The following is a 452,699-nucleotide window of genomic DNA, read 5'->3' as shown; positions in this document are numbered from 1 at the left end:
CCGAAGTCGTGCTCGAGCGCGCCGGAGGGCGCGCGGGCGGGCTCGTCGCCCAACTCGGCAAAAGCCGCGTCGTCGTGGGCGCCGGCAAGTTCGAGCAATCGGTCGATGCCCTGTTCGTAGCGCACTTCGCGCTCTGAGACTTTCATGGCAAACGCGGATCGGGCCGCGGTACGTCGTGACGGAGCGAATCCGTCGAGCCAGGCCCGTCGGCTCGTCGCGAACGCCCGTCCGCGCCGATGAGCCTTACAGCCGTGCATCTTGTGGCGGATCGCGAAATTTCAATGGCGAGCTGCGCTTTCCGATCGGCGAGACGCGCGCCGCCGCGCGGCCGAAACAGGTTCGGAAGCCTTATTGATCGTGATTGCGTGTCGGCACGGCGTCATGAAACGCGTGGCTATTCATACGATTCGCGGCGAACGCGCGCTGCGTCGGGGCTCGCGCTTTCGACGCCGGCGGCGGCGCGCTCGCGCAAACGGGCGTCGTCCGCGTCGTCTTCGCCTTCGCCTTCGTCGCGTTCGACGGAGATGTCGCGGGCCGCTTCGTCGCGCACGTCGCGCTCGTCGTCGGGGTAGCCGGAGTCGTCGGGCTCTGCCTCGTGCGGCTCGGCCGTGTACGAGCCCGCCGTGCCGAAGCCCGGTGCGGCTTCGCGCAGCGCCGCCGCGTAAGCTTTCCACCCGGTGTCGTTGCCTGCGAACAGGTGCTTGCGAACGGGCAGCGCAAGCGCGTCGTAGTCGAGCGGATCTTCGAGCAGCAACTGCGGCCACAGGCAGAACGAGCGCAGCGCGCGAGCCTCGAACTCGCGCATGGTCATGTCCTGCACGACGTACTCGACGAGCGGCACGTCGGCGAGCATGCCGTTCGTCGCAAGGAGCGCTTCGATCGACAGATCGTCGCGCTTCTGCTCTTCGAGGCGGCTCAGGATTTGCAGCACGCTGCCGAGGTGCAGCAGCAGCGCGCGCCGTGCGTAAGCGTCTTCCATGACGGTGCCTCCGGGCGGATGGCCGTGCCGCATGCCGCGCGCTCGGCGAGCGTGCGGCGGCGGGCGCGCATCGCGCTGCGCGGCGTGCGAGATCGAAACGCGGCTGCGTCGACGCGCTCGCCGCGTCGGATGCGGCACGGCATGCATACAAGGGTATCCAATCTGCACGCGGGCCGCCGATGCGGATTGACGCACGTCAACGGACGAGCGCGGCTGGGCGACCTGGGACGTGTCGAATCGTGCGTGAGTTGGGGACGGCCGGCGGATGCGGCGCTTGCCTGGCGCCGCGCGACGGCTGATGCGACGGAGCGGGCGTGTCCGGCGGCTTGCCTGCCAGCTGAGGGAGCGCGGCGCCGCGGCGCGTCGATCCGATCGTGCTCACGCGTCGGCGGACCGATAACGCGGCGTCAACAACGATAAGGGGACACACTCATCCTGACGAGACCGGCCACGCGTTGCACGGGCCCATTCCGTAGCTGTAGCCGTAGCCGCGACCGCTGCCGCACGGCGATCGCGCCTACTCGTCGGACGCGTGCGTCGACCGGCCGCAGTGCAGCCGGCAGCGCAGCGATTGCTCACCCCTTCGAATGCCGTTCGACCTTCATCGCGCTCTCCTTGACTTCGTGCCGGCGTACGCGCGTTGCGCGGCGACTGCAGGAAACGTGGAAAGCGGCCTGTCGATTCTCGTCAACGAAGCACGAGATCGGAGCCGATCGCCTCCCCCAGCGCCCGCGCGATGCGCGCTTCGCTGTCGGCGAGCTTCGCCTCGACGCGTTCGACGAGACGGCGGATCTTTGTCGAGCCGCGCCGGCTCGACGGATAGGCGGCGCAGATCCGCTCCTCGCCGAACGACGCGCTCTCGAAGCGCCATTCGACGAGAAGCGGCACGAGCCGCCCCGCTTCGAGCGCGTCGACGACGCTCCATTGCGGACACGGCAGGATGCCCGCGCCGTCGAGCGTCGCCGCGAGCGCGAGGCCGTAATTGTCGGTCGCGAGCGGGCCTTTCGGCTCGATGCGTTCGCGCGTGCCGTCGCGATCGAAGGCCCACGTGTTGGCGAGCGTCGGGTGGCGGTAGATCACGCAGTCGTGCCGCGCGAGATCGGCGGGCGCGACGGGCCGGCCGCGCTGCGCGAGGTAGCCGGGACTCGCGCACAGCAGGCTGCGGTTCGAGCCGATCGGCTTGACGATCTGGCTCGGCAGATCGTAGTTGCCCATCCTGAGCGCGAGGTCGTAGCCTTCGCCGACGATGTCGACGTAATGATCGGACAGCGACAGCTCAATGCGCACGCGCGGAAACGCCCGCGTGAACGGCAGGCAGAGCGGCGCGAGGATCGCGTGCCCGAACGAGTGCGCGGCGGTGACGCGCAGCAGGCCGCGCGGCTCGTCGTCGTGCTCGGAGAGTTGTCGCGCGCCGTCCGCGAGCCGGCGCAGCACGTCGGTCGCGGTCGCGAGATAGAGCCGCCCGCCTTCGGTCAGCACGAGCTTGCGAGTCGTGCGTTCGAGCAGTTGCACGCCGAGCGTCTCTTCGAGCCCGGCGATCGCTTTCGTCACCGCCGACGGCGTCTTCGCGAGCCGGCGCGCCGCTTGGCTGAGGCTGCCCTCGTCGACCGCGCAGACGAAGGTTTCGAGCGCGGACAGCAGATCGATTCGCCGCATTCTTTCCTCAAAGGCACAAGCGATGTGCGTAATAAGATCACGAATCGATTTTTTTCTCTACTTACGCTTCACAAGCGAAACGTTCGGCGGCGCAGCCGTCGAGCGGCCGCCATTTCGTTCGGCGTCGTCAAAGGAGGGATCGATGAAGCGCATCGCGTGGATCGTCGTCGTGCTCGCATCGCTTGCGTGTTTCGCCGCGCGCGCGGCCGACGGCAACGTGCTCAACGTCTACAACTGGGCCGAGTATTTCGCGCCCTATACGATCCCGGGCTTCGAGAAGGAGACCGGCATCAAGGTGCGGCTCGACGTCTACGACAGCAACGAAGCGCTGCAGACGAAGCTGACGACGGGCAACAGCGGTTACGATCTCGTGTTTCCGTCGAACGACTTTCTCGCGCGGCAGATTCAGGCGGGCCTCTACCAGAAGCTCGACCGATCGAGGCTGCCGAACCTGAAGAATCTCGATCCGGCGATCGTCGCGCGCGCGGCCGAAGCCGACCCCGGCAACCAGTACAGCGTGCCGTACATGCAGGGCACGTTCGGGCTCGGGCTCAACGTCGCGAAGGTGAAGCAGGCGCTCGGCGGTCCGCTGCCCGCGAACACGCTCGAGCTGATCTTCAATCCCGCGTACGCAGCGAAGCTCAAGGGCTGCGGAATCGCGTTCAACGATGCGGGCAGCGAAGTGTTTCCGCTTGCGCTGCGCTACATCGGCCGCGATCCGAACACGACCGATCCGCGCGACTACGAAGCGGCGCTCGACATGATGAAGAAGATCCGGCCGACGATCCGCCAGTTCATCGCGACGCCCGTGATGAACGATCTCGCGACGGGCGACGTGTGCGTCGTCACCGGCTACTCGGGGGCGGTGCTCGTCGCGGCGCTGCGCGCGGCCGACGCGAAGAACGGGCAGCGGATCGTCTACAGCCTGCCGGCGGGCGGCGCACCGTTCTGGTTCGACAGCATGGCGATTCCGAAGGGCGCCGCGCACGCGGACAACGCGCTGCGCTTCATCGATTACATCCTGCGGCCCGACGTCGTCGCGAAGATCAGCAACAAGGTGATGTATCCGAATCCGAACCGCGCGGCGACGCCGCTCGTGGACAGGCGGCTCGCGTCGAATCCGGCGATCTACCCGGACGCCGCGACGATGCGCACGCTCTGGGTGAAGCGCCCGATGCCGCCGCAGGCGATGCGCATGCAGACGCGCTACTGGACCCGGTTCAAGACCGGTTACTGAGCGGCTTCATTTTGACGAGGAGACCGAAGTGATTCCCACCGGACTGCTGTTCGACCCCGCATTCCTCACGCATCGGCAAGGCGATCTCGTGTATGTCGTTCCGCGCGGCACGCTGAATTTCGGCGAGCATTTCGACAGCCCGCTGCGGCTCGCGTACACGAAGCAGCTGCTCGACGCGGTGGGCATGACCGAGCGCCTCACGCGAATTGCGTTCGACGGCGCGACCGACGAGCAGTTGCTGCGCGTGCATCGGCCCGAGTATCTGCGGCAGCTTGCCGAAGCGTGCGCGGTGGCGGGCGCGCAAGTCGTGCAGCTCGGCGAGGACGCGGCGGGCAGCGCGCTGACCGAGCGCGTCGCGCGGCTTGCGGCGGGCGCCGCATGCGCGGCGGTCGATGCGGTCGTGACGGGGCCGCTGCGGCAGGCGTACGCGCTGATCCGGCCGTCGGGCCATCACGCGGGCGCGGATTTCGCGATGGGCTACTGCTACTACAACAACGTCGCGATCGCCGCACGGCATGCGCAGGCCGTGCACGGCATCGAACGCGTCGCGATCGTCGATTGGGACGTGCATCACGGCAACGGCACGCAGCAAGTGTTCTACGACGATCCGTCGGTGCTGTTCGTCTCGCTGCACGAGGCGGAGAATTTCCCCGTCGACGGCGGCGAGGCGCGTGAAACGGGCGGCGGCGCGGGCGCGGGCTACAACGTGAACGTGCCGCTGCCTTCCGGCACGGGCGATGCCGGCTATCTGCATGCGTTCGAAGAGCTGGTGCTGCCGCTCATCGACGCATTTTCGCCGCAACTGATTCTCGTATCCGCGGGGCAGGACGCGAACGCATTCGATCCGCTCGGCAGAATGCGCGTGCAGCGCGACGGGTTCCGGCAAATGGCGCGCGCGCTCCGGCAAGCGGCGGGCAGCGTGTGCGGCGGACGCATCGCGATGTTGCAGGAAGGCGGCTACAGCCTGCCGTATCTGCCGATCGCGACGCTCGGCGTGCTCGAGGGGCTCGTCGGCTGGAACGCCCCGTTCGACGATCCGCACCTGTTCGTCCAGCATCCGCTCGGCGACGGCGAGCGCAACGCGGTGAAGGCCGCCCGCAACGCGCTGGCGCCGTATTGGCCGACGCTGAGCCAATCATGAGGAGAACGAGATGAGAAAGACGATCGTGGCCGCCACGCAAATGGCGTGCGATTGGAATATCGAAGCGAACCTGTCGCGCGCCGAACGCGTCGTGCGCGACGCGGCCGCGCGCGGCGCGCAGATCGTGCTGCTGCAGGAATTGTTCGAGACGCCGTATTTCTGCATCGACCAGAATCCCGCGCACCTCGCGCTCGCGAAGCCGTACGAAGGCCATCCGTGGCTTGCGCGCTTCGCGTCGCTCGCGCGCGAACTCGAGGTCGTGCTGCCCGTGAGCTTCTTCGAGCGCGCCGGCCAGACGCAATTCAATTCGGTCGCGGTCTTCGACGCCGACGGCCGCGCGCTCGGCGTTTATCGCAAGACGCACATTCCGGACGGCCCGGGCTACGCGGAGAAATACTATTTCACGCCGGGCGACACGGGGTTTCGCGTATGGGACACCGCGTACGGCAGGATCGGCGTCGGGATCTGCTGGGACCAATGGTTTCCGGAATGCGCGCGGGCGATGGCGCTTGCGGGAGCGGAGATCCTGCTCTATCCGACGGCGATCGGCAGCGAGCCGCACGATGCGTCGATCGATTCGCGCGCGCATTGGCAGAACACGCAGCGCGGGCATGCGGCCGCGAACTTGATGCCGCTCGTCGCGAGCAACCGGATCGGCGTCGAGCGCGGCGAATCGGGCGAGATCGTGTTCTACGGCAGTTCGTTCATCGCGGGCGCGGACGGCGAGAAGATCGTCGAATGCGATCGCGACGGCGAAGCGATCGCGACGGCCGAATTCGATCTCGACGCGCTCGCGTATCGACGCCGCTGCTGGGGCGTGTTTCGCGATCGGCGGCCGGAGTGCTATCGGATCTTGAGCGCAGAGGCGGCGGATCGTTCGCGATGACGCGGCGAGCACGCGGCCGCGATCGAGGAGATGGATTTGATGCGGCAGAAAGCGATTCTCGGTGACGGAAAGCCGAATGTCATACGTGCTGCCGAGATCACTTCCCTTTATCGAGCGGGAATTCCATGGAGGCGATTCTCCTTGCGGATTCGAATTGGGGCGCTTTATTTTCGAGGATCGTCGAGTAATTGAGAATCTTTGCTAGGAAGGTGATTTTGGAACGGACGCAATGGAAAATGTGCCGCTTCAAATGGAATGAACGGCGCTTCGGAAGGGGATATCGGTTGCGTTGCGCGCGACGGCGGCATGCGGTGAAAGGCGGAACTCCGGATGCCGCACTTGCGAGGCGACCGGCCGGGAGTGGCCGATAAGCGTGCGTCGCACCGCATTCACGCGTTGATTTCCCGGGGCGTTGATCGAATTGTGTGGCGCGCGGACATTCGTTGCATTTTGCGTAGCCGGTATTGCGTATGCCGGCGGCGCGGCAATCGATTAATCGAAGCGGGGGCTTGTGCAAACCGCATCGAATAGTCGATTTGGATCGGATTTATTCAGCGAGCGAGCGGATTCGGATTATCCGATGTCGAGAGCCTGCGACGCTTTCCGGATATTGCCAAACGAAACGGCGGGGCGATCCGAATAATCGAGAGCGAACATGCACGTCGTGAGCGAAGGGGGCGTGGAATGTCGGCGGCGCAAGCGCGAACCGGTTCGAACGCGTCGACTCGGCTTCTAGCGCGCGGAGCCGGCAAGCGCGCGGTACGGCGATGAAATGACGGAATCGGCGCGGCTGCGGGACACGTCGGGCTTTCGACTCGAAGGGGCGACAAATCTTCGGGGCGTGCGCTGTCAGCGGAATGCGCGATGGGATGCCGCTTCGCACTCGCTTGCGCCGACGCGATGCCGGCATCGAGGGAAAATAGACTGGTGGATTCGGCTGCCGCGGAAGGCGAGGTGATCGATGGGCGCGCCAAAAACAGAAAAGGGTTACAAGCGACTAGCCTGTAACCCTTCGAATTCTTTGGTGGGGCGTGAGTGACTCGAACACTCGACCTACGGATTAAGAGTCCGCTGCTCTACCAACTGAGCTAACGCCCCGACAGAAGTGAAATTATGCATGGGCTTTTGAACCATGTCTAGACCTTTTTGCTTTTTTCTCGAAAAATTCGCGCGCGGCCCGCGCTGCTGTGTCGAGTTCGCACGATCCGTCGCTTCTCGCGCGCTCCCGGTATGATGTCGCCCAAACCCTGTCGCGCGGCGGGCGCGCGGCTCTTTCTGGGCGTACGACGATGGACGAAAACACTGTCCGTGATTTGCTGGATCGGCTCCTTGCTCCGTGGGTCCGCTCCCTTTCCCTCACTCCCGTATCGGTTTCGGAGGAGCGCGTCACCTTGCGGCTGCCGTTCTCCGGCGAGCTGCGCCACTCGGGCGGCGTGATCTGCGGTCAGGTGTTCATGGCGGCCGCCGACACCGCGATGGTCGTCGCGATCTCCGCCGCGCTCGGCGAATTCCGACCGATGACGACCGTCGCGCTCAACACCCATTTCATGCGCCCGGTCCGCAAGGGCGACGTGCTCGTCACCGCTCGCGTGCTGCGGATGGGCCGCAATCTCGTGTTCGGCGAAATCGAGCTGTTCGACGAGGACGGCAAGATGGCCGTCCACGCCACGTCGACCTACGCGCTCGTTTCCTGAGCGCCGGCAGCGGCAGGCGGCAACGAGGAGCGCATCCGATGTTCGACCAAGTCGTATTCGCGGGCGGCGGCAATCGCTGCTGGTGGCAGGCGGGATTCTGGGACGTCGTGCGGCCCGCGCTCGACGTGCGGCCGCGCGTGATCGCCGGCATTTCGGCCGGCGCGGCGACCGCGTGCATGCTCTACACGCGCGATTCGCGCTGGGTGATGCGCTATTACGAAGAGACGCTCAAGCACAACCGCAGGAACGTCTACTGGGGCAATCTGCTGCGCGCCGAACCGGTCTTTCCGCATTACCGGATCTATCGGCAGGCGCTTCTCGACATCTACGGCGAGCCGTTCGCGAAACTCGCCGGCGCGCCGGAGATCCGCATCGGCGTGTCGCACGTGCCGCGCTGGCTCGGCGCGCGCAGCGCGGTCGCGGCGGGACTCATCGCGTACAACATCGAGAAGTACGTTCGCAAGGCGCTGCACCCGACGCTCGGCCGTTCGCTCGGTTTCCGTCCCGAATTCGTCCGCGCGCAGGATTGCACGCGCGCCGACGAGCTCGCCGATCTCGTTCTCCAGTCTTCGTGCACGCCGCCGTTTACACCCGTTCTGCGCCGCAACGGCCGGCCGGTGCTCGACGGCGGGATGGTCGACAACGTGCCGGTCGGCGCGCTCGATGCGTCGCCCGGGCTCGTGCTCGTGATGGTGACGCGGCTCTACCCGAGGCCGCAGACGTTCGTCGTCGAGCGCGGCGGCCAGCGGCGGCTTTACGTGCAGCCTTCGCGCAAGGTACCGATCTCGAGCTGGGACTACACGAGTCCGCACCAGATGCAGCATGCGTACGATCTCGGCCGGCGCGATGGTGAGCGCTTCCTGACTTCAGCGCCGACGCTCGTCGGCGAAACCGGCGCGGGGTGTTAAGGCTGGGCGGGGCTGCGGTGTGCGGAATGCGGGGCCCGGGACTTGGGATACGAGATACGAGATACGAGAGGCGAGAGGCGAGAGGCGAGAGGCGAGAGGCGAGAGGCAACTTGCGGAATGCAGCGAACCGCTGAATCGGGCGCGAGGCGCGCGACCGCCGCGCACCTCGCTTCCTCCCGCCGCCGCCGCCGCCGTCCCGCCGACGCTCAGCGGCGAATCCGTCCCTGAGTGAGCGCCTCGGGATTCGCGACACTCGACAGGTCGCCCGCGTCGAACGCGAGGATGTTCTTGAACGCGGCGCTGAAGTAGAGCTCGTAGCTTTCGCGTTCGACGTAGCCGATGTGCGGCGTGCAGATCACGTTCTCCATCCGCAGCAGGCTGTAACCCTGCAGGATCGGCTCGCTCTCGTAGACGTCGATCGCGACCATCCCCGGCCGGTTGCGCGCGAGTGCGGAGACGAGCGCGTTTTCTTCGAGCAGCTCCGCGCGGCTCGTGTTGACGAAGAGCGACGTCGGCTTCATCCGCAGCAGATCGTCGAGCTTGACGATGCCGCGCGTGTCGTCGTGCAGGCGCAGGTGCAGCGACAGCACGTCGGACTGCTCGAAGAGCGCCTCGCGGCTCCCGGCGGTCGCGTAGCCGTCGGCGCGCGCCGCTTCGAGCGAATGCTCGCGGCCCCAGATCATCACGTTCATCCCGAACGCCTTGCCGTAGCCGGCGACGAGCCGGCCGATCTTGCCGTAGCCCCAAATCCCGAGCGTCTGCCCGCGCAGCACTTGGCCGAGCCCGAAGTTCGGCGGCATCGCCGACGTCTTGAGGCCCGACTGCTGCCATGCGCCCTGCTTCAGGTTCGCGACGTACTGCGGAATGCGGCGCTGCGCGGCCATGATGAGCGCCCAGGTCAGCTCGGCGGGCGCGATCGGCGAGCCCGTGCCCTCGAGCACGGCGACGCCGCGCTCCGTGCATGCGTCGAGGTCGATGTGGGTCGAGATGCGCCCCGTCTGGCTGATCATGCGCAGATGCGGGAGCTTGCCGAGCAGTTGCGACGTGATGTGGGTGCGCTCGCGAATCAGCACGAGCGCTTCGACTTCCGCCAGGCGGCTCGCGAGCTGCCCGAGGCCGCGCACCGTGTTGTTGAAGATCTTCACTTCATGGTCGGCGAGCATCTCGAAGCAGTTGAGCTTGCGGACGGCGTCCTGGTAGTCGTCGAGGATGGCAATTTTCATGGCGTGTTTCGGGATTCGCGCGGGATGAGCGATGTCAGGTGGTGGCCGTCGCGCTTCGTCGCGCGCCGGTCCGGCCCGGTTTGGGGGCCGTAATGATCCTATGGCGGCGCGGCAACAGGTGTATCTCTTTTTAACAGCTTGTTACGCGGCGCGGCAAGCGTTTGCGTCCGGGCGGAAATCATGCTGTTCGGCCCCGCTCGATGCCGGCCGGACGGCGATTCCGCCGTTTCTCAATTGGGCGATTTGCGCAGGGAGATTGCTCAATTATTTCATTCTCAAGAACAATTGGTCTTTCCAGCTAGGCGGGCTGAGCAAGTTCGAAGGTTTTTATCGAGATTCCGCGCGAAGTTGAGCAACTCTGCATCTTTTTCGCTGTCGTAGGAAAATTACTCATTTGCTTCATATTTTTGAAGCGGTAACAGCGGTAGGAGTGGAGTATGGATCATTTGCAGTCGATGCGAGTGTTCGTCAAGGTCGCGGATCTCGGCAGTTTCGCCCGGGCGGCGAGCGCGATGGACATCTCGAACGCGGTCGCGACGCGCCACGTCGCCGACCTCGAAGGCCGGCTCGGCACCCGCCTTCTGAATCGCACCACCCGTAGCCTCTCGCTGACCGAATCCGGCCAGGTCTATTTGGAGCGGGCGCGCCAGATCCTCGACGAGCTCGAAGATGTCGAGCAGATGGTCGTCGCGCGCAACCACGAGCCCGTCGGCACGCTGCGGATCGTCGCGCCCGTCGTGTTCGGCCTGCATAACCTCGCGCCGGTGCTGCAGACATACACGCAGCGCTTTCCAAAGGTCATTCCCGATCTAACCCTCGTCGATCGACAGGTCGATCTCGTCGAGGAAGGGTTCGACGTCGGCGTCGTGATCACGCGGCAGATGCGCAGCGCGAGCATCGTCACGCGCCGGCTGACGACGGGCTGCATGGTGGTCTGCGCGACGCCGAGCTATCTGGAGAAGCACGGCATGCCGACGCATCCCGAGCAGCTCGTCGAGCACCCGTGCCTCAGCCTGCCGTCCGAATACTGGGGCGACGAGCGCGTGTTCACCGGCCCGGACGGCGAGGTGCGCGTGCGGCCGTCGAACGTCGTCGTCGCGAACAACACCGAAATGCTGCGCCAGTTCGCGATGCTCGGCATGGGCGTCGCGATCCTGCCGAGCTACCTGATCGGCAGCGACATCGCGCGCGGCAAGCTCGTGCGCCTGCTGAGCGAGTACCGGCTGCCGCAGGTCGAGATCAACATCGCGTATCCGAGCCGCCGTCACCTGCCGGCGAAGGTGCGCACGTTCATCGATCACCTCGTCGAGCACTTCAGCCAATTGCCGGACACGATGTTGGGCGAGCAGTGGGCCGCGCAGGGCGGCTTCGGCCAGCCCGTCGAGGCGCTGCCCGCCGACGCGCTCGCCGAGCGCCCGAGCGCCGCCGATCCGGCGCTGTCGCCGCGCCTGCCGCGCGCGCCGCGGGCGCGCACCGTCGTGCCGTCTCCGCTGTAACGCGTGCCGGCGCCGCGCGCGTCCTTGTCCGGCGCGCACGCCGCTGTGCGCCGGATCTCCACCGCAAAAAGCAAAAGCGCGGGCTCGTCGGGAGCCCGCGCTTTTGTTTGGACCGACGCGTCGAGGCGTTCATGCCGCTCGATCGCACGGCACGGCGCACGCCGCGTGGCGCCGCGCCGCCCGGCGCGCCGCGCGGGCTCGGCGTCGACGCCGATTACGAACCCGTCTTGCGGGCGGGCGTCTTGCGCGCGGCCGTCTTTCGAGCGGGCGCCGCCTTCTTCTCGGCTTTTTCGTCGCCGTCCGTCGCGGCGTCTTCGGCCGCGGCCGTCGACTTGGACGCGGTCTTCTTCGCCGCCGCGGGCTTCGGCTCCTTCTTCTCGAACTCGAAGCCGATCTTGCCGTCTGCCTGCTTGACGAGGTACGCCTTGAAGTTGCGTCCGGTGCGCGACGACTTGAAGTTCGGCAGCAGATCGGTGCGGCCGTTCTCGAGGAGCTTCGCCATCTGTTCGCGGGTGATCTCCTGCTGCAGGATCACCTTGCCGGAGCGGAAGTCGCAAGTCTTCGGGTTCGCGACCGCATGCTCGCAGACGTAGCTCATCCCGTGCTCGAACACGCGGCCCTTGCACTTCGGACATGCGCCGACCGGCTCCTGCGCGGAAAAATCGGGCGCCTCGCCCTCTTCGCCGCCCTGGTCCTGGCCGAAGTCGAACTCGAGCTTGTAGTTCTTCGTCTCGTCGTCGAACGTGAGCTTGAGGATCGCGGAGAACGGGCGGCCCATCTTGCTGCGGAAGCCCGACAGCGGCCCGATCTCTTTCTTCTGCAACAGCTCCTCGACTTCGGCGATCTCGAACTGCCGGCTGCCCGGGATCTTCGAGATCGAGAAATCGCACTTCGTGCAGGCGAAGCGCCGGTAGTTCTCCTTCACCTGGCCGCCGCAGTTCGGGCACGGCGTCTCGAGCGTCGCGTAGTCGCCCGGGATCGTGTCGGAGTCGTATTCCTTCGCGCGCTTGACGATCGTCTGCGTCATCCGCGCGATTTCCTGCATGAACGCGTCGCGCTGCAGGTTGCCGCGCTCCATCTGCGACAGCTTGTATTCCCACTCGCCCGTCAGCTCGGGGGCGGTCAGCTCCTTCACGCCGAGGCCGCGCAAGAGCGTCATTAGCTGGAACGCCTTCGCGGTCGGGATCAATTCGCGGCCTTCGCGCACGAGGTACTTCTCGCCGAGGAGGCCTTCGATGATGGCCGCGCGCGTCGCCGGCGTGCCGAGGCCCTTTGCGGCCATCGCTTCGCGCAGCTCGTCGTCCTCCACGAGCTTGCCCGCGCCTTCCATTGCCGACAGCAGCGTCGCTTCCGAATAGCGCGCGGGCGGCTTCGTCGTGAGGCCGTGCGCGGCGATCTTGTCGGTCTTGACCTTCTCTTCCTTCTGCACCGGCACGAGGTTCGCGTCGGCGCCCTCGGCGTCGCGGCCGTACACCTGCAGCCAGCCCGGCTCGACGAGCACCTTGCCTTCCGTCTTGAAGTGGTGGCCGGCGACTTCGGTGATCCGCGTCGTCACCTTGTACTCGGCGGCCGGGAAGAACACGGCGAGGAAGCGCTTGACGACGAGGTCGTAGAGCTTTTGCTCAGGCTCGGACAGCGATTTCGGCGCTTGCAGCGTCGGGATGATCGCGAAGTGGTCGCTGATCTTCGAGTTGTCGAAGATCCGCTTGTTCGGCTTCACCCAGTTCTTGTCGAGCACCTGCTTCGCGTGCGGCAGGTAGTTGTTGCTTTCCTTGAGCATCTCGAGCGTCGATTTCACCGTGTCGAGGTAGTCCTCCGGCAGCGCGCGCGCGTCGGTACGCGGATAGGTGAGCACCTTGTGCTTCTCGTACAGCGCCTGAGCCAGGCCGAGCGTATTCTTCGCGGAGAAGCCGAAGCGGCTGTTCGCCTCGCGCTGCAGGCTCGTCAGGTCGTACAGCAGCGGCGACAGCTGCGTCGACGGCTTCGATTCCTCGGTGACGGTGCCGATCTGGTCGCGGCACGCGGCGACGATCGTCTCCGCGGCGGGCAGGCTCCAGAGGCGCGAGTCGCGCTTTTCGGGGTCGAATTCGTCCTTCTTGAACTTCGGATCGTACCAGCGGCCTTCGTAGAAGCCGCCCGCGCAGACGAATTCCGCGCGCACTTCCCAGTAGTCGCGCGGCACGAAGCGGCGAATCTTTTCTTCGCGCTCGACGACGATCGACAGCGTGGGCGTCTGTACGCGGCCGACGGTCGTCAGGAAGAAGCCGCCGCCCTTGCTGTTGAACGCCGTCATCGCGCGCGTGCCGTTGATGCCGACGAGCCAGTCGGCCTCCGAGCGGCAGCGGGCGGCGTCGGCGAGCGGTTGCATGTCCGAGTCGGTGCGCAGGCGCGCGAAGCCGTCGCGGATCGCGGCGGGCGTCATCGACTGTAGCCACAGGCGCTGGACCGGCTGCTTCGCCTTCGCGTGCTGCGCGATCAGGCGGAAGATCAGCTCGCCCTCGCGCCCCGCGTCGCATGCGTTGATCAGGCGCTCGACGTCCTTGCGCTTGATCAGCTTCGTCAGCACCTTGAGGCGAGACTCGCTCTTCGCGATCGGATTCAGATCGAAATGGGGGGGAATGACGGGCAGGTGCGCGAAGCTCCATTTGCCGCGCTTGACCTCGTATTCCTCGGGCGCGGCAATTTCGAGCAGGTGGCCGACCGCCGACGACAGCACGTAATCGTCGCTTTCGTAATATTCGTCATGCTTGGTAAAGCCGCCCAAAGCGCGCGCGATGTCGTTCGCGACAGAAGGCTTTTCCGCAATGATGAGTGCTTTCGACATGACAAGTGTGTATTGGTAGACCGGGCGAGCCCGAGTGCGGGCCCTTTTACGACGGCTTTATAGCACACGGCGCCCAAACGGCGGCCGGCGCGAGCAAAAAGCGGGTCATCATAAGTGGGGGCAAGGGCGGCGGCAAGCCTGTCGCACGCCCTCTCGCGTAAACCAGCGGTAAAGCCGCATTTCGCGATCGATATTTTGGGGCCGAATGGCGCTAGTCGAACAAATTGCGCAGCTTCGGTGCATGCGGCGCGCCCGGCAGCGCGGTCAGGTCGGACAGCATTCGTTCGACGATTGCCGCATGCGGCAGCACGGTGCCGAAGAAGCGAACCGAGTTCGCGTCTTCGATAAGGAGCGTCGGGAAGTTCTCGACGTCGAGCTCGTCGAGCCGATCGGCGTGCGTTTCGATGTCGACCCACGCGAAGCAGGCGTCGGGGTGCGCGTCGGCGAGCCTGTCGAACGCAACGCGGTATTCGCGGCAGGTGCCGCACCACTCGGCGCACAGGCAGGCGACGAGTAGCGTGTCGGGATTCCGGAGGCGCTCGGCGATCCGATCTTCGTCGGTGTCGAGATTCAGCGCGGGCATTGGTGGATTTCCTTGAATCGTAAGGTGGCGGCGGCTCGGGCGAACGCGCGAGCGGGACGCCTATTCGCCGGAATGTAGCACGCCGCCCGTTCCGCGCGCTTGAGCGCACGCGTGCGCGCCGTCGATGCGGGTGTAGCGGCCGCCCGGCAGCGCCGCGATGCGTCCGGCAAGCTCCAGTTGCAGCAGCAGCCGGTGCAGCGAGTCGCTCGCGAGCGACGTGCGCTGAGCGAGCAGCTCGGGCGGCACGGGGCCGTAGCCGATCGCGTCTAGCAGGCGGCGTGCGTCGTCGTCGAGCGCGGCGTCGGCCGACGCGCCGGCGCGCGCGTCGCACGGCTTGACGGCAGGCCGGGCGGGGTCGAGGCCGAATTCCTCGAGCACGTCGGCGGCGGTCTCGACGAGCTTCGCGCCGTCGCGGATCAGCGCATGGCAGCCTTGCGACAGCGGCGCGTGGATCGAGCCGGGGATCGCGAACACGTCGCGTCCCATCTCGTTCGCGAGTCGCGCGGTGATGAGCGAGCCGGAGCGCGGCGCCGCCTCGACGATCAGCACGCCGCCCGATAGCGCGGCGATCAGCCGGTTGCGTTGCGGAAAATGCGCGGATCGCGCGGGCGTGCCGAGCGGCCACTCGGAGACGAGCGCGCCGCGCTCGGCGATTTCGTGGGCGAGCGCATGGTGGCGAGCGGGATAGACGAGGTCGGCGCCGGTGCCGATCACGGCGACCGTGCCGCTTGCGCCGTCGAGCCCGCCTCGGTGCGCGGCGCCGTCGATGCCGCGCGCGAGGCCGGACACGATCGAAAGGCCGGCGTCCGACATCTCGCGCGCGAAGCGTGTCGCGTCGGCGAGCCCTTGCGGCGTGGCGTCGCGACTGCCGACGATCGCGACCGCGCGCGCATGGAGCAGCGCAACGCGCCCCTTTATATATAGCAGCGGCGGCGGATCGTAGAGTTCGGCGAGCGAGCGGGGATAGGCGGGATCGTGCCGGGTCACGAGCGCGTTGCCGGGTTCGGCGAGCCAGGCGAGCGCCGCGTCGACGCGCGGCTCGAAATCGTCGGCGGGCGGCGCGAGCAGCGCGCGGGCCGCCGCGTCGCCGGCGAGCGCCGCCAATTCCGCGTGCGACGCGGAGAAGAGCGCTTCGGGCGACGCGAATGCGCCGAGGAGCGCAGCGCAGGCAGCGGCCGGCACGCCCGACGCGCCGGCAAGCCGCAGCCAGCCGGCGAGCTCGGCGCGCGTCAGCATCAGCGGCGACATGATGAACCCCTCCAGAAGCGCGGCCAGCGGGCCGCGTGGTGCCGTGATAAAATTTTCATCATCCGAAATAAAACGAATGCCACGCGCGCAGGCGCGCGGCGATTGGCCGGTCATCGCGGCGCGCGGCGCATTCCGCGCGTCGCAGAATCCATCTTGAGGCCGGCGCGCGCGCCGCGGCAGTCGGCCGAACGGCCGATGCGCGCGAGTCGTTCGTCTCTCAACACTGAACATCATGGCTTTGCTGAACATCCTTCATTACCCCGACAAACGGCTGCACAAGGTGGCCAAGCCGGTCGACAAGGTCGACGATCGCATCCGCAAGCTCGTCGCCGACATGGCCGAGACGATGTACGCAGCGCCCGGAATCGGTCTCGCGGCGACGCAGGTCGACGTGCACGAGCGCGTGATCGTGATCGACGTGTCCGACGAGAAGAACGAGCTGCGCGTTTTCATCAATCCGGAAATCGTCTGGACGAGCGACGGCAAGCAGATTTACGAGGAGGGCTGCCTGTCGGTGCCCGGCGTCTACGACGAAGTCGAGCGGCCGGACCGGGTGCGCGTGCGCGCGCTCGACGAGAAAGGCGAGCTGTTCGAGGTCGATTGCGAAGGGCTCCTCGCGGTGTGCATCCAGCACGAGATGGATCACCTGATGGGCCGCGTGTTCGTCCAGTATCTGTCGCCGCTCAAGCAGAACCGGATCAAGACGAAGATGAAGAAACTCGAACGCGCGATGTGACGCGCGCGGCTGCTTCCCGATTCATTTGCACATGACACATTCACTGCGAGTCATTTTCGCCGGCACGCCGGAATTCGCCGCGGCGGCCCTCGCCGCGATCCATCACGCCGGCTTCCCGGTGCCGCTCGTGCTGACGCAGCCCGATCGCCCGGCCGGGCGCGGGATGAAGCTGCAGGCAAGCGCGGTGAAGCGCTATGCGCTCGAGCACGGCATCGCGGTCGCGCAGCCGCCGTCGCTGCGCCGCGCGGGCAAGTATCCGGCCGAAGCCGCCGCCGCGCTCGATTTGCTGCGCGCGACGCCGCACGACGTTATGGTTGTCGCCGCATACGGCCTTTTGCTGCCGCAGGAAGTGCTCGACCTGCCGCGCCACGGCTGCATCAACATCCACGCGTCGCTGCTGCCGCGCTGGCGCGGCGCGGCGCCGATCCATCGCGCGATCGAGGCGGGCGACGCCGAAACCGGCGTCACGCTGATGCAGATGGACGCGGGCCTCGACACGGGCGCGATGCTGCACGACGCGCGCGTCGCGATCGCGGCCGACGACACGACGGCGACGCTGCACGACAGGCTTGCGGCGTCGGGCGCGCGCCTCATCGTCGATGCGCTCGCCGAGCTCGAGCGCGCAGGCTCGCTCGTGTCCACGCCGCAGCCCGCCGGCGGCGTCACCTATGCCGAGAAGATCGGCAAGCACGAGGCGGCGCTCGACTGGCGCAAGCCGGCCGCCGTGCTCGCGCGGCAGGTGCGCGCATTCGACCCGTTCCCGGGCGGCGCGGGCACGCTCGACGGCGCGGCGCTCAAGCTGTGGGCGGCCGATGCGGTGCCGGCGCATGGCGGCGCGGCGCCCGGCACGATCGTCGAAGCGGGGCCGGACGGCGTCGTGATCGCATGCGGCGACGGCGCGCTGCGCGTCACGCAACTGCAGAAACCGGGCGGCAAGCGCTTGCCTGTGCGTGAGTTTCTCGCGGGCGCGCCGCTCGTGGCCGGGCAGCGCTTCGTATTGCCCGACGCCGCGTAATTTCGTCGCCCGAGAACATTCCATCGGAATCGCGCGCGCCGCGCAATCGGCCGAACGGCCAGGTCGCGCGGCGTCGGGCGCACGCGTAGAATTCTTTGACATCAGCATCGAGGGATCGGCATGTTCGGCATCACCCATCTTGGCTTGTTCGTGGCGGCAGTCTTCCTGTTGAACGTCACGCCGGGGCCCGATACCGCGTACATCGTCGGCCGCAGCGTCGCGCAAGGGCGCGGCGCGGGGCTCATGTCCGCGCTCGGCATTTCGGCCGGCTGCTGCGTGCATGTGCTCGCATGCGCATTTGGCCTGACGGCGGTGCTTGCCGCGTCGGCTACCGCGTTTACGGTCATCAAGATCGTCGGGGCGGCCTATCTCGTCTACCTCGGCGTGCGCCTCATGTTCTCGAAGCAGGAACCGGCGGCCGAGCAGTCCGCCGCGCGGCGCGGCGCGGACAAATCGCTGCGCCAGCTGTTCACGCAAGGGTTCCTGACCAACGTGCTGAATCCGAAGGTGGTGCTGTTCTTCGTGTCCTTCTTCCCACAGTTCGTGTCGGCGGACAGCGACCACAAGGTGCTCGCCTTCCTCACGCTCGGCGCGGTGTTCCTCGCGATGAGCACGGTGTGGTCGTGTACCGTGGCGTGGGTCGCGGGCACCGTCACGCGGCGCTTCGCCGGCAAGCCTGGTGTGAAGAAATGGCTCGACCGCGGCGTCGGCAGCGCGTTCGTGGGCCTCGGCGTCAAGCTCGCGACGTCGACGCGCTAAGGATTGAATTTTCTCGAAACGCTCTTATCTAACAAATCGCTTACAATCATGCGCCGCCGATGAGCGTGCGGCGCGATCCCCGCAGACGGATAAGGAGTGGGAAACATGTTCAATTGGGTCAAAACGGCGATGCTGATGGCCGCGATCACGGCCCTGTTCATCGTGATCGGCGGGATGATCGGCGGATCGCGCGGGATGATGATCGCGCTGCTGATCGCGCTCGGTATGAATTTCTTCTCGTACTGGTTCTCGGACAAGATGGTGCTGCGCATGTACAACGCGCAGGAAGTCGACGAGACCACGGCGCCGCAGTTCTATCGGATGGTGCGCGAGCTCGCGACGCGCGCGAATCTGCCGATGCCGCGCGTCTACCTGATCGACGAAGCCCAGCCGAACGCGTTCGCGACCGGCCGCAATCCCGAGCATGCGGCTGTTGCCGCGACGACAGGCATCCTGCGCGTGCTGTCCGAGCGCGAGATGCGCGGCGTGATGGCGCATGAGCTCGCACACGTGAAGCACCGCGACATCCTGATTTCGACGATCTCCGCGACGATGGCGGGCGCGATCTCGGCGCTCGCGAACTTCGCGATGTTTTTCGGCGGGCGTGACGAGAACGGGCGTCCGGCCAATCCGATCGCGGGCATCGCAGTCGCGCTCCTCGCGCCGATTGCTGGCGCGCTGATCCAGATGGCGATTTCGCGGGCGCGCGAGTTCGAGGCGGACCGCGGCGGCGCGCAGATTTCGGGCGATCCGCAGGCGCTTGCTTCGGCGCTCGACAAGATCCATCGCTATGCGTCGGGCATTCCGTTCCAGACGGCGGAACAGCATCCGGCCACCGCGCAGATGATGATCATGAATCCGTTGTCGGGGGGCGGGCTGCAGAACCTGTTCTCGACGCACCCGGCCACCGAGGAGCGGATCGCGCGGCTGATGGAAATGGCGCGCACCGGCCGCTTCGATTGACGACCGTCATCGCGCGGCGACGCACTCGCGAAGGGGCGTCGCGGCGGTAGCAATTCCTGACGCGCTTTCGCGCGTCGGACGATCGGGCAAACCCCGCATGCCTTGAGCTGCGGGGTTTGTCGTTTTCGGCGAGATGGCTGCTTGGTCGATGCCGCAAAGAGCGCCTTGCGGGTGGCCGAGGATTGTGTCGATACTGCGCCGACCGCGCCGACCGCGCCGACCGCGCCAACCGCGCCAACCGCGCCAACCGCGCCAACCGCGCCAACCGCGCCAACCGCGCCAACCGCGCCAACCGCGCCAACCGCGCCAACCGCGCCAACCGCGCCAACCGCACCAACCGCACCAACCGCACCAACCCGAGTCCCACTCCCCCGGCACGCTACAATATCCCGCTGACCGGCCCAGAGCCGGCCACCGGCACCTCCCTACCATCGCCCGGCGCCATCGCGCGCTGCGGACACTGCTGATCCGATGACCCAGACTCGCCCTTCTCGTTCCCGCGCATCCGGCGCGCCCGCTCGCGCTCCGCGCCTGTCGATGCTGCATCTCGTCCCCGATTCGCTCGGCTTCGCGCTCGACGGCGCCGCGCAAGCGGTCGACGCGGTCAGTCGCGGCGCGGCGCTGCCCGCCGCGCTCGCCGCCGTCCAGGCGTCGTTTGCCGACGGGGCGCAAGCGGCGGCGCGCGGCGCGATCCAGGACATCGCGTATCGCGCGGTGCGCCGTCGCGGCACGGCTGAATGGCTGATCGCGCAATTCGTCGCGAAGGCGCCGCATGCGCATGTGCATGCGCTTCTCGTCTGCGCGTTCGCGCTCCTCGTCGACGACGACGAACACGCCGCGTATGCGCCTTTCACCGTCGTCGATCAGGCGGTGAGCGCGATCGGCGCGCGCCGCGAGTGCTCGTTCGCGAAGGGGCTCGTCAACGCGGTGCTGCGCCGGTTCCTGCGCGAACGGGCCGCGTGGCTCGAGCGGATGCAGTTCGATCGCCGCGCACGCTGGAACTACGAGACGTGGTGGATCGACGCGGTCGAGCGCGCATGGCCCGACGCGTGGCAGCGCATTCTCGCCGCGGGCGACGCCCCCGGCCCGCTGACGCTGCGCGTGAACGCGCGCCGCATGACGGCCGACGCGTATCTCGATCTGCTGCGCGCCGAGCGGATCGACGCCGAGAGGATCGGCCGGCACGCAATACGACTCGCGTCGCCGCTGCCGGTCGAGCGCATTCCGGGCTTCGCGGACGGCGTCGTGTCGGTGCAGGATGCGGGCGCGCAGCTCGCGGCCGAATCGCTCGGCGCGCGCGACGGCATGCGCGTGCTCGACGCGTGCGCGGCGCCCGGCGGCAAGACGGGCCATCTTCTCGAGCTCGCGGACGTCGAAGTCATCGCGCTCGAAAGCGATTCGGCGCGCGCGCCGCGCATCGGCGAGAATCTCGCGAGACTGTCGCTCGCGGCCGACGTGCGCGTCGGCGATGCGGGCGATCCCGCGCAATGGCACGACGGCCGCCCGTTCGACCGGATTCTCGCGGACGTGCCGTGTTCCGCGTCGGGCATCGTGCGCCGTCATCCGGACATTCGCTGGCTGCGCCGCGCGGCCGACATTCCCGCGCTCGTCGCCGAGCAGCGCCGCATTCTCGCCGCGCTCTGGCCGCTCTTGAAACCGGGCGGCGAGCTGCTGTATGCAACCTGCTCGATCTTTCCGGAAGAGGGCGAGCAGCAGGCGCGCTGGTTTGGAGACGCCCATCAAGATGCGGTACGATTGGACGCGCCCGGGCAGTTGCTGCCGCAGGGGGCGTCAGGCGGGGCGCCGGCCGTCGGGGGATCGGGCGAGCCCGGCCGACATGTCGATCACGACGGATTTTTCTACGCGCGCTTTCAGAAACGGTGACGATCAAACGCTTCTTTCCACTCCGGCTCGCGGCCGTGCTCTGGGCCGCGCTGACGCTGTGTCTCGCTGCCGTTCCCTCCGCGCACGCCGATCCGATCGCCGTGCAGCGCGCGTCGCTGCAGTCGGACGGCAACGGCTGGAGTCTCGACGCGCGTTTCGACTTCGAGCTCAACAGCAGCCTGGAGGATGCGGTCAACAAAGCCATTCCGCTTTATTTCACGACCGATTTCGAATTGAGCCGCGCGCGCTGGTATTGGTTCGACGAGCAGCCGGTGTCGGTGTCGCAGACGATCCGTCTGTCGTTTCAGCCGCTCACGCGCGAATATCGCGTGTCGACGGGCGGCTTGCAGCTCGGCTTTCCGACGCTGAAGGAGGCGCTCGCGGTGGTCAAGCACGTGACGTCCTGGCATGTGATCGACAAGATCCAGGTGCGCCCGGGCGAAACGTACACGGCGTCGGTGCGGATGCAGCTCGACACCGCGTTGATGCCGAAGCCGTTCCAGGTCGACGCGGTGAACAACCGCGACTGGAACCTCGTTTCCGATTGGAAGCGCTTCACTTTCACGGCGGCCGAACGTGCTAAGTAAAATGCGCGTCCGCCGCGCGACGAGCGGAAAGAGCCTCCTCATACGCGTGATCGTGTCGACCGTCGCGATCACGGCGATTCTGTTGCTCGTGCTGCTCGCGGCCGCGAGCGCGAACACCGAGTTCTTCGATCGCTACTACTCGTGGCTCTACTCGGCGAACATCATCGTCGCGCTCGTGTTCATGCTCGTCGTGCTCGGGCTCGTCGGGATGATCGTCGCGCGGCTGAGGAAAGGCAAGTTCGGCACGCGGCTGCTCGCGAAGCTCGCGGTGTTCTTCACGCTCGTCGGCGTCGTGCCGGGCGGGATCATCTATATCGTGTCGTATCAGTTCGTGTCGCGCAGCATCGAGTCGTGGTTCGACGTGAACGTCGAGACGGCGCTCACCGCGGGCCTGAATCTCGGCCGCGGGATGCTCGACACGTCGCTCGCGGATTTGCAGACGAAGGCGCGCCTGATGGCCGAGCAGCTCGCGAGCGCCGACACCAACACGAACGGCACGACGCTCACGCTCCTGCGGCTGCGCGAGCAGATCGGCGTGCAGGACGCGACGATCGTCGAGCCGGGGCGCAGCACGGGCGCGTCGCCCGACGTGCACATCGTCGCGCAGGCGTCGGGCAACTTCGCCGCGCTGATCCCGGACGACATGCCGACGCCGCTGATGCTGAGCCAGGCGCGCGAGCATGGCGGCTATGCGGCGATCGAAGGCGAAGTGGACGGCGATCCGCACGCGCACGGCTCGAAAGGCGCGCTGCGCCTGCGCGTCGTGCAGCGCATTCCCGATTCGTCGACGTCGCTGCTGCAGCCCGACGAGCGCTTCCTGCAGCTCACGCAGCCGGTGTCGCCGACGCTTGCGCGCAACGCCGACGCGGTGCAACGCGCGTATCGCGAATATCAGGAGAAGGCGCTTGGCCGCAGCGGGCTGCGCAAGATGTACATCGGCACGCTCACGCTCGCGCTCTTCCTCGCGACGTTCATCGCGATGATGATCGCGCTCGCGCTCGGCAACCAGCTCGCGCGGCCGTTGTTCCTGCTCGCGCAGGGCACGAAGGAGGTCGCGGAAGGCGATTACACGCCGAAGCGCGAAATCAAGACGCGCGACGAGCTCGGCTTCCTCACGCAGTCGTTCAACGCGATGACGCGGCAGTTGTCGGAGGCGCGCCTCGCGGTCGAGAAGAACCGCGTCGCGCTCGAGCATTCGAAGACCTACCTCGAGAGCATTCTCGCGAACCTGACGGCGGGCGTGTTCGTGCTCGACCGCCAGTTCCGCCTGACGACCGCGAACCGCGGCGCCGAGCGGATTTTCCGTCAGCCGTTCAATTCGCTGATCGGCACGACGCTCGATCAGGTCGGCGTCGTCGCGGAATTCGGCGCGATGGTGAGAAAGGCGTTCGCCGATCGCGAGGCGGCGGGCCGGGGCAGCGGCGAGGATCGCGGCCACTGGCAGCAGCAGTTCGCGGTCGAGGTGCCGGGCGAGGCCGATCCGCTGACGCTGCTCGTGCGCGGCACGCGGCTCGTGTCGACGGCGGCCGCTCCGGGGCAGCCCGACGATCCGCAGACGTCCGGCTACGTCGTCGTGTTCGACGACATCTCCGACGTGATCTCCGCGCAGCGTTCGGTCGCATGGGGCGAGGTGGCGCGGCGGCTTGCGCACGAGATCAAGAATCCGCTCACGCCGATCCAGCTGTCGGCCGAGCGCCTGCAGATGAAGCTTTCCGACAAGCTCGCGCCGCCCGACGCCGACGTGCTCAAGCGCGGCGCGACGACGATCGTCAATCAGGTGGCCGCGATGAAGCGGATGGTCGACGATTTCCGCGATTACGCGCGCACGCCGCCCGCGGTGCTCGTCAATCTGCAGCTCAACGATCTGGTGAGCGAAGTATTGACGCTCTACGGCGTCGGCGAAGGCAAGAACACGATCGTCGTCGAGCAGGCGCCGCTTCCCGTGATCCGCGGCGATGCGACGCAACTGCGTCAGGTGATCCACAATCTGCTGCAGAACGCGCAGGATTCGGTCGCCGACGTCGAGCATCCCCGTGTGTTGCTCGAAACCAAGACAGTAGAATATGGCGATCCCGACGCGGACGGCAAAACGCGGGTCGCGGTTCGGTTGACCGTCTCGGACAACGGTCCGGGTTTTCCGGCGCGCATCCTGACGCGCGCGTTCGAGCCTTACGTGACGACGAAGGCGAAGGGCACGGGGCTCGGTCTCGCGACGGTGAAGAAGATCGTCGACGAGCATGGCGCGCGGATCGATTTGCGCAATCGCATGCACGGCGACGTCGTGGAAGGCGCGCAGGTCTCGATCCTGTTCCTGCAACTCGCGGACGATGCGGCGGGCGCCGGGGGCGGAGCGAACGGCGGCACGGCACCCGCCAAGACAAGAGCAACTGTGCAGACAAAGGCAGCGTAAATGGCAACCATCCTGGTGGTAGATGATGAAATGGGCATCCGGGAATTGCTCTCGGAGATCCTCAGCGACGAAGGGCATGTCGTCGACGTAGCGGAGAACGCGCAGGCCGCGCGCGACTACCGGCTGCGGCATGCGCCCGATCTCGTGCTGCTCGACATCTGGATGCCCGATACCGACGGCGTCACGTTGCTGAAGGAGTGGGCGAGCCAAGGACAATTGACGATGCCCGTCATCATGATGTCGGGGCACGCGACGATCGACACGGCCGTCGAGGCGACGAAGATCGGCGCGCTCGATTTCCTCGAGAAGCCGATCACGCTGCAGAAGCTGCTGAAGTCGGTCGAGCACGGCCTCGCGCGCGGCGCGGCGCCGCTGCCCGCGAGCACGGCGGCGAAGCCGGCGGCGGGGCCGTCGTCGGTCGCGTCCGCGGCCGCGCTGCCGACGTTCAACGACGACGCATCCGCGGCGTTCGAGGGCCAGACGACAGCCGCGATTCCGTTCGACATTCCGCTGCGCGAGGCGCGCGACGCGTTCGAGCGCGCGTACTTCGAATATCACCTCGCGCGCGAGAACGGCAGCATGACGCGCGTCGCGGAGAAGACGGGCCTCGAGCGCACGCACTTGTACCGGAAGCTGAAGCAGCTCGGCGTCGAGCTCGGCAAGAAGCCGGCCGAAGGCGCGGTATAAATTTTTGCGCAAAGGGCTTGATCGGTGTTTTGCGCATTGCTATAATCTTTCTTCTTCGTGGCCCGGTAGCTCAGTTGGTAGAGCAGCGGATTGAAAATCCGCGTGTCGGTGGTTCGATTCCGCCCCAGGCCACCAGCAGTATTCCACCCCAAGAATCGCCAGATTCTTGGGGTTTTTCGTTTGTGGAGCGGCATGTCCGGCCTTCGGCCGATTTTGGGGCGGCGTGATAAAATCTCCGTCGACTCAAAGACTTAGAGGGCTTGAGGGCGCGCCCGAGCGGCGCCGCAAGTCCTTTTTTGTTTCGGCGCCCGAGCACGGCGCGAGAGCGTGCGCCGCCGCAGCGCGGCGCGATGAGCGACATAAGCGCCGCGCCGTTTCGGGCCGCGCGCTGCTGCCTATACTGGGTGGGCCGGCACTGCCGGCGCGCGTCGGGCCGCCGGCGCGCTCGCTCATCATTCACGGAGTATCACGGTGATTCGGACAGACGCTAAGAACGGCGCGCTCGTATTGTTTTCCGGCGGCCAGGATTCGGCCACGTGCGTTGCCTGGGCGCTCGAGCGCTATCAGAGCGTCGAGACGCTCGGCTTCGATTACGGCCAGCGTCATCGCGTCGAGCTCGAGTGCCGCGAGGGCGTGCGCGACGCGCTGAAGCGGCGTTTTCCGCAGTGGGCGCACAAGCTCGGCGACGATCACATGATCGATCTGTCGGTGCTGGGCGCGATCAGCGACACCGCGATGACGCGCGCGATCGAGATCGAGACGGCGTCGAACGGCCTGCCGAACACGTTCGTGCCGGGCCGCAATCTGCTGTTCGTGACGATCGGCGCGGCGATCGCGTATCGGCGCGGGCTGCGCGCGCTCGTCGGCGGCATGTGCGAGACCGATTTCTCCGGTTACCCGGATTGCCGCGACGACACGATGAAGGCGCTGCAGGTCGCGCTCAATCTCGGCATGGATGCGCGCTTCGTGCTGGAGACGCCGCTGATGTGGCTCGACAAGGCCGATACGTGGCGGCTTGCCGAGCAGCTCGGCGGCCAGCCGCTCGTCGAGTTGATTCGCGTCGAGACGCACACGTGCTATGTCGGTGAGCGCTCGGAGCTGCACGACTGGGGTTTCGGCTGCGGCGAGTGCCCGGCGTGCAAGCTGCGCAAGCGCGGCTACGAGGCGTATCTGCGCGGCGAAAGCGTGACGGAGGCGCCCGTCTGAGGCGCGCGGCGCTCGCGTGGGTGCGCGGGTGCCGGTGGGATTCATCGAGTAACGGAAGGCGAACGGCGCAAGCCGGAACGAAGCGGCATGACGTACACGGTCAAGGAAATCTTCTATACGTTGCAGGGCGAGGGCGCGAACGCCGGCCGTCCGGCCGTGTTTTGCCGGTTCGCCGGCTGCAATCTGTGGACGGGGCGCGAAGAGGATCGCGACGGCGCGGTGTGCCGTTTCTGCGACACCGATTTCGTCGGCGCCGACGGCGAGAACGGCGGCAAGTTCAAGGATGCGGAATCGCTCGCGGCGAAGATCGCGTCGCTGTGGCCGCCAGGCGAGGCGCATCGCTTCGTCGTCTGTACGGGCGGCGAGCCGATGTTGCAGCTCGATCAGCCGCTCGTCGACGCGCTTCACGCGGCGGGCTTCACGATCGCGATCGAGACGAACGGTTCGCTGCCCGTGCTCGAATCGATCGACTGGGTCTGCGTGAGCCCGAAGGCGGACGCGCCCCTCGTCGTCACGAAGGGCAACGAATTGAAGGTGGTGGTGCCGCAGGACAACCAGCGCCTTGCCGATTACGCGAAGCTCGACTTCGACCATTTCCTCGTGCAGCCGATGGACGGCCCGTCGCGCGAGCTCAACACGAAGCTCGCGATCGACTGGTGCAAGCGCCATCCGCAGTGGCGGCTGTCGATGCAGACGCACAAGTACCTGAACATTCCTTGAGCCATACGCCTCATTCATCGTGCTGATTACCCGAAAACTCGAATTCGACGCGGGCCACCGCATTCCCGATCACCGCAGCCAGTGCCGCAATCTGCACGGGCATCGCTACGTGCTCGAAGTCACGCTGCGCGGCGATCTCGTCGAGACCGAGGGCGCGCCCGACCGCGGGATGGTGATGGATTTCGCCGACGTGAAGGCGCTCGCGATGGAGCACCTCGTCAGCAAGTGGGATCACGCGTTCCTCGTCTATGCGCGCGACGAGGTCGTGCGCTCGTTCCTCGAGAAGATGGCCGATCACAAGACGGTCGTTCTCGATCGGATTCCGACCGTCGAGAATCTCGCGGCGATCGCGTTCGACATCCTCGCGAACGTGTATGACGCGCATTACGGCGTGAATTTGCGGCTCGAGCGCGTGCGTCTGTACGAGACGCCGAACTGCTGGGCCGACGTCGAGCGCGAATCGCGCGCGTGATGCGGGCGGCGCGCGGCGCGATTGCGCCGTTGCGCGCGCTTCGACATGCATGCCGCACCGCGCGGCGGCCGATTGCGCCGCGCGTATCCTTTTCTTCGCCGAACCTGTCGGCTTCTCCGATTGCGCCGCGAGTCGCCCGGTCTTGCGCCGATATTCTCCGAATCCGCGTGCGGGCCGCGATCACGGTATGATCGACTCGTGAATCGTCCGCCGCGACGAACGAGCCGCGCCCCCGCCTGTTGCGGCGCAGCGCCCCGCCCGGCGGCCGCTTGCCCCCTCTTCCGAATCGCAGTCCGCTCGTGCGCAGCACGACAGGAGGCCGCCGATGAGCACGCTCACCAATTCCCTCAAGGCGCGCCTGCGCGACGGCGACGAGCCGCTGCTCGGCCTCTGGCTCACGCTCGCGAGCGCGGCGGCGACCGAGGCGCTTGCGCATGCAGGCTTCGACTGGCTGTGCATCGACATGGAGCATGCGCCGAACGATAGCCGCGACGTCGCCGCGCAGCTGCGCGCGCTCGCCGCCGCGCATTTGCCGAGCGAGCCCGTCGTGCGGGTGCCGGCGCGCGAGCCGTGGCTCGTCAAGCGGGCGCTCGACGCGGGCGCGCGCACGCTGATGTTTCCGAACGTCGAGACGGCCGACGAGGCCGCGCACGCGGTGCGGCTCACCCGCTTTCAGGCGCCCGATGCGCCGGACGGGCTGCGCGGCGTCGCGGGCATCGTCCGCGCGGCCGCGTACGGGATGCGGCGCGATTATGTGCAGACCGCGAACGCGCAGATCGCGACGATCGTGCAGATCGAATCGGCGCGCGGGATCGACGACGCCGAGCGGATCGCGGCGACGCCGGGCGTCGACTGCGTGTTCGTCGGGCCTGCCGATCTGTCGGCGAGCCTCGGGCATCTCGGCGATACGAAGCATCCGGACGTCGCGGCGGCGCTCGAACACGTGCTCGCGGCCGGACGGCGCGCCGGCGTGCCGGCCGGCATCTTCGCCGCCGACGCGGCGGGCGCGCGCCAGTATCTCGAAGCCGGCTTTCGCGTGATCGCGCTGTCGGCGGACGTCGTGTGGCTGCTGCGCGCGACGCGGCAGGCATTGCAGGAGGTGCGGGGATGAACGGGAAGCGTCGCGGCGCGCCGTGGTTCGCGCGCACGCGGCATGCGCATCGCGGCGCGGCGGTCGGCTCGCTCGTCGTCGCCGCGGCGTTCGGCGCGGCGGCGGGCGGCGCGTTCGCGCAGGCGTCGGGCGCGCAGAAGCGGCCGAATCCGGAGCGCGAGACGGAAGCGGCGGTCGCCGACTACAACGCGGGCAATCTGCGCGCCGCGCTCGTGCAGTTTCACGACGCGGCGACGCGCGGCAACCGCCTCGCCGCGTTCGATTACGCGATGATGCTGATCACGGGCGAAGGCGTGACGGCGAACGTGCCGGAAGGGCTGCGCTGGCTCAAGCGCGCGGCCGACGCGGGCATGTCGCAGGCGCAGTACGTGTACGGCCGGATGCTCGACGACGGCGAGTTCGTCGCGCGCGATCCGGCGGCCGCGCACGGCTGGTTCCTGAAGGCCGCGCGGCAAGGGCACGTACAGGCGGAGCTCGCGCTCGCGAACCAGTTTCTCGACGGGCGCGGCACGCCGCGCGACAACCGCCAGGCGTTCGAATGGTACAAGCGCGCGGCCGATGCGGGCGAGCCGGTCTCGCAATACGTGACCGCGTCGTTCTACGAGCGCGGCGGCGACGGCGTCGTGCGCAATCTCAACATCGCGCGCGCGTACTACGCGGCGGCCGCCGCGCAAGGCGACGACGCCGCGGCGCTCAAGTACCGCGAGCTGACGGCCGTGCTGAAGGCGGGGCCGGGCGGCGCGTCGGCGCCGAAGGCGCCGGCTCCGTCGAATTGATCGCGCGGGGAACCGCGAATCGACAGAGCATTCGAACCGGCGAACGGCGAACGGCGAACGGCGAACGGCGAACGGCGAACGGCGAACGGCGAACGGCGAACGGCGAACGGCGAACGGCGAACGGCGAACGGCGAACCCGCGAACGACGAACCGAGAACCGAGAACCGAGAACCGAGAACCGAGAACCGAGAACCGAGAACCGAGAACCGAGAACCGAGAACCGAGAACCGAGAACCGAGGTCCGCTCGACTTCGAGGCTTACCCGTTCGACATCGCGACACGCCGACGGCAACGGCACGCCGTACAGCGGCCGTACAACGCCTCGATCCGCCCCATTCACCGCGCCGAGCGCCGCGCCCAGCGCCAGCCCGAACCGAAGCGGCACATAAAAAAGCGGCGCATCGCGCGCCGCTTCGATCAGCTTTTCATCAGCCGTTTCTGCCGTCCGACGCTCATGATGAGCCCGACGGCGATGCCGAGCGTCGTGAGCGCGGTGCCGCCGTAGCTCATGAACGGCAGCGGCACGCCGACGACGGGCAACACGCCGCTCACCATCCCGATGTTGACGAACGCGTAGACGAAGAACGCGAGCGTGAGCGAGCCGGCGAGCAGCCGCCCGAACAGCGTCGCGCCCTGCGCGGCGATGTAGAGCCCGCGCACGATCAGCGCCATGTAGAGCGTGAGCAGCACGAGCCCGCCGACGAGCCCGAATTCCTCGGAAAACACCGCGAAGATGAAGTCGGTGTGCTTTTCCGGAATGAATTCGAGGTGCGCCTGCGTGCCCTTCAGATAGCCCTTGCCGAGCGGGCCGCCCGAGCCGATCGCGATTACCGCCTGGATCGTGTGGAAGCCCTTGCCGAGCGGGTCGGACGTCGGGTCGAGCAGTGTGCAGACGCGGTGCTTCTGGTAGTCGTGCATCAGCGGCCAGACGACGTCGGGCTGGCAGATGCGCTCCTCGAACACGGCGATCGAGCCGACCGCGATCACGCCGGCAACGAGCACCGGCACGATCAGCTTGAACGACAACCCCGCCAGATAGATCACGAAGAGGCCCGCCGCGAATACGAGGACGGCGGTGCCGAGGTCCGGCTGCTTCGCGATCAGCCCGACGGGCACCATCAGGATCACGAACGCGACGACGAAGTCGTACCAGCGCAGGCTGCTTTCGCGGCGCTGGTAGTACCACGCGAGCATCAGCGGGGTCGCGATCTTGAGGATCTCGGACGGCTGGATCACGACGCCGACGTTCAGCCAGCGCTTCGCCCCCTTCTTCGTCATCCCGAATAGCGCGACCGCGACGAGAAGCGCGACGCCCAACGAATAGAGCGGCACCGCGAAGCGCATCAGCGTCTGCTGCGGGATGTTCGCGATCACCCACATCAGCACGAACGTCAGCATGATGTTGCGCAGCTGGTCCTCGACGCGGCCGGGCATGTCGATGCTCGCGCTGTAGAGCGTGACGATGCCGACGCACAGCAGCAGGAACACGATGAGCGCGAGCGGCCGGTCGAAGCCCTCGAACATCTGCTTGATCTTGTCGAGCGAGGCGCGCTTGTCGAATTGCATGCCTGTCTCCGTTACTCGTCGATGCCGCCCGCCGCCGGCTTGGCGGCGGTGGCGGCGCGGTTGTCGTCCCTCGGGGACTTCCGTTGGTCGGCTGGCGCGGCGGCGGTGGTCGCGGCGTCGCTCGCCGGCGCGCGGCGCGGCTTGCGCGGCGGCAGCCGACGGGGCGCGGGCGGCGCGCTCGCGGCGCTGCCGGCCGTGGCGGCCGCGCTCGACGCACCGCCGACGGCGCTTGCTGCGCCCATCGCGCCCATCGCGCCCGTTGTGCGTCCGCTCGCGCTCCCTTGGCCGACATCCGTCCCGCTCGCGCCCGACGTCGAGTCCGCCCCGCTCGCCGCCGCGGGCGCCGGCAGCGGCAGCGCCCTGAAACCGGCCGCGACGCCGACGGGCCTCGTCGCGTCGCCGATCACGGGCGCGTTGACGGGCTCGGTCGCCGACGCGGCCGCCGCGACGGCCGCCGCTTCCGTCGCCGGATTCTTGCGGTCGAGCAGATGGAAATCGAGCACCCGCCGCGCGATCGGGCCCGCGGACTGCGCGCCCCAGCCGCCGTTCTCGACGATCAGCGCGATGGCGATCTGCGGATGGTCGACGGGCGCATATGCGATGAAGAGCGCGTGGTCGCGCAAATGCTCGGCGAGCAGGTGCCCGCGGTAGTTGCCGCCCTGCAGCGAGAACACCTGCGCGGTGCCGGTCTTGCCCGCAGCGAGATACGGCGCGCCGCGGAACACCTTGTACGCGGTGCCGGACGGGCTCTCGACCACGTTCTCCATCCCGCGCTTCACGACGTCGAGATCGTTCTGCTTGAGCGGGATCACGCCGCTTTCCTTCGGCACGGTCAGGTGCCGCGCGCGCGAGATCGGGTTCTCGATCTCCTTCACGAGGTGCGGCTTCATGATGACGCCGTTGTTCGCGAGCGTCGCCGTCGCGTGCGCGAGCTGCAGGATCGTGAACGAGTTGTAGCCCTGGCCGATCCCGAGGCTGATCGTCTCGCCGTCGAACCACTTCTGCTGCGCGGCCTTCTTGAACGTCTTCTTCTTCCATTCGGGCGACGGCAGAATTCCGCGCGCCTCGCCCTGGACATCGATGCCCGTCAGCTGGCCGAAGCCGAACGGCTTCATGAAGTTCGCGATCGCGGTCACGCCGAGATCGCGCGCGAGCATGTAGAAGTACGTGTCGTTCGACACCATGATTGCCCTGTTCATGTCGACCCAGCCCTGGCCCGAGCGCACGTCGTTACGGAACGTGTGGCCGCCGAACGTGAAGTAGCCGGGGTCCTGGAAGCCCCAGCCGGGCGTGCGCTTGCCGAGCGAGAGGCCCGCGAGCGCCATGAACGGCTTGTACGTCGAGCCGGGCGGATAGGTGCCGTGCAGCGGGCGGTTCAGCAGCGGCTTGTCGGGCGAGTTGTTGAGCTCGTCCCAGGTCTGCTGGTCGATGCCGTCGACGAACGAATTCGGATCGAAGCTCGGCGACGACACGAACGCGAGCACGTCGCCCGTCTTCGGCTCGATCGCGACGAGCGCGCCGCGCTTGCCGGCGAACGCCTGCTCGGCGACCTGCTGCAGCCCGATGTCGATCGACAGCACGAGGTTGCTGCCGGGCGTCGCCTGCGTGCGCGACAGCGTGCGCACGGGCCGCCCGCCCGCCGTCACCTCGACTTCCTCGAAGCCCGTGATTCCGTGCAGTTCCGTCTCGTAGCTCTGCTCGACGCCCACCTTGCCGATATAGTCGGTGCCCTTGTAGTTGTTCGCGTCGCGGCGCGGATCGTAGGTTTCCGGATCGCTGTCGTTCTCGTCGCTCATCGCGTCGATCTTGTCCTGGTCGCGCTTCGAGATCCGGCCGATGTAGCCGATCACGTGCGCGGCCGTCGGGCCGAGCGGATATTGGCGGAACAGGCGCGCGCGCACGTCGACGCCCGGGAAGCGCCAGCGCTGCGCGGTGAAGCGCGCGACTTCGTCGTCGCTCAGGCGCGTGCGGATCGGCAGGCTCTCGAAGTTCTTCGAGTCTTCCTGCAGCTTCTTGAAGCGGCGGCGGTCGCGCGCGTCGATCTGCACGACTTCGGAGAGCGCGTTGATCGTGTTTTCGAGCGTGTCCGTGAGCTTCGACGGCGTGATTTCGAGCGTGTACGCGGAGTAGTTCTTCGCGAGCACGACGCCGTTGCGGTCGGTGATGATTCCGCGGTTCGGGACGATCGGCGCGACCGAGATCCGGTTCTCCTCGGCCTGCAGCGCGTACTTGCCGTGCTGCCAGACTTGCAGGTAGAAGAATCGCGCGGCGAGCAAGCCGAAGCAGACGAACACGAACACGCCCGCCGCCGCGACGCGCAGGCGGAACTTCGAGAGCTGCTGTTGAGTGTCCTTGAATTCGGTCATGCGATTACGGATGAAGGGGCGCGCTTTCGCCTCCGCGCCGGCGCGCCGGACATTGCCGAACACGGCCGGCGCGGTGCGCCCGCCAGGCCTGCGCGAGCCGCCGGGCCGGCGCGCTGCGGCCGCGGTGCGCAGGCGGCGAGCGGGCGGGCGGTTGGTCGGCGGGCGTTCAACGCGAAAATCCTGGCGGCGCGGCGCGTCAGATCGGCCGCGTGTCGTCCGGGTCGACCGGGCGGCGCTGCGGCATCAGCAGCAGCTGGCTCGCGATCGGCCACAGCGCAGCTTCGACGAAGCCGTCGACGAGATAGCTCCAGCCGGGGAACGCGGCGCCCATCAGCAGCCGGATCACGAACGGCACGAGCTGCGCGATCACGAGCAGCGGCGCGACGTAGAAGATCTGCACGCCAAGCGGCAGCCACAGCACGCGCCGGTGGATCGTGATCGCGCCGTACGACAGCAGCGTGTACGCGAGCGCGTGCTCGCCGAGCAGGCCCGCGTCGTGGACGTCCATCAGGATGCCGAGCATGAACGCGACGCCCATGCCGACCTTGCGCGGCTGATGGATGTTCCAGAACAGCACGACGAGCGCGACGAAATCGGGCACGCCCGGAATCCGCCCCCACGGCATCAGGTTCAGCAGGAACGCGGCCGCGAGGCTGAAGACGATGAAGTACGGGTTGACGGGCTGCAGGATGTACTGAGGGCGGCTCATCGCGGCGCTCCTTGCGACGGCGCGGCCGCGGGTTTGAGCGGCGCGGCGGGCTGCGCCGCGCCGGCCGGGCGATTCTGGGCGGCCGCGGGCGGCGGCACCGCAGGCTTCGCGCCCTTGTCCGTGCCCTTGCCCTTGTCCGCGCTTTTATCGGCGGCCTTCGCGTTCTTGTCCGCGCCCTTCGCCGCCTTCTTGCCCTTCGCCGGCTTCGCGTCGCTCGCGGCGTCGTCGGTGGCGGGCCGCGGCGGGATGTCGTTGCGGTAGTGCAGCACGAGCATCTCGCGCGCGCCGCGCACCGCCGCGATCGGCGCGCAGACGACGTGCGCGAAGGCCGTATCGGCGAGCTTGTCGACGCGCACCACCTTCGCGACCGGCAGCCCGGGCGGATAGACGCCGTCGAGGCCGCTCGTCACGAGCTCGTCGCCGGCGAGCAGATCGGCGCTCGTCGGCACGAAGCGCAGATCGAGCGCATCGCCCTTCGGGGTGCCGTAGATCACGCTGCGCAGGCCCGTGCGCAGCACCTGGACGGGAATCGCGAGGTCGCGATCGGTGACGAGCGTGACTTCCGACTGCAGCGGGAACACGCGCGTGACCTGGCCGATCACGCCGTCCTCGTTGACGACGGGCGCGCCGTCCTGGATGCCCGCCTGCGAGCCGTGGCCGATGATGATCTTCTGCGAGAACGGATCGCCCGTGTCGTACTGGATCTCGACGGGCGTCGCCTGCGCGGCGATCTGCTGGCGCAGCTCGAGCACCGCGCGCAGGTGCGCGTTGTCGGCGGCGAGCTGGCCCGCCTGGTTCGCCTGCAGCGACAGCTTCAGGTTGCGGTCGCGCAATTGCTGATTCTCGTGCCGCAGCGCCGAGCTCGTCGTCGCGAGCTCGGTGGCGCCGACGAACAGATCGCGCGGCACGAGCGCCGCGCGCTGCAGCGGATAAAGCACGGTGCCGAGTACGCCGCGGACGATTTCGAGCGTGTTGAAGCGCGCGTCCGAGACGAGGAGCGCGATCGCCAGGACGACGAAGAAGATCAGCCGCGCCAGTGCGGACGGACCTTGTTTGAAGAGGGGCGGCGGACTGTATTCCATGGTCGGCGCCGGGCGCGTGATCGATTTAGATGTTGCTCAGACGCGCGAACGGCGCGGCGGTTCGTTCTAAACGAGCGAGCCTGCCACGCCGCACGAGCGACATACGGATGCCTAGACGATCACTCGTACGAGAAGATGCTGCCGAGCTTGTCCATCCGTTCGAGCGCCATCCCCGAGCCGCGCACGACGCAGGTGAGCGGGTCCTCGGCGACGAGCACGGGCAGGCCGGTTTCCTCGGCGAGCAGGCGGTCGAGGTCGCGCAACAGCGCGCCGCCGCCCGTCAGCATCATCCCGCGTTCGGCGATGTCGGCGCCGAGTTCCGGCGGCGTCTGTTCGAGCGCGATCTTCACCGACGACACGATCTGGTTCAGCGGATCGGTCAGCGCTTCGAGGATTTCGTTGCTGGAGATCGTGAAGCTGCGCGGAATGCCTTCCGACAGGTTGCGGCCCTTCACTTCCATTTCCTTGACTTCGGAGCCCGGGAACGCGGAGCCGATCTCCTTCTTGATCGCCTCGGCGGTCTGCTCGCCGATCAGCATCCCGTAGTTGCGGCGGATGTAGTTGACGATCGCTTCGTCGAACTTGTCGCCGCCGACGCGCACCGAGCCCTTGTACACGATGCCGCCGAGCGAGATCACGCCGACTTCGGTCGTGCCGCCGCCGATATCGACGACCATCGAGCCGGTGGCTTCCGACACCGGCAGGCCGGCGCCGATCGCGGCCGCCATCGGCTCCTCGATCAGGTAGACCTGCGACGCGCCCGCGCCGTGGGCCGCTTCCTTGATCGCGCGGCGCTCGACCTGCGTCGAGCCGCACGGCACGCAGATGATGATGCGCGGCGACGGCGAGAACATGCGCGACTCGTGCGCAGTCTTGATGAACTGCTTGATCATCTGCTCGGTGACGGTGAAGTCGGCGATCACGCCGTCTTTCATCGGACGAATCGCCTCGATGTTGCCCGGCACCTTGCCCAGCATCTGCTTCGCTTCCTTGCCGACTGCTTGAATCGTTTTCTTGCCGTTCGGGCCGCCTTCCTGGCGGATCGACACGACGGACGGCTCATCGAGCACGATGCCCTTGCCGCGCATGTAGATCAGGGTGTTTGCGGTGCCGAGATCGATCGCGAGATCGTTGGAGAAATAGCTGCGCAAAAAACCGAACATTCAGAATCCTGTTTCGCTCTGGGGCCGGCCCCATGCGGACATGGCGCGAAGGGCGGCAGCGGAAAAATAACAGCCTCGGATCGGGCGGGAGCGGCCGCCTGAAAACCGCGAAGCTGCGAATGAAATCTTCCGGGACCGGCGCGAAGCCCGCGCGGCTTCGTCAAAGCGGCGGCGGCGCGGCAAGGGCAGTCCGGGTCTGGGTCGAACGCGTAATGATACCTTATAATTTCGCTGTATTTGAACCGAAACAGGCTGTATTTTCGCCGCTTCGCCCCCGATTTTTGAGGGTTCGATCGAGCCTTCCAACCCCTGACGCAACGCAAGTTTCACGCTGCGCCAAGCCCTTGTTTTCCGGTGACCGCATGGCTTTGACCCTGACCGATGTGAAACGCATCGCGCACCTCGCGCGGCTCGAAATGGCCGACGCCGACGCCGAGCACACGCTGGCCCAGCTCAACGAGTTCTTCGGCCTCGTCGAGCAGATGCAGGCTGTCGACACGACGGGCATCGCGCCGCTCGCGCACCCGATCGAGCAGATCCAGGCCGTCGCGCAGCGGTTGCGCGACGACGCCGTCACGGAGCGCGTGAATCGCGACGACAATCAGCGCCCGGCCCCGGCCGTCCAGGACGGCCTGTACCTCGTGCCGAAGGTGATCGAGTAAACGCTCGAATTCGGGCCGCATCCGTCGCCGCAATCGCAACCGCAATCGCGCCTTCGGCCCGGCCGCCCGATTCGCCAGCTTGTTCGCCCGGGCGCGCGCTTCTCGCCGCGCGCCGAAGAATCCAGGAAACCCACGCAATGCACGCAAAAAGCCTGACCGAACTGCGCGCCGCGCTCGACGCCAAGGAATGCTCGGCCGTCGAGCTGGCGCAGCACTATTTGAAACGGATCGACGCCGCGCGCGATCTGAACGCGTTCGTCCACGTCGACGCGGATCTCACGCTCGCGCAGGCGAAGGCCGCCGACGCCGCGCTCGCGCAGGGCGCGGCCGGCCCGCTGACGGGGCTGCCGATCGCGCACAAGGACGTGTTCGTCACGCGCGGCTGGCGCTCGACCGCCGGCTCGAAGATGCTCGCGAACTACACGAGCCCGTTCGACGCGACCGTCGTCGAGCGCCTCGCGAAGGCGGGCATGGTCACGCTCGGCAAGACCAACATGGACGAGTTCGCGATGGGCTCGTCGAACGAGAACTCGGCGTTCGGCCCGGTGAAGAACCCGTGGGACACGAGCGCGGTGCCGGGCGGCAGCTCGGGCGGCAGCTCGGCCGCCGTCGCCGCGCGCCTCGCGCCCGCCGCGACGGGCACCGACACGGGCGGCTCGATCCGCCAGCCGGCGTCGTTCGCCGGCGTGACGGGCATCAAGCCGACGTACGGGCGCGTGTCGCGCTACGGAATGATCGCGTTCGCGTCGTCGCTCGATCAGGGCGGCCCGATGGCGCAGACGGCCGCCGACTGCGCGCTCATGCTGAACGCGATGGCGGGCTTCGACGAGCGCGACTCGACGAGCCTCGAGCGCGATGGCGAGGATTTCGCGCGCCACCTCGGCAAGACCTGGTCGGCCGGCGGCGATGCGGGCAAGCCGCTCGCCGGCCTGCGCATCGGCCTGCCGAACGAGTATTTCGGCGCGGGTCTCGCCGACGACGTGCGCGCGGCGATCGACGCGGCGCTCAAGGCTTACGAAGCGCTCGGCGCGACGCTCGTGCCGGTGTCGCTGCCGAAGACGGAGCTGTCGATTCCCGTCTATTACGTGATCGCGCCCGCCGAGGCGTCGTCGAACCTGTCGCGCTTCGACGGCGTGCGCTACGGCCACCGCGCGGCGGAATACCGCGACCTGCTCGACATGTACAAGAAGTCGCGCGCGCAAGGCTTCGGCCCCGAGGTGAAGCGCCGGATTCTGGTCGGCGCGTACGTGCTGTCGCACGGCTACTACGATGCGTATTACCTGCAGGCGCAGAAGATCCGGCGCATCATCGCTCAGGATTTCCAGGAAGCGTTCAAGTCCTGCGACGTGATCATGGGCCCGGCGTCGCCGACCGTCGCATGGGACATCGGCGCGAAGGGCGACGACCCCGTCCAGATGTATCTCGCGGACATCTACACGCTGTCGGTGAGCCTCGCGGGCCTGCCCGGCATGAGCGTGCCGTGCGGCTTCGGCGCGAACGCGAAGCGTCCGGTCGGTCTGCAGATCATCGGCAACTATTTCGACGAGGCCCGGATGCTGCAGGTGGCCGACGCGTTCCAGCGCGCGACCGACTGGCATAAACAGAAACCGGCAGGAGTGTGAGCATGACCCAGTGGGAAGTCGTTATCGGCCTCGAGACGCACGCGCAGCTGTCGACCGTCTCGAAGATTTTCTCGGGCGCGTCGACGCAGTTCGGCGCGGAACCGAACACGCAGGCTTGCCCGGTCGACCTCGCGCTGCCGGGCGTGCTGCCCGTGCTGAACCGCGGCGCGGTCGAGCGGGCGATCCGCTTCGGCCTCGCGATCGGCGCGACGGTCGCGCCGCGCAGCATCTTCGCGCGGAAGAATTACTTCTACCCGGATCTGCCGAAGGGCTATCAGATCAGCCAGTACGAGATCCCGGTCGTGCAGGGCGGCCAGATCACGATCCAGGTGCCCGCCAACGAAAAGGCCGGCAAGGACGCGTATTCGAAGACGGTCAACCTGACCCGCGCGCATCTGGAAGAAGATGCGGGCAAGTCGCTGCACGAGGACTTCGCGGGGATGACGGGCATCGACCTGAACCGCGCGGGCACGCCGCTGCTCGAAATCGTCACCGAGCCGGAAATGAGGAGCGCGGCTGAAGCGGTCGCGTATGCGAAGGCGCTGCACGGCCTCGTCGTGTGGCTCGGCATCTGCGACGGCAACATGCAGGAAGGGTCGTTTCGCTGCGACGCGAACGTGTCGGTGCGCCCGGTCGGCCAGGAGAAGTTCGGCACGCGCGCCGAGATCAAGAACCTGAACTCGTTCCGCTTCCTCGAGGAAGCGATCAACTTCGAGGTGCGCCGCCAGATCGAGCTGATCGAGGACGGCGGCGAAGTCGTGCAGGAAACGCGCCTGTACGACCCGGACAAGCGCGAGACGCGCTCGATGCGCAGCAAGGAAGACGCGCACGACTACCGCTACTTCCCCGATCCGGACCTGATGCCGCTCGTGATCGGCGCGGACTGGGTCGAGCGCGTGAGGGGCGAGATGCCCGAGCTGCCGGCCGCGATGCAGCAGCGCTTCGTCGAGCAGTACGGCGTGTCCGCCTATGACGCGGGCGTGCTGACGTCGAGCAAGGCGATGGCCGCGTACTTCGAGGCGGTGGTCGCGAAGGCCGGCGCGGCGAACGCGAAGATCGCCGCGAACTGGCTGATGGGCGACGTGTCGTCGCAGTTGAACCGCGACGGCATCGAAATCGATGCGTGCCCGGTGTCGGCCGCGCAGCTCGCGCTCGTGCTGCAGCGGATCGCCGACGGCACGATCTCGAACAAGATCGCGAAGGAAATCTTCGTGACGATCTGGGACGAGAAGGCGGCCGACGAAGGCGCGGCCGACCGCATCATCGACGCGAAGGGCCTGAAGCAGATTTCCGACACGGGCGCGCTCGAGGCGATCATCGACGAGGTGCTCGCCGCGAACGCGAAATCGGTCGAGGAATTCCGCGCGGGCAAGGAAAAGGCGTTCAACGCGCTCGTCGGCCAGGCGATGAAGGCGACGAAGGGCAAGGCGAACCCGCAGCAGGTCAACGAGCTCCTGAAAAAGAAGCTCGGCTGAGCGGGCGGCGCCGGATTGAAGCCGAACTGAAGCAAGCGGGCCGCCGCCGAACCGGCGTTCGGGGCGGCCCGCTCGCGTTTCGCGAAGCGCCGGGCCGCGCTTCGTGCAACACGAAAGGAGGTGCCGATGGCCAAGCAACAGTCGCTTGACGACTACTGCGTGCCGTATCACACGCGCGAAAAAGAAGCCGCCGCATTCGCGCTCGACGCGTTCGATCCGGCCGCGAAGCCGTTTTCGAGCGGGGCGAAGGAAACCGACCGCGAGCGGCTCTCCGCCGTCGCGTTGCAGCTCGACGCGCTGCAGGAGCGCCTGCATACGCAGCGGCACAAGCGGATGCTGCTCGTGCTGCAAGGGATGGACACGAGCGGCAAGGACGGCACCGTGCGCGCGGTGTTCCACGAAGTCGATCCGCTCGGGCTGCGCATCGTGTCGTTCAAGGCGCCGACGTCGGTCGAGCTCGCGCACGATTTCCTGTGGCGCGTCCACGCGCAGGTGCCCGCCGCGGGCGAGCTGACGATCTTCAATCGCAGCCATTACGAGGATGTCCTCGTGCCCCGCGTGACGGGCGCGATCGACAAGGCCGAGTGCGAGCGGCGCTACAAGCAGATCCGGCAGTTCGAGGAGATGCTCGCCGAATCCGGCACGCGGGTCGTCAAATGCTTCCTGCACATCTCGAAGGACGAGCAGCGCGCTCGGCTGCAGGCGCGCATCGACGATCCGAACAAGCACTGGAAGTTCGATATTTCGGATCTCGAAGCGCGCAAGCACTGGGACGCGTATCAGGCCGCGTACCGCGACGCGCTCGTCGCGACGTCGGCCGAGCATGCGCCGTGGTACGTGATTCCGGCCGATTCGAAGACGCATCGCAACGTGATGATCGCCGAGCTGCTGCAGCGCGAGCTGACCGCGATGAAGCTCGAATATCCGCCCGCGAAGCCCGAGCTCGCCGGCATCAGAATCCAATAAACCGCAACGAAATCACTGGACGGAATTCACCATGCTGCGTGTCATCACCGCGAATCTGAACGGCATCCGCTCGGCCGCGAAAAAGGGCTTCTTCGACTGGCTTGGCGAGCAGAACGCCGATTGCGTCTGCGTGCAGGAAATCAAGGTGTCGGCGGACGATCTGCCCGCCGAGTTCGTCGGGCCGCACGGCTTCAGGAGCTACTTCCACCACGCGGAGAAGAAGGGCTATAGCGGCGCGGGCCTTTACTCGCGCCGCGAGCCCGACGACGTGATCATCGGCTACGGCAGCAGCGAGTTCGATTCGGAGGGCCGCTATGTCGAGGCGCGCTTCGGCAAGCTGTCGGTGGTGTCGGTGTACGTGCCGTCCGGTTCGAGCGGCGACGAGCGCCAGCAGGCGAAGTATCGCTTCATGGACGAGTTCATGCCGCACCTCGCCGAGCTGAAGGCGAAGCGCGAAGTGATCCTGTGCGGCGACGTGAACATCGTCCACAAGGAAATCGACATCAAGAACTGGAAGAGCAATCAGAAGAACTCCGGCTGCCTGCCGGAGGAGCGCGCGTGGCTCACGCAGCTGTTCGACGAAGTCGGCTATGTCGACGTGTTCCGCACGCTCGATTCGCGGCCCGAGCAGTACACGTGGTGGAGCAATCGCGGCCAGGCGTACGCGAAGAACGTCGGGTGGCGGATCGATTACCAGATCGCGACGCCGGGCATTGCCGGCACGGCGAAAAGCACGTCGATCTTCCGCGACGTCAAGTTCAGCGATCACGCGCCGCTCACGGTCGATTACGACTACAAGTGACGCGGCGGGCGGTCGCGCCGGCTCGCTTCTGCGAGAGCGGGCCGGGCGATCGTCGCGAGCGGGTGGCGACGACGGAAAGAAAAACGGGCCGCGCGTGCGGCCCGTTTTTTTGCGGCTTGCGTTGCGGCGAGATGGGGGCGATGCTGCACGACGCACGACGCACGACGCACGACGCACGACGCACGACGCACGACGCACGACGCACGACGCACGACGCACGACGCACGACGCACGACGCACGACGCACGACGCACGACGCACGACGCACCGCGCCCAGCGTCTCGAACGGCGCGCGACGCGCCGGATCGATTCCGCTACGCGCCGGCGCGCCGGTCGGGCGAGCAGCCGCTCGTCACGCCGCGCGCTTCGGCTTGATCGACCCGATGTCGATCACGAAGCGGTACTTCACGTCGCTCTTCAGCATCCGCTCGTACGCTGCGTTGATCTGCGACATCGGAATCACTTCGATGTCCGACGTGATTCCATGCCGCGCGCAGAAATCGAGCATCTCCTGCGTCTCGGCGATGCCGCCGATCAGCGAGCCCGCGAGGCGGCGGCGCTTGTAGATCAGGTTGAAGACCCGCGGCGACGGATGATCGTGCTCCGGCGCGCCGACGAGCGTCATCGTGCCGTCGCGCTTCAGCAGGTGGAGGAACGGATTCAGATCGTGCTGCGCGGCGACCGTGTTCAAAATGAAGTCGAAGCTGTTCAGATGCGCATTCATCTGCGCTTCGTTCTTCGAAATGACGACTTCGTGCGCGCCGAGCCGCTTGCCGTCCTCGATCTTCGGCGGCGATGTCGTGAACAGCACGACGTGCGCGCCCATCGCGCGCGCGAGCTTCACGCCCATGTGGCCAAGGCCGCCCAGGCCGACGATGCCGACCTTCTTGCCGGGCCCCGCGCCCCACTGGCGCAGCGGCGAATACGTGGTGATCCCCGCGCAGAGGAGCGGCGCCGCGCCAGCCGGATCGAGCGTGTCGGGCACGCGCAGCACGAACGCCTCGTCGACGACGACCTGCGTCGAGTAGCCGCCGTACGTGATGTCGCCCGTCGCGCGGTCGCGGCCGTTGTACGTGCCGACGAAACCGTTCTCGCAATACTGCTCGAGCCCTTCCGCGCAGCTCGGGCACGTGCGGCACGAATCGACGAGGCAGCCGACGCCGACGAGCTCGCCCGCCTTGAAGCGCGTGACCTGCGGGCCGACGGCTGTCACGCGGCCGACGATCTCATGGCCCGGCACCACCGGGTACGTCGTGTTCTTCCATTCGTTGCGGGCCTGGTGGAGATCGGAATGGCAGACGCCGCAGTAGAGGATCTCGATCTGCACGTCGAGATCGCGCAGCGCGCGGCGCTGGAATTCGAACGGCGCGAGCGGCGTCGTGGCGCTCGTTGCCGCGTAAGCGTAAGTCGTGCTCATGAAGGCTCCTGACTCGAAAAGACACGCGCCGCGCGCGGCCGCGGAATGCGGCGGCGCAGCGGCACGGGGCACATCGTAAGCACGGGGGTACGCGCGCGGAATACCTGAAGATCTCGAAGGTTTGCCTATTTCTCTCGAATGCCGGGCAAAGTGCGGAAAAAAGGCTTGTCCGGTGCTAGATTGCAAGCCTGATTCTCTTGCAGTCCGAAGGAAGTCCGATGAGCTTCGAACCCCTTTTCCACGACGGCGGCGCGCATCTGCGGCGTCGCATCCTCGCGCTGTTCGACCGGCTCGCGCCGAACGAAGGCTATACGCACGCCGCGATCGACGGCGTGCGCTTCATTCGCTCGAACCGGCCAGTGCCGCGAATGCCGGTGCTGTACGAGCCGAGCATCGTCGTCGTCTGCCAGGGACGCAAGCGCGGCTATGTCGGCGAGCAGACCTTCGTCTACGACGCGCAGCAGTATCTGGTGCTGTCGGTGCCGCTGCCGTTCGAATGCGAGACGTTCGCGACGCCGGAGGAGCCGTTCCTCGCGCTGTCGATTCGCATCGATCTCGCGGTGATCGCCGAGCTCGCGATCCTGCTCGACGAGACGCACGGCGCGTCGATCAGCGAGCCGCGCGGCGTTTACTCGACGCCGCTCGACGCGCCGCTCGCGGACGCGGTGCTGCGCCTGCTCGAGACGCTCGCGTCGCCCGCCGACACGCGCGTGCTCGGCCCGGCGATCATGCGCGAGATCGGCTACCGCGTGTTGACGGGCGCGCAAGGCGACGCGATTCGCGCGGCGCTCGCGCAGCAACATCACTTCGGCCGCGTCGCGAAGGCGCTGCGGCGGATTCACGCGGACCTGAGCGGCGAGCTCGACGTGGAGACGCTCGCGAGCGAAGCGGGGATGAGCGTCGCCGTGTTTCATGCGCAGTTCAAGAGCGTGACGGCGAGCTCGCCGATGCAGTACGTGAAGGCGACGCGGCTTCATCATGCGCGGCTGATGATGGTGCAGGACGGATTGAACGCGGGCGCGGCGGCGGCGCGGGTGGGCTATGCGAGCGCGTCGCAGTTCAGCCGCGAGTTCAAGCGGCTGTTCGGACGCAGCCCGAGCGACGAAGTGCGCTGGGTGCAGGCGGGCGGCCGGCAGCCGATCGCGCTCGAGGCGGGGGAATGACGGAGGGGCGTGACGGGCGGCGCGAACGCGCTGGGGGACTCGCGCAAGCGGCTCGACCAAGGCGGCCTGCCGGCCCGGGCTGCGGGCGCAAACCGCGGAGCCGACCGCGGGCGCGACGCGGTGCGGGAGCGTTCGTGAGGCGCGTTGCCCGGCCTTCGCCGATCAGCCGCGGCCGTTCAACTTTCGCCGTTCAACCTTTGCCGTCTGGCGATTCACCGTTCGGCGATTCATCGCCTAGCGATTTCCCGCCGCGGTGCCGCGCTGCTTCGCGCCGTCCGCGCCCGCGGCGCTCGCGTCGGCATGCTTGTCGAGCGCTTTCTTGTAGAGCGGCATCAGGTCCGCAAGGCGCTTGCGCAGATCGTTGCGGCGTCGCGTATCGTACGGATGCGCGTAGATGAAGCCGCTTTCCTTGTCGGCGCGCGTCGCGACCGCGAGCTTGTCCCACAGCGTGATCGCCGCGCGCGGATCGAAGCCCGCGCGCGCGGCGATGTCGCCGCCGATCACGTCGGCTTCGGTTTCGTCGGTCGGATCGTAGCGGACCGATGCGAAGCGCTCGACGACACCGAGCGGCGCGGGCAGCGGGTCCGACAGTCCGAAGAGCGGCGGCAGCGGCGTCGCGCCGGTGCCGAGCGACGCGGCCTGCTGCTCGCCGAGGCTCGAGCGCGCGTGCTCGCGCAGCGCGTGCGCGATCTCGTGCGCGAACAGCACGCCGAGTTCGTCGTCGGTGAGGCGCAGCCGGTCGAGCAGCCCGCTGTCGACGAGCACCTTGCCGCCCGGCAGGCAGAACGCGCGAATCGAGCGCGAGCGCAGCACCTCGATTTCCCAGCCCCAGCCCTTCACGCGCTCGCTCCACTTGACCGCATACGGCGCGAGCCGCGTGACGATCGAGCGCAGCCGCTTCACGCGCGCGCTGTTCGGCGGCAGCAGGCGGTCGCGCTGCGCGGCGTCTTGCACGGTCTGCCGGTATTCGTTATCGGTCAGCTGCTCGAGCAGCGGCGATGGAATCAGGCTGCGGAACACGATCGCATTGCCGTAGCGCACCTGCTGATCGCCGAGCCCGTACGGCTGCGGGCTGCCGGCTGCGGGCGCCGCGGCCGGAGCCGCGGGCGTGGCGACGAGCGGCGCGCTCGGCGGCGGCGCGGACGGCGCGCCGTTGTCGGCGACGATGACCGGCTCGGCCATGCACAGCTCGAGCCCGAGCGCCGGGCCGGCTACGCCGAGCGCGACGCCGCCCGCGAACGTGAGCGCGGCGCGGGCGGCGCGCAGCTTAGCCTGCACGGGCGGCCTCGTTGCGGGGCATGCTGCCGTTCCACGGCGCGATCTTGAACAGCAGCAGCATGCCGGGGATGCCGAGCGCCGCGCAGACGAGGAAATAGTCGAACCAGCCGATCTGCGACACGATGAAGCCGCTCGACGCCGACGCGAGCGTGCGCGGCACCGACGCGAGGCTCGTGAACAGCGCGAATTGCGTCGCCGTGTAGCGCGGGTCCGTCGTGCTCGCGATGTACGCGGTGAACGCGGCGAGCGTGAGGCCCGTGGAAAATGTCTCGAAGCCGTAGATGGCCGCCATCAGCACGGCGTCCGGGCCCGCCTTCGCGAGCCACGCGAAGCCGAGCGTCGACACGATCTGCAGGACCCCGAAGATCCACAGCCCGCGCGCGATGCCGATCTTCACGAGCCACACGCCGCCGATGATGCCGCCCGCGAGGCTCGCCCAGAACGCGGTCGTTTTCGCGATCACGCCGATCTGCGTCTTGTTGAAGCCGAGGTCGAGGAAGAACGACGTCGACAGCGTCGTCGCCATCGTGTCGCCGAGCTTGTAGAGGAAGATGAAGCCGAGCACGAGCAGCGCGCCGCGCCAGCCGTCGCGGCCGATGAATTCGCGAAACGGCAGGACCACCGCGTCCGACAGGCTCTTCGGCGGCGCGCCGTGCACGTCGGGTTCGCGCACGACGAGCGTCATCAAGATGCCGGGCAGCATGAACGCGGCCGTGAGCGCGAACACGGCGTCCCACGGCAGGTGATCGGACAGGATCAGCGACAGCGAGCCGGGAATCAGCGCCGCGACCTTGTACGCGTTCACGTGCACCGCGTTGCCCAGGCCCTGCTCGGTATCGCGCAGCAATTCGCGGCGGTATGCGTCGATCACGATATCGGCGCTCGCGCCGAAGAACGCGACGAGCGTCGTCAGCGCGGCGACCGTCCAGATCGATTCGCGCGGCGACACGAAGCCGAGCGCCGCGATCGCAACGGCGACGAGCAACTGCGTGACGAGCATCCAGCCGCGCCGCCGCCCCGGCCGCCAGCCGGGCAGGCGCGGGATGAAGCGGTCCATCAGCGGCGCCCACAGGAACTTCCACGTGTAGGGGAACTGAATGAGCGCGAAGAGGCCGATCTCCTTCAGGTTCACGCCTTCCGAGCGCAGCCAGGCTTGCACCAGGTAGACGAGGGTGAAGAGCGGCAGTCCCGACGTGAAGCCGAGAAAGACGCAGATCAGCATGTGCGTGTTCAGAAACGCGCGCCAGCCCGGGTGGTCCTCGTGGGCGTTGAGGGCGGGCGCGTCGTGCGGTGGTTTGGTCATCGAACTAAATACTAGGGTTGTCTCCGCTTGACGCGGTAGACCGCAAGACTACCACGCCAGTTCACTCCCCATCGAATCGGCTGCCCTTCGTGCAGCACCGCGCGGTCGAGAATCTCGACGCCGACTTCGGGCGCGAGCGCCTCGAAATCCTTGATCGTCAGCACCCGCACGTTCGGTGTGTTGTGCCACTGGTAAGGCAGCGATTTCGATACCGGCATGCGGCCGCGCAGCACCGACAGCCGGTGCGCCCAATAGCCGAAGTTCGGGAACGACACGATGCATTCGCGGCCGACGCGCGCGGTCTCGCGCAAGATCGCGGCCGTCTGGTGGATCGTCTGCAGCGTCTGCGACAGGATCGCGAAATCGAAGCTGTGATCCTCGAAGAGGCGCAGGCCGTCCTCGAGATTCTGCTGGATCACGTTGATGCCGTTCTTCACGCTCGCGAGCACGCCGGCATCGTTGATCTCGACGCCGTAGCCCGATACTTCGAGCTCCTCGGAGAGGAGCGACAGCAGCGACCCGTCGCCGCAGCCGAGATCGAGCACCGTCGAGCGCGGCTCGACCCAGCGCGCGATCGCGCGAAAGTCCGCGCGTGCGGACAGCGTGTTCAGCGCCTGTTGGTTCATGCGCCCACCTCCTCGGCAATTCGTTCGTAATAGGCGCGCACCAGGTTGTGATAGCGCGCGTCGTCGAGCAGGAACGCGTCGTGCCCGTGCGGCGCGTCGATCTCCGCGTACGACACCGCGCGCCGGTTGTCGAGCAGCGCCTTCACGATCTCGCGCGAGCGCGCGGGCGCGAAGCGCCAGTCGGTCGTGAAGCCCGCGACGAGATACTTCGCCTTGGTATGCGCGAGCGCCGCCGTCAGGTTGCCGTCGAACGCCTTCGCCGGATCGAAGTAGTCGAGCGCGCGCGTGATGAGCAGGTACGTGTTCGCGTCGAAGTAGTCGGCGAACTTGTCGCCCTGGTAGCGCAGGTACGACTCGACTTCGAACTCGACGTCGAAGTTGAAGTTGTACGCGTCGAGCGCGCCGTCCGAGCGGCGCAGCGCCCGGCCGAATTTCTCGGCCATGTCGTCGTCGGACAGATACGTGATGTGGCCGATCATCCGCGCGACGCGCAGGCCCCGCCGCGGCTTCACGCCATGCGCGTAGTAGTCGCCGCCGTGGAAATCGGGGTCCGACAGGATCGCCGAGCGCGCGACCTCGTTGAACGCGATGTTCTGCGCGGACAGCTTCGGCGTCGACGCGATGTCGATGCAATGCGCGACCCGCTCCGGATACAGGAGGCTCCACGCGAGCGCCTGCATTCCGCCGAGGCTGCCGCCCATCACCGCGGCGAAGCGCTCGATGCCGAACGCGTCGGCGACGCGCGCCTGCGCATGCACCCAGTCCTCGACCGTCACGACCGGAAAGCGCGCGCCGTACGGCGTGCCCGTTGCGGGATCGATGCTCATCGGCCCGGTCGAGCCGAAACACGAGCCGAGATTGTTGACGCCGATCACGAAGAAGCGGGTCGTGTCGAGCGGTTTGCCGGGGCCGACCATGTTGTCCCACCAGCCGGTGTTGCGCGGATCGTCCGCGTAGACGCCCGCGACGTGGTGCGACGCGTTGAGCGCGTGGCAGACGAGCACCGCGTTCGAGCGCGCGGCGTTGAGCTCGCCGTAGGTCTCGACGACGAGCTGATAGTTGCCGAGCACGCTGCCGCTTTGCAGGCGCAGCGGTTCGGCGAAATGCATGGTTTGTGGAGCGACGATGCCGATCGATTCCATTCGTTCCGCCTTATGACTGGGCGGCTAAATGGTTGTCGGGCGTGCGCGGGAAGCGGGGAGCCGGCTGACGACCTCTTTAGCCGCATTTGTACTGAACCGCCGGGACGGAGCCCCGGCCGGTTCGCGCGCCCGCAATCGAGTCAGCAAATCGGCGCGCTTTCCGAGCATCGCCGCGAAGCGACGACGACAACAACAATCGGGCAAGTATAACGGAAAAACTTCGGCGTCGCGGCGAGGGCGTGCCGAGCGCCAGGCGTTTGGCTTCGGGCGCGAAGCGCGGTAATGCCCGCCGTTTCCCTCGTGCTCGCCGCGTCCTCCATGTTCTTCATGTTCGCGGCGGCTTCGCGCCTGCGCCGCTGCAGCGCTACTGCAGGATCAGCCGCAACTGCGCGTCGGCGTGTTCGCCCGGCGCTTTCGTGAAGCCGCTCTTCGCATAGCGGTGCCAGCGGCCGAGCACATAGCTGACGACGAGGCTCGCGCGCAGCGCCGGATCGTAGTCGTCCGGCAGCGGCACGGAGGGCGGCGGCGCGGCGGCACCGGCGGCGTCGGCGCGCGCGCTCGCTTCGAGAAGCGCGACGCGCAGGCTCTGCTTGATCGACGCCTCGATCCGCTCGAGCATCTGATTGACGCGCTCGGCGAGGCGCTCGTGCTCGCCGACGAGCGCCTCGCCCGTCAGCACGCGGGTCATGCCGGGATTCTTCGCCGAAAAATTGAGCAGCATCAGCGCGATCGAGCGCGCCTGCAGCACGCCGTTCGGCTCGTTCGCGGCGATCTGGTTGACGAGCCCGAAGAACGTCTCCTCGATGAATTCGATGAGGCCTTCGAACATCTGCGCCTTGCTCGCGAAATGCCGGTAGAGCGCGGCCTCCGACACGTCGAGACGCGCGGCGAGCGCCGCGGTCGTGATCTTCTCGCTCTTCGGCGATTCGAGCATCGACGCGAGCGTCTGCAGAATGTGCACGCGACGCTCGCCCGGCTTCAGGCGCACGCGGGTGCGGGAGGCGGGGTTGCGTTCGTCTTCCGCCGCTGCGGTTACTGCCGGGTCCTGCGGGTGAGTCGGCTGCATTTTCGTCGCCCCGATCGAGTGCCCAATCGCAGCGATTTTAGCGAACCAATGCGACGATCGACATAGTGCGGCCGCCCGTAGCTTGGCAGATGACCGGGCAGGTGCCCCGTGATCCAGACCGTTCGGATGCCGAGCCGCTTGTAGCGCTTCAGGTGGCCGCGCGTATCCTCGACGAGGATCGCGTCGGACAGGCGCACGTGCGCGGCGCGCATCGCCCGGCGCAGCATCGTCGCGTCGGGCTTCGCGCGCCACGCGCGGCGGTCGCGCATGTGCTCGATCGCGATCACGCGCTCGAACAGGCGCTCGATCTTCAGCTCGCGCAGCACCGCGCGCGCGTACGCCTCGGGCGCGTTCGTCAGCACGATCTTGCGGCCGGGCAGCGCCGCGACGAGCCGCGCGAGCCCGCGCTCGGCGCGCACCATCGACGGCAGGTCGGCGAACGTGTGGACGACCTTCAGGAAATCGTGCGGATCGATCGAATGATGGCGCGCGAGGCCGAGGAGCGCCGCGCCGTAGCGGCGCGAGTAGTAGGTGCGCAGGTGATCGGCGTGCGCGCGCTCGACTTTCAGCGTGTCGGCGATGTATTGCGTCATCGCCTGGTTGATCACCGGGAAGATCGCGTGCGACGCGTGATGCAGCGTGTTGTCGAGATCGAAGAGCCAGACGGGGCTGCCCGCGTGCGGACGGGCGCGCCGCGCGCGACGGCGTCCGGGCGTCTGCTCGCCGGCTGGCGGCAAGGCCGCGCGGGGCGGCTGACGGCGCGCGCTCAATGCGAGCGGATCATCGTGCCGAACGGCTGCTCGGTCAGGATCTCGAGCAGCACCGAGTGCTCGATGCGGCCGTCGACGATGTGGACCGACTTCACGCCGCTCTTCGCCGCGTCGAGCGCGGACGAGATCTTCGGCAGCATGCCGCCCGAAATCGTGCCGTCTTCGAAGAGGGCGTCGATCTCGCGCGCGGACAGGTCGGTCAGCAGGTTGCCTTCCTTGTCCATCACGCCGGGGATGTTCGTCATCATCACGAGCTTCTCGGCGTTCAGCACGGTCGCGAGCTTGCCGGCGACGAGGTCGGCGTTGATGTTGTACGACAGGCCGTCCTCGCCGAAGCCGATCGGCGAGATCACCGGGATGAACGCGTCGTCCTGCAGCGCCCTCACGACGGCCGGGTTGATCGCCTCGACCTCGCCGACCTGGCCGATATCGACGTACTCGCCCGGGTTGTCGCGGTCCGGCATCATCAGCTTGCGCGCGTGGATGAGGCCGCCGTCCTTGCCCGTCAGGCCGACCGCATGGCCGCCGAAGTGGTTGATCAGCGTGACGATGTCCTGCTGCACCTCGCCGCCCAGCACCCATTCGACGACTTCCATCGTCTCTTCGTCGGTGACGCGCATCCCCTGAATGAACGTGCCCTGCTTGCCGATCTTCTTGAGCGCCTGGTCGATCTGCGGGCCGCCGCCGTGCACGATCACCGGATTGATGCCGACGAGCTTGAGCAGGATCACGTCGCGCGCGAAGCCTTGCTTGAGCCGCTCTTCCGTCATCGCGTTGCCGCCGTATTTGATCACCACGGTCTTGCCGTGGTAGCGGCGAATGTACGGCAGCGCTTCGGCGAGAATTTCGGCTTTCAGGACGGGGGAGATCTGCGAGAGGTCGATCGGCTCGGACATGGCGGCGGCTCTGGTGCGAAACGGTTGAAACAGGCGGAATTGTACAGGAGTGGCGCACCGCAGCATGGGGTTTTTGGCCGTTCGGACGATGGGCGGCGCGGGTGCCGCAAGCATGCGCCGTCGCCGGAAAAGTGACGTTTTCCTGCGCGATCCGCATGCAAATTCCGCGCGCGGCGCTTATGCTTGGCACGTGGTGCTCGGCTGCCCGCCGCGAGGCGGTGGCCGGGCAGCCGCCTCGCGGCGGCGAACCGGCCGTGCCGGCCGCCGGCGCTCGCTTTTTGTCCCTTTCTGCCCTTTCCGGCTTGACCCGGCCTATTCGAGATGACCGAGCCCGCCGCTACGTCCGGCCTGATCAGCAAGCGTTGCCCGCGCTGCGGCAGCGCGTTCGACTGCGGCGCCCGCACGCGTCCGTTCACCTGCTGGTGCGCGGCGATGCCGAGCCTGCCGCCCGGCGCGCAGCCCGCGACGGGCGCGCGCTGCCTGTGCCCGGAATGTCTCGCCGACGAGATCGCCCGGCGCGTCGCCGCGGGCGCGGGGAGCGCGGGGGCCGGCCGGCCCGAGCGCGAAGACTGAGAAGGTAAACTGCGCGGATGCAACGAATCACCACCACCGGACGCGTCAACCTGAGCCATCTGTTCTGGCTGCGCAATCTCGCGATCATCGGCCAACTCGTTACGATCGCCGTCGTACAGACCTATTTCGGCGTCCATTTGCCGTTACCGGCGATGCTGATGGTAATCGCGCTCGAAATCGTCTTCAACGCGCTGACGTGGGTGCGCGTGCTGCGTGCGCGGCCCGAGACCAATTTCGAGCTGCTCGGCCAGCTATGGGTCGACCTGGGCGCGTTGTCGGCGCTCCTGTTCCTGTCCGGCGGGACGACGAACCCGTTCGTGTCGCTGTATTTGCCGTCACTCGCGATCGCGGCCGCGGTGCTGCCGTGGCACCTGATGATCTGGCTCGCGGCGTTCGCGGTCGCGTGCTATCTCGCGCTCGGCTTCGATTCGGTGCCGCTCAACCTGGATAATCCCGCGAATCTGTTCGATTATTTCCGGGCGGGCATGTGGGTGAACTTCATGGTGAGCGTCGGGCTCATCGCGTGGTTCGTCGCGCGGATGTCGAGCGCGCTGCGCCAGCGCGACGCGGCGCTCGGCGAGGCGCAGCAGGCGCTGCTGCGCGACGAGCGCGCGGTCGCGCTCGGCGTGCAGGCGGCCACGGTCGCGCACGAGATGGGCACGCCGCTGTCGACGATCGCGATGCTGACCGAGGAGCTGCGCGAGGCCGCCCGCACGGATGCGGGGCTCGCGCGCTACGATGCGGACCTGAAGGTGCTCGAGGAGCAGATGTCGCAATGCACGTCGGCGCTCGCGCGCCTCAGGAGCCGCGCGTCGGAGCGGCCGAGCAGCGAGCCGGTCGGCGAATGGCTCGACACGTTCGTCGAGCACTGGCGGCTGCGCCATCCGCACGTGCTGTTCGAGCAGTTGGGGCCGCAGCCCGCGGGCGTCGCGCTCGACGATACGGTCGCGGTCGGCCAGATCCTGACCATCCTGCTCGACAATGCCGCGCGCGCGAGCCGCGATCGCGTTACGCTGGCGGCAACGATCGCGCATGACGGCGCACGCGACGAAATCGAGTTCGAAGTCTGCGACAACGGGCCGGGCATCCCGGCCGCGTTGCGCGACGCGCTCGGCGCGGCGCCCGTCGACAGCACGCAGGGCGGCCACGGGGTTGGCCTGTATCTGGCGTTCAGCGCGGCGGCGCGCCTCAGCGGCTCGATCGAGCTCGCCGACGCGCAGCCGCGAGGCACGCGGGCGATCCTGCGGCTGCCGGTCGCGCGCCAGGTGGCGGCCGAGATGGCGAACGGTAACGGATAGACAAGACGGAGTGATGCAAATGAGCGACAAGAATTTCCTCGTGATCGACGACAACGAAGTGTTTGCCGGCACGCTGGCGCGCGGGCTCGAGCGCCGCGGCTACACGGTGCGGCAGGCGCACAACAAGGACGAGGCGCTCAAGCTCGCGGGCGCCGAGAAATTCCAGTTCATCACGGTCGATCTGCACCTCGGCGACGATTCGGGCCTGAGCCTCATCGCGCCGCTGTGCGATCTGCAGCCCGACGCGCGAATCCTCGTGCTGACGGGCTACGCGAGCATCGCGACCGCGGTGCAGGCGGTGAAGGACGGCGCGGACAACTATCTCGCGAAGCCGGCGAACGTCGAATCGATCCTCGCCGCGCTGCAGACGAACGCGAGCGAAGTGCAGGCCGAAGAGGCGCTCGAGAATCCGGTCGTGCTGTCGGTCGACCGGCTCGAATGGGAGCATATCCAGCGCGTGCTCGCGGAGAACAACAACAACATCTCGGCGACCGCGCGCGCACTCAACATGCACCGCCGCACGCTGCAGCGCAAGCTCGCGAAGAAGCCGGTGCGGCAGTAAGAGCGGGGCGCGCGCCGCGGACGCCGGGCGTCGCGCGGCGCTTGCACCGCGCGTTGCGGTGGCGGCGAGGCGCGCCGGGCAATCGGCTTGGCAGTCGGCTTGGTAGGCGGCTTGGTAGTCGGCTGGTAGTCGGTCGGCGGTCGGCATGCAATCGGCCGGCGGTCGGTCCGTGGTCGGTCCGTGGTCGGCGCGGCCGGCTTCGAGCGATCGACGCGAAAGATTCGCAGCCGGCGGCGGGTGATAGATGCCGAGCCGCAAGCGGCCGAGATCGATGCCGCGCCGCGCGCCGAAACGAAAAACGGGCAGCCCCGCAAGGGACCGCCCGTTTTTTTCGGTCGGCAAAGCCGCTTCGCGTTACAGCACGTAGCGCGACAGATCCTCGTCCTTCGACACCTCGCCGAGCGCACGGTCGACGTACGCCGCATCGATCGTCACGCTCTGGCCGGCGTGGTTGCCCGCCGCGAACGACACTTCCTCGAGCAGCTTCTCGATCACCGTGTACAGGCGCCGCGCGCCGATGTTCTCGGTCTTCTCGTTGACCGCGTATGCGATCTCGGCGAGCCGGCGGATGCCGTCGTCGGCGAACTCGAGCTTGACGTCCTCGGTCGCGAGGAGCGCCTGATACTGCTTGACGAGGCTTGCGTCGGTCGCGACGAGAATCGCTTCGAAATCCTTCACCGACAGCGATTCGAGCTCGACGCGGATCGGGAAGCGCCCTTGCAGCTCGGGGATCAAGTCGCTCGGCTTCGCGAGATGGAACGCGCCGCTCGCGATGAACAGGATGTGATCGGTCTTCACCATCCCGTACTTCGTGTTGATCGTCGTGCCCTCGACGAGCGGCAGCAGATCGCGCTGCACGCCCTGCCGCGACACCTCGCCGCCGCCGCCTTCGTGGTTTCTCGACGTGATCTTGTCGATCTCGTCGAGGAACACGATGCCGTTCTGCTCGACGTTCTGCACGGCCTTCGTCTTCACTTCCTCGTCGTTGAGCATCTTCGCCGCTTCCTCGTCGGTGAGCAGCTTCAGCGCTTCCTTGATCTTCACCTTGCGGCGCTGCTTCTTGCCGCCGCCCAGGTTCGAGAACATCGAGCGGATCTGCTCGGTCATCTCTTCCATGCCCGGCGGCGCCATGATGTCCATGCCGACGCTCGGCTGCTCGATGTCGAGCTCGATTTCCTTGTCGTCGAGCTGGCCTTCGCGCAGGCGCTTGCGGAACGTCTGGCGGGTTGCGTTGTTGTCGTCGTTCGCGTGCTCGGCGTTCGCGCCGAAGCCGACCGCTCGCGGTTGCGGCAGCAGGGTGTCGAGGATGCGGTCCTCGGCCTGGTCGGTCGCCTTGCTGCGCACCTTGCGCATCTCCGCTTCGCGCGTCTGCTTGACCGAGATCTCGATCAGATCGCGCACGATGCTGTCGACGTCGCGGCCGACATAGCCGACTTCGGTGAACTTCGTCGCTTCGATCTTGATGAACGGCGCGTCGGCGAGCTTTGCGAGGCGGCGCGCGATCTCGGTCTTGCCGACGCCCGTCGGCCCGATCATCAGAATGTTCTTCGGCGTGATTTCCTGGCGCAGCGGCTCGGCGACCTGCTGGCGGCGCCAGCGGTTGCGCAGCGCGACCGCGACGGCCTTCTTCGCGTTGTCCTGGCCGATGATGTGCTTGTCGAGTTCCGAGACGATCTCGGCAGGGGTCATGGTGCTCATTGCTTCGTCCTTACTCGATAGTCTCGATGACGCGATTGTGGTTCGTGTAGATGCACATGTCGCCCGCGATCTCGAGCGATTTTTCGACGATCTCGCGCGGGGACAGATCGGTGTTCTCCGCGAGCGCGCGCGCGGCGGCCTGCGCGTAGGCGCCGCCCGAGCCGATCGCGCAGATCCCGCCTTCCGGGTCGAGCACGTCGCCGTTGCCGGTGATGACGAGCGTCGTGCTCGCATCGGCCGCGATCAGCATCGCTTCGAGGCGGCGCAACATGCGGTCGGTGCGCCAGTCCTTCGCGAGCTCGACGGCGGCGCGCGTCAGGTTGCCCTGGTGCTTTTCGAGCTTTGCCTCGAAGCGGTCGAGGAGCGAGAAGGCGTCGGCCGTGCCGCCCGCGAAGCCGATGAGCACCTGGTTGTTGTAGATGCGGCGCACCTTGCGCGCACCGCCCTTCATCACGATATTGCCGAGCGTGACCTGGCCGTCGCCGCCGAGCGCGACCTTGTCGCCGCGCCGCACGGAGACGATCGTGGTGCCGTGAAATTGCTCCATCTGTAATCCTCGAGAAAGACGGGGGATGCGGGGCGCGCGGGCGCCGCCGCGTGATGCGGCGCGCGCAAGCCGTGGCGTGGCCTGCCGGCTTGACGCGCATGGACTTCATTTTAGGGCGGGCGCCGCGATATCAAGAGCGGCGTGCGTCGAGCGCCGTCGCGAGGGGGAAGCGGGCGGCAGCGGAAAAACAAAAGCGCGCGGCAGGCCGCGCGCTTTGTGCAAAGCGTGTGAGGCGCGGAAGGCGGGCCGCGCCGGGAAGGTCAGTCGCCGAACAGCTTCTGACGCAGCTCGCGGCGCTCTTGCGCCTCGAGCGACAGCGTGGCCGTCGGACGCGCGAGCAGACGCGGAATGCCGATCGGCTCGCCCGTCTCTTCGCACCAGCCGTATTCGCCCGATTCGATGCGGGCGAGCGACTGCTGGACCTTCTTGAGAAGCTTGCGTTCGCGGTCGCGCGTGCGCAGTTCGAGCGCGTGCTCTTCCTCGATCGTCGCGCGATCGGCGGGGTCCGGCACGATCACCGTTTCGCGCAGATTCTCGGTCGTCTGGCCCGCATTGCGGAGAATTTCCGCCTGCAATTGTTCGAGCCGATTTTTGAAGAAGGCGAGCTGATCCTCATTCATGTAATCCTTGTCGCTCATCTTCAGGATTTCGGCTTCGGTCAAGAGTTTCTTCGTCATCTGCTTGCTTCTTCAATGTGCGGCGAATCTGTAGATATTGCCCGCACTTTGGGATTACCCGCAACAGCCCTTGCAATTGTTTGCCATTCGCTGCGGCGGGGCCGAAAGCCTCCGGATACCGGGCCCATTTCGTTCAGGACTCCCCTTGGGAGGACCGGATTGCGCGCGACCGGCGGGCGGCCATCCCCGGCGCTCCACCGAGCCGCCCACGCTCATGCAAGGATCGGGCCTGCCGCCGCCCTTCTCTCTCCAGCGGGCAGGTATTGTAACTGAATCGCAAGTCCTCGCCGTATCGGGTCGATCCCCTGCCGGTCAAGCGGTATCCTGAAAATATAACCCGCAAATCAGGAAAAAGCGATGACGACTGCACGCCGGCGCGCGGGCGGCGCGGCGGTCTTCGCCGCGGGTGCGGGACGCGACGCGCGCGGGCTCGGCAGCGGCGTGCGATCGGACGGGGAGTGTCGGGCGGCGAGTGTCGGGTGGGGTGACGGTGAGCGGCGAGCGCGCGGGCCGTGTCGCCGTCGCCCCGCGCGCAATCGCGCCGGCGCGCCCGGACCGAGCCGCGCGCCGGCCGCGCGTGGGCGCGTTACGCGAGGCAGGCGTCGAGGCCGTCGGTGATGAGGTCGCGCGGCAGGTCGACGCCGATGAACACCATCTTGTTGGTCTTCTTCTCGGCCGGCAGCCACTTCGCGGCGAGATCGCTACCCATCATCTGGTGCACGCCCTGGAACACGACCTTGCGGTCGACGCCCTTCATGTACAGCACGCCCTTGTAGCGCAGCATCCGCTCGCCATAGATCTGCAAGATCCCGCCGAGGAAGTCCTCGAGCTTGTTCGGATCGAACGGGCGATCGTTGCGGTACACGAACGACTTGATCTTGTCGTCGTGGTGCGCATGGTGATGATCCTGATGGCCGTGCTCGTGATCGTGCTCGCAATGGCCGTGATCGTGGTCGCAATGCGCGTGATCGTGCTCGTGATCGTGGTGATGCGCGTGCTCGTGCTCGTCTTCCGCGAGGAAGTCCGGATCGATCTCGAGCTTCGCGTTCAGGTTGAAGCCGCGCAGGTCGAAGATCTCCTTGATGTCCGCGTCGCCGAAGTTCACGACCTTGATCGCCGCCCTCGGGTTCATGTGCAGCAGGCGGTGCTTGAGCTCCGAGGCCGTCTCGTCGTCGACGAGGTCTGCCTTCGTGATGAAGAGGCGATCGGCGAAACCGACCTGGCGCTGCACGACTTCGTGCTCGTCGAGCTGCATGTCGGCGTGCTTCGCGTCGACGAGCGTGATGACCGCGTCGAGCAGGAATTCGTCGGCGATCTCGCTGTCGATGAAGAACGTCTGCGCGACGGGGCCCGGGTTCGCGAGGCCCGTCGTCTCGATCACCACGCGGTCGAAGTCGAACTTGCCGTCGCGCTTCTTCGCGGCGAGGTCGGCGAGCGCGCGCGCGAGGTCGCCGCGGATCGTGCAGCAGATGCAGCCGTTGCTCATCTGGATGATCTGCTCGTTCGAATCCTGGACGAGGATCTCGTTGTCGATGTTCTCCTCGCCGAACTCGTTTTCGATCACGGCGATTTTCATGCCGTGCTGTTCGTTCAGGATGCGCTTGAGCAGCGTCGTCTTGCCGCTGCCGAGGAAGCCGGTGAGGATGGTGACGGGAATGGCCATGTCGTCGGTCGCCTGTGGTTCGTGAAACGGGGTCAAAACAGTGGGAAAACAGCGCGCCCGGCAACTTCCCGGGCGCTCGATCACTTATTGAAACATATCTGTCAAGCCCCCGCTGCCGGCCGGATGGCCGGCGCGGCGCGGGCGCGCACAGCGCCGCCCGTTCAGATCGGGGCGATCACGCGATTTGCAACAGCAGGCCCTTCAGATATTCCCCTTCGGGGAACGCGGTCAGAAGCGGATGGTCGACGCCCGCGCCGAGCCGCTTCAGGATGCGCGCGTCGACCTTCGCGTCGGCCGCCGCGCCCGCGACGATCTTCTGGAACAGCTCCATGTCGATCGCGCCCGAGCACGAATAGGTGAACAGCAGGCCGCCCGGGCGCAGCAGCTTGAAGCCGCTCAGGTTGATGTCCTTGTACGCGCGCGCGGCGCGCTCGACGCTGTCGCGCGTCGGCGCGAACTTCGGCGGGTCGAGCACGACGAGGTCGAAGCGCTCGCCTTCGTCGACGAGGCGGCGCAGCGTCTTGAATGCGTCGGCGTCGAGCCACTCGGCGCGCGCGGCGTCGAAGCCGTTCGCGGCGACGTTGCGCTGCGCGAGCGCGAGCGCGTCGCCCGACGAGTCGATCGACACGACCCGCTTCGCGCCGCCCTTGAGCGCCGCGAGCGAGAAGCCGCCCGTGTAGCAGAAGCAGTTCAGCACGTCGCGCTCGCGCGCGTACTGCGCGACGAGCGCGCGGTTGTCGCGCTGATCGACATAGAAGCCCGTCTTGTGGCCGTTGCGGACGTCGACGTGGTACAGCACGCCGTTCTCGTTCGCGATCAGCGTGTCGGGCGGCGGATCGCCCGCGAGCACGCCCGTCGTCTGCTCGAGGCCTTCCTTTTCGCGGATCGACACGTCCGAGCGCTCGTAGACGTTCGGGCAGCCGGTCGCGGCGACGAGCGCCGCGACGATCGCGCCCTTCCAGTGCTCGACGCCCGCCGCCATGAACTGGCAGACGAGCTGGCCGCGGCCCGCGCCCTCGCCGGAGGCCGGCGGCTCCGCTGCGTGGGCGGCAGCGCGTTGCGCGGGAACCTGCGCGGCGACGTAGTAATCGACGACGAGCCCCGGCAGCCCGTCCGCCTCGCCGAACACGAGCCGCACCGCGCCCGTGCCGGCGATCATCGTGTTGCGATGCGCAACCGCGCGCTGCACGCGCCGCTTGAAGAACGCATGGTCGATCGGCTCGTTCTCGTCGAAGCTCCACACGCGCAGCCGGATCTGCGAATGCGGGCTGTACGCGGCGCGCGCGAGGAAGCGGCCGTCGTGCGAGCGCACGACGACGGTCGCGCCGGGCGCGGGCTTGCCGTCGACGCGGTCGATCGCATTCGCGTAGATCCACGGATGGCGGCGCAGCAGGGATTTGTCTTTCGACGGCTTGAGCGTAACGGTATGCATGTCGGGATCGAAAAAGCCGCGTCGGACGCGGCGAAGGGTGATTCGGTGATTCGTCGATTGGGTGATTCGGTGAGCGCGGCGGCGCGCGTCAGTCGCGCTTCTTCGCGCGCGGATGCGCGCTGTCGTAAATCTTCGCCAGATGCTGGAAGTCGAGCGACGTATAGACCTGCGTCGCCGAGATGCTCGCGTGGCCGAGCAGCTCCTGCACCGCGCGCAGGTCGCCGCTCGATTGCAGCACGTGCGTCGCGAACGAGTGGCGCAGCACGTGCGGATGGACGTTCGCCGGAATGCCCGCCGCGAGCGCCGCGCGCTTCACGCGCTCGCGCACGACGCCGGGCGACATCCGGTTGCCGCGCACCGACAGGAAAAGCGGGCGCGGATCGTGTTTCACGAACTCGCCGCGCACCGCGAGCCATGCGTTCAGCGCGTCGATCGCCTTGCGGCCGACGGGCACCTTGCGCTCCTTGCCGCCCTTGCCGTGCACGGTGACTTCCGCTTCGGCGAGGTCGAGCCAGCCTTCGGAGCGATAGTCGCCGTCCTTCGCGTATTCGATGTCCAGACCGATCAGCTCGGCGAGCCGCAGCCCGGACGAATAGAACAGCTCGAGGATCGCGTGGTCGCGCAGGCTCTCGGCGGTGCCGGCCGTCGGCGCGTCCATCAGCGCGGCCGCATCGTCGACGGACAGCGCCTTCGGCAGCGTCTTCGCGCGCTTCGGCGCGCGGACCGCCGCGACCGGATTCGCGTTCATCTCGACGTGCTGCGCGAACCAGCGGTAGAACGCGCGCCACGCGGACAGCCGGTGCGAGATCGAGCGCGCGGACAGGCCGCCCGCATGCGCGCGCACGACCGCGCCGCGCATGTCGACGGCCGTCAGGCTTTCGAGCGGGCGGCCGTTCGCGAGTTTCTTCAGCTCGTCGAGCTCGTGTGCGTACGCGCGCAGCGTGTGGTCCGACAGCTTCCTGACGTGCCGCAGGTTCGACAGGTAATCGGCGGTCGGGTCGGCGATCATGGCGCGTGTCGGGCGGGCGAGTGGCGATGCGCGCTGCGCGGCCGTCAGTGCGGCAGGAGGCGCGTGAGCGCCGCGCCGGCGAGCGCGCCGATCTGCGTGAGGAAATCGGTGCCCATGCCGTCGTGGAAGCGGCGCGGATCGGGCGAGCCCAGCACGAGGAGGCCGAACACGCTCGCGCCCTCGCCCGCGGCGGGCGTGCGCAGCGCGATCAGCGCGACCGATTCGGCGGCGCCGCTCGCGGCGGGCGCTTCGCCGTCGCCCGCGGCCGGCGCGGGGGCGACGGGCGCGAGCCACTGCGCGGCCTCGAAGCCGGTGTTCGCGCCGCAATATGGGGTCGCCAGACTGTTCGTGAACAGGCGCACTTCCTCGCCGGCGTTGCGCGCGAAATCGGCTTGCGCATAGGTGTCGGCGACGTCCCAGAGCCTGAGCGCCGTCTGCGGGACGTCGAACACGTCGGCCAGGCCGCTCGCGATCACGCGCGGCAGCGCGTACGGATCGCGCTCGGCGATCACGCGCGCGGTCCAGCGGTTGAACTTCGCGGCGAGCCCGTCGTTCTCGTGGCCATAGCGCAGCAGCTCGGCGAGCCGGCGTTCGAGATGCTTGTTCTTGTCACGCAGCATCTCCATCTGCCGCTCCTGTAGCGACACCGCGGCCTTGCCGTGCGGATTCGCGAGCTTGATCGTCGCGAGCAGCTCCGCGTGCTTGGCGAAGAATTCGGGATTGGCGAGCAGGTAGTCGGCGACTTCGCGATCGTTCATGGCGCTTCGTTGGGCTTCGGCAAATGAAAGGTCAGACAACAGGAGATCGGACGGGCAGGTCGATCACGCCTTCGAAGACGGTCGTCGCGGGGCCGGCCATCAACAGCGGCGCGCTTTCGTCGCGCGCGCCGTCCCACGAAATCGTCAGCGTGCCGCCATGCGTATGGACCGTGACGGGCGAATCGAGTTGCCCGCGCCGGATGCCCGCCGCGACCGCCGCGCACGCGCCCGTGCCGCACGCGAGCGTCTCGCCCGCGCCGCGCTCGTAGACGCGCAGGTTCACTTCGCGGCGCGACACGATCTGCATGAAGCCCGCGTTCACGCGTTGCGCAAAGCGCGGATGGCGCTCGATCGCGGGGCCGTCGACGCCGACCGGGAACGCCTCGGCGTCGTCGACGATCTGCACCGCGTGCGGATTGCCCATCGACACGACCGAGATCCAGCGCGTCGCACCGTTCACGGGCAGCGGCCAGAGTGTGTCGGCGCCTTCGCGGCGGCCGTCGAGGCCGCTTGCGTCGAACGGCACGCGGGCCGGTTCGAACACGGGCGCGCCCATGTCGACGACGACCTCGCCGTTGGCCTGCATCGTCAACGTGATCACGCCGTGCTTCACTTCGACGCGCACGCTCGCCTTGTCGGTGAGCCCGTGGTCGCGGACGAACTTGACGAAGCAGCGCGCGCCGTTGCCGCAGTGCTCGACCTCGCCGCCGTCGCAATTGAAGATCCGGTACTTGAAGTCGGCGCCTTCGACGGTGGGCTTTTCGACGAGCAGCAGTTGATCGGCGCCGATCCCGAAGTGGCGGTCGGCGAGCGCGCGCACCTGCGCGTCGGAGAGCGGGGGCAGCGCGCGGGTGTAGCCGTCGAGCACGACGAAGTCGTTGCCCGCGCCGTGCATCTTGGTGAACGAGAGTTTCATGGGCGCTATTGTATGCCGGGGGTACGCCGCGGCGGCGGAGTCAATAGAAGCCCGGCTCGCCGGGCGGGCGCGTCTTGAAGCGCTTGTGCACCCAGTAGTACTGCTCGGGCATGAGCGGAATCTGCTCCTCGAGGAACGCGTTCATCCGGCGCGCGTCGAGATCGTCGTCGCCCGTCGGATAATTTTCCCAAGGTTTGAAGACTTTCAGCCGATAACCCTGGTAATTGGGCAGCACTTCGCCGATGAACGGCACCACCTGCGCATGGCCCGTCTTCGCGAGCCGGCCGACCGCGGTCAGCGTGCACGCGGGCACGCCGAAGAACGGCACGAACGTCGAGTTGCGCAGGCCGTAGTCCATGTCGGCGCCGAGCATCACCGGCTTGCGGTCGCGCAGCCAGCGCAGCACGACGCGCGCGCTGTCGGCGCGGCCGACCATCTCGGCGTCGAAGCGGCCGCGCGCGGCCTTGGCGACGGCTTCGAGCGCCGGGTTCGAGAACGGCTGGTACAGCGACCCGCAGCGGCGTTGCAGCGACCGGTTCAGCCAGATCGAGCCCGCCTCGATGCCGACGAAGTGCAGGCCGAGGAAGAGCGTCGGCGGCAGGCCCGGATCGGTGAGATCGATCGCGCTGTCGACCTGGATCAACTTTTCGAGCTTTTTCGCGGAGCCGAACCACTGGACGCTGCGCTCGACGTAGCTGCGGATCGCGTGCCGGAAGTGCAGGCCGGCCACCTCCTCGCGGCGAGCGTCGCTCCAATTCGGGAAGCAAAGTTTCAAATTGATGTGTACGATGCGCTTTCGCCGGCTGGGGATTCGATAGAGCAGCCAGCCAAGGCCGTCGCCCAGGCGCGCGGTCAAGCCGTAGGGCAGGATCGCGAGGAATTTGAGAAACGCGACGGCGAGCTGTGTGCCGAGACGGCCTAGCATGCGAATCCTCCGTCGATCCGGACGGCCGGCGCGATGAAAGCAGGGTTGAAGGACAGCGGAAGGAGCAGCACGATCGACGCTCTGTAACAATTCGAGAAAGCCGCTATAATACGGGCTTCGCCGAGTTAACTGACAACTTGCGGGGCGAAGCCGGCGGGCGCTATGAGCGCTCACGGTGCAGGAAATCCGCTAAAGCGTCGCCGCTTCGGGCCTCTGGAAGCTGGCTACGTGAACTTCAACCGTAACCACAACAGGAGCCTGAGAACGTGGCAAACGATTATCTCTTTACGTCCGAATCCGTATCCGAAGGCCATCCGGACAAGGTCGCGGACCAAATCTCCGACGCGATCCTCGACGCCATCCTCGCGCAGGACAAGTACTCCCGTGTCGCAGCCGAGACGCTGTGCAACACCGGCCTCGTCGTGCTGGCCGGTGAAATCACCACGACCGCGAACATCGACTACATCCAGATCGCACGCGACACGATCAAGCGCATCGGCTACGACAACACCGATTACGGCATCGACTACCGCGGCTGCGCGGTGCTCGTCGCGTACGACAAGCAATCGCCCGACATCGCGCAGGGCGTCGACCGCGCGCATGACGACAACCTCGATCAAGGCGCCGGCGACCAGGGCCTGATGTTCGGCTACGCGTGCGACGAAACGCCCGAGCTGATGCCGCTGCCGATCCACCTGTCGCACCGCCTCGTCGAGCGCCAGGCGAACCTGCGCCGCGATGGCCGCCTGCCGTGGCTGCGTCCGGACGCGAAGTCGCAGGTGACGGTTCGCTATGTCGACGGCAAGCCGCACTCGATCGATACCGTCGTGCTGTCGACGCAGCACGCGCCGGACATCGAACTGCCCGCGCTGCGCGAAGCGGTGATCGAGGAGATCATCAAGCCGACGCTGCCCGCCGACCTGATCAAGGGCGACATCAAGTTCCTCGTGAACCCGACCGGTCGCTTCGTGATCGGCGGGCCGCAAGGCGATTGCGGGCTGACGGGCCGCAAGATCATCGTCGACACGTACGGCGGCGCAGCGCCGCACGGCGGCGGCGCGTTCTCGGGCAAGGACCCGTCGAAGGTCGACCGCTCGGCCGCTTACGCGGGCCGCTACGTCGCGAAGAACATCGTCGCCGCGGGCCTCGCGTCGCGCGCGCTGATCCAGGTGTCGTACGCGATCGGCGTGGCAGAGCCGACCTCGGTGATGGTCAACACGTTCGGCACGGGCCGCGTGTCTGACGAGACGATCACGAAGCTCGTGCGCGAGCATTTCGATCTGCGTCCGAAGGGCATCATCCAGATGCTCGACCTGCTGCGTCCGATCTACGAGAAGACCGCCGCCTACGGCCACTTCGGCCGCGAAGAGCCGGAGTTCTCGTGGGAAGCCGCCGACAAGGCGCTCGCGCTCGCCGAAGCGGCTGGCGTCGAGCCGGCCGTGCAGGTCGCCTGACGCAACGCACGTTCCCGACGGCAAACGAAAACCCCGGCCTTGGCCGGGGTTTTTTATTTCGGTTCTGCATCGGCTTCGCGCGCGTTGCGCGCCGGTGCCGTTCGCGTTCGCCGGGCATGCACGATGCGCGCGCGGGCGCGGCGAATTGCCGCGCGCGTGTCGCGCTCAGCGCGCGGCGAACACGAACCAGCCGGTGCTCGCCGCGAGGCGGCGCGGCCGGTTGATCCGGCGCGGCGCGGCGCTTGCGCGATGCAGCGACGGCGCGCGCAGCCGCAGCGACGGCTTTTGCAGCAGCGAGCGCAGCGCGATGCGCCGCGCCGCAGCATGGGCGCTCATCAGCGACAGGAATGCATGCAGCCATGCGCGCAGACCATCGAGCCGCGGCTGGTGCTGGCGTGCGCGCTCGGCGAGCACGCTCGCCCGCGCGCTGTGGTGGCGCAACGCGCGCACGATTCGCGGCGGCGTCGACGGCATGCTCTTCGGGGTGCGGTGAAGACGGGAAGTCAGTCGGAAAGGCATGACGAAAGTAATTCGCTCGTAGATTGCGTCCATTTCAGGGCGCGAATGTCAAAACGGCCGTTGTGCGGCAAGGGTCGAACCCATCGTACCGAAGGCATCGGTGCGCCGCTGCCCGCGAAAACTAGCAGGTGCGTCGAGACTACAGGCGATTCGTGACGCCAGAAAGTCGCGCTAACCCTTGTGCGTCGGGCACATCGCATCCGGGCGGCCGTAGTTAGTGACGTGCGCGCGCCCGACAGTTCCTTTGCGTTACATCAAATTCGCCGCAGCGATTGCGCGCTGTTTTTCACTTCGCGGCATCGTTGCCGAGCATGTCGCACAGGCCGGCTTTACAATCGATCGTTGATAACAATCATGTCGAACTTCCCATGTCTTCCTTGCACCCGGAGTTGATTCACACGCAGGTCCAGACGCTGCGCGCGCGCGGCTTCGTTGTCGCACCGGGGCTCGTCGCGCCCGAGCGGTGCGCGCAGTTGAAGGCGATCGCCGAGCGTCAGCTGCACGAGGCGGCGCAGCCGCTCGAATTCGAAGCGGACTTGCGCTATCCGGGCGCGCCCGAATCGCGACACGCGCCGGGCGGCCACACGGTGCGGCGCCTGCTCGACGCGTACGCGCGCGACGAAGCGTTCGCCGAGCGCGCGACGGCGCCCGAGATCGCCGCGTGGATGCGCGCGTACTTCGGCGAAACGCCGGTGCTCTCGCGCGCGCATCACAATTGCGTGATGACGAAGCATCCGGCGTACGGCAGCCTGACCGGCTGGCATCGCGATGTCCGTTACTGGTCGTTCGAGCGTCCGGACCTCGTGTCCGTGTGGCTCGCGCTCGGGCCGGAGACGAACGAGAACGGCGCGCTGTGGCTCGTGCCGGGCTCGCATGGCGAGGAATTCGGGCCGGAGCGCTTCGACGAAGCGAAGTTCTTCCGCAGCGACGTGCCGGGGAACCGGCGACTGATCGAGCAGGCGGTGTGCCCGGAGCTCGCCGCGGGCGACGTGGTGTTCTTTCATTGCAACACGCTGCATTCAGCGGGGCAGAACCGCACCGATCAGGTGAAGTTCTCGCTCGTGTTCACGTACCACGGCGACAGCAACCGGCCGATGCCGGGCTCGCGCTCGGCGTCGACGCCGGAAGTGCGCTTCTAGTTCGTCGCGCGCGCCGGCGGGATGCGGCGCGATTCGCGATTCGCGATGCGTCGCGTGTCGCGCTTCGTTCGATGCGCGATGAAACGTGCGCGACTTCGCGGCGCGTGCAAGCCGACGATGATCGAAAGAAGCGGGCGGCACGCATGCGCGCCGCCCGCTTTGTTTTTGGGGGGCGAGACGAAATGCGCGGGCGCGTCAGCGCCTGCCGCTCGGCATCGACACGCCGATCAGCCCGATGAGCGTTGCGACGACGCCGCCTGCGATCAGCATGATCGTTTTCGTCGAAGGCGAGCCGGTGAAGAAGCGCGCGACGCCGTCGTTGATCGAATGGAACGACTGGCCGCCGAAATACAGCAGCACGACGCCGCCGACGATGAGCGCAACGGAAATCGCTCGGGTCATGAAAATCCTCGCTGAAACGGATGGTGAAGACGCCGCAGTGTAGGGGAGCGCCGCCGCTGCGTCCATCGCGGCGCGTGTTGCTGCACGATTCGCGATCGTTGGCTAACATGGCCCGCTGAGGTTCGTCCGGCCGGGTCGCACCGGCCTCGTTCAACGTCTCGATGGGAATTCAGATGGCCTACGAAGCAGCTTCCGAACGCTATGCGGACATGCAGTATCGCGTATGCGGAAAATCCGGGCTCAAACTGCCGGCGCTTTCGCTCGGCTTGTGGCACAACTTCGGCGACACGACGCCGATCTCGACGCAGCGCGAGATCCTGCGCACCGCATTCGATCTCGGCATCACGCATTTCGATCTCGCGAACAACTACGGACCGCCTTACGGCAGCGCGGAAATCAACTTCGGGCGTCTGTTGCGCGAGGATTTCAAGCCGTATCGCGACGAGCTGCTGATCTCGACGAAGGCCGGCTGGGACATGTGGCCCGGCCCGTACGGCAGCGGCGGCGGCTCGCGCAAGTACGTGCTCGCGAGTCTCGATCAGAGCCTGCAGCGCATGGGGCTCGACTACGTCGACATTTTCTACTCGCACCGCTTCGACGCGCACACGCCGCTCGAGGAAACCGCAAGCGCGCTGGCCGCGGCCGTGCAGCAGGGCAAGGCGCTCTACGTCGGGATCTCGTCGTATTCGGCGGCGAAGACGCGCGAGATCGCGAAACTGCTCGCCGAATACAAGGTGCCGCTCCTGATTCACCAGCCCGCGTACAACATGCTCAATCGGTGGGTCGAGCGCGAGCTGCTCGACGCGCTCGACGAGACGGGCTCCGGCTGCATCGCGTTCACGCCGCTCGCGCAAGGGCTCCTGACGTCGAAGTATCTGAACGGCGTGCCGGCCGATGCGCGGGTCAACAAGCCGGGCGGCGGATCGCTGAAGGCGGATCACCTGAGCGCGGAGAACCTCGGGCACGTGCGCAAGCTGAACGAGATCGCGCAGCGGCGCGGCCAGAGTCTCGCGCAGATGGCGCTCGCTTGGGTGCTGCGCGATTCGCGCGTGAGTTCCGCGCTGATCGGCGCGAGCCGCGCGGAGCAGGTGCGCGAGAACGTCGCGGCGCTCGGCAAGCTCGCGTTCAGTGACGATGAGATCGCCGAGATCGACCGCCATGCGACGGAAGGCGGGATCAACTTGTGGGAAAAGCCGTCCACCGATCAGGCGATCTGATCGGTAGTCATCCTGACGATGCGCCTGCCGCCCGCTTTCGGCGCGCCGAAAGCGGTGCGAGCGCGACAGCTAGATCAGCGCAGGGAGCCCTTCGACGAGCAGCACGGCCACGGCCACGCCGAGCATCGCGCCGAGCACGCGCAGCACGTTGTGACGGAATTCGGTCGCGCACGGGACCGCGCCGAGGAACAGCGCGCCGGCGAGCGCCATCGGGATCAGCAGGATGAAGTCGCCAATCGTGAAATAAGTCGACATGCGTGTCTCCTTTCTTATCCGATCCGGCCGCCTGCTGGGCGGCCGGTTGTTTCGAGTATAGGAAACGGCCGGCGTTTTTTGGTTATCCGAAGCTTCGCAGCGCGACGAAAAAGCGCAGATTGCTCCGTTTGTCGCAAACAATCCGACGATATGCTTTCGTAATTGCTTTCTGAATGCTTTCTTGTGTTGCGATGCCATGAGAAAGGCGCCCGCATGCTGCAGTGCGGGTGCTTGTCTTCATGCCGTCGTCACGCGTGCGCGGGGCGCCGGAACACGAGCGCAAGCCCGGCGAGAATCGCGACCGCGCCGACCATCTCGAAGGGCGCGCGGCGATTGCCGCGCCACGCCGTATTCATCGGCGCGGTCACGACCGGTACGAGGTAGAAGAGACTCGTCACGTTGACGAGATCGCCGTGTTGCATCAGCCGCCAGAACAGTAATTGCGTGAACACCGAGATCAGGATGCCGAACCACGCGAGCGGCCGCGAGAGCGACTAGCTCGCTTCGGACGAGAGCGGCTCGAACGGCGCGATCAGCGCACAAAGCCCACGGCCGGCTGCGTTCCGCTGCGGCGGCGCGTCGATCGGCGCCGCGCGCGCGTTTTTGCCGCAGCGCGCCCGTCGGGATCGCGAGCAACGCGCAGAGCTCGGCATGCAGTGCCGGATGCTGGCGTGTCGCCGCCAGCGATGCCGCGGTGGACGACGAGGCTCAGGCCGATCGGAGTGAGCGCGAGCCCCGCGAGACGCACGCCCGATGCCCGGCGTTGGAGCGCGACGAGCGTGAGGATCGGCTGCACGCCGAGTATCGTCGCGAGTATGCCGGGCGCGAGCCCGCGTTCGCGTGCGAGTAGACAGGATCGAATAGTCGCTCGTGAGCAGCAGCCTTGTTGCGACGGTCGCGAGCCGCGCGCCGGGCGGCGACAGCCAGCGGCGTCGCGCGAGCGACAGCAGGAGCAGCAGGAGCAGCAGGAGCAGCAGGAGCAGCAGGAGCAGCAGGAGCAGCAGGAGCAGCAGGAGCAGCAGGAGCAACACGAGCAACACGAGCAACACGAGCGCGAAGCCCGCGATCAGGAAAGCGAACGCGCACGCATGCCGCAGGCCGAGTCCGTCGAAGATCGCTCCGCTGCTCCAAGGCAGCACGAACAGCGACGTCGCCCCATGTGCCGCAAGCGCGGGTCTGATTGAGGCCATCTGAAGCCCACTTGTCGATCGAATCGGTACGCTCCGGTTGCGTGCGCACGCGAACACGCCGCGCGCCAATGCACGGAACGGTTCGATCAGCGGCGAACGGCGAGCGAAAGAGGTTGCGCGGCGTTTAGCCGAGCAACGCAGCCGGAGGCGGCGGCACGCCGACGAGCGGCGGAGCGGCAGGCGGACGATGCGCGCACGCGCGCGGCAGCCGTGCGATAGACGGCTTCGATACGGCGCGGGCGGGCAACGAGGGCTTCATCGCAAAGCCTGCGAGCGAAAATTGCGATAGCGTCAAAGGTAACGTGCCGACGCGTGGTTTGGCATCGCGTCGGCGATGTCGTGCGCTCAGGCGGCCCCGGCGCGTTCGCGCGCACGCAGCCACGCCGCAGCAAGAATGCCGAGCGCGAGCAGCACGCCGACGAGCGACGCGACGCCCGGCCAACCGAGCGCGCTCCAGAAGCGTCCGCCGAGCGAACCGACGACGCTCGAGCCGAGGTAGTACGCGAGCAGGTAGAGCGCCGCGGCCTGGCCCTTGCCGTGCTGCGCGAGCCGGCCGACCCAGCCGCTCGCGACCGCGTGGCCCGCGAAGAAGCCGAACGTCACGCACGCGATGCCCGCGGCGATCGCGGCGACAGGATGCAGCAGCGTCAGCGCGACGCCCGCGAGCATCACGGCGAGGCTCGCGATCAGCACGCGGCCGCGGCCGAGCGTATCGGCGAGCCGCCCCGACGACGGCGATGCGACGACACCCACCAGATAGACGACGAAGATCGCGCTGATCGTCGCTTGCCCCATCGAATACGGCGGCGCGAGCAGCCGGTAGCCGATGTAGTTGTAGAGCGTGACGAAGCTGCCCATCAGCACGAACGCCATCGCGAACAGCACGGGCAGCTCACGCCCCTTGCCGAGATGATGCGCGAGCGATGCGCGGTGATGCGCGAGGTTCAGGCCGCGGTGCGGGGTGAAGTGTCGCGACGGCGGCAACAGCGCTCGGAACGCGAGCATCGACGCGAGGCCGAGCACGCCGATCGCGCCGACCGCGATGCGCCACGAGAACAGGCCGGTGAGGATGCCCGTGATCACGCGGCCCGCCATCCCGCCGATCGCCGTGCCGCCGACGTAGAGCCCCATCGCGAGCCCGAGGCCGTCCGGATGCACTTCTTCCGCGAGATACGCCATCGCGACGGCGGGCACGCCGCCGAGCGCGAGCCCCGTCAGCGCGCGCAGGATCAGCAACTGATGCCAGTGCGGCGCGAACGCGGCGGCGAGCGTGAGAAGCGACGATGCGGTGAGCGACGCCGTCATCAGCTTGTGGCGGCTGAGCGCTTCGGACACGAAGCCCGCGACGAACACCGCGGCCGCGAGCGCGGCCGTGGCGAACGACAGCGCGAGACTGCTTTGCGCGGGGCTCACGCCGAACGTCTTGGAGAACTCGGGCAGGAGCGGCTGCACGTAGTAGAGGAGCGAGAACGTCGCGTAGCCGGCGAACAGCAGCGCGACGCTCGCGCGCCAGTAGTTGCGCGAGCCGCGTTCGAGATACGGCGCGGGCGATGCGCACGGCGCGTTCGCGGCGGCGCGCGCGTCGGCCTGACACGCGCCGGCGGCGGGCCGCGGCGCGCCGGATGATACAGTCACGCTGAGTCTCCGTCTGAAGCAAACCTCAACGATACGCCGGTTGCGCACCCGGCGTCGTTTCGTCAGACGACGCGTTGGCTTTTGGCCGCACTTCCGAATGAATCATCGGATGTCGGCCATGTGCGTCAGGGTATGATGGAGCGACGCTGCCGCAAAAGCGGCGCGTCGCGGCGACGGGATCGACGCATCCCGCGAATTGGCGGCGCTCTTGCCGCCAGCTCGCGCCTTCGCGATTCCATGAGCGGTGAACAATGGGATACGCGCCGCCGTCGTCGCGCGGATGCGCAATTCGGGTATTTCCGGCCGGGCAGCACGCGGCCGGCTTTGAAAGCGGGGAAACATCATGCATGTCGGTTCGATTGTCTGCACCACCCACATTGCCGTGCCGAAGGGCGCGCGCGGCATCGTCCAGCGCATCTTGGGGGACATGGCGATGGTGACCTGGTACGCGGGCGTGCCGGGCGAATCCAAGGAGCTCAATACCGAGCCGTTCTTTCTCGAGGATCTGATCGACACCGGCGAATCCGTGCTCCCCGCGGGCGCGGCGCTGCACTGACCGCTCGTCTTTCGGCCTCGCGCGCGGCACAATGCGGGGCATGAACGACGCCACTTCCGATTCCAACGCAGCCGGCGCAAGCGCCGGCTTGCCTTTTGCAGGCCTCACGCCCGAGCGCGTGCTCGACGCGCTCGACAGCGTGCTGATCCCCGCCGGCTCGCGCACCGACGGGCGCCTGCTCGCGCTCAACAGCTACGAAAACCGCGTCTATCAGGCGGGCATTGAGGACGGCCCGCCGATCGTCGCGAAGTTCTATCGTCCGCATCGCTGGTCGAGCGACGCGATCCTCGAAGAGCACGCGTTCGTCGCCGAACTCGCGGCGCGCGAGATCCCGGCCGTGCCGGCGCTCGCGTTCGACGGCCGCACGCTGCACGAATTCGAGGGCTTTCGTTTCGCGATCTTCGAGCGGCGCGGCGGCCGCGCGCCGGAGCTCGATCGCCGCGACACGCTCGAATGGCTCGGCCGCTTCATCGGGCGCATTCACGCGGTCGGCGCGACGAAGCCGTATGTCGCGCGGCCGACGCTCGACATTCACACGTTCGGCTACGAGCCGCGCGATTTCCTGCTGTCGCACGACTTCGTGCCGGAAGACGTTCGGCCTGCTTACGAAGCGGCGGTCACGCTCGCGCTGGAGGGCGTCGCGCACGCGTACGAGCGAGCGGGCGACGTGCGGATGCTGCGTGCGCATGGCGACTGCCATCCGAGCAACGTGCTGTGGACCGACGCGGGCCCGCACTTCGTCGACTTCGACGACAGCCGGATGGCGCCCGCCGTGCAGGATTTGTGGCTGCTGCTGCCGGGCGACCGGCCGGGCGCGTCGCACGCGCTCGCCGAACTGCTCGCGGGCTACGAGGACTTTTGCGAATTCGATCCGCGCGAGCTGCATCTGATCGAGGCGCTGCGCACGTTGCGGCTCATTCATTACGCGGCATGGCTCGCGCGTCGCTGGGACGATCCCGCGTTTCCGGCCGCGTTTCCGTGGTTCAACACGCATCGCTATTGGGAAGCGCGCGTGCTCGAGTTGCGCGAGCAGATCGGCGCGATGCAGGAAGGGCCGCTGTGGCCCGTGTGATGCCGCGCTCGTCGCGGCGAAGGCGTGCGCCGCGAGCGGCGGTTTGCGCCGTTGCCTCGCGTTTCTTCGGTTTGAGGCAACGTCAGTTTCCCTAAGGATTTGTTAATCGCGTTGCGTGCGAAACGACGTATTTCGCACGCGCGCCACCGGCTCTTCGCTCCATCGCAGGACGCCCGGCTGCGCAGGCGCGTAATCCGTCAGCGCCTTTCGGCGAGCGACTTGCGCAACACGTCCTTCAGCGCGCGGAACGCGGGATTGTCGTTGTCCTTGCGATACGCGAGCGTCAGTTCGACGGGTTTCGCGGGCGTCGTGCGCACCGGCCGGTAGACGACCCCTTCGAAGTGCAGCATCGACGCGGCCGCCGGAATCAGCGCGGCGCCGATGCCCGCGCGCACCAGCGCCAGCATCGAATGAATCTGGCTCACGTATTCGACGATGTCGGGCAGCACCTCGGCGCGCTCGAGCAACCCGCTCACCAACTGGTGAAAATAGCGCGCCTCGTACGGCGAATACATCAGGAGCGGCTTGCCTTCGCAGTCGCGCAGCGCCGGGCGCTTCGGCCACGCATCGGCCACCGCTTCCGGCAGTGCGAGCACGAGCGCCTCGCGCACGCACGGTATCGACGCGAGCTCGCCGTGCTCGACGGGCGGGCGCAACAGCCCGACGTCGATCAGCCGCGCATCGAGCGCTTCGAGCTGCGCGCCGCTCACCATCTCCTTGAGCGTCAGCCGCACGTCCGGCGACGCCGCGCGCACCGCGCTCACGAGCGACGGCAAGAGACCGTAGCCGACCGACGCGGTGAAGCCGATCGCGAGCGTGCCCGCCGCGCCCGTCGCGACGCGGCGCGCGGTTGCCGCCGCTTCGTCGGCGAGCCGCAGAATGCGGGCCGCATCGGGCAGGAAGCCGCGTCCGGCCGCCGTCAGCTTCACCGATCGGCTCGTGCGCTCGAGCAGCTCGGTGCCGATCTGGTGCTCGAGCAGGCGCACCTGCCGGGACAACGGCGGCTGCGTCATGTGCAGGCGCTCGGCCGCGCGCCCGAAGTGCAGTTCCTCGGCGACCGCGACGAAGCAGCGAAGCTGGCTGAGTTCGAACATCGATTCAAAATATGGATTAATTGAGTCATTCCTTATCTTGGACTTGAATCGTTCGCAGTGCAAGAATCCGCTCACCACTTGTCACGCCGCACCGGCACGAACGCTCATGTCACGCTACACGCCCACCGAATTCGCCCGCCAGATCGGCTCCGGCCTGCTGTCTTTCCCGGTCACGCACTTCAAGCCCGATCTGTCGTTCGACGAGGCCGCCTATCGCGCGAACCTCGGCTGGCTGTTCAGCCACGACGCCGCTGGCCTCTTCGCCGCGGGCGGCACGGGCGAGTTCTTCTCGCTCACGCCCGCCGAAGTCGATAGCGTCGTGCGCGCGGCGCTCGCCGAAACGGGCGGCCGTCTGCCCGTGATCGCGCCGGCGGGCTACGGCACCGCGATGGCGATCGACTATTGCAAGGCGGCCGAAGCGGCGGGCGCCGACGGCATCCTGCTGTTCCCGCCGTATCTGACGGAGGCGTCGGCCGACGGCGTTGCCGCGCACGTCGAGCAGGTCTGCAACGCGACGCGCCTCGGTGTGATCGTCTACAACCGCGCGAACCAGGTGCTCGACGAAAACGCGCTCGCACGCCTCGCCGAGCGCTGCCCGAACCTCGTCGGCTTCAAGGACGGCGTAGGCGACATCGAGCTGATGACGCGCATCTACACGCGCCTCGGCGATCGATTCACGTACATCGGTGGCCTGCCGACCGCGGAGACGTTCGCGCTGCCGTATCTGACGCTCGGCGTGACCACGTACTCGTCGGCGATCTTCAATTTCGTGCCGCGCTTCGCGCTCGATTTCTACGCGGCCGTGCGCGCGCAGGATCATGCGAAGGTGTATGCGATGCTCGATCAGTTCGTTCTGCCGTACATCGCGCTGCGCAACCGCAAGCGCGGCTATGCGGTGTCGATCGTGAAGGCCGGAATGAAGGTGATCGGCCGCGGCGCGGGCCCCGTGCGCGCGCCGCTCATAGATTTGACGGGCGAGGAGCTGGCCGAGCTGTCGGCGCTCGTCGCGCGGATCGCCGAGGTTGCCGAGGTGGAAGCATGTCTCTGAGCGGCGAGCTGATGCTGGGCGGCGAATGCGTCGCACCCGGCGAGCGCACGGTGCGGGCGATCGACCCCGCGACGGGCGCGACGCTCGAGCCGGCGTTCGCGCTCGCGACGCACGCGAACGTCGCGCGCGCGTGCGAGCGGGCCGCCGCCGCGTTCGACGCGTATCGCGACACCGCGCCCGATGCGCGCGCCGCGTTTCTCGACGCGATCGCCACCGAGATCGAGGCGATCGGCGACCCGCTGATCGAACGCGCGACCGCCGAAACCGCGCTGCCGCGCGCGCGCCTCGAAGGCGAGCGCGCGCGCACCTGCAATCAGCTGAGGCTGTTCGCGTCGGTCGTGCGCGCCGGCGATGCGCTCGGCGCGCGCATCGATTCGGCGCTGCCCGAGCGCAAGCCGCTGCCGCGCGCCGATCTGCGGATGCGGCGCATCGCGCTCGGCCCGGTCGCGGTGTTCGGCGCGAGCAATTTCCCGCTCGCGTTCTCGGTCGCGGGCGGCGATACCGCTTCCGCGCTCGCGGCCGGCTGCTCCGTCGTCGTGAAGGCGCACCCCGCGCATCCGGGCACGTCCGAGCTCGTCGGCCGCGCGATCGCCGCGGCGCTCGCGCGGTGCGGGTTGCCGGCCGGCGTGTTCTCGCTCGTGCACGCGGACAACGACGTCGCGGGGGCGCTCGTTGCCGATCCGCGCATTCAGGCGGTCGGCTTCACGGGCTCGCGCGCGGGCGGCCAGGCGTTGCTGCGCATCGCACAATCGCGTGCGCAGCCGATTCCGATGTACGGCGAGCTGAGCGCGATCAACCCGGTGTTCCTGCTGCCCGACGCGCTCGCGAAGCGCGGCGGCGCGCTCGGCCGGCAATTCGTCGCGTCGCTCACGCTCGGCGCCGGGCAGTTCTGCACGAATCCGGGTTTGCTGCTCGCGATCGACGGCCCCGACGTCGGCGCGTTCGTGAACGCGGCCGCCGATGCGCTCGACACGAGCGCCGCGCAGCCGATGCTCACGCCCGGCATCCACGCGGCGTACGTGCGCGGCGTCGAGCGTCTGGCGGGCGCGGCCGGCGTGCGTTGCGCCGCGCGCGGCGACGCGAGCGACTTGCCGAATCGCGGCCGCGCGGGCTTGTTCGAGACGCACGCGCGGCACTTCATCGAGCAGCCCGCGCTGCACGACGAGATCTTCGGCGCGACGGCGCTCCTCGTGCGCTGCCGCGACGCGGCCGAGCTGAGCGCGGTCGCCGAGACGCTCGACGGCCAGTTGAGCGCGACGCTGCATCTCGATACGGGCGATGCGCCGCTCGCGCGCGCGCTGTTGCCGGTGCTCGAACGCAAGGCGGGCCGCATCGTCGCGAACGGCTGGCCGACGGGCGTCGAAGTCTGTCACGCGATGGTGCACGGCGGCCCGTGGCCCGCGACGACGGATGCGCGCGCGACGTCGGTCGGCACCGCGGCGATCGAGCGCTTCCTGCGGCCCGTCTGTTATCAGGATCTGCCCGCGGAGCTGCTGCCGCCCGCACTGCGGGACGACAATCCGCTGCGGCTGCGCCGCCTCGTCGACGGAAACTGGGTCTGAACGCGATAGTCGCGCGAAGCCGGGCCGCACGGGCCCGGCGCTGAAACGACCGGCGCATAATGGACGCCGGCGGAAGGAGGAGACAATGGACATCAAAGCCCCCGCCGTGGGTGCGCACAGCACGCCGCGCGTCGAGCGCATGAGCCGCGTGCGCTTCATGATCCTCGCGATGCTGTTCGTCGTGACGACGATCAACTACGCGGACCGCGCGACGATCTCGATCGCCGGCTCGGCGATGCAAAAGGATCTCGGCATCGACGCGGTGTCGCTCGGCTACATCTTCTCCGCATTCGGCTGGGCGTACGTGATCGCGCAGATTCCGGGCGGGTGGCTGCTCGATCGTTTCGGTTCCCGGCGCGTTTATGCGGCGAGCATCCTGATGTGGTCGATCTTCACGTTCGCGCAAGGCGCAATCGGCTTCTTCTCCGGCATGGCCGCGATCGCGGTTGTGTTCGCGCTGCGCTTTCTCGTCGGCGCCGCCGAAGCGCCCTCGTTTCCGGCCAACAGCCGGATCGTGGCCGCGTGGTTCCCGGCCAGCGAGCGCGGCACCGCATCGGCGATCTTCAATTCCGCGCAGTACGCGGCCACCGTGATCTTCGCGCCGCTGATGGCGTGGCTCGTCCACACGTTCAGCTGGCACTACGTATTCATCGTGATGGGCGCGATCGGCGTCGCGGCGGCGTTCGCGTGGCGGCTCTTCGTACGTGATCCGAAGGATCATCCGCGCATGACGCGCGCGGAGATCGAATACATCGAGAACGGCGGCGGCCTCGTCAACATGGATCGCGCGGGCGTCGCGAAGACGGAAGGCCCCGATCTCGGCTACATCGGGCAACTGCTGAGGAACCGGATGATGATGGGCGTCTACGTCGCGCAGTATTGCATCAACGCGCTCACGTACTTCTTCATCACATGGTTCCCGGTGTACCTCGTGCAGGCGCGCGGGATGTCGATCCTGAAGGCGGGCTTCGTCGCGTCGGTGCCGGCCGTGTGCGGCTTCCTCGGCGGCATTCTCGGCGGGATCATCTCCGATGCGCTGTTGCGGCGCGGCGCGTCGCTGTCGGTCGCGCGCAAGGTGCCGATCGTGCTCGGGATGCTGCTGTCGGTCAGCATGGTGGTGTGCAATTACGTCGACGCGCAGGGGATCGTCGTCGCGGTCATGGCGCTGTCGTTCTTCGGCAAGGGCATGGGCGCGCTCGGCTGGGCGGTCAATTCGGATACCGCGCCCAAGCAGATCGCGGGCCTGTCCGGCGCGCTGATGAACACGTTCGGCAATCTGTCGAGCATCACGACGCCGATCGCGATCGGCTACATCGTCAACCGGACCGGCTCGTTCAACGGCGCGCTGGTCTACGTGGGGCTTCATGCGCTTGTCGCTTGCGTCTGCTATCTGTTCGTGGTGGGCGAGATCAAGCGCGTCGAGCTGAAGCCGGCATCGTAAGCGGAGCCATCGGACATGACGTCCAATATGATCGAAGCCGTCGCGTGCGCGCGCACGCCGCGCGTCACGCGGATGCAGGTGATTCCCGTCGCGGGGCGCGACAGCATGCTGCTCAACCTGTGCGGCGCGCACGCGCCGTTCTTCACGCGAAACATCGTGATCCTGAACGATGACGCCGGGCATGTCGGCGCGGGCGAAGTGCCGGGCGGCGAAGGCATTCGCCGCGCGCTGGAGCGCGCGGCGCCGCTCGTCGTCGAGCAGCCGATCGGCCGCATGAACGGCGTGCTCGCCGACATTCGCCGCGCGCTCGCGGGCGACGGCCCCGCCGCGCATCAGGCGACCGTGCACCAGGTGACGTCGGCGTCGGAGGCAGCGGTGCTGCGGCAGCCGCACGAGATCAATCTGCGGATGGACAACGTCGTGACCGCGGTCGAAGCGGCGCTGCTCGACCTGCTCGGGCAGTTCGTCGGCGCGCCCGTCGCCGACCTGCTCGGCGCGGGCCGGCAGCGCGACGCGGTGCCGATGCTCGCGTACCTGTTTTACGTCGGCGAGCGCCGCCACACCGATCTGCCGTATCCGGCGGGCGCCGACGGCGGCGACACGTGGCTGCGCGTGCGCCGCGAAGCCGCGACGACGCCCGCGCAGATCGCGCGCTTGGCCGAAGCCGCGGCCGATCGCTACGGCTTCGCCGACTTCAAGCTGAAGGGCGCCGTGATGGACGGCGAGGACGAGATGGAAGCGGTGGCGGCGATCAAGGCGCGTTTTCCGCACGCGCGCGTGACGCTCGATCCGAACGGCGCGTGGTCGCTCGACGAGGCGATCGCGCTTTGCAAGGGGCGGCGCGATCTGCTCGCGTACGCGGAAGATCCGTGCGGCGCGGAGGCCGGCTATTCGGGCCGCGAGATCATGGCCGAGTTCAAGCGCGCGACCGGCGTGCCGACGGCGACCAACATGGTCGCGACCGACTGGCGCCAGCTCGGCCACGCGGCATTGCTGCAGGCGGTGGACATTCCGCTCGCCGACCCGCATTTCTGGACGATGCAGGGCTCGGTGCGCGTCGCGCAACTGTGCGACGAATGGGGGCTCACGTGGGGCTCGCATTCGAACAATCACTTCGACATTTCGCTCGCGATGTTCACGCACGTCGCGGCGGCCGCGCCCGGCGCCATCACCGCGATCGACACGCACTGGATCTGGCAGGAAGCCGACGAACGCCTGACGCGCGAGCCGCTTTCGATCGAGCGCGGACGCGCGGCCGTGCCGGACCGGCCGGGGCTCGGCATCGAACTCGACATGGCGCGCGTGTTCGAGGCGCACGCGCTGTACGAAACCCTCGGGCCCGGCGCACGCGACGACGCACGGGCGATGCAATACCTGGTGCCGGGCTGGACGTACGATCCGAAACGGCCGAGCTTCGGCGCCGCTGCGCGCGCGGCCGGGCGCGGCGCCTGAACGCTTCGATGGAGACACTCGTGAATCAAACCGAATCGAGCCGCACGGCGGCGCCCGTCGTGTCCGACATGCGCGTCGTGCCCGTCGCCGGACGCGACAGCATGCTGTTGAACCTGAGCGGCGCGCACGCTCCGTTCTTCACGCGCAACGTCGTGCTGATCCGCGACAGCGCGGGCCACACCGGCGTCGGCGAGGTGCCCGGCGGAGAAGGCATTCGCCGCACGCTGGAGGATGCGCGCGCGCTCGTCGTCGGCCAGCCGCTCGGCCGCTGGCAGGACGTGCTGAATGCGGTGCGCGCCCGCTTCGCCGATCGCGACGCGGGCGGCCGCGGCCTGCAGACGTTCGACCTGCGCATCGCGATTCACGCGGTGACGGCGCTCGAAGCCGCGCTGCTCGATCTGCTCGGCCAGCATCTCGGCGTGCCGGTGGCCGCGCTGCTCGGCGAAGGCCAGCAGCGCAACCGCGTGCCGATGCTCGGCTACCTGTTCTATGTCGGCGATCGAAACCGCACCGATCTCGATTACCGCAGCGAAGCCGAATCCGACGATGCGTGGTTTCGCTTGCGCAACGAAGCGGCGCTCACGCCCGATGCGATCGTGCGTCTTGCCGAGGCCGCGCACGCGCGCTACGGATTTCAGGACTTCAAACTGAAGGGCGGCGTGCTGTCGGGCGACGAAGAGATCGCCGCGGTGAGCGCGCTCGCAAAGCGCTTTCCGCACGCGCGCGTGACGCTCGACCCGAACGGCGCGTGGCCGCTGCAGGAGGCGATTCGCCTCTGTCGCGGCAAGGACGGCGTGCTTGCGTACGCGGAAGATCCGTGCGGCGCGGAGGCCGGCTATTCGGGCCGCGAGATCATGGCCGAGTTCCGCCGCGCGACGGGGCTGCGCACGGCGACCAACATGATCGCGACCGACTGGCGTCAGCTCGGCCACGCGATCCGGCTCGGCTCGGTGGACATTCCGCTCGCCGACCCGCATTTCTGGACGATGCGCGGCTCGGTGCGCGTCGCGCAGCTGTGCGACGAATGGGGGCTCACGTGGGGCTCGCATTCGAACAATCACTTCGACATTTCGCTCGCGATGTTCACGCACGTCGCGGCGGCCGCGCCCGGCGCCATCACCGCGATCGACACGCACTGGATCTGGCAGGACGGCCAGCGCCTCACGCGCGAGCCGCTGCGCATCGAGGACGGCCACGTCGCCGTGCCGCAGCGCGGCGGGCTCGGCGTCGACATCGACGAGGACGCGCTCGAAGCCGCGCACGCACTGTATCTGAAGCACGGCCTCGGCAGCCGCGACGATTCGCTCGCGATGCAGTACCTGGTGCCGAACTGGACGTTCGACAACAAGCGGCCCTGTCTCGTGCGTTGAGCGACGCCCGCCCATCACGGAGCATTCGATGCAGGAATCCACCTCGACCGACGACGCGCGCACGCGATCGGACAGCGCGCTGACGATCCGCGTGCACGACAGCGACAACGTCGCGATCGTCGTCAACGCACGCGGCCTGCCCGCCGGCGCGACGCTCGGCGACGGCACCGTGCTGGCCGAAGGCGTGCCGCAGGGCCACAAGGTCGCGCTCGCCGATCTCGCCGAAGGCGACGCGGTGATTCGCTACGGCGAAGTGATCGGCTACGCGGCGAAGCCGCTGCCGCGCGGCAGTTGGGTCAACGAGATGCGGTGAAGCTGCCGTCGGCGCCCGCGCTCGCCGAGCTGCCGCTCGCGACGCGCGCCGATCCGAAGCTGCCGAAGCTCGAGGGCTACGCGTTCGACGGCTATCGCAACGCGGACGGCACGGTCGGCACGAAGAACGTGCTCGGCATCATGACGAGCGTGCAGTGCGTCGCGGGCGTCACCGACCATGTGGTCGCGCGGATCAGGCGCGAGCTGCTGCCGCGCTATCCGCACGTCGACGACGTCGTCGCGCTGAACCACACGTACGGCTGCGGCGTCGCGATCAACGCGCCGGCCGCGATCGTGCCGATCCGCACGCTGCAGAATCTCGCGCTCAATCCGAACTTCGGCGGCGAGGTGATGGTGATCGGCCTCGGCTGCGAGAAGCTCGTGCCCGAGCGCCTCGTGCCGGAATCGCTCGCGCCGGGCGGCCGCATTCCGATCGAGGTCGCGGGCAGCGCCGATTCGCCCGTGCTTCGTCTGCAGGACGAAGCGTTCGACGGCTTCGGCGGGATGGTCGACGCGATCATGGCGATGGCCGAGACGCGTCTCGCGCATTTGAACCGCCGCCGCCGCGAGCCGTGCCCGGCGTCCGATCTCGTCGTCGGCGTGCAGTGCGGCGGCAGCGACGCGTTCTCGGGCGTCACCGCGAACCCGGCCGTCGGCTTCGCGGCCGATCTGATCGTGCGCGCGGGCGGCACCGTGATGTTCTCCGAAGTGACCGAGGTGCGCGACGCGATTCATCTGCTGACGCCGCGCGCGATCGACGAGGACGTCGGCCGCGCGCTGCTGCGCGAGATGGCGTGGTGTGACGATTACCTGTTGCGCGGCGAAACCGACCGCAGCGCGAACCCTTCGCCCGGCAACAAGACGGGCGGGCTGTCGAACGTCGTCGAAAAGGCGCTCGGTTCGATCGTGAAATCGGGCACGAGCCCGATCGTCGACGTGCTCGGTCCCGGCGAGAAGGTGCGGCGCAAGGGGCTCGTCTTCGCGGCGACGCCCGCGAGCGACTTCGTCTGCGGCACGCTGCAGCTCGCGTCGGGCATCAACCTGCAGGTGTTCACGACGGGGCGCGGCACGCCGTACGGCCTCGCGATGGCGCCTGTCGTCAAGGTGTCGACGCGCAAGGCATTGAGCGAGCGGTGGCACGATCTGATCGATCTCGATGCGGGCCGCATCGCGACCGGCGAGGCGAGCATCGCCGACGTCGGCTGGGAGCTGTTCCATCTGATCCTCGACGTCGCGAGCGGCCGCCGCAAGGTGTGCGCCGACAAGCTCGGGCTGCACAACGCGCTCGTCCTGTTCAACCCCACGCCGGTGACCTGATCATGACCGACCTCCTGCGTTCGAACTCCGGCGCGCCGACGGCGGACGGCGATCCGCTCGACGGCGTTCTCACGCACTGCGGCCGCATCCTGCTGACGGGCGCGGCCGGCGGTCTCGGCCGCGTGCTGCGCGAGCGGCTGCGTCGCTACGCGGACGCCGTGCGCGTGTCCGACATCGCGCCGCTCGGCGACGCGCGGCCGGGCGAGGAAAGCGCGCGCTGCGATCTGTCGGACGCGGCGGCCGTCGACGCGCTCGTGCGCGGCGTCGACGTGATCGTGCATTTCGGCGGCGTGTCGGTCGAGCATCCGTTCGATGCGGTGCTGCCCGCGAACATCGCGGGCACGTACCACGTGTACGAGGCGGCGCGCCGGCACGGCGTGCGCCGCGTCGTGTTCGCGAGCTCGAATCACGTAACGGGCTTCTACGAGCAGGGCGAGCGCATCGACGCGGCCGCGCCCGCGCGCCCCGACGGCTACTACGGCTTGAGCAAGGCGTTCGGCGAGCAGCTCGCGCGGTTCCATCACGATCGCTACGGAATCGAGAGCGTGTGCATCCGGATCGGCTCGTCGTTCCCGGAGCCGAAGGATCGCCGGATGCTCGTCACGTGGCTCGGCTACGACGATCTGGAGCAGCTCGTGGCCCGCGCGATGTTCGTGCCGCGCGTGGGCTGCACGATCGTCTACGGGGTGTCGGCGAATCGCGACGCGTGGTGGGACAACGCGCGCGCCGCGCATCTCGGCTACCGGCCGACGCAATCGAGCGAGCCGTGGCGCGAGCGGATCGAGCGCACGCAGCCGCCGCTTGCCGACGACGATCCGGTGCGCCGCTATCAGGGCGGCGCGTTCGTGACGGCCGGGCCGTTCGGAGACTGACGCGCATGCACGCGCCCGAAATCATCGAACGAATCGGCGACATGCGCTGCGGCGTCGGCGAAAGCCCCATGCGGCGGGACGGCGAAGCAGCGCTTTGCTTGACCGGCACCGCGGGCCGCGCGCTCCGTCGTTGGGATACCGAAGCGAATCGCGCGCACGCGTGCGCGCTGCCGGAGACGGCGGGCTCGATCGCACTGATCGCGGGCGGCTGAGCAGGTGCGCCTGCCTGCGCGCATCGCAAAAAGAAAAAGGGCCGCGCTCAGCGGCCCTTCGTTCGCCTTGCATCGGCGAGCGCGCATCAGAACCTCAGCATCAGCTTGAGGATCGCCGCGAAGCGCTTGCCATATGGCGGCGCGATCATCGCGCGCGTGTTCAGGCGCGGCTGCGTGAGCACGGGCTTCATCTTCGAGAACGTGACGAAGCCGTCGTAGCCGTGGTACGCACCCATCCCGCTCGCGCCGACGCCGCCGAACGGCAGCGTGCCGCACGCGATGTGCATCAGCGTGTCGTTGACCGTCACGCCGCCCGAGATCGTGTCGCGCATCACGCGCTCGACGCTCGCGTTGTCTTCGTCGAACAGGTACAGCGCGAGCGGCCGCGGCCGCGCGTTCACGTATGCGATCGCGTCGTCGAGCGTGTCGTACGGGACGATTGGCAGCAGCGGCCCGAAGATCTCTTCCTGCATCAGTTGCGACGCGTCAGGCGCCTGCGTGACGAGCACGGGCGGCAACCGGCGCAGCGCGGGATCGGGCGCCGCGTCGGTGAGCGGATGCAGTTGCGCGCCCGCTTCCTGCGCTTCGCTCGCGAGCCGCTGCAGCCGTGCGAAGTGGCGCTCGGAGATGATCGACGTGTAATCCGGATTCGTCGACAGATTCGGATAGAGCTTCGCCATCCGCTCGCGCGCCCGCGCGACGAATGCCGCCTCCTTGCCGCGCGGCACGAGCACGTAGTCGGGCGCGATGCAGGTCTGGCCCGCATTCAGCGTCTTGCCGGTGACGATCGCGTCCACCGCCATATCGAAGCGCGCGCGCGGCCCGACGATCACGGGCGACTTGCCGCCGAGCTCGAGCGTGACGGGCGTGAGGTTCTCGGCGGCCGCGCGCATCACGTGGCGGCCGACGTTCGTCGAGCCGGTGAAGAGCAGGTGATCGAACGGCAGCCCGCTGAACGCGGCGCCGATTTCCGCATCGCCGTTGACGACCGCCACGTGATCGCGCGCGAAAGTCTTCGCGATCAGCTCTTCGAACAATTGCGACGTGCGCGGCGTCAGTTCGGACATCTTGATGAGCGCGCGATTGCCGGCGGCGAGCGCGCAGATGAGCGGCCCGGCCGCGAGCAGCACCGGGTAGTTCCACGGCACGACGATGCCGACGACGCCGAGCGGCTGCGGCATCACCTTCGCGCGCGCCGGGCGCAACCACTTGTTCATCGTCCGGCTCTTCGGCTTGATCCAGCGCTTGCCGTGCTTGAGCGCCTCGTCGATTTCCTCTTTCGCGAGCCAGATCTCGGACATCAGCACTTCTTCCTTCGCGCGGTGGCCGAAATCGGCGCTGATCGCGGCCGCGAGCGCGTCGCGGTTCTCGAGCAGCATCTTGCGCAACGCGCGCAGGTGGTCGGCGCGCGTCGCCCACGACGGATACGGCGCGCGCAGATACGCGGCGCGCTGGTCGCGCAGCAGCGCGTCGAGCGTGGCTAAACCGGGCAGATCGTTCTTCATGGCGTCTCCTGTGCGATACGGGTGTGGCCGGCTTCAGGCCGGGAACGCCCGCTCGATGAGCGCGGCGTGATCGATGGTGGCCGGCAGCGTGCCGAATACGCGTCCGGTTTCGCTGCTGGCGTGGCCGAAGCGCGTGGCGGCGAACGCCTCGGCGACGGCGGACGGCCCGTCGCGCAGCAGCAGCGAGGCCTGCGCGACGAGTGCGATGCGTTGCGCGATCCGGCGCGCGCACGCTTCGCGTTGCTCGGGTTCGAGGGACAGCGCGCGCGTCAGTTCCGCGAGCGCGTCGGCAAGCGGCGCGCTGCGCTTCGCCGCGTCCCGCCATTCGTCGAAGAGCGCGGCGGCCGCGTCGGGCTCGCGCTCGATCGCGCGCAACACGTCGAGGCACATCACGTTGCCCGAGCCTTCCCAGATCGAATTGACGGGCGCTTCGCGGTAGAAGCGCGCCATCGGCGCGGTCTCGACGTAGCCGTTGCCGCCCCATACTTCCATCGCTTCGCCCGTGAACTCGAGCGTGCGCTTGCAGACCCAGAATTTCGCGGCCGGCGTGACGATGCGGCGCCAGCCGCGCGCGAGCGGCGAGCGCGCGGCCGCGTCTTCTTCGAACGCGTGCGCGAGCCGCATGAAGAGTGCGGTCGCCGCTTCGGATTCGAGCGCGAGATCGGCGAGCACGTTGCGCATCAGCGGCTGATCGGCGAGCGCGCGGCCGAACGCGCTGCGATGCCGCGCGTGATGGATCGCCTGCACGAGCGCCGCGCGCATCAGCGCCGCGCTGCCGATCACGCAATCGAGCCGCGTGTAGTTCGCCATCTCGATGATCGTCGGCACGCCGCGCCCTTCGTCGCCGATCATCACGCCGTACGCGTTCAGGAACTCGACTTCGCTGCTCGCGTTCGAGCGGTTGCCGAGCTTGTCCTTCAGGCGTTGCACCTGCACCGCGTTCTTGCCGCCGTCGGGCGAAAAGCGCGGCACGTAGAAGCACGAGATGCCCGCGTGTTCGGACGTGCGCGCGAGCACGAGATGCGCGTCGCATTGCGGCGCGGAAAAGAACCATTTGTGGCCGACGAGCCGATACGCCCGGCCGCGCCCGCCCGCGTCGAGCGGATACGCTTGCGTCTCGTTGCTGCGCACGTCGGAGCCGCCCTGCTTTTCCGTCATGCCCATGCCGACCATCATCGAGCGCTTGTGCGGCAGCGGCACGTCGCGCGCGTCGTGCTCGCGCGAGTAGAGCTTGTCGCGCAGCGTCGCAAAAAGGGCCGGTTCGCGTTGCAGCACCGGAATGCTCGCGAACGTCATCGTGAGCGGGCAGAGCGAGCCGGATTCGAGCTGCGCATGCAGGTAATAGCCGGCGCAGCGCGCGGCCATCGCGCCCGGCCGCGGCTCGGAGAACGGCAGCGCATGCAGTCCTTCGCCGCGCAGCAGCGCGAGCAGCCGGTGCCAGCTCGGATGAAATTCGAGTGCGTCGATCCGTTCGCCGCGCGGGCTGTGCGTCGACAGTTCAGGCGCGTGCCGGTTCGCGAGATCGGCGAGCGCGAGCGTATCGGGCGTCGTCAGCGCGGCGCCGTCGCGCGCGAGCGCCGTTCGATGCCAGCTCGCGCCGTACCGTTCAACGGCCTCGACGAGCGCGGCATCTGTTTCAAACGCGTTGTAATCGTGAAGCGGCGGCGCCTGGTTCGTCACCCGGTGCGTCGCCGTCAAAAGGTCCTGCTGCATGCCTTTGTCTCCCATTTCGCGGGGCCCGGCTTCTCTGTCGGCCGCGTCCTCCGCGCGAGGCGAATCCGATCATCTTAAATTTAGTTCACGCCGACGTTTAGAGGAATCGCTCTTGAGTCGGGATGTCCCGGCTCGTTTTGCGTTCCTAAAATGCGCGAACATTACAAGCCAGAATCCGGCTGTCTCGAGTGCGATTCCAGCCGCCGTTGCGTGGACGAAAAAACAGGGAGACGTGACATGCAGTACGACTACATCATCGTCGGTGCCGGATCGGGCGGCTCGAGCCTCGCGGGGCGTCTGGCCGATGCGTGCCCGGATGCGACGATCGCGCTGATCGAAGCGGGCGGCCACACCGAACGCAATCTGCTCGTCAACATGCCGGTGGGAATCGCCGCGCTCGTGCCGTTCAAGCTCGGCACGAACTACGGCTACGAAACGGTGCCGCAACCGGGCCTCGGCGGACGCCGCGGCTATCAGCCTCGCGGCCGCGGGCTCGGCGGCTCGAGCGCGATCAACGCGATGATCTACACGCGCGGCCATCCGCTCGACTACGACGAATGGGAGCAGCTCGGCTGCACCGGCTGGGGGTGGCGCGACGTGCTGCCGTATTTTCGCCGCGCGGAGGGCAACGCGCGCGGCGCGAACGAATGGCATGGCGCGGACGGTCCGCTCACGGTGTCCGATCTGCGCTTCCGTAATCCGTTCTCCGAACGATTCATCGCCGCCGCGCACGAGGCCGGCTATCCGCTGAACGAGGACTTCAACGGCGAGAATCAGGAAGGCGTCGGCTTTTATCAGGTCACGCATCGCGACGGCTCGCGCTGCAGCGTCGCGCGTGCATACGTGTACGGCCGCACGCGGCCGAACCTGCACGTGATCGTCGACGCGACGGTGCTGCGCGTCGCGTTCGACGGCAAGCGCGCGACGGGCGTCGAGATTTCGCGCGGCGGGCGCGGCGAGCTACTCGGCGCGCGAGCGGAAGTGATTCTGTCTGCCGGTGCGTTCAATACGCCGCAATTGCTGATGTGCTCGGGCGTCGGCCCCGCCGCGCAGTTGCGCCGCCACGGCGTTGCGCTCGTGCACGACGCGCCCGACGTCGGCGAAAACCTGATCGACCACATCGATTTCATCGTCAACAAGCGCGTGAATTCGCCGGAGCTCGTCGGCATCTGCCTGCGCGGGTTCGCGAAAATGACGCCCGCGCTGTTCAGCTATCTGGCGAGGCGCGAAGGGATGATGACGAGCAACGTCGCCGAGGCGGGCGGCTTCATCAAGAGCGAGCCCGGGCTCGATCGCCCCGATCTGCAACTGCACTTCTGCACGGCGCTCGTCGACGACCACAACCGCAACATGCACTGGGGCTTCGGCTATTCGCTGCACGTGTGCGCGCTGCGGCCGAAGAGCCGCGGCAACGTCGCGCTCGCGAGCGGCGATGCGCGCGTCGCGCCGCTCATCGATCCGCGCTTCTTCAGCGACGAGCGCGATCTCGATCTACTCGTGCGCGGCGCGAAGGCGATGCGCACGATCCTGTCGGCCGCGCCGCTCGCGTCGCAGGGCGGGCGCGAGCTGTACACCGATCCGAACGACACCGACGCCAAGCTGCGCGCGGCGATCGTCGCGCACGCGGACACGATCTATCACCCGGTCGGCACGTGCCGGATGGGCACCGACGCGCGCGCGGTCGTCGATCCGCAATTGCGCGTGAACGGGGTGGAGGGATTGCGGGTCGTCGACGCGTCGGTGATGCCGACCCTCATCGGCGGCAACACGAACGCGCCGACCGTGATGATCGGCGAGCGCGCGGCGGATTTCATCGTGGCCGAGCGCAAGGGGCAGGCCGCGCCCGCTCGCGAGCGGATCGCTGCGGCGCACGGCGGCTGATGCGCGCCGCCGCGCGAAAGGCCGCCGGCGCGGCCGTCAGGCGAACGTGTCGACCAGCCCGACGCTGCGTTGCGTCGCGCCGCTGGACGGCGTCGCTGCGAGTTCGCCGAGCGCGGCGTCGGCCGTCGACGCGCCGGGCGCGCGTCGCGTCGCGGCTCCGTCCGACGATTGTCGTTGCGGGGTCTGCTGCTGCGCGGACGCGAAGCCGCCGTCGCTGACGCTCGCGCTGCCGAGCCCGAGTCCGCCCGCTTCCATCGCTTCGCGCAGCTTCGGCAGCGCGGCCTCGATCGCGTCGCGCACTTGCGCGTGCTGCGACACGAAGAGCGCGTGCGCGTGGCTGTCGGCCACGCGCAGCACGACTTGCAGCGGCCCGAGATCGGGCGGATTCAACGTGAGCTCCGCGCTCTGCTGATGCGCGTTCGACAGGAACACGACCTTCTGGCTCAACGCGTCCGTCCAGTCGGGCGTGCCGACGGGCGGCGCGAGCGCCGCGGCGGCGGCCGCGCCGGCGCTCGCGTTCGTGGCGAGCGCGGCCGGCGCGGCCTGTTGCAGCGCGGCCGGCGCGCTCGAAGCCGCGAGCGTCGCGCGCGCGGAATCGGCCGCGTCCTGCAGCGCGGCGAGCGCGCCCGACGCGTCCGGCTGCGCGGCGTTCGTCGCCGCGATCGCGATTGCCGTCGCCGGGTTCGCGCCCGACACGTCGGCGAACGCCGCTTGCGCGGCGGGGGCCTTCGCGCCGGCGAGCATCTTGTCGAATGTGGCGCCGTTCGCGGCAAGCGGCGCGGACGCGTTGCCCGTGCCCGCCGATTGCGCGCCTTGCGCCGCCGTCGCGCTCGCCTGGCCGGCGCCCGTGAGCTTGCCCAGCGCCGCGTTCAGCGCGTCGCCGATCGATTGCTGCGCGCTAGCGGGCACGGACGAATCGGCGTCGCCCTGCGGGGCGGCGTTCGTCGCGGGCGAGGTCGACGGATGGGCGACGGCGCCCGCTTGCGCGGCCGCCGCGTCGGCGGCCGTCTGCACCGCCTGCGCATCGGGGCGCGCTTGCAGTTGCGCCTGCAGCGACGCGGCCGCGGCGAGCGCGGCGGCGTTGGCCGATGCCGATTGCGTCGCGGTGTCGTCGTCGTCCTGATCGTCAGGTTTTCCCGATCCTTTCGCGTTGCCCGTGCTCGCCGCCGCCTGCGCGCTCGCGCCGGAGGCCGACGCGCTCGCCGCGTTGCTCGCCGAAGCATTCGTCGCGGCGTTCGCCGCGTTGCCGGCGCTCTGCGCGCATGCGCTCGAATTCGCGTTCGCCTGACGCTGCGTCTGCACGCTTTGCTTGAGCGTTTGCGCGAACGGCGCATCGCCGGGCGACGCAGACGGCGCGTTCGACGCGCCGGACGCGTTCGCCGAAGAACCGGACGACGACTTGACCATCGTGCTCGCTGCGCCGAGCAGCAAACCGATCAGGGGAAGAGGAGGCATGTCGGATCTCGTGTTCGGGTTCGATGTGCGGCGCGGCGCTTACTTCGCCGCTTCCTTCGCCGCTTCCGCGCGCATGCGCAGCACCTTCGCCGCGTGCTCGTCGGCGTCGCGCTGCTCGCGTTTCGCGGCGTGTTTCGCTTCCTGCTGCGCGCCGCGCGCCTGCAGGATTTCGTACGAGCCGAGCGTGCGTTTCTTCGCCTGCCACTCGGGGCGCGCCGCTTCGATGCGCGTCTGCGCGGCGGCGACGACGCGCCGCTGCTGGTCGATCGCCGCGTCGAGCGTGTCGAGGAACGCCTGGAAGTTGCGGCAGTTGCCGGCGGGCATGCCCGATTGCGCGGATTCGGCGAAGCGCACGCGGTATTCGTCGCGATAGCGCAGGAGCGCGTCGAGCTGCGTCTGCGCGTCGGTGCGCTCGTGCTGCGCGCGGCCGAGCTGCTTGGTCGCGGCGTCGAGTTCGTCCTGCGCGCGCTCGAGCAGGAGCTGAAGGGGAAAGGTTTGGGCCATGGCGTTCAGCCTCCTTCGGATTCGAACAGCGCATCGAGCGCGGCGAGGCTCGGCGCGTATGGCGCGCATTCGCGAAAGCCCTGCTGCAGGAACGATTCGATGCGCGGGTACAGCGCAACCGCACGGTCGAGCTGCGCGTCGCGTCCCGCCGCGTACGCGCCGACCGCGATCAGGTCGCGGTTGCGTTGGTAGCGCGACAGCATTTGCTTGAACTGGCGCACGCGGTCGAGGTGCGCGTCGTCGATCAGCGCGGTCATCGCGCGGCTGATCGACGCTTCGATGTCGATGGCCGGATAGTGGCCGGCTTCCGCGAGCGAGCGCGACAGCACGATGTGGCCGTCGAGAATCGCGCGTGCGGAATCGGCGATCGGGTCCTGCTGGTCGTCGCCTTCGGTGAGCACCGTGTAGAACGCGGTGATCGAGCCGCCGCCTTGCGGCCCGTTGCCGGTGCGCTCGACGAGCGCGGGCAGCTTCGCGAACACCGACGGCGGATAGCCTTTCGTCGCGGGCGGCTCGCCGATCGCGAGCGCGATCTCGCGCTGCGCCATCGCGTAGCGCGTGAGCGAATCCATCAGCAGCAGCACGTGCTTGCCCTGATCGCGGAAATACTCGGCGAGCGTCGTCGCGTAAGCGGCGCCCTGCATCCGCAACAGCGGCGACACGTCGGCCGGCGCGGCCACGACGACCGAGCGCGCGAGCCCGTCCTCGCCGAGGATCTGCTCGATGAACTCCTTCACTTCGCGGCCCCGCTCGCCGATCAGGCCGATCACGATCACCTCGGCGCTCGTGTAGCGCGCCATCGTGCCGAGCAGTACCGATTTGCCCACGCCCGAGCCGGCGAAGAGGCCCATCCGTTGGCCGCGCCCCACGGTCAGAAGCGCGTTGATCGCGCGCACGCCGACGTCGAGCACGTGATGGATCGGTTCGCGATCGAGCGGATTGACCGACGGCGCGGTGAGCGGTGCGTCGACCTTCGACGCGAGCGGCCCGAGATTGTCGAGCGGGCGGCCCGACGCGTCGACGACGCGCCCGAGCATCTCCCGGCCGACGGGCAGGCGCTTGGCGCCCGCGAGCGGATCGGCGACGGGCGCGGTCTCGAGCGGCCACACGCGCGCGCCGGGCAGCACGCCCGCGACCGCGGTGGTCGGCATCAGGAAGAGGCGCTCGCCCGCGAAGCCGACGACTTCGGCTTCCGCATACGGCAGCGCGCTGCCCGCGGGCAGCTCGATCGTGCATTCGGCGCCCACCGACAGCCTCAGTCCGATCGCTTCGAGCACGAGGCCCGCCGCGCGGGTGAGGCGTCCGCACGGGCGCAGCGGCAGCGCGCGCGCGTTGCGCTCGCGGATGCCGTCGAGATGGGCGCGCCAGTGCGCGAGATGCGGATTGGCGAGCGCCGCGCGCGACGTCGCGGGGCCCGCCGCGAGCGGGCGGTGGTGAGGGTGCTGGGCGAGCGCGCCGTCGCCGATGTCGCGCGCGGCCGCGTCGCCGTGCTCGGGGCCGCGCGACGCGAGCGCGAGCTCGCGCTCGAGCGCATCGAGTTCGTCGCGGCCGAGCGCGCCGGATGCGTTGCTCACCATGCGCTCACCTTGCCGAGCGCGGCCGCGACGCGCTCCCAGCGGGTCGTGAGCGTCGCGTCGATTTCGCCCGTCGATGCGTGCGCGCGGCAGCCGCCGCGCTCGACGGCCGCGTCGGTGCGCACGCTCCAGCCGAGCGCGTCGAGCTCGTCGTCCAGATAGGCTTCGACGACGGGCAGGTCCGCGGGATTCACGATCAGATGCGGTGCGCCCGCGAGCGCGGGCTCCGCGGCGAGCACCTCGCGCGCGGCCGCGATCAGCGCGGCCGGATCGTGCTGCACGTGCTGGCGCACGACCTGCTGCGCGATCTCGAGCGCGAGCGTCGCGATGTCGTCGGCGAGATCGCGCTCGACGCCCGCGAGCGCGTCGCGAAACGACGCGGCGAGCGCGGCGAGCGCGGCGCTCGCCGCGCGCGCTTCGGCCTGGCCTTCGTCGAAGCCCTTCGCGCGCCCCTGTTCGTAGCCGGCCTGATAGCCGAGCGCCTGGCCTTCGACGTGGCCGGCGGCGATCCCTTCCGCGTGCGCGGCGTCGCGCACGCGCTGCAGTTCGGCGGCGAGCGCGGCGGCCGCCGCCGCGCCGCCGTCGTCGGGCGGCGCGGGCGGCGGCGGATCGAACGAAGCCATCTCCCACCGCTGATACGCGGTGACGGGCTTGCTCGACGCGCTCGTGCGATCAGACATATGCGTCTTCCGCCTTGCCGCCGATCACGATCTGGCCGCTCTCGGCGAGGTTGCGCACGACCTGCAGGATCTTGCGCTGCTGCGTCTCGACTTCGGACACGCGCACCGGGCCGCGCGCGTCGAGATCCTCGGCGAGCAGCTCGGCCGCGCGCTGCGACATGTTCGACAGGAACTTCTGCCGCAGCGCGGGCGGCGCGCCCTTCAGCGCGACGATGAGCGCCTCCGATTCGACTTCCTTGAGCAGCAGCTGGATCGCGCGGTCCTCGAGTTCGAGCAGGTTCTCGAACACGAACATCTGGTCGATGATCTTCTGCGCGAGATCGGGATCGTATTGCTTGACGTTCTCGAGCACGGCTTCCTCGTGCACGCTCGTCATGAAGTTCAGGATCTCGGCCGCGGTGCGGATGCCGCCCATCGGCGCGCGCTTCAGGTTGTCGCTGCCGGACAAGAGGCCCGTCAGCACGTCGTCGAGCTCGCGCAGCGCGGTCGGCTGGATGCCGTCGAGCGTCGCGATCCGCAGCAGCACGTCGTTGCGCAGCCGCTCGGTGAAGCACGACGCGATCTCCGACGCCTGGTCGCGATCGAGGTGCACGAGGATCGTCGCGATGATCTGCGGGTGCTCGTTCTTGATGAGCTCGGCCACGGCCGCCGAATCCATCCACTTGAGCCCTTCGATCCCGCTCGTGTCGCTGCCTTGCAGGATGCGGTCGATGAGCACGCCCGCCTTGTCCTCGCCGAGCGCCTTCGTCAGCACCGAGCGGATGTAGTCGTTCGAATCGAGCGACAGCGCGGTGTGCTTCTCCGCTTCGTGAACGAAATCGTTGAGCACGCCCTCGACCTCTTCGCGCGTGACGTTCTTGAGCGAGGCCATCGCGGCGCCGATCTTCTGCACTTCGCGCGGCGCGAGGAATTTGAATACCTGCGCGGCCTCTTCCTCGCCGATCGACATCAGCAGGAGCGCGCTCTTGTTCAAGCCTTCAGCGTTCATCGGACACCCAGTTCTTCACGACGGTTGCGACGATCTTCGGATCTTGCCGCGCGATCGTGCGCGCGTAGTCCAGATTGCGTTCGTAGCGGTTCTTCTCGCTTTCGAAGGCGAGGAGGGCCGGATGCTCATCGTCCTCTTCGGCAAGCTGTTTCTTGTCGGGGCTCGGCAGGCCGTCGAGCGCGATCGCGTCGTCCGGGCCGTTGAGCGCCGCAACCGCGGCCGCCGCCGGCTGCTCGGCGGGCGGCGGGAACGCGCGGCGCAGCGCCGGGCGCACGAACATGAAGTAGAGCGCGGCGGCCGCCGCGGCGACGCCCAGCCACTTCGCGATGTCCTTGCCGAGCTCGATCATGTCGGGCTGGCGCCACCACGGCAGGTTCGCGAACGGGTCGACCGCCGCCGAGAACGTGCTGTTGACGACGTTCACCGAATCGCCGCGCTTCTCGTCGTAGCCCATCGCGTCCTTCACGAGCTGCTGGACCTGAGCGAGCTTGTCCGCGGTGAGCGGCTGCATCGTCACGTGGCCCTTCGCGTCGGTGGCCGGCTGATAGTTGACGACGACCGCGACGGACAGCCGCTTGATCGTGCCCATCGATTGCTCGACGTGACGCACCGTTCGGTCGAGCTCGTAGTTCGTCGTCGAATCCTTGCGATCGCTGACGGGCGTCGCAGTCGGGCCGGCCGGCTGGCCGTTGCTCGCGACGATCGGCGCGGACGCGGGCTGCGGCGGCGTGTTCGACAGCGCGCCCGGCACGCCCGACGCGCCGCTTTGCGCGAGCTCGGTCGCGGAGCTCGTCTGCTGGCTGCGGATCGCGGCCTGCTGCGGCGCGCCGTTCGGGCCGTAGCTCTCCGAGGTCTGCTCGATCTTCGAGAAGTCGACGTCGGCGCTCACCTGCGAGCGCGCGTTGCCGGCGCCGAAGATCGGCGCGAGGATCGCGTCGATGCGCTTTTGCGTGTTGCGCTCGATCTGCTGCACGTACTTGAGCTGGCTCGCGTCGAGGCCCGTGGCCGACGCGGTCTGCGTGAGCAGGTTGCCGTCCTGGTCGACGATCGTCACGTTCTTCGCGGGCATGTCGGGCACGCTCGACGACACCATCCGCGTGACGGCGAGCACCTGCCCTTCGTCGAGCACGCGGCCCGGATACAGATCAACCAGCACCGACGCCGACGGCGCTTCGCGCTCGCGCACGAACACCGACGGCTTCGGAATCGCGAGATGCACGCGCGCGGCGCGCACCGCGTTGATCGATTCGATCGTGCGCTGCAGCTCGCCTTCGAGCGCGCGCTGATAGTTGACCTGCTCGGCGAACTGGCTGATGCCGAATTTCTGGTTGTCCATCAGCTCGAAGCCGACCGAGCCGCCCTTCGGGAGCCCCATCGAGGCGAGCTTCAGACGCGTTTCGTGAACCTGGTTCGCGGGCACGAGGATCGCGCCGCCCGCGTCGGCGAACTTGTAGGGAACGTTTGCCTGCTGGAGCGCGGTGATGATCGCGCCGCCGTCGCGGTCGGACAGGTTGCTGTACAGCACGCGGTAATCGGGCGCGCGGCTCCAGAGCACGAGCGCGACGATCGCGGCGACGGCGAGCGCCGCGCCGATCAGGAACGGCAGGCGCGGATTCGTCTTCATCCGCGAAAGTCCGGGAATGCGCTCGGCGAAGCCGCCCAGGCCGAAATCCGCGCCGCCCGCCGCCGCGCCCGGCAGCGCGCCCGCCGCGGCCGCGGCTTGCGGCGGCGCGCCCGCAAGGCTCGAACGGGCGTCGGGATTGATCAGCGAGTTGGCCTGCGAGTCCATGCGTCGAGTATCTCCACTGCGGGCTGAGTGCCGGCTCGGCAGAGCAGGCGGACATTGACACGATGCGATTATCCGCAGTGCGGTCAAGCGCGATCGGCCGAATAGAGCGGGGTTTCGCCCGTACTTCTGCGTCTTTCGCCTTCGGGCCGCTGCTATGCTTTTTCGCAATCCGGCCCTTGCAACGCTCGCGGGAAGCCGGAGTTCCCCCCCGCCGGGCCCTCGCGGCCCGGCTCTTTTGCGGAGATCCCATGGTTGCCCCCGTCAACGGAATCGCTTCGGCGCTGCAACAAATGCAGGCGATGGCCGCGCAGGCCGCGGGCGGAGCGGCGAGTCCGACGGCGGCGCTCGCCGGCTCCGGCGCGGCGAGCGCCGGCTCGTTCGCGAGTGCGATGAAGGCGTCGCTCGACAAGATCAGCGGCGACCAGCAGAAGGCGCTCGGCCAGGCCCAGGCGTTCGAGCTCGGCGCGCAGAACGTGTCGCTCAACGACGTGATGGTCGACATGCAGAAAGCCAACATCGGCTTCCAGTTCGGGCTCCAGGTCCGCAACAAGTTAGTGAGCGCCTACAACGAGATCATGCAGATGTCCGTCTGACGGATCTCTCCGCGCGTCATTTTTCTAAAGCTTTCGGGCTTCCTTACCGATAACGTCGGTACAAGCCCGCGCCGTGCCGTGCACGGGGCGGTGATACCGGATCGAATGCACCAAAGAGGAGGAGCGCCATGTTCACCCCAGGACACGCTGGAGCCAGTGCCTATGCGCGCGTCGGCGTCGAAACAGGGGTGATGGGCGCATCTGCGCATCGGCTCATCGCGATGCTTTACCAGGGCGCGCGCCAGGCGATCGCGCTTGCGCGGCTGCATCTGCAGCAAGGCAACGTCGCCGCGCGCGGCGAGGCGATCGGCAAGGCCATCCGCATCGTCGAGAGCGGCTTGCAGCAGTCGCTGAACCTCGAAGCCGGCGGCGAGATCGCGTCGCGTCTCGACGCGCTTTACACGTACATCTGCCGGCGTCTGCTGCAGGCGAACGTCGACGCGAGCGAGCCGCTGCTGATCGAGGCCGACGGCCTGCTCGCGACGCTCGAGGACGCGTGGACGGGCATCGGCCCGGAGGTGGCCAGGATGACCGCGCAAGCCGCAACGGAACAGTCGCGATGAACCGGAAGACCGAATACTTTGCCCGCTACGAAGCGATCGCCGACGTGTCCGGGCGGATGCTCGTCGCGGCCCGCAATGCGGCATGGCATGCGATGGGCGGGCTGCAGGAGGAGTATCTGCGGCTTGTCGACGGGCTGAAAGAGGCCGAGCAGGGCGTCATGCTCGACGATGCGGAGCGCACCCGCAAGTTCGAGCTGATCCGCCGCATCCTCGCCGACGACGCCGCGATCCGCGATCTCGCGAGCCCGGAGGTCGCGCGGCTGTCCGCGTTCATCCGCGCGGGCCGCTCGACGCTGAACGACCTGTACCGGGCGCGCGGCTGAACGCGGGCGGGGCACGCCGCCGCGTTCGTGCGCGCCGGCTCGCGCAAGCGGACGGCGCGCGTCCGTTTGCGCGGGTTGCACGAATTTCATCCGGCGCGCGTCAGGACTCACGATGACCGCTATCGACACCGCTGCCGCCGCCATCCTGGCGAGCCGCATCGACAGTCTTCTCGACGCGATCCAGCCCTCGGCGGGCGGCGCGGCGGCGGCACAGGTCGGCACGTCCGGCGCGCCGCCCGCGTCAGCGCCGCCGCAGCAGGCGGCGGGCGGGCCGCCGCCTGCGTCCGCGCAGGCCGTGCTGTCCGAGGTCGGACTCACGCTCGACGCGATTTCCCGTTACGGCGGCGATGCGACGCCCGCGGTCGTCGGCGCTGCGCCGCTGCTGCCCGCGCCGCCGATCGCGTCCGCCGCGCAAGCGGCCGCGTTGGTCGATCCGTTGCTTGTTGTCGCGTCCGATGCCGGCAACCCCGGGCCGTCCGCGGCGGCGCCCGGCGCGCAGGCGGCGCAGGCCGCGCAGGCCGCGGCGCAAGCGTCTTCGGGCGCATCGCCCGCCGCCGCGCTGAGCGCGGCGCTCGCGCAGGCCGTCGCGGAAAGCGGCCTCTTCTACGAATCCCATCTCGCACAATGGCTCGCGGGCCAGCGCACGACGGCCGAGCTCGCGCGCGAGCCGCAGGCGCGGCTCGCGACGGCCGGCCAGCCGGGCGCGCAGGCCGGCCAGGCGGGCAATGCGCTCGACGACGCGCTTGCCGATCTGCTCGCCGCGCGCCTGCCGCTGCCGCAAGGCGGCCGCGACGCGCCCGCGCAATCGGCGGCGCGCAACCCGGGGCAGCCGGCGGGCGACGCGGGCGAAGGCGCGGCGGCGTCGGGCCGCGCGCCGCCGAACGCGGCGGCGCTCGCACGCTCGGTCGACGCGTATGCGGCGCTCGCCGGCGAAGACGGCAAGCCCACCGCCGCGCAAGCCGCGCAGACGGCCGGCGCGCGGCCCGGCATGCCGCCTCCGGACGCGGGAGCGCCGGCGTCGGTCGCGGCCTCGCTGCACGCGGCGACGCTGCCGATCGTGCGTCAGCAGCTCGATCTGCTCGCGACCGACCAGTTTCGCTGGACCGGCGAAGCGTGGCCGGGCGCGAGGCTCGACTGGACGATCGAGCCGGACGAGCGGCATGGCCGCGAGCGGCCGTCGTCCGAGGCCGAAGCGCCGGATGCGCGCGGCTGGCGCACGCGCTTGACGCTCGCATTGCCGTCGCTCGGCACCGTCGACGCGGAGCTCGTGCTGAACGGCGAGCAGCTCGCCGCGCGGCTGCGCGTGAGCGAGGCGGGCGCGGCGCGGCTCGCGCCGCACGGCGACGCGCTGCGTGCCCGTTTGCAGGCGCTCGGATTGCAGGTGAGCGGCTTGTCGATCCGCGTGATCGACGGGGTGCCCGACGGTTTCGACGCGACGGTCGCGCGGGCGGCCGCGTCCGCGTACGCGCGCACGGCGGCGAGCGGCGAGCCGGGGGCGGCAGGGGCGACGGGACCGACTGGGGAGAGGGGGGCGGCAGGACCGACAGGGGCGGCCGGTATTGCGAGCGGCGCGGCTGCAGGGGCCGGTGCGGCGGGCGTCGAGCCGCGCACGCCGCCGTCGCCGGTCGAGACCGACGACGATTGGGAGCTCGCGCGATGAGCGGGCCGCAGCGCAAGCGCGCCGCGGTGCTCGCGTACGACGCGAAGGGCGGCGATACGGCGCCGCGCGTCGTCGCGAAGGGCTACGGGCTCGTCGCCGAGCGGATCATCGAGCGGGCGCGCGATGCCGGGCTGTACGTGCATACCGCGCCCGAGATGGTGTCGTTGCTGATGCAGGTCGACCTCGACGCGCGGATTCCGCCGCAGTTGTATCAGGCGGTCGCGGAACTGCTCGCGTGGCTGTACGCGCTCGAACGCGGCGCAGGCGACGGTGACGGTGACGGTGACGGCGGGCAGACGGTTTTTCCGCCGTTGCCGAAGCGGTGAAGGCGGACGGCCTGAGGGCGTGACCGGTGTCTCGGGCTCGTGGGACGTGCGTCGGTGCTCGATCGTTCGGTGCGGTGGGTTGGTGAGCTGGCGGATCGGTGAGTCGGTGAATCGGTGAATCGGTGAATCGGCGAGTCGGTGAGTCGGTGAATCAGCGAACGCGCAGCACGATCCTGGCTCCGTCAGCGTCCAGCGACATTGAGTTCGCCGATATTTTATGTAATGATATCCATTCTCATTTAATTAAACGGGCGGCGCGCGACTCGGTTGCGCGCCGCCCGATGTTTTGTGCGAATGGAAATCGAAGCGTGAACGCGCCCGAATCGATCGAAAAACTCACCGGCGTCGTGGTGCCGTATCCGGGTTCGCCGCGCAAGCTCGACGAGACCGAGCTCACCGAGCGCCGCCGCCGCTCGCGGCGCGCGACGTTCATCAAGTGGCTTCGCAAGGTGCATGGCTGGGTCGGCTTGTGGGGGGCGGTGCTGGGCCTGCTGTTCGGCGTGACGGGCGTGCTGCTCAATCACCGCGCGCCGCCGCTCAAGATCTCGTCCGGCGAGCCGCAGGTCAGCCAGCTGCAACTCGCGCTGCCGTCGCCCGTGCCCGATACGCCCGCCGCGATGGCCGCGTGGGTTCGGCGCGAGCTCGCGTTCGACGGCCGGCTTGGCCGCATCCGCAAAGATCCGGCGCAGCCCGTCGCGTGGGGCGAGCGCCGCGTCACGCAGCCCGAGCACTGGCAGTTCGGCCTCTTCGGCCCGCGCAGCAACGTGCAGGTCGAATACTGGAAAGGCAACGGCTACGTGTCGGTGAAACGCACCGACAACGCGATCCTCACGACGCTCAATAACCTGCATCGCGGCGTCGGGATGAACCTGTTCTGGGTGCTGCTGATGGATACGATCGCGGGATCGATGGTCCTGCTGTCGCTGACGGGTGTGCTGCTCTGGACCGAGCTCAACAAGCGGCGCACGGTGGGCGTCGTGCTCGTCGTCGGGTCGGTGGCAGCGGCGCTGGCGGCGGGCTTGTCCTGAGTCGAGCATCTTCGGCCGCCGCTTTCCGGGCGGCGCGCGCCGCGCGTTCGTCGGGCGTTGTCGCGCCGCGCGCCGTTACGTCTTTCCGCGCGGCACGATGCGCAAGGCGTCGCATTGTGCAATCGGGCCGGCTCGACGTCGAGTCGCGCATGCTTTTCACGATCGCGGGCCGGCATCGTCGGTTCGCCCGTCGAGACAAGCGCACGGTTGCGGCCTGATTTGCGGCGCGCATGTGCGCTGGACTTCGAAAAACAGAAAGTCCGCTGGATGACCGGGCTATTCTGCTTTGCCGACCGCCGACCGCCGACCGCCGACCGCCGACCGCCGACCGCCGACCGCCGACCGCCGACCGCCGACCGCCGACCGCCGACCGCGAACAGCGAACAGCGAACACCGAACACCGAACACCGAACACCGAACAGCGAACAGCGAACAGCGAACAGCGAACAGCAAATCACCACACCCCAAACACCGATCGACGTTCGCGGCCGCCGACCTAAATCCCGCACGCCACGTCGCCGTTCGTCGCGACCTCCCGCGCCGCCTTCGCTCCCTCGACCTGCAGGATCGTCGGCAGCGACACGCCATTCTTCGCCGCCGTCACCTCGGCGAGAATCGACACCGCGATTTCCGGCGGCGTCCGGCTTCCAATGTAGATGCCCGCCGGCCCGTGCAGCCGCGCGAGTTCCGCCGCGCTCAGATCGAATTCCCGCAGCCGCTCGCGCCGCGCCTGGCTGTTGCGCCGCGAGCCGAGCGCGCCGACGTAGAACGCCGGCGTCTTCAGCGCCTCCATCAGCGCGAGATCGTCGAGCTTCGGATCGTGCGTCAACGCGATCACCGCCGAGCGGCGGTCGAGTTGCATGTCGAGCACGGTGTCGTCGGGCATCGTCCGCACGACGTGCGTGCCGGGCACGTCCCACGCGTGCGTGTATTCGTCGCGCGGATCGCAGACCGTCACCTGATAATCGAGCCCCACCGCGATCTGGCACAGATAGCGCGACAACTGCCCCGCGCCGATCACGAGCATCCGGTAGCGCGGCCCGTGGATCGTCACGAGGCGCGCGCCGTCGAAGTGGAGCCCGTCGGTCGCGATCGCGGGCGCGAGCGTCGCTTCGCCGCTGGCGAGCTCGAGCGTGCGCGTGACGAGCCGGCCGCGCTCGACCGCGTCGCACAGCGCCGCGACGCCGCTCGCCGGCCCGAGCGGCTCGAGCACGAGCTCGATCGTGCCGCCGCACGGCAGGCCGAAGCGGTGCGCCTCCTCGGCCGTCACGCCGTATTTGACCGCTTCGGGCCGCGTCCAGCTCGCGACGCCCGACGCCTGCACGCGCGCGATCAGATCGTCTTCGATGCAGCCGCCCGACACCGAGCCGGCGACGAGCCCGTCGTCGCGAACCGCGAGCATCGCGCCCTCGGGGCGCGGCGACGAACCCCAGGTCCGCACGACCGTGACGAGCAGCGCGCGGCGCCCCTCGCCGAGCCAGCGCGCGCTCGTTCGCAGCACTTCGAGATCCACGCTTTCCATGATCCGGTCCTTGCAGCTTCCCGGCCGATGGGATTCCGGCCGCTGAATGGCGCGATTATGGCGCGTCCGATGAAAGCGTGCAGGAGCGGCCGCGCGCACAAAAAAAGCGCTCCCGGCGATCGGGAGCGCTTGGGCTCGGGCGGCGCGGCGAGCCGTGCGATTGGCCCGCCGCGCGCATGGCGCGAAAAAGCGCGTCAGTGCTGCGCGCCGTGCGCGAGCTTCGAGTGACGGCGCGAGTACGCGAAGTACACGACGAGGCCGATCACGAGCCACGCGCCGAACGCGATCCACGTGACGGGCTGCAGGTTCAGCATCAGGAACAGGCACGCGGCGACGGCGAGAATCGGCACGATCGGCACGCCCGGGCAGCGGAACGCGCGCGGCAGATCCGGGTGCGTGCGGCGCAGCACGAGCACCGCGATCGACACCATCGAGAACGCGGCGAGCGTGCCGATGTTGATCAGCTCGGCGAGCACGTTGAGCGGGATCAGCGCCGCGATGAGGCCGAAGAACAGGCCGACGAGCCAGGTCGTCAGGAACGGCGTCGCGAAGCGCGGATGCACGCGCGAGAGCGCGGCGGGCAGCAGGCCGTCGCGCGACATCGCGAAGATGATCCGGGTCTGGCCGTAGCTCATCACGAGAATCACGGTCAGCATGCCGATGACGGCGCCGAGATCAATGAAGCCCGCGACCCACTTCTCGCCCGCGACTTGCAGCGCGTACGAGATCGGGTGCGAGATGTTCGCGTACTGCGCCCACGGCACGATGCCCGTCGCGATCGCCGCGACCGCGACGTACAGGAACGCGCACACGCCGAGCGAAGCGATGATCCCGATCGGCAGATCGCGCTTCGGGTTCTTCACTTCCTCGGCCGCCGACGACACCGCGTCGAAGCCGATGAACGCGAAGAACATCACGGCCGCCGCGCCGAACACGCCGTTCCAGCCGTGCGGCATGAACGGCTTCCAGTTCGCGGGCGTCACGTGGAAGACGCCGACGGCGATCACGAGCAGCACGACGGCGACCTTGATGAACACCATGATGTTGTTCACGCGCGTCGATTCGCGAATGCCGATCGACAGCAGCGTCGTGATGACGATCATCACGAGGAACGCGGGCAGGTTGAAATAGGTGACGACGCCCGGCAGCGCGCCCGGTGCGGCGGAGAGCGCCGCGGGCAGCGACACGCCGAAGCCTTGCAGCAGCGATTGCAGATAGCCGGACCAGCCGACCGACACCGCGGACGCCGCCAGCCCGTATTCGAGCATCAGGTCCCAGCCGATGATCCACGCGACGACCTCGCCGAGCGTCGCGTACGAATACGTGTAGATCGAGCCGGCGACGGGGATCGTTGATGCGAATTCGGCGTACGACAGCGCGGCGAGGCCGCACGCGATCGCCGCGATCACGAACGCCAGCATCAGCGCGGGGCCGGCCTGCACGGCGCCCGTGCCGGTCAGCACGAAGATGCCGGTGCCGATGATCGCGCCGATGCCGAGAAAGGTGAGGTCGACCGCGCCGAGCGCCTTCTTGAGGCCGGCCGCGTGCGCGCCGGCGATCATGCGGTCGACGTTTTTCTTGCGGAAGAGAGACATTGCGAAGGGTGACCGGAAACGCGAGGCGCGCGCCCGGATAAGTGGAAAACCCGCCATTTTAGCGGATGTCGCGCGCTTGCCCGCGCCGGACGGCGCGCGTTTGCGACGTGAGTCGCAAAAAAAATCGTCCAATGAAAACAATCGTTTGCGGTCGGCGCGGCGTTGCGCCGCAGGGCGTGCGCGCCGCTTCGGACACGCGCGCCCCCGGCGCTACGCGCCGATCGCCGGGTTCATGTCGACGAGGCGGTTGCTCATCACGTAGAACGTCAGCTCCGCGTTGTTCGACAGCTTCATCTTCTCGAGCAGGCGCGTGCGATAGACGCTGACCGTCTTCACCGACAGCGACAGCGCGAGCGCGATGTCGGTGAGCCGCTTGCCCGACGCGATCATGCAGAGCGTCTGGTACTCGCGGTCGGACAGCTTCTCGTGCGGCAGCGGCTCGTTCTCGAACGACACGTATTCGGCGAGCGCCTCGGCCATCGCCGGGCTCACGTACTTGCGGCCCGCGGCGACCTGGCTGATCGCCGACACCATCTGCACGGCGTTGACGGTCTTCGACAGATAGCCGGCCGCGCCCGCCTTCAGCGCACGCACCGCGAACTGATCCTCGCGGTACATCGAGAACATCAGCACCGGCGTGCGCGCCAGCTTGCGCTTCAGGCGCTTGAGCACCTCGATGCCGTTCATGTCGGGCAGCGAGATGTCGAGGAGGATCACGTCGAACGTGCTCTTCTCGGTGATCGCGAGCGCCTCGCTGCCGGATTCGGCCTCCATGACCTCGCGCGCGATGCCGCGGTCGATCAGCAATTGGCGAATGCCTTGGCGGACGATCGCATGATCGTCGACGAGCAGGATCTGCAGGCTCATCTTGCCTCCCGGCGCATCCTGCGCGCGACGGCCGGCGCGTGCGCGGCGGCGACGAGCGCGTCCCACGCGAAGCGCGCGCGCAGCACGGTGCCCGCGCCGCTCGGGCGCGGCGAGACGAGCTCGAGCGTGCCGCCGAGCGCCTCGCAGCGCGCGCGCATGCTGCCGAGCCCATAGCCGCGGCGGCGCGCGGCGGCGATGCCCACGCCGTCGTCCGCGACGACGAGGCTCAGATGCGTGTCGTCGACGTCGATCCGCACGTCGGCGGCCGACGCGTGCGCGTGCTTCGCCACGTTTGCGAGCGCTTCCTGCGCGACGCGGAAGACGGCGAGCGTGCCGTCGGCGCGAAGCTGCGTGACGCGCGCGTCGGCCGCGCAGACGAAGCTCGTGCGCAGGCCGGTGCGCGCGCCGTGCGCGCCGATCCACGCGGCGAGCGCGCCGACGAGCCCCGCTTCGAGCGCGGGCGCGCCGAAGCCGTCGATCAGGCGCCGATTCGCGGCCGTCGCGGCGTCGAGCGCCTGCTGCGCGAGCGCGAGCGCGCGCCGGCACGCGTCGGGCGCGTCGTCCGGCAGCCAGGTTTCGACGTTCGCGAGCGCGAAGCGCGCGGCGGTGAGATCGGCGCCGAGGCCGTCGTGGAGCTCGCCCGCGAGATGGCGGCGCGCGGATTCGTCTGCGGCGACGAGTTCGGCGGACAGTTGCGCGACGCGCGCGCCGAGCCGCTCGGCGGCGGGCGCGCGCGCGGCGGGGCGGGAAACGAAAGGAATGCCGACCTCGGGTGCGAGGTCGCTCGCCGACGCAGCGGCGGCGCTTGCAATCGACGGCGCAATAGACGGCGTATCCATGACTCTCCCTTTCTGTTCAGAAAGCTATTCAGATACCTACTGAAACGATTGCGAACCGCCGCAGCCGGTACGACCTGTCGGCGGCTAAGTCAGCAATGCGCCGTGGAAACACTATTTACATCTTGTAACAATTAGTCTGGCGCTGTAACAGCACGTGGGACCGTTTTCACACGCCGCGCATGATATCGCAGAATTATAGGAAAAGTCATACGGGGCGGACGTTTAAAGGCGATCGTTACGCCTCGGGATGTTCCCGATGTAGGACAAACACCGACAGACAATTTCGGCAAAATAACGCGAAGTTGTAACGATGTTGAGATACAAATATGACATTTTGTAACTCTGTTGCAGAGATTCGGCATAAAAAAACCGGAGCGCGAGGCTCCGGTTTTTTTTGATCTGGATTAAACGCGGGATCAGTCGACGAACGCGCGCTCGATCACGTAGTGGCCGGGGGCGCTGTTTTTGCCCTCGACGAGGCCCGCCTTCTTCAGCAGCTCGGTCGTGTCCTTCAGCATCGCGGTGCTGCCGCACAGCATCACGCGGTCGTGCTCGGGCGAGAACGGCGGGGTGTCCAGATCCGTGAACAGCTTGCCGGACGAGATCAGATCGGTGATCCGGCCTTCGTTCTCGAATTCCTCGCGGGTGACGGTCGGGTAGTACACGAGCTTCTCGCGGATCACTTCGCCGAGGTACTCGTGGCCCGGCAGGTCGTTCTTGATGAAATCCATGTACGCGAGCTCGCCCTTCAGGCGGCACGTGTGCGTGAGGATCACCTTGTCGAAGCGGTCGTAGATGTCCGGATCGCGAATGATCGACATGAACGGCGCGAGGCCCGTGCCCGTCGACAGCATCCACAGCGTCTTGCCGGGCAGCAGGTTGTCGGCGACGAGCGTGCCCGTCGGCTTCTTGCCGATGAGGATCGAATCGCCGACCTTCAGGTGCTGCAGCCGCGACGTCAGCGGGCCGTTCTGCACCTTGATGCTGAAGAATTCGAGATGTTCTTCGTAGTTCGGGCTCACGATGCTGTATGCGCGCGTGAGCGGCTTGCCGTCGACTTCCAGGCCGACCATCGTGAATTCGCCGTTGTTGAAGCGCAGGCCTTGGTCGCGGGTGCAGGTGAAGCTGAACAGCGTGTCGGTCCAGTGGTGGACGGACAGGACGGTAGCGGTGTCGAATTTGCTCATGGATTCGGAAACGGACGCGTATAACGGGCCCCAAAACGGGCAAAAAACCGAGGGCGTCGGCCCGATCGCGGATCGGCCGGCCGGCGCGTCGGACACGCGCCTTCTCGATGAGAGACGATTGAGGAACTTGTTATTTTACCCTGCTTGCGGCACGCGCGGGCTTGCCCCCCGCGAGCGCGCGGATTTGGCGCAACGCATTCTTTCCGGCGACGCTCATCGGTCGGCCGCGAGCTTCGCGCCGAGACCGACGAGCGCCGCCCCGCACAGCGCGTCGAGCGGGCGCCGCACGCGCCGGTAGCCGCGCTGCGCGCGCGGGTTCGCGAACAGGTACGCGACGCCGCAATACCAGCCGCCCGACATCGCGCCGATCGCCAGCAATGTCGCGCCGTCGAACCACAGCGGGACGTGCGAGGGCAGCATCGCCGCGAACACGCTGGTCCAGAACGCGCACGATTTCGGGTTCGTCAGGCACGTGAAGAGGCCCGTGCGGTACGCGTGCAGGTAGTCGCGCATCGCGGGCGGCGGCAGGGCGGCGCAGGCGTCGCCGGCGCTGTCGGATGCGGGCGCCGGCTCGCGCCGCGCGCTCGCGCGCAGCAGCTTGATGCCGAAATACACGAGATAGGCCGCGCCGCCGATCCGGATCGCCTCGTACAGCCATTCGACCTGGTGCAGCACGGCCACGAGCCCGAGCATCGCGAGCGTCGCCCACGTGAGCGACGCGGTGCCGACGCCGAGCGCCGACACCGCGCCGAGGCTGCGGCGGCCCGACAGCGACAGCTGCGAGATCATGAAGATGTTCGGGCCCGGCGTGACGAGCGCGACGAGGTAGACGGCACAGATTTGCAACAGGATCGGCAGCAGGTTCATGGCGGCGCGGGTTCGAAAACGGGGCAAGCCGTTAATGTAGCAGCGCGCCGCCGCGCCGCCGCGCTCACGGCGAATCCAGCCGCAGCCGCGCGATGTACGGCAGATGATCGGACAGCCAGGCGGTTTCCTCGCCGGGCGCGCGCCATTCGATCGGCGTCATGCCGCGCACGAACATCTTGTCGAGCGCGAGCGCGGGCGAGAACGCCGGAAACGTGCGGCCCGATTCGCCGAGCAGCGTCGCGACTTCGGACAGGCCGATGTCGCCGAATAGCGAGATCGAGTCGTTGCGCCAATCGTTGAAGTCGCCGGCGAGCACGAGCGGCCCCGCGCCCGCGTGGCGCTCGATCCAGTGCGCGATCCAGTGCATTTGCCGCAGCCGCGCGGCGCGCGTGAGCGCGAGGTGCGCGCACAGCAGCGTGACGGGCGCGCCGCCCGCGAGCGTCGCGCGCGCAACGAGCAGGCCGCGGCGCTCGAAGCGGTGCGCCGAGATGTCCCAGCGGCCGCCGAGATCGAGCGGGTGCGGCGACAGGATCGCGTTGCCGTGCCGCCAAGAGGGCTTGAACACGTTCGGCCCGAGCGCGATTTGCCAGTCGAGCGCGCGCGCGATCTCGGTCGCCTGGCAGTGCCAGACGTCGTCGACGGGCTCGGCCATCGGCGTGCCGAAGCCGGACGCGAGCACCGGTCGCGGCATGCGCCGCGCCATCGCTTCCTGCAGGAAATAGACGTCCGCGTGCGTCGCTTCCACCCAGCTGCGCATCGCGTCCCACGCGGTGAAGCCGAGCGGCGAGCGGCCCTTGTGCAGATTCCAGCTCACCGCCGTGATCTCGTTCTCGGCAGGCAGCGGCTCGGCGAGCGGCAGGGTGTCGGGCACGTGCATGATCGATCAGTCCCCGACGACGCGCGCTCGCACGCGATAGACGAGTTGCGGGTTGCGCTCGGCGAGGGTCCAGTCTGTCCACTGGGCGGCGCGCGCATCGAGGGCCGGATGGCTCGCGACAATTCGACGCGGCGGCGGGCGCGTGCACGGCGCGCCGGTGGACGGCGCGGCGCCGTCGTCGGCGAGCGTTTCCTGCGCGTCGATCGCGAGCGCGACCGCGTTGCCCTCGACGTACAGCGGCGCGACCGTGATCGTGCGCGACAGGCCGGAGGCGGGGGCGCCCGCGGCCGACGCGGCCGCCGGTGCGGCGCCGCACCCGGCGGGCGCGACGGGAATGCCGTGCGTGTCCGAGCGGGCCTGGCCGACGGTGGTCTTCTGCTCGAACGTGTCGATCGTCTGGCCGTCGCGTACCACCTGGATCTCCCAATCGATCACGGGCTGCGGGCCGCTCTGTGCATGCGCGCCGAACGCGGCGGTGCCAAGCGCGCCGGCAACGCCGGCTCCGAGTACGAATTTTCCGGCGCGGGCGAGCCGGGAGGCAGGACAGGCGGGCATCTTACGCTTAAACGAAATCATCGAACTTCCGACCGCGCGGGTTTTTGCTCGGTTCATCTTTCGCACGCGGCGCCGTTATCGGGGACATCGACGACATGTGCGCGGCGTGCGGATTTTCAAGCATCGGGCGGCGCGGCAAACGGGCGCGCCGCGCGGGCGCGGGCGCGAGCGGCGAATGCGGCGGCGGCGCACGCGGCGCGCGCCGCGCGCGCCGCGCGCGCACGCGTTGCGGACCGCGGTTTGCGGCGCGATGCGCACGACGTGAACTCACGATCATACGCGCGGCGCGTGCCGCGTGCAGCATCGCGGGCATGTTAGCAGCAGCCCCAGACGGCTGCTCGCTTGCAGTGGACGCCGGGCTGGCTACACTGAAATCGAAGGGGTCTGATGGGCAGGCAGCAGTAGCAAGGCGAGGTGGGCGATGACGACGGCGATGGTGAAACAGGAACTGGCGGTGGCGTCGTTCAGCACGGTCTACGATCTGGACCGTGTCGAGACGGCGCTGAACGATCTGAACGAAGGTGCGAGCGATGCGCTGCGCGCGACCTACGAGAAGATGCTGAAGACGGGCAATCTGCGCTTTTGCGTGAAGCCGACGCGGATGCCCGCATTCGATTCGCTCGCGGAGGAATTGCCGAACTTCGCCGAGCTGCTCGACGACGTGCGCAAGCAGGTGGCGCTCTGCCTGGAAACCGACGACCGCCTCGAATTGATGCCGATCCTCCTGCTCGGCGAGCCGGGCATCGGCAAGACGCATTTCGCGAAGGCGCTCGCGAAGATGCTCGGGACCGCTTACCACTACGTGCCGATGAGCTCGCTCACGGCGGGCTGGGTGCTCTCGGGCGCGTCGTCGCAGTGGAAGAACGCGAAGCCGGGCAAGGTGTTCGATGCGCTCGTCAACGGCTGCTACTCGAACCCCGTGATCGCGATCGACGAGATCGACAAGGCGGGCAGCGACGCGCAGTACGATCCGCTCGGCGCGCTGTATGCGCTGCTCGAGCACGACACCGCGTGCGCGTTCGTCGACGAATTCGCCGAGGTGCCGATCGACGCGGGCAACGTGATCTGGATCGCGACCGCGAACGACGCGAGCGCGATTCCCGAGCCGATCATGAACCGGATGAACGTCTACGAGATCGAGCCGCCCGACGCGTCGGGCGCGCGCCGCATCGCGCAGACGATCTACGGCGAGATCCGCAACGCGCATGCGTGGGGAAGGCGCTTTCCCGACGCGCTCGGCGACGATGCGCTCGACGTGCTCGCCGCGATGCAGCCGCGCACGATGCGCCGCGTGCTGCTGCACGCGTTCGGCGCGGCGCGGCTCGACGGGCGCGACGCGATCGCGCCGCACGACATCCGCACCGGCGAGAGCGCGGGGCGCCGCCGGCCGATCGGCTTTTGACGGGCGCCACGCGCACACGCTTCGTGCGACGTACAATCGTATGTCCTGCCTTCGAAGCGTGAGCGACGCGAATGACGATGGAGCGGATTGACTGTGTGGTGATCGGCGCCGGCGTGGTCGGCCTCGCGATCGCGCGCGAGCTGGCCGCGCGCGGACGCGAGACGCTGATCCTGGAGGCGGCCGACGCGATCGGCACGGGCACGAGTTCGCGCAACAGCGAGGTGATCCACGCGGGGCTCTACTATCCGCGCGGATCGCTGAAGGCGTCGCTGTGCGTGCACGGGCGCGACCTGCTGTACGACTTCTGCGAGACGCACCACGTGCCGCACCGGCGCTGCGGCAAGCTCGTCGTCGCGACGTCGCCTTCGCAGGTGAAGCAGCTGAAGGCGATCGCCGCGCGCGCGGAGGAAAACGGCGTGCTCGATCTGCTCACGCTGTCGCGCGACGAAGTGCAGGCGCTCGAGCCCGAGCTCGAATGCATCGAGGCGCTGTTCTCGCCGAGCACGGGCATCGTCGACAGCCATCAGCTGATGCTCGCGCTGCTCGGCGACGCCGAGCGCGGCGGCGCGTCGTGCGCGCTGCGCTCGCCCGTCGAATCGATCGACGCGGCGGGCGGCGGCTTCGTCGTGCGCGTCGGCGGCGCAACGCCGACCGAAGTCGAAGCCGCATGCGTGATCAACAGCGCGGGGCTCGGCGCGCAGGCGCTCGCGAGGCGCGTTCGCGGGCTCGATTCGCGCTGGGTGCCGCCCCTTTATCTCGCGCGCGGCAATTACTTCAGCCTGGCCGGCCGCGTGCCGTTCGCGCATCTCGTCTATCCGGTTCCGGACCGGGCCGGGCTCGGCGTGCATCTGACGCTCGATCTCGCCGGGCGGGCGCGCTTCGGGCCCGACGTCGAATGGATCGACGCGCTGCGCTACGACGTCGATCCGCGCCGGGCAGAAGCGTTCTACACGTCGATCCGCTCGTATTGGCCGGGATTGCCCGACGGCTCGCTGCAGCCGGCGTACGCGGGCATCCGCCCGAAAGTCGCCGGGCCGGGCGAGCCCACCGCCGATTTCGTGATCCAGGGCGTCGCGCAGCACGGCGTGCGCGGGCTCGTGAACCTGTTCGGCATCGAGTCGCCCGGGCTCACCGCGGCGCTCGCGATCGCGCAGCGCGTCGGCGAAATGGCCGCGCGCAAGTAGCATGCGTAGGTTGCATGACGATTTCTTGTTTTCGATTGGCTTATCTTCGGAATTACCCGCGTCACATTTGGGTGCATGAGCGGTATGCTTGTGCGCTGCTGCCGCTAGAGCAGCGACAACCCACAATGTTGGAGCGAATTCCCATGAAAACGTCCCGCCGGAGTTTCCTGATCACGAGCGTCGGGGCCGTGTCGGCGCTCGCGCTCACGCGCGAAGCGTTCTCGGCCGATCTGCCGATGCTGTCCGAAAGCGATCCGACCGCCGTCGCGCTCGGCTACAGGGCCGACGCCACCAAGGTCGACAAGGCGAAGTTCCCGAAGTACGCGGCAGGCGAAGCCTGTTCGGGCTGCATGCTGTATCAGGGCAAGAAAGGCTCGGCGTCGGGCCCGTGCGGCGCGTTCCCCGGCAAGCAGGTGGCGGCGAAGGGCTGGTGCAACGCGTTCACGAAGATGGCATGACGCAAACCTGAAGCGGCGCGCGGCGGTCTCGCGCCGGCGCGCCGCGTCGCATCGAAGCGCAAAACGCCCGCCGTCCGACGACGGCGGGCGTTTTTTATTGCTTGAAATCGATTCCTCCGCTTTCTACACTCGCTCAACGGCAGTCGGCGCGGCTTCCGCCTTTTTTCGGCGGCGATATCGGCGCGCGACGCACGACGACATCACACAAAGGCACGACGACAGCGAGGGGCGAGGATGGCATCCGTTGCGGCTTCGACGAAAACGGCGGGACAGGCGCTGAACCGGCGCGCGGTGGTGGCGGCCGTGATCGGCAACGCGCTCGAGTGGTACGACTTCATCGTCTTCAGCTTCATGACGGTCGTGATCGCCGAGCTGTTCTTTCCGACCAGCCGCGAGTATTCGTCGCTGCTCCTCACGACCGCGACGTTCGGCGTCGCCTTCTTCATGCGGCCGATCGGCGGCATCGTGCTCGGCCTCTACGCGGATCGCGCGGGGCGCAAGGCGGCGCTGTCGCTCGTGATCCTGATGATGACGTTCGGCATTCTCCTGATCGCGATCGCGCCGCCCTACGCGGCGATCGGCATCGGCGGGCCGCTCCTCATCGTGCTCGGACGCCTGCTGCAAGGCTTCTCCGCGGGCGGCGAATTCGGCAGCGCAACCGCGCTCCTGATCGAAGCGGCGCCGTTCTCGCGGCGCGGCTACTACGGCAGCTGGCAGATGGCGAGCCAGGCGGCGGCGCTGCTGTTCGGCTCGCTCGTGGGCGCGGCCGTCACGCGCGGCCTGTCGACCGAGGCGCTGCACGCATGGGGCTGGCGCGTGCCGTTCCTGCTCGGGCTCGTGATCGGGCCGGTCGGCTTCTACGTGCGCCGCCATCTCGTCGATTCCGAAGCGTTCCTGCATGCGCGCGCACGCGGGCGGCGCGTGACGCTTCGCGACGTGTTCGCGCAGCACGGGCGCGCGGTGACGTGCGGGCTCGGCGCGGTGATCGCGCTCACCGTGACCGTCTACGTGCTCATCAGCTATCTGCCGACGTTCGCCGTCAAGCAACTGAAGCTGCCTTACGCGCAGTCGTTCTACGCCGTGATCGTCGGCAATCTGCTGTTGACGGTGCTGTCGCCCGTCGCGGGCGCATGGTCCGACCGGATCGGGCGCAAGGGGCTGTCGCTGTGGGCGCTCGGGCTGACGCTCGTGATGATCTATCCGCTCTTCCTCTGGCTCGACGCGTCGCCGAGCATCGCGCGGCTGATTCTCGTGCAGGCGATCCTGTCGGTGACGCTCGCCGGCTACTACGGACCGTTCGGCGCGATGATCGCCGAGCTCTTTCCGGCGAGCGCGCGCTCGACGGGCCTGTCGCTCGCGTATAACGTCGCGGTGATGGTGTTCGGCGGCTTCGGGCCGTTCATCGTCACGTGGCTCATCAAGACGACGGGCACGCCGCTGGCGCCGACCTATTACGTGATGGCGGGGCTCGCGCTGTCGTTCGTCGCGATCGCGTTCGTGCCGGCGAGAAGCGCCGATCTCGATTGACGGCGGCGGGCCGCGCGGCTGATGTGCGGCTGATACGTGGCCGATAGGTGGCCGATGCGCGGCTGATACGCGGTCGATACGCGGTCGATACGCGGTCGATGCGCAAGACGTCGGCGCGAACGCGCGCCAATAAAAATCGCGCAATCCGTATCAGTCACGTATCGAACCCGATTCATCGCCGAAGACCGTTACGAAAAAACGAAGATATCAGGGATAACGCTGATCGCGGCGAATCGTGCCGAATGAGCTCGGCGGCGCACGCGCCGCGCGCGGCCCGGCAGCGCGTTTCGCGATCGTGCGCGCATGACGAATGGTTTTTTCTCCAGCTTGTTCCTCTTACGAAAGCTCAAGTAATATCCGCGTACGCTGGCCTAGGCCGGCCTTGAACTGGAGACCTGGAGGAAACATGGAACATAATCGTCTGTTGCGCGCGCTGCGTGTTACCGCCATCGCGGGCGTCGCAGCGGCATCGTTCGGCGTCGCGGGCTCTGCATTCGCACAGATCCCGAACAAAACGCTCGTCTACTGCTCAGAAGGCAGCCCGGCGGGCTTCGATTCCGCGCAATTCACGACGGGCGTCGATTTCACCGCGTCGACGTTCCCGATCTACAACCGCCTCGTCGAATTCGAGCGCGGCGGCACGAAGGTCGAGCCCGGCCTCGCCGAGAAGTGGGACATTTCGTCCGACGGCAAGGTCTATACGTTCCATCTGCGCCACGGCGTCAAATTCCATAACACCGATTTCTTCAAGCCGACGCGCGAATTCGACGCGGACGACGTCGTATTCACGTTCGAGCGGATGCTCGATCCGAACCAGCCGTTCCGCAAGGCCTATCCGGTGTCGTTCCCGTACTTCACCGACATGGGCCTCGACAAGCTGATCGTCAAGATCGAAAAGGTCGATCCGTACACGGTGCGCTTCACGCTGAAGGAGCCGAACGCGCCGTTCATCCAGAACCTCGCGATGGAGTACGCGTCGATCCTCTCCGCCGAATACGCGGATCAGCTGATGAAGGCGGGCAAGGCGGCCGACATCAACCAGAAGCCGATCGGCACGGGCCCGTTCATCTTCCGCAGCTACACGAAGGACGCGACGATCCGATTCGACGGCAATCCTGATTATTGGAAGAAGGGCGCGGTGAAGATCTCGAAGCTGATCTTCTCGATCACGCCCGATCCGGGCGTGCGCGTGCAGAAGATCAAGCGCAACGAGTGCCAGGTGATGAGCTATCCGCGGCCCGCCGACATCGCGACGCTGAAGGCCGATGCGAACGTCGACATGCCGTCGCTGCCGGGCTTCAATCTCGGCTATCTCGCGTACAACGTGCAGCACAAGCCGGTCGACAAGCTCGAGGTGCGCCAGGCGCTCGACATGGCGATCAACAAGAAGGCGATTCTCGAATCCGTCTACCAGGGCGCGGGCCAGGCGGCGAGCGCGCCGATGCCGCCGACGCAATGGTCGTACGACAAGAACCTGAAGGCCGCGGCCTACGATCCGGCGAAGGCGAAGGCGCTGCTCGCGAAGGCGGGCTACCCGAACGGCTTCCCGATCACGCTGTGGGCGATGCCCGTGCAGCGCCCGTACAACCCGAACGCGAAGCTGATGGCCGAGATGATCCAGGCCGACTGGGCGAAGATCGGCGTGCAGGCGAAGATCGTCACGTACGAGTGGGGCGAGTACATCAAGCGCGCGCATTCGGGCGAGCACGACACGATGCTGATCGGCTGGAACGGCGACAACGGCGACCCCGACAACTGGCTCGGCACGCTGCTCGGCTGCGAGGCGGTGAAGGGCAACAACTTCTCCGAGTGGTGCTACAAGCCGTTCGACGAGCTCGTTCAGAAGGGGCGCGTGACGACCTCGCAGGACGGCCGCACGAAGATCTACACGCAGGCGCAGCAGATCTTCGCGCAGCAGCTGCCGTTCTCGCCGATCGCGAACTCGACCGTCTATCAGCCGGTGCGCAAGAGCGTCGTCGACATGCGGATCGAGCCGCTCGGCTATGCGCGCTTCGACGGCGTCAGCGTGAAATAAGCGCGTTGGTGCGCCGTTAGGCCGACTGCACGATAATCACCGGCGACGGGGGGCCATGCGCTCCTCGTCGCCGGTCGCACATTTCCCCCCAAGAAAATATCGAGAAGCGTCATGTTCCGATTCGTCTTGCGCCGCGTGGGCATGGTGATCCCGACTTTCATCGGCATCACGGTGCTCGCGTTCGCGCTGATTCATCTGATACCGGGCGACCCCATCGAAGTGATGATGGGCGAGCGCGGCGTCGATCCCGCAATGCATGCGGAGGCGTTGCATCGCCTCGGGCTCGACGAGCCGCTGCCCCTCCAGTACCTGCACTACGTCGGCCGCGCGCTGCACGGCGACCTGGGCATGTCGATCATCACCAACACGAGCGTGATGGGCGAGTTCCTCGCGCGCTTTCCCGCGACGGTCGAGCTGTCGGCCTGCGCGCTCGCGTTCGCGCTCGCCGTCGGGCTGCCGGCCGGCGTGTTCGCCGCGCTCAGGCGCGGCACGATCGTCGATCACGGCGTGATGGGCACGGCGCTCACCGGCTACTCGATGCCGATCTTCTGGTGGGGCCTCATCCTCATCATGGTGTTCTCGTCCACGCTCGGCTGGACGCCCGTGTCGGGCCGCATCGCGGTCGAGTACGAGATTCCCCATGCGACGGGCTTCATGCTGATCGACACGCTGCTCTCCGGCGAGGAGGGCGCGTTCGCATCGGCGGTGAGCCATCTGATCCTGCCCGCGATCGTGCTCGGCACGATTCCGCTCGCGGTGATCGCGCGGATGACGCGCTCGTCGATGCTCGAAGTGCTGCGCGAAGACTACATCCGCACCGCGCGCGCGAAAGGGCTCTCGCCCGTGCGCGTCGTCGTCGTGCACGCGTTGCGCAACGCGCTGATCCCGGTCGTCACGGTGATCGGCCTGCAGGTCGGCACGCTGCTCGCGGGCGCGGTGCTCACCGAGACGCTGTTCTCGTGGCCGGGCGTCGGCAAGTGGCTCATCGACGCGATCGGACGGCGCGACTATCCGGTCGTGCAAGGCGGCATCCTGCTGATCGCGACGCTCGTGATCGTCGTGAATCTCGTCGTCGATCTGCTGTACGGCGTGTTGAACCCGCGCATTCGCCATACGAGGTAATCGAACATGCATCCCCACACTCGTATTCATCCGCTGCCCCGGCGCTCGACCGCCGCGGCCGCAATCGCGCGCGTGGCCACGCGGGAGGCGCAATGAGCGACATGCAAAACGCGATGCCGTCGCAGGGAGCGGCGCTCAGCGGCCGCGTGCTCGCGCTGCGCGAATTCTGGGCGAATTTCTCCCGCAATCGCGGCGCGGTCGGCGCGGGCGTCGTCGTGCTCGTGCTGGTCGTCGTCGCGCTGCTCGCGCCGGTGCTCGCGCCGCACAGCCCGATCGAGCAGTACCGCGACCACGTGAAGATTCCGCCCGCGTGGCTCGAGGGCGGCAACTGGCAATTCGTGCTCGGCACCGACGAAGCGGGCCGCGACATTCTCTCTCGCCTGATGTACGGCGCGCGGATGTCGTTCTGGATCGGCTTCGTGTCGGTCGTGCTCGCGCTGATTCCCGGCGTCGTGCTCGGGCTCGTCGCCGCGTTCTTCCAGAAGTGGGCCGACACGCCCGTGATGCGCGTGATGGACGTGCTGCTCGCGCTGCCGTCGCTGCTGCTCGCGGTCGCGGTCGTGGCGATCATCGGCCCGGGCTTGACCAACACGATGTTCGCGATCGCGATCGTCGCGCTGCCCGCGTACGTGCGCCTGACGCGCGCGTCGGCGCTGGGCGAACTGCAGAAGGAGTACGTGACGGCGTCGCGCGTCGCGGGCGCGGGCACGCCGCGCCTGATGTTCTCGCAGGTGCTGCCGAACTGCACGGCGCCCCTCATCGTGCAGGCGACGCTCGGCTTTTCGTCGGCGATCCTCGACGCCGCCGCGCTCGGCTTCCTCGGCCTCGGCGTGCAGCCGCCGACGGCCGAGTGGGGCGCGATGCTCGCGTCGGCGCGCGATTACATCGACAATGCCTGGTGGATCGTCACGATGCCCGGCCTGTCGATCCTGATCTCGGTGCTCGCGATCAACCTGCTCGGCGACGGGCTGCGCGACGCGCTCGATCCCAAACTCAAACGGATGGCGTGACATGAGCGATTTATTGACCATCCGCAATCTCGCGGTGAACTTCAACGGGCTACCCGCGGTCGACAGGATCAACCTGTCCATCGCGCGCGGCGAAGTGGTCGGCGTGGTGGGCGAATCCGGCTCGGGCAAGAGCGTGACGATGATGGCGCTGATGGGCCTGATCGACGCGCCCGGCATCGTCACCGCCGACGAAATCGCGTTCGACGGCGTCGATCTGCTGAAGGCGAGCCCGAAGGCGCGTCGCGGGATCATCGGCAAGGACATCGCGATGGTGTTCCAGGACGCGCTGACGAGCCTGAACCCGAGCTACACGGTCGGCTATCAGATCAAGGAGGTGCTGAAGCTGCACGAGGGCCTGCGCGGCGACGCGCTGAACAAGCGCGCGCTCGAATTGCTCGACCAGGTTGGAATTCCCGATGCGAAGAACCGCATCGGCACGTTTCCGCACCAGATGTCGGGCGGCATGAACCAGCGCGTGATGATCGCGATGGCGGTCGCTTGCAATCCGAAGCTCCTGATCGCCGACGAGCCGACGACCGCGCTCGACGTGACGATCCAGGCGCAGATCATGGATCTGCTCGTCACGTTGCAGAAGGAGCGCGGGATGGCGCTCGTGCTGATTTCGCACGATCTCGCGGTCGTGTCGGAAGTCGCGCAGCGCGTCGCGGTGATGTACGCGGGCGAGATCATCGAGACGAATCGCGTGCCGGACATCTTCGCGCATCCGCATCATCCGTACACCGAAGCGTTGCTCGCGGCGATACCCGAGCACAACGCGGGCGCGAAGCGGCTCGCCGCGCTTCCCGGGATGGTGCCGGGCCGCGACGACCGGCCGAGCGGGTGCCTGTTCGCGCCGCGCTGCAAGTACGTCGTCGACGACTGCACGAAGGCGCGCCCCGCGCTCGCCGAGCTCGTGCCGGGCACGGGCATGCGCGTGCGCTGCATCAAGCCGCTCAATCTGCAAGCGGCGCATACGGAAGGAGGCGCGCGATGAACGCAGTCTACGAAACGCGCGAGTCCGCCGCGCGCGACGACATCGTGCTCGTCGCCGACCATCTCGCGAAGCACTACACGGTTCGGCGCGGGATGTTCGGGCACGGCACCGTGAAGGCGCTGAACGGCGTGTCGTTCTCGCTCGTGCGCGGCAAGACGCTCGCCGTCGTCGGCGAATCCGGCTGCGGCAAGTCCACGCTCGCGCGCCAGTTGACGATGATCGAGCAGCCGACGTCCGGGCATCTGTCGATCGACGGCCGCGACGTCGCGGGCGCGGATCGCGAGACGATCGCCGCGCTGCGCCGCCGCGTGCAGATGGTGTTCCAGAATCCGTTCGCGTCGCTGAATCCGCGCAAGACGGTCGAGCAGACGCTCGCCGAGCCGCTCGCGATCAACACGCATCTGACGGCCGCCGAGCGCGCGCAGCGAATCGCGCAAATCATGCGCACGGTGGGCTTGCGCCCGGAGCACGCGAAGCGCTATCCGCACATGTTTTCGGGCGGGCAGCGCCAGCGCGTCGCGATCGCGCGCGCGATGATCCTCGATCCGCAGATCGTCGTCGCCGACGAGCCGGTGTCCGCGCTCGACGTGTCGATTCAGGCGCAGATCCTGAATCTCTTCATGGATCTGCAGGAGCAGTTCAAGACGAGCTACGTGTTCATCTCGCACAACCTCGCCGTCGTCGAGCACATCGCCGACGACGTGATGGTGATGTACTTCGGCAGCGTCGCGGAGCTCGGCGACAAGAAGACGATCTACGCGCGGCCGAGGCATCCGTATACGCGCGCGCTGATGTCGGCGACGCCCGCGATCTTCGAGGCGGACCGCAAGATCCAGATCAAGCTGCAGGGCGAGCTGCCGTCGCCGCTCAATCCGCCGTCGGGCTGCGCATTCCATCAGCGCTGCCCGTACGCGGTCGAGCGGTGTCGCGCCGAGGAGCCGAAGCTGCGCGAAGTCGACGGCCGGCTCGTGGCCTGCCATCGCGCCGAGGAGGTGGGGGAGGCGAATGCCTGAGGCAGTGGCGGCGCGCGAAGCCGCGCGCCGCTCGCGTAACGGCGTGCGGCGCGCGGCTTCGCGAGCCGCACGCAATCCCCGGCGCTGGCGCGCGCGTGCGCTCGCGGGCGCCGTGCTTGCCGGCGCGTGCGCGGCGGGCGGGCTCGCGTGGCCGACCGTCGGCGCGCTGGCGGCGGGCGGCGTCGCGGCCGCGCCGGTGCCGCAGTCGCCGATTCCGACGCCGAGCATGTTGCTGCCGGGCTTTCACGCGCCGCCGCCGTCGACGTCGAACGGCACCGTCGCGAGCGGCGCGGTGCGCACGCAGCCCGCGCGCATGCCGTTCTACGTCGCGACGAAGGGCAAGGTCACCGTCTACGTGCTCGGCACGCTGCACGTCGGCGAGCCTGCCGACTATCCGGCGAACCAGCCGTTTCGCCGCCCGATTCTCGCGGCGCTCGCCGCGTCGCCGACGCTCGCGCTCGAACTGTCTCCCGACGATCTGCTCGAATCGCAGGACGACGTGTCGAAGTACGGCGTGTGCAACTATGCGTGCCTGCCGCGCCTGCTGCCGGGGCCCCTCTGGCAGAAGCTCGCGAACCGGCTGCGCGGCAATCCGGCCGCGCTCGCCGGCATCCGCCACATGCGGCCTTGGCTCGCGTCGCTCGTCGTCGAAACGTACGATTCGCTGTCGGCCGGCCTGCAGACCGAATACGGCACCGAGGCGCAATTGCAGAACGTGTTCCTGCGCAAAAAGGGCGGCAAGGTGGTCGGGCTCGAGACGCTCGCCGAGCAGATGCGCGCGTTCACGGGGCTCACGCTCGCGCAGCAGCGCGAGATGCTCGCGCAGGACATGGCGCAGACGCCCGCGCAGAACGCCGACGACGTGCGCGCGCTGCACCGCCTCTGGCGCATCGGCGATGCGGACGCGATCGCCGCATGGGCGAGCGCGAAGACGGAGCGGCTCACGCGTGTGCGATCGATCGCCGATTCGATCGACAACAAGATCGTCTACGAGCGCAACCGCCGTTTCGTCGCGCGCATGGCGGCGATCGCCGCGCCGAACAAGCCGCTTTTCGTCGCGATCGGCGCGTTGCACCTGGGCGGGCCGAAGGGCGTGCTCGAGCTGCTGCGGCAGCAGGGCTATCGTGTCGACGCCGGGTGATCGGGAATCCCGAACGACTAGGGATTAACCCAAATTTTGCGGTGTTTGGCGAGCGGAGCGTGTTCCGACGATTGACACTCCGTGGGGCTAAATCTATTCTCCTTTCACCAAGTCGTAAAAAAGAAAATGCGCTACGGGGAACAATAAAAACAGCGCGGGGGTAGCGTTGCCGGCGCGCGTCGAGCGTGTCGGCAGCGGTTGTCTGCATGCACGACGGGGCCAATCACCACAACAAGCCAACATGCAGGCACATACGCCTACTCAATGGACGTTCCGCCGTTCGGCCGGGGGAAGCAGATGCGGGCGGCGGCGGACGCATTTTTTTATCCAAAGCGTCGGGCTTCGTTGCGACGCGCGCGGCGGCTGACGGGCCGCTGCATCAAGCGGGCGGCCGCTGGCCGAACCGCTCGGCCGGTTAATCGGCCGGTTAATCGGCCGGTCGATCGGCCGGTCGAAGAAAAAGCGCCCGAGGGCGCTTTTTTCATGGCCCGCATGCCCGCGCTCCGCGCCCGTTCACCGAAACATCAGGAGATTCAGCAGCACGATGTTCGCCGCGAGCAGCGCGAGCGCGGTCGGGATCTGCACCTTGATCACGCCGTTCTTGTCGGGCAGCTCGAGGAGCGCGGCGGGCACCATGTTGAAGTTCGCGGCCATCGGCGTCATCAGCGTGCCGCAGTAGCCGGAGAACATCCCGATCGCGACCATCACGGCCGGATCGCCATGGAACACGTTGACGAGGATCGGCACGCCCACGCCGCCCGTCATCACCGGAAACGCGGCGAAGCCGTTGCCCATCACCATCGTGAAGAGCGCCATGCCGATGCAGTACACCGCGACCGCGACGAACCGGTAGTCGAGGTTCACGTACGCCGTCGTCACGTGCGCGACCGCCTTGCCGACGCCCGCATCCGAGAACACGAGCCCGAGCATGCCGAGCATCTGCGGCAGCACGGCCGCCCACGACAGCGCGTCGATGAGGCGCCGCGCCTCCTGCAACGACTGGCCGACCGAATCGCGCGTGATCCGGCACGCGAAACCGAGCGCGATCACGCAGCCGATGCCGAAACCGATCAGCGTGACGTTTTTCGGATCGACGAGCGGCGCGCCGCCGACGTGCAGATGGCTCGCCGCGAGCGTGATCGCGACCGTCACGAACGGAATCGTGAGCGCGGGCACGAAGAGCCGGTTGCCGATGCGCGCGGCGCTCGCGCGGCGGATTTCGTCGGCCGGCAGCTTCGGCTTGGCCGCCGTTACGCCGCCGAAGCCCGCGATCAGCGCCATCGCGATCACGAGCGCGCCGACGAGCTCGACGGGCAGCGTGTCGCCGACGATGAAGACGAGCGCGTAGAGCAGCCAGAAGCCGCCCGCGGTGAAGCGGCGCGGGTGCGCGCGGTCGGTGACGATCGTCGCGCCGACGGCGAGCAGCACGAGGCCGACGAGCCAGAACAGGTAAGTGATCGTGAGCGTCATGCGCGGCCTCCGTGGTCGGCGGCGGTGGCGGTGGCGGCGGCGAGCGGCGCGGCCAGCGCGCGCAGTTCGCGTTCGAGCCGGCGATCGAGAAGCCACAGCCGGAAGCCGTGGATCAGGAACGCGGATACGGCGGTCGGAATGCCCCAGAGCGCGACGTGCATCGGTTCCACCGCGATGCCCGCTTCCTTCAGGAACGTCACCATCAGCACGATCGCGCCGAACGCGACGAAGATGTCCTCGCCGAAGAAGAGGCCGACGTTGTCGGTCGCGGCGGCGAACGCGCGCAGCCGGTGGCGGATCGCGTCGGGCAGCGGACCGAAACGATTCTCGGTCGCGCCCTCGGCCATCGGCGCGATCAGCGGCCGCACCATCTGCGGATGGCCGCCGAGGCCCGTCAGGCCGACGGCCGCGGTCAGCTCGCGCACGAGCAGATAGATGATGAGAAGGCGTCCCGCCGTGGCCGCCCGGATGTTCGCGATCCACGCCTGCGCGCGCTCGCGCAGCCCGTGCCGTTCGAGGAGGCCGATCACGGCGAGCGGCAGCAGGAGGATGAGCGGGATGTTGCGGGTCTTGAGGAAGCCCGCGCCGATCGCGGCGAGAATCCGCTCGGGCGGGAAGTGCGCGCTCGCGGCCGTTGCGATCGCCGCGGTGGCGACGATCAGCATCGGATTGAAGCGCAGCGCGAAGCCGACAACGATCACGGCGACGCCGATCAGCGGCCATAGACTTACGGTGCCTTGCATGAACATTCTCCTGACATGGGTTGACGCGCGCCGTCTTGGAGCGGCGCGCGGGCGGCTTGCGATCGGCGCGCGGCCGGCGCGCCGATGGGCCTTTGCGGCTCTCGTGGCCGCTCGGGACTGCAGGGCGGGCGCGCGTTCGTTGCGCGCGTCCGCGCGATCCGGGCGAAGGCGGCTCGCGCGAGCATGCGCGCGCGCCGGCCTTCGCCGCGTCGGCGAATGGTTCTTGCGGCGGGCGCGGCCCGCCGCATGCAAGGTGTCGTGTGCGCCCGGCGCGTGGCGCGCGCCGGGCGGAGTTCATCGTTCGCGGCCGTTCGGCGCGCGGCGGCCGTCGGTCAGACGCCGGCCTGCTCGCGTCAGTCGTGCGCTGCGCCGCGATTTGCGCGATGCTCGGGCCCGCAGGGCGTCCCGCGCGTCGAGCCGCGCATCCGAATGCGCGCGATCGCGGCGAACCGTGTGCGCCGGGCCGGGTCGCTGCGCACACGCGCGCGCCGCCGGCCGGGCGTCGGACCTCGGGCCTCGAACCTCGAACCTCGAACCTCGAACCTCGAACCTCGAACCTCGAACCTCGAACCTCGAACCTCGAACCTCGAACCCCGAACCCTTCGGGCCTTTGAACCTAGCGCCCTTAAGCGCGCGCTCCCGCATGCTCCGCGCCCGGCGCGTGCATGTCGATGCCGGCCGCCTCGAGCGCCGCGCGAATTCGCCTGGCGAACGCGAGCGCGTGCGGACCGTCGCCGTGCAGACAGACCGTCTGCGCGTTGAGCGGCACCCATTCGCCTGTGACCGCGCGCACGCGCTGGCCGCGGACCATTTCGAGCGTGCGCGCGAGCATCTCGTCCTCGTCTTCGACGAACGCGCCCGGCTGGTTGCGCGGCACGAGCGAGCCGTCCGCGCGATAGCCGCGGTCGGCGAACACTTCCTCGACGGCGACGAGCCCGGCTTGCCGCGCGGCTTCGACGAAGCCGCTCTTCGCGAGGCCGAACACCGCGAGCGACGGATCGAAATCGTGGATCGCGGACACGACCGCGTCGGCGATCTCGGCGTCGCGCGCCGCCTGGTTGTACAGCGCGCCGTGCGGCTTCACGTGCGCGATGCGCCCGCCTTCCGCCTGCGCGATCGCGGACAGCGCGCCGAGCTGATACAGCACGCCCGCGTAAATTTCGCCCGCGGGCAAGTCCATTTCCTTGCGGCCGAAGTTCTCCGGATCGTGAAAGCTCGGATGCGCGCCGATCGACACGCCTTTTTCCACCGCCCAGCGCACGCAGTCGCGCATCGCCTGGGCGCCGCCCGCGTGCCAGCCGCACGCGATGTTCGCCGACGTGACGAGGTCGAGAAGCGCCTCGTCGGAGCCGCAGCCTTCGCCGAGGTCGGCGTTCAAATCGATTTCCATGATGTTTCTGCCTAAAGCGTTCGCGACCGGCCGGCCGCGCCGCGGCCCTCGGTCCTCCAGAATCTCATGCGGCCACCCCGCGCGCGGCGCGCGTGCGCTGCAGCGCCTCCTCGCGCATCTCGATCGCGATGTCGATCTGCCGCAGGTACGCGCGCTCGGCGGCGAGCGCGTCGCGCGCGGCCGCCGCCGTCACGCGGACGAAGCGGATCGGCAGGTTCAGGCGCGCCTGCGCGAGCTTCCAGAGGTCCGCGCGGATCACCGCGCCGATCCGCGGATAGCCGCCCGTCGTCTGCGCGTCGTTCATCAGCACGATCGGCTGGCCGTTGCCCGGCACCTGGATCGTGCCCGGCAGCACCGCGTGTGAGAGCAGGTCGCCCGATTCCGCGCGTTCGAGCTTCGCGCCCGAGAGCCGGTAGCCCATCCGGTTGCTGTTCGGCGTGACGACCCATTCCTCGTCCCAGAACGCCTGTTGCGCCGCCGGCGCGAAGCCCGCGTATTGCGGGCCGGGCAGCACGCGCACGGGCATCGCCCATGCGGCGTGCGTGTGCTTGTGGCGGCGCGGATGCTCGTCGACGCGCGCGAACGCACACCACGCGGGCGCCTTCACGCCGAACTCGGGCGCGTCGGGCGCGACGCACGCGGGCGCGCCGGCGGGCGGCATGCCGACGGGCAGGCGATCGCCGTCGCGCAGCATGCGCCCGCCGAGGCCGCCGAAGCGCGACGCGAGATCGGTGCTGCGCGAGCCGAGCATCGGCAGCACGTCGATGCCGCCCGCCACGCACAGATAGCCGCGCATCCCGCGCTTCGCGACGGGCAGCGCGAGCGTCTGGCCGGCCGCGACGGGCACGCTCCACCACGAGTAGACGGGCACGCCGTCGAGCGTCGCGCCGAACTCGGTGCCGGTGATCGCGACGCGTGTGGCGCGCGGAAAGCGGAACGACGCGGGGCCGAGCGTGATTTCGATCGCGGCGGCGTCCGGCCGGTTGCCGACGAGGCGATTGCCGACTTCGAGCGCGAGCGAATCGAGCGCGCCGCTTTGCGCGACGCCGAGATGGCGATAGCCGCGGCGGCCGAGATCCTGGATCGTCGAGAGCGGGCCGGCGCGCAGCACTTCGATGCCGCCTGTTCCTTGGCGTGAAGTCATCCGCTATGCACTCCTGCGACGGTGAAGCGCACGCGATCGCCCGGCTGCAGCAGCGTCGGCGGCGTGCGCGCGGGATCGAAGAGCGCGAGCGGCGTGCGGCCGATCAGCTGCCAGCCGCCCGGCGCGGCGGCCGGATAGATGCCCGTCTGCTCGCCGCCGATGCCGACCGAGCCGGCCGGCACTTCGAGCCGGGGCGCGGCGCGCCGCGGCGTGTGCAGCGAACCGTCGAGGCCGCCCATGTACGTGAAGCCCGGCTGGAAGCCGAGGAAGAACACGACGTAGGTGCCCGCCGAATGGCGCCGCACGACTTCGTCGCGCGCAAGCCCCGTGTGCTTCGCGACCGCGTCGAGATCGGGGCCGAACGCGCCGCCGTACTCGACGGGGATCTCGACCTCGCGCCTGCTTTCGGCGACCTGGTCCGCATCGCGCCACGCGGTCTTCATCAGTGGCGCGAGCGCGTCGGCCGTCGTCTCGAGCGGATCGAACACGATCGTCAGATTGTTCATGCCGGGCACGACGTCGACGACGTGCGGCCAGCCCGCCGCCGCGCTCGCGACCGCCCACACGCGGCGCTGGCATTCGAGCGTCGCGGGAGGGGGCGCCTCGCAGACGAGGGCGGTATCGCCAAGCGGATAGATGCGTGGAGTGATCATCGATGGCAAGCAAACGGCGTTGGGCCGGGTGAAGAATACATTATCAATAAAATGTCGATAACTTCTCGTCGAAAAATTTCGGCGGACGCCGCGCGGACGATCTTGGCGTACACTTTCGCGCACCTTCGCTCCACCTTCGCCGATTCGCCATGCAGCGTCATCCGACCAAGATCGTATCGTCCGAACATCTCGTTTCCGAGACGAGCGCGGAGCTGTCCGAGCTCGAATATGCGCTCATCATGGCGGGAAACGCGTTCAATCGCTGGATGGTCCGGTGCATGGCTGCTGCGGGGGCGAAGGACATGACGGCCGTCGAAGTGTCGCTGCTGCACCACGTGAGCCACCGGGACCGCAAGAAGAAACTCGCCGACATTTGCTTCGTGCTCAACATCGAGGACACGCACGTCGCGACGTATGCGCTCAAGAAGCTGGTAGCTAGAGGGTACGTAAAAAGCGAAAAGACAGGCAAGGAGGTGTTCTTTGAGGCGACCGGCGCGGGCCGCGCGCTCTGCCTCAAGTATCGCGACGTGCGCGAGCGCTGCCTGATCGAGACCCTGAAGGACAGCGGGCTCACGAACGAGCAGATCGGCGACGCCGCGCAACTGTTGCGCCACGCGTCCGGGTTGTACGACACCGCGGCGCGCGCGGCCGCTTCGCTCTAGGCGGGCTTGGCGGCGGCCCGACGGGCGGCGCGCCCGCGTGTCGGGGCGTCGACATGTCGGGCGCGTCGATATGTCGGCGCGTCGGGTTTGGCGGCCGCGTCGGCCGCGTCAGGCGCGTCGATGTGCCGCCGTGCCGCCGTGTCGCCGCCTCAGTCGCCCGAGCGGTAACTCCGCGATTCGGTGACGATCCAGTCGAGCGGCAGATCGTGCGCTTCGCGCGGCAGCTCGCGCACCCCGCACGCGTCGTAGGCGAGCCCGACCGTCACGGGCCGCGCGGCGCCGGGCCACGCGGCGAGCGTGCGGTCGTAATACCCGCCGCCGTAGCCGAGCCGGAAGCAGCCGTGATCGAAGCCGACGCACGGAATCAGCAGCAGGTCCGGCACGAGCCGCGCGCCCACCGCGGGCTCGGGAATCCGATGGCGGCCCTCGCGCATCGGCGCATCGGGCGTCCACGCGTGGAATTCGAGCGGCGTGCGGGGCTGGCCGATCACGGGCAGCGCGGCCTGCCGGCCCGCGTCGCCCGCGAGCCACGACGCGATCGCGTCGCGCGCGTCGAACTCGCCCGCGAGCGGCCAATAGAAGCCGACCGTGCGCGGCGCGCTGTCCGCGAGGATCGCGAGCACGCGCTGCGCGAGCGCGTCGTGCGCGAGCGCCGAGCGATTCGCGTCGAGGCGGCGCTGCGCAAGCGTTTCGCGCAGCGTTTGCTTCGGATTCGGCGCCGGGGCGCGTGCTATGCTTTCGCTCACTAGAGTGCTCCGTTCACAACGATGTCCACCAGCCTTTTTCGAGTATATCGCGCGGTCGCGGCGCCCCTTGTCGCCGCCGTGCTGGCCGTCGGGGCGGCCGCCTGCGCCGCGCAGACCGCCGACGAAGCGTCGTCGAACGACGATCAGGCCTTCGTCCAGCTGCGCGAAGCCGCGCGCAAGAACGATCCGGTGCGCGCCGCGCAACTCGCGGCGACGATCCCGAATTATCCGGCGCCGTCGTATCTCGAATACTTCCAGATCAAGCCGCAGCTGTTCGATTCGTCGGGCCATGCGCGGCTCGACGCGCCCGACGCGCCGGTGCTGTCGTTCCTGTCGCGCTACGACGGCCAGGCGATCGCCGACCGGATGCGCAACGATTACCTGCTCGTGCTCGGCGCGCGCCACGACTGGCGCAATTTCGACGAGCAATACAAGCGCTTCGTGCTCGACGACGACACGCAGGTCAAGTGCTATTCGCTCGAATCGCGCGCGGCGCGCGGCGAGAACGTCGCGGACATGGCGCGCGAGCTGCTCGTCGAGCCGAAGTATTACGGCGACGCGTGCGTTGATCTCATCACCGCGCTCGCGGCGAACCAGCAGTTCTCGAGCGACGACGTGTGGGCGCAGGTGCGCCTCGCGTACGAGCAGAACTACACGACGCTCGGCGGCAAGATCGCCGACGCGCTCGGCCCGCGCCCGGCCGCCTTCGACCAGGTGACGAGCGCGCCGCCGCTCTTCCTCGCGCGCGGCGTCGGCGCCGACGCCGCGTCGCGGCAGCTCGCGCTCGTCGCGATCACGCGGATGGCGCGCAACGATCCGGAGGCGGCGGCGGGCCAGCTCACGTCGCTCGCGTCGACGCTGTCGGCCGCCGAGCAGGCGATCGGCTGGGGCGAGATCGGCTATCAGGCGGCGGTGAAGCGCTTGCCGCAGGCGTCGTCGTGGTATCGCAAATCAATGGACGCGCCGCTCTCGAATTCCGCGTACGAGTGGCGCGTGCGCGCGGCGCTGCTCGCGGGCGACTGGCCGATGGTGCGCCGCTCGATCGACCAGATGCCCGAGCGGCTGCGCGACGACACGACGTGGATTTACTGGCGCGGCCGCGCGCTGAAGGAGACGGGCGACACGCTGAAGGCGAACCAGGAATTCGAGCGGATCGCCGGGCAGTTCAACTTCTACGGCCAGCTCGCGGGCGAGGAGCTCGGCCAGAAGACGGTGATCCCGCCGCGCACGAAGGTGACGGACGCCGAGATCGACGCGATGAGCAAGGTGCCGGGCTTCGCGCTCGCGCAGCGCTTCTACGCGCTCAATCTGCGGCTCGAGGGCAATCGCGAATGGAACTGGTCGCTGCGCGGGATGACCGATCGGCAACTGCTCGCGGCGGCCGAGTACGGCAAGCGCGTCGACCTGCTCGACCGCACGGTCAACACGGCCGATCGCACGACGGCCGAGCACGATTTCTCGCTGCGCTATCCGTCGCCGTACCGCGACGTCGTCGAGCGCTACGCGCAGACCAACGGGCTCGACATCGAATGGGCGTACGGGCTGATCCGCCAGGAGTCGCGCTTCATCACGAACGCGCGCTCGTCGGTGGGCGCGGGCGGCCTGATGCAGCTGATGCCGGCAACCGCGCAGCTCGTCGCGAAGAAGCTCGGCCTCGGCACGGTCACGCGCGCGCAGATGCACGACATCGACACGAACGTGCAGCTCGGCACCTGGTATCTGTCCGACATCTATCAGAAGTTCGACAACTCGGCGGTGCTCGCGACGGCGGGCTACAACGCCGGGCCGGGCCGGCCTGCCCAGTGGCGGCAGGCGCTCGCGCGGCCGGTCGAGGGCGCGATCTTCGCCGAGACGATCCCGTTCAACGAGACGCGCGATTACGTGAAGAACGTGCTGTCGAACGAGACGTACTATGCGGCGCTCTTCGAGAAGAAGCCGCAGTCGCTGAAGGCTCGCCTCGGCTTCATCGCGCCGTGACGCGCGCCGCGCCGCGCCGCGCGGATGCGGCGCGCGTGAGCGTCGCGCAAGCGCAAGCGTTTTGCGGGCGTAGCCGGGGTTTCGTGTGGGTTTCGCCGCCGCGCGTCGCGCGGCGGCGCGCTTTGGTGGGGCACGATCATGCAGGGCCAGACCATCGCCGTACTCGGCGGCACGGGCTTCATCGGCAGCCGCCTCGTCAACACGCTCGTCGAAGCGGGCGCGCGCGTGCGGATCGCGACGCGCCGCCGCGAGCATGCGCGGCATCTCGCGATGCTGCCCGTCGACATCGTCGAGCTTTCCGCCTTCGACGTGCGCGCACTTGCGCGCTTCGTGGCGGGCGCGAGAGCGGCCGTCGATCTCGTCGGCGTGCTGCACGGCGGGCGCGGCACGCCGTACGGCGAGGGCTTCGAGCGGCTGCACGTCGCGCTGCCCGCGGCGCTCGCAGCGGCGTGCATCGAAGCGCGCGTGCCGCGCGTGCTCCACGTGAGCGCGCTCGGCGCCGATCCGCGCGCGCCCAGCATGTACCTGCGCTCGAAAGGCGACGGCGAGGCCGCGCTGCACGCGCAGGCCGCGGCGGGCGCGCTCGGCGTCACGGTGTTCCGGCCGTCGATCGTGTTCGGCCCGGGCGACGCGTTCCTCAATACGTTCGCGCGGCTTCAGCGGATCTTTCCGGTGGTGCCGCTCGCGATGCCCGATGCGCTGATGCAGCCGATCTACGTCGGCGACGTCGCGCAGGCGATCGCGAACGCATGCGCGCGCGACGCGACGCGCGGCAAGACCTACGAGCTCGGCGGGCCGCGCACGTATCGGCTCGAGGAGCTCGTGCGCTATGCGGGCCGGCTCGTCGGCCGCCACGCGCGAATCGTCCGGCTGCCCGACGCGCTTGCGCGGCTGCAAGCCTGCGTGTTCGAGATGCTGCCGGGCGAGCCGCTCATCACGCGCGACAATCTCGCTTCGCTGTCGGTGCCGAGCGTGATGACGGGACCGATCTCGCCCGAGCTCGGGATCACGCCCGCGAGCCTCGAAAGCATCGCGCCGACCTACATCGGCGACGCCGCGCTGCGCTCGCGCTTTTCCGGCTGGCGCACGCGCCGGTGAGCATCCGCAACGATGGCCGCCGCCGCCGGTCGGCCGGACAATCGACAACTACAGGAAGAACCCCATGAAACTCGTGATCGGAGACAAGAACTACTCGTCGTGGTCGATGCGCCCGTGGGTGCTGATGAAGCACTTCGCGATTCCGTTCGACGAAGTGATGATCGGGCTGCGCCTCGACGACACGACGGCGCGTATCCGCGCGCACTCGCCGTCCGGCAAGGTGCCGTGCCTCGTCGACGACGACGGCGGCGCGGTCTGGGATTCGCTCGCGATCCTCGAAACGCTCGCCGAGCGCTTCCCGCAATACGCGCTGTGGCCGCGCGACCCGGCCGCGCGGGCGCAGGCGCGCAGCGTGTGCGCCGAGATGCACGCGGGTTTCGGCGCGCTGCGCAGCGACATGCCGCTCAACGTGCGCGAATCGCACCCGGGGCGTGGCGCGACGCCCGCCGCGCTTGCCGACGTCGCGCGCATCGACGAGCTGTGGCGCACCTGTCTCGCCGCGTCGGGCGGCCCGTTCCTGTTCGGCGAGTTTTCGATCGTCGATGCGATGTACGCGCCCGTCGTGCTGCGCTTCAAGACGTACGAGCCGCCGCTGTCGGCCGAAGCGAGCGCTTATGCCGCGCGCGTCGCCGAGCTGCCGGCCGTGCGCGAATGGATCGAGGGCGCGCGCGGCGAAACCCGTGTGATCGACATCTACGGGCCGTCGCGATGAATGTCTACGCGGTGGGCGGCGCGATCCGCGACGAATTGCTCGGCCTGCCGGTGCGCGATCGCGACTACGTCGTCGTCGGCGCGACGCCCGAGCAGATGGCCGCGCAAGGCTTCAAGCCGGTGGGCAAGGATTTTCCGGTGTTCCTGCACCCGGACACGCACGAGGAATACGCGCTCGCGCGCACCGAGCGCAAGACGGCGGCCGGCTATCACGGCTTCCGGTTCCATTACGCGCCCGACGTGACGCTCGAGCAGGATCTCGCGCGGCGCGACCTGACGATCAACGCGATGGCGCGCGAAGTGAGCCCGGGCGGCGCGCTCGTCGGGCCGGTCGTCGATCCGTTCGGCGGGCAGGCGGACTTGCGCGCGAAGGTGTTCCGGCACGTCGGCGACGCGTTCGTCGAGGACCCGGTGCGGATTCTGCGCGTCGCGCGCTTCGCTGCGCGCTTCGCCGATTTTTCGGTCGCGCCGCGCACGGCCGTGCTGATGCGCGAGATGACCGAGGCGGGCGAGGTCGACGCGCTCGTGCCCGAGCGCGTGTGGCAGGAGCTCGCGCGCGGGCTGATGGAAGCGAAGCCCGCGCGGATGTTCGCGGTGCTGCGCGAATGCGGCGCGCTTGCGCGAATCCTGCCCGAGATCGACGCGCTGTTCGGCGTGCCGCAGCGCGCCGACTATCACCCGGAAGTCGATACCGGCGTCCACGTGATGATGGCGATCGATCACGCGGCGAAGCAGGGCTATTCGCTGCCCGTGCGCTTCGCGGCGCTCACGCATGATCTCGGGAAGGCGACGACGCCCGCCGACGTGCTGCCGCGCCACATCGGCCACGAGGGGCGCAGCGTCGAGCTGCTGAAGCCGCTGTGCGAGCGGTTGCGCGTGCCGAACGAGTGCCGCGATCTGGCGCTCGTCGTCGCGCGCGAGCACGGCAACCTGCATCGCGTGATGGAGATGGGCGCGGCCGCGCTCGTGCGGTTGCTCGAGCGCGCCGACGCGCTGCGCAAGCCCGCGCGCTTCGCCGAGGCGCTGCAGGCGAGCGAGGCCGATGCGCGCGGCCGCCTGGGCCTCGAGGCGACGCCCTATCCGCAGGCCGAGCGGCTGCGGCAGGCGCTCGTCGCCGCGCGCTCGGTCGACGCGGGCGCGATCGCGCAGGCTCACGCGGGCGAGCCCGCGAAGATCAAGGATGCGGTGCACGGGGCGCGCGTGCGCGCGGTCGCGGAGGCGATCGGGGAAGGGAGATGAATGCGGCGAGCGGCATCGGCGGCGAGCCCGCCGATCGGGCGCTTGCACCGATCCTTCAGCCGCGTTTCAGGTTGCTTGCGCGAGCGGCGCCGAAGCGAGGCGTCCCAATCTCGCAGAACCTCACCATCATTCGAGCGACCCCGTCGACCGTCGAACCGCCTTTTCGGCAGCCTCGGCCGACATGATCCATTCGACGATCGACAGTTCGCCGGGATGCGCCGATTGAACGCATGCCGCGCGCGGGCGCGCCCAAGGCCGCGCGCGGGCGGCCGATCCGATTTCGGCGTAGACCGCCGATCACCGGCCCGTGGGGCGGGAAATGCGGGCCGATCGCCGCGCTGCGCCGGCGGCGCAGGGAACGGCGATCCCGGTCGCATCCTTCGCGCGCGACATCCGCAAGGCCATCGGCGGCCTGAAGGGCGATTTTTCACGGATACGGACCGGCGTCGTCGAATCGCCGCGCTTGCTGGCGCGCGAGAGCGCCCCGACGCACGGTCGCCTTGCGCCTGACGGCGCCCCGCCTCGCTTTGGCCGATCCGTTATCCGCTTGCATAGCGCGGCTCAATGAATCGGCGCGCGGCACGATCGGGCCGCATGATGAATCGATCATGCCGATTCATTCCGAAAGACTTGATTAAGGCGCGAATAGTTTCGCCCGCGGTATTCCGGATATCCCTCTTCATTGCGCAAACGAAATCTTTCCCGAATTGCGGTCCGGGGCGGACGGCTTCGTTATTCGCCTGTTTTCAGGCTCCGGCAATCGACGGAACCGGCCTTCAATCTTCCGTTTCGGTCTCGACATCGTTTTTCCCGGATCGGGGTCATGGGTTCGCGAGCACGGCAGGGCGGGCGCGCCGCGATTCTCGCCGTGTTTTCGGCTCATGATTCCTCGATCTCGAAAACGAATGCTGCCATCGATTCTTTCAGCTCTTAAAATTCCAGCTGGCCAGCCCGACCCGCATGCCCGACGGGTATTGCTTAATCAGAACAACTATGACTGCCGACATGCTGAGGGGCGTAATTCCTGAATTTGTCGACGCGGAAACCGAACAGACCTTCCGCCGATGCCGCGTGTCGGAAACCGTATATCAGGCGCGGGCCGCGATATGGGTTGCGGTCATTGCCGCGCTCTCTTTTGCGCTCAACGACATCAGGCAGGCCGGATTCGAGCTCGAGTCGGCCATCCAGTTCGGGCTGCGCTTCGCCGCGGTCGTGTGGTCGGCATGGCTGCTGTTGCGGTTGCGCCGGCCGATAGAGGCCCCCGCGCTCCATTGCCTGCTGCTGGCTTGGGCGATCGTCATCGATCTGCAGGCGATCGCCGAGGGTGTCGCGAGCCCGTCGAACTTGCTGGTCATGCAAACCGTGCTGTTCGGGCTCGTGACTTTCCTGCCGCTGCGCTTCGTGACGAGCGCGATCAACGGCGCGTGCTTTGCGGTCGGGCTCATCGCGATACTGCGATGGCGGTGCGCGGCGATGTCGCCGCTGCTCTATCCGATGTCGATCGCGATGGGTTTCGCGCTCGCGACGGGTTTGCAACAGCTCTGGCGTGTCGAGCGAATGCGCCGACGGGAATTCGCCCGCGTGCGCAGCGACGCCCATCAACGCGAGGCGCTGCAGCGCGCCAAGGACGCGGCCGAAGCCGCCGACCGAGCCAAGACGAGATTGTTGGCCGTAGTCAGTCATGAGGTCCGCGTGCCCATGAACGGCGTGCTCGGCTCGCTGCAACTGCTCGAGGGTTCGCGGCTGGACGCGATACAGCACCGTCAGGTCACTATCGCGCGAGATTGCGCCGAACATCTGATCGGCCTGCTCGACAGCATGATCGATTACGTGCGGCTGGGCGTCGTGGTCGAGGCGCCGGTTTCGACCGATTTCGATCCTCGGCAACTGGTTCAAGGCGCCGCCGAGTTGATGCACGCGCGTGCGCTGGCCCGGCAGACAACCATCGACGTCGTCGTCAGTCGTGACGTGCCGCAAGCGCTGCACGCCGACGCCGGCCGCCTGCGCCAGGTGCTGATGAATCTGTTGAGCAACGCGGTCAAGTTCACCGAGCGGGGGCGCGTCGGCGTTTCGTTGGCCATGCGTGGCCACGCGGCGGACGAGCTGCAACTGGAGATCGCCGTCGAGGACACCGGAATCGGCATTCCGGAAAACATGCTGGCGCGGATTTTCGATGACTTCGCTCAGGCCGACGAATCGATTGCACGCCGCTTCGGCGGCGCGGGCCTCGGGTTGGCCGTGTGCCGGCGCGTCGTCGGCATGTTGGGCGGCGCGATCACGGTGGCGAGCGAGCATGGCGCCGGCAGCCGGTTCCAGGTCGTGGTGCCCGTGGCCGCGGCGGCCGCGGCGACGCCGCCGGATACGCCCGCGTCACCTCCGTCGCGGCGGCTGAAGCTTCTCGTCGTCGACGACGATCCGATCAACCAGATCGTGATTGGCGGCCTCCTGACTCAGGCGGGCCACGACGCCATGCCCGTGGGCAGCGCGGAGGCCGCGCTCGCGCAAACCGCTCGCGAGCATTTCGACGGCGTGTTCGTCGACCTTCACATGCCGTTCGTCGACGGCATCGAAACGGCGCGTCGCATACGCGCGCAAGACGCGCGCGAACAGGCGCGGCGGGAGATGCCGATCGTCGTGCTGACTGCGGATCTCGTTGGCGCGCACAGCGCCGGCGCGGCCGATGTCTTTACGTCGGTGCTGGTGAAGCCGATCCGGCGAGATGCGCTGCACCGGGTGCTCGAGACAGTCGGCGGCACGGCTGTCGCGCGGCCTCGACCTTCGGACAAGATCTGGCCGACGGACGCGGCGGTGGATCTCGCTTGTCTGAGCGAGCATGCCGACGCGCTCGGCGCCGCCGCGCTCGGCTGGCTCGTGCATCAGTTCAGGCATGCGGGGCGACGTTTGCTGAACGAGCTCGGCGAAGCCGTCGCGCAGCGCGACGCATATCGAATCAACGCGCTTTCACACCGGCTGACGAGCTCGGCGGCGGCATTGGGGCTCGCGAGACTGGGGCGGCTCGCCGAGCGGGTGAAACGGGCGGCCGCTCGGGACGACGCCTCCGAGCTTGCCGCACTCGTGGTCGCGCTCGGCATCGAATTCGAACACAGCTTCGACGCATTGCGCAAAATCGCGCGCGAGGCGCGCGGTGCGCGGCGCGGTCGTCAACTGCCGCGATTCACCGCGGCATCGAGCCGGTAGCCGATCCCGACTACCGTGCCGATCGGGCAGCGCATCGTGCCGGCGTCGTCGGACATCTTGCGGCGCAATCGGGCGATCAAGGTGTCGACGCTGCGCGAGTCCGCCGTGTGCTCGCGCTTGCTGACCACTTCGAGCAGATACTCGCGCGTGAGCGTCGCGCCGCGAACCATCACGAGCGCGGCCAGCAGATCGAATTCGCGCGGGGTGAGGGGCAGCACGGCGCCGCCCGACAGCGCGAGTTCCCGGCGCCGAAGGTCGATCAGCCAGCCGCCGAACGTCAGCACCGAGTCGACAGGCGCGATCTCGCGATACAGCCGTTGCCGGCGCAGCAGGGCGCGCACGCGGGCGAGCAGCTCGCGCAGCCGGATCGGCTTGGTGATGTAGTCGTCGCCGGCGGTTTCCAGGCCGAGGACGCGATCGATGTCGCCGTCGCGTTGCGTCACGAAGATGACGCCCGCGGCGCTGTGCTCGCGCAGCTCGCGGGCGAGGGAGATGCCGTCGCCGTCGGGAAGGTTGATGTCGAGCAGCAGCACGTCGGCTGGCGCGGCGCGCAGCGCCTCGCGGGCTTGCGCGACATTGTCGCTGGTGAGGAGGTCGAAGCCCGCGTCACTCAGATAGCGGGCCAGCATCGTGCGGGTGATGGGGTCGTCTTCGACGACGAGGATGCGGCCCGGCGAAGCTTCCATGGTTTCTCCTTCGGGATAACCAATTCAGGCAATCGATTCGCGGATTGAAAAAATTCGGTTCCGATTCCGCCGTTGACGTCAGCCGACACATTGTCCGCCGTCATGTTACGCGGAGCGCGCAATCGAATGTTCGACGTTCGCCTGCCGCCGCACGGCAGCTTGCCGCTGTCACGGCTCTGTCGCTGCGTGACGCCGCGCCCCATGTGAACAACGATTGACAACGGCTCGCTCGTCTCATTCGGTGGCGCGCGCGGCTTGCATACTTCATGTACTCGCGATGGCGCGCGGCTACGCCGCGCCGTCATCGCGACACGCCAATGAATCACGCGAGGGAGACGCCAGATGCGGACTGTTTCCGGATTCGACATCACGCAGGCAGGAGCGCCCGCCCGCGTCGGGCAAGCGATGAAGTTCGGCATGCGCATCTCGATGCCGGGATGATCGAAGTCGTCAACGCGCGAACGAGGCCATCGACGTGGAATCGCTTTTGCGAGGCGTCTATCGTCCCTATCGGACGTTCCCCGATCTGCTCGAATCGTTGGTGCGCGCATTCGTTCGGCAACTGGGCGTGGGGAGCGCGTCATTGTGGCTGCGCGGCGTGGGCGTCCTGCAGTCGAATCGCAACGGCGAACTGTTCGATCTCGCATGGCTCGACGAGACGAACGTCGACGAACATGCTGCGCCGGACGAGCATTCGGCGCGATTCCCGGTCACATATGCGGGCGAGCAACTCGGCACGCTGCGGCTGAATGCGCGGGGCGACGCCGGCCGTTCGGACGCGTTCGCCGAGTGGGGGGCCGCCTTTGCGCATCGCTGCGCGCTGCTGTGCAAGCGTTACGACGTGCAAAGGTGGGCCCAGCAGCGTTTGAGCCGCAGCTTGCTGCTGGTGGGCATGTCCGAGCCGTTGCACCGCGTCGAGGTTTTCGTCGAAAAGGCGTCGTTCAGCACGTTGCCCGTGTTGCTCACCGGCGAGTTCGGCACCGAGAAAGCTCCGTTGGCGGCGGCGCTGCATTGTTGCGGCCCTCGGCGGGACGGGCCGTTCATCGAAGTCAATTGCGCCGATCCTGCCGGCGAGCCGGCGCAATGGTTCAAACAGGCGGCGGGCGGCACCCTGTTCTTCAACGGCATCGACGAGCTCGCGCCCCGGCTTCAGAACCAGTTGCGCCAGCATCTGCATTCGCGCCTCGGGCAATGGCTGGTGGTGCCGGACGAGTGCGAGGTGCGCGTGGTCGCGTCGACGACCTCCGATCTGCGACGATGCGTGGAAGAGGGGCGATTCTCGCAAGCCGTGCTGGCCGAGCTCGATTTCCTGTCGGTGACGGTGCCGCCGCTTCGCCTGCGCCAGGACGACATCGCGCCGTTGATCGTCGCGGCGCTCGAACATCATGGCTACGTCGCGCAGCGCAAGTGCGGCGACGCGCTGCTCGAGATTTGCCGGCTCTATGCGTGGCCGGAAAATCTGTATGAACTGGAGCGCGTGATCGCGCGTCTTGCGGTCATGACGGGCGATGCGGCCATCGGCCGCGCGGATGTCGCGCTTCACGTGCCGTGGCTGATTTCTCAGCCGCGCAGCGAGCGCGCCGGCGCGACGCGCGTTTCGGATCGCGACGACGACATGTCGCCGCGCGCGACGGAGCCGGACGCCGCCGCATGGCGCGCTTCGGCGACGCCTGCCCACTGGGCCCGGTGCGCGATGATGCGCAATGGCGCGGAGCTGGCGCGATTGCATAAGGCGCTGCGCAAGGCGCTGCTGTATCTCGGCGAACATTACGCCAATCCGGTTTCGATGGAGCAGCTGGCGCAGCATGCGCACGTGAGCCCGTCGCATTTGAGCTACCTGTTCCGTCACACGCTGAATGTCGCGTTCAAGCCGCTGCTTCAGCACATTCGCATCGAGAAGGCGAAGGAATTGCTGATGCGCGACGACTGTCCGCGCGTGACCGAAGTCGCGCTGAGCGTCGGCTTCGGCGACCTGAGCCACTTCGAAAAGAGCTTCAGGCGCATCGTGGGGTTGAGTCCGCGCGAGTTCAGGGGCTCGATTGCGTGACGTGCCGCTGCCATCGCGATATGGACGGGGCGGACGGGTCTTTCAGCTTCGACGCGCTCAGCTCCACCTGCATCGTTGCGGGCATCAACACGCGGTTTTGCAGGTGCTGCCACGCCATCGCGCCTGGGTAGCCGCAACCGGCAGGCGAGCTGCAGTGGGCCGGGGAAGATGTCGGTGTCGAAGCCTGCGTAAAAGGGCATGGCCTTGGTCCTTTTCCGACGAGCATGTCGATCGATGTGTCGCGCGAGGCGACACCGCGCGGCCTCTGCGGCCACCACCGATCAAATCACGGGGAGTAGCGTTTTCAGCGCCTCGTATTGTCGCGAGATTGCCTGGCGAACCAGGTAGTCCTCGATCAGAGCCGCAGCGACTTTGCGTTGCGCGGCGATTTCCGGCAGCGATGCGTAGTCCAGATCGGGATCGACCGGGTCGCGCCGGAACGGCGCCTCGCCTCGCGTTGCAGTGGTAACGGACAGATAAGCGATTGCCTTGCCTCCATTGAACACCACCATCGTCAACTCATGGGTGACACCGGTGGCGCGCGGCACGCTATAGACTCGAAAACGCACCGAGTTTTTCCGCCGAGCGTTTTGGGCGCCGGCGGAGCCTGAATCGAGCAATGTCTGGAACAACGCGAGTAGCACATCCACTTGCACCTTGGTGGCCACGCGAATCATCATGGCCTGAAACACCCCCGAAAAGCCAATCTTGCTCGGTGACAGGTATTCGTTCTGTTCCAGGAAGCCGATTAACACCAGGTCGTCGCTGAACGCGGCTTCGAGTATGCCCGCGGCGACGGCGGGGGGAAGCCTCTTTATCGCGTCGTCGAACCATCGCCTTAATTGGGCCCGCTCCTTGTCGAAGCGAATCGGCAACGTCAAGCTGACATGGCCTTTTCGATCGAAACAGCCTTCCTGGCTCGCTGCGCTGTCGGCAATCCGGTCCATCAAGTTGCGGGCCAGGCGGTAGGCCGGATCTTTATTCCCCAAGATGTCTTCCTTCTGCTTTTCATCCTTGACGTGATCTTTGATCTTTTCGGTGACTGTGCTGTTGGGTTTAGGAAACGGCGTGTGGCGATCGATTACCTTGGCCATCTCGCCGTCGCTTGCGCCAGCCATTGCGCTAAGTGCGTGGATGATGTCTTGCCACTGACTCGCGTCACCGTTGTCCCAGATTAGTTTGAAGCGCGTAAAACGTTTCGCGAGCTTGTCCTGATGATGCGAGCTACCGTCTGCGATCTCGCACAGCATCGTGGCGATTTCTCGCAGGTGATACATGATGTTCGGCAACGGCAGCTTCACGGGCTCGTGGGAAGGATTGGTGCCGTCAGGCATTTTCACTCCGACATCGTATTTTTCGATTTCGATTAGCCCCTGCGCCAGTTCCTCCCAGACCGTCACCGCCTCGATCGTGTCGCGCCGCGGCAGCGTGACGTCGATCAGCTCCATCAGCACCGGCTTGCGAATATCCCTCACGTTCTCTTGACGGACCGGCGGTTCGTGTTGATCCAGCTTCGCGTGCCAGGTGTAGCCAAGCCGGTGCAGGATGAATGGTCGGATTGCGTCATTGAGCAGGATGCCGGGAATGCGCTTTTGCTCTTGGTTCGACATGTTCGGATCAGATATCCGGCGCTGGTCGTTGGTCCAGAGCCCGAGACGCTGCTGGTCGAACACCCGCCGCAGCGATTGTGGGTCGTCGTATTGAAGCGTATAGGCTGAGCATTTCCCTCCATCGAGCGTGGCTCGCTCGTCTGTCCAGCGGTCGCCCGTTTCTTTGACGAATTCTCCGGCTACCGACGCGATTTCTGCGCCGGCTTCGATCATGGTGTTCATCACCAGTTCTTCCAGAAGGCCATAGATGATGGCCTGCAGCGGCACCGGCGCCCAAGGGTCGACAATGATCTGCGTATCCCAGTCTGATGTACCGCCGCCGTATTGCTTAGCTTCCGCCCCAGTCGGATTCCGTACGCATTCGAAAGCATTGCCGCCCTTCATATAGAACTTCACCAGGTCACGGTTCGGGGCTAGGCAGTACTTGTCTTGTAGCGATCGGTTCAGTTGGGCAATGTCGGTGTCGATTTTCTGCAGCGCCGACAAGACGCATTCACGGATAGCCGGCGTTGCGATGGGGTGAGGCGTTGCCGTATTGCCGTCAGGCTTTGCCACATTGTTGATTTGCGTGGTCAGCCAGGCGCTCATCGCGCGCCGTGCCGATCGCTGGTCGTGCTCTTCTTTCATACGTGCTCCTAAGCTAAACCGCCGATGGCGGCACTCCTGACGAATGCCGCCGCAGCGTGGCGAGTTCTTCGTCGACGGCCGGCAAGACCCCGGCCTTGTTCCGTCGCGATTTGATTGCGGCCTGGCTCGTTACAAGGTTGCAAGCTGAACGCGCACCTCTCTCGAAGTCGGGGGTATCCATGCGCTACTCCGCCCGCCCCGCCGCAGCCGCCATCGCCTGCTCGGCCAGTCGCTGCGCTTCTTCGACCGCGCGAGTCTCGGCCTCGCCGGCTTGCCGCGACGCGTTCGCCACGGCGGCTTCGCTCGCGGCCGCACCGCTTAGCGCGGCCGCGAGCGCCTGTTCCGCGAGCTTTGCCGCCTCGTCGAGCGCGGCGTGACCGCCGTCGGCCGCGCCGGCGTGCGCCGTGCTGCTCAACGCGGCCCGCATCGCCTCGTCGCTGGCCGCGACCGCGTTGTCGACCGCCTCTTGCGCCTGCGTTTCGGCGATCTGCGAAATGGACTCGGGCGGGTTCGTCGCCGATACGTTGCGTTGAGGTTTCATCGCTTGCCTCGCTTTTTCGACGCCGCAGCCGCAACGCCGGAAACAGCATCGGCCTTTCCGGTCGCGTGCAACGCATGCAGCGATTCCAGCAGCGCCTGTCTGGCTTCCATCACCATCTGCTCAGCCTTCGCGCGCGCTTCCCTGCGCATGTCGGCGACGACGGCGCTCGCGCTCGAGAAGTCCGGCGGCGCGTCGGCCGGCGTGATGCGCGGCGTGATGGGTGGCGTGATGGACGGCGCGACGCCGGACGGTGCCGACACGCGCAGCCGGTCGGCCACCGTTTGCGGATCTTCCATTCGTTCGGATACCTCTTGAATCGATATCTTGGGAATGCTCACGATGCGTTCTCCTGTTCTGTGGACGCTCGGTCCGACTCGATGGTCGCAAGCGCAGCCGGCGCGGCAGGTCTCGCGCCGAAGTCGCTCAGTGAAATCACGCCGTTGCCGCTCAACTGCAATTCGGCGCGCAGCTGCGCCGACTCGACGAGGAACAGACATGTCGCGCCATCCTGGCCCATCGTGCCGCGCTCGGGCTGGTGGGCCGCCAGAAACGACTGCGCCGCATGCATGAAGAGATCGACGATGCGCTTGGCCGCCTCGCCGGTCTCGCCCTTGTAGGCGGTGTGCTGGACGATCTGCTGCGCGCCCTGCGACAACCTCGCAAAACCCACCAGCCGGCCTTGAGCGAGCCAGTTGCGCACCGTCTGCGCCACTTCGGACGGCCCGGCCAGGCCCTGTACTTGCGGGCAGTCGAGCGCGCCGAACAGAACCCGCAGCAACGCTTGCGAAGCGTCGGTGGCCGCGGCATCGCGTCGCTCGGGCGTGGCGGCGCTGCTGTTCAGTTGTTCCGCATAGTCGAGATAAAACCGATAGAAGTCGCAGAACTCGTGCACGGTGCGCGCCTGCTTCAACGCGAACGACGCCGCTTCCTGCTGCAACGGCTGTTGCCTCGCGCTCTGCGGCAGGTGCATGAGGTTCGTGACCGCGAGGCTTTCGTCGAAGCCGAGCGCCTGAAACAGCGGCGCCGATTTGACGCCGAGTTGTGCGAGAAAACTGACGCCCGCGGCCAGTTCGTCGCGTGTGACGAGACCGTGTTCCGAGAGAATCTTCGCGACTTGCGCGGCCACGACGGAGGAGCCGTCGCCGCTTTCGGCGCGCGCGAGGACATTCAGGTCGGCCAGGCTCAGCGTCATGAGCTTCACCGGACTGACCATCAGCCCGAGTTGCGGCAGCAGCGTATGCCGCGACACGTGCAGCCCCTGCTGCACCGTGGCGATCAGCTCGGTTTCGTCCGCGAAGGCGTAACGCGCCGTCGGCGCGGTGGCGGCCCAGTCGAGCCACTCGGTGCCGCCGTCGACGAACTCGAGCGCTCGCTTTCCGATATCGGACAGCGCGTCGGGCTGCGGTATCAACTTGCCGGCAACGGATACGGTCATGGCAATGCTCCTTGGTCGGACTGCGGGTGCATACCGTCCGCTTCAGCCCGCCGGGAAGCCCTTGAGCACGGTCGCGGCGACCGTGCCGATCTTCGCGTAGTCGTCGGTCGCGGACTTCATCATGTCCTGCGCCTGGGTGAGCGCCGCCGCGTATTGCGGCTTGCCGGTGGCGAGGAACTGCGCCATCGCCACGCCGGCGGCCGTCGTCGCGATCGTGGTGATGTTGCGCAGCGCGTCGGTCGCGTCCTGTACCGCGAGCGCGGTCGATTGGGCGACCGACTGGTAGGCCTTGCCCGCGCCGCTCGTCAGCACCACCTGCGGGCTCATCGTCGCGAGTTGGCTCTGGTTGATCACGTCGATGACTTGAGAGTTCACCTTCGAGGGGTCCATGACATTTCCTTCGGTGTATTGAATTGTTCAGCGATCCGCATGAACCCCGTCAGCTCTTGCTGCTCGATCCGCCGTGGATCGGCGTGTCGCCGCCGGGCTTCGATAGGGCCGCCGTGACCGATTGTGCGAACTGATCCAGCGCATACTCGGCGTCGCCCGCGTCCTGCGCGGCCGTGTCGGCCGATACCTTCAGCTCGTCGAGGGCGGCCTTGGCTTCACCGAACGCGGTCTCGCCTTCCTTGACGGCCGCCTCCACGACGGAAACGGGCGACAATGATTCGTCGGGGCCCGGCAGCGGATGCACGTCGGGCGGCGGCGTCGGCGCGGGCGGCGGAGGCGGCGGCGGGACCGGGAACGGCACGGCGAGGATCTTCGCGCACGCGGCCGTCAGCGCGGCCGAATTGATCATGCCTGCGCTTTGCTGGCGGCTCACCGCGTTGTGCATTGCCATGCCGAGCGTCTCCAGCAAGACGGCGTCGAGCATGCCGAACGCTTGTGACGGCGCTTGGCCGGTCGTCAGCGTGACGACGTTGCTGACGGCGTCGACGATTTGACTGTTGACGGAGCTGTCATCGGTGCTCATGACGGTTAGCTTCCCTGTTGGCTTCCCTTTGCGATGATCAAGGCGAGAACCTGAGTCGTGGCCGCGCCGGCGATGACCTGGCCTCGCTGCTGATTGGCGACGGCATTGCTCATCGCGATGCCGAGGCTGTCGGCCATCGCGAGATAGGTCATTGCCATCGCGACTGCGGCCGTTTGACCTACGGCGAGCTCGGGCATCGCGCAGACCGGTTCAGCGGAATACTCGATGGCTGGCGCGCGCGGCGCCCGCGTACCCCGGTGCGTCGGCCGCGGGCGTCACGCGTGGTTATTTCAGGCCGAGGATTTCCGCGGTGGCGGCGCCCGTGGTGCCCGTTTCCACCGTCAGCAGCGTGGACACGGCCTGCGTGGTGGACGCCTGCATCGTCACGTACGATTGCTGCTGATTGTTCGTGGCGTTGTGGGCGGCGTTCGACAGCGCCTGGCTCGTCGCCACGTACAGGTTGCCCATCGCGACGGATGGCGCGTCGCCCAGTACCTTCGTGTTGACTTGCGAGACCGAATCGGTGATCTGGCTGTTGACTGAAGTGGGAAATGCCATGATTCATACTCCTTAATATATGGATGACGAGGCGTGGTGATCGACGCAGGACCCTCAGCCGAGGATCTTCTTGGTCGCCATTGCCGTACTGCCGGTATCCAACGAGTACAGCAGCGCGACGCCCATCGTGGTCGCAGCCTGCGCCGTGACGTACATCTGCTGTTGCGCCAGGGTCGCGTTGTGTGCCGCGTTGGCCAAGGCCTGCGCCGTGGCCTGGTACAGGTTGCCCATCGCAATGGACGCAGACACCCCCAGCACCTGGGTGTTCGCCTGGGTCACCGAATCGGTAACCTGGTTGTTGACGGCGGTGGGAAAGGCCATGTGCTCAACTCCTTGGTGTCAACGGTCGCCGGCAGTCCTCAAGTGCCGAGGATCTTGGTGGTGGCGATCCCGGTCGTGGCCGTGTCGAGCGAATACAGCGTCGCGACGCCCATCGTGGTGGCGGCTTGCGCCGTGACGTAGCTCTGTTGCTGCGCGTAGGTCGCGTTGTGCGCCGCGTTGGCCAAGGCTTGCGCCGTAGCCTGGTACAGGTTGCCCATCGCGATGGCCGGCGCGTCGCCCAGCACTTTGGTGTTGGCCTGGGTGACGGAATCGGTGATCTGGTCATTGACGCTGGTCGGAAAAGCCATGTCGGGCTCCTCAATGAATTAGGCTTGGGCGATCAGCTGCCGAGGCCGCGAACGCCGGTGCTCAGGATGTCCTTGGTCGATACGCCGGTGGCGGCGGTGTCGAGCGAGTACAGCGTCGCCACGCCCATCGTGGTGGCGGCTTGAGTGGTGACGTAGCTTTGCTGCTGAGCGTTGGTGGCGTTGTGGGCGGTATTGGCGAGCGCTTGCGCCGTGGCCTGATAGAGGTTGCCCATCGCGATCGCCGGCGCATCGCCCAATACCTTGGTATTGGCCTGGGTGACGGAATCGGTGATCTGGTCGTTGACGCTGGTCGGAAATGCCATGGTTGCTCCTTGATGAACATGAAGCTGCCTTTCGGCGGGATGTGTTTTCGGTACGAACCCTGCGTCGCTTGGTAGGTCCGTGAAAACATCTTAGGAAAGCAACCGTGGGCGCAATTGGCGCGATCTACGGAAAACGCGGCGCCGAATCGGAAAAGCGGTCGTAATCGGCCGAATGAACGGGCCGCGCGGATCAGCGAATTCGCCGTGTCGGCCTCGATTTACGTCGTGGAGCGAATTGCGGCGTGCGGAAAAAGCGCCGATTTGCGGGGGAAGTTCCGATTGGATTCGGGCGGATGTGAAAGGGCGCCGCCGGCCGGATAAGAAGTCTCGGGTGGTCTCGGATGCCGCTTCGATGGCCGGCGGCGCGGACGATGCGTGAACTGGCGGCCGGGACGTCTTGCTTCGACGCAGCGTCATGCGATGTGATGGTTTGCGGCGGCAGCGGCAGCGGCAGCGGCAGCGGCGGTGGCGGTGGCAGCGGTGGCGGTGGCGGCGGCGGTGGTCGCGGTGCGGTGGCGGCAACCGCAACGGCAACCGCAATGGCAACCGCAACGGCAACCGCAACCGCAACCGCAACCGCAACGGCAACGGCAACGGCAACGGCAGAGGCAGAGGCAGGCGGCCTCGGGTTCCCCGCTCGATTCCGGCGCGGGAAGCGGAGCCCGGTCGAATCCCGGTTTGCGACGCGTGCAAACGGGCGACGCCGGAGCCGCCAAGTCGTTCACGCGTAATGAGTCAGGGGAGGAAAAGTCGGGGCGATGCGCGTCGCCGGATTCGGGGCAATCGGGCGACGGGAACATGGGGCGCCGGGCAGGGCAACGATTCACGCGCATTCCGCCGCGCTCGGGACAGCCATCGTCCGGCGCTCGCGCGCGAGTCAGCTTGTGGCGTCCGAGGGATGAGCGGGGCCGACGAAGGCGCCGGCAGGCGGCGCGAATGAAGCCGATTCGCGATATCGATCGTCGCGAATGAGTACGATCGACGCCGGCTCGGCTTGCTTCGAGAGCCCGTGCCGACGCGCGAGCCGCGCCCGGCGATCGAGGGGCGTATTTAGGGCGCGGCCGTCGCGACGCGGCCGTCCGGCCCGTAAAAGCCGTTGCGCTGCGGCGCGGCGCGCAGCACGGAGAGCGTGCGTTCGTTGTAGTCCATCCGAATGCGGATCAGCATTCCGTTGATCGCGTTCGCGTGGCGCGCGCGCTCGGCCGATTGCTGCAGCAACTGCCAGCCGTTCGCGAGGCGCGCGTCGGTTTCGGCCGCGCGATCCATTCCTTTCTTGCCGGCCGGCAGGCCGCGCGACGCGAGCAGCGTGTCGCGCTGGCGTTCGAGCTGCGCGAGCTTTTCGATCAGCTCGGTTTTCCTGTCGACGATGCCCGGCAGCGCGTCGATCGGCGATGCCGTCGTCAGCGCCTTTTCCTCGTAGGCGAGCAGGGACGCGAACGCTTCGATCGTCGCGTGCTCGTCGTTGACCGTGGCCAGCAGTTCGTCTCTCATCTCGTTTGGCTCGACTTGGCGGCGCGCGGACCGTCCGTGCGCCGTGTTACGCATTCCGTCGTCCGGCCGCGAAGCCGGCTCAGCTGTTGCCCGTTTGCGGCGGCTGCTTCAGCAAATCGCGGGCGGTCTGCAGGATTCCGTCGGCGATCTTGCCCGTGTCGATCGACAGCGTGCCGTTCTTGATCGCGTCCCGGATCGCCTCGACCTGCGCGGTATCGATGTCGGCGCTGCCCGAGGCGGCCAGGCCGCGCAGCGTCGACGACAGGCCGGACAGGCTCACGTTCGCATCCCCGCCCGTCGGCGCGCTCGCGGCGCCGGCAGGCGCCTGAGCCGCGGCCGGCTGGCCGGCTTGCGTGCGAGCCGTGCCCGCACTGGCGTTCGACAGCGTGCGGGCGTTCGAAGTAGTGGTGGAATCGACTTTCACGATGGTGTTTCCTGTACGGGTTTGACCACGATAACGGCAAGGCCGGCCCGAACTTTAGCACCCGTTTTTCGGTAAATCCCTGAATCAACGAAAGTTTGCAATCTTAGAGGGGGATCTCGACCGTCGCGGCGTCCTTGACGATCGCCGTGACGATCTGGCCCGCCGCCATCCGCACCCGCACCTGCTGGCCGGGCGCCGCGTTGTTGAGCACGCTGCCGTCGGCCGAAATCGTGAATCCCTGCCCCGACGCGACGACCCGCACCGTCTGCCCGATCGACACCGACGCCGCGCTCTTCAGCAGATCCTGGCGCAGCGGCAGCCCGGCCGCGACGCGCGTGAGCGCGGTCGCGCCGACCGCCTGCTGAGGATCGGTGATCACGGCGAGCGGCAGCGTCGTCAGGTCGCCGTCGCGCGCGACGAGATCGGCGGCGGACAGCGTTTCGCCGGGCGCGATCTGGCGCGCCGCGATGTAATAGGTCGCCTGGACGGCGAGTTTCGCCTGCAGGTAGATCGTCCACGGACGCTCGCCCGCGCAGCGCACGCCGACCGTCGTGCGGCCCCACAGGCGCGCGCCCGACGGCAGGAACGGCTCGAGCGTCGTGCATGCGGCGAGGCCGCGCGGGAACGCTGGCGCGACCGTGATGGTGGTCTTGCCGGGCAGGCCCGCCGCCTGCTGTTGCAGGAACGCGAGCGCCGCGCGGCGGATCGTTTCTCCGTCCTGCTGGCCGGCCGGAACCGGAATCGGGGCCGGAATCGCAACCGGGGCCGCGGCGGCCGGCGCGGCCGGGGTTTGCGCGCCGGCGGCCGACGCGGCGGACGCCGCCGTGCGAAGCGGCGCGGGACGGGCCGGCAGCGCGCGCGGCGCGGGCTCCGCGCGCAACGACACGGGAAGCACGCCGCTTCGCGTGGCGGCTGCGGCTTGCGCGCGCCGCGCCTGCCACGGCTGGGCGGTTGCCTGCGCGTTGGCGGGCTGGCCGGCGGACGCGCCCGCGTCCCGTGCGACGACCGTCGCGACCTGCTGCGCATCGGCCGGCGCGCGCGGCGCGGCGCCCGCGCGGAATGCGGGATTGGCGCCGGCGGCGACGCTTGCCGCCGGGTTGTTCCGATTCGCGGGGATGGGCGCGTTCGCGCCGCCCGGAGGGGGCCATCCGGCTCTCGCTGACACCGTGCCTGCCGAAGGATTCGATCCGGCCGTCGGCGATGCGGAGTCCGCGCCCCCGGAATTCGCGCCCCCATTGCGCGCGCCTGCCGGCGCGGCCGCATTCGCTTGCCTGCTCCACCCGACGGCGGGCGGTGCCGCGATCCGGTCGCTCGATGCGGCCGGGCCCGGTTCGATCACGATCGGGCCGTCGTTTCGTTCGGCTGCCGTCGCGGGGCGGGCAGGATCGTCCGATCCCGCGCCGGTCCGGCCGGCCCACACGGCGGCCGCCTGGGCGGCGGCCTGCGCGTTCCACGCGCCTGTGCCCGCCGCATGGCCCGTTCCGTTCCGGCCGGCCGCGCCCGGCGTGCCGGCCCCCGCGGCGTTCGCCGCGTTCGCGAGCGCCGTCTCCGCCGATTCGCCGCGCCCGGGAATCACGATCATCCCGCCGTCGCCCGCCTGTTGCGCGAGCGCGCCGCACATCCAGCCCGCCAGCGCGAGCGCCGCCGCGAAGCGCGTGCGCGTCGCGCGGCCTGCGTCAGTCGTCATCGCGCCCTCCTCGAAACCGTTTGGTACGGGTTGCATTCTAGGGATGGGCGAGCGCCGGCAAACCGCGAATAGAGGGGCCCTTTGCCGGTTATTCGCCCGATTGCCCGTTGCGTCGCCCGCCTACCATGCGTCTCATGGAAAAAAGCCTCTTTGGCCGCCCGTGGTCGAGCGACTGAGCGTCGCGGTCGATCGCGGGCGGCGAAGGAGCGGCGCATCTTCAGACGGAGGCTTGCAGATGCTGGACAAACTCGATGCCGAATTCGCATTCGGCCGCCAGGCGCTCGACGTGCGCGCATATCGGCAGGAACTGTTGTCGTCGAACATCGCGAACGCCGACACCCCCGGCTACCGCGCGCGCGACGTCAACTTCTCGTCGACGCTCGCCCGCGCGCTCAAGCAGGACGGCGCGGCGAGCGCCGGCAACGCGGCGCAACTGCCGCTCGCGCAGCCGGCGGGCGTGACGGGCGGGATGTCGATGGCGACGACGTCGGGCGCGCACCTCGCGGGCAACGTGAAGCTGATTCCGACGGGCGGCCCGAGCGACGACTACGGCCGCGCGCAGTACCGGATTCCGCAGCAGCCGGCGCTCGACGGCAACACCGTCGATCTCGACACCGAGCGCGTGCAGTTCGCCGACAACGCGGTGCATTACCAGGCCGGGATGACGGTGATGACCCAGCAGATCAAGACGATGATCGCCGCGATCACGTCGAATTCGAGTTCGTGACGCGCCGCTTCGGCGCTTTTTCCCGCGTGTCGCGCGCGTCACGGGAAACGGTTGAATGAGCGCGCAACGCGATAAGGAGTACGCATGCCTTCGTTGATGAACATTTTCGATGTCGCGGGTTCCGCGATGTCGGCCCAGTCGCAGCGTCTGAACGTGACGGCGTCGAATCTCGCGAACGCCGACAGCGCGACGGGCCCCGACGGCAAGCCCTACAAGGCGAAGCAGGTGGTGTTCGCGACCGCGCCGATGGGGCGCGCGCGCACCGCGTCGGGCCAGGGCGTCGGCGGCGTGCAGGTGACCAAGGTGATCGACGATCCGTCGCCGATGAAGACGACCTACGACCCGTCGAACCCCGCCGCCGACCAGAACGGCTACGTGACGATGCCGAACGTCGATCCGGTGCAGGAGATGGTCAACATGATTTCCGCGTCGCGCTCGTACCAGGCGAACGTCGAGACGCTCAACACCGCGAAGCAGCTGATGCTGAAGACGCTGACGATCGGCAGCTGACGCGCGGCTTTCCATCGACCGAAACACGCATAGCAGAGAAAGGCGAACCGGGATGACATCCTCCTTTACGACCATCGGCAGCAGCGGCACCACCGTGAACCCGCTGCCGTTCGACACGATGAGCTCGAACAGCCAATCGTCGAGCACGACGGGCACGAACGCGGCGAGCGGCACGAGCGGCGCCGGCAACGCCAGCGGCACGAACGGTACGAACGGCGCCGGCGGCACCGGCGGCACGAACGCGAACATCAACGTCGCGAGCTCGCTGTCGACGACGTCGGCGGCCGACCTGCAGACGACGTTCCTCACGCTGCTCGTCACGCAACTCAAGAATCAGGACCCGACGAGCCCCGTCGACAGCTCGCAGATGACGTCGCAGCTCGCGCAGATCAACACCGTGAGCGGCATCGCGCAGCTGAACACGGCGCTCACGTCGCTGTCGTCGCAGCTCACCGCGGGCCAGCAGACCCAGGCGGCGATGCTGATCGGCTCGAACGTGCTCGCCCCGGGCAACACCGTGCCCGTCAAGAGCGGCGCGGCCTCGCCGTTCGGCGTGCAGCTCACGAGCGCCGTGTCGAACCTGACGATCACCGTGAAGAACGCGTCGGGCGTCGTCGTCAACACGATCAACGCGGGCGCGCAGTCGGCGGGCACGGTGCCGTTCAACTGGACGCCGACCGACACGGCCGGCAACGCGCTGCCCGACGGCACCTACACGATCAGCGCGAGCTACACCGACACGTCCGGCAAGCAGTACGCGCCCACGACGCTGTCGTCCGCGCAGGTGCTGAGCGTCGTCAAGCAGGCGGACGGCACGCCGGGGCTCGTGCTGTCGAACGGCTCGACGGTCGGCTTCAGCCAGGTCGCGTCGATTTTCCCGAACACGAAGAGCGCGTCGAACGGCAGCTCCTCGTCTTCCACCAACTAATCCAGCTTCTTCGCTACGGAGACCGAGATGGGCTATCAACAGGGTTTGAGCGGTTTGGCGGGCGCGTCGAGCGATCTCGACGTGATCGGCAACAACATCGCGAACGCCAACACGGTGGGCTTCAAGGGCAGCACCGCGCAGTTTTCCGACATGTACGCGAATTCGGTCGCATCTGCCGTGAACAACCCGATCGGCATCGGCACGATGCTCGCGTCGGTGCAGCAGCAGTTCAGCCAGGGCACGATCTCGTCCAGCACGTCGTCGCTGAACGTCGCGATCAACGGCAACGGCTTCTTCCAGATGTCGAACAACGGCGTGACCACGTACTCGCGCGACGGCACGTTCCAGCGCGACAAGAACGGCTACATCGTCAACTCGCAGGGCCTGAACCTGATGGGCTACGCGGCGAACGCGAACGGCGTGATCAACACCGCGGCGACCGTGCCGCTGCAGGCGCCGACGACCAACATCGCGCCGACCGCGACGACGAAGATCACCGGCCAGTTCAACCTGAACTCGCAAGATCCGGTGCCGACGACGACGCCGTTCAACTATTCCGATCCGACGAGCTACAACTACACGACGTCGGTGCAGGTGTTCGACACGCTCGGCGGCTCGCAGAACGTCAACCTGTATTTCGTGAAGAGCGCGACGTCGGGCCAGTGGGAGACGTACGCGGGCCCGTCCGGCCAGACGCCGACCGATCTCGGCGCGGTCAGCTTCAACACGGGCGGCACGATCACGGGCACGACGGTGCCGGGCGGCGCGCCGACGACGAACGTCGGCCAGTTCTCGTTCACGATCCCGACGACGACGGGCGCGGCGAACCCGCAGACCCTGACGCTCGACCTCACCGGCACGACGCAGTACGGCGGCAAGAGCGGCATCAACAACCTCGCGCAGAACGGCTTCGCGAGCGGCATGCTGACGACCTTCTCGATCGGCACGGACGGCAAGGTCACGGGCAACTACTCGAACGGCCAGACGTCGACGCTCGGCCAGATCGTGCTCGCGAACTTCAACAACCCGAACGGCCTCGCGAACGTCGGCAACAACCAGTACGTCGAGACGGCCGCGTCGGGCGTGCCGCAGATCTCGGCGCCCGGCAGCACGAACCACGGGACGCTGCAAGGCAGCGCGCTCGAAAACTCGAACGTCGACCTGACGAGCCAGCTCGTCGACTTGATCACCGCGCAGCGCAACTACCAGGCGAACGCGCAGACGATCAAGACGCAGCAGACCGTCGACCAGACGCTCATCAACCTGTAATCGCCTTCGCGGACAACAGCCAGCCATGGACCGACTGATCTATACGGCGATGACGGGCGCGACGCAGTCGCTCGAGCAGCAGTCCGTCGTCGCGAACAACCTCGCCAACGCGTCGACGACGGGGTTCCGCGCGCAGCTCGCGACGTTTCGCGCGGTGCCGATGAACTTCGACGACGGCAGCGGCAACGTCGATCCGGCGACGACGCGCACCTACACGCTGTCGTCGACGCCCGGCGCGGACTTCACGTCGGGCCCGATCGAGCGCACGGGCAATCCGCTCGACGTCGCGGTTCAGGGGCCGGGCTGGCTGTCCGTGATGCTGCCGGACGGCAGCGAGGCGTACACGCGCGCGGGCAACCTGCACGTGGACGAGAACGGGCAGCTCGTGACCGCGAGCAACTTGCCCGTCGTCGGCAACGGCGGCCCGCTCGCGGTGCCGCCGAACGCGCAGCTGACGATCGGCGCGGACGGCACGGTGTCGGCGCTGATGCCGGGCGATCCGCCGACCGCCGTCGCGATGATCGATCAACTGAAGCTCGTGAACCCCGACGCCGCGACGATGACGCGCGGCAACGACGGCCTGTTCCGCACCGCGGACGGCAATCCCGCCGACGCCGATCCGGCCGTGAAGGTCGTGCCGAATTCGCTCGAAGGCAGCAACGTCAATCCGGTGGCGGCGATGGTGTCGATGATCGACAACGCGCGCGCGTTCGAATTGCAGACGAAGCTGATCCAGTCCGCCGACCAGAACGAGCAGGCGGCGAACCAGCTGCTCAATTTCAGCTGAGCGCCGCGAAGCGCCAGACAAGGAGTCAACACGTGAACCGTTCCCTTTACATCGCCGCGACCGGCATGAATGCGCAACAGGCGCAGATGGACGTGATCTCGAACAACCTCGCGAACGTGAGCACCAACGGCTTCAAGGGCTCGCGCGCGGTGTTCGAGGACCTGATGTACCAGACCATCCGCCAGCCGGGCGCGAACGCGACGCAGCAGACCGAGCTGCCGTCGGGCCTGCAGCTCGGCACGGGCGTCCAGCAGGTCGCGACCGAGCGGCTGTATACGCAGGGCAGCCTGCAGCAGACGGGCGGCTCGAAAGACATCGCGATCAACGGCCAGGGCTTCTTCCAGGTGCTGATGCCGGACGGCACGAATGCGTACACGCGCGACGGCTCGTTCCAGACCAACGCGCAGGGCCAGCTCGTCACGTCGAGCGGCTATCAGGTGATTCCGGCGATCACGATTCCGCAGAACGCGACGTCGCTCACGATCGGCAGCGACGGCGTCGTGTCGATCACGCAGCCGGGCTCGAACAACGCGGTGCAGATCGGCGCGCTCCAGATCGCGACGTTCATCAACCCGGCCGGCCTCGACGCGAAGGGCGAGAACCTGTTCGCGGAGACGACGTCGTCGGGGCAGCCGAACGTGTCGCAGCCGGGCCTGAACGGCGCGGGCACGCTCAAGCAGGGCTATGTCGAATCGTCGAACGTGAACGTCGTTCAGGAGCTCGTCAACATGATCCAGACGCAGCGCGCGTACGAAATCAACAGCAAGGCCGTGACGACGTCCGACCAGATGCTGCAGACCGTCACGCAGATGTCGCGCTAACGGGCCCCAGGTCAGAAGCCATGAAGCAGGTTCGTTTCCTTCCGCCATCGGCGCGCCGCGCGCGCGTCGCGGCCGCGCGCCGTCCGGCCGCCGCCGCGCTCGCCGCCGCCGCGCTCGCGCTCGCGGGCTGCGCGCAGCTGCCGCGCGAGCCGATCACGCAGCAGCCGATGTCGGCGCCGCCGCCGATGCCGCCCGCGATGCAGGCGCCCGGCTCGATCTACAACCCGGGCTACGCGGGCCGGCCGCTCTTCGAGGATCAGCGGCCGCGCAACGTCGGCGACATCCTGACGATCGTGATCGCGGAGAACATCAACGCGACGAAGTCGTCGGGCGCGAACACGAACCGGCAGGGCAACACGAGCTTCGACGTGCCGACGGCGGGCTTCTTGGGCGGCCTCTTCAACAAGGCGAACCTGTCGGCGGAGGGCGCGAACAAGTTCACCGCGACGGGCGGCGCGAGCGCGGCGAACACGTTCAACGGCACGATCACCGTGACGGTGACGAACGTGCTGCCGAACGGCAACCTCATCGTCAGCGGCGAGAAGCAGATGCTCATCAACCAGGGCAACGAATTCGTGCGCTTCTCGGGCGTCGTCAATCCGAACACGATCTCGGGCCAGAACTCGGTCTACTCGACGCAGGTCGCGGACGCGAAGATCGAATACTCGGCGAAGGGCTACATCAACGAAGCCGAGACGATGGGCTGGCTGCAACGCTTCTTCCTCAACATCGCGCCGTGGTGAAGACGATGCGTACCTTGCTCGCGCGCGTCGTGCGCCCTCTCGTCCGATCGAATCGCCGCGCGGCGGCGCGCTGCGCGCTCGCCGCCTGCGCGCTCGCGCTCGCATTCGCGCCCGTCGCCGCGCGCGCGGAGCGCCTGAAGGATCTCGCGCAGATCCAGGGCGTGCGCGACAACCCGCTGATCGGCTACGGCCTCGTCGTCGGCCTCGACGGCACCGGCGACCAGACGATGCAGACGCCGTTCACCACGCAGACGCTCGCGAACATGCTCGCGAACCTCGGCATCTCGATCAACAACGGCGCGGCGAACGGCGGCGGCTCGTCGGCGATGACGAACATGCAGCTGAAGAACGTCGCCGCGGTGATGGTGACGGCGACGCTGCCGCCGTTCGCGCGGCCGGGCGAGGCGATCGACGTGACGGTGTCGTCGCTCGGCAACGCGAAGAGCCTGCGCGGCGGCACGCTGCTGCTCACGCCCCTGAAGGGCGCGGACGGCCAGGTGTACGCGCTCGCGCAGGGCAACATGGCGGTGGGCGGCGCGGGCGCGGCGGCGAACGGCAGCCGCGTGCAGGTGAACCAGCTCGCGGCGGGGCGGGTCGCGGGCGGCGCGATCGTCGAGCGCTCGGTGCCGAACGCGCTCGCGCAGATGAACGGCACGCTGCAACTGCAATTGAACGACATGGATTACGGCACCGCGCAGCGGATCGTGTCGGCGGTGAACTCGAGCTTCGGCGCGGGCACCGCGACGGCGCTCGACGGCCGCACGATCCAGCTGACGGCGCCCGCCGATTCGGCGCAGCAGGTCGCGTTCATGGCGCGGCTGCAGAACCTCGAAGTGAGCCCCGAGAAGGCGGCGGCGAAGGTGATCCTGAACGCGCGCACGGGCTCGATCGTGATGAATCAGATGGTGACGCTGCAGAACTGCGCGGTCGCGCACGGCAATCTGTCGGTCATCGTCAATACGCAGCCCGTCGTGTCGCAGCCGGGGCCGTTCTCGAATGGCCAGACGGTCGTCGCGCAGCAGTCGCAGATCCAGCTCAAGCAGGACAACGGCTCGCTGCGGATGGTGACGGCGGGCGCGAACCTCGCCGAAGTGGTGAAGGCGCTCAACTCGCTCGGCGCGACGCCCGCGGATCTGATGTCGATCCTTCAGGCGATGAAGGCGGCGGGCGCGCTGCGCGCGGATCTGGAGATCATCTAAGTGACGACTTTCACGAAAGCGAACGATCTGTCGCAGCGCTTCGCGCTCGACGTTCAAGGGTTCGACGCGCTGCGCTCGAAGGCCGCGGCGGCGACGCCGCGCGAAGGCGTGAAGATGGTCGCGGGCCAGTTCGACGCGATGTTCACGCAGATGATGCTCAAGAGCATGCGCGACGCGACGCCGTCGGACAGCCCGTTCGATTCGAACTCGACGAAGACGTACACGTCGATGCTCGACCAGCAGCTCGCGCAGCAGCTGTCGTCGAAGGGAATCGGCGTCGCCGACGCGCTGACGAAGCAGCTGATGCGCAACGCGAATGTCGCGCCCGACACGCAGAGCGAAGGCGGCATGGCCGCGATGAGCGCGCTCGCGAAGGCGTATGCGAACGCGAACGGGGCGCCCGGCAACGGCGCGCTCGCGGGCAAGCGCGGCTATTCGGCGGCGAGCGCGCTCACGCCGCCGCTCAAGGGCAACGGCGGCTCCGAGCGGGCGGACGCGTTCGTCGAGAAGATGGCGGGCGCCGCGCAGGCGGCGAGCGCGGCCACCGGCATTCCGGCGCGCTTCATCGTCGGCCAGGCGGCGCTCGAATCGGGCTGGGGCAAGCGCGAGATCCGCGGCGCGAACGGCGAATCGAGCTACAACGTATTCGGCATCAAGGCGACGAAGGGCTGGACGGGGCGCACGGTGTCGGCCGTCACGACCGAGTATTCGAACGGCAAGCCGCACCGCGTCGTCGCGCAGTTTCGCGCGTACGACTCGTACGAGCACGCGATGACCGACTACGCGAGCCTGTTGAAGAACAACCCGCGCTACGCGGGCGTGCTGAACTCGGGGCAGAGCGCGGAAGGCTTCGCGCACGGGATGCAGAAGGCCGGCTATGCGACCGATCCGCACTACGCGAAAAAGCTGATTTCGATCATGCAGCAGATCGGCTGACGCAAGCCGAGCAACCGTTCGGTACATTTCGGACCGCGCCAGGCCTGGCCTCGCGCGGTTTTAACGTTTGCTGAAAAAATAAACTCGGGTTTCGATCTAAACTTTGCGCTGCTGTTGCCGCTAAACGTGAGAGACCAACGATCGGGCGGATCGCGCCTGGTCATAACGCGCCCCCGAAGTCCGCCAGGCGCATCGAGATAAAATACCGGCAAGCCATGAATACCGAACAGTCGACGAGTCAGGCCGCGAGCGCCGCCGCGCATTCCGGCCATGATTACGGCCGCCGCAATCCGCTCGAGATCGGCGTGCAGCTGCGCAATCTCGTCAATCGAGGAGATTTCCTGACCGTCCAGTACCAGGGCGGTCAGCTTGTCACGCGCATTCTCGACGTCGACGTCGGCGCGCGAACCTTCGTGTTCGACTGGGGCGCGCTCGCCGACCAGAACGCGGGCATCCTCGCCGCGCCGGACTGCGTGTTTCATGCGGCGCCGGAGGGCGTGCGCGTCGAATTCTCGACCGCGACCCCGCGCGAGACCCGCTACGAGAACCTTCCCGCGTTCGAAGCCGATTTCCCCGACGTGCTGTACTGCGTGCAGCGCCGCGAATATTTCCGCGTCGACGCGCCGATCCTCGATCCTTACGTGTGCCGCGGCAAGCTGCCGGACGGCGAGACTTTCCTGTTCGAAGTGCACAACCTGTCGCTCGGCGGCCTCGGGTTGCGCACGGTCGACGAGCGCGTGTCGACGCTCGAGCTTGGCACGACGCTGCCCGACGTCGAATTGAACCTGAACGGCCATGGGATGCTGTCGCTCGATCTGCAGCTCGTGTCGCACCGCTCGACCGACGCGCCGAACGGCACGCGCCGCTACCAACTGGGCTTTCGCTTCCTGTCGCTGCCGGGCAGCGCGGAGAACACGCTGCAGCGCCTCATCACGCAGCTCGAGATGAAGCGCCGGCAGCTCGCGCGGGCCTGAGCCGCGCGGCCATCGCGCCCGTGCGGGCCAGGCCGCACGCGACGCCCGCAGCCATCGCGACGGCGCCCGCGCGCCGGCCGCGGCGCGCCGCATGCATTTTTGCGCGCGCATTCCCTCAATTTTTCTCACGCGCGGCCGTTATACCGGGAGTCCACGCAACCCGGCGGCCGCGGCGCGGCCGGCTCATAGGATCGCGCATGTCCAATACCCTCATGAACCTCGGGATCAGCGGCCTGAACGCCGCGCTCTGGGGGATCACCACGACCGGTCAGAACATCAGCAATTCGGCGACGCCCGGTTATTCGGTCGAGCGCCCCGTGTATTCGGAGGCGAGCGGCCAGTACACGAGCAGCGGCTATTTGCCGCAAGGCGTGACGACCGTGACGGTCCAGCGGCAGTACAGCCAGTATCTGTCGAACCAGCTCAACGCGGCGCAGACGCAAGGCAGCTCGCTGTCGACCTACTATTCGCTCGTCGCGCAACTGAACAACTACGTCGGCAGCCCGACGGCCGGCATCTCGACCGCGATCACGAACTACTTCACCGGCCTGCAGACGGTCGCGAACAACGCGGCCGATCCGTCCGCGCGGCAGACCGCGATCAGCAACGCGCAGACGCTCGCGAGCCAGCTCGTCGCCGCGGGCCAGCAGTATTCGCAACTGCGGCAGAGCGTGAATTCTCAGCTCACCGACACCGTCACGCAGATCAACAGCTACACCGCGCAGATCGCGCAGCTCAACGAGCAGATCGCGTCGGCGAGCGCGCAGGGGCAGCCGCCGAACCAACTGCTCGACCAGCGCGATCTCGCGGTGTCGAACCTGTCGCAGCTCGCCGGCGTGCAGGTCGTGCAGAGCAGCGGCAGCTACAGCGTGTTCCTTTCGGGCGGCCAGCCGCTCGTCGTCGGCAATGCGAGCTATCAGTTGGCCGCGGTCGCGTCGAAGTCCGATCCGAGCGAGCTCACGATCGTGTCGCAGGGCGTCGCGGGCGCGAATCCGCAGGGCAGCCCGCAGTACCTGCCCGACGTGTCACTGACGGGCGGCACGCTGGGCGGCCTGCTCGCGTTCCGCAGCCAGACGCTCGATCCGGCGCAGGCGCAGCTCGGCGCGCTCGCGGTCAGCTTCGCGTCGCAGGTCAATGCGCAGAACGCGCTCGGCATCGACCTGTCGGGCAATCCGGGCGGCAACCTGTTCACGGCCGGCGGCCCGACCGTCTACGCGAATCAGGGCAATACCGGCGGCGCGACGCTGTCCGTGTCGTTCGCGAACGGCTCGCAGCCGACGTCGAGCGACTATTCGCTGTCGTACGACGGCTCGAAGTACACGCTGACCGATCGCGCGACGGGCAGCGTCGTCGGCACCGCGACGCCGACCACCAACCCGCCGACGATGACGATCGGCGGCTTGAATCTGTCGCTTTCGGCCACGCCCGCCGCGGGCGACGCGTTCACCGTGCTGCCGACGCGCGGCGCGCTCGACGGCTTCGCGCTCGCCACTTCGAGCGGCTCGGCGATCGCGGCCGCGTCGCCGGTGCTCGCGGCGGCCACGTCGACGAACAGCGGCACGGGCGCGATCACGCAGGGCTCGGTGAGCGCGGGCTATCAACTGCCGTCCGGCACGACGACGCTCACCTACAACGCGTCGTCGAAGACGCTCTCCGGCTTCCCGGTCGGCACGACGGTGACGATCGCGGGCACGCCGCCGACGTCGGTCAACATCACGAGCGCGACGACGCCCGTGCCTTACGATGCGTCGGTCGGCGCGTCGCTGACGATCTCGAGCACGACGCAGCCCGCGCCGTCCGGCGTGATGAACGGCGTGAGCGTGTCGCTGTCGGGCGCGCCCGCGGACGGCGATCAGTTCACGATCGGCGCGAACAAGGGCACGAACGACGGCCGCAACGCGCTCGCGCTGTCGCAGCTCGTGAGCTCGAAGACGATGAACAACGGCACGACCACGCTGACGGGCGCCTACGCGGGCTACGTGAACGCGATCGGCAACGCGGCGAGCCAGCTGAAGGCGTCGAGCACCGCGCAGACGGCGCTCGTCGGCCAGATCACGGCGCAGCAGCAGGCGGTGTCGGGCGTGAACCAGAACGAGGAAGCGGCGAACCTGATGCAGTACCAGCAGTTGTATCAGGCGAACGCGAAGGTGATCCAGACGGCGGACTCGCTGTTCCAGACCGTGCTCGGTCTGTTCAACTGAACGAGGTAGACGGCGATGCGCATTTCCAGCTCTCAGCTCTACAGCCTGAACGTCAGCATGATGAACGACCAACAGGCGCAGATCGCTCAGCTCTACCAGCAGGTGGCGAGCGGCGTCAGCCTGACGACGCCCGCCGACAACCCGCTCGCGGCCGCGCAGGCGGTGCAGCTGACGGCCACGTCGGCGACGCTCGCGCAGTACACGTCGAACCAGTCGACGGTGCTGACGTCGCTGCAGACCGAATCCTCGACGCTCACGAGCGTGAGCGACGCGCTCAACGCCGCGTATCAGACGATCATGCACGCGGGCGACGGCGGATTGTCGGACAGCGATCGCGCGGCGCTCGCCGCTCAGCTCCAGGGTTCGCGCGATCACCTGCTCACGCTCGCGAACACGACGGACGGCGCGGGCAACTACGTGTTCGCGGGCTTCCAGCCGACGACCGCGCCGTTCGCGAACAAGGCGGGCGGGGGCGTCAACTACAGCGGCGACTACGGCTCGCGCGTCGTGCAGATCGCCGACACGAACACGGTCTCGCAGGGCGACAACGGCGCGAGCGTGTTCCTGTCGGTGCCGTTCCTCGGCAGCCTTCCGGTGCCGGCCGCGGCCGCGAGCAACACGGGCACGGGCACGGTCGGCGCGGTCAGCATCACGAATCCGTCCGATCCGACCAACGCGCACCAGTTCACGATCGCCTTCGGCGGCACGGCGGCGGCGCCTACCTATACGGTGACCGACAACACGGTCCAGCCGCCGACGACGAGCGCCGCGCAGCCATACTCGTCGGGCCAGGGGATCAACCTCGGCGGGCAGACGGTCGCGGTGTCGGGCACGCCGGCGGCGGGCGACCAGTTCACGGTGACGCCCGCCCCGCAATCGGGCGCCGACGTATTCGCGACGCTTGACACGGCGATCGCCGCTTTGAAGGCGCCCGTCGGCAACAGCCCGACCGCGTCGACCGCGCTCTCGAACGCGATGGCCACCGCATCGACGAAGCTGATGAACACGCTGACGAACGTGCTGACCGTGCAGGCCTCGGTCGGCGGCCGCATGCAGGAGGTGAAGGCGATACAGTCGGTGACGTCGACGAATTCGCTGCAGGCGGCGAACAGCCTGTCGAACCTGACCGACACGAATCTGCCCGCCGCGATCAGCCAGTTCCTGCAACTGCAGAATTCGCTGAGCGCCGCGCAGAAGGCGTTCGTGCAGATGCAGAACCTGTCGCTGTTCCAGTATCTGAATCCGTAAGCGTCGCGGCTCGCGCTCGGCGGCGGGGCGGCCGGCGAGGCGGGGGCGGGGCGACGGGTGATCGGTTCGTCGACGGCGCGGTTTGCGGCCGCGCCGCGCGTGCACGACGCATGGCGGTGATCAAGCGGGCGGCTCTTGCCGCCCGTTTTGCTTTTCGGGGCGGGCGTTTTACCGTCGGCATCGGTGGCATCGGTGGCTTCGGTGGCATCGGTGGCTTCGCCGGCGCCGCCGCCTTCGCAGGCGCGACCGCGCCGACGGGACGCAGCGGGACCGCTTTCGTGCGCTGTGACTTGCCGTGCGCAGCGGCAGCGGCAGCGGTTGCGATTGCGTCGCGCGCGTGGGGCACCGGCCGTATCGACTGCATCGGCCTTATCGGTCTCCTCAGTCCCATCGGCCGCGGCCAGGCGCGCTTTGTCGGCCCGGCCGCCTTTCGGAATCGGCGGCGCGCGCCCGGCGAGATCGCGCGCGGGGCTTCCAAGCCGCGTTCCTTCGTCACCCTCGCTGTCCGCGGTCGCGGCCCGTTTTCATCACCTCCGCGCGGATGCGCTTCCTTTCCCCTTCCTTGCGTTTCCTGTCCGCGCGCATCCCGCGCCGCGGCCGTTTTTGCGCGCCGCTTGTCAGCGCGATTCCCGCTTCGTACACTCGCGCGTGATTTTGCCTCGACGCGCCGTCGCGCGCGCCTCAATCCAGACAACAAGGAGAATTCCGCGATGGCCGATTCCTATTTCCCGCGTTGGCGCGCGCCGTCGCGCGACGACGCGGCCCGCGTCGTCGCGCCCGACGAGCGCCTGCCGTGGCCGCAGACGTTCGCGATGGGCGTGCAGCACGTCGTCGCGATGTTCGGCTCGACGGTGCTCGCCCCGCTTCTGATGGGCTTCGATCCGAATCTCTGCATCCTGATGTCCGGAATCGGCACGTTGCTGTTCTTCGCGCTCGTCGGCGGCCGCGTGCCGAGCTATCTCGGCTCGAGCTTCGCGTTCATCGGCCTCGTGATCGCGGTGACGGGCTACGGCGGCAGCGGCGCGAATCCGAACATCCCCGTCGCGCTTGGCGGGATCGTCGCGTGCGGCGTCGCCTATGCGCTGATCGGCGTCGTCGTGTCGGCGGTCGGCACGCGCTGGATCGAGGCGCTGATGCCGCCCGTCGTCACGGGCTCGATCGTCGCGGTGATCGGCCTCAATCTCGCGCCGATCGCGGTGAAGGGCGTGTCCGCGTCGACGTTCGATTCCACGCTTGCGCTCGTGACCGTGCTTTGCGTCGGCGGCGTCGCGGTGTTCGCGCGCGGGATGCTGCAGCGGCTCCTGATTCTCGTCGGCGTGCTGATCGCGTACGCGATCTATGCGGCGCTCACCAACGGCATGGGGCTCGGCAAGCCGATCGATTTCGCGAGCGTCGCGAACGCCGCTTGGTTCGGCGTGCCGACGTTTCACCGCCCCGTGTTCGATCCGCACGCGATCCTGCTGATCGCGCCCGTCGCGGTGATCCTCGTCGCCGAGAATCTCGGCCACATCAAGGCGGTGAGCGCGATGACGGGCCGCAACCTCGACCGCTACGTCGGCCGCGCGTTCGTCGGCGACGGGCTCGCGACGATCGTCTCCGGCAGCATGGGCGGCACGGGCGTGACGACGTATGCGGAGAACATCGGCGTGATGGCGGTGACGCGGATCTACTCGACGCTCGTGTTCGTCGCGGCCGCGCTGATCGCGATCGCACTCGGCTTCTCGCCGAAGTTCGGCGCGGTGATTCAGACGATTCCGGGGCCGGTGCTGGGCGGGGTGTCGATCGTCGTGTTCGGGCTCATCGCGGTGACGGGCGCACGGATCTGGGTCGTGAACCGCGTCGACTTTTCCGACAACCGGAATCTGATCGTCGCCGCCGTCACGCTCGTGCTCGGCGCGGGCGACTTCTCGCTGAAGTTCGGCGGCTTCGCGCTCGGCGGGATCGGCACCGCGACGTTCGGCGCGATCATCCTATACGCGCTGCTGCGCAAGGAGAAGGAGCCGGGGCCGATGGTGTGAGCGGCGGCGGGGCGGCCTCGATTGGCGTGCGGCTCGAATTGCATTGCCTGGTGCGGGGTGGTCGAAGTGCGGCGCACGAAATGCGGCGGGGCTGCGATCGCATGACTTTCGTCGCGCGACTGGTCCGTCACCTGATTGGCGTGCCGCGCGCCCCTCGGCCACGCCGCGCTTCCCCGCTCGACGCCCGGCGGCTCATCAGCCCCCATGCGCCTGCGCTTCGAGCCACGCGCAGAACCGCCCGACGAGCGCCTCGCCCGCCGTTTCGCGCGGCGCGATCCACCAGTAGCTGCGCGTCGCGATGCGCGGGCCCGGCAGCGGCGTCACGAGCCGGCCGCTCGCGAGTTCGTCGGCGATGAGGGGCAGCGGCCCGAGCGCGACGCCGAGGCCGTCCACGGCCGCCTGCAGCGCCAGATAGAAGTGATCGAACGATTGCTTCTTGCGGCCCTTCATCGGCACGCCCGCCGCGGCGAACCACTCGCGCCACGCGTCCGGGCGCGTGTCCGAATGCAGCAGCACGTGACGCGCGAGATCGTCCGCGCTCGCGATCGGCGCGCGCTTCAGGAGCGCGCGGCTGCACACGGGAATCACGCTTTCGTCGAGAAAGCGGCCGCTCGCGCAGTTCGGCCAGCGGCCGGGGCCGCGCCGGATCGCGACGTCGAAGGCGTCGAGCGAGCCGAGCGGCGCGTTCGAGGTCGACAGCTTCAGCTCGACGTTCGGCACCTCGCGCTGGAACCGCGACAGGCGCGGCAGCAGCCACTTCATCGCGAACGTCGGCAGCGCGTTGATGCGCAGCACGCGTGCCGCGCCCGTCTCGCGCAACTGCCCGGTTGCGCGTGCGATGCTGTCGAACGCCGCCTCGACGGTCGCGAGATAGCGGCGGCCTTCGTCGGTGAGCTTCACCCGCTTGCCGTGCCGATGGAACACCGGCTTGCCGAGCCACGCCTCGAACGCGGCAATCTGCCGGCTGATGGCACCGTGGGTCACATGCAGCTCTTCGCCCGCGGCGCTGAAGCTTTCATGTCTTGCGGCGGCTTCGAAGGCCTTCAGTGCCGGAAACGGTGGGAGATCGCGTGCCATGCTTGTGATTCTAGATCACAAAGGCGCGCCGATAAAATCGTTTGGACTCCGCGGCGATCGGGCGTAACCTCGGCTCGTGACAATCGCGAGGACTCCCATGCAATCCTGTTCCGAACCCGATGACGGCGGCCATGCGGTCGACGTGAGCGTCGCCGATCTGTTCATCGGTTTCCTCGGCCTCGGGCTGATCTCGTTCGGCGGCGCGCTGCCGTTCGCGCGGCGCGCGCTCGTCGAGGAGCGCCGCTGGCTGACGGCCGACGAGTTCGCCGATCTTCTCGGCCTCTGCCAGTTCCTGCCGGGCGGCAACGTGATCAATCTGTCGGTCGCGGTCGGCATGCGGTTTCGCGGCGTGCCGGGCGCGATCGCCGGCCTGCTCGGCCTCGTCGCCGGGCCGACGCTCGTCGTCATCGCGCTCGGCGTGCTGTATGCGAAGACGCAGCAGAACCCGGGCGTTCATCATCTGTTCGGCGGCCTCGCGGCGGCCGCGGCGGGCCTCTTGATCGCGATGGCGATAAAGGTGGCGAAGCCGCTGCGCCACGCGCGCACGGCCGCTTGCGTCGCGGCGCTCGCGTTCGTCGCGATCGCGGTGTTGCGCACGCCGTTGCTGCCGACGATGCTCGTGCTGACGCCCGTCAGCATCTGGCTCGCGTCGCGCGCCCCGCGCGGCGCGAACGAAAGCGCGCAGGGAGTGCGGCGATGAGCGACACGCTCGTTTCCCTCGCGGTGATTTTCGGCCAGCTGTCGCTGCTCGCGTTCGGCGGCGGCAACACGATCCTGCCCGAGATGCAGCGGCAGGTCGTCGATGTCCATCACTGGATGAGCGCGCAGGCGTTCACCGCGCTCTTCGCGCTCGCGCAGGCGGCGCCCGGGCCGAACATGATGATCGTGCCGCTCGTCGGCTGGCACGTCGCGAGCTGGCCGGGCCTGCTCGTGTCGTCGCTCGCGAAGTTCGGGCCGTCGTCGATCGTGACGATGGCCGCGCTGCACGCGTGGGAGCGCTTCAAGGACAAGCCGTGGCGGCGCTACGTGCAGCAGGGGATGATGCCCGTCACCGCGGGCCTCGTCATCGCGAGCGCGGTGCTGATCTCCGAGGCGTCGAACCGGTCGGCGCTGCAATGGGGCGTCACGGCGGCGGTCGCGGCGCTCGCGTACCGTACCCGCGTGCATCCGCTGTGGCTGCTCGCGGGCGGCGCGCTCGTCGGGCTTATCGGCGGATTCGTCGGATAGCGATGGCGGGCGCGGCGCCGTGCAACGGCTGAGCATCGCGGCGTGACTTCGAGCGAGCCGGGAAGTTCGACACTGGGCCGTTGAATCTCGATTCTCGGGCTTCGGCCCCCTGGGCTTCGCGCGCCGGATTTGCGACGCAGACGTTTCGAGCGCATCGTCGCGGCATGCGATGCGCGGGTCGGATCAGCTCCGCACGGCGCGCTTGCGCCGTGCGACCGGGCGTCGCCGACGAATCCCGTCAACGTTCGCGCGAGCCGGCCGCGTTGCCGGGCGCTTCGCCGGCCGTCATTCGGACGAGCGCGCGTTGCGCTTCACGAGGCCGAGCAGCTTGCCGCGCTCGGCGTTCAGATCGCCGCCCGGCGACGACCAATCGAGCACGTAGCCGTGATTGAGCGAATCGCGGACGATCGACGAGTAATCGGATTTCGCGAGCTTGCCGTCGCGCATCGCGCGGTTCACTTCGCTCTGCAGATCCGGCGTGAAGCCGGGATAGGCGGCGACGAGCGCCGCATACTGGCGCGCGTCGATTTCGTCCGACTCGCGGTTGAACGCCCACACGACGACGAGCACGATCGCGACGAACGGCACGAGGGTGTAGCGCAGGAAGAACTTGGCGGCTGTCATGGCAAGGTCGATGCGGTGAATCGAGAGGCGGTTCGCCGGCCGCGGGCGGCGGGCGCGGACGGGCGAGTATACTTCCGTCCACCGAATCAATTGCAAACAAGGCTGCAACACCATGTCGACTCTTCCCGCCTGCCCGCAATGCGCGATGGAAAACACGTACCCGGACGGCGAACATTATATTTGCGCGGACTGCGCGCACGAATGGCCGATCGCGGGCGAAGCGAGTGCCGCCGATGACGACGCGGCAGCTGTCGTGAAGGACGCGAACGGCAACGCGCTCGCCGACGGCGACGCCGTCGTGCTGATCAAGGACCTGAAGGTGAAGGGCTCGTCGATCACGCTGAAGATGGGCACGAAGGTGAAGAGCATCCGTCTCGTCGGCGGCGATCACGAAGTCGATTGCAAGATGGACGCCGGCAATTTCATGTTGAAGGCGTGCTATCTGAAGAAGGTCTGAGCGGCGCGCGACGGACGATGAATCTCGACGCCGCAAGCCGCAACCTGACGGTCGCGTCGCTGCTCACGCTGTCGGGCGGCTATCTCGACGCGTACACGTACGTCGGCCACGGCCACGTGTTCGCGAACACGATGACGGGCAACGTCGCGCTGCTCGGGATCAACGTGTCGGCGGGCGACTGGGCGCAGGCGCTGCATCACGTGCCGCCGCTCGTCGGTTTCGTGATCGCGGTGTTCGTCGCGCACACGCTCGGCCTCGCCGCGCAGAAGGGCTTGATTCGGCATACCGCGTTCATCAGCCTGATCGTCGAGATCGTCTTCCTCGCGTTCGCGTTGCTCGGCTGGCCGGCGATGTCGAGCGCGTGGCTGATTCCGGGCATTTCGTTCGTCGCGACGCTGCAGACGATGTCGTTTACGCATCTCGAGAACCTGTCGTACACGTCGGTGATGACGACGGGCAACCTGCGGCGCTCCGCGCAACTGCTGTTCGCCGGCCTGATCCCACGCTACGATGCGCTCGCGCTGCACGACTCGGGCCTGCTTGCCGTGATCAGCTCGTGCTTTCTGGCGGGCGCGGTGGCGGGCGGCTTCGTCACGCGCATGATCGGCGACGGCGCGTTGTGGGGCGCCGTTCTGCTGCTCGTCGCGGCGTTCGCTGAAATCGTTCGGCGCGCGCGCTACGATGCGGATGTCGTCGCGCGACGCGACTGACGACGCTGCGCGCGATGCGCGGCGCGGCGAATCCATCGAACGCATTGACCAAGAAACAAGAACGATAGCGAGGGCGTATTCATGCAGTTTTCTTCCGCGATTCCGGTGCTGAGGATCTTCTCCGAGCAAAAGGCAAAGGAGTTCTACGTCGATTTCCTGGGCTTCACGCTCGGATGGGAGCATCGCTTCGAGCCCGGCTTGCCGCTTTACGCCGAGGTGCGGCGCGGCGATCTGATCCTGCATCTGAGCGAGCATCACGGCGACGCGACGCCGGGCTCGACCGTCTTCGTGCCGCTCGAAGGCATCGACGCGCTACATGCCGAGCTGAATGCCGAGCGCTATCCGTATGCGCGCCCGGGTATCGAGCGATACGACTGGGGGCGGGTGATGCAGATCGCCGATCCGTTCGGCAACCGCTTGCGCTTTTGCGAGCGCGGCGCGCAGGACGCCTGAGCCCCCGAGCGCCGTCCGCCGGCGCACATCGTTGCGCCACCACGACAACGCCGCGATTCTCGCGGCGTTTATTTTTTTACAGAGCTTACATCGTCATATGATTCGTGGGCCCGCCGCGCGCGGCGGAGCCGGCCGCGGCCGTGGCCGAAGAAGAGACGGAGACAATTCACAAAGGAAAGCGCATGAAGCAAACCACCAAAATCGCGGGGCTGGTAGGAGGGGTGATGCTGGCGACCGCAGGCCAGCAGGCGATGGCGCAGAGTTCGGTGACGCTCTGGGGCGTCGCGGACGTGAGCCTGCGCTATCTGAGCAACTCGAACGCGCAGAACGACGGCCGATTTTTCATGACGAACGGCGCGATCACCAACAGCCGCATCGGCCTGCACGGCAGCGAAGATCTGGGCGGCGGCCTGAAGGCGATCTTCAATCTCGAGAGCGGCGTCAATCTGCAGGACGGCTCGTTCTCGGACAGCAAGCGCATCTTCAATCGCGCCGCCTACGTCGGCCTGACGAGCCAGTACGGCACCGTGACGCTCGGCCGCCAGAAGACCGTGCTGTTCGATCTGCTGAGCGATACGTACGATCCGCTGACGGTCGGCAACTATCTGGAGAACGCGTGGCTGCCCGTCGCGCTCGGCGCGGGCCTGTACGCGGACAACTCGGTCAAGTATCGCGGCACGTTCGGCGGCCTGACGATCGGCGCGATGTACTCGTTCGGCACCGATTCGACGTCGTCGACGGGCTCGGGCGGCTTCTCCGGCCAGATTCCCGGCCACATGGGCGCGGGCAACATGTACGGCTTCTCGCTGTCGTACGTCGCCGGGCCGGTGAGCGTCGCGGCGGGCGTCCAGCAGAACAGCGACAACTCGAACCGCAAGCAGACGATCTATCACGCGAACGTCGTCTACGCATTCAGCAAGGCGAAGATCTACGCGGGCTACCTGCACTCGAAGGACGACACGGGCTTCGTCGACACGCTGCTCGCGCAGCAACCGGGCCTCTTCACGACCGGCGCGCCGAAGCGCACGGGCCGGATCGACGACGGTCCGTTCGCCGGCGTGAGCTGGCAAGCGACGCCCGCGCTCACGCTGACGGGCGCGTTCTACTACGACCGGATGCGCAACGCGACGGTCGCGAACGGCCAGCTCGACAGCGGCAACCGTTACACGTTCGTCGGCCTCGTCGAGTACGCGCTGTCGAAGCGCACCGAGATCTACGGCACCGTCGATTTCAACAAGGTGAACGGCGCGGCGACGGTCGAACTGCCGGGCCGCAGCAACCAGACGGGCGTCGCGATCGGTCTGCGCAACATCTTCTGAGCGGCCGGACGCCGCGCGGAACGGCGGAAAGGGCCCGCGCGCGCGGGCCTTTTTTCGTTGCGGCATGCGGCGCGCCGCGCAATTCGCCGTCGATGCGCGCCAACCGCGTCGCACGAGGCGAGAACGCAGCGCGTGCATCGCACGCGACGCACGCCGTGCGGGTTAGCGCGCCGCCATCACCGTGTTGCTTGCCTGCTGCGATACTTGCGTGAGGATCTGCTTCGCCGCCGTGAACGACTGGTTCATGTAGATCTTCGTGAACGAATGGCCGAGCGGATCGGTGAGCAGATGCAAGCCGAGCGAGAAGTTCGACGGCAGCACCGTTTGCACGAGCCCGAGGCTGCCGATCACCGTATCCGACGACGACGTCAGATAGCTCGAGCCCGGCAGCAGATAGCGCGCCGCGTTGCCGACGTTCACCGCGCTGATCCTGCCTTGCGCGCGATCCGGCCCGGTGATCAGCAGATTCATCTCGAAGTTCGCGTACAGCGTGCCTTGCGAGTGGCCGACGAGCACGACCTTGCGGCTCTGCTGCAGGTACGTGCGGTACTGGTTCAGGTGATCGGGCAGCTCTGGAATGTTGTTCTTGGTCAGGATGTCGATGTATTTCTGTTGCAGCGCCGCGTCCATGCCGCCCGCCGGAATCGCGCCGCCGTCGATCGCACGCCAGAAGTCCGCCGGGTTCGTGCCTTCGACCGATTTTTGCTTGAACACCTGCCACAGATCGTTGAACGCGCCCTGCGTCGCGTTGTAAGCGTTGCCGTACACGTAGGCGTTGCTCGTGTCGCGCGCGTTCAGCTCGTTCTTCAGCACTTGCAGGCTCGCGATCGCATCGTCGAACGTGTTGTTGATGCCGTTGACGAACACGATCGCGGAGCCGGGCGCGGCGGTTGCGGCGGTTGCGGCCGTCACCGTCTGCGCGGCGTTCAGGCGCGTGGAGTAGGGCAGCGCGACGAGCGCGCCGGCAATCATCAGCGTCACTAACTTTTTCATCGAAAGTCCCCTCGGTTGATGGTTGAAGCGCTACAGCACGGGTAAGCTCAATTCGGCATGGACGTTGGATTGAAGCCGCACGAGGCGGAGCCGGGATCGTTGAAGAACTGGCCGCCTGCGAGCGACTGGAAGCGGATGTAGGCGAGCGTGTCCGCTTCGGTGTCGAGCATGACCGCGCGCGTGCCCTTGATCCGGTCGAGCATCGTCTGCTGGTCGACGCCCGCCTTCACGAGCACGCGTGCGCTCAGTGCGCACGCGATGCCTTTCGCGATCGCGTCGCCGGCCGTTTTCGCGTCGGCCGGATCGCGGACGTCGTTGACGGCCTGGCTCCAGCCATATGCGATCTGCGTGAGCGCTTCGCGCGTGACGGCCGAATTCGCGTATTCGTGCGCGATGTACTCGGCGACGCGCGGGGGAAGCGGCGGCGGCGCGGAGCGCGGCGCCGCCGATGACGCGGCGGTGAATGCGTTCGCCTGCGCGGCGGGAACGGTCGATTCCGCTCGCTCAGCCGGTGCGGCGGCGGGCGCGGCATCGGTCGACACGATCCGCGCGCAGGCCCACACGAATGCGGCGATCGCGAGCGCGGCCGCAGTTGGGTATTGCCATCGCATGTCCCCTCCTTTGTTGTTGTGAGTCTTGTATTGGTTGTGGACCGCGACCTGCAGCGCGTCGCGATCCGGCGGTCCTCGATCCCGCCAACGGCTCGCAAACGTTACAAGAAATCGATGCAACGGGGAAGCGTCACCGTATCGACAGCAAGGACTTCGCCTCGCTGCGATTCGTGTGCGGCGTCAATGTCTTCGATTGTTTCGTCGTGCGACGTGATGCACCGGTGCGAGAACGCGCGTCGAGCGATGCGCGCGCCGGCGCGAATCGAGATGTGGTCCAGCCCGATCATGCATGCGGAAATTGAAAGTGGCGTGACGGCGCGCGTGCGCTCGCCGAACCGCGTCGAGCGCCTACGAACGGCGCGCCGCGACGGCCGCCTCCGCGAACTGCCAGGCGAGCAGGCCCGGCACGAAGATCAGCAGATCGCGGATTCGCCGCGCGCCCGCGAGCCCGAGCGACGTTGCCGGATCGAGCCCGAGCGCGCCGCCGATCAGCACGAAGCCGCCTTCCTGCACGCCGAGCCCGCCCGGCACGAAGAACGCGGCGCTGCTGAGCGCCTGGATCAGCGCCTCGATCGCGAGCGCATCGACGAGCGACACGGGCGCGCCGAGAAAATGCAGCGCGAGCCAGATCTCGATCGACGTCGCGAGATGCTGCAGCGGCTGCCAGAAGAACAGATAGCGCATGACGGTGCCGCGCCGCCGCCAGACGGCTTTCAGCGCATCGTCGATCTGCGCGGAGCGATCGACGAGCGACGCGAGTTGACCGCCCGCGACGCGATTGAGCGCGTGCATCGCGCGCTCGAACGGCTTCGCATGTTGAACAAGTGCGAACAGGATCAGAAGCGGCGCGAGCGCGGCGAGTCCCCATGCGAACATGCCGGCGACGCGCAGCGTGTCCGACGTCGCGCGGGTGAGCAGATAGCCGACGCCCGCGAGCGCGAAGAGCGCCTGGCTGATCAGCGTGAGCTGCATGTCGGACACGAGGCTGGCGCTCGCCGCGGGCGCCGTCAAGCCGTGCGCGCGCAGCAGGCGAAACGACACGAACTCGCCGCCGATGCGCGCGACGGGCAGCAGCCCGTTCACCGATTCGCGAATCCACACGAGGCGCAGCATCGCGCGCAGGCGCGGCTGGTCGGGCGGCGCGATCAGCGTCTGCCAGTCCTTCGCATTCGCGAGCATCGGCAGCAGATGCGACGCGGCCGCGACGACGAGCCCGACGCCGGCGGCGCGCATCAGGCCGAGCACTTCGCGGGGATTGTCGCGCGCGACGAGCCAGAGCGATACCGCGAGTCCCGCGAGCGCAGCGATGCGCCCCGCGTGCTTCATCAGTTGCCGGTTGAGCACGGCGGGCGTGCCGGTTCGAGATCGAGTCGATTCGTTTTGCATGACGAAGAAAGGCCTATTCGACGCGCGGCGCCGATCAGGCATTCGGGCGTTTTTCAGGCGCGGGGCACAGGCGGCCGTCACGGTCGACATCGAAGCTGAAGCCGCGCCAGATCACGCGCGACGACGAGAAGCTCGCGACGAAGATGCCGAACGCGATCAGATCCGCGAGCGGCAGCAGCAACAGGTCGCGCACCGGCCGCTTCGTCGCACGATCGACGATGTGCTTCGCGGCGATGCGCGCGACGAGCGTGACGGGCACGAGCGACCATGCCCACGCCGCGCCGTTCGACAGCAGGGCGCCGAGCAGCGCGAGCGCGAGCGGATGCGTGAGCAGCGAGCCGAGATGGCCGCGCGGATCGACCGCGCGGATCGTGCGGCTCCAGCGCAATTCGTGCTCGGCGAGCCGCGCGACGCGCGTCTCGACGCAGCCGTGCTCGACGGCGAACGGCGGCACCGCCACTCGCGCGCCGCGCGCGCGCACCGCTTCGCCGATCGCGTGATCCTCGGCGAGATGGTGTGCGAATTGCGTGAGGCCGCCGATCGCGTCGAGCGTGGCGCGGCGCATCGCGATCGTCTGGCCGAAGCACGGCCGCGCAAGCTTGAGCGCGAGGCCCGTCACGACGCCCGGCAGGAACTGGTGATTGGTGACGAGCGCCTCGACGCGCGGCCAGAAGCCCGGATCGGGACGGCCGCGATACACGCAGGTCACGAGCTCGACGCCCGGTTCGTCGAGCTCGCCGACGATATGCCGCACGTAATCGGGGCCGACGCTCACGTCGCTGTCCGCGAAGATCAGCACGTCGTGCGCGGCGGCGGGCAGCATGTTGACGAGGTTCGCGATCTTGCGGTTCGGTCCGTACAGGCGTGCGTCGGCGACGATCGTCACGTGTGCGCGCGGAAATGCGTCGCGCAATGCGTCGACGGCACGCAGCGCGGGATCGTCGCGATCGTGCACGCCGAACAAATACTGGATCGGGCCGTCGTAGCGCTGCTCGCAAAAGCTCGCGAGGTTCGCGAACAACGCCTGCTCGGTGCCGTGCAGCGGCTTGACGATCGTCACGGGCGGGCAGTGTCGCGGCTCGTGCGGCGCGCGTGCGAAGAAACGCTGCGTGAGGATCGCCGCGAACAGCGTATATGCGCAGCCGAACGCGGCGGCGAGTGCGCAAAGCGCGGCGAGCGACGCGGCGAGCAGCGCGACGAGATGCCCGATGTCGCCGAATGAAATCAGCTCCGCCGCGAGCAGCGCGGCGACGGCGCCGGCGAGCCATGCGAGCGCCTTCATCGCGCGGCCTTGCGAACGTGGCGGCGCATGCGAGCGGCGGGGGCGCGATCGTTCGGGCGATCGTGGCGGCAAGCGGCGAGATCGGAACAGAACAAGCTGATGGCTCCGCGTGAAGGCGACTTTCGTCGGGAGGCGCCGAGCCGGGCGTTCGCGTGGGATGGGCGTCCGGTTCAGCATGCCGCATCCGGCCGCGTGGCGCAATTGCTCGGTTATGCGGAGCGCCGCTCGCGCGCGGCCGAACGAGCCACAGTAAAGTGCGGAGCCGACTTTCTGATGGCATTCCGGTGACAAATCGGTTTAAGCAATTTGACGGCGCGAGAGCGACGGGTGCGCGCGCGATGCCGCTGGCGGCGGCACCGCGCGCGAAACGTGAAAGGCATGCGAAAGCTGAGGAACGCGAAACGCTTCAGAACGTGATCGTCGTGCGCACGCCGACGATCGCTTCATTGCCGATGCGCGTAGCCGGGTCGTTCGGATTGGGAATGCCGCCGCCCGGACGGAATGCGTACTGGAAGTCCGCTTGCAACTGCCACCACGGCGTCACCTGATATTGATACGTCGCTTCGATGAGCGTTTCCGCGCGGCGCACCGGATAGCCCGGCGTCGTGAACACGCCGACGTCGCCGTCGTTGCCGCGCGCGTGCGAGCCGATTTTCGCGTAACTGACGGCGAGGCCCGCCGTGTCGTTGTCGCGTCCCGCGAACGGCGCCTTCAGCGTGACGCCCGCGTTCAGCGCGAAATCGACCACGTTGCGATTGCCCGGCGCGCCCATCACGCGCGCGAATACGTTCAGCGAGCGCGGGCTGTCGGCGCTCGGGCGCCACACCATCTGGTCGGCGACGGCGTAGAGGCCGTAGTCGCCGCGATGCGTCGCGGCGACGCCGTTGCTCTCCGGATCGGCGAGCGGCATGCCGTTCGTGTCGTAGCGCGGATCGTTGAAGCGCTCCGAGTTGTACCAGACCCCCAGCTTGTACATGCCCGGCAGGCCTGCCGGCTGCGGCGCCTTCGGATCGGCGGGCGGCGCGTTGAGCGCGTACTGCAACTCGCCGATGAATAGCGCGCCGTTGTGCAGGTTGAAGTTCGTGCCGTGAAGGTTGAGCTGCTGCGCGTCGCCGGCGTCGCCCGCCGGGTTGCCGTCGAACACGCCAGCCATCACCGTCCACGCATCGGACGGCTTGTAGCGCAGCCGCACGCCGAGCGACGACAGCGGGTACGCGGGGCCGCCCGCCGGCATGTCGACGGCGGGCAGCACGGGCCAGCCGAACGTCGCGTTGATGAACGTGCCCGCGTACTGGCTCACCATGAATTCCTGATCGAGACTTTGCTGGCCGATCTTCACGTCGGCGCGGCCGCCCGCGAACGACTGCTGGTACCACAGCTCCCAGAGGCGCGTCGTGCCTTCGGCTTCGATGCCGCTCGCGGTCTGCAGCAGTTGCAGATTGCGCGACGTGAGGCTCGTGCCGTGAATCTGCAGGCCCGACACGTTGAACGTGCCGCCGGGCAGGCCGATCGCCTTTTCGGTGTCGACGCTGAAGCCGAATTGCGTGAGGCCGTCGTACGCGCCGCCGCGGCGCGTGCCGCCGGACAGATTGCGCAGGTACTCGCTCGTTTCCTGCAGGTTCAGCGTGATCCCGTGATCGCCGAGCTTGGTGCGCAGGCCGCCCATGTCGCCGAACAGGTTCGAACGCTCCCAGAAGCCGGTGGGAGCGGGCGCGGCGGCGGCATTCGCGGCTTGCGCGAGCGCGGGCGGCGAGACGCCGAGCGACAGCAGCAACGGCAGGCCGGAAACGACGCCGGATTTGACGAGCATGCGATGGATGGTTTTCTTCATGACGAATCGTTGCTTGGATGAATGCGGGCGAGGATACCGCCCGCTCGCCGCTTGAGGTCGCCCGCCGGACACGGCGAACCGTCGGGCTTGCCGGGTGCTTACGAGAACCACCAGCTAACGCGCATCGCCTGATTCAGACCGGTGCGACAACCCGAGGCGGACAGCAGCGCGACGATCCCGACGGCGCCCGCGACGGCGCCGACGATCGCGCAACTGACCGGCCAGACGAGAAACCCCGCGCCCGGCGCCGTGCCGTTGCTCGAAGCGTTCGCCGCATGCGCGAGCGGCGAGATCGACGACACGACGATCCGGTGGCTCGCGAGATGGGCGTAGCGTCCGAGCTTAGCCTTGAAAAATTGAACAAACATGACTTCGCTCCCGTCCGCTCCGGCCTGCGCCGGACGACGTAACGCATCGCTTGCGCGCCGGAAGGCGGCCTGCGACGAGAACTGAACAGAGGAAGCGTGCTGCGGACGGGGCGGACGAAGGCCACCCGCGATGAAGCGCGCTAACTCGACCAATGCGAGCTAGCGGCGAAGGAGAACCAGGCGGCTAGCGCGCGATTGCGTTGCCGGCTTCGACCGGCATCGAACTGCAACTACTGGGGGACGTGTCCACGAGGGACTCTCCTTCTGTGACGAATTGCGGCGGATTGTATGCGTGCCGCGCGTGGGCGCGCAAGTAAAAAACGAATAAAGATGCCGGATCGATCAGCATCCGTCGAAATCGGCGCGTGCGTGCGCGCAGCCGCCGCCGCACGACGTGCGTTCCGGCTTTCGATGACTTTCCTTTCGCGAGCGATTGAAAGCAACGGGCCCGGTTTCATCGCGTAAAAACTTACAGCGCCGCAAACGCGGAAATTTTTTTTCGCGAAGTCGATGAACGTCATTGACATTGAGTTTGTCGCCTACCTAGAATCCGGCCATCTTCACAAATGGGGCATCCGCCTTGGACACCTGCAGTAGTCGATCTTCGAGCAGTTATTTCGCCTGACCGGCAAGACGTCCGCGCCCTTTTCATCGCCGCCGTCGAGCCAACCAGGCAGACGGTGCGCGTCGCAGTTCCGAGTACCACTCCCCGTGCACCCTTGATTCGCGCCGCGTGAGCGCTGCGTTTTCGCGCGCCCGTTCGGCATTCGCCGCGAACCCCGGTTCGCGGCGCGCGTTCGCTCGGCGCTGCCGCATGCTTCGCATGACGGCGCGTCGAGCGCGCGTGTTCGCGTGCGCGCTCGTCGTGCATGCGTGCACGCGGTAAGCCAACCGTCAGACAAGGAGCCGACATGCCGGACTGTGACAGTTATCCCATATGCCGCACCCTCGATCTTTTCGATTTCGATCATCAAGGGAAGCGCGTGGGGCTCGATCGATAAGCGCATCGCGCGCATGAGATTCGGGCACGCGGCTTCCCGCCATGCGCGAGAACCCGCGCCCGGAGAATCATCATGCAATTCGGTCTGCTTCTGTCGCAACTGCCGCACGTCCAGGAATCGCGCGTCCACTACGACGCGATGCTGTCGCTCGAATCCGCCGGCAAGCCGGCGGCCGTCTCGTTCTGGCAGCGTCTGAAAGCGCTGATTTCCTGAAACTCGATGCGCTTCGGCATGCGCCGAGCGCGGCGCCGCGTCGCGGTGCTTGCGCTTCGCGCATGCCGGGGATGCGCGCCGACGAAAACCATACCTACCGGGGAGAACCCATATGTCCACGCCAACCGACGTCTCGCCCCCCATCGCCGTCGAGCGCAGCGCGGTCCTCGATCACGCGCACATCGGCGACATCAAGGGCGCGCTCGGCACGATCGCGCATCACGACACCGCGCCTCGCAACAACTGGTGGGCGCGTTTGCGCACGCTGCTCGCGATTCTCGGGCCGGGCCTCATCGTGATGGTCGGCGACAACGACGCCGGCGCGTTCGGCACTTATACGCAAGCGGGCCAGAACTATGGCACGACGCTCTTGTGGACGCTGCTGTTGCTCGTGCCCGTGCTGTTCGTGAATCAGGAGATGGTGCTGCGTCTCGGCGCCGTCACGGGCGTCGGTCACGCACGCCTCATCTTCGAGCGCTTCGGCAAGTTCTGGGGCGCGTTCAGCGTGATCGACCTCTTCATCCTGAACGCGCTCACGATCGTCACCGAGTTCATCGGCATCACGTTCGTGCTCGACTTCTTCGGCGTGTCGAAGGTTGCGGGGGTGTGCATTGCCGCGGCGCTCACGATGGCGGCCGTCAGCACGGGCGATTTTCGCCGGTTCGAGCGCTTCGCGGTCGTGCTCTGCCTGCTGAGCCTGCTGCTCGTGCCCGTGCTCGTATCGATCCATCCGCCCGTGCATCAGATGACGCGCGACCTGTTCGTGCCGGGTTGGCCCACGCACGCGAAGCTCTCCGACGTGATGCTGCTCGTGATCGGCATCGTCGGCACGACGATCGCGCCATGGCAGCTGTTCTTTCAGCAAAGCTACGTGATCGACAAGCGGATCACGCCGCGCTTCATGAAATACGAGAAGGTGGACCTGTGGATCGGCATCGTGTTCGTGATGATCGGCGCGATCGCGATGATCGCGTTCTGTGCGGCGCTCTTCGAGGGACGCCCCGAGGCGGGCAACTTCACCGACGCGGGCGGCGTGATCGCGGGCCTCGCGAAGTACGCGGGCCACACGAGCGCGACGCTCTTCGCGATCGCGCTGCTCGACGCGTCGATCATCGGCGCGGCGGCGGTGTCGCTCGCGACCGCGTACGCGATCGGCGACGTGTTCAAGATCCGTCACTCGCTTCATCGCAGCGTGTCGGACGCGAAGGGCTTCTACTTGGTCTATTTCGGCATCGTTGCCGCGGCGGCCGCGCTCGTGCTGATTCCGGGCAGCCCGCTCGGGCTGCTCACGGAAGCGGTGCAGACGCTCGCGGGCGTGTTGCTGCCGAGCGCGACCGTGTTCCTGCTGCTGCTGTGCAACGACAAGGCGGTGCTCGGCCCGTGGGTCAACTCGACGAAACTGAATCTGTTCACGGGCGCGGTGATTTGGGTGCTCGTGATGTTGTCGATTATCCTGACGGCGTCCGTGATGTATCCGGACATGAGCGGCGAGACGATGCTCGAGGTGCTCGCGGGCGGCACGCTGCTCGCGGCGGCGGGCTACGTCGCGACACTCGCGCTGCGCAAGCGCGGCATCGAGCCGGCCGAGCCGGCCGTCGACCGCAGCCTGCGCGACACGTGGCGGATGCCGCCGCTCGACACGCTGCCCGCGCCGCGGATCACGATGTCGACGCGCATCTGGATGGGCGTGCTGCGCGGCTATCTGGTGCTCGCGGTCGGGCTCGTGATCGTGAAGGTCGTGCAGATGGCGTTTTTCAGGTAGCCGGCGCGTGCGGCCGTTCGCAGCGCGCAGCCGGCCGTTTTCCGACGATTCCAATTCTTGCGGGAGCGACAGGATGAAGCGTTACGCGTGGGCTGCATCGATGATCGCGGTGTTGCTGATCGCCGCGTGCACGAGAACGGACGACGACGAAGTGAGCAGCAAGACCAACGATGCGGCCGTCGCGGCGGCCGCCGCATCCGACGTGCCGGCGAGCACCGGCGCCGTGGCGGCCGCGCCCGCATCCGGCGCAAGCGAATGAGCCCAAGCGTGCGCGCGGCGCGCGCCGTGCGTAGTGCCGCTCGCGGGAAAGTAGAGGATTCCTGCGAATGAAAGCCGGACGAAAACCATCCGACATAGTTTGACAGTTGCGCGGGCGGGAGTGAGCTAAGCTGCTTGCGCGCGGCTTCGCGATCGTCGCCGATCGCGCCGCGCGTGCGTGCCTGGTTCGCTGTCGTCCGCCGGAGCGCGCCTTCGCCGATGTTTCGCGCATCGGCTCTCGCGAGCGGTGGCGCCCGGAGTAACGGGCGCTACCGAATGTTACAAAACGCGGCGCTGCATGAATGTCCATGCAATCATGCTCGCTCACGTTCAACCTAAACGGTGATTGCGATGGGAATCTTGAATACGGTAGGTGAGATTGCAGGCGCGGTGGCGGCCGTCGAGGCAGCCGAGAAGGTCGATCCGGATGCCGGCCTGCTGACGAAGGCCGCGGCCGCGGTTGGCGGCTTCAAGGGCGCCGAGGCGCTCGAGAATCTCGTCGAGAAAAAGAAGGACGACGAAGCGGCGGACGGCGAGAACGCCGCCGCGCCGGACAGCGACGCATCGCAGGCGTGACGCGTCGGCGCGAAGATCCGGTATCTCGCGCGACACGAAGCGGAAGGCATCGCCTTCCGCTTTTTTTTCGCCGCGCGCAATCCACAGATGATTGCGGTGCATGACAGTACGCGCGCTCGCCGCCGCACGAAAGGCGAAATCTTGCTATCGTCGGGTCATCGAGGCTTTGATCAGGCGACGCCATGGAATTCGATTACGATCTCTTTGTCATCGGCGCGGGCTCGGGCGGCGTGCGCCTCGGCCGGGTCGCGGCATCCTACGGTGCGCGCGTCGGCATCGCCGAGGAAGAGCAGATCGGCGGCACCTGCGTGCTGCGCGGATGCATTCCGAAAAAACTGCTTGTCTATGCATCGCATTACGGCCATGACGTCGAGGATGCGGCCGGCTTCGGCTGGACCTTCGACATCGGTTTGTTCTCGTGGCCGACGCTCATCGAAGCGAAGGATCGCGAGATCGCGCGCCTGAGCGGCGTCTACGTCGATCTGCTGAACAAATCGGGCGTCGAGATCCATGCGGGGCGCGCGACGCTCGTCGACGCGCACACGGTCGACGTCGCGGGGCGCCGCGTCACCGCGCGGCACATCGGCGTCGCGACGGGCTCGCGGCCCGTCATGCCGCCGATTCCCGGCATCGAGCACGCGATCACGTCGCGCGAGGCGCTCAGCCTGCCCGAGCTGCCCGGGCGGATCGCGATCGTCGGCGGCGGTTACATCGCGGTCGAGTTCGCGGGCATCTTCGACGGGCTCGGCGCCGACGTCGACCTGTTCTATCGCGGCGAGCAGATCCTGCGCGGCTTCGACGACGACGTGCGGCGCGTGCTGCACGACGAGATGACGAAGCACGGCGTCGCGATCCACACGCGCTCGAGCGTCGAGGCGATCGAGCGCGGCGCCGACGGCGCGCTGACGCTCAAGCTCGCGACGGGCGCGTACGGGCCGTACGACGCGGTGCTGTACGCGACGGGGCGCGTCGCGAATTGCGACGCGCTCGGGCTCGAGGCGGCCGGCGTCGCGCGCGATGCGCGCGGCGCGATCGAAGTCGATGCGTATTCGACGACGACGGCGCCGTCGATCCACGCGATCGGCGACGTCACCGCCCGTCCGCAACTCACGCCCGTCGCGACGCGCGACGCCATGCTGCTCGCGGCGAACCTGTTCGGCGGCAAGCGGATCGCGGCCGACCATCGGTACATTCCTTCCGCCGTGTTCAGCCAGCCGGAGGTCGCGACGGTCGGGCTCACCGAGGCGGACGCGCGCGCCGAGTTCGGCGCGCTCGACATCTACAAGACGTCGTTTCGCGCGCTGCGGCACACGCTGTCCGGCCGCGACGAGAAGACGTTCATGAAGCTCGTCGTCGAGCGCGACAGCCAGCGCGTGGTCGGCGCGCACATGGTCGGGCGCGATGCGGCGGAAATCATCCAGGGCGTCGCGATTGCGATTCGCGCAGGCGCGACGAAGGCGCAATTCGACGAGACGGTCGGCATTCACCCGACCGCCGCCGAGGAATTCGTCACGCTGCGGCAGAAGGAACCGGACGACGCGTGACGCGCGCTAACGCGATGTGCGATGTGCGATGTGCGATGTGCGACATGCGACATGCGACATGCGACATGCGACATGCGACATGCGACATGCGACGGGCGGCGGATCGCACACGCGGCCGCTCGGGCCGCCGCACCGTGCCGCGGGTAACGGCATGCGGGGGCGTACGCACCGCCGTCAGTTGCCGTTCGACGAGATCGAGCCGCCCGCGCCGACGCAATCCGTCTGATATTTCTGCATCAGCTTTTGCTGCGCATCGTCGATGTCGTCGGGATAGCCGTTCTCGTCGCCGGCGGAAGGGTTGTAGCCGACCGATTCCAGTTCGGACAATTCGTTCATCAATTGCGCTCGCGTGACGGGCCCGTTCGTGTGCGCGAACGGGTAGTCCGAACATTGCGCGGGCGTGAGCTTCGGCGCGGCGTGCGCGGCGGCGCCGAGCGTCAGCGCGAACGTGCAGGCGAGCGTGCAGACCGGGAATTTCATCTGCGACTCCTTCATGTATTCGATGCTCCGATTCGGGCGGCCGTTGGATTGCCCGGCGATGCCGGCCGAGGCGCCGATCGCGGAATGAAGGCTTAAGCGTCGCGATGTGTCGAAACGGCAACGCACGAGTGACGCGAGTTTCATCCACGCGCATCCGCGAAACAGTGCCTTGAGATTTAGAGCGGATATCTAAATAATTGTTCATGCCGCTGTTCGCGAAACGTCTTGTGCGCGTTGCTATCGTCGGGTTCACGGATGGCGCACGCAACGTATGCCCCGTGTGTGCGGTGCGACGGGCAACGAACCGACGAGACGAGAGTGGGGTTGGCGATGAAGCGGACGGTGAGCGCAATGGTGCTGGCGGCCAGTTTGTTCGCGCCGGCGATGTCGTACGCAAAGGTGCAGGGCGAAGGCGGCCCGATCGCCGACGTGACGCTGATACGGAAGGCCATCGAAAGCGAACGGCGCGCGGCCGATGCTGCCGGTGGCGCTTGCAAAGCGCCTGCGAATGCGTCCGCGCGCACGTGCGGCGATCGGGGCGCGACTGGAAAGGGACAGCGCGCGGCGGGCTGATGCGGTTCACTGCGCGCGCGGCGCATCGTGACGGCGATCACGTACGACATGAAGCGCGAGGCCGATGTCGCGCGTGATCGACTGGTAGATGATCTATCGCGATGCAATGCGATGCCTGACGGCGAAACCGCCGACGCGATTCATCACCGGCTCGATCACGAGCGGATGCACGCGAACTATTACGGCTTCTTTCCGGCGAACGGCGCGCATATCGCGGGCGGCGTGCTCGCGTTTGCGCCTGTGCCGGCGGCGTATCGCGAAGGAACGACGCTCGATCATGCGCTGAAGACCGGGGGCGATCAGGTCGCGCCTGTCGTGCGCGCGACGGCCGAAGTGCGCGAACGGCGACACGCTCCTGCTCGCGCGCGACTTCGCCGATCTACGGCACGGGCACCGTCGACGCGTTGCCGTTCAGAATCGGCGGCGGCGTCGTGCCGGGCGGCATCTGCTTGAGCACGGTCTGCGATGCCGACGCCACGTGCGCGGCGGCCGTGCGGATGTCACGCCCGGCTGGAAGCAGATCTTCACGATGCCGTAGCCGCGAATCGTGCGGATCATCGACTGCTCCGACTCGAGATGGCGCGTGAGCGATTCGTGCAGCTTCGCGAGGCTATGCGTCGGCAACGCTAAGCTCGCCTGGCCGAGCTCGGTGCGCTGCACGAACAAAACGGCGCCGTCGTACGGCGGTGCTTTTCGATGTGCCAGCATGGCTTTATTTTCGTCGCGTACTGCGGCGAGCGCGGCGGGACTTCCGGAATCGCGGCCGCATCGACGCGCGCAACTGGCTCAGGTACCGGATCGCGGCATCCACGTCCTCGGTATCGAGCAGCGCCGCCGCCTGTTCGATCGAGACCATCGCCGTTTTCTTGCCGCGATCGTTGAACATTTCGATGCGCATCGGGCGTCACATGACTCGCTTCCTCGCCATTCCTCGCCATTGCAGCGTGCGGGGATTATCGACGGGCGGCGCGCGGTGAAATCTGAAACAAGGCGGCCGGATGAATTTCGTTCCAGGAGTGCTCGTCGCGGCTTGACCGACCGCCGGCGTCGGCATGGCCGGTTCGGACGCGCGTCGGTCGGGGCTCGGCGATCGGCTGCTCCGTGCGCCCACGTGCCTGACGCCCGAACGCGCGTCGGCGGCGCTCGACGGCGGCCGATTTCCGCGTCGACCGGCGCGGCGGGCCGACGGATGTCTGGCCGCCGGCCCGCTGCCGTGCCGCTGAGCGGCTCTCGGGCCTTGTGCGATCACCGTCAGGAAGACACGTCGAATCCGCCCGGTTCCGCCCGGAACGCGGAGCCAACGCGGATCGCTCCCGACTCGGACTCGACTCGAGCCCGATTCGAACTCGGGTTGAGTCCGAGTCGAACCGCCGATCGATCCCGGCCGAATCCAATCCTTTGGCCGCCGCAAAGCGCTCGCAGGATGGTTCGAGCCGCAGGCGCATCGCCGAGCCAGGCGCGACGCATCGCCCGCTCTCGGCCGATCCCGAGCAGATCCCTAGGCGATCCCCCGCAAAGCCCTTCCAGCCGGGCCGCGGCGGCCTTCCGGCCGCGCCCGCGCGGCCCGCCGAATCGCGGCACGGCCGCCGATTCTCCGCGCCGAACGCCCCGAATCTCCGGCCGGCCGCGCCGCGCGCGAGACTTGCCTCATAATCAGGCACAGCCGATACTCTTGGATTCCGCCAAATTCCCCCTTCCAACTGATTGAACGGTTTTCGTCATGACCACGATTCTTGAAAATCTCCCGGCCGGCCAGAAGGTCGGCATCGCGTTCTCCGGCGGCCTCGACACGAGCGCCGCGCTGCACTGGATGCGCATCAAGGGAGCCGTTCCTTACGCGTACACGGCCAACCTCGGCCAGCCCGACGAAGACGACTACGACTCGATCCCGAAGCGCGCGATCCAGTACGGCGCCGAAGGCGCGCGCCTGATCGACTGCCGCGCGCAGCTCGTGGCCGAGGGGATCGCGGCGCTCCAGTGCGGCGCGTTCCACATCTCGACGGCCGGCGTCACGTATTTCAATACGACCCCGATTGGCCGCGCCGTGACGGGCACGATGCTCGTCGCCGCGATGAAGGAAGACGGCGTCAACATCTGGGGCGACGGCAGCACGTACAAGGGCAACGACATCGAGCGCTTCTACCGCTACGGCCTGCTCGTCAATCCGGACCTGAAGATCTACAAGCCGTGGCTCGACCAGCAGTTCATCGACGAGCTCGGCGGCCGTGCGGAAATGTCCGAATTCATGCGCCAGGCGGGCTTCGGGTACAAGATGTCGGCGGAGAAGGCGTACTCGACCGATTCGAACCTGCTCGGCGCGACGCACGAGGCGAAGGATCTCGAAAGCCTCGAGAGCGGCATCAAGATCGTCAATCCGATCATGGGCGTCGCGTTCTGGCATGACGACGTGAAGATCGACAAGGAAGAAGTGACGATCCGTTTCGAAGAGGGCCGTCCGGTCGCGCTGAACGGCGTCGAATACAAGGATGCGGTCGAGCTGCTGCTCGAGGCGAACCGGATCGGCGGCCGCCACGGCCTCGGCATGAGCGACCAGATCGAGAACCGGATCATCGAGGCGAAGAGCCGCGGCATCTACGAAGCCCCGGGGCTCGCGCTGCTGTATATCGCGTACGAGCGTCTCGTCACCGGCATCCACAACGAGGATACGATCGAGCAGTACCGCGAGAACGGCCGCCGCCTCGGCCGCCTGCTGTACCAGGGCCGCTGGTTCGATCCGCAGGCGATCATGCTGCGCGAGACGGCGCAGCATTGGGTCGCGCGCGCGGTCACGGGCGAGGTGACGGTCGAGCTGCGCCGCGGCAACGATTACTCGATCCTCGCCACGCGCTCGCCGAACCTGACGTACCAGCCGGAGCGCCTGTCGATGGAGAAGGTGCAGTCGATGTTCTCGCCGCGCGACCGGATCGGCCAGTTGACGATGCGCAACCTCGACATCACCGATACGCGCGAGAAGCTGCGCATCTACTCGCAGGTCGGCCTGCTGGCGCCGGGCGAGGCGTCGGGGTTGCCGCAGTTGAAGGAAGACCAGGGCGGCAACTGACGCCCTGGCGTGCGCTTGCCGCCGCGCGCGGCCGGGAGCGAACCGACGTTCGCCCCCGGCCGCGAACAAGCGGGGCGGCCGACGTGAATGAAACGCCCGCGCCGCAATCGCGCGGGCGGCGCGCGGCGAAGGCGAAACGGCATAAAGCCGCGCCGAGCCGCACCAAGCCGCGGACAGCTTCGTTGTCCGCGCCGCCGAGCCGGAGCGAAGGTCGGCCCGCCGTACGCATCAACCGTCTAACGCCGCCGCGATCGCGCGTTCGCAGAACCGATAACAAGAATGGGGGGTGATATGTTCCAGATGCTTCCGTCGATGACGCTCGGCCGACGCCTGTCGGTGTGGTGGTCCTGCATATGGCGCCAGACGCTCGCGAGCGTGCCGGTGTGGATTCTCGGCGTGGCGATCGTCGGATTGACGATATGGCAAACCCTTCCCGTCGCCGGCCAGCCGCCGAGCGGCAAGGCGATGGCGCTCGCGCTCGTGATCTTCGTCGTCTGCTTCGCGATTTGCCTGCCGATCACCGGATACACGGTGCGCATGGGGTTCGCCGCGCACGCATTGCCGGCGCCCGGCCGATTGTCGTTCGGGCAGGCGCTGATGATCGGATTGACGACGGCCGGCTGGGCCACGCTCGCCGCGTTGCCGATCAGCGCGGTGACGATGCCGCTGCGCCACGGCGGCCATCCGCTCGCCGGCCAGGCGATCGGCCTCGTGCTGAACATCGCGGCCGGCATGTACGTCGTGTTGCCGCGGCAGGCGCGGCGGCTGCGGCTGCAGGCGGGCGAATCGGCGTGACGCCGCGCGCGTCGCGACCGGCGCGCGCGATTCGCCGCCGCGCATGCGCGTTGCACGGCAATTCGATGAAAGGGGAACGTATGAACTGGGGAATCCGCATGCGGGCAACGGTCGCGGCGGCCGCGATGTCGGCGAGCGTCGCGGCGCTCGCCGCCGGCTCCGCGGTGGACGCGGGCCGCTATCTGTACGTCGAAGGCGGAAGCGCGCACGGCGTGCTGACCATCAAGGGCAATACCTTCAACATCGAAACGATAGGCGGCAACTGCCATACCTGCGCGTTGAGCGGCACGTTCAAGGGGCGCGTCGGCGTCGCGAACGACGGCGGCAATGTCTGCCGGATCGCGGTGTCCGGCGGGCAGGGCGTCGTCAAGCTGGATACGTCGGGCTCCGAAGCGTGCCGGGATTTTTGCGGGATGCGCGCGTCGTTCGACGGCGAATACCGGCGTCCGCCCGCCGCGTGCGCGGATCAGTCGCGGGCCGTGCGCACCGAGCGATCGCACCGGCAATACGCGGCGCACGATTACGGCGCGGCGCGCGCGACGCTCACGTCGCTGCTCGCCGAGTGCAGCGGCTTCATGGACTGGATCGAGCTGGACCGGGCGAAGAGCGATCTGGCGCTCACGGAATATCACCGCGGCGATCGCGCGCAATGCGTGGCCGTGCTGTCCGATACGATCGCCTACCGCGCGCAGCAGGAGCACAGCGAGGCGTTCGGCCTTCCGCCCTGCGATGCCGACAACTACAAGTCGACGGGCGACGCGATCCTGCACAATCTCGCGCTCTGCCAGGCGCCGGCGCAGCGTTGACGTACGGGGGCGGCGCGGCGGTCTCGGCGAATGTCGGGAATGCGACATGCGTCGATCCCGTCGATCGTGGCGATCGTGGCGATCGTGGCGATCGTGGCGGATCGTGGCGGATCGTGGCGATCGTGCGCCGCCGGAACGTGACGCGGCGCGCGGATCGTGCACCGGGATCGCCGCGACCGCGTCGAGCGCGTAGTGCGGTTGGTGGTCGCGTTTGAGTCGGCGTTGGGGCTCGCGTTCGATTGGCCGTGCGACCGTGCTTCGACTGCCCGACTGCCCGACTGCCCGACTGCCCGAACACCCGAACACCCGAACACCCGAACACCCGATCACCTCACACCCGATCACCTCACACCCCAGCGCTTGACCTTCCCACAGTGGGAAGATGCATCCTCCGATCGCCTCACATCCTTTTGGAGAAGCAGCATGAAACTCGAAGTGAAAGACATGTCGTGCGGCGGCTGCGCGAACGCGATCACGCAAGCGATCACGGCCGTCGATCCTGCCGCGACCGTTTCCGTCGACATCGCGTCGAAAGCGGTCGAAGTCGGCTCGACGCTCGGTGTCGAGCGCGTGGTCGCCATCGTCGAAACTGCCGGGTTCCATCCGGTTGTCGTCGCGCCGTGAGCGACGCACGGGGTTGAGGTACCGCGTTGACTCGCGGGATCGGTGCACGGCGGCGCGCGCCGCCGTGCACCGCCGCCCGCTCAGGTTATCGCGCGACGCAGCCGCAGCGCGTTGCCGATGACCGACACCGAGCTCGCCGCCATCGCGGCGCTCGCGAGGATCGGGCTCAGCGTGACGCCGAACCACGGATACAGCACGCCCGCCGCGACCGGAACGCCGAGCGCGTTGTAGACGAACGCGAAGAACAGGTTTTGCCGGATGTTCGTCATCGTCGCGACGCTGAGCGCGCGCGCCCGCGCGATGCCGCGCAGATCGCCCTTCACGAGCACGATCCGGGCGCTGTTCATCGCGACGTCGGTGCCCGTGCCCATCGCAATGCCGACGTTCGCCTGCGCGAGCGCCGGCGCATCGTTGACGCCGTCGCCCGCCATCGCGACGACGTGCCCCTGCCGCTGCAGCGCCTGCACGTACGCGTATTTGTCGGCGGGCAGCACGCCCGCCTTCACGCCGTCGAGCGACAGCGCTTTCGCGACCGCGTTCGCGGTGACGAGATTGTCGCCCGTCAACATCACGATGCTCGCGCCCGATGCCTTGAGCAGCCGCACGGCCTCCGGCGTCGTCTCCTTGATCGGATCGGCGAGCCCGACGTAGCCCGCGAGCCGCCCGTCGATCGCGACGTACATCACGGTCTGGCCGGCTTCGCGCAGGCGGTTCGAATCCGTTTCGACCCACGCGCAGTCCACGGCGAGATCCGCCATCAGACGCGCATTGCCGAGCGCGACCGCCTGCCCGTCGATCACGCCTTTCACGCCCTTGCCGGGCACCGAATCGAACGATTCGACCGGCGCGCGCGCGGCGCCCGCCTGCTTCGCATGCTCGACGATCGCCTGCGCGAGCGGATGCTCGCTCGCGCCTTCGAGGCTGGCCGCGTAGCCGATCAGGGCGTGCTCGCGATGCGGATCGAGCGCGACGACCGTCTGCACGCGCGGCCGGCCTTCCGTCAGCGTGCCGGTTTTGTCGACGACGACCGTATCGACTTTCTCCATCAGCTCCAATGCTTCGGCATCCTTGATGAGCACGCCTTCGCGCGCGCCTCGGCCGACGCCGACGATGATCGACACGGGCGTCGCGAGGCCGAGCGCGCACGGGCACGCGATGATGAGCACGCTGATCGCGACGACGAGCGCGTTCGCGAGCGCGGGAGCCGGACCGAGTGCCGCCCACGCGGCGAACGCGATTGCGGCGAGCGCGATGACGGCGAGCACGAACCATCCGGACACCTGATCGGCGAGCTTCTGGATCGGCGCGCGCGAGCGTGCCGCCTCGGCGACCATCTGCACGATGCGCGCGAGCAGCGTGTCGGCGCCCACTTTCTCCGCGCGCATCACGAACGTGCCCGTCTGGTTGACGGTCGCGCCGGTCACCGCGCTGCCCTCCGTCTTCTCGGCCGGCATCGGTTCGCCGGTGATCATCGATTCGTCGACGCTCGAGTGCCCTTCGACGACGACGCCGTCGACCGGCACCTTCGAGCCGGGCTTCACGCGCAGCGTGTCGCCGACGACGACCGCGTCCAGCGGCACGGTTTCCTCGATGCCGTCGGGCTTCACGCGCACCGCCGTGTGCGGCGCGAGCTGCAGCAGATCGCGGATCGCGCTCGAGGTGCGCGAGCGCGCGCGCAGCTCGAGCACCTGGCCGAGCAGCACGAGCGTCACGATCGCGGCCGCCGCCTCGAAATAGAGCGGGATGTCATGGCCGCTGCGGAACGCCTGCGGAAGCGCGCGGGGGAAGAGCAGCGCGAACGCGCTGAACAGGTAGGCCGCCGAGACGCCGAGCCCGATCAGGCTGAACATGTTCAATCGCCACGCCGCGAAGGACTTCCAGCCGCGCACGAGAAACGGCCAGCCGCCCCACAGTACGACCGGCGTCGCGAGCGCCGCCTGCGCGTATTGCGACCACGACGCCGCCAGCCAGTGCGGCAGCGGCCAGCGCGCGAACAGCGCGTCGATCACGGCGCCGATGTCGAACGGCAGCGCCATCCTGCCCATCGTCATCAGCACGAGCGGCACCGACAGCACGAGCCCGACCCAGAAGCGCTTCGTCATCGATTCGAGCTCTGGGTTTCTCTCGTCGCCGGCGCCCGGCGCGAGCGGCTCGAGCGCCATGCCGCAGATCGGGCAGTCGCCCGGCGCGCTCGCGCGTATCTGCGGGTGCATCGGGCACGTGTAGATCGTGCCCGGCTTCGCCGCGGCTTCGCCGGCCGGCTGCTTCGGCATCCCGACGAACCGTTGCGGCGATGCGCGAAACGCCGTCAGGCACTTGTCGCTGCAGAAGCGATACGTGAGGCCCTGATAGTCGTGTCGACGTTGCGTGTCGATCGGCACCTTCATTCCGCAGACCGGATCGACGGCCGTTGCGCCGGGCGTCGCCGCGTCGCGCGAGCGATGAGGGGCGCGCCGTTCGTTCGTGCCGTGGTCGTGATCGTGATGGACATGTGCGTCGTGCATGACAAGCGCTCCTGTCGCGTCGATGAATGTCGGTTGCTCCCGCGGCGGCGAGTTTCGTCGAGGCGCGCCGCGTCATCGCATCGCCGTGCCGTGCGGCGGCGAATCGTCGTTCGATGTTGCGCCTTTCCGGCCGGCTTCGCGAGCGCGGGAGACGGAAGCCGCGAGCGGACGTTGCTAGCGGCGGTGCTCATCGCCATCTTCGGAATCGAGGCGCGCACCGCTTTCCGAAGCGGTGCGGCGCCGATGGCCGCGATGCATGAAAACATGCGCGAGCGGGCACGCGAACAACAACAGATACGGCAGCCAGCCTAGAACGTGGTATCGATGGCGAGGCAGCCACACGAAGGCCGCGATCGCGCCGAGCAAGAGCGCGCCGATCACGACGCGCGATCGCCAATGCGAACGAAGGCCGTGCGCGGCGCTCATCGTCTTGTTCCGCGCGGCGCATCGCCGCCGGCCGGCGGCGGGCGCATGCGCGGCCAGCCGCGCCGTCGCCGCACGAGCCGTGCGGCTTCTGTCCGTGCCGATGCCTGCGCGCGGCGAGCCGCCCCGAATTCCGTCACGAACGGGGCGGTGGCCGTTGCAATCGCGAAGCGCTCGCATGTTTTCATGTCGGGAGCCTGAGCGTGACTCGGAGGCGAATGATTGCCCCACTGTAGCGCCGGCGGGGCGGCGCGAATTGACCTATCTCAATCGCGCCCCGTTACTTGCCGGCTGCCGGCTGCCGGCTGCCGGCTGGCGTATGGCCCGGCGCGCCATTGCTTGCGAATCCGAAACGACGGAGGCGAGCCGCGCGCACGATTTTTGCTGTCCGTTCGCGCTGGGCGACCGTTGACGCAAATCAAGCTGATCGGGAACCGCATACGTAGCATCCATTCGAAGCGTGCGCAGCCGATTTACGACTGGCCGTCCGCGATCGGCTGTCCCAAAAACAGGCCGTCCCAAATGGGCCGTCCCAAAGGGTTCGTCTCAAACGGGCCGTCCGAAGCCGGCGATCCCGGAACGGCCGTCGGCGAGTGGCGCAAGCTTTTCCGGCAAACGGCAACGGAGGTAGCAGATGCGACATCACTCTTCGGTCTCGCGCGCCGCGGCGGCGTGGTCATTTCGGTTCCGGGCCGCGTTGCTGGCCATGCTCTCACTCGCGTTGTCCGGCTGCGGCTACAACGCGATCCAGGTGCAGGACGAGCAAGTGACTGCAAGCTGGTCGGAAGTGCTGAATCAGTATCAGCGGCGCGCGGACCTCGTGCCGAATCTCGTCAATACCGTGAAGGGCTACGCGAATCAGGAGCGCGAAGTGCTCACCCGCGTCACCGAGGCGCGCGCGCAGGTCGGCTCGCTTCGCGCGACGCCGGAGCTGCTGTCCGATCCGCAGGCGTTCGCGAAATTCGAGGCGGCGCAAGGGCAGCTGACGTCGTCGCTGTCGCGCCTGCTCGTCGTGTCGGAGAATTATCCGCAACTGAAGTCGGACGCGAATTTCCGCGATCTGCAGGCGCAGCTCGAAGGCACCGAAAACCGCATCGCGGTCGCGCGCAACCGCTACATCCGCTCGGTGCAGGCGTACAACACGACGATACGCTCGTTCCCGAGCAACCTGACCGCGATGGCGTTCGGCTACAAGGAAAAACCGAACTTCTCGGTCGCGAACGAAGCGGAGATCTCGAGGCCGCCGCGCGTCGATTTCGGGAACACGCCGGCGCCCGCGCCCGCTGCCGGAGCGTCGAATTGAAGCTCTTTCGTGCGGCGTGCTTCGCCATCCTTACGTTCGCGTCGCTCGGCGGCGGAGCGTGCCGCGCCGAGCAGCCGGTGCCGCCTCTCGCCGCGCGCGTGACGGACGAGACGGGCACGCTGACGGACGCCGAGCGCGCGACGCTCGAGCAGTCGCTGAAGGATTTCGAGGCGCGCAAGGGCAGCCAGATCGCCGTGCTGATCGTGCCGACGACGCAGCCCGAGACGATCGAGCAGTATTCGATCCGCGTCGTCGAGCAATGGAAGCTCGGCCGCGCGAACGTCGACGACGGCGCGCTGCTCATCGTCGCGAAGAACGATCGCACGCTGCGCATCGAAGTCGGCTACGGCCTCGAAGGCGTGCTGACCGACGCGACGAGCCATCGGATCATCGACGAGGTCATCGTGCCGAGCTTGCGGCGCGGCGATTTCTACGGCGCAATTTCGGCGGGCGTCGGCAGCATGATGCGCGTGATCGAAGGCGAGCCGCTGCCGCCGCCGCGCCCGCGCCGCGGTGAGGATGGCGGGCTCGGCCGCTTGTTGCCCGTGCTGTTCGTGATGACGATCGCCGCGGGCGGCGTGCTGCGCGCGATATTCGGCCGGCTCGCGGGCTCGGTGGTCACGGGCGGCGTGGTCGGCTTCGTCGCGTGGCTGTTGTCCGGCGCGCTGCTCGTCGCGATCGCGGCGGCCGCGATCGCGCTCTTCTTCACGCTGTTCGGCGGCGGAATGGGCGCGCGCGTCGGCGGGCCGTTCATCGGCGGGCGCGGCGGCTGGGGCGGCGGGCAGGGCGGCTTTCGCGGCGGCGGCGGCGGTTTCGGCGGCGGCGGCGCGTCCGGGAGGTGGTGATGGATATCGGACGAATCGCGAGGCATCTGCTGATGACGCGCTGGCGCGTCGCCGCGGCGTTTCCGAAGCGCACGCTCCGCAAGATCGGGCACGCGGTCGAGGCGAGCCACGAGAAGCACGTCGGCCAGCTTCGCTTCGCGGTCGAGGGGGCGCTGCACGCGTCGGCGGTCTTCAAGGGCGTGAGCGCGCGCGAACGGGCGATCGACGTGTTTTCCGAACTGCGCGTCTGGGATACCGAGCACAACAACGGCGTGCTCATCTATCTGCTGCTCGCCGATCACGACGTCGAGATCGTCGCCGATCGCGGGATACACGCGCGCGTCGACAGCGACGACTGGGAGGAGGTGTGCCGCGCGATGGAGGCGGAATTTCGCCGCGGCCGCTTCGAAGCGGGCTCGATCCACGGAATCGAGCGCGTCACCGCGTTGCTCGCGCGGCACTATCCGGCGCGCAAGGCGCCGGGCGACGAGCTGTCGAGCGCGCCCGTCGTGCTGTGAGCCGTGCGCGGCGTCGCGACGCACGGGCGCGATCCGATTGGCTCGGCTCGACGAGACGCGATGCGATGCCGGACAAGCGATGCGCAACCCGCAACCCGATTGCAAGCAACATTCGATACGATCGTGACGAACGATGCGCATTCGCTGCGCTATACTCTTGCGCGATGAAGATCCTTCGCCTGCTTCTCGTGCTGCTGTGGTGCGCGACGCTGCCCTTGACCGGGCTGGCGGCGAGCGGCCTCGTCGGCGATTGCCCGATGCAGCAGACGATGTCGATGGGCGTCGACGGCGCGATGCCGCCGTCGCAGGACTGCGAATCGATGAAATCGACGGCTGCCGGCAAGACCGGCAAAGCGAAGATCGTCTTCTGCAAAGTCATGGTGCAGTGCCAGTTCGGCAGCCTCTATCATCCGATGCCGGCGTCTGACGTAGTCCGCCCCGCGGGCGAGAGCCGTCAGGTCGTCTTCCATTACGCGAAGTCGCTTACCGTCCGCGAGCCGGGCGGATTGTGGCGACCTCCGCGCACCGCCTAACCCCGCTCCGACAGGTTCGCCGCACATGCGGCGGGTTCGTCCCGCACTCGGGACGCGGAATCCGTTCGGGATTCCATCGCTGGGGTTCAGCACATGTATTCGACATATCGCGCGCCGCGTGGCCGGCGTGCGCGCCTGCGCGCGCGCACGCTCGTCGCGGCGCTCACTTTCGCGAGCGCGGCCGCCGCGTTCGCTCAACCGGCGCCTTTCACGCTCGACGCCGCATTGCAATCGGCGACCGATCGATCGGCGGCGATGCAGGCGGCGCAGGCTTCCGTCCAGGCGAGCGCCGAGGCCGCCGTCAAAGCCGGGCAGCTGCCTGATCCGATGCTCAAGGCCGGCATCGACAATCTGCCGATCGACGGCCCGCAACGCTTCACGATCGGTCAGGAATCGATGACGATGCGCCGCATCGGCATCGCGCAGGAATGGGTGTCGGGCGACAAGCGCCGGCTGCGCACCGCGCTCGCGAACGAAGTCGTCGGCCGCGAGCGCGCCGGCTATCTGCTGCAACTCGCAAGCGTGCGCCGGCAGACGGCGGTCGCGTGGCTCAACGCGGCCTATGCGAAGAAGGCGCTCGCGCTGCAGCGCGAGCTCGTCGACGAGATGAGCCGCGAACTTGCCGCGACGCAGGCCGCCTATCGCGGCGCGAAGGCGACGGCCGCCGACGCGGTGCAGGCGCGCGCGCTGCTCGCGCAGACGCGCGACCGCCAATCGAACGCTCAGCAGGCGTTCGACACCGCATTGATCGGCTTGTCGCGCTGGACCGCCGTGCCGGTATCCGACGTGTCGGGCGAGCCGCCCGCGCCGGTGTCGTTCGTGCCGTCGCTGCCTCCGGACGAACTGAGCCACGTGCAGCCGACGCTCATCGCGGCGGACGACGACGTGGCGGTTGCCGACGCCGATGTCGCGGTCGCGAGCAGCGAGCGCCGCCCGAACTGGACGTGGGAGATCGCGTATCAGCAGCGCGGCGCGCCGTACGCGAACATGGTGTCGATCGGCGTCACGATTCCGCTGCCGATCGATCGTCGCGACCGGCAGGATCGCGACGTCTCGCAGAAGCGCGCGCTCGCAACGAAGGCGCGGCTGATGTACGAGGACGCGCGGCGGCAGGTCGAGGCGGACATTCGCACGCAGTCGGCGACGCTCGCGAGCGGCCGCGCGCGGCTCGCCGAGCTCGATCGATCGCTGCTGCCCGCGGCCGACGAGCGCGTGCGGCTTGCCGACGCCGCGTATCGCGCGGGCGCGGGCTCGCTCGCCGATGCGTTCGCCGCGCGCCGCGCGCGGCTCGATGCGCGTCTGCAAGTGCTCGATCTCGAACGCGACGTCGCGCAGAGCTGGGCGCAGCTCGAATATCAGATCGTCCCGTCGGCGACGCTCGCCGCACAATGAAGGAGCGAACATGAACCACACTCGCTTGACGCGTGCGATGCTGATGACGTTCGCCGCCGTTTCGTTATTGTCCGCCGGCTATTTCGCGGGCGCCCGCTTTGCGCCGCGCGTGCACGCAGCCGCGGCGGCGTCCGCGGCCGGCGCGGCGAATCGCCCAACCGCCGCAACCGCCGCCGGCACGGTCGACCCGAAGACGGGCAGAAAGGTGCTGTACTGGCACGACCCGATGGCGCCGAACCAGCATTTCGACAAGCCCGGCAAGTCGCCTTTCATGAACATGCCGCTCGAACCTGTCTACGCGGACGACGGCGGCGGCGACGCGGGCGTGCGCATCGATCCCGGCCTGCAGCAGAACCTGGGCATTCGCTATGCGAGCGTGCGACGGCGCGACGTCGACGAAGGATTCGACGCGGTCGGTACGACGCAATTCGACGAATCGCGCGCGGTGGTCGTGCAGTCGCGCGTGACGGGCTATATCGACCGACTGTACGCGAACGCGCCGATGCAGCGCATCGCGAAGGGCGCGCCGGTCGCGTCGCTGTTCGTGCCGGATTGGCTCGCGCCGCAGGAGGAATATCTCGCACTCAAGCGCGGTGGAATGGATGCGGAGCTGCTTGCCGCGTCGCGCGCGCGAATGCGTGCGCTGTCGATTCCCGACGGCGTGATCGCGAGCCTCGACCGGACGGGCCGCGCGCAGACGCACGTCGTGCTCGCGTCGCCGGAGGCGGGCGTCGTCGGCGAGCTGAACGTGCGTGACGGCGCGATGGTGACGCCCGGGCAGACGATCGCGAAGATCGCGGGGCTGTCGACGCTGTGGCTCGTCGTCGACGTGCCGGAGGCGCTCGCCTCCGGCGTGCGGCCCGGCATGCGCGTGGACGCGACGTTCGCGGGCGATCCGCAGCGGCGCGTGAGCGGCGTGATCCGCGAGATCCTGCCGGGCGTCAATGCAACGACGCGCACGCTGCAGGCGCGGCTCGAGATCGATAACCACGCGTTCACGCTGACGCCGGGCATGCTGATGCGCGTGCGCGTGGACGCGCCGCATGCGGCGCCGCGGCTCGTCGTGCCGTCCGACGCCGTGATCGCGACGGGCAAGCGCTCGGTCGTGATCGTCAGGATGGCAGACGGTCGGCTGCGGCCGGCGGAGGTGGCGATCGGCCGCGACGTCGGTGACGAGACCGAGGTGCTGGCCGGGTTGAACGAAGGCGAAACGGTGGTTGCATCCGGACAGTTCCTGATCGATTCCGAAGCGAGCCTGAAATCGGTGTTGCCGAGGCTCGAAGCCGAGGCGGCCGGCGCGCGCGCGACGACGGCCGACGCCGCGACGGCGCGCGCGACAAGCGCGACAAGCGCGCAAACGTCATCGTCGTCCCCGTCCCCGTCCCCGTCCCCGTCGCCTGCGCACGCGAGCGCGAGCGCCGCCTCGCCGGTTTACGAAACCACCGGCAAGATCGAGAAGATCACCGCGGCCGACATCACGTTCTCGCATCAGCCGGTGCCGGCGCTCGGCTGGGGCGCGATGACGATGTCGTTCGGCAAGCCCGCGCCCGCCGCGTTCGCGAACGTGAAGCCGGGCGATACGGTGCGCTTCGCGTTCCAGGGCACCGACGACGGCTATCGGCTGACGAAGGTCGAACCGATCGGAGGCGCACGATGATCGCGCACGTCATTCGATGGTCGATTCGCAATCGCCTTCTCGTGCTGCTCGCGACCGCGCTCGTCGCCGCGTGGGGCGCGCTATCGCTGAACCGCACGCCGCTCGACGCGCTGCCGGATCTGTCCGACACGCAGGTGATCGTCAAGGCGTCGTATCCGGGCAAGGCGCCGCAGGTGGTCGAAGATCAGGTGACCTATCCGCTCACGACCACGCTGCTCGGCGTGCCGGGCGCGAAGACGATCCGCGCGTATTCGTCGTTCGGCGACGCGTTCGTCTACGTGCTGTTCGACGACAAGACCGATCAGTACTGGGCGCGCTCGCGCGTGCTCGAGTATCTGAATCAGGTTCAGAGCCGGCTGCCGCAGGGCGCGAGCGTCGCGCTCGGGCCGGACGCGACGGGCGTCGGCTGGGTCTACGAGTACGCGCTCGTCGATCGCAGTGGGCGGCACGATCTCGGCCAGCTGCGCGCGCTCAACGACTGGTTCCTGAAGTTCGAGCTGAAGGCCGTGCCCGACGTCGCGGAAGTCGCGAGCATCGGCGGGATGGTGCGCCAATATCAGGTGGTGCTCGATCCCGACAAGCTGCGCGCGTTCGGCATCACGCAGGCCGACGTCGCCGGTGCGCTCGGCAAGGCGAACAGCGAATCGGGCGGCTCGGTCGTCGAGATGGCCGAATCCGAGTACATGGTGCGCGCGAGCGGCTACCTGCGTACGCTCGACGACTTTCGCAACGTCGTGCTGCGCGCGAGCGACGCCGGCACGCCGGTGCTGCTCGGCGACGTCGCGCGCGTGCAGATCGGCCCGGAAATGCGGCGCGGGATCGCCGAGCTGAACGGCGAAGGCGAAGTCGCGGGCGGCGTGATCGTGATGCGGTCCGGCAAGAACGCGCTGTCGACGATCGAGGCCGTGAAGGCGAAGCTTGCCGATCTGAAGCGCTCGCTGCCCGCGGGCGTCGAACTCGTGACGACGTACGACCGCTCGCAACTGATCGAGCGCGCGGTCGACAACCTGAAGGACAAGCTCGTCGAGGAGTTCGTGATCGTCGGGCTCGTGTGCGCGGTATTCCTGTTTCATCTGCGCAGCGCGCTCGTCGCGATCCTGTCGCTGCCGCTCGGCGTGCTCGCCGCGTTCATCGTGATGCGCTATCAGGGCGTCAACGCGAACCTGATGTCGCTCGGCGGCATCGCGATCGCGATCGGCGCGATGATCGACGCGGCCGTCGTGATGATCGAGAACGCGCACAAGCATCTCGAGGCTCACGAGCATGCGCACCCGGGCGAGCCGCTGCCGAACGCCGCGCGCTGGGAGCTGATCGCCGCGTCGGCGGCGGAAGTCGGGCCCGCGCTGTTCTTCTCGCTGCTGATCATCACGCTGTCGTTCATTCCGGTGTTCGCGCTCGAAGGTCAGGAGGGCAAACTGTTCGCGCCGCTCGCATTCACGAAGACGTATACGATCGCCGCGGCGGCGGGCTTGTCGGTCACGCTCGTGCCGGTGCTGATGGGCTACCTGATTCGCGGCCGCATTCCGCACGAGGCGTCGAATCCGCTGAACCGGCTGCTCGTGCGGCTCTATCGGCCGCTTCTCGAAGCGACGCTGAAGCGGCCGTGGTTTGCGATCGGCATCGCGGTCGCGGCGCTCGTCGTCACCGCGATTCCGGTGTCGCGTCTCGGCGGCGAGTTCATGCCGCCGCTCGACGAAGGCGATCTGCTGTACATGCCCACCGCCTTGCCCGGCATTTCCGCGCAGAAGGCGGCCGAGCTGCTGCAGCAAACGGACCGTCTGATCAAGACGGTGCCCGAGGTCGCGACCGTGTTCGGCAAATCGGGCCGCGCGGACACCGCGACCGATCCGGCGCCGCTCGAGATGTTCGAGACGACGATCCGTTTCAGGCCGCGCGACGAATGGCGGCCCGCAATGACGCCCGAGAAGCTCGTCGACGAGCTCGATCGCGTCGTGAAGGTGCCGGGCCTGTCGAACGTCTGGGTGCCGCCGATCCGCAACCGGCTCGACATGCTGTCGACCGGCATCAAGACGCCGGTCGGCGTGAAGATCTCCGGCCCGGATCTCGCGCAGGTCGAGCGGATCGCAACGCAGGTCGAAGCGGCGGTGAAGGGCGTGCCGGGCGTCGCGTCGGCGCTCGCCGAGCGGCTGAACGGCGGGCGCTACGTCGATGTCGACATCGACCGGCGCGCGGCTGCGCGCTATGGCCTTTCGATCGGCGACGTGCAGGCCGTCGTCGCATCGGCGATCGGCGGCGAGAACGTCGGCGAGGTGATCGCGGGCCGCGAGCGCTTTCCGATCAACATCCGCTATCCGCGCGAGGTGCGCGATTCGCTCGAAAAGCTGCGGCAATTGCCGATCGTCACCGGGCGCGGCGCGCAGATCCTGCTGCGCGACGTCGCCGCGGTGACGATCGCCGACGGGCCGCCGATGATCCGCAGCGAGAACGCGCGGCTGTCGGGCTACGTGTATGTCGACATTCGCGGCGTCGATCTGAAGACGGCTGTCGATGCGATGCAGCGCGCGGTCGCGCAGCGGGTCGCGCTGCCGCCCGGCTATTCGATCGCGTGGTCCGGGCAGTTCGAGTATCTGGAGCGTGCGGCCGCGACGCTGCGCGCGGTGATTCCGGCCACGCTCGTCGTGATTTTCGTGCTGCTGTTCGTGACGTTCGATTCGGCGGCCGACGCGCTGCTGCTGATGACGACCGTGCCGTTCGCGCTCGTCGGCGGATTCTGGTTCGTCTGGATGCTGGGCCATGCGGTGTCGGTCGCGACGGCGGTCGGCTTCATCGCGCTCGCCGGCGTGGCGGCCGAGTTCGGCGTCGTGATGCTGCTGTATCTGAAGAGCGCGTACGCGCGGCGCGTCGCCGCCGGCGAGCCGCCGACCGAGGCGATGCTCGCCGACGCGATTCGCGAAGGCGCGGCGCTGCGCGTGCGGCCGAAGGCGATGACGGTCGCCGTCGTGCTCGCGGGCCTCGTGCCGATCATGTTCGGGCACGGTTCGGGTTCCGAAGTGATGCAGCGAATCGCCGCGCCGATGGTGGGCGGCATGGTCACGGCGCCGCTGCTGTCGATGTTCGTCATTCCCGCTGGGTGGATGCTGCTGCAGCGCCGCCGCGTGCGCCGAGCGATGCGCGCGCGGCGTTCCCCCGTTGCCGGCCGCGCCGGCGCGGATTTTTCTTCCCTTGATACCGGAGAACCTCAATGAAGCAATCGATCGTGTTGCTGATCACGCTCGCGGCCGCGGCCGCTCCCGCCATCGCCGCCGACGGGATGGCGGGCATGAACATGCCGATGTCGTCGCACGATGCGTCGCGGCAATCCGACGCCGCGTTGACCGACGCGGTGGTCCGGAAAGTCGACCCCGCGGCCGGCATGGTCACGCTCGAGCATGGCGCGCTCGATAACGTCGGGATGCCGCCGATGACGATGGCGTTCAAGGCGAAGGACGCGGAGATGGCGGCGCGCGTTCGCGCGGGCGACAAGGTGAGGGTGCGCGTCGAGAACGTGGGCGGCGTGCCGACCATCGTGAAGCTCGAGAAATAAGCGTTCCGCGCATCGGGCCGGCCGGCGGCGGCCGGCCCGTTCGCGATGCTTCGGTCGCGCGCGCATCGGGTTGCGCGGCGCGGGCGTCGCGCGCGCGGCCGCCGCTCGAAACGCAGCGAAATTTCCGGAGAAAGGGCGCTCGCTGTCACGAGCGATGAACTATTGTTCTAGATATCCGTGTTGCAGCGCCGACGGAATGGCGCCTACGCGCGACCCGCGCCCCGTCCGGGCCGGCCGCCGTCGATTCGTCAATTGAGGAGGCGAAAGATGCAGCGATTGGAACATGCGCTCAGGCGCGTCAAGGTCGGCACCGGCACGCCGATCGATTTCTCCGGCACCTGGAAGAACGAGCTCGGCTCGACGATGCGGATCGAGCAGTCGGGCGACAGCGTGTCGGGCACGTACGAGAGCGCGGTCAGCGAAAAGGGCGGCTCGACGAGCGGCGATCTGATCGGCTATGTCGACGGCAATCTGATCGCGTTCGTCGTCCACTGGGATCAGTTTCAGGCGATCACCGCGTGGGTCGGGCAATGCGAGCCCGGCACGTCGAACGACAGGATCAACACGCTGTGGCAGATGACGCAGCAGGTGGAGGCGGGCGAGGAGTGGGCGTCGATCAACGCGGGCGCCGATACGTTCGTGAGGGATTGAGGCGGGAAGGTTTCGGTGCGGGACGCGAGCGATCCGCGGCGTGGCGCGGCGAATCGCTCGTTCGGCCGTGCGCGCTTACTCCACCGTCACCGACTTCGCGAGATTGCGCGGCTTGTCGACGTCGGTGCCGCGCGCGCAGGCGGTGTGATACGCGAGCAACTGCAGCGGCACGACATGCAGGATCGGCGACAGCGGCCCGTAATGCTCGGGCATCCGGATCACGTGCAGCCCTTCGCCGTTGACGATGTGCGTATCGGCGTCGGCGAACACGTACAGCTCGCCGCCGCGCGCGCGCACTTCCTGCATGTTCGACTTCAGCTTCTCGAGCAGCGTGTCGTTCGGCGCGACCGTCACGACCGGCATCGCCTCCGTCACGAGCGCGAGCGGCCCGTGCTTGAGCTCGCCCGCCGGGTATGCTTCCGCGTGGATGTACGAGATCTCCTTCAGCTTCAATGCGCCTTCGAGCGAGATCGGGTAGTGCAGCCCGCGGCCGAGGAACAGCGCGTTCTCCTTGCGCGCGAATTCTTCGGACCACGCAATGATTTGCGGCTCGAGCGCGAGCACGCCGTTGAGCGCGGCAGGCAGGTGGCGCAGCTGCTTCAGGTAGTCGGCTTCGCGCGATGCGTCGACGTGGCCGCGCAGCTTGCCGAGCGTCGCCGCGAGCACGAACAGCGCGACGAGCTGCGTCGTGAACGCCTTCGTCGACGCGACGCCGATCTCGGTGCCCGCGTGCGTGAGAAATTGCAGCTCGGTTTGGCGCACCATCGCGCTCGTCGCGACGTTGCAGATCGCGAGCGTGTGCGCGTGGCCGAGCGCCTGCGCGTGCTTGAGCGCGGCGAGCGTGTCGGCCGTCTCGCCCGATTGCGAGATCACCACGACGAGCGAGCGCGGGTTCGGCACCGATTCGCGATAGCGGTATTCGCTCGCGATCTCGACTTGCGTCGGGATTTTCGCGATCGATTCGAGCCAGTACTTCGCGGTGAGCCCCGAGTAGTAGCTCGTGCCGCACGCGAGGATCAGCAGGCTGTCGATGCCGGCGAACACGCCGGCCGCGTTCTCGCCGAATAGAGACGGATCGAACGCTTCCGCTTGAGGAAGCGTGTCGCCGATCGCGCGCGGCTGCTCGAAGATCTCCTTCTGCATGAAGTGCCGGTACGGGCCGAGCTCGACCGCGCCGCCGTACGCATTGACGACGCGCACTTCGCGCTCGGCGCGCGCGCCGTCGCGATCGACGATCCGCACGCCGTCGAGCGTGAGCTCGCAAACGTCGCCTTCCTCGAGGAACGTGAAGCGATCGGTGCTGCCGGCGAGCGCGAGCGCGTCGGATGCGAGGAAGTTCTCGCGCTCGCCGAAGCCGACGACGAGGGGCGAGCCCTGGCGCGCACCGACGACGGTGTTCGGTTCGTCCATGTGGATCACCGCGATCGCGTACGCGCCGTGCAGCTGCTTGACGGCTTCCTGGACGGCCGCGAACAGGTTGCCGCGATAGAGGCTGTGGATCAGGTGCGCGACGACCTCGGTGTCGGTCTGCGACACGAATTCATAGCCTTGGCCGCGCAACGCCTCGCGCAGCGGCTCGAAGTTTTCGATGATGCCGTTGTGCACGAGCGCGAGCGCGTTCGACGAGAAGATCGGGTGTGCGTTGTGCGTGACGGGCGCGCCGTGCGTCGCCCAGCGCGTGTGCGCGATGCCCGTCGCGCCTTCGAGATGCGATTCGCGCACCTGCGCGTCGAGATCGGCGACGCGCGTGACGCTGCGCGCGCGCTTCGGTGCGCCCGGCGTGGAGGCGTGAGCGTCGAGCACCGCGACGCCGCACGAATCGTAGCCGCGATACTCGAGACGGCGCAGCCCTTCGATCAGCACCGGAACGATGTTACGTTGCGCAACTGCGCCGACAATTCCGCACATGAGAATCTATCCTCGAAACTCGACAATGATGCGGGCGCGTCGTCGCGCGCCCGGGAAACCGTTCAGCTCTTCTTCTTGACGGGACGCACGTAGCCGCTCTTCGCGGTCTGCGTCTTGTCGTTCCGCACGAGCATGCCTTCGGCGACGTCCTTCCATACGGTCGTGCCCGCCGCGATCGTCACGCCTCGGCCGACGCGCACCGGCGCGACGAGCTGCGTGTCCGAGCCGACGAACACGTCGTCCTCGATGATCGTGCGGAACTTGTTCGCGCCGTCGTAGTTGCAGGTGATCGTGCCCGCGCCGATGTTCACGCGCGCGCCGATGTCCGCGTCGCCGAGATAGGTCAGGTGGTTCGCTTTCGAGCCGTGGCCGAGCGTTGCGTTCTTCACCTCGACGAAGTTGCCGACGTGCGCCTCGTCGGCGAGCACCGCGCCCGGGCGCAGCCGCGCGTACGGGCCGACGACGGTGTGCGCGCCGAGCGTCGCGCCGTCGAGATGCGAGAACGCGTCGATGCGCGCGCCCGCGGCGATCGTCGCGTTGCGGATCACGCAGTTCGCGCCGATCGTCACGCCGTCGGCGAGCGTCACGTCGCCCTCGAACACGCAGTTCACGTCGATCGACACGTCGCGGCCGCACGCGAGCTTGCCGCGCACGTCGATGCGCGCCGGATCGGCGAGCGTCACGCCGCTCGCGAGCAGCGCGTCGGCGAGATTGCGCTGGTGGATGCGCTCGAGCTCGGCGAGCTGCGCCTTGCTGTTCACGCCGAGCGTCTCCCATTCGTCGTCCGGTTGCGTCGTGACGATCTCGAAGCCCGCCTCGATCGCCTGCTCGACGACGTCGGTCAGGTAATACTCGCCCTGCGCGTTGTCGTTGCCGAGCGCGCCGAGCCACATCGACAGCTGCGCGGTCGGCGTGACGACGATGCCCGTGTTGATCTCGGCGATCTTCAGCTCGTCGGGCGATGCGTCCTTCTGCTCGACGATGCGCGTCACGCACCCCGCCTGGTCGCGCACGATGCGCCCGTAGCCCGTTGGATCGTCGAGCGTGACGGTCAGCACGCCGTAGCGCGCATCGGTGGCGGCGTCGACGAGGCGCTTGAGCGTCGCCGTGCGCGTGAGCGGCACGTCGCCGTACAGCACGAGCGTCGGCTGCGACGGGTCGAGCAGCGGCAGCGCCTGGCGCACCGCGTGCCCGGTGCCGAGCTGCTGCTCCTGCACCGCGAACTGCACGTCGGGCGCGGCGACGGCCGCCTGCACCGCTTCGGCGCCGTGGCCGACGACGACGACGAGCCGCGACGGCGCAAGCGCGCGGGCGGTGTCGATCACGTGGGAGAGAAGGGGCCTGCCGGCCAGAGGATGAAGCACTTTCGGCAGCGCGGAACGCATGCGCTTGCCGGTGCCTGCCGCCAAAATCACGATATTCATGGCGCCAGTTTCGTAGGGAGAGTTCGAAGCTGGTCATTCTAGCATGCGGGCCCCTTCCGGCGCGGCTGCGCGGCCGGGCGGGGCGGGGGCCGCATGCGCGGGCGCCGCTCGCCGAGCGACGAGCGGCGCCGCCATTTACAGATCGTCGAACTGCACGATCGACACGGGCTTCGCGCCGCCCGGCGCACCCGCGTCGGTGCCGCACGGATCTTCGTCGAACGCGATGTCGCCGTTCGGATCGGCCTGGCCCGTCGCGCGCAGTCCGGCGAACGGGAAGAGCTGCGTGTCCATCAGGTGCGACGGCACGACGTTCGCCAGCGCGTTGAACATGTTGTCGACGCGGCCCGGGAAGCGCTTGTCCCACTCGCGGATCAGCGCCTTCATCTCGGCGCGCTTCAGGTTCGGCTGGCTGCCGCACAGGTTGCACGGGATGATCGGGAATTCGCGCAGCTCCGCGTATTTCTCGAGATCGATTTCCTTCGCGTACGCGAGCGGGCGGATCACGACGTTCTTGCCGTCGTCCGACTGCAGCTTCGGCGGCATGCCCTTCAGCTTGCCGCCGTAGAACATGTTCAGGAGCAGCGTCTGCACGATGTCGTCGCGATGGTGGCCGAGCGCGATCTTCGTCGCGCCGAGCTTGCCCGCGACGCGGTACAAGATCCCCCGGCGCAGCCGTGAGCACAGCGAGCAGGTGGTCTTGCCCTCGGGCACGAGCCGCTTGACGATGCTGTACGTGTCCTGATTCTCGATGTGGAACGGCACGCCGGTCTTCGTCAGGTACTCGGGCAGCACGTGCTCCGGAAAGCCCGGCTGCTTCTGGTCGAGATTCACGGCGACGATGTCGAAATCGATCGGCGCGCGCTCGCGCAGCCGCATCAGGATGTCGAGGAGCGCGTAGCTGTCCTTGCCGCCCGACAGGCAGACCATCACCTTGTCGCCGTGCTCGATCATGTTGTAGTCGCCGATCGCCTGGCCGACCTGGCGCACGAGCCGCTTGAACAGCTTGTTGTTCTCGTACGCCTGTTTCTGCTCGCGGCGCGTGAGCGCGCGGCGGTCGGTCTCGGCGGCGTTCACTTCGACGGCGGCGGCCGCGTCGGCTTCGTTCAGATGCGGGGTGTGGGGCGCATTCATGCTCGCTCCTCGTCCTTGATGCGAAATACTTCGACGCCGACGGCGTCGCAATCGGGATAGGCGTCCGGCTTTTCGGTGGAAACGCGCACCGCGCGCACGGCGTCGTGCGCGAGCAGGGCCGCCGCGATCGCGTCGCACAGCGTTTCCTGCAGATGGATGTGGCCGCGCGCGACGCACTGCGCGACGCTTTGCTTCATCAGATCATAGTCGACGACTTCGCGCAGCTTGTCCTCGACGGGCGTGGTCAGCGCGAGCGGCACGAACAGGTCGACGTTGACGACGACGCGCTGTTCGCCGCGCTTCTCGTGCTCGAAGGCGCCGATGTTCATGTACACCTCGTGGTCGCGCAGGTAGAGCCTGCGGCAATCGGCGAGCCTGGGATGCAGGAGGGCGGCAAACATGGTCGTTCCAGTCAAAGGGTGATGCATGCAAAGGGGCGCGGCCCGGCGTCGATGCGTGCGCACGGGGCCGCGCCCGTCAATTCCGCTCGTCCGCGGGCGGCGCGAGATGCTCGCCGCCGTCGACGGTCAACGTCGCGCCCGTCACGCCCGGCGCGCTCGCGAGATAGCACGCGGCGTCGGCGATGTCGTCCGCGCGCGGCGCGCGCCCGCGCACGAGGCCGACGACCCGCACCTTCGGCGCGAGCGCGAGCGCCTGCGCGGTCGTCGCGCGGTGCAGCGCGGCTTGCGCGAGCGAGTGCGACAAGCGCTCGGGCGCCGGATCAAACAGCGCCTCGTCCAGCAGATGAATCACGACCGCGCGCTCGCGTTCGTGCTCGCGCGCGGCGTCGGGCGTCGCGTCGGCGAGCGTGCGCGCTAGCACGAGCGGCGCGGCGACGCCGCGCGCCATCGCGCTCGCGAGCGACGCGTAGCCGACGTCGTGCGCGTTGTCCGCGACGGGCGCGGCTTGCGCGACGACGCACGACGGCCGGCCGAGCGCCGCGCCGCAGCCGGCGACGAGCCGCGCGACGTCGTCCTCGACCGACAGATCGGCGACGAGCACCGCCGCGCGTCGGCCGAGCGCCTCGACTTCGGCGGCGAGCGCGGCGGCCGCGTGCGCTTCGCCGCCCGCGGCCGCCGCGAGCGCGACGTCCCAGCCGCGCCGCGCGAAGCCGACGGCGAGTGCGCGGCCGACGGCCGCGGAGTCGAGCGCGGGCCGCGCGGCGGCGGGTGCGGCACGGGCGGCCTTGCCGGTTCCTTCCGACAAGCCGCGCGCGGCGACCGCGCTCGGCGCGCCGTTCGCGCCGGGAGCCGCGGGTGCCGCGGGCGCGCCGCCGGAACGTGCGGTGTCCGAAGCGACGTTCGCTCGCGCATCGCCTGCTCGCGCGGCGCTCGTCGGCGCCGCGTGCGTCTTCGAGGCGCCGGCGCGCGCATCACTCGCCCGGGCGGCCGCGCCGGCCGTCTGCTTCGCGCGCGTCTGTGCCGCTTGCGCGCCGTCCGCTTGCGCGCCGTCCGCTGGCGCGGCGGCCGTCTGCACGGCGCCCGCTTGCACGGCGCCCGTAATCAGCACGACCCGCGCGGTGCGGGCCGCGGATGTGTCACAGGTGTCGGCGGGGGCGGTCATTTACAATGCCGGGATGAATCCGAAAGCTCACGAACCCGCTAGTTTACCCGTTCCCGGCCCCGACGCGCTTGCGCAGTCCGAGTCGCTCGCCGCTTCGCTGCGCGCCGAAATCGCCGCGGCGGGCGGCTGGATCACGTTTGCGCGCTACATGGAGCGTGTGTTGTACGCGCCGGGCGCGGGCTACTACAGCGGCGGCGCGCAGAAATTCGGCTGGCGCGCCGACGACGGCAGCGATTTCGTGACCGCGCCCGAGCTGTCGCCGCTCTTCGCGCAGACGCTCGCGCGCCCCGTCGCGCAGGCGCTCGAGGCGAGCGGCACGCGGCGCGTGATGGAATTCGGCGCGGGCACGGGCAAGCTCGCGGCGGGGCTGCTGAACGCGCTCGCCGCGCTTGGCGCCGAGCTCGACGAATACGCGATCGTCGACTTGTCGGGCGAGCTGCGCGCGCGTCAGCGCGAGACGATCGAGGCGCACGCGCCCGGTCTCGCCGCGCGCGTGCGCTGGCTCGATGCGCTGCCCGAGCGCTTCGAGGGCGTCGTCGTCGGCAACGAAGTGCTCGACGCGATGCCGGTGCGGCTCGTCGTCAAACATGCGGACGGCTGGCGCGAGCGCGGCGTTTTGGTCGACGGCGCGCTCGCGTTCGCGTTCGCCGACCGGCCGCTCGCGCACGCAGGCGACGCGGCGCGCGTGGTCGAGATCGATGCCGACGAAGGCTACGTGACGGAGACGCACGACGCGGCGGCGGCGTTCGTCCGCACGGTGTGCGCGATGCTCGCGCGCGGCGCGGCGTTTTTCATCGACTACGGCTTTCCGAGCCACGAGTACTACCACCGGCAGCGCGCGCAGGGCACGCTGATGTGCCACTACCGGCACCGTGCGCACGGCGATCCGTTCCTATATCCGGGGCTGCAGGACATCACCGCGCACGTCGAATTCAGCGCGATCTACGAGGCGGGCGTCGGCGCGGGCGCGGATCTGCTCGGCTACACGTCGCAGGCGCGCTTCCTGCTGAACGCGGGCATCACCGACGTGCTCGCCGAGATCGATCCGACCGACGCGCAGCGCTTCCTGCCCGCCGCGAACGCGGTGCAGAAGCTGATTTCCGAGGCGGAGATGGGCGAGCTGTTCAAGGTGATCGCGTTTTCGCGCGACATCGACGGCACGCTCGACGCGTTCGCGCGCGGCGACCGCTCGCACACGCTGTAGCCGGCCGGAGGCGATGCGATGCTGCGCTGGCTGCTCACCACGTTCATCGCCGTGATGGTGCTCACGCGCGCGTGGCCGTGGCTGTCGAAGCTCGGCGTCGGGCGCTTGCCGGGCGACGTGACGCTCAGGCTCGGCTCGCGGGCCTATCCGTTTCCGTTCATGTCGACGCTCGTGATCATGGGCATCGTGTCGGTGATCGCGCGGCTCTGGTGACGCCGGCGGCGTGCGGCGCGAATCGTTGCGCGGGCCGCACCGGATCGACACGGCGGACGTTGCGGCGGGCCGGCGCCGGCGCGTGCGCGCCGACGGAGCCGCGCGTGGGCCTTGCTTCGCGCGTTGCGGGTTCGAGCGGACGGGCGGCGCGCGGCGCGCGATCGGCGCCGCGTTCGCGCCGCCCGGCGCGGATCAGGCCGATCGGCCGCGCGTTGCGCGCGGCGCCGCCCGCGCGCGTCACAGCTCGAGCTCGCCGAGAATCCGGTGCGCGAGCGCCTTCGCCTCGTTGAACGCTTCCGCCTCGTTCGCGCTCGTCGCGTCGACCTCGTAGAGCGTATTGTCGGGCGTGCCGCCTTCGTCCCGGGACAGGATCACGTACCCCTGGAAGCGTCCGTTATCCGTCTTGCGGGTATGCGCCTTGGCCGTGTAAAGGCCCTTCGTGTAGGTGTTGCCGCCGTCCATGATGCCTCTCCCGAGAAAGGACGCCCCCATCGTAGCATCCCGACGCCTCGCTTTCAGCGGCGGCGAAAACGCGCGGCTGGGTGAGGGCGCGCGCGAAACGGGGCGGCCGAGTCGGGCTGCCCGGTGAAGCGCCGCGCCCCGTCAGGCGCGATCTGTCGCGCAATGTCGCTCGGATATGGCCGATCAGGCGCAACGGGTTTGACGCACAAGAAGAGCGGACGGGGTTGCTGAAACCGATCCGAAAAGCGCGGCCCGCGAGAGTCGAGCGCGCCGAGGTTTCGATCGTCGCGTGCGGGAAGCGAACGATCCGAGGCGATATACGGCTGCAAAGCGGCCGCGCCGGCCAAGCCGGCCATCGCGCGATCGAACGCGTCGCGCGCGCGGCGCGGCAATGCCCGGCCGGTTCAGGTTCGTGCCGGCGTGTGTCCTGTCTCTTGTCGCGCGACCGGTCCGTTCGCCCGCAGCGCCGCCCGAGCGCACCGATTACACGTACCGTTCGCGCGCACCGGTTGCGCGGCAGGACGTTCAGCGCGGTACGTTCGCGCGAAGCCTGTCGCGAACGGAATCGCATCGACGGTTCGTGCGCGAATGCCGTCGCGCGATGCTCGGATCTGCCGCATCCGCATCCGCAGCCGCAGCCGCAGCCGCGTCACGACGCGACGAGCGCGACGACTTCGTCGAGCGTCGGCGCGTGCGCGCCCGTGTGGCGGCACGCCGCCGCGCCGGCCGCGAGCGCGAACGACAAATGCTCGCGCCAGCCGCGCTCCGGCACCGTCATCAGGCTGAACAGCAAGCCGCCGATCGTCGCGTCGCCGGCGCCCACCGTGTCCGCGACCTCGACGCGCGGCGGCCGCGCGTCGAGTGTCTCGCCGCCCGCGTAGAGCGTCGCCGTGTCCGGCCCCCGCGTGACGAGCAGCGCCGCGCGCGGATTGAACGCGTGCAGCCGCGCGATCGCGCTCGCTTCGTCTTCGCCCGCGAACAGGTGCCGCAAGTCTTCGTCGGACACCTTGATCAGATCGGCGAGCTCAGCCATCTTCGCGAGCGTCGGCCGGTAGCCGTCCGTCATCAGATTGCGGTAGTTCGGATCGAAGCTGATCTTCACGCCCGCTTCGCGCAATTCGGCGGCGAGCGCGACGAGCGTCGCCGCGAGCGGTTCGCGCACGAGGCTGATGCAGCCGAAATGCGCCCACTTCGCGTGCTCGCGCCAGCCGTCGGGCAGCCGCTTCGGATCGAACGCGAGATCCGCGCTGTTTTCGCCGATGAAGAAATACGCGGGAGGCTGCGTTTCGTGGACGATCGCGAGGAGCGGCGCGCGCTCGACCCGCTGCAGGAAGCGCAGATCGAGGCCGGCCGCCTCGCTTTCGCGCCACAGCTCGTCGGAGAAGCAGTCGCGGCCCACCGCGCCCGCGCACGCGCTCGGCGCGCCGAGCCGCGCCACCGCGCGCGCGACGTTCCAGCCGGCGCCGCCCGGGCGAGACGTCCAGTGCGCGCCGCCCGTGCGGACCATGTCTGTGAGAATGTCGCCCGCCGACACGAATTGCGGAAACCCTGCGCTCATCGCGCGCCTCCGTTTCGGCGGCGTGCCGCGCCGTCGCCGTTGATCTTGCCGCGTCCATCGCGTCCATCGCGTCCGTCGCCGCGCTTCGCGGGCGCGGCTTCGCCGTGGCCGCCCGCGCCGTCATCCGCATCATCCGCGCCGTCGCCCGCGCGCATGCCGCCGCCGTCGCCGCGCTTCGCCGCGAGCGCGTGCAGCACTTCGTAGCACGCGCCCATCGTGTGATAGTCGGTCTTGCCGGCGGGGCTCTTCTCGTCGCTGTACTTGCGGTTGTCGCAGGTGAGAACCCGGTACCACGCGCCGTAGCGGTGATCGACGAAGTGCGCCCAGCTATAGCGCCAGATCTCGTCGTACCAGTCCCAGAAGCGTTCGCTGCCCGTGCGCTGCGCGAGGAGCGCGGCCGCCGCGAAGCTCTCCGCCTGCACCCAGAAGTACTTGTCGTGGTCGCACACCTTGTAGTCCGGCCCGAAGCCGTAGCAAAGGCCGCCGTGGTCGCTGTCCCACGCGTGCGCGAACGCCGCGTCGAACAGCTCGATCGCGCGCGGCAGCAGCCAGTCGAGCGGGCGGTGGCGCTCGAGAATCAGCAGCAGCTTCGCCCATTCGGTCTGATGGCCGGGCTGGAAGCCCCACGGACGGAAGATGTTCGAGCTGTCTTCCTTGTTGTATTCCCAGTCGACCGACCAGTCCGCGTGGAAGTGCTCCCACACGAGCCCGTGCGACAGCGCGGCCTGCCGCTGCACGATGTTCGTCGCGACCTTCTCCGCGCGGTCGAGATACGTCAGGTGGCCCGTTGCCTCGTATGCGGCGAGGAGCGCTTCCGTCGCGTGCATGTTCGCGTTCTGGCCGCGGTAGCTCGACACGGCCCAGCCCGGCGTCGCGTCGTCCGCGTAGAGGCCCGCCGCCCGATCCCAGAAGCGGCGTTCCATCAGCTCGAACGTGTGCGCGATGAGCGGCTTTGCCTCTTCGACGCCCGCCATCGCCGCGTGCGCGGCCGCGAGCAGCACGAACGCGAGTCCGTAGCAGTGGCGCGTGCCGTCGCGCGTCGCGCGCTTCTCGCCGTCGCGCCATTCGATCTCCCAGTCGTAGCCTTCGTGCTCGGCGTCCCAGTGCGCGTCGCGCAGGAAGCGCAGCCCGTGGCGCACGTAGTCGAGATCGCGCGCGTCGCCGAAGTGGCGGTACGCCATCGCGTAGTTGAAGATGAAGCGGCAGCTGCTGACGAGGTGGCGCGTGGTGCGATCGTAGACGCTGCCGTCGTCGCGCAAGAAGTGGTGGAAGCCGCCCGTCGGGTCGAACACGTGCGGCGCGTAGAAGCGCAGCGTGTCCTCGACGTGCGCGATGAGGAACTGCGGGTCGCGGAAGCTCGCGACGTACGGCGCGGTGGCGTGCGGCGCGTCGGGCGTCGGACGGGAAGCGGGCGTGGCTGAGGTCGTCATGATCCGAGTACCGAGGTGAGGGGGCGCGGCGTGCGTGCGGCGCCCGCGCTGCTGGCCCGCGCGATCAGTTGCACGGGAAGGCTGAGTTCGGTTTGCGCGGGCGAATCGGCGAGCAGCAGCTCGATGCCCTGCCGGCCGAGCGCCTCCTTGTCGATCGCGAGCGTCGTGAGGGGCGGCGCCGCGTGCGCGGCGGCCGGAATGTCGTCGAAGCCGACGAACGCGATGTCGTCCGGCACGCGCACGCCGTGCTCGATGCACACGCGCATCGCGGCGAGCGCGGCCGCGTCGTTGTACGCGAACACGGCGTCGGGCAGCGGGCCGCCCGCGTCGAGCAAGTGCCGCATCGCGTTCGCCGCGCCGGCGTCGGGGCCGAGGCTCGTGTCGATCGACAGCTCGAGCGACGGATCGAACAGCATGCCCGCGTCGAAGAACGCGCGGCGATAGCCGAGCGCGCGCTGCGCGATGCTGTAGTGCGCGAGCGAGCCGCCGATGAACGCGATGCGCCGGCGGCCCGACGCGAACAGGTGATGCATCGCGAGCGCGGCGCCGCCCGCGTTGTCGACGTTGATCGAGCGCAGCCCGGGCGCGCGGATGTCGATGAGCACGAGCGGGCGGCCCGTCGCGGCGAGCGCTTCGAGCGTCTCCGGCTCCATGAAGCCCGCGACCGCGATCGCGTCGGGCGCGTGCGGGCGCATCTGGCGGATCACGTCGTCGGTCGGGCCCGTCGTCAGGAGCGACGGCACGATCCCGCGCTCGCGGCACGCGTCCTCGACGCCGTGCAGCACGTGCGAGAAGAACGGCGTCGTCGCGAAGTTGTTGTGCTGCCGATGCAGCAGGAACGTGAGCCGCTTGATCCGCGGGCGCAATTGCGTCGGATCGTAGTTCATGCGGCGCGCGATCTCGACGACGCGCTCGCGCGTCGCCTCGGACAGGCCAGGCTGATTCTTGAGCGCGCGCGACACGGTGCCGATCGACACGTTGGCCGCCTGCGCGACGTCGCGAATGGTGGTGCCCATCGTTTTGAGCCGGGATGTTTAGGGTGTTGGCGATTGTATAGTAAAAATCGTCGTGCAATGCCCTGGGACTATGTCGATTCGGCTTATAAGTGCTTATTTATAAATAGGTTGGTGGGGCATAATTGTTTACTAAAAATACTAAACAGATATCGGTTTGTGGGTCGTCGTGATGCCGTCGCTCACGCCGCGACGCGGAAGATCGCCGCCGCCTCGCGCAGCGCGGACGCCTCGTCGGCGAGCGCGCCCGCGGCGCTCGCCGCCTTCTGCACGAGCAGCGCGTTGTGCTGGGTCATTTCGTCCATCTGCGCGACCGCGCGGTTCACCTGGTCGATGCCGGAGCGCTGCTCGTCGGACGCATGCGAGATTTCGTCGACGAGCGTCGCGACCTGCCGCACCGACGCGAGCATGCCGACGATCGTGCCGCCCGCGGCCTTCACCGTGTCCGCGCCGAGCTCGACTTCGCCCGTCACGTCGGCGATCAGCGTCGAGATTTCCTTCGCCGCCTGCGCGCTGCGATGCGCGAGGCCGCGCACTTCCTGCGCGACGACCGCGAAGCCGCGGCCCGCCTGGCCGGCGCGCGCCGCCTCGACGGCCGCGTTCAGCGCGAGCAGGTTGGTCTGGAATGCGATGCCCTCGATCGTCGACGAGATGCTGCGGATCTGCTGCGAGCGGACCGACAGCGCCTCCATCCGCGCGATCGCGTCGCGCGCGGCGGCGTCGCCCTGCTCGGCCTGCGTCGACGCGGCGATCGCGAGCGAGCTCGCCTGCCGCGCGTGGTCGGCGTTCGTGCGCACGGTCGCGGCGAGCTGCTCCATGCTGCTCGCCGTCTGCTGCAGGCCGGCCGCGTGTTCGTCGGTGCGGCGCGACAGGTCGTGGTTGCCGTGCGCGATGTCGGACGTCGCGTGCGCGATCGCGTCGGCCGCGCGCTGCAGCGTGCCGATCGTCGCCGCCAGGCGCGCGCGCATCGCGTGCATCGCATGCAGCACGCTGCCGGGCGCGGCGTCGGCGGCGCGCACGTCGAGCGCGAGGTTGCCGGATGCGATCTCGTTGGCGACGGTCGCCGCGTAGTCCGGCTCGCCGCCCAATTGCCGCGCGAGCGCGCGCGCCATCGCCGCGCACAGCACCGCGACGGCCACGACGCCCGCGAGCACGCAGCCCGCGACCGCCCACTGGACGAGCCGCGCGACGCCGCGCGCGCGGTCGTACGCGTGTTGCGCCGCTTGGAGCTGCCACTGGCGCAACTGCGCGGCCTCGCCCTTGACGCGTTGCGCGACGGGGTCAAGCGTCTGCGTGACGACCCATTGCGCTTCGGACAGATTGTTCGCCTTCAGCAGATCGACGGCGGGCCGGATGCCCTTGTCGCGCAGCGTCGCCCAATCGGCGGCGAGGCGCTCGGCCTGCGCGCGCTCGGCGTCGGCGCGCGGCGTCGCGCGGTAGTCGGCGAGCAGGCGATCGATCGCGGCGACGTCGCGCGCCGACGCCGCGGCGACCGCTTCGGTTTTCGCGGCGGACGGGTCGAGCACGGCGTCGCCGACCGCGTAGCGCGTCTGCGTGACGAGCTCGTCTATCGACGAGATTCGCTGCAGTGTCTTCGCGCGATCCTCGAAGACGTGCGCGAGCGCGTCGCCGACGCGCGCGACGCCGGCGAGACCGATGCCGCCGGCGGCGGCGAGCACGAGGACGACGACCGCGACGAGGGCGCGCAGACGGGCTTTGACGGTGAGGCGGGTGGTGTTCATCGGGGGCGGTTCCGGAAGCGGCGCGTCGCGCTCGTGACGCGTCGAGCCGTGACGAGAAGCCGGCTTAACGGCGTCGGGGGCCCCGGGTTGAATGAATTTTTCGTGAAGCGATGCCCTGATTTGGGGCGTCGGCGGCGAGGGGCGCGTGTTGCGTGATTGGGCGAAGGATGCCTGCCGGTCGTTTCGGTGTGGCGTCGCGGGCGTTGCGGCGCGCGAATGCGGCGATGCGCGAATCAGATGCGCGAATCAATCGGCGAACCGGGGAGCCCGGCGCGCCGTGCATCGCCGCGGAGCGCACGATGGCGGGCCGGAGCACGCGCAGCGGACGAAACCGGCGAGTCGGCGAAGCCGGGAAATCGGGAGGTCGCGCTGCCGGGAAGCCGCGCAAGCGTGGAGCGTGCAAGCGCGCTCTGCGAGGCGAGGCGAACACGGCGCGGCCGAGGCGAGTCGTCGCGCCGCGTCGCGTCGCGCGCAGCGTTTCGCGGCGCGTCAGTGCCGCATCGCGTCGCGCGTCAGTGCTTCGTCGCGCCCGCGCGCGCGCCGAGCGCCCCGCCGCCGTGCGCGTTGTCGGCCTGCCGCTCGCGGCTCGTGTCGCGTGCGCCCCAGCGCTGCGCGAGCGCCGCGCAGGTCATCAGCTGGATCTGATGGAACAGCATGAGCGGCAGCACCACCGCGCCGACCGCGTGCGCGGCGAAGATCACTTTCGCCATCGGCACGCCGGCCGCGAGGCTCTTCTTCGAGCCGCAGAAGATGATCGTGATCTGGTCCGCGCGATTGAAGCCGAGCCGCTTGCTGACGATGGTCGTGACCGCGAGTGCGACCGCGAGCAGCACGACGTTGACGACGACGAGCCCCGCGAGCGCGGTCGGCGGAATTTGGTGCCAGAGGCCTTCGTTGACCGCTTCGCTGAACGCGACGTAGACGACGAGCAGGATCGAGCCCTGATCGACGAAGCGCAGCACGCCGCGATTGCGCTCGATCCAGCGGCCGATCACCGGCCGCAGCAACTGCCCGGCGATGAACGGCACGAGGAGCTGCATCACGATCGCGCCGATCGTGCTCCACGGCGATGCCGTCGCGCCCGTGCCCTGCGTCGACACCATCACGCCGACAAGCGCGGGCGTGACGAAGATGCCGAGCAGGCTCGACGCGGACGCCGAGCAGACGGCGGCGGGCACATTGCCCTTCGCGATCGACGTGAACGCGATCGACGACTGCACGGTGGACGGCAGCGTGCAGAGGAACAGCACGCCGGCGTAGAGCGCGGGCGTGACGAGCGGCGTGAGCACCGGCTTGAGCGCGAGGCCGAGGAGCGGGAAGAGCGCGAACGTGCAGAGCAGCACGACGGCGTGCAGCCGCCAGTGCGTCGCGCCCGCGATGATCGCCTCGCGCGACAGCTTCGCGCCGTGCAGGAAGAAGAGCAGGCCGACCGCGATATTGGTCGCCCAGTTGAACGCGTGCGCGGCCTCGCCGCGGCACGGCAGGAAGCTCGCGAGCACGACTGTGCCGACGAGCGCGAGCGTGAAATTGTCGGGAATGAAGCGGGAGCGCGCCATTTCGGGTCTCGATCGAATGCGGTGGAAGCGCCGCGGCTCGCGGGCGGCGCGGCGGTTGTCAGCCTGATATTCTCGCGGTCGGCAATTGAATAGGCAAATTCATTCGAAGAATTGATTAATGATTCGAATGCATGCCGATGCGCGCTGCGGGTGCATCGCAACCTTACGGCCAAAACGGTCGAAAACAGGCGGCGCGCGACGTCCAAAAAAGTACGCGGAATCCCTGAAAGCCGTGCAGTAACACGGTGTTACACCGATGCCTTTGGTCTAACACTTTTGCACTCGACACACTTTCGCCTCGCCAATAAATTACCGCTGAAAGGCTTGCGCGCGCGATTCGGGTGCGCGCGCGAGCAGAAAAGCAAGCGGTAGACCAATCATGACGACGGAACGGGCATTACGGAAGATCGGGCGATGGGCGGCGGGCGCGATGTGCGCGCTCGCGGCGGCGCTCGCCTTCGCGCAGCCGCCGCATGGCGGTGGGCCCGGCTTCGGCGGCGGTCGCGGCGGCTCGCACTACGCGGCGGGCGGCGCGGGCGGCTGGCGCGGCGCGCCCGGCTACCTGCCGGCGCCGCACGGCGGCGAGGCGCGGATCGGCGTGAACGGCTACCGTCAGCGCTGGGGGCTGCGTCCGACGCCTTCCTATGGCCGCTACGCGGCGCAAAGCCCGTACCGGCCGATCAGCGCCGAGGCGCGCCAGGCGCCGCACGCGCCCGGCACGGCGAACGTGCCGATGCGTGCCGGCTCGATCCGCGCCGACGTCGCGCGCTACAACGAAGAGCGCGGCGGCCGTCCCGCGCCAGCCCCGCGCCAGGACGAAGCGCCGCATCTGCCGTTCTTCGCGCCGTTCTACCGCAACTGAGCGAGCGCCGGCCGGCGCATGCGCCGCCGATTGATGCAAATTCGCGACACTCGCGCGAAATCCTTCCGTGCATTTCGCTGGTTACGCTATCTTTCGCGCCTCGTTGCGAGGACGACGCGCGCAAGCCGGCATTTTCTCGCGGTTCGAATCGCCGCCCGACCTTGCCGCCGACGCACGATCGGCGCGCACAGGAAAGCCGTTCGTCAGCTTGAAACCGGAAAGCCCGCCGGTCACGCCCGACAAATCGCCGGGAAGTTAACGCTGACGCTATATCCGCAATAAGTCCCTCCTTTTTTGACCGGAAAAATGGCTCGGGAAGATGGCGACGCCCGCGAACGGCGCCGCGCCTTCCGGACGTCGCGCGTCCGTTCGCCTCGCTTCCGTTAGACGACCCTCTGGAGATCTCATGAAGTCATCCGTCAGCCGCGCGCTGAAAACCACTTTCGCGTGCGCCGCCGTCGCGGCGTTGGCCGCGGGCGCGTCGGGCGTTCGCGCGCAGTCGAGCGTTCAGCTCTACGGACAGGTCGACGAATGGATCGGCGCGCAGAAATTCCCCGGCGGGCAGCGCGCGTGGGGCGTGCAGGGCGGCGGGATGTCGACGTCGTACTGGGGGCTGCGCGGCACCGAGGATCTCGGCGGCGGCTATCAGGCGATCTTCACGCTCGAGGATTTCTTCCGCGCGCAGAACGGGCGCTACGGCCGCTTCGACGGCGACACGTTCTTCGGCCGCAACGCGTATGTCGGGCTCTCGACGCCGTACGGCACGGTGCGCGCCGGGCGCCTCACGACGGAACTCTTCATCTCGACGATCCTCTTCAATCCGTTCGTCGATTCGTACGTGTTCTCGCCGATGGTCTACCACGTGTTCCTCGGCCTCGGCACGTTCCCGACGTACACGACCGATCAGGGCGTCGTCGGCGATTCGGGCTGGAACAACGCGATCGACTACACGAGCCCGACCTTCGGCGGCTTCAACGCGGCCGCGATGTACGCGTTCGGCAACACGGCGGGCGACAACCGCTCGAGGAAGTGGAGCGGCCAACTGAACTATTCGAACGGTCCGTTCGCCGCGACGGCCATCTATCAATACGTGAATTTCAACGGCGGCCCGGGCGATCTCGGCGCGCTCGTCGCCGGCATGAAGAGCCAGGGCGTCGCGCAGGTCGGCCTGTCGTACGATTTCAAGGTCGCGAAGATCTACGCGCAATACATGTATACGAAGAACGAGCAAAGCGCCGCCAGTTGGCACGTGAACACCGCGCAAGGCGGCGTGTCGGTGCCGCTCGGGCCGGGCAGCGCGCTCGCGTCGTACGCGTATTCGCGCGATTCGGGCGGGCTCGATCAGACGCGTCGCACGTGGGCGCTCGGCTACGACTATCCGCTGTCGAAGCGCACCGACGTATATGCGGCGTACATGAACGATCGTTACTCGGGCATGTCGAGCGGCGACACGTTCGGCGCGGGAATTCGTGCGAAGTTCTAAAGAATCGCAAGCTGGGCGCGCGCCGCCCGGTCGATGTACGAAAAAGTGAGCAGCGTCACATTAAACGGCGCCGTTTTGCCTTTTTTGACGTTTTCAATTCACCAGCTTTGTTACAGTTGCTTGCGATTGCATAATTCCCCTCGATTGCGAGCATTTCGGATGGATACCCTCGTCAGCATGAATGTGTTTCGCTATGTCGTCGAAGTCGGCAGCTTCGTCGGCGCGGCCGAGCGCATGGAAATGTCGGCGGCGATGGCGAGCAAGCATGTGATGCATCTCGAGCACCAGCTCGGTGCACGTCTTCTGCATCGCACGACGCGCCGCGTTGCGCCGACGGAGGCGGGGCGCGAATATTACGAGCGGCTCGTGCAGGCGCTCACCGAACTCGACGAGGCCGGACAGGCGGTGGGCGCCGCGAGCGTCGTGCCGCAAGGGCGGCTGCGCGTGACGTCGCTGTCCGCGTTCGGGCTGCGGCACGTGATGGACGCGGTGACGTCGTACGCGCAGCGCTACTCCGACGTGACGGTCGAGATCACGCTGTCCGATCGCGTCGTCGAGCTGATCGACGAAGGCTACGACGTCGCGGTGCGCGCCGCGCCCGCCGGCATGAAGTCGTCGTCGCTCGTCGCGCGGCAGATCGCGACCGCGCACATTCTGCTCGTCGCGTCGCCCGACTATCTCGCGAAGCACGGCACGCCGGCGACGATCGCCGATCTTCAGCATCACAGCTTCATTCGCCGCGAGTCGAACGAGACGCTGCTCGACGCGGCGATCACCGACGTCGCGGCCGCGTCGCGCGTGCCGCTGTCGGGCAACGTGATCGTCAACCATCTCGAAGGGTTGCGCGTCGCGGTGCTGAGCGGCGCGGGCATCGGCCTTCTCGGCACCGAAGTGGTGGGCGAGGACATCGAGTCCGGCCGTCTCGTGCCGCTCCTGCTCGACGCGGTGCCGCCGCGCGAGCTGCCGATCTACGCCGTGTACGCGAGCCGGCGGCACGTGTCGGCGAAGGTGCGCTCGTTCGTCGATTTCCTCGCGGACCGCTTTGCGGGCCAGTCGCTGTGTCCGTCGATCGACGAGCGGCTGCGGCAGCTCGCGATGCCGCGGATGAAGCGGCTCGGATAACGCGCATCGCATCGCGCGGCGCGCATCGACAAAAAAACGCGGACCGGCTGGTCCGCGCTCAGACTGAAGACGAACCCTCGCGAAGCGAGGGTTTTGTTTTTGTTGTTTACCGCTTCTTGTTTTCGCTTTCGGGCATGCGTCGTCGGCACCGGGCCGAATCGGTTCGCATCGATTCGATTGGCGTAGACGCGGTGCGAGACGCATCGCGCATCGAAAGCAGCGTGCGCGGCGCGCACGCGTCTTGACCGACTGAGGGACCGATCGAGTGACCGACCGAGGCAGCGCGCACCGCTTGCCGCGAGGGGCGCGCGTTACGCGCGAATCCCGAGCCGCGCCTTCGCGTCGTCGTATTCACGCTTGAGCCGCGCGACGAGTTCGGCCACGGACGGAACGTCGTCCATCAGCCCGACGCCTTGCCCCGCGCCCCAGATGTCCTTCCACGCCTTTGCCTTGTCGCCGCCGAAATTCATCTTCGTCTTGTCGGATTCGGGCAGCGCGTCCGGATCGAGGCCCGCGTTCACGATGCTCTCGCGGATGTAGTTGCCGTGCACGCCGGTGAAGAGGTTCGTGTAGATGATGTCGGCCGATTTCGCGTCGAGGATCGCGTGCTTGTACGCGTCGACCGCGTGCGCTTCCTGCGTCGCGATGAAGCGCGTGCCCATGTACGCGAGATCGGCGCCCATCGCCTGCGCGGCGAGGATCGAGCCGCCGTTCGCGATCGAGCCGGACAGCACGAGCGGGCCGTCGAAGACCTTGCGCACTTCGCCGACGAGCGCGAACGGCGACGTCGTGCCCGCGTGGCCGCCCGCGCCCGCCGCGACGAGGATCAGGCCGTCGACGCCCGCCTCGAGCGCCTTTTGCGCATGCCGCAGGTTGATCACGTCGTGCAGCACGATGCCGCCGTAGCTGTGCACGGCGTCGACGATCTCGCGCGCCGGCGCGCGCAGGCTCGTGATGAAGATCGGCACCTTGTGCTCGACGCATACGCGGATGTCGTGCTCGAGCCGCGCGTTCGACTGGTGGACGATCTGGTTCACGGCGATCGGCCCGATCACGGCGTCCGGGTTCGCGGCCTTGTGCTCGGCGAGCTGCGCCTGGAGCTGCGTGAGCCATTCGTCGAGCAATTCGGCCGGGCGCGCGTTGAGCGCGGGAAACGAGCCGACGATGCCGGCCTTGCATTGCGCGAGCACGAGTTCCGGATAGCTGACGATGAACATCGGCGACGCGATGACGGGCAGCGAGAGGTTTTGCAGGACGGCGGGCAGGGCCATGCGGTGTCTCCTGAATCGTCGCCGCGAGCGCGGCGAATGCATGAAGTTCGTTGCGTCGCGGCGCCCTCGCGGGCGCCCGTCGCGCGGTCGATATGTTATGTGAGTGTCGTGCCGGCTGCGCGCTCGCAACGAATTAATACGAACGGTCGTGCCATTATAGACGCGCTTCGATGAACGCGCCGCGGCGGCGCTGTCGAATGAGTGCTCTGTTTCTACGCTTTGCGAGGGTGCGCCGGCAGTGGCGCGACGATCGCGCTCCTACAATAACGAGCACAACAATTCGAGAGAACAAGACCATGTCGTTTGAGGAGTTCGCGCCGTTTCGCGTCACGGCGCAAGACGTCGACATCTTCGGCGTCAAAGGAGGCGCGGGACCGCCGCTTCTGTTGCTGCACGGGCACCCGCAAACGCACATGATCTGGCATCGCGTCGCCGCGACGCTCGCCAGGCATTTCACGGTGATCGCCACCGATCTGCGCGGCTATGGCGCGTCGGGCAAGCCGGCGAGCGACGCGCGGCACGCGCCGTATTCGAAGCGTGCGATGGCGGCCGATCAGGTGGCCGTGATGCGTCATTTCGGCTTTCCGCGTTTCCACGTGTGCGCGCACGATCGCGGCGCGCGCGTCGCGCATCGGATGGCGCTCGATCATCCGGACGCGGTCGAGCGGATGCTGCTCCTCGACATCGCGCCGACGCTCGCGATGTACGAGCGCACCGATCGCGCGTTCGCGACCGCGTACTTCCACTGGTTCTTCCTGATCCAGCCGGAGCCGCTGCCGGAGACGCTGATCGGCGGCCATCCGGACGCGTACGTCGAGGCGGTGATGGGCAATCGCTCGGCGGGCCTCGCGCCGTTCGCGCCGCAGGCGCTGCACGCGTATCGCGAAGCGCTGCGTCAGCCGGGCGCGGTGCATGCGATGTGCGAGGACTATCGCGCGTCGGCGACGATCGACCTCGACCATGATCGCGCGGACATCGAGCGCGGCCGCAAGCTCGCGTGCCCGCTGCGCGTGTTGTGGGGCGAGCGCGGCGTCGTCGCGCGCTGCTTCGATCCGCTCGACGAATGGCGGCGCGTCGCGCGCGACGTGAGCGGCCGTGCGCTCGCGTGCGGGCATTACATTCCGGAAGAAGCGCCCATCGCGCTGATCGACGAGATCCTGTCGTTCTTCGAGGCGCGCGAAGTGGCGTGACCTGCGGCTCGGGCTGCGGCAGTCGGAGGCGACGATGGCGAATCGTTCGCGGCGTGCGTGCAGCGTGCGTCGGGCTGCGGGCGTGGCGCGATGCGGCGCGTCGGGGGGCGTTGCGTTGCGGGTGCGTTGCAGCCGCGAAGCGCGACATGCTCGCGGCGTCGGCCGGCGTTGCCGCGAGCCGGCCCTTAGCCCGGCATGCGGCTTTGCTTGCGCGAGCCGGGCGTTTGGGTTGCTCGCCTCTTGCAGCGCCGCCGCGCCGGCTTCACATGGCGCGGCTTCGCCGCGCTTCGCGTGCGCGCCGCGCGCGTCAATCCTCTTCGATCGCAAGCGGCGGCAATCGCCGTGCGACGGGCGTCGACTTGACGATCGCCGTGCTCGTCTCCGCGCGCTCGGTCACCTTCGCGAGTATGCCGTCGAGCTGCTCGATCGAGCGCAGGTACAGCCGGCAGACGAAGCAGTCGTCGCCCGTCACCTTGTCGCATTCGACGAACTCGGGAATACGCCGCAACAGTTCCTCGACGAGATGCAATTGGCCGGGCAGCGGCTTCACGCGCACGATCGCCTGCAGCGTGTAGCCGAGCGCGCGCGGATCGAGCTCGACCGTGAAGCGCGCGATCACGCCCTGCGCTTCGAGCCGGCGCAGACGGTCGGCGGTGCTCGGTGCGGACAGCCCGACGCGCCGCGCGAGCTCGCTGACGGGCTGGCGCGCATCGTCGGCGAGCGCGCGCAGCAGTTCGCGGTCGATCACATCGAGCATGCTCGCCGCCGGCTGCGGCGTCGAAAGGCGTTTTTGCATGACAGCCTTCTTTTCACAGGTGGAAAGACGTTCTGCGCTCAGTTTAGCGATGGAGATGCGCAAATCAAGTCCCTAAAATCAAAGCCAGGCTTTCCTCTTGCGAGAACTCTCATGGCTTCGGACATGGCTTCGAACGAAACGCGCCGCGGCGCGCTCGAAATGGTGGTCGCGATGCTGATGTCGGGGACGATCGGCTGGCTCGTCGTGTCGTCGCAGCAGCATCTGATGAACGTCGTGTTCTTTCGCTGCCTGTTCGGCGGCGCGACGATGCTGATCATCTGCGCGGCGCTCGGCTTTCTGCGCCGTGATCTGCTGACCAGGCGCACGGTCGCGCTCGCCGCGATCGGCAGCGTCGCGATCGTCGCGAACTGGGTGCTGCTGTTCGCCGCGTATTCGCGCGCGTCGATTTCGATGGCGACGGCCGTCTACAACACGCAGCCGTTCATGCTCGTCGCGCTCGGCGCGATCGTGTTCCGCGAGCGGCTCAGCGCGTCGGTCGTCGCGTGGCTCGCGATTGCGTTCGGCGGGCTCGCGCTCGTCGTGCGCGTCGAGCCGGCGGTGCTCGCGGTGCCCGGCCAGTATCTCGACGGCGTCGTGCTCGCGCTCGGCGCGGCGTTTCTGTACGCGGTGTCGTCGATCGTCACGAAGCGTCTGAAGGGCACGCCGCCGCATCTGCTCGCGCTGTTCCAGACGGGCGTCGGCGTGCTCGCGCTCGCGCCGTTCGTCCACTACGACGCGCTGCCCGCGACGGCGGGCCAGTGGCTCGATCTCGTCGCGCTGGGCGTCGTCAACACGGGGATCATGTACGTGCTGCTCTACGGCGCGATCCAGAAGCTGCCGACCGCGACGATCGGCGCGCTGTCGTTCGTCTATCCGGTCGTCGCGATCGTCGTCGATCGGATTGCGTTCGGGCAGACGCTCGCGTGGAGCCAGATGTTCGGCGCGGCGCTGATCCTGCTCGCCGCGGCGGGGGTGAATCTCGGCTGGCGGATCGTGCCGTCGCGACGCGTCGCGGCGCGCGGTTGAGCGCCGCGTGCGAATGCTAATGCTAATGCGGATGCGAGTGCGAGTGCGAGTGCGAGTGCGGGCTGCGACATTCCGACACGCGCAAGTAAGTTGTAGGGAAACTCCTGATGCGGTGCAGCGAGGGCGCTCGTATGATGCGCAGTGACGTTGATCACGTCCACAGAATTCTCATTACGCATGCCGTTCGCCAGTTTGGGCGAACGGCTTTTTTTTCGTCGCGCGCATGCGGCTGCGCGCCGGCCGCGTCACGCGCTAGCCGTGCGCCTCGCCGCCAGCCGCGCGAGCACCGCGCGCTTCGCGTCGTCGTCGAACTTGCGCCAGCCGGCGATTTCGTCGCGCGTGCGGCGGCACCCTTCGCACCAGCCGGTTCTCGCATCGATTCTGCAAACGTTCGTGCACGGCGACGGCACGCTCGCGACGGGCGCCGTGGTTGCCATGCTCGCTGCGGCCGAGCTCGCCGGCGCTTCTTTCGCGGCCGCCGCGTTCGCCGCGGCGGCGGCGTTCCCGTCGCCCCCGCTGACCCCGTGGGGCCTGTCGCCCCCGCCGGCCGCGCCCGGCGCATCGTCGAACCGCGCTGCGCCGTCGATCTTCGTCACGCCGCTCATGCGTCGCTGCGTTGCGCGACGTCGGCGATGGGCGCGCCCGTCAGCGACACGAGCTCCCGCGGCGACAGGTTGAACACCGCATGCGGATGGCCCGCCGCCGCCCACAGGCTGTCGAGCTCGAGCAGGTCGCGATCGATCAGCGTGACGGGCTCGACGAGATGGCCGATCGGACACACGCCGCCGATCGCGTAGCCGGTGTTGTCGCGCACGAACTTCGCGTCCGCGCGGCCGACTTCGCCGACCTGCGCGGCGACCTTCTTCTCGTCGACGCGGTTCGCGCCGCTCGCGACGACGAGCACGGGCGCGCCGTCCGCGCGGCGTCGAAACAGGATCGACTTCGCGATCTGTGCGACCGAGCAGCCGAGGCCCGCGGCGGCTTCGGCCGAGGTCTTGCCGGTTTCCTCGAGCATCACGATGCCCTTCGCATGGCCGCGCTCGCGCAGCAGCAATGCAACGCGTCGAGCGGAATCGGGAAGCTTGTCGATGGGGGCGGAGATAGCCATGGGAGCGCTTCGTATCCTCGTGTGATGTTTCGAATGGGTGCCGCGCGACTCACGCGCCGGCGGGCGGTTCGGCGGCCGCGCGCCGCTTCGCGAGCAGCGCGCGGCCCGCGCGCGACACGTTCGCGCGGCCGATCGCGGTCGAGATGAAATCGCCGGCGGCGACGACCTGATCGAGATCGACGCCCGTGTCGACGTTCAGCCCGCGCATCATGTACAGCACGTCCTCCGTCGCGACGTTGCCGGTCGCGCCCTTCGCGTACGGGCAGCCGCCGAGGCCCGCGACCGACGCGTGGAAGATCGCGATGCCCTCGATGAGCGCCGCGTAGATGTTCGCGAGCGCTTGCCCGTACGTGTCGTGGAAGTGGCCCGACAGCCGCTCGCGCGGAAACACCTTCGCGACCGCGTCGAGCACCGCGCGCGTGCGGCCCGGCGTGCCGACGCCGATCGTGTCGGCGATGTCGATCTCGTCGCAGCCGAGCGCGGCGAGACGCTCGACGACGTCGACGACCGCCTCGACGGGCACGTCGCCCTGATACGGGCAGCCGAGCGCGCACGACACGCTCGCGCGCAACCGCACGCCCGCGTCCTTCGCCGCGCGCGCGACGGGCGCAAAGCGCGCGATGCTCTCGGCGATGCTGCAGTTGATGTTGCGCTGCGAGAACGCTTCGCTCGCCGCGCCGAAGATCACGACTTCGTCGGCGCGCGCGGCGAGCGCGTTCTCGAAGCCCTTCAGGTTCGGCGTGAGCGCCGAGTAGATCGTGCCCGCGCGGCGCTCGATGTCGGCCATCACGTCGGCGCCGTCGGCCATCTGCGGCACCCATTTCGGCGACACGAACGACGCCGCCTCGATGTTGCGAAAGCCCGCGCGCGACAGCCGGTTCACGAGCTCGATCTTGACGTCGGTCGGCACGAACGCCTGCTCGTTCTGCAGCCCGTCGCGCGGGCCGACTTCGACGATCTTCACGGATTGGGGGAGCGTCATCCGAGTCTCCTGGTTCCTGTCTTCTGATGAATGTATCGTGGCATGCGGCTCTGCGGCGCGCGCTCGCGGGCCGCGGTCAATAGCCGCGCGCGCGCTCGACGATGCCGCCGATCGGCTCGCCGCGCTCGAGCGCGCCGATCTTCGCGGCGATTTGCTCGACCGCCTGCGCGCGCAGCGTATCCGCCGAGCAGTGCGGCGTGATCGCGATGCGCGGCTCGCGCCAGAACGGATGATCGTCCGGCAGCGGCTCGGCCGCGAACACGTCGAGCGTCGCCGCGGCGATGCGGCCGCTCGCGAGCGCGTCGAGCAGATCGGCTTCGACGAGATGCGCGCCGCGCGCGATGTTCACGAGGTACGCGCCGTGCGCGAGCTTCGAGAACGCGTGCGCGTTCAGGATGCCGTCGGTGTCCGACGTGCTCGGCAGCAGGTTCACGAGCAGCTTGACGCCGGAAAGGAACGCGTCGAGCTGGGCGGCGCCCGCGAACGTCGCGATGCCGTCGAGCGCCTTCGGCGTGCGGCTGTAGCCGCGCACCGGCAAGCCGAGCGCCGCGAGCGCGCGCGCGACGCCGGCGCCCAACGCGCCGAGCCCGAGCACGCCGACGACGAACGATTCGCGCGGATGCGGCTCGAGCACCTGCCAGCGGCGTTCGCGCTGCAACAGCGCGTATTCGTCGAAGCGGCGCAGATAGCGCAGCGCCGCATGCGTCGCGTATTCGACCATCTGGCGCGCCATCCCGGCGTCCTCGAGGCGCACGAGCGGCACGTCGGGCGGCAGCAGGCCCGGATGCGCGCGCTCGAGCGCGAGCACCGCGTCGACGCCCGCGCCGAGATTGAACACCGCCTTCAGATCCGCGCGCGGCGCGAAGAACTCGCGCGGCGCGCGCCAGACGAGCGCATAGTCGGCGGGCGCGTCGTCGCCGGGCGTCCATGCGCGCAACTGCGCGCCGGGCAGCGCGCGCTCGATGTCGCGTTTCCAGTCCGGCGCGTCCCGATGCGGCGTATAGAACAGGATGCGCATGCGTCTACTTCGCGAACAACTGGCCGATGTCGGCGAACGCCTTGAATTCCAGCGCGTTGCCGCACGGATCGAGGAAAAACATCGTCGCCTGCTCGCCGACTTCGCCCTTGAAGCGGACGTGCGGCTCGATCACGAATGACGTGCCGGCCGCCGTCAGCGCGTCGGCGAGCGCGCGCCACTCGTCCATCGACAGCACGACGCCGAAATGGCGCACCGGCACGTCGTCGCCGTCGACCGGGTTGACGGCCGAGCGGCCCGTCTCGTCGGGCGCGAGGTGCGCGACGAGCTGATGTCCGAAGAAATCGAAATCGACCCAGCGATCGGAGCTGCGGCCTTCCGGGCAGCCGAGCAGGCCGCCGTAGAAGCGGCGCGCGTGCGCGAGGCTCGTGACCGGAAAGGCGAGGTGAAACGGGCGCAACGCGCCGCGCGGCGTGGCGGACATGCATCGTCTCCTTGAAGGAAGCTCTCATTCTACGGTTTTGCCGCGCGTCGCGTCGTGATGCGCGGAAATGCAAAGCACAAAATATTGGTTCGCCGCGTGCGGCGCGCACGTGACAATCGACGCCAGGCTCCTAGCTCCGCGAGGGACACATGCGCTCATGCAGCAAATCGACGTGGCCGCCGCGGCTCGTCACGGTGCCCGGCCTGCACGGCAGCGAAGGCGCGCACTGGCAGACCTGGCTCGAGAGACAGTTCGCGCGCGCGCTGCGCGTCGAGCAGGACGACTGGGACGCGCCGCATCTCGCGCGCTGGGCGCAGAAAACGCGCGATCTGCTCGCGCGCGAGCGCGGGCCGTTCGTGCTCGCCGCGCACAGCTTCGGCTGCCTCGCGACCGCGCATGCGCTCGCGCAGCACGCATCGGCCGCGGATGCGCCGGCGGCTGAGGTCGTCGGCGTGCTGTTCGTCGCGCCGGCGAATCCGCGCAAGTTCGCGTTCGCGGGCGACTTCGACGCGCGCCGCCTCACCGTGCCGTCGATCGTGATCGGCAGCGAGAGCGACCCGTGGATGACGCTCGCCGACGCGCGCGAGTTCGCGCACCGGCTCGGCAGCGCGTTCGTCAATCTCGGCGACGCCGGGCACATCAATACCGCGGCGGGTTACGGGCCGTGGCCGCGCGCGAAGTATCTCGTCGATACGCTCGTGCATTGCGCGGCGCCGCTCAGGTTTCGCGACGACGCGCCGGAGTTCGGCGCGAACGCGCCTGAGCCGCTCGTGACGGCGGCTTGAAGCCGTCGAGCGCGTTTCGTCGAGCGTTTTTCTTTTCTTTCCGCGCTTCAGGCTGTCTGCGCGCACGGCTAGACGGCGACCGCGCGCCGCGTGCGTGAGCGGCTGCGGCAGATCGTCGAGCTCGAACCAGCCGAAGGCGTCGTGCTTGTCGGGCTCGTGCGCCGACAAAACGGCACTTTCCGCTTCGTCGCGGCGCGCATGCGCTTTCGATTGCGCATCGATCCGCGCCGACCGAGCGGCGGCGCACGCCGCGCGCGCCGCCGCCGGCATTCCGATCGTGCGTCAGGCCGTGACGGGCGCGATCGCCGCCGGATCGGAATAACTCGTCTTGCCGTTCTCGACATGGCCCGCGAAGCGGCGCACGAACTTGCCCGTCGCGCCGTCGGACACCGTCACGTCGTACCAGTGATGGCTCGCCGCGAGCGCCCATTGCTCGACTCGTTCGTCGCCGCCGCGCAGCGTGATGCGGCGCGGCGACGCGCCGTACGCATTGTCGGTCAGCGTGAGCTGCACGCTCCGGCCGCCGTGATTCTTCAGCTTCAGATACAGATTGCCGTTCGCGACGTCGTAGCCCGCCTTCACTTCCGGATGCGCGGCCGCGTGCCGCCCGTGGCCCTCGGCGGCGGCGACGCCTTCGAACGCGCGCGCGAAGCCGTTCGGGCCGTACACCGAGAACGCATATGCGCCGTCCGTAGCCGCGAGATCGAATTCGTCGTGCAGCGAGCCGTGCGCGCCGACCGTGTAGCGCCACGGGCCGTCGCTGCGATTCGCTGCGTACACGTAGAAGTGCGCGCCTTGCTCGCCGCGGTTCGCGAACTCGATTCGCAGGCGCGCGCCGCCTTGCACCGACGCGTTCACGTGCAGTTCGTACGGCAGCGCGCGCGCCGGGCGCACGCCGGGCTCCTGCGGATCGACGGGGCTCGGCGCGGCGGGCACCGTCGGCGCGGGCTTCGTCGAGCACAGCCGATCGGCGATCGACCGATAGTTGCTGGTGTCGGGCAGCGGCGGCAGCGTCGCGTCCGGCGTGCGGAAGTCGAACGCGGACGTGAGATCGCCGCACACCGCGCGGCGCCACGGCGTGATGTTCGGCTCGTCGATGCCGAAGCGCGCGGCGATGAAGCGGATCACCGACGTGTGATCGAACACCTGCGAGCACACGAAGCCGCCCTTCGTCCACGGCGACACGATCGTCATCGGCACGCGCGGGCCGAGGCCGTACGGCAGGCCGTCGGCCGTGTAGCTGCCGCCGCGGCCCGGGTTCACGACGTCGTGGATCTCGCCGTCGACGGTGATGGTGGACAGGCCCTGCGCGCGCGTCGTCGCCGGCTGCGGCGGCACGACGTGATCGAAGAAGCCGTCGTTTTCGTCGTACATGATGAAGAGCACGGTCTTGCGCCATACGTCGGGGTTCGACGTCAGCGCGTCGAGAATCTGCGACGTGTAGTTCGCGCCGTACGCGGGCGTGTATTTCGGGTGCTCGGAGAACGCGGCGGGCGGCAGCAGCCACGACACCTGCGGCAGTTTGTTCGCGAGCACGTCGGCTTTCAGGTCGTCGAGCGTGCGCGCCGTCTGCGCGCGCTGATACAGCGACGAGCCCGGCTTCGCGTTGATGAAGTTCGCGAAGTTCTGCAGGACGTTCGTGCCGTAGTTGCCGTTCAGCGGATCGGCGCCCGTCGTGCCCTGCTGATAGATCTGCCACGAAATGCCGTTCGCCTCGAGGCGCTCGGGATACGTGGTCCACGTGAGCAGGTCGTACTTCGGCGGCACGTCGCCGTCGACGTAATCGTTGTTGTCGAGCAGCGGGCCGCCGTACTTGCCCGTCGGGTCGACCGTGCCCGTCATCAGATACGAGCGGTTCGGATGCGTCGGGCCGGGCAGCGAGCAGAAGTAGTTGTCGCAGACGGTGAACGCATCGGCGAGCGCGTAGTGGAACGGGATGTCCTCGCGCACGTGATAGCCCATCGTCATGTCGGTCTTGTTCGCGGGCCACTGGTCGTAGCGGCCGCCGTCGATCGCGGCGTGCGTCTTGTACCACGAGTGATCGAGATCGCCGATGCATTGCGCGCTCGTCGTCAGCGTGTTCAGGCGAAACGGCAGCACGGGCTTGCCCGGATCGGCCTTCGACGGCTGATACCAGACCGGCTTGCCGTTCGGCAGCGGGATCGGAAAGCGGTCGTTGTAGCCGCGCACGCCGCGCAGGTGTCCGAAGTAATGATCGAACGAACGGTTTTCCTGCATGAACACGACGACGTGCTCGACATCGCGGATCGTGCCCGTGCGCGACGCGGCGGGAATCGCGAGCGCGCGGCGGATCGATTCGGGAAACACGGTGAGCGCGGCGGCGGCGCTCGCGGATTGCGCAACGGTATGCAGGAAACGGCGGCGGCTTTCTGACGTCATGTTTTCACCTTTGGCTCTGCGGGGAAGAAGGCGCGGCAAAAAGCGATCAGCCAGGATGCGATGCGGGCTGCGCGGAGGCCGCCGTCGCGCCGGATGCATCGTCGGCGTCGTCCTCGGGCGGGTAGTGGATCACGGGCGTCGCAAGCGGCGCGCTCGCGCCTGCGTTGCCGGCCGCCGTCGCGTTGCCGTTGAACGCGTTCGCGGCGCCGCCCTGCGGCGATGCCGGCGACGCGTCCGCGTGCGATTCCGCGCGGGCGTGCGAAGCCTCGTCGCTGCAAGCGGCGACGAGCGGCGCGACGCACAGTGCGCCGGCGAATGCGGCGAGAGCGGCGAGACGCTGGCGCATCGGCGTGTCTCCTGGAAGATCGCGAGTCTTGAACGTCCGCAAGTATGAGGAAACGATGCGTCGGTTACGTGAATCGTTTGCGACCGCCATATTATGACGATTGGCTTTCGGGCGGCCGGCGGCGGCGCGCGGGCGGCGCGGCGGCCGCGGACGCACGGCGCGGTGCGACGCTGTGCGGTGCGGCGTCTTGCGGCGCGCCTGGCCACGCAGCCGGTCGAGTCGCGCGGCGATCGCGCGCGCCCTCGAATGCCCGGGCCGCCGAACCTTCACGCCGTCAAACCGGCACCTCCGACGTCAGCTTCACCTTCTGCAGCGGAATCTCGGTCTTCACGCTTTGCACGCCCTTGATTCGCGTCAGATGATGCATCTGGAACTGCCGATAGTCGTCGATGTCGGCGGCGACGACGCGCAGCAGGAAATCGCAGTCGCCCGCCATCAGATGGCACTCGACGACCTGCGGCAGTTGCCGGACCGCCTCGGCGAAGTGATCGACGGAGCCCGCGTCCTGCTCCTTCAGCCAGACGCGCGTGAACACGGTCAATCCGCGGCCGACTTTCGCGGGGTTGAGCACCGCGACGTATCGCTCGATCACGCCGTCCTCCTCGAGCAGCCGGACTCTCCTCAGGCACGGCGAAGGCGACAGGCCAACCTCTTTCGCGAGCTCGACGTTTTGCAGCCGGCCGTCGCGTTGCAGGGCTTGCAGGATGCGTCGATCGATGGCGTCAAGTTTCATTGGAATTCAATTCCAGAAAAGTATTGAAAATAGGTGGTTCGTACCAATTCGACATCAGGATATAGCAACAACGCAACCCAATTTCATCGAATTTGGCAGACAATATTGCCTCGAAGGAGGTTTCATGAACAGTCTGCCAACATCAACCGTCATTTCCGAGGAATCCACTGCGAGATCCGAAGCGTGGCGCGGCCTGCGCGCATCGCTGCCCGTGATGCTCGGCTTCGTTCCGTTCGCGCTCGTGCTGGGCGCGCAGGCGGCGCAAAAGGGCCTGAGCATCGTCGAAGTGCCGCTCCTGACCGGCCTGAATTTCGGCGGCGGTTCCGAATTCACGGCGATCCGGCTGTGGACGTCGCCGCCGCACATCTTGCTCATCGTCGCGATGTCGTTCCTCGTCAACTGCCGGCATATCCTGATGGGCGCGGCGTTCGCGCCGTATCTGCGGCATCTGTCGCGCAAGCAGACCTTTCCGGCGCTCTTCTTCATGTGCGACGAAAGCTGGGCGATGGCGCTCGACGACGCGCGGCGGCAGGCGCGCGGCCGCGTGAGCCTGCCGTATTACCTCGGCGTGTCGGCCGGGCTGTATCTGACCTGGATCTCGTGCACCGCGCTCGGCGCGGCGCTGGGGCCGACGATCGGAGACGTCGAGCGATACGGCTTCGACATGGCGTTCACCGCGGTATTCCTGGTGCTGCTGCGGGGCATGTGGAAAGGCGCGCGCGCGAGCCGTCCGTGGCTCGTCAGTCTCGTCGTCGCCGCGGTGACCTATCTGCTCGTGCCGGGCGCGTGGTACGTCGCGGCGGGCGCGCTCGCCGGGCTCGTCGCCGCCGTCGTCTGCGGGGAGCGGTCATGATCGACGTGTCCACGTTGCTGACGATCGTGCTGATGGCCTCGTCCACCTACCTGAGCCGGATTCTCGGCTACGTCGTGCTGCGCAATCGCACGCTGAGCCCGCGGATGCTGGCGGTGATGGAAAATGTGCCGGGATGCGTGCTGGTGTCGGTGATCGCGCCGGCGTTCGTGTCGGACAAGCCGGCCAACTTGCTCGCGCTGGCGATCACGCTGCTCGCGGCAACCCGCTTGTCGATCCTGCCGACCGTGCTCGTCGGCATCGTGTCGGCGGGCCTGTTGCGGCATCTGCTCGGTCAGTGACGGAACATGGACGAGCGGCGACACGCGACGGAAGATCGCCGGGTCGATACCGGGCGGGGGAGCCTGTTCGTGCGATGCTGGGCCGCGCCGCAACGCGCGCACGCGCACGACGGTGTTCCGCCGCCCATCGTGCTGTTCCACGATTCGCTCGGCTGCGTTCGCCTGTGGCGAACGTTTCCGCAAGCGCTCGCCGAATGCACGGGCCGGCAGGTGATCGCGTACGATCGGCTCGGCTTCGGGCAGTCCGATCCGCGCACGGACACGCTCGACGCGAGCTTCGTGCGCGACGAGGCGCGGCGGTTCTTTCCGATGCTGCGCGGGCAGCTCGGCTTCGATCGTTTCGTCGCGCTCGGCCATAGCGTGGGCGGCGGCATGGCGGTGCATTGCGCGGCCGCGTATCCGTCGGCGTGCGAAGCGCTCGTCACCGAATCCGCGCAGGCGTTCGTCGAAGACAGGACGCGCGCCGGCGTCGCCGACGCGCGCGAGCAGTTCAAGCAGCGCGACGCGTTCGAGCGTCTGCGCGCGTATCACGGCGACAAGGCGCGCTGGGTGCTCGACGCCTGGATCGATACGTGGCTGTCGCCGGGGTTTGCCGGCTGGTCGCTCGAAGATGCCTTGCCGCAGGTGACGTGCCCGACGCTCGCGATCCACGGCAGCGACGACGAATACGGCTCGAATCTTCATCCGGAGACGATCGCGCGCTTGGTCGCCGGGCCGGCGCGGATCGAGATCGTGCCGGGCGCGCGGCACGTGCCGCATCGCGAGCGCGAGCGCTGGGTGGCGGAGCTTGTCGCTACGTTTCTTCGCGAGGTGCGGTGCGGCGGTTCCGAGCAGGGCGGTTCCGAATAGGCTGCATGGCGTTGGCGTTGGCGGCAACGGCAACGGCAACGGCAACGGCAACGGCAGCGACGAGCGACGAGCGACGAGCGGCGAGTGGCGAGTGGCGAGTGGCGAGTGGCGAGTGGCGGGCTGTTGCGGCGCGCGCCGCTGGCGGCCGGCTTCCGTGTTCTCGGTTCCGCAAACACGGCCATGTGATGAAACGCCGACACGCCCGCGTGTCGATACGCTGACGTTCCGAAACGCCGAAGCTCCGAAGCTCCGATGCGACAAAGCGAACTATTGTCGAGTCGATGATGAGTCGAAACGATGAACGACGAGACGACGCGTCACTCTAGAAAGCGACGCTCGAATCGACGGATTCGAACCGCCGCATCACATACAAGCCACCGATCGACGCGTTGCCTTCCGCACGAACCGCACGAACCGCACGAACCGCACGAACCGCTCAAACCGCTCAAACCGCTCAAACCGCTCAAACCGCTCAAACCGCTCAAACCGCTCAAGCGTCGGCCGTCTCGCTCTGCCGCAGCGCTTCCCAATGCGCGGCCAGCCGCGCTGCGAGCGCGTCGCTCACCGGCAGGAACGGCAGTCGCAGCTCGTTGTCACACCAGCCTTGCGCGGCGAGCAGCGCCTTCACGGGCGCGGGATTCGGTTCCGCGAACAGATCGGCGATGAGCGGTTGCAGCGCGACCGCGATCCGTCGCGCGTCGTCGAGCCTGCCTTCGCGCAGCAGCGCGTGCACGCGCACGTGCCACGCGGGCAGCACGTGCGCGGCGCTCGTGATCGCGCCGTGCGCGCCCGCGCACAGCGCCGCGAAATTCTGGCTGTCGTCGCCGGAGAGGATGCGCAGCGGCGTTTCGTGCACGAGCCGCAGCATCCGTTCGATCGTCCCGCCGCATTCCTTCACGCCGACGACGCGCACATCGCGCGACAGCGCCTGCAACGTGTCGAGCTCGACGTTCACGCCGGTCCGGTACGGAATGTTGTAGATGAGTACGGGCAGATCCGCCGCTTCGACGATCGCCTCGATGTGCCGCCGCACGCCCGCTTGCGACGGCCGAACGTAGACGGGCGGCGTGGCGAGCAGCCCGTCCGGGCGCAGTGCCGCGAGTTCGCGCGCGCGCTCGGCGACCGCGCGCGTTGCGCTCCCGTTGATGCCGAGCACGATCGGTAGCGTCGGCGCGGCGTCGCGCAGCGTTGCGAAAATCGCTTCCTGCTCGCCGGCGTTGAGGAGTGCGCCTTCACCCGTCGTCGCACCGGCGACGAAGCCCGCGATCCCTTCGCCCGCGTAGTGCCGAGCGAGGCGCGCGAGTGCCGGATGGTCGATTTCGCCCGCGTGGAACGGCGTGACGATCGGAAGCCAGATACCTTCGAAACGTGATTGCATGTGCATCCTCTAGGTGAAACGAATGGAGGGAAACCGTCCTGCCGGCCGGTGCCGGATCGAGATATGTGCGAAGAGCGAGTCAGCGCGCGGGCGACCCGCCCGGCGGTCGCCCGACACGATACGACGTCCCCGCGTGTTGCCGTTGATCTGCATGTCTCGATGTTGCGGAAGACGGTGATAGTGCAAGGTTATCAATGGGTTAGTGGTATTGGGGAAATGGGGATCACTGTCATGCAATTGCCCCCTTTTACTCAAACCGCTTACGCAGAAGTGACACAAACTTGGCTCGTATCAACTTCACCGCCGGGCGCGTGCGCGACTTTCGCTGCCCTCCCGATGCCAAGCAATTCTTTATGTGGGACTCGGGTGCGCCGGGCCTTGGGCTGCGCGCCACCGCTGGCAGCGTGTCTTATGTCTTCCAAGGTCGCATCGCGGGCAACACGGTTCGCACCACAATCGGCGACGCTCGCACATGGGATATCGATGGCGCTCGCCAGAAAGCGCGCGAACTTCAGAAACTCATCGATGAGGGTAAAGACCCGCGCGTCGAAAAGGCTACGGCTATCGCGGTTACGCAGGCACGGCGAGTCGAGTCGCGGCGCCGTCAGGCCACGCTGGATACTGCATGGAAGAGCTATATCGAAGCGAATCGTTCCCGCTGGAGCGACCATCATGTTGCGGATCATGAGAAGGTGTCTCATCGTGGCGGCGAAATGAGAAAGCGCGGACGCAAGCAACCTCGCGTTGGCGGCGCACTATCGAGTCTACTTGATGTGCCGTTGCCGGACTTGACCGCAGACGTGATTGCCGAGTGGCTAAAGCGCGAGACGGAAAGCCGACCGACCCAAGCTTCGCTCGCATTTCGATTGCTGCGCGCATGCGTGAACTGGTGTGGCGAACAACATGAATGGCCGGGACTTGTGCCGGAACACGTATGCCGTACACGCAAGGTGCGTCAGAACGTCCCAAAGATTCGTGCGAAATCCGATTGCCTCCAGCGAGAACAACTGGCTCCATGGTTCGACGGCGTGCGTCGGATTGCAAACCCTATCGTATCCGCATACCTGCAGGCGTTGCTTCTCACGGGAGCACGCCGCGAAGAAATGAGCGAACTCAAATGGACCGATTTGGACTTCCGCTGGAACACGTTGATCCTGTGGGACAAGGTGGACGGCGATCGAACGATTCCTCTGACGCCGTATGTGGGATCGTTGCTGGATGCATTACCTCGCCGCAATGAATGGGTCTTTAGCAGAGTCAAGTCGGAATCCGGCCGCTTGCAAGCTCCCGACGATCGGCATCGCATTGTCTTGCGGGCAGCGCATCTCGAAGGGCTCACCCTGCATGGGCTGCGCCGCTCGTTCTCGACGCTTACCGAGTGGATCGAGTGTCCTGCGGGCGTCGTCGCACAAATCATGGGCCACAAGGCAAGCGCCACGGCGCAGAAGCATTACAAGCAGCGCCCGATCGATTTGCTGCGCGTGATTGCCCGCGAATCGATCACGGTGATGCCTATATCCGCCAACGATCTCGAATGGTGGACCAAGCTCGACGAGACGACTTTGTCTTGCGACGCGATGTGTTCGCACGATCGGATTGTCGTCCGTATAGGCGACGCGAAAACCTGGATCGCATCGCTTGGCACGAAGTTACCTGGCATATTGGCTGAGAACTGTTCGAAGTCGTCCGGCACATCGGCAGATCGGGATGTGTTACAAAACCCATCGGCGGCGGATATGACCGAAATTCGCTCGGTTCAACAATCAACCGTTTCGGTCGCTTGGCAGCTGCGGCTTGTCGAGCATTGGCCAGATATCGTGCGCGAGCATGGGCCGTCCGTGGAGGCTCGCGCTGTCATGCGATACATCAAGAAGCATGACGAGTCGGGCGTGATTGTGGCTCGTCCTGTCGCCGACGAATTGATGTGCCGTACGCAACTCGGCGATACGAAGATCGTGGGTCTCAAGACGTTCAAAAACGCCGCGAGCTCGCTGCGCAAGCGTGGTTGCCTGAGGACGTAGGGCTTTGCGAGGGGAGTGTGCGTGCTTCCCTCGGCATCCCGAGGGTGCCCCGAGACCGTCCCGTCTATCGTCCCGAAGTCGCTGAATGCCTAAGCATCTCTAACAGAATGATGTTTGAAGTTGTCGCCGGCAAATGATGCAGGCGGCGATGTTCACGAACGCTTCGTGGATTGCCGCGAGGCGTTCGAACCGGATGCGCTGCCGCCTGAAGTTGTGCAGCCATGCAAAGGCACGCTCGACGACCCAGCGAGTCTTGCCAAGGCCGCTGCCGCGAGGCTCCCCACGGCGAGCGATCTGCGTGGCGATACCGGCAGCGTGCAGAGGCTTGCGATATTTGCCGTGGCCGTGGCCGCGATCGGCTTGCACGATGACGGGCTTTGACTGCGGCCGTCCCCGCTCGCCGCGAATGGGTGGAATGGCCCCGTTCAGAGGCGGCGGTTGAGTGACGTCGTTGCGGTTGGCGCACGTGAGAATCAGCGCGAGCGGGATGCCCTGCGCTTCGGTAACGAGGCGGTGCTTTGAACCGGGTCGTGCCCGATCGGTGGGATTGGGTCCTGTTTTTGACCTGATCCCACTGCGCGAATGGAGGATGAATCGATGACCACGCGCGACCAGTCGATGCGATCGGCCGCTCGAAGTTTCGCCAGCAGCACCTCGTGCAGCCGGTCCCAGGCGCCTGCCTGTTGCCAGTCGCGCAGTCTGCGCCAGCAACTCATGCCCGAGCCACATCCCATTTCCTGCGGAAGCATCTCCCAGGGAATACCGGATTGCAGCACGAACAGGATGCCGGTGAGCACGGCGCGATCGTCGAGCGGCTTGCGCCCCGGGTGTCGCGTGCGGCGTGGCTTCGGTGGTGGCAGCAATGGTTGGATGAGTGACCACAATTGGTCATCGAGTAACGGTTTTGCCATTGCCCCCTCGTCAGCGAAACAACGAAGCGGTTGACAATGCGTGCGCCGGGTTATCAGCCCCCTGATACTCATTTTGTTAGAACTTTTAATAAGTCGAAAGCAAATGACGATTCACGAATCGGACTGATTCAGGATCGCGCTGGACCGCAGGCTCGAGTCCTGACGGCACAACGACTCGAGTCGATTGCACGGTCGATTCGTCTGACATGGCGCGACTGCCGTCATCGACGAGCCGTCCGCAACATTCGACGGTCTGGGCAATCAAGGATCGATTGCGCGCGCCATGACGTGAGTGACGGAATAGTGTCGCCGATACAGTGACGATCTCTTATCGATGCGTCTTTCCGCATCGAGCGGCCGCGTATCGATGTTTGCCAGGCAGCCGCCGCCGTTGCGGGGTGATTTTCCCGACGCGTTCCATCGCACTTCGTTGAGTCCCGTCATAGGATGCCCGTCGCGAATGATCGCGCCTGTCATTGAGGGACTCCGGTGCTCAGCGTGATGTGTTTGTACTCGATGAAATCGTCGATGGCGGCGGCGCCGTTGAGGCGGCCGAGGCCCGACTGGCGGTAGCCGCCTTCCTCGAATTCGTCGTAGATCTTCGCCCAGTCGTTGATCCAGATCGTGCCCGCCTGCAGCGCGCGCGCGACCCGCATCGAGCGCTGGACGTCGCGCGTCCACACCGCAGCGGCGAGGCCGTATTCACTGTCGTTGGCGAGCTTGATCGCTTCGTCTTCCGTGTCGAACACCTGCAGCGTCATCACCGGTCCGAACGTTTCATGCTGCACGATGTCGAGCCCCGGATCGTCGACTTCGAGCAGCGTCGGCCGGTAGAACGCACCTTTCGCGAGATCGCCGTCGGTGGCGGGGCCGCCCCGCAGCAGCACCTTTGCGCCGGCCGCGATCGCCAGTTCGACGGCGCGGTCGACGCGCGCGACATTGGCCCGGTCGATGAGCGGCCCCATGTCGCTGCGCGGGTCGGCGGCGGGACCGACGCGCACCGCGCCGAGGCGCGCGGCGAGACGCGTGCGGACAGCCTCCGCCACGCGCCGCTGCACGAGCAGGCGCGAGCCCGTCATGCAGAACTGGCCGGCGAACACGGTGATCGACTTCTCGATGACGGGCAGCGCGGCGTCGAGATCGGCGTCGTCGAACACGACATGCGGCGTCTTGCCGCCGAGTTCAAGGCCGAAGCGCTTCAGGCGCTGCGCGCCGGCGGCCGAGATCGCGCGGCCGGTCGCCGTCGATCCCGTGAAGCTGATGACGGGCACGTCCGGCGATGCGACGAGGTATTTCGCGCCGTCGGAGCCGGATTCGCTGAATACGTTGACGACGCCGCGCGGCAGCGACGGTGCTTCGGACATCACCCTGGCGACGAGCGCATTGGTTTGCGCAGTCTGCCCCGGCAACTTGACGACGGCGGTCGTACCGGCGGCGAGCGCGGGCGCGAGCGAGCGCACCATCAGCACGACCGGCGAGTTCCACGGCGCGATGATGCCGGCGACACCCATCGGCTCGCGCAGCACGAGCGACACGACGTCCGGGTGCGGCGTGCCGCCGTGAGCGCGCTCGGCGCGCGCGAGCGCCGCGTAATAGCGCAGCTTCGACGGCACCATTTCGACCTCGAACCGGGCTTCCGGCTTGATCTTGCCGTTCTCGAGCGAGAGCTGGTCGATCAGTGCATCGGTGTGTCGTTCGAATGCGACGGCGAGTTCCTCGAGTACCTTGGCGCGCAGCGCGGCGTTGCGCTTCCAGGGCGTGCGATCGAACGCGCGCAACGCGGCGGCGACGGCCGCGCGCGCCTCGGTTTCGCCGCCGTCGGCATAGCGGCCAATCACGGCGCCGGTTGCGGGATCGAGCGAATCGCGATGAACGGGCGAATCGACCCATTCGCCGTCGATCCAATGCAATGCATGAGAAATGGAAGTCATGAGTTTCCCCGGCCCGGATTCAGAGGTAGTGGCGAGCGATATGCTCGGCCGTTGCGATGGTGGTGACGTTGGTGGCGACGGAAACCGAGTCCGGGAAAATCGACGCGTCGACGACGCGCAAGTTGTGCATGCCGTGCACGCGCCCGTCGAGGTCCACGACCGCGTGCGGATCGCCCGGAACACCCATCGGCGCGGTCGACGTGGGGTGGTGGTAGGTGTCCAGGGTCGACCTGACGGACGCGAGGATCTGCTCGTCGGTCGCCGCGCCCGGGCCGGGATTCAGCTCGGAATGAATGAGGTCCGACAATGGGGCGGTGCGGCCGATGCGCCGCGCCAGCTTGATGCCGTCGAGCAGGCGCACGCGGTCCTGCTCGTCGGCGAGGAAGTTCAGGTCGATCACCGGCGCGTCGCCCGGCTTGCGGCTCGCGAGCTTCAGGCTGCCGACCGACAGCGGCCGCGTTAGCGCGACCGCGAGCACGAAGCCGACCTTGGTCGGGCTCTGGTCGTGCGGGAACAGATGGGTCGCCGTGACGTGCAAATCGAGGTCGCCGTTTTGCGCGGACGCGCTGTGCGTCCAGAGGAACGCGCCGATCACGGGCGACTGGTCGCCGATTCTGTCGGGGCGCGCCGCGTAGGCGTTGTAATAGAAAGGGTGATCCTTCAGGCGCTGCCCGACGGGCAGATTCGCGACTTCGGGGATCGACAGCGCGCGCAGATCCGCGCCCGGTCCGATGCCGGATCGCAGCAGAATCGCGGCGCTGCCGTAGCTGCCCGCGCTCAGGATCACTTCGTTCGCGTGGATTTCCTCGCCGTTCGCAAGCCTGACCCCGATCGCGCGGTCGCGGTCGAAGAGCACGCGGTCAACGAGCGCGTCTCCCCGGATTCGCAGGTTGTTGCGCGCGCGGACGTCGTTGGTCAGATAGGCGATGCCCGTGTTGACGCGCACGCCGTTGACGATGTTCATCGAATACGGGCCGACGCCGTTGGCGTCCGGACCGTCGAAATCGTCGATGACGCGATAGCCATTCGCGACGGTCGCATCGACGAACGCGCGTTGCATCGGCGTGATGTCCTCGCGGGTCAGCTGGCGTACCGGCAGCGGGCCGGCATGGCCATGCAGCGCGGCGCTGCCGCTGTCGCGGCTTTCGAGTCGCTTGAACGACGGCAGCATGTCGTCGAATGACCAGCCCGGAAGATTCCAGTTCTTCAGATCCTGCGGGCGAGGGCGAATGGCGACCGCGCCGTTGATCGCGGAACTGCCGCCGAGCACCTTGCCGCGCAGCGCGCCGATCGGGTGATCGATGTAGCCGGTCTGGGTGCGGTAGCCCCACTCATGGCGCGCGTCGCCGCCGACGATGTCGCTGCTCGCGATCACGTGCGGATAGTCCCACGCGGCGTAGTTGCGGCCGGCTTCGAGCAGCAGCACGTTGCGGCCCGTCTTCTCGCTGAGACGCGCCGCCAGCACGGCGCCGGCCGAGCCGCCGCCGACGATCAGCACGTCGAGCGTGCGTTTGCCGTTGCCGGCGCGGCGGCGGGACGGCGCGTCTGTCGGTGCGTCGGCGGAGGCCGGCGCCGCGGTCGCTTCGCCGTTGAGCAGCGAGCCGACGGCGAGTGCGGCCGAATGGGAGAGTGTCTGCGCGAGCATCGTGCGGCGCGCGGGGTTTCGCAGGGTATCGTCACTCACGGTCGTGGGCCTTGTGAAAATGAGTCGCGACCAGATTACGAATTGCGAACGCACCGGCATAGCCGGCGGCAGGCGAACGCGGCGTTCGGTTTCCACGAACGCCGGGCCCGACAACGACGTGTGCGGCACATGGGCGGCGATTGGGCCCGGGGGGCGTGAAGCGCCGTTACGCCTGCCGGACGCGAGGCAGAATGCCGCGCTCGACGAGCGCGGCGTCCCAACTGGCCGGTTGGCCGATCTCGTTGGCGAGAAACTGGACGAGCGCCTGGATTTTGGGCGACGTGCGAATCGTTTTTCGGTACAGCGCGGATATCTGTCCGCCCGGCGGGGGGTGGTCCGGCAGAACGGGCACGAGATCGCCGGCGGCGAGCGCTTCGGCGGCGAGGAACGTGGGTAGGATCGCAAGGCCCAGGCCTGCCAGTGCGCCCGCCAGCAATTGATGTCCCGAATCGGTTCGCATCCGGACACGGATACGAAACGACTGCTGGGTGCCGTCGAGCGGCAGGCTCCACATGCCGTTGGGCTCGCGATTCAGATAGATCAGTCCGTCGTGCTGCAGTAGATCCGCGGGATGCGCAGGCACGCCGCGCCGGGCAAGATAGGCGGGGCTGGCGCAAATCAGGTGGTGATTGGCGGTGAGCGTGCGCGCGACGAGATTCGAATCGGTCAGCTTGCCGATGCGTATTGCGAGGTCGAAATGACCGTCATGCAGATTGGATAGCCGGTCCTCCGCCTCGACATCCACGCAGAGGTCGGGATATTTCGCGGCAAAGCGAACCAATAGCGGCGCAAGCTGGCGCGTGACGAACGTGGCCGGCACCACGAGCCTCAATGTGCCGTGCAGGCTCGCTCCGGCTTCCTGAACGTCGGATTCGATTCTTTCGAGCTCCTGAAGAAGCGGTCTCGAATGATCGAAGTAACTTTGTCCGGGTTCGGTCAGCTGCAGCGGGCGACCGCGTTTGAGTAACATGCAGCCGAGACGCTTTTCGAGCTGCTGGACGCGCTGGCTGACGATTGACTTGGTCGTGCCGAGGCGGCGGGCGGCTTCGGAAAAGCTGCCTGATTCGACGACGGCCACGAACGTGCTCATGTCGGAGAATTTGTTCATTTTTCAGTGCGGCAGGCCGAGATCGGCGCGCGGGCCGGCCCGCGCGCCGCGTGACCGCTCCATCTGGAATACGTAGCCGGGCAGGTTCCTGGTCGCAGAATCGCTGCGTGCCAATCCGTCCATCAACTGCTTCCCCCAAGTTCCGCGGTCACAAGCCCGGCGTTCGCGACTTGCCGTCCATGCACCGAGCCTCGTCGGACCGTGCGTGTCATTTCGGATGTATGCCCGGTGCCAGCCGGGCTTACGGATTACTGTGAGGCAGTTTGTTTCCGGAGAAATCGTATTCCATCGTCTAGTGCGACCTCGCCTCGGGGATGGTTCGCCTTGTCCTTGAAGAACTGGATGAAACCGTGTGACTGCCCTTCGTAGACGATGACGGATGCTTCAACGCCTGCTTCTTTCAGGCTGCTTGCGTACGCGACGTTCTCGTCGCGCAACGGATCGAGCTGGCCGACCTGAATCAGTGTTGGCGGCAGATCGGCATGATCTCCCAGGATGGGGGAAAGCAGCGGCGCATGCGGACTTGTTTCCGTCGGCACATAGCTTGCGAGCACATTGCGCATCACCTCCCGCGTGGGAAAGTACGCGTCGCCCAGCTCGGCCCATGAGGGTGTGTCCAGTTTGTTGCTCACGGACGGGTACATGAGCCATTGCGCCACCGGTCGAGGACCGCCGCGATCGCGGGCGAGCATGGCGGTCGCCGTCGAAAGAGTCGCACCGGCGCTATCGCCGCAGAGCACGACCCGCTTGGCATCGCCGCCCATTTCGTCAACGTGGTCGGCCGTCCATCGCAGCACGGCGTAGACGTCTTCAAGACCCGCGGGGAACGGAAATTCGGGCGCGAGCCGGTAGTCGACGGCAATCACGAGCGCGCGAGCACGGCTGGCGATCGCGCGCGCGAGCACGTCGTGCGTATCCAGATCGCCGGACACGAAGCCGCCACCATGCGTGAACAGCACGACCGGAAGTCGTTCGTCCGCTCGCGCATCGGTCGGCTTGTATACGCGCACCGGGATGTTTCGGGCGGGATGCGTGGCGGCTACATCGATCGCGAGCACCTGATCGACCGGGTCGGGTGCGCCGGCAGACGGAATCATTGCGCGATAGGACGTTCGCATGTTTTGGGCGAACGTCGCCGTTTGGTCGTTGACCCATTGTGCCGCGGTCGCACCCGGCTCGACGATTCGATGCGGCGCCAAGATGCCGAAACGTGAATGGCTAATGAGTTTCCACTGAAACATTCATACACTCCTAATCCTGCTGTTTGGACACGTACTCGAATGGCAGCGGCCTGCCTGTGCCATCCGCTTTGATAGAAACCCGGACAAGCCGAAGGGTATCGGCGTGGGTGGCATTCGTTGCGCGGCCGACCGGCTGAGCTGTTTGCGGCGCGAGTGCCGATCGCACGATCTCAGCGACGAAAGTCTGGCGAATTGCCCGGCCCCGTTCCTGTGTTGCCGGAAAATCGCCGTCACCCGAGCGGCGTGCATGGCGTGTCGCTCGGGCGAACCCGTCGGGCGAACGTCAAGACTTCGGATGCCGAGCGAATCCCTCAGGGTGCCGGCGCCGACGCCTTCCCGCACGACGTCGACGCCAGACGGAACAACTTCCTTGACGGTTGCCGCAATTTGCCCGCCGTCGACGAGAGCAAGATCGGCGCCGACGTCGCGCATCCGCTGAAAATGGGCTTGCGCCCGGTTCGTAGCTATGACCGTGACGCAACGGTATTTCGCATGGGCGATTGCCGCGAGCGCGACCGAAGGCGTACCACCACGGATCAGCAGCGTTTGGCCGGAACAGATCGCCAGCACCTTGTCGAGCGCGCCGGCCGCAGTGACATACGCTTGCGGCAACGCGGCGAGCGCTTCCCATGAAAGCGCCGAGTCGTCCACGGCGACGACGTTGCCGCGCAGAACGGTGACTTGCTCCGCGTAGCTGCCCGGTCGCGTGAATGGCAGCCCGCCCATCGCGGTTGCGACGGCCTGTCCGGTTCGACGCTGGCCGGCAGGATCGTGGAGCACTTCACCGACCGCTTCGACGCCCGGCACGCGAGGCTGGTCGCCAATTGGCCCGAGGTTGCCCGACCGGAGATACATCTCGGCGCGGTCGAGTCCGGACGCGCGAACGCGAATCCGGATTTCGTCGTCGCCGGGATTCCGCATCGGCACGTCCTGCAACTGCAGGACGTCCGGGCCGCCGAAGCGTTCGATGACGTAGGCCTTCACGAGAACTCCGGATGCGCGCCGGGCGCGCACGCGACACGCTCTCCGTACCGGGCGTCTCCATCGTGACGCCCGGCGGAATCCGCTTCGGCATGCGTTGCCCGAGGTGAGAAAAGTTGCGAAATGACGGCTCATCCGGTAGATCGATGAGCCGTCGAACACGCGTCATTCTGGATTGGTCAAATCCGCAACGGAACTAGCTAAAATGAAAAAATCTCTTTCATTTTTGGCAGGCTGAATTGGACCTCAACGACGTACGGATATTCGTGGGCGTCGTGCAGACGGGCAGCCTTTCCGGTGCCGCCGCGCGGCTGGAGATGCCGTTGCCGACGGTCAGCCGCCGTATTCGTGCGCTCGAGAAGCAATTGCAGGTGCAGTTGCTGGAGCGCACCACGCGCGGCACCAAGCTGACCGAAGCCGGGACCCGGTTCTACGAGCATGCGAGCCGAGGCGTCGAGATGCTCGCCGAGGGCGAGCAGGCGGTGGTCAGCGATCAGGCCCGGCTGAAGGGACGGTTGCGCTTGTCGTTGCCGCCCGCATTCGAGGCGTGGTGGGAGCTGTTGTCGGCGTTCGGGAAGCGGTATCCGGATATCCACTTGCACGTGTATACGACCGAGCGTCGAGTCGATCTGATCGAGGATGGGATCGACGTCGCGCTGCGGATCGGAGCGATCTCGCACGAAGCGATGGTGGCGCGCCGGTTACTCTCCTACCGCCACGTCCTGGTCGCCAGTCCGGCGATGATCGACGCGTTGGGTACGCCGGAGGCGCCAGACGACCTGCATCGGTTCCCCTGTGCGGTCTGGAGCACGGGTGCGAATTTCAGTCGGGGATGGCGTTTGGGCGAGCAGACGTTCGAACCCGGCGTCGTCTTGTCCACCAATGACTATTCACAGTTGCGCCGCAGCGCAATATCCGGAGAGGCCGTCACGGAGCTCCCGCCGTTTCTCGCCGCCGATCCGATTCGTCAGGGACGGTTGACTGCGTTGCTTCCCAACCACCCGCTGCCTGAACAGCATGTCAATCTGCTGTATCCGTCGCATCGGCATCCGTCGGCGCTGGTGCGCGCCTATCTCGAGTTTTGCCAATCGCGGCTTGCGTGGTTTGCAAGCGCTTGTGCCGTTGGCTAGGCTAGCGCGTTGCCGCATCGGATGGGGCGGCCCTCAGGGTCCGCAGCGCCTTCTTCATCCGTTTGCACTGCTTCGCGTGCGCATGGCGGCCAATCTGGCTCTCCGGGCGGGGCGCCTCGCGGTTGTCGTTCTGCCTCAGCTTCGGCCCATGTCGAGCGGCCGCCTTCACCGGATGTTCGCGGCAGCGCTCGAGTAGCCGCGAATCGGTCGGATAGGCAATCGCCTTCTTCATCACCGTCGTATCGACGATCAAGCGCTTCAGACTTGCGTGCTTGACGACCTTGGCCCGTTTGGCCGCCTCGATCGTCTCCGCCAGCCGCTTTTCAACGCAAGCTTCGCCCAGCCGCTTGCGCCGGCGCGTCAGGCTCGGCGGATCGATCGGCAGCTTGGTCTGCAAGTACGTCTCACCCGTGAATACCTGAAGCGTCCCGAGGATGTAGGAGACGTCCACATCCCATTTCCTGCGGAAGGATCTCCCACGGAATACCGGATTGCAGCACGAACAGGATGCCGGCGAGCACGGCGCGATCGTCGAGCGGCTTGCGCCCCGGGTGTCGCGTGGGCGTGGCTTCGGTGGTGGCGGCATCGGTTGGATGAGTGACCACAATTGGTCATCGGGTAGCGGCTTTGCCATCGCCCCCTCGTCAGCGAGACGACCAAGAGGTTGACAGAGCGCGCACCGGGTTAACAGCCCTCGCTACTCATTTTGTTAGAACTTTTAAGTATCGCCTCAAATCGAGCACGATACGTATGATGTCGGACCGAATAGGGAGGGAGAACCACAAAGACGTTCACTGATTGACGTCTTGACTCGATAACTCGTCACCGAACAGTTGATCGGAAATCTGCGCCATCGCATGAAAAACCGGCTCGAGCAACTTGCCCCTGTCGGTAATCATGTACTCGACATAGGGCGTGGCCGACTTCCGAGCGATGCGTTTGACGAGCCGCTGCTGTTCGAGATATCGCAGTCTTTCAGTCAGTACCTTCGACGAGACCGGCTCGACTATTCGTTGGATTTCCGCGAAGCGATAAGTAGCCCCATCCAGCAGAAGCCACAGAATCCGTGGCATCCATGTGCCGGAAAAAATATCCACGAAGCGCTCGAAGGGGCAAGGTTGCCTGGACGCCGGGAACGGCACGATTCTGGGGGTGGGTTGGTCCATGTTGAGCCCTGCTGGTTACCAATTGGTAAGTACCTTACGGTATGGAAACTTGCGTGTTAGTGTCGCACATACTCGCCATTGATGTGTAGAAGCGTTTAGCGAGATCCCTCCACTAATTTCGGATAACAAAATGATCGACAGACCGGCAGATATTGTTAGCCCCACCACCAATCAGATCCAGCCTCCCGTTGTTTCGGCGGAAGACGCGGCCCGCGCCGGCCGTGTGCCGTACGACAAGCCGACGCCGGAAAACGCGATCGTCCTCTTTATCGATCATCAGATCGGGCTGATGGCGGGTGTGCGCGATTTCGGCTCCTTGGCCGAATATCGAAGCAATGTCGTCGGCCTCGCGCGCGCGGCGAAGGCGCTGAAGATGCCCGTGCTGATCTCGTCATCGAACGCGCAATGGCAGAACGGCGATACGCTACCCGAGATCAAGGACATCTTCGGCGACGAGCCGATCTACAGGCGCACCGGCATCATCAACTGCTACGAAGATCCGACGTTTCGCGCAGCGCTGGAGAACCTGGTTCGGCAAACTGGCCGCAGGCACATCATCATTTCCGCCGTGACGATCGGAACCTGCTGTGCGTTCCCGACGCTCTCCATGTTGCAAGACGGCTACAAGGTGTTTCCTGTCGTCGACGCATGCGGCGCGTGGAACGCCTATGAGGCACAGGCCGCCATGTCGCGGATGAGCAAGGCTGGCGCTGAACTGGTCACGACGTTCGCGCTCGCCTGCGAGCTTCAAGCCGACTGGAAGCTGCCGAGCGCGAACGACATGCTCGCACCGTTCATCCAGAACCTTCCGGAATACGGATTCGTACTGCAGAACTTCTGGAACAACGCGAATCAGCACGCGGTTCCGGACCCGTTCGGGATCGTGAAGTAAGCTCATTGAATCATGTTGTAGAGAAAGGAATTGGAAATCGAATTTGATAATTCGGCATCCATAATATATTGGCAGGAAGTTCCGCCACGTCGCGCAAGCGTGAGTGGCGGAAACGCATTCGATGCGCCCAGACGCCGCGCTTCAAACGACGCGGCGATCGAACCTACGCGCCCCCGCTTCGCGAGACAAATTGCAGAGCCGCAGAGCCGTTGGGGATTTCAATTTCGCTTCGGGTGAAATGTTTTTCACACGCTCATGAAACTCTACCTGTTGTCATTGGGAGCCGGCGTTTTCGTCGGCGTCATTTACAGCCTGATCAACGTGAGATCGCCGGCGCCGCCGCTTATTGCGCTGCTCGGCCTGCTCGGCATGCTGGGCGGCGAGCAGATCGCACCGCTCGCAAAACGCTTGCTTGCCGGAAATACGCTGCAGGCCGCCTGGCGCGATGCAGGTTGCAGCAACCACATCTTGGGGATGCTGCCCGGCCGGCCGGCGCCCAAGCAGTCAAGCGCCATATCGGAATCCACCGGAGACATTCGCTCATGACGTGGCCGCCCCAGGCAACTGGCTCATGGTCGCGGTCGGCGCACTGGTCATGTTGCGGTTGTCCTCGATTACAACGCATTCGCATATTGGGTATTCCGCGGCAAGGTCGACTCGTCCGGACGGCACCGAACCATGGGCGGCCTGATATGGGTCGTCGAACATGTTTCGCGCCGGCGCATTGCGTGAGCAACCCTTCCTCGTTCCCGCATTCCGAGCCGCCAACCGAGACGGCTGGAAGTCGGCACGGTAACAGACCTGTACGTCGCATCTCTCCTGCTGTTCGCGTTGATCTGCGCCTTGCTGCATGTCCTGTTCACGATGATTTCCCGACTTTAGTGCCAATGCGGCAAAGCTGTTATTCGCGCAACCGCGCAACCACCGGTCGTTCCAGCACTGTTCTGGCGCTGCGATTGGCCTCACTATCAGGAGTATTCCGATGAGCGCACCCGCAAACTTCAATGGTCAGCGCCCCGTCCTTGACCCGAACGATTCCGCCATGCTGCTGATCGACCATCAAAGCGGCCTGTTCCAGACCGTCAAGGACATGGAAATGACCGTCCTGCGTAATCACGCCATTGCGCTAGCCAAGATCGCAACGCTCTGCAAGATACCGGTGATCACGACCGCGTCGGTTCCGCAAGGACCGAACGGTCCGTTGATCCCCGAAATCCACGAAAGCGCGCCGCATGCAAAATATGTCGCTCGCAAGGGGCAGATTAACGCCTGGGACAATCCCGTTTTCGTCGACGCGGTCAAGGCAACGGGACGCAAGACGTTGATCATCGCCGGCACCATCACGAGCATCTGCATGGCTTTCCCCGCCATCTCGGCCGTGCAGGAAGGCTACAAGGTCTTCGCCGTGGTTGATGCCTCCGGCACGTACTCGAAAATGGCGCAGGAGATCACACTCGCTCGTGTCGTTCAAGCGGGCGTGGTTCCGGTCGACACGGCAGCGGTAGCCGGCGAACTGCAGCAGACCTGGCATCGTCCTGATGCGCAGCAATGGGTCGATGTCTACGCGATGATTTTCCCTCAGTACCGACTGCTCATCGAGAGCTATCTCAAGGCCCAGGACGTCGTGAAGAACAACGAGCAGCTCGATTCGGAACGGTCGTAACGCTTGCGACGGTGCCAGCGCGCCGCCGCTGGCACCGCTTGCCGAATGTCGCTTTCCGGTGCTTCGGCGCCGCTTCTCGCACGCCTCGTGAACCGCCCGCCCGCTGTCGCGTGACCATCGCAAACGGCTCACCAGGTGATTGCATCCGTGTCAGGCCTGCAACGCGTTCGCAACCGGGTCGCGAGGAGCACAAGGGGCTTGGTGAAGTTAGCGTCGAAGAGCGGCTGGCGGAGACGATCGAGGCGGCCAAACGGGCCAAGGTCGTCAAGCACGCGAGTCTGAAGCGCTTGATCGTCGATACGACGGTGATGGAGAAGGCGATTGCCCATCCGACCGATTTGCGGCTGCTCGAGCGCTGCCGCGAACATCTGGTGAAGGCAGCCGCCCGGCATGGGCTGAAGCTGCGGCAGAACGACAACCGTGAGGCGTCGCGCCTGGCGAAACAGATTGGCCGCTATGCGCACGCGAAGCAGTACAAGCGGATGAAGGGGGGCGTTGCGGACCTTGTGCCTGCGTATGGGCCGCGTGATGAGAGACGTCGAACGGCAACTCGATGGCGTCGCACGGCAAAGCCGCCCTGCGCTGGAAGACTTGATTGGCCGCACGAAGCGGATTCTGTCGCAGAAGCAAAAGGACAAGAACAAGCTGTACGCACTACATGCGCCGGAAATCGAGTGTCTGGCCAAGGGCAAGGCGCGCAAGCCGTACGAATGCGGCGTGAAGGTGTCGATCACGACGACGCACAAGGAAGGCTTGGTCGTGGGCGCGCGCTCGGTGCCGGGCAATCCGTACGCCGGGCACACGCTGACCGAAGCGCTGGAGCAGGCGGCGATCCTGGGCGACGTCCAACCGGAACGCCGTCGCTGATCGCGGCTACAAGGTCGTCGCCATCGATGGGGTGTAGGTCTATCACCCGGGTTTGCGACGCGGCATCACACGCGGCCTGCGCGCGATGATCCGGCGACGCAGCGAGTCGCGCTATGCCGACGTCGCCTTTGCTGCGCCGAAGGATCGTTTGTCACGCGAGTTTCCGCGTTCCGTTGACTCATCCATCCGTGGAGTGAGGTCGTGTTTGGAGCTACGGCGAACAACTCTGCTCGGCGCTCGCCACATGATCGAAGTTGGAGACGATGTGATCGACAAAGGTTCGAACCTTGGCCGCCAGGTAGCGACGACTCGGGTATGCCACATGAATATCGAACTTTGGATGCCGATGATCGCCGAAGAGATGCACGAGGCGACCACACGTTATATCCCCTTTGATCAAATAATCAGGCAAAGTGGCAATGCCCATGCCGAGAATCGCCAACTTGCGCAGCATCTCGATGTTGTTTGCAACGAATCGATTGAGCGGTTGACTGCACGCCGCGCCACCTAACCCAGCAAAAGTGCAATCTTCGCCCCAATGATCGGCCGGCAGGCTCAAACATACATGGTGGGAAATCTGCTCTGCTCGATTCGGAACCCCATGCTTCTCCAGGTAACTCGGCGCCGCGCATACAATCCAACTTTCAGTCGTCAGGCGACGCGTAACGATGCTCGAGCTGCGCATTTGCTTGGAAACCATAATCCCGACATCGAAGCCGTCTTCGACCAGATCGACCTGATTGTCGAGTAGCGTCAAGTCCGGCACGATCTTGGGAAATCGCGCGCTGTATGACTGCAGAAGCGGAGCCAAACTGTTCAAGCCAAACACGATGGGGGCGACGATTCGCAACGTGCCAGACGGCTCGCGGTTCCCGGCGGCAACCATCTCTTTGGCGTCGTCGAGTTCAACCAGAATCTGACGCGCCTTTTCCAGATAAACACGCCCCGGCTCCGTAAGTGAAAGGCTACGCGTTGTCCGATTCAACAACCTCGTGCCAAGGTGAGCTTCCAACGCTGCAAGTGCGCGTGTTACTACTGCATTTGAAATATCCAACGCGGACGCCGCACGTGTAAAGCCGCCAAGATCCACAATCTTTACAAACACTCGGAGCGATTGAAAATAGTCCATTCTCAATTTCAACTGCAACATAAATATTCGATTTTTGCTTTCTCGAAAACCATCTGGAATCGATATTCAAAACGCTGTTCCCGCCACGATCGTCTAACCGATGGCCGTGGCGAATGGCGCTCGGAACCAGGCTGCGCCGGCCCGGATGTCAAGACGGCCGGGCGGACATGTGGCACGCCAAACGCGCTCGCCGGGGGCTGTCCGCTCGAAGGCGGTCTTGCAAACTCTGCCGACATGGCCCGGTGATCCGCGATGCAACCGGCACCCTCACAAGTCGATCCGGGAAACCAACTCGTTCAGATGGCCCGCGAATCGATCGCCCAGCCATCCATTACCATCCGTATTTGAATTCGATACCGACATAGTCGGCATTGCTGCCTCCCAAACTCCGGATGGCATTACCCGCCTGAAAATGAACGGCCTCGATCGAGCTGATCAGATTGTCGGCAACCGTCCAGTCCGACCGAAGCTGCACGTACATCCCGGTCCACCGGGAGCCATGTCCCGCGGTGCCTGGCACGGCAACGTTGCCTTGTTGATAAATGGCGTCATTCGCCGTTTGGCGCCACTGAAAACCCAATGCTGCAAGTAATGAGAGCCTGCTCGACGGCTTCAGCGTGATTGACGGTTTGATGTGAACAATGTTCGCGTAACCGGTGAATCCCGCCAGCGTGAAATAGTAGCCGTTCGGAAAGAGCGGATTGAACGTTCCCACTCGGCCGTCTCCCGGATGCCGATCGCCGGACGCCACGTCAATCTGAAGACCAACGTGAGGCGTGCCCCAACCCTCCAGCGCGTAGCCCGCGAGCGAGCCAATCGCCCATGCATTGATTACGTCGCGGCCGACGTGGCCCGTTTGCAGCATGGATTCGACGTCCCAATCGGCACGCCCAGTTTTTCCGGAATAGCGCAAATCGAATACATCCCGATGCTCGTCGCCCTTTGCGTCGAGAAATACCGCGTTGCTTCGGTTGTAACGCGAGTAGTAACCGGACAGATCACCCGGGCCGACGTCCTTGCGCTCGAAACGCACGCCGCTGAAGGTGAGATGTCGGTTCGATCTGTCGTCGAACGCCGTACTGCCTCGATTTTGCACCGGTTGCGTCGCATAACCGATAAAGCGCCACTTGCTGTATTCCAGATCGCCCCAGACTGCATCAAAGCTTTGCCGAACATTCGGGCCTTCGCGAACGGAAATGAAGCGTTGCAGATCGAAAGCCATTTCCTGCCGCCCTATGCGAAACTTCGCCGTAGCCCCAGCCGCGTGCCCCACCCATGCGACGAACGCCTGCTCGATATCCGGCGGGCTCCTGTCGACCGGCGTCGCGATATCCTTGCCATACGCTCGCGCATCCACGAGTTGGACGAACACCTGATAATGTTGCGCGATCCGTAAGTCCGCACTGACCTGCGCCCGTTGCAGCAGCCGGGTGTTGGCGGATGCCGGACCAACGCCGAACAGCGGCGCTCCACTGATCTCGACACGCTCCCGGAGATTCGCGCCAAGAGACAGGTACGAGTGCGGATCGTCGCCGAGCGGGATGTATTTGAGGTCGTCCAGAGGCTTTGCCGGCACGCACGGGTCAGCCAGAACCGACCAGTCTTCCTGCCAGCGGTTGGAGAGCACGCGCGGCCGCTTCTGCGCGCACGCCACCGCATTCTCGTTCGCCTCCACGCGCTTGCCGATGCCAAGGCCGAATGCTGCGGCCACCATGATGGGCAGCACAGAGCAGTTGTGGCGTCGACGAATGAATGCCGGCCAACGCAACCACATCCGACTATCCTGCATTGATGTCGCTCGCATCATGGGTTCGGTCCCGGCATGGCTGCGCGATCCTGCGCGCCCGGCGCGTTGAGGAAGAGGCTCAGTGCAAGCGTGACGAGCAACGCGACCGGCAGCATCAGCGCCCAGAACGAAACATATCGATAAGCCAACGCACCGACGACGGCGCCGGACCCGAAACATGAGATGGCCCGGAGCAGCTTCCCGAGGCGGATGCGGACGGCCATCTTCGTGTCGACCGGCGTCTCCGAGGAAGCAAGGTTCACTACATCGAGCACGGCCTGAGTGACGTTGCCGGTCATCACGGTATTCGGCACGCTAACGCGGTCGATCAACCGGCTGTGGGCATTCTGCACGCCCATGGCCGCCGCGCCGAGCATCCCGCACACGATGATCGGCACGCTATCGGCGCCGAGTGCCGGTTCGATGCCGACGCCGGAAACGCAGAAAGCCACCAGGAGCGCCGCCTGAATCGCGTACAAGGACGCCGCTCTTCGATTGGCGTCCTGAGACCGCATGGCCTTCACCACCGCGCTGCTTAATACGATGCCGGAGACGAACGCGGGGAAGGTCATCAGTTTCGTGAAGATGCCCTGTCCATAACCGGCAACGTCCACGCCGATCAACACGAAGTTGCCCGTCACATGCGCCGTGAAGAGACCAAACAGGGCGACGAAGCTGAATGTGTCGACATAGCCGGCAATGGCTGCAAGCACATTGTCTTCGTGCCTCTTCGTCCAGGCCCGATTGGGGAGCATCGAACGGACGGTAATCAACATGCGCGCTTTAGTCATCGGGCTGCGGCGTGAATTTCGGCAATATAGCCGCCCGGGAACCGCACAAACGCCGCTTCGCGCTTGTCCGATGTGAACGGCTGTACCAGCACCGTCGCACCGGCGGACTGCGCTTTTTTCAACGTGCCGGCGAGGTTCGCCACTTCGTAGCCAGTCGTTTCGCGGCCAAAAGGATAGGGCAAATGACCGTCGGTGACGGCGACCGTCATCTTTCCAAAGCCCGATTCGATGCGGATGCGGCGATACGCATCGTTCGGCCGCCCGATCTCCGCGCCCGAAGCGTCGCGCACGTCCGACACCACTTTTCCGTGCGAGAACGCGACGAAGTCGCGCACCAGTTCATCAGCGCGGTCCGGCGACACATAGACGCGATTCTCCGGTACCGTCTTCAACTCTTCGTACCTCCGCGCCTGCGTGTGCCAGTAAAACTGCATCTGGACGCCGCCCGGCCACACGACGATCGCGTCGCGCCCAACCGGATCGGGGAATGGCGCAACGGTCACGTCCGCGCCGTGCGCTTTCGCCGACTGGATTGCCGCATCCATGTCGGTCACCATATAGCCTGTGCGTTCATCACCGAAAGGATAGGGAATCGGCGTCTTGAAACCGAATACCGACAGCGTGCCGACCGGCGTGAACACGAGCTGCGAAATCGTTCGGCTCGGCGCCGGCGTTACCTGGAACTCGCCTTGCTTTGACTTGTGACCGCCGAACGTTGCGAGAAAGCTTTCGACGAATGTGTCGAAATCTTCCGGTGCCACGTACACGTGCGTTGTGTCGTACTGGGGGCCGACGGATACCGTCGGCGCCGAGACTGGCGTCGCGACGGCTAGCAGCGTCGAGACGAGGCCGGTGGTGACCATGCTGGTCGCGATCAAGAGACGGAAGAGGGACATGGCATTGAAGTATCTTTATGGTTTTTCATGAAGATGGCGCTTGCCATCTCGACGAATCGAATCGGACAGCCACACCGCCATTAACAGCGCGGCAATCAATCCGAGATGCTCGAAAAAGCTGTTGGCCGCACGCAGCCGAGCGGCACCGGCCATGTTCCAGAAATCATTCGCGACCAGCATCGCGACTGCCGTCAGGCATCCGAGGCCGCCGGCGCCGAGCCAAGCAAGACGATCCGCGATGACGCAAACCGACCCGCCCAGCTCGACGGCAATGGCGAGAGCCGCCCAAAGCCACCCTGGTCGAAGTCCGAAGTGATCCAGCTCGGCGATGGCCGCGCGATAATTCAAGAGCTTCGTTAGGCTACCGAACAGGTAGGCGGACACCAGCGCCGTTCGAGCCATTGGCACAAGCGGGCGCCAGCCGAGGATCGCGCTCACCCATGCGGGACGGCGAGTCTTGACCGCGTCCATATCAAATCGCCCAGCACGCACAGCCGAGCGCTCCCCAGAACGAACGCGCATCGGACGCGGGTACGCTGCGCAACCACGCCTGGTCGTGGCTGTGCCCATGCACGATGCATGCGTTTGCGCAACCGCACGACGCGCCGGCCACCTTCTGCAACGCCGCCTCTGCGTCGCCCTTCGAATCCCTCCAGGCCGCAAAGCCGCCGAACCGCCGCACCGGCGACCAGTCGGGCATGGCGGGCGGCGGCTCGCCGTCGTCGAGAAAAGCGAACTCGCCCGTTCCATAGACAACGCGCCCGCCTACCAGCGTCAGCATCGAAGTCGTGTGCGCGATGTCGTCCTCGGCACAGGAGAAGAAGTCGCGGTCCGGCACGATCAGATCGGCGAATTGTCCAACCGCGATCTGCCCTTTCTTTCCTTCCTCGTTCGAGAACCAGGTCACCTTCTCAGTCCACATGCGCAGCGCCGTTTCGCGATCGACGCAGTTGCGTTGCGGGTACAGGCGCAGACCGCCGACCGTTCTTCCCGTCACCAGCCACGCGAGGGATACCCACGGGTTGTACGAAGCGACTCTCGTGGCGTCGGTGCCGGCCGATAGCCGAATGCCCTTCTCCAGCATCTTCGCCACCGGCGGCGTGGCTGCCGCGGCGGTCGAGCCGTAGAGTTCGACGAAGTATTCACCTTGATAAGCCATCCGATGCTGGACGGCGACGCCGCCGCCGAGTGCGGCGATACGATCCATCGAGCGCTCCGAGATCGTCTCGGCATGATCGAAGAACCAGTTGAGACCCGCCAGCGGTATATCGCGGTTGACCTTTTCGAATACGTCGAGCGCGCCGCTGATTGTCTCGTCATACGTCGCGTGCAAGCGCCACGGCCAGCGATTCTCGGCCAGCACGCGCACCACGGCCTCCAGTTCGTCTTCCATCTGTAGCGGCGTGTCAGGCCGCGGCTCACGAAAATCCTCGAAGTCTGCGGCGGAATAGACGAGCATTTCACCGGCACCGTTGTGCCGAAAGTAATCGTCCCCCTGCTTGTACTTCGAGGTTTTTGTCCAATTGAGGAAGTCCTGCTTTTCTTCCTTCGGTTTTTGCGTGAACAGGTTGTACGCAAGCCGCACGGTCAGTTGTCCTTCATCCGCGAGCCTTTGAATCACCTCGTAGTCTTCCGGATAGTTCTGGAAACCGCCGCCCGCGTCGATCACGCCGGTGACACCGAGTCGATTCAGTTCGCGCATGAAATGACGCGTCGAATTCAACTGATAGTCGAATGGCAGTTTGGGGCCTTTCGCGAGGGTCTCGTAGAGAATCGATGCATTCGGTTTCGCGAGCAGCAGGCCAGTCGGGTTGCCTTGGCCATCGCGCATGATCTTGCCGCCAGGAGGCTCGGGGGTTTCCTTCGTGTATCCGACGACGCGCAATGCTGCAGCGTTCAACAACGCGCGGTCGTACAGATGCAGGATGAATACCGGTGTATCCGGCGCCACGGCGTTCAGCTCGTCGATGGTCGGCAACCGCTTTTCGACGAACTGCTGCTCGGTGAAGCCGCCTACCACGCGCACCCACTGCGGCGGCGGCGTGATCGCGACTTGCCGCTTCAGCATGTCCATTGCGTCGGCCAGCGAGCGCACACCGTCCCAACGCAGTTCCATGTTGAAGTTCAAGCCGCCTCGCACGAGATGCGCATGGTTGTCGATCAGCCCCGGTAGTACGAGGCGGCCGTTCAGATCGACAATGCGCGTGTTCGAACCGGCGAGCGGCATGATTTCCGCCTCGTCGCCGACAGCGACGAACGTGCCGTTTTCGATTGCGACTGCGCTCGCCGTCGGCTTCGACCGATTCAGAGTCACGAATCGTCCGTTGCGCAAGACGAGATCGGGAATGTGGAAAGAGGCGGTCATGAGCGAATGTCTCCGGTGGATTCCGATATGGCGCTTGACTGCTTGGGCGCCGGCCGGCCGGGCAGCATCCCCAAGATGTGGTTGCTGCAACCTGCATCGCGCCAGGCGGCCTGCAGCGTATTCCCGGCAAGCAAGCGTTTTGCGAGCGGTGCGATCTGCTCGCCGCCCAGCATGCCGAGCAGGCCGAGCAGCGCGATGAGTGGCGGCGCGGGTGATCTCACGTTGATCAGGCTGTAAATGACGCCGACGAAAACGCCGGCTCCCAATGACAACAGGTAGAGTTTCATGAGCGTGTGAAAAACATTTCACCCGAAGCGAAATTGAAATCCCCAACGGCTCTGCGGCTCTGCAATTTGTCTCGCGAAGCGGGGGCGCGTAGGTTCGATCGCCGCGTCGTTTGAAGCGCGGCGTCTGGGTGCATCGAATGCGTTTCCGCCACTCACGCTTGCGCGACGTGGCGGAACTTCCTGCCAATATATTATGGATGCCGAATTATCAAATTCGATTTCCAATTCCTTTCTCTACAACATGATTCAATGAGCTTACTTCACGATCCCGAACGGGTCCGGAACCGCGTGCTGATTCGCGTTGTTCCAGAAGTTCTGCAGTACGAATCCGTATTCCGGAAGGTTCTGGATGAACGGTGCGAGCATGTCGTTCGCGCTCGGCAGCTTCCAGTCGGCTTGAAGCTCGCAGGCGAGCGCGAACGTCGTGACCAGTTCAGCGCCAGCCTTGCTCATCCGCGACATGGCGGCCTGCGCCTCATAGGCGTTCCACGCGCCGCATGCGTCGACGACAGGAAACACCTTGTAGCCGTCTTGCAACATGGAGAGCGTCGGGAACGCACAGCAGGTTCCGATCGTCACGGCGGAAATGATGATGTGCCTGCGGCCAGTTTGCCGAACCAGGTTCTCCAGCGCTGCGCGAAACGTCGGATCTTCGTAGCAGTTGATGATGCCGGTGCGCCTGTAGATCGGCTCGTCGCCGAAGATGTCCTTGATCTCGGGTAGCGTATCGCCGTTCTGCCATTGCGCGTTCGATGACGAGATCAGCACGGGCATCTTCAGCGCCTTCGCCGCGCGCGCGAGGCCGACGACATTGCTTCGATATTCGGCCAAGGAGCCGAAATCGCGCACACCCGCCATCAGCCCGATCTGATGATCGATAAAGAGGACGATCGCGTTTTCCGGCGTCGGCTTGTCGTACGGCACACGGCCAGCGCGCGCCGCGTCTTCCGCCGAAACAACGGGAGGCTGGATCTGATTGGTGGTGGGGCTAACAATATCTGCCGGTCTGTCGATCATTTTGTTATCCGAAATTAGTGGAGGGATCTCGCTAAACGCTTCTACACATCAATGGCGAGTATGTGCGACACTAACACGCAAGTTTCTATACGGTAAGGTACTTACCAATTGGTAACCGACAGGACTCGACATGGACCAACCCACCCCCAGAATCGCGCCGTTCCCGGCGTCCAGGCAACCTTGCCCCTTCGAGCGCTTCGTGGATATTTTTTCCGGCACATGGATGCCACGGATTCTGTGGCTTCTGCTGGATGGGGCTACTTATCGCTTCGCGGAAATCCAACGAATAGTCGAGCCGGTCTCGTCGAAGGTACTGACTGAAAGACTGCGATATCTCGAACAGCAGCGGCTCGTCAAACGCATCGCTCGGAAGTCGGCCACGCCCTATGTCGAGTACATGATTACCGACAGGGGCAAGTTGCTCGAGCCGGTTTTTCATGCGATGGCGCAGATTTCCGATCAACTGTTCGGTGACGAGTTATCGAGTCAAGACGTCAATCAGTGAACGTCTTTGTGGTTCTCCCTATTCGTCCCGACCGGAGTTGACCCTGCAACTCAGGACACGCGGACACTGTTAGGTTGATGGCACTGCGGCGTGCCTGAACTCGTGGGGCGAGCGGTATTTCAGGGCTTGATGCGGGCGGCGCTCAATGTGGTGTTCAAACGCAATAGCTAGACGCGAGAGCGCCGTTGATGCGTCAGGCTTGTCCATGCATGCGACGTAATTGTGCTTCATGGTCTTCACGAACGATTCGGCCATGCCATTGCTCGGCGGCGAACGGACCGGCGTGGTCAGCGGTTCAAGGCCCAGTTCCCGAGCGAAGCTGCGTGTGCGGTGGTCGATGTAGGCCGAACCGTTGTCCGACAGCCATTCGATGGGCTGCGCGGCCTGCGTGGTGCCGAAGCGCTGTGGCTCGGACGTCGCCTGCCGATCGCGCGGAATATTCCGTTTCAGTTCGCCGTTGGGTGTCAGGACCGTCTTGGGGCTGATGCCGTTGCGGTGGTTGAGTCCTCTCGCGTTCCGGCCGATGGGCTGACGCGGGGAGGGTTGCATCATGTCCACCGGCATCTTGCCTGCCGCGCGGTCCCTTCCTCGCCTGCGGGCTTCGCTTGATCGGACGGTTTGCAACCGTCCAGCCCGCTCGCCAGCCCGTATGGCGCGCGATGTCGTCCGTTTCACGGCGCGCGAAAATCGTGTGTTTTGATGCACAGTGGGGCGGACTCACGCGCCTCAAATTGCGGTGACCGATTTCTCGGCAGATCGTACCTTCGGCTAGCCAATCAACGGTCTTGATTTTGTCCACCATGCGCATCGTGTCGTAACTCAGCGGATCGGCGCTCGTCGCGACAGAGGCCGACGAGAACGACAATCGAACCGTGGAGAAAGACGACGGCGCAAGCGATGCATGGCCGCATGAACAAACAATTTCGCTATCGGTTGCGAATTCATGTGCAATCCGCGGCGAACCCGGATGGGTTCGCCGCGTTTAATCACGAAATTCGAGCACAAAAACAAAACGACGACGGGAAGGCAATCCGATGTTTACCCGTTTGGTGGCGTGCGGTAGCATTAATATGCCGTCCAGCTTCGGGAGAAATCATGGACCGGAAACAGTGCATCTCCCTCATTGAGAGCGGCTGTATTATTAGTGCCATAATCAGTGGAGGGCAAATGATCTCAGGCATTGTCCACAGCCTGAATCAGGAAAGCAGGACGATAACGGTCAGGCGCGGCCATGATAAATATTGCGATATATTCGTCGATAAAATAATGGCGATCAGCGTCAGGCCGCGCCCCGCCGATGTCGACAATTTCAAGATCGAGATCGACTCGCTTCATGATGAAAAATTGATCGAGCGCGTGAGGCGAGAGTTCTTGACGCCGTGGCAGCGCACGATTACCCCGCTGCATTTTCGGTTCTTGTATGGAAAATCAGGCGCAAACCAAGCGACCAGGACGAAAATCGATCGCTGGATAGACGCCGTTCGAACCCTCCAGGCTGCGCTTAGGATAAAAGACGATGAAATCATTCGGCAGATAGCACTATATGTCTATTCGATCAAACACGATGGTCACGTGCAGAGCGAAAAATTTCCCCGGGAGTCGATCGAGGAGAAACTGATGGTGATTCCCATTGGAGAACAGGTAACGCTATACGGGGATTTTAGCGATTCAATTAATTATAATATCGAGCAGGGCCGGCTATTGGAAATTGACATGGATAAACGATTGGTCCGGCTGCATAGTGCGATTGATGATCTGGATTTCGACATTGATCTCGATGCGATATTTGCAATTGAAGCGGACCGGCTCGCAGCCGATATTGCGGCATCGCACTAGATGCGCTGTCGCATCTCCCCATGATTGTTCGTCCGAAATATCGCCGGATTGGCGGGAAGCTGCGCAAGCGCTGAGGCCGAACGACAGACAGCAGACAGCAGACGACAGGCGCTCCGCAACCGCAGCGGACGATCTTCAAGCGGTCGAATAACGAGCCTGCCGCTTTCCGCGAAGCTGTCGCCGGCCGCCCGAGGTCAAACGCTGCGCGAACGCGGTCGCATTTTTCGGCGAGCGCAGCAGAACCCGGACGGCACCGCGCATGAGCGCCGAAAGGCGAGGCGCGAGGGGCCGCGCCCGCGTGACGAGGCCGGCCGAGCGGATGAAAATTCGGCTGCTCTTCTTGCTTGATGATCACCTGCATAGGCGCGCGTTCGGCACGGTCATGACGAGGGCGATATGGATCGCGTTGCCGCCGCCGCCAATAACGGCCGCACTGTCGCCGCGGACGACAGCACCTCGATACGCGGGCCAAGCCAAGCACATCGACGTCGCGAGCAACGCAACATGACGCGTCGTCACGCGGCCCGCGCGAAGCGTGTTGTCGCTTGATCCGCGACCCATTCCCGGTGCGGATGAACTTTGCGTAGTCCATGCGCTCGCGTCGTCGCCCGGCGAATGCGGGTGGTGCCGCGCAGCAAGCCGTGCGCGTTTCAGCTCATCGGAAGCGGACGGCATGGCGCGTGCCTTGATCGGAAGGATTCCGCGCCAAGCCGTTATCGCCGTGCGGCCGAATGCCGAAACTGACGGTTGCACCCTTGTTTCGCTCGCGCGTGCACGCGGCCGCCGCTCGCGCGATCGAGACGCCATGCCGGACATGCGCGATCCGTCGGCCATCGACATATTTGGCAATGCGCTTGTCGAAATATCTCGCGGCATGGCCCTTCTCTGACGTGGCGCGTTCGAATCGAAATCGGCATTCAAACAGTTTCGGCGGCCGTCGCCACGGGTTGCCCGCAGCCGGCGAGCGCGTGATCGTGGCAACGGCGATGCAGATGACGAAAAAGCCGGCCATCCACGGCCGCCACGCCCGGGCGCTGCATGCGTTGGCGGTGGGGGCGGCGTCGCTGCCGTGCGGCAACCGGGCGGTGAGCCGCACGTTCGACATCGCGAGACGGCACCTCCGATCCATGCGGCACGCACGGCCGGGTGATCCGATGGCCATCGCCGAAAACGCGCGATGCGTGAACGGCCCGGCGCGAAGCCGAACGCGCCGAGCGCGAGATCGCATGGCGGCGGCTCGCCCAATAACGGAACGCAGCGCCGAGCCGCGTTCGTGACGAAGCGAACCAAACGCGTCGCGGCGGCGATTGCCGTCTGATGGAATCGGTTGCTTTCGAAGGTTTGAAGGAAATTGACTGGAAAAGCATCGCCGATGGGCGATGGGAACATCCGACGGCGCCGTCAAACTCAGGAACCGAAAGGCGAGCGCCCAATAAGCATATCGCTCACGAAATCCACAAGACGGAAAGATGGAATTAAAAATTTCCCCTTGTCATTCAATTCGTTTTCAGGTCGATCCGGACGGATGGATTTATTTATAAATAAGTGGTTATTTGCTTCGGCTCGCGGCATTCGCCGGCAGAGAAATTCATTTTCTCTCGCGAGCGGCGCGGAGATGCCGGGTCGGGGCGCGCGATACGCTTGCGGATGCGAAGAGAGGCGCATCGCGCATCGCTATCAAACGGGGCTCAATGAACGCCGGCGCCGCGCAAGGTACAGAGCAAGTTGCGCTACAAAAAGGCGATTAATTTTAAATTCCGGCTCAAACATGAATATTTTGCAAATCCGGCTTCAGCGTCATATATAAATATTGGTGGCGCGATATCCATCCGTTAATTCGCGAGGGAGTTTTCGGGTTCGGTCGATTGTGATTTGGTGAAAAATGCAAATTATTCTTGCATGAATGATCGTGCCGCAGAATGCGAAGCGCGTTTTCGCACTTTTCGTGCCATTGATGTGCCGGGCCGCCTCCGGGGTGACGGTGGCGCAGTTCTCTTCGCCAAAGGATCGATGTCCGATCGCGTGAGATGGAGGTTCTGATGATTCGCTACTTCAAATCCCTGATGCATGACGAACGGGGTGTGAGCGCACTCGAGTACGTCGTCCTCGGCGGCATCGTCGTTGTCGCGCTCGCGGCGGTGGGCACCATTCTGAGCAGCACGTCCACCGGGCTTCCGAACGTCTTTTCGACTTTGCTTGCGAAAGTCACGGGCCTGATCTAAATCCTTTTTTCGCGTGTTGCCGGGGACGACACGGATTCGGCGAGGTCGGACGCCCTGTCGCGGCGCGCGAACGGACGGCGCTCTTTATGGCCAGCTATGTACAGGCGGCAGCTACGCTAATTCTGGCGCTGCTCGCGGCGCAGGACATTTGCGTTCGGCGTTTAGCCAACGGCGCGGTGCTCGCGCTCGCGACGCTTTACTTCGCGGACGCGGCGCTCATTCGCGACAGCTCCGCGTCGGTGGCGAGCCACGCCGCCATCGCGGCGGTGATGTTGGCGCTGTTCGGGGCATTGCGACATCTCGGCTGGATCGGCGGAGGCGACGTCAAGCTGGCGGCGGCGATATTCCTCTGGGCGGGACCGGCGTTGGTGTTCCCCGTGATGCTGATCGTCGGGGCGGGCGGGCTGCTGCTCGGCTTCGCGATCGCCGCCGCCGTCGCGTGGCGGCGCGGGGCGACGGCATCGCGATGCATCTCGGCGCGCGGCGTGCCGTACGGCGTTGCGCTCGCATTGGGCGGCGCCTTTGCGATATGGGCGCCGGTGGCGAATAGCGCTTCCATCAATTAGCGTCGCGTGCCCGTCGTCATGCCAAAGTCAATCAGAATGGCCGCGCTCCTCATCGCCGCAGGTATCGGCGCCTTCGTGCTGCGCGGACTGTATGTGGCCGCATCGGTTCAGAAGGCGGCCGAGCCGGCGCCGCTCGAGCGCGTGCGCGTCGCGGCGGCCGATTTGCCCGAGGGGCTCTTGCTGCGCGACAACGACCTTGCCTGGCAAAGCATGCCGCGCACCCAGATTCCGGCCGGCGCGTTCGTCGAGACGCAACCCGGCGCCGATCTCAAAGGCGCGTTGCTGCGCAGCCGGGTCAGTGCAGGTACGCCGCTTCGCGTCGACAACGTCATACCGGCAGGCGCGCCCGATTTTCTCGCCGCCGCGCTCAAGCCGGGCATGCGTGCGATCTCGGTCCCGATCGACGACGTCTCCGGCAACGCCGGCCTGATCCAGCCGGGTGACTACGTGGACGTGCTCCTGACCCAGCAGATCGGAGGCAACGCCGCGGCGTCCGTTCCGCTCGAGCGCGCGATCGAGTCGGAAACGGTCGTCACCCGCATCCGCGTGCTCGCGGTGGGTTCCGAGTTCCAGCGGCCGAAGGCGTCCAACGCGGCCGAGTCGACCGCGCGGGCGCGAACGGTGACGCTCGAAGTCAGTCCGCGCACGGCGCAGGTGGTATCGGTCGCGACGCGTCTCGGCGCGTTGTCGCTCGCGCTGCGCAGCTTCGCGACGAGCGACCGCCGTCATCCGGCGGGCGGCGAGGAGATGGAGCCCGATACGCCGCCCGTCTGGGCGGGCGACGTGTCGCGCGCGTTTCGCGATTCGGCGCGCTCGCAGGCTTCGTCGCGAGACTTCGCCCGGCAGCAGTTGCCGTTGCAGTCGGTGGTCATCTATCGCGGTTCGAGCATCGCCGACAGCGCGCCGGCCGGAAATACCGGCACGCCCGGCTTGCCGCCGCTGCCGCCGGGATTGGCGAGCAGCGGCGGGGTGGCCGAGGGGGCGACGCCGCCTCGGGCGACGACGCAGTGACCGTTTGGATTTCACTCAATCGCCGTTCGGCTTCTGACGGGGACACGAATGTTGCGCATAGTCCGCTCGCTCGCTTGCTGCTGTCGGCTGGGAATCGCCGGATTCGGGATCGCGTGCGCGCTCGGCGCGTTCGCGCAGGATTCGGGTTCGACGCTGATCGTCGCGAGCGGCAAGGGCGAGATGCTGTCGCTGCCGGAGCCGGCCGTCGCGATGTTCGTCGCGGACCCGGCCATCGCCGACGTTCAGGTGCCGACGCCGCGCACCGTGTTCGTGCTCGGCAAGAAGGCCGGCACCACGACGCTGATCGCGCTCGGCGCGAACAACCGGACGATCCTGCGCAAGACGATCGTGGTCCAGGTCGATACGCAATCGCTGCAGCGCGTGCTCGACACCCGGTTCCCGCAACTGGGCGTGACCGTGACCGGCGCGCCCGGGTCGCTGATGGTGAGCGGCCGCGTACCCAGCGCGGCGGACGCGGACGCCGTGATGCAATCGCTCACGCCCTACCTGCGCGACAAGGAGAAAATCGTCAACAGGCTGACCCTGTCCCGGCCCGTCCAGGTGAACTTGCGGGTGAGGGTGACGGAGGTCGATCGCAACATCACGCAGCAGCTCGGCATCAACTGGAGCTCGCTCGGCAACGTCGGCAATTTCGTCGGCGGCCTGTTCAACGGGCGCACGCTGTTCGACCCGACGACCAACCAGTTCAATCTTTCGCCGACGGGCGCGTTCTCCGTTCGCGGCGGCTTCCATACGTCGCGATGGTCGATCGACGTCGTGCTCGATGCGCTCGATCAGGAAGGGCTGATCACGATGCTGGCCGAGCCCAACCTCACCGCGATGTCCGGCGAGACGGCGAGCTTTCTCGCCGGCGGCGAGATACCGATTCCCATCGCGCAAAACAACACGGGCGCGATCACGATCGAATTCAAGCCGTTCGGCGTGTCGCTCGACTTCACGCCGACCGTCCTGGCCGACAACCGGATCAGCTTGAAGGTGCGGCCGGAAGTCAGCGAGATCGATCCGGCGAACAGCGTGACGACGGGCGGCGTCCGGGTGCCGGCGCTCACCGTGCGGCGCGTCGAGACGACGGTCGAGCTGTCGAGCGGGCAGAGCTTCGCGATCGGCGGCCTGTTGCAGAGCGAGACGAGCGACATCGTCTCTCAACTGCCGGGGCTCGGGCGCTTGCCCGTGATCGGCCGGCTGTTTTCGTCGAAGAGTTTTCAGGACAACAAATCCGAGGTCGTCGTGATCGTCACGCCGTACATCGTTCAGCCGGCCGGCCCCGGCCAGCTCGAGCACGCGATCGACAGCGTCACGCGGCCGAGCAGCGATCTCGAGTTCGCGCTCCAGCGCAATCTGGGGCTGGATTTGTTGACGGGCGACACGCCGCGGCTCGTCGGCGCGGCGGGCTTTGTCTATTGACTGTCGGGAGGCCACGATGCGCGTTCGAACGATCGCCTTCGCGCTGACGCCGCTGGCGCTGGCGAGCTGTCTGTCGGCGCCGCCGCCGCTCGATCTGCCGGATGCGTCGGCGATCGGCTTCGACGGCGTGCGCGCGGTGCCGCCCGACTGCGGCCGGTTGGCGGAGCCGTCGCATTTCGTCGACGCGGGATACCGGCGGCCGAGCGTCGCGTTCGGATGCGCGACGTACAGGAATCTTGCCGCGATGCTGGCGCGGCCCGAGGATCTCGTCGCGCCCGTGCCCTACGCCGGCGCGGACGCGGCGTTCGCGGCCGACGCCGTTCGCCGGTTCATGGAGGACCGCGTGAAGCAGCCCACGTCCGCAAGATCGAACACGACGACGATTGCTCACTGACTCCGATCGAATGCCGATCCCACGCACATGAAAGTCCTGGAACGTCGCCCCTTCAAACGCACCGCCGCCGCGAGGACGGTGGACTTCGTCGCAGTCGTGTCCGATCCGGGAAGCGAGGATGTCATCCGCCGCTTCGCGCAGGATCTGGCCATCACGCGGATGCATCTGCAGATCGGGCAATTCGACGATGCGATCAGGCTGCTGCAGCAGAGCGAACGCTCGCCGCGCCAACTCGTCGTCGACATATCGGATTGCGCGATGCCCGTTTCCGATCTGATGCGCCTGGCGAAGATGTGCGATCCGTCGGTTCGCGTCGTGGCGATCGGCACGCGAAACGACGTCGGCTTGTTTCGCAATCTGCTCGGGATCGGCGTGCACGATTATCTCGTCAAGCCGATCACGGTCGAACTGTTGCGGCGCGCGCTGACGACCGACGAGGCCATCGCGCAGGTCCGCACCGGCAAGACGGTCAGCTTCGTCGGCGCGCGCGGCGGCGTGGGCACGACCACGATCGCGGTTTGCCTCGCCCGCTGCCTGTCGGACGAGAAGCTGCGCCGGGTCGCCTATGTCGATCTGAACCTGCACGGCGGCGCGGCCAATTCGCTGCTCGGCCTCAGCAGCAACAACGGGCTGACCGAGCTGCTGCAAATGGAGCAACGTCCCGATGAAGCGTTCATCGAGCGCATGTCCGTCGCGAAGGGCGACCGGCTGAGCATTTTGTCAGCCGAGCTGCCGTACGCAGCGGCTGCGCCGGTGCGCGCGGGCGCCATCGCGGATCTCGTCGACACGCTGAAGGGCAAGTACCACTACGTGCTGCTCGACGTTCCGGTTCAGGCTAGCGAGCTGATCGAGGACGCGCTGCTCGCGTCGGATCTCGTCTACATCGTCGCGGATCGCTCGGTTCACGCCGCGTACGAATGCGCCCGCCTCGTGCGCTTCGCGCAGCAACTGCCCGGCGAGCGGAGCGTGTCGGTACTCCTGAACAATCCGCTCGAACCGGTGGCCGGCCGCGTTCAGCCCGCCGAATTCGCGCAGGCGTTCGAACGGATCAACGTGCGCGAGCTGCCGCACGAACCTCAGACGCTCGCTGTCGCGGAGAATCTCGCCGAACCCGTCGGCGATGCGAAACGCGTCGGCTTCCTGCACGAAATCCGCCGGCTCGCGGACGGCATCACCGGCGAGCCGATGTCTGTCGCCGAGGCGTGGTATGCGCGGTTCGTGAAGTGGAGGAGAGGATCGTGACGTTCGGCACGCGAAATAGCGAACCCGCCCGGCCGACGCCGCCCGAGAAGCCGGCTGCGGCGCAGCCCGCCGTTCGCGTTCCGGCGCCCGCCGCCGACAGCCACGGAGCGTTGATTCGATCCGGCAAGTTCGATGTGATCCGCTCGGCGGTGTTCGCGTCGATGAACATGTCCGCCGCGCTCATGAAGACGCGCGACGAGGTGCGCGCGGGAATCGAACAGGTCGCCGCGCATACGGCCGAGCGCGAGCAACTGAAAATCACCGCGGGCGAACAGGTGCTGATCGTCGACGCGATCCTGAACGACATGTTCGGCGTCGGGCCGATCGAGCCGCTGCTCGCGGACGACGCCGTCACCGACATTCTGGTGAACGGCCCCGATCAGGTCTACGTCGAGCGCAGCGGACGCCTCGAGCTCACGTCGCTGAAGTTTCGCGACGATGCGCACGTCATCGGCGTCGCGCAGCGGATCGCGGCCGCCGTGGGCCGGCGGGTCGACGAAAGCAGCCCGATGGTCGATGCGCGGCTCGCCGACGGCAGCCGGGTCAATGTCGTGCTGCCGCCCATTGCGATGCGCGGCCCGTCGATTTCGATCCGCAAGTTCGCGAAGCGCGACATCACGCTCGCGCGCATGGCGCAGCAGGGCAACCTCTCGCCGACGATGCTCCAGGCGCTGAAGCTCGCATGCGCATGCCGGCTGAACGTCGTCATTTCAGGCGGCACCGGCTCGGGCAAGACGACGCTGCTCAACGCGATGTCGCAGCATATCGAGGAGCACGAGCGCATCGTGACCATCGAGGACGCCGCCGAGCTGCAACTGCTTCAGCCGCACGTGGTCAGCCTGGAAACGCGCCCGGAGAACACCGAGGGGCTGGGCGAGATTTCGCAAAGGGATCTCGTGCGCAACGCGCTGCGAATGCGGCCCGACCGAATCATTCTTGGCGAGATTCGCGGCCCGGAAGCGTTCGACGTGCTGCAAGCGATGAACACCGGCCACGATGGCTCGATGACGACGATCCACGCGAACTCCCCGCGCGACGCGATCAACCGGCTCGAGAGCATGGTCATGATGGCGAACGCCAATCTCCAGCTTCTGTCGATCCGCCGCCAGATCGTGAGCGCCGTGCATCTGATCATCCAGATCGAACGGATGCGCGACGGCGTGCGTCGCGTGACGAAAGTCACCGAGATCGTCGGCATGGAGGGGGAGGTGGTCATCACGCAGGACCTGTTCCTGTTTCGTCAGGATGCCGACACGTCGAGAGAGACGGTCAAGGGCGGTTTCGAAACGACGTCGCTGCGGCCGGCGTTTGCGGCGCGCGCCGCCTATTTCGGCCTCGAGAGTTCGTTGGACGAGGTCTTCCGATCATGACGGCGAATGTCTTTGCCGTCTGTGCATTCTTCGTGATCGCGGCGATCGGCCTGGCGCTGATGTCGCTGCGCGATCGCGTGCGCAATTCGCCGCAGCGCCTGATAAGCGAACGGCTTCATCGAATCGTGCCGGCGGATGCGGGCGGCGCGGCGCTCGCCCGGGCGGAATCCGGAACCGCGCTGCTCAACCTGGAACAGCGGCGCGGCAGGCTTAGATCGTGGCTTCAGCAATACGTCCAGCGCGTTCGTACCGTGGCCGGCAGCGGCGGCCTGCGCATCGTGGGCGCGAGCGCGGTGGCCGGCGTGATCGCCGCGGCGTCGGTCATCGCGTTCTTCGACCCGCCCGGCGCGATGCGTCCGTTCATTTATCTGGGGTTGCCGCTTCTTGCGGTGAGGCTCAGCTATCGCGCGTTGATCTCGCGGTTTCGCACCCGATTTCTGGAGGCCTTTCCCGATACGATCGATTTGATTGTGCGCTCGGCCCGCGCCGGCATTCCGGTCACGCAGGCGATCAGCACCGCGGGCGAGGCCGCGGCCGAGCCGGTGCGCTCGACGTTTCGCGTCATGGGAGACCGCCTTCGGCTGGGCGTGGAGCTGAAGGACGTGCTGAGCCAGGCGGCGGGGCGGCTCCTGATCGCGGACTTTTCGCTGTTCGCCGTGTACTTGCTGCTGCAGCGCGAGACAGGAGGAAGCCTCGGCGAAACCCTGGATGAGCTGTCGGCGATCATCCGCACCAGGCGGGACATTCGGCTGAAATCCCGGGCGTTGACCGCCGAAGGGCGCATCACGACCAACATCATTTCGGCGATGCCGTTCGTCATCATCGGCGTGCTCTACATCGTGAACCGGGCATACGTCGAACTGCTGTTCGAGACGGATGCGGGCCACACGATGCTGACGACGGCCGCCGTGATGCTCGCGATCGGGCTCGTGCTGATCCGGAAATTGTCGAAACTGGATACGTCAAGATGACAGCCTTTCCCGGCATCTCCGCGTGGTTCCTGCTCAGCCGCGGATTCGCGTTGCTGCTCGTGCTGGGCTGTGTCGCCGTCGCGCTCGCCGACCCGGGCGCGCGGACGCGCGCTAGGATCGCCGAGCGCGTGCGGCGCGCGACCGGGCAGGCGGGCGCGACGTCCGGAATGACGATGTTCCAGGCCGGGGATCTTCGTCAGGGGCTGTCGCGGCGGCTGGCGCAGCTCGGAGAGCGGTTGCCGGAATTCGATCCGATGCAGCGCGTGAAGCTCGGCCGCCAATTGACTCGGGCGGGTTTGCGCGATCGTCGCGCGGTGTCGTCGATGATCGGGATCAAGTTGTCGAGCGGCCTTCTATTCGCGGGCGCCGCGCTTCTCCTGAGCCCGTTCATCCCCCGCTTCGGCGCGTATGTCGTCATTCGTTTGCTGGCGATGACGGGCGCCTTCGTCGTCGGCCTGATCGTGCCGGAGTATGTCCTCGCCGCGCTGATCGCCCGCCGTCGCCGGAAGATTGCCGCGTGCCTGCCCGACGCGCTCGACCTGCTCGTCGTTTGCACGATGGCGGGCAACAGTCTCGTGACCAGCATCAAGCGCGTCGCGCTCGAACTGGTGCGCATCTGCCCGCCGCTTGCCGACGAATTGTCCGTTTGCGCGGACGAGATGACGATCGGGGAAGGCAGTGCCGTCGTGCTGGTCAACTTCGCCGCGCGAGTCGACCTTCCGTCCGCGCGATCCCTCGCCGCGACGCTGATTCAATCCCAGCAATACGGCACGCCGATCACGCAGGCATTGCGCACGCTGTCTCGGGCCGAACGGGCGGAGCAGCTCTTTGCGCTCGAAGAGAAAGCCGCGAAGCTCGCGCCGAAAATCACGCTGCCGATGATGGTGTTCATTCTGCCGACCGTTGCGTTGATCGCGGGCGGCCCCGCGGTGATACGCCTGCTCACGATATTCAAATGAGACATTCGATCTTGCAAACGGCCTGGCTTGCGATCGCCTTGCCGATCGTCTTTGCGGGATGCGCGCAGCCGGGATTCCAACCGCGCCCGGCGCTGTCGCATCGGATCGACGATCCGGCGGCCGATCTGCGCATTGCGGACAGCGCGCTGTCCGGCGGCAACGTCGATCTTGCCGCCACGCTGTACGAAAAGGTGCTCGACGCGCATCCGGATTCGCTGGCGGCAAGGCTCGGCCTGGGCGACGTCTATTATCGATCCGGCAACCTGGAGCGTGCGCGAGTGCTGTATTCGCAGGCCGCCGAGCAGGCGCCGGCCCAGCTCGGCGCGCGGCTCGGCCTTGCCCGCGTCGCGCTGCGGCAGCGCCGTCTCGACGATGCGCTTCGCCTGTATCGCGCGTTGCTCGCCGAGCAACCGGGCAACCCGCTCGTGGCCGAAGGGCTCGGCACGGCGCTCGACATGGACGGGCGGCACGCGGACGCGCAGGCGGTCTATCGCAATGCATTGCTCGCGCATCCCGATGAGCAGGGGCTGCGCATCAATCTCGGGTTGTCGCTCGTGCTGAGCAACCGCTCGCGCGAAGGCGTGAACGTCCTGCTCGATGTCGCGGGCCTGCCGGACGCGCCTTGGCAGGCGCGGCAAAGCCTCGCGTTCGCGTACGGCGTTCTCGGCAACGCGGATTCGGCCAAGCGGATTCTGTCGTCCGAGCTTCCGCCTTCGGCCGTGGCCGACAACTTGCGCGTCTATCGGGCCGTGCGCGCGAAGTTCGCGTCGCGCGATCTGCCGGAAGCGCCGCCGTCGGCGAGCGATGTCCGGCCGGGCGCCGCGCATTCCGGGCCGAGGGCGAAAAAATGACGCGACGCGCGAGGTTCGCCGGAGGGCAGCGCGGCGTCGTCTCGCTCGAATTCGTTCTGATGCTTCCGTTTCTCTTGATGGTGCTCCTCGGCATCATCGACGTGAGCTTCGTTCTGTGCGACAAGGCGGTGATCACGAACGCGAGCCGCGAGGCGGCCCGCGCGGGCGTCGTGTTGCACGTGCCGCAGTTGACGAGCGCGCAGATCAGCAGCGTCGCGCTGGCGTACGCGCAGAACAGTCTCATCACCGGCGGCACGCCGAGCCCGCCCACGATCACCGTCAGTCAGCCGAGCGGGACGTCTTCGGGCAGTCCGTTGTCGGTGACGGTCAGCTATACCTATACCGGTCTCGTGCTGGGGTCCGCGTTCAGCGCACTGACGGGGCCCGTCACCATCACCGCCACGACCGTCATGAACTACGAATGAGGCGGCGCGTGCGACTCACCACACGTTCGAATCGACATGCGCCCGAGCGGCGGCGCGGCGGGATGACGGCGCGGCGACAGGGCGGATCGATCGCGCTGTTCTTTCTGATGTTCCTGATTCCGTTGCTGTCGTTCGGCGCGTTCGCAATAGACGCGGCGCGCGTGGCGGTGGTGCGCAACGAACTGCAGAACGCGGCGGATGCGGCGGCGCTGGCGGGCGCCGCGGCGTTGCTGCCGTCCGGCGGCACCAGCCCGAACTGGGCGCAGGCCGCATCGGCGGCGACCGGGGCGATATCGCTCAACGCGTCCGACGGCGTGAAGCTTTCGGCCGGCACGGTCAGCGCGGGCTACTGGAGCCTGACCGCCAGCCCGGCCAGCATGCAAGCGTCGACGATTACGCCCGGAACCTACGACGCGCCGGCCGTGCAGGTCACGATGACGCGCGCGACGGGCGTCAACGGCGGGGCGATTGCGTTGCTGCTGGGCGGCCTGCTCCGGATCGGCAGCGTGTCCGGCAGCGCGACCGCCGTGGCCGCGATCGCGGCGCCGGGGGCGGTCGCCGCGGGCGGGTTGTTTCCGATCGCGCTCGATCAATGCGTCTACAACCAATATTGGAATCTGGCGACCAATCAGCCGCTCGTCAATCCGTTGACGAACCTGCCGTACGAATTCATCGTGACGAACGGGCAGACATACGGCTCGTCATGCACGGCCGGTCAATGGACTTCATTTCAGTCGACCGCGAACGACGTGACGACGATGACGAACCTGATGACGACCGGCAACCCGGCGTCGCTTGCCATCGGCGACAGCATCTGGCTCGTCACCGGGGCAAAGACGGCGCTTTACAGCTCCGTCCCGGTCGGGACGACCGTGGTGCTGCCGGTCGTCACGCAGACATCCACCAAGAGCTATGTCGCGATCGTTGCATTTGCCGCCTTCCGTATCGACGCGTCCGTCGGCGGGAGCGGAAAGTACGTTCAGGGCCACTTCGTCGGCGGCGTCAAGCTGACTGGCGTCGCGACCGGCGTCGGGCCGTACTACGGCGTCTACGCGCCGCCGAGGCTCGCGTTTTGAGCCGTGATTCGCGTGCGGCGCAGGATGGCGAGAAGCATGAACAGCAGCACGATCGGGCCGATTTGCGGGAACTCGAGCCATGGATTCAGCATCTCGTACACCGGCAACAGCCAGGCGCAGATCGCGGCGGCCTGCTCGCCCGGCAACCACCCGTCGCGCAGGCCGAGCGTGACCACGCACGCAAGCGCGATGCCGAGCCAGGCCAGTTCGTAGTGCCACAGGTACGGATTCGAGATGAGCGTGGAGACGAACAGCGCCGCGCCTCTCAATCGCGTGTCGCGCGTGCGTCTCCACACGCTGCATGCCGCGGCGACGGCCACGACGGCAACCGATCCGTGCCACGTGTATGCGTAACTGAGCGGCACGTCGCTCAGGCGAAGCGCGGCGAACGGTGTCGGCGACACGAACCAGAACACGACGCCGTGCTCGAGGATCAGCGTTCGCGCGAGCTCCGCGTTGACGGCGAACAGGCGCACCGATTCGACGCCGCAAACCAGCACGGCGATCGCAGCCAACAGGATGGCGCTGACGGCGGCCGACGCGAGCGTGCGCCACGCGCGCACGGCGATCAGGACGAATGGGAACAGCAGCGCCATTTGCGGTTTTGCGCTGAGCAATCCGATGCAAATGCCCGCGTGGATGGGCTTCTTGTCGACCCAGTACACCGCGAGGGCGGCGCAAGCGGCCGTCAGGATGGCGTTCTGCCCGAAGATCGCCGTGACGAAGATGCACGGGGAGGCGACGAGCGGTACGCAGCCGAGACCCGGCGTGCGATGGATGCTCGCGGCGCCTGAAATGCGGCGTGCGGCAATGACATAGCCCAGTAGACTCGCGCCGATGAAGTACGGATAGGCGACGGAAAACGGGAGCAGCGCCAACGGCGTGACCATGAGCAGATACGTGGGCGGATACAGCCAGGCAATGAAATTCTCGCGTTGAAAATCCGAAAGCCGCGTCAGCACGAGGTCCGCGAGAAGATGAAGGTCGTACGCTTGCCAGGGCGCGCCGTGCAGCGCGAGGTACGACGCGGACCAGAACACGGCGAAGTCCGGGCCCGGCTGCACCACGTCGAACTCGGGGAAGCGGCGGTTGATGCCGGTCCAGGCGACGAAGAACAGCCCGTAAAGCGCGAGCGTCACGCTACTGTAGAGAACGATCCGCCGCTGCGTCAGCCACGCGTTCACGGGGGGGCGGCTCACGGGCATGCGCGGGCGCGGAACGTACATGATCCGGGCGGCGCGCTATTCGGTGAACTGGTGCGTGGGGACTGGGCGCGCCGAGCCGGGTGCGCCCGCCCGACGTCTTGCCGCGGCGGCGCGCTTGGCCGGCGAATCGATCCGCGCGGAAGGCGGATGCGCATGATCGTGCAGCACGAATGCCGCGCTATCGCGGCTTTCCGCGCGATACCGCTGCCTGATCAGATAGATCGGGCGTTGCTTCGATTCATGGTAAATGCGCCCGATGTACTCCCCGACGACGCCGATGCCGACCAACTCGATCCCGCTCATGAAAAGGATGATGGAAATGAGCGATGCATATCCCGGCACTGGATTTCCGAACAGAAGGGTGCGGAAGACGATGAACGCGCCGTACGCAAACGCGAATAATGCGATGGCGAGCCCGACGTAGGTCCAGCTGCGAAGCGGAATGGTGCTGAAGCTCGTGATGCCCTCGAGCGCGAAATTCCACAGCCGCCATCCGGAGAATTTCGAGCGGCCGGCCCGACGGGGCGCGCGCTGATATTCGATGATCACGGTCCGGAAGCCCACCCATGCGAACAGGCCTTTCATGAAACGCCGGCGCTCCGGCAGCCTTCGCAGCGCATCGATGACTTGCCGGTCCATCAGGCGGAAATCCCCGACGTTCGCCGGCATTTCGACTTCGGAAAGCGCGTTGTGCACGCGATAGTAGAGCGCCGATGCGATGCGCTGGGCGAACGAATCGCACGTCCTGTCGGTTCGCCGTGCCGCCACGACCTCGGCGCCGCGTCGCCAGTGATCGATCATTTGCGGAATCAGGCCGGGAGGATCTTGCAAGTCGGCGTCGATCGGAATGACGGCGGCGCCCGTCGCCTCGTCCATGCCGGCCGTCAGCGCGGCTTCCTTGCCGAAATGGCGCGTCAGATCGACGACGCGTATGCGCGAATCGCGGGAACTTGCGGCGATCAGCTTGTCGAGGGTGCCGTCGCTGCTGCCGTCGTTGACGCACACGATCTCGAAACGAGCCGAGTCAACCGAATCGAGAACCGGAATCGTCTCGGCGAAGAACAGGTCGACGGTGTCGTGTTCGTTGTAGAAAGGTACGACGAGCGAAATCAAAGGTTTTCTGCTTCGCATGAACGCGCTCCACTCGCCAATGTGGCGGAAGTTATAGCGCAGGCTGAAGCGCGCAGTTGAATAATGTAATTGGTTTTGATGAGTGGATTGTGCGTGCGATCATGGCGATAAAATGAATTAAATTCCTATCTTATAAATTGTAGGTCATTATCCGCGATGGAAAATGAATTTTGATTTTCCTGTTTGTCGGAGGGCCAATGAAGGCGTGGCCGTCGCGGGAGCGGCGCGCTGCATCGCCGAGGCGACGCAACGCGGGCGGCGCATGTCGAAGCGGCAATGCGCCGTGCGGATTGCGCCGTGACGCAGGAGCGGGCGCCGACGGGCCTGGCCGATTGCCGGCCGTTCGTCGCGGAACGCCGGTCCGATGGCCGGAAAACCGATGTGCGGAGAGCGCGAATGACGCATCGGCATACGCTTCGATTCGTGACTTATCTGGGCGTCGGCGTATCGGGAACCGCCGCGCAATATGTCATTTTATGGACGCTGGTTTCGACTGCGATCGCGGCCCCGGTATTTGCGTCGGCGGCCGGAGCGGTGGTTGGCGCGCTATTGAATTATGTTCTCAATTATCACATTACGTTCAAGCGTTCCCGGCCCCATGATCAAGCGGTTCCACGCTTTTTCTCCGTGGCGTTCGCCGGCATCGTCATCAACGTCATGGCGATGTTCGCGCTGGTACGCTTGCATGTCCCGTTCATGCCGGCTCAAGTCGTTGCGACCGGATGCGTGTTGGGGGCGACTTACCTCGCCAACTCCGCGTGGTCGTTCAAGCGGTAGTTTGCGAGCGACCCCTTTCGGCGACGCCATACGAGGATTGATGATTTTCTCGGGCGCAACCGGTGTCCGCCATGCGGCGAGATCGTGCTTTTCGTCGAAGCGTCGTCATGCGGTGCGGGCAAGCTACGCACGCGCGGAGTCCGTCGCGGAATACGTCGCGGAATACGTTGACCCCGTCGACGCATCGGCCGCGCCGCCGCCACGTGGCCGGTGCCGATGTCTCGCTGCGCTTTCACGATATCGGGACGAGCCGGTCAGCCGGCTCGCCGGCGATTTTGCCGGATCTCCAGGAACGGTTTCGCCGCTCGCTCCCGGATTTGCATTCGAATCGGAAGTGGGGCGCGCGGCGTGGCGCAGTATCGGCGAATCCCGGCCAACGCATTTCAGCAGCCGGAGCGAAGCGGCACTCCGCTCACCGCCTCGAACCTGCCGGACCGCCCGACCGCCCGACCGCCCGACTGCTCGACTGCTCGACTGCTCGACCGCTCGACTGCTCGACTGCTCGACCGCCCGATCACTCGATCACTCGATCGCCGCCCGCCGAACGTTCAACCCCGCCAGAGCCAAATCAGCATTCGTGCATCGCTATCCACGACGGATTGGCTCGCGTCGCGACGATCGCCGCTAGAATCGTCGCTTGCGAAAACCTGACGAATCACCTCGAACCACCAGCGGAGCACCAACGATGAAGCACAACCAAGGGATCGGCCGCCGGCTCGCCGCCGGCATCGCAGCGGCGCTGCTCGCAACGGCCGCGCATGCCGACACGTCGCTGCTGAACGTGTCCTACGACGTCACGCGCGAACTGTACAAGGACATCAACGCGAGCTTCGCCGCCGCCTACAAGCAGAAGACGGGCGAGGCGGTGTCGATCCGGCAATCGCACGGCGCGTCGAGCGCGCAGGCGCTGTCGGTGCTGCAGGGGCTGCAGGCCGACGTCGTGACGATGAACCAGCCGAACGACATCGATCTGCTCGCCGAGCGCGGCCAACTGCTGCCGAAGGACTGGCGCACGCGCTTGCCGAACAACAGCTCGCCGTACTCGACGACGATGGTGTTCCTCGTGCGCCACGGCAACCCGAAGGGGATTAAGGACTGGAGCGATCTCGCGAAGCCGGGCGTGCAGGTGATCATCGCGAATCCGAAGACGTCGGGCAACGGCCGCTATGCGTATCTCGCCGCATGGGGGTATCAGAAGCTGAAGGGCGCGACCGATCAGCAGGCGCTCGACTTCGAGAAGGCGATCTTCCGCAACGTGCCGGTGCTCGACTCCGGCGGCCGAGGCGCGACGACGACGTTCACGCAGCGCGGCATCGGCGACGTGCTCGTCACGTTCGAGAACGAGGTCGCGCTGATCGACACGGGCGCGGCGGGCGCGAGCTTCGACGCCGTCTATCCGTCGGCGAGCATTCTCGCGGAGCCGCCCGTGGCGATCGTCGACAAGGTCGTCGACAAGAAGGGCACGCGCCGCGCGGCGCAGGCGTATCTCGAGTACCTGTACTCGCCCGCCGCGCAGGAGATCGTCGCGCAGCACCATCTGCGCCCGCGCGACGCGAACGTGCTGAAGAAGCATGCGAGCGAGTTCAAGCCGCTCAAGACGTTCAGCGTCGAGCAGATCTTCGGCAACTGGGCGAACGCGCAGAAGACGCATTTCGCGGACGGCGGCACGTTCGACAAGATCATCGTCGATCGAAAGTAAGCGCCGGCCCGGCGGCGAAGCGAGCGCGCCGCCGGGCATCCGCGCGGGCCGTCGTCGCCGGGCGGCCGGGGCATGCTTCGCCGGCCGCGCGAACCTTACATTTTCCGTTCGCGGATTCACGGGCGTATTCCATCGAACCGGAATGCGCCCGTTTTCGTTTTCTTTATCCGATTCGGATGCCGAATTCATTCGCGATTTTCGGCATTTCCGGGTGTGTTCCGGCTTCACCCGATCGCGTTCCCGTCGCAATCCGCCGGTTTGTTGCGCGCGCAACAAATGTTCACATTCTGGGCATCCTGTATGCACGCGGAGCCTATCGGGCCGCGTGATTGCTTTCGGCGGCGAGGCAAAAGCGGCCGTATCACGTGCATTGTCGATCGATTAATGAATGGATAGGCCGGGTGGTTGACGCGCCATTTTTTCATTATTAGGATGCGCGGAAATTGAATAAATCAATTGAGACATTATCGAGGAAGGCATTGCACTGCAATACCTTACGTCTTTGAAATAAATAGAAAGCGAAAATGAATAAATCGATGGATGGAGGGAACGCCGGATCGGCGGGATGGCGCGGCCGGCTCTCGGCGGCGGCGGTCGTCGCGACGATGCTGGCCCTGGCAGGGTGCGGCGACGATCTGCAGAGCAGCACGACGCCCGCGCAGCTCAATCAGCCGTACACGGACACGGCCGCCTACTCGCCGAACGCGGGCGACGGGCTCGCCGCGTCGCAGGTGTCCGAACGCGCCGCGGTGATGAGCCACCAGTGGTCGTCGAACGGTGCGACGCTCGATTACCTGAGCACGACCGGGCATCTGACGGCCTACGATTCGAACGGCAACGCGGAAGCGACGATGTCGTATGTCGCGTACACCGTGCCGACGCAGGACGGCTCGCCGCGGCCCGTCACGTTCTTCTACAACGGCGGCCCCGGCTCGTCGTCGGTGTGGCTGCGGCTCGGCTCGTTCGCGCCGACGCGCGTCGCGACGCCCGATCCGCTGATGACGAACTGGCCGAATTTCCCGCTCGTCGACAATCCGGACAGCCTGATCGCGACCACCGACATGGTGTTCATCGATCCGCCCGGCACCGGCCTGTCGGAAGCCATCCAGCCGAACACGAACCAGACGTTCTGGGGCGCGGACGCCGACGTGAAGGTGATGCGCGATTTCATCCGCCGCTATCTGTCGGTCAACGGCCGCGGCGGATCGCCGATCTACCTGTACGGCGAATCGTACGGCACGCCGCGCACGGACATGCTCGCGCTCGCGCTCGAATCGGCGGGCGTGCAGCTGACTGGCATCGTGCTGCAGTCGTCGATCCTGAACTACATGGCGGCGAACGGGGATCAGGCGGTCGGCACCTTCCCGTCGTATGCGCAGGTGGCGGCGTATTACAACCTGGTGTCGCCGTCGCCGACGAATCTCGGCGCGTACGCGCAGCGCATTCAGGATTTCACGACCGCGCAGTACACGCCGATCGTCCATTACGCGACGGCCTCGTCGCCCGTGTCGCCGGACGCCGCGACGCTCGCCGCCTGGTCGACGCAGACGAGCATGACGACGGCGTCGCTCGGCGCGTACTTCCAGTACTTCTACGACACCGAAGCCTCCCCCGGCCAGACGACGCTCGTGCCCGGCTATACGATCGGCCGCTACGACGGCCGCGTGTCGCTGCCGAACGGCGATTCGCGTCTCGCGAGCGACGACGATCCGTCCGACATCCTGATCTCGCAGCCGTTCACGAAGGCGCTCGCTTCGCAGATGCCGAACTATCTCGGCTACACGGCGCCGAACGCGACGTATCAGACGCTGAACCCGAACATCATCGGCGTGTGGAACTTCAGCCATGCGGGCCAGCCGTATCCGGACACGATCCCGGATCTGCTCGCCGCGCTGCAGCTCAATCCGAAGCTGAAGGTGCTGTCGTCGAACGGCTACCATGACCTCGCGACGCCGTACTTCGAGACGGAAAAAGAGCTCGCGCGGCTGCAGACGGTGTCCGGCCTCAATCCGAACCTGCAGGTCACGTTCTATCAGGGCGGCCACATGATCTATCTCGACGACGTCGCGAGGCCGCAGATGAAGTCGGATCTCGTCGCGTTCTATCAGAACCAGCCGGTGGCGAACGCGCTGACGCTCGCGGCGCTGCCGCCCGCGTGGCCCGACGAAAGCCCGGCGAACACGCCGACGGCGAAGATCGCGCGGGCCGCCGCGGCCCGCTGAGATTGCGGCGAGCGGGCCGCGCGATGAGCGGCCCGCTCCGTTGAACCCCGATATTGCGAGTTACGTCATGTCCCAGATTTTTCAGTTGAGACGCATCATTCCGGCGATCGCGTTCGCGGTTGCCGCGGCGTTCACGATCGGCGCATCCGCCGAGACCTTGCAGGCCGTTTCGTCCGTTGCGCCGCTGCACGGCGGCGTCGATGGCCCGTTCTTCCCGAAGGCCGCCTCCGCCGCGCCCGCGTCGGCTTCGGCGACGACGGGCGCGCAGTTGCAGCAGCAGGCGCAAAGCCGGCTCGCCGCGAGCCTCGGCGCGAGCGGCGCGCTCGGCAACGGCGCGGCGCTCACGAAAGCGCAGGCGCAAGCGAGCGGCCTCGGCTACGTCGCGCAGCATTTCGACGAAATCGACACCGCGCACACCGGCAAGGTCACGCTCAAGCAGGTTCAGCAGTTCATCGAGCAGCAGCGTCAGTGACGGACTGACGCGAGTGCGGCGCGCGGCCCGCCGAGGGTTGGGCGCGCCGCGCGGATCGCGCGCGGCGCGCGGGCCCGGCCGCGCGACGAACGCATCGCAAGCGCCGCGTGCTACGCTCGCCGCACCGACTCCGGCGAGACTGCGATGAACGTCGATTCCTCTTCCCCGCACCCCCCCGATCCTTTCGCGGACGGCGGCGCCCGCGCGCGCAAGCCGCCGCGCGGCGGCCGCCGGATCTGGTCCGGCACGCGCGAGGTGATCGCGTACGGCATGCCGGCGTCCGTGTGGCGCGATCTCTATTACTGGGCGCTCAAGGTGAGCTGGCCCGTATTCTTCGCGACGCTCGCCGCGCTGTTCGTCGTCAACAACACGCTGTTCGCGCTGCTGTACCTGCTCGGCCGCACGCCGATCGCGAACCAGTCGCCGCCCGGCTTCATGGGCGCGTTCTTCTTCAGCGTCGAGACGCTCGCGACGGTCGGCTACGGCGACATGCATCCGCAGACCATCTACGCGCACGCGGTCGCGACGCTCGAGATCTTCGTCGGGATGTCGGGGATCGCGCTGTCGACAGGGCTCGTGTTCGCGCGCTTCGCGCGGCCGCGCTCGAAGATCATGTTCGCGCGCCACGCGATCGTGCGCTCGCTCAACGGACGGATGACGCTGATGGTGCGCGCGGCGAACGCGCGGCAGAACGTGATCGCCGAGGCGCGCGCGAAGATGCGGCTGATGCGGCGCGAGCATTCGTCGGAGGGATATTCGTTGATGAAGATCCACGATCTGAAGCTCGTGCGCAGCGAGCACCCGATCTTCCTGCTCGGCTGGAACATGATGCACGTGATCGACGAATCGAGCCCGCTGTTCGGCGAGACGCCGGAGTCGCTCGCGCAGCGCAGCGCGATGCTGCTCGTGATGATCGAAGGCTCCGACGAAACCACCGCGCAGGTGATGCAGGCGCGCCATGCGTGGGAGCACGGCGACATCCGCTGGCATTACCGCTACGTCGACCTGATGAGCGAGGTCGACGGCATGACGCACATCGACTACACGCGTTTCAACGACGTCGAGCCGGTCGAGCCGCAGCCGGCGGCCGACGGGGGCGATTCGCCCGAGGGGCCCGACGCGAGCGGCCCGGCCGCCACGCCGAATCCGCCGCCCGCCTGAGGCGGCGCGCGGCCCATCCGGCGAGCCGAGCGGGCCGGGAGTGAAATCTCTCTCAAATTGCAAGCAAAGCTTCAGTAGTCTTTCGCTGAAACGCTGATCGATATCAAGATAAGCAAAAAAATTCTTCTATTGGCGTAAAAAAATAAAGTTCATTGAGTTGCGCGTCGAAACGCAGGGCCGCGCCTTGCCGGCGCGGGGCGACGCCGCAACGTCGAACAGCACATCGAGGAGACGACAATGAACGCACGCCTGCCGGTCGGCGGCCCGCCCGCGTTGGCCGACTATCGCCTGACCGACAACCTCCGCGCGACGCGCGGCCGCATATTCCTGACGGGCACGCAGGCGCTCGTGCGCCTGCTGCTGATGCAGCGCGCGCTCGACGACGCGCAGGGCCTGAACACCGCGGGCTTCGTCAGCGGCTATCGCGGCTCGCCGCTCGGGATGGTCGACCAGCAGCTGTGGAAGGCGAAGAAGCAGCTCGATGCGAGCGGCGTGCGCTTCCTGCCCGCGATCAACGAAGAGCTCGGCTGCACCGCGGTGCTCGGCACGCAGCGCGTCGAGGCCGATCCGGAGCGCACCGTCGACGGCGTGTTCGCGATGTGGTACGGCAAGGGGCCGGGCGTCGATCGCGCGGGCGACGCGCTCAAGCACGGCAACGCGTACGGCTCGTCGCCGCACGGCGGCGTGCTCGTGGTGGCGGGCGACGATCACGGCTGCGTGTCGTCGTCGATGCCGCATCAGAGCGACTTCGCGATGATCGCGTGGCATATGCCGGTCGTGAATCCGTCGAACATCGCCGACATGCTCGAGTTCGGCGTGTACGGCTGGGCGCTGTCGCGCTTCTCCGGCGCGTGGGTCGGCTTCAAGGCGATTTCGGAGACGGTCGAATCCGGCTCGAGCGTCGATCTCGATGCGCTGACGACGCGCTGGCCCGCGCCCGAAGGCTTCGCGCCGCCCGCGGATGGCCTGCACAACCGCTGGCCGGACCTGCCGAGCCTCGCGATCGAGGCGCGCCTCGCCGCGAAGCTCGACGCGGTGCGCCACTTCGCGCGCGCGAACAGCATCGACAAGTGGATCGCGAAGAGCGCGCACGCGAACGTCGGCATCGTCACGTGCGGCAAGGCGCATCTGGACCTGATGGAGGCGCTGCGCCGGCTCGATCTGACGGTCGCCGATCTCGACGCGGCCGGCGTGCGGATCTACAAGGTCGGCCTGTCGTTCCCGCTCGAGATGACGCGCATCGACACGTTCGTCGAAGGCCTGACCGAAGTGCTCGTGATCGAGGAGAAGGGCCCCGTGATCGAGCAGCAGATCAAGGATCATCTTTACAACCGCGCGTCGGGCGCGCGGCCCGTCGTGCTCGGCAAGCACGACGCGGCGCACGCGCCGCTGTTGTCCGAGCTCGGCGAGCTGCGCCCGTCGCGCATCCTGCCCGTGTTCGCCGACTGGCTCGCGCGGCACAAGCGCGCGCTCGACCGCCGCGCGCGCGTCGTCGATCTCGTCGCGCCGACGATCCTGTCGAACGAGGCGGACGCGGTGCGGCGCACGCCGTACTTCTGCTCGGGCTGCCCGCACAACACGTCGACGAAGGTGCCGCAAGGCTCGATCGCGCAGGCGGGAATCGGCTGTCACTTCATGGCGTCGTGGATGGAGCGCGACACGACGGGCCTGATCCAGATGGGCGGCGAGGGCGTCGACTGGGCCGCGCACGCGATGTTCACGAGCACGCGCCACGTGTTCCAGAATCTCGGCGACGGCACCTACTTTCATTCGGGAATCCTGGCGATCCGGCAGGCGGTGGCCGCGCGCGCGAACATCACCTACAAGATCCTCTACAACGACGCGGTCGCGATGACGGGCGGGCAGCCCGTCGACGGCAGCATCTCGGTGCCGCAGATCGCGCGGCAGGTCGAGGCGGAAGGCGTGTCGCGCTTCGTCGTCGTGTCCGACGAGCCCGAGAAGTACGACGGCCATCATGCGCTGTTCCCGACGGGCACCACGTTCCATCACCGCCGCGAGCTCGATGCGGTGCAGCGCGAGCTGCGCGACACGCCGGGCGTCACCGTGCTGATCTACGACCAGACGTGCGCGGCCGAGAAGCGCCGCCGCCGCAAGAAGGGCGAATTCCCCGATCCGGACAAGCGGCTGTTCATCAACGAAGCGGTCTGCGAAGGCTGCGGCGATTGCGGCGTGCAGTCGAACTGCCTGTCGGTCGAGCCCGTCGAGACCGCGCTCGGCCGCAAGCGGCGCATCGATCAATCGTCGTGCAACAAGGATTTTTCGTGCGTGAACGGCTTTTGCCCGAGCTTCGTGACGGTCGAGGGCGCGAAGCTGAAGAAGGCGGCGGGCGCCGCGTTCGACGAGGCCGCGCTCGCCGCGCGCGTCGACGCGCTGCCGCGCCCGGCGACGCATCTGGCCGACGCGCCGTACGACATGCTGGTGACGGGCGTCGGCGGCACGGGCGTCGTGACGGTGGGCGCGCTCGTCAGCATGGCCGCGCATCTGGAGGGCAAGAGCGCATCGGTGCTCGACTTCATGGGCTTCGCGCAGAAGGGCGGCTCGGTGCTGTCGTTCGTGCGGGTCGCGTCGTCGGACGCGTGGCTCAATCAGGTGCGCATCGACACGCAGCAGGCCGACTTGCTGCTCGCGTGCGACATGGTCGTCGGCGCGAGCGCCGACGCGCTGCAGACGGTGCGCCGCGAGCGCACGCGCATCGTCGTGAACACGCACGCGATTCCGAACGCCGCGTTCGTGCGCGATCCGGACGCGAGCCTGCACGCGGACGCGCTCGTCGAGAAGATGCGGCACGCGGCGGGCGACGGCTTCCTGTCGCGTTGCGACGCGCAGGCGCTCGCGACGAAGTTCCTCGGCGACACGATCGGCGCGAACATCCTGATGCTCGGCTTCGCATGGCAGCAGGGGCTCGTGCCCGTGTCGCTCGACGCGTTGATGCGCGCGATCGAGTTGAACGACGTCGCGGTGCCGATGAACAAGCTCGCATTCGCGATCGGCCGGATGGCGGCCGCCGACGCGGCGGGGCTCGACGCGCTGTGGGACGCGCGCCATCCGGTGCACGAGCCGCTGCCGCCGCAGACGCTCGACGCGGTCGTCGCCGATCGCGAGGCGCGGCTCGCCGAATATGGCGGCGCGCGCTACGTCGAGCGCTATCGCGCGCTCGTCGGCGCGGCGCGCAAGGCGGGCGACGAACGCGTCGCGCGCGCGGTCGCGACGACGTTCTACCGGCTGCTCGCGGTGAAGGACGAATACGAAGTGGCGCGGCTCCACGCGCACGGCGCATTCCGCGCGGCGCTCGAAGCGCAGTTCGAGGGCACCGCGGGCAAGGACTTCCGCGTGAAGTTCAACCTCGCGCCGCCCGCGACCGCGAAGGCGGGCAGGGACGGCTCGGCGCCGGGAAAGCAGGTGTTCGGGCAGTGGCTGTGGCCGGTGCTCGGCGTGCTCGCGCGCGTGCGCGGCCTGCGCGGCACGCGGCTCGATCCGTTCGGCGGCACCGTCGAGCGCAAGATGGAGCGCGCGCTCGCCGACGACTACGAGGCGACGATGCGCCGCGCGCTCGCGGCGTTGACGCCCGGGACGGCCGACGCGGTCGCGCGGCTCGCCGAGCTGCACGCGAAGGCGCGCGGCTACGGGCACGTGAAGCTCGCGAACGTCGCGAGCGTGAAGCGCGCCGAGCGCGAGCTCGCCGCGCGTATCGCGATCGATGCGGCGACGAGCGCGGCCGTGCAGCGCGCGCTCGACGAGATGAAGGGCGCGGGCGCGTTGCGCGGGATTCCGGTCGTCGTCGCGAAATCGTGAGCGCGGCGCGAGCGCCGGACGTCGAATGACGAGCAGTGGGCAGTGGGCAGCGGGCAGTGGGCAGCGGGCGGCGAGCGGCGAGCGACGGGCAGCGGCCGGTTGCGCGCGGCATGGCGCAGCGGTCCTCCGCCGTCGCGTTCCAGCGTTGCGCGCGCTGCGTGTCTGTCGCGTGCTGCGTACGTCGTGAGCGCCTCGAGCGCCTCGAGCGCCTCGAGTGTCTCGCGCGACGCCCGCCCGTCACTGCGCCGCCCGCTCGCCGAGCGTCGAGAACGCGCGCCGGCGAGCGCGCGTCGTCAGACGATGCCCTTCTTGCGCGTCGACAGCGCCGTCTCCGACAGATCGACTTCGCGCATCAGCTTCGCGAGCGTTTCGTCGTTGATCTTCTGCTCGCCGCGCAGCCGGTAGAGCACCGCGCGCTCCGCGCGGATCGCCGCGATCTTCAGCGCCAGTTCCATCTTCTCGGTCTGCCGCGCTTCTTCGCGCGGCGTCGCGCCGTCGGCGGCGAGGCCCGCGAGCCGGCGGCGGTACAGGTCCATCACGCGCGCCGTCACGTCCGCGCAGCGCGCGGCGGCCGTCTCGTCGAGATCGACGGCAAGCGCGTCGTGCGCCGCGTCGACCGCGCGGATTGCCGCTTGCGCCGCCGCCGCGCGCGCGGCGCGCTCTTCCTCCGCGTGCGGATTGCGCATCGGGCGCATGCCGCGCAGCAGGAGCGGCAAGCCGATCACCGCGACGACGAGCGAGCTGAGAATCACGCCCGACGCGACGAAGATCGCGGTGTCGCGGCCCGCGAGCGGCGTGCCGTCGCCGAGCGCGACCGGAATCGACAGCACGCCCGCGAGCGTGACCGCGCCGCGCACGCCGCCCACCGTCATCACGGCGATCGTGCGCACGCCCGCCATCGTGCCGGTGAGCCCCTGCCTCGCCGCGCGGCGGCTTGCGATCCAGCGCAGCAGCCAGACCCACGCGAAGCGGATCGCGTAGAGCGCGGCGAGCATCGCGGCGACGTAGCCGAGCATCGCGCCGACGAGCGCGTCGCTCGTATGGTGTGCGTCGAGGAGCGCGCGGCCGATGATGTGCGGCAGCTGCAGGCCGAGCATGATGAACACCATGCCGTTGAACACGAACTCGATCATCGCCCACGTGCTTTCCGCGCGCACTCGCGCGGCGACCGTGCTGCTCTTCGAGAAGCTCGTGTAGTTCATCATCATCCCGGACGCGACGGCCGACAGGATTCCTGACAATCCCAAATGCTCGGCGATCAGGTACGACGCGAACGGCACGAGCAGCGTCATCACGATGCCGGGCGCGGGATCGCCTTCCTGCGAGGCGTTCAGGAAGCGCGTCGACAGCGCGCTGAACAGCCACGCGAGAGCCGCGCCCGCCACGAGGCCGCCCGATGCGACGATCACGAAGCTGATCGACGCGTCGCGCAGCGAGAACATGCCGGTCAGCGCGGCGGCGATCGCGAACTTGAGCGCGACGAGGCCCGATGCGTCGTTCATCAGCGCCTCGCCCTCGAGGATGTGCATCAGCTGCGGCGGGATGCGACCCTTGCCCGCGATGCCGGACAGTGCGACCGCATCGGTCGGCGACAGCACCGCGGCGAGCGCGAACGCGATGGGCAGCGGCAGGCCGGGAATCAACCAATGCGCGAAGTAGCCGACCGCGAGTACCGTCATGAACACGAGGCCGAACGCGAGCATCAGGATCGCGCGCCGTTGCAGATACAGCTCGCGCTTCGGAATGCGCCAGCCGTCCGCGAACAGCAGCGGCGGGATGAACAGCAGCATGAAGATTTCGGGATCGAACGTGACGTGCAGATTGAACTTCGGCCACGCAAGCACGGCGCCGATCGCGATCTGCATCAGCGGCAACGGCAGGCGCAGCGGCAGCACGCGCGTCGCGACGCCCGACAGCGCGACCGCGAGCAACAAAATCAAAACAGTGAAGACGATTGCCATCGATGATTGAAACGGGGAAGAAACGACGGTACGCAGTGTAGCGTGCGCGCGAAATGCGCGACGGGAAGCGACGTGCGAGCATCGGCGCACTGTGATGGTGCGCACAATCCCCATCGCCATGCATGCGCGGCGCGGCGCGATCGACGCATCCGCACCGGGGATGGCGCGACTGGGCGTGGTGTCGTGCGAGTGAGCACGGAGCTTGCTTGAGGCTTGCAGACAACTACGATCGAACAACCGAGGACCACCGATGAAAACCCGCGAGCCGCACGTTTCGCCTGCCGACGTTTTCGTCATGAGGAGGGCCGCCGCATGACCACGACCGTTCAGCAGGAGCGTCCCGTCGCCGCGTCGCCGTATCGCTTCGAGCCGGAGATGACGTCCGGCCTCGAGCGCGTCGCCGCGCATCACCACGATCTCACCCTGACGACGGTGTTTCAGCCGATCTTCAGCCTGTCGCACATGCGCGCGGTCGGCTACGAGGCGCTGTTGCGCGCGCACGATGCGCTCGACCGCCCGGTGTCGCCGCTCGACGTGTTCGGTGAAGCCGCGCGCCACGGCGAGGCGACGCAGGTCGACCGCCTCGCGCAGGCGCTGCATCTCGAAAACTTCGCGCGATTCGGCGCGGAGCGCGAATGGTTGTTTCTCAACGTGCACCCCGGTGTGCTCACCGATCCGTTTCAGGCCGCCGCGCTGTTCGCGAACCTGAAGCGGCTCGACATCCCGCCGCGGCGCATCGTGCTCGAGGTGCTCGAGCAGCGCGCCGACGACATCGAGCGGCTCGCCGACGCGGTGCGCGAATTCCGCGAGCAGGGCTTTCTGATCGCGCTCGACGATTTCGGCGCGGGTCATTCGAACATCGAACGAATCTGGCAACTGAGCCCGGACATCGTGAAGCTCGACCGGATCATGCTGTCGCATGCGCAGCATCGCACCGGGCTCACCGCGATCCTGCACGGGCTCGTCACGCTGCTGCACGAGGCGGGCAAGCTCGTGCTGATCGAAGGGATCGAGACCGAGCACGAGGCGCAGATCGCGCTGTCGTGCGATGCGGATTTCGTGCAGGGCTATTTCTTCGGACGTCCGGCGCCGGGGCTGCCCGACAGCGCCGCGGCGTCCGCCTGCATCGGCGAGCTCACCGAGCGCTATCGCAAGCAGACCGAAGCGGCCGAGCGGCGCGACGCGCAGCGGCTCGCGCCGTACCAGCGCGCGTTCGAGCGCGCGGCCGAGCGCCTCGCGGCGGGCGAGCCGCTCGACGAGGTCTGCTGGAACTTCCTCGCGCTCGATCACGCGGCGCGCTGCTTCCTGCTCGACGAGCGCGGGCGGCAGGCGGGCCGCAACGTCGTGCTGCGTGCGGACCGCGCGTCGCACGAGACGCGCTTTCTGCCGCTCGCCGACGCGCAGGGCGCGAACTGGCTGCGGCGTCCGTATTTCCGCTCGGCGATCGCCGAGCCGGAGCGCGTGCAGGTGACGCGGCCGTATCTGTCGATCAACGAGGCGCTGCCGTGCGTGACGTTGTCGATCGCGGTGCGCGTGAACGATGCGCTGTGCGTGCTCTGCGGCGACATCGACTGGATCGACGGCGAGACGCCGCCCGGCGCTTGATCGTCGGCGGGCCCGCGGGCCGCTCTGTTGAGTGGCGGTGCGCGCGGGCGTTGCTGCGGCACACGCGGGTTCGCTATGTGTCCGCGGAATTAACTGCAATCTTGGTTGAGTTTTTGATTCGATGCGAATGCATCGCGCGTTGCGTGCAGTTGCGCCTCGCGATACGCGGCGAGCACGTTGCCTTGCCTCGGTTCGTGCGTACGGCTTTCCAAGGCCGCGAGCGGTGCGCGTACGGCCGCGGGTTCCTGCGCGCGTCGCCGCGGGCGCGATCGGCGACGGCGCGCGTTGCATTTTGCGAACGCGAGGCCGAGAATGCTCCGAGGATTGCGGTGCCGGGCCGGCTTCGCGCGATCCCGCCATCGGCACTACGCGAAGAAAATCATGAAAAGACCGCTTTCGCTGACTGTCCTAGCGTGGTTCGTCATCGTCTCGAACCTGATCGGGCTGATCTCGCTGCCGTTTTCTCTTCACGATCCCCTTTCGCTCGCCGTCCTGCGCCGCTCGCCGCTGCCGATCGAGGTGACCGTCGCGATCGCCGTCGCCAGCGAGGCGCTGCATCTCGTCGCCGGCGTCGCGATCCTGAAGCGGAAAATCTGGGGGCGCACCCTGTACGCGGTCGTTGCGCTCGTCGGATTCGCGATCTCCGCATTCACGACGCCGTTCAAGGGCATGCTGATCGTCGTCGCCGCGCTGATCGCGCTGTTCCTGTTCATCCTGTATCGCCCGGCCGCAACCGCATACTTCAGACGGGCAGCCGCATGAACGCGCTGCGCAACGTGGTTGCGGTGCTGTTCCATGTGCTCGGCAGCTTCGTCGCGGTCGGCACGATGGCGTGCGTCGTCTGGTTGCGGCCGGCGACGCCGCGGCGGCTCGCGTGCGGCGCGGCGCTGCTCGTCGGCGCGGGCGCGCCGTATGCGGTCGGCGCGGCGATCTTCTTCCTCGGCGACGGAATGGGGCCGACCACCGTGACCGCGAGCCGCATCTACAAGGTCGGCGAGGCCGGCCAGCTCACGATGGAGAAGCTGCCGCGCACCGCGCGCATCAAGACCTTCTCGAACGACGCGCAGACGACGGACAGCGCGCCGTCGATGGCCGCGTACATGACGGGCGTGAAGATGAACAACGAGGTGCTGTCGATGTCGTCCGACACGCGCGCGATCGCGCCGGGCACCGACGCGAACGGCAACAAGACGGTGAACAATTGCGGCGCGACCAACGGCAAGGCCGTGCCGACGCTGCTCGAGCTCGCGAAGGCGCGCGGCAAGGCGGTGGGCGCGATCACGACGACCGAGCTCACGCACGCGACGCCCGCCGCGACTTACTCGCACATCTGCCATCGCGACGCGCAATACGACATCGCCGCGCAAGCGGTGCCGGGCGGCGCGGGCTACAACGCGGCGCTCGGCGACGGCGTCGACGTGCTGATGGGCGGCGGGCGCAATCACTGGACGCCGTTCGATCCGGTCGCGAACAGGCGCGGCCGCGCGGACGGGCGCAACCTGCTCGCCGAGCTGCAGGCGAAGGGCTACGCGCTCGCCGCGACGAAGGATCAGCTCGCACAGGCGGGCGGCGGCAAGCTGATCGGACTCTTCAGCACGACGAGCCATCTCGAGTATGAACTCGATCGCGTCGCCGGCAAGGGCGAAGGCGCGACGCAGCCGAGCCTCGCGGAGATGACGGCCAAGGCGATCGATGTGTTGTCGAAGAATCCGAACGGCTATTTCCTGATGGTCGAAGGCGGGCGCATCGATCACGCGCTGCACGGCACGAACGCCAAGCGCGCGCTCGAGGATACCGTCGCGTTCGACGAGGCGATCCGCACGGCGCTCGCGAAAGTGGATCTGTCGAACACGCTCGTCGTCGTGACGGCCGACCACGACCACACGATGACGATCAACGGCTATTCGAAGCGCGGCAATCCGATTCTCGACATCAGCCGCGGCTATCGCGACGGCCAGCCGAACAAGGATGCGGACGGCAACACGTACACGACGCTCGTGTTCGGCAACGGCGCGAACCGGCCGAACGCGCGGGCCTCGGTGGATTCGGCGAGCGCGACGAACGAAGCGTACTTGCAGGAAGTCGGCGTGCGGATGGGCGGCGCGGGCTCCGAGACGCACGGCGGCGGCGACGTGATGCTGTTCGCCGACGGCGCCGATGCGAAGGCATTCAAGAGCACGCTCGACAACACGAAGGTGTTCGGCCTCGTGAAGTCGGCGTTCGGGTTCTGAGCGGGAGGGTTGCGATGCGCACCTTCGCGATGCAAACGCGCGGGGAAAGACGCGCCGGAAGGCTCGTCGCGCGGCGCGTGCGCGCGGCGCTCGGCGCGACGGCCATGTTCGCCGGCGCGCCGGCGTTCGCCGCGCCCGATCTCGACGCGGTGCTGTTGCACGAGAGCGCGTCGGTGAGCGCGGACGGCGTGACGCGCACCGTCACGTATCGCGAGCGGATGGTGCGCCGCGACGGGCACGTGTGGATCGAGCGCGTGCTGCCCGCGAGCGCGAAGCACGGGCAAGCGAGCGAACGACACGCGCACGGCGGCCACGCGCACGACGCCGCGCACGCGCCGCAGTCGCGCGGCGGCGTGCGCGCGGCCGCCGCTTCGACGGACGCGCACGCAGGCCACAAGCCCTTCGACTTCGATGCGGCCGCGCGGCACGTGACGAACGAAGGCGGGAAGGTTCGCATCGAGTACGTCGATGCGGCGCAGCGTACCGTCGTCGCGGTGCCGCCCGCCGAGTACGAGACGACGGGCTTCGACGGCTCGTGGGACAACGCGTTCTACATCACGCCGCCGTCGCGGTTGAAGCGGCTCGCGGCGAAGTCGACGCCCGGGCCTGTGTCCGGCACGCGCTGGTACGAGCAGACGGTCGGCGCGCAGGGCGTCAATCGCATTCTCTGGAGCGACACGCTGCAGGCGCCGCTCGTCGTCGAATATCGCAGCGCGGACGGCCATGCGTCGCGCAAGCTGACGCTCACACCGGCGTCGCGCGCGAAGGTGCCGCCCTGGCAGCAATTGCAGCCGTATGCGCGCAAGGAGTATGCGGACTATCTCGATTGACGCGTGATGCGTGATGCGTGGCGCGTTCGCGCCCGCGTGCGATGCCGGGACAAGCCGAGCAACGCAACGCAACGTAACGCGAGACGGCGCGGAGCAACACAAGCGAAGCGATGCGATGCGGGCGATGGCCGCACGGAGCAACGTCGCGCGCGGCGCGGCGAGCAAACGCAGGCAAGCAAGGCGCAGGCAAGCAAGGCGAAGGTGGCGCAAGGCCGGGCGACATAGCGCAGCGCGTTGCCCGTCGTCCGTCATCCATTGACCGTCGCCGCCCGCATTCCGCCCGTCATGCGCGCGCGTTCGCGCCGTCGGTTACGATGCGGGCTGGTTCAACTCGACCCGAGCCGCCTCCATGCCAGCTTCCTCGATCCTTCTCGAAGTCATCGCGACGACGATCGGCGATGCGAAAGCCGCCGCCCGCGCGGGCGCCGATCGCCTCGAACTCGTGACCGCCATCAGCGAAGGCGGATTGACGCCGAGCGTCGGCGTGATCGAAGCCGTTGTCGCCGCGGTGCCGATTCCCGTCAACGTGATCGTGCGGCCGCACAGCCGCTCGTTCCATTACGACGCGAACGAGCTCGCGGCGATCGCGCGCGACGTGCGCGCGGCTGTCGCCGCGGGCGCGAACGGCGTCGTGTTCGGGATGCTCGACGCGCACGGCGACGTCGATCTTGCCGCGTTGCAGCGCGTCGCCGACGCGGCCGACGGACGCGATCTCACGTTCCATCGCGCATTCGACGTCGCGCGCGATCTGAATACCGCGCTCGATACGCTGCTGCGCGTGCCGTCGGTCACTTCGGTGCTGACGTCGGGCGGGCATGCGTCGGTGCTCGACGCGCGCGACGTGGTCGCGCGGATGGTGCGCCGCGCCGAGGGCTCGACGTGCGCGGTGCTCGCGGGCGCGGGGCTCACCGTCGACGCGGTCGGCGATTTCGTGCGCGCGACAGGCGTGCGGGCCGTGCATTTCGGCTCGGGCGTGCGCGAGCGCGGCGAGGTGCTCGCGCCGATCGACGAGCGGCTCGTCGCGAAGGCGCGCGCGACGCTCGACGCGGCGGCGCGAGGGTAGTGCGTCGAAGGCATGTGCTCGCACGCGTGGGCAGGTGCTGCGCGACGATAAAAAAGCCGGGGCATCGTCCCGGCTTTTTGCTTGACTATTGAAGGCGTTCGGCGTTCGGCGTTCGGCACCGATTGTTTGATGTTCGACACCCGACACCCGACATCGCACATCGCACATCGCACATCGCGCATTCGACATCCGACGTTACCCGCCGAACCTCGGACGTCCGGCAATCGACGCCCGACGTTCGAAATCCGACATCCGACGCCCGGCTTCTCTTTCAGCGCTCGAGCTTCAAACGAAAAGCATCGCGCCGGGAGCGCTCGGCCGTCACCGGCGAATGTTCGCGAGCGCGCGGCCGCCGTTCGCCACGCGCGGCGGCGCGCTCAGGCACTCAAGCACTCAAGCGTTCAAGCACTCAATTGCGTCGCTTCGCTCGCCGACATCCCGAGCCGCGCCAGCAGCTTGCGGTCGGCTTCCGCGCGCGGATTGCCGGTCGTGAGCAGCACGTCGCCGTAGAACATCGAGTTCGCGCCGGCGAGGAAGCACAGCGCCTGCATCGAATCGTCGAGCTGCTCGCGGCCCGCCGACAAGCGCACCATCGCCTTCGGCATCGTGATTCGCGCGATCGCGATCGTGCGCACGAATTCGAACGGATCGAGCGCCTGCGCGTTCTCGAGCGGCGTGCCTTCGATCGCGACGAGATTGTTGATCGGCACCGACTCCGGATACGGGTTCATGTTCGCGAGCTGCGCGATGAGGCCCGCGCGCTCGCGGCGCGATTCGCCCATGCCGATGATCCCGCCGCAGCACACGTTGATGCCCGCCTCGCGCACGCGCTCGAGCGTGTCGAGCCGATCCTGGTACGTGCGCGTCGAAATGACCTGGCCGTAAAACTCGGGTGACGTATCGAGGTTGTGGTTGTAGTAGTCGAGGCCCGCTTCGGCGAGCGCCTTCGCCTGATGCTCCTCGAGCATGCCGAGCGTCACGCACGTTTCGAGGCCCATTTCCTTCACGCCGCGGATCATGTCCTTGATCGGTTCGATGTGCCGATCTTTCGGGCTGCGCCACGCCGCGCCCATGCAGAAGCGCGTCGCGCCGTTTTCCTTCGCGGTGCGCGCGGCGGCGAGCACCGCGTCCACTTCCATCAGCTTCTCGGCCTTCAGGCCGGTCTCGTGATGCGCGGATTGCGAGCAGTAGCCGCAATCCTCCTCGCAGCCGCCCGTCTTGATCGACAGCAGCGTCGACAGCTGGATCGCGTTCGCGTCGAAGTGCTCGCGATGCACCTGCTGCGCGCGGAACAGCAGATCGTTGAACGGCAGCTCGTAGAGCGCGATCACGTCGGCGACGCGCCAGCGCGGCGCGACGGGCGCGGCCACCGGCGTTTCGGTCGTCGCGCGAGCGGTTTGGGCTTGAGTCATGTCGGTCATCCTTCGGAACGGGGATCGATTCGGAAATGCTTCGATAAGCGGGTAAAACGTCAGCGCGGCGCGGCGGCGCGCAACGCTTTCAGCAACAGGTTCACGTCGAGCGCCGCCGACGCCGCCTCGGGCGACGGCGGGCTCATGTGCGCGACGTCGCCGACGAGCGGCGCGCCGTGCTCGCGGTCGAGCCACGCGCGCAGCGTGTCGACGTTTTCGTCGGCGAAGTTCATCGCGGCGTCGACGCGGTTCGCGACCCAGCCGGCGATGCTCAGGCCGCGCGCGGCAATCGCGTCGGCGGTGAGCAGCGCGTGGCTGATGCAGCCGAGCCGCACGCCGACGACGAGCACGACGGGCAGGCCCAGCGCGACCGCGAGATCGGCGGTGTCGCGCGTGCCGGTCAGCGGCACGCGAAAGCCGCCGACGCCTTCGACGACGACGACGTCCGCCGCCTCGCATGCACGGCGATGCGCGGCGACGATCGCGTCGATGTCGAGCGCGACGCCTTCGCGCGCGGCGGCGATGTGCGGCGCGGCGGGCGCCTTCAGCAGGAACGGCGTGCGGATCTCGGCGGGCAGCGCGACGTTCGCGGCGGCGTCGAGCTGGTCCGCGTCGTCGTTGCGCCACATGCCGTCGCGCTCGTATGCGCCCGCGGCGATCGGCTTCATCGCCGCCGCGCGCAGCCCCGCGCGCGCGAAGCCGCGCAGCAGCGCGGCCGACACGAAGGTCTTGCCGATCTCGGTGTCGGTGCCCGTCACGAACAGCGAAAGCGGCGCGCTCATGCGGCGGCCTCGGCCCGCGTGACGAGCGCCGCTTCGAGGCGCGCGAGGTCGTCGAACGAATGCGCGGCCGACAGCGAGATCCGCAGCCGCGACGTGCCGGCCGGCACCGTCGGCGGCCGGATCGCGGGCACCCAGAGGTTCTGCGCGTCGAGCGCGGCCATCGCGGCGAGCGTCGCTTCGTTGCTGCCGATCACGAGCGGCTGCACGGCCGTGTGCGAATCGACGGGCCGCCACGGCGTCGCGCGCAGGATCGCGCGCGTGCGCTCGATCAGCGCGGCGAGATGCGCGCGTCGCGCGTCGCCTTCGTCGCTCGCGATCACGCCGAGGCTCGCGGACACCGCGCACGCGACGGACGGCGGCGCGGCCGTCGTGAAGATGTAGCTGCGCGCGCGCTGCACGAGCCATTCGATCACGGTCTCGTGCGCGACGACGAACGCGCCCGCGACGCCCGCCGCCTTGCCGAGCGTGCCGACGTAGACGAGGTTCGGCGAGCGCAGCCCGTGCGCGGCGAGCGCGCCGCGGCCTTGCGGGCCGAGCACGCCGAAGCCGTGCGCGTCGTCGACGACGAGCCATGCGCCGTGCGCTTGCGCGAGCGCGACGAGGCGAGCGAGCGGCGCGACGTCGCCGTCCATGCTGAACACGGTGTCGGAGACGATCAGCTTCGTCGGCGCGTCGGACGCGGCGAGGAGCGCTTCGAGCGCGTCGGCGTCGGCGTGCGGATAGATGCGCACGTCGGCGCGCGACAGCCGCGCGCCGTCGATCAGCGAAGCGTGGTTCAGCGCGTCGGAGAAGATCGTCGCGCCGCGGCCCGCGAGCGCCGTCAGCGCGGCGAGATTCGCCATGTAGCCGGTGCTGAAGTAGAGCGCGCGCGGCGCGTCGCAGAAGCCGCCGGAGAATGCCGCGAGCTCGTCTTCGAGCGCCGCGTGCGCGCGCGAATGGCCGCCGAGCAGATGCGAGCCGCCGCTGCCGGAGCCGTAGCGGCGCGCGCCTTCGGCGAACGCTTCGATCAATCGCGGATGCGCGGCGAGGCCGAGATAGTCGTTGCTCGCGAAGCCGACGATCTCGCGGCCGTCGACCGTCATGTGCGCGCCGCATGCGGTGTCCGCGATGCGGCGGCGGCGGCGCAGCCCTTGCGCGTCGATGTCGGCGAGGCCGCGTTCGAGCGTGGCGAGCAGGTTCATGCGCGTGCCTCCGTGAGCGTTGCGTCGAGCGTCGCGCGCGTGCGCGACGCGAGCCATTCGATTTCGCCGTCGTCGAGGATGTACGGCGGCATCAGGTAGACCGTCGTGCCGATCGGGCGCAGCAGCGTCTCGCGTGCAAGCGCGTGCTCGAAGAAGCGGCGCGGGAATGTGCGGGCCGCGTCGCCTTCGAGCGCGACGTCGAACGCGAAGATCGTGCCGCGCTCGCGCAGGTGGCGCACCTGCGGATGCGATGCGAGCGGCGCGAGCGCGGCGCGCATCAGCGCGGACTTGCGCGCGTTCTCGGCGAGCACGTCGTCGGTGTCGAACAGATCGAGCGTCGCGACGGCCGCGCGGCACGCGAGCGGATTGCCCGTGTACGAATGCGAATGCAGGAAGCCGCGCGTCACGTCGTCGTCGTAGAACGCCTCGAAGATCGCGTCGCGCGACAGCACGAGCGACAGCGGCAGATAGCCGCCGCTGATGCCCTTCGACAGGCACAGGAAATCGGGCCACACGTTCGCCTGCTCGCACGCGAAGAACGTGCCGGTGCGCCCGCATCCCACCGCGATCTCGTCGGCGATCAGATGCACGTCGTGCGCGTCGCACAGCGCGCGCAGGCCGCGCACGTACGACGGATCGTGCATCGCGAAGCCGGCCGCGCACTGCACGAGCGGCTCGACGATCAGCGCGGCGATTTTCTCGCCGCGCTCGGCGAACAGGCGCTTCACGTCGTCGAGCGCGCGCGCGGCGACGTCGGCGGCGCTCTCGCCGGGTTGCGCGCCGCGCGCGTCCGGCGACGCGACGACGTGCGCCGCGCGAATCAGCGGATCGTATGCGTCCTTGAACAGCGCGACGTCGGTCACGCCGAGCGCGCCGATCGTCTCGCCGTGATAACCGTTCGCGATGCAGACGAATTCGCGCTTGTCGCCGCGGCCGCGGTTGCGCCACGCGTGGAAGCTCATCTTCAGCGCGATCTCGACGGCCGACGCGCCGTCCGACGCGAAGAACGCGTGGCCGAGCGTGTGCCGCGTGCGCGCGGCGAGCCGCTCGGCGAGCTCGATCGCGCTTTCGTGCGTGCAGCCGGCGAGCATCGCGTGCTCGAGCGTGTCGAGCTGCTGCTTGAGCGCCGCGTTGATGCGCGGGTTCGCGTGGCCGAACAGGTTCACCCACCACGAGCTGATCGCGTCGAGATAACGGTTGCCCGCGCGATCGAAGAGCCACGCGCGTTCGCCGCGCGCGACCGGGATGAGCGGCAGCCGCTCGTGGTGCTTCATCTGCGTGCAAGGATGCCAGACCGCGCGAAGGCTGCGCGCGACCCAATCGTCGGTTGCGTGTGTGCTCAAGACTGCTCCGGGACCAAAACGCGTCGAGGGCGTGCGAAGCGCCGCTTGCTCATGCGGGATCGATGGCGGAGAAAGCGCTCGATCGGATGGCGAAAAACGCGTGTGCAAAATCAAAACCGGGGCTGAGATTAGCGTGTTTTGCGCTTCGTTGCAGTACCCGTTACAAAACGCCGGAGCCTTTACGGACGCGGAGTTCGGCGCATTTCGCGGCCGCTCGCGACGGTTTGGGCCCGTTCGTTCGCATACGGCGCAGAAGACGACGGCAAAGAGTGGCTACCCGTCGGGCGGAAATCGGGCGGCGCGCGGCCGAAACAGCGCGAGCGCCGAAAAAAGGGCGCTTTCAGGCGAGATCGAATGGCTGCCCGCGTGCGTCGCCCGCGCCGACAGGTGACGCGCGCGGACGGCGTGCGGTCATCGATGTGAGGAAAACGCAAGAACGCGGAAGAGGAGCCGGCCGCAGCGGTGCGCCGGCGTGCGGCCGAGAACGGCCAAGCGCGGGACGGATCGATTGCTCGGCGATCAGCGGCTTGCGAGTGCGCGCGCGGCGTTCGGCGAATCGTCAGCCGTTTGCGCGATCGCGTCGCGCCACACGACGCGATCGTCGACCGCGTACAGCTGGCACTGCCCCGCGCTCTGCTTGCGGCAGCCATCGAGCGCGAGCGCCATCGGATCGTCGCCGCCTTCGGCCCACGACCACGCGCCTTCGCTCGACACCGCGAACGCGCGGCTCGGATGCTGCGCGAGGAAGCGGCGATACGCGGCGCGCCCGGCCTCGTCGATGAACGGCACCGCTTCGACCGCGTCGATCGCCGCATAGCCGCTCGCTTTCGGCTCGTGCGGATTCGCGACCGCGTAGCGGACCGACGTCGGCAGATTCAGCTGCGCGAGGAACGACGCGACGGGCGGCCACCAGATCGGCACGCCGTCGCGATCGACGATGATCCGGTGCGCGTCGTCCTTATAGCGGCCGAAATCGACGAAGAGCGTGCTCGCGCCGTGCGACACGTACGCGTCGCGCAGTTGCGCGACGAGCGCGGGCGACCATACGGAATCGTTGTCGCCGTACAGCCACAGCGACGGCACATGCGTGCGCGAGCCGTACGTGTCGAACGCGTCGACGAGATTCTTCTGCCAGCCTTCGCAGAGATCCTGGCGCAGCCCGCCCGAGAAGTTGATGATCCCGCGCACGCCGCGCGCGGCCTCGGCGCCGTATGCGAGCGATACGAGCCCGCCGTGCGACGTGCCCGCGACGACGACGTGCTTCGCATCGACGTAAGGCAGCCTCGACATGTAGCCGATCGTCGCGGCGACGTCGCGCGCCTGCGCGACGCCGTTTCGCTCGACGTCGCAGCCTTCCTGGGCATACGCGCCGCCCGAGCCCGCGAAGCCTTCGCGGTTCGGCGCGACCACCGCATAGCCGCGCCGCACGAACTCGCGCGCGAACGACAGCGGCCGGCTGCGCGGCTGCGCGCGCAGGTCGCCGGGGTTCTTGCCGTGATTGAAGACGACGAGCGGGAAGGGGCCGGGGCCGTCCGGCTTGAACACCGTCGCCTCGAGCGTGATCGCGCCGGCCGCGTCGACCGGAATGCGGATGATCGTTTCGTTGAGATTCGCGGCGACGGGCGGCAGGCCCGAATTGCCGTAGTCGAAGCGCTCGGCGTTCGCGAGCGCGCCGGGGCGGGCGTTCGCGGCGGCAGGCGCGGACGGAATGTCGGGCGGCAGCGGGCCGGCCTGAGCGGCCGACAGCACGCATGCCGCGATCCATCCCGTCATCACCTTGCCGAATGCCATGCCAGAGCCCACCGACGCGAATTGCACCAAACGTCGGCCATCCTAGCCTGACAAATTCCGGTTGTGCAATGCCGGAATTACCCGGCATGGCGAGCTGCATCGCCAACCCGCGGTATCGGCTTGGGCCGCGTGGACTCAGCGCTCGCTTACATCGCCGTCGACGTAGCGCCACGCGCCTTGCGCGTCGCGCGTGAAACGGCTCGTTTCGTGCATCCGGTGCGCGCGGCCGCCGACTTTGTAGCGTGCGACGAATTCCACTTCGGCGTGCGTATCGTCGAGCTGCGCATGGCGCTTGATCGCAAGGCCGAGCCAGCGCGGCGCGTCCGCGCGGGCGGCGTCGGCGCCGAGATCGGGCGGGCAGGTGCGCGGGTCCCAGGTCGCGCGCAGATAATCGGTCGCGCCGAGCACGTACGCGCTATAGCGCGAACGCATCAGCTCGAGCGCCGTCGCGGCGCGCGCGTGCCCGTCGATCAGGCGCGCGCAGCAATCCGCGTAGCGCGGCGCGCGCGCGTTCGCCAACGCGCCGGGCGCGGCGCCGCCGCACGGACAGTCGAGCGGGCGCTCGGAGGCGGGCTTCGTGGCTTGCATCGTGATTCGAAAAAAAGGGGGCGGCTCGCCGGCTCACCAGCCGAGCTCGACGCCGTCGTATTGGAAGAAGCGGCCGTTCGCCTGCTCGCGGTCGCCCGCCGCCTGCGCGATCACGCGCCGCATGCCGGCGACGCTTGCCTGCGGCTCGAGCGCGGCCTGCGCGCCGCCCATGTCGGTGCGCACCCAGCCCGGGTGCAGCGCGATGCAGGCGGCATGCCGCGCCTGCAGCGACGCGATCCGCAGCGCGTCGTTCACCGCCGCCTTGCTCGCGCGATAGAGCCAGCCCGTCGTGCCGGTCGCCTCGCTGATGCTGCCCATCTTGCTCGACAGCACCGCGAGAACGCCGCGGCTCTCCTCGACGAGCGGCAGCAGGATCGGCATGAGCAGCATCGGGCCGAGCACGTTCGTGTGCATCACGTCGTCGAAGTCCTCCGCGCTGACGGGCTCGACGCCCGCCGTGCGAGGACCGTACACGCCCGACACGACGACGGCCGCGTCGAGCGCGACGTCGCCCAGTTGCCGGTCGAACGCCGCGACGTCGCCCGGCCGCGCGACGTCGAGCGCGATCGCGCGCGCGCCCGCCGACGCAAGCGACGCGAGCGATGCCTCGTCGCGCGCGGTGGCGATCACGCGCCAGCCGTCGTGCAGATATTGGCGCGCGAACTCGCGGCCGATGCCGCGCGATGCGCCGACGATCAATACGGTCTTCATCGGAGGACTCCTGTTCGAGTGCGCGTCGAATCGATCAGATCAGCTCGATGCCCATCGCGGTCGCCTCGCCGCCGCCGATGCACAGGCTCGCGACGCCGCGCTTGGCCGCGCGCGCGCGCAGCGCGCCGATCAGCGTGACGAGGATGCGGGCGCCCGACGCGCCGATCGGATGGCCGAGCGCGCACGCGCCGCCGTTCACGTTGACTTTGTCGTGCGGCAGGTCGTGCTCCTTCATCGCCGCCATCGCGACGACCGCGAACGCCTCGTTGATCTCGTACAGATCGACTTCGGCCGCGCGCCAGCCGTTCTTGTCGAAGAGGCGCCGGATCGCGCCGACGGGCGCCGTCGTGAACTTCGACGGCTGTTGCGCGAACGTCGAATGGCCGACGACGCGCGCGAGCGGCGTGACGCCGAGCCTGCTCGCCGTCGACGCGCGCATCATCACGAGCGCGGCCGCGCCGTCGGAGATCGACGACGAATTCGCGGCGGTCACGGTGCCCGTCTTGCTGAACGCCGGTTTGAGCGTCGGGATCTTCTCGGGGCTCGCCTTGAACGGCTGTTCGTCGCGCGCGATCACCGTCTCGCCCTTCTTGCCGGCCACCGTCACGGGCGCGATTTCCCACGCGAACGAGCCGTCTTCGTTCGCCCGCTTCGCGCGCGCGAGCGATTCGATCGCGAACGCGTCCTGCGCCTCGCGCGAAAACGCGTATTCGCCCGCGCATTCCTCGGCGAACGTGCCCATCAGGCGGCCCTTGTCGTATGCGTCCTCGAGGCCGTCGAGGAACATGTGGTCGAGCACCTGGCCGTGGCCCATGCGCATCCCCGCGCGCGCCTTCGGCAGCAGGTACGGCGCGTTCGTCATGCTTTCCATGCCGCCCGCGACGATCACGTCGGCCGAGCCCGCGACGAGCATGTCGTGCGCGAACATCGCCGCGCGCATGCCCGAGCCGCACATCTTGTTGATCGTCGTGCAGCCGACCGAAAGCGGCAGCTTCGCGCCGAGCGCCGCCTGCCGCGCCGGGGCCTGTCCCTGCCCCGCCGGCAGCACGCAGCCCATCACCGCTTCGTCGATCTGCTCGGGTTTCAGGCCCGCGCGCTCGAGCGCCGCGGCGATCGCGACCGCGCCGAGCTGCGGCGCGGCGAGCGACGCGAAATCGCCCTGGAAGCCCGCGATCGGCGTGCGCGCCGCCGATGCGATGACGATCGGGTCCTGATCAACAGCCGTCATGTTTCGTCTCCTTGATGGTTTGGGCAATGAGATCGACCGCGCCGGCGAGCTGCGCCGCGTCGGCCGCCACGACGTCATTGTCCGCCGAATGCGCGCCTCCTGCCGAGAGCGCGCCGACCGCGCGGCGGTACGTCGCATCGAGCTGTTCGGAGTGCGACACGGCCATTCCGAGATCGCGCATCCGGCCGTCGTGCACGCCGTAGACGAGCGCGTGCACGGTGAGCGGCTGGCCGCGCGCCCACGCGTCGTTGACGATCGTCGTGCGGCACACGTTGACGACCTGCTCGATCGCGTTGAGCTCGATCAGGCGCCGGTAGCGCGCTTCGCCGAGCGGCCATTCGTCGAGCAGCGCCGCGTGCTTCTCGCGCACGTCCTGCACGTGGTGCAGCCAGTTGTCCGCGAGCCCGACGCGGCGGTTGTGCAGCGCCGCGTTCACGCCCGAGCAGCCGTAGTGGCCGACGACCATGATGTGCTTGACCTTCAGCAGGTCGACCGCGAACTGGATCACCGACAGACAGTTCAGATCGGTGTGCACGACGACGTTCGCGATGTTGCGGTGGACGAACACTTCGCCGGGCGGCAGGCCGATGATCTGGTTCGCGGGCACGCGCGAATCGGAGCAGCCGATCCACAGATACTCGGGCGCCTGCTGGTCGGCGAGGCGCGAGAAGTATTGCGGGTCGCCGGCGAGCTTGCGCTTGACCCAGGCGTCGTTGTTGTCGAACAGATGGGAGAGCGGATGGTCGTTCGTGTTCATCTCAAGTGAGTTCCGTGGGATGAAAAAAAAGGGCTCACGCGGCGGCGCGCTTGCCGTCGTCGGCCGCGTCGCTCGGCGCGAAGCGCTCCGGATAGCGGATGCAAAAGCGCAGCGCCGGCTCGTACGCGTAGAAGTCGGGCAGCTCGCCGCGCAGCAGGCGGTCCTTGCTGTCCTGCCAGAGCTGCGGATCGAAGAAATCCGCGTGATGCCTGATGAAATGCTCGCGCACGCGCGGATCGCCGAGCAGGAACGGCGCGTAGGTTTCGGGGAAGATGTCGTGCGGGCCGACCGTGTACCACGGCTCGCCCGACATCTCGTCTTCCTCGTTGCGCGGCGGCGGCACGCGGCGCACGTTGCAGTCGGTCAGATATTCGATCTCGTCGTAGTCGTAGAACACGACGCGCCCGTGGCGCGTCACGCCGAAGTTCTTGTACAGCATGTCGCCGGGGAAGATGTTCGCCTGGATCAGCTCCTTCACCGCGTTGCCGTATTCGCGCACGCCGTGCTCGATCTCCGCGTCGCTGCCGTTCTGCAGGTACAGATTGAGCGGCACCATCCGGCGCTCGATGTACAGGTGCTTGATGACGAGGTTGCCGCCCTCGTATTCGATGAGCGACGGCACTTCCTTTTCGAGCTCGCGCACGAGCGCGTCGTCGAGCCGCGCGAGCGGCAGCGCGACGCTCGAGTATTCGAGCGTGTCGGCCATCCGGCCGAGACGGTCGTGACGCTTGACGAGCAGGTACTTGTCCATGATCTGCTCGCGCGTCGTTTCCTTCGGCGGCGGGAAGTGGTCCTTGATCATCTTGAACACGTACGGGAACGACGGCAGCGTGAACACGAGCATCACGAGCCCCTTGATGCCGGGCGCGACGATGAAGCGGTCGCTCGAATGCGACAGGTGATGCAGCAGATCGCGATAGAACAGGTTCTTGCCCTGCTTCTGCAGGCCCACCGACGTGTAGATCTCCGCCTTCGGCTTGCCCGGCATGATCGAGCGCAGGAACTGCACGTACGCGGACGGCACGTTCATGTCGACGAGGAAGTACGAGTGCGAGAAGCTGAAGATGATCTTCAGCTGGTCGCGCCGCAGCAGCACCGTGTCGAGCGCGAGGACGCCCGCGCGCGCGTGGCGGATCGGCACCGCGAACGGCAGCACGCGATCGCCGTTGATGATGCGGCCGACCACGTACGCGGTCTTGTTCCGGTAGAACAGCGACGAGAGCACGTGGATCTGGAAATTCACCGCTTCGTCGAATGCGCCGAACTCGTCGTGAATCGCCTGCATGATGCACGCGATGTCACGCTCGAGATCCTCGAACGGCGGGTTCAGCTGGAAGTTCGTGACGATCCGCTCGAGCGTCGCCGCGAGCCCTTCGCTGCCCGGATAGTACGCGCGGTACGTCGGCTTCGCGGCGGGCTCGTCGTTCTCGATGTATTCGGTCGAGATCGCCGGGCGCACGAAGATGAAATCGTTGTTGAAGTACGCGCGGTGCAGGATCTTGCAGCACACCGAATTGAAGAACGTCTCCGCGCACTCGGGTTGACGGTGCGACGTCAGGAGACCGATGTAATGCAGCTTGATCTGCGGCCAGACTTCGCTGCCGATGTTCTCCGCGTCGTACTCGTCCTCGAGCAGCTCGACGCATTCGCGCACGCGATCGTCGTACGACGTGATGCGCTCGCGCGCGAGCCGCTGCAGCGCGTGCCAGTCCTCGCGCTCGAACAGGTCCTTCGCCTCGACGGCCGCTTCGCGGAAGATCCGGTAGTGGCGGTCGAAGTTCTCGAGGATCGTCTGCGCGACGTCGAAGCCGATCTGCGAGGACAGCAGTTTGGGAAAATGATTCATCGTGCGCGGGCTCACGGGCGGGAAGCTCACGCCATTTTAGCGCCCGGCGGGCGCGCTTTAGGCAACGCGGGGCGATTCGGCGCAGGCGGCCCGCGCGAACGGTTCAGCGACGTTCGCCGACGTTTCGCGGATCTTCCCGCAACGCTCGGGGTTCGCGCGGGATCGTGGCGCGATCTTTTTTTCAGGGGCGCGAAGGCTCGCGGCGCGCGGTTTCGCGTTGAGCGATAGAATCGGTTCCGGTTCGCGCCGCACCGCGGGCCCGACGACAACGCAACGAGACACCCCCGATGAACGCACTGGAACACCAACTCGATTATCCGTTCGCCGACACGCTGCCCGAGCCGGGCGGCTTCGTCGAGGTCGCGCCGGGCGTGCGCTGGCTGCGCATGCCGCTGCCGTTCGCGCTCGATCACATCAATCTCTGGCTGTTGCGCGACGAGATCGACGGGCAGGCGGGCTGGACGATCGTCGACTGCGGGATCGCGTCGTCGGACATCAAGGCGCACTGGGAGCGGATCTTCGACGCGCATCTGGACGGCCTGCCCGTGCTGCGCGTGATCGTCACGCACTGTCATCCGGATCATCTCGGACTCGCGAACTGGCTGTGCGAGGGCGGCGAGCGCGCGCGCTGGAACGTGCGGCTGTGGATGACGCTCGGCGAATACCTGTTCGGCTGCCTGATGGCGGCGGGCAACGGTTCGAACGCGGGCGGACCGGGCGCCGCCGACCATTTCGCGCGGCACGGCCTGACCGATCCGGCCTCGCTCGACAAGCTGCGCAGCCGCCGCAGCTACTTCTCGGATCTCGTGCCCGCGGTGCCGCCGCGCTACCGGCGGCTGCGCGAGAGCGACGCGGTCGCGATCGGCGGGCGCGAATGGCGCGTCGTCACGGGCTACGGCCATTCTCCAGAGCATTGCGCGCTCCACTGCGCGGCGGACGGCGTGCTGATCTCCGGCGACATGGTGTTGCCGCGGATCTCGACGAACGTGTCGGTATTCGATCTCGAGCCGGAGGCAAACCCGCTCGCGCTTTATCTGGGCTCGCTCGGCCGCTACGAAGCGATGGCGGCCGACACGCTCGTGCTGCCGTCGCACGGCAAGCCGTTTCGCGGGCTGCGCACGCGCATCGCGCAACTGCGCGCGCATCACGACGCTCGGCTCGCCGAGGTGCGCGCCGCGTGCCGCGAGCGGCCGATGAGCGCGGCCGACATCGTGCCGATCATGTTCAAGCGGGGCGGGCTCGACATTCATCAGATGACTTTCGCGCTCGGCGAAGCGATCGCTCACCTGAATCTGCTGGGGCTCGCGGGCGAGCTCGCGCGCGAGACGGGCGCGGACGGCGTGATCCGGTTCCGGCACGCGGGCTGAGGCGCGCGGGCTCGATTCCGCATTCGACATCCGATTCCCGCCGTCGCGCCGGCCGCGCCCGCCGGCGATCCGGCGTCACGCCGAGGGCTCGAAGCGCCATCCCTCGCCCGTCCAACGCATCGAATGCGTGGGCGCGAGCGCGTCGATGAACGCCGCATCGTGCGACACCGCGATGATCGCCCCCGGAAAATCCGCGAGCGCCGCCTCGAACGCGCGCACCGATTCGAGGTCGAGGTGGTTCGTCGGCTCGTCGACGACGAGCAGCTCCGCGCCCGACAGCAGCGCGCCGATCATCGCGACGCGCGCGTGCTGGCCGCCGCTCAGCGCATGCGCGGGCGTGCCGGCGTCGATCGGCAGGCCGGCGTCGTCGAGCGCCGCGCGCCAGCGCTCGGCGAGGTCCCAGCGCCCGTCGAGCGTGCCGAAGTCGTCTTCTCGCGCGTCGCCGCGCGCGATGCGCTCGAGCGCCGCGAGCGGCGCGAGCGGCGCGAGCGGCGCGTCGAGATGCGCGACGGCGGCGGCCGTGCAACGTGGGTCGTGTGTCGCGCCGGCGTCGTGCTGCGCGACGAACGCGATCGACGCATGCCGGTCGATCGCACCCGCCGTCGGCGCGAGCCCGCCCGCGATCAGGTGCGCGAGCACGCTCTTGCCGACGCCGTTGCGGCCGGCGATCGCGGTCGGCGTGCGATCGAACGTGAGGTCGAGCGAATCGAACAGCGTGACGCCGTCGTCGAAGCGGAAGGAAATGCGATGGATCGCGACGAGCGCGGTAGCGGGTGCGGTTCGGGCCATGAGCACCTCCGAAAATGGGTGGCGACTTTCGCGCGGCGCGCACGGGATGCACGAAGTGCAACGCGCGGCGGCGAAACCATTCGGGGAAGGCTCAGTTGTTCACTTGGCGGCTCGGAATTCGTCGGAGGAAAGATGCGCGGAGTTTAGCAAGCTCCGCGCGAAGCGGACAAGGGCGGCCCGGCGCGCGTCGTTGCGCGCGGGCCGCGGCGGCGGCGTCGCAGCGCTACTGCACCGACACCGCGTCGAAGTGCTGCCGCCCGAACGGGCTCACGCGATAGCCGGCGACGTTCGGACGCGTGATCGCCGCGGCGGTCGGATAGCCGAGCGGAATCCACAGCGCCTCGTCGTGGATGATCTTCTGCGCGGCTTCGTAGAGCTTCGCGCGCTTCGCCTGATCGGCCGTTTCCTTGCCGTCGGCGATCAGCCTGTCGAGCTTCGGATCGCAGTAGCGCGCGAAGTTGAGCCCCGACTTCACCGAGTTGCAGCTGAATTGCGGCGTGAGGATGTTGTCCGGATCGCCGTTGTCGCCGGCAAAGCCCATGAACAGCAGGTCGTGCTGGCCGAGCTTCGCCTGCTTGATCAGCTCGCCCCATTCGATCACCTTCACGTCGGCCTTCACGCCGATCTTCGCGAGGTCGGCCTGCAGCAGCTCGGCGCCCGCCTTCGGGTTCGGGTTCAGCACGCTGCCCGTCGGGCGCACCCAGATCGTCGTCGAGAAGCCGTTCGGAAAGCCCGCGGCCGCGAGCAGTTGCTTCGCCTTCGCCGGATCGTGCGGATACGGCGCGATCGATTTCGCGTAGCTCCACGTGTTCGGCGGGTACGGGTTCGTCGCGGGCGTCGCGGTGTTGTCGAACACGACCTTCAGGTACGTCGTGCGATCGAACGCGAGATTGAGCGCCTCGCGAACCTTGTCGTTGTCGAGCGGCTTCTTCTGCGTGTTGAGCGCGACGAACGCGGTCATGAACGCGGGCGTCTCGACGACCTTCAGCGCGCGGTCGGCCTTCGCCGCCGCGACGTCCTGCGGCTTCGGCGACAGCGCGATCTGGCATTCGCCCGCCTTCACCTTCTGCGCGCGCACCGAAGGATCGGGCGTGATCGCGTAGATGAGGCGCTCGACCTTCGGCTTCGGCCCCCAGTACGTCGGGTTCGCCTCGTAGCGGATCACCGCGTCCTTCGTGTAGCTCTTCAGCACGAACGGGCCGGTGCCGACCGGCTTCGCGTTCAGGTCGGTCTGCTTGCCCGCCTTCAGCAATTGATCCGCGTATTCGGCCGAATAGATCGACGCGAAGCCCATCGTCAGGATCGGCACGAACGTCGCGTTCGGCTCGTTCAGCTCGAACTTCACGGTCGAGTCGTCGACTTTCGTCACCGCCTTCACGAGCTTCACGAGCCCCATCGATTGCGCATGCGGAAAGCCGCTCGCGCCCGCGACCTTGTGCCACGGATTCGCGTCGTCGAGCATCCGGCTGAACGTGAAGACGACGTCGTCGGCATCGAGCGCGCGCGTCGGCTTGAAGTAGTCGGTGGTCTGGAACGCGACGTTCGGGCGCAAATGGAACGTGTACGCGAGGCCGTCGGCGCTGACGTCCCATTTGTCCGCGAGCGCGGGCACGACCTTCTTCGATGCTTCGTCGTACGACACGAGCGTGTTGAACACGACGTCGGCGGACGCGTTCGTCGTGACGAGCGAGTTGTACTGGACGACGTCGAAGCCGTCCGGGCTCGACTCGGTGCAGACCGTCAACGGTTTCGCGGCGGCGACGGCGGGGGCGGCGGCGACGAGCGCGGCGGCGGCGATGAGCGTGAAGCGCATGAGATCTCCCACGTGGCGTAATTCTGATGACGGCGGGCGGCAACGCCGCAGCGGCCGCACGCCAGCGGGATAGCATACCGTCAATATGCGCCCGATGTTAATCGGCGCCGGAACGCACCATGCCGCGGCGCCGGAACCGACGCCGCGGCGGCGCGCCGCCGCGGAGCAGCGGCGTTACGTCAGCTCGATCGCCAGCGCGGTGGCTTCGCCGCCGCCGATGCACAGGCTCGCCGCGCCGCGCCGCGCGCCGCGCTCGCGCAGCACGCCGAGCAGCGTGACGACGATGCGCGCGCCCGACGCGCCGATCGGATGGCCGATCGCGCACGCGCCGCCGTGCGCGTTCACGCGTGCGCGCGGCAGGCCGAATTCGCGCATCACCGCCATCGGCACGACCGCGAACGCCTCGTTGATCTCGTAATAGTCGACGTCCGACGGCTGCCAGCCGGTGCGCGCGAACAGCTTGCGCAGCGCGCCGATCGGCGCCGTCGTGAACCATTCGGGCTCCTGCGCATGCGCGGAGTGCGCGCGGATCGTCGCGAGCGGTTGCACGCCGAGCGTCTCGGCGACCGACGCGCGCGCGAGCACGAGCGCCGCCGCGCCGTCCGACAGCGGGCTCGAATTCGCGGGCGTGATCGTGCCGTCGGCGCGAAACGCGGGCTTGAGCGTCGGGATTTTCGCGGCGTCGACGGTTTGCGGCTGCTCGTCGATCGAAATGGTTTGCGCGCCTTGACGCGTGCGGATGTCGACGGGCGCGATCTCCCAGTCGAGCGCGCCGCTTCGCTGCGCATGCTGCGCCCATTGCAGCGATTCGGTCGCGTACGCGTCTTGCGCCGCGCGCGTGAAATCGTAGCCCGCCGCGCAGCGCTCGCCGAATTCGCCCATCGGCGTGCCGCGATCGTACGCGTCCTCGAGGCCGTCGAGCGCGACGTGGTCGTAGAAGCTCGCGTGGCCCGAGCGGTAGCCGCCGCGCGCGCCGAGCGCGAGATACGGCCCGTTCGACATGCTCTCCATGCCGCCCGCGACGACGACGTCGGCGCTGCCGTTCGCGAGCGCGTCGAATGCGTAGCGGATCGCCTGCATGCCGGAGCCGCACACCTTGTTGACGGTCGCGCACGCGACCGAGCGCGGCAGCCCCGCGCCGAGCACGGCCTGCCGCGCGGGCGCCTGCCCGAGCCCCGCGCTCAGCACGCAGCCGACGTACGCTTCGTCGACGCGCGCCGGATCGATGCGCGCACGCTCGACGACCGCGCGGATCGCGACGCTGCCGAGCTCGGTTGCGCGCTTCGACGAGAGGTTGCCCAGATAGCGGCCGACAGGCGTGCGCGCCGCGGAAAGAATCACGATCGGATCGGCTGACATGATGCGCTCCATGCGTGGGGAAAAGACGGCCTGGTATTTGAATGCATATGCATATATTATGGTCGGGCGCGTTGCCGATGCAAGGTGCGGCGCTCATGGGAGGAGTACGGCTGGGGAACGGCGAATGAGGCCGCGGGTACGACGGGTACGACGGGTACGACGTGTGCGCGTGTCGCGCGGCGGCGGGTCGCGTCGCGCGGAGGAAAGCGCCGCGCGCGAAACGCGCTCGGAAGGACGGCGAACCGCGAGGCTCAGTCCGACAGCGCCTCGGCGAGCGCGAAAATCTCGGCGTCGAGCGCCTGCATGTTGCGCTTGCCGACGCGCCGATACACGTCGTTTTGCGCGGCTTCCCAATCGGCGCGCGACGCCTTGTACAGCGCGGCGCCCTTCGGCGTGAGGCTCCAGAGCCGTACGCGCTGGTCGTCGCCGGATTCGGCGCGCACGAGCCGATTCGACTGCAGCGTCGCGAGCGTGCGGCTCAGCGTGGTCTGATCCAGCAGCAGGCGCGTCGCCAGCTCGCCCGTCGGCAGCGTGCCGCAGCCGTGCAGGGCCGCGAGGATCGTAAACTGCGTGACGCGGATGCCGTGCTTCGCGAGGTGCGCGTCGTAGAGCGACGTGATGGCGCGCGTGGCCTGGCGCAGCGTGCCGCAGTGGCACAGGAGTCTCATTGGAGCGTCGCTCATCGTGGGTCCTTCGGAATCGTTCGTCGACAGCGAACATTCTATGACTTACAAAATGCATATGCATGATTTTGCGTCGATCGGCGGTGGCGCATCGGTGCCGTGGATCGCCGTTTTGATGGATGAACCGATGTGCATGCATCGGTTGAGCGGAAAGTTGTGCTCGCCGATCGGGGCGAGGCGGCTTCGTTCGGGGTGTGGCGGCACCGCGTGCGCTCACGTGCGCGGCGGCGGCCGTGCGTAACCGTGGTCTTGTCAGCGAGAATCGAAATGAAACTGGATGATGCTGTCGTACTGGTGACGGGGGCGAATCGCGGCCTGGGGCGCGCGTTCGTCGAGGGGCTGAAGGCGGCCGGCGCGAAGAAGATCTACGCGGCCGCGCGCGATCCGGCGCGCGTGACGACGCCCGGCGTGCAGCCGGTGCGGCTCGACGTCACGCGTGCGGACGACGTCGCCGCCGCCGCGCGCGACCTGCGCGACGTCAATCTGCTCGTCAACAACGCGGGCATCTACCGGACGGGCTCGCTCGTCGCGGATGCGGACGGCGGCGCGCTGCAGGCGCAACTCGATACGAATTTCTTCGGGCTGCTCGCGATGGCGCGCGCGTTCGCGCCGGTGCTGCGCGAGAACGGCGGCGGCGCGATCGTCAACGTGCTGTCGGTGCTGTCGTGGCTCGGCGTGCCGAACGCCGGCGCGTACGGCATTTCGAAGGCCGCCGCGTGGGCCGCGACGAACGCGCTCCGCAACGAGCTGCGCGAGCAGGGCACGCGGGTTCTCGCGCTGCATTCCGCGTACATCGACACCGACATGGTCGCGCAGGCGCAGGGCGTGCCGAAGAACCGTCCGGAGGACGTCGTCCGGCAGACGCTCGACGCGCTCGCCGCCGGCCGCGACGAGGTGCTCGTCGACGATTTGACGCGCGGCGTCAAGGCGGGATTGTCGGCCGATCCGGCGGTCTACACGCAGCCGCCGACGGGCGCGTGAAGGCTCGTTGAAGCGCCGCTGAAGCGCCCGTGCGACGGCTGCGCGAGAGATGCGTGACGGATGGGTGAAAGGCGCGGCGCAAGATGTGTCGCCGCTGGCGTTGCCGCCTTCGCCTTCGCCGTCGCCTTCACGTTCGTCGTTGCCGTCGACGTCGACGTTGGTGCTGCCGTCGCCACCGTCGCCATTGCCGCCGCCGTCAGCGGCGGTGCGCCTCAGCCCGCCTTCGCCCGCGGTTTGCGCGGCGCTTTCTCGAAGAGGCGGTCGTACAGCCAGCGCGGCATCACGTGCAGCAGCTTCGCGACGACGCCCATCTGCCACGGAATCACGCGAAACGCCGTCTTCTGCGAAATGGCGAGCGCCGCGCGCTTCGCGAAGCGGTCCGCGTCCATCAGGAACGGCATCGGATACGGATTGTGCTCGGTCATCGGCGTGCGGATGTAGCCGGGCGCGATCGTCACGACCGCGACCTGCGCGGGCCGCAGCTCGACCCGCAGCGCCTCGAGATATCTGATCGCCGCTGCTTTCGACGCGCTGTACGCGCCCGAGCCCGGCAGCCCGCGCACGCCGGCGACGCTCGCGACGCCGACGAGCGTGCCGCGTCGAGCGGCCGTCATCGGTGCGATGAACGGCTCGAACGTTGCGATCATTCCGTAATAGTTGACGTCCATGATCTCGCGGAACGCGGCGAGATCGCCTTCGCCCGTGATCGCGCCCTTGCTGATGCCGGCGTTCGCGATCACGATGTCGGGACACCCGTGCGCGGCGACGAAGCGCGATGCGGCGAGCGCGAGCGCGTCGGCGTCGCGCACGTCGGCCGGGTAGATCGAGATCGCGGCTTTGGGAAAGCGCTGCGCGAACTCGGCGAGCGCGTCGGCGCGCCGGGCAACGAGGCCGAGCGTCGCGCCTTGCCGCGCGTATTCGGCGGCGAGCGCGAGGCCGAGTCCGCTGGACGCGCCGGTGATGAAGACCTTGAGCGGGAGAGGGGCGTTCATGCCGGCGCGGGGCGGGGGGTTACAGCTTCTTGTCCTGCACTTGCTTGACGAGGTAGTCGAGCACCTGCGCCGTGCCTTCCAGGCTGTTCGTGTACGCCGGGCCCGTCTTGTACTTGCCCTGCACGACGATCGTCGGCACGCCGTCGATGTTGTAGCTCTTCAGCAGCTCGGCCGATTGCTTCACCTGGCCTTGCACGCTGAACGAGTTGTACGCGTCGAGGAACTTCTTCTTGTCGACGCCTTGCGTCGCGAGGAAGTCGGCCTGCGCCTGCGGCGTCAGCAGATAGTTCTTCTCCTTGTGGATCGCGTTGAACACGGCGGGCGTGACTTTCTCGGAGATGCCGAGCGCCGCCAGCGCGTAGAACAGTTTCGAGTGCGGAATGAAATCGTCACGGAACGCCACCGGCACGCGCTTGAACGCGATCTTGTCGCCTTGCTTCTTCACCCATGCCTCGACCGTCGGCTCGAACTCGTAGCAGTGCGGGCAGCCGTACCAGAAGAACTCGATCACCTCGACCTTGCCGGCCGGCGCGGACACCGGCTGCGGCGACTTCATCACTTCGAAGTCCTTGCCGGCGACGGGCGCGGCCGGCGACGCCTGCGCGAAACCCGCGACGAGGCTCAGGGACAGGAACAGCGTGCTAAGCAGTTTTTTCATGTTCGAACGTTCAATCGGTTGCGTGGGTAACGATGTCGGACGGCAGCGCGGCTTACTGCTTCGTAAAGCGGATCACGGCGGTATCGACTCCCGCATCGGACAGCCGCTGGCGCGCGGAGTTCATATCGTCGAATTTCGAGAACGGTCCGATCCGCACACGGAAGTAGGTGACGCCGCTCACGTCGCGCTTGGACACCTTCGATTCGAACCCCTGGAAGCCGAGGCGCGCGCGCTGCTGCTCGGCGTCCGCTTCGGTCTTGTACGCGCCCACCTGCAGGAAGTAGCCGGTGTTCGCGTCGGCGCCCGACGTCGGCTTCGCGGCGGCCGTCGTCGCCGACGACGCGCCCTTCGGCGCCTGCGCGGCCTTAGGCGGCGTCGCGGCGTTCGCCTGCGCGTTGTTGTTCGCGACGTGCGGCGCCGAGCTGCCGTTCGCGGCCGTCTGCGGCTTCTTCGCGGGCGGCGGCGTGATGTCGGCGGGCTTCGGCGCGACCGCGACGCCGTTGTCGGCGGCGTTGTTCGATTCGCTCGACGAGCCGTTGCCGTTGTTGTTCGACGACGGCACTTCGACGATCTGCGGCTCCGGCAGCAGCGGCGGCTGGCTCGGATTCGCGGCCTGGCCGGGCGCCGTGTTGGGCGGCGCGGGCTGCGCGGCCTGCGGCGTGACCGGCTGGCCCGGCGTCTTGCCCTGCAGCGCGCGGTTCGGATCGAACTGCTGCGGCTGGCTCGCGTTGCTGTCGGCGGGCGGCGCGACCTTCGACACGAACGGCGACGGCGCGCGGGTGATATAGAGCGCCACCACTACCGCGATGGCCAGGCCGACGATGAGGCCCAGCACGATTCCAAGAAACGTTCCTCCGGCTTGTTTCGATTGCTTCGACGTGCGGCGTGGTTTTGCCATTGCTTGAGTCACCTGCGAAAAATTTCGTGAAACAGCCGCGGCGCGCTGCGCCGCGGCGCTTGGCCGATGGTCCCGGCGTTACATCTTGCTGGGCGCGGACACGCCCAGCATCGCGAGACCGTTTTCGAGCACCTGGCGCGTCGCCGCGAGGAGCGCGACGCGCGCGGTGCGCGGCGCTTCTTCGTCGACGAGAACGCGCTCCGCATTGTAGAACGAGTGAAACTCGCTCGCGAGGTCGCGCAGGTAGAACGCGACCGCGTGCGGCGCGAGCTCGTGCGCCGCGTGCGCGAGCACGTCCGGATACTCGGCGAGCTTCTGCATCAGCGCCGCCGCCTGCTTGCTGCCGAGCGGCGACAGGTCGGCGCCCGGCAGCAGCGCGTCGGTGGCGCCATAGCGTGATTTCCACTCGTTGAGCACCGAGCAGATCCGCGCGTGCGCGTACTGCACGTAATAGACCGGGTTTTCGTCGTTCTGTTTCAGCGCGAGATCGATGTCGAACACGAATTCCGTGTCCGCCTTGCGGGAAATCAGGAAGAAGCGCACCGCGTCGCGGCCGCGCGTGATCGTCGCCTCGTCGAGCAGGTCGGGCGAGACTTCCGAGCCCGGCGTCGCGCCGCCCGACCATTCGATCAGGTCGCGCACCGTCACGTAGCTGCCCGCGCGCTTCGAGATCTTCACTTCCTGGCCGTCGCGCATCACCGTGACCATCTTGTGCAGCACGTAGTCGGGATAGCCCTTCGGAATCCCGACGTGCAGGCCCTGCAGGCCCGCGCGCACGCGCGCGATCGTGCCGTGGTGGTCCGAGCCCTGGATGTTGATGACCTTCGTGAAGCCGCGCTCCCACTTCGTCACGTGGTACGCGACGTCCGGCACGAAGTACGTGTAGGTGCCGTCCGACTTGCGCATCACGCGATCCTTGTCGTCGCCCTCGTCGGTCGTGCGCAGCCACAGCGCGCCTTCCTGCTCGTAGGTCATGCCGGCCCGGATCAGCGCATCGACCGTCTTCTCGACGCGGCCTTCCGTGTAGAGCGACGACTCCAGATAGTACTGGTCGAACTTCACGCCGAACGCCTTCAGGTCCATGTCCTGTTCGCGGCGCAGGTACGTGACCGCGAACTTGCGGATCGCCTCGAGATCCTCGACGTCGCGCTTGCCCGTCACCGGCTCGCCGTCGCTCGCCGCGACGGTCTCGCCGTTCAGGTAGTCGCGCGCGATGTCGGCGATGTACTCGCCGTTGTACGCGGCCTCCGGCCAGAGCGCGTCGCCCGGCTTGAGGCCGCGGGCGCGCGCCTGCGTCGAGATCGCGAGATTGCCGATCTGCACGCCCGCGTCGTTGTAGTAGAACTCGCGATGCACCGCGTAGCCCTGGCTCGCGAGCACGTTCGCGAGCGCGTCGCCGAGCGCCGCCTGGCGGCCGTGGCCGACGTGCAGCGGGCCCGTCGGGTTCGCGGACACGAATTCGACCAGCACGCGCTTGCCGTGGTTGCGCTCGGACGCGCCGAACGCGCGGCCTTCGGCGAACACCGCGCCGATCACCGCCTGCTTCGACGCGGGCGAGAGGCGCAGGTTGATGAAGCCGGGGCCGGCGATTTCGGCCGCGTCGACGAGGCCCGCCGCTTCGGGCTGCGCGGTGAGCGCGGCGACGATCTTCTCGGCGAGCTGGCGCGGATTCGCGGAAAGCGGCTTCGCGAGCTGCAGCGCGACGTTGCACGCGATGTCGCCGTGCGCGGCGACCTTCGGGCGCTCGAGCGCGATCGCGGGGAGGATGAACGTGGCGTCGGCGTCGCCTTTGGACGCCTGGACGACCTGCTTCACGCTGTTTTCGAGCAGGGTTTCGAGAGTATGTTTTTGAGCAGGCAGCATGCTGGTCGAAGATATCGTTGGCGGCGTCCCGCCTGGCCGGGCCGCCGTCGCGCCACACGGCGCGCGTTTCAGGGATCGCTGAATTTTAACAGGTGCTAATATGTCCCTCAGGTGCTGAGCGCCCCCGACGTTTGTTCAGCGCGCCGGCCGGGCGTCCGTCGCGGACGTACGGCGAGCACGACAAGATGAAAAGGGAGTTGTCATGATTACGTTCAAAAGCAAGGCGGCACAGGATCTGGATGTGCTGAAGGATTTCGCGGTCTATGTGCTCGGCGTCGTCGGCAAGCAGCTCGGCGAGCGCGGCGTGATCACGTCCGACGAGCTCGACGACGCGATCGCGAAGCTCGAGGACGCCGTCAGCCAGGCCAAGCAGGCGCGGGCCGAGCATGCGGGCCATTTCCATGAAGACGAACCCGATCACCCGCACCACGAAGTCTCGCCGAGCCTCGCGCAACGCGTCGCGCCGTTTCTCGTGATGCTGCGCGAAGCGAAGGCGCAGAACGCCGACATCCACTGGGGCTTCTGAGCGCCGTTCGCCGGCCTTCCGATACCCGGAAAGCCCGCCTCGCGCGGGCTTTTTGCATGTTGGGGGCCGGGGCGCGCGGCGCGCTCCGGCCGCCGTCGGCCGGCCGTGCGACCGCGCCTGGCGCGGGCCGCCGCCGGCCGCGCGCGCGGCCCGCGGCCGAAACGCGCCGCCGGCCGCGGAGCCGACCGAATGCCCGCCGCCGTGCGCGGCGCCCGCGGCGGCCGTCAGAGCAGCGGCGCGAGCGCGCGCTCGGCGTCCGCCTTCGACAGCGCGGTGCGGCGCGCGAAATCCTCGAGCTGATCCTGCCCGATCTTGCCGACCGAGAAGTACTTGCTGTCCGGATGCGCGAGATAGAAGCCCGACACGCTCGCGGCCGGCAACATCGCGAGCGAATCGGTGATGCTCATCCCGATCTCGTCTGTATGAAGCGCTTCGAACATTGCGCGCTTCACGAGGTGATCCGGGCATGCCGGGTAGCCGGGCGCGGGGCGGATGCCCGAGTAGCGCTCGGCGATCAGCGCGTCATTGTCGAGCTGCTCGTTTGCCGCATAGCCCCATAGCTCGCGGCGCACGCGCGCGTGCATCGCCTCGGCGAACGCCTCCGCGAGGCGGTCGCCGAGCGCCTTCAGCATGATCGCGCTGTAGTCGTCGTGGTCGGCCAGGAACTGCTTTTCTTTCGCGTCGACGCCGATCCCGGCCGTCACCGCGAACATCCCGATGTAGTCGGCGACGCCCGACTCCTTCGGCGCGATGAAATCGGCGAGCGAGCGGTTCGGCCGCATCACGCCGTCGACCACCGGGCGCACGCTCTGCTGGCGCAGGTTGCGCCACGTGAGCAGCACTTCCGAGCGCGTGTCGTCCTTGTAGATCTCGATGTCGTCGTCGCCCACCGTGTTCGCGGGCAAGAGCGCGATCACGCCGTTCGCGGTCAGCCAGCGGCCCTGGATCAGGCGCGCGAGCATCGATTTCGCGTCGGAGAACACGCGGCGCGCCGATTCGCCGACGATCTCGTCGTTCAGGATCGCCGGATACGGGCCCGCGAGATCCCAGGTCTGGAAGAACGGGCCCCAGTCGATGTAGTTCGCGAGCTCGTTGAGGTCGTAGTTCTTGAACACGCGCCGGCCGATGAACTTCGGCTTGACGGGCGCGTGGTGCGCCCAGTCGATCCGCGTCTTGTTCGCGCGCGCCTCGTCGAGCGTGACGAGCGGCAGCGCCTTCTTGTTCGCGTGCTGCGCGCGGATGCGCTCGTAGTCGGACTTCAGCTCGTCGAGGTACTTCGCCGCGCCTTCGTCGGACAGCAGGCTCGAGGCGACCGACACCGAGCGCGACGCGTCCGGCACGTAGACGACGGGGCCTTCGTAGTGCGGCGCGATCTTCACGGCCGTGTGCACGCGCGACGTGGTCGCGCCGCCGATCAGGAGCGGAATCTTCTTCACGCGGAAGTAGTCGTCGCGCTGCATTTCGGACGCGACGTACGCCATTTCCTCGAGGCTCGGCGTGATGAGGCCCGACAGCCCGATGATGTCCGCGCCCTCGACCTTCGCCTTCGCGAGGATCTCGTTGCACGGGACCATCACGCCCATGTTGACCACTTCGAAGTTGTTGCACTGGAGCACGACCGACACGATGTTCTTGCCGATGTCGTGCACGTCGCCCTTCACGGTCGCGATCACGATCTTGCCCTTCGCGCGCACGTCGCCGCCCGCTTCCGCGAGCAGCCGCTTTTCTTCCTCGATGAACGGGATCAGGTGGGCGACGGCCTGCTTCATCACGCGCGCTGATTTCACGACCTGCGGCAGGAACATCTTGCCCTGGCCGAACAGGTCGCCGACGATGTTCATCCCGTCCATCAGCGGGCCTTCGATCACGTTGATCGGGCGGCCGCCCGCCGCGTCGATCTTCGCGCGCACTTCTTCGGTATCCTCGACGATGAAGGTCGTGATGCCGTGCACGAGCGCATGCGAAAGCCGCTTCTCGACCGGCTGGTTGCGCCACTCGAGGTTCTCTTCCTTCTTCGCGCCGCCGGCCTTGAACTTGTCGGCGATTTCGAGCAGGCGGTCGGTCGAATCGTCGCGGCGGTTCAGGATCACGTCCTCGACGCGCTCGCGCAGCTCGGCGTCGAGATCCGCGTACACGCCGAGCTGGCCCGCGTTCACGATGCCCATGTCCATCCCGGCCTGGATCGCGTGGTACAGGAACACGGTGTGGATCGCCTCGCGCACCGGGTCGTTGCCGCGGAACGAGAACGACACGTTCGACACGCCGCCGCTCACCTTCGCGTACGGCAGGTTCTGCTTGATCCAGCGGGTTGCTTCGATGAAGTCGACCGCGTAGTTGTTGTGCTCCTCGATGCCGGTCGCGACCGCGAAGATGTTCGGGTCGAAGATGATGTCCTCGGGCGGGAAGCCGACTTCGTTCACGAGGAAGTCGTACGAGCGCTTGCAGATCTCGGTCTTGCGCTCGTACGTGTCGGCCTGGCCGGTCTCGTCGAACGCCATCACGACGGCCGCCGCGCCGTAGCGGCGGATCAGGCTCGCGTGGTGGCGGAACGCTTCCTCGCCTTCCTTCAGCGAGATCGAGTTGACGATCGCCTTGCCCTGCACGCATTTCAGGCCGGCCTCGATCACGTCCCACTTCGACGAGTCGATCATGATCGGCACGCGCGCGATGTCCGGCTCCGACGCGATCAGGTTCAGAAAGCGCACCATCGCCGCCTTCGAATCGAGCATCGCCTCGTCCATGTTGATGTCGATCACCTGCGCGCCGTTCTCGACCTGCTGGCGCGCGACGGCGAGCGCCTCGTCGAACTGGCCGTTGAGGATCATGCGCGCGAACGCCTTCGAGCCGGTGACGTTGGTGCGTTCGCCGACGTTGATGAAGAGCGTTCCGGGCGTGACGTTGAACGGCTCGAGGCCGGCTAGGCGCATCGTATGGTCGGTCATGGCGGTGCGTGCGTATTCGGGTTGGAGTGGGGGGCGGCTGTGAGCGTCAGGCGGCTTCGCTGTACTGGTTCGGCCAGCGGCGCGGCTTGACTTCGGCGAGCGCCTTCGCGATCTCGGCGATGTGCTCGGGCGTCGTGCCGCAGCAGCCGCCCGCGAGGTTCACGAGGCCCGCCTGCGCGAATTCCTTCAGGAGCCCCGACGTGACGTCCGGCGTCTCGTCGAAGCCCGTCTCGGCCATCGGGTTCGGCAGGCCGGCGTTCGGGTAGCACGACACGTAGGTGTCGCACAGCTTCGCGAGCTCGGCGATGTACGGGCGCATCAGCGCCGCGCCGAGCGCGCAGTTCAGGCCGAAGGTGAGCGGCTTCGCGTGGCGCAGCGAATTCCAGAACGCCTCGACCGTCTGGCCGGACAGGATGCGGCCGGATGCATCGGTGACGGTGCCGGAGATCATGATCGGCAGCCGTTCACCGGTGTCCTCGAACAGCTGGTCGAGCGCGAACAGCGCGGCCTTCGCGTTCAGCGTGTCGAAGATCGTCTCGACGAGGAACAGATCCACGCCGCCGTCGAGCAGCGCCTTCGCCTGCGTGTAGTACGCGTCGCGCAGCTCGTCGAACGTGACGTTGCGCGCGCCCGGATCGTTGACGTCCGGCGAGATGCTCGCCGTCTTCGGCGTCGGCCCGATCGCGCCCGCGACGAAGCGCGGCTTGGCCGGCGTCGTGTATTTGGCGGCCGATTCGCGCGCGAGCGCGGCCGACGCGACGTTCATCTCGACGACGAGGTCTTCCATCCCGTAATCGGCCTGCGCGACGGCCGTCGCGCCGAACGTGTTCGTCTCGACGATGTCGGCGCCCGCGGCGAAGTACTGGTCGTGGATCTCGCGAATGATCTGCGGCTGCGTGATCGACAGCAGCTCGTTGTTGCCCTTCACGTCGCGCGGGAAATCCTTGAAGCGCTCGCCGCGATACGCGGCTTCGTCGAGCTTGTAGCGCTGGATCATCGTGCCCATCGCGCCGTCGAGGATCAGGATGCGCTGCCGAAGCAGCGTCGGCAGCTCGGCGCCGCGCGTGTACGGCGCGGCGAGGGCGGCGGATTGGGCGGAAGACGCGATCGGCGTGGGCTCGGACATGGCGGATTACCGGCGTATCGGAAAGCCGTCATTGTAGCCGCTGCTCCCGTCGTACGTGAGGCGGCCGTTCGCGGGCAAACAAAGCCCCCGCGCGGCGGACCGGGCGGGGGCGGGTTGGAGTGCGCCGGATCGCGTCGGGCGGCGGCGCTTTCGCGGACCCGCGGGTCCGGCAAGCGGCCGCGTCCGCGCGACGTTAGTGGAGAACCACGGGTTGCGTCATCAGGCTGTCGAACTGTCCGAGGAATTCGTCGACCTCGTCGAGCGACGGCTCGGCCTGGATCAACTGCTTCACGTGCTCGCGAAAGCGCGCGGCGAGTTCGCCGTCGATGAAGATTTCGCGTTGCGCGTTCTTGTCGACGATCTCGTAGCCACCCGAGTTCATCGCATGGTGGCCGTCCTGCGGCGGAAACTCGACGACGCAGTAGTTGGGGCTGTTGTAGATCATTTGCATGGCGGCACTCCTCTTTGCTGTGGCTTTCGGCCTCGTTGCCACCGTAGGTGGGGCAGACCGAGCCGGTTTCAAGGGGGTTGGCGCTGCACGCCGGTCGTTTTTACACGCGGCGTATCGGTTTGATGCCGATGACCTTAAAACGTTTCCGATTCTGCTCCAGTGGACGAAAGTTGTTGTCAAAGATTGTCAAGGTTGTTGCCGCTCGTGAACGGCGGGCGATTCGGCCGGCGTGCCGTCGGTCGTATTTACCGATTCGTCGGCGTTCAGCGGCGCGCCGGACGCCGGCGCCCGTGCGGCGTCCGCGCCGGCGCCTACGTTGGCGCTCGCGCCGCCGTTCGCGCCGGTGCGTTCGCCCGCCGCGTCGCGCGCATCCGAGCGACGGTGCAATAGCAACTCGATCTGCGCGCCGTTCGGTTCCGTCTGGACCATTCGCACGGGCAGCCAGCCGAGCGACGGCGCGAGCCAGATGTCGATGCGGCGCGTGTCGCCCTCGCGGCGCGGCAGCCGCATGAAATGCCGGGCGTCGAGCCTGCCCATGCCGGTCGAGATCGTCTCGTCGCCGATCGTCGTGATCGGCCAGGTCTCGCCGCTGTCGCGATCGACGACGAAGAACTCGCGCGTGACGCCCGGGCGGTACGCGTCGGGATCGCCGCCGACGAGGCCCGCGAGCTGCATCAGCATGCTGAAGCGGTCCTGCGCGCCGTCGGGCAGCGCGAGCGAATTCGGCGTGCCCGTGAACACGATCTGCCTCGTCTCGCGATTGAAGATCGCGAAGTCGGGCGGCCGCCTGCCGCGCGTCTCGACGTAGCGCTGCGGCGCGATGCCGAACGCGTCGACGCGGCCGCGGCTCTCGTACGTGTACGGGCCGACGAACGGCACGGGCATCGACACGTACAGCGAATAGGCGCGGCCGTCGGTCTGCCAGTGGATCGTGCCCGGCGTGTTCTGCATGCCGTTGTAGAACGTGTCGTATTGCAGCTCGCCCGAAGGCGGGAGCGTGAACTTCGAGCCGGGCTGCGCTTCGCCGGGCGATGCCGCGCCGGGCTGCGCGGTTGCGTCCGCGCCCGACGCGCCGCTCGCCGTGTTGCCTGATGCGCCGCTCGCCGGCTCGTCCGTTGCGGCTGTCGCCGCGCTCGCGGACTTGGCCGCGGAAGCGGCGGCGGGCGCTGCGACGGGCGCTTCGGTAGGCGCTTCGGCGGGCGACTCCACGGCGCTCAACACGGGTTCCGCGCGACGCGGCGCGCGGGCGCTCGGCTGCGGAGCGGGCATGGGCGTGGGCGCCGCATGCTTTGGGACGGCCCGTGGCCGAACGGCCGCGGGCTTCGCGGGCGCCGGCGCACGCTCGATCTGCTGCGGCTTCAGCAACTCGACCTGAACCGGCACGTTCTCGGGCTCGACAGGCTTGAACGGCTCGCGAAACCGCACGAGCCACAGCGCGGCGAGCCAGTGGAGCGCGAGCACGAGCGCGAGCACGAACGCCGCGCGCCGCACGCGGCGCGGCGCGATGCGCGGGTTCGACGAAACGGTGGACGACGGCGGCATCAGGAGCGGGCGAGCATCTCGAGCAGCGAGGAAGCGGGGGGCGCGCGCCATGCGCGGCCGGGACGCGGCGGCGCCGGTCAGGCGTCGCGCGCCCCTTCACTATACCCAAGCTCGTAGGAGAGCTTCTGCGCGCAAGCGCGCAGCGCGACGTCGATCTCCCCGCCCCAGCGGATGTCGAACGCGCCTTCGTGGCCGAGCGCGATGATCGCGAGCGCGAGATCGCCGAGCGCGTCGAACACCGGCATGCCGAACGCGTTGATCGTCGGCAGCAGCATCCCTTCGACGCGGGCCGCGCGATGCGCGCGCACGTCGGCGAGCGCCGCGTCGACTTCGGCGAGCGTGCGCGGCCCGGTGTAGTGCGTCGCGCGCCGCGTGTCGGCGAGCTCGCGCTCGATCAACGCGGCCGTCTTGCCGCGCGGCAGGTACGCGGCGAACACGAGGCCCGTCGCCGAGCCGAGGAGCGGCATCACGTCGCCGAGCTTGAGCGACGCCTTCGCCGGATGGCTCGACTCCATCCAGTGGACGATCGTCGGCCCCTGGTTGCCCCATACCGCGATGCCGACCGTCTGGTCGAGCTGATCGCGCAGCGCGGTGAGCGCGATCCGCGCGAGCTTCACGCCGTCGACGCGCGCAAGCCGCGCCAGGCCCATTTGCAGCGCGAAGCCGCCGAGCTCGTAGCGGCCCGAGACCGGGTCCTGCGAGACGAGCCCGAGCCGCTGGAAGCTCACGAGATAGCGGTGCGCCTTCGCCGGGCTCATCGCCGCGCGCTGCGCGAGGTCGCGCAGCATCATCGCGCGGGGCTCGCTCGTCAGCACGTCGAGCAGGCGAAAGCCGACCTCGATCGACTGGATGCCCGAGCGGATCTTTTCCTCGGCGGTGTCGTGGTCGTCGGCGAGATCGTCGTCGGGCGAATCGGAGGCGTTTGAGGCGGACTTGTTCACGGCGTTGCGGGAAGAATGGGAATCGAACGGCGGCGCGGCTTGCGGCGCGCGCCGCCGCGCGGATTCACCATCGTAAAATAGATTCCTTCCATCGTCACTACAACGGCTCTCTTCCCTATGAAACTTGCTTCGCTCAAGGACGGCACGCGCGACGGCCAACTGATCGTCGTATCCCGCGACCTGCACACGGCGGCGATCGCCGACGCGATCGCGCCGACGCTGCAGCGCGTGCTCGACGACTGGGCGTTCTATGCGCCGCAGCTGCGCGATCTGTACGACGCGCTGAACCAGGGCCGCGCGCGCAATGCGTTTGCGTTCGAGCCCGCCGACTGCATGGCGCCGCTGCCGCGCGCGTTCCAGTGGGCGGACGGCTCCGCTTACGTGAACCACGTCGAGCTCGTGCGCCGCGCGCGCGGCGCGCAGATGCCGCCCGAGTTCTGGACCGATCCGCTGATGTACCAGGGCGGCAGCGACGACTTTCTCGGGCCGCGCGACGACATCGTCTGCGCGTCGGAGGAGTGGGGCATCGATTTCGAGGCGGAGGTCGCGGTGATCACGGCCGACGTGCCGATGGGCGCGACGCCCGACGAGGCGCTGAAGGCGGTGCGGCTCGTCACGCTCGTCAACGACGTGTCGCTGCGCAACCTGATTCCCGCCGAGCTCGCGAAGGGCTTCGGCTTCTTTCAGAGCAAGCCGGCGAGCGCGTTCGCGCCGGTGGCCGTGACGCCCGACGAGCTCGGCGAGCACTGGCGCGACGGCCGCGTGCATCGCCCGATGATCGTTCACTGGAACGGCAAGAAGGTCGGCCAGCCGGATGCGGGCGTCGACATGGTGTTTCACTTCGGTCAACTGATCGCGCACGCGGCGAAGACGCGCAACGTGCGCGCGGGCTCGATCGTCGGCTCGGGCACGGTGTCGAACCAGGATGCGAAGCGCGGCTACTGCTGCATCGCCGAGAAGCGCTGCGTCGAGACGATCGAGCACGGCGCGCCGCAGACCGAGTTCATGCGCTATGGCGACAAGGTCAAGATCGAGATGTTCGACGAAGCCGGGAAGTCGATCTTCGGGGCGATCGAGCAGGCGGTGGCGCCGGTGGACGGCGCTGCGTAATCGAGCGAAGGACGCGAAGGATGCGAAGCCGAAGCCCCGCGACGAGAGGCCGTGCGAGCAAGCCGCGTGAAACGCGCGCCGGCGCGGCGCGCGACGTGCACGTTCCGGCGTCGCGGTGCGCGCGGTGCTTCGCCGGTCCCGCGCCGGGTTTCGCCCGATGCCCGCCCGAACGGGCTTCGCTACACTGAATCGAAAGCGACGAAGAAGCCTCCCGATCACTCAATCCCAATCGAAGGAAGGTTCAGCATGTCCGATCTCGCTCCCTATGCCGGCTACGAAGCGCTGCGCATCCGGCGTCAGCCGCACGGCGTCGTCGAAATCGTGATGAGCGGCGAAGGCGCGAACCGCAGCGGCCTCGCGGTCGCGAGCGAAGCGATGCATCGCGAGCTCGCCGACATCTGGCGCGACGTCGATCGCGATCCCGATGCGCGCGTCGCCGTGATTCGCGGCGAAGGCAAAGGCTTCTCGGCGGGCGGCGATCTCGCGCTGGTCGAGCGGATGGCCGACGACCACGCGGTGCGCGAGCGCGTCTGGCGCGAGGCGCGCGATCTCGTCTACAACGTGATCAACTGCAGCAAGCCGATCGTCTCCGCGATGCACGGGCCCGCCGTCGGCGCGGGGCTCGTCGCGGGGCTGCTCGCCGACGTGTCGATCGCCGCGAAGAGCGCGCGGATCATCGACGGCCACACGCGCCTCGGCGTCGCCGCGGGCGATCACGCGGCGATCGTCTGGCCGCTTCTGTGCGGGATGGCGAAGGCGAAATACCACCTGCTCCTCTGCGAGCCCGTGAGCGGCGACGAGGCCGAGCGCATCGGGCTCGTGTCGCTCGCGGTCGACGATCACGATCTGCTGCCGAAGGCGTACGAGCTCGCCGAGCGGCTCGCGCACGGCTCGCCAAGCGCGATCCGCTGGACCAAGTACGCGCTCAACAACTGGCTGCGGCTCGCGGGGCCGACGTTCGACGCGTCGCTCGCGCTCGAATTCATGGGGTTTTCGGGGCCGGACGTGCGCGAAGGCATTCGCTCGCTGCGCGAGCGCCGCGCGCCGGATTTTTCGGGCGACGTGCCGTCGTGAGCGCCGCGCGCGCTATGATCGGCAATGGACGCCGCCGCGCGGCGTTCGCCCGTGACCCGCTTCAATCGTTTCGAAGGAATCGACGATGACCGATACCAACGGCACCAATCCGTTTTCCGGCTTCGGCGGCTTTCAGCCCGCCGGCTTCCTCGACAAGATGTGGGAGATGATGCGCCTCACGCCGTTCGGCGGGTTGGGCGCGTTTCCGGGCGCGTCGCAAGGGCTGCCGCCGTCGCTGTCGGCGATGTCGGACCTGATGGCGCCGCTCGCGAGCGTCGAGGAGCTCGACAAGCGGATCACCGATCTGCGCGCGGTCGAGCAGTGGCTGAAGCTCAACCTCGGCATGCTGCAGTCCGCGATCCAGGCGCTCGAGGTGCAGCGCGCGACGCTCGCGACGCTGCGCGCGTTCGGCGCGTTCGCGCAGACCTCGATGGCCGCCGCCGAAGCCGCGTTGACACCCGACGATTCGGCGCATCGCGAATCCGCTTCGACGCCGGCGTCGGCGCGCGAAGCCGGCGCGAGCGAGCGCGACGAAACGCGCGGCGGCGCGTTCGCGAGTGCCGATGCGGGCGCGGCGGCCGCGGCCGAAGGCGCGCAGCAGCCGCAAGCGGCGCCGGGCGCCGACGCGTTCGATCCGGCGGGCTGGTGGAACCTGCTGCAATCGCAATTCAATCAGCTCGCGCGTTTCGCGATGGCCCAGCCGGGCATGACGCCCGCGGGCGGCGCGTCCGAGCCGGGCGGCGACGCGGCGCCGAAGCCGTCCGCCGCGAAGAAGCCGGCGACGCGCCGCGCCGCCTCGCCGCGCGCGAGCGGCTCGGCGGCCGACCGCGCGCCCGGCGCGTCGAGCGCGGCCGACGACGCGAAGCCCGCCGCCGCGAAGAAACCGGCGAAGCGCAGCCCGTGACGCGCGCGGCGCCGATGAGGACACGCTGAGGCGGACATGCGGCTCGCGCTCGTGCTGATGGGAGGCGGCGCGCGCGCCGCGTATCAGGTCGGCGTGCTGAAGGGGCTCGCCGAGATCGCGCACGATGTCGATCCGAAGCGGCGCACATCGCCGTTCACGGTGATCTGCGGCTCGTCGGCGGGCGCGATCAACGCGACGTCGCTCGCGAGCCACGCCGACGATTTCGAGCACGGCGTGCGGCGTCTGCTCGAATTCTGGGAGCGGCTGCGCGCCGAGCACGTGTATCGAACCGACTGGCTCGGCATTGCCGCCGCGGGCGCGCGCTGGCTCGCCGCGATGAGCATCGGCTGGGCGGCGCGCCGCTCGCCGCGCGGGCTGCTCGACAACGCGCCGCTCGCGCACCTGCTGCGGCGCGAGCTCAACTTCCACCGGATCGAGCTGATGCTCGAGGCGCGCAAGCTGCATGCGCTGTCGGTGACGGCGCTCAGCTACACGAGCGGCCGCCATCTGACGTTCTATCAGGCGAGCGAGCCGATTCAGGCGTGGCGGCGCGCGGAGCGCACGGCCCGGATGGTCGATCTGTCCGCGGGGCATCTGATCGCGTCGTCGGCGATTCCGTTCGTGTTTCCCGCGGTGCCGCTCGTGCTCGACGGCCAGATCGAATATTTCGGCGACGGCTCGATCCGGCAGATCGCGCCGCTGTCGCCCGCGATCCATTTCGGCAGCGACCGGATCGTCGTGGTCGGCGCCGCCGACCCGCGGCCCGAGGTGCCCGCCGCGAACGGCAACGGGCGCGGCTACCCGTCGCTTGCGCAGATCGGCCAGCAGGTGCTCGCGAGCGTGTTCCTCGATTCGATCGGCGCCGACATCGAGCGGATCGATCACGTGAACCGGATGATCGAGCATTTGCCCGCCTACGTCGAGCCGGCGAGCGGCTGGCGGCACGTCGACGTGCTCGCGATCGCGCCGTCCGAGCGGATCGAGCTCATCGCGTCGAAGCATCTGAAGCGGCTGCCGCTCACGGTGCGCGGGCTGCTCGGCGCGGTGGGCGGCAACAAGCCGGCGGGCGCGTCGTTTGCGAGCTATCTGCTGTTCGAGGCGGAGTTCACGCGCGAGCTCGTCGAGCTCGGCTACCGCGACGCGCACGGGCAGCGCGAGCGGCTCGCGCAGTGGATCGCGTCCGCCGAGCGCACCGGCGCGGAAGCGCAAGGCGGCCCGGGCTCGGGCGTCGAGGCGGGCGCGAGCGTCGCGGGGACGGACGACGGCGTGGCGGGCAGCGGCGATGCGCGCACGTCCGGCCGGGCCGCCGGGCGCTGACGGCGCCGCAGCGGCGGCCCGCGTCCGGATTCGACGTGCCGCTCGCGACGAACGGGATCGTCCCGGACCGGATGAATCGCCCGCATGCGGCCCGATGCGGGCCGACGCGGCCCGTTGCCGCCTCGCGCCGTTCGCCCGCGTTGCGGCGGGGCGGCGCATTCGGGCGCGGCGATTCAGCGCCGTTCGCCCGTCGTTCAACGGCCGTTCGCCCGCCATTGCGGCTTGGGTTGCGTTTTCGCCACGCTAACGGAATGCTTTCGCTGCGACGCTTTGCCGCATGGGCGCGGCCCCGGCGCCCGCCGCCGTCTCGGAACGGTCACAGTCGCGTGCTATTATGGCCGCCGCCGAATACATCACATCGGGCCGCTCGGGCGCAGCCGTTCACCACGGCGCGCGCGGGGCCCGGCAACGAAGCCGGCGGTGCGCCGGCGCCTTTCAGGCATGCGCGACGCGGCTTTCGATCGTCGGGAGCGCTGAGTGCGGCCTTGCCCCACGGTGGAAGTGCGGCCGCCCGGCGTCCGGCGCGAAACCTGCGTCCGGGCCCGGATTAGCGCGTAAAATTATCGACTTGGTTGCGAAAACGCCTGCACTAGGCGTGTTTGCCGCAACAGTCACGTTTGGTTGTCGCATTGCGCAGAACAGGGGTGGGACCATGAACACCATGCTTTATCCGGAACTTTACAAGTCGCTCGAAGCCGTCCGCTGGGACATGGAGAAGGACATCCCTTGGGACAAGTTCGACGCATCGCTCCTGAGTGACGAGCAGGCGAGGACGATCAAGATGAACGCGATCACCGAGTGGTCGGCGTTGCCCGCGACGGAGATGTTCCTGCGCGACAATCACCACGACAGCGATTTCTCCGCGTTCATGAGCGTGTGGTTCTTCGAGGAGCAGAAGCACTCGCTCGTGCTGATGGAATATCTGCGCCGCTTCAAGCCGGAACTGATGCCGACGGAAGAGGAACTGCACGCGGTGCGCTTCGAGTTCGATCCGGCGCCGCCGCTCGAGACGCTGATGCTGCACTTCTGCGGCGAAATTCGCCTGAACCACTGGTATCGCCGCGCGGCCGAGTGGCATACCGAGCCCGTCATCAAGCACATCTACGAGACGATCTCGCGCGACGAGGCGCGTCACGGCGGCGCGTACCTGCGCTACATGAAGAAGGCGCTCAACAACTGCGGCGACGTCGCGCGCGCGGCGTTCTCGAAGATCGGCGTGCTGATGGCGTCGGCGCGCCGCACCGAGAAGCCGCTGCACCCGACGAACCTGCATGTGAACCAGGCGCTGTTCCCGCGCGACACCGTGCAGTCGCGCCTGCCCGATCCGGAATGGCTCGAGCGCTGGCTCGACGAGCAGATCCGTTTCGACGGCGAGTGGGAGAAGAAGGTCGTCGACCGCATCCTGCACAACCTGTCGGTGCTGTTCGAGCGCACGTTCGCGACCGCGCAGGAACTGAACCGCTATCGGAAGGAAGTCACGGCGCGCCTGCAGGCGCAGGGCGGCCCGGCCGCCGCGCAGCCCGCGTAACCGCCGCCGCATCGCGCGACAAGCCCGCTCGCAGGTTCGGCGGGCTTTTCTTTTGCCGTTTCGCGTTGCAGCCGGCGTGCGCCTGGTGCGACGCGGTTTGCCCCGTTCATCCCGACCAACGAGTTTTCCGACCATGCCCGCTTCGTTCGAACGCAAGCTGATCACCCGCGACGCGCTCGCCGCCTTGCGCGCGTCGCTGCCCGCGCCCGTCGTCTTCACGAACGGCGTATTCGACATCCTGCATCGCGGCCACGTCACCTATCTCGCCGACGCGAAGGCGCTCGGCGCATGCCTCGTCGTCGGCGTGAACAGCGACGCGTCGGTGCGCATGCTCGGCAAGGGCGACGACCGGCCGGTCAACGTGCAGGAAGACCGGATGGCGCTGCTCGCCGCGCTCGAATGCGTCGACTGGGTCGTCGGCTTCGACGAGAAGACGCCGGTGTCGCTGATCGAGGCGGTGCGCCCCGACATCCTCGTGAAGGGCGGCGACTACGACATGGACGCGCTGCCCGAATCCGCGCTCGTGCGCGGCTGGGGCGGGCGGGCGCTGGCGATTCCGTTCGAGCACGATCGCTCGACCACCAAGCTGCTGAAGAAGGTGCGCTCGCAGTCGAACGGCGACTGATCGACGCTTCGCGCGGCCGGCGTCGCGCGCAGGGGCGCGCGGGCGGCTCGACGCTGCGTCACGGCGTCAGTGTGCGGCCGAGGCGTTCGGCTGGGGTTGGGCCGGCGCTCGAGCCGGCGGCGCCGCGGCCGTGGCCGTGGCCGCGGCGGGCGGCAATGCCGGTGCCTGCGTCGCTGAACTCGTCGCGGCGCCGGACGCCGGAACGGACATCGGGCCGGAAGTCGGGCCGAGCGCGTTCAGCGGCGCGGTGTCGAGCGGCGGCGACACGATCGGCCCGCCGATGATCGGCTGATCCGCTGCCTGCGACACGGGCGCAACGCGCAGCGCGTCCGGCCGCACCTGCAGCAGCGCGTGGCCCGGCTCGCGCGGGCCCGCGGCGGGCATCGGGCCGAACACGCCGCGCACTACCACGAACGCGAGCATGTTGGCGAGAAAGAGAATAGAGATCAGCCAGCGCAGCATCGTCAATACTCCCGAGAATCGTTCCGTTACCGTCAATCCGCCGCGCATCGCATCGCATCGCGGCGCCGCGCCGCTTCGCGCGCGAGCGGCTTGCGGGCCGCTCGCGCGCGCGGCCCGCGTCACGTCGAATGCGCGATCAGCGCGAGGCCCGTCAGCACGAGCGTGTCGTGCCGCGTATGCGGGACAGTCAGCGCGCGCACGATCGCCTCCGCCGCGCCGCCCGACAGCACGAGCCGCACCGGCGCTTTCCACGCTCGTTCGAGATCGCGCCACGCGCGCTCGATGAGCCCCGCCTGCGCCTGCAGGCAGCCGGCGGACAGCGCATGCGGCGTGTCGATCGCGAACGGCGCGTGCGCGTCGTTCGCGGCGACTTCGTCGAGCAGGCTCGTCGCGGCGTCGATCGACACCGTCGGCAATTGCGCGGTGTGCATGCCGAGCGAGCGCATCATCAGCGCCCAGCCGGGCGCGATCAGCCCGCCCGCGAAATGGCCGTCCGCGCGCAGCGCTTCGAGCGTCGTCGCGGTGCCGAACGTCGCGATCAGCAGATGCTCGCCCGGGAATGCGGCGTGCGCGCCGATGAGCCCCGCCCAGCGGTCGCTGCCGAGGCGCGAGGGCTTCGCGTAGCTGTTCGTCACGCCGCATTGCGCGGCGCTCGCGCGGACGACGGTGCGTGCGAGCGCGGGCCAATGCGCGTCGATCAGCGCGTCGATGCGCGCGGCGGCCGCGTCGCCCGCGACGTTCGAGATCCACGCGCCGCTCGGCGCGGGCAGCGTCGACCAATCCGGCGTGTCGTCCGCGTGCTCGAACGCGCCGCTCGCGACGAAATGGCGCGCGCTGTCCGCGAGCGCCCATTTGACGCGGCTGTTGCCCGCGTCGATCAGCAAGCACAAGCCGCTCATCGGTCGCTCCCCGGCGCGCGCAGCGACACGTCGCCCGCCGCGATCGCCTGCCGGCCGGCGGGCGTGTCGAGCAGCAACTGGCCTGTCGCGTCGATGCCGGCCGCAACGCCGCGCGCGAGCTCCGCGCCGCGTTCGAGCAGCGCGACGTCGCGGCCCGCGTAAGCGTGCAGCGCGTTCCAGCGCGCCGTGAACGGCGCGAGGCCGCTCGTCGCGAACGCGGGCAGCGCGACGGCGAGCGCGTTCAGTGCGGCGGCGAACGTGTCGGTGAGCGTCGCGCCGGGGCGCACGGCGGACAGCGCGACGGGCGGCAGGCCGCCCGCGAGCGTCGCGTCGCGCGCGCGCAGCGCGTCGATTTCGGCCGCGGCGGCATCGGCCGCACGCACGTTGACGCCGAAGCCGATCACGACCGCGGTCGCATCGTTCGTGTTCCAGACGGTTTCGATCAGGATGCCGGCGAGCTTGCCGACGATCGCGGTCTCGCCGCCTTGCGTCGACGTGACGAGCAGGTCGTTCGGCCATTTGAGCGCGATGCGAGGGGCGGCGGCGGTTGTATCGGCGGTTGCGTCGGCGGTCGTGTCGGCGCGTTGGCGGGCGGCCGGTTCGGCGCGCGCGCCGGTCGGCATTTCGGCGAACGCTTCGGCGAGCGCGACGCCGACCGCGAGGCTCAGGCCCGCGAGCTCGCCGACGGGCCGCGGCAGCACGCACGCGATCGAGCACAGCAGCGCGTCGCCCGGCCGGGCGAACCACGGGCGGCTTTGCCGGCCGCGTCCGGCCGTCTGCTCGTACGCGACGCGCGCGATCGGCGCGGCGAGCGCGTCGCGGCTGCGCGGCAGCGATTTCAGCTGCGCGGCGAGGTCGGCGTTGGTCGAACCCGTCGTGTCGACGATCTGGATCGACCATTCGCGGGCCGCGGGGGCGAGGCGCGCATCCACGCGTGCGCGGTCGATGCGCGGCCCGTCGTTCGCGGGCGTCGAGAGGTGAGGGGCGGCATTCATGGCGCGTATTGTAGCGACAGGGTGTCGCGCGTGGCTTTCCACGTGACCGACGAGGGCTTCGGATCGACGGCGTTCGAAGCGCGCGGGCGCGATCGAGTTGCCGCGACGCCGCGCAACGCGGCGCGCCGAATTGCGCCGCAGCCGCGGGCGAACGCGTTTCGCGACGGCCTCGACGCACGGATCGACAAGCGCGGCGCGCTGCCCGACGAGGTTCGCGCGCTCATCAAAGCCCCCGGCGCCGCGGCCAACAGGATCGAGCAAGGCGGCGGCCAACCGAAGGACGGCGTGAACGCGATTCGCGGCGTGACGGCGATCGCGCCGGGCGGTGCGTCGTCGACGGCGCTGAAAAAGCACATTTGATGAACAGGCTCGGGCCGTATCGGCGCGCGCCGTCTGTCGATGAATGGACGGCGCGGCGCATTTGCGCCGATGATTCGGCGTCCGAGCGTCCGAGCGTCCGAACGATTCGGCGATTCGGGAACGCGGCGGCTCCGCGCTTCGGCGAAGTAGGCGGCGCGGCGCTTTGGCCCTCCGGCGCTCGGCCTCGCGCTCGCCGGCGCGCGCGATCTCGCGCCGCGCGACGACGGTATGCGCTGGCGCCAAACAGCCGCGCACGCGCCGCCGATCGGCGGCGCGGCCCGGCGCCGCGTTCGCGTGCCGGCCAGGTGCGTCGCGCGATGCGCCCGGCCGGCAACGGCGAAACGGCGCGTCAGACGATTCGCGGCTTGCCGTCCGACGTCAGCGCTTGCGCCTGGCGAGCGCCGGCGCGCGTCGCGGGATCGGGCCGCGGTGGGTCCTCCCGCAGCCTGTCGAGACGCTCCTCGATGTCGCCGTTGCGCAGCCTGTCGAGGCGCTCCTCGAGGTTGATGTCGCGCAGGTTGCCGTCGGCGCGCTGCAATTGCCGATTGAAGTTGTCGGCCCAGATCTGATGCGCGCGCTCGGCCGCGGCCCGCTCGATCCCCCGCCTCGCTTCCTGTTCAGCCTGCTGTCGCGCCGCCTGAGCAGCCTTTTCCTCGGCCGCGCGACGCGCGGCGTCGCGCGCAGCCGATTCGGCGCTTTCGCGCGCGCGACGCTCCGCTTCCTGCTCCGCCTTGCGCTGCGCCTCCCGCTCCGCCTGCTGCTGCGCGTCGCGCTGCGCAGCGCGCATCGCCGCGTCCTTCGCCGCGCGCTCGGCCTGCAGCGCCGCCTCGGTCTGCGCCTGTTTGCGCGCGACCTGCTCGGCCGCCGTTGCCGCCTGCGCCTTCACCTGCGACGACACCGCCTCGCCGACCCGATGCTCCGCGCCGGACGCCGCCTCGCGGCGCGCGTCGTGCAACGCGACGCCCGGCGCCGCCTGCCCGGCCTCGCGACGTGCGGCGAGATTCGAGAAGCTCTGTTGAATTCGCGCCATCTTGTCGACGAAGAAGCGATCGTTCATCACGTGGCGCACGAGCGCCTCGCTCGCGACGCGAATCGCCTTGTCCTTGTCGACGAGCCCGGAATAATCCTTCGCCCGTTCGACCGCGCGCATCACGATATCCTTCGCCTGGCTCGATTCGAGACACCGCTTCAGCGCATCGGCTTCCTCCGTCTTGTTCTCGACGAACACGCCGCTGTCGAGCATCGCGCGGATCAATTCGGCGCGCGTTTCGTGCCGCAATGCGTACTGCGCGCCGTCGAGCGCGCGTCGCGCGCTGTCCGCGACGTCCTCGAACGCGCGCGTCGCCTCCTTGAGCGCCTTCTTCTCGGCCTTGAGCGCCGTTTCGACCGTCGCCTTTTCCGACTTCGTCGCGCTCGCGCGCGGTTGCGCCTTGAGCTCGGCGAGCCGCTGCTCGAATTCGTCGACGCGCGCCCGTACCGCGCCGACGCTCGCGCGCGCCGCGTCGAGCCGCTGCGCGAAGCGCGCCTTGACGGAGTCGCCGCTCGCTTGCATGCGCTGCCCGAACTGCTCGTGCAACGCGCGCAGCAGCGACAGATGCGCGTCGCCGAGGCTCGCCCGCATGTAGTCGGGCAGATTCAGGCCGTGCGATTTCAGGCGCTCGTTCAATTGCGACTGGAGCTGTTCCTGCGCGCGTTCGAGCATCGTCTGACGATGTTCTTCCGCGGCTTTGCGCTGCGCGATCTGCCAGGCCCGGAGCTTGATGTTTTCGAGCCGCGCCTTCACGCTGTCCTTCGACGCCGCGGCCGTTTCCGGCAACGGCTCCCGCAGGCGGCCGACCACTTCGTCGAACTGGTTCTTGATTTTGCCCGTCAGCTTGTCGAGCGCGGCTCGGTCGCCCGGCCGCGCTTGCGCGGCCTTGTCGTCGAGTTCCGCGAGCAACCCCTTCATCGATGCGAGCAGTTGCGGATGATTCACGCCGTGGTCGAGCACGGCCTTGTAATAGCCCGGCAGCTTGCCTTGCAGCAGCCGGCTCAGGCCCGACTTCTCGTGATCCGGCGAACGCAGCAGTTTCGCGACCTCCCGGGCGACCGCCTGACTGTCGCTGTCGGTCACGACCGCCTGCAGCAACTGCAGGTACGCGTCGTTCAGCTCGATTCCCGCGCCGCGCTCGGCCGAAGGCCGGTCGGTCAGACGGCGCGCCAACGCCGCGCCGATCTCGAATTCGCCGTACTGATTCTTTTGCGCGAGCCTGCGTAGCGCCGCGCCGCCCTGCGGATCGCGTGAACCGCCGAGCGCATCGATCAGCGCGCCCGCCAGACCGGTCACGGGCTGCGCCAGTTGACGCGCGCGCGCGTCGATGGCCGATTCGGCCGATGGGGCGGCGGCCGCGGCGCTCCCGGGCGCGGCGGCCTGCGCGACGGCACGGAAATCGAGCGGCGTGAACGACGCCAGCAGTTTGTCCGCGAGACGCTCCCCTGACGCGTCCGACGCCTTGAACGGCTGGCTCGTCGGCAACGGCCGGCGCGCGGACGCCGTCGCCCCGGCATCCCCGGCTTCCGGCTGCGGCGCGCTTCGGTCGCCCGACGGCGTGCCGCCGTCGAGCTTCGCGCGCGGATTTTCGCCCGCCGCCTGCTTCGTCGCGCTCGCGTCGCCGGACGAGCCGGCCGCCTCGCGCAGGCTGTCGGACGCCTGCGTGTCCGTCGCGAGCTTGTCCGTCGCGCCGATCACGCCCGATGCGACCTTCGCCGGCGGCTGCGGAATCGCACCGGCGGCGCCGGCGACCGCGCTCGAGATCGCCGCGCCCGTCGCCGCCTGCTTGATGCGGTGATCGACGCGCTGCGTCGCGTCGGCCGCTTGCGCGACGCCTTCCGGCGGCGTTGTCGCGCCGGTCGCGACCGCGCGCGCGATCGCGCCCGTCGCGCGCCCGGTCTTCGCGTACTGCTTCCACGCGTCGAGCTTCTCGCCTTCGAGCAGCGCGAGCGAACCGTCGCCGTTCGCGTAGGCCGACCTGATGTCGGCCTCGCGCATGTGTCCGGACTGGATCATGAACCCGATCAGATTGCCGCCCCAGACTTTCGGCCGTCCGCCGAGATCCGTCGTGAAATAGTTGGTCTTGTAGTCGGCGTCCGGATAAAGCGTCCGATAGACCTTGTGCGCGAAGTAGTCGGTCGCGAACTCGTCGTAGTTCCAGTTGGAATTGATGCCGGCTTCCTTCGTCGTCTGCTGAAAGCCCGTGTGATCGTGCGAAGCCGCATGCACGCTCTCGTGCACGATCGTCGAGCGGATCTTCGCGGCGTCGAGCACGCCGCCCGACGAATATTCGGGCGCGTCGGTCGCCATGTGAATCCTGCCTTCGGGCGATGTCCACGCGATCGGGTTGAGCGTCGGCTCGTCCGCGTAGTACGGAATGCCCATCACTTTCGACAGCCCTTCCATCGTCGTCTCGGCGATGTCCATGCGCGGCGGCGCGATGCCGAGCACGGACGCGAGGCCCGCGCTCAGCTTGTCGATGTCGACATAATCCTTGACCGACCAGTTCGGCGACGGCTGCTTGTTCTCGTTCACGAACGGCTTGAGCTCGATCGGCTGAAACGCCTGTGCGCGCGGCGCGGTTGCGGTAGCGGTAGCGGTAGCGGTAGCCGCGGCCGCGCCGGCGGCGGGCGGCAGCGGCGCCATTGGCGCCATGGGAGGCATCGGCCGCGGTGCGCCTGGCGGCGGCGGGGGCGTCCGCAAGCCGAGCGAAGGCGTGGGCGGCGGCGGGGGCGCAAGCGAGCCGAGCGCGGGCGCGGGCGGCGGCGGGGGCGCAAGCGAGCCGAGCGCGGGCGCGGGCGGTGGGGGCGGCGCTAGCGAGCCGAGCGAGGGCGCGGGCGGCGGGGGCGGCGCTAGCGAGCCGAGCGCGGGCGCAAGCAGCGGGGGCGGCGCGGGGCGCGCGCTCGGCGCCGCGCCGTCGTTCGCGAAGGCCCGGTTCGCGCCTTCGAAAAAGGCGCTGACATCCGCGTGCCGCGGATGCGTGTGCGGCAGGCGCTGCGGATTCGCGTCGACGCGGTGTTCGTGCCCGCCGGCCTGCAATGTCCCTTCGGACCGGACGTCCTGTGGCGCATTCGGCGACGCGCCCGCCGTTGCGGCGAGATGCTTAAACTCGATCATGGATCACACTCTTCTCGTGTTGCGCCACGTGCGCGGTGTCGCGCAGCGACGCGGGAAACGCCTTTACCCAGACGATGAAATCGGACAGCCGATGCGCGAGCGCTTCGGCCGTCAGTTCCGTCGCCGTCTCGGCCCGATACGCGATGAGCCCCAGCTCCGGATGCCAGCCGATGCCCGGTTGCTCGCCGAGCAGCGGATTGAGCGCCGCATGCAGCAGCCGGCGCAGCGTGTCGTCGGTCGCCGCCGCGGGCAGCGGCCAGTCGATGCGTCCGACGACGACGAGTTGCGCGCCGCTACGGCGCAGCAGGATCGGCAGGGATTCGTCGATCAGCAGACGGCAGAGGCCCTGCGAATCGAAGTGCAGGCCGGGCAGGCCGAGCCGCTGCGCGAGCTCGGCGAGCAGCGCGTCGGTCGCGCCGTCGTGCGGGGAGGGCGCGGACGCCGAGCGGATGCCCGGCGGGAGGTCGGAAAAACGGACGGTCATGAGTGTCGTGTGGAACAAGGGCTTCGCGTAAACGGGGTGGCTCGCCGGAAGGCAAGCGCGGCCGAAATGCGTGGTTCGGCCGCCATGCGTATTCGTACACGATCGTCTCGCGCGCCTCTTTTTGAATTCGTCGATCGCTTCGTTTTTTGGGGGGCGGAGTTCGCGCGGCGGGCAGCGCGATCGGCTGGGCGGAGGGGCGTAAAGCGCGCGTGCGCGCCTGCGTGTTTGCGCGTTCGCGTGTTCGCGTGGCGGCAGGCGCATCCGCCGCATCCGCGCGACGGCGGGTTCCCGTGGCCCGCCGCCGCGCCCGTTCAAGGCATTCGTTCGATCAAGGCGCGAGCGCCGGGTGCTTGAGCGCGTGCGCGGCCTCGATCCATTGCGCGTGGAACGCGTCGGGGTCGCGCGGCAGCCCGAGTTCGCCGTTGCGGTACGCGATCGCGAGCGTTTGCACCGCTTCCGGCAGCTCGCGGTCGGCGGCCTGCCGGTACAGCGCGAGCGCGCGCGCCTCGTCTCGGCGCACGCCGCTGCCGTCGCGGTACGCGTTCGCGAGCATGAATTGCGCGGCCGGTATGTCGTGGCGGGCCGAGAGCTCGAACCAGCGGGCCGCCTCGGCGGGATCGGCGGGCGTGCCGTAGCCGCTGCGGTAGATGAGGCCGACGTAGTACGCGGCGTTCGGATCGCCCACGGCGGCGAGCGGGCGCAGCATCGCAAGCGCGCGCGGGTAGTCGCGCGCGGCGCCGCCCGTGCCGAGCAGCCATGCCTTGCCGAGCGCGAGGCGCGCGTCGCGCACGCCGGCGCTCGTCGGCGCGCTGCCGAGCGGCGCCGCGCGCGCGGCCGTTTCGAGCCAGCGCATGCCTTCGTCGCGCAGCGCGAGATCGCGCGAGCCGACGAGCGCGAGGCCGAGCGCCGACTGCGCGTCGGCCGAGCCGCGCCGCGCGAGCGCGCGAAGGCGGCCGAGCGCGCGCGGCTCGGCCGCCTGTTCGACCATCGCGCGCCATTCGTCGAGCTGCGCGCGCGTGACGGACTGCGCGCCGGGCGCCGGATGTTCGAGCCGGTCCGCCACGGCGACGCCCGCCGCCAGCGCCGCCGCGACGGCGAGCATGCCGACGGGCGACAGCGTCGCGCGCAGCAGGCGCTGCCGCGGCGACGGGCGCGGCGCGTCACCGGGCGGCGTCGTGACGCGTGTCGAGATCAGGTTCTTGGTTGCATTCATCATCGAAGTGAGTCGGTTTCATGGTTGGCGAGCGGGGCAGCGCCCGGCGCTCCAGGGGCGCGCGGGGCGCGGGCGGTGCGGGCGCGGCGAGACGGAGTGAGCGAAACGAGGGAGCAAAACGAGAGAGCAAAACGAGAGCAAAACGAGATGGCGAAGCGGATGCGGCGAGGCGGCCGGTTCGCACGCACCGGCGCATGGCGCGCATCGCGCGGCGCTCGATGTGAACCGCATATCGCCATCGCATTTCTCATTTCGCATTCGCACTTCGCATTTACACTTTGAGCCGCGAGCCGCAAGCGGCACGATTCGCGCGTCGCGGTCGCGGTCGCGCGAATCGCGGCCGCCGTCGGCTGCTTCGCGCCCGTCCCGGTCCGCCCCTCGCGCTTCGTCATTGCGTCAGATCAATCTCGTAGGTCGCGAGTCCCTTGCCGGAGCCGTCGTCGGCCGCGATCTGCGTGATGCCCGCGACGCCTGCCGCGTTCGCGAGCGCGACGAGGTTCGGCGCCGACGCGAACTGCACGTGCGCGACCGACCCCGCGAGCTTCGTGAAGCGCCAGCTCCGCTGCATGCCGTCGGCCGCGCGCGTGAGCTGGCCGCGCTTCTTGATGTACGCGATCAGCACGTCGCGGTTCGCGTCGGGCGACGCGAAGATCGTCTTGCTGCCGTCGAGGCCCGGGAAGTTGCCGCCGCCGCTCGCGCGATAATTGTTCGTCGCGACGATGAACTGCGCGTTCGGATCGATCGGCGCGCCTTTGTAAGTCAGGTTCCTGATCCGGCTGCCCACCGCCTGCGTCACGTCGATCTCGTAGCGCAGATCGGCGGACGTGAACATGTCGAAGTTGTAGCCGGGGAAGCTGCTCACGAGCTTCTGCGCGGTCGCCTTCGTCGGATCGATCGTGTTGAAGCGCTTCGCCGCGGTCTCGAGCCAGTTCCTGATGTCGGCGCCGCTCACCTTCACCGCGTAGACGGTGTTCGGGTACAGATAGAGATCGGCCGCGTTGTTGATCGCGAGCGCGCCCGCCGCGACGTCGGTGAAGTCCGTGCCGCCGCCGAAGCCGCTCTTGAACGGCGCGCTCACCGACAGCACCGGCAGCGACGCGTACTGCGGCAGGTTCGCCGCGACGTAGCTCGCGACGTAGTCGGCCTGCGCCTCGTTGACGATCTGGATCGCGCCCGGGTCGCCGACGTCCGCGAAATAGCTGGTCATCCGGTAGTCGGTGCCGCCGATCGGCGTCTTCACGTAATCGATCGTCGCCTGATGCTCGGCCGCGATCGCCGCGGCGACGGACGGGTCCGCGTCGACATAGCTCTTGTCCGGATTCTGGATCGAGCGCGCCTCGACGGTCGTCTGCGATGGGTCGACGCTCCACTTCTTGCCGTCGAATGCGAGGCCGAGCTTGATCACGCCGAGATGCTTGCCCCAGTAGTTCGCCATCACGGTGGGCACGCCGTTGACCGTGCCCTTCGCCTTGTCGACGCCCGGCAGGTTGAACTGCGCGATCGTGCTCGCCGCGTCCGGGAACACCTGGTGGGAGTGGCCGATCAGCATCGCGTCGATGCCGGGCACGGTGGACAGCCACCAGCTGCCGTTTTCCATCGTCGGCGAATACGGCGAGTTGTCGAGGCCGCCGTGCGAGATCGCGACGACGAGGTCCGCGCCCTTCGCGCGCATTTCGGGGATGTACTTCTCGGCCGCTTCCTTCAGGCCCGTCGTGTAGACCTTGCCGTCGAGCCAGCGCTTGTCCCAGCTCATGATCGCGGGCGGCGTGAAGCCGATGATGCCGATCTTCACGGGCGCCGTGATCGCGCGGCCGTCCGGCGCCGTCGCGGCGACGGTCTTCGTGAGGATCGTGTACGGCGTGAAGAGCGGCGCGTTCGTCTTCGCGCTGATCACGTTCGCGAGCACCTGCGGGAAGTTCGGGCCCGCGCATTTCTTCTGCTGCGCCGGGTCGGGCAGGCCGTCGACGGCGAACGTGTTGCCCGTCACCTGCGACAGGTACGGCAGCCCGTAGTTGAATTCGTGATTGCCGATGCCGCCGCCGTCGAATTTCGCCGCGTTCATCACCTTGTAGATCGCGAGCGCGCTGTCGCACGGCACGGGTTTCACGAGCGCCTGATAATCGGCGAGCGCCGTGCCCTGGATCGTGTCGCCGTTGTCGAGGAGGAGCGTGTTCGGATACTGCGCGCGCGCCTGCGCGATCAGCGTCGCGACGCGTTCGAAGCCGAGCGACTTGTCGGCGGCGAGCTTGAAGTAATCGTACGACAGCACGTTCGTGTGCAGATCGGTCGTCTCGAGCACGGCGAGCGTGGCCTTCGCGCCGGCGGGCGTGGGCGCGCCGGACGAGGCGGGCGGCGTCGAATCGACGTCATCGTTGCAGCCGGCGACGAGCGCCGCGCATGCGACGAGGGCGGCGGCCGAGAGCCGCCGGCGAAAACGCGAGGGGAAGGGCATCGGGATTGTTCCTGTTCTGTTTCCGTTGAGCCGGGGATGGCGTGAGCGGCGCATGCGCCGGCGGCCTGGCATCCAGCGCGTGAGAGTATCGAAAGGAAACGTGACCGAAGAATGAAAGCGCTTGGACGGCCAACCGGAAGGCGCGCGGAAAGCATACCGGAAGCTTGCGCGGCGCGGGAGCGGCCGGCGCGGGCCGCGCGCCGCGTGCGCGCGCGACGCCCGGCCGCGCCGCGCGCGCGGGCGAAACGAGACTTCGCGCGGCGAAGCGGTTCGCTACAATGGCCTCTGTCACCGTTTTGCGAAATCGCCCTTTGGACTTCCAGACACCTCCCGGCCTGTCGGTCGATGCCGGCAGCCAAGGTTCGACCGTGCGCCTGTCCGGCCAGTGGACGGCGCTCGCGCTCGCGCGCGACCGCGGCAACGTCGCGCGCCGCATCGCACGGCTCGCGAAGGAGCCGGTCGGCGCGTGGGATCTGTCCGGCGTCGACCGGCTCGACCACGTCGGCGGCCAGGCGCTCTGGCGCGTGTGGGGCCGCAAGCTGCCCGCCGGGATCGCGCTCACCGACAATCAGCGGACCGTGTTCGAGCGCATCGAACGGCTCGACGAGAGCCGCGAGGCGCCCGAGCCCGTCGTGCGGATCGATCCGGTCACGCGCTTCGGCCAGGGCCTCTTCACGTTCGGCGAACACCTGTACGGCGGCATCGCGCTGCTCGGCGGCCTGATCGTCGATCTGCTGTCGGTGCTGCGCCGGCCGCGCACGATGCCGTGGACCGAGATCTCCGCGAACGTCTACGCGGCGGGCGCGAAGGCGCTGCCGATCACGGCGCTCGTCGCGTTCCTGATCGGCATCGTGCTGTCGTATCTGTCCGCGCAGCAGCTGCAGCTCTTCGGCGCGAACCGCTACATCGTCAACATCCTCGGCCTCTCGGTGATTCGCGAGCTCGGGCCGGTGCTGTCGGCGATCCTCGTCGCGGGCCGCTCGGGCTCCGCGATCACCGCGCAGATCGGCGTGATGCGCGTGACGGAGGAGCTCGACGCGATGCGCGTGATGGGCATTCCGCACGGCCTGCGGATCACGCTGCCGCGCGTGCTCGCGCTCGGCGTCGCGATGCCGCTGCTCGTGATGTGGACCAACATCATCGCGCTCGCGGGCGGCGCGCTCGCCGCGAAGTTCGTGCTCGGCATCGACCTGAACTTCTTCGTGCGCTCGCTGCCGTCCGTCGTGCCGATCGCGAACGTGTTCATCGGGCTCGGCAAGGGCGTCGTGTTCGGGATGCTGATCGCGCTCGTCGCGTGCCACTTCGGCTTCCGGATCAAGGCGAATTCGCAGAGCCTCGGCGAAGGGACGACGACTTCCGTCGTCACGTCGATCACGGTCGTGATCCTCGCCGATGCGGTGTTCGCGATCCTCTTCCAGAACGTGGGGCTCGGATGAACGCGCGTGACGGCGATTTCGTGATCGAGGTGCGCGACCTGACGAAGCGCTACGGGCGCAACGTCGTCCACGAGCATCTGGATTTCGACGTGCGCGCGGGCGAGATCGTGTCGATCGTCGGCGGCTCGGGCTCGGGCAAGACGACGCTCGTGCGGCAGATCCTCGGCCTCGAGCGGCCGAGCTCCGGCACGATCGAGGTGTTCGGCCAGGACACGTCGAAGATCGACGCCGACACCGCGCGCGTGATGCGCAGCCGCTCGGGCATGCTGTTCCAGCACGGCGCGCTGTTCTCGTCGCTGACCGTGTTCGACAACGTCGCGCAGCCGCTGCGCGAGCTCGGCCGCGTGCCGGAGGATCTGCTGCACGACATCGTGATGCTCAAGCTCGAGATGGTTGGGCTGCCGTGCAAGCACGCGTCGAAGATGCCGGCCGCGCTGTCGGGCGGGATGGTCAAGCGGGTCGGGATCGCGCGCGCGATCGCGCTCGAGCCCGAGCTGCTGTTCCTCGACGAGCCGACGGCGGGGCTCGATCCCGGCGCGTCCGACGAGTTCGTCGAGCTGATCGCGACGCTGCATCGCACGCTCGGCCTGACCGTCGTGATGGTCACGCACGATCTCGATACGATGGTCGCGCTGTCGACGCGCGTCGCGGTGATCGCGGAGCGCAAGGTGCTCGTCGCCGCGCCCGTCGAAGACGCGGCGGGCGTCGATCATCCGTTCATCCGCGAATACTTTCTCGGCCGGCGCGGACGCCGCGCGCTGCAGGCGCTGCCGCCCGCGCGGCGCGCGCGCCTGCCGAAGGCGGCGCTCGAACCGGCGCCTTCGGACGTCGAGCTTTAGTACGAACACGAGGGAACCCCAGCATGGAAAACAAATCACACGCGTTCTGGGCCGGCCTCTTCACGATCGGGCTGCTGCTCGCGATCGTCGGGGCGGTCTATTGGTTCAACGTCGATCGGACGGTGCGCGTGCCTTACGATCTCGTGTCGCGCTCGAGCGTGACCGGGCTCTTTCCCGACGCGGCCGTCCGCTATCGCGGGCTCGACGTCGGCAAGGTGCAGTCGATCAACTTCGACCGCGGGCATCCGGGCGAGATCGTGATCCGCATTCTCGTCGACACGAATGCGCCGATCACGCGCTCGACGTTCGGCAGCCTCGGCTTCCAGGGCGTGACGGGCATCGCGTTCGTGCAGCTCGACGACACGGGCGCCGATCAGGCGCCGCTGCCGACGTCGGCGAAGACGGTCGCGCAGATTCCGATGCGCCCGAGTCTGTTCGACCAGCTCCAGCAGCGCGGCGACGTGCTGCTCAAGCAGATGGAGATCGCCGCGAAGAGCGTCAACGAGATGCTGTCGCCCGAGATGCGCGACCAGTTGAAGGCGACCGCGGCGAGCATGCAGCACGCGGCCGACGGCGTCACCCAATTGTCGAAGCAGGTCGAGCCCGCGCTCGCGCAAATGCCGCAGACGATGGCGCACGTGAACCACGCGCTCGAATCGGCGAACGCGCTCGTCGCGCCGGGCGGGCCGCTCGTCGCGAACCTGAACCGCGCGGGGCAGGCGCTCGTGTCGATGAACGACACGCTCGCCGAGCTGAGCGCGCGCGTGCGCTACGACACGCTGCCGCGCTTCAACGCGCTCGCGACGAACGTCGGCGACGCATCGCGCACGCTGAAGGATGTCGCGGGCGACGTCGGCCGCAATCCGCGCAGCCTGCTGTTCGGCACGCCGGCGGCCGAGCCCGGTCCGGGCGAGCCGGGATTCATGTGGCCGGGCGCCGCGCCCGCCCAGTAAGTTTTCTTGGAATTCGCGATGCACGCACACTACACGTCAGGTTTTTTCCTCCGCCGCGGCCGCCCGGCGCTCGCGCTCGCCGCGGCGCTCGCGATCGCGAGCCTGAGCGGCTGCGCGGGAACGCCCGCCGCGCTCTCGAACATCCGCTACGATCTCGGTCCGGCGCAGCCGGCCGCGACGGCGGGCACGGCGCCCGCGCTCAAGGTGCTCGACGTGAGCGCGCCCGACGCGCTCAACTCGGAGCGCTTCGTCTATCGGCTCGCGTATTCGGACGCGCAGCGGATCGCCGTCTACCGCGACAGCAAATGGACGGCGCCGCCCGCGCAACTGCTGACGCAGCGGCTGCGCGGCGCGCTGTCGCGGCGCGGCGCGGTGCTCGAGGGCGAGGACAGCGTGCGCGCGCCCGTGCTGAAGGTCGAGCTGTCCGAGTTCGAGCAGGTGTTCGACGGCCGCTCGGAGAGCCACGCGGCCGTCACCGCGCGCGCGACGCTCACGCAGGAAGGCCGGGTGCTCGGCCAGCGCACGTTCGTGTCGCGCGCGCCGGCGAGCACGCCGGATGCGGCGGGCGGCGCGCAGGCGCTTGCCGCGGCGAGCGACGATCTCGTCGCGCAGCTCGTCGCGTGGCTCGGCGTCCAGGCGTACGCCGCCGCGCCATGAACGCCGCCGCGCACGCCGCGCTTGCCGCGCCGTGCGCGGCGCCGCCGAGATGACCCCCGCCGCGCGCCGGCAGCGCCGCCATTCGACGCTCGCGCGTCAGGCGTTCGCCGTCTACGCGGCGCTCGTCGTCTATGCGTCGCTCTATCCGTTCACGGGCTGGCGCTCGCTCGGCATCGGCCCGTTCGACTATCTGCTCGCGCCGCTGCCGCGCTATCTGACCGCGTTCGACGTCGTCACCAACGTGATCGGCTATCTGCCGTTCGGCGCGCTCGCGGTGCTCGCGCTCTATCCGCTGCGCGGCGTGCCGGCCGTGCTCGTCGCGATGCTGTCGGGCGCGCTGCTGTCGGGCGCGATGGAGGCGTTGCAGACCTATCTGCCGACGCGCGTGTCGTCGAACCTCGATCTCGCGGCGAATGCGCTCGGCGCGCTCGTCGGCGCGGCGGCGGCCGCGCCCGCCGCGACCGCGCTGATCGAGCGCGGCGCCGTGCGGCGCGTGCGCTTCGCGTGGTTCGAGCGCGATGCGTCGACGCCGCTCTTTCTCGCCGCGCTGTGGGCAGGCGCGATCCTGTTTCCGTCGCCGTTCCTGTTCGGCATCGGCGATTGGCCGAGCGAGCTCTGGGAGAGCGCCGACGTGTCGATGCGCGGCGCGCTCCTCGCATGGGCGCCGAACGCTTGGAATCTGCCCGCGTGGCCGGACCGGCTCGACGGCCTGCTGTCCGATTCCGCGTGGGAAACGCTGCTCGCCGCGCTCGGCCTGTTCGCGTCGCTCGCGGTTGCGTCGCTCGCGATGCGCGAGCGCGCGCCGCGCGTGCGGCTCGTCGTCGGCTTCACCGCGTTCGCGCTCGCGCTGAAGGCGGCCGCGACCTTCATGCAGTCGCACACGGGCCTCGTGTTCGACTGGGCGAGCCCCGGCGCGCTGCGCGGCATCGCGGCGGGGCTCGCCGCCGCGCTCGTCGCGCTGCGGCTGCCGGGCGCGTGGCGCGCGTCGCTCGCCGCGGCGGCGCTCGCCGTCGCGCTCGCGCTCGTCAACGTGCTGCCCGTCAATCCGTTCTTCGATTTCGCGCTGTCCGGTTGGCAGCAGGGCCGCTACGTGCACTTCAACAGCATCGCGCGCTGGCTCGCGTGGATTTGGCCCTATGCGGCGCTCGTCTGGCTCGCCGGCCGCGCGGAACGCGCGTGGCTCGCGAGGCGCGCGTCGCGCGCCGCGCGCGGCGTCAGCGGCAAACGGCGCCGGTCGCTATAATCGGCCACGACTCGCCTGCCGAATCTGTCCGATCGCTTCTGTCCGATAACGCCGGTCGCTCACGCGGCGCCCGCACGCAATGAGCCACATCATGGAACCCTACTACCAACACCACGTCTTCTTCTGCCTGAACCAGCGCGAAAAGGGCGCCGAGCGCCCGAGCTGCGCGAACTGCGGCGCGCAGGACATGCAGGAGTACGCGAAGAAGCGCGTCAAGGAGCTCGGCCTCGCGGGCGCGGGCAAGGTGCGCGTCAACAAGGCGGGCTGCCTCGACCGCTGCGAGGAAGGCCCCGTCGTCGTCGTCTATCCGGAGGGCACCTGGTACACGTACGTCGACAAGAACGACATCGACGAGATCGTCGAATCGCATCTGCGCGACGGCCAGGTCGTCGAGCGCCTGAGAATCTGAGCCCCGTTTTTTCGAATCGCCCCGCACGCAGCAGCATGAACGCCTACACCCAGAAATCCCTGATCGCCGGCCCCGTCGGCCACATCGAGATCGCGATCGACCTGCCCGACGCCGTGCGCGACGGCTCGGCCGCGCCCCGCGGGATCGCGCTCGTCGCGCATCCGCATCCGCTCTTCGGCGGCACGATGGACAACAAGGTCGCGCAGACGCTCGCGCGCATCTTCGTCCAGTTGAATTACGCGGTGATCCGCTCGAATTTTCGCGGCGTCGGCGCGACGCAAGGCGAGCACGACGACGGCGTCGGCGAAGTCGACGATCTGCTCGCGGTGCTCGCGCACATGCGCGCGCTGCCCGGGCACGCGGATCTGCCGATCGTGCTCGCGGGCTTCTCGTTCGGCACGTTCGTGCTGTCGCACGTCGGCAAGCGGCTGCGCGACGCCGGACAGGCGATCGAGCGGATGGTGTTCGTCGGCACGGCGGCGAGCCGCTGGCAGGTCGCCGACGTGCCGGAGGATACGATCGTGATCCACGGCGAGAACGACGACACGGTGCCGATCGCGTCGGTCTATGATTGGGCGCGGCCGCAGGAGCTGCCCGTCGTCGTGATTCCGGGCGCCGAGCATTTCTTCCATCGCAAGCTGCATATCCTGAAGCGCGTCGTCGTCGGCGCGTGGCGCTGACGCTGACGCTGACGCGCGCCGCGATCGTCGCTCGCGCCGGCGGCGATCGCCCGTCAGCCGGCCGGCGCTCGCCCGATAGGCCGGCCCGGCGCAACCGCATCACACCGCCCGCCGCGCGGCAAGCTCCCCAATCCCGAAAAGCGCCGCGGCGAACTTCCGTATAATGGCCGGGTTTTGCGTCGGCCCGTCCGCACGGACGTCCGATGCGCCGTGCAGGCCGCCGCGCCGCTTTTCGCTCTGCGAACCGATTGCGCCGCCGCCTGTCCAATCGGCGCGTTTCGCGAGCCTTCCTTCCCAGAAATGCCGCAGGAACGCCGCCGCCCGGCCTTTCAACCGCGCGCCCCGTGCGCGCTGCACATTTCTGCCATCAGCCTGAATCGATATGCGTCTGTCTTCCCTCGGCCTCACGTCACTCGCTTCCTCCACCGCCATTGCCGTCGCCGCGCGTAACGTCGCGCTCGGCGTCGTGCTGCCCGCCGCGCTCGTGTCGACGATCGCCGTCGCGCAGGCCAAGCCCGCCGCGAAGGCGAAGCACGCGGCCGCCGCGCCCGCCGCCGCGCCGACGGGCGCGCCCGCCACGTACGTGCCGGGCGCGGTGCCGCCGCCCGGCGTGAACGCGCGCTCGTGGGTGCTCGTCGACGCGTCGAGCAATCAGGTGCTCGCATCGGGCAACGCCGACGAGCGCGTCGAGCCGGCGTCGCTCACCAAGCTGATGACGGCGTACCTCGTGTTCGAGGCGCTCGACGCGAAGAAGATCACGATGGAGCAGATCGTCACGCCGAGCGAGGCGGTGCGCCGCGTCGGCCGCGACGAGTCGCGGATGTTCATCGAGGCGAACAAGCCCGTCAGCGTGCACGACCTCGTCTACGGGATGATCATCCAGTCGGGCAACGACGCCGCGATCGCGCTCGCCGAGCTCGTCGGCGGCAGCGAGGCGCAGTTCGTCAACATGATGAACGCCGAGGCGCAGCGCCTCGGGATGGCGAACACGCACTTCGCCGACGTGAACGGGATGCCCGACCCGAACCACTACACGACGGCGGGCGACCTCGCGAAGCTGTCGACGCACCTGATCCGCGATTATCCCGACTACTACAGCATCTTCTCGGTGAAGGAATTCGCGTACAACAACATCAAGCAGCCGAACCGCAACCGCCTGCTGTGGCTCGATCCGACCGTCGACGGCCTGAAGACCGGCCACACGCAGGCGGCGGGCTACTGCCTGATCGCGTCGGCGAAGCGCTCGCTGCCGGGCGCGGCCGACGCGACGCGCCGCCTCGTCACCGTGATGATGGGCGAGACGAAGGAAAGCGACCGCGTGCAGGACAGCATGAAGATGCTGAACTACGGCTACACCGCGTTCGATTCGGTGCGCCTGTACAAGGCCGGCCAGCCGATTGACACGCCGCGCGTCTACAAGGGCAAGAGCAACAACGTGCAGGTCGGCGTGAAGAAGGATCAGTTCATCACCGTGCCGCGCGGCCTGGCGGACAAGGTGAAGCCGGAAGTCGCGCTGAACGCGCCGCTCATCGCGCCGCTCGCGGACGGCCAGGCGGTCGGCTCGGTGAAGCTCGTCGCCGACGGCAAGACGGTCGCGGAATTCCCGGTCGTCGCGCTGCAGCCGGTGCCGGAAGCGGGCCTCTTCGGCCGCATCTGGGATTCGATCCTGCTGATGTTCAGCAAAAAGAAGTAAGCTGTCCGCATGCCTGCGGGCCGGGGCGAACCCGGCCCGCAGGCAACCCTTGCCCTTCGTCACGATTTCCACCGCCGTTGAACGTCATGAGTCAAGCCGACATCGAACCGATCGTCTATCTGAGCATCGCATCGCAGGAAGCGCTGGTGCCGCTCGCCGAAGCGCGCGTGCCGGTGCTCGACCGCGGCTTCATCTTCGGCGACGGCGTGTACGAAGTCGTGCCGATCTACGCGGACGGCGCGCGCCGCGCGCCGTTCCGGATCGCGCAGCATCTCGCGCGGCTCGCGCGCAGCCTGAAGAAGATCGGCATCGCCGATCCGCACGACGAGGCGGGCTGGCGCGCGCTCGTCGCGCAGCTCGTCGACGCGAACGCGGCGGCGCTCGGCGACGGCCAGCACGCGATCGTCTACATTCAGGTGACGCGCGGCGTCGCGAAGCGCGGCCACGCGTTTCCGGCGAACGCGGTGCCGACGGTGTTCGCGATGGTGAGCCCGCTCGCGCTGCCGACCGACGCGCAGCGCGCGCAGGGCGTGCGCTGCGTGACGGCCGAGGACCGCCGGTGGCTGCATTGCGACATCAAATCGGTGTCGCTGCTCGGCAACGTGCTGATGGCGCAGCATGCGGCGGAGCACGACGCGATCGAGACGATCCAGCTGCGCGACGGCAACGTGACGGAAGGCTCGTCGTCGAACGTGTGGATCGTGAAGAACGGCGAGCTGATCGCGCCGCCGCGCAGCAACAAGATCCTCGAAGGGATTCGCTACTCGCTCGTCGAGGAGCTCGCCGACGAATGCGGGATACGCTTCGTCGCGCGCGACATCAACGAGGCGGAGCTGCGCGCGGCCGACGAGATCCTGCTCACGTCGGCGACGAAGGAAATCCTGCCCGTGACCCTGCTCGACGATCTGCCCGTGCAGGGCGGCCGGCCGGGGCCGGTGTTCGAGGCGCTGTACGCCGCGTACCAGCGCGCGAAGGCGCGCGAGATGGAAAGCGTCTGAGCGGGCCGCCGCCGACGCGTGGAGAACGACATGACCGAACCGAACAAGACCGTCGAGCTGACGGGCGAAATCGCGACGCCCAAGGAAACGCTGCTCGAATTTCCGTGCGACTTCCCGATCAAGGTGATGGGCCGCGCGCATCCGGAGTTCAAGGACACGATCTTCAAGGTCGTGAGCGTCCACGATAACGAGATCGATCTCGAGAAGATCGAGGAGCGCGCGTCGAGCGGCGGCAACTACACGGGCCTCACGATCACCGTGCGCGCGACGAGCCAGGAGCAGCTCGACAACATCTACCGCGCGCTGACGGGCCACCCGATGGTGAAGGTCGTCCTGTGACGGCCGGCCGCTAGTCCCTTTCCCTTCTTTGCGCACGCGCGGCCGCGTAGGCCGCCGCGTGCTGCGCCTCCTGCGTCGCGCACAGCACCTTGAAGCGCGCGATTTCCTCCAGCAGCCACGTCCGGAACGCCTGCACGCGCGGCGTTTGCGCGAGCGACGGCGGGCACACGAAGAAGTAGTGCCACGGGCTCGGCCCCGCGATGTCGAACAGCCGCACGATCCTTCCCGCCGCCACCTCCGGCACCGCGAGCGAGCGCCGCACGAGCGCGATGCCCTGGCCGTCGATCGCCGCTTGCAGCAGATTCGACGAATCCTGATACAGCACGCCGCGCTTCGGCTCCGTCAGCGTGTCGAGGCCCGCCGCGTCGAACCACGGCCGCCACAGCTCGTCGTCCGAGCGCAGCAGCGGGTAGCGCACGAGATCGGCGGGCGTCTCGGGCAGCACGCCGCCGTTGAGCGCCGGCGCGCAGACGGGAAAAAACGTCTCGTCGAGGAGCGGCTCGACGTACAGCCCCGGATAGACGCCGTAGCCGAAGCGGATCGCGACGTCGACGTCGTCGCGCGCGAAGTCGACAAGCGCATCGCTCGCCCGCAATTCGAGATCGATTTCCGGATGCCGCTCGATGAACGGGCCGATCCGCGGCGTGATCCAGCGCGCGGCGAACGACGGCAGCGTCGACACGATGAGCCGCTTGTCGCGGTCGGTCGCGCGGATGTCGCGGGTCGCGTCGGCGAGGAGCGTCAGCGCGGCGCGCACCTGCTGCGCGTAGCGGCCGCCCGCGTCCGTCAGCGTGAGCCGCTTGCCGTGCCGCGCGAACAATGGCACGCCGAGCTCCGCTTCGAGCGCGCGCATCTGGTGGCTGACCGCGCCGTGCGTGACGGACAGCTCGTCGGCCGCGCGCGAGAAGCTCTCGTGCCGCGCGGCGGCTTCGAACACGCGCAGCGCGTTCAGCATCGGCAGTTGACGGACGCTCATCGGTTAGTTTTTCTCACAAGCACGTGAAAATCGATCGTTTTGTGCAAAGCCTTATGCACACTACGATTGTAGCCACTGGAGCATTTTTGGCGGAGGCTGTCATGAGAGAGATTTCTTCAAGCATCACGTTCGAGATCCAGCCCGGCGAAACGGTGTCGATGAAGGTCGCGCGCAGCACGCGGCTTGCGGTGCGCGGCGCGCCCGTGTGGGCGACGCGCAGCAACGACATCGCCGATTATTTCCTGTCTCCGGGCGAGACGCTGAAGCTGCGGCGCGGCGAGCGCCTGTGGCTGAGCGCCGACGGCGCGGCGAGCGCGTGCGTGTCGTTCTCGATCGCCGTGCCGCCGCAGCAGGCAGCCGTGTCCGGCCTGTTGCGGCTCGCGGCGCGGTTCGCCGCGCTCTTTCGCGACGGGTGGCGCACGGTCTGAGCATTCTCCGCCCGGCGCGCGCCGCCGCGCGGCCGGTCTCAATCGGGCACCGGCGAGGGGCATGGGTTTTCGGTAAACTACCGCCCATGTCAGCCTCGCCGGTTTCCATCGTGCCTCCCGCCTCCGACGCCCCCCCCGCGCCCGACGCCGCCGCGTCTGCCTGCGCCCGCCCATCGTCCGCGCTGCCCGTCACGGTCCGCTGGCTCGGCGAGACGCCGTACGAAGCGTGCTTCGACGCGATGCGCTCGTTCACCGACGCGCGCACGCCGGACACCGACGACGAAATCTGGGTCGTCGAGCATCCGCCCGTCTACACGCTCGGCCAGGCCGGCAACCCCGCGCACCTGCTCGTCGCCGACAGCGGCGTGCCGCTCGTGAAGGTCGACCGCGGCGGACAGATCACCTACCACGGCCCGGGGCAAATCGTCGCTTATCTGCTCGTCGATTTGAGGCGGCGCAAGCTGATGGTGCGCACCCTCGTCACGCGGATCGAGGAGGCCGTGATCGAGACGCTCGCGGCGTATAATCTCGCGTCGGTCCGCAGGGCCGGCGCGCCCGGGATCTACGTGGAATCGGGGCCGCATCGGGGCGCGAAGATCGCCGCGCTCGGCCTCAAGATTCGCAACGGCTGCAGCTATCACGGGCTGAGCGTGAACGTGAAGATGGATCTGCGCCCGTTTCTCGCGATCAACCCGTGCGGCTACGCGGGGCTCGAAACGGTCGACATGGCGAGCCTCGGCGCGACCGCCGACTGGCACGAAGTCTCACGGACGCTCGTGCGCCGTCTGATCGCCAACCTCGACGGCGCAACCGCGGCCGCCGCATCGCCGCAGCAGGCACTGGAACAATCGAATGACTGACCTTACCGCTACTCCCGCACCCGCCGAACCGGCCGCATCCGCATACGATCCGACCGCCAAGCAGAAGGCGCAGGCGAAGACCGCGCGCATTCCGATCAAGATCGTCCCGATCGAGAAGCTCAAGAAGCCCGACTGGATCCGCGTGAAGGCGGCTACCGGCAGCTCGCGCTTTTCCGAGATCAAGACGATCCTGCGCGAGCACAACCTGCATACCGTGTGCGAGGAAGCGAGCTGCCCGAACATCGGCGAGTGCTTCGGCAAGGGCACCGCGACGTTCATGATCATGGGCGACAAGTGCACGCGCCGCTGCCCGTTCTGCGACGTCGGCCACGGCCGGCCCGATCCGCTCGACGCCGACGAGCCGAAGAACCTCGCGCGCACGATCGCCGCGCTCAAGCTCAAGTACGTCGTGATCACGAGCGTCGACCGCGACGACCTGCGCGACGGCGGCGCCGGCCACTTCGTCGAGTGCATCCGCGAGGTGCGCGAGCAGTCGCCGCAAACGCGCATCGAAATCCTGACGCCGGACTTCCGCGGCCGCCTCGACCGCGCGCTCGCGATCCTGAACGCCGCGCCGCCCGACGTGATGAACCACAACCTCGAAACGGTGCCGCGCCTGTACAAGGAAGCGCGCCCCGGCTCGGACTATGCGCATTCGCTGAAGCTCCTGAAGGATTTCAAGGCGCTGCATCCGGACGTCGCGACGAAGTCGGGCCTGATGGTCGGCCTCGGCGAGACGGCCGACGAGATCCTGCAGGTGATGCGCGACCTGCGCGCGCACGACGTCGACATGCTGACGATCGGCCAGTACCTGCAGCCGTCCGATCACCACCTGCCGGTGCGCGAGTACGTGCATCCGGACACGTTCAAGATGTACGAGGAAGAGGCGTACAAGATGGGCTTCACGCACGCGGCCGTCGGCGCGATGGTGCGCTCGAGCTATCACGCCGATCTGCAGGCGCATGGCGCCGGGGTGGTTTGATCCCGGCGGGCTGGCGGGCCGCCGCACCGAGTGACGGTGGTTCGGCGGCCGGATGAAGAAAACCCGCGGCGAAGGCTGCGGGTTTTTTTATGCTTGCGCGATTGCCGACCGCCGACCGCCGACCGCCGACCGCCAACCGCCGACTGGCGATTGCATGGGGTGCGCGCGTTCGTCGCCGCACGGTTCGAACGGCGGTTCGCGTCGGGCGGGTGCGCGACGCAGCCCGTGCGCGCCGCCGATGAGGCGTGACGGCCAGCGGTGCGAATGGTGAGCGGCGCGCGTGGTGTGCATGCACGGTTGACGAGCGTTCGCGTCCGAAGTCGACGGCGCACGAGGAACGGCCGACAGGTCGCACGCCGCTCGCAGCGCACCGCGTACCGCACACCGCGCACCGCGCACCGCACACCGCGCACCGCACACCGCACACCGCACACCGCGCACCGCGCACCACCGCCGCTTCGCCTGACGAAGCATCAACGCACGCTCGGCGCCGTCACACCGCGACGACGATCTTGCCGAACTGCTCGTTCGATTCCAGATAGCGGTGCGCGTCGGCGATCCGGTCGAGCGGGAACACGCGGTCGATCACCGGCTTGAGCGCGCCCGACGCGAGCCCGTCAAGCACGAAGCGCTTCGCGGCGTCGAGCTTCGCCGGGTCGCCGACAACGCGCTTGTACTGGTAACCGTGCACGCTCAGCATCTTGCCGAGCACGGCGAACAGCGGGAAGGGCGCCTGCTCGGCGGCGAGCGCGCCGTATTCGATCACGATGCCGCCGTACGCGAGCGCGTCGGCCAGTTGCGGCAGCATCGGGCCCGTGACCGGATCGAACGCGACCCGCGCACCCGCGCCGCCCGTGATCTCGCGCACGCGCGCGGCGAGATCCTCGCGCTGCGTGACGATCACGTGGTCGGCGCCGAACTCGCGCAGCGCCTGCGCCTTCGCGTTGGTGCGCGTCGTCGCGATCGCGACCGCGCCGGCCATCCGCGCGATCTGGATCGCCGCGAGCCCGACGCTGCTCGACGCCGCGGTGATGACGACCGCATCGCCGCGCTTGATCTGCGCGAGGTCGATCAGCGCGCCCCACGCGGTCACGTACTGCATCCACACGGCGGCCGCCTCGGTCCAGCCGAGCGATGCGGGATGCTTGACGGCCAGGTCGGCGGGCACCGTCGCGACTTCGCCGTACGTGCCCCAGCGCGTGATCGACAGCGGCGGCACGATGCTGACCGCGTCGCCGACCGCGAAGCCCGTCACGCCGGAGCCGACGGCGCTGACGACGCCCGCCGCCTCGTAGCCGAGCCGCGCCGGAAAGACCGGCGCCTCGACGTAGTGCCCCGAGCGGAACATCGACTCGGCGCGGTTCAGGCCGAGCGCCTTCACCTGCAGCGCGATTTCGCCCGGTCCCGGCGGCGCCGGCTCGATTTCGTCGAAGCGCAGGACGTCGGGCCCGCCGGTCTGATGGATGCGTACGATGCGTGCCATGTCGGATCTCCATGAGAAAAATCGGTGAGGCCACTATAATTCGCGCCGATTCGACGATAAATCGTATAGTCGAATCAGCTATTGAAACGAATGGTTTCGAATCATGGATCGACTCACCAGCATGGCGGTGTTCGTGAAGGCCGCGGAAACGGGATCGTTCGCGGCGGCGGGCGAGTCGCTCGGCCTGTCGTCGCAGATGGTCGGCAAGCACGTGCGCTTTCTCGAGACCCATTACGGGATGCGGCTCATCAATCGCACGACGCGCCGCCAGAGCCTGACCGAAGCCGGCCGCGCGTTCTACGAGCGCAGCCGCGCGGTGCTGGCCGAAGCGCAGGCCGTCGACGCGCTCGCCGCGAACCTGATGGCCGCGCCGCGCGGCACGTTGCGCATCAACGCGCCGATCAGCTTCGGCGTGCATTGCCTGATGCCGATGCTCGCGGTGTACATGCGCGCGTATCCCGAGGTGCAGGTCGATCTCACGCTGAGCGATCGCGTCGTCGACGTCGTCGACGAGGGCTACGACGCGGTGATCCGCATCGCGCCGCTCGCCGATTCGAGGCTGATCGCGCGGCCGCTCGCGCCGTACCGGCTCGTGCTGTGCGCGTCGCCCGCGTACCTGGCCGAGCACGGCACGCCGGCCGAGCCCGCCGATCTGGCTGCGCACGAATGCCTCGGGTTTTCGTATTCGGGGCAGCCGGCGGCGCTCGAATGGCCGTTCGAGAGCGCGCACGGGCAGCAGGCGGTGCGCGTGAGGAGCCGGCTCGCGGTCAACAACGGCGCGGCGCTGCGGATGGCCGCGCTCGACGGGCTCGGCATCATCCTGCAGCCCACCGAGCTCGTCGGCGACGATCTCGCTGCGGGGCGGCTCGTGCGGCTGCTGCCGGGCTACGAGCCGCCCGCGCGGCCGATCCACCTGCTGTATTCGCCGGACCGGCGGCCGACGCCGAAGCTGCGAAGCTTCATCGACTACGTGATCGCGACGTTCGGCGGCGCGCCGGGCGACGGGCGGCCGTGAGCGGTTGAGGCATCGGAGGGGCGGGGCGGCGTGGTATCGCGACGCCGCGATGCGAGACGGTGGGGCGGCATGATGGCTGCGTTCCGACGGGCGATTCACCGGACGATTCACCGGACGATTCACCGGACGATTCACCGGACGATTCACCGGACGATTCACCGGACGATTCACCGGACGATTCACCGGACGATTCACCGGACGATTCACCGGACGATTCACCGGACGATTCACCGGACGACTGCGATCGCTGATTGGACGGCCAACGGGCAACCGGCCGGGCCGCCCGCCCATCGTTACGGCGAGCCGGGCCAGCGCTGTGGCCCCGACGCGCCGCGCGGCTCCGGCCGCAGCCGCATGCGGCACGGCGCGGCGCACGAGCGCCCCGACCACGGCTCGAAGCGCCGTCAAGCGCTCAATCCCCCGCGACCACCCCGTCGCGCCGCGGATCTGAACCGCCGAACCACACCGACTGCCCCTCGACATTGATCCGCTGGATTCCCTGCAGGCTCGACCCCAGCTCGACCACGCGCACGTCGTGTCCGCGCTCCTTCAGCGCGTCGGCGAGCGCGTCGGACACGCGTCCCTTCTCGAGCTCGGTCGGCCCGTTGCGCGAGCCGAAGTTCGGCAGCGCGATCGCCTGCTGCATCGTCATGCCCCAATCGATCATGCCGACGAGCGTCTTCGCGACATCGTTCGCGGTCGACGCGCCGCCCGCCGAGCCGAGCGCCATCATCAGCCGCCGCGAGCCTTTCTCGAACACGAGCTCGGGCGCGAGCGTCGAGCGCGCGCGCTTGCCCGGCTGCACGCGGTTCGCGACCGGCTTGCCGTGCTCGGCCGATACGGGCGAGAAGTCGAGCAACTGGCTGTTGAGCAGGAAGCCGCGCACCATCAGCCGCGAGCCGAAGCGCGCGTCGAGGGTCGACGTCATCGACACCGCGTTGCCGTAGCGGTCGACGACCGTGATCTGCGATCCCGACGCCGGCTCCGCGCCGCGATCGGCGGCCGACGCGGGCGGCAGGCCGGACGGCGAGCCGGCGCTCACGCCGCCGAGGCTCGCATCGCCGATCAGGCGCGCGCGCTCGGCGACGTAGCGCCGCTCGACGAGGCTCTTCCAGCTGCCGCCCGGCGGCGCGACGAAATCCGGATCGGCGACGTACTGCGCGCGATCCGCGTACGCGAGGCGCCCCGCCTCGCTGAACAGATGCGCGGCGAACGGCGTCGGCTCGACGCCCGTCGCGTTGCGCACGGGCTTCTGCGCGCCGATCTGCCGCCAGTCCGGCTGGGCCTCGAGCAGGCCGAGCATCTGCGCGACGACGAGCCCGCCCGCCGACGGCGGCGGCATTCCGCACACGGTCCACTTGCGATAGTCGGCGCACAGCGGCTCGCGCACTTTCGCGCGATATTGCGCAAGATCCTGCACGCTCAGCACGCCCGGATTCGGCGCCTGGCGCACCTTCGCGACGATGTCGCGTGCGATCGCGCCCGTGTAGAACGCGTTCGCGCCGTGCGCGGCGACGAGCTTGAGCGTCGCCGCGAGCTGGGGGTTCTTCAGCGTCGCGCCGGCCGGCTTCGGCGCGCCGTTCTTGTCGTAGAAGACCGCGCGCGCGGCCGGATCGCTCGCGAGCGACGGATCGTTCGCGAGCGCCGTCGCAAGCCGCGGGCCGAGCGGAAAGCCTTGTTCGGCGAGCCGGATCGCGGGCTGGAACAAGCGCCGCCACGGCAGCTTGCCGTGCGCGCGGTGCGCGAGCTCGAGCATGCGCAGCACGCCCGGCGCGCCGACCGCGCGCGCGCCGAGCGCCGCGCGCGGCAGCGGCTTGCCGTTCGCGTCGTAAAAGAGTCGATCGGTCGCGGCGGCGGGCGCGGTCTCGCGGCCGTCGTACGCCTCGACCTTCTTGCCGTCCGCGTGCAGCAGGAACGCGCCGCCGCAGATGCCCGACGCTTGCGGCTCGACGAGCATCAGCACCATCTGCGCGGCGATCGCCGCATCGACGGCCGTGCCGCCCGCCTTCAGCATCTCCTGGCCCGCCTGCGCGGCGAGCGGATGCGCGGCCGCGATCATGTCGCGCTGCGCGGTCCAGCCCGGCTTGTCGACCCAGCTCGAGAGCTCGGCGGGCGAGGCCGGCGATTCCGCGGCCGACGTCGCTGAAGCCTCAGCCGTTGCCGACGCCGGCGCGGCCGAGGCGGCGGCGTTTCGCGCGCCCGAGCCGGGCGCGTTCGCGCAGCCGGCGGTGACGGCGAGGAGGGCGGCGGCGAGCGCGCCCGCCCACGGGCTGGTCGAGCGCGGGCGAATCCGGTCGGTCATGAATACCTCGGTGCGAAGGAAGGACGGCGTCAGACGGCAGCAGCAAATACGAACGCCCGTGCGCCGCCGCGCGGGCGGGGTATTGTCGCCGCGTCGGAAGCGGCTTGTCATCCGACAACAAACCCTAGGGGGCGGGCGTCGGAAAAGGGCGGCGCGTCATGCGCCGCGCCCGGCGTTTCTCGCCTCGTCGAGCATGAAATCGATGAACGTCGAGGCAGCGCGCGTGTGATGCCGGTTCGGCATGTACAGCATGTACATGTGCGTGCCGAAGATGCTGAGCCGGTATGCATCGAGGGTCGTCACGACCGCGCCGCGCCGCACGTCGTCGTGGACGACGTAGTCCGGCACGATCCCGACGCCGAGCCCGGCCAGGATCGCCTGGCGCAGGAACAGGAAGTTCTCGGAGATGAGCGTCGGCTCGAGCAGCACCTCGTGCCGCTCGTCGCCGAGATACGCGGCGACGCGCAATTGCCGGCCGACCACCGTCGCCGTGATGACGGGCGCGTCGAACAGCTGATCGAGCTCGGTCGGCATCCCGTGCGTCGCGGCGAAGCCGGGCGACGCGCACGCGACGTAGCGCACCGCGCCCATGTCGCGCGCGACGAGGTTTTGCGGCGGCTCGGACATCACGCGCACGGCGATGTCGACTTCGTCGCGCATCAGATCCTCGACGCGGTTCTCGAACACGACGTCGAGCACGATCCCCGGATAGAGCCGCTTGAACGCGATCAGCCAGTTCGACATCACGAGCTGCCCGTAGCCGCTCGGCACTGATAGCCGCACGCGCCCCTGCAGTTCCTGGCCGAGCGTCGTCACCGCCTCGCGCGCGGCGAACAGCTCGTTCTGGATTCGCCGCCCGTGCTCGTACAGGCGCAGCCCGATCTCGGTCGGCTCGATGCGCCGCGTCGTGCGCCGCACGAGCTGCAGCCCGATCGATTTCTCCAGCTGATTGAGCCGGTAGCTGACGTTCGCGCGGCTCATCTTGAGCCGCTGCGCCGCCTTGCTGAGGTTGCCCGCGTCGAGGATGTCGACGAGCAGCGTAAGCGCATTCAGATCCATCGCCGTGCCCGTGTGTCGAAATTCATTGTCAAAACCGGCTTGACAGGTTGTTAAAGAGTGATGGAATTGTCAATCAATCTCGATCAATCGAGAATCGTGGCAAACCCCGCGCCTTCCGCGATGAAGCGAACGCGCGCTTTCCGTACGGAGCGAGACACATGAATCAGCAGGCATCCCACGCAACCGGCACCGTCATGCGCGAGCGGCGCGACAAGGTGCTCGTCGTCACGATCGACCATCCGCCCGTCAACGCGCTGTCCGCCGACGTGCGGCGCGGCCTCGTCGACGCGCTCGACGCGGCCGACGCCGAGGCGGCCGTCGGCGCGGTGCTGATCGTCGGGGCCGGACGCAACTTCATCGCCGGCGCGGACATCCGCGAGTTCGGCAAGCCGCCCGTGCCGCCGCTGCTGCCCGACGTGTGCAACCGGATCGAGACGAGCGGCAAGCCGGTCGTCGTCGCGCTGCACGGCGCGACGCTCGGCGGCGGTCTCGAGATCGCGCTCGCCGCGCATTACCGGATCGCCGTGCCGGGCGCGAAGCTCGGCCTGCCGGAAGTGCAGCTCGGGCTGCTGCCGGGCGCGGGCGGCACGCAGCGCACGCCGCGCCTGATCGGCGCGCAGGCCGCGCTCGACCTGATGCTGAGCGGGCGGCACGCGTCGGCCGAGGAGGCGCTCACGCTCGGCCTCGTCGATCGGCTCGCGCGCAGCGACGACACGCTCGCCGAAGGGCTCGCGTACGTCCAGGAACTGCTCGCGGCGGGTGCGCCCGTGCGTCGCACGCGCGACGCGCAAGGGCTCGCCGATCGCACGGCGGCCGAAGCGGCGCTCGACGCCGCGCGCGCCGACGTCGCGAAGAAGCCGCGCGGGCTGTTCTCGCCGGCGAAGATCGTCGAAGCGGTCGCCGCGGCGCTCGCGCAACCGTTCGACGAAGGCTTGCGCACCGAGCGCAAGCTGTTTCTCGAATGCCTCGACAGCCCGCAGCGCGCGGGGCTCGTGCATGCGTTCTTCGCGGAGCGCGAGGCGGCGAAATCGCCGGAGACGCGCCGCGGCGCGCCGCGCGCGATCGAGCGGATCGGCGTCGTCGGCGGCGGCACGATGGGCGCGGGCATCGCGGTCGCGGCGCTCGACGCGGGCTTGCCCGTCACGATGATCGAGCGCGACGAAGCGTCGCTCGAGCGCGGCCGCGCGCACGTCGAGAAGGTCTACGCGGGCCTCGTCGCGAAGGGCCGGATGACGCCCGCCGCGCAGGCCGCGCGCCTCGCGCGCTTCAAGGGCGGCACGTCGTACGACGCGCTCGCGCAGGCCGACGTCGTGATCGAAGCGGTGTTCGAGGACATGGCGGTGAAGAAGGCCGTGTTCGCGGCGCTCGCGCGCGCGTGCAAGCCGGGCGCCGTGCTCGCGACGAACACGTCGTATCTCGACATCGACGAAATCGCCGCGAGCGTCGAGCGCGCGTCCGACGTGATCGGCCTGCATTTCTTCTCGCCCGCGAACATCATGAGGCTGCTCGAGGTGGTGGTGCCGGCGAAGGTGAGCGCGGACGTCGTCGCGACCGCGTTCGAGCTCGCGAAGAAGCTGAAGAAGATCCCGGTGCGCGCGGGCGTGTGCGACGGCTTCATCGGCAACCGCGTGCTCGCCGTGTACCGGACGGCCGCCGATTACATGATGGAAGACGGTGCGTCGCCGTATCAGATCGATCGCGCGATCCGCGAATTCGGCTTCCCGATGGGGCCGTACCAGGTCGTCGATCTGGCGGGCGGCGATATCGGCTGGGCGACCCGCAAGCGCCGCGCGCCGACGCGCGATCCGCGGCTGCGCTACGTCGAGATCGCGGACCGCCTGTGCGAGCGCGGCTGGTTCGGCCAGAAGACGGGCCGCGGCTACTACCTGTATCCGGACGGCGCGCGCGTCGGCGCGCCGGACCCGGACGTCGAGGCGATCATCGCCGGCGAGCGCGCGAAGAAGGGCGTGACGCCGCGTGCGTTCGCCGACGATGAAATCGTGCGCCGCTATCTCGCCGCGATGATCAACGAAGGCGCGAACGTCGTGCACGAGAAGATCGCGCTGCGCCCGCTCGACGTCGACGCGGTGTTCCTGCACGGCTACGGCTTCCCGCGCCATCGCGGCGGCCCGATGCATTACGCGGACACGGTAGGCCTCGCGAACGTGCTCGCCGACATCCGCGCGTTCGCGAGCGAGGACCCGGTCTTCTGGAAGCCGTCGCCGCTTCTCGTCGATCTCGTCGCGCGCGGCGAGACCTTCGCGAGCCTGAACCGCATCGACTGACGCCGATCGTCAATCGGCGATCGCCTATCCCGCACTCGAGAACGACGTCACATGGATCTGAATTTCACCGCAGAAGAGGAAGCGTTTCGCGCGCAGGTGCAGCGCTTTCTCGCCGACAAGCTGCCGCCGCGCATCTCGCGCAAGGTGAAGGGCGGCTTGCGGCTCACGCGCGACGACATGCGCGAATGGCACGCGACGCTCAACGCGCAGGGCTGGCTCGCGAGCCACTGGCCGCGCGAGTGGGGCGGCCCCGGCTGGAGCGTCGCGCAGAAGTTCCTGTTCGACAACGAGTGCGCGCTCGCGGGCGCGCCGCGCATCGTGCCGTTCGGCGTGAACATGCTCGGCCCCGTGCTCATCAAGTACGGCAGCGAAGCGCAGAAGCGCCGCTGGCTGCCGCGCATCCTCGACGGCACCGACTGGTGGTGCCAGGGCTATTCGGAACCGGGCGCGGGCTCCGATCTCGCGGCGGTCGCGACGAGCGCGGTGCGGGGTGTCGACGCGCAGGGCGATCACTACGTCGTGAACGGCCAGAAGACGTGGACGACGCTCGGCCACTACGCGAACATGATCTTCTGCCTCGTGCGCACCGCGACCGACGTGCGCAAGCAGGAAGGCATCAGCTTCCTGCTCGTCGACATGAATTCGCCCGGCGTCGAAGTCCGCCCGATCGTCACGCTCGACGGCGAGCATGAAGTGAACGAAGTGTTCCTCACCGACGTGCGCGTGCCCGCCGAGAACCTCGTCGGCGAAGAAAACAAGGGCTGGACCTACGCGAAATACCTGCTCACGTACGAGCGCACCAACATCGCGGGCATCGGCTTCTCGGTCGCGGCGCTGGAAAAGCTGCGCGCGGTCGCGGCGAAGGTGAAGAAGAACGGCCGGCCGCTCGCCGACGATCCGCTCTTCGCCGCGCGGCTCGCGCGCGTCGAGATCGAGCTCGAGAACATGAAGACGACGAACCTGCGCGTGCTCGCGGCCGTCGCGGGCGGCGGCGCGCCGGGCGCGGAGAGCTCGATGCTGAAGATCCGCGGCACGCAGATCCGGCAGGAGATTTCGTCGCTGTTGCGGCGCGCGATGGGGCCGTACGCGCAGCCGTTCGTCGACGCGGCGCTCGACGCCGACTACGACGGCGAGCCGCCGGGCGGCCTGCCCGAAGCGGCGAGCGCGGCGGCGCAGTACTTCAACAATCGCAAGCTGTCGATCTTCGGCGGGTCGAACGAAATCCAGAAGAACATCGTCTCGAAGATGATTCTCGGGCTTTGAGCTTTGCATGGGACCAGGGTAAGCGCTGAAGCGCCAACCCTGGCCGACAGCTTTGCATGGGACCAGGGTAAGCGCTGAAGCGCTAACCCTGGTCGACAGCTTTGCATGGGGCCAGGGTAAGCGCTAAAGCGCTAACCCTGGTCGACAGCTTTGCATGGGACCAAGGTAAGCGCTGAAGCGCTAACCCTGGTCGACAGCTTTGCATGGGACCAGGATAAGCGCTAAAGCGCTAACCCTGGTCGACAGCTTTGCATGGGACCAGGGTAAGCGCTGAAGCGCTAACCCTGGTCGACAGGAAACGACTATGGACTTTCAACACACCGAAGACCGCCGGATGCTGGCGGACAGCCTGAACCGCTTCATCGCCGAGCAATATCCGTTCGCCGCGCGCGACCGGATCGCGCTGTCGGATGCCGGCTACAGCAGCGACATGTGGCGGCGCTTCGCCGAGCTGGGCGCGATCGGCGCGCTCTTTCCGGAGGACTGCGGCGGCTTCGGCGGCGCGGGCTTCGACATCGCGCTCGTGTTCGAGTGCCTCGGGCGCGGGCTCGTCGTCGAGCCGTTCGCGGGCGCGCTGATGGCAGGCCGCGCGCTCGCGCAGGCGGGCGGCGACGCGCATCGCGCGCGGCTCGCGGCGCTGATCGACGGCCGTGCGATCGGCGCGTTCGCGCACGCGGAGCCCGATACGCACTACGAACTGCACACGGTGAGGACGCGCGCGACGCGCGAGGGCGATCGATGGGTGCTCGACGGCACGAAGGCCGTCGTCGACTGCGGCGAGCACGCGACGTTCTACGTCGTCAGCGCGCGCACTGCGGGCGCCGACGACGACGCGGCGGGCCTGTCACTGTTCGTCGTGCCGAAGGCGGCGCCGGGCGTGTCGGTGCGCGGCTACCGGAAGATCGACGGCGGCCGCGCGGCCGACGTGCGCTTCGCGCGCGTCGCGCTCGAGGGCGACGCGCTCGTCGGCGCGCCGGGCGAAGCGGCCGGCGCGATCGAGCGCGCGATCGGCTTCGGCCTGCTCGCGCTCGCGGCGGAAGCGCTCGGCGCGATGGACGTCGCGAAGGCGCACACGCTCGAATTCCTGCGCACGCGCCGCCAGTTCGGCGCGCCGATCGGCAGCTTCCAGGCGCTGCAGCACCGGATGGCGGACGTGCTGCTCGAGATCGAGCAGGCGCGCTCGGCGGTGATCAACGCGGCCGCGCAGCTCGATGCGCCGCGTGTGGCGCGCGAGCGCGCGCTGTCGGCCGCGAAGTACAGCGTCGGGCGGATCGGCGCGCTCGTCGCCGAGGAGAGCATCCAGCTTCACGGCGGCATTGGGATGACGTGGGAGCTGCCGCTTTCGCACTACGCGAAGCGGCTCGTGATGATCGATCACCAGCTCGGCGACGAAGATCATCATCTCGCGCGCTACGTCGCGCTGTCGAAGCCGCAGTCGATGCAATGACCGCGGACCAACGGAGGAGACGAAGATGCGCAACGAACTGGGCGCGCAGCCGCTCGCGGGCGTCAAGGTGCTCGATTTCTCGCGTGTGCTGGCCGGCCCGTGGTGCGCGATGGTGCTCGCCGATCTCGGCGCGGAGGTGATCAAGGTCGAGCACCCGGCGCGCGGCGACGATACGCGCGACTGGGGCCTGCGCGTCGGCGACACCGAGACGACCTACTTCAACAGCGTGAACCGCAGCAAGCGCTCGATCTGCGTCGATCTGCAGACGGAAGCGGGGCAGCGCATCGCGCGCGAGCTCGCCGCGCAGGCGGACGTCGTCGTGCACAACTTCAAGGCGGGCGGCGCGGAGAAGCTCGGCCTCGGCTACGGCGCGCTCGCCGCGCTGAATCCGCGGCTCGTTCATTGCGCGATCTCCGGCTACGACCGCTCGGGCCCCGAGGCGAGCCGGCCGGGCTACGACCTCGTCGTGCAGGGCGAGGCCGGCCTGATGGCGCTCAACGGCGAAGCGGGGCGGCCGCCGCTGAAGTTCGGCGTCGCGGTCGCGGATCTCTTCACCGGCATGTACTCGGCGCAGGCGATCCTCGCCGCGCTCTACGAGCGGCACGCGACGGGGCGCGGCCGGCGCATCGAGATGGCGCTCTTCGATTGCGGGCTGATGGTCACGTCGTACTACGGGCTGGAGGCGCTCATGATGGGCGAGGACCCGCCGCGCTACGGCAACGCGCATCCGTCGATCGTCCCGTACGGCGTGTTCGACGCGGCGGACGGCCCCGTCGTGATCACGGTCGGCAACAACCAGCAGTTCGCGCGCTTTTGCGACGTGATCGGCCGGCCGGAGCTCGCGGCCGACGCGCGCTTCGCGACGAACATCGCGCGCGCCGCGAATCGCGCGGAACTGCTGCCGGAGATTCTTCGCGAGCTCGGCCGCCGGCCGCGCGCCGCGCTGCTCGCCGCGCTCGCCGACGCGGGCATCCCGTGCGGCGAAGTGCTCGGCTTGCGCGAGGCGCTCATGTCGGAGCGCGCGCAATCGGCGGGGCTCGTCACGCGGCAGCCGCATCCGGTCGCGGGCGAAGTCGACGTGCTCGCGCCGCCGTACCGGTTCGACGGCGAGCGCCTGCCCGTGCGCGGCGCGCCGCCCGCGCTCGGCGCGGATACCGAACGCGTGCTCGGCGACTGGCTCGGCCTGTCCGCGCGCGAGATCGCGCAACTGCGCAGCGAGCGCGTCGTCTAGCGCGCGGCGCGTTCGCACGGCAGGCGTTCTGCGCGCAAACGGGCGCGCTCGCCGTGCGGGCCGTCGCGCACCGAAACATCAGACGAAATGCGCGGGCGCGCACGAATCGTCCGGCGATCCGGACGGCCGCAATCCGGAAATCCGGATTTCCGGATTGCGCGCGCTCGTCACGATTCGGAAAAGCCAGAGAAATCAACAGGCTGAGCCTGATCGAGCGGCTGGCATCGACCTTGCGAAGTAAACGCCCAAGGCCCGCCTAGGCCTCATTACTACAGCAAGGAGACATTCGATGCCCCACCTCGTCCACCTCCCTCGGATTCGCTGAGGCCATCGCTTGTTGCGGCGCGGCAGCCGCGCGGGCGAGTGGCACCCCTGACATTCGTCCGCGCGCGTGACGCCGGCCGGCTTCGACTCATCCTCTCTCTTCTCTGGAACCATCGTGAAGAAACCGTTTTATAAAGTCCTCTACGTGCAGGTGATCTTCGCCATCGTCGTCGGCGTGCTCCTCGGTCACTACTACCCGTCGCTCGCCGTCGACATGAAGCCGCTCGGCGACGGCTTCATCAAGCTGATCAAGATGGTGATCGGCCCGATCATCTTCTGCACCGTCGTGACGGGCATCGCCGGCATGCAGGACATGAAGAAGGTGGGGCGCGTCGGCGGCAAGGCGCTGCTGTATTTCGAGATCGTGTCGACCTTCGCGCTCGTGCTCGGCCTCGCGGCGACGCACATCCTGCGTCCCGGCGTCGGCTTCAACATCGATCCGGCGACGCTCAACGGCAAGGAAGTCGCGTCGTACGCGGCGAAGGCGCACGGCCAGTCGACCGTCGACTTCCTGATGCACATCATCCCGAACACGATGATCGACGCGTTCGCGCAAGGCGAGATCCTGCAGATCCTGCTGATCGCGCTGCTGTTCGGCAGCGTGCTCGCGCACCTCGGCGATCGGGGCCGCGTCGTCACCGACTTCATCGACGGCATCACGCGCGTGCTGTTCGGCATCGTGCACATCGTCACGAAGCTCGCGCCGATCGGCGCGTTCGGCGCGATGGCGTTCACGATCGGCAAGTACGGCGTCGGCTCGCTGGTGCCGCTGCTCAAGCTGATCGGCACGTTCTACCTGACCTCGGTCGTGTTCGTGCTCGTCGTGCTCGGCGCGATCGCGCGCTTCACCGGCTTCTCGATCATCCGCTTCGTCGGCTACATCAAGGAAGAGCTGCTGATCGTGCTCGGCACGAGCTCGTCGGAGGCGGCGCTGCCGCAGCTGATGGAGAAGCTCGAGAAGGCGGGCTGCTCGCGCTCGGTCGTCGGCCTCGTCGTGCCGACCGGCTACTCGTTCAACCTCGACGGCACGAACATCTACATGACGATGGCCGTCCTCTTCATCGCGCAGGCGACCAACATCGAGCTCACGTGGATGCAGCAGCTCACGCTGCTCGCGGTCGCGATGCTGACATCGAAGGGCGCGAGCGGCGTGACGGGCGCGGGCTTCATCACGCTCGCCGCGACGCTCGCCGTCGTGCCGACCATTCCGCTCTCCGGCATGGTGCTGATTCTCGGCATCGACCGCTTCATGAGCGAGTGCCGCGCGCTGACGAACATCGTCGGCAACGGCGTCGCGACGGTCGTCGTGTCCGCGTGGGAGAAGGAGCTCGACCGCGCGAAGCTGCGCGCGGCGCTCACGGGCAACGGCGAAGCCGCCGCGGGCGAAACCGCCCGCGTCTGACGATGAGCGGGAACACGGCGGGGCGCGCAGCGGCGCCCGCGCCGGGCGGGGCCGGGCCGGGCGCGCCGACGCGCGCTTCGCTCGGCCCCGCGGCCTTTTCGGGCGGGGGCTATGCCACAATAGACGATCCTTACAGTCCGGAAGCCGTCACCGTGAAGCGCCGCCTGCTCGTCCTTCTCGCGCTCGCCGCGATGCTCGCGGTGGCGTGCGCGCTCACGTGGGCCGTCACGTGGCGGCGCGGCGTCGCCGATCTGCGCGACAGCGCGGCGGCGCGCGTCGACCGCACGACCAACGCGCTGAAGAGCACGCTCGACCGCTACGAATCGCTGCCTTACCTGCTGGGCGGCCACCCGTTCGTGCAGGACGTTCTCGCCGCGCCCGGCAATCGCCGCCGCGTGAACCGCGCGAACCTGTACCTCGAGGACATGAACCGCCACGCGCACGCGACGGCGACTTACGTGATCGCCGCGAACGGGCTGTGCGTCGCCGCGAGCAACTGGCGCGGCCCGGACAGCTTCACCGGCATCGGCTACCAGTTCCGTCCGTATTTCATCGATGCGGTGAAGGGCGGCACGGGCCGCTTCTTCGGGATCGGCACGATCTCGCGCGATCCCGGCTACTACATCTCGCAGCCGGTGCGGCGCGACGGCAAGATCATCGGCGTCGCGGTCGTGAAGCTCAATCTCGAATGGTTCCAGGGCGCGGACGCGTCGGAGCCGCTCGTCGTCGCCGACGATCACGGCGTGATCTTCCTGTCGTCGGTGCCCGAATGGAAGTACCACACGCTCAAGCCGCTGCCGGGGCCGATCGCGACGTCGATTCACGAGACGCGCCAGTACGCGCAGCATCCGGTGACGCCGCTGCCGCTGCGCGTCGAGCGCGTGCTCGGGCCCGATGCGCAGATCGTCCGGATGGGCGCGGGGCGGCGCGCGCCGCGCTATCTCGCGACGCGCCGCCTGCTCGGCGAGCCCGACTGGCAGCTCGTCACGCTCGCGCCGATCGAGCCCGTCGACGCCGACGCGCGCAACGCGACGATCGTCACCGCGTTCGGCTTCGTGTCGCTCAGCCTGCTCGCGTTCTACTGGCGCACCCGCCGCGCGCGCGTGAAGGAGATGCTGCGCAGCCGCGTGCTGCTGCAAAGCGCGTATGCGGAGCTGAACCGGCGCGTCGAGGAGCGCACGGCCGATCTGTCGCAGGCGAACGCGCGGCTCAAGCAGGAAGTCGGCGAGCGGATTCGCGCGGAGCACGAGCTGCGCGCGGCGCACGACGAGCTCGTCCAGGCGAGCAAGCTCGCCGCGCTCGGCCAGATGGCGGCCGGCATCACGCACGAGCTGAACCAGCCGCTCGCCGCGCTGCGCAGCTTCTCCGACAACACGCGCGTGCTGCTCGACCGCGGCGATCAGGCGGCCGCGCGCGAGAACCTCGAGGCGATCGCGGCGCTCACCGAGCGCATGGGCAAGATCACCAATCAGCTGAAGCTGTTCGTCGGGCGCGCGAAGCCGCGCAACGAGCAGGCGCACGTCGCGCGCGCGCTGCGCAACGTGCTCGCGCTGCTCAAGGAGCGGTTGAAGGGCGTCGAGCTCGCGATCACGCTGCGCGACGAAACGCGCGATCCCGCCGAAGCGGCGCGCTTCGATCCGTCGCGCGACGAGCCGGCGCTCGTCGCGCGCTGCGAGGATCTGCGGCTCGAACAGGTGCTCATCAACCTGCTCGGCAACGCGCTCGACGCGGTCGCGGCGGCCGCCGCGCCGCGCATCGACGTGACGATCGACGCGACGGCCGCGACGCTTGCGATCGTCGTGCGCGACAATGGGCCGGGGATTGCGCCGGAATCGCTCGCGCGGCTGTTCGAGCCGTTCTTCACGACGAAGGAAATGGGGCGCGGGCTCGGCCTCGGCCTCGCGATCTCGTCGTCGATCGCGCGCGACGCGGGCGGCTCGCTCACCGCGCGCAACGCGCCGGCGGGCGGCGCGGAGTTCGTCTTGACGCTGCGCCGCGCGCGCACGCATCATCCGGACACTTCCGCCGCGAGCTGAGCGCGCGTCCGCGCGCGGCCCGCACAGCATCATTGGGTGACAGAAGATGGCGAACCGCCTGCAAGTGATCTACATCGAAGACGACGAGCTCGTGCGCCGCGCGGGCGTGCAGAGCCTGCAGCTCGCGGGCTTCGACGTCGTCGGGTTCGGTTCGGTCGAGGCGGCCGAGAAGGCGATCGTCGGCGATGCGGCCGGCGTGATCGTGTCCGACATCCGCCTGCCCGGCGCGAGCGGCCTCGATCTGCTGGCGCAGTGCCGCGAGCGCACGCCCGACGTGCCGGTCGTGCTCGTCACCGGGCACGGCGACATCTCGATGGCCGTGCAGGCGATGCGCGACGGCGCATACGATTTCATCGAAAAGCCGTTCGCGGCCGAGCGCCTGATCGAGACGGTGCGGCGCGCGCTCGAGCGGCGTGCGCTCGTGCTCGAGAACCACGCGCTGCGGCGCGAGCTCGCGGGGCAGGGCGTCGTCGCGCCGCGGATCATCGGCACAAGCCCGGCGATCGAGCAGGTCCGGCGGCTGATTGCGAACGTCGCGCCGACCGACGCGTCGGTCCTCATCAACGGCGACACGGGCGCCGGCAAGGAGCTGATCGCGCGCAGCCTGCACGAGCTGTCGCCGCGCCGCGACAAGCCGTTCATCGCGGTCAACTGCGGCGCGCTGCCGGAGCCGATGTTCGAATCCGAAATGTTCGGCTACGAGCCGGGCGCGTTTACCGGTGCGGCGAAACGCCGAATCGGCAAGCTCGAATACGCGTCGGGCGGCACGCTGTTCCTCGACGAGATCGAGAGCATGCCGCTCGCGCTGCAGGTGAAGCTGTTGCGCGTGCTGCAAGACGGCGTGCTAGAGCGGCTCGGCTCGAATCAGCCGATTCGCGTGAATTGCCGCGTGATCGCGGCGGCGAAGGGCGACATGAGCGAGCACGTCGCGGCCGGCACGTTCCGGCGCGATCTGCTGTATCGCCTCAATGTCGTGACGATCGCGCTGCCGCCGCTCGCCGAGCGCCGCGAGGACATCGTGCCGCTCTTCGAGCACTTCATGCTCGACGCGGCGGTTCGCTACGGGCGCCCCGCGCCGCTTCTCACCGATCGGCAGCGCGCGAGCGTGATGCAGCGCGACTGGCCGGGCAACGTGCGCGAGCTGCGCAACGCGGCCGACCGCTTCGTGCTCGGCGTGACGGAGGGCATCGTCGGCGACGCGGGCGCAGGGGACGCGCAAGAGGATGCCGGGCAGTCGCTCAAGGAGCGCGTCGAGGAATTCGAGCGGGCGGTGATCGCCGAGACGCTGAACCGCACGGGCGGCGCGGTCGCCGCGACGGCCGACAAGCTGCACGTCGGCAAGGCGACGCTCTACGAGAAGATGAAACGCTACGGATTGACGGCGAAGGGAGAAACGGACCGCTGACGCGGCCCGTCGTCGAGCGATCCGTTCGAGTTCGAGGGGAGGCGGCGCGGCCGGAAGGCTTGCGCGCTTGCGTGCTTTTATGCGCTCGTGTCGAGCGCCTTTTGCAGCAGCTGGTCGAGCTCCGCGAACTGCGGCGCGCCGACGTAGCGCTTCAGGATCTTGCCGTCCTTGCCGATCACGAACGTCGTCGGCGTCAGCTGAACGTTGCCGAACTGTTTCGCGACGCTGCCGTCGTCGAGCGCGACCTTGAACGGCAGCTGGCGCGTTTGCGCGTAGTTCGCGACGTACATCGGCGGATCGTAGTTCATCGCGACCGCGACGAATTCGAGCCCCTGGCCCTTGAAGCGGTTGTACGTTTCGACCATCTGCGGCATTTCCTGCATGCAGGTCGCGCAGCTTGTCGCCCAGAAGTTGACGAGATAGACCTTGCCCTTCAGATCGGCGGCGGTCGAAATCTTCTGGCCGGACAACAGCGTAAACGTTGCTTCGGGCGCGCTGGACTTGCCGTTGAACGCGAAATAGCCGGCGACGGCGATCGCGACGGCGGCGACGGCGATCGCCACGTAGCGCAACGGGCCGGCGCGGCGGCCGGTGGGGGCGGGAGCGGGGCTCATCTGCAGGACCTCTGGAATGCGGACTCCGGGCGACGCCGCGCGGGGCGTCCGACCGGTGCGAACGGCGCTCATTGTACCGTCAATCTGGCGCGCGCACCGGCGCCGCGCGTTCGCGCCGGCCGGCATAATGCGGCTTCGTTCAACGTTCATTGCTACCCGTTTTCTTCATGATTCGTGCCGCTCTTCGCCACGCGCGCTCGCTTCGTCCGCTTCGTCCGCTTCGTCGGCCCGGGGTGGCCGGCCTGTCGGCTCCTTTACGCCCGCGGCGGCCGGCGCGCACGCTTGTCGCGTCGTTCGGCGCCCGCGCGCGCCGCGCGGCCATGGTGCTCGGCGCGCTCGCGTCGCTTGCCGCCTGCTCGCCCGCTTACGACTGGCGCACGCTGCACAACGACGCCGGCTACACGATCGATCTGCCGGCCAAGCCGACCGTCGAAGAGCATCCGGTCGCGATCGGCGGGGCGCCGATGAAAATGCGGATGCAGGCGGCGCACGTTGGCGGCGCGGTGTTCGCGGTCGGCACGGTGATGCTGCCGGACGATCGCGACGCGACCCAGCACGCGGTGCTCGACTATCTGCGCACTGGTTTGGCGCGCAATCTGCGCACGCAGCCCGCCGAGCAGGCGGTGCTCGTGCCGCTCGCGGCCGGGGGCCAGGCGGCGGGCGTCGAGCTGCGGATGAGCGGAGCGCCCGACGGCGCGTCCGGCGCGCAGGGGCAGGCGGGCGGGGCGTCGTCCGGCGTGCGAGCGTCGAAGACGGTGATTGCGCGGCTCGTCGCGCATGGCCGGCACGTGTACGAAGTGATCGTGATATCCGATGCGTCGCTCGCATCCGAGCCGCTCGAACAATTTTTCGGCTCGTTAAAACTCGATTGATCGGGCGACGCAGGCCGCCTAAGAGCCGATGCGAAAGTGAAAGTTCCTTCGCAAGAACGGTGGCTAATCACCGGATTTTGCGGGATTTTTCCGGCTATCCACAGACTGTGTGGATAACTTTGTTGAAAAGTTCGGCGGGTGGGCGGCAAAGGCCCACCGGAGGGGCTTTCAGTTAGATTGTCCGCAATCTTCGCACTTGCAAAAAATCAATAAAATCAATGTATTGCAAAATAGGCTTCAAGTGATCGCTGGGGCGCGCGATAGTCGGGTCGGTTTCCGCTAATTGTGCATAAGTCAAGTCTTGACAGGCATTTTTTTGCCAATCGATCGAAAGTGGCCGACCTCGAAGCTGTGCGCGGAGGGCCGCTGACGGCGGGGGGAGGCCGGTTCCGGCGTTCTCCGCTCGCCTCGCGCGGCGTGTTGGCCGACATCGGCTGGCCGGCTGGAGGAGGAATGGGCCGGAAAAGGGGGCCGGAAAAAGGGGGCCGGAAATGGGGCGGGAAAGGGCCGGCCGGCAGCTTGCCGGCGCGTTCGCGCATCGAGCGTCGATGTGGCGATCGCACGTTCGCGCGCCGCGCTTTGGTGCTCGTCTGATCGCGGGCGAGGTCCGCCGGGCCGTGGCGCGACGCCTGAACCACATTTGCCGGGCAAACGAAAGCGCCGGGCGTTGCGGCTAACCGGCGCAGCGCGCTCCGTCGAATATGCCGGCGCCCGTGCCGCCTTCCTCCGGTTGCGGGGCGGCTGGCAGGCTCGAGCGCCGTTCGTGCTTCGTCAATGCGGCTTCTATCGCGTCGCGGACCGCGGACGGGGTGTCGAGCAGATAGAAATGTCCGCCGTCGAACGTCTTGCGTTCGATCGGGAGCGTCGACGCGCGCCGCCAGTCGTGCAGCCCGTCCTCGGACAGCACCGCATCGCGTTTGCCGGCGAAGACCGTGACGGGCACGGGCAGCGGCGTCGGCGACGCGAGTGGGAAGAACGCCTCGACGATCCGAAAATCCGCCTTCGCGAGCTTCAGCAGGATCGCGCGCAGCTCGTCGTGCGCGAAGACTTCGGGCGGCGTGCCGCCGAGCGACGCGAGATGATCGACGATCGCCGCGTCGGGACGCGCGTGGACCGGATGCGCGCGGCGTCGCGACGCCGCAAACGGCGAATCGGCTCCCGACACGCCGAGCCAGCGCGGCGGACGCCCGAGTTGCGTCATATCGTGCGCGAAGCAATACGCGACGAGCGCGCCCATGCTGTGGCCGAAGATCGCGTAATCGGCCGGAAGCTCGGGGGCGAGTTCGCGCAGGTAGTCGCGCAGTTGCGGCAGCGTGTCGAATGCGGGGCGGTGGAGGCTTCTGCCGCGGCCCGGCAGCTCGACGAGCCACACCTCGATGTGGGCCGGAAACGCGGCCGCCCATCTGTAGTAATTCGTCGCGGAGCCGCACGCGTGATGGAACATCAGCAGCCGGTGCCGCGCGCGTTCGCGCCGGTCGGGAATGGTGAGGGTGCCGGGCAGCAAGGCCATGCGCGATCGCTCCAGTCAGGGAAGGCCAATCTTGGACGGTCCGGCGGCGTCGCGAATGCTCGCGGCGCGGGACGCCGGACGGTGTCGTCGTTGAGGTTCGGTGCGTCAATCGGCCTACTATATTACGATTTGCCGCTGCTTCCCGTCGTCGCTTCGCGGTACGATCGCCCGGCCTGGCCGCGCCCTCTTCCTCGGCGGCAGCGCGTCGGGCGCGGAGATTACCGGACACATTGCGCGACGCTCGCGTGGCGGCGAGCGACGATTCCGGAACGCATTTCGAACGCCTTTCTGCGTTTGCGTCACGCAGGCGCCGCTTGAAAATCGCTGCTTGAATGGCGGCGATCGCCGGCCGTGCGAGGGCGTCGATCGACCGGTTGCCGAGGCGATGATTTCGTGCCGCTCGTAACCCGGTGGGCATCCCGATCGCGGCTCGGCACGGTCCGTCAAGCAGGCGTCAAGCAGGCGCCGAGATGGCCATGGATACTTCTTTGCCTACCGTCCGCGGATACGACCATGACGATTCTCGTTCGCGCCGCCGCCCCCGCCGACCAGCCCGCGTTGCGCCGGCTCTATTTGCGCGCGCGCCGCGGCACGTTCGCCTGGTTGCCCGCCGACGGCTTCGCGCTCGATGATTTCGACGAACACACCCGAGGCGAATCGCTGCTCGTCGCGCAAGCGCCGCGCGAGGGCATCGTCGGCTTCATTTCGGTGTGGGAGCCCGACTGCTTTCTCCACCATCTGTACGTTGCGGGTTCGCGGCTGCGCGAGGGAATAGGCAGCGCGTTGCTGCGCGCGCTGCCCGGCTGGCCCGCCACGCGCTATCGGCTCAAATGCCTGCGATTGAACGAGCGCGCACTCGCGTTTTATCGCGCACACGGGTTCGTCGAGATCGATTCGGGCGTATCCGAGGACGGCGACTATCTGCTGCTGGAACTCCGCCCGACGGGCGGCCGATGACGTGCGGCCGCCGAGCGGCTCGCGACGGCGCCGCGGCGCCGCGCATTCGAGCCTGCATCGCCGAGCGCGCCGTTCTTCTTGTCGCCGGGCGGCGGACTGTCGTGCGATAGGCGCTCAGGCGGGCGAAAACACCCTTCGATACCGGATCGCCTCGGCGATCTGCCCGGCGCTCGGCGATTCGTCGCCCGCGAGATCCGCGATCGTCCGCGCGACCTTCAGCACCCGGTAGTGCGCGCGCGCCGACCAGCGGAACCGCTCGCCCGCTTCGCGCAGCAGCGTCTCGCCCGTGCTGTCCGGACGGCAGAACGTATCGGTTTCGCGCCCCGTCAGCATGTGATTGGTCTTGCGCTGCCGCGCGAATTGCCGCACGCGCGCGTGCGCGACGCGCTCGGCGACGGCCGCGCTCGATTCGCCCGCCGCCGCCGGCCGCTCGGCCAGCTCGGCGGGCGTGAGCGCGGGAATTTCGATCTGGATGTCGATGCGGTCGAGAAGCGGCCCGGACAGCTTGCGCAGATAGCGCGCGGCGACGTCGGGCGAGCAGCGGCAACGGCCGCCGGGGTCGCCGCGCCAGCCGCAGGGGCACGGATTCATCGCCGCGATCAGCTGGCATGCGGCCGGGAAATCCGCCTGCAGCGCGGCGCGCGAGATCGTGATGCGGCCCGCCTCGAGCGGCTCGCGCAGCGTCTCGAGCACGTGCCGGTCGAATTCGGGCAGCTCGTCGAGGAACAGCACGCCGAGGTGCGCGAGCGTGATTTCGCCCGGCTGCGGCGGATTGCGCCCGCCGACGAGCGCGGCCGAACTCGACGAGTGGTGCGGCGCGCGAAACGGACGCCGCCGCCATTGCGCGGGCGAGAAGCCCGCGCGGCTCGATGAAAGAATCGCGGCGGACGTCAGCGCCTCGTCGTCGTTGAGCGGCGGCAGGAGGCCCGGCAGACGCGCGGCGAGCATCGACTTGCCCGCTCCCGGCGGCCCGATCATCAGCATGTGATGGCCGCCCGCCGCCGCGACTTCGAGCGCGCGCTTCGCGCCCGTCTGGCCGATCACGTCGGCGAGGTCGGGGGCGGATGCGGCAGGCAGATCGTCGAGGCGGGGTGCGGCGACGGGCGCGAGCCGCCCGTCCGGCGCGCCGGCGAGATGCGCGCACAGCGCGGGCAGATCAGCCGCGCCGTACACCGTCACGCCCGGCGCGAGCGCCGCTTCGCCCGCGCTCGGCAGCGGCAGGTAGAGCTCGGCGGCGCTCGGCGCCGCCGCCGGTTCGCCATCCGCCACCAAACCGGTTTCGTCCGCCTGCTGCGCGCGCGCCGCGCCGCACGCCATCGCGAACGCACCGCGCATCGGGCGCAGCGCGCCCGTCAACGACAGCTCGCCCGCGAACTCGCGGCCATCGAGCGCATCGGCCGGAAGCTGGCCGCTCGCGGCGAGAATGCCGAGCGCGATCGGCAGGTCGAAGCGGCCGGACTCCTTCGGCAGGTCGGCGGGCGCGAGGTTGACGGTAATGCGCCGCACGGGGAATTCGAAGCCGCAATTCTGCAGCGCGGCGCGTACGCGCTCGCGACTTTCGCGCACCTCGAGATCGGGCAGCCCGACGATCGAGAACGAGGGCAGCCCGTTGGCGAGATGGACTTCGACGGTGACTTCCGGCGCGCGGCCGGCAGCGGGCGCGCGGCTGCGCACCACGGCAAGCGACATGATTCGACTCCGCGTGGACCGGACCGGGCGGCGCGGATGGCGCCGCCCGTGGCGTCCGGAGATTGGTTTCGATGCGCGCTTGCCGGCGTGGCGCGAGCTGCTGGGATGGGCCGCTTCAGCGAATGCGAGCGGCGGCGGCCGTCACGATTGGACGTCGGCCAGTTTCTGTTCGAGCTCGGCGACGCGCTTCTCGAGTTCCTCGAGCCGCGCGCGAGTGCGCGCGAGCACTTGCGCCTGCGTGTCGAATTCCTCGCGGGTGACGAGATCGAGCTTCGAGAAGCCCTGCGTGAGCATCGCCTTCACGTTGCGCTCGACATCCTTGGCCGGCGAGTTTTTCAGCAGATCGCCGATACGCGCCTGCAGGTCGTTGAAAACGTCGCTGGGTTGCTTCATGGTGTTCCCCTTCCAGGTGCACAAAATCTGTGCAATAGCCGTTGCCGTCGTGCCCACGAATCGCGCATGACCGAAATTGGTGCGCTCGCAGGCCCGTTTTCCGGGCATTCGATCGCGTGAAGCCGCGTTCGCCGTGCGCCGGACGTGCGTGCACTCTAACAACCTTCCTTTCAGTGCGCCAGCAAACCGGGCCCGCGTTGGCCGTTCGGCCAAGGCGCGCTTGCGTTCGCGCAAGCGCGCATCCGTGGCGGAAATCTGCCTGAAAGCCTTTCAAGACCTGCATGAGCCGACATGGCATGCGAGTTGCTGTAGATGTTCCGCTACACATTGCTGCACTGATGGGACAACCATAGCGAGAGGACTTCATGAAACTGATTACCGCAATCATCAAGCCGTTCAAGCTCGATGAGACGCGCGAGGCGCTCTCGGCCCTCGGCGTCTCGGGCATCACGGTGACGGAGGTCAAGGGGTTCGGCCGCCAGAAAGGGCACACCGAGCTGTACCGCGGCGCCGAGTACGTCGTCGATTTCCTTCCTAAGATGAAAATCGAAGCCGCGGTGTCGGACGATCTCGTCGATCAGGCCGTCGAGGCGATCGAGCGTGCGGCACGCACGGGGAAGATCGGCGACGGCAAGATCTTCGTCACGGCGATCGAGCAGGTGATTCGGATCCGTACCGGGGAGACGGGCGCTGACGCCCTGTAACAAGAGACACGAGCGATAAGAGGAAATCCAAGATGCGCAAAATACTGATGTCACTGTTGATGGCCGGCTCGCTGCTTGCGGGCGGCATCGGCGCCGCGATGGCCGACGACGCGTCGTCGGCACCCGCAGCCGCCTCGGCCGCAGCGGCTTCCGGCACGTCGGCGAGCGCCGCCGCCGCGTCCGCGCCTGCCGCCTCGGCGCCGGCCGCATCCGCGCCGGCCGACGCATCCGCGGCCGCTTCGGCCGCCGCGCCGGCATCGGCCGCCGCCGCACCCGCCGCGCCGACCGCGCCGTTCTCGGTCGATTCGTCGAAGATCAATTCGGGCGACACCGCGTGGATGCTGACGTCGACCGCCCTCGTGCTGTTCATGACGATTCCGGGCCTCGCGCTCTTCTACGGCGGCATGGTTCGCAAGAAGAACGTGCTCGCCACCGTGATGCAGAGCTTCGCGATCACCGCGCTGATCACGGTGCTCTGGACGGTCGTCGGCTACAGCCTCGCGTTCACGCCGGGCAACGGCTTCATCGGCGGCTTCTCGCGCGTGTTCCTGTCCGGGATGAACTACATCCACGGCGACAAGGCGACGACGCTCACCGTCAGCCACCTCGCGCCGACGATTCCCGAGACGGTCTACTTCGTCTACCAGATGACGTTCGCGATCATCACGCCCGCCCTCATCTGCGGCGCGTTCGCCGACCGGATGAAGTTCTCGGCGATGCTCGTGTTCATGACGCTCTGGTCGCTGATCGTCTATGTGCCGATCGCGCACATGGTCTGGGAACCGACCGGCTGGCTGTCGGCCGACGGCGTGCTCGACTTCGCGGGCGGCACGGTCGTTCACATCAACGCCGGCATCGCGGGCCTGATGTCGTGCCTCGTGCTCGGCAAGCGCGTCGGCTACGGCCGTGAGGCGATGGCGCCGCACAACCTCGTGCTGACGCTGATCGGCGGCTCGATGCTGTGGGTCGGCTGGTTCGGCTTCAACGCGGGCTCCGCGGTCGCGGCGGACGGCCGTGCCGGCTTCGCGATGCTGACGACGCAAGTGGCGACCGCGTGCGCCGCGCTCGGCTGGATGTTCGCCGAGTGGATCGCGAAGGGTAAGCCCTCGGTGCTCGGCATCGTGTCGGGCGCGGTGGCGGGCCTCGTCGCGATCACGCCGGCGGCCGGCTTCGTCGGCGTCGCGGGCGCGCTCGTGATCGGCATCGCCGCGGGCGTCGTGTGCTTCTGGTCGGCCACGTGGCTCAAGTCGAAGCTCGGCTACGACGATTCGCTCGACGCGTTCGGCGTGCACGGCGTGGGCGGCATTCTCGGCGCGCTGCTGACGGGCGTGTTCGCGGTCAAGGACATCGGCGGCGCCGACGGCAGCCTGCTGCTGCAGGCGAAGGGCGTGCTGATCACGCTCGTCTACAGCGGCATCGTGAGCTTCGTGCTGCTGAAGGTGATCGATCTCGTGATCGGCCTGCGCGTGACGGAGGAAGAAGAACGCGAGGGCCTCGACGTGATCCTGCACGGCGAGCACGTCGAATAATCGGATTCATCCCCGAACCCGGGACGGCGCGGCGCACGCACGCTTCGCCGCCCGACGGACAGAATGAGCGCAGCGACTTCGACCCGCCTTCCCGGCGGGTTTTTTTTCGTCTATTCGCACGTTGCCGCATGCGGCGCCGACATCGCGCGCTGCGGCAAACACCCGTCTGAAGCCCGTGCGGCAAGGGCGCGCGCGATAACCCTTCGGCCTATCGGGTCAATAGCGACAATCATGCGGTAAATCCTTGCGATCGCGGGAACAATCCCCAAATGCACGGGGCAATTGCTCTACAATCTTTTTTCTCCCGTCCGCGAGTTACACATGGTTCCCCATCTCGTTACGGCGTTAAACGGCCCGCTGCTCGAGCTCGAGCGGAAGATCCTCGACGCCACGCCTGCGATCGAACGCTGGTTCAGGCTCGAATGGCAGGAACACACGCCGCCGTTTTATTGTTCGGTCGATCTGCGCAACGCGGGTTTCAAGCTCGCGCCCGTCGACGCGAACCTGTTTCCGGGCGCGTTCAACAACCTGCCGCCCGAAGTGCTGCCGCTTGCCGTGCAGGCGGCGATGGCCGCGATCGAGAAGATCTGCCCCGACGCGAAGAACCTGCTCGTGATTCCCGAGCTGCCGACGCGCAACGCGTTCTATCTCGAGAACGTCGCGCGCCTCGCGACGATCATGCGCCAGGCGGGGCTGAACGTGCGCTTCGGCTCGCTCGATCCGAGCATCGCCGACATCACGCCGATCACGCTAGCCGACGGCCAGAAGATCGTGCTCGAGCCGCTCGAGCGCACGCCGCGCCGCCTCGGCCTGAAGAATTTCGATCCGTGCTCGATCCTGCTCAACAACGATCTGTCGGCAGGCATTCCGGGCGTGCTGGAAAATCTGCACGAGCAGTATCTGCTGCCGCCGCTGCACGCCGGCTGGGCGGTGCGCCGCAAGTCGACGCACTTCTCCTGCTATGACGACGTCGCGAAGAAGTTCGCGAAGATGGTGGGCGTCGATCCGTGGATGCTGAACCCGTATTTCTCGCACGTCGAAGGCGTCGACTGGCATGAGAGCGACGGCGGCGAGGCGCTTGCCGACGCGATCGACGCGGTGCTCAAGAAAATCGCGCGCAAATATCGCGAATACGGGATCGGCGAGAAGCCGTACGTCGTCGTGAAGGCGGACGCGGGCACGGCGGGGCGCGGCGTGATGACCGTGCACGACGCGTCCGAGATCGGCCGGATGACGAAGCACGAGCGCGCGCAGATGGCCGAATCGAAGGCGGGCGTGCCGGTGCGCGACGTGATCGTGCAGGAAGGCGTCTATACGTTCGAGCGGATCGGCGACGAGGTGGCCGAGCCCGTCGTCTATATGATCGACCGTTACGTGGTGGGCGGGTTCTACCGCACACACGGCGCGCGCGAGCGCGACCAGAATCTGAACGCGCCCGGCATGCACTACGTGCCGCTCGGCTTCGAGCACACGGCGCTGCCGGACACGCACGCGAAGCCCGGCGCCGCGCCGCCGAACCGCTTCTACATGTATGGCGTCGTCGCCCGGCTCGGGCTGCTCGCGTCGTCGGTCGAGCTCGAGAAGACCGACCCGGAAGCGATCCAGGTGTGACGCCTCCCTTCTAGCATCAGGACCCGCATGGACATTCTCTTTATCGCCGACCCGCTCGAGCGCTTCAAGATCTACAAGGACTCGACCTACGCGATGATGGCCGAGGCGGCGCGGCGCGGGCATGCGGTGTACGCGTGCGAGCCGAACCAGCTTGCGTGGACGGGCGCGGGCGTCGAGGCCGACGTGCGCCGCGTGACGATCGCGGGCGACACGGCCGATCTGCATCGCGACCGCTGGTACGAAGCAGGGGCGCACGAATCGCGCGCGCTGCCGTCGTTCGGCGCGATCCTGATGCGCAAAGATCCGCCGTTCGACATGGAGTACGTGACGTCGACGTGGCTGCTCGAGCTTGCCGAGCGCGCGGGCGCACGCGTGTTCAACAAGCCGCAGACGATCCGCGATCATTCCGAGAAGCTCGCGATCGGCGAGTTCGCGCAGTTCGTCGCGCCGTCGCTCGTCACGCGCGACGCGGCGCGGCTGCGCGCGTTCCACGCCGAGCATGGCGACGTGATCCTGAAGCCGCTCGACGGCATGGGCGGGATGGGCGTGTTTCGCGTGAAGCCCGACGGCATGAATCTCGGCTCGATCATCGAGATGCTGAGCCACGACGGCGCGCGATCGGTGATGGTGCAGAAGTTCATCCCGGAGATCAAAGCCGGCGACAAGCGCATTCTGCTGATCGACGGCGAGCCGGTGCCGTATTCGCTCGCGCGGATTCCGCAGGGCAACGAGGTGCGCGGCAATCTCGCGGCGGGCGGCGTCGGTGTCGCGCAGCCGCTCACCGAGCGCGACCGCGAGATCGCGGCGACGCTCGGCCCGGTGCTCGCGGCGCGCGGCTTGCTGCTCGTCGGGCTCGACGTGATCGGCGACTGGCTGACCGAGGTGAACGTCACGAGCCCGACTTGCTTTCGCGAAATCATGGAGCAGACTGGATTCGACGTCGCCGGCATGTTCGTCGACGCATTGGAGCGCGCGGTCGGCTGACGCGCGCACGGTTGGGCGGCGGCTGCGCAGGCCCCCGTCGCCGGACCGGTTCGGCCGGCTAGGCACGCTCGGCCGGACAGGCTCGACTGGCCTGCTACAATGCCCGTTCGCCGGCACGGTTTTTCGTGCGCCAGGCCCGGCGGTCGGGCCGAACACGTTGCAAGGCTGACATGGCAGGCATTCTCATCATCGCGCATGCGCCGCTCGCTACCGCTTTGCGGGACTGCATCGCGCATATCTACGGCGGGCTGCCCGCGCGGATCGGCTGCATCGACGTACAGGCGGAAAACGATCCGGCCCAGGTGATGGCGTTCGCGCACGCGGAACTCGCGCGTCTGAAGGAAGAAAACGGCGCGCTCGTGCTGACCGACATGTACGGCGCGACGCCCGCGAACATCGCGGGGCAGCTCGCGAAGGTCGAGGGCGTGCGGGTGCTCGCGGGCGTCAATCTGCCGATGCTCGTGCGCGCCGTGTGCTACCGGACGACGCCGCTCGACACGCTCGTCGACAAGGCGCTCGCCGGCTCGACGAAGGGCATCCACGAGATCGCGGCCGGCACGCCGCCGCCGCGCGCAAGCGCGCTTGGCTGCGGCGAATGCGCGCCGATTCCGCCGGAGCCGAAGGCGCAGCCGCACTGAGCCTGCGCACCGATTCGCATTACCCCAGTGCGGCCGGCAGGCCGGCCGCAGCCCGTTTTGACCTCATCGGAACACCATGCTTCAACAAGAAACGACCATCGTGAACAAATTGGGGCTCCATGCGCGCGCGTCGGCCAAGCTCACGCAGCTCGCGGGCAATTTCCAGTCGGAAGTCTGGATGACGCGCAACGGCCGCCGGATCAACGCGAAGAGCATCATGGGCGTCATGATGCTGGCGGCGGGCATCGGCAGCACGGTGACGATCGAGACCGAAGGGCCGGACGAGCGCGAGGCGATGGATGCGCTTCTCAAGTTGATCGCCGACAAATTCGGCGAAGGGCAGTGACGCCGCGGCGGCACGCCGCTCAGCTATCCAGCGAGAATGCCGCGCGACGCCGCGGCATTTTTTTCGTCACGTGACGCCGCGCCGCGATGCTGCGCCGCACGCAGTCAGATGGCGGGCGCGGAATTTATAATCGGTGGTCGGGGTCATAAGCGCATCGCAGCGGTGCGCCGCGGCTCACGTGATCAAGGAGGTGCGCGTGTCTTTCACGCTGCATGGCATTCCCGTTTCAAGAGGCATCGCGATCGGAAGAGCGTATCTGATCGCGCCGGCGGCGCTCGACGTCGCGCATTACCTGATCGAGGTCGAGCGGATCGAGGCCGAGATCGAGCGTTTCCGTACGGCGCTCGGCGCGGTGCGCCGCGAACTCGACGAGCTGCGCGCCGATTTGACCGACGAAACGCCGACCGAAGTCGCGGCTTTCATCGACGTGCACGCGATGATTCTCGGCGACGCGATGCTCGTGCAGGAAACCATCGACCTGATCCGCACGCGCCGCTACAACGTCGAATGGGCGCTGACCGAGCAGCTCGACGTGCTCGCCAGCCACTTCGACGACATCGAGGACGAATACCTGCGCGAGCGCCGCGCGGACATCGAGCAGGTCGTCGAGCGGGTGCTGAAGGCGCTCGCGGGCGCGCCGTCCGCCGCGCAGGCGCTCGACTGCGCGGCGGGCAACGGCCACGACGAGATGATCGTGGTGGCGCACGACATCGCGCCCGCCGACATGATGCAGTTCAAGACGCAGGCGTTCCAGGCGTTCGTCACCGACCTGGGCGGGCGCACGTCGCACACGGCGATCGTCGCGCGCAGCCTCGGAATTCCGGCCGCGGTCGGCGTCCAGCATGCGAGCGCGCTGATCCGCCAGGACGATCTCATCATCGTCGACGGCGACCAGGGGATCGTGATCGTCGATCCCGCGCCGATCGTCCTCGAGGAATATTCGTACCGGCAATCGGAGAGGGCGCTCGAACAGCGCAAGCTGCAACGGCTCAAGTTCTCGCCCGCGCTGACGCTCTGCGGCGCGAAGATCGATCTCCTCGCGAACATCGAACTGCCCGACGACGCGAAGGCGGCCGTCGACGCGGGCGCGGTCGGCGTCGGTCTGTTCCGCTCCGAGTTCCTGTTCATGAGCAAGAACCGGATGCCGGAGGAGGAGGAGCAGTTCGCCGAGTACAAGCGCGCGGTCGAGCTGATGCGCGGCATGCCCGTGACGATCCGCACGATCGACGTCGGCGCGGACAAGCCGCTCGACATGCACGACGAAGGCTACGAGACCGCGCCGAACCCGGCGCTCGGCCTGCGCGCGATTCGCTGGAGCCTGTCGGAGCCGCAGATGTTCCTCACGCAGCTGCGCGCGATCCTGCGCGCGTCGGCGTTCGGCCAGGTGAAGATCCTGATCCCGATGCTCGCGCACGCGCAGGAGATCGACCAGACGCTCGACCTCATCAACGAGGCGAAGCGGCAGCTCGACGCGGCGGGGCTCGCGTACGATCCGAACGTGCGTGTCGGCGCGATGATCGAGATTCCGGCCGCGGCGATCGCGCTGCCGCTGTTCCTGAAGCGCGTCGATTTCCTGTCGATCGGCACGAACGACCTGATCCAGTACACGCTCGCGATCGACCGCGCGGACAACGCGGTCGCGCATCTGTACGATCCGCTGCACCCGGCGGTGCTGCACCTGATCGCGTTCACGCTGCGCGAGGCGAAGCGCGCGGGCGTGCCGGTGTCGGTGTGCGGCGAGATGGCGGGCGATCCGGCGTTGACGCGCCTTTTGCTCGGCATGGGGCTCACCGAGTTCTCGATGCATCCGAGCCAGTTGCTCGTCGTCAAGCAGGAGATCTTGCGCGCACATCTGAAGGCGCTCGAGAAGCCGACCGCGGACGTGCTCGCGTCGTTCGAGCCGGAAGAGGTGCAGGCGGCGCTCAATCGCCTCGCGAGCGCCGAGCCTCGGGCAGACGTCGCGGCCTGATTTGGCGGCGCGCGTGGGCGCGCATTCGTCAGCGGAGGCGGAAGGCGGGGCGCGAGCGGCGGGATCGCTTGCTTGTCGCCGTTCGCCCGAAAGCGCGATCGCGCGTCATGTTTCCATGCCGAAGCCGAAGCCGAAGCCGAAGCCAACGCCAACGCCAACGCCAACGCCAACGCCAACGCCAACGCCAACGCCAACGCCAACGGTTGCGGCGACACCCTGCGCCGCCGCCGCCTCGCTCAATGCGCGCCGCCCGCGCCGCACACCGGGCAATCCGGCTGCCGCGCGATCTTCATCGTGTTCCATTCCATCCGCAGCGAGTCGAGCATCATCAGCCGGCCGACGAGCGTCGTGCCGATTCCGCCGATCACGCGCAGCGCCTCGGCCGCCTGCATCGCACCGATGATGCCGACAGTCGGCGCGAACACGCCCATCGTCGAGCACGCGACCTCCTCGAACGGCTGATCTTCCGGAAACACGCACGCGTAGCAGGGCGAGCCCGGATCGCGGAAGTCGAACGTGCTGATCTGCCCGTCGAAGCGCAGCGCCGCGCCCGACACGAGCGGCACCCGGTGCTCGACGCATGCGCGGTTGATCGCGTGGCGCGTCGCGAAATTGTCGGTGCAGTCGAGCACGACGCTCGCTTGCGGCACATGCGCGTTCAGCCACGCATCGTCGACGCGCTCGGCCACAGCGTTCACCTTCACGTCGGGATTGAGCCGCGCGAGCGCGTCGCGCCCCGATTCGACCTTCTTGCGGCCCACCGACGCGCTCACGTGCAGGATCTGCCGCTGCAGGTTCGTGAGGTCGACCGTGTCGGCGTCGACGAGCGTGATCGTGCCGACGCCCGACGCCGCGAGATACATCGCCGCGGGCGATCCGAGCCCGCCCGCGCCGACGACGATCGCATGCGCGTCGAGAAAGCGCTGCTGCGCTTCGATGCCGATTTCGTCGACGAGGATGTGGCGGGAATAGCGGAGGAGTTGATCGTCGTTCATCGTGGGCCGCGGGGCGGAGAAACGGTCTCGAACATTATTCTAGGCGCACAAAGAAAACGGGCCATCGCGGCAAGCCGCCGCGATGGCCCGTGCGTTGCGTCGCGCGCTTACTGCGGCTGCGGTGCCGAAGCGGGCTTCGGCGCCGGCGCCGGCTTCGCGGCCGCTTTCGGCGCCGCCTTCGGCGCGGACGCGGCGGCCGCCTTGTCGGCCGGGCTCTTCGACGCGCTGTCGGCGACGAGCATCTTCGACTGCTCGACCGGCTTGCCTTCGAGCTTGTTGAGTGCCTGCTGCATCATGAAGTCGTCGGCGCTGCCGAATTCGACCGGCTTGCGCTCGCGATCCTTCTGACGCTGCTCGGGCGTCTTCTTGTCGTTCTGCTCCTCGAGAATGCGCAGTTGCTCCATCCGGCGCTGCTCGCGATCCTCGAGCTCCTTCTTCTCGTTCGGGTCCTGCGTGTTCGCGAGGTGGTTCGTGTAGTCGACTTCGCGCGTGACGAGCACGTCGTCCGGATCGCCGTCCGCGAACTGATCGACCGGAACGTCGGGCAGGATGCCCTTGTTCTGGATCGAGCGGCCGCTCGGCGTGTAGTAGTACGCGGTCGTCAGGCGCAGCGCGGAGTCCGCCGTCATCGGCCGGACCGTCTGCACCGAGCCCTTGCCGAACGTCGCCTTGCCCATGATCACCGCGCGGTGCGAATCCTGCAGCGCGCCCGCGACGATTTCCGACGCCGACGCCGAATAGGCGTTCGTCAGCACGACCATCGGCACGGTCTTGAAGACGGCCGGCAGGTTCTTCAGCGGGTCGGAATCGAACGACGGCAGGCGGTAGTTCTCGTAGTTGTCGCGATAGATCTGCTTCGAATCCGGAATCTGGCCGTTCGTCGAGACGACGACGGAATCCGGCGGCAGGAACGCGCCCGCGACGCCGACCGCGCTCTGCAGCAGGCCGCCGCCGTTGTTGCGCAGATCGAGGATCAGGCCCTTCAGGTTCGGCTGCTGGCGCGCGATGTCTTGCAGCTTCGCGGCGAGATCGGGCGTCGTGCGCTCCTGGAAGCTCGTGATGCGGATGTACGCGTAGCCCGGATCGAGCAGCTTCATCTTCACGCTCTGCACGCGGATCACCGCGCGCGTGACCGTGACGGGGAACGTGCGGTCGTCGCTCTTGCGGAAGATCGTCAGCGTGACCTTCGTGCCGGGTTCGCCGCGCATCTGCTTGACCGCCTTGTCGAGCGTCATGCCGCGCACCGGGCGATCGTTGATGCGGGTGATCAGGTCGCCCGGACGGATGCCGGCGCGGAACGCGGGCGTATCTTCGATCGGCGAGATCACCTTGACGAGGCCGTCTTCCTGCGAGATTTCGATGCCGAGTCCGGCGAAGCGGCCCTTCGTCTGCTCCTGCAGCTCCTGGTAGTCGGTCTTGTCGAGATACGACGAATGCGGATCGAGGCTCGACACCATGCCCTTGATTGCCGCGGTCAGCAGCTTCTTGTCGTCGACGGGCTCGACGTATTCGCGCTTGATCTGCCCGAAAACTTCCGCGAAGAGGCGTAACTGGTCGAGCGGCAGCGGCGCGGCGGCCGTCGTGACGGCCTGCTGGGCCGACGCGGAGATTTGCAGCGTCGCGAAGACGCCGGTCGCGAGGCCCGCGGCAATCAGGCCGATGTTCTTCAATTTCATACGCATAGAGTCTGGTGCGGTCGGAAAGCGCGTGGCTGTCGCGGGAGCAAACGGGACGGTCATAGGACGGTCAAGTATAACTGTTCGTCCGGATGCCTAGTGGATTGGGGCGAAATGGGAAACGCCAGCAAGATTCTGACAACGCCGCGCGAAACAGGTTCGCGCGGCGAGGTGCGCGCACGGGATGCCGCCCGCGCGCCGCGCGCGGCGATTACGCCGCCGACGCCTTGCCCTGCTGCGCGACGGCGGCCTGCGCCTTCGCGATCGCGTCCTGATCGCCGAGGTAGTAGTGCCGGATGGGCGTGAGGTTCTCGTCGAGCTCGTAGACGAGCGGCACGCCGTTCGGGATGTTCAGGCCGACGATGTCCGAATCGGAGATGCCGTCGAGATACTTGATCAGCGCGCGCAGCGAGTTGCCGTGCGCGGCGATCAGCACCTGCTTGCCGGCCTTCACCGCGGGCGCGATCGATTCGTTCCACAGCGGCAGCACGCGCGCGACCGTATCCTTCAGGCACTCGGTGAGCGGCAGCTGCTCGCGCGGCACCTTCGCGTAGCGCGGATCTTCGTACGGCGCGCGCTCGTCGGTCGGCTCGAGCGCGGGGGGCGGCGTGTCGTAGCTGCGGCGCCAGACCAGCACCTGCTCGTCGCCGTACTTCGCCGCGGTTTCCGCCTTGTTCAGGCCCGACAGCGCGCCGTAGTGGCGCTCGTTCAGCCGCCACGAATGGACGACGGGCACGTACATCAGATCCATCTGGTCCTGCACGTGCCAGAGCGTGCGGATCGCGCGCTTCAACACCGAGGTGTACGCGATGTCGAACGTGTAGCCGGCTTCCTTCAGCAGGCGCCCCGCCTGCTGGGCTTCGCTGTTGCCTTGTTCGGTCAGGTCGACGTCGACCCAGCCGGTGAAGCGGTTTTCCTTGTTCCAGGTCGATTCGCCGTGGCGGATGAGAACGAGCTTGTGCATAGATGCTTGCGGTCGGTAGTGAGGAAGCGGTAGGCGCCGATGCGGGCCCGGCTCGGGGGCGACATCGCGTAAAGCGGTTATTTTATAATGGCGGGATTGCCCTTTCCGATTTCTCTTTTTCGGCGGATTCTCCGTGACGTTCTTCACCGATTACACGAACCTCGCGCTCATCGCGATCCTGGTGGTTTCCGGCGGTCTTCTCGCGTGGCCCGCGCTGCGGCGCGGCGGCGGCGGGCTGTCGGCCGCCGAGGCGACCCAACTGATCAACCGCCGCAACGCGATCGTCGTCGATTTGCGCCCGTCGGCCGAGTACGGCGCGGGCCACCTGCCGTCGGCGCGCTCGATCGAATTCGGCGAGCTGCAGGCGAAGGCGGGCCAGCTCGCGAAGAACAAGGGCACGCCCGTGCTGCTCGTGTGCCAGAACGGCCAGCAGTCGCAGAAGGCGCGCAAGATCGTCGAGGAGGCGGGCTACCAGGACGTCCACGTGCTGCAGGGCGGCCTGAGCGCGTGGCAGCAAGCCGGCATGCCGGTCGTCAAATAAGGAGTGGCGAAGTGAACAAAGTGGTCATGTACAGCACGCAGGTGTGCCCGTATTGCATCCAGGCCGAGCGGCTGCTCAAGCTGCGCGGCGTCGAGCACGTCGAGAAGGTGCTGGTCGACAAGGAGCCGGAGCGTCGCGCCGAAATGATGGAGCGCACCGGCCGCCGCACCGTGCCGCAGATCTACATCGGCGACACGCACGTCGGCGGCTACGACGACCTGTCGAAGCTCGACCGCGAAGGCGGCCTGAAGCCGCTCCTCGAAGCCGCCTGACAAGGCGCAAGCCATCGCGCGGCCGCCGTCTTGCGCGCGGCGCGCGATCCACGCACGATCGCACCGGGCGTGCCGGAGGGTTCCGGCCGCCGCGAAAACATTTTTAGGGAGCCACCATGTCCGACGTCGAAAACCAACCGTTCTTCAACATCCAGCGCATCTACCTGAAGGATCTGTCGCTCGAGCAGCCGAATTCGCCCGCGATCTTCCTCGAGCAGGAGATGCCTGCCGTTGAAGTCGAAGTGGACGTGAAGGCCGAGCGCCTCGCCGACAACGTCTACGAAATCGTCGTCGCGGGCACCGTCACCGCGAAGGTGCGCGAGAAGGTCGCGTTCCTCGTCGAAGCGAAGCAGGCAGGCATCTTCGACATCCGCAACATCCCGGCCGAGCAGATCGATCCGCTTTGCGGCATCGCGTGCCCGACGATCCTGTTCCCGTACCTGCGCTCGAACATCGCCGATTCGATCACGCGCGCGGGCTTCCCGCCGATCCACCTCGCCGAGATCAACTTCCAGGCGCTGTACGAGCAGCGTCTCGCCGAAATCGCGCAGCAACAGCAGCAAGGCGGCGCGCCGAACGGCACGACGCTGAACTGAGCGTGAACGACGACCGGTGCTGAGCATGAAAGTCGCTGTCCTCGGCGCCGGCGCGTGGGGCACCGCGCTCGCGGCGCATCTCGCCGCGCGGCACGACACGCTGCTCTGGGCGCGCGACGCCGCGCTCGTCGCCGAGCTCGCCGCGCGGCGCGAGAACGCCCGCTACCTGGACGGCGTCGCGCTGCCGCCGGCATTGCGTTACGAGGCCGATCTCGTCGCGGCGCTGTCGCACGCGCAAGCGGACGACGCGCTGTGCGTGATCGCCGCGCCCGTGGCCGGATTGCGCGCGCTGTGCCGCGCGATGCGCGACACAGGCTGCGTGCCGGCTCACTTCGTCTGGGTCTGCAAGGGCTTCGAGGCCGACACGCGGCTGCTGCCGCACCAGATGGTCGGCGAAGAGCTGCCCGGGCATGCGAGCTACGGCGTGCTGTCCGGGCCGAGCTTCGCGCGCGAGGTCGCGCAGGGGCTGCCCGTCGCGCTGACGGTCGCAAGCGCGTCGGCCGCGTGCCGCGAGCGTACGCTCGCGGCGTTCCATCACGGCGCGATGCGCATCTACACGGGCGACGACGTCGCGGGCGTCGAAGTCGGCGGCGCGGTGAAGAACGTGCTCGCGATCGCAACGGGCATCGCCGACGGCCTGGGCCTGGGCCTGAACGCGCGCGCGGCGCTCATCACGCGCGGGCTCGCGGAGATGTCTCGCCTCGGCGTCGCGCTCGGCGGCCGCGCGGAAACGTTCACGGGCCTCACGGGCCTGGGCGATCTGATCCTCACGGCGACGGGCGATCTGTCGCGCAACCGGACGGTCGGCATGCAGCTCGCGGCCGGCCGCACGCTCGACGATATCCTGGCCGCGCTCGGCCACGTCGCCGAAGGCGTGCGGTGCGCGCGCGCGGTGTTGTCGATCGCGCGCGAGCGCGGGGTCGACATGCCGATCACCGAAGCGGTGTGCGCCGTGCTGTTCGACGGCGTCGCGCCGCGCGACGCGGTGAGCGGCCTGCTGCGGCGGGACGCGAAGGCCGAATAGGGCCCCGCGCGCCGAACCGAAACCAACCGCACCGAGCGAACGAGCGAACGCGGGCGCGCCGCATCGAGCGCCCGCTCTCGCTCGTCTGTGCGCTTGCGCCGCGCGGGCGTACGCTGTGCGTATCGCGATCAACTCGATGGAGGGCATCATGCCGAACATCGGTTCGACGTCGGTCGAAGCGCGCGTCGTCGACATCACGACGCTCGCGCTCGACGCGATCGTCAACGCGGCCAACGAGTCGCTGCTGGGCGGCGGCGGCGTGGACGGCGCGATCCACCGCGCGGCGGGGCCCGAGCTCGTGAACGAATGCGCGATGCTCGGCGGCTGCGCGACGGGCGACGCGAAGCTCACGCGCGGCTATCGTCTGCCCGCGAAGTACGTGATTCACACGGTCGGCCCGGTTTGGCACGGCGGCGGGCGCGGCGAGCCCGCGCTGCTCGCGTCGTGCTACCGGCGCGCGCTCGAAGTGGCGGCCGACGCCGGCTGCGCGTCGATCGCGTTTCCGGCGATCAGCTGCGGCGTGTATCGCTTTCCGCCGGACGACGCAACCGCGATCGCGGTGCGCACGGTCGCCGACGCGCTGGCCGGCGATCTGGCCGAGGCGAAATTCGAGCGCATCGTGTTCGCGTGCTTTTCCGACGCGATGCTCGATCTCTATCGCGCGGCGCTTGCGCGCGTTTGAGCGCGCGTTCGTGCGCCGCTTGCCGCCGCCGGCCGGTTTCGGCGTCGGCTTGCGGCCGACGTCCGGGCGAATCGACTGTCGAGCGGAGGCTGGCGGCGCGGCGCCGCGCAACGCGTGTCGACGACGTTCGCGCTCGGGTCATGTTCCGCGCATGAAGTATGCTCGCGCCGTCACGAAGCGACGGTCGCTGCGGCGTAGCTTCCGCCGGGCGAAAGCCGGCGAAGCGTCGCTGTCCGGCGTTTTATGCCGATCCGATCCCAATCGATCCGATTGCGCTTCGCCGTCACGACCATTCTCGCCGCCCCCGCGTTCGACAGAACGCGCCGGCCGGCCCGGCGCGCGCTCAAGCGCCGCCTTCGAACCCCGCCTGACGCCACGCCTCGAACACGACGACCGCGACCGTATTCGACAGATTGAGGCTGCGATTGCCCGGCCGCATCGGCAGCCGCACGCGCTGCCCGGCGGGAAAGCGCTCGACGAGCTCGGGCGAGAGGCCGCGCGTCTCCGAGCCGAACACGAACCAATCGCCCGGCTCGAATGCGCGATCGTGAAAGCGTCCCGCGCCGCGCGTCGTGAACGCGAACATCCGGGCGGGGTCGGGCGCTTCGGTCGCGACGAACGCTTCCCAATCCCGATGGACCCGCATCTGCGCGTACTCGTGATAGTCGAGCCCCGCGCGCCGCATCTTCGCGTCGTCGAGCGGAAAGCCGAGCGGCTCGATCAGATGCAGCCGCGCGCCCGTGTTGGCGCACAGCCGGATCACGTTGCCGGTGTTCGGCGGAATTTCGGGCTCGACGAGGACGACGTTGAACATGATTCGATCGGTGAAAAGCGTGTGAACGTTTAGCAGGCGCGATGCGGCGCGCCTTCAATCCTTCGCGGTGCGCAGCGCGACGAAGTTCGTCACGCGCCGCGCGCCCGCTTCCTTCAGTTTGCGCGCGAGCGCGTCGAGCGTCGCGCCCGACGTCATCACGTCGTCGACGACGCCGACGTGCAGCCCCGCAACCGGCCGCGCGATGTCGAACGCCGCCGCGACGTTCGCGCGCCGCGCGTCGAACGCGAGCCGCGATTGCGGCGCGGTGTTGGCGACGCGCGCGGCAAGCGTCGCGTCGGCGCGCACCTGCAGCGCGCGTGCGAGCGGCCGCGCGATCGCCCACGCCTGGTTGTAGCCGCGCTCGACGAGCCGGCGCGGCGCGAGCGGCACGGGCGCGATTACGTCGAGCGGCGGCGCGCCGTCGAGCGCGTCCGCCGCGAGCCGTGCGAGCCGCTCGCCGAATTCGCGGCCGAGCGCGAGCCGCCCGTGAAATTTCAAATCGAGCGCGAGGCCGTCGAGCGGCGCGCGGTAGTCGGCGAGCGCGAGCGTCGCGTCGAACGGCGGCGGCGTGCCGGCGCACGCGCCGCAGCGGTAGCGCATCGCGCCGCCCGGCGCGCGCGAGCCGGACAGCGGCAGCGCGCAGCGCGGGCAGCGCAGCCGCGCCTCGTTCCAATAGGCGGCGTCGCAACAGTCGCAAATCGTCCGATGTGACAAATTGCCGCACAACGCGCAGCGGTTCGGCAGCGCAGCAGCGAAAAAACGTGCCAGGACAATGCCCAGGCGCGACGCCGCCAAGCGCATGCCGCATCGCAAAACGGCCGGATTCGCCATCGTTCGGTTCCTGCGGAGGGGCCGCTTCGCTGAATGGCGCGAAGCGAGCGAGTATACTTCGGGCTCTTCGCCAGTGTGCCCGACATGTCCCCAGCTTCCGCAAAAACCAGCCGTCCGGCCTACGATCCCCGGCGCTTGCGGCGAATCTTCGACCGCCGAGCCGCCGCGTTCGACGCCGTGTCGTTCCTGCCGCGCGAAATCGCGCAGCGGATGCGCGAGCGCCTCGATTTCATCAAGGTGAATCCGGCTGGCGTGCTCGATGCGGGCTGCGGCACGGGCGACGATTTGCCGTTGTTGCGCGCGCGCTTTCCGGAGGCGCCCGTGTTCGGCGTCGACGTATCGGGCGGAATGCTCGCTCGCGCGGCCGCGCGCGATACGGCCGAGACGAGCTGGCGCCGCTTCCTGCCCGCGACGCTCACGAAGGCGCTCGGCCATCGCGGGCCGCGCGTCGCGCAAGCCGATTTTTCCGCGTTGCCGTTCGCGAGCGACGCGTTCGATTTCCTCTGGTCCAACTTCGCGCTGCATTGGCACGCGCGCCCCGATCTCGTGTTTCCCGAATGGCATCGCGTGCTGCGCGTCGACGGGCTGCTGATGTTCAGCACGCTCGGCCCCGACACGCTGCGCGAGCTGCGCGCCGCGTGCGCGGAGGCGGCGGCCGCGGCGGGCGAAGCGCGCGCCGTCGCGCGCGTGATCGATTTCGTCGACATGCACGATCTCGGCGACATGCTCGTCGAGAGCGGCTTCGAGATTCCGGTGATGGACCAGGAGACGCTGACCGTCACCTACAAGTCGCCCGATTCGCTGCTCGCGGACGTGCGCCGCCTCGGCGCGTATCCGTTCGAGCGGGGTGCGTCGGGGGGCGCGTCGCGCCGCCTGCGCGCGGCGCTGTACGACGCGCTCGAGGCGCGCCGGCGCGACGACGGCACGATTCCGTTGACGTTCGAGGTGATTTACGGGCACGCATGGAAGGCGGCGCCGCGCGCGAGCGCGGAAGGCTTCAGCATCGTGCGCGTGCAGGACATCGGCAGAGGGCGGCCGAAGCGTTCGTGACGCGGTGAAGAGCGGTTTCGTTATGCCGGAAATTAACGGTCGCGGGCGGCTGGAAAAAGCCTCCTAAAATGGCCGGGAAGCTTGTCGCGCTTGGCTCGCCGGGCGATGGCCGTTTGCTTGTGGATGACTTTGAACCCGCCTATAATGCGACAGTTTGTCGTCCTGGGGGTCCTCACAATACAGGACGGCCGGCCCGATGCGGGCAAGCATCAGACGCCATTCGCGAGAGGCAGCGATGGAAGCAGCGAAGGGTTTGCACGACGCTGAACCGGTTCTCGCGGACTGGCTGATGAAGCGCAACTGTTCGGTGTCTCCGCGGCAATTCGTGGGGTTCTACGTTTCGCTCGCGGCGTTTTCGCTGTTGATCGCGATCCTGTTGTCGTGGCGCGGAGCGTGGCTCGTGCTGCCTTTCACCGGGATCGAGTTGCTGGCGGTGGGCGTCGCGTTTGCAATCTACGCGCGCCATGCGGTCGATTACGAGCGCATCCGGCTGTTTCCTCACCGGCTCGTCATCGAGCGGATGAGCGCGGAGCGGCTGACGCAGATCGAGTTGAACCCATGCTGGGTGCGGGTCGAGCCGGGTGCGTCGCCGCGCGATCCAATCAAGTTGGTGTCGCGCGGAGAGGCCGTCGTGGTCGGGCAGCACCTCGCGCAATACCGGCGCGCGCAGTTCGCGCGCGAGCTGCGCGCTTCGCTTTCGCGCTGCGGCTGAGCGGGGCGGCCGGCTCGAGGCGGGCGGCCTGCGACGGGGGAGGGTTTGAATGGAAATTTTGGGTAAGGAAGCTATGAAAACAATCAAGCGAGCCCTCACGGGCGTGCTGGCATGCAGCGGGTTGCTCTTGTCCGGCGCCGCTCTGGCGGTCGGCGACAGCCCGGGCGGCCCCCGCGTCAACGAGATCAATCTCCAGCAGCCCGTGACGAAGATCGCAGAAGAGCTCTACGACCTCCACACGATGATGCTCATCCTCTGCACGGTGATCTTCGTCGGCGTGTTCGGCGTGATGTTCTATTCGATCTTCGCGCACCGTAAGTCGAAAGGCCACAAGGCCGCCAATTTCCACGAAAGCACCACCGTCGAAATCATCTGGACGATCGTGCCGTTCATCATCGTCGTGCTGATGGCGCTGCCCGCCACGAAGGCCGTCGTCGCGATGAAGGACACGACGAACGCCGACCTCACGGTCAAGGTGACCGGCTACCAGTGGAAGTGGGGCTACGACTACGTGAAAGGGCCGGGCGAGGGCATCAGCTTCCTGTCCACGCTGTCGACGCCGCGCAGCGAAGTGAACGGCCAGCAGCCGATCAGCGACACCTATCTGCAGGAAGTCGACAATCCGCTCGTCGTGCCGGTCAACAAGAAGATCCGCGTCATCACGACCGCGAACGACGTCGTCCACTCGTGGTACGTCCCGGCGTTCGGCGTCAAGCAGGACGCGATTCCGGGCTTCGTGCGCGACACCTGGTTCAAGGCCGAGAAGGTCGGCACCTACCGCGGCTTCTGCACGGAGCTCTGCGGCAAGGAGCATGCGTACATGCCGGTCGTCGTCGAAGTGCTGTCGGACGACGACTACGCGAAGTGGGTGAGCGCGCAGAAGGCGAAGCTCGCCGCCGGCGCGGTCGATCCGAACAAGGTGTATACGCGCGTCGAGCTGATGGCGCACGGCGAAGAAATCTACAAGGCGAATTGCGCGGCGTGTCACCAGCCGAACGGCAAGGGCGTCGGCGCATTTCCGGCGCTCGACGGCGGCAAGATCGTCAATGGCCCGATCGCCGGCCACCTCGAGCAGGTGCTCAAGGGCAAGGGCGCGATGCCGTCGTGGGCGTCGCTGTCGGATCTCGACATCGCGTCGGTGATCACGTACGAGCGCAATTCGTGGGGCAACCACAAGGGCGATTCGCTGCAGCCGAAGCAAGTGGCCGACGCGCGCAACGGCAAGCTGCCGGAAGACGCGCAGCAGGCGGACGGCGGCGCGGCTGCGCCGGCGGCGGAAGCATCGGGCGCGGCTGCGCAGACGCAGGCCCAGGCGCTGCCGGCCGCGATCTATTTCGAGACGGGCAAGAGCGAGCTGCCGGCCGACGCGAAGGACGCGATCGCCGCGGCGGCCGAATATGTGAAGGCGCATCCGGACGCGAAGCTCGCGCTGTCGGGCTTCACCGACAAGACGGGCTCGGCCGACGCGAACACCGAGCTGGCCAAGCGCCGCGCGCAGGCCGTGCGCGATGCGCTGAAGTCGGCCGGCGTCGCGGAGGACCACATCATTCTGAAAAAGCCGGAAACGATCACGGGCGGGGCTGACGCGAAGGAAGCCCGGCGGGTCGAGATCGGCCCGGCGGCTTGACGTGTCGCTGTGTTTGTCGACGTATTCGCATTAGGAGATTCTCATGTCTAGCATCGGGCACGACGTAGCCGCGGGCCACGCGCACGACGACCACGCGCACGAAACCCCGCACGGCTGGCGGCGCTGGCTGTTCGCCACCAACCACAAGGATATCGGTACGCTGTACCTGCTGTTCTCGTTCATCATGTTCCTGTCGGGCGGCGTGATGGCGCTCGCGATTCGCGCCGAGCTGTTCGAACCGGGCCTGCAGATCATGCGGCCCGAGTTCTTCAACCAGCTGACGACGATGCACGGCCTCATCATGGTGTTCGGCGCGATCATGCCGGCCTTCGTCGGCTTCGCGAACTGGATGATTCCGCTGCAGATCGGCGCGTCGGACATGGCGTTCGCGCGGATGAACAACTTCAGCTTCTGGCTGCTGCCCGTCGCGGCGGTGCTGCTCGTCGGCTCGTTCTTCTCGCCGGGCGGCGCGACGGCGGCCGGCTGGACGCTCTACGCGCCGCTGTCGACGCAGATGGGCCCGGGCATGGACTTCGCGATCTTCGCGGTGCACATCATGGGCGCGTCGTCGATCATGGGCGGGATCAACATCGTCGTGACGATCCTGAACATGCGCGCGCCGGGCATGACGCTGATGAAGATGCCGATGTTCGCGTGGACGTGGCTCATCACGGCCTACCTGCTGATCGCGGTGATGCCGGTTCTGGCCGGCGCGATCACGATGGTGCTGTTCGACCGCCACTTCGGCACGTCGTTCTTCAACGCGGCGGGCGGCGGCGATCCGGTGATGTACCAGCACATCTTCTGGTTCTTCGGGCACCCCGAGGTGTACATCATGATTCTGCCGGCGTTCGGGATCGTGTCGCAGGTGATCCCGGCGTTCTCGCGCAAGCCGCTGTTCGGCTATAGCTCGATGGTGTACGCGACGGCGTCGATCGCGATCCTGTCGTTCATGGTCTGGGCGCACCATATGTTCGCGACCGGCATGCCGGTCACGGGCCAGCTGTTCTTCATGTACGCGACGATGCTGATCGCGGTGCCGACGGGCGTGAAGGTGTTCAACTGGACGGCCACGATGTGGCGCGGCTCGCTGACGTTCGAGACGCCGATGCTGTTCGCGATCGGCTTCCTGTTCGTGTTCACGATGGGCGGCTTCACGGGCCTGATGCTCGCGATGGCGCCGCTCGACATCCAGTACCACGGCACGTACTTCGTCGTCGCGCACTTCCACTACGTGCTCGTCGCGGGCTCGCTGTTCGCGCTCTTCGCCGGGTGGTACTACTGGGCGCCGAAGTGGACGGGCTGGATGTACAACGAGACGCGCGGGAAGATCCACTTCTGGGCGTCGATGATCACCTTCAACATCACGTTCTTCCCGATGCATTTCGTCGGCCTCGCGGGCATGCCGCGTCGCTATGCGGACTACCCGGCGCAGTTCACCGACTTCAATCAGCTCGCGACGATCGGCGCGTTCGGCTTTGGCCTCGCGCAGGTGTACTTCCTGTTCGCGGTCGTGCTGCCCGCGTATCGCGGCGGCGGCGAGCTCGAGCGCGCTTCCGACAAGCCGTGGGACGGCGCGACGGGCCTCGAGTGGACGGTGCCGAGCCCGGCTCCGTTCCACACGTTCGAGCATCCGCCGACGGTCGAGTAACGGATTGACGGCGTTCGCCGCCCGCGTCGCGCGACGCGGGCGGCGGAAAACACGATCGAAGAATATTTCGCATGACCCGGAATTCACAAAAAAGACGAACGCCCGACGAGATTCGCGCGGGCAACAAGCGGCTGCTCTTGATCCTGCTCATCGTCGTCGCCGTTTTCTTTGTGGGTGCCGTCGTCCGGCAGTGGATCGCGTCCACGTCGTGACGCAGTATTGAGGAAGTCCTGATGTCGAAGTCCGACGCGAACGTCGATCGCGCGTTCAACCGGTCGATGCTCCTGAAGCTCGTCGTCGTGGCGGGGCTGATGTTCGGCTTTGGCTTCGCGCTCGTGCCGATGTACCGCGCGATTTGCCAGATCACCGGCATCAACAACCTGCTGCAGCGCGACGTCAGCGAGCGAGAGGCGAAGAATACGCAGATCGATTACACCCGGACGGTGTCGATCGAGCTCGACGCGAACGCGCGCGGCCCGCTCGGCTTCAAGCCGCAGCGCAGCAGCATCGACGTGCATCCGGGCGAGTTGACGACGGTCGTGTACGAAGTGACGAACGGGCAGGGCCGCACGGTGGTCGCGCAGGCGATCCCGAGCTATGCGCCGAAGCAGGCCACCGAGTTCTTCAAGAAGATCGAGTGCTTCTGCTTCACGCAACAGACGCTCGCGGCGAACGAGACGCGCGACATGCCGGTGGTGTTCGTGATCGATCCGAAGCTGCCGAAGGACGTGAAGACGATCACGCTGTCGTACACGTTCTTCGAGCTGAACACGCCCGCGCCCGCCGTGAAGGGCGCGGCGGGGCAGGCGGGCGGCGCCGCGGCGAAGCCTGCCGCGTGACATTGGGGAGGCGACGTTGGTGAGCGGAGCGAACAACAAGAGCACGTTCGTCCAGACGATCAAGGCGGTGATGTGGTCGTTCTTCGGCGTGCGCAGGCGGCGCGATCTCGAGGCGGACGCGACGCAGCTGAACCCGCTGCACGTGCTGGTCGCCGCGCTGATCGGGGCGGCGATCTTCGTCGGCGTGCTGATCCTGATCGTGCACGCGGTGGTCGGGTAGCAAGTGCGGATCGAAGCGGGCGCGCCGCCGTGCGCATTCGCGAGCAGAAAGCGAGGCGGCGCCGCGTGCGCCGCCTGAGAAATAAGCCGGATCGTTCCGGAACAAATTGGACTGAAGCGGAGAATCAAGCATGACCGGTCAAAACGAGAGCCCGTACTATTTCGTGCCGCACCCGTCGCAGCACCCGATCAGCGCGGCCATCGGCCTGCTGATCATGCTCGGCTCGTTCGCGCTGTGGGTCAACGGCGAGCCGTGGGCGCCCTACACGGCGCTCGTCGGCCTGCTGTGGCTGCTGTTCGTGCTGTATCACTGGTTCGGCGACGCGATCGCCGAGTCGGAAGGCGGAATGTACGGCAAGCGCGTCGACAAGTCGTACCGCTGGAGCATGAGCTGGTTCATCTTCTCCGAAGTGATGTTCTTCGGCGCGTTCTTCGGCGCGCTGTTCTATGCGCGCGAAATCGCGATGCATCAGCTCGGCAGCCTCGACTACAAGCTGATCTGGCCGGATTTCTCCGCCGTGTGGCCGAACGAAGGCCCGGGCGCGCTCGTCGGCCACTTCAAGACGATGGGCCCGTGGCCGATCCCGACCCTCAACACCGCGCTGCTGCTGTCGTCGGGCGCGACGCTGACCGTGTCGCACCACGCGCTGCGCGAAGATCACCGCGGCAAGGCGATCGCATGGCTCGCCGCGACGCTCGTGCTCGGCGTGTGCTTCCTGTTCCTGCAGGGCTTCGAATACTTCCACGCGTACAACGAGCTGAACCTGACGCTCGGCTCCGGCGTGTACGGCTCGACGTTCTTCCTGCTGACGGGCTTCCACGGCTTCCACGTGTTTCTCGGCGGCACGATGCTCGCGGTGGTGCTGGTGCGGATGATCCGCGGCCACTTCAAGCCGGATCACCATTTCGCCTTCGAAGGCGCCGCGTGGTACTGGCACTTCGTCGACGTCGTCTGGCTCGGCCTGTACGTCGTCGTCTACTGGCTGTAAAACGAAACGGCCCGCGCAGTGATGCGCGGGCCGTTTGCTTGGTTCGTCGGCGTTGCGATGCGCGCCGAAGCGCCGCGGGCCGACCAGTGCGCCGCCCCGACTTCGTCGGGCGGCGCTTTTGCTTGAATGGGCGGCATGCGTGCGGCGTTATGCCGCATCAGCGGCCGATCGGAATGCCGGTCGAATGAATCCAGCCCATCCAGTTCGCGAACAGGATGAAGAGGAACAGCGAGATCGACAGCCCGACCCGCATCGCGAGCGACCAGACCATCCGCTTCGTATGGCCGCGGTCGTGCATCATGAAATACAGCGCCGACACCATGCTGGCGATGATGAGTACGAAGGCGATCGGAACGAGAATGTGCATGAAGCAAACCGGTAACCGGCAGTTAGAGGAAGAAAAATTCATTATCGCATTTCGGTCGGGCGGCCGTCGCGCCCGGGGGGCGGCGCGATGAAGATTCGCTGGCTGCCCGCGCTGCTGATTCTCGCGGTGATCGCGGTGACGGTGCGGCTCGGTTTCTGGCAGCTCGATCGCGCGCATCAGAAGGAGGCGCTCGAGGCGCGGATCGCGCGCTACGAGCACGCGAATCCCGTCGACGTGCCGCGCGAGAGCGTCGCGCTGAAGGACATCGAGTTTCATCGCGTGCGCGCGGTCGGGCGCTTCATGCCGGAACTCGCGGTGTTTCTCGACAACCGGCCGTACAACGATCAGCCGGGCTTCTACGTCGTGATGCCGATGAAGCTCGCGAACGGCGGCTACGTGCTCGTGAATCGCGGCTGGCTGCCGCGCAATTTCGCGGACCGCACCGCGATCGAGCCGTTCGCGACGCCCGCGGGCGACGTGACGGTCGAGGGCATCGCGCGCGGCGACGCGTCGCGTGCGTTCGAGCTCGGCGAGGGCGGCTCGGCCGAGCGTCAAAAGATCCGGCAGAATCTCGACGCCGCCGCGTACGCGCACGAAACGGGCCTGCCGCTGCAGCCGTTCGTGATTCAGCAGACGAGCGACGACGGCGACAAGCTCGTGCGCGACTGGCCCGCGCCGACGACGGGCGTCGAGCGCAACTACGGCTACATGTTCCAGTGGTGGGGCATGGCGGCGGCCGCCGCCGGCTTCGGCCTGTATGCCGCGCGCCGCGCGGCGAAAAAGCAATCCGGCGACGCGTGAGCGCGGCGCAGGCGAGTCGCGCGGCGCCGCGCGACGTCCATCGTTTCAAGAGGTCTTTCTGGTGATGCAATCTTCCCGTCCGACGCAGCCGCAACGCGGCCAGCAAGCGGCACCCGCGCAGCGCGGTTCTTGGAAGCGCGGCCGCTGGGTGCTGCTCGCGCTCGCGCTCGTGTGCGCCGCGCCCGTGATCGCGTCGTATTTCACGTATTACGTGATCAAGCCGCGCGGCGGCGCAACCAACTACGGCACGCTGATCGAGCCGCAGCGGCCGATTCCGCCCGATCTGAGCGTCGTCGACGAGACGGGCAAGACGGTGCCGCTCGCGTCGCTGCGCGGCGTGTGGCTGTTCGTGATGGAAGACGGCGGCGCGTGCGGCGACGCGTGCGCGAAAAAGCTCTACTTCATGCGCCAGGTGCGCGCGACGCAGGCGGGCGAGCGGCACCGGATCACGATGGTGTGGCTCAAGAGCGACGCGGCGAACGTGCCGGCGGCGATCGCCGACGCGTATCCGGACACGCGCACGCTGCGCGCCGATCCGGCCGCGGTCGCCGCATGGCTGCCCGCCGACGCGGGCACGCAGGTTGCCGATCACCTCTATCTCGTCGATCCGAACGGCAACCTGATGATGCGTTTCCCGAAGAATCCGGACCCGAGCAAGATCAAGAGCGACGTGACGAAACTCCTCAAGTGGTCGAGCATCGGTTGAGCGCCGGCCGCGACCGGCGATAGAGGGTAAGAGAGAGATTCGGATGTATCTATTGCAACTCGGCCTGATCGGCCTCTGCATCGCGCTGCTGCCGCTGTCGTACGTGTGGGTGAAGGCCGACGACGACAAATTCCGCAAGCTCGTCTGGTTGACGACGTTCCTCACGCTCGATCTCGTGATGTTCGGCGGCTTCACGCGCCTGACCGATTCCGGCCTCGGCTGCCCGGACTGGCCGGGTTGCTACGGCACGTCGTCGCCGTTCATCGCGCACGCGGCGATCACGGCCGCGCATCAGGCGATGCCGACGGGGCCCGTCAGCATGACGAAGGCGTGGATCGAGATGATCCATCGTTATTTCGCGATGGCGATCGGCGTGCTGATCATCGCGCAGACGGTGATCGCCTGGGCCGCGCGGCTGCGCCGCAAGCCGCTTCACGTGTCGCCGTGGTGGCCGACGAGCCTGTTGCTGCTGATTCTCGTGCAGGGCGCGTTCGGCGCATGGACCGTGACGATGAAGCTGCAGCCCGTGATCGTGACGATCCACCTGCTGCTCGGCCTGGCGCTGCTCGGCACGCTCGGCTGGCTCGCCGCGCGCCAGACGCCGCTGCCCGCGCACGAGCCCGAGGCCGGGCGCCATCGCGCGGCGGCGCTCGCCGCGCTCGTGCTGCTCGTCGCGCAGATCGCGCTCGGCGGCTGGGTCAGCACGAACTACGCGGTGCTCGCGTGCACCGATTTCCCGACCTGCAACGGCGCGTGGATTCCGCCGATGGATTTCCGCAACGGCTTCCATCTGTGGCGCGCGCTCGGCATGACGAACGACGGCGACGCGATCACGCAGGACGCGCTCGTCGCGATCCACTGGACGCACCGGACGTTCGCGTTCGTCGTCGTCGCGTACCTGATCGCGTTCGCGCTGAAGATGCGCCGCTTCGCGTCGCTGCGGCGGCCGGCGAACGGCGTGCTCGCCGTCGTGGTGCTGCAGTTCGTCACGGGTTTGACGAATATCGTGCTGCAGTGGCCTTTGCCCGTCGCGGTCGCGCACAACGGGGGGGCCGCGATCCTGCTTCTCCTCGTCGTCATGCTAAACTTTCGCATCCTTTCAAGCCGTCCCGGCCGCGTCGCGCAACCCGCGCGCGACGCCGCGCCCGCGTGACGTTGACCTTACATGGACACCACACTTTCCCAAACGCCCGGTAGCCGCCTCTCCCAGTATCTGGCGCTGACGAAGCCTCGCGTCACGCAGCTCGCCGTGTTCTGCGCGGTGATCGGGATGTTCCTCGCGACGCCGGGGATGGTGCCGTGGAAAGTGCTGCTCGGCGGCACGGTCGGCATCTGGCTGCTCGCGGGCGCGGCGTTCGCGATCAATTGCCTCGTCGAGCAGAAGATCGACGCGATGATGCGGCGCACCGCGTGGCGGCCGTCCGCGCGCGGCGAGATCACGACCGCGCAGATCCTCGCGTTCTCCACCGTGCTGGGCGGCCTCGGCGCATGGACGCTCTACACGTTCACGAATCCGCTGACGATGTGGCTCACGATCGCGACGTTCGTCGGCTACGCGGTGATCTACACGCTGCTGCTCAAGCCGATGACGCCGCAGAACATCGTGATCGGCGGCGCGTCGGGCGCGATGCCGCCCGCGCTCGGCTGGGCGGCCGTCACGGGCGCGGTGCCGGGCGACGCGTGGATTCTCGTCCTCATCATCTTCGTGTGGACGCCGCCGCACTTCTGGGTGCTCGCGCTGTACCGCCGCAAGGACTACGAGAACGCGGGCCTGCCGATGCTGCCCGTCACGCACGGCGAGAAGTTCACGCGGCTGCACATCCTGCTGTACACGGTGATCCTGTTCGCCGTCACGATGATGCCGTTCATCTCCGGGATGAGCGGGGCCGTCTATCTGACGAGCGCCGTGCTGCTCGGCGCGATCTTCCTCGCGTATGCGTGGAAGATCTATCGCGACTATTCGGATGCGCTCGCGCGCCGCGCGTTCCGCTATTCGATCGTCTATCTGTCGTTGCTGTTCGCGGCGCTCCTCGTCGACCATTACGCACGTCCCGTGATCGGGATGTAACTCCAACGGTTCGATTGCAATGCTCAAATCCCTGTTCGCACGCCGCCGCGCGCAGCGCGGCTGGTTGTTCGCCTGCGCGCTCGCGGGCGCGCTGCTGATCGCGGGCTGCGACAAGCAGCCCGCATTCCAGAATCTCGACATCACCGGCAACACGCAATTCGGCAGCGACTTCGCGCTGCCGGACACGACGGGCAAGGTTCGCGCGCTCGGCGAATTCAAGGGCAAGGCGGTCGTCGTGTTCTTCGGCTACACGCATTGCCCGGACGTGTGCCCGACGACGATGGCGGAGCTGTCGCAGGCGCTGCAGCAGCTCGGCCCCGACGGCAAGCGCGTGCAGGTGCTGTTCGTCACCGTCGATCCGGAGCGCGACACCGCGGCGCTTCTCGGCCAGTACGTGCCGGCGTTCAACCCGACGTTCATCGGCCTGCGGCCCGCCGACGAAGCGCAACTGAAGAAGGTGACGAAGGACTTCCGCGTGTACTACGCGAAGGTGCCGGGCAAGACGCCCGACAGCTATACGATGGACCACACCGCCGCGAGCTACGTGTTCGATCCGAACGGCAAGCTGCGGCTGTTCGTGCGCGACGGCCAGGGGCCCGGGCCGTGGGTCCACGATCTGAAGCTGCTGCTCGACTGACGCCGGAACGAGCGGCTGTCCGCCGATACGACACGCACCCCGAAGCGCCGGACGTTCCGTCCGGCCTTCGGGGTGTTTTTCATCGCGAGGGCCGCGTGCTTGCCGCGGCGGCTGCGAGCGCTGCGGTGAGCGTCGCGCGCACGGGGGTGTTCGCGCCGGGCAGCCGGTTCCGCTTTCCGGCGATTCGGCCCGCGTCGCGCATCTTCCCCGCGCTGGCCGATTCCGCGAGCGCTTACGGCAGCGCCGGCAGATTGACGCCCGGCGCGACGCGCGTCGTCCTGAATTCGGTGACGGCGTACGTGACGAGCCCCTCCGTGACGAACGGATCGGTTTCGAGGATCGCGTCGAGCTTGTCGCGGTCGATCCGCACCGCGAGGATCACGCCGCCGTCGCGCGGCACCTTCGGCCCGCACGCGACGAACACGCCGGCGTCGAATTGGCGCTGCAGATAGGCGCGGTGGCGTTCGAGCGCGTCGTCGATGCGCTCGAGCGGCGCGGTGTAGCGGATGTCGATCACGTACATGCAGACCTCGTCGAAAAGCGGCCGCGACGCGGTGCCGCGGCCGAGCCGACCTTGTAGCACAGCCTTCGCCGTCGCGCTTCCATTCAAGTTGTAAGCCGGCGTGCCGTAAATAGCGGCAGCGATCGTTCGCGGCCGGGGCCGCGGCGCGGACGGTGCGCAACGAACACGACACGGGAAGGCACACACGATGAACAGAATGAGCTTGAACCGCAAACTGTGGCTGGCGCTTGCGCTCGTATGGATCGGATTGCTGGGGGTAGGCGCGTGGAGCGCCTTCGAGACGCGCGCGACGATGCTCGCCGAGCGCAAGGAAGGGATGGCGAACCTCGTCGATTCGGCGGCGGGCGTCGTGAAGGCGTATCACGCGCTCGCGCAGAGCGGCAAGATGAGCGACGACGACGCGCGGCGCGAAGCGCTCGAGCGCTTGTCGGCGATGCGCTACGGCGATTCCGGCTATCTGTTCGTGATGGATTCGAAGCCCGTCGTGCTGATGCATCCGACGCTGCCGAAGCTCGTCGGCACGCAGGTCGGCGATTATCTGGACCCGGACGGCAAGCCGCTCTTCGTCACGATCCTGAACGCGGCGAAGGAGAGCGGGCGCGGCTTCGCCGAGTATCGCGGCCGGCTGCCGCACAGCGAGACGGCGGTGCCGAAGATCAGCTACGTGACGCGCTTCGCGCCGTGGGACTGGAACATCTCGAGCGGCGTGTTCGTGAAGGACATCGACACCGTCTACTACGAGACGCTCGTCGGCCACCTCGCGGTGGTGTTCGTGATCGGCCTCGTGATCACCGCGGCGATGCTCGTCATCATCCGCAACGTGCGCGCGAGCCTGGGCGGCGAGCCGGACGAGGCGGCCGCGCTCGCCGCGCGGATCGCGTCGGGCGATCTGAGCCGGCCCGTCGCGGTGCGCGCGGGCGACAAGTCGAGCATGATGGCCGCGATGCGCGACATGCAGGGCCGTCTGCAAGCGACGATCGGCGGAATTCGCCAGGCGGCGGAGTCGATCGCGGCGGCGAGCCACGAGATCGCCGCGGGCAACCACGATCTGTCGCAGCGCACCGAGCAGCAGGCCGCATCGCTCGAAGAAACCGCGGCGAGCATGGAAGAGCTGACCGCCACCGTCAAGCAGAACGCCGAGAACGCGCGGCAGGCGAGCGGGCTCGCGAACAGCGCGTCCGAGATCGCGCTGAAGGGCAACGACGTCGTGAGCCGCGTGATCGGCACGATGGGCGAGATCAACGACAGCTCGCAGAAGATCGCCGACATCATCGGGGTGATCGACGGCATTGCGTTCCAGACCAACATCCTCGCGCTGAACGCGGCCGTCGAGGCGGCGCGCGCGGGCGAGCAGGGGCGCGGCTTCGCGGTGGTCGCGGGCGAGGTGCGCTCGCTCGCGCAGCGGAGCGCGACGGCCGCCAAGGAGATCAAGCAGCTGATCGACGCGTCGGTCGAGCGCGTGCACAACGGCTCGGCGCTCGTCGGCCAGGCGGGCGAGACGATGACCGAGATCCTGCAGGCGGTGCGGCGCGTGACCGACATCATGGGCGAGATCGCGGCCGCGTCCGAGGAGCAGTCGAGCGGGATCTCGCAAGTCGGCCGAGCGGTCACGCAGATGGACGAAATGACGCAGCAGAACGCGGCGCTCGTCGAGGAGGCGGCGGCCGCCGCGTCGTCGCTGCAGGAGCAGGCGGCGCGGCTGCGCGAATCGGTGAGCGCGTTCCAGGTCGGCGACGGCGCGGCTGCCGGTGCGGGCGCGGCGGCGGGCGGCGGCCCGAGCGCGGCCGCATCGGCCGGCCGCGTCGAGCCGGCGCTCGCATGACGCAATCCCATACCTATATGAGCGGGATGTATTTCACAGCCTTGCGATCTTGTGACACCATCTGCGCTTTCGTCAGCGCGCCCCGGCCGGTCAGGCCGTCGCGCCCCCTCTATCGAGCCTGGATGGTTCTGCAAGCAAGCGAGACATAGATGAAGCGTCGCACTCTCCTGAAAGTTGTTTCCGCCGTCGCGGCCGGCGCGGCCGCCCTTTCCGTTTCCGTCGGCGCGCAGGCGCAGAGCAAGGTGGTCAAGGTCGGCACGGTCGCGGGCCCCGACGCGCAGGTCTGGCAGGTCGTCCAGAAGGTCGCGAAGGAGAAGCAGGGCCTCGACGTGAAGGTGATCGAGTTCAACGACTACGTGCAGCCGAACGCGGCGCTCGACGCGGGCGATCTCGACGCGAACAGCTTCCAGCACCAGCCGTACCTCGACAGTCAGGTGAAGCAGCGCGGCTACAAGATCGTGAGCGCGGGCCTCACGTACATCTCGCCGATCGGCGTCTATTCGAAGAAGTTCAAATCGCTGAAGGATCTGCCGGCGGGCGCGAAGGTCGCGCTGCCGAACGATCCGTCGAACGAGAACCGCGCGCTGCTGCTGTTGCAGACGCAAGGCGTGATCAAGCTGAAGGCGGGCGCGGGCACGGGCGGCAACAACGCGACCGTGCTCGACGTCGCCGAGAACCCGAAGAAGCTGAAGCTGACCGAGCTCGACGCCGCGCAACTGCCGCGCGTGCTGTCCGACGTCGATGCGGCGGTGATCAACACGAACTACGCGCTCGCGGGGAACCTGCAGCCGACCAAGGACGCGATCGCGCTCGAATCGCTGACGAGCCCGTACGCGAACCTGATCGCCGTGCGCGCGAAGGACAAGGATCAGCCGTGGGTGAAGAAGCTCGTGAAGGCGTATCAGTCGCCGGAAGTGAAGGAGTTCATCGCGAAGCAGTTCAAGGGCTCGATGGTCGCGTCGTTCTGAGCGCCGCCCGATAGCCTCGAATCGCCGGAAGGCCCGCGCATCGCGCGGGCCTTTTGCTTTGGCGAAGGCTCTTTGGGCGAAGCGGTGCGCGGGCCGCCGGCTCGGGCTCGTCGGTACTGTCCCGAAATATTGAATAGTCTGCGGAAATGGTATCCTCGGACGCTTGTCGCCGCGCCCGTTTTTCGGCGCGGCGGCGCGGGCCGCGCACGTTCCGGGGAGCGCGGCCCGCCTACCATTCAGAACCGGGGGAGACAGACTCATGAAACGATTCAAGATCGTTGCCGCTCATTCGATCGCGGCGGGCGTCGCGGCGTTCGCGATGCTCGGCGCGGGCGCCGCGCACGCGCAGACCGTCAAGGTGCTGTCGATCGTCGATCATCCGGCGCTCGACGCGATCCGCGACGGCGTGCGCGCCGAGCTGAAGGCCGAGGGCTACGGCGACGACAAGCTCAAGTGGGAATACCAGAGCGCGCAGGGCAACACGGGCACCGCCGCGCAGATCGTGCGCAAGTTCATCGGCGACAAGCCCGACGTGATCGTCGCGATCGCGACGCCCGCCGCGCAGGCCGTCGTCGCGTCGACGAAGAGCGTGCCCGTCGTCTATTCGGGCGTGACCGATCCCGTCGCCGCGCAGCTCGTCAAGGGCTGGGGGCCGACGGGCACCAACGTGACGGGCGTGTCCGACAAGCTGCCGCTCGACCGGCAGGTCGCGCTCATCAAGCGCGTCGTGCCGAAGGCGAAGACGGTCGGCATGGTCTACAACCCGGGCGAGGCGAACTCGGTCGTCGTCGTGACGGCGCTCAAGGAGATCCTCGCGAAGCAGGGGATGACGCTCAAGGAAGCGGCCGCGCCGCGCACCGTCGACATCGGCCCGGCCGCGAAGAGCCTGATCGGCAAGGTCGACGTGATCTACACGAACACCGACAACAACGTCGTGTCCGCGTACGAATCGCTCGTGAAGGTCGCGAACGAGGCGAAGATTCCGCTCGTCGCGGGCGACACCGACAGCGTGAAGCGCGGCGGCATCGCGGCGCTCGGCATCAACTACGGCGACCTCGGCCGGCAGACGGGCAAGGTCGTCGCGCGCATCCTGAAGGGCGAGAAGCCGGGCGCGATCGCATCGGAGACGAGCAGCAACCTCGAGCTGTTCGTGAACACCGATGCGGCCGCGAAGCAGGGCGTGACGCTCGCGCCCGATCTCGTCAAAGAGGCGCAGACGGTCATCAAGTAACGCGGGCGCGCGAGCCGTCGGAAGACGGACGACGCGGCTCGGTCGGCGCGCGCGGGCGGTCCCGACGGGCTGCGACGCGCGTCGGCGGGCCGCGACGAAGCGCGCAACGCGCGCGGCGGGCGGTCCGGGCCAGTCCGGGCCAGTCCGGGCCAGTCCGAGCCGGTCCGGGCGCGGCCGCCGCGCTTGCCGCGCGACGCCGTTCGCCGCGCCCCGTTCCGCCACGCGCAGCACGCTGCAACAGGATTTCCCCAACCATGTCCCTTTTCTCTCTTCTCGGCGCACTGGAGATCGGCCTCATCTTCAGCCTCGTCGCCCTCGGGGTGCTGATCTCGTTTCGCATCCTCAACTTTCCCGATCTGACCGTCGACGGCAGCTTTCCGCTCGGCGGCGCCGTCGCCGCGACGCTGATCGCCGCGGGCCACGATCCTTTCGCGTCGACGCTCGCCGCGATCGCCGCGGGCGCGTGCGCGGGCTTCGTCACCGGCTGGCTCAACGTGCGGCTGAAGATCATGGATCTGCTCGCGAGCATCCTGATGATGATCGCGCTCTATTCGGTGAACCTGCGGATCATGGGCCGGCCGAACGTGCCGCTCATCACCGAGCCCACGCTCTTCACGGTGCTGCAGCCCGACTGGATGCCCGATTACGTGCTGCGCCCGGCGCTGCTCGCCGTCGTCGTCGTGATCGCGAAGCTCGGGCTCGACTGGTTCTTCTCGTCGCAACTCGGCCTCGCGATGCGCGCGACGGGCGCGAATCCGCGGATGGCGCGCGCGCAGGGCGTCGCCACCGGCCGCGCGACGCTCGCCGGCATGGCGCTGTCGAACGCGCTCGTCGCGCTCGCGGGCGCGCTTTTCGCGCAGACGCAGGGCGGCTCGGACATCTCGATGGGGATCGGCACGATCGTGATCGGTCTCGCCGCCGTGATCATCGGCGAGACGCTGCTGCCCGCGCGGCGGCTCTTCCTCACGACGCTCGCCGTCGTGCTCGGCGCGATCCTCTATCGCTTCTTCATCGCGCTCGCGCTGAACAGCGAGTTCATCGGCCTGAAGGCGCAGGATCTGAACCTCGTGACGGCCGTGCTCGTGACGGCCGCGCTCGTGCTGCCCGCGACGCGCAGGAAGCTGTTCGCACGCAAGACGGGAGGCGCGTAAATGCTGTCCGCACAAGACCTGAAGCTCACGTTCAATCCCGGCACGCCGATCGAGACGCGCGCGCTGCGCGGGCTGTCGCTCGAGATCCCGAACGGCCAGTTCGTCGCCGTGATCGGCTCGAACGGCGCCGGGAAATCGACGTTCCTGAACGCGGTGAGCGGCGATCAGCCGGTCGATTCGGGGCGCATCGCGATCGACGGCGTCGACGTCACGCGCAAGCCCGCGTGGGCTCGCGCGCCGCTCGTCGCGCGCGTGTTCCAGGACCCGATGGCGGGCACCTGCGAGGCGCTGACGATCGAGGAGAACATGTCGCTCGCGATGGCGCGCGGCGCGCGGCGCGGTTTTCGATCGGCGCTGAACCGCGCGTCGCGCGAGCTGTTTCGCGACAAGCTGCGGCTACTGAATCTCGGGCTCGAGAACCGGCTCACCGATCGCATCGGCCTGCTGTCGGGCGGGCAGCGGCAGGCGGTGAGCCTCTTGATGGCGTCGCTGCGGCCGTCGCGGATTCTGCTGCTCGACGAGCACACGGCCGCGCTCGATCCGAAGACGGCCGCGTTCGTGCTCGAGCTGACCGCGCGGATCGTCGCCGAGAGCAAGCTGACGACGATGATGGTCACGCACAGCATGCGGCAGGCGCTCGATTACGGCGAGCGCACGGTGATGCTGCATCAGGGGCAGGTGGTGCTCGACGTGTCCGGCGATGAGCGCCGCGGGCTCGACGTGCCGGACCTGCTGCAACTGTTCGAGAAGACGCGGCACGAGAAGCTCGACGACGACGCGTTGCTGCTCGGCTGACGGGCTGCCGGCGGCGGTGGGGCGGGGCCGACGCTTCGGCCGCGGTTCCGGCGGCGGGCAGCGGAGCGGCTGTGTCGTGGTTGTCGTGCGGGTTGTGCGGGTTGCGCGACGGTTGCGCGATCGATGGTTGCGCGGCGTGGCGGCCGTCGCGCACTGCGTTCCGGGCGGTCGACGAATGGGTGTGGCTTGCGGTTTGCGGCTCGTGGTTCGTGGGTTGTGGTTCGTGGCGCGCGGCCCGCGGCTTGCGACGAGGGCGAGCCGTTCGTTCGGGCTTCACGCGCGGCGGCTTCGTTCCGGCACGCGCGGCGGTGGCGGCTTCGTGCGCGCCGCGGCCACTGCGGTCACTGTCGCCGCTTTGCTCGGGCGGACGCCGCGGCCGGCCGGCGCGAGCGGTCTCGGGCGGCTGCCGGCGACGAACCTGCGGCGGTCGGGCCGGCGCGGCCGAGAGCGCATTGCGCGCGGTACGCGGCGGGTTCCGAATCGATTTTCCGTTCACTCCTCTGCCGAATGGCCGGTTTCGCATCGGTTGCTGTGCGTCGCGGATGCGTTGCCATATACTGTACAAACATACAGTAATCGGCAATGCGATGTCCGCTTCCTCCCTTTCCCTCGAATCGCTGCATCCGTCGCTTTGGCGAGGCTCCCAACTCGCGCGCGGCGGCCCGCGTACGGTCGATACCGGCCATGCGGCGTTGTCGGCCGAGCTGCCGGGGGGCGGCTGGCCGCTCGGCGGGCTCGTCGAACTGCTCGTGCCCCACGCGGGTTGCGGCGAGATGCGCGTGCTTGCGCCCGCGCTCGCGGCGACCGGCAGCGCGCGGCGGCCGCTTGCGTTCGTCGCGCCGCCGCAGCCGCCGCACGCGTGCGCGCTCGCCAGTCTCGGCGTGCCGCTCGACGCGCTGCTGTGGTTGCGCGCGGACAGCGGCGCGAACGCGCTGTGGGCGGCCGAGCAGGCGCTCAAGACCGGCTGCTGCGGCGCGCTCCTGCTGTGGCAGCAGAACACGCGCGCCGATGCGCTGCGCCGCCTGCATCTCGCCGCCGCCCGTGCGGGCGATACGCTGTTCGTGATGTTTCGGCCCTTGGCCGCCGCGCGGCAGCCGTCGCCCGCGATGCTGCGCGTCGCGCTGCATCCGTCGCCGGGCGGCGTGTCGGTCGAGATCGTCAAGCGTCGTGGGCCGGCGCACGGCGAGCCGCTTTCGCTCGAATTGCCGTCGCCCATCGTGGAGGGCCGCTATGCGCGTCTTGCTCGGCATTCATCTGCCGCGCCTGCCGCTCGACGTGTGCGCGCCGTCGTCGCCTGACGGCGGCGACGGCTGCGCGGTGCTCGAGCAGGGCGTCGTGCTGATCGCCGATGCGGCCGCGCGTTCGCGCGGCGTGCGCGCCGGCATGAAGCGCGGCGGCGTGCTGACGCTCGCACCCGGCACGCGGCTCGTGGAGCGCGATCCGGCGCGCGAGGCCGACGCGCTGCGCGCGGTCGCGCTCGCGCTGTTGCGCTTCTCGCCATGCGTCGCGCTCGACGACGAAGCGACGCTCGTCGTCGACGTCGGCGCAAGCCTGCGGCTGTTCGGCGGCCTGCCGTCGCTGTGCCGGCAAGTGCGCGCGACGCTCGCCACGCTCGGCTACGCGGCGCGTCTTGCCGCCGCGCCGACGGGACGCGGCGCATGGCTGCTCGCGCGCGCGCCGGGCCGGCCGCGCACGCGGCGGCGGATCGTGCGGGCGGCATCGCTCGCGCGCGCGCTCGACGCGCTGCCGTGCGAGCTGCTGCCCGCCGCGCGTCCGTATGCCGGCTGGTTCGACGGCCTCGGCTGCCGCACGCTCGCCGACCTGCGCCGCTTGCCGCGCGCGGGGCTCACGCGCCGCTGCGGTCCCGCGCTCGTCGCCGCGCTCGATCGTGCGTACGGCGACGTCGCGGAGCCGCTCGCCTGGATGGCGGTGCCGCCCGTGTTCGACGCTCGGCTCGAATTGCCGGAGCGCGTCGAATATGCGCAAGCCGTGCTGTTCGTCGCGCGCCGGCTCGTCGTGCAGCTGTGCGGCTGGCTCGCCGCGCGGCAGTTGTCGCTGTCGGCGATGACGTTCGCGCTCGAGCACGAGCGCGGCCGCCAGGCGGTGCCGCCGACGTCGCTCGAACTCGCGTTCGCCGAGCCCGCGCGCGACGAGACGCACTTCATGCGACTCCTCGGCGAGCGGCTCGCGCGCGTCGCGCTGCCCGCCGCGGTGATCGCGGTGCGCCTGGCGGCGACGCGCGTCGAATCGGTCGCGCCGCCCGCCGACGATCTGTTTCCGGAGCCGGGCGGCACCCGCGAGGCGCGCGCGCGGCTCGTCGAGCTCCTGAGCGCGCGGCTCGGCGCGGACAACGTGCTGCGCGCGGCGCCCGTCGCCGATCATCGCCCCGAGGCGGCGAACCGCTGGCTGCCGCTCGGCGCGCCGGCGGGCAGGCCGGCCGTGCCGGGCGTCGCGGCTCCGCGTCCCGCATGGCTGCTCGACCAGCCGCTGCCGCTCGCGATGCGCGAGAACCGGCCGTTCTATCGCACGCCGCTCAGGTTCGTGTCGTCGATCGAGCGGATCGAGGCCGGCTGGCTCGACGGCCCGCTCGTCGAGCGCGACTATCGCATCGCGCAGGACGACGATGGCGCGTGCTACTGGGTCTACCAGGAGCGCGGCAGCGGCGCGGCGAGGCAGTGCTGGTTCCTGCACGGCCTCTTCGGGTGAGCGGCATGGATGCGGCATCCAAGATCCTGCCCGACTACGCGGAGCTGTTCTGCCGGTCGAACTTCTCGTTCCTGCACGGCACGTCGTCGGCGGACGAACTCGTCGAGCGCGCGGCGGCGCACGGCTATCGCGGCATCGCGATCACCGACGAATGCTCGCTCGCCGGCGTGCCGCGCATGCACGTCGCGGCGAAGGCGAAGGGGCTGCCGCTCGTCGTCGGCGCGTACTTCGACGTGACGCCGGACGACGCCGCGCCGGGCCACGATCCGGGCCCCGGCGCGTTCGGCCTCGTGCTGCTCGCGCGGAACCGCGAAGGCTACGGCAACCTGTCCGAGCTGATTTCGTGGCGGCGGATGGACGCGCCGAAGGGCACCTACCGGCTCACGCCGCGGATGCTGGCCGCGCCGCCGCCGGCGCTCGCGCATCTGCGCGGCGTGCCCGATTGCTTCGCGATCCTCGTGCCGACGTATCCGGCGCGCGCCGACATGCTCGACGCGCAGCTCGCGTGGTTCGACGCGCTGTTCGGCGCGCGCGCGCGGCTCGGGCTCGTGCAGCTGCAGCGCGCGCTCGACGGCGCGCATGGCGAGGCAGTCCGGGCGGCGGGCGAGCGGCGCGGAATGTGCGTCGTCGCGCTCGGCGACGTGACGATGCACAGGCGCTCGTGCAAGCCGCTGCAAGACGCGATGACGGCGATTCGGCTCGGCATGCCGATCGCCGAATGCGGCTACGCGCTCGCGCCGAACGGGGAGCAGCATTTGCGCACGCGCCATCGGATCGGGAAGCTGTTTCCGGCCGACGCGCTCGCGGAGACGTGCCGGATTCTCGATGCGTGTCGTTTCGAGCTCGACGAGCTGCGCTACGAATATCCGCACGAAATCGTGCCGGCAGGCTACACGCCGGCGAGCTATCTGGCGCAGGAAACCTGGGCGGGCGCGCGCGCGCGCTATCCCGGCGGCGTGCCGGAAACGGTGCGGAAAAGAATCGAGTACGAACTCGCGCTGATCGCCGAGCTCGAATACGAGCCGTATTTCCTGACGGTTCACGACATCGTCCAATACGCGCGCAGCAAGAACATTCTGTGCCAGGGGCGCGGCTCGGCGGCGAACTCGGTCGTCTGCTACTGCCTGCATGTGACCGAGGTGGACCCCGAGCGCAGCACGCTGCTGTTCGAGCGCTTCATCAGCCGAGAGCGCGGCGAGCCGCCCGACATCGACGTCGACTTCGAGCATCAGCGCCGCGAGGAAGTCATCCAGTATCTCTACGAGAAATACGGCCATGATCGCGCGGCGCTCGCCGCGGCCGTGTCGACCTATCGCCCGCGCGGCGCGCTGCGCGAGACCGGCAAGGCGCTCGGCGTCGATCCGATGCTCGTCGAGCGGGTCGCGAAGGAGCATCGCTGGTTCGACGGCAGCCGCGATCTGCTCGCGCGCTTCGAATCGGTGGGGCTCGATCCGGACACGCCGCTCATTCGCGAGTGGGCCAAGCTCGCCGCGCGGCTGCTGCGCTTTCCGCGCCATTTGTCGCAGCATTCGGGCGGCTTCGTGATCAGCCGCGGCAAGCTCACGCGGCTCGTGCCGGTCGAGAACGCGGCGATGGAGGGGCGGCGCGTGATCCAGTGGGACAAGGACGATCTGGAGGCGCTCGGGCTGATGAAGGTCGACGTGCTCGCGCTCGGCATGCTGTCCGCGCTGCATCGCGCGTTCGACATGGTCACCGCGTGGCGCGGCGGGCGGGACGGCAAGCCGTTCGGCATGGCGCACATCGAGCAGGGCGACGCGGCGACGTACGACATGATCTGCCGCGCGGACACGGTCGGCGTGTTCCAGATCGAATCGCGCGCGCAGATGTCGATGCTGCCGCGCCTGCGGCCGCGCGACTATTACGATCTCGTGATCGAGGTCGCGATCGTGCGGCCGGGGCCGATCCAGGGCGGCGCGGTGCATCCGTACCTGAAGCGGCGGCAGGGGCTCGAGCCCGTCACGTATCCGAAGGACGATCTGAAGCAGGCGCTCGAGCGCACGCGCGGCGTGCCGATCTTCCAGGAGCAGGTGATGCAGATCGCGATCATCGCCGCGGGCTTCACGCCCGGCGAGGCCGACGAGCTGCGCCGCGCGATGGCCGCGTGGAAGCGCAAGGGCAACATCGAGCAGTATCGGCGCAAGATCGTCGACGGCATGCGCGAGCGCGATTATCCGCCCGAGTTCGCCGAGCAGATCTTCGAGCAGATCAAGGGCTTCGGCGAATACGGCTTTCCGGAGAGCCATGCGGCGAGCTTCGCGCATCTCGTCTATGCGAGCAGCTGGCTCAAGTGCCACGAGCCGGCGATCTTTCTCGCGGCGCTCCTGAACAGCCAGCCGATGGGTTTTTATCCGCCCGCGCAGCTCGTGCAGGACGCGAAGCGCCACGGCGTGACGGTGCTGCCGATCGACGCGTCGGCGAGCGGCTGGGAAGCGTCGCTCGAAGCGCGGCCCGGCGCGGCGCCGCCCGGCGGGCAGCCGGCGGTGCGGCTCGGGTTGTCGCTCGTGCGCGGCCTGGGCGAGGACGCCGCGCGGCGGATCGAGGCGGCGCGCGCGGCGGGGCCGTTCACGAGCGTCGACGAGCTCGCGTGCCGCGCGCGCCTCGAGCGCCGCGATCTCGAGGCGCTCGCCGCCGCGAACGCGTTCGCGACGCTGGCCGGCAATCGCCGCGATGCGCTGTGGCAGGCGGTCGCCGCGGCGCCGGAGCGCGATCTGCTCGCCGCCGCGCCGATCGACGAAGCCGAGAAGCCCGCGCTCGGCGCGCCGTCCGAGGCCGACGACGTTTTCGCCGACTATCACACGATCGGCCTCACGCTGAACCGGCATCCGGTCGCGCTGCTGCGGCCCGCGCTCGACGCGCGGCGGCTGTCGTCCGCCGCGGCGCTGCGCGATCGCCGCAACGGCCAGCTCGCGCGCGCATGCGGGCTCGTGACCGCGCGGCAGATGCCGGGCACCGCGAAGGGCGTGCTGTTCGTCACGCTCGAGGACGAGACGGGCTGCGTGAACGTGATCGTGCGGCCGGAGCTGCTCGAGCGGCAGCGGCGCGAGACGCTCGATTCGCGGCTGCTCGCGGTGTCGGGCGTGTGGCAGTGCGAGAGCGACGTCCGGCATCTCGTCGCGCAATATCTCGAGGATCTGACGCCGCTCATCGCCGGCTTGCGGACCGAGAGCCGCGAGTTCCATTGACGCTCGCCGGCACACGCGGCGCGGCGGGCGCTTGCCGCGCGATCGCGATCGCGATCCATCGATCCGGGCACCGCTCGCGGCCCGAAGGCGGCGCGCGATCTTCGTCAAGCGGCGCGGCGGCCCGCTCGCGCGCTCAAAGCGCGGCCGCGCATTCCTGCATGACGGCCGCCTTGCGGCGCAGATATTCGCGGAACAGCTCCGTCGACGATGCGGGATCGATCCGCACGTCCATCGCGTCGCAGAACGTCTTGACCGCCTGGACGGCATGCGCGAAGTGCGCGCTCTCGGTGCCGCCCGTATGAACCGTCACCCATGCGAGGATGAAGCGCACGCGCTCGGCAGGGACGTTCATCCGATGCTCGAACCATGTCTTGAACAGCGGATGGATGAACTCGACTTCGCCGTGCGTGTACACCTCGTGCACGAGCGTCGTGAGGAGGCCTTGCATCAGATCGCGGTTGCGCAGCCGCTGCCGGTCGGTCCAGTCCTTGAACGCCTGCGCGGCCGCGAGGCAGTTCGCCTTCAGCAGCCAGGCGTCGTCGCCGCAGATCGTCGTCGCCATGTTGTAGAACAGGTCGGCGTGCAGCGTGCCGCCGAGCGCGCCGAGATCCTCGTCGGTGATGCGCTGCAGGCTGCCGCATGCGTCGTAGAGCTTCGCCGACGCGGGCGACGCCGGATCGGAGCGCGCGAGGAGCGTCACGCGGTTCGCGAGGCCCGACACGCTCGCCGCCGAGTTGTTGGTCTTCGACCAGCTCGCGAAAAAGACGCGCAGCGCCTCCTTCGACGGCTTGCCGGACGTGAGCGCGTTGAACGCATGCTCGATGCGTGCGAGCGAATCCGCCTCGGCGTCGAACGCGTCGACGAGCGCGCGCTGGAGCGCGCCGGGCGCCATCCCTTCCAGCACGGGACAAACGATGTCGACAAGATTGGTTGGCGTGATGGTGATCGAGTTCATGCACGATTTCTCTCTGATGCGCATCGCTGCGGCTCTGGCCAGCCTAGCGCGATGTCGTAATGGATGATTGTCGAGTGCGCGTTGCGTCGATACCGCCCGGTTTCCAGAACGTGCACGCGGCGACCGCGGCGAGCAGGTGCGCGCACACGACGAGTGCGACGCAGCCTGCCCAGCCGAAGCGCTGCCATGCAGGAACCGGCAATACCGTTCCCACGCTGCCGCCCAGGTAATAGCACGACAGATAAAGCCCCACTGCGAATGTCCGGCCCTCGGAGGTCGAACGTGTGACGAACGCGCTCGCGGCCGTCTGGCCCACGAACACGCCCGTCGAACCTATCGCGAGCCCGAGCAGGATCACGGGCACGCCCGAATGAAGCGTCAGCAGCGCGCCCGCGACGCCGAGCCCGGCGGCGAGCAGCAGCAGATCCGCCGGCCGGCGCTTGCGCGACAGCCGCGCGGCCATCGGCGTGACGACGACGGCGAGCAGGAACACCGCGTAGATCGAGCCGATCGCCGCGGTGCCGAACCGATACGGCGGCTTCGCGAGATGGAGCCCGACGTACGTGAACGTCGTCACCTGCGAAAACAGGATGCACGCGCCGATGAAATACGACGCGAGCACCGGCCGGTTGCGGCCGAGCGCGCGCAGCGACATCGCCGACGGGGCCGCCGCGGGCGCCGTGCGCGCACGCGTGCGCGGCAGGCACAGATGGATCGCCGTGCCGGCGGCGAGCATCGTGTAGGCGAGCACGTCGAGCGCATGCGGCCAGTCGCTCGCCGCCGTCACGCCGTTGACGATGAAGCGCCCGCCGAAGCCGCCGAGTGTCGTGCCCGCGACGAAGAAGCTCGTCATCTCGGTTGCCGTGTCGCCCTGCCAGGTTTCGCCGATGTACGACACCGTGACGGCGAACAGCACCGGAATGACGATTCCCGTTGCGATCCGCCCCGCGAGGAATTCGGCGAACGAATCCGCATGCGCGGTCCAGAGCGTGGGCAGCGCGAGCAGCAGCGCGGCGAACGCGATGATCCGGTGTCGATCGAAGCGGTGCGTCAGCATGCCGACGAAAGGCGCCGTCGTCGCCATCGCGACCGTCGTGACCGTAATGCCGAGCGCGGCTTGCTCGATGTGCGTGCCGAACGTGGCCGCGATCTGAGGCAGGATGCCTTGCGTTGCATACAGGCTCAGAAAAGCCGCGCAGCCGCACATGAAGAGTGCAAAGCGTAGCGTGTTGGTCACCACGGTTCGTTTCGGATTCTGAAAGAATGACAGTCTCCCCCGAGAGCGCGCATCCGGGCCAATACCGAATTCCGACCGATTGATACCGCAGGCGCAATGACGCGGACCGGCTGCGGCTGCGGCTGCGGTTGCGGCCGCGGTCGTGTTCGCGCTCGTGTTCGCGGCCGCGCGGGCGCCGCGTTCGCGCGCGATCGATGCGTCCGTTCACTCGCCGCGGTCCGCGTCAGGTGAGCAGCGAGCGGACCATGCCGTGCTTCCTGCCGAGATAGGTGCGCCATAGCTGCGCTTTCTCGCGGAACGCCGGCTCCTGCATCAGCAGCGCATGCATTTTCGGCAGGTTGTAGAGCGGCACGCTCGGAAACAGATGGTGCGCGACGTGAAAGTTGATATTGAGCGGCGCGATCGCGAGCAGCTCGAGCCAGTTGCCGTCGACGTGACGCGTGCGTTCGAGCTCGTGGCCGGCCTTCTCGAGATCGTGCTCGGCGATCACGCGGATGCGGATGAACGCGAGCGACAGCGTGAACATCGGCAGCACCCACAGCAGCAGGAAATACGGCAGCAGGCCGAAGCGCGCGGCGAGCGCGATCGCGCCGATCCAGAACGCGGCGAATTGCCGGCGCTCGGACGGCGTGAGCAGCTTTTCGCGGTTGCTGAGGACGCTGCTCCAGCCCGTCCAGCTGCGCAGCGTCGGCCACCATGCGCGCAGGTTCGCGCCGAACACGTCGCCGAGCAGGATTCGGCCGAACGCGGCGCGCGACTTGGGGAACGCGTAGTGCTCGTCCTCGACGAGGCGCGCCCAGTACGGATCGTTCGGCTTGTTCGTGAACAGATGATGCGGCAGATGGCTGCGCCGGTAGCACGACGTCACCATGCCGATCGGGAACGCGCACAGCCAGTTGCTGACGAGCTCGTTCGCACGGCGCGATTCGAAGAGGCGAAAGTGCGTCGCGTCGTGCATCACGATGCCGAGCGCATGCTGCTTGCATGCGAGATACACGTAGGCGGCGACGAGGCTCGCGACGACGGCGAGCCGCTGCGGCGCAGGCAGCACGGCGAACGCATGCGCGAGGCTCGTGCCGCCCGTCAGGCGCGCGACGAGCGCGATCGGCAACGCGAACGCGATCGCGATGCCGGCCCATTGCCGCGCGATCACCCACGCGCAGCGCCACGGCCGGATCGTGCTCAGCGCATGCGCTTCGGTCGCGTATTTCTTGCGGTAGTTCACGGTGTCGGTGGAGGCGGTTCCGGAAGACATGATCGTGTGTCCTTGAAAGTCGTGACGTACGCCGGCGATCCGCGTCACGCGAATTCGGCATGCGCGCGCTCGCCGAGCGCGGCGAAGCCGGCGTCGAGCGTGTCGAAGGCGAGATCGAGCTCGGCGATGCTGACGGTGAGGGGCGGCAGCAGGCGCACGACGGCGCCGTGGCGGCCGCCCGTCTCGACGATGAGCCCGTGCGCGAAGCAGTACCGCTTGAGCGCGCGCGCGAGCGCGGGCGCGGCGGGCCGCGCGCCGATCGCGTTCGGTTCGGCGTCGGGATCGACGAGCTCGATGCCCCACATGAGCCCGCGCCCACGCACGTCGCCGATTTCCGGATGGCGCGCGGCGAGCCATTCGAGCCGCGCGCGGACATGCGCCTCCTTTGCCGCCACGCCGGCGATCAGCCCTTCCGAGTCGATCACGTCGAGGCACGCGACGCCCGCCGCCATCGCGATCTGGTTGCCGCGGAACGTGCCCGCGTGCGCGCCCGCCTGCCAGACGTCGTAGCGCGCGTCGTAGACGACGAGCGCGAGCGGGAAGCCGCCGCCGATCGCCTTCGACAGCACGATCGCGTCGGGCCGGATGCCGCTTCGCTCGAATGCGAACATCGCGCCCGTGCGGCCGATGCCCGTCTGCACCTCGTCGATCACGAGCGCAATGTCGAGCCGTGCGGTCAGCGCGCGCAGGCCGGCGAGCCATTCGGGCGGCGCGGGAATCACGCCGCCTTCGCCTTGCACCGCCTCGACGATCACGCAGGCGGGCTTCGCGATGCCGCTTTCCGGGTCGCTCAGCATCGATTCGACGTAATGCAGCGATGCGGCCGCGGTCTGCGGCGCGCCGAGTCCGAACGGGCAGCGATATGCGTACGGATACGGCATCACGTGCACGTCGGGCATCAGCGAGGCGACCTTGTCCTTCGCGCGCAAGTTGCCCGTCAGCGCGAGCGCGCCCGCCGTCATTCCGTGATAGCCGCCGTGAAACGCGATCACCGAGCGCCGGCCCGTCGCCGTCTTGAAGAGCTTGATCGCCGCTTCGATCGCATCCGCGCCGGACGGGCCGCAGAACTGCACGCGCGCGTGCCGCCCGAACGCGGGCGGCAGGATCTCGAACAGGCGCTCGACGAAGCGGTGCTTGACGGGCGTCGTCACGTCGAGCATCTGCATCACCTGGCCGCTGCCGACGAACTCGCGCACGCGCTCGACGATCGCCGGATGGTTGTGGCCGGTCGCGAGCGTGCCCGCGCACGACAGGAAATCGAGGTAGCGGCGGCCGGCCGTGTCGGTGAGCACCGTGCCCGCGCCGTGCGCGAAAACGGTGTCGAAGGTTTCCGCATAGGTGCGCGCGCTCGATTCTCGGGCGCGGACGAAAGCGTAAGCGGGATCGACGTCTTGCATGGCTACCTCACGAAAAAAGGGCGGAGCGGGGCGGCCCCGCATTTCAGGCGATCGGCGCGAGCGCGCCGCGCCGCAGCCGCTTGTGCAGCAGGATCAGCGCGACGACGGGCAGCACGCCGCCGAAGAGCGGGTCGTGACGATGCGGGAACGCGACGGCGAGCGCGACGCCGCCGTATGCGACCATCTTCTTGCAGAGCGCCTGCGCGAGTGCCGGATCGGCCGCGCCGGAGAACGCTTCGGGTGCGACGGCCAGGCCGATCGCGTGCGTCGCGAGCACGCAGACGAGCATCGCGGCCGACCCGAGCGTTTCGCCCCATGCGCGGCTCGCGTCGGCCGACACGAACGGCAGCGCCGCGCTGACGATCAGATACGCGTTCAGGCCGAGCGCGGTGCCGTGCAGCGGGCGGCGGCGCAGCAGCCACGCGGTGTGCGGCAGCGCGAGCAGCGCGCCCGCGAGCGCGGCGAGCCGCCAGTGCGCGTCGCCGTCGCCCGGCAGCGCGCGCATGACCAGCATGAAGCCGATCGCGGGCACGAACAGCACGGCGTTGCGCAGATAAGCGGTGATCAGATCGGGCATGACGCAATGGCCTCCTTCGATGTGTGTCAGTCTTGATGCCAGCGGAACGTCAGCGCGGCGCCGGCGAGGAACGCGAGCGTCCAGCCCGCGACCACGGCGAGCGGCCACGCGGCCTGCGCATAGCCGATGTCGCGGATGAACACGCCGCGCAGCGCGACGGCGAACTGGTTGGTCGGCAAAACGAGCAGCACGACGCGCAGCCAGTGCGGCGCGGCGCGCAGCGGGATCGTCAGATCGCTGAAAAACAGCAGCGGGAAATAGATCAGGTTGCACCACGCCTCGGCCGCGGCGACCGACCGCGCGCGGCTCGCGAGCAGCGTGCCGAGGCTCAGCAGCATCGCCGCGCCGAGCAGCACGATCGGGATCGCGCGCAGCGCGCGCGCGCTCCAGAGCGGCAGCGGCACCTGAAACAGGTAGCGCGCGGCGAGCATCAGCGTCACCGCCGCGGCGAGCATCAAAAGCACGCGCGACACGATCAGCGACGCGAGGAACACGAAGCGCGACACCGGAAAGCACACGTACATCTTGAACGTGTTGCGCTCGCGCAGCGTCGCGATCGTCGTGGCGGTCGACACGACGCCGACCGACATGAACGCCATGATCAGGATGCCGGTCGCGAAGAATTCGCCGTAATCGAGCGGCGCGAGCGCATGGCCGTCGTTTTCGAAGCGGGCCCGGTACGCGGCGGGCAGGCCCGCCTCGGATGCCGCGCAGCGCACGAGCGCGATCTCGATCGTGCGCGCGGCGGCGCGCGCCGCGAGCGGGCCGTTGAAGTCGTATGCGACGCGCACCGGATCGGTCGCGCGCGCGGGCCAGATCACGCGCACGCGATCGCCGCTCGCCGCGCCCGCCGCGTTCGGCGCGACCACGCGGGCGCCGACCGTGCCGTTGCCCGCGAACGCGGCCTCGATCGCGGCGCGGCACGCGCGCGCCTGCGGCGCGGCGGCGTCGCCGTCGAACGCGAGCTCGACGACGCCGAGCGAGCTGCTCTTGCCGAACGCGACGAGCATCACGCTCATCAGCAGGATCGGAAAGACGAACGTCCAGAAGAGCCGCGCCTTGCTGCGCAATTGCCCGAGCAATTCATTGCGCGTGAGGATCAGAAAGACCTTAAGCATCCGTCGCTCCTTCGGTGCACGCGCGCAGCAGATCGCCCTCGTCGGTCGGCGCGAATTCGAAGTGCCGGATGCCCGCCGTCTCCATCAGCGCGCGCAGCGTGCGATCGAGCCCCGCGCGGCCGAACGCGCCGATCTGCCGCGGCGCCGGCGCGACGATGCGCTGCACGTGCGCGTCCCGCGCGAGCACCGCGCGCACGCGGTCCGCCTGCGCGTCGTCGTCGACGTGGATCAGCGCGCGAAATTCGCCGACCAGACGCCGCTTGAGCGCGTCCTTGCCGCCCTGATAGCGCAGCGCGCCGTCGCGCACCCACAGCACGTCGTCGGCGATGGCGAGCTCCTCGCCCGCGTGGCAGATCATCACGACCGTGATGCCCGCGAGCGGGCCGCGCAGCAGGTCGAGCACGCTGCGCGTCATCGTGCGGTCGAGGCCCGTGAACGGCTCGTCGAGCGCGACGAGCGCCGGGCGATGCGCGAACGCGATGAACAGATCGAGCCGTTGCCTCTGGCCCTTCGACAGCCCGCTGTACGGCTTCGCGCGCAGCTCGTCGATCGCGAGCGCCCGCGCGACCGCGGCGTCCTGCTTGCGGTACAGCGCGCGATGCACGGCGAGGATCTCGTCGACGCGCGCGTGCTCCGCGTATTCGACGCGCTGCAATTGCGCGCCGAAGCGCCGCAGCTCGCGCGTGTCGCGCATGAATCGCGCGGCCGGCACGCCGAGGATCGTCGCGCCCTCGAGCCGCGCGCGGCGAAAGCCGAACAGCGCCTCGAGCAGCGTGCTCTTGCCGGACCCATTCGGCCCGACGATCGCCGTCAGCGCGCCCGCGCGAAAGGCGATATCGGTGGCGTGGAACGCGAAGTCGCCCGCCTTCACGTCGATGCGGCGCGCGGCGAGCGCGCTGGCCGCGCGGCTCGGCGCCGCTTCGCGTTCGAGCGGGCCGGCGGCGGCGGCGGCGTTGGCGGCGTTGGCGGCGCCGTCGGCTTGAGCGGCCTCGACGGCCGGAAACGGAACAGGGTTCATCGCATTCAATCCATCATCGCGACCTGGATGTCGCGCGGGCCGCTGAACGGGTTGCGCCCGTGCGCGACGAGGATGTTGTCAAGCAGCAGCACGTCCTGCTCGTGCCAGCGAAACGCGGTTTCCTCGGCGTCGATCGCGTCGTAGACGGGATCGAGGTCCTCGGCGGGCATCGGCGATCCGTCGCCGTAGCGGATGTCGTACGGCAGCGCGGCGCGTGTCTTGTAGAACGATTGCAGCGCGCGCAGGATGGTCGGATGCACGACGCGCGCGTTGATGTGCTGCGTGCTCGCGTGGTTGAACCAGACCTCCTCGCCCGTGCGCGGATGCGCGACCGTCGCCGGGCCGACATGCGTGACCGTGATGCTGCCGTCCGGCAGCCACTCGAATTCGAGCTGCGTCGCGCGGCACAGCGATTCGACCTCGGCGCGCTCGTCGGTCATGAACGCGTCCTGCCAGCGCCGGTAGAACTGGTTGAAGTGCGTGGGCATCGGCTTCGCCGAGAAATTGCGCCGGTACATCACGCCCTTGCTGCGGAACCGCTCGAGCGTGCGCGCGGGCAGGCGGCGCGTGACGGCGCGCATGTCCGACAGCGGCGTCTCCCCGCCGACGGGCGCGGCCTGCCGGCAGTAGAACGAGATGAGTCGCGGATAGCGCGACATGTACGCCTTCTCCTGATGCAGGCTCAGCTTGAACGGCGCGGGCAGCTGCGTCGATTCGTACACGTTGCCGTCGATCGCCTTGCGCGGCGACGCGCCCGCGATGTAGCCGAACGCGTGCGGCGCATAGAGATCGGTCATCGCGCGGAACGCGTGCGTGTCCGGCACCGCGAAGCCGCGCAGCAGGAGGCCGCCGTGCTCGAGCAGCAGTGCGTCGAAGTCCGCGCGATGCGCGTCGAACCACGCGAGCGCCGCGGCGCGCTCGGCGGCGAGCGCGCCGCCGTCGTGCGGCGTGATGACGAGCGGCAGCAGCGTGCGTTCGCTCCTGAAGCCGCACAGCACGCCGCGGCCGAGCCGCGCCTGCGCCTTCAGCGCCGACGCGTTCTGGAAGGTGATCGAATCCTGGATCTCGCTCATGACGGCAGCCCCGGTTTGGTGAGCAGAATCTCGAAGCCGAGCGCGCCCAGGCCGAACGGCGGGCTCGTCACGCTCGCGTGGCCGGCGAGGCCGGCGGCCGCGACGAGCGCGCGCGCCTCGGCGAGCGTGAGCTTTTCCTCGAGATGCGTCGGCGGATAGTTCGCGGCCGCGCGCATCTGCGTGAAGCGCTCGAGCAGCGCGGGCGGCGCGTCGCGGCGCATGTCGTGCACGACGCCGACGCCGCCCGGGCGCAGCGCGCGGAACATCTCGGTCAGGCTCAGCGCCTTGTCCGGCAGGTGATGCAGCGTCGCGCGGCTGACGGCCATCGCGAGCGACGCGTCGTCGAACGGCAGCGCGAGCGCGTCGCCGAGCTTCAGCTCGACGCGCTCCGCGAGGCCGAGCCGCGCGATGCGCGGCACGCCTTCGTCGAGCATCGCGGGATCGAGATCGACGCCGACGAAGCGCCAGTGCGCCATCGACGGGTCGGCCGCGAGCCGCACCGGCACGACGGCCGTGGCCGTGCCGATGTCGGCGAGCGTGCCGGGCGGCAGCGCGCGTGCGAGGTCGCGGATGCGCGCGATGAACAGCGCGTCCCACGGCGCGAGCGCCTCGGTCGCGAAGCGATCGTAATCGTCGGCGGGGCGCAGATTCTTGAGCAGCATGTCGGACTCTCCTTGAATCGCCAGCGGTTGAGAAAGGGCGCTACAGCCAGCCCACGGGGACGGCCGCGAGCATCCGGCGGGCGGTCGCGCTGTTCGCGCCGAACGCGGGCCGGCGGCGGCGTTCGACCGCGTGCGCGGCCATTGCGGCGATCCGCGCGCTCAGGCCGACGCCGATTCCCCATTGCGGCTCGGCGATGCCGAGGTCGAGGAGCGCCGCGCCCGTCGCGAAATCGATGTTCGGCTTCAGGCTCTTGCGCCGCAGCGCCTGGTCGCACGCCACGTCGAACATGTCGACGTAGCGCCCGCCGAAGCCCCACTCCGCGAAGAGCGCGCGAATGCGCGGCGGGCGCGGGTCCGCTTCGAAGAGCGGATGGCCGAAGCCCGCGAGCAGCGCGCCGGATTCGTCGAGCACGCGATCGATCGCGTGCCGCACGGCGGCGTCGAGCCCGGCCGGTTCCTCGTCGATCCGCCGCGCGACGGCGAGCAGCCACTGCATCGCGTTGCGCGCGGCGCCGACGTGATTCGGGCCGCTCGACATGAAGCCCGCCGCGATCGCTTGCGACAGCGACACGCCGGTGCCGATCGCGCAGCGCGGCACGAGCACGGTCGGCGTCACGTAGCCGAAGCCGCCGTGCCACGCGACGAGGAGCGCGTCGATCACGCGCTCGGCGTGCGGCGAGCCGGCGCCGCTCGCGCCTGCCGCGCGCAGCACGCGCGCCGCGTGGCTCGTGCCGGGATCGTCGACGCCTGATTGGCCGAGCGCCGCGCGCATCAGGTACGGCGCGCCCGCGAGGCAGCCGAGCAGCGTGTCGAAATCCGCGCCCCAGCCGGCCGCGATGGCGTCGTCGAACGGCGGCCGCTCGATGTCGCGCAGCAAGCCGGTCGCGGCGGCGAACACCATCTCCACGCCCGTTTGCGCGACGCTCGCGGCGGCGGCCGTCGACAGGTTGCCGCGCGCGAAGCGCGCGCCGTACTGCGCGAGCCGCGCGCGCAGCGCCGCGCTTTCGGACGGCGTGGGCAGCCGCTCGAACCACAGGTGCCAGAGCGCGTCCTCGAACGAGACCGCGCCGATCAGATCGTTCAGGTTGCGCTCGCGCACCCATAGTCCTTCGGGATCGAGGGTCACGCCGTCGATGTCGGTGCCGCGATAGCGGGTGGACGGCCGTTTCAGCAGCTCAGGTGCGAGTCCCATGTCATTCGACCTCGGCGAGTTCTTCGGCGGTGATCGCGCACGCGATGTCCGGCAGCGCATCGATCGCGGCGGCGTGCTGGGCGGCGAGCGGAAGCAGGTTCGCGAAGCAGTAGCGGGCGGCCTTCACCTTGCCGCGATAGAACGCGGCTTGCGCGGCGTCGGCCGCGACCGCGCCCTGCGCGAGGCGGCGCTCGGAGACGCAAGCAGCTTCGAGCAGCGACCATGCCGACGCGACGAGCCCGAACATCTCGAGAAAGCGCGTGTAGACCTGGCTGCTCGCGTGCATGTGGCCGTCCTGCACCGCGCGCGCGATCGAGGCGAGCGCGCGCTCGAGCGCGTCGGCGGCGTCGCGCAGCTGCGCGAACCACCCGGCGAACGATTCGGGCGCATCGGGCTCGATGCGCGAAAGGCCCGCATCGAGCGCGTCGCGGAAATAGCGCAGCAACAGCGGCTTGCGGCCGAAGCCGAGCTTCTCGCGCACGAGATCCTGCGCCTGGATGTAGTTCGTGCCTTCCCAGATCGACAGGATCTTCACGTCGCGCGCGTTCTGCTCGACGGGGCTCGCATCCGTGTAGCCGACGCCGCCGTGCACCTGGATCGCGGTCTCGCAGATGCGCCACGCCTGATCGGAGATGAACGCCTTGCAGATCGGCGTGAGCAGCAGTTGCAGCTTGCGCTCGCGCTCGATATCGGCCGGGTCCGCGCCGGGCGTCGCCTCGAGGATCGCCGCGCGCGTCGCGGCCGCGGTCAGCTTGCCGAGCAGGCCGCGGCATCCTTCGACGCGCGCCTTCATGTCGAGCAGCATCCGCTGCACGTCGCCGTGCTCGACGATGCGCACGCGCGGCGCGGCGGCGTCCGACGCGGCGTCGATCCGCCGGCCCTGCACGCGGCGGCGCGCGTACGACACGGACTGCAGATACGCGCTCGACGCGACGCCGATTCCGAATAGCCCCGTGCCCATGCGCGCCTGGTTCATCAGCGGCACGAGCTGCAGCAGGCCGACGTTCCTGCGGTTGCCGAGCAGATGCGCGCGCGTCGTGCCGCTTCGGCCGAACACGAGATGCGTGTTCGCGCAGCCGTTCAATCCCATCTTGCGCGGCACCGCGACGCATTCGACGTGATTCGGTTCGAGCTCGCCCGTCGCCTCGTTGCGCCAGAAGCGCGGCACGATCAGGCACGACAGCGAGAACGAGCCGGGCGCCGTCGAGCCGATGCGGCCGAGAACGAAATACAGCGTGTTCTCGGTCAGGTCGTGCATGCCGGCCGAGATGTAGACCTTCTCGCCCGTCACCGCGTAGACGTCGTCGCCGAGCGGCGTCGCGGCCGTGCGCACGGCCGTCATGTCGGAGCCCGCCTGCGGCTCGGTCGCGCAGAAGCATGCGTCCCAGTCGTAGCGCAAGAGCGGCTTGCGCAGCGCCTTCTGCCCGGGCGTGCCGTGCAGCGTCAGCAGCTTGCAGGCCGGATGCGTGAAGCCGCCGTACGTCATGAACGACGGGTTCGCGCCCATCAGCATTTCGAACACCACTTGCTTGACGACCATCGGCACGTCCGCGTGCGGCGCGTCGCCCGCTTCGGCCGAGTGGCGGTCGAACAGCAGGCCCGCCCATTCGTCGCGAAAGCGCGGCCACAGCGCGTGGAAATCGGCGGGGATGCGCACCGTGCCGTCCTCGCGCAGCGAGCACGATTCGATGTCGCTCGCGCGATAGCTCTCGCCGATCTCGAGCGCGAAGTCGCGCGCGCGCTCGAGGAGGCGGTCGTAGTAAGCGCGGTCGTGCGTTCGGTACGGCGCGTGCGAGAGGAACGCCGTTTCGGCGTCGAACAGTTCCCAGAGAAAGAAGCGCAGTTCGCGCAGGCTGACTTGATAGGCGCTCATGACGGATACCGGGTTCGGGTGGACGGGGGCGCCGCGTGCGCGCCGCGCAGCTCGGCAACGAGCGCGCCGGCGCCGCCCGCGAGCGCGGTGTCGCAAAAGAGCGCGAGCCGCCGCTCGCCGGGCGCGAGCGACGCCTGCGCCCGCGCGAGCGCGCGCGGCGTATCGGCGGTGGACAGATGCTCGGCGCCGTCGCGCGTTTGCAGACGCGAAGGGGGAATCGCGAGCGCGTGCGCGAGCGTCGTGCGAAACGACGCGCCGAAGCCGCTCGGCGCGAAGCAGTCGATTTGCGCGGCGTCGACGCCCGCGTCGCCGAGCGCCGCGCGCGCCGCGTCGACGGTCGGCGCGATCAGCGCGCGTTCGAGCTCGGCGGGCCGCCGCGCCCACGGATCGGCGATCGCGTCGCCGTGTGCGAGCGCGTGGCCGAGCACGCGCGCGCCGCCGTTGCTGCCGCTGCCTTCTCCGCCGTCGCTTTCGCCGTCTCTTTCGGCGCTGCCGCCGCCGTCGTCCGCGTCGGTGTCGCTCAGCAGGAGCGCGGCGGCGCCGTCGCCGTATGCGACGAAGTCGCCGTACGCGCGCAGAAACGGATATACCCATTTGTCCGCGGCGACGAACAGCATCCGGCCGCCGTGCCGCAGCAGGCCGCTCGCGAGCGGCAGCGCCGTATAGAAGCCGAGCGTGCCGCACTGGCCGAGCGCGAACGGCACGACGTGCTTCAGTTCGAGCGCATGCTGCATCCGGCCGGCGACGGATTCGCCCGCCTGCTCGTTGAGCGACGCCTGCGCGACGACGATGTGCGAGATCGACTCGCGCGCGCTCGGGCCCGCCGCGTCGACGACGTCGCGCACGGCCGCGAGCGCGAGATCCGACAGCGTCAGCCCGTCCGTCTCGACGGGCAGCGACGCGGGCGTGGAGCGCGACAGATGCGCGAACGCGTCCGCGTCGTAGTCGAGCCGTTCGTACGGCATCGCGAAGCGGATCGCGCTCGGCGTGAGCCGGCCGTCGTAGCGATAGCGGCCGGCCGCCTGCGCCGCGTCGACCGTTTGGCGGGACGGCTGCCGGATGGCGGTGTGATGGATCGTGAGCATGGTCTTGGTCACCTGATTCAGCCGAGCGCGGCCGCGCGCGGCTCGACGTCGAAACGCGACAGGTGGCCGCTTTTCAGCAGCGGCCTGTCGATCTTGCCGTTGGGGTTGCGCGGCAGCGGCGCGCCGGCGACGTCGATGTGCTGCGGCACCATGTACGACGGCAGCCGCGCGCGGCACGCCTGCATCAGCGCCTGCCGGCATTGCGCGGGATCGCCGCGGCCGTACACGCATGCGACGATCGCCTGGCCGAGCGTCGGATGCGGCACGCCGAACGCGACGGCTTCGAGCGTCTGCGCGCACTCGAACAGGATCTCTTCGATCTCGGTCGGGCTCACGCGATAGCCGGACGTCTTGATCATCTCGTCGGCGCGCGACACGAAGTAGAGAAAGCCGTCCGCGTCGCGCTTCACGATGTCGCCGGACCACACCGCGACGTCGGCGAGCGAGACGGGATGACGCGCGTGCGGCAGCGGCCGGAAGCGCTGCGCGGTGAGCTCGGGCGCGTTCCAGTAGCCGAGCGTCACGAACGCGCCGCGATGCACGAGCTCGCCCGGCTCGTCGGCGTCGCACTCGCTGCCGTCGGCGCGCAGCACGAGGATCTGCGCGTTCGGCACGGCCTTGCCGATCGAGCCGGGGCGCGCCGCCGCCTCGTCGGGCGGCAGGTACGTCGAGCGGAACGCCTCGGTGAGGCCGTACATCAGATACGGCGCGGCGTTCGGAAAGACCCGCCGCAGCCGTTCGAGGAGCGGCGCCGGCATCGTGCCGCCCGTGTTCGCGAAGCGGCGCACGGCAAGGCGCGGGCCGTCGGGCCACGCGAGCGCGGCGAGCTGCATCCACAACGGCGGCACGCCGGTGATCGACGTGACGCCGACCTGCGCGCACCACGCGGGCACTTCTTCGGCGCGCAGGAAGTCGAGCGGCGCGTAGCACGCGTGCGCGGCGAGCGCGCTCGTCAGCTGGCTCAGGCCCGCGTCGAAGCTGAGCGGCAGCGCGCCGAGGATCACGTCGTCGTGTGCGAGCCGCTGGTAGGCGGCGACGCTCTCGGCGCCCGCCGTCAGATTGCGGTGCGACAGCACGACGCCCTTCGGGCGCCCGGTCGACCCGGACGTATAGAGGATCGCGGCCGGATCGGAATCGACGGCGAGCGCGTGGCCCGCGTAGTCGTTCGCGTCGGGCAGCGCGGCGACGTCGTCGACCCGCCAGCAGACGAGCGCGGCCGGCCGCGCCGCGAGCCGCGCGAGGCGCGGCGCGGTGGTGACGAGCAGGCGCGCGCCGCTGTCGGCGAGGATGTGCAGCACCTGATGGTCGCGCAGCTGCGGATTGATCGGCACGATGATCGCGCCCGCGAGATTCGCGGCGAGCATCGTCACGATCGTTTCGTACGCTTTCGGCGCGTAGGTCGCGACGCGCTCGCCCGGCTCGATGCCGGACGCGGCGAGCGCGGCGGCGACGCGGCGCACGTCGGCCGCGAGCTGCGCGTAGCGCACGCGCCGCCGCGGATCGGCGATCGCGATGCCGTCGGGCCGCTGCGTCGCGGCGGAGTCGAGAAGATCGACGAGTCGGATGTGCGGATTCATGGCGCTCTCATGCCTGACGGATATAGACCTGAGCCGGCTTGTGGGACAGGAAGCCGCTCACGGTGTACGAGTGGTGATAGGCGCCGCACTGCGAGAACACGACGAAGTCGCCCGGCTGCGGCAGCCGCGGATGACGCTCGAGCCGGCCGATCACGTCGGCGCGGTTGCAGGTGTTGCCGACGAACGTGACCGGCAGCGCGTTCGGCGCGCGATGCGCGTCGGCGGGGCTGGCCGGCACGAGCGTCGGCGCCTCCCAGGTTTTCAGGACCGCCTCCGTCTTCGCGAGCAGGAAGTTGTGGCTCATGCCGCCGTCGCACACGGCGATCACGCGGTCGTCCCAGACCTTGACGGCGCGCACGCGCGTGACGAACACGCCCGCGTTCGCGAAGATCGCGCGGCCCGCTTCGTGAACGAGCGTGTAGCGCTTCGCGAGCGGCGCGATGCGCGCGCGATAGCGCTCGAAGGTCGCGTCGTCATGGCCTTTCTCGGAAAAACCGCCGCCGAGGTTCAGATGCGTGACGGGCGCGCGCACGAGCGATTCGATCTGCTCGGCGAGCTGCGCGAGCGCCCATGCGAGATCGGCCGAATCCGCGTCGCCGCCCTTCGTCGGCCCGGCGCGGAAGTTGCCCGAGCCGACGAACGTGTGCAGGCCGGCCACGCGGCGGCCCGCCTGAGTGAGGAGGTTCGCCATGCCGAGCGCCTCCGCGGGCGTCATGCCGAAATGGTCGCGCAGCGACTTCGGCGCATGCGCGCCGAGCAGCGCGCCCGCGTTGATCCGCAGCATCACGTCCTCGGTCTCCTTGCCGGACGCGAGCGCGACGAAGCGGCGCACCATGTCCGGCCCGTCGAGGATGAAGTGGCAGCGCGACGCGATGCCCGCGCGCATCAGCGCGTCGCCCATCGCCGGGTTGTTCAGGTACTTCACGTGCTTGCCGCGCCCGACGACGGTGTCGAGCTCGCCCTGGCTCGCGAGCTCGATGCCGTCTTCGAACGCGTGCGCGCAGCGCAGGAACAGATCCGCGTGCGAGTTCGCCTTCAGCGACACGACGACGCGCGTGCCGAGCGCCGCGCGCAACGCGGCGTAGCTCGCGAGCACGCTTTGTGGGTCGAACACGTAGCAGGGCGTGTCGAGCCCTTCGAGCCAGTCGGCGTGGTCGGCGTCGGCCGCGGCGCGCGGCGCGGTTCCGATCGTGTCAATGTTCATAGGCCTCGGGGGGAGTGGACGACGAATCGGCGGCGAGCGGATGCAGCGCGACGGCGGCGAACGCGCCGACGTTCGACTGCATGACGCCCATCACGTGCAGGCCCGCGTCGAGCGCGGCGAGGCCGTCGTCGGCGAGATTGATGGCGAAATCGGAGCAGCACACGTGGCCGCAGCGCGCGACGTTCTCGCCGAACAGCCGCTCGGTGGGCACGCGCAGCGCGCGGCAGAGCGCATGCCAGCCGCGCAGATCCGTGTTGATCGGCAGGATGCGCTCGTAGCCCGTGATCGGCCGGCCCGTCAGCGCGCACGCGGCGTCGACGATCCGGTGCGTATGCAGCCATTCGGTCGAAATCATCGTGCGCTCGACTTCCTTCGCCGAGTCGGAGCCCGGATACCACGCGGCCTGGTTGCGCAGCGCGATGCCGCCGACGCGATTGCGGCGGCTGTTGCGGGTCACGAGCAGGCATGCGGCGCCGTCGCCCTGGATGCCGGAGAACTGGCGCAGGCGGGTCGCTTCGTCGTACGCGCGGTCGGCCGACACGACGAGCGCCGACTGCGCCTGCGGATACGCGGCGAACAGCGCGTCGATCATGCGGATCGCCGCGGCGATCGACGCGCAGTTCAACTGCGCGATCGATCCGCTCCATAGCGGCCGGATGCCGTGCGCGTGCGCGACTTCGTAGAGCAGGCTGCGCGGCGGTGCGGGCATGCTGAAAGTCTGCGTGTGCACGTGCACCATCAGATCGATCGACGACGGCGCGATGCCCGTCGCGTCGACGAGCGCGCCGACCGCGCGCGACGCGAGCTCGACTTCGCTCGTCTGCGGCGCGGCATGGAAGAAGCGGCAGCCCGATTCGAGGATCGCGTCGACCTGCGCGCGCGGCCACGCATGGCGGGCCGCCCATGCGTCGATGTCGATCGCCGCGTCGGGCAGCTCGTATGCGGCGGCGTCGATGCCGATCCAGTGGTTCGCTTGATCTTGGCGCATGGCGTCACAGGTCCATCGCGAGCGGCATGTCTTCGTAGTCGATCACGTCGAGCTGCTCGAAGGTCCGGCGCACGCGCGGCGTCAGCAGGCCGATCTCGCGGATCGTCGGCACGAGGCGGCGGAAGATCGAGCGGCGCAGCGCGCGCGACACCTCGGATTCGCGCACCATCTGCGCGCACGCCTGCTTCGAATAGCCGAGCGGCTCCCAGATGTCGTCCGCGCACAGGTGCTCGTACAGCACCGACGCGCCTTCGCTCACGAACTCCTCGCGCTCCTTCAGCTCGGCCGACGTCATGTCCGAATACACGCGGGCGAGCGTGAGCCGGCCGACCGCGAAGTGGCGCGCCTCGTCGCGCTGGATGCGCGCGAACAGATCCTTGACGAACGGATCGGTGCTGAACGCGACGACGGTCTGGAACGTCGACAGCGCGATCCCCTCGACGAGCACCTGCATCCCGAGGTTCGTGATGTCGAGCGCGCTCGACGTGACGGTGTCCTTCAGCAGCCCTTCGAGCGAGCGGCTCATCGGATAGCGCACGCTGATCTTCTCGTTGACGAGCTTCGCGTACGCTTCGACGTGGCGCGCCTCGTCCATGATCTGCGCCGCCGCGCACAGGCGCGCGGACAGGCTTTCCTCGGCGCTCGCGAGCTTCGACGCGCAGATGAGCGCCGCCTGCTCGCCGTGCAGGATCTGCGACAGCAGCCACCCCTGCCAGTGATGGCGCATCTCCGCGCGCTCGGCGGCGCCGAGCTTGTGCCACAGATCGGTGCCGAACACGAGCAGCATGCCGTCGGGCATCCCGAGCGGGTTGTCGGGGTTCAGCGTCACGTTCCAGTCGATGTCGCGGTTGACGTCCCACTGGGCGGCCTTGGCCTTGTGATACAGGTTCGTCAGCGCGGTCTCGCGATATTCGTAGTCGCTCATCATCAGCGCGTCGACGGGCATCGACCAGCGATGGCCGCGGGCGGCGTCTTCGTACGGTTGCATAGTGGCTTCCATGTTCGGTTAGGCAAAACGGGCGTCCGGTCGGACCGGGCGGCGGGCCGCGCCGCCGTCGGCGCGCGCGAGCCGCACCGCGTAGCGCGGCCAGTCGCGCAACAGCGCGGCCTCCAGCGTGTCGAGCCGCTCCTCGCTCGCGCTGGCGAAGGCGAGCGTGTTGTCGCCCGGGTAGTCGAGATCGCGGCGGATTCGGTCGACGATGCCTATGCCGGGCCGAGCCTCGACGCGCGACCAGAACGCCATCTGCGAGTCGAGCCCGCTGCCGATCAGCACGCGCGGATCGAGCAGGTTCGCGGGCAGCGCGCCGTTGTACGGCATCCGGAACCGGACGTACACGCGCGTATCGGCGCCGAGCGCCTGCCACAGCGCGTCGACGAGCTCCGACATGAAGCGCGCGTACTGCGTGTGGTCGAGCAGCACGGGGGCGGTCGAATCCGGCTGATACGCGGCGAGGCGCGCGTAGTCGTCGGTGGTGGCAGCGGGGATGCCGTAGCTCGACGCGCGCACGAGCACGGGTGCGCGGGGCGCGCGTTCGAGCCGGTAGCGGCGAGTGGCGAAGTGCGTCATGCCGGGTCCAGGCGAAAGCGTGCGTCGGCGCCGTACGCGATCTCGGCGATCGCGAAGTAGCCGTTGAGCGCGAGCGAGCCGACGATCGCGCGCGCCGCGGCCGGCGCGCCGGGCGCGCAGCGATGCAGCAGCAGCGAGATCCATGGGTCGCTGCCGAACGCGTGGCCGAAGCGTGCGTGGCCGTCCGGATGCACGGGCGCGTCGCCCAGGCACTTGAGCAGCGCGCGGCGCGACGCCTCCTTGAAGAACGGCGGCGCGACAGGCGTGCCCGGCCGTGCGCGGCCGAACGCGGCAAGCGCGCGGCCCAGCATCGCGAGCGCGTGCGCGGGCGGCGCCGCGCCCAGATGCAGCGGCCAGTCGGCGCCCGGCGCGACGTCGAGCGCGAGCGTGCAGATGCCGAAGCCGGATGCGCCCCATTGCGGATGGCTCAGCCAGTAGCTGAAGCGATGGATGTCGACGTCGACGATCTGCAGCAGCAGCCGTCGCGTGCCGGTATGCATCGCCTTGCCGAGCGTCTCGCGCAACACGTAGCCCCAGCTCGCGCACTCGTAGCCGTGCGTGAGCCAGTCCGCGGCGCGCGGCCCGTGCGATGCGATCGCGCGGGCGAACGCGGCATGATGCGGCGAGTCGTCCATCAGCAGGCCGGACAGGATCGTCGAGCACACCACGTAGTCGTCGATCGCGTCGCCCGCGCGCGCGGAACCGGCGCACGCCAGCGCCTCGCGCCCGAGCAGGCGGCCGAGCCGCGCGGCGGCGTCCAGCAGGTCGTCGACGCCGCCCGCGGCGGGCGCCGCGACGCGCCGGTAGGCGAGCGCGCGCACCTGCAGGCGCGCGGCGGTCAGCGTCGTCGCGGCGGGTTCCGGAATGGGGGCGAGCTCGATCATCGCGGCCTCGTGTGCTGCTTTCGCGCCGCGCGTCAGGCGGCCGTCTGCGACGCGCGCAGTTCGGCGTCGAGCTGCGCGAGCGTCGTGTATTGCGTGATGTTCAGCGCTTCGGGATCGATCGAGCCGTACAGCTGCTCGCAAAAGACGATCAGCTCGACGATGTTCAGCGAGTCGATTCCGAGCTCGCCGATGCCGACGTTGGTTTCGACGGCCTCGACGTTCAGGATCTTCGCGACCTCGCGTGCGAGAAGGGGCAGCGTTTCAGTGGCGGGCGTGCTCATGACGGTTTCCTTTTTCGAGTAGAGAGACAACACGGCGAAACAACGATGAACGACGGATCAGGCGCGTTTCGCGCCCATCCGGATTTCGTAGTAGCAGCGGTATGCGCTGCCTTCCATCTTCGACAGCGCGAGCAGGTCGCGCTGATCGTCGAAGCGGCGCACCGCGCCCTGGCGCACCAGCTCGCCGAGCAGCTCGTTCGCGGCGAACTTGAGCGCGAGCACGCGCCGCACGCTGTCGGCGCCGTACACGGTCGAGCGCGACTGCGTGCGCGCGCCTTGCGCGACGAACCGCCAGACCGATTCGTGCGCGGGCGACAGCGCGAGCCGGTCTGCGCGCGCGAGCCAGCCGACGTGCGCCATCAGCGCGCGCACGAAATAGGGGCGCACGATCGTCAGATACTTGTTGAACACGTTCGGGCCGCCGATGCGCAGGCGATCCTCGGGCGTCGTCTCGACTTCGCCGCGCACGTTGCCGAGCTGCAGGCCGCCTTCGAGGAACGGCTCGCCGCATGCGGCGCGCTCGAGCGTGCGGTACTGCTCGGGCCACACGAGATAGGCGGCCGGCATGAACGCGCCCGGCGCGCGCACGGCCACGAGCCCGATGCTTTCGCGATGCGCCTCGATGCCCCACACCTTGTCGATCGCCAGCACCGTGCGGCCGTTTTCGCCGCGCACGGTCGAGCGCCAGCCCGCGAGCGCGGGGCCGCCGCCGTCGCTCATCAGAAAGCGCAGGTGGTGGCCGGCCGCGCGGTGCGCCTCGACCTTCGCGTCCTGCTCCGGCGTGAGAAAGAGCGTCGACATCACGCGCGAGAAGCCGCGCATGAACGGCTTGAAGTGCGGGGCGAAGCCCTCGCGCGCGATTCGCTCGAGCGTGGCCTCGGTCTCGGCCGATTGCTCGTAGCGCAGCGGCGTGGTCGCGCGCGCGGCGTCGGCCGGCTCGGCCGGGGTGCGCGGCTGCGCGATGATCATGTCGCTGTCGAGCAGGCGCGTCGCGCTCGCGCGCAGCAGCGCGTCGAGCGGCGCGGGCAGCGCGCCGAACGCTTCGAGGCGGTCGCGGATCGGTTGCGCGGCGAGCGCCGGCAGATCGGCGGCGTCGAGGTGCGAATGCGTGTCGGGCAGGGTGTCGAGCATCATGGGCAATCGGGTTCGGGCATGCGTTGATGAACGTCGTATGTGGGCGGCGCGCGAGAGGGAGGATCGCGAGGCGGCGGCCGTCATGGCTGCGGGGCGAGGCGCTCGACGCCGGGCAGGCGCGACGGCGGCGGCGCGATTTCGCGCAGCTCGCCGCTCATGAACATCGCGCGCGCCTTCAGCCGTTGCGGCTTGCCGCTCGTCGTGCGCGGCAACGCGCCCGGCTCGACGAACGCAATGCGTTGCGCGCAATAGCCGAGCCGCTGCTGCATGCGCGTCTGCAACTCGGCGCGCGAATCGCTGTTGACGCGATTCGCATGCGCCTCGACGAGGACGACGAGGTTCTCGGTGCCCTGCGTTTCGTCGTGGATGCCGACGGCGATGCACGCGCCCTTGTAGACGGCCGGATGGCCGTCGATCGTCTCCTCGATCTCGTGCGGGAAGTAGTTGGTTCCGCGAATGATGATGATTTCCTTCTTGCGGCCGAGGATGAAGAGCTGGCCGCCGCTCACGTAGCCGATGTCGCCCGTCGCGAACCAGCCGTGCGCGTCGAACGGTTGCGGCGCGGGGGCGTCGGCGCTCGGCAGGTAGCCCTGCATGACCGATGCGCCGCGTATGAAGATCTCGCCCGTGTCGCGTTCGGCGACGGCGCGGCCCTGCGCATCGCGGATTTCGTAGGCCATCTGGTCGAGCGGCGCGCCGACGGCGAGCAGCGTGTCGGTCGCGCCGGCGTGGCCGTCGGGCACGGGCGTCGCGCGGTGATGCTGCGCGAGCGCCGCGGTGTCGATGCGATCGGCGATCACGTGCGCGAACGCCCGAGTCGCCGGCGCGTCGATCGAGCGGTGCAACGTGACGGCGAGCGTCGCTTCCGCCATGCCGTAGCAGGGCTGCAGCGCCGACGCATGGAAGCCGTACGGCGTGAACGTCGCGGCGAAATCGGCGAGCGTCGCGCGGTCGACCCGTTCCGCGCCGACGAGGAACGTGCGCAGATGACTGAAGTCGGCGTCCTCCATCGCCGCCGCGTTGAAGCGGCGCACGCAGTAGCGCAGCGCGAAGGTCGGCGCGACGGCGATCGTCGAGCGCGTGTGCGCGATGCGCTTGAGCCAGCCGAGCGGGTTGCGCACGAAGCTCATCGACGGCATCAGCCGCAGCGACGTCCCGTAGTACAGATGCAGCAGCAGGCTCACGAGGCCCATGTCGTGATGCAGCGGCAGCCAGATCACGGTGTTGTCGGCGGCTTGCTTGCTGTAGCCGCACGCGTTCGCGATGCCCGCGATGTTGCTCTCGACGTTGCGGTGGCTGATGATCGCCGCCTTCGGATGCGACGTCGAACCGGACGTCAGTTGAATGTGGTGGGTATCGTCGCGGCCGCGCGGCGCGAGGCGCGGCTCGGCGCCCGTCGACGCGGCGCGGAGGATGCCGACGTCGATCACGCGCGCGCCCGTGCCGCGCAGTTGCGCCTCGAGTTCGGCGACGTGCGCGGATGCGGTGAACACGAACGTCGGACGATAGAGCTGGCAGGCGACCTCGAGCACTTGCGGGCTCGCGCCGTTCGCGCGCTTGAGCGGCGCGGGCACCGTGCACGGCACGACGCCCGACAGCACGCAGCCGACGAGCAGCGCGAGATAGTCGTTCGTCGCGGGCAGCGCGAGGAGGGCGAGATCGCCCGCGCGCGCGCCGAGCGCGTTCAACGCGGCGCTCATGCGCAAGCCCGCCTCGCTCAGTTGACGATAGGACAGCACGTGCTCGATGCCGCTCTCGTCGAGCGTGCCGATGCCGTGCGCGCGGCAGATCCGCCCCTCTCCGAGCGGAGCCAACAGCTTGTCGATCAGCGACGAGGAATCGCGCATTGACTGCCCCTTTATTAAAAATCCGCTAAAACTCGATTTGCAATAATTAATTCGGATTGTTTGGCTTATTGGCCTGTTTTCCTGACAATTTCCATACAAAAAATGAAATGTCGGGTCCGAATTTCATTTGCGACACGCGTGGCGGCGAATTTCGGTCAATGAAACATTCGCTGCCGGAATGGTGGGCGGCGTTGTGTCGATCGCAATAAAACCGCGCTGGAAGGCCGATCCGGCTGCATAGTGGGCAGGCTTCGATCGCCGGAGGCGAATTATCGTGCGTAACGGACACGCTAAGAAAACTGTACAAACGTCTAGCGAAAATTAAGGTATAAATGGTTGTCGAATTTCTGAAATATCGATAACTGTTGACGAGGCGTAGTCTCGCCCAATAAGGCCGATTAATGCCAATACCGAATTGCGACAGATTGATACTTGGAACGAAAAGATGATCGATCTACGACGTTTGCGCTATTTCATCGTCGTCGCCGAGGAGCTTCATTTCGGCAAGGCGGCGCAGCGGCTGCATCTCGCGCAGCCGCCGCTCACTCGACACATTTCCGCGCTCGAAGGCGAACTCGGTTTGCGCCTGTTCGATCGCTCGACGCGCTCGGTGAAGCTCACCGCCGAAGGCGAACTGTTTCTTCCGCACGCACGCGACGTGCTCGACGCGGTGCATCGCGCGGAGGCCGCGTCGCAGCGCGCGGCGCTCGGCAAGGAGGGCAAGGTCGCGCTCGGCTACACGAGCTCGGTGCCGCTTTGCGATGCGTTCGGCACGCTGATCCGCAATTTCGCGCGCTCGTTTCCGGACATCGAGCTGTCGCTCGTCGAGGCTTCTTCCGCGCAGCAGAGCCGCAGCATCAAGGAGGGCCTGCTCGACATCGGCATCGGCTGGAAGAATTCCATCGACGACTACGAGGGATGCAGGGTCAAGACGATCGCGGCCGAGACGCTCGTCGTCGCGGTGTCCGAAGAATGCGGGCTGGCGGACGAGGCGTCGCTGTCCGTCGATCGTCTCGCGGACGAGCCGTTCGTGCTGTTTCCGCCGGGCTACGGCTCGACGCTCGACCGCAAGGCGTTCGACCTTTGCGCGGCGGCGGGCTTCACGCCGCGGCGCGGGCCGAGCGCGTCGCAGATGACGACGATGATCGCGCTCGTCGCGGCGGGACGCGGCGTCGCGATCGTGCCCTCGGCCGTCTCGACGCTGCGCAAGCCGGGCGTCGCATACGTGCCGCTCATCGACGATTCGGCGTTGATCGAGCTGGTGCTGATGTGGCGCGAGGCGGGACTGTCGCTTGCCGCGCGCTCGTTCGTCGAATGGCACAAGGCGCACGTGACGCAGCGTATCGAGAGCGCGGTCGGCGTCGAGTGACCGAGGCGCGCCGCACGCTGCCGAGCGTTGCAGCCGGCTCGCGGCGGCTCGCGGCCCTCCGGCGCGCCCGCTTGCCGCGGGAAGCGTCCGTCACGCTCGCCGCCCCGTGAGTCCGATACGGCGCATGTCGCACACGCCGCACAGGTCGCACACGTCGCGCCGCTCGCGGCTTCCTCCATTCGTCCTCCTCCTTCGTTTCGCTTCGCCCGGGCACCCGGGCCGCGCGTCGGCCCACGAGGCAGGGCCCGGATCGTCGCGGGAATCGCCGATGCGCCGCTCCGCTTTCGCCGCGCGACGACATCATCCGACGCGGGCCGCGAGCGGCGTCCGCCGTACATACCAGTACGGATGACTGGTTCTATTTCGGTCTCAATCGAACGGCTTCCCAAACCGGTTGGCGCATCTGACGCACGTCAACGAGGCTTCACGCCATCGGGTAAATACCTAGCCCAAAACGCTTTGTAAATAAAGGGTTTGAGCGTGCCGTCTCCCTTGTCTGGCAACCGTTTCCGCGATTTCCGGCGGGCCGCCGGCGATAAATTGACTGGTATTATTTTGGTTATATAATGGCCTCGCTTTCGGACGACGCCCTTCCGTTTTCGCACCCGGAGACCTATGGATATCGGCTGGTCGGCGCTGACGCCGGACGCTCGCAGCGACACCCCGCTCTACTTGCAGCTCGCCCGCAATCTCGCCGGCGCGATTCGCGGCGGCGCCTGGCGCGCCGGCGAAGCGCTGCCGTCGGAGCGCGGGCTGTCGGCGGCGGCGGGCGTGTCGCGGATCACGGCGCGCCGTGCGCTCGCGCTCCTCGTCGAGCAGGGCCTCATTCGCCGCGTGCGCGGCGCGGGCAGCTTCATCACGCCGCGCGTCGCCGATCCGCTGTCGCGGCTCGCCGGGTTCACGACGAAGATGCGCCAGCGCGGGTTCGCGCCCGATTCGGTGTGGCTCGCGCGCAGCCTGTGCGCCGCGAGCCGCGACGAGATCGCGCGCTTCGGCCTGTCGCCCGGCGCGACGGTCGCGCGCCTCGAGCGGCTGCGGCGCGCGGACGGCGTCGTGATGGCGTACGAGCGCTCGACGCTGCCCGCGACCTGCGTGCCCGAGCCGCAGGCGCTCGAAGGCTCGCTGTACGACTACCTGCAGTCGCATGGTGTCGAGGTGGTGCGCGCGTCGCAGCGTTTTCGCGCGGTGAACGCATCGGCCGACGTCGCGCAGTGGCTCGGCCTCGCGCCGGGCGCGGCGCTCCTCGTCATCACGCGGATCGGTTACGGCGCCGATCGGCGGGCGATCGAAGCGACCGAAACCTATTGCCGCGACGACTATTACGATTTCGTCGCCGAGCTGAAACGCTGACACGACAGACTGTCCGCGGCGGCCCGGACGACCCGCAAACCCTCTCGCAAGCAGTAAGCAGCACCGATCCCATACGCATCACCAGATATCAGAGAACGTCATGCTGACCGGAAACATACTGACCTCCGAAGGCTGGATTCACGGCTCGCTCGAGTTCGAGAACGGCCGGATCACGGCGCTGTCGGGCGACGCGGCCGATCCGTCGAAGAACGACGCGCAATACGTCCTGCCCGGCTTCATCGATCTGCACGTGCACGGCGCGGGCGGCGCGGACGTGATGGAAGGCGGCGACGCGATCGAGACGATCGCGCGCACGCACGCGCGCTACGGCACGACGAGCCTGCTCGCGACGACGATGACCGCGCCGCGCGACGAGCTGATGCGCGTCGTCGCGGAGCTCGGCGACGTCGCGCGCGTGCGCACGCCGGGCGGCTCGCGCGTGCTCGGCGTGCATCTAGAAGGCCCGTACATCAATCCCGGCAAGCTCGGCGCGCAGCCGGACGCGGCGGTGTCCGCGGTGCTCGACGAGGTGCTGAAGTACCTGTCGATCGCGCCGATCCGCGTCGTCACGCTCGCGCCGGAAATCGCCGGCCACATCGAGATCATCTCGGAGATGGCCGCGCGCGGCGTGCGCGTGCAGCTCGGCCATTCGCTCGGCACGTACGACGACGCGGTCGCCGCGCTCAAGCACGGCGCATGCGGCTTCACGCACCTGTTCAACGCGATGTCGCCGCTGCATCACCGCAATCCCGGCATCGTCGGCGCGGCGCTCGCGCACGCCGAGTACGCGGAGATCATTCCCGACCTGCTGCACGTGCATCCGGGCGCGATCCGCGCGGCGCTGCGCGCGATTCCGCGGCTGTACGTCGTGACCGACAGCACGTCGGCCACCGGCATGCCCGACGGCGAATACCGGCTCGGCAGCCAGCGCGTGACGAAGTGCCTCGGCGGCGTGCGTCTGGCCGACGGCACGCTCGCCGGCAGCACGCTGACGATGGACCAGGCGCTGCGCAATCTCGTGTCGCTCGGCCTGCCGATCGCCGACGTGTCGAACCGGATGTCGCGCTACGCGGCCGATTACCTCGGCGTCGCCGATCGCGGCCGCATCGAGCGCGGCGCGTGGGCCGACTTCGTCGTGTTCGATCGCGAACTGAACCTGACTGCGACCTACGTCGAAGGAGAATCGATTGTCGAATATGCTTAACGAGGCGCGCGAGTCGGCGCGCGTCGTCGCCGCGCAGCTCGCGGACACGCGCCGCGTCGAGGCGCTCGCGCTTCATCTCGCCGCGCACGCGCCGCAAGTCGCGCTGACCGTCGCGCGCGGCAGCTCCGATCACGCGGCGAGCTACTTCGCGAGCCTGACGATGAGCCGCCTCGGTGTGCCCGTCGCGTCGCTGCCGATGTCGGTCGCGACGCTGCAGCAGGCGCCCCTCAAGGTGCAGGGCCAGCTCGCGCTCGCGTTCTCGCAATCGGGCAAGAGCCCGGATCTCGTCAACACGATGACGGCGCTGCGTGAAGCGGGCGCGCTTACCGTCGCCGCGGTCAACGTGCTGCCGTCGCCGCTCGCCGACGCGTGCGAGCACCCGTTGCCGCTTCTCGCGGGCCCGGAGCTGTCGGTCGCCGCGACGAAGAGCTACATCGCGATGCTGTCGCTCGCCGCGCAGCTCGTCGCGTTCTGGCAGCGCGACGCCGCGCTCGTCTCCGCGCTGCGCGGCCTGCCCGACGCGCTCGAGCAGGCGGGCCGGCTCGACTGGTCGAGCGCCGTCGGCGAGCTGCGCGACGTCGAGCGGATGATCGTGATCGGCCGCGGGCTCGGCCTCGCGATCGCGCAGGAGGCGGCGCTCAAGCTGAAGGAAACGTCGGGCATCCAGGCCGAGGCGTTCTCGAGCGCCGAAGTGCGGCACGGCCCGATGGAGCTGATCGACCGCGACTATCCGCTCCTCGTGTTCGCGCCGCCCGGGCCCGAGCAGGAGGGCCTGCTGCAGCTCGCGCGCGACATGCGCGCACGCGGCGCGCGCGTGCTGCTCGCCGCGCCGGCGGGCATGCCCGATGCGACGCTGCCGCTCGCGCGCACCGCGCACGCGGCGCTCGATCCGATCGCCGCGATCCTGTCGTTCTACGTGATGGCGGCCGAGCTCGCGTCCGCACGCGGCCGCGATCCCGATGCGCCGCGCCATCTGCACAAAGTCACCGAAACACACTGACGATCACCGACGAGACGAAACAGCCATGAGACGCGCCGAGGAGTCACAGTTGAAGCATGCATCCCACGACCAGATCGTGCTGGTCTCTCCCTTGACGGGCCCCGTCGTGCCGCTCGCCGACGTGCCCGATCCCGTGTTCGCGGGCGGCATGTTCGGCGACGGCATCGGCGTCGATCCGCTCGAGGGCCGGCTCGTCGCGCCGTGCGCGGGCATCGTGTCGCACGTCGCGCGCACGGGCCACGCGGTGACGATCGCGGCCGACGGCGGCGCGGAGATCCTGCTGCACATCGGCATCGACACGGTCGAGCTGAATGGGCTCGGTTTCTCGACGAAGATCGCGGAAGGCGCGCGCGTCGCGGCGGGCGATCTGCTGATCGAATTCGATCAGGACGCGATCGCGCGCGCCGCGCACAGCCTCGTGTCGGTGATCGCGATCGCGAATTCGGACGCGTTCGAAGTCGTCGGGCGCGCGGGCGCGGGCGTCGTGAAGGCGGGCGAGACGATGCTGCTCACGCTGCGTGCGCGCGGCGCGGCGGCGGGGGCAGTCGCCGGCGCGGGTGCGGGTGCAGGTGCGGGTGTCGCGGCGGGCTCGGCCGATGCCGCCGACGCGCGCAAGTCGATCACGCTCACGCAGCCGGGCGGCCTGCACGCACGGCCCGCCGCGCGCGCGCGGGAAGCGGCGCGCGGGCTCGACGCGCACGTCGAAGTGCATTTCGACGGACGCAAGGCGGCGCTGCAAAGCGTCGTCGGATTGCTCGGCCTCGGCGCGGGCGAGCACGCGACGGTCGAGCTCGTCGCCACGGGCCGCGACGCCGCGAAGGCGGTCGAGCTGGTGGCGAGCGAGCTGCTGCGCGAAACGCACGGCGAAGCCGAGGAGAAGCCGGCGCGCGTCGTGTCGCCCGCGCCCGTCGTCACGGGCATCGGGCGCGCGCCGCTCGATCCGAACACGCTCGCGGGCGTGTGCGCGGCGCCCGGCATCGCGGTCGGCGCGCTCGTGCGCGGGGACGATGCCGACATCTCGCCGCCCGAGGTCGCGAGCGGCACGCCCGCGGCAGAGAGCCGTCTGCTCGACCGCGCGCTCGCCGCCGTCGATGCCGAGCTCGAGGCGACGGTGCGCGAAGCGTCGCAGCGCGGCGCGATCGGCGAAGCGGGCATCTTCGCCGTGCATCGCGTGCTGCTCGAGGACCCGGCGCTTGTCGACGCCGCGCGCGATCTGATCAGCCTCGGCAAGAGCGCGGGCTTCGCGTGGCGCGAGACGATCCGCGCGCAGACGGCCGTGCTCGCCGATGTCGACGACGCGCTCCTCGCCGAGCGCGCGGCCGATCTGCGCGACATCGACAAGCGCGTGCTGCGCGCGCTCGGCTACGGGAGCGCGACCGTGCGCGAGCTGCCCGCCGAAGCCGTGCTCGCGGCGGAGGAGTTCACGCCTTCCGATTTGGCGTCGCTCGATCGCGAGCGCGTGACGGCGCTCGTGATGGCGCGCGGCGGCGCGACCTCGCATGCGGCGATCATCGCGCGCCAGCTCGGCATTCCGGCGCTCGTCGCGGTGGGCGACGCGCTGTATGCGATTCCGGAGCGCACGCAGGTCGTCGTCGACGCGAGCGCGGGCCGCCTCGAATATGCGCCGACCGCGCTCGACGTCGAGCGCGCGCGCCACGAGCGGCAGCGTCTTGCCGGCGTGCGCGAGGCGAACCGGCGGATGTCGGGCGAAGCGGCGGTCACGCGCGACGGTCACAAGATCGAAGTCGCCGCGAACATCGCGACGCTCGACGACGCGCGCGTCGCCGTCGACAACGGCGCCGACGCGATCGGCCTGCTGCGCACCGAGCTGATGTTCATCCATCGGCAGGCCGCGCCGACGACGTCCGAGCATCAGCAGAGCTATCAATCGATCGTCGACGCGCTGCAAGGCCGCACCGCGATCATCCGCACGCTCGACGTCGGCGCGGACAAGGAAGTCGATTACCTGACGCTGCCGCCCGAGCCGAACCCGGCGCTCGGCCTGCGCGGGATTCGTCTCGCGCAGGTGCGCCCCGATCTGCTCGACGATCAGCTGCAGGGCCTTCTCGCGGTGAAGCCGTTCGGCTCGGTGCGCATCCTGTTGCCGATGGTGACGGACGTCGGCGAGCTCGTGCGCATCAGGAAGCGCATCGACGATTTCGCGCGCGCGATGGGCCGCGCGCAGGCCGTCGAAGTCGGCGTGATGATCGAGGTGCCGTCGGCCGCGCTCCTCGCCGACCAGCTCGCGAAGCACGCGGATTTCCTGTCGATCGGCACGAACGACCTCACGCAATACACGCTCGCGATGGACCGCTGCCAGGCGGATCTCGCGGCGCAGGCGGACGGCCTGCATCCGGCCGTGCTGCGGCTCGTCGACGCGACCGTGCGCGGCGCGCAGAAGCATGGCAAGTGGGTCGGCGTGTGCGGCGCGCTCGGCGGCGATCCGGTCGCGGTGCCGGTGCTCGTCGGCCTCGGCGTGACGGAATTGTCGGTGGACCCGGGGGCGGTGCCGGGCATCAAGGCGCAGGTGCGCCATCTCGATTACCAGCTGTGCCGACAGCGCGCGCAAGACCTGCTCGCGCTCGAATCGGCGCAGGCGGTGAGGGCAGCAAGCCGCGAAATCTGGCCGGCGGACTGACGCACGTCCGCCGTCCGGGCAATCGCGCGCGTTCGAAGCGCGTTTCAATCAACAGAGCCGATCAATTATTCAACGACGAGACACGATAAGGATTGGAGGATCGAATGGACGGGAATCCGTTTCTGAAAATACAGAGCCTGGGCAGGGCGTTGATGCTGCCGATCGCGGTGCTGCCGGTGGCGGGCATCCTGCTGCGCCTCGGGCAGCAGGACGTGCTCAACATCAAGATGATCGCCGACGCGGGCGGCGCGATCTTCGACAACTTGCCGCTGCTCTTCGCGATCGGCGTCGCGGTCGGCTTCGCGAAGGATAACAACGGCGTGGCGGCGCTCGCGGGCGCGATCGGCTATCTGATCGAAGTCGCGATCATGAAGGACATCGATCCGAAGCTGAACATGGGCGTGCTGTCCGGGATCATCGCGGGCGTCGTCGCGGGGCTGCTGTACAACCGCTACAAGGACATCAAGCTGCCGGACTACCTCGCGTTCTTCGGCGGCAAGCGCTTCGTGCCGATCATCACGGGGCTCGCGTGCGTCGTGCTCGGCATCGTGTTCGGCTACGTGTGGCAGCCGGTTCAGCACGCGATCGACGCGGTCGGCCAGTGGCTGCTGACGGCGGGCGCGATCGGCACGTTCGTCTACGGATTCCTGAACCGTCTGCTGCTCGTCACGGGGCTGCACCACATCATCAATTCGCTCGTCTGGTTCGTGTTCGGCACGTTCGCGCCGGCGTCGGGCGGCGCGGCGGTGACGGGCGATCTGCACCGCTTCTTCGCCGGCGATCCGAGCGCCGGCAGCTTCATGGCGGGCTTCTTCCCGATCATGATGTTCGGCCTGCCGGCCGCGTGCCTCGCGATGTTCCACGAAGCGCCGAAGGAGCGCCGCGCGGTGGTCGGCGGCCTGCTGTTCTCGATGGCGCTCACGTCGTTCCTGACGGGCGTGACCGAGCCGATCGAATTCAGCTTCATGTTCCTCGCGCCGGTGCTGTACGTGATCCACGCGGTGCTCACGGGCTTGTCGCTCGCGATCTGCCAGCTGCTCGGCGTGAAGCTCGGCTTCACGTTCTCGGCGGGCGCGATCGACTACGTGCTGAACTACGGGCTGTCGACGAAGGGCTGGATCGCGATTCCGCTCGGCCTTGCGTACGGCGCCGCGTACTACGGCCTGTTCCGCTTCTGCATCCGCAAGTTCAACATGGCCACGCCGGGCCGCGAGCCGGCGGGCGCCGACGCGCAAGTGCAGTCGTTCGCGTCGGGCGGCTTCGTCGCGCCGACGGCGGGCGCCGCCGTGCCGCGCGCGCAGCGCTACATCGCGGCGCTTGGCGGCGCGGCGAACCTGTCGGTCGTCGACGCGTGCACGACGCGCCTGCGTCTGTCCGTCGTCGATCCCGGCAAGGTGTCCGAAGCGGATCTGCGCACGATCGGCGCGCGCGGCGTGCTCAAGCGCGGCGGCAGCAGCGTGCAGGTGATCATCGGGCCGGAGGCGGACCTCATCGCCGACGAGATTCGCACGACGCTCGGCAGCGGTGCGGCGTCGTCCGCGCCGGCGGCTGCCGCGTCGGCGGCCGCGGCCGCGACCGGCGCTGCGGCATCGGCCGCTGGCGCGCAGGCGGGGCCGCTCGATCCGGAGCCGACGCGCTGGCTCGCGGTGTTCGGCGGCGCGACGAACGTCGCGTCGCTCGACGCGGTCGCGGCGACGCGCCTGCGTGTCGTCGTGCGCGATCCGTCGGCGGTCGATCGCCAGCGCCTCGCGACGCTCGACGTCGCGTGGGTCGCGAGCGACACGTTCCACATCGTTTGCGGCCCGGCGGCAGCGCGCTACGCGCAGCAACTGGCGGTGCGCCTGCCTTCGACGGACGGCGGCGCGGCGGCGCAGCCCGCCTGACGCGACGACGTGGGTCGGCCGAATCCGCGGCGCGGGTTCGGTTCGATCGAGCCATACGGGAAACGGCTTGCGGCTGTCGCAAGCCGTTTTTTCTTTGACGCGGCGTTTCGCGCGGGTCGTTTTCGCGCTTCGGGCGTTGAACGTTGGAGGCGCACCTCGCACCTCGAAGCTCGCACCTCGAAGCTCGAGGGTCGAAAAGCGAAAAGCGAAAAGCGAAAAGCGAAAAGCACACCCCGCCCGCCGACGTCACGACCTCCTGCATCCCGAGCGCAACCGAACCGTGGGCCGCGGATTCGCCGAAGACCGTCCGCGCGGCGCGCACGGCATTGTGCGTCGACGAGCGATGCGACGCGGCAAATCGCCGGCGACTTGCGAGACGGACGGCGCGCGGCGAGCCGGGCGACGCGCACGCGGCGCGCCGCCCGGCCGCCCGTCATTCGCCCGTCAGCGTGAAGGTGGGCTTGCGATACCCGATGCCCGCGCGCTCGAGCTTCGGCAACTCGCGTTGCTTGAGCACCGTCGCGAAGCCTGCCCAGTCGTGTTCGAGCGCGGCCGTATCGACGTGGTGCGTGTCGCCGAGCTTGTAGCGCACGCCGGCCGCGTACGGCAGCTCCCAATCGGCCTTGTGCCACGCGCGCTCGGCGAGCGCGAGCAGGCGCGGATACACCATGTATTCGAGGAACTGCCCGTTGCGCATCACCTCGCCCCATGCCTGCCCCTGGATGCCCTCGATCCGCGGCGCCGCGCCCGCGCTCGTCACGTCGAACGGATTGCCGTCGCGATCGCCGAACACCTCGGCGTTTTGCGGCAGGTTCTCCGGCGCGAGCGAGAACACCTTGTACTCGTCGGTCGCCTGCGAGCCCCAGTAGTAGCCGCGCTCGCGCGGATTGCGCGTGTACGGAAAATCGAAGTACAGGTAGTCGGGCAGCGCGAGCACCGTCCGGTAGCCCTTCGCGCTCAGGTCGCGCGCGCTGTCGGACGCGCCCCAGAAGATCGTGTCCCACAGCGACACCATCACGCCGCGCGTGCTGAAATCCTGCGGCCCGTTCGCGTGCTTGATGCCGTCCTGCCACGCGGCCATCGTGCTGATCCCGTTTGCGTTGACGACGGCGCTCACCTGTTTCGCGAAGCGCGTCGGCAGCTCGTCGATCGACTTGATCTCGCCGCGCCGAAAAAGCGCGGCGCACGCCGGAGAGCGCGCCCACGGCTTGTCCTGCGCGGCGAGATCGACGCGGCCCTTGCCCGGATCGGCGCCTTCGAGCGGCTGGAAGCCCGCGCCGAGCAGGATGTTCTTCGCTTCGTCGCCGCCGTAGTGCCAGATCCGCAGCGGCGCTTGTGCGTCCGCGTGCATCGACGCGATCTCGCGGATCACCTTCGACGCGAAGTTGAGCGCGCCCGGCACGCACGGGTTCAAGTCGCTGCGCCGGTCGTAGAACTGGACCGTCAGCAGGTTCGACGTGTCCTGAGGATCGAGCAGGCGGTACGCGTTCGCCTCCCGCTCGCGGCCCGCCGCGTGCAGGCGGCGATAGCGCGCCTCCATCGACACGACGGCCGCGCGCGAATGCGCGGGCATGTCGATCTCGGGAATCACGTCGACGAAACGGTCGGCCGCGTAGCGCAGCAGCGCGATGTAGTCGTCGCGCGTCAGGTAGCCGCCGCCCGACTGGTTGTCCGGCCCGGAGCCGAGCTGCGGCAGCAGGCAGCGCGTCTCGCTCGGATCGTGGCAGCGGCGCGCGCCCACGTCGGTCAGCTCCGGCAGGCCCGGAATCTCGATGCGCCAGCCTTCGTCGTCGGACAGGTGCAGATGCAGCCGGTTGAGCTTGTATGCGCTCATCTGGTCGATCAGGCGGCGCAGCGTCGCCGGCTGCTTGAAGTTGCGCGCGAGATCGACGTGCATGCCGCGATGGGCGAAGCGCGGCGCATCCTCGACGAGCATCGCCGGCACCGTTCCCCCGCCCGCCGGCACGAGCGAGAAGAGCGTCTGCACGCCGTAGTAGAGCCCCGCGCGATCGAAGCCTTCGACGAGCACGCCGCGCGGCCCGATCGCGAGCCGGTAGCCGCCCGGCGCCGCGACGTCGGCGGGCAGCCGGCGCGGCGCGACGACGCCCCAGACGGGCGTGCCCGCGCCGCCTAGGCCGAGCATGCCCGCGCGATCGCGCAGCGCCGCGACCTGCGCGAACGAAAGCTCGGGCAGCGTCAGATCCACGCCGCGCAGATCGAGCGCGCCGGGCAGCGCGCGCTGCCGCTTCACGCTCGGCAGCGCGCGGTTCGCGACAGGCTGCGCGGCGGCGGGCGGCGCGTTGCCGGGCGAGTTGCTCTGCGCGTCGGCGGGCAGCGTTTCGACGTAGCGCAGTTCGTCGTCGGTGTCGTCGTAACGCAGCACCGCGGGCGGCGCGCCGTCGACGACGACGTACGGGCGCGGGATCACGTCGCTGTAGCGCCGCAGCCAGTATTCGGCGACGAACGGCAATTCGATCCGCTCGCCCTGTGCGAGCTTGATCGTGCCGGGCTGCGGCGTCAGCTCGTACAGGTCGCCCGTCAGGTGGCGCAGAGTGAAGCCCGGGCGGTCGATCCTGAGCAGCCGGCGAATGCTGTGCAGATAGAGCCGCCAGCCGCCGTCGGTGATCTGCGGATGGCCGCGGTTCTGCAGGATCAGGCGGCCCGTCGCGCAGCTCGCCCAGTCGGCGCCGAGGTCGGCGCACGGCACGCCCGCCGACGCCGCGTGATTGTTGTCGACGGCGACGCGCACCGCGAGGCCGTTCGCCAGCAGCGCCGCGAGCTCGGCGGGCGTGGCGGCCGTGTGGGCCGTGCGGGCGTTGGCGGTGACGGCGGCCGCGCGGGCGTCGGCCCGCGCGGGCAATTGCGCGGGCGAAGCCGCGGGCGATAGCGCCGCCGCGGCGAGCAACGCGGCGCACAGGGAATGCGAGATTCGGTTCATGGGAATTCCTTGGAAAAAAGCGGTGATACGACGCCGTGGAAATACGTCGCTGCGATCGGGTCTTTCAAGGAAGCTGCGAAAAGGGGGCGCGGATGCCGCGCGCGAGCGAACGAGGGGCGAAGCGTTCGCGCGCGTTCGCCCGTCACGGGTCGGATTCGGGGCGG

At 68.1% G+C, this 452,699-nt stretch carries 412 protein-coding genes, 2 tRNA genes and 12 pseudogenes (1 of these 426 running past the window's edge); 223 read left to right on the top strand and 203 right to left on the bottom strand.

The features are described from left to right. The 3 genes from WT60_RS19915 to WT60_RS19900 form a co-directional block, all read right to left on the bottom strand. Positions 1–146, bottom strand: partial view of an RNA polymerase sigma factor RpoD/SigA gene (locus WT60_RS19915; RefSeq protein WP_059583715.1) — the beginning only. Its footprint begins 1,306 nt before the window's first position; 146 of the gene's 1,452 nt are visible here — the first part of the coding sequence; its start codon is at positions 144–146; the stop codon falls past the left edge of the window. A gap of 248 nt (positions 147–394) precedes the next feature. Beyond that, entirely contained in the window at positions 395–979 is a 585-nt protein-coding gene (locus tag WT60_RS19905) for a hypothetical protein (RefSeq protein WP_059643443.1), read from the bottom strand. Positions 980–1,666: 687 nt separating this feature from the next. Beyond that, complete coding sequence (locus tag WT60_RS19900; RefSeq protein ID WP_059669695.1) at positions 1,667–2,635, bottom strand: LysR family transcriptional regulator; 969 nt, start codon at positions 2,633–2,635, stop codon at positions 1,667–1,669. A gap of 142 nt (positions 2,636–2,777) precedes the next feature. Here WT60_RS19900 and WT60_RS19895 point away from each other — a divergent pair, with 142 nt between their 5' ends. The 3 genes from WT60_RS19895 to aguB are packed head-to-tail and all read left to right on the top strand — an operon-like array spanning position 2,778 to position 5,899. Next, entirely contained in the window at positions 2,778–3,872 is a 1,095-nt protein-coding gene (locus tag WT60_RS19895) for a polyamine ABC transporter substrate-binding protein (RefSeq protein ID WP_059669694.1), read from the top strand. Between the two features lie 28 nt (positions 3,873–3,900). Further along, the gene (locus WT60_RS19890; protein ID WP_059583725.1) at positions 3,901–5,013 is read left to right on the top strand and encodes a class II histone deacetylase; all 1,113 of its coding nucleotides are present in this window, start codon (positions 3,901–3,903) and stop codon (positions 5,011–5,013) included. Between the two features lie 10 nt (positions 5,014–5,023). Beyond that, the gene (gene aguB, locus WT60_RS19885; protein ID WP_060355883.1) at positions 5,024–5,899 is read left to right on the top strand and encodes an N-carbamoylputrescine amidase; all 876 of its coding nucleotides are present in this window, start codon (positions 5,024–5,026) and stop codon (positions 5,897–5,899) included. A 1,022-nt stretch (positions 5,900–6,921) separates the two neighbouring features. Here aguB and WT60_RS19880 read toward each other — a convergent pair. Beyond that, a tRNA-Lys gene (locus tag WT60_RS19880) sits at positions 6,922–6,997 on the bottom strand. A gap of 191 nt (positions 6,998–7,188) precedes the next feature. Between WT60_RS19880 and WT60_RS19875 the strand changes: the two genes are divergently transcribed. Beyond that, positions 7,189–7,593 (top strand): PaaI family thioesterase, encoded by a 405-nt coding sequence (locus WT60_RS19875; protein WP_038748597.1) that lies wholly within the window; start codon positions 7,189–7,191, stop codon positions 7,591–7,593. Positions 7,594–7,631: 38 nt separating this feature from the next. Further along, a complete protein-coding gene (locus tag WT60_RS19870) occupies positions 7,632–8,501 on the top strand; it encodes a patatin-like phospholipase family protein (RefSeq protein WP_059583729.1) in 870 nt (289 codons plus the stop codon). A 206-nt stretch (positions 8,502–8,707) separates the two neighbouring features. On the opposite strand, the gene WT60_RS19865 is transcribed toward WT60_RS19870, so the two are convergent. Then, on the bottom strand, positions 8,708–9,724 hold the full coding sequence (locus WT60_RS19865) for a D-2-hydroxyacid dehydrogenase family protein (protein WP_038748595.1): 1,017 nt from the start codon (positions 9,722–9,724) through the stop codon (positions 8,708–8,710). Between the two features lie 437 nt (positions 9,725–10,161). On the opposite strand from WT60_RS19865, the gene WT60_RS19860 reads away from it, so the two are divergent. Next, complete coding sequence (locus WT60_RS19860; RefSeq protein ID WP_038748594.1) at positions 10,162–11,220, top strand: LysR family transcriptional regulator; 1,059 nt, start codon at positions 10,162–10,164, stop codon at positions 11,218–11,220. Between the two features lie 214 nt (positions 11,221–11,434). Here the strand turns inward: WT60_RS19860 and WT60_RS19855 are convergent, their stop codons facing one another. The 3 genes from WT60_RS19855 to dprA all read right to left on the bottom strand — a co-directional run bounded on the left by WT60_RS19855 (position 11,435) and on the right by dprA (position 15,875). Continuing rightward, positions 11,435–14,044 carry a DNA topoisomerase III gene (locus tag WT60_RS19855; RefSeq protein WP_038748593.1) on the bottom strand — a complete coding sequence of 870 codons (2,610 nt, stop codon included), beginning with the start codon at positions 14,042–14,044 and terminating at the stop codon, positions 11,435–11,437. 211 nt (positions 14,045–14,255) lie between these two features. Then, positions 14,256–14,627: a thioredoxin family protein gene (locus tag WT60_RS19850; protein WP_038748592.1), complete on the bottom strand. Its 372-nt coding sequence runs from the start codon at positions 14,625–14,627 to the stop codon at positions 14,256–14,258. A gap of 60 nt (positions 14,628–14,687) precedes the next feature. Continuing rightward, positions 14,688–15,875 carry a DNA-processing protein DprA gene (gene dprA / locus WT60_RS19845; protein ID WP_038748591.1) on the bottom strand — a complete coding sequence of 396 codons (1,188 nt, stop codon included), beginning with the start codon at positions 15,873–15,875 and terminating at the stop codon, positions 14,688–14,690. A 232-nt stretch (positions 15,876–16,107) separates the two neighbouring features. On the opposite strand from dprA, the gene def reads away from it, so the two are divergent. From def to WT60_RS19760, 15 genes are all read left to right on the top strand, one after another. Next, positions 16,108–16,611: a peptide deformylase gene (gene def / locus WT60_RS19840; RefSeq protein ID WP_038748590.1), complete on the top strand. Its 504-nt coding sequence runs from the start codon at positions 16,108–16,110 to the stop codon at positions 16,609–16,611. Positions 16,612–16,642: 31 nt separating this feature from the next. After that, positions 16,643–17,626, top strand: coding sequence for a methionyl-tRNA formyltransferase (gene fmt / locus WT60_RS19835; RefSeq protein WP_060355882.1), 984 nt, complete (start codon positions 16,643–16,645; stop codon positions 17,624–17,626). 120 nt (positions 17,627–17,746) lie between these two features. Next, entirely contained in the window at positions 17,747–18,385 is a 639-nt protein-coding gene (locus tag WT60_RS19830) for a LysE family translocator (RefSeq protein WP_060355881.1), read from the top strand. A 105-nt stretch (positions 18,386–18,490) separates the two neighbouring features. Then, the gene (gene htpX, locus WT60_RS19825) at positions 18,491–19,348 is read left to right on the top strand and encodes a zinc metalloprotease HtpX (protein ID WP_038748587.1); all 858 of its coding nucleotides are present in this window, start codon (positions 18,491–18,493) and stop codon (positions 19,346–19,348) included. Positions 19,349–19,530: 182 nt separating this feature from the next. Then, positions 19,531–19,815 (top strand): hypothetical protein, encoded by a 285-nt coding sequence (locus WT60_RS34945; RefSeq protein ID WP_222430143.1) that lies wholly within the window; start codon positions 19,531–19,533, stop codon positions 19,813–19,815. Between the two features lie 4 nt (positions 19,816–19,819). Then, a complete protein-coding gene (gene rsmB, locus WT60_RS19815; RefSeq protein WP_060355880.1) occupies positions 19,820–21,232 on the top strand; it encodes a 16S rRNA (cytosine(967)-C(5))-methyltransferase RsmB in 1,413 nt (470 codons plus the stop codon). Then, positions 21,229–21,819 carry a DUF4390 domain-containing protein gene (locus WT60_RS19810; RefSeq protein WP_060355879.1) on the top strand — a complete coding sequence of 197 codons (591 nt, stop codon included), beginning with the start codon at positions 21,229–21,231 and terminating at the stop codon, positions 21,817–21,819. The genes rsmB and WT60_RS19810 overlap by 4 nt, the downstream gene beginning before the upstream one ends. A 1-nt stretch (position 21,820) precedes the next feature. Further along, a complete protein-coding gene (esaS, locus tag WT60_RS19805; RefSeq protein WP_038748584.1) occupies positions 21,821–24,229 on the top strand; it encodes a sensor histidine kinase EsaS in 2,409 nt (802 codons plus the stop codon). Then, complete coding sequence (esaR, locus tag WT60_RS19800; protein WP_038748583.1) at positions 24,230–24,916, top strand: response regulator transcription factor EsaR; 687 nt, start codon at positions 24,230–24,232, stop codon at positions 24,914–24,916. It abuts the gene before it with no gap. Positions 24,917–24,975: 59 nt separating this feature from the next. Next, positions 24,976–25,051: transfer RNA gene (locus WT60_RS19795), tRNA-Phe, on the top strand. 336 nt (positions 25,052–25,387) lie between these two features. Next, on the top strand, positions 25,388–26,122 hold the full coding sequence (gene queC, locus WT60_RS19785; RefSeq protein WP_059583743.1) for a 7-cyano-7-deazaguanine synthase QueC: 735 nt from the start codon (positions 25,388–25,390) through the stop codon (positions 26,120–26,122). An 87-nt stretch (positions 26,123–26,209) separates the two neighbouring features. Then, positions 26,210–26,842, top strand: a complete 633-nt coding sequence (queE, locus tag WT60_RS19780; RefSeq protein ID WP_038748640.1) for a 7-carboxy-7-deazaguanine synthase — start codon at positions 26,210–26,212, stop codon at positions 26,840–26,842. Positions 26,843–26,861: 19 nt separating this feature from the next. Beyond that, positions 26,862–27,314 carry a 6-carboxytetrahydropterin synthase QueD gene (gene queD / locus WT60_RS19775; RefSeq protein WP_038748581.1) on the top strand — a complete coding sequence of 151 codons (453 nt, stop codon included), beginning with the start codon at positions 26,862–26,864 and terminating at the stop codon, positions 27,312–27,314. A 325-nt stretch (positions 27,315–27,639) separates the two neighbouring features. After that, positions 27,640–28,425, top strand: coding sequence for an aldolase/citrate lyase family protein (locus WT60_RS19765; protein ID WP_038748580.1), 786 nt, complete (start codon positions 27,640–27,642; stop codon positions 28,423–28,425). Then, positions 28,422–29,201 carry a tetratricopeptide repeat protein gene (locus WT60_RS19760; RefSeq protein WP_038748579.1) on the top strand — a complete coding sequence of 260 codons (780 nt, stop codon included), beginning with the start codon at positions 28,422–28,424 and terminating at the stop codon, positions 29,199–29,201. The genes WT60_RS19765 and WT60_RS19760 overlap by 4 nt, the downstream gene beginning before the upstream one ends. A 417-nt stretch (positions 29,202–29,618) precedes the next feature. On the opposite strand, the gene rodA is transcribed toward WT60_RS19760, so the two are convergent. The 5 genes from rodA to WT60_RS19735 form a co-directional block, all read right to left on the bottom strand. After that, positions 29,619–30,767, bottom strand: coding sequence for a rod shape-determining protein RodA (gene rodA, locus WT60_RS19755; protein ID WP_059583746.1), 1,149 nt, complete (start codon positions 30,765–30,767; stop codon positions 29,619–29,621). Between the two features lie 11 nt (positions 30,768–30,778). After that, positions 30,779–33,133, bottom strand: coding sequence for a penicillin-binding protein 2 (gene mrdA / locus WT60_RS19750; protein WP_060355786.1), 2,355 nt, complete (start codon positions 33,131–33,133; stop codon positions 30,779–30,781). A gap of 196 nt (positions 33,134–33,329) precedes the next feature. After that, positions 33,330–33,842, bottom strand: a complete 513-nt coding sequence (gene mreD / locus WT60_RS19745; protein ID WP_038748576.1) for a rod shape-determining protein MreD — start codon at positions 33,840–33,842, stop codon at positions 33,330–33,332. Next, positions 33,839–34,924: a rod shape-determining protein MreC gene (gene mreC / locus WT60_RS19740; protein ID WP_059583753.1), complete on the bottom strand. Its 1,086-nt coding sequence runs from the start codon at positions 34,922–34,924 to the stop codon at positions 33,839–33,841. Before mreC ends, mreD begins: the two co-directional genes overlap by 4 nt. Before the next feature lie 119 nt (positions 34,925–35,043). Further along, on the bottom strand, positions 35,044–36,087 hold the full coding sequence (locus tag WT60_RS19735) for a rod shape-determining protein (RefSeq protein WP_004189550.1): 1,044 nt from the start codon (positions 36,085–36,087) through the stop codon (positions 35,044–35,046). 362 nt (positions 36,088–36,449) lie between these two features. On the opposite strand from WT60_RS19735, the gene gatC reads away from it, so the two are divergent. The 5 genes from gatC (at position 36,450) to WT60_RS19710 (ending at position 41,614) form a co-directional block, all read left to right on the top strand. Then, a complete protein-coding gene (gene gatC / locus WT60_RS19730; protein WP_038748574.1) occupies positions 36,450–36,749 on the top strand; it encodes an Asp-tRNA(Asn)/Glu-tRNA(Gln) amidotransferase subunit GatC in 300 nt (99 codons plus the stop codon). A 137-nt stretch (positions 36,750–36,886) separates the two neighbouring features. Further along, positions 36,887–38,371 (top strand): Asp-tRNA(Asn)/Glu-tRNA(Gln) amidotransferase subunit GatA, encoded by a 1,485-nt coding sequence (gene gatA, locus WT60_RS19725; protein WP_038748573.1) that lies wholly within the window; start codon positions 36,887–36,889, stop codon positions 38,369–38,371. 2 nt (positions 38,372–38,373) lie between these two features. After that, positions 38,374–39,846 carry an Asp-tRNA(Asn)/Glu-tRNA(Gln) amidotransferase subunit GatB gene (gene gatB / locus WT60_RS19720; RefSeq protein ID WP_038748572.1) on the top strand — a complete coding sequence of 491 codons (1,473 nt, stop codon included), beginning with the start codon at positions 38,374–38,376 and terminating at the stop codon, positions 39,844–39,846. Between the two features lie 126 nt (positions 39,847–39,972). Continuing rightward, positions 39,973–40,812, top strand: a complete 840-nt coding sequence (locus WT60_RS19715; RefSeq protein ID WP_060355787.1) for a PPK2 family polyphosphate kinase — start codon at positions 39,973–39,975, stop codon at positions 40,810–40,812. A gap of 31 nt (positions 40,813–40,843) precedes the next feature. After that, positions 40,844–41,614 carry an exodeoxyribonuclease III gene (locus tag WT60_RS19710; protein WP_059583756.1) on the top strand — a complete coding sequence of 257 codons (771 nt, stop codon included), beginning with the start codon at positions 40,844–40,846 and terminating at the stop codon, positions 41,612–41,614. Between the two features lie 352 nt (positions 41,615–41,966). On the opposite strand, the gene WT60_RS19705 is transcribed toward WT60_RS19710, so the two are convergent. Next, a complete protein-coding gene (locus tag WT60_RS19705; RefSeq protein ID WP_059670720.1) occupies positions 41,967–43,031 on the bottom strand; it encodes an NAD(P)-dependent alcohol dehydrogenase in 1,065 nt (354 codons plus the stop codon). Positions 43,032–43,249: 218 nt separating this feature from the next. Between WT60_RS19705 and WT60_RS19700 the strand changes: the two genes are divergently transcribed. After that, positions 43,250–44,194, top strand: coding sequence for an AraC family transcriptional regulator (locus tag WT60_RS19700; protein WP_060355788.1), 945 nt, complete (start codon positions 43,250–43,252; stop codon positions 44,192–44,194). Between the two features lie 234 nt (positions 44,195–44,428). Here the strand turns inward: WT60_RS19700 and WT60_RS19695 are convergent, their stop codons facing one another. The 7 genes from WT60_RS19695 to argB form a co-directional block, all read right to left on the bottom strand. Continuing rightward, positions 44,429–45,472 carry a M48 family metallopeptidase gene (locus WT60_RS19695; protein ID WP_060355789.1) on the bottom strand — a complete coding sequence of 348 codons (1,044 nt, stop codon included), beginning with the start codon at positions 45,470–45,472 and terminating at the stop codon, positions 44,429–44,431. After that, positions 45,462–46,775 (bottom strand): AmpG family muropeptide MFS transporter, encoded by a 1,314-nt coding sequence (locus WT60_RS19690; RefSeq protein ID WP_038748566.1) that lies wholly within the window; start codon positions 46,773–46,775, stop codon positions 45,462–45,464. Before WT60_RS19690 ends, WT60_RS19695 begins: the two co-directional genes overlap by 11 nt. Positions 46,776–46,786: 11 nt before the next feature. Beyond that, positions 46,787–47,401 (bottom strand): methionine biosynthesis protein MetW, encoded by a 615-nt coding sequence (gene metW / locus WT60_RS19685; RefSeq protein WP_038748565.1) that lies wholly within the window; start codon positions 47,399–47,401, stop codon positions 46,787–46,789. Further along, entirely contained in the window at positions 47,398–48,543 is a 1,146-nt protein-coding gene (locus tag WT60_RS19680; RefSeq protein WP_038748564.1) for a homoserine O-acetyltransferase, read from the bottom strand. Before WT60_RS19680 ends, metW begins: the two co-directional genes overlap by 4 nt. Before the next feature lie 364 nt (positions 48,544–48,907). Next, the gene (slmA, locus tag WT60_RS19675; RefSeq protein ID WP_038748563.1) at positions 48,908–49,609 is read right to left on the bottom strand and encodes a nucleoid occlusion factor SlmA; all 702 of its coding nucleotides are present in this window, start codon (positions 49,607–49,609) and stop codon (positions 48,908–48,910) included. After that, a complete protein-coding gene (locus WT60_RS19670; RefSeq protein ID WP_081989568.1) occupies positions 49,576–50,379 on the bottom strand; it encodes a pyrimidine 5'-nucleotidase in 804 nt (267 codons plus the stop codon). The genes slmA and WT60_RS19670 overlap by 34 nt, the downstream gene beginning before the upstream one ends. After that, entirely contained in the window at positions 50,376–51,275 is a 900-nt protein-coding gene (argB, locus tag WT60_RS19665; protein WP_038748561.1) for an acetylglutamate kinase, read from the bottom strand. Before argB ends, WT60_RS19670 begins: the two co-directional genes overlap by 4 nt. 321 nt (positions 51,276–51,596) lie before the next feature. Here argB and WT60_RS19655 point away from each other — a divergent pair, with 321 nt between their 5' ends. Genes WT60_RS19655 through WT60_RS19645 form a run of 3 tightly spaced genes read left to right on the top strand, consistent with a single transcriptional unit; the run spans position 51,597 to position 53,708 of the window. Further along, positions 51,597–51,848, top strand: coding sequence for a cysteine-rich CWC family protein (locus WT60_RS19655; protein WP_059583775.1), 252 nt, complete (start codon positions 51,597–51,599; stop codon positions 51,846–51,848). 17 nt (positions 51,849–51,865) lie between these two features. Continuing rightward, positions 51,866–53,146, top strand: coding sequence for an ATP-binding protein (locus WT60_RS19650; protein WP_038748559.1), 1,281 nt, complete (start codon positions 51,866–51,868; stop codon positions 53,144–53,146). A 19-nt stretch (positions 53,147–53,165) separates the two neighbouring features. Beyond that, on the top strand, positions 53,166–53,708 hold the full coding sequence (locus WT60_RS19645) for a response regulator transcription factor (protein WP_038748639.1): 543 nt from the start codon (positions 53,166–53,168) through the stop codon (positions 53,706–53,708). A 354-nt stretch (positions 53,709–54,062) separates the two neighbouring features. Here the strand turns inward: WT60_RS19645 and hslU are convergent, their stop codons facing one another. The 9 genes from hslU to WT60_RS19590 all read right to left on the bottom strand — a co-directional run bounded on the left by hslU (position 54,063) and on the right by WT60_RS19590 (position 63,333). After that, positions 54,063–55,406, bottom strand: a complete 1,344-nt coding sequence (gene hslU, locus WT60_RS19640) for an ATP-dependent protease ATPase subunit HslU (RefSeq protein WP_038748558.1) — start codon at positions 55,404–55,406, stop codon at positions 54,063–54,065. A gap of 10 nt (positions 55,407–55,416) precedes the next feature. After that, positions 55,417–55,953 (bottom strand): ATP-dependent protease subunit HslV, encoded by a 537-nt coding sequence (hslV, locus tag WT60_RS19635; RefSeq protein ID WP_038748557.1) that lies wholly within the window; start codon positions 55,951–55,953, stop codon positions 55,417–55,419. 260 nt (positions 55,954–56,213) lie between these two features. Then, positions 56,214–56,630 (bottom strand): RNA polymerase-binding protein DksA, encoded by a 417-nt coding sequence (gene dksA / locus WT60_RS19625; RefSeq protein ID WP_006024133.1) that lies wholly within the window; start codon positions 56,628–56,630, stop codon positions 56,214–56,216. A gap of 586 nt (positions 56,631–57,216) precedes the next feature. Further along, positions 57,217–58,293, bottom strand: coding sequence for a GTP-binding protein (locus WT60_RS19615; protein WP_038748556.1), 1,077 nt, complete (start codon positions 58,291–58,293; stop codon positions 57,217–57,219). Between the two features lie 175 nt (positions 58,294–58,468). Next, positions 58,469–59,725, bottom strand: a complete 1,257-nt coding sequence (locus WT60_RS19610; RefSeq protein WP_038748555.1) for a class I SAM-dependent rRNA methyltransferase — start codon at positions 59,723–59,725, stop codon at positions 58,469–58,471. A gap of 88 nt (positions 59,726–59,813) precedes the next feature. After that, positions 59,814–60,734 (bottom strand): tyrosine recombinase XerC, encoded by a 921-nt coding sequence (gene xerC, locus WT60_RS19605; RefSeq protein WP_059670717.1) that lies wholly within the window; start codon positions 60,732–60,734, stop codon positions 59,814–59,816. A gap of 44 nt (positions 60,735–60,778) precedes the next feature. Continuing rightward, positions 60,779–61,492 carry a DUF484 family protein gene (locus WT60_RS19600; protein WP_060355790.1) on the bottom strand — a complete coding sequence of 238 codons (714 nt, stop codon included), beginning with the start codon at positions 61,490–61,492 and terminating at the stop codon, positions 60,779–60,781. A 31-nt stretch (positions 61,493–61,523) separates the two neighbouring features. Beyond that, positions 61,524–62,408, bottom strand: coding sequence for a diaminopimelate epimerase (gene dapF, locus WT60_RS19595; RefSeq protein ID WP_059583784.1), 885 nt, complete (start codon positions 62,406–62,408; stop codon positions 61,524–61,526). 40 nt (positions 62,409–62,448) lie between these two features. Then, positions 62,449–63,333: a lipid A biosynthesis lauroyl acyltransferase gene (locus WT60_RS19590; RefSeq protein ID WP_038748551.1), complete on the bottom strand. Its 885-nt coding sequence runs from the start codon at positions 63,331–63,333 to the stop codon at positions 62,449–62,451. 266 nt (positions 63,334–63,599) lie between these two features. Between WT60_RS19590 and metK the strand changes: the two genes are divergently transcribed. Beyond that, positions 63,600–64,787: a methionine adenosyltransferase gene (gene metK, locus WT60_RS19585; RefSeq protein ID WP_038748550.1), complete on the top strand. Its 1,188-nt coding sequence runs from the start codon at positions 63,600–63,602 to the stop codon at positions 64,785–64,787. A gap of 165 nt (positions 64,788–64,952) precedes the next feature. Here the strand turns inward: metK and WT60_RS19580 are convergent, their stop codons facing one another. Beyond that, positions 64,953–65,306: a hypothetical protein gene (locus WT60_RS19580; protein WP_060355834.1), complete on the bottom strand. Its 354-nt coding sequence runs from the start codon at positions 65,304–65,306 to the stop codon at positions 64,953–64,955. 368 nt (positions 65,307–65,674) lie between these two features. On the opposite strand from WT60_RS19580, the gene WT60_RS19575 reads away from it, so the two are divergent. Further along, a complete protein-coding gene (locus WT60_RS19575; protein ID WP_038748549.1) occupies positions 65,675–66,445 on the top strand; it encodes a phytanoyl-CoA dioxygenase family protein in 771 nt (256 codons plus the stop codon). A 195-nt stretch (positions 66,446–66,640) separates the two neighbouring features. Here the strand turns inward: WT60_RS19575 and WT60_RS19570 are convergent, their stop codons facing one another. Beyond that, a complete protein-coding gene (locus tag WT60_RS19570) occupies positions 66,641–66,847 on the bottom strand; it encodes a DUF3185 family protein (protein ID WP_038748548.1) in 207 nt (68 codons plus the stop codon). Between the two features lie 173 nt (positions 66,848–67,020). Between WT60_RS19570 and mgrA the strand changes: the two genes are divergently transcribed. After that, positions 67,021–68,064, top strand: coding sequence for an L-glyceraldehyde 3-phosphate reductase (gene mgrA / locus WT60_RS19565; RefSeq protein WP_038748547.1), 1,044 nt, complete (start codon positions 67,021–67,023; stop codon positions 68,062–68,064). Positions 68,065–68,133: 69 nt separating this feature from the next. On the opposite strand, the gene WT60_RS19560 is transcribed toward mgrA, so the two are convergent. The 4 genes and pseudogenes from WT60_RS19560 to WT60_RS34575 form a co-directional block, all read right to left on the bottom strand. Next, positions 68,134–68,319 carry a hypothetical protein gene (locus WT60_RS19560; RefSeq protein WP_038748546.1) on the bottom strand — a complete coding sequence of 62 codons (186 nt, stop codon included), beginning with the start codon at positions 68,317–68,319 and terminating at the stop codon, positions 68,134–68,136. Between the two features lie 248 nt (positions 68,320–68,567). After that, positions 68,568–69,509: pseudogene (locus WT60_RS19550) on the bottom strand (DMT family transporter). 345 nt (positions 69,510–69,854) lie between these two features. After that, entirely contained in the window at positions 69,855–71,144 is a 1,290-nt protein-coding gene (locus tag WT60_RS19545) for an MFS transporter (protein WP_059643373.1), read from the bottom strand. Between the two features lie 102 nt (positions 71,145–71,246). After that, positions 71,247–71,489, bottom strand: coding sequence for a hypothetical protein (locus WT60_RS34575; RefSeq protein ID WP_186448595.1), 243 nt, complete (start codon positions 71,487–71,489; stop codon positions 71,247–71,249). Here WT60_RS34575 and WT60_RS19540 point away from each other — a divergent pair. Next, a complete protein-coding gene (locus WT60_RS19540) occupies positions 71,488–71,700 on the top strand; it encodes a hypothetical protein (RefSeq protein WP_004198969.1) in 213 nt (70 codons plus the stop codon). The genes WT60_RS34575 and WT60_RS19540 overlap by 2 nt on opposite strands. Positions 71,701–71,740: 40 nt before the next feature. Beyond that, on the top strand, positions 71,741–72,772 hold the full coding sequence (locus WT60_RS19535) for a serine/threonine protein kinase (protein WP_059583791.1): 1,032 nt from the start codon (positions 71,741–71,743) through the stop codon (positions 72,770–72,772). Between the two features lie 197 nt (positions 72,773–72,969). Here WT60_RS19535 and WT60_RS19530 read toward each other — a convergent pair whose 3' ends face one another. Continuing rightward, positions 72,970–73,866 carry a LysR substrate-binding domain-containing protein gene (locus tag WT60_RS19530; RefSeq protein WP_060355791.1) on the bottom strand — a complete coding sequence of 299 codons (897 nt, stop codon included), beginning with the start codon at positions 73,864–73,866 and terminating at the stop codon, positions 72,970–72,972. A 106-nt stretch (positions 73,867–73,972) separates the two neighbouring features. On the opposite strand from WT60_RS19530, the gene kdgD reads away from it, so the two are divergent. The 8 genes and pseudogenes from kdgD (at position 73,973) to WT60_RS19495 (ending at position 83,240) form a co-directional block, all read left to right on the top strand. Beyond that, complete coding sequence (gene kdgD, locus WT60_RS19525) at positions 73,973–74,914, top strand: 5-dehydro-4-deoxyglucarate dehydratase (RefSeq protein WP_038748541.1); 942 nt, start codon at positions 73,973–73,975, stop codon at positions 74,912–74,914. Then, on the top strand, positions 74,905–76,476 hold the full coding sequence (locus WT60_RS19520) for an aldehyde dehydrogenase (NADP(+)) (RefSeq protein ID WP_060355792.1): 1,572 nt from the start codon (positions 74,905–74,907) through the stop codon (positions 76,474–76,476). The genes kdgD and WT60_RS19520 overlap by 10 nt, the downstream gene beginning before the upstream one ends. Positions 76,477–76,561: 85 nt before the next feature. Continuing rightward, entirely contained in the window at positions 76,562–77,917 is a 1,356-nt protein-coding gene (locus tag WT60_RS19515; RefSeq protein WP_060355793.1) for an MFS transporter, read from the top strand. Between the two features lie 15 nt (positions 77,918–77,932). After that, the gene (locus WT60_RS19510; RefSeq protein WP_060355794.1) at positions 77,933–79,369 is read left to right on the top strand and encodes an enolase C-terminal domain-like protein; all 1,437 of its coding nucleotides are present in this window, start codon (positions 77,933–77,935) and stop codon (positions 79,367–79,369) included. Between the two features lie 8 nt (positions 79,370–79,377). Beyond that, the gene (gene gudD / locus WT60_RS19505) at positions 79,378–80,739 is read left to right on the top strand and encodes a glucarate dehydratase (protein WP_059583804.1); all 1,362 of its coding nucleotides are present in this window, start codon (positions 79,378–79,380) and stop codon (positions 80,737–80,739) included. Positions 80,740–80,767: 28 nt separating this feature from the next. After that, positions 80,768–81,052 carry a UxaA family hydrolase gene (locus WT60_RS35265; RefSeq protein ID WP_236860838.1) on the top strand — a complete coding sequence of 95 codons (285 nt, stop codon included), beginning with the start codon at positions 80,768–80,770 and terminating at the stop codon, positions 81,050–81,052. After that, positions 81,028–82,368, top strand: a pseudogene (garD, locus tag WT60_RS19500) (galactarate dehydratase); the annotation flags it as partial. The gene WT60_RS35265 and the pseudogene garD, both read left to right, overlap by 25 nt. 2 nt (positions 82,369–82,370) lie before the next feature. Next, complete coding sequence (locus WT60_RS19495; protein WP_060355795.1) at positions 82,371–83,240, top strand: NAD(P)-dependent oxidoreductase; 870 nt, start codon at positions 82,371–82,373, stop codon at positions 83,238–83,240. A 298-nt stretch (positions 83,241–83,538) separates the two neighbouring features. Here the strand turns inward: WT60_RS19495 and WT60_RS19485 are convergent, their stop codons facing one another. Beyond that, a complete protein-coding gene (locus tag WT60_RS19485; RefSeq protein ID WP_038748526.1) occupies positions 83,539–84,957 on the bottom strand; it encodes a coniferyl aldehyde dehydrogenase in 1,419 nt (472 codons plus the stop codon). 33 nt (positions 84,958–84,990) lie between these two features. After that, positions 84,991–86,670 carry an isovaleryl-CoA dehydrogenase gene (locus tag WT60_RS19480; protein WP_060355796.1) on the bottom strand — a complete coding sequence of 560 codons (1,680 nt, stop codon included), beginning with the start codon at positions 86,668–86,670 and terminating at the stop codon, positions 84,991–84,993. Positions 86,671–86,907: 237 nt separating this feature from the next. Here WT60_RS19480 and WT60_RS19475 point away from each other — a divergent pair, with 237 nt between their 5' ends. Further along, complete coding sequence (locus WT60_RS19475; RefSeq protein WP_059583814.1) at positions 86,908–88,551, top strand: GMC family oxidoreductase N-terminal domain-containing protein; 1,644 nt, start codon at positions 86,908–86,910, stop codon at positions 88,549–88,551. 36 nt (positions 88,552–88,587) lie between these two features. On the opposite strand, the gene WT60_RS19470 is transcribed toward WT60_RS19475, so the two are convergent. From WT60_RS19470 to fliF, 6 genes are read right to left on the bottom strand one after another with little or no spacing between them, the layout of a single operon-like run. Continuing rightward, the gene (locus WT60_RS19470; protein WP_059583817.1) at positions 88,588–90,006 is read right to left on the bottom strand and encodes a flagellar hook-length control protein FliK; all 1,419 of its coding nucleotides are present in this window, start codon (positions 90,004–90,006) and stop codon (positions 88,588–88,590) included. Between the two features lie 39 nt (positions 90,007–90,045). Further along, positions 90,046–90,510, bottom strand: coding sequence for a flagellar export protein FliJ (gene fliJ / locus WT60_RS19465; protein WP_038748519.1), 465 nt, complete (start codon positions 90,508–90,510; stop codon positions 90,046–90,048). A 5-nt stretch (positions 90,511–90,515) separates the two neighbouring features. Beyond that, entirely contained in the window at positions 90,516–92,087 is a 1,572-nt protein-coding gene (gene fliI, locus WT60_RS19460) for a flagellar protein export ATPase FliI (protein WP_060355797.1), read from the bottom strand. Then, positions 92,081–92,764, bottom strand: coding sequence for a flagellar assembly protein FliH (gene fliH / locus WT60_RS19455; protein WP_038748514.1), 684 nt, complete (start codon positions 92,762–92,764; stop codon positions 92,081–92,083). Before fliH ends, fliI begins: the two co-directional genes overlap by 7 nt. Next, the gene (fliG, locus tag WT60_RS19450; protein ID WP_038748513.1) at positions 92,757–93,752 is read right to left on the bottom strand and encodes a flagellar motor switch protein FliG; all 996 of its coding nucleotides are present in this window, start codon (positions 93,750–93,752) and stop codon (positions 92,757–92,759) included. The genes fliH and fliG overlap by 8 nt, the downstream gene beginning before the upstream one ends. Beyond that, entirely contained in the window at positions 93,742–95,541 is a 1,800-nt protein-coding gene (gene fliF / locus WT60_RS19445; protein WP_060355798.1) for a flagellar basal-body MS-ring/collar protein FliF, read from the bottom strand. Before fliF ends, fliG begins: the two co-directional genes overlap by 11 nt. A gap of 248 nt (positions 95,542–95,789) precedes the next feature. Between fliF and fliE the strand changes: the two genes are divergently transcribed. The 6 genes from fliE to WT60_RS19415 all read left to right on the top strand — a co-directional run bounded on the left by fliE (position 95,790) and on the right by WT60_RS19415 (position 100,034). After that, positions 95,790–96,134, top strand: a complete 345-nt coding sequence (gene fliE / locus WT60_RS19440) for a flagellar hook-basal body complex protein FliE (RefSeq protein WP_038748509.1) — start codon at positions 95,790–95,792, stop codon at positions 96,132–96,134. A 128-nt stretch (positions 96,135–96,262) separates the two neighbouring features. Beyond that, positions 96,263–96,697: a flagellar export chaperone FliS gene (gene fliS / locus WT60_RS19435; RefSeq protein ID WP_059670705.1), complete on the top strand. Its 435-nt coding sequence runs from the start codon at positions 96,263–96,265 to the stop codon at positions 96,695–96,697. Further along, positions 96,694–97,020: a flagellar protein FliT gene (locus WT60_RS19430; RefSeq protein ID WP_038748505.1), complete on the top strand. Its 327-nt coding sequence runs from the start codon at positions 96,694–96,696 to the stop codon at positions 97,018–97,020. The genes fliS and WT60_RS19430 overlap by 4 nt, the downstream gene beginning before the upstream one ends. Before the next feature lie 112 nt (positions 97,021–97,132). Next, on the top strand, positions 97,133–98,680 hold the full coding sequence (locus WT60_RS19425; RefSeq protein ID WP_060355799.1) for a flagellar hook-length control protein FliK: 1,548 nt from the start codon (positions 97,133–97,135) through the stop codon (positions 98,678–98,680). Continuing rightward, positions 98,677–99,006: an EscU/YscU/HrcU family type III secretion system export apparatus switch protein gene (locus WT60_RS19420; RefSeq protein WP_060355800.1), complete on the top strand. Its 330-nt coding sequence runs from the start codon at positions 98,677–98,679 to the stop codon at positions 99,004–99,006. Before WT60_RS19425 ends, WT60_RS19420 begins: the two co-directional genes overlap by 4 nt. Before the next feature lie 308 nt (positions 99,007–99,314). Next, the gene (locus tag WT60_RS19415) at positions 99,315–100,034 is read left to right on the top strand and encodes a PepSY-associated TM helix domain-containing protein (RefSeq protein WP_060355801.1); all 720 of its coding nucleotides are present in this window, start codon (positions 99,315–99,317) and stop codon (positions 100,032–100,034) included. A 496-nt stretch (positions 100,035–100,530) separates the two neighbouring features. Here WT60_RS19415 and WT60_RS19405 read toward each other — a convergent pair whose 3' ends face one another. From WT60_RS19405 to WT60_RS34570, 9 genes are all read right to left on the bottom strand, one after another. Continuing rightward, complete coding sequence (locus WT60_RS19405) at positions 100,531–101,556, bottom strand: XdhC family protein (RefSeq protein ID WP_059583830.1); 1,026 nt, start codon at positions 101,554–101,556, stop codon at positions 100,531–100,533. Positions 101,557–101,750: 194 nt separating this feature from the next. Beyond that, positions 101,751–103,151: an amino acid permease gene (locus WT60_RS19400; protein ID WP_059583831.1), complete on the bottom strand. Its 1,401-nt coding sequence runs from the start codon at positions 103,149–103,151 to the stop codon at positions 101,751–101,753. Positions 103,152–103,361: 210 nt separating this feature from the next. After that, on the bottom strand, positions 103,362–104,018 hold the full coding sequence (gene rqpR / locus WT60_RS19395; RefSeq protein ID WP_038748495.1) for a response regulator transcription factor RqpR: 657 nt from the start codon (positions 104,016–104,018) through the stop codon (positions 103,362–103,364). Beyond that, positions 104,015–104,857, bottom strand: coding sequence for an ATP-binding protein (locus tag WT60_RS19390; RefSeq protein ID WP_038748494.1), 843 nt, complete (start codon positions 104,855–104,857; stop codon positions 104,015–104,017). The genes rqpR and WT60_RS19390 overlap by 4 nt, the downstream gene beginning before the upstream one ends. A 416-nt stretch (positions 104,858–105,273) precedes the next feature. After that, the gene (locus WT60_RS19385) at positions 105,274–106,044 is read right to left on the bottom strand and encodes a ferredoxin--NADP reductase (RefSeq protein WP_038748492.1); all 771 of its coding nucleotides are present in this window, start codon (positions 106,042–106,044) and stop codon (positions 105,274–105,276) included. A gap of 213 nt (positions 106,045–106,257) precedes the next feature. Then, positions 106,258–106,911 carry a LysE family transporter gene (locus WT60_RS19380; protein ID WP_038748490.1) on the bottom strand — a complete coding sequence of 218 codons (654 nt, stop codon included), beginning with the start codon at positions 106,909–106,911 and terminating at the stop codon, positions 106,258–106,260. A 64-nt stretch (positions 106,912–106,975) separates the two neighbouring features. After that, positions 106,976–107,788: an endonuclease/exonuclease/phosphatase family protein gene (locus WT60_RS19375; RefSeq protein WP_038748489.1), complete on the bottom strand. Its 813-nt coding sequence runs from the start codon at positions 107,786–107,788 to the stop codon at positions 106,976–106,978. 6 nt (positions 107,789–107,794) lie between these two features. Then, positions 107,795–108,364, bottom strand: coding sequence for a hypothetical protein (locus WT60_RS19370; RefSeq protein ID WP_060355802.1), 570 nt, complete (start codon positions 108,362–108,364; stop codon positions 107,795–107,797). Next, a complete protein-coding gene (locus WT60_RS34570; protein WP_186448550.1) occupies positions 108,351–108,656 on the bottom strand; it encodes a hypothetical protein in 306 nt (101 codons plus the stop codon). The genes WT60_RS19370 and WT60_RS34570 overlap by 14 nt, the downstream gene beginning before the upstream one ends. Before the next feature lie 108 nt (positions 108,657–108,764). On the opposite strand from WT60_RS34570, the gene WT60_RS19365 reads away from it, so the two are divergent. The 10 genes from WT60_RS19365 (at position 108,765) to WT60_RS19320 (ending at position 120,229) form a co-directional block, all read left to right on the top strand. Further along, positions 108,765–109,745, top strand: a complete 981-nt coding sequence (locus WT60_RS19365; RefSeq protein ID WP_038748485.1) for an AAA family ATPase — start codon at positions 108,765–108,767, stop codon at positions 109,743–109,745. A 71-nt stretch (positions 109,746–109,816) separates the two neighbouring features. Then, positions 109,817–110,929: an NAD(P)/FAD-dependent oxidoreductase gene (locus WT60_RS19360; protein ID WP_082759355.1), complete on the top strand. Its 1,113-nt coding sequence runs from the start codon at positions 109,817–109,819 to the stop codon at positions 110,927–110,929. Between the two features lie 143 nt (positions 110,930–111,072). Beyond that, complete coding sequence (locus WT60_RS19355; RefSeq protein WP_038748484.1) at positions 111,073–111,387, top strand: high-potential iron-sulfur protein; 315 nt, start codon at positions 111,073–111,075, stop codon at positions 111,385–111,387. 234 nt (positions 111,388–111,621) lie between these two features. Beyond that, entirely contained in the window at positions 111,622–112,914 is a 1,293-nt protein-coding gene (locus WT60_RS19350) for an MFS transporter (RefSeq protein ID WP_059583842.1), read from the top strand. A 406-nt stretch (positions 112,915–113,320) separates the two neighbouring features. Beyond that, the gene (locus WT60_RS19345) at positions 113,321–114,949 is read left to right on the top strand and encodes an ABC transporter substrate-binding protein (RefSeq protein WP_059583845.1); all 1,629 of its coding nucleotides are present in this window, start codon (positions 113,321–113,323) and stop codon (positions 114,947–114,949) included. 111 nt (positions 114,950–115,060) lie between these two features. Beyond that, positions 115,061–116,071 carry an ABC transporter permease subunit gene (locus WT60_RS19340; RefSeq protein ID WP_038748478.1) on the top strand — a complete coding sequence of 337 codons (1,011 nt, stop codon included), beginning with the start codon at positions 115,061–115,063 and terminating at the stop codon, positions 116,069–116,071. A gap of 92 nt (positions 116,072–116,163) precedes the next feature. Beyond that, positions 116,164–117,081, top strand: a complete 918-nt coding sequence (locus tag WT60_RS19335) for an ABC transporter permease subunit (RefSeq protein ID WP_059643434.1) — start codon at positions 116,164–116,166, stop codon at positions 117,079–117,081. A gap of 1 nt (position 117,082) precedes the next feature. Next, entirely contained in the window at positions 117,083–118,075 is a 993-nt protein-coding gene (locus WT60_RS19330) for an ABC transporter ATP-binding protein (protein ID WP_038748474.1), read from the top strand. Then, positions 118,072–119,088: a peptide ABC transporter ATP-binding protein gene (locus tag WT60_RS19325; protein WP_038748472.1), complete on the top strand. Its 1,017-nt coding sequence runs from the start codon at positions 118,072–118,074 to the stop codon at positions 119,086–119,088. The genes WT60_RS19330 and WT60_RS19325 overlap by 4 nt, the downstream gene beginning before the upstream one ends. Continuing rightward, positions 119,081–120,229 carry a TraB/GumN family protein gene (locus WT60_RS19320; RefSeq protein ID WP_038748470.1) on the top strand — a complete coding sequence of 383 codons (1,149 nt, stop codon included), beginning with the start codon at positions 119,081–119,083 and terminating at the stop codon, positions 120,227–120,229. Before WT60_RS19325 ends, WT60_RS19320 begins: the two co-directional genes overlap by 8 nt. 513 nt (positions 120,230–120,742) lie before the next feature. On the opposite strand, the gene WT60_RS19315 is transcribed toward WT60_RS19320, so the two are convergent. The 5 genes from WT60_RS19315 to pxpB all read right to left on the bottom strand — a co-directional run bounded on the left by WT60_RS19315 (position 120,743) and on the right by pxpB (position 125,629). Beyond that, positions 120,743–121,699: a DUF979 domain-containing protein gene (locus WT60_RS19315; RefSeq protein ID WP_060355803.1), complete on the bottom strand. Its 957-nt coding sequence runs from the start codon at positions 121,697–121,699 to the stop codon at positions 120,743–120,745. Next, positions 121,696–122,442: a DUF969 domain-containing protein gene (locus WT60_RS19310; protein WP_060355836.1), complete on the bottom strand. Its 747-nt coding sequence runs from the start codon at positions 122,440–122,442 to the stop codon at positions 121,696–121,698. The genes WT60_RS19315 and WT60_RS19310 overlap by 4 nt, the downstream gene beginning before the upstream one ends. 625 nt (positions 122,443–123,067) lie before the next feature. Next, positions 123,068–123,832: a 5-oxoprolinase subunit PxpA gene (pxpA, locus tag WT60_RS19300; protein ID WP_038748465.1), complete on the bottom strand. Its 765-nt coding sequence runs from the start codon at positions 123,830–123,832 to the stop codon at positions 123,068–123,070. Between the two features lie 64 nt (positions 123,833–123,896). After that, positions 123,897–124,976: a biotin-dependent carboxyltransferase family protein gene (locus WT60_RS19295; protein WP_059643296.1), complete on the bottom strand. Its 1,080-nt coding sequence runs from the start codon at positions 124,974–124,976 to the stop codon at positions 123,897–123,899. Further along, positions 124,973–125,629: a 5-oxoprolinase subunit PxpB gene (pxpB, locus tag WT60_RS19290; protein ID WP_038748462.1), complete on the bottom strand. Its 657-nt coding sequence runs from the start codon at positions 125,627–125,629 to the stop codon at positions 124,973–124,975. Before pxpB ends, WT60_RS19295 begins: the two co-directional genes overlap by 4 nt. Positions 125,630–125,778: 149 nt before the next feature. On the opposite strand from pxpB, the gene WT60_RS19285 reads away from it, so the two are divergent. After that, on the top strand, positions 125,779–126,291 hold the full coding sequence (locus WT60_RS19285; RefSeq protein ID WP_038748460.1) for a winged helix DNA-binding protein: 513 nt from the start codon (positions 125,779–125,781) through the stop codon (positions 126,289–126,291). A 149-nt stretch (positions 126,292–126,440) separates the two neighbouring features. Here WT60_RS19285 and WT60_RS19280 read toward each other — a convergent pair whose 3' ends face one another. Then, positions 126,441–127,037 (bottom strand): 5-formyltetrahydrofolate cyclo-ligase, encoded by a 597-nt coding sequence (locus tag WT60_RS19280; RefSeq protein ID WP_060355804.1) that lies wholly within the window; start codon positions 127,035–127,037, stop codon positions 126,441–126,443. 21 nt (positions 127,038–127,058) lie between these two features. On the opposite strand from WT60_RS19280, the gene WT60_RS19275 reads away from it, so the two are divergent. The 5 genes from WT60_RS19275 to WT60_RS19250 all read left to right on the top strand — a co-directional run bounded on the left by WT60_RS19275 (position 127,059) and on the right by WT60_RS19250 (position 135,260). Further along, positions 127,059–129,014 carry a lytic transglycosylase domain-containing protein gene (locus WT60_RS19275; protein ID WP_060355805.1) on the top strand — a complete coding sequence of 652 codons (1,956 nt, stop codon included), beginning with the start codon at positions 127,059–127,061 and terminating at the stop codon, positions 129,012–129,014. A gap of 138 nt (positions 129,015–129,152) precedes the next feature. After that, the gene (locus tag WT60_RS19270; protein ID WP_059578177.1) at positions 129,153–130,112 is read left to right on the top strand and encodes a complex I NDUFA9 subunit family protein; all 960 of its coding nucleotides are present in this window, start codon (positions 129,153–129,155) and stop codon (positions 130,110–130,112) included. A gap of 64 nt (positions 130,113–130,176) precedes the next feature. Next, a complete protein-coding gene (locus tag WT60_RS19265) occupies positions 130,177–130,824 on the top strand; it encodes a glutathione S-transferase family protein (RefSeq protein WP_038748452.1) in 648 nt (215 codons plus the stop codon). Then, positions 130,821–132,062, top strand: coding sequence for a multifunctional CCA addition/repair protein (locus tag WT60_RS19260; protein ID WP_060355806.1), 1,242 nt, complete (start codon positions 130,821–130,823; stop codon positions 132,060–132,062). Before WT60_RS19265 ends, WT60_RS19260 begins: the two co-directional genes overlap by 4 nt. A gap of 993 nt (positions 132,063–133,055) precedes the next feature. Next, positions 133,056–135,260: an ATP-binding protein gene (locus tag WT60_RS19250; RefSeq protein WP_060355807.1), complete on the top strand. Its 2,205-nt coding sequence runs from the start codon at positions 133,056–133,058 to the stop codon at positions 135,258–135,260. On the opposite strand, the gene WT60_RS19245 is transcribed toward WT60_RS19250, so the two are convergent. Further along, positions 135,224–135,946 (bottom strand): response regulator transcription factor, encoded by a 723-nt coding sequence (locus WT60_RS19245; RefSeq protein ID WP_038748445.1) that lies wholly within the window; start codon positions 135,944–135,946, stop codon positions 135,224–135,226. The two genes, WT60_RS19250 and WT60_RS19245, sit on opposite strands and share 37 nt — an antisense overlap. Positions 135,947–136,421: 475 nt before the next feature. Between WT60_RS19245 and WT60_RS19240 the strand changes: the two genes are divergently transcribed. After that, positions 136,422–137,993 carry a helix-turn-helix domain-containing protein gene (locus tag WT60_RS19240; protein WP_060355808.1) on the top strand — a complete coding sequence of 524 codons (1,572 nt, stop codon included), beginning with the start codon at positions 136,422–136,424 and terminating at the stop codon, positions 137,991–137,993. A 281-nt stretch (positions 137,994–138,274) separates the two neighbouring features. Here the strand turns inward: WT60_RS19240 and WT60_RS19230 are convergent, their stop codons facing one another. The 14 genes from WT60_RS19230 to flgA all read right to left on the bottom strand — a co-directional run bounded on the left by WT60_RS19230 (position 138,275) and on the right by flgA (position 148,291). Next, complete coding sequence (locus tag WT60_RS19230) at positions 138,275–140,230, bottom strand: hypothetical protein (RefSeq protein WP_236860837.1); 1,956 nt, start codon at positions 140,228–140,230, stop codon at positions 138,275–138,277. Between the two features lie 184 nt (positions 140,231–140,414). Next, a complete protein-coding gene (locus tag WT60_RS19225; protein ID WP_059643280.1) occupies positions 140,415–140,771 on the bottom strand; it encodes a hypothetical protein in 357 nt (118 codons plus the stop codon). Further along, positions 140,768–141,109 (bottom strand): hypothetical protein, encoded by a 342-nt coding sequence (locus WT60_RS19220; protein WP_038748439.1) that lies wholly within the window; start codon positions 141,107–141,109, stop codon positions 140,768–140,770. Before WT60_RS19220 ends, WT60_RS19225 begins: the two co-directional genes overlap by 4 nt. Next, on the bottom strand, positions 141,106–142,206 hold the full coding sequence (locus WT60_RS19215; protein WP_038748438.1) for a hypothetical protein: 1,101 nt from the start codon (positions 142,204–142,206) through the stop codon (positions 141,106–141,108). Before WT60_RS19215 ends, WT60_RS19220 begins: the two co-directional genes overlap by 4 nt. Positions 142,207–142,248: 42 nt before the next feature. Beyond that, positions 142,249–142,596: a hypothetical protein gene (locus WT60_RS19210; protein WP_038748436.1), complete on the bottom strand. Its 348-nt coding sequence runs from the start codon at positions 142,594–142,596 to the stop codon at positions 142,249–142,251. 49 nt (positions 142,597–142,645) lie between these two features. Further along, positions 142,646–143,179: a RebB family R body protein gene (locus tag WT60_RS19205; RefSeq protein WP_060355809.1), complete on the bottom strand. Its 534-nt coding sequence runs from the start codon at positions 143,177–143,179 to the stop codon at positions 142,646–142,648. Positions 143,180–143,184: 5 nt separating this feature from the next. Then, complete coding sequence (locus WT60_RS19200) at positions 143,185–143,337, bottom strand: RebB family R body protein (RefSeq protein WP_231752771.1); 153 nt, start codon at positions 143,335–143,337, stop codon at positions 143,185–143,187. Positions 143,338–143,464: 127 nt separating this feature from the next. After that, the gene (locus WT60_RS19195) at positions 143,465–143,737 is read right to left on the bottom strand and encodes a RebB family R body protein (RefSeq protein ID WP_006024227.1); all 273 of its coding nucleotides are present in this window, start codon (positions 143,735–143,737) and stop codon (positions 143,465–143,467) included. A 54-nt stretch (positions 143,738–143,791) separates the two neighbouring features. Beyond that, the gene (locus WT60_RS19190) at positions 143,792–144,058 is read right to left on the bottom strand and encodes a RebB family R body protein (RefSeq protein WP_038748430.1); all 267 of its coding nucleotides are present in this window, start codon (positions 144,056–144,058) and stop codon (positions 143,792–143,794) included. Between the two features lie 38 nt (positions 144,059–144,096). After that, a complete protein-coding gene (locus tag WT60_RS19185; protein ID WP_006024229.1) occupies positions 144,097–144,366 on the bottom strand; it encodes a RebB family R body protein in 270 nt (89 codons plus the stop codon). 32 nt (positions 144,367–144,398) lie between these two features. After that, positions 144,399–144,689, bottom strand: a complete 291-nt coding sequence (locus tag WT60_RS19180; RefSeq protein WP_006024230.1) for a RebB family R body protein — start codon at positions 144,687–144,689, stop codon at positions 144,399–144,401. 1,050 nt (positions 144,690–145,739) lie between these two features. Next, positions 145,740–146,234 carry a flagellar protein FlgN gene (locus WT60_RS19170; RefSeq protein WP_161788665.1) on the bottom strand — a complete coding sequence of 165 codons (495 nt, stop codon included), beginning with the start codon at positions 146,232–146,234 and terminating at the stop codon, positions 145,740–145,742. Between the two features lie 25 nt (positions 146,235–146,259). Then, a complete protein-coding gene (flgM, locus tag WT60_RS19165) occupies positions 146,260–146,604 on the bottom strand; it encodes a flagellar biosynthesis anti-sigma factor FlgM (RefSeq protein ID WP_038748426.1) in 345 nt (114 codons plus the stop codon). A gap of 103 nt (positions 146,605–146,707) precedes the next feature. Then, positions 146,708–148,291, bottom strand: coding sequence for a flagellar basal body P-ring formation chaperone FlgA (gene flgA, locus WT60_RS34565; RefSeq protein WP_060355810.1), 1,584 nt, complete (start codon positions 148,289–148,291; stop codon positions 146,708–146,710). A gap of 235 nt (positions 148,292–148,526) precedes the next feature. Here flgA and flgB point away from each other — a divergent pair, with 235 nt between their 5' ends. The 13 genes from flgB to WT60_RS19090 all read left to right on the top strand — a co-directional run bounded on the left by flgB (position 148,527) and on the right by WT60_RS19090 (position 162,652). Continuing rightward, complete coding sequence (gene flgB, locus WT60_RS19150) at positions 148,527–149,018, top strand: flagellar basal body rod protein FlgB (protein ID WP_038748422.1); 492 nt, start codon at positions 148,527–148,529, stop codon at positions 149,016–149,018. A gap of 84 nt (positions 149,019–149,102) precedes the next feature. Next, positions 149,103–149,528: a flagellar basal body rod protein FlgC gene (flgC, locus tag WT60_RS19145; protein WP_038748420.1), complete on the top strand. Its 426-nt coding sequence runs from the start codon at positions 149,103–149,105 to the stop codon at positions 149,526–149,528. Positions 149,529–149,580: 52 nt separating this feature from the next. Next, the gene (flgD, locus tag WT60_RS19140) at positions 149,581–150,456 is read left to right on the top strand and encodes a flagellar hook assembly protein FlgD (RefSeq protein WP_059578202.1); all 876 of its coding nucleotides are present in this window, start codon (positions 149,581–149,583) and stop codon (positions 150,454–150,456) included. A 27-nt stretch (positions 150,457–150,483) separates the two neighbouring features. After that, positions 150,484–151,725, top strand: a complete 1,242-nt coding sequence (gene flgE, locus WT60_RS19135) for a flagellar hook protein FlgE (protein WP_038748416.1) — start codon at positions 150,484–150,486, stop codon at positions 151,723–151,725. Positions 151,726–151,750: 25 nt separating this feature from the next. Continuing rightward, the gene (gene flgF, locus WT60_RS19130; protein ID WP_038748414.1) at positions 151,751–152,512 is read left to right on the top strand and encodes a flagellar basal-body rod protein FlgF; all 762 of its coding nucleotides are present in this window, start codon (positions 151,751–151,753) and stop codon (positions 152,510–152,512) included. 32 nt (positions 152,513–152,544) lie between these two features. After that, entirely contained in the window at positions 152,545–153,333 is a 789-nt protein-coding gene (flgG, locus tag WT60_RS19125) for a flagellar basal-body rod protein FlgG (protein WP_038748411.1), read from the top strand. 20 nt (positions 153,334–153,353) lie between these two features. Next, positions 153,354–154,076, top strand: coding sequence for a flagellar basal body L-ring protein FlgH (gene flgH, locus WT60_RS19120; protein ID WP_038748409.1), 723 nt, complete (start codon positions 153,354–153,356; stop codon positions 154,074–154,076). Between the two features lie 5 nt (positions 154,077–154,081). Then, positions 154,082–155,275 (top strand): flagellar basal body P-ring protein FlgI, encoded by a 1,194-nt coding sequence (locus tag WT60_RS19115; protein ID WP_052145091.1) that lies wholly within the window; start codon positions 154,082–154,084, stop codon positions 155,273–155,275. Next, positions 155,276–156,211: a flagellar assembly peptidoglycan hydrolase FlgJ gene (flgJ, locus tag WT60_RS19110; protein WP_059643274.1), complete on the top strand. Its 936-nt coding sequence runs from the start codon at positions 155,276–155,278 to the stop codon at positions 156,209–156,211. A gap of 215 nt (positions 156,212–156,426) precedes the next feature. Then, a complete protein-coding gene (locus tag WT60_RS19105) occupies positions 156,427–157,185 on the top strand; it encodes a flagellar brake protein (protein ID WP_038748403.1) in 759 nt (252 codons plus the stop codon). Positions 157,186–157,382: 197 nt separating this feature from the next. Beyond that, on the top strand, positions 157,383–159,386 hold the full coding sequence (flgK, locus tag WT60_RS19100; protein ID WP_059578216.1) for a flagellar hook-associated protein FlgK: 2,004 nt from the start codon (positions 157,383–157,385) through the stop codon (positions 159,384–159,386). A 15-nt stretch (positions 159,387–159,401) separates the two neighbouring features. Continuing rightward, the gene (flgL, locus tag WT60_RS19095) at positions 159,402–160,634 is read left to right on the top strand and encodes a flagellar hook-associated protein FlgL (RefSeq protein ID WP_038748397.1); all 1,233 of its coding nucleotides are present in this window, start codon (positions 159,402–159,404) and stop codon (positions 160,632–160,634) included. Positions 160,635–161,344: 710 nt separating this feature from the next. Beyond that, entirely contained in the window at positions 161,345–162,652 is a 1,308-nt protein-coding gene (locus WT60_RS19090; RefSeq protein ID WP_060355811.1) for a solute carrier family 23 protein, read from the top strand. Positions 162,653–162,847: 195 nt separating this feature from the next. Here the strand turns inward: WT60_RS19090 and WT60_RS19085 are convergent, their stop codons facing one another. Beyond that, on the bottom strand, positions 162,848–163,729 hold the full coding sequence (locus WT60_RS19085) for a transcriptional regulator GcvA (protein ID WP_060355812.1): 882 nt from the start codon (positions 163,727–163,729) through the stop codon (positions 162,848–162,850). Between the two features lie 97 nt (positions 163,730–163,826). On the opposite strand from WT60_RS19085, the gene WT60_RS19080 reads away from it, so the two are divergent. Both WT60_RS19080 and WT60_RS19075 read left to right on the top strand, forming a co-directional pair. Next, positions 163,827–164,429, top strand: coding sequence for a chromate transporter (locus tag WT60_RS19080; protein WP_060355813.1), 603 nt, complete (start codon positions 163,827–163,829; stop codon positions 164,427–164,429). Continuing rightward, positions 164,426–164,956, top strand: a complete 531-nt coding sequence (locus WT60_RS19075; RefSeq protein WP_059578263.1) for a chromate transporter — start codon at positions 164,426–164,428, stop codon at positions 164,954–164,956. The genes WT60_RS19080 and WT60_RS19075 overlap by 4 nt, the downstream gene beginning before the upstream one ends. 285 nt (positions 164,957–165,241) lie before the next feature. Here the strand turns inward: WT60_RS19075 and WT60_RS19070 are convergent, their stop codons facing one another. After that, the gene (locus WT60_RS19070; protein WP_060355814.1) at positions 165,242–165,580 is read right to left on the bottom strand and encodes a hypothetical protein; all 339 of its coding nucleotides are present in this window, start codon (positions 165,578–165,580) and stop codon (positions 165,242–165,244) included. 112 nt (positions 165,581–165,692) lie between these two features. On the opposite strand from WT60_RS19070, the gene WT60_RS19065 reads away from it, so the two are divergent. From WT60_RS19065 to WT60_RS19050, 4 genes are all read left to right on the top strand, one after another. Beyond that, positions 165,693–166,037 (top strand): zinc ribbon domain-containing protein YjdM, encoded by a 345-nt coding sequence (locus WT60_RS19065; protein ID WP_038748385.1) that lies wholly within the window; start codon positions 165,693–165,695, stop codon positions 166,035–166,037. A gap of 17 nt (positions 166,038–166,054) precedes the next feature. Continuing rightward, positions 166,055–166,747, top strand: coding sequence for a YoaK family protein (locus tag WT60_RS19060; RefSeq protein WP_060355815.1), 693 nt, complete (start codon positions 166,055–166,057; stop codon positions 166,745–166,747). Positions 166,748–166,828: 81 nt separating this feature from the next. Next, on the top strand, positions 166,829–167,200 hold the full coding sequence (locus WT60_RS19055) for a glyoxalase superfamily protein (RefSeq protein WP_060355816.1): 372 nt from the start codon (positions 166,829–166,831) through the stop codon (positions 167,198–167,200). Positions 167,201–167,382: 182 nt separating this feature from the next. Further along, positions 167,383–168,519 carry a porin gene (locus WT60_RS19050; RefSeq protein WP_038748634.1) on the top strand — a complete coding sequence of 379 codons (1,137 nt, stop codon included), beginning with the start codon at positions 167,383–167,385 and terminating at the stop codon, positions 168,517–168,519. 162 nt (positions 168,520–168,681) lie between these two features. On the opposite strand, the gene WT60_RS19045 is transcribed toward WT60_RS19050, so the two are convergent. From WT60_RS19045 to WT60_RS19010, 6 genes are all read right to left on the bottom strand, one after another. Continuing rightward, positions 168,682–169,500 (bottom strand): hypothetical protein, encoded by an 819-nt coding sequence (locus WT60_RS19045; protein ID WP_038748379.1) that lies wholly within the window; start codon positions 169,498–169,500, stop codon positions 168,682–168,684. A gap of 59 nt (positions 169,501–169,559) precedes the next feature. Beyond that, the gene (locus WT60_RS19040; RefSeq protein ID WP_060355817.1) at positions 169,560–170,123 is read right to left on the bottom strand and encodes a hypothetical protein; all 564 of its coding nucleotides are present in this window, start codon (positions 170,121–170,123) and stop codon (positions 169,560–169,562) included. Positions 170,124–170,471: 348 nt separating this feature from the next. Beyond that, positions 170,472–171,452, bottom strand: a complete 981-nt coding sequence (locus WT60_RS19030; protein WP_186448591.1) for a lysylphosphatidylglycerol synthase domain-containing protein — start codon at positions 171,450–171,452, stop codon at positions 170,472–170,474. 91 nt (positions 171,453–171,543) lie between these two features. Continuing rightward, entirely contained in the window at positions 171,544–172,791 is a 1,248-nt protein-coding gene (gene hpnI / locus WT60_RS19025; protein WP_038748373.1) for a bacteriohopanetetrol glucosamine biosynthesis glycosyltransferase HpnI, read from the bottom strand. Between the two features lie 406 nt (positions 172,792–173,197). Further along, positions 173,198–174,622, bottom strand: coding sequence for a carbohydrate porin (locus tag WT60_RS19015; RefSeq protein ID WP_060355818.1), 1,425 nt, complete (start codon positions 174,620–174,622; stop codon positions 173,198–173,200). Between the two features lie 98 nt (positions 174,623–174,720). Continuing rightward, complete coding sequence (locus WT60_RS19010) at positions 174,721–174,990, bottom strand: hypothetical protein (protein ID WP_038748370.1); 270 nt, start codon at positions 174,988–174,990, stop codon at positions 174,721–174,723. 1,073 nt (positions 174,991–176,063) lie between these two features. Here WT60_RS19010 and WT60_RS34560 point away from each other — a divergent pair. From WT60_RS34560 to gor, 5 genes are all read left to right on the top strand, one after another. Then, positions 176,064–176,204, top strand: a complete 141-nt coding sequence (locus tag WT60_RS34560) for a hypothetical protein (RefSeq protein ID WP_038748367.1) — start codon at positions 176,064–176,066, stop codon at positions 176,202–176,204. Between the two features lie 112 nt (positions 176,205–176,316). Next, positions 176,317–177,966 (top strand): NRAMP family divalent metal transporter, encoded by a 1,650-nt coding sequence (locus WT60_RS19000; protein ID WP_059643248.1) that lies wholly within the window; start codon positions 176,317–176,319, stop codon positions 177,964–177,966. A gap of 73 nt (positions 177,967–178,039) precedes the next feature. After that, a complete protein-coding gene (locus WT60_RS18995; protein WP_038748365.1) occupies positions 178,040–178,225 on the top strand; it encodes a hypothetical protein in 186 nt (61 codons plus the stop codon). Positions 178,226–178,575: 350 nt separating this feature from the next. Further along, the gene (locus tag WT60_RS18985) at positions 178,576–178,800 is read left to right on the top strand and encodes a hypothetical protein (RefSeq protein WP_038748363.1); all 225 of its coding nucleotides are present in this window, start codon (positions 178,576–178,578) and stop codon (positions 178,798–178,800) included. 182 nt (positions 178,801–178,982) lie between these two features. Then, positions 178,983–180,344, top strand: coding sequence for a glutathione-disulfide reductase (gene gor, locus WT60_RS18980; RefSeq protein ID WP_038748361.1), 1,362 nt, complete (start codon positions 178,983–178,985; stop codon positions 180,342–180,344). A gap of 174 nt (positions 180,345–180,518) precedes the next feature. Here the strand turns inward: gor and WT60_RS18975 are convergent, their stop codons facing one another. Further along, positions 180,519–180,824, bottom strand: a complete 306-nt coding sequence (locus tag WT60_RS18975; protein WP_038748633.1) for a DUF4148 domain-containing protein — start codon at positions 180,822–180,824, stop codon at positions 180,519–180,521. A 176-nt stretch (positions 180,825–181,000) separates the two neighbouring features. Then, positions 181,001–181,447, bottom strand: a complete 447-nt coding sequence (locus WT60_RS34555; protein WP_156437530.1) for a hypothetical protein — start codon at positions 181,445–181,447, stop codon at positions 181,001–181,003. Here WT60_RS34555 and WT60_RS34550 point away from each other — a divergent pair. Further along, complete coding sequence (locus WT60_RS34550; protein ID WP_222430142.1) at positions 181,446–181,850, top strand: hypothetical protein; 405 nt, start codon at positions 181,446–181,448, stop codon at positions 181,848–181,850. The two genes, WT60_RS34555 and WT60_RS34550, sit on opposite strands and share 2 nt — an antisense overlap. Here the strand turns inward: WT60_RS34550 and WT60_RS35260 are convergent. Further along, positions 181,783–181,976, bottom strand: a pseudogene (locus tag WT60_RS35260) (hypothetical protein); the annotation flags it as partial. The gene WT60_RS34550 and the pseudogene WT60_RS35260 overlap by 68 nt on opposite strands. Before the next feature lie 133 nt (positions 181,977–182,109). After that, positions 182,110–182,295: a hypothetical protein gene (locus tag WT60_RS34940; RefSeq protein WP_197419452.1), complete on the bottom strand. Its 186-nt coding sequence runs from the start codon at positions 182,293–182,295 to the stop codon at positions 182,110–182,112. Positions 182,296–183,117: 822 nt separating this feature from the next. On the opposite strand from WT60_RS34940, the gene argG reads away from it, so the two are divergent. The 4 genes from argG (at position 183,118) to WT60_RS18940 (ending at position 186,683) form a co-directional block, all read left to right on the top strand. Next, positions 183,118–184,458, top strand: coding sequence for an argininosuccinate synthase (gene argG / locus WT60_RS18955; RefSeq protein ID WP_038748355.1), 1,341 nt, complete (start codon positions 183,118–183,120; stop codon positions 184,456–184,458). A gap of 291 nt (positions 184,459–184,749) precedes the next feature. Next, on the top strand, positions 184,750–185,253 hold the full coding sequence (locus WT60_RS18950; RefSeq protein ID WP_038748353.1) for a hypothetical protein: 504 nt from the start codon (positions 184,750–184,752) through the stop codon (positions 185,251–185,253). A gap of 98 nt (positions 185,254–185,351) precedes the next feature. Next, positions 185,352–186,059, top strand: coding sequence for a hypothetical protein (locus WT60_RS18945; protein ID WP_038748632.1), 708 nt, complete (start codon positions 185,352–185,354; stop codon positions 186,057–186,059). Between the two features lie 423 nt (positions 186,060–186,482). After that, the gene (locus tag WT60_RS18940; RefSeq protein WP_038748349.1) at positions 186,483–186,683 is read left to right on the top strand and encodes a heavy-metal-associated domain-containing protein; all 201 of its coding nucleotides are present in this window, start codon (positions 186,483–186,485) and stop codon (positions 186,681–186,683) included. An 80-nt stretch (positions 186,684–186,763) separates the two neighbouring features. Here WT60_RS18940 and WT60_RS18935 read toward each other — a convergent pair whose 3' ends face one another. Together WT60_RS18935 and WT60_RS18930 are read right to left on the bottom strand one after the other, a co-directional pair. After that, positions 186,764–189,187 carry a heavy metal translocating P-type ATPase gene (locus WT60_RS18935; RefSeq protein WP_060355820.1) on the bottom strand — a complete coding sequence of 808 codons (2,424 nt, stop codon included), beginning with the start codon at positions 189,185–189,187 and terminating at the stop codon, positions 186,764–186,766. 174 nt (positions 189,188–189,361) lie between these two features. Further along, positions 189,362–189,568, bottom strand: a complete 207-nt coding sequence (locus WT60_RS18930; protein WP_226383080.1) for a DUF2933 domain-containing protein — start codon at positions 189,566–189,568, stop codon at positions 189,362–189,364. Between the two features lie 676 nt (positions 189,569–190,244). On the opposite strand from WT60_RS18930, the gene WT60_RS18925 reads away from it, so the two are divergent. The 9 genes from WT60_RS18925 to WT60_RS18880 all read left to right on the top strand — a co-directional run bounded on the left by WT60_RS18925 (position 190,245) and on the right by WT60_RS18880 (position 200,032). Continuing rightward, positions 190,245–190,913, top strand: a complete 669-nt coding sequence (locus WT60_RS18925) for a LemA family protein (protein WP_060355821.1) — start codon at positions 190,245–190,247, stop codon at positions 190,911–190,913. Then, positions 190,910–191,758 carry a TPM domain-containing protein gene (locus WT60_RS18920; protein ID WP_038748344.1) on the top strand — a complete coding sequence of 283 codons (849 nt, stop codon included), beginning with the start codon at positions 190,910–190,912 and terminating at the stop codon, positions 191,756–191,758. Before WT60_RS18925 ends, WT60_RS18920 begins: the two co-directional genes overlap by 4 nt. After that, complete coding sequence (locus tag WT60_RS18915; protein ID WP_060355822.1) at positions 191,758–192,255, top strand: TPM domain-containing protein; 498 nt, start codon at positions 191,758–191,760, stop codon at positions 192,253–192,255. The genes WT60_RS18920 and WT60_RS18915 overlap by 1 nt, the downstream gene beginning before the upstream one ends. Positions 192,256–192,419: 164 nt before the next feature. Next, the gene (locus WT60_RS18910) at positions 192,420–192,788 is read left to right on the top strand and encodes a hypothetical protein (protein ID WP_038748341.1); all 369 of its coding nucleotides are present in this window, start codon (positions 192,420–192,422) and stop codon (positions 192,786–192,788) included. Between the two features lie 93 nt (positions 192,789–192,881). Next, positions 192,882–194,180, top strand: coding sequence for a TolC family protein (locus tag WT60_RS18900; protein WP_059578318.1), 1,299 nt, complete (start codon positions 192,882–192,884; stop codon positions 194,178–194,180). A gap of 10 nt (positions 194,181–194,190) precedes the next feature. Continuing rightward, positions 194,191–195,837: an efflux RND transporter periplasmic adaptor subunit gene (locus tag WT60_RS18895; protein WP_060355823.1), complete on the top strand. Its 1,647-nt coding sequence runs from the start codon at positions 194,191–194,193 to the stop codon at positions 195,835–195,837. Continuing rightward, positions 195,834–199,043, top strand: a complete 3,210-nt coding sequence (locus WT60_RS18890; protein ID WP_059578325.1) for an efflux RND transporter permease subunit — start codon at positions 195,834–195,836, stop codon at positions 199,041–199,043. Before WT60_RS18895 ends, WT60_RS18890 begins: the two co-directional genes overlap by 4 nt. Beyond that, positions 199,040–199,381 (top strand): copper-binding protein, encoded by a 342-nt coding sequence (locus WT60_RS18885; RefSeq protein WP_038748333.1) that lies wholly within the window; start codon positions 199,040–199,042, stop codon positions 199,379–199,381. Before WT60_RS18890 ends, WT60_RS18885 begins: the two co-directional genes overlap by 4 nt. A 267-nt stretch (positions 199,382–199,648) precedes the next feature. Then, entirely contained in the window at positions 199,649–200,032 is a 384-nt protein-coding gene (locus WT60_RS18880; protein WP_038748331.1) for an avidin/streptavidin family protein, read from the top strand. A 75-nt stretch (positions 200,033–200,107) separates the two neighbouring features. On the opposite strand, the gene glmS is transcribed toward WT60_RS18880, so the two are convergent. The 5 genes from glmS to WT60_RS18855 form a co-directional block, all read right to left on the bottom strand. Next, positions 200,108–201,940 (bottom strand): glutamine--fructose-6-phosphate transaminase (isomerizing), encoded by a 1,833-nt coding sequence (gene glmS, locus WT60_RS18875; RefSeq protein ID WP_038748330.1) that lies wholly within the window; start codon positions 201,938–201,940, stop codon positions 200,108–200,110. Positions 201,941–202,002: 62 nt separating this feature from the next. After that, entirely contained in the window at positions 202,003–203,364 is a 1,362-nt protein-coding gene (gene glmU, locus WT60_RS18870; protein WP_038748328.1) for a bifunctional UDP-N-acetylglucosamine diphosphorylase/glucosamine-1-phosphate N-acetyltransferase GlmU, read from the bottom strand. 135 nt (positions 203,365–203,499) lie between these two features. Further along, positions 203,500–204,495 (bottom strand): tRNA 2-thiocytidine(32) synthetase TtcA, encoded by a 996-nt coding sequence (gene ttcA / locus WT60_RS18865; protein WP_060355824.1) that lies wholly within the window; start codon positions 204,493–204,495, stop codon positions 203,500–203,502. Further along, a complete protein-coding gene (locus WT60_RS18860; RefSeq protein WP_038748324.1) occupies positions 204,492–204,896 on the bottom strand; it encodes a dihydroneopterin aldolase in 405 nt (134 codons plus the stop codon). The genes ttcA and WT60_RS18860 overlap by 4 nt, the downstream gene beginning before the upstream one ends. 76 nt (positions 204,897–204,972) lie before the next feature. Continuing rightward, positions 204,973–206,058 (bottom strand): SDR family NAD(P)-dependent oxidoreductase, encoded by a 1,086-nt coding sequence (locus WT60_RS18855; RefSeq protein ID WP_060355825.1) that lies wholly within the window; start codon positions 206,056–206,058, stop codon positions 204,973–204,975. Between the two features lie 13 nt (positions 206,059–206,071). Between WT60_RS18855 and WT60_RS18850 the strand changes: the two genes are divergently transcribed. Then, the gene (locus tag WT60_RS18850) at positions 206,072–207,262 is read left to right on the top strand and encodes an SAM-dependent methyltransferase (RefSeq protein ID WP_060355826.1); all 1,191 of its coding nucleotides are present in this window, start codon (positions 206,072–206,074) and stop codon (positions 207,260–207,262) included. Between the two features lie 18 nt (positions 207,263–207,280). Continuing rightward, positions 207,281–207,475 (top strand): DUF2905 domain-containing protein, encoded by a 195-nt coding sequence (locus tag WT60_RS18845; protein WP_038748319.1) that lies wholly within the window; start codon positions 207,281–207,283, stop codon positions 207,473–207,475. A 237-nt stretch (positions 207,476–207,712) separates the two neighbouring features. Here WT60_RS18845 and WT60_RS18835 read toward each other — a convergent pair whose 3' ends face one another. From WT60_RS18835 to WT60_RS18810, 6 genes are all read right to left on the bottom strand, one after another. Continuing rightward, a complete protein-coding gene (locus tag WT60_RS18835; protein ID WP_038748316.1) occupies positions 207,713–207,937 on the bottom strand; it encodes a hypothetical protein in 225 nt (74 codons plus the stop codon). 649 nt (positions 207,938–208,586) lie between these two features. Next, positions 208,587–209,495 (bottom strand): carbohydrate kinase, encoded by a 909-nt coding sequence (locus WT60_RS18830; RefSeq protein ID WP_059646913.1) that lies wholly within the window; start codon positions 209,493–209,495, stop codon positions 208,587–208,589. Then, positions 209,492–210,925, bottom strand: coding sequence for an AGE family epimerase/isomerase (locus WT60_RS18825; protein WP_060355827.1), 1,434 nt, complete (start codon positions 210,923–210,925; stop codon positions 209,492–209,494). Before WT60_RS18825 ends, WT60_RS18830 begins: the two co-directional genes overlap by 4 nt. Further along, positions 210,922–211,941 (bottom strand): LacI family DNA-binding transcriptional regulator, encoded by a 1,020-nt coding sequence (locus tag WT60_RS18820; RefSeq protein WP_038748310.1) that lies wholly within the window; start codon positions 211,939–211,941, stop codon positions 210,922–210,924. The genes WT60_RS18825 and WT60_RS18820 overlap by 4 nt, the downstream gene beginning before the upstream one ends. A 179-nt stretch (positions 211,942–212,120) precedes the next feature. Next, the gene (locus WT60_RS18815) at positions 212,121–213,680 is read right to left on the bottom strand and encodes a methyl-accepting chemotaxis protein (protein WP_038748309.1); all 1,560 of its coding nucleotides are present in this window, start codon (positions 213,678–213,680) and stop codon (positions 212,121–212,123) included. 512 nt (positions 213,681–214,192) lie between these two features. Continuing rightward, entirely contained in the window at positions 214,193–215,236 is a 1,044-nt protein-coding gene (locus tag WT60_RS18810) for a bile acid:sodium symporter family protein (RefSeq protein WP_038748307.1), read from the bottom strand. A 379-nt stretch (positions 215,237–215,615) separates the two neighbouring features. Between WT60_RS18810 and WT60_RS34545 the strand changes: the two genes are divergently transcribed. The 3 genes from WT60_RS34545 (at position 215,616) to WT60_RS18795 (ending at position 218,703) form a co-directional block, all read left to right on the top strand. Continuing rightward, the gene (locus WT60_RS34545) at positions 215,616–216,098 is read left to right on the top strand and encodes a hypothetical protein (protein ID WP_059646908.1); all 483 of its coding nucleotides are present in this window, start codon (positions 215,616–215,618) and stop codon (positions 216,096–216,098) included. A gap of 406 nt (positions 216,099–216,504) precedes the next feature. Further along, positions 216,505–217,581 carry a porin gene (locus WT60_RS18800; protein ID WP_060355828.1) on the top strand — a complete coding sequence of 359 codons (1,077 nt, stop codon included), beginning with the start codon at positions 216,505–216,507 and terminating at the stop codon, positions 217,579–217,581. A gap of 159 nt (positions 217,582–217,740) precedes the next feature. Further along, complete coding sequence (locus WT60_RS18795) at positions 217,741–218,703, top strand: LysR family transcriptional regulator (protein ID WP_038748302.1); 963 nt, start codon at positions 217,741–217,743, stop codon at positions 218,701–218,703. 311 nt (positions 218,704–219,014) lie between these two features. On the opposite strand, the gene WT60_RS18790 is transcribed toward WT60_RS18795, so the two are convergent. After that, positions 219,015–219,974: a nitronate monooxygenase family protein gene (locus tag WT60_RS18790; RefSeq protein ID WP_038748300.1), complete on the bottom strand. Its 960-nt coding sequence runs from the start codon at positions 219,972–219,974 to the stop codon at positions 219,015–219,017. Between the two features lie 296 nt (positions 219,975–220,270). Between WT60_RS18790 and WT60_RS18785 the strand changes: the two genes are divergently transcribed. Beyond that, complete coding sequence (locus WT60_RS18785; RefSeq protein WP_038748297.1) at positions 220,271–221,164, top strand: alpha/beta hydrolase; 894 nt, start codon at positions 220,271–220,273, stop codon at positions 221,162–221,164. Positions 221,165–221,471: 307 nt separating this feature from the next. Here WT60_RS18785 and WT60_RS18780 read toward each other — a convergent pair whose 3' ends face one another. Beyond that, on the bottom strand, positions 221,472–221,960 hold the full coding sequence (locus WT60_RS18780; RefSeq protein WP_038748296.1) for an Lrp/AsnC family transcriptional regulator: 489 nt from the start codon (positions 221,958–221,960) through the stop codon (positions 221,472–221,474). Positions 221,961–222,071: 111 nt separating this feature from the next. Between WT60_RS18780 and WT60_RS18775 the strand changes: the two genes are divergently transcribed. After that, positions 222,072–222,986, top strand: coding sequence for a DMT family transporter (locus tag WT60_RS18775; RefSeq protein ID WP_081989558.1), 915 nt, complete (start codon positions 222,072–222,074; stop codon positions 222,984–222,986). A gap of 245 nt (positions 222,987–223,231) precedes the next feature. On the opposite strand, the gene WT60_RS35255 is transcribed toward WT60_RS18775, so the two are convergent. The 5 genes from WT60_RS35255 to WT60_RS18750 all read right to left on the bottom strand — a co-directional run bounded on the left by WT60_RS35255 (position 223,232) and on the right by WT60_RS18750 (position 226,536). Further along, positions 223,232–223,591: a DUF1289 domain-containing protein gene (locus WT60_RS35255; RefSeq protein WP_060355829.1), complete on the bottom strand. Its 360-nt coding sequence runs from the start codon at positions 223,589–223,591 to the stop codon at positions 223,232–223,234. Next, positions 223,588–224,094 (bottom strand): YbaK/EbsC family protein, encoded by a 507-nt coding sequence (locus WT60_RS18765; RefSeq protein ID WP_059578362.1) that lies wholly within the window; start codon positions 224,092–224,094, stop codon positions 223,588–223,590. The genes WT60_RS35255 and WT60_RS18765 overlap by 4 nt, the downstream gene beginning before the upstream one ends. Before the next feature lie 49 nt (positions 224,095–224,143). Further along, a complete protein-coding gene (locus WT60_RS18760; protein WP_060355830.1) occupies positions 224,144–225,076 on the bottom strand; it encodes a hydroxymethylglutaryl-CoA lyase in 933 nt (310 codons plus the stop codon). 76 nt (positions 225,077–225,152) lie between these two features. Beyond that, a complete protein-coding gene (locus tag WT60_RS18755) occupies positions 225,153–226,094 on the bottom strand; it encodes a glyoxylate/hydroxypyruvate reductase A (RefSeq protein ID WP_038748290.1) in 942 nt (313 codons plus the stop codon). 4 nt (positions 226,095–226,098) lie between these two features. Next, positions 226,099–226,536 (bottom strand): VOC family protein, encoded by a 438-nt coding sequence (locus WT60_RS18750; RefSeq protein WP_038748288.1) that lies wholly within the window; start codon positions 226,534–226,536, stop codon positions 226,099–226,101. 149 nt (positions 226,537–226,685) lie between these two features. On the opposite strand from WT60_RS18750, the gene WT60_RS18745 reads away from it, so the two are divergent. Continuing rightward, positions 226,686–227,321, top strand: a complete 636-nt coding sequence (locus WT60_RS18745; RefSeq protein WP_059646904.1) for an alpha/beta hydrolase — start codon at positions 226,686–226,688, stop codon at positions 227,319–227,321. 81 nt (positions 227,322–227,402) lie between these two features. On the opposite strand, the pseudogene WT60_RS18740 reads toward WT60_RS18745, so the two are convergent. The 4 genes and pseudogenes from WT60_RS18740 to WT60_RS18725 all read right to left on the bottom strand — a co-directional run. Beyond that, a pseudogene (locus tag WT60_RS18740) lies at positions 227,403–227,477 on the bottom strand (ADP-ribose pyrophosphatase); the annotation flags it as partial. Between the two features lie 126 nt (positions 227,478–227,603). Next, complete coding sequence (locus WT60_RS18735; RefSeq protein WP_060355831.1) at positions 227,604–229,721, bottom strand: phospholipase C, phosphocholine-specific; 2,118 nt, start codon at positions 229,719–229,721, stop codon at positions 227,604–227,606. A 46-nt stretch (positions 229,722–229,767) separates the two neighbouring features. Continuing rightward, positions 229,768–230,067, bottom strand: coding sequence for a hypothetical protein (locus WT60_RS18730; RefSeq protein ID WP_060355832.1), 300 nt, complete (start codon positions 230,065–230,067; stop codon positions 229,768–229,770). Positions 230,068–230,341: 274 nt separating this feature from the next. After that, positions 230,342–230,800, bottom strand: a complete 459-nt coding sequence (locus tag WT60_RS18725; protein WP_038748280.1) for an Lrp/AsnC family transcriptional regulator — start codon at positions 230,798–230,800, stop codon at positions 230,342–230,344. A gap of 124 nt (positions 230,801–230,924) precedes the next feature. On the opposite strand from WT60_RS18725, the gene WT60_RS18720 reads away from it, so the two are divergent. The 3 genes from WT60_RS18720 to WT60_RS18710 are packed head-to-tail and all read left to right on the top strand — an operon-like array spanning position 230,925 to position 232,801. After that, on the top strand, positions 230,925–231,653 hold the full coding sequence (locus WT60_RS18720; RefSeq protein WP_059578374.1) for an AzlC family ABC transporter permease: 729 nt from the start codon (positions 230,925–230,927) through the stop codon (positions 231,651–231,653). Further along, positions 231,650–231,952, top strand: coding sequence for an AzlD family protein (locus WT60_RS18715; protein ID WP_038748276.1), 303 nt, complete (start codon positions 231,650–231,652; stop codon positions 231,950–231,952). Before WT60_RS18720 ends, WT60_RS18715 begins: the two co-directional genes overlap by 4 nt. 6 nt (positions 231,953–231,958) lie before the next feature. Next, complete coding sequence (locus WT60_RS18710) at positions 231,959–232,801, top strand: alpha/beta hydrolase (protein WP_059670267.1); 843 nt, start codon at positions 231,959–231,961, stop codon at positions 232,799–232,801. A gap of 490 nt (positions 232,802–233,291) precedes the next feature. Here WT60_RS18710 and dapA read toward each other — a convergent pair whose 3' ends face one another. Then, on the bottom strand, positions 233,292–234,179 hold the full coding sequence (dapA, locus tag WT60_RS18705) for a 4-hydroxy-tetrahydrodipicolinate synthase (protein WP_186448549.1): 888 nt from the start codon (positions 234,177–234,179) through the stop codon (positions 233,292–233,294). Between the two features lie 281 nt (positions 234,180–234,460). Here dapA and WT60_RS18700 point away from each other — a divergent pair, with 281 nt between their 5' ends. Further along, on the top strand, positions 234,461–236,200 hold the full coding sequence (locus WT60_RS18700) for an integrase family protein (protein WP_236860836.1): 1,740 nt from the start codon (positions 234,461–234,463) through the stop codon (positions 236,198–236,200). Between the two features lie 99 nt (positions 236,201–236,299). Here the strand turns inward: WT60_RS18700 and WT60_RS18695 are convergent. The 7 genes from WT60_RS18695 to WT60_RS18670 form a co-directional block, all read right to left on the bottom strand. Continuing rightward, a protein-coding gene (locus WT60_RS18695) for an IS5 family transposase (protein ID WP_100185325.1) occupies positions 236,300–237,111 on the bottom strand; the annotation gives its coding sequence in 2 pieces (ribosomal slippage) (positions 236,300–236,763 and positions 236,763–237,111; 813 coding nt in all). Positions 237,112–237,372: 261 nt separating this feature from the next. Continuing rightward, positions 237,373–237,588, bottom strand: coding sequence for a hypothetical protein (locus tag WT60_RS33805; RefSeq protein ID WP_145986824.1), 216 nt, complete (start codon positions 237,586–237,588; stop codon positions 237,373–237,375). Beyond that, on the bottom strand, positions 237,585–239,042 hold the full coding sequence (locus WT60_RS18690; RefSeq protein ID WP_038748269.1) for an aldehyde dehydrogenase family protein: 1,458 nt from the start codon (positions 239,040–239,042) through the stop codon (positions 237,585–237,587). Before WT60_RS18690 ends, WT60_RS33805 begins: the two co-directional genes overlap by 4 nt. Before the next feature lie 19 nt (positions 239,043–239,061). Then, positions 239,062–240,726 carry a GMC oxidoreductase gene (locus WT60_RS18685; protein WP_222430141.1) on the bottom strand — a complete coding sequence of 555 codons (1,665 nt, stop codon included), beginning with the start codon at positions 240,724–240,726 and terminating at the stop codon, positions 239,062–239,064. 166 nt (positions 240,727–240,892) lie between these two features. Then, on the bottom strand, positions 240,893–241,834 hold the full coding sequence (locus tag WT60_RS18680) for a LysR family transcriptional regulator (RefSeq protein ID WP_038748267.1): 942 nt from the start codon (positions 241,832–241,834) through the stop codon (positions 240,893–240,895). 248 nt (positions 241,835–242,082) lie between these two features. Beyond that, the gene (locus tag WT60_RS18675; protein WP_226377164.1) at positions 242,083–243,075 is read right to left on the bottom strand and encodes an alpha/beta hydrolase; all 993 of its coding nucleotides are present in this window, start codon (positions 243,073–243,075) and stop codon (positions 242,083–242,085) included. Then, positions 243,076–244,059, bottom strand: a complete 984-nt coding sequence (locus WT60_RS18670) for a hypothetical protein (RefSeq protein ID WP_060355833.1) — start codon at positions 244,057–244,059, stop codon at positions 243,076–243,078. 236 nt (positions 244,060–244,295) lie between these two features. Here WT60_RS18670 and WT60_RS18665 point away from each other — a divergent pair, with 236 nt between their 5' ends. After that, positions 244,296–245,186 carry a LysR family transcriptional regulator gene (locus tag WT60_RS18665; protein ID WP_059584030.1) on the top strand — a complete coding sequence of 297 codons (891 nt, stop codon included), beginning with the start codon at positions 244,296–244,298 and terminating at the stop codon, positions 245,184–245,186. 31 nt (positions 245,187–245,217) lie between these two features. Here WT60_RS18665 and WT60_RS18660 read toward each other — a convergent pair. The 3 genes and pseudogenes from WT60_RS18660 to WT60_RS18650 all read right to left on the bottom strand — a co-directional run. Further along, positions 245,218–245,607: pseudogene (locus WT60_RS18660) on the bottom strand (IS5/IS1182 family transposase); the annotation flags it as partial. 25 nt (positions 245,608–245,632) lie between these two features. Further along, positions 245,633–245,820, bottom strand: a pseudogene (locus WT60_RS18655) (transposase); the annotation flags it as partial. A 157-nt stretch (positions 245,821–245,977) separates the two neighbouring features. Continuing rightward, positions 245,978–246,352 (bottom strand): helix-turn-helix domain-containing protein, encoded by a 375-nt coding sequence (locus WT60_RS18650; protein WP_060356674.1) that lies wholly within the window; start codon positions 246,350–246,352, stop codon positions 245,978–245,980. A 130-nt stretch (positions 246,353–246,482) separates the two neighbouring features. Here WT60_RS18650 and WT60_RS18645 point away from each other — a divergent pair, with 130 nt between their 5' ends. The 4 genes and pseudogenes from WT60_RS18645 to WT60_RS18630 form a co-directional block, all read left to right on the top strand. Then, positions 246,483–247,244, top strand: coding sequence for an isochorismatase family protein (locus WT60_RS18645; protein WP_052145010.1), 762 nt, complete (start codon positions 246,483–246,485; stop codon positions 247,242–247,244). A 255-nt stretch (positions 247,245–247,499) separates the two neighbouring features. Further along, a complete protein-coding gene (locus tag WT60_RS18640) occupies positions 247,500–247,790 on the top strand; it encodes a DUF1427 family protein (RefSeq protein ID WP_060356675.1) in 291 nt (96 codons plus the stop codon). A gap of 436 nt (positions 247,791–248,226) precedes the next feature. Next, the gene (locus tag WT60_RS18635; protein ID WP_038755466.1) at positions 248,227–248,907 is read left to right on the top strand and encodes a hydrolase; all 681 of its coding nucleotides are present in this window, start codon (positions 248,227–248,229) and stop codon (positions 248,905–248,907) included. 191 nt (positions 248,908–249,098) lie between these two features. Continuing rightward, positions 249,099–249,877, top strand: a pseudogene (locus tag WT60_RS18630) (IS5/IS1182 family transposase); the annotation flags it as partial. A gap of 108 nt (positions 249,878–249,985) precedes the next feature. Here the strand turns inward: WT60_RS18630 and WT60_RS18625 are convergent. The 8 genes from WT60_RS18625 to WT60_RS18590 all read right to left on the bottom strand — a co-directional run bounded on the left by WT60_RS18625 (position 249,986) and on the right by WT60_RS18590 (position 258,045). Beyond that, on the bottom strand, positions 249,986–250,903 hold the full coding sequence (locus WT60_RS18625; protein ID WP_059584769.1) for a LysR family transcriptional regulator: 918 nt from the start codon (positions 250,901–250,903) through the stop codon (positions 249,986–249,988). Between the two features lie 331 nt (positions 250,904–251,234). Further along, a complete protein-coding gene (locus tag WT60_RS18620; protein WP_060356283.1) occupies positions 251,235–252,677 on the bottom strand; it encodes an alginate export family protein in 1,443 nt (480 codons plus the stop codon). A 29-nt stretch (positions 252,678–252,706) separates the two neighbouring features. After that, positions 252,707–253,465 carry a YoaK family protein gene (locus WT60_RS18615; RefSeq protein ID WP_236860835.1) on the bottom strand — a complete coding sequence of 253 codons (759 nt, stop codon included), beginning with the start codon at positions 253,463–253,465 and terminating at the stop codon, positions 252,707–252,709. A gap of 11 nt (positions 253,466–253,476) precedes the next feature. Continuing rightward, positions 253,477–254,343, bottom strand: a complete 867-nt coding sequence (locus WT60_RS18610) for a glyoxalase (protein ID WP_231752909.1) — start codon at positions 254,341–254,343, stop codon at positions 253,477–253,479. Between the two features lie 48 nt (positions 254,344–254,391). Beyond that, the gene (locus tag WT60_RS18605; RefSeq protein WP_038755460.1) at positions 254,392–254,847 is read right to left on the bottom strand and encodes a DoxX family protein; all 456 of its coding nucleotides are present in this window, start codon (positions 254,845–254,847) and stop codon (positions 254,392–254,394) included. A gap of 1 nt (position 254,848) precedes the next feature. Then, entirely contained in the window at positions 254,849–256,741 is a 1,893-nt protein-coding gene (locus WT60_RS18600; RefSeq protein WP_038755458.1) for an amidohydrolase, read from the bottom strand. Further along, positions 256,738–257,028, bottom strand: a complete 291-nt coding sequence (locus tag WT60_RS18595) for a DUF1427 family protein (RefSeq protein WP_060356675.1) — start codon at positions 257,026–257,028, stop codon at positions 256,738–256,740. Before WT60_RS18595 ends, WT60_RS18600 begins: the two co-directional genes overlap by 4 nt. A gap of 255 nt (positions 257,029–257,283) precedes the next feature. Then, positions 257,284–258,045 carry an isochorismatase family protein gene (locus tag WT60_RS18590; RefSeq protein WP_052145010.1) on the bottom strand — a complete coding sequence of 254 codons (762 nt, stop codon included), beginning with the start codon at positions 258,043–258,045 and terminating at the stop codon, positions 257,284–257,286. Between the two features lie 130 nt (positions 258,046–258,175). Between WT60_RS18590 and WT60_RS18585 the strand changes: the two genes are divergently transcribed. Further along, on the top strand, positions 258,176–258,550 hold the full coding sequence (locus WT60_RS18585; protein WP_059608709.1) for a helix-turn-helix domain-containing protein: 375 nt from the start codon (positions 258,176–258,178) through the stop codon (positions 258,548–258,550). A gap of 69 nt (positions 258,551–258,619) precedes the next feature. On the opposite strand, the pseudogene WT60_RS18580 reads toward WT60_RS18585, so the two are convergent. Further along, positions 258,620–258,955 (bottom strand): annotated as a pseudogene (locus WT60_RS18580) (integrase core domain-containing protein); the annotation flags it as partial. A 504-nt stretch (positions 258,956–259,459) separates the two neighbouring features. Between WT60_RS18580 and WT60_RS18575 the strand changes: the two are divergent. Then, entirely contained in the window at positions 259,460–260,386 is a 927-nt protein-coding gene (locus WT60_RS18575) for a hypothetical protein (RefSeq protein WP_145986822.1), read from the top strand. A gap of 70 nt (positions 260,387–260,456) precedes the next feature. After that, positions 260,457–260,701 (top strand): annotated as a pseudogene (locus WT60_RS35735) (hypothetical protein); the annotation flags it as partial. A gap of 340 nt (positions 260,702–261,041) precedes the next feature. Here the strand turns inward: WT60_RS35735 and WT60_RS18565 are convergent. Continuing rightward, complete coding sequence (locus tag WT60_RS18565; RefSeq protein WP_222430140.1) at positions 261,042–261,482, bottom strand: hypothetical protein; 441 nt, start codon at positions 261,480–261,482, stop codon at positions 261,042–261,044. Between the two features lie 943 nt (positions 261,483–262,425). Here WT60_RS18565 and WT60_RS18560 point away from each other — a divergent pair. The 12 genes from WT60_RS18560 to WT60_RS18505 all read left to right on the top strand — a co-directional run bounded on the left by WT60_RS18560 (position 262,426) and on the right by WT60_RS18505 (position 272,898). Further along, on the top strand, positions 262,426–262,608 hold the full coding sequence (locus WT60_RS18560) for a pilus assembly protein (protein WP_038747161.1): 183 nt from the start codon (positions 262,426–262,428) through the stop codon (positions 262,606–262,608). 86 nt (positions 262,609–262,694) lie between these two features. Continuing rightward, on the top strand, positions 262,695–263,174 hold the full coding sequence (locus tag WT60_RS18555) for a prepilin peptidase (RefSeq protein WP_038747013.1): 480 nt from the start codon (positions 262,695–262,697) through the stop codon (positions 263,172–263,174). Between the two features lie 18 nt (positions 263,175–263,192). After that, on the top strand, positions 263,193–264,185 hold the full coding sequence (gene cpaB / locus WT60_RS18550; protein ID WP_060355146.1) for a Flp pilus assembly protein CpaB: 993 nt from the start codon (positions 263,193–263,195) through the stop codon (positions 264,183–264,185). A gap of 48 nt (positions 264,186–264,233) precedes the next feature. Further along, positions 264,234–265,610 carry a type II and III secretion system protein family protein gene (locus WT60_RS18545; RefSeq protein ID WP_038747019.1) on the top strand — a complete coding sequence of 459 codons (1,377 nt, stop codon included), beginning with the start codon at positions 264,234–264,236 and terminating at the stop codon, positions 265,608–265,610. Between the two features lie 16 nt (positions 265,611–265,626). Then, positions 265,627–266,004, top strand: coding sequence for a CpaD family pilus assembly lipoprotein (locus tag WT60_RS18540; RefSeq protein ID WP_038747022.1), 378 nt, complete (start codon positions 265,627–265,629; stop codon positions 266,002–266,004). A gap of 27 nt (positions 266,005–266,031) precedes the next feature. After that, positions 266,032–267,246 carry an AAA family ATPase gene (locus tag WT60_RS18535; protein WP_038747025.1) on the top strand — a complete coding sequence of 405 codons (1,215 nt, stop codon included), beginning with the start codon at positions 266,032–266,034 and terminating at the stop codon, positions 267,244–267,246. After that, the gene (locus WT60_RS18530; protein WP_060355171.1) at positions 267,243–268,616 is read left to right on the top strand and encodes a CpaF family protein; all 1,374 of its coding nucleotides are present in this window, start codon (positions 267,243–267,245) and stop codon (positions 268,614–268,616) included. Before WT60_RS18535 ends, WT60_RS18530 begins: the two co-directional genes overlap by 4 nt. Next, positions 268,610–269,587 (top strand): type II secretion system F family protein, encoded by a 978-nt coding sequence (locus tag WT60_RS18525; protein ID WP_100185350.1) that lies wholly within the window; start codon positions 268,610–268,612, stop codon positions 269,585–269,587. The genes WT60_RS18530 and WT60_RS18525 overlap by 7 nt, the downstream gene beginning before the upstream one ends. A 14-nt stretch (positions 269,588–269,601) precedes the next feature. Then, a complete protein-coding gene (locus WT60_RS18520; RefSeq protein ID WP_038747166.1) occupies positions 269,602–270,546 on the top strand; it encodes a type II secretion system F family protein in 945 nt (314 codons plus the stop codon). After that, the gene (locus WT60_RS18515) at positions 270,543–271,397 is read left to right on the top strand and encodes a tetratricopeptide repeat protein (protein WP_059644314.1); all 855 of its coding nucleotides are present in this window, start codon (positions 270,543–270,545) and stop codon (positions 271,395–271,397) included. The genes WT60_RS18520 and WT60_RS18515 overlap by 4 nt, the downstream gene beginning before the upstream one ends. Beyond that, positions 271,394–271,822 (top strand): TadE/TadG family type IV pilus assembly protein, encoded by a 429-nt coding sequence (locus WT60_RS18510; RefSeq protein WP_059584247.1) that lies wholly within the window; start codon positions 271,394–271,396, stop codon positions 271,820–271,822. The genes WT60_RS18515 and WT60_RS18510 overlap by 4 nt, the downstream gene beginning before the upstream one ends. A gap of 62 nt (positions 271,823–271,884) precedes the next feature. Beyond that, the gene (locus WT60_RS18505; RefSeq protein ID WP_060355147.1) at positions 271,885–272,898 is read left to right on the top strand and encodes a TadG family pilus assembly protein; all 1,014 of its coding nucleotides are present in this window, start codon (positions 271,885–271,887) and stop codon (positions 272,896–272,898) included. On the opposite strand, the gene WT60_RS18500 is transcribed toward WT60_RS18505, so the two are convergent. Both WT60_RS18500 and WT60_RS18495 read right to left on the bottom strand, forming a co-directional pair. Then, complete coding sequence (locus WT60_RS18500; protein ID WP_236860834.1) at positions 272,871–274,103, bottom strand: glycosyltransferase family 87 protein; 1,233 nt, start codon at positions 274,101–274,103, stop codon at positions 272,871–272,873. The genes WT60_RS18505 and WT60_RS18500 overlap by 28 nt on opposite strands. Positions 274,104–274,139: 36 nt before the next feature. Next, entirely contained in the window at positions 274,140–275,234 is a 1,095-nt protein-coding gene (locus WT60_RS18495) for a glycosyltransferase family 2 protein (RefSeq protein WP_038747039.1), read from the bottom strand. Between the two features lie 276 nt (positions 275,235–275,510). On the opposite strand from WT60_RS18495, the gene WT60_RS18490 reads away from it, so the two are divergent. The 6 genes from WT60_RS18490 (at position 275,511) to WT60_RS18465 (ending at position 285,378) form a co-directional block, all read left to right on the top strand. Next, positions 275,511–276,011 carry a GtrA family protein gene (locus tag WT60_RS18490; protein WP_082754573.1) on the top strand — a complete coding sequence of 167 codons (501 nt, stop codon included), beginning with the start codon at positions 275,511–275,513 and terminating at the stop codon, positions 276,009–276,011. Between the two features lie 685 nt (positions 276,012–276,696). Further along, the gene (locus WT60_RS18485) at positions 276,697–277,710 is read left to right on the top strand and encodes a sulfate ABC transporter substrate-binding protein (protein WP_059644301.1); all 1,014 of its coding nucleotides are present in this window, start codon (positions 276,697–276,699) and stop codon (positions 277,708–277,710) included. Between the two features lie 524 nt (positions 277,711–278,234). Continuing rightward, positions 278,235–279,932: a peptidase S10 gene (locus WT60_RS18480; RefSeq protein ID WP_059584256.1), complete on the top strand. Its 1,698-nt coding sequence runs from the start codon at positions 278,235–278,237 to the stop codon at positions 279,930–279,932. Positions 279,933–279,999: 67 nt separating this feature from the next. Next, entirely contained in the window at positions 280,000–280,404 is a 405-nt protein-coding gene (locus WT60_RS18475) for a hypothetical protein (RefSeq protein WP_059644295.1), read from the top strand. A 144-nt stretch (positions 280,405–280,548) separates the two neighbouring features. After that, the gene (locus WT60_RS18470; protein ID WP_060355149.1) at positions 280,549–281,565 is read left to right on the top strand and encodes an ion channel; all 1,017 of its coding nucleotides are present in this window, start codon (positions 280,549–280,551) and stop codon (positions 281,563–281,565) included. 237 nt (positions 281,566–281,802) lie between these two features. Continuing rightward, a complete protein-coding gene (locus WT60_RS18465; RefSeq protein WP_060355150.1) occupies positions 281,803–285,378 on the top strand; it encodes an indolepyruvate ferredoxin oxidoreductase family protein in 3,576 nt (1,191 codons plus the stop codon). A gap of 293 nt (positions 285,379–285,671) precedes the next feature. Here WT60_RS18465 and WT60_RS18460 read toward each other — a convergent pair whose 3' ends face one another. After that, the gene (locus WT60_RS18460) at positions 285,672–287,339 is read right to left on the bottom strand and encodes a Na+/H+ antiporter (RefSeq protein ID WP_060355151.1); all 1,668 of its coding nucleotides are present in this window, start codon (positions 287,337–287,339) and stop codon (positions 285,672–285,674) included. 312 nt (positions 287,340–287,651) lie between these two features. Here WT60_RS18460 and WT60_RS18455 point away from each other — a divergent pair, with 312 nt between their 5' ends. The 5 genes from WT60_RS18455 to WT60_RS18435 all read left to right on the top strand — a co-directional run bounded on the left by WT60_RS18455 (position 287,652) and on the right by WT60_RS18435 (position 293,068). Further along, a complete protein-coding gene (locus WT60_RS18455) occupies positions 287,652–288,944 on the top strand; it encodes an EAL domain-containing protein (protein WP_038747058.1) in 1,293 nt (430 codons plus the stop codon). Between the two features lie 381 nt (positions 288,945–289,325). Further along, positions 289,326–289,706, top strand: a complete 381-nt coding sequence (locus tag WT60_RS18450) for a hypothetical protein (protein ID WP_060355152.1) — start codon at positions 289,326–289,328, stop codon at positions 289,704–289,706. A 65-nt stretch (positions 289,707–289,771) separates the two neighbouring features. Continuing rightward, a complete protein-coding gene (locus tag WT60_RS18445) occupies positions 289,772–291,175 on the top strand; it encodes an alkaline phosphatase (protein ID WP_060355172.1) in 1,404 nt (467 codons plus the stop codon). A 29-nt stretch (positions 291,176–291,204) separates the two neighbouring features. Beyond that, on the top strand, positions 291,205–292,005 hold the full coding sequence (locus WT60_RS18440) for a hypothetical protein (RefSeq protein ID WP_100185349.1): 801 nt from the start codon (positions 291,205–291,207) through the stop codon (positions 292,003–292,005). Positions 292,006–292,354: 349 nt separating this feature from the next. Continuing rightward, the gene (locus tag WT60_RS18435; protein ID WP_038747072.1) at positions 292,355–293,068 is read left to right on the top strand and encodes a copper homeostasis protein CutC; all 714 of its coding nucleotides are present in this window, start codon (positions 292,355–292,357) and stop codon (positions 293,066–293,068) included. A 401-nt stretch (positions 293,069–293,469) separates the two neighbouring features. Here the strand turns inward: WT60_RS18435 and bioB are convergent, their stop codons facing one another. From bioB to aceK, 10 genes are all read right to left on the bottom strand, one after another. Then, the gene (bioB, locus tag WT60_RS18430) at positions 293,470–294,480 is read right to left on the bottom strand and encodes a biotin synthase BioB (protein ID WP_060355173.1); all 1,011 of its coding nucleotides are present in this window, start codon (positions 294,478–294,480) and stop codon (positions 293,470–293,472) included. A gap of 59 nt (positions 294,481–294,539) precedes the next feature. Continuing rightward, a complete protein-coding gene (gene bioD / locus WT60_RS18425) occupies positions 294,540–295,262 on the bottom strand; it encodes a dethiobiotin synthase (protein ID WP_060355154.1) in 723 nt (240 codons plus the stop codon). Next, positions 295,259–296,443, bottom strand: coding sequence for an 8-amino-7-oxononanoate synthase (gene bioF / locus WT60_RS18420; RefSeq protein ID WP_038747174.1), 1,185 nt, complete (start codon positions 296,441–296,443; stop codon positions 295,259–295,261). Before bioF ends, bioD begins: the two co-directional genes overlap by 4 nt. After that, positions 296,440–297,786: an adenosylmethionine--8-amino-7-oxononanoate transaminase gene (gene bioA, locus WT60_RS18415; protein WP_038747078.1), complete on the bottom strand. Its 1,347-nt coding sequence runs from the start codon at positions 297,784–297,786 to the stop codon at positions 296,440–296,442. Before bioA ends, bioF begins: the two co-directional genes overlap by 4 nt. Positions 297,787–298,305: 519 nt before the next feature. Then, positions 298,306–299,577 carry a CocE/NonD family hydrolase gene (locus tag WT60_RS18410; RefSeq protein WP_161788656.1) on the bottom strand — a complete coding sequence of 424 codons (1,272 nt, stop codon included), beginning with the start codon at positions 299,575–299,577 and terminating at the stop codon, positions 298,306–298,308. Between the two features lie 135 nt (positions 299,578–299,712). Then, positions 299,713–300,165 carry a YchJ family protein gene (locus tag WT60_RS18405; RefSeq protein ID WP_038747084.1) on the bottom strand — a complete coding sequence of 151 codons (453 nt, stop codon included), beginning with the start codon at positions 300,163–300,165 and terminating at the stop codon, positions 299,713–299,715. Positions 300,166–300,198: 33 nt separating this feature from the next. Continuing rightward, on the bottom strand, positions 300,199–300,876 hold the full coding sequence (locus WT60_RS18400; protein WP_038747087.1) for an SDR family oxidoreductase: 678 nt from the start codon (positions 300,874–300,876) through the stop codon (positions 300,199–300,201). Between the two features lie 34 nt (positions 300,877–300,910). Then, positions 300,911–302,104 carry an acetyl-CoA C-acetyltransferase gene (locus WT60_RS18395; RefSeq protein ID WP_038747090.1) on the bottom strand — a complete coding sequence of 398 codons (1,194 nt, stop codon included), beginning with the start codon at positions 302,102–302,104 and terminating at the stop codon, positions 300,911–300,913. Then, positions 302,091–302,861 carry a carbonate dehydratase gene (can, locus tag WT60_RS18390; RefSeq protein WP_038747093.1) on the bottom strand — a complete coding sequence of 257 codons (771 nt, stop codon included), beginning with the start codon at positions 302,859–302,861 and terminating at the stop codon, positions 302,091–302,093. Before can ends, WT60_RS18395 begins: the two co-directional genes overlap by 14 nt. A 34-nt stretch (positions 302,862–302,895) precedes the next feature. Next, positions 302,896–304,707, bottom strand: a complete 1,812-nt coding sequence (gene aceK / locus WT60_RS18385; protein ID WP_038747094.1) for a bifunctional isocitrate dehydrogenase kinase/phosphatase — start codon at positions 304,705–304,707, stop codon at positions 302,896–302,898. Positions 304,708–304,994: 287 nt separating this feature from the next. On the opposite strand from aceK, the gene WT60_RS18375 reads away from it, so the two are divergent. Further along, positions 304,995–306,074, top strand: coding sequence for an MBL fold metallo-hydrolase (locus WT60_RS18375; RefSeq protein ID WP_060355155.1), 1,080 nt, complete (start codon positions 304,995–304,997; stop codon positions 306,072–306,074). Here the strand turns inward: WT60_RS18375 and WT60_RS18370 are convergent. From WT60_RS18370 to WT60_RS18355, 4 genes and pseudogenes are all read right to left on the bottom strand, one after another. Further along, a pseudogene (locus tag WT60_RS18370) lies at positions 306,009–306,863 on the bottom strand (ATP-binding cassette domain-containing protein); the annotation flags it as partial. The gene WT60_RS18375 and the pseudogene WT60_RS18370 overlap by 66 nt on opposite strands. Positions 306,864–307,086: 223 nt before the next feature. Then, the gene (locus WT60_RS18365; RefSeq protein WP_038747101.1) at positions 307,087–308,676 is read right to left on the bottom strand and encodes an ABC transporter substrate-binding protein; all 1,590 of its coding nucleotides are present in this window, start codon (positions 308,674–308,676) and stop codon (positions 307,087–307,089) included. Positions 308,677–308,850: 174 nt separating this feature from the next. Next, on the bottom strand, positions 308,851–310,035 hold the full coding sequence (locus WT60_RS18360) for an acetyl-CoA C-acyltransferase (protein ID WP_060355174.1): 1,185 nt from the start codon (positions 310,033–310,035) through the stop codon (positions 308,851–308,853). Between the two features lie 251 nt (positions 310,036–310,286). Further along, complete coding sequence (locus tag WT60_RS18355) at positions 310,287–310,703, bottom strand: MarR family transcriptional regulator (RefSeq protein ID WP_038747104.1); 417 nt, start codon at positions 310,701–310,703, stop codon at positions 310,287–310,289. A 282-nt stretch (positions 310,704–310,985) separates the two neighbouring features. Between WT60_RS18355 and WT60_RS18345 the strand changes: the two genes are divergently transcribed. Next, entirely contained in the window at positions 310,986–311,699 is a 714-nt protein-coding gene (locus WT60_RS18345) for an SDR family oxidoreductase (protein WP_038747107.1), read from the top strand. 212 nt (positions 311,700–311,911) lie between these two features. Here the strand turns inward: WT60_RS18345 and WT60_RS18340 are convergent, their stop codons facing one another. From WT60_RS18340 to argS, 4 genes are all read right to left on the bottom strand, one after another. Next, positions 311,912–312,691, bottom strand: a complete 780-nt coding sequence (locus tag WT60_RS18340) for an SDR family oxidoreductase (RefSeq protein WP_038747110.1) — start codon at positions 312,689–312,691, stop codon at positions 311,912–311,914. A 19-nt stretch (positions 312,692–312,710) separates the two neighbouring features. Beyond that, positions 312,711–313,349 carry a thiol:disulfide interchange protein DsbA gene (dsbA, locus tag WT60_RS18335; protein ID WP_038747112.1) on the bottom strand — a complete coding sequence of 213 codons (639 nt, stop codon included), beginning with the start codon at positions 313,347–313,349 and terminating at the stop codon, positions 312,711–312,713. Between the two features lie 52 nt (positions 313,350–313,401). Then, positions 313,402–314,247: an SPOR domain-containing protein gene (locus WT60_RS18330; RefSeq protein ID WP_059670162.1), complete on the bottom strand. Its 846-nt coding sequence runs from the start codon at positions 314,245–314,247 to the stop codon at positions 313,402–313,404. Positions 314,248–314,325: 78 nt separating this feature from the next. Further along, complete coding sequence (gene argS, locus WT60_RS18325) at positions 314,326–316,110, bottom strand: arginine--tRNA ligase (protein WP_060355157.1); 1,785 nt, start codon at positions 316,108–316,110, stop codon at positions 314,326–314,328. Between the two features lie 202 nt (positions 316,111–316,312). Here argS and WT60_RS18320 point away from each other — a divergent pair, with 202 nt between their 5' ends. After that, the gene (locus WT60_RS18320) at positions 316,313–316,636 is read left to right on the top strand and encodes a DUF1840 domain-containing protein (RefSeq protein WP_038747120.1); all 324 of its coding nucleotides are present in this window, start codon (positions 316,313–316,315) and stop codon (positions 316,634–316,636) included. 224 nt (positions 316,637–316,860) lie between these two features. Here the strand turns inward: WT60_RS18320 and metH are convergent, their stop codons facing one another. The 5 genes from metH to WT60_RS18295 form a co-directional block, all read right to left on the bottom strand. Next, the gene (metH, locus tag WT60_RS18315; protein ID WP_059670163.1) at positions 316,861–319,578 is read right to left on the bottom strand and encodes a methionine synthase; all 2,718 of its coding nucleotides are present in this window, start codon (positions 319,576–319,578) and stop codon (positions 316,861–316,863) included. A gap of 46 nt (positions 319,579–319,624) precedes the next feature. Next, positions 319,625–320,704, bottom strand: a complete 1,080-nt coding sequence (locus WT60_RS18310; RefSeq protein WP_038747125.1) for a homocysteine S-methyltransferase family protein — start codon at positions 320,702–320,704, stop codon at positions 319,625–319,627. 193 nt (positions 320,705–320,897) lie between these two features. Next, entirely contained in the window at positions 320,898–321,155 is a 258-nt protein-coding gene (locus WT60_RS18305; protein ID WP_009893251.1) for a DUF3567 domain-containing protein, read from the bottom strand. Positions 321,156–321,341: 186 nt separating this feature from the next. Then, the gene (locus tag WT60_RS18300) at positions 321,342–322,697 is read right to left on the bottom strand and encodes a DUF3108 domain-containing protein (RefSeq protein ID WP_060355158.1); all 1,356 of its coding nucleotides are present in this window, start codon (positions 322,695–322,697) and stop codon (positions 321,342–321,344) included. A gap of 77 nt (positions 322,698–322,774) precedes the next feature. Further along, positions 322,775–323,638: an IclR family transcriptional regulator gene (locus WT60_RS18295; RefSeq protein ID WP_038747131.1), complete on the bottom strand. Its 864-nt coding sequence runs from the start codon at positions 323,636–323,638 to the stop codon at positions 322,775–322,777. A 117-nt stretch (positions 323,639–323,755) separates the two neighbouring features. Here WT60_RS18295 and WT60_RS18290 point away from each other — a divergent pair, with 117 nt between their 5' ends. The 7 genes and pseudogenes from WT60_RS18290 (at position 323,756) to rfaE2 (ending at position 330,196) form a co-directional block, all read left to right on the top strand. Next, positions 323,756–324,748, top strand: coding sequence for a fumarylacetoacetate hydrolase family protein (locus WT60_RS18290; protein WP_038747134.1), 993 nt, complete (start codon positions 323,756–323,758; stop codon positions 324,746–324,748). A 246-nt stretch (positions 324,749–324,994) separates the two neighbouring features. Beyond that, the gene (locus WT60_RS18285) at positions 324,995–325,822 is read left to right on the top strand and encodes an enoyl-CoA hydratase/isomerase family protein (protein WP_059670165.1); all 828 of its coding nucleotides are present in this window, start codon (positions 324,995–324,997) and stop codon (positions 325,820–325,822) included. An 85-nt stretch (positions 325,823–325,907) separates the two neighbouring features. Next, positions 325,908–326,726 carry a PhaM family polyhydroxyalkanoate granule multifunctional regulatory protein gene (locus WT60_RS18280; RefSeq protein ID WP_059644248.1) on the top strand — a complete coding sequence of 273 codons (819 nt, stop codon included), beginning with the start codon at positions 325,908–325,910 and terminating at the stop codon, positions 326,724–326,726. Positions 326,727–326,762: 36 nt separating this feature from the next. Next, a complete protein-coding gene (locus WT60_RS18275; protein WP_060355159.1) occupies positions 326,763–328,043 on the top strand; it encodes a patatin-like phospholipase family protein in 1,281 nt (426 codons plus the stop codon). A 227-nt stretch (positions 328,044–328,270) separates the two neighbouring features. Beyond that, positions 328,271–328,594: pseudogene (locus WT60_RS35245) on the top strand (hypothetical protein); the annotation flags it as partial. Positions 328,595–328,695: 101 nt separating this feature from the next. Continuing rightward, positions 328,696–329,571: a ferritin gene (locus tag WT60_RS18265; protein ID WP_038747145.1), complete on the top strand. Its 876-nt coding sequence runs from the start codon at positions 328,696–328,698 to the stop codon at positions 329,569–329,571. Positions 329,572–329,704: 133 nt separating this feature from the next. Further along, positions 329,705–330,196, top strand: coding sequence for a D-glycero-beta-D-manno-heptose 1-phosphate adenylyltransferase (gene rfaE2 / locus WT60_RS18260; RefSeq protein ID WP_060355160.1), 492 nt, complete (start codon positions 329,705–329,707; stop codon positions 330,194–330,196). A gap of 66 nt (positions 330,197–330,262) precedes the next feature. Here rfaE2 and WT60_RS18255 read toward each other — a convergent pair whose 3' ends face one another. From WT60_RS18255 to WT60_RS18245, 3 genes are all read right to left on the bottom strand, one after another. Further along, positions 330,263–330,658 carry a hypothetical protein gene (locus WT60_RS18255; RefSeq protein ID WP_060355175.1) on the bottom strand — a complete coding sequence of 132 codons (396 nt, stop codon included), beginning with the start codon at positions 330,656–330,658 and terminating at the stop codon, positions 330,263–330,265. 119 nt (positions 330,659–330,777) lie between these two features. Next, positions 330,778–331,557, bottom strand: coding sequence for a type III pantothenate kinase (locus WT60_RS18250; protein WP_059670167.1), 780 nt, complete (start codon positions 331,555–331,557; stop codon positions 330,778–330,780). Next, complete coding sequence (locus WT60_RS18245; protein ID WP_060355161.1) at positions 331,554–332,552, bottom strand: biotin--[acetyl-CoA-carboxylase] ligase; 999 nt, start codon at positions 332,550–332,552, stop codon at positions 331,554–331,556. Before WT60_RS18245 ends, WT60_RS18250 begins: the two co-directional genes overlap by 4 nt. Here WT60_RS18245 and WT60_RS18240 point away from each other — a divergent pair. Together WT60_RS18240 and WT60_RS35730 are read left to right on the top strand one after the other, a co-directional pair. Further along, entirely contained in the window at positions 332,535–332,912 is a 378-nt protein-coding gene (locus WT60_RS18240) for a hypothetical protein (RefSeq protein ID WP_145986821.1), read from the top strand. The two genes, WT60_RS18245 and WT60_RS18240, sit on opposite strands and share 18 nt — an antisense overlap. Positions 332,913–333,086: 174 nt before the next feature. Continuing rightward, positions 333,087–333,176: pseudogene (locus tag WT60_RS35730) on the top strand (sel1 repeat family protein); the annotation flags it as partial. Positions 333,177–333,261: 85 nt separating this feature from the next. Here WT60_RS35730 and WT60_RS35240 read toward each other — a convergent pair. The 4 genes from WT60_RS35240 to WT60_RS18215 all read right to left on the bottom strand — a co-directional run bounded on the left by WT60_RS35240 (position 333,262) and on the right by WT60_RS18215 (position 341,208). Further along, on the bottom strand, positions 333,262–336,597 hold the full coding sequence (locus WT60_RS35240; RefSeq protein ID WP_236860833.1) for a hypothetical protein: 3,336 nt from the start codon (positions 336,595–336,597) through the stop codon (positions 333,262–333,264). Positions 336,598–337,045: 448 nt separating this feature from the next. Beyond that, on the bottom strand, positions 337,046–337,543 hold the full coding sequence (locus WT60_RS18225; protein ID WP_060355163.1) for a type III secretion system chaperone: 498 nt from the start codon (positions 337,541–337,543) through the stop codon (positions 337,046–337,048). A gap of 328 nt (positions 337,544–337,871) precedes the next feature. Beyond that, positions 337,872–338,759, bottom strand: a complete 888-nt coding sequence (locus WT60_RS18220) for a tetratricopeptide repeat protein (protein WP_060355164.1) — start codon at positions 338,757–338,759, stop codon at positions 337,872–337,874. Between the two features lie 385 nt (positions 338,760–339,144). Continuing rightward, positions 339,145–341,208, bottom strand: a complete 2,064-nt coding sequence (locus WT60_RS18215; protein WP_060355165.1) for a bifunctional 2',3'-cyclic-nucleotide 2'-phosphodiesterase/3'-nucleotidase — start codon at positions 341,206–341,208, stop codon at positions 339,145–339,147. A gap of 311 nt (positions 341,209–341,519) precedes the next feature. Here WT60_RS18215 and WT60_RS18210 point away from each other — a divergent pair, with 311 nt between their 5' ends. The 7 genes from WT60_RS18210 (at position 341,520) to WT60_RS18180 (ending at position 347,425) form a co-directional block, all read left to right on the top strand. Next, positions 341,520–342,644 (top strand): ABC transporter permease, encoded by a 1,125-nt coding sequence (locus WT60_RS18210; protein WP_038755306.1) that lies wholly within the window; start codon positions 341,520–341,522, stop codon positions 342,642–342,644. Further along, positions 342,641–343,483: an ATP-binding cassette domain-containing protein gene (locus tag WT60_RS18205; protein ID WP_060355166.1), complete on the top strand. Its 843-nt coding sequence runs from the start codon at positions 342,641–342,643 to the stop codon at positions 343,481–343,483. Before WT60_RS18210 ends, WT60_RS18205 begins: the two co-directional genes overlap by 4 nt. Before the next feature lie 23 nt (positions 343,484–343,506). Then, positions 343,507–344,436, top strand: coding sequence for an MlaD family protein (locus WT60_RS18200; protein WP_060355167.1), 930 nt, complete (start codon positions 343,507–343,509; stop codon positions 344,434–344,436). Between the two features lie 18 nt (positions 344,437–344,454). Then, positions 344,455–345,093 carry an ABC-type transport auxiliary lipoprotein family protein gene (locus tag WT60_RS18195; RefSeq protein WP_038755310.1) on the top strand — a complete coding sequence of 213 codons (639 nt, stop codon included), beginning with the start codon at positions 344,455–344,457 and terminating at the stop codon, positions 345,091–345,093. Between the two features lie 31 nt (positions 345,094–345,124). Next, positions 345,125–346,336: a VanZ family protein gene (locus tag WT60_RS18190; RefSeq protein ID WP_063889487.1), complete on the top strand. Its 1,212-nt coding sequence runs from the start codon at positions 345,125–345,127 to the stop codon at positions 346,334–346,336. Between the two features lie 91 nt (positions 346,337–346,427). Continuing rightward, a complete protein-coding gene (locus WT60_RS18185; RefSeq protein ID WP_060355176.1) occupies positions 346,428–346,745 on the top strand; it encodes an NAD(P)H-dependent oxidoreductase subunit E in 318 nt (105 codons plus the stop codon). 35 nt (positions 346,746–346,780) lie between these two features. After that, the gene (locus WT60_RS18180; RefSeq protein ID WP_038755302.1) at positions 346,781–347,425 is read left to right on the top strand and encodes an alpha/beta hydrolase; all 645 of its coding nucleotides are present in this window, start codon (positions 346,781–346,783) and stop codon (positions 347,423–347,425) included. 99 nt (positions 347,426–347,524) lie between these two features. Here WT60_RS18180 and WT60_RS34540 read toward each other — a convergent pair whose 3' ends face one another. Then, positions 347,525–347,782 carry a hypothetical protein gene (locus WT60_RS34540; protein ID WP_226377160.1) on the bottom strand — a complete coding sequence of 86 codons (258 nt, stop codon included), beginning with the start codon at positions 347,780–347,782 and terminating at the stop codon, positions 347,525–347,527. A 25-nt stretch (positions 347,783–347,807) separates the two neighbouring features. Between WT60_RS34540 and WT60_RS18170 the strand changes: the two genes are divergently transcribed. The 3 genes from WT60_RS18170 (at position 347,808) to WT60_RS18160 (ending at position 350,455) form a co-directional block, all read left to right on the top strand. Next, the gene (locus WT60_RS18170; protein ID WP_038755301.1) at positions 347,808–349,118 is read left to right on the top strand and encodes a D-alanyl-D-alanine carboxypeptidase family protein; all 1,311 of its coding nucleotides are present in this window, start codon (positions 347,808–347,810) and stop codon (positions 349,116–349,118) included. Between the two features lie 86 nt (positions 349,119–349,204). Continuing rightward, positions 349,205–350,116: a D-amino acid aminotransferase gene (locus WT60_RS18165; RefSeq protein ID WP_038755300.1), complete on the top strand. Its 912-nt coding sequence runs from the start codon at positions 349,205–349,207 to the stop codon at positions 350,114–350,116. Positions 350,117–350,146: 30 nt separating this feature from the next. Beyond that, positions 350,147–350,455 carry a YbeD family protein gene (locus WT60_RS18160; protein ID WP_009893214.1) on the top strand — a complete coding sequence of 103 codons (309 nt, stop codon included), beginning with the start codon at positions 350,147–350,149 and terminating at the stop codon, positions 350,453–350,455. Between the two features lie 10 nt (positions 350,456–350,465). Here WT60_RS18160 and WT60_RS18155 read toward each other — a convergent pair whose 3' ends face one another. Further along, the gene (locus tag WT60_RS18155; protein ID WP_038755299.1) at positions 350,466–351,431 is read right to left on the bottom strand and encodes a transcriptional regulator GcvA; all 966 of its coding nucleotides are present in this window, start codon (positions 351,429–351,431) and stop codon (positions 350,466–350,468) included. Positions 351,432–351,532: 101 nt separating this feature from the next. On the opposite strand from WT60_RS18155, the gene WT60_RS18150 reads away from it, so the two are divergent. The 3 genes from WT60_RS18150 (at position 351,533) to lipA (ending at position 353,701) form a co-directional block, all read left to right on the top strand. Then, complete coding sequence (locus WT60_RS18150) at positions 351,533–351,859, top strand: DUF2917 domain-containing protein (RefSeq protein ID WP_038755298.1); 327 nt, start codon at positions 351,533–351,535, stop codon at positions 351,857–351,859. A gap of 86 nt (positions 351,860–351,945) precedes the next feature. Further along, a complete protein-coding gene (gene lipB / locus WT60_RS18145) occupies positions 351,946–352,719 on the top strand; it encodes a lipoyl(octanoyl) transferase LipB (RefSeq protein ID WP_052145227.1) in 774 nt (257 codons plus the stop codon). Then, positions 352,712–353,701 (top strand): lipoyl synthase, encoded by a 990-nt coding sequence (lipA, locus tag WT60_RS18140; RefSeq protein ID WP_059584340.1) that lies wholly within the window; start codon positions 352,712–352,714, stop codon positions 353,699–353,701. The genes lipB and lipA overlap by 8 nt, the downstream gene beginning before the upstream one ends. Before the next feature lie 493 nt (positions 353,702–354,194). On the opposite strand, the gene WT60_RS18130 is transcribed toward lipA, so the two are convergent. Further along, entirely contained in the window at positions 354,195–355,184 is a 990-nt protein-coding gene (locus tag WT60_RS18130) for a zinc-dependent alcohol dehydrogenase family protein (protein WP_059670176.1), read from the bottom strand. Between the two features lie 103 nt (positions 355,185–355,287). Here WT60_RS18130 and WT60_RS18125 point away from each other — a divergent pair, with 103 nt between their 5' ends. Next, entirely contained in the window at positions 355,288–356,199 is a 912-nt protein-coding gene (locus tag WT60_RS18125) for a LysR family transcriptional regulator (protein WP_059584344.1), read from the top strand. Positions 356,200–356,611: 412 nt separating this feature from the next. Here WT60_RS18125 and ggt read toward each other — a convergent pair whose 3' ends face one another. Continuing rightward, positions 356,612–358,501 carry a gamma-glutamyltransferase gene (ggt, locus tag WT60_RS18120; RefSeq protein WP_060355168.1) on the bottom strand — a complete coding sequence of 630 codons (1,890 nt, stop codon included), beginning with the start codon at positions 358,499–358,501 and terminating at the stop codon, positions 356,612–356,614. A 156-nt stretch (positions 358,502–358,657) separates the two neighbouring features. Next, complete coding sequence (locus WT60_RS18115; protein ID WP_059644206.1) at positions 358,658–359,560, bottom strand: LysR family transcriptional regulator; 903 nt, start codon at positions 359,558–359,560, stop codon at positions 358,658–358,660. A gap of 158 nt (positions 359,561–359,718) precedes the next feature. On the opposite strand from WT60_RS18115, the gene WT60_RS18110 reads away from it, so the two are divergent. The 7 genes from WT60_RS18110 to WT60_RS18075 all read left to right on the top strand — a co-directional run bounded on the left by WT60_RS18110 (position 359,719) and on the right by WT60_RS18075 (position 370,953). Further along, positions 359,719–361,845, top strand: a complete 2,127-nt coding sequence (locus tag WT60_RS18110) for a 3-hydroxyacyl-CoA dehydrogenase NAD-binding domain-containing protein (RefSeq protein WP_060355169.1) — start codon at positions 359,719–359,721, stop codon at positions 361,843–361,845. Positions 361,846–361,896: 51 nt separating this feature from the next. Then, a complete protein-coding gene (locus tag WT60_RS18105; RefSeq protein ID WP_060355170.1) occupies positions 361,897–363,108 on the top strand; it encodes an acyl-CoA dehydrogenase family protein in 1,212 nt (403 codons plus the stop codon). Positions 363,109–363,412: 304 nt separating this feature from the next. Continuing rightward, entirely contained in the window at positions 363,413–364,555 is a 1,143-nt protein-coding gene (locus tag WT60_RS18095; RefSeq protein ID WP_038750607.1) for an acyl-CoA dehydrogenase family protein, read from the top strand. 25 nt (positions 364,556–364,580) lie between these two features. Further along, entirely contained in the window at positions 364,581–365,786 is a 1,206-nt protein-coding gene (locus WT60_RS18090; protein WP_038750604.1) for a CaiB/BaiF CoA-transferase family protein, read from the top strand. A 436-nt stretch (positions 365,787–366,222) separates the two neighbouring features. After that, positions 366,223–367,512, top strand: a complete 1,290-nt coding sequence (locus WT60_RS18085) for a dicarboxylate/amino acid:cation symporter (protein ID WP_038750637.1) — start codon at positions 366,223–366,225, stop codon at positions 367,510–367,512. A gap of 2 nt (positions 367,513–367,514) precedes the next feature. Beyond that, positions 367,515–369,548: an ATP-binding protein gene (locus WT60_RS18080; protein WP_059670180.1), complete on the top strand. Its 2,034-nt coding sequence runs from the start codon at positions 367,515–367,517 to the stop codon at positions 369,546–369,548. A gap of 46 nt (positions 369,549–369,594) precedes the next feature. Continuing rightward, on the top strand, positions 369,595–370,953 hold the full coding sequence (locus tag WT60_RS18075) for a sigma-54 dependent transcriptional regulator (RefSeq protein WP_038750598.1): 1,359 nt from the start codon (positions 369,595–369,597) through the stop codon (positions 370,951–370,953). A gap of 77 nt (positions 370,954–371,030) precedes the next feature. On the opposite strand, the gene WT60_RS18070 is transcribed toward WT60_RS18075, so the two are convergent. Beyond that, positions 371,031–371,567 (bottom strand): TlpA disulfide reductase family protein, encoded by a 537-nt coding sequence (locus tag WT60_RS18070; RefSeq protein ID WP_038750595.1) that lies wholly within the window; start codon positions 371,565–371,567, stop codon positions 371,031–371,033. 320 nt (positions 371,568–371,887) lie between these two features. Here WT60_RS18070 and WT60_RS18065 point away from each other — a divergent pair, with 320 nt between their 5' ends. Beyond that, positions 371,888–372,439, top strand: coding sequence for a hypothetical protein (locus tag WT60_RS18065; RefSeq protein ID WP_060356790.1), 552 nt, complete (start codon positions 371,888–371,890; stop codon positions 372,437–372,439). Positions 372,440–373,112: 673 nt separating this feature from the next. On the opposite strand, the gene WT60_RS18060 is transcribed toward WT60_RS18065, so the two are convergent. Next, entirely contained in the window at positions 373,113–373,949 is an 837-nt protein-coding gene (locus tag WT60_RS18060; RefSeq protein WP_082717688.1) for an alpha/beta fold hydrolase, read from the bottom strand. A gap of 513 nt (positions 373,950–374,462) precedes the next feature. On the opposite strand from WT60_RS18060, the gene WT60_RS18055 reads away from it, so the two are divergent. Next, positions 374,463–374,906 carry a GNAT family N-acetyltransferase gene (locus WT60_RS18055; protein ID WP_038750589.1) on the top strand — a complete coding sequence of 148 codons (444 nt, stop codon included), beginning with the start codon at positions 374,463–374,465 and terminating at the stop codon, positions 374,904–374,906. A 114-nt stretch (positions 374,907–375,020) separates the two neighbouring features. On the opposite strand, the gene WT60_RS18050 is transcribed toward WT60_RS18055, so the two are convergent. Both WT60_RS18050 and WT60_RS18045 read right to left on the bottom strand, forming a co-directional pair. Continuing rightward, complete coding sequence (locus tag WT60_RS18050) at positions 375,021–376,595, bottom strand: YifB family Mg chelatase-like AAA ATPase (RefSeq protein ID WP_038750585.1); 1,575 nt, start codon at positions 376,593–376,595, stop codon at positions 375,021–375,023. 141 nt (positions 376,596–376,736) lie between these two features. After that, complete coding sequence (locus tag WT60_RS18045) at positions 376,737–376,988, bottom strand: accessory factor UbiK family protein (RefSeq protein ID WP_004198021.1); 252 nt, start codon at positions 376,986–376,988, stop codon at positions 376,737–376,739. 365 nt (positions 376,989–377,353) lie between these two features. On the opposite strand from WT60_RS18045, the gene WT60_RS18040 reads away from it, so the two are divergent. The 7 genes from WT60_RS18040 (at position 377,354) to ptsP (WT60_RS18010) (ending at position 384,769) form a co-directional block, all read left to right on the top strand. Further along, positions 377,354–377,692, top strand: a complete 339-nt coding sequence (locus WT60_RS18040) for a P-II family nitrogen regulator (RefSeq protein WP_027789049.1) — start codon at positions 377,354–377,356, stop codon at positions 377,690–377,692. Between the two features lie 32 nt (positions 377,693–377,724). After that, the gene (locus tag WT60_RS18035; protein WP_186448547.1) at positions 377,725–379,221 is read left to right on the top strand and encodes an ammonium transporter; all 1,497 of its coding nucleotides are present in this window, start codon (positions 377,725–377,727) and stop codon (positions 379,219–379,221) included. Between the two features lie 321 nt (positions 379,222–379,542). Further along, complete coding sequence (gshA, locus tag WT60_RS18030) at positions 379,543–380,832, top strand: glutamate--cysteine ligase (RefSeq protein ID WP_038750578.1); 1,290 nt, start codon at positions 379,543–379,545, stop codon at positions 380,830–380,832. Between the two features lie 27 nt (positions 380,833–380,859). Beyond that, a complete protein-coding gene (gshB, locus tag WT60_RS18025) occupies positions 380,860–381,816 on the top strand; it encodes a glutathione synthase (protein WP_038750575.1) in 957 nt (318 codons plus the stop codon). Positions 381,817–381,986: 170 nt separating this feature from the next. Continuing rightward, a complete protein-coding gene (locus WT60_RS18020) occupies positions 381,987–382,454 on the top strand; it encodes a PTS fructose transporter subunit IIA (protein WP_059584358.1) in 468 nt (155 codons plus the stop codon). Between the two features lie 76 nt (positions 382,455–382,530). Beyond that, positions 382,531–382,800 carry an HPr family phosphocarrier protein gene (locus WT60_RS18015; RefSeq protein WP_010101417.1) on the top strand — a complete coding sequence of 90 codons (270 nt, stop codon included), beginning with the start codon at positions 382,531–382,533 and terminating at the stop codon, positions 382,798–382,800. A gap of 178 nt (positions 382,801–382,978) precedes the next feature. Beyond that, the gene (ptsP, locus tag WT60_RS18010; protein ID WP_186448546.1) at positions 382,979–384,769 is read left to right on the top strand and encodes a phosphoenolpyruvate--protein phosphotransferase; all 1,791 of its coding nucleotides are present in this window, start codon (positions 382,979–382,981) and stop codon (positions 384,767–384,769) included. Between the two features lie 236 nt (positions 384,770–385,005). Here ptsP (WT60_RS18010) and moeB read toward each other — a convergent pair whose 3' ends face one another. From moeB to gpmA, 3 genes are all read right to left on the bottom strand, one after another. Further along, positions 385,006–385,764: a molybdopterin-synthase adenylyltransferase MoeB gene (gene moeB / locus WT60_RS18005; protein WP_038750567.1), complete on the bottom strand. Its 759-nt coding sequence runs from the start codon at positions 385,762–385,764 to the stop codon at positions 385,006–385,008. Positions 385,765–385,871: 107 nt separating this feature from the next. Continuing rightward, a complete protein-coding gene (locus tag WT60_RS18000; RefSeq protein WP_038750564.1) occupies positions 385,872–387,446 on the bottom strand; it encodes a S41 family peptidase in 1,575 nt (524 codons plus the stop codon). A 205-nt stretch (positions 387,447–387,651) separates the two neighbouring features. Beyond that, the gene (gpmA, locus tag WT60_RS17995) at positions 387,652–388,404 is read right to left on the bottom strand and encodes a 2,3-diphosphoglycerate-dependent phosphoglycerate mutase (RefSeq protein ID WP_038750561.1); all 753 of its coding nucleotides are present in this window, start codon (positions 388,402–388,404) and stop codon (positions 387,652–387,654) included. A gap of 133 nt (positions 388,405–388,537) precedes the next feature. On the opposite strand from gpmA, the gene WT60_RS17990 reads away from it, so the two are divergent. From WT60_RS17990 to WT60_RS17970, 5 genes are all read left to right on the top strand, one after another. Then, complete coding sequence (locus tag WT60_RS17990; RefSeq protein WP_059584364.1) at positions 388,538–388,945, top strand: rhodanese-like domain-containing protein; 408 nt, start codon at positions 388,538–388,540, stop codon at positions 388,943–388,945. 11 nt (positions 388,946–388,956) lie between these two features. Further along, on the top strand, positions 388,957–389,217 hold the full coding sequence (gene grxC, locus WT60_RS17985) for a glutaredoxin 3 (protein WP_038750555.1): 261 nt from the start codon (positions 388,957–388,959) through the stop codon (positions 389,215–389,217). 116 nt (positions 389,218–389,333) lie between these two features. Next, positions 389,334–389,813, top strand: a complete 480-nt coding sequence (gene secB / locus WT60_RS17980) for a protein-export chaperone SecB (RefSeq protein ID WP_038750552.1) — start codon at positions 389,334–389,336, stop codon at positions 389,811–389,813. 25 nt (positions 389,814–389,838) lie between these two features. Then, on the top strand, positions 389,839–390,837 hold the full coding sequence (locus tag WT60_RS17975; RefSeq protein WP_059584366.1) for an NAD(P)H-dependent glycerol-3-phosphate dehydrogenase: 999 nt from the start codon (positions 389,839–389,841) through the stop codon (positions 390,835–390,837). Positions 390,838–390,985: 148 nt separating this feature from the next. After that, entirely contained in the window at positions 390,986–391,519 is a 534-nt protein-coding gene (locus tag WT60_RS17970) for an O-acetyl-ADP-ribose deacetylase (protein WP_038750628.1), read from the top strand. Positions 391,520–391,862: 343 nt separating this feature from the next. Here WT60_RS17970 and trmL read toward each other — a convergent pair whose 3' ends face one another. Both trmL and WT60_RS17960 read right to left on the bottom strand, forming a co-directional pair. Beyond that, positions 391,863–392,333, bottom strand: a complete 471-nt coding sequence (gene trmL / locus WT60_RS17965; protein ID WP_038750547.1) for a tRNA (uridine(34)/cytosine(34)/5-carboxymethylaminomethyluridine(34)-2'-O)-methyltransferase TrmL — start codon at positions 392,331–392,333, stop codon at positions 391,863–391,865. 54 nt (positions 392,334–392,387) lie between these two features. Beyond that, positions 392,388–393,164, bottom strand: coding sequence for a ComF family protein (locus tag WT60_RS17960; protein ID WP_060356791.1), 777 nt, complete (start codon positions 393,162–393,164; stop codon positions 392,388–392,390). An 84-nt stretch (positions 393,165–393,248) separates the two neighbouring features. On the opposite strand from WT60_RS17960, the gene WT60_RS17955 reads away from it, so the two are divergent. From WT60_RS17955 to WT60_RS17920, 8 genes are all read left to right on the top strand, one after another. Next, the gene (locus WT60_RS17955; protein ID WP_038750541.1) at positions 393,249–394,214 is read left to right on the top strand and encodes a methyltransferase domain-containing protein; all 966 of its coding nucleotides are present in this window, start codon (positions 393,249–393,251) and stop codon (positions 394,212–394,214) included. Positions 394,215–394,449: 235 nt separating this feature from the next. Next, positions 394,450–394,926, top strand: a complete 477-nt coding sequence (locus tag WT60_RS17950) for a DUF2244 domain-containing protein (protein WP_038750539.1) — start codon at positions 394,450–394,452, stop codon at positions 394,924–394,926. Between the two features lie 49 nt (positions 394,927–394,975). Then, positions 394,976–396,553, top strand: a complete 1,578-nt coding sequence (coxB, locus tag WT60_RS17945; protein WP_060356792.1) for a cytochrome c oxidase subunit II — start codon at positions 394,976–394,978, stop codon at positions 396,551–396,553. 43 nt (positions 396,554–396,596) lie between these two features. After that, positions 396,597–398,204, top strand: a complete 1,608-nt coding sequence (gene ctaD, locus WT60_RS17940; RefSeq protein ID WP_038750533.1) for a cytochrome c oxidase subunit I — start codon at positions 396,597–396,599, stop codon at positions 398,202–398,204. Positions 398,205–398,275: 71 nt separating this feature from the next. Beyond that, a complete protein-coding gene (locus tag WT60_RS17935; protein WP_004550920.1) occupies positions 398,276–398,416 on the top strand; it encodes a cytochrome oxidase small assembly protein in 141 nt (46 codons plus the stop codon). A 21-nt stretch (positions 398,417–398,437) separates the two neighbouring features. After that, on the top strand, positions 398,438–399,043 hold the full coding sequence (locus WT60_RS17930) for a cytochrome c oxidase assembly protein (RefSeq protein WP_038750530.1): 606 nt from the start codon (positions 398,438–398,440) through the stop codon (positions 399,041–399,043). Positions 399,044–399,059: 16 nt separating this feature from the next. After that, positions 399,060–399,263 (top strand): DUF2970 domain-containing protein, encoded by a 204-nt coding sequence (locus WT60_RS17925; RefSeq protein WP_038750527.1) that lies wholly within the window; start codon positions 399,060–399,062, stop codon positions 399,261–399,263. Between the two features lie 130 nt (positions 399,264–399,393). Next, positions 399,394–400,251 carry a cytochrome c oxidase subunit 3 gene (locus tag WT60_RS17920; RefSeq protein ID WP_006024431.1) on the top strand — a complete coding sequence of 286 codons (858 nt, stop codon included), beginning with the start codon at positions 399,394–399,396 and terminating at the stop codon, positions 400,249–400,251. A 157-nt stretch (positions 400,252–400,408) separates the two neighbouring features. Here WT60_RS17920 and WT60_RS17915 read toward each other — a convergent pair whose 3' ends face one another. Continuing rightward, entirely contained in the window at positions 400,409–400,618 is a 210-nt protein-coding gene (locus tag WT60_RS17915; RefSeq protein WP_004200193.1) for a twin transmembrane helix small protein, read from the bottom strand. An 87-nt stretch (positions 400,619–400,705) separates the two neighbouring features. Here WT60_RS17915 and WT60_RS17910 point away from each other — a divergent pair, with 87 nt between their 5' ends. From WT60_RS17910 to WT60_RS17890, 5 genes are all read left to right on the top strand, one after another. Next, the gene (locus WT60_RS17910; protein WP_038750524.1) at positions 400,706–401,419 is read left to right on the top strand and encodes an SURF1 family protein; all 714 of its coding nucleotides are present in this window, start codon (positions 400,706–400,708) and stop codon (positions 401,417–401,419) included. 64 nt (positions 401,420–401,483) lie between these two features. Continuing rightward, on the top strand, positions 401,484–402,125 hold the full coding sequence (locus WT60_RS17905; protein WP_038750625.1) for a cytochrome c oxidase subunit I: 642 nt from the start codon (positions 401,484–401,486) through the stop codon (positions 402,123–402,125). A gap of 43 nt (positions 402,126–402,168) precedes the next feature. Continuing rightward, positions 402,169–403,278, top strand: coding sequence for a COX15/CtaA family protein (locus tag WT60_RS17900; RefSeq protein WP_038750521.1), 1,110 nt, complete (start codon positions 402,169–402,171; stop codon positions 403,276–403,278). 12 nt (positions 403,279–403,290) lie between these two features. After that, positions 403,291–404,193, top strand: a complete 903-nt coding sequence (cyoE, locus tag WT60_RS17895) for a heme o synthase (RefSeq protein WP_038750518.1) — start codon at positions 403,291–403,293, stop codon at positions 404,191–404,193. A gap of 19 nt (positions 404,194–404,212) precedes the next feature. Beyond that, positions 404,213–404,830: an SCO family protein gene (locus WT60_RS17890; RefSeq protein WP_060356793.1), complete on the top strand. Its 618-nt coding sequence runs from the start codon at positions 404,213–404,215 to the stop codon at positions 404,828–404,830. A 232-nt stretch (positions 404,831–405,062) separates the two neighbouring features. Here the strand turns inward: WT60_RS17890 and WT60_RS17885 are convergent, their stop codons facing one another. Next, positions 405,063–405,353, bottom strand: coding sequence for a YciI family protein (locus WT60_RS17885; RefSeq protein ID WP_038750623.1), 291 nt, complete (start codon positions 405,351–405,353; stop codon positions 405,063–405,065). 187 nt (positions 405,354–405,540) lie between these two features. On the opposite strand from WT60_RS17885, the gene WT60_RS17880 reads away from it, so the two are divergent. The 9 genes from WT60_RS17880 (at position 405,541) to WT60_RS17840 (ending at position 417,229) form a co-directional block, all read left to right on the top strand. After that, positions 405,541–407,175, top strand: coding sequence for a methyl-accepting chemotaxis protein (locus WT60_RS17880; RefSeq protein ID WP_059644169.1), 1,635 nt, complete (start codon positions 405,541–405,543; stop codon positions 407,173–407,175). Beyond that, positions 407,172–407,324 carry a permease gene (locus tag WT60_RS17875; protein WP_082759520.1) on the top strand — a complete coding sequence of 51 codons (153 nt, stop codon included), beginning with the start codon at positions 407,172–407,174 and terminating at the stop codon, positions 407,322–407,324. Before WT60_RS17880 ends, WT60_RS17875 begins: the two co-directional genes overlap by 4 nt. After that, on the top strand, positions 407,325–408,143 hold the full coding sequence (locus tag WT60_RS17870) for a MetQ/NlpA family ABC transporter substrate-binding protein (protein WP_038751611.1): 819 nt from the start codon (positions 407,325–407,327) through the stop codon (positions 408,141–408,143). It abuts the gene before it with no gap. Positions 408,144–408,402: 259 nt separating this feature from the next. Then, on the top strand, positions 408,403–409,374 hold the full coding sequence (locus WT60_RS17865; protein ID WP_060356794.1) for an ABC transporter substrate-binding protein: 972 nt from the start codon (positions 408,403–408,405) through the stop codon (positions 409,372–409,374). A gap of 254 nt (positions 409,375–409,628) precedes the next feature. Then, positions 409,629–410,525, top strand: a complete 897-nt coding sequence (locus WT60_RS17860; protein ID WP_038751606.1) for an ABC transporter permease — start codon at positions 409,629–409,631, stop codon at positions 410,523–410,525. After that, complete coding sequence (locus WT60_RS17855; protein ID WP_059584383.1) at positions 410,526–411,320, top strand: ABC transporter ATP-binding protein; 795 nt, start codon at positions 410,526–410,528, stop codon at positions 411,318–411,320. A 587-nt stretch (positions 411,321–411,907) separates the two neighbouring features. After that, complete coding sequence (gene imuA, locus WT60_RS17850) at positions 411,908–412,618, top strand: translesion DNA synthesis-associated protein ImuA (RefSeq protein ID WP_038751601.1); 711 nt, start codon at positions 411,908–411,910, stop codon at positions 412,616–412,618. Further along, positions 412,551–414,026: a DNA polymerase Y family protein gene (locus WT60_RS17845; protein ID WP_059575758.1), complete on the top strand. Its 1,476-nt coding sequence runs from the start codon at positions 412,551–412,553 to the stop codon at positions 414,024–414,026. Before imuA ends, WT60_RS17845 begins: the two co-directional genes overlap by 68 nt. A gap of 5 nt (positions 414,027–414,031) precedes the next feature. Continuing rightward, positions 414,032–417,229: an error-prone DNA polymerase gene (locus tag WT60_RS17840; protein ID WP_060356795.1), complete on the top strand. Its 3,198-nt coding sequence runs from the start codon at positions 414,032–414,034 to the stop codon at positions 417,227–417,229. A 133-nt stretch (positions 417,230–417,362) separates the two neighbouring features. Here WT60_RS17840 and WT60_RS17835 read toward each other — a convergent pair whose 3' ends face one another. The 21 genes from WT60_RS17835 to WT60_RS17730 all read right to left on the bottom strand — a co-directional run bounded on the left by WT60_RS17835 (position 417,363) and on the right by WT60_RS17730 (position 440,153). Continuing rightward, positions 417,363–418,184, bottom strand: coding sequence for a hypothetical protein (locus WT60_RS17835; RefSeq protein WP_060356796.1), 822 nt, complete (start codon positions 418,182–418,184; stop codon positions 417,363–417,365). Positions 418,185–418,227: 43 nt separating this feature from the next. Beyond that, positions 418,228–419,424, bottom strand: a complete 1,197-nt coding sequence (locus tag WT60_RS17830) for an MFS transporter (RefSeq protein WP_038751590.1) — start codon at positions 419,422–419,424, stop codon at positions 418,228–418,230. A gap of 220 nt (positions 419,425–419,644) precedes the next feature. After that, the gene (locus WT60_RS17820; protein WP_060356829.1) at positions 419,645–420,646 is read right to left on the bottom strand and encodes a fatty acid desaturase family protein; all 1,002 of its coding nucleotides are present in this window, start codon (positions 420,644–420,646) and stop codon (positions 419,645–419,647) included. Between the two features lie 74 nt (positions 420,647–420,720). Beyond that, entirely contained in the window at positions 420,721–422,073 is a 1,353-nt protein-coding gene (locus tag WT60_RS17815; protein ID WP_059575764.1) for a diaminobutyrate--2-oxoglutarate transaminase family protein, read from the bottom strand. Positions 422,074–422,116: 43 nt separating this feature from the next. Next, positions 422,117–422,650 carry a hypothetical protein gene (locus WT60_RS17810; RefSeq protein WP_038751585.1) on the bottom strand — a complete coding sequence of 178 codons (534 nt, stop codon included), beginning with the start codon at positions 422,648–422,650 and terminating at the stop codon, positions 422,117–422,119. Positions 422,651–422,676: 26 nt separating this feature from the next. Next, positions 422,677–423,768 carry an ABC transporter permease gene (locus WT60_RS17805; protein WP_060356797.1) on the bottom strand — a complete coding sequence of 364 codons (1,092 nt, stop codon included), beginning with the start codon at positions 423,766–423,768 and terminating at the stop codon, positions 422,677–422,679. Then, positions 423,761–424,786 (bottom strand): ATP-binding cassette domain-containing protein, encoded by a 1,026-nt coding sequence (locus WT60_RS17800; RefSeq protein ID WP_038751617.1) that lies wholly within the window; start codon positions 424,784–424,786, stop codon positions 423,761–423,763. The genes WT60_RS17805 and WT60_RS17800 overlap by 8 nt, the downstream gene beginning before the upstream one ends. Before the next feature lie 5 nt (positions 424,787–424,791). Further along, positions 424,792–425,859 carry a TauD/TfdA family dioxygenase gene (locus tag WT60_RS17795; RefSeq protein ID WP_059670587.1) on the bottom strand — a complete coding sequence of 356 codons (1,068 nt, stop codon included), beginning with the start codon at positions 425,857–425,859 and terminating at the stop codon, positions 424,792–424,794. Continuing rightward, the gene (locus tag WT60_RS17790; protein WP_059575771.1) at positions 425,856–426,521 is read right to left on the bottom strand and encodes a class I SAM-dependent methyltransferase; all 666 of its coding nucleotides are present in this window, start codon (positions 426,519–426,521) and stop codon (positions 425,856–425,858) included. The genes WT60_RS17795 and WT60_RS17790 overlap by 4 nt, the downstream gene beginning before the upstream one ends. A 40-nt stretch (positions 426,522–426,561) precedes the next feature. Beyond that, on the bottom strand, positions 426,562–427,713 hold the full coding sequence (locus WT60_RS17785; RefSeq protein ID WP_060356798.1) for a citrate/2-methylcitrate synthase: 1,152 nt from the start codon (positions 427,711–427,713) through the stop codon (positions 426,562–426,564). 1 nt (position 427,714) lies between these two features. After that, positions 427,715–429,586 carry an acyl-CoA dehydrogenase gene (locus WT60_RS17780; protein ID WP_059644148.1) on the bottom strand — a complete coding sequence of 624 codons (1,872 nt, stop codon included), beginning with the start codon at positions 429,584–429,586 and terminating at the stop codon, positions 427,715–427,717. Continuing rightward, on the bottom strand, positions 429,583–430,671 hold the full coding sequence (locus tag WT60_RS17775; RefSeq protein ID WP_060356799.1) for a hypothetical protein: 1,089 nt from the start codon (positions 430,669–430,671) through the stop codon (positions 429,583–429,585). The genes WT60_RS17780 and WT60_RS17775 overlap by 4 nt, the downstream gene beginning before the upstream one ends. Before the next feature lie 17 nt (positions 430,672–430,688). Beyond that, on the bottom strand, positions 430,689–432,248 hold the full coding sequence (locus WT60_RS17770; RefSeq protein ID WP_059575777.1) for an acyl-CoA ligase (AMP-forming), exosortase A system-associated: 1,560 nt from the start codon (positions 432,246–432,248) through the stop codon (positions 430,689–430,691). 7 nt (positions 432,249–432,255) lie between these two features. Further along, complete coding sequence (locus WT60_RS17765; protein ID WP_038751563.1) at positions 432,256–433,452, bottom strand: PLP-dependent decarboxylase; 1,197 nt, start codon at positions 433,450–433,452, stop codon at positions 432,256–432,258. Further along, the gene (locus tag WT60_RS17760) at positions 433,442–434,440 is read right to left on the bottom strand and encodes a 3-oxoacyl-ACP synthase (RefSeq protein ID WP_038751560.1); all 999 of its coding nucleotides are present in this window, start codon (positions 434,438–434,440) and stop codon (positions 433,442–433,444) included. The genes WT60_RS17765 and WT60_RS17760 overlap by 11 nt, the downstream gene beginning before the upstream one ends. A 4-nt stretch (positions 434,441–434,444) precedes the next feature. Beyond that, the gene (locus WT60_RS17755) at positions 434,445–435,428 is read right to left on the bottom strand and encodes a ferritin-like domain-containing protein (protein ID WP_038751557.1); all 984 of its coding nucleotides are present in this window, start codon (positions 435,426–435,428) and stop codon (positions 434,445–434,447) included. A gap of 18 nt (positions 435,429–435,446) precedes the next feature. Next, positions 435,447–436,007, bottom strand: a complete 561-nt coding sequence (locus tag WT60_RS17750; RefSeq protein ID WP_059644140.1) for a hypothetical protein — start codon at positions 436,005–436,007, stop codon at positions 435,447–435,449. Then, entirely contained in the window at positions 436,004–436,891 is an 888-nt protein-coding gene (locus WT60_RS17745; protein WP_038751550.1) for a hypothetical protein, read from the bottom strand. Before WT60_RS17745 ends, WT60_RS17750 begins: the two co-directional genes overlap by 4 nt. Positions 436,892–436,923: 32 nt before the next feature. Next, positions 436,924–437,172, bottom strand: a complete 249-nt coding sequence (locus WT60_RS17740) for an acyl carrier protein (RefSeq protein ID WP_038751547.1) — start codon at positions 437,170–437,172, stop codon at positions 436,924–436,926. Between the two features lie 57 nt (positions 437,173–437,229). After that, a complete protein-coding gene (locus WT60_RS17735; RefSeq protein ID WP_060356800.1) occupies positions 437,230–438,306 on the bottom strand; it encodes a hypothetical protein in 1,077 nt (358 codons plus the stop codon). Between the two features lie 80 nt (positions 438,307–438,386). Further along, a complete protein-coding gene (locus WT60_RS17730) occupies positions 438,387–440,153 on the bottom strand; it encodes an AMP-binding protein (protein WP_038751544.1) in 1,767 nt (588 codons plus the stop codon). A 445-nt stretch (positions 440,154–440,598) separates the two neighbouring features. Here WT60_RS17730 and WT60_RS17725 point away from each other — a divergent pair, with 445 nt between their 5' ends. The 6 genes from WT60_RS17725 to nagE all read left to right on the top strand — a co-directional run bounded on the left by WT60_RS17725 (position 440,599) and on the right by nagE (position 449,597). Next, positions 440,599–441,522 (top strand): LysR substrate-binding domain-containing protein, encoded by a 924-nt coding sequence (locus WT60_RS17725; RefSeq protein WP_038751542.1) that lies wholly within the window; start codon positions 440,599–440,601, stop codon positions 441,520–441,522. Between the two features lie 615 nt (positions 441,523–442,137). Next, a complete protein-coding gene (locus WT60_RS17720; RefSeq protein ID WP_038751540.1) occupies positions 442,138–442,872 on the top strand; it encodes a GntR family transcriptional regulator in 735 nt (244 codons plus the stop codon). A gap of 100 nt (positions 442,873–442,972) precedes the next feature. Next, positions 442,973–444,076 carry an N-acetylglucosamine-6-phosphate deacetylase gene (nagA, locus tag WT60_RS17715; RefSeq protein WP_038751539.1) on the top strand — a complete coding sequence of 368 codons (1,104 nt, stop codon included), beginning with the start codon at positions 442,973–442,975 and terminating at the stop codon, positions 444,074–444,076. Continuing rightward, complete coding sequence (locus tag WT60_RS17710) at positions 444,069–445,076, top strand: SIS domain-containing protein (protein ID WP_038751536.1); 1,008 nt, start codon at positions 444,069–444,071, stop codon at positions 445,074–445,076. Before nagA ends, WT60_RS17710 begins: the two co-directional genes overlap by 8 nt. A 25-nt stretch (positions 445,077–445,101) precedes the next feature. Continuing rightward, the gene (ptsP, locus tag WT60_RS17705; RefSeq protein ID WP_060356801.1) at positions 445,102–447,714 is read left to right on the top strand and encodes a phosphoenolpyruvate--protein phosphotransferase; all 2,613 of its coding nucleotides are present in this window, start codon (positions 445,102–445,104) and stop codon (positions 447,712–447,714) included. A gap of 104 nt (positions 447,715–447,818) precedes the next feature. Continuing rightward, complete coding sequence (nagE, locus tag WT60_RS17700; RefSeq protein ID WP_059575788.1) at positions 447,819–449,597, top strand: N-acetylglucosamine-specific PTS transporter subunit IIBC; 1,779 nt, start codon at positions 447,819–447,821, stop codon at positions 449,595–449,597. A gap of 433 nt (positions 449,598–450,030) precedes the next feature. Here the strand turns inward: nagE and WT60_RS17695 are convergent, their stop codons facing one another. Then, positions 450,031–452,535 (bottom strand): family 20 glycosylhydrolase, encoded by a 2,505-nt coding sequence (locus WT60_RS17695; RefSeq protein ID WP_060356802.1) that lies wholly within the window; start codon positions 452,533–452,535, stop codon positions 450,031–450,033. Positions 452,536–452,699 lie beyond the last annotated feature (164 nt).

It is taken from the genome of Burkholderia sp. MSMB617WGS (assembly GCF_001532025.2).
Taxonomy (GTDB): Bacteria; Pseudomonadota; Gammaproteobacteria; order Burkholderiales; family Burkholderiaceae; genus Burkholderia; species Burkholderia savannae.
This window is presented reverse-complemented; position numbering and strand designations above follow the sequence as displayed.

Excerpts from the sequence above, each read along its gene's own strand:
- WT60_RS19905 (WP_059643443.1), bottom strand. The coding sequence starts at position 979 with ATGGAAGACGCTTACGCACGGCGCGCGCTGCTGCTGCACCTCGGCAGC.
- WT60_RS19900 (WP_059669695.1), bottom strand. The coding sequence starts at position 2,635 with ATGCGGCGAATCGATCTGCTGTCCGCGCTCGAAACCTTCGTCTGCGCG.
- WT60_RS19895 (WP_059669694.1), top strand. The coding sequence starts at position 2,778 with ATGAAGCGCATCGCGTGGATCGTCGTCGTGCTCGCATCGCTTGCGTGT.
- aguB (WP_060355883.1), top strand. The coding sequence starts at position 5,024 with ATGAGAAAGACGATCGTGGCCGCCACGCAAATGGCGTGCGATTGGAAT.
- WT60_RS19875 (WP_038748597.1), top strand. The coding sequence starts at position 7,189 with ATGGACGAAAACACTGTCCGTGATTTGCTGGATCGGCTCCTTGCTCCG.
- WT60_RS19870 (WP_059583729.1), top strand. The coding sequence starts at position 7,632 with ATGTTCGACCAAGTCGTATTCGCGGGCGGCGGCAATCGCTGCTGGTGG.
- WT60_RS19865 (WP_038748595.1), bottom strand. The coding sequence starts at position 9,724 with ATGAAAATTGCCATCCTCGACGACTACCAGGACGCCGTCCGCAAGCTC.
- WT60_RS19860 (WP_038748594.1), top strand. The coding sequence starts at position 10,162 with ATGGATCATTTGCAGTCGATGCGAGTGTTCGTCAAGGTCGCGGATCTC.
- WT60_RS19855 (WP_038748593.1), bottom strand. The coding sequence starts at position 14,044 with ATGTCGAAAGCACTCATCATTGCGGAAAAGCCTTCTGTCGCGAACGAC.
- WT60_RS19850 (WP_038748592.1), bottom strand. The coding sequence starts at position 14,627 with ATGCCCGCGCTGAATCTCGACACCGACGAAGATCGGATCGCCGAGCGC.
- dprA (WP_038748591.1), bottom strand. The coding sequence starts at position 15,875 with ATGTCGCCGCTGATGCTGACGCGCGCCGAGCTCGCCGGCTGGCTGCGG.
- def (WP_038748590.1), top strand. The coding sequence starts at position 16,108 with ATGGCTTTGCTGAACATCCTTCATTACCCCGACAAACGGCTGCACAAG.
- fmt (WP_060355882.1), top strand. The coding sequence starts at position 16,643 with ATGACACATTCACTGCGAGTCATTTTCGCCGGCACGCCGGAATTCGCC.
- WT60_RS19830 (WP_060355881.1), top strand. The coding sequence starts at position 17,747 with ATGTTCGGCATCACCCATCTTGGCTTGTTCGTGGCGGCAGTCTTCCTG.
- htpX (WP_038748587.1), top strand. The coding sequence starts at position 18,491 with ATGTTCAATTGGGTCAAAACGGCGATGCTGATGGCCGCGATCACGGCC.
- rsmB (WP_060355880.1), top strand. The coding sequence starts at position 19,820 with ATGACCCAGACTCGCCCTTCTCGTTCCCGCGCATCCGGCGCGCCCGCT.
- esaS (WP_038748584.1), top strand. The coding sequence starts at position 21,821 with ATGCGCGTCCGCCGCGCGACGAGCGGAAAGAGCCTCCTCATACGCGTG.
- esaR (WP_038748583.1), top strand. The coding sequence starts at position 24,230 with ATGGCAACCATCCTGGTGGTAGATGATGAAATGGGCATCCGGGAATTG.
- queE (WP_038748640.1), top strand. The coding sequence starts at position 26,210 with ATGACGTACACGGTCAAGGAAATCTTCTATACGTTGCAGGGCGAGGGC.
- WT60_RS19765 (WP_038748580.1), top strand. The coding sequence starts at position 27,640 with ATGAGCACGCTCACCAATTCCCTCAAGGCGCGCCTGCGCGACGGCGAC.
- WT60_RS19760 (WP_038748579.1), top strand. The coding sequence starts at position 28,422 with ATGAACGGGAAGCGTCGCGGCGCGCCGTGGTTCGCGCGCACGCGGCAT.
- rodA (WP_059583746.1), bottom strand. The coding sequence starts at position 30,767 with ATGCAATTCGACAAGCGCGCCTCGCTCGACAAGATCAAGCAGATGTTC.
- mrdA (WP_060355786.1), bottom strand. The coding sequence starts at position 33,133 with ATGACCGAATTCAAGGACACTCAACAGCAGCTCTCGAAGTTCCGCCTG.
- mreD (WP_038748576.1), bottom strand. The coding sequence starts at position 33,842 with ATGAGCCGCCCTCAGTACATCCTGCAGCCCGTCAACCCGTACTTCATC.
- mreC (WP_059583753.1), bottom strand. The coding sequence starts at position 34,924 with ATGGAATACAGTCCGCCGCCCCTCTTCAAACAAGGTCCGTCCGCACTG.
- WT60_RS19735 (WP_004189550.1), bottom strand. The coding sequence starts at position 36,087 with ATGTTCGGTTTTTTGCGCAGCTATTTCTCCAACGATCTCGCGATCGAT.
- gatC (WP_038748574.1), top strand. The coding sequence starts at position 36,450 with ATGGCTTTGACCCTGACCGATGTGAAACGCATCGCGCACCTCGCGCGG.
- gatA (WP_038748573.1), top strand. The coding sequence starts at position 36,887 with ATGCACGCAAAAAGCCTGACCGAACTGCGCGCCGCGCTCGACGCCAAG.
- gatB (WP_038748572.1), top strand. The coding sequence starts at position 38,374 with ATGACCCAGTGGGAAGTCGTTATCGGCCTCGAGACGCACGCGCAGCTG.
- WT60_RS19715 (WP_060355787.1), top strand. The coding sequence starts at position 39,973 with ATGGCCAAGCAACAGTCGCTTGACGACTACTGCGTGCCGTATCACACG.
- WT60_RS19710 (WP_059583756.1), top strand. The coding sequence starts at position 40,844 with ATGCTGCGTGTCATCACCGCGAATCTGAACGGCATCCGCTCGGCCGCG.
- WT60_RS19705 (WP_059670720.1), bottom strand. The coding sequence starts at position 43,031 with ATGAGCACGACTTACGCTTACGCGGCAACGAGCGCCACGACGCCGCTC.
- WT60_RS19700 (WP_060355788.1), top strand. The coding sequence starts at position 43,250 with ATGAGCTTCGAACCCCTTTTCCACGACGGCGGCGCGCATCTGCGGCGT.
- WT60_RS19690 (WP_038748566.1), bottom strand. The coding sequence starts at position 46,775 with ATGACCAAACCACCGCACGACGCGCCCGCCCTCAACGCCCACGAGGAC.
- metW (WP_038748565.1), bottom strand. The coding sequence starts at position 47,401 with ATGAACCAACAGGCGCTGAACACGCTGTCCGCACGCGCGGACTTTCGC.
- WT60_RS19680 (WP_038748564.1), bottom strand. The coding sequence starts at position 48,543 with ATGGAATCGATCGGCATCGTCGCTCCACAAACCATGCATTTCGCCGAA.
- slmA (WP_038748563.1), bottom strand. The coding sequence starts at position 49,609 with ATGCAGCCGACTCACCCGCAGGACCCGGCAGTAACCGCAGCGGCGGAA.
- argB (WP_038748561.1), bottom strand. The coding sequence starts at position 51,275 with ATGTCCGAGCCGATCGACCTCTCGCAGATCTCCCCCGTCCTGAAAGCC.
- WT60_RS19655 (WP_059583775.1), top strand. The coding sequence starts at position 51,597 with ATGACCGAGCCCGCCGCTACGTCCGGCCTGATCAGCAAGCGTTGCCCG.
- WT60_RS19650 (WP_038748559.1), top strand. The coding sequence starts at position 51,866 with ATGCAACGAATCACCACCACCGGACGCGTCAACCTGAGCCATCTGTTC.
- WT60_RS19645 (WP_038748639.1), top strand. The coding sequence starts at position 53,166 with ATGAGCGACAAGAATTTCCTCGTGATCGACGACAACGAAGTGTTTGCC.
- hslU (WP_038748558.1), bottom strand. The coding sequence starts at position 55,406 with ATGAGCACCATGACCCCTGCCGAGATCGTCTCGGAACTCGACAAGCAC.
- hslV (WP_038748557.1), bottom strand. The coding sequence starts at position 55,953 with ATGGAGCAATTTCACGGCACCACGATCGTCTCCGTGCGGCGCGGCGAC.
- dksA (WP_006024133.1), bottom strand. The coding sequence starts at position 56,630 with ATGACGAAGAAACTCTTGACCGAAGCCGAAATCCTGAAGATGAGCGAC.
- WT60_RS19615 (WP_038748556.1), bottom strand. The coding sequence starts at position 58,293 with ATGGCCATTCCCGTCACCATCCTCACCGGCTTCCTCGGCAGCGGCAAG.
- WT60_RS19610 (WP_038748555.1), bottom strand. The coding sequence starts at position 59,725 with ATGCATACCGTTACGCTCAAGCCGTCGAAAGACAAATCCCTGCTGCGC.
- xerC (WP_059670717.1), bottom strand. The coding sequence starts at position 60,734 with ATGATCGCCGACCCGACCGCCGATTACCTGTCGAACCTGCGGCACGTC.
- WT60_RS19600 (WP_060355790.1), bottom strand. The coding sequence starts at position 61,492 with ATGAACGATCGCGAAGTCGCCGACTACCTGCTCGCCAATCCCGAATTC.
- dapF (WP_059583784.1), bottom strand. The coding sequence starts at position 62,408 with ATGAAACTCTCGTTCACCAAGATGCACGGCGCGGGCAACGACTTCGTC.
- WT60_RS19590 (WP_038748551.1), bottom strand. The coding sequence starts at position 63,333 with ATGCTAGGCCGTCTCGGCACACAGCTCGCCGTCGCGTTTCTCAAATTC.
- WT60_RS19580 (WP_060355834.1), bottom strand. The coding sequence starts at position 65,306 with ATGCCTTTCCGACTGACTTCCCGTCTTCACCGCACCCCGAAGAGCATG.
- WT60_RS19575 (WP_038748549.1), top strand. The coding sequence starts at position 65,675 with ATGTCTTCCTTGCACCCGGAGTTGATTCACACGCAGGTCCAGACGCTG.
- WT60_RS19570 (WP_038748548.1), bottom strand. The coding sequence starts at position 66,847 with ATGACCCGAGCGATTTCCGTTGCGCTCATCGTCGGCGGCGTCGTGCTG.
- mgrA (WP_038748547.1), top strand. The coding sequence starts at position 67,021 with ATGGCCTACGAAGCAGCTTCCGAACGCTATGCGGACATGCAGTATCGC.
- WT60_RS19560 (WP_038748546.1), bottom strand. The coding sequence starts at position 68,319 with ATGTCGACTTATTTCACGATTGGCGACTTCATCCTGCTGATCCCGATG.
- WT60_RS19540 (WP_004198969.1), top strand. The coding sequence starts at position 71,488 with ATGCATGTCGGTTCGATTGTCTGCACCACCCACATTGCCGTGCCGAAG.
- WT60_RS34575 (WP_186448595.1), bottom strand. The coding sequence starts at position 71,489 with ATGATGTTTCCCCGCTTTCAAAGCCGGCCGCGTGCTGCCCGGCCGGAA.
- WT60_RS19535 (WP_059583791.1), top strand. The coding sequence starts at position 71,741 with ATGAACGACGCCACTTCCGATTCCAACGCAGCCGGCGCAAGCGCCGGC.
- WT60_RS19530 (WP_060355791.1), bottom strand. The coding sequence starts at position 73,866 with ATGTTCGAACTCAGCCAGCTTCGCTGCTTCGTCGCGGTCGCCGAGGAA.
- kdgD (WP_038748541.1), top strand. The coding sequence starts at position 73,973 with ATGTCACGCTACACGCCCACCGAATTCGCCCGCCAGATCGGCTCCGGC.
- WT60_RS19520 (WP_060355792.1), top strand. The coding sequence starts at position 74,905 with ATGTCTCTGAGCGGCGAGCTGATGCTGGGCGGCGAATGCGTCGCACCC.
- WT60_RS19515 (WP_060355793.1), top strand. The coding sequence starts at position 76,562 with ATGGACATCAAAGCCCCCGCCGTGGGTGCGCACAGCACGCCGCGCGTC.
- WT60_RS19510 (WP_060355794.1), top strand. The coding sequence starts at position 77,933 with ATGACGTCCAATATGATCGAAGCCGTCGCGTGCGCGCGCACGCCGCGC.
- gudD (WP_059583804.1), top strand. The coding sequence starts at position 79,378 with ATGGAGACACTCGTGAATCAAACCGAATCGAGCCGCACGGCGGCGCCC.
- WT60_RS35265 (WP_236860838.1), top strand. The coding sequence starts at position 80,768 with ATGCAGGAATCCACCTCGACCGACGACGCGCGCACGCGATCGGACAGC.
- WT60_RS19495 (WP_060355795.1), top strand. The coding sequence starts at position 82,371 with ATGACCGACCTCCTGCGTTCGAACTCCGGCGCGCCGACGGCGGACGGC.
- WT60_RS19485 (WP_038748526.1), bottom strand. The coding sequence starts at position 84,957 with ATGAAGAACGATCTGCCCGGTTTAGCCACGCTCGACGCGCTGCTGCGC.
- WT60_RS19480 (WP_060355796.1), bottom strand. The coding sequence starts at position 86,670 with ATGCAGCAGGACCTTTTGACGGCGACGCACCGGGTGACGAACCAGGCG.
- WT60_RS19475 (WP_059583814.1), top strand. The coding sequence starts at position 86,908 with ATGCAGTACGACTACATCATCGTCGGTGCCGGATCGGGCGGCTCGAGC.
- WT60_RS19470 (WP_059583817.1), bottom strand. The coding sequence starts at position 90,006 with ATGCCTCCTCTTCCCCTGATCGGTTTGCTGCTCGGCGCAGCGAGCACG.
- fliJ (WP_038748519.1), bottom strand. The coding sequence starts at position 90,510 with ATGGCCCAAACCTTTCCCCTTCAGCTCCTGCTCGAGCGCGCGCAGGAC.
- fliI (WP_060355797.1), bottom strand. The coding sequence starts at position 92,087 with ATGGTGAGCAACGCATCCGGCGCGCTCGGCCGCGACGAACTCGATGCG.
- fliH (WP_038748514.1), bottom strand. The coding sequence starts at position 92,764 with ATGTCTGATCGCACGAGCGCGTCGAGCAAGCCCGTCACCGCGTATCAG.
- fliG (WP_038748513.1), bottom strand. The coding sequence starts at position 93,752 with ATGAACGCTGAAGGCTTGAACAAGAGCGCGCTCCTGCTGATGTCGATC.
- fliF (WP_060355798.1), bottom strand. The coding sequence starts at position 95,541 with ATGGACTCGCAGGCCAACTCGCTGATCAATCCCGACGCCCGTTCGAGC.
- fliE (WP_038748509.1), top strand. The coding sequence starts at position 95,790 with ATGGTTGCCCCCGTCAACGGAATCGCTTCGGCGCTGCAACAAATGCAG.
- fliS (WP_059670705.1), top strand. The coding sequence starts at position 96,263 with ATGTTCACCCCAGGACACGCTGGAGCCAGTGCCTATGCGCGCGTCGGC.
- WT60_RS19430 (WP_038748505.1), top strand. The coding sequence starts at position 96,694 with ATGAACCGGAAGACCGAATACTTTGCCCGCTACGAAGCGATCGCCGAC.
- WT60_RS19425 (WP_060355799.1), top strand. The coding sequence starts at position 97,133 with ATGACCGCTATCGACACCGCTGCCGCCGCCATCCTGGCGAGCCGCATC.
- WT60_RS19420 (WP_060355800.1), top strand. The coding sequence starts at position 98,677 with ATGAGCGGGCCGCAGCGCAAGCGCGCCGCGGTGCTCGCGTACGACGCG.
- WT60_RS19405 (WP_059583830.1), bottom strand. The coding sequence starts at position 101,556 with ATGGAAAGCGTGGATCTCGAAGTGCTGCGAACGAGCGCGCGCTGGCTC.
- WT60_RS19400 (WP_059583831.1), bottom strand. The coding sequence starts at position 103,151 with ATGTCTCTCTTCCGCAAGAAAAACGTCGACCGCATGATCGCCGGCGCG.
- rqpR (WP_038748495.1), bottom strand. The coding sequence starts at position 104,018 with ATGAGCCTGCAGATCCTGCTCGTCGACGATCATGCGATCGTCCGCCAA.
- WT60_RS19390 (WP_038748494.1), bottom strand. The coding sequence starts at position 104,857 with ATGGATACGCCGTCTATTGCGCCGTCGATTGCAAGCGCCGCCGCTGCG.
- WT60_RS19385 (WP_038748492.1), bottom strand. The coding sequence starts at position 106,044 with ATGAGCAAATTCGACACCGCTACCGTCCTGTCCGTCCACCACTGGACC.
- WT60_RS19380 (WP_038748490.1), bottom strand. The coding sequence starts at position 106,911 with ATGAACCTGCTGCCGATCCTGTTGCAAATCTGTGCCGTCTACCTCGTC.
- WT60_RS19375 (WP_038748489.1), bottom strand. The coding sequence starts at position 107,788 with ATGCACGTGCCCGACACCCTGCCGCTCGCCGAGCCGCTGCCTGCCGAG.
- WT60_RS19370 (WP_060355802.1), bottom strand. The coding sequence starts at position 108,364 with ATGATTTCGTTTAAGCGTAAGATGCCCGCCTGTCCTGCCTCCCGGCTC.
- WT60_RS34570 (WP_186448550.1), bottom strand. The coding sequence starts at position 108,656 with ATGCCCGCGATGCTGCACGCGGCACGCGCCGCGCGTATGATCGTGAGT.
- WT60_RS19365 (WP_038748485.1), top strand. The coding sequence starts at position 108,765 with ATGACGACGGCGATGGTGAAACAGGAACTGGCGGTGGCGTCGTTCAGC.
- WT60_RS19360 (WP_082759355.1), top strand. The coding sequence starts at position 109,817 with ATGACGATGGAGCGGATTGACTGTGTGGTGATCGGCGCCGGCGTGGTC.
- WT60_RS19355 (WP_038748484.1), top strand. The coding sequence starts at position 111,073 with ATGAAAACGTCCCGCCGGAGTTTCCTGATCACGAGCGTCGGGGCCGTG.
- WT60_RS19350 (WP_059583842.1), top strand. The coding sequence starts at position 111,622 with ATGGCATCCGTTGCGGCTTCGACGAAAACGGCGGGACAGGCGCTGAAC.
- WT60_RS19345 (WP_059583845.1), top strand. The coding sequence starts at position 113,321 with ATGGAACATAATCGTCTGTTGCGCGCGCTGCGTGTTACCGCCATCGCG.
- WT60_RS19340 (WP_038748478.1), top strand. The coding sequence starts at position 115,061 with ATGTTCCGATTCGTCTTGCGCCGCGTGGGCATGGTGATCCCGACTTTC.
- WT60_RS19335 (WP_059643434.1), top strand. The coding sequence starts at position 116,164 with ATGAGCGACATGCAAAACGCGATGCCGTCGCAGGGAGCGGCGCTCAGC.
- WT60_RS19330 (WP_038748474.1), top strand. The coding sequence starts at position 117,083 with ATGAGCGATTTATTGACCATCCGCAATCTCGCGGTGAACTTCAACGGG.
- WT60_RS19325 (WP_038748472.1), top strand. The coding sequence starts at position 118,072 with ATGAACGCAGTCTACGAAACGCGCGAGTCCGCCGCGCGCGACGACATC.
- WT60_RS19320 (WP_038748470.1), top strand. The coding sequence starts at position 119,081 with ATGCCTGAGGCAGTGGCGGCGCGCGAAGCCGCGCGCCGCTCGCGTAAC.
- WT60_RS19315 (WP_060355803.1), bottom strand. The coding sequence starts at position 121,699 with ATGACGCTCACGATCACTTACCTGTTCTGGCTCGTCGGCCTCGTGCTG.
- WT60_RS19310 (WP_060355836.1), bottom strand. The coding sequence starts at position 122,442 with ATGCAAGGCACCGTAAGTCTATGGCCGCTGATCGGCGTCGCCGTGATC.
- pxpA (WP_038748465.1), bottom strand. The coding sequence starts at position 123,832 with ATGGAAATCGATTTGAACGCCGACCTCGGCGAAGGCTGCGGCTCCGAC.
- WT60_RS19295 (WP_059643296.1), bottom strand. The coding sequence starts at position 124,976 with ATGACTTCACGCCAAGGAACAGGCGGCATCGAAGTGCTGCGCGCCGGC.
- pxpB (WP_038748462.1), bottom strand. The coding sequence starts at position 125,629 with ATGATCACTCCACGCATCTATCCGCTTGGCGATACCGCCCTCGTCTGC.
- WT60_RS19285 (WP_038748460.1), top strand. The coding sequence starts at position 125,779 with ATGCAGCGTCATCCGACCAAGATCGTATCGTCCGAACATCTCGTTTCC.
- WT60_RS19275 (WP_060355805.1), top strand. The coding sequence starts at position 127,059 with ATGTCCACCAGCCTTTTTCGAGTATATCGCGCGGTCGCGGCGCCCCTT.
- WT60_RS19270 (WP_059578177.1), top strand. The coding sequence starts at position 129,153 with ATGCAGGGCCAGACCATCGCCGTACTCGGCGGCACGGGCTTCATCGGC.
- WT60_RS19265 (WP_038748452.1), top strand. The coding sequence starts at position 130,177 with ATGAAACTCGTGATCGGAGACAAGAACTACTCGTCGTGGTCGATGCGC.
- WT60_RS19260 (WP_060355806.1), top strand. The coding sequence starts at position 130,821 with ATGAATGTCTACGCGGTGGGCGGCGCGATCCGCGACGAATTGCTCGGC.
- WT60_RS19250 (WP_060355807.1), top strand. The coding sequence starts at position 133,056 with ATGACTGCCGACATGCTGAGGGGCGTAATTCCTGAATTTGTCGACGCG.
- WT60_RS19245 (WP_038748445.1), bottom strand. The coding sequence starts at position 135,946 with ATGGAAGCTTCGCCGGGCCGCATCCTCGTCGTCGAAGACGACCCCATC.
- WT60_RS19230 (WP_236860837.1), bottom strand. The coding sequence starts at position 140,230 with ATGAAAGAAGAGCACGACCAGCGATCGGCACGGCGCGCGATGAGCGCC.
- WT60_RS19225 (WP_059643280.1), bottom strand. The coding sequence starts at position 140,771 with ATGAAACCTCAACGCAACGTATCGGCGACGAACCCGCCCGAGTCCATT.
- WT60_RS19215 (WP_038748438.1), bottom strand. The coding sequence starts at position 142,206 with ATGACCGTATCCGTTGCCGGCAAGTTGATACCGCAGCCCGACGCGCTG.
- WT60_RS19210 (WP_038748436.1), bottom strand. The coding sequence starts at position 142,596 with ATGGACCCCTCGAAGGTGAACTCTCAAGTCATCGACGTGATCAACCAG.
- WT60_RS19205 (WP_060355809.1), bottom strand. The coding sequence starts at position 143,179 with ATGAGCACCGATGACAGCTCCGTCAACAGTCAAATCGTCGACGCCGTC.
- WT60_RS19200 (WP_231752771.1), bottom strand. The coding sequence starts at position 143,337 with ATGGCAATGACCTATCTCGCGATGGCCGACAGCCTCGGCATCGCGATG.
- WT60_RS19195 (WP_006024227.1), bottom strand. The coding sequence starts at position 143,737 with ATGGCATTTCCCACTTCAGTCAACAGCCAGATCACCGATTCGGTCTCG.
- WT60_RS19190 (WP_038748430.1), bottom strand. The coding sequence starts at position 144,058 with ATGGCCTTTCCCACCGCCGTCAACAACCAGGTTACCGATTCGGTGACC.
- WT60_RS19185 (WP_006024229.1), bottom strand. The coding sequence starts at position 144,366 with ATGGCTTTTCCGACCAGCGTCAATGACCAGATCACCGATTCCGTCACC.
- WT60_RS19180 (WP_006024230.1), bottom strand. The coding sequence starts at position 144,689 with ATGGCATTTCCGACCAGCGTCAACGACCAGATCACCGATTCCGTCACC.
- WT60_RS19170 (WP_161788665.1), bottom strand. The coding sequence starts at position 146,234 with ATGCGTAACACGGCGCACGGACGGTCCGCGCGCCGCCAAGTCGAGCCA.
- flgA (WP_060355810.1), bottom strand. The coding sequence starts at position 148,291 with ATGACGACTGACGCAGGCCGCGCGACGCGCACGCGCTTCGCGGCGGCG.
- flgB (WP_038748422.1), top strand. The coding sequence starts at position 148,527 with ATGCTGGACAAACTCGATGCCGAATTCGCATTCGGCCGCCAGGCGCTC.
- flgC (WP_038748420.1), top strand. The coding sequence starts at position 149,103 with ATGCCTTCGTTGATGAACATTTTCGATGTCGCGGGTTCCGCGATGTCG.
- flgD (WP_059578202.1), top strand. The coding sequence starts at position 149,581 with ATGACATCCTCCTTTACGACCATCGGCAGCAGCGGCACCACCGTGAAC.
- flgE (WP_038748416.1), top strand. The coding sequence starts at position 150,484 with ATGGGCTATCAACAGGGTTTGAGCGGTTTGGCGGGCGCGTCGAGCGAT.
- flgF (WP_038748414.1), top strand. The coding sequence starts at position 151,751 with ATGGACCGACTGATCTATACGGCGATGACGGGCGCGACGCAGTCGCTC.
- flgH (WP_038748409.1), top strand. The coding sequence starts at position 153,354 with ATGAAGCAGGTTCGTTTCCTTCCGCCATCGGCGCGCCGCGCGCGCGTC.
- WT60_RS19115 (WP_052145091.1), top strand. The coding sequence starts at position 154,082 with ATGCGTACCTTGCTCGCGCGCGTCGTGCGCCCTCTCGTCCGATCGAAT.
- WT60_RS19105 (WP_038748403.1), top strand. The coding sequence starts at position 156,427 with ATGAATACCGAACAGTCGACGAGTCAGGCCGCGAGCGCCGCCGCGCAT.
- flgK (WP_059578216.1), top strand. The coding sequence starts at position 157,383 with ATGTCCAATACCCTCATGAACCTCGGGATCAGCGGCCTGAACGCCGCG.
- flgL (WP_038748397.1), top strand. The coding sequence starts at position 159,402 with ATGCGCATTTCCAGCTCTCAGCTCTACAGCCTGAACGTCAGCATGATG.
- WT60_RS19090 (WP_060355811.1), top strand. The coding sequence starts at position 161,345 with ATGGCCGATTCCTATTTCCCGCGTTGGCGCGCGCCGTCGCGCGACGAC.
- WT60_RS19085 (WP_060355812.1), bottom strand. The coding sequence starts at position 163,729 with ATGGCACGCGATCTCCCACCGTTTCCGGCACTGAAGGCCTTCGAAGCC.
- WT60_RS19080 (WP_060355813.1), top strand. The coding sequence starts at position 163,827 with ATGCAATCCTGTTCCGAACCCGATGACGGCGGCCATGCGGTCGACGTG.
- WT60_RS19075 (WP_059578263.1), top strand. The coding sequence starts at position 164,426 with ATGAGCGACACGCTCGTTTCCCTCGCGGTGATTTTCGGCCAGCTGTCG.
- WT60_RS19070 (WP_060355814.1), bottom strand. The coding sequence starts at position 165,580 with ATGACAGCCGCCAAGTTCTTCCTGCGCTACACCCTCGTGCCGTTCGTC.
- WT60_RS19065 (WP_038748385.1), top strand. The coding sequence starts at position 165,693 with ATGTCGACTCTTCCCGCCTGCCCGCAATGCGCGATGGAAAACACGTAC.
- WT60_RS19060 (WP_060355815.1), top strand. The coding sequence starts at position 166,055 with ATGAATCTCGACGCCGCAAGCCGCAACCTGACGGTCGCGTCGCTGCTC.
- WT60_RS19055 (WP_060355816.1), top strand. The coding sequence starts at position 166,829 with ATGCAGTTTTCTTCCGCGATTCCGGTGCTGAGGATCTTCTCCGAGCAA.
- WT60_RS19050 (WP_038748634.1), top strand. The coding sequence starts at position 167,383 with ATGAAGCAAACCACCAAAATCGCGGGGCTGGTAGGAGGGGTGATGCTG.
- WT60_RS19040 (WP_060355817.1), bottom strand. The coding sequence starts at position 170,123 with ATGCGATGGCAATACCCAACTGCGGCCGCGCTCGCGATCGCCGCATTC.
- hpnI (WP_038748373.1), bottom strand. The coding sequence starts at position 172,791 with ATGAAGGCGCTCGCATGGCTCGCCGGCGCCGTCGCCGCGCTGCTCGCG.
- WT60_RS19015 (WP_060355818.1), bottom strand. The coding sequence starts at position 174,622 with ATGAAGAAAACCATCCATCGCATGCTCGTCAAATCCGGCGTCGTTTCC.
- WT60_RS19010 (WP_038748370.1), bottom strand. The coding sequence starts at position 174,990 with ATGTTTGTTCAATTTTTCAAGGCTAAGCTCGGACGCTACGCCCATCTC.
- WT60_RS34560 (WP_038748367.1), top strand. The coding sequence starts at position 176,064 with ATGCAATTCGGTCTGCTTCTGTCGCAACTGCCGCACGTCCAGGAATCG.
- WT60_RS19000 (WP_059643248.1), top strand. The coding sequence starts at position 176,317 with ATGTCCACGCCAACCGACGTCTCGCCCCCCATCGCCGTCGAGCGCAGC.
- WT60_RS18995 (WP_038748365.1), top strand. The coding sequence starts at position 178,040 with ATGAAGCGTTACGCGTGGGCTGCATCGATGATCGCGGTGTTGCTGATC.
- WT60_RS18985 (WP_038748363.1), top strand. The coding sequence starts at position 178,576 with ATGGGAATCTTGAATACGGTAGGTGAGATTGCAGGCGCGGTGGCGGCC.
- gor (WP_038748361.1), top strand. The coding sequence starts at position 178,983 with ATGGAATTCGATTACGATCTCTTTGTCATCGGCGCGGGCTCGGGCGGC.
- WT60_RS18975 (WP_038748633.1), bottom strand. The coding sequence starts at position 180,824 with ATGAAATTCCCGGTCTGCACGCTCGCCTGCACGTTCGCGCTGACGCTC.
- WT60_RS34550 (WP_222430142.1), top strand. The coding sequence starts at position 181,446 with ATGAAGCGCGAGGCCGATGTCGCGCGTGATCGACTGGTAGATGATCTA.
- WT60_RS34555 (WP_156437530.1), bottom strand. The coding sequence starts at position 181,447 with ATGTCGTACGTGATCGCCGTCACGATGCGCCGCGCGCGCAGTGAACCG.
- WT60_RS34940 (WP_197419452.1), bottom strand. The coding sequence starts at position 182,295 with ATGCGCATCGAAATGTTCAACGATCGCGGCAAGAAAACGGCGATGGTC.
- argG (WP_038748355.1), top strand. The coding sequence starts at position 183,118 with ATGACCACGATTCTTGAAAATCTCCCGGCCGGCCAGAAGGTCGGCATC.
- WT60_RS18950 (WP_038748353.1), top strand. The coding sequence starts at position 184,750 with ATGTTCCAGATGCTTCCGTCGATGACGCTCGGCCGACGCCTGTCGGTG.
- WT60_RS18945 (WP_038748632.1), top strand. The coding sequence starts at position 185,352 with ATGCGGGCAACGGTCGCGGCGGCCGCGATGTCGGCGAGCGTCGCGGCG.
- WT60_RS18940 (WP_038748349.1), top strand. The coding sequence starts at position 186,483 with ATGAAACTCGAAGTGAAAGACATGTCGTGCGGCGGCTGCGCGAACGCG.
- WT60_RS18935 (WP_060355820.1), bottom strand. The coding sequence starts at position 189,187 with ATGCACGACGCACATGTCCATCACGATCACGACCACGGCACGAACGAA.
- WT60_RS18925 (WP_060355821.1), top strand. The coding sequence starts at position 190,245 with ATGCGACATCACTCTTCGGTCTCGCGCGCCGCGGCGGCGTGGTCATTT.
- WT60_RS18915 (WP_060355822.1), top strand. The coding sequence starts at position 191,758 with ATGGATATCGGACGAATCGCGAGGCATCTGCTGATGACGCGCTGGCGC.
- WT60_RS18910 (WP_038748341.1), top strand. The coding sequence starts at position 192,420 with ATGAAGATCCTTCGCCTGCTTCTCGTGCTGCTGTGGTGCGCGACGCTG.
- WT60_RS18900 (WP_059578318.1), top strand. The coding sequence starts at position 192,882 with ATGTATTCGACATATCGCGCGCCGCGTGGCCGGCGTGCGCGCCTGCGC.
- WT60_RS18895 (WP_060355823.1), top strand. The coding sequence starts at position 194,191 with ATGAACCACACTCGCTTGACGCGTGCGATGCTGATGACGTTCGCCGCC.
- WT60_RS18890 (WP_059578325.1), top strand. The coding sequence starts at position 195,834 with ATGATCGCGCACGTCATTCGATGGTCGATTCGCAATCGCCTTCTCGTG.
- WT60_RS18885 (WP_038748333.1), top strand. The coding sequence starts at position 199,040 with ATGAAGCAATCGATCGTGTTGCTGATCACGCTCGCGGCCGCGGCCGCT.
- WT60_RS18880 (WP_038748331.1), top strand. The coding sequence starts at position 199,649 with ATGCAGCGATTGGAACATGCGCTCAGGCGCGTCAAGGTCGGCACCGGC.
- glmS (WP_038748330.1), bottom strand. The coding sequence starts at position 201,940 with ATGTGCGGAATTGTCGGCGCAGTTGCGCAACGTAACATCGTTCCGGTG.
- glmU (WP_038748328.1), bottom strand. The coding sequence starts at position 203,364 with ATGAATATCGTGATTTTGGCGGCAGGCACCGGCAAGCGCATGCGTTCC.
- ttcA (WP_060355824.1), bottom strand. The coding sequence starts at position 204,495 with ATGAATGCGCCCCACACCCCGCATCTGAACGAAGCCGACGCGGCCGCC.
- WT60_RS18860 (WP_038748324.1), bottom strand. The coding sequence starts at position 204,896 with ATGTTTGCCGCCCTCCTGCATCCCAGGCTCGCCGATTGCCGCAGGCTC.
- WT60_RS18855 (WP_060355825.1), bottom strand. The coding sequence starts at position 206,058 with ATGACCGCCCCCGCCGACACCTGTGACACATCCGCGGCCCGCACCGCG.
- WT60_RS18850 (WP_060355826.1), top strand. The coding sequence starts at position 206,072 with ATGAATCCGAAAGCTCACGAACCCGCTAGTTTACCCGTTCCCGGCCCC.
- WT60_RS18845 (WP_038748319.1), top strand. The coding sequence starts at position 207,281 with ATGCTGCGCTGGCTGCTCACCACGTTCATCGCCGTGATGGTGCTCACG.
- WT60_RS18835 (WP_038748316.1), bottom strand. The coding sequence starts at position 207,937 with ATGGACGGCGGCAACACCTACACGAAGGGCCTTTACACGGCCAAGGCG.
- WT60_RS18830 (WP_059646913.1), bottom strand. The coding sequence starts at position 209,495 with ATGAGCGCAGGGTTTCCGCAATTCGTGTCGGCGGGCGACATTCTCACA.
- WT60_RS18825 (WP_060355827.1), bottom strand. The coding sequence starts at position 210,925 with ATGACGACCTCAGCCACGCCCGCTTCCCGTCCGACGCCCGACGCGCCG.
- WT60_RS18820 (WP_038748310.1), bottom strand. The coding sequence starts at position 211,941 with ATGGGCACCACCATTCGCGACGTCGCGCAGGCGGCCAACGTGTCGATC.
- WT60_RS18815 (WP_038748309.1), bottom strand. The coding sequence starts at position 213,680 with ATGAACACCACCCGCCTCACCGTCAAAGCCCGTCTGCGCGCCCTCGTC.
- WT60_RS18810 (WP_038748307.1), bottom strand. The coding sequence starts at position 215,236 with ATGGCGCGCTCCCGCTTCATTCCCGACAATTTCACGCTCGCGCTCGTC.
- WT60_RS34545 (WP_059646908.1), top strand. The coding sequence starts at position 215,616 with ATGACGACGGAACGGGCATTACGGAAGATCGGGCGATGGGCGGCGGGC.
- WT60_RS18800 (WP_060355828.1), top strand. The coding sequence starts at position 216,505 with ATGAAGTCATCCGTCAGCCGCGCGCTGAAAACCACTTTCGCGTGCGCC.
- WT60_RS18795 (WP_038748302.1), top strand. The coding sequence starts at position 217,741 with ATGGATACCCTCGTCAGCATGAATGTGTTTCGCTATGTCGTCGAAGTC.
- WT60_RS18790 (WP_038748300.1), bottom strand. The coding sequence starts at position 219,974 with ATGGCCCTGCCCGCCGTCCTGCAAAACCTCTCGCTGCCCGTCATCGCG.
- WT60_RS18785 (WP_038748297.1), top strand. The coding sequence starts at position 220,271 with ATGTCGTTTGAGGAGTTCGCGCCGTTTCGCGTCACGGCGCAAGACGTC.
- WT60_RS18780 (WP_038748296.1), bottom strand. The coding sequence starts at position 221,960 with ATGCAAAAACGCCTTTCGACGCCGCAGCCGGCGGCGAGCATGCTCGAT.
- WT60_RS18775 (WP_081989558.1), top strand. The coding sequence starts at position 222,072 with ATGGCTTCGGACATGGCTTCGAACGAAACGCGCCGCGGCGCGCTCGAA.
- WT60_RS35255 (WP_060355829.1), bottom strand. The coding sequence starts at position 223,591 with ATGAGCGGCGTGACGAAGATCGACGGCGCAGCGCGGTTCGACGATGCG.
- WT60_RS18765 (WP_059578362.1), bottom strand. The coding sequence starts at position 224,094 with ATGGCTATCTCCGCCCCCATCGACAAGCTTCCCGATTCCGCTCGACGC.
- WT60_RS18760 (WP_060355830.1), bottom strand. The coding sequence starts at position 225,076 with ATGACGCTCCCCCAATCCGTGAAGATCGTCGAAGTCGGCCCGCGCGAC.
- WT60_RS18755 (WP_038748290.1), bottom strand. The coding sequence starts at position 226,094 with ATGCGCATCCTGTTCTATACGCCGCATCGGGACGCGCCGGACTGGAAA.
- WT60_RS18750 (WP_038748288.1), bottom strand. The coding sequence starts at position 226,536 with ATGTCCGCCACGCCGCGCGGCGCGTTGCGCCCGTTTCACCTCGCCTTT.
- WT60_RS18745 (WP_059646904.1), top strand. The coding sequence starts at position 226,686 with ATGCGCTCATGCAGCAAATCGACGTGGCCGCCGCGGCTCGTCACGGTG.
- WT60_RS18735 (WP_060355831.1), bottom strand. The coding sequence starts at position 229,721 with ATGACGTCAGAAAGCCGCCGCCGTTTCCTGCATACCGTTGCGCAATCC.
- WT60_RS18730 (WP_060355832.1), bottom strand. The coding sequence starts at position 230,067 with ATGCGCCAGCGTCTCGCCGCTCTCGCCGCATTCGCCGGCGCACTGTGC.
- WT60_RS18725 (WP_038748280.1), bottom strand. The coding sequence starts at position 230,800 with ATGAAACTTGACGCCATCGATCGACGCATCCTGCAAGCCCTGCAACGC.
- WT60_RS18720 (WP_059578374.1), top strand. The coding sequence starts at position 230,925 with ATGAACAGTCTGCCAACATCAACCGTCATTTCCGAGGAATCCACTGCG.
- WT60_RS18715 (WP_038748276.1), top strand. The coding sequence starts at position 231,650 with ATGATCGACGTGTCCACGTTGCTGACGATCGTGCTGATGGCCTCGTCC.
- WT60_RS18710 (WP_059670267.1), top strand. The coding sequence starts at position 231,959 with ATGGACGAGCGGCGACACGCGACGGAAGATCGCCGGGTCGATACCGGG.
- dapA (WP_186448549.1), bottom strand. The coding sequence starts at position 234,179 with ATGCAATCACGTTTCGAAGGTATCTGGCTTCCGATCGTCACGCCGTTC.
- WT60_RS33805 (WP_145986824.1), bottom strand. The coding sequence starts at position 237,588 with ATGACAGGCGCGATCATTCGCGACGGGCATCCTATGACGGGACTCAAC.
- WT60_RS18690 (WP_038748269.1), bottom strand. The coding sequence starts at position 239,042 with ATGACTTCCATTTCTCATGCATTGCATTGGATCGACGGCGAATGGGTC.
- WT60_RS18680 (WP_038748267.1), bottom strand. The coding sequence starts at position 241,834 with ATGAACAAATTCTCCGACATGAGCACGTTCGTGGCCGTCGTCGAATCA.
- WT60_RS18675 (WP_226377164.1), bottom strand. The coding sequence starts at position 243,075 with ATGTTTCAGTGGAAACTCATTAGCCATTCACGTTTCGGCATCTTGGCG.
- WT60_RS18650 (WP_060356674.1), bottom strand. The coding sequence starts at position 246,352 with ATGGACCAACCCACCCCCAGAATCGTGCCGTTCCCGGCGTCCAGGCAA.
- WT60_RS18645 (WP_052145010.1), top strand. The coding sequence starts at position 246,483 with ATGATCGACAGACCGGCAGATATTGTTAGCCCCACCACCAATCAGATC.
- WT60_RS18640 (WP_060356675.1), top strand. The coding sequence starts at position 247,500 with ATGAAACTCTACCTGTTGTCATTGGGAGCCGGCGTTTTCGTCGGCGTC.
- WT60_RS18635 (WP_038755466.1), top strand. The coding sequence starts at position 248,227 with ATGAGCGCACCCGCAAACTTCAATGGTCAGCGCCCCGTCCTTGACCCG.
- WT60_RS18625 (WP_059584769.1), bottom strand. The coding sequence starts at position 250,903 with ATGGACTATTTTCAATCGCTCCGAGTGTTTGTAAAGATTGTGGATCTT.
- WT60_RS18620 (WP_060356283.1), bottom strand. The coding sequence starts at position 252,677 with ATGTGGTTGCGTTGGCCGGCATTCATTCGTCGACGCCACAACTGCTCT.
- WT60_RS18615 (WP_236860835.1), bottom strand. The coding sequence starts at position 253,465 with ATGTTGATTACCGTCCGTTCGATGCTCCCCAATCGGGCCTGGACGAAG.
- WT60_RS18610 (WP_231752909.1), bottom strand. The coding sequence starts at position 254,343 with ATGGTCACCACCGGCCTCGTCTCGACGCTGCTAGCCGTCGCGACGCCA.
- WT60_RS18605 (WP_038755460.1), bottom strand. The coding sequence starts at position 254,847 with ATGGACGCGGTCAAGACTCGCCGTCCCGCATGGGTGAGCGCGATCCTC.
- WT60_RS18600 (WP_038755458.1), bottom strand. The coding sequence starts at position 256,741 with ATGACCGCCTCTTTCCACATTCCCGATCTCGTCTTGCGCAACGGACGA.
- WT60_RS18595 (WP_060356675.1), bottom strand. The coding sequence starts at position 257,028 with ATGAAACTCTACCTGTTGTCATTGGGAGCCGGCGTTTTCGTCGGCGTC.
- WT60_RS18590 (WP_052145010.1), bottom strand. The coding sequence starts at position 258,045 with ATGATCGACAGACCGGCAGATATTGTTAGCCCCACCACCAATCAGATC.
- WT60_RS18585 (WP_059608709.1), top strand. The coding sequence starts at position 258,176 with ATGGACCAACCCACCCCCAGAATCGCGCCGTTCCCGGCGTCCAGGCAA.
- WT60_RS18575 (WP_145986822.1), top strand. The coding sequence starts at position 259,460 with ATGAACAAACAATTTCGCTATCGGTTGCGAATTCATGTGCAATCCGCG.
- WT60_RS18560 (WP_038747161.1), top strand. The coding sequence starts at position 262,426 with ATGATTCGCTACTTCAAATCCCTGATGCATGACGAACGGGGTGTGAGC.
- WT60_RS18555 (WP_038747013.1), top strand. The coding sequence starts at position 262,695 with ATGGCCAGCTATGTACAGGCGGCAGCTACGCTAATTCTGGCGCTGCTC.
- cpaB (WP_060355146.1), top strand. The coding sequence starts at position 263,193 with ATGCCAAAGTCAATCAGAATGGCCGCGCTCCTCATCGCCGCAGGTATC.
- WT60_RS18545 (WP_038747019.1), top strand. The coding sequence starts at position 264,234 with ATGTTGCGCATAGTCCGCTCGCTCGCTTGCTGCTGTCGGCTGGGAATC.
- WT60_RS18540 (WP_038747022.1), top strand. The coding sequence starts at position 265,627 with ATGCGCGTTCGAACGATCGCCTTCGCGCTGACGCCGCTGGCGCTGGCG.
- WT60_RS18535 (WP_038747025.1), top strand. The coding sequence starts at position 266,032 with ATGAAAGTCCTGGAACGTCGCCCCTTCAAACGCACCGCCGCCGCGAGG.
- WT60_RS18515 (WP_059644314.1), top strand. The coding sequence starts at position 270,543 with ATGAGACATTCGATCTTGCAAACGGCCTGGCTTGCGATCGCCTTGCCG.
- WT60_RS18510 (WP_059584247.1), top strand. The coding sequence starts at position 271,394 with ATGACGCGACGCGCGAGGTTCGCCGGAGGGCAGCGCGGCGTCGTCTCG.
- WT60_RS18505 (WP_060355147.1), top strand. The coding sequence starts at position 271,885 with ATGACGGCGCGGCGACAGGGCGGATCGATCGCGCTGTTCTTTCTGATG.
- WT60_RS18500 (WP_236860834.1), bottom strand. The coding sequence starts at position 274,103 with ATGCCCGTGAGCCGCCCCCCCGTGAACGCGTGGCTGACGCAGCGGCGG.
- WT60_RS18495 (WP_038747039.1), bottom strand. The coding sequence starts at position 275,234 with ATGCGAAGCAGAAAACCTTTGATTTCGCTCGTCGTACCTTTCTACAAC.
- WT60_RS18490 (WP_082754573.1), top strand. The coding sequence starts at position 275,511 with ATGCGCCGTGCGGATTGCGCCGTGACGCAGGAGCGGGCGCCGACGGGC.
- WT60_RS18485 (WP_059644301.1), top strand. The coding sequence starts at position 276,697 with ATGAAGCACAACCAAGGGATCGGCCGCCGGCTCGCCGCCGGCATCGCA.
- WT60_RS18480 (WP_059584256.1), top strand. The coding sequence starts at position 278,235 with ATGAATAAATCGATGGATGGAGGGAACGCCGGATCGGCGGGATGGCGC.
- WT60_RS18475 (WP_059644295.1), top strand. The coding sequence starts at position 280,000 with ATGTCCCAGATTTTTCAGTTGAGACGCATCATTCCGGCGATCGCGTTC.
- WT60_RS18470 (WP_060355149.1), top strand. The coding sequence starts at position 280,549 with ATGAACGTCGATTCCTCTTCCCCGCACCCCCCCGATCCTTTCGCGGAC.
- WT60_RS18465 (WP_060355150.1), top strand. The coding sequence starts at position 281,803 with ATGAACGCACGCCTGCCGGTCGGCGGCCCGCCCGCGTTGGCCGACTAT.
- WT60_RS18460 (WP_060355151.1), bottom strand. The coding sequence starts at position 287,339 with ATGGCAATCGTCTTCACTGTTTTGATTTTGTTGCTCGCGGTCGCGCTG.
- WT60_RS18455 (WP_038747058.1), top strand. The coding sequence starts at position 287,652 with ATGACCACGACCGTTCAGCAGGAGCGTCCCGTCGCCGCGTCGCCGTAT.
- WT60_RS18450 (WP_060355152.1), top strand. The coding sequence starts at position 289,326 with ATGAAAAGACCGCTTTCGCTGACTGTCCTAGCGTGGTTCGTCATCGTC.
- WT60_RS18445 (WP_060355172.1), top strand. The coding sequence starts at position 289,772 with ATGGCGTGCGTCGTCTGGTTGCGGCCGGCGACGCCGCGGCGGCTCGCG.
- WT60_RS18440 (WP_100185349.1), top strand. The coding sequence starts at position 291,205 with ATGCAAACGCGCGGGGAAAGACGCGCCGGAAGGCTCGTCGCGCGGCGC.
- WT60_RS18435 (WP_038747072.1), top strand. The coding sequence starts at position 292,355 with ATGCCAGCTTCCTCGATCCTTCTCGAAGTCATCGCGACGACGATCGGC.
- bioB (WP_060355173.1), bottom strand. The coding sequence starts at position 294,480 with ATGACTCAAGCCCAAACCGCTCGCGCGACGACCGAAACGCCGGTGGCC.
- bioD (WP_060355154.1), bottom strand. The coding sequence starts at position 295,262 with ATGAGCGCGCCGCTTTCGCTGTTCGTGACGGGCACCGACACCGAGATC.
- bioF (WP_038747174.1), bottom strand. The coding sequence starts at position 296,443 with ATGAACCTGCTCGCCACGCTCGAACGCGGCCTCGCCGACATCGACGCG.
- WT60_RS18410 (WP_161788656.1), bottom strand. The coding sequence starts at position 299,577 with ATGGCATTCGGCAAGGTGATGACGGGATGGATCGCGGCATGCGTGCTG.
- WT60_RS18405 (WP_038747084.1), bottom strand. The coding sequence starts at position 300,165 with ATGCAAGCCACGAAGCCCGCCTCCGAGCGCCCGCTCGACTGTCCGTGC.
- WT60_RS18400 (WP_038747087.1), bottom strand. The coding sequence starts at position 300,876 with ATGAAGACCGTATTGATCGTCGGCGCATCGCGCGGCATCGGCCGCGAG.
- WT60_RS18395 (WP_038747090.1), bottom strand. The coding sequence starts at position 302,104 with ATGACGGCTGTTGATCAGGACCCGATCGTCATCGCATCGGCGGCGCGC.
- can (WP_038747093.1), bottom strand. The coding sequence starts at position 302,861 with ATGAACACGAACGACCATCCGCTCTCCCATCTGTTCGACAACAACGAC.
- aceK (WP_038747094.1), bottom strand. The coding sequence starts at position 304,707 with ATGAATCATTTTCCCAAACTGCTGTCCTCGCAGATCGGCTTCGACGTC.
- WT60_RS18375 (WP_060355155.1), top strand. The coding sequence starts at position 304,995 with ATGAACGCACTGGAACACCAACTCGATTATCCGTTCGCCGACACGCTG.
- WT60_RS18365 (WP_038747101.1), bottom strand. The coding sequence starts at position 308,676 with ATGCGCTTCACGCTCATCGCCGCCGCCGCGCTCGTCGCCGCCGCCCCC.
- WT60_RS18360 (WP_060355174.1), bottom strand. The coding sequence starts at position 310,035 with ATGTCAGCCGATCCGATCGTGATTCTTTCCGCGGCGCGCACGCCTGTC.
- WT60_RS18355 (WP_038747104.1), bottom strand. The coding sequence starts at position 310,703 with ATGAGACTCCTGTGCCACTGCGGCACGCTGCGCCAGGCCACGCGCGCC.
- WT60_RS18345 (WP_038747107.1), top strand. The coding sequence starts at position 310,986 with ATGAAACTGGATGATGCTGTCGTACTGGTGACGGGGGCGAATCGCGGC.
- WT60_RS18340 (WP_038747110.1), bottom strand. The coding sequence starts at position 312,691 with ATGAACGCCCCTCTCCCGCTCAAGGTCTTCATCACCGGCGCGTCCAGC.
- dsbA (WP_038747112.1), bottom strand. The coding sequence starts at position 313,349 with ATGAAAAAACTGCTTAGCACGCTGTTCCTGTCCCTGAGCCTCGTCGCG.
- WT60_RS18330 (WP_059670162.1), bottom strand. The coding sequence starts at position 314,247 with ATGGCAAAACCACGCCGCACGTCGAAGCAATCGAAACAAGCCGGAGGA.
- argS (WP_060355157.1), bottom strand. The coding sequence starts at position 316,110 with ATGCTGCCTGCTCAAAAACATACTCTCGAAACCCTGCTCGAAAACAGC.
- WT60_RS18320 (WP_038747120.1), top strand. The coding sequence starts at position 316,313 with ATGATTACGTTCAAAAGCAAGGCGGCACAGGATCTGGATGTGCTGAAG.
- metH (WP_059670163.1), bottom strand. The coding sequence starts at position 319,578 with ATGACCGACCATACGATGCGCCTAGCCGGCCTCGAGCCGTTCAACGTC.
- WT60_RS18310 (WP_038747125.1), bottom strand. The coding sequence starts at position 320,704 with ATGTCCGAGCCCACGCCGATCGCGTCTTCCGCCCAATCCGCCGCCCTC.
- WT60_RS18305 (WP_009893251.1), bottom strand. The coding sequence starts at position 321,155 with ATGCAAATGATCTACAACAGCCCCAACTACTGCGTCGTCGAGTTTCCG.
- WT60_RS18300 (WP_060355158.1), bottom strand. The coding sequence starts at position 322,697 with ATGCCGCCGTCGTCCACCGTTTCGTCGAACCCGCGCATCGCGCCGCGC.
- WT60_RS18290 (WP_038747134.1), top strand. The coding sequence starts at position 323,756 with ATGAAACTTGCTTCGCTCAAGGACGGCACGCGCGACGGCCAACTGATC.
- WT60_RS18285 (WP_059670165.1), top strand. The coding sequence starts at position 324,995 with ATGTCCGATCTCGCTCCCTATGCCGGCTACGAAGCGCTGCGCATCCGG.
- WT60_RS18280 (WP_059644248.1), top strand. The coding sequence starts at position 325,908 with ATGACCGATACCAACGGCACCAATCCGTTTTCCGGCTTCGGCGGCTTT.
- WT60_RS18275 (WP_060355159.1), top strand. The coding sequence starts at position 326,763 with ATGCGGCTCGCGCTCGTGCTGATGGGAGGCGGCGCGCGCGCCGCGTAT.
- WT60_RS18265 (WP_038747145.1), top strand. The coding sequence starts at position 328,696 with ATGAACACCATGCTTTATCCGGAACTTTACAAGTCGCTCGAAGCCGTC.
- rfaE2 (WP_060355160.1), top strand. The coding sequence starts at position 329,705 with ATGCCCGCTTCGTTCGAACGCAAGCTGATCACCCGCGACGCGCTCGCC.
- WT60_RS18255 (WP_060355175.1), bottom strand. The coding sequence starts at position 330,658 with ATGCTGCGCTGGCTGATCTCTATTCTCTTTCTCGCCAACATGCTCGCG.
- WT60_RS18250 (WP_059670167.1), bottom strand. The coding sequence starts at position 331,557 with ATGAGCGGCTTGTGCTTGCTGATCGACGCGGGCAACAGCCGCGTCAAA.
- WT60_RS18245 (WP_060355161.1), bottom strand. The coding sequence starts at position 332,552 with ATGAATGCCGCCCCTCACCTCTCGACGCCCGCGAACGACGGGCCGCGC.
- WT60_RS35240 (WP_236860833.1), bottom strand. The coding sequence starts at position 336,597 with ATGGCGCCAATGGCGCCGCTGCCGCCCGCCGCCGGCGCGGCCGCGGCT.
- WT60_RS18225 (WP_060355163.1), bottom strand. The coding sequence starts at position 337,543 with ATGACCGTCCGTTTTTCCGACCTCCCGCCGGGCATCCGCTCGGCGTCC.
- WT60_RS18220 (WP_060355164.1), bottom strand. The coding sequence starts at position 338,759 with ATGATGAATGCAACCAAGAACCTGATCTCGACACGCGTCACGACGCCG.
- WT60_RS18215 (WP_060355165.1), bottom strand. The coding sequence starts at position 341,208 with ATGCCCTTCCCCTCGCGTTTTCGCCGGCGGCTCTCGGCCGCCGCCCTC.
- WT60_RS18205 (WP_060355166.1), top strand. The coding sequence starts at position 342,641 with ATGAACGCGCGTGACGGCGATTTCGTGATCGAGGTGCGCGACCTGACG.
- WT60_RS18200 (WP_060355167.1), top strand. The coding sequence starts at position 343,507 with ATGGAAAACAAATCACACGCGTTCTGGGCCGGCCTCTTCACGATCGGG.
- WT60_RS18195 (WP_038755310.1), top strand. The coding sequence starts at position 344,455 with ATGCACGCACACTACACGTCAGGTTTTTTCCTCCGCCGCGGCCGCCCG.
- WT60_RS18185 (WP_060355176.1), top strand. The coding sequence starts at position 346,428 with ATGGAACCCTACTACCAACACCACGTCTTCTTCTGCCTGAACCAGCGC.
- WT60_RS18180 (WP_038755302.1), top strand. The coding sequence starts at position 346,781 with ATGAACGCCTACACCCAGAAATCCCTGATCGCCGGCCCCGTCGGCCAC.
- WT60_RS18170 (WP_038755301.1), top strand. The coding sequence starts at position 347,808 with ATGCGTCTGTCTTCCCTCGGCCTCACGTCACTCGCTTCCTCCACCGCC.
- WT60_RS18165 (WP_038755300.1), top strand. The coding sequence starts at position 349,205 with ATGAGTCAAGCCGACATCGAACCGATCGTCTATCTGAGCATCGCATCG.
- WT60_RS18160 (WP_009893214.1), top strand. The coding sequence starts at position 350,147 with ATGACCGAACCGAACAAGACCGTCGAGCTGACGGGCGAAATCGCGACG.
- WT60_RS18155 (WP_038755299.1), bottom strand. The coding sequence starts at position 351,431 with ATGAGCGTCCGTCAACTGCCGATGCTGAACGCGCTGCGCGTGTTCGAA.
- WT60_RS18150 (WP_038755298.1), top strand. The coding sequence starts at position 351,533 with ATGAGAGAGATTTCTTCAAGCATCACGTTCGAGATCCAGCCCGGCGAA.
- lipB (WP_052145227.1), top strand. The coding sequence starts at position 351,946 with ATGTCAGCCTCGCCGGTTTCCATCGTGCCTCCCGCCTCCGACGCCCCC.
- lipA (WP_059584340.1), top strand. The coding sequence starts at position 352,712 with ATGACTGACCTTACCGCTACTCCCGCACCCGCCGAACCGGCCGCATCC.
- WT60_RS18130 (WP_059670176.1), bottom strand. The coding sequence starts at position 355,184 with ATGGCACGCATCGTACGCATCCATCAGACCGGCGGGCCCGACGTCCTG.
- WT60_RS18125 (WP_059584344.1), top strand. The coding sequence starts at position 355,288 with ATGGATCGACTCACCAGCATGGCGGTGTTCGTGAAGGCCGCGGAAACG.
- ggt (WP_060355168.1), bottom strand. The coding sequence starts at position 358,501 with ATGACCGACCGGATTCGCCCGCGCTCGACCAGCCCGTGGGCGGGCGCG.
- WT60_RS18115 (WP_059644206.1), bottom strand. The coding sequence starts at position 359,560 with ATGGATCTGAATGCGCTTACGCTGCTCGTCGACATCCTCGACGCGGGC.
- WT60_RS18110 (WP_060355169.1), top strand. The coding sequence starts at position 359,719 with ATGAATCAGCAGGCATCCCACGCAACCGGCACCGTCATGCGCGAGCGG.
- WT60_RS18105 (WP_060355170.1), top strand. The coding sequence starts at position 361,897 with ATGGATCTGAATTTCACCGCAGAAGAGGAAGCGTTTCGCGCGCAGGTG.
- WT60_RS18095 (WP_038750607.1), top strand. The coding sequence starts at position 363,413 with ATGGACTTTCAACACACCGAAGACCGCCGGATGCTGGCGGACAGCCTG.
- WT60_RS18090 (WP_038750604.1), top strand. The coding sequence starts at position 364,581 with ATGCGCAACGAACTGGGCGCGCAGCCGCTCGCGGGCGTCAAGGTGCTC.
- WT60_RS18080 (WP_059670180.1), top strand. The coding sequence starts at position 367,515 with ATGAGCGGGAACACGGCGGGGCGCGCAGCGGCGCCCGCGCCGGGCGGG.
- WT60_RS18075 (WP_038750598.1), top strand. The coding sequence starts at position 369,595 with ATGGCGAACCGCCTGCAAGTGATCTACATCGAAGACGACGAGCTCGTG.
- WT60_RS18070 (WP_038750595.1), bottom strand. The coding sequence starts at position 371,567 with ATGAGCCCCGCTCCCGCCCCCACCGGCCGCCGCGCCGGCCCGTTGCGC.
- WT60_RS18065 (WP_060356790.1), top strand. The coding sequence starts at position 371,888 with ATGGTGCTCGGCGCGCTCGCGTCGCTTGCCGCCTGCTCGCCCGCTTAC.
- WT60_RS18060 (WP_082717688.1), bottom strand. The coding sequence starts at position 373,949 with ATGGCCTTGCTGCCCGGCACCCTCACCATTCCCGACCGGCGCGAACGC.
- WT60_RS18055 (WP_038750589.1), top strand. The coding sequence starts at position 374,463 with ATGACGATTCTCGTTCGCGCCGCCGCCCCCGCCGACCAGCCCGCGTTG.
- WT60_RS18050 (WP_038750585.1), bottom strand. The coding sequence starts at position 376,595 with ATGTCGCTTGCCGTGGTGCGCAGCCGCGCGCCCGCTGCCGGCCGCGCG.
- WT60_RS18045 (WP_004198021.1), bottom strand. The coding sequence starts at position 376,988 with ATGAAGCAACCCAGCGACGTTTTCAACGACCTGCAGGCGCGTATCGGC.
- WT60_RS18040 (WP_027789049.1), top strand. The coding sequence starts at position 377,354 with ATGAAACTGATTACCGCAATCATCAAGCCGTTCAAGCTCGATGAGACG.
- WT60_RS18035 (WP_186448547.1), top strand. The coding sequence starts at position 377,725 with ATGCGCAAAATACTGATGTCACTGTTGATGGCCGGCTCGCTGCTTGCG.
- gshA (WP_038750578.1), top strand. The coding sequence starts at position 379,543 with ATGGTTCCCCATCTCGTTACGGCGTTAAACGGCCCGCTGCTCGAGCTC.
- gshB (WP_038750575.1), top strand. The coding sequence starts at position 380,860 with ATGGACATTCTCTTTATCGCCGACCCGCTCGAGCGCTTCAAGATCTAC.
- WT60_RS18020 (WP_059584358.1), top strand. The coding sequence starts at position 381,987 with ATGGCAGGCATTCTCATCATCGCGCATGCGCCGCTCGCTACCGCTTTG.
- WT60_RS18015 (WP_010101417.1), top strand. The coding sequence starts at position 382,531 with ATGCTTCAACAAGAAACGACCATCGTGAACAAATTGGGGCTCCATGCG.
- moeB (WP_038750567.1), bottom strand. The coding sequence starts at position 385,764 with ATGAACGACGATCAACTCCTCCGCTATTCCCGCCACATCCTCGTCGAC.
- WT60_RS18000 (WP_038750564.1), bottom strand. The coding sequence starts at position 387,446 with ATGCGTATGAAATTGAAGAACATCGGCCTGATTGCCGCGGGCCTCGCG.
- gpmA (WP_038750561.1), bottom strand. The coding sequence starts at position 388,404 with ATGCACAAGCTCGTTCTCATCCGCCACGGCGAATCGACCTGGAACAAG.
- secB (WP_038750552.1), top strand. The coding sequence starts at position 389,334 with ATGTCCGACGTCGAAAACCAACCGTTCTTCAACATCCAGCGCATCTAC.
- WT60_RS17975 (WP_059584366.1), top strand. The coding sequence starts at position 389,839 with ATGAAAGTCGCTGTCCTCGGCGCCGGCGCGTGGGGCACCGCGCTCGCG.
- WT60_RS17970 (WP_038750628.1), top strand. The coding sequence starts at position 390,986 with ATGCCGAACATCGGTTCGACGTCGGTCGAAGCGCGCGTCGTCGACATC.
- trmL (WP_038750547.1), bottom strand. The coding sequence starts at position 392,333 with ATGTTCAACGTCGTCCTCGTCGAGCCCGAAATTCCGCCGAACACCGGC.
- WT60_RS17960 (WP_060356791.1), bottom strand. The coding sequence starts at position 393,164 with ATGGCGAATCCGGCCGTTTTGCGATGCGGCATGCGCTTGGCGGCGTCG.
- WT60_RS17955 (WP_038750541.1), top strand. The coding sequence starts at position 393,249 with ATGTCCCCAGCTTCCGCAAAAACCAGCCGTCCGGCCTACGATCCCCGG.
- WT60_RS17950 (WP_038750539.1), top strand. The coding sequence starts at position 394,450 with ATGGAAGCAGCGAAGGGTTTGCACGACGCTGAACCGGTTCTCGCGGAC.
- coxB (WP_060356792.1), top strand. The coding sequence starts at position 394,976 with ATGGAAATTTTGGGTAAGGAAGCTATGAAAACAATCAAGCGAGCCCTC.
- ctaD (WP_038750533.1), top strand. The coding sequence starts at position 396,597 with ATGTCTAGCATCGGGCACGACGTAGCCGCGGGCCACGCGCACGACGAC.
- WT60_RS17935 (WP_004550920.1), top strand. The coding sequence starts at position 398,276 with ATGACCCGGAATTCACAAAAAAGACGAACGCCCGACGAGATTCGCGCG.
- WT60_RS17930 (WP_038750530.1), top strand. The coding sequence starts at position 398,438 with ATGTCGAAGTCCGACGCGAACGTCGATCGCGCGTTCAACCGGTCGATG.
- WT60_RS17920 (WP_006024431.1), top strand. The coding sequence starts at position 399,394 with ATGACCGGTCAAAACGAGAGCCCGTACTATTTCGTGCCGCACCCGTCG.
- WT60_RS17915 (WP_004200193.1), bottom strand. The coding sequence starts at position 400,618 with ATGCACATTCTCGTTCCGATCGCCTTCGTACTCATCATCGCCAGCATG.
- WT60_RS17910 (WP_038750524.1), top strand. The coding sequence starts at position 400,706 with ATGAAGATTCGCTGGCTGCCCGCGCTGCTGATTCTCGCGGTGATCGCG.
- WT60_RS17905 (WP_038750625.1), top strand. The coding sequence starts at position 401,484 with ATGCAATCTTCCCGTCCGACGCAGCCGCAACGCGGCCAGCAAGCGGCA.
- WT60_RS17900 (WP_038750521.1), top strand. The coding sequence starts at position 402,169 with ATGTATCTATTGCAACTCGGCCTGATCGGCCTCTGCATCGCGCTGCTG.
- cyoE (WP_038750518.1), top strand. The coding sequence starts at position 403,291 with ATGGACACCACACTTTCCCAAACGCCCGGTAGCCGCCTCTCCCAGTAT.
- WT60_RS17890 (WP_060356793.1), top strand. The coding sequence starts at position 404,213 with ATGCTCAAATCCCTGTTCGCACGCCGCCGCGCGCAGCGCGGCTGGTTG.
- WT60_RS17885 (WP_038750623.1), bottom strand. The coding sequence starts at position 405,353 with ATGTACGTGATCGACATCCGCTACACCGCGCCGCTCGAGCGCATCGAC.
- WT60_RS17880 (WP_059644169.1), top strand. The coding sequence starts at position 405,541 with ATGAACAGAATGAGCTTGAACCGCAAACTGTGGCTGGCGCTTGCGCTC.
- WT60_RS17875 (WP_082759520.1), top strand. The coding sequence starts at position 407,172 with ATGACGCAATCCCATACCTATATGAGCGGGATGTATTTCACAGCCTTG.
- WT60_RS17870 (WP_038751611.1), top strand. The coding sequence starts at position 407,325 with ATGAAGCGTCGCACTCTCCTGAAAGTTGTTTCCGCCGTCGCGGCCGGC.
- WT60_RS17865 (WP_060356794.1), top strand. The coding sequence starts at position 408,403 with ATGAAACGATTCAAGATCGTTGCCGCTCATTCGATCGCGGCGGGCGTC.
- WT60_RS17860 (WP_038751606.1), top strand. The coding sequence starts at position 409,629 with ATGTCCCTTTTCTCTCTTCTCGGCGCACTGGAGATCGGCCTCATCTTC.
- WT60_RS17855 (WP_059584383.1), top strand. The coding sequence starts at position 410,526 with ATGCTGTCCGCACAAGACCTGAAGCTCACGTTCAATCCCGGCACGCCG.
- imuA (WP_038751601.1), top strand. The coding sequence starts at position 411,908 with ATGTCCGCTTCCTCCCTTTCCCTCGAATCGCTGCATCCGTCGCTTTGG.
- WT60_RS17845 (WP_059575758.1), top strand. The coding sequence starts at position 412,551 with ATGCGCGTCTTGCTCGGCATTCATCTGCCGCGCCTGCCGCTCGACGTG.
- WT60_RS17840 (WP_060356795.1), top strand. The coding sequence starts at position 414,032 with ATGGATGCGGCATCCAAGATCCTGCCCGACTACGCGGAGCTGTTCTGC.
- WT60_RS17835 (WP_060356796.1), bottom strand. The coding sequence starts at position 418,184 with ATGAACTCGATCACCATCACGCCAACCAATCTTGTCGACATCGTTTGT.
- WT60_RS17815 (WP_059575764.1), bottom strand. The coding sequence starts at position 422,073 with ATGCAAGACGTCGATCCCGCTTACGCTTTCGTCCGCGCCCGAGAATCG.
- WT60_RS17810 (WP_038751585.1), bottom strand. The coding sequence starts at position 422,650 with ATGCCCGATCTGATCACCGCTTATCTGCGCAACGCCGTGCTGTTCGTG.
- WT60_RS17805 (WP_060356797.1), bottom strand. The coding sequence starts at position 423,768 with ATGCTTAAGGTCTTTCTGATCCTCACGCGCAATGAATTGCTCGGGCAA.
- WT60_RS17800 (WP_038751617.1), bottom strand. The coding sequence starts at position 424,786 with ATGAACCCTGTTCCGTTTCCGGCCGTCGAGGCCGCTCAAGCCGACGGC.
- WT60_RS17795 (WP_059670587.1), bottom strand. The coding sequence starts at position 425,859 with ATGAGCGAGATCCAGGATTCGATCACCTTCCAGAACGCGTCGGCGCTG.
- WT60_RS17790 (WP_059575771.1), bottom strand. The coding sequence starts at position 426,521 with ATGCTGCTCAAGAATCTGCGCCCCGCCGACGATTACGATCGCTTCGCG.
- WT60_RS17785 (WP_060356798.1), bottom strand. The coding sequence starts at position 427,713 with ATGGGACTCGCACCTGAGCTGCTGAAACGGCCGTCCACCCGCTATCGC.
- WT60_RS17780 (WP_059644148.1), bottom strand. The coding sequence starts at position 429,586 with ATGAGCGCCTATCAAGTCAGCCTGCGCGAACTGCGCTTCTTTCTCTGG.
- WT60_RS17775 (WP_060356799.1), bottom strand. The coding sequence starts at position 430,671 with ATGCTCACGATCCATCACACCGCCATCCGGCAGCCGTCCCGCCAAACG.
- WT60_RS17770 (WP_059575777.1), bottom strand. The coding sequence starts at position 432,248 with ATGAATCCGCACATCCGACTCGTCGATCTTCTCGACTCCGCCGCGACG.
- WT60_RS17765 (WP_038751563.1), bottom strand. The coding sequence starts at position 433,452 with ATGAACATTGACACGATCGGAACCGCGCCGCGCGCCGCGGCCGACGCC.
- WT60_RS17760 (WP_038751560.1), bottom strand. The coding sequence starts at position 434,440 with ATGCGCCAAGATCAAGCGAACCACTGGATCGGCATCGACGCCGCCGCA.
- WT60_RS17755 (WP_038751557.1), bottom strand. The coding sequence starts at position 435,428 with ATGCAACCGTACGAAGACGCCGCCCGCGGCCATCGCTGGTCGATGCCC.
- WT60_RS17750 (WP_059644140.1), bottom strand. The coding sequence starts at position 436,007 with ATGACGCACTTCGCCACTCGCCGCTACCGGCTCGAACGCGCGCCCCGC.
- WT60_RS17745 (WP_038751550.1), bottom strand. The coding sequence starts at position 436,891 with ATGATCGAGCTCGCCCCCATTCCGGAACCCGCCGCGACGACGCTGACC.
- WT60_RS17740 (WP_038751547.1), bottom strand. The coding sequence starts at position 437,172 with ATGAGCACGCCCGCCACTGAAACGCTGCCCCTTCTCGCACGCGAGGTC.
- WT60_RS17735 (WP_060356800.1), bottom strand. The coding sequence starts at position 438,306 with ATGATGCTCGACACCCTGCCCGACACGCATTCGCACCTCGACGCCGCC.
- WT60_RS17730 (WP_038751544.1), bottom strand. The coding sequence starts at position 440,153 with ATGCGCGATTCCTCGTCGCTGATCGACAAGCTGTTGGCTCCGCTCGGA.
- WT60_RS17725 (WP_038751542.1), top strand. The coding sequence starts at position 440,599 with ATGATCGATCTACGACGTTTGCGCTATTTCATCGTCGTCGCCGAGGAG.
- WT60_RS17720 (WP_038751540.1), top strand. The coding sequence starts at position 442,138 with ATGGATATCGGCTGGTCGGCGCTGACGCCGGACGCTCGCAGCGACACC.
- nagA (WP_038751539.1), top strand. The coding sequence starts at position 442,973 with ATGCTGACCGGAAACATACTGACCTCCGAAGGCTGGATTCACGGCTCG.
- WT60_RS17710 (WP_038751536.1), top strand. The coding sequence starts at position 444,069 with ATGCTTAACGAGGCGCGCGAGTCGGCGCGCGTCGTCGCCGCGCAGCTC.
- ptsP (WP_060356801.1), top strand. The coding sequence starts at position 445,102 with ATGAGACGCGCCGAGGAGTCACAGTTGAAGCATGCATCCCACGACCAG.
- nagE (WP_059575788.1), top strand. The coding sequence starts at position 447,819 with ATGGACGGGAATCCGTTTCTGAAAATACAGAGCCTGGGCAGGGCGTTG.
- WT60_RS17695 (WP_060356802.1), bottom strand. The coding sequence starts at position 452,535 with ATGAACCGAATCTCGCATTCCCTGTGCGCCGCGTTGCTCGCCGCGGCG.